The 445008-nt window shown below is 71.0% G+C and carries 440 protein-coding genes, 4 tRNA genes, 3 pseudogenes and 1 riboswitch (1 of these 448 only partly in view); of the genes and pseudogenes, 257 read left to right on the plus strand and 190 right to left on the minus strand.

Going from position 1 to position 445008, the window contains the following annotated elements; all coding sequences use genetic code 11:
• A protein-coding gene (locus ABZ860_RS01800) for a DedA family protein (protein WP_357213629.1) crosses the window boundary here: on the minus strand, positions 1-632 show its 5' portion. It extends 31 nt beyond the left edge of the window; the window shows 632 of its 663 coding nt (coding positions 1-632); the start codon lies at positions 630-632; its stop codon lies off the left edge, out of view.
• Positions 633-745: 113 nt separating this feature from the next.
• Positions 746-1633 (minus strand): neutral zinc metallopeptidase, encoded by an 888-nt coding sequence (locus ABZ860_RS01805; protein ID WP_357213632.1) that lies wholly within the window; start codon positions 1631-1633, stop codon positions 746-748.
• 368 nt (positions 1634-2001) lie between these two features.
• On the opposite strand from ABZ860_RS01805, the gene ABZ860_RS01810 reads away from it, so the two are divergent.
• The 9 genes from ABZ860_RS01810 (at position 2002) to ABZ860_RS01850 (ending at position 12494) form a co-directional block, all read left to right on the plus strand.
• A complete protein-coding gene (locus tag ABZ860_RS01810) occupies positions 2002-5943 on the plus strand; it encodes a metallophosphoesterase (protein ID WP_357213634.1) in 3942 nt (1313 codons plus the stop codon).
• A 123-nt stretch (positions 5944-6066) separates the two neighbouring features.
• Positions 6067-7191 carry a HupE/UreJ family protein gene (locus ABZ860_RS01815; RefSeq protein ID WP_357213637.1) on the plus strand — a complete coding sequence of 375 codons (1125 nt, stop codon included), beginning with the start codon at positions 6067-6069 and terminating at the stop codon, positions 7189-7191.
• A 231-nt stretch (positions 7192-7422) separates the two neighbouring features.
• Complete coding sequence (locus tag ABZ860_RS01820) at positions 7423-8019, plus strand: class I SAM-dependent methyltransferase (RefSeq protein ID WP_357213640.1); 597 nt, start codon at positions 7423-7425, stop codon at positions 8017-8019.
• Between the two features lie 81 nt (positions 8020-8100).
• Positions 8101-8511, plus strand: coding sequence for a helix-turn-helix transcriptional regulator (locus ABZ860_RS01825; protein ID WP_357213643.1), 411 nt, complete (start codon positions 8101-8103; stop codon positions 8509-8511).
• A gap of 11 nt (positions 8512-8522) precedes the next feature.
• Positions 8523-9290, plus strand: a complete 768-nt coding sequence (modA, locus tag ABZ860_RS01830; RefSeq protein ID WP_357213646.1) for a molybdate ABC transporter substrate-binding protein — start codon at positions 8523-8525, stop codon at positions 9288-9290.
• 35 nt (positions 9291-9325) lie between these two features.
• Positions 9326-10096, plus strand: coding sequence for a molybdate ABC transporter permease subunit (gene modB / locus ABZ860_RS01835; RefSeq protein ID WP_357214714.1), 771 nt, complete (start codon positions 9326-9328; stop codon positions 10094-10096).
• Positions 10093-11124: an ABC transporter ATP-binding protein gene (locus tag ABZ860_RS01840; RefSeq protein WP_357213648.1), complete on the plus strand. Its 1032-nt coding sequence runs from the start codon at positions 10093-10095 to the stop codon at positions 11122-11124. The genes modB and ABZ860_RS01840 overlap by 4 nt, the downstream gene beginning before the upstream one ends.
• A gap of 73 nt (positions 11125-11197) precedes the next feature.
• On the plus strand, positions 11198-12058 hold the full coding sequence (locus ABZ860_RS01845) for a TIGR03619 family F420-dependent LLM class oxidoreductase (protein ID WP_357213651.1): 861 nt from the start codon (positions 11198-11200) through the stop codon (positions 12056-12058).
• 76 nt (positions 12059-12134) lie between these two features.
• Positions 12135-12494 (plus strand): hypothetical protein, encoded by a 360-nt coding sequence (locus ABZ860_RS01850; protein WP_357213654.1) that lies wholly within the window; start codon positions 12135-12137, stop codon positions 12492-12494.
• A gap of 87 nt (positions 12495-12581) precedes the next feature.
• On the opposite strand, the gene ABZ860_RS01855 is transcribed toward ABZ860_RS01850, so the two are convergent.
• Genes ABZ860_RS01855 through ABZ860_RS01865 form a run of 3 tightly spaced genes read right to left on the minus strand, consistent with a single transcriptional unit; the run spans position 12582 to position 16163 of the window.
• The gene (locus tag ABZ860_RS01855) at positions 12582-13856 is read right to left on the minus strand and encodes an SGNH/GDSL hydrolase family protein (RefSeq protein ID WP_357213656.1); all 1275 of its coding nucleotides are present in this window, start codon (positions 13854-13856) and stop codon (positions 12582-12584) included.
• Positions 13857-13902: 46 nt separating this feature from the next.
• Positions 13903-14691, minus strand: a complete 789-nt coding sequence (locus ABZ860_RS01860) for an SDR family oxidoreductase (protein ID WP_357213658.1) — start codon at positions 14689-14691, stop codon at positions 13903-13905.
• 29 nt (positions 14692-14720) lie between these two features.
• A complete protein-coding gene (locus ABZ860_RS01865) occupies positions 14721-16163 on the minus strand; it encodes an MFS transporter (protein ID WP_357213660.1) in 1443 nt (480 codons plus the stop codon).
• A 142-nt stretch (positions 16164-16305) separates the two neighbouring features.
• On the opposite strand from ABZ860_RS01865, the gene ABZ860_RS01870 reads away from it, so the two are divergent.
• Positions 16306-16911 carry a TetR/AcrR family transcriptional regulator gene (locus ABZ860_RS01870; RefSeq protein WP_357213663.1) on the plus strand — a complete coding sequence of 202 codons (606 nt, stop codon included), beginning with the start codon at positions 16306-16308 and terminating at the stop codon, positions 16909-16911.
• A gap of 155 nt (positions 16912-17066) precedes the next feature.
• On the plus strand, positions 17067-17666 hold the full coding sequence (locus ABZ860_RS01875; protein ID WP_357213666.1) for a sugar O-acetyltransferase: 600 nt from the start codon (positions 17067-17069) through the stop codon (positions 17664-17666).
• 115 nt (positions 17667-17781) lie between these two features.
• Here ABZ860_RS01875 and ABZ860_RS01880 read toward each other — a convergent pair whose 3' ends face one another.
• Positions 17782-18120, minus strand: coding sequence for an Imm51 family immunity protein (locus ABZ860_RS01880; RefSeq protein ID WP_357213669.1), 339 nt, complete (start codon positions 18118-18120; stop codon positions 17782-17784).
• 185 nt (positions 18121-18305) lie between these two features.
• Between ABZ860_RS01880 and ABZ860_RS01885 the strand changes: the two genes are divergently transcribed.
• From ABZ860_RS01885 to ABZ860_RS01895, 3 genes are all read left to right on the plus strand, one after another.
• The gene (locus tag ABZ860_RS01885) at positions 18306-19136 is read left to right on the plus strand and encodes a DUF6745 domain-containing protein (protein ID WP_357213672.1); all 831 of its coding nucleotides are present in this window, start codon (positions 18306-18308) and stop codon (positions 19134-19136) included.
• Positions 19137-19729: 593 nt separating this feature from the next.
• Positions 19730-20074: a DUF2690 domain-containing protein gene (locus ABZ860_RS01890; RefSeq protein ID WP_357213674.1), complete on the plus strand. Its 345-nt coding sequence runs from the start codon at positions 19730-19732 to the stop codon at positions 20072-20074.
• Between the two features lie 438 nt (positions 20075-20512).
• Complete coding sequence (locus ABZ860_RS01895; protein ID WP_357213677.1) at positions 20513-21973, plus strand: RICIN domain-containing protein; 1461 nt, start codon at positions 20513-20515, stop codon at positions 21971-21973.
• Positions 21974-22442: 469 nt separating this feature from the next.
• Here the strand turns inward: ABZ860_RS01895 and ABZ860_RS01900 are convergent, their stop codons facing one another.
• A complete protein-coding gene (locus ABZ860_RS01900) occupies positions 22443-23063 on the minus strand; it encodes a hypothetical protein (RefSeq protein ID WP_357213680.1) in 621 nt (206 codons plus the stop codon).
• Between the two features lie 215 nt (positions 23064-23278).
• On the opposite strand from ABZ860_RS01900, the gene ABZ860_RS01905 reads away from it, so the two are divergent.
• Complete coding sequence (locus ABZ860_RS01905; protein ID WP_357213682.1) at positions 23279-25984, plus strand: DNRLRE domain-containing protein; 2706 nt, start codon at positions 23279-23281, stop codon at positions 25982-25984.
• A gap of 31 nt (positions 25985-26015) precedes the next feature.
• Positions 26016-26618, plus strand: a complete 603-nt coding sequence (locus ABZ860_RS01910) for a hypothetical protein (protein WP_357213684.1) — start codon at positions 26016-26018, stop codon at positions 26616-26618.
• Between the two features lie 623 nt (positions 26619-27241).
• Here the strand turns inward: ABZ860_RS01910 and ABZ860_RS01915 are convergent.
• Positions 27242-27318, minus strand: a tRNA-Pro gene (locus ABZ860_RS01915).
• Positions 27319-27353: 35 nt separating this feature from the next.
• Entirely contained in the window at positions 27354-28286 is a 933-nt protein-coding gene (locus tag ABZ860_RS01920) for a metallophosphoesterase (RefSeq protein WP_357213686.1), read from the minus strand.
• An 80-nt stretch (positions 28287-28366) separates the two neighbouring features.
• Between ABZ860_RS01920 and ABZ860_RS01925 the strand changes: the two genes are divergently transcribed.
• A complete protein-coding gene (locus ABZ860_RS01925; protein ID WP_193202142.1) occupies positions 28367-28822 on the plus strand; it encodes a GatB/YqeY domain-containing protein in 456 nt (151 codons plus the stop codon).
• Positions 28823-28972: 150 nt separating this feature from the next.
• Here ABZ860_RS01925 and ABZ860_RS01930 read toward each other — a convergent pair whose 3' ends face one another.
• Positions 28973-31210 carry a transglycosylase domain-containing protein gene (locus ABZ860_RS01930; protein ID WP_357213688.1) on the minus strand — a complete coding sequence of 746 codons (2238 nt, stop codon included), beginning with the start codon at positions 31208-31210 and terminating at the stop codon, positions 28973-28975.
• Positions 31211-31468: 258 nt separating this feature from the next.
• On the opposite strand from ABZ860_RS01930, the gene ABZ860_RS01935 reads away from it, so the two are divergent.
• Positions 31469-31765, plus strand: coding sequence for a WhiB family transcriptional regulator (locus tag ABZ860_RS01935; protein ID WP_030506755.1), 297 nt, complete (start codon positions 31469-31471; stop codon positions 31763-31765).
• 48 nt (positions 31766-31813) lie between these two features.
• On the opposite strand, the gene ABZ860_RS01940 is transcribed toward ABZ860_RS01935, so the two are convergent.
• Positions 31814-32953, minus strand: coding sequence for an ArsA family ATPase (locus tag ABZ860_RS01940; RefSeq protein ID WP_357213691.1), 1140 nt, complete (start codon positions 32951-32953; stop codon positions 31814-31816).
• A 30-nt stretch (positions 32954-32983) separates the two neighbouring features.
• Positions 32984-34024 carry an ArsA-related P-loop ATPase gene (locus tag ABZ860_RS01945; protein WP_357213694.1) on the minus strand — a complete coding sequence of 347 codons (1041 nt, stop codon included), beginning with the start codon at positions 34022-34024 and terminating at the stop codon, positions 32984-32986.
• Positions 34025-34252: 228 nt separating this feature from the next.
• Here ABZ860_RS01945 and ABZ860_RS01950 point away from each other — a divergent pair, with 228 nt between their 5' ends.
• The 5 genes from ABZ860_RS01950 to ABZ860_RS01970 all read left to right on the plus strand — a co-directional run bounded on the left by ABZ860_RS01950 (position 34253) and on the right by ABZ860_RS01970 (position 37579).
• The gene (locus ABZ860_RS01950) at positions 34253-35209 is read left to right on the plus strand and encodes a slipin family protein (protein ID WP_357213697.1); all 957 of its coding nucleotides are present in this window, start codon (positions 34253-34255) and stop codon (positions 35207-35209) included.
• 37 nt (positions 35210-35246) lie between these two features.
• On the plus strand, positions 35247-35399 hold the full coding sequence (locus ABZ860_RS01955; RefSeq protein WP_076440089.1) for a DUF4177 domain-containing protein: 153 nt from the start codon (positions 35247-35249) through the stop codon (positions 35397-35399).
• Positions 35399-35860, plus strand: a complete 462-nt coding sequence (locus tag ABZ860_RS01960) for a RidA family protein (RefSeq protein WP_357213698.1) — start codon at positions 35399-35401, stop codon at positions 35858-35860. The genes ABZ860_RS01955 and ABZ860_RS01960 overlap by 1 nt, the downstream gene beginning before the upstream one ends.
• Positions 35861-35954: 94 nt before the next feature.
• Positions 35955-36779, plus strand: coding sequence for an NUDIX hydrolase (locus ABZ860_RS01965; RefSeq protein ID WP_357213700.1), 825 nt, complete (start codon positions 35955-35957; stop codon positions 36777-36779).
• Positions 36776-37579 carry an MBL fold metallo-hydrolase gene (locus ABZ860_RS01970; RefSeq protein WP_357213703.1) on the plus strand — a complete coding sequence of 268 codons (804 nt, stop codon included), beginning with the start codon at positions 36776-36778 and terminating at the stop codon, positions 37577-37579. Before ABZ860_RS01965 ends, ABZ860_RS01970 begins: the two co-directional genes overlap by 4 nt.
• Positions 37580-37586: 7 nt before the next feature.
• Here the strand turns inward: ABZ860_RS01970 and ABZ860_RS01975 are convergent, their stop codons facing one another.
• Positions 37587-38267: a Crp/Fnr family transcriptional regulator gene (locus tag ABZ860_RS01975; RefSeq protein WP_030506761.1), complete on the minus strand. Its 681-nt coding sequence runs from the start codon at positions 38265-38267 to the stop codon at positions 37587-37589.
• Between the two features lie 341 nt (positions 38268-38608).
• On the opposite strand from ABZ860_RS01975, the gene nth reads away from it, so the two are divergent.
• From nth to ABZ860_RS01995, 4 genes are all read left to right on the plus strand, one after another.
• Positions 38609-39346: an endonuclease III gene (gene nth / locus ABZ860_RS01980; protein WP_142561736.1), complete on the plus strand. Its 738-nt coding sequence runs from the start codon at positions 38609-38611 to the stop codon at positions 39344-39346.
• A 99-nt stretch (positions 39347-39445) separates the two neighbouring features.
• Complete coding sequence (locus ABZ860_RS01985) at positions 39446-40099, plus strand: CoA pyrophosphatase (RefSeq protein ID WP_319018358.1); 654 nt, start codon at positions 39446-39448, stop codon at positions 40097-40099.
• Positions 40100-40187: 88 nt separating this feature from the next.
• Positions 40188-41378: a MarP family serine protease gene (locus tag ABZ860_RS01990; protein WP_357213707.1), complete on the plus strand. Its 1191-nt coding sequence runs from the start codon at positions 40188-40190 to the stop codon at positions 41376-41378.
• 45 nt (positions 41379-41423) lie between these two features.
• On the plus strand, positions 41424-41579 hold the full coding sequence (locus ABZ860_RS01995; protein ID WP_357213710.1) for a LuxR C-terminal-related transcriptional regulator: 156 nt from the start codon (positions 41424-41426) through the stop codon (positions 41577-41579).
• Between the two features lie 64 nt (positions 41580-41643).
• Here ABZ860_RS01995 and ABZ860_RS02000 read toward each other — a convergent pair whose 3' ends face one another.
• The 4 genes from ABZ860_RS02000 to acs form a co-directional block, all read right to left on the minus strand.
• Positions 41644-42030, minus strand: coding sequence for a DUF309 domain-containing protein (locus ABZ860_RS02000; RefSeq protein ID WP_357213712.1), 387 nt, complete (start codon positions 42028-42030; stop codon positions 41644-41646).
• A gap of 492 nt (positions 42031-42522) precedes the next feature.
• Positions 42523-43443, minus strand: a complete 921-nt coding sequence (locus ABZ860_RS02005; protein WP_357213715.1) for an alpha/beta hydrolase — start codon at positions 43441-43443, stop codon at positions 42523-42525.
• Positions 43433-43936 (minus strand): phage holin family protein, encoded by a 504-nt coding sequence (locus ABZ860_RS02010; RefSeq protein ID WP_357213717.1) that lies wholly within the window; start codon positions 43934-43936, stop codon positions 43433-43435. The genes ABZ860_RS02005 and ABZ860_RS02010 overlap by 11 nt, the downstream gene beginning before the upstream one ends.
• A 277-nt stretch (positions 43937-44213) precedes the next feature.
• Positions 44214-46190, minus strand: a complete 1977-nt coding sequence (acs, locus tag ABZ860_RS02015; protein ID WP_357213719.1) for an acetate--CoA ligase — start codon at positions 46188-46190, stop codon at positions 44214-44216.
• Between the two features lie 260 nt (positions 46191-46450).
• Here acs and ABZ860_RS02020 point away from each other — a divergent pair, with 260 nt between their 5' ends.
• The 9 genes from ABZ860_RS02020 (at position 46451) to ABZ860_RS02060 (ending at position 56045) form a co-directional block, all read left to right on the plus strand.
• Positions 46451-47227: an oxidoreductase gene (locus tag ABZ860_RS02020; protein WP_357213722.1), complete on the plus strand. Its 777-nt coding sequence runs from the start codon at positions 46451-46453 to the stop codon at positions 47225-47227.
• A gap of 856 nt (positions 47228-48083) precedes the next feature.
• Positions 48084-49172 carry a septum site-determining protein Ssd gene (gene ssd, locus ABZ860_RS02025; RefSeq protein WP_357213725.1) on the plus strand — a complete coding sequence of 363 codons (1089 nt, stop codon included), beginning with the start codon at positions 48084-48086 and terminating at the stop codon, positions 49170-49172.
• A complete protein-coding gene (locus ABZ860_RS02030; RefSeq protein WP_357213728.1) occupies positions 49169-50347 on the plus strand; it encodes a TadA family conjugal transfer-associated ATPase in 1179 nt (392 codons plus the stop codon). The genes ssd and ABZ860_RS02030 overlap by 4 nt, the downstream gene beginning before the upstream one ends.
• Positions 50344-51084 carry a type II secretion system F family protein gene (locus ABZ860_RS02035; protein ID WP_357214717.1) on the plus strand — a complete coding sequence of 247 codons (741 nt, stop codon included), beginning with the start codon at positions 50344-50346 and terminating at the stop codon, positions 51082-51084. Before ABZ860_RS02030 ends, ABZ860_RS02035 begins: the two co-directional genes overlap by 4 nt.
• Positions 51085-51249: 165 nt before the next feature.
• On the plus strand, positions 51250-52056 hold the full coding sequence (locus ABZ860_RS02040; RefSeq protein WP_357213730.1) for a type II secretion system F family protein: 807 nt from the start codon (positions 51250-51252) through the stop codon (positions 52054-52056).
• Positions 52057-52290: 234 nt separating this feature from the next.
• Positions 52291-52908: a DUF4244 domain-containing protein gene (locus ABZ860_RS02045; RefSeq protein WP_357213732.1), complete on the plus strand. Its 618-nt coding sequence runs from the start codon at positions 52291-52293 to the stop codon at positions 52906-52908.
• Between the two features lie 80 nt (positions 52909-52988).
• Entirely contained in the window at positions 52989-53402 is a 414-nt protein-coding gene (locus ABZ860_RS02050; RefSeq protein ID WP_357213735.1) for a TadE family type IV pilus minor pilin, read from the plus strand.
• Between the two features lie 84 nt (positions 53403-53486).
• Positions 53487-53876 carry an Rv3654c family TadE-like protein gene (locus tag ABZ860_RS02055; protein ID WP_357213738.1) on the plus strand — a complete coding sequence of 130 codons (390 nt, stop codon included), beginning with the start codon at positions 53487-53489 and terminating at the stop codon, positions 53874-53876.
• A 513-nt stretch (positions 53877-54389) separates the two neighbouring features.
• Complete coding sequence (locus ABZ860_RS02060; RefSeq protein WP_357213741.1) at positions 54390-56045, plus strand: hypothetical protein; 1656 nt, start codon at positions 54390-54392, stop codon at positions 56043-56045.
• A 128-nt stretch (positions 56046-56173) separates the two neighbouring features.
• Here ABZ860_RS02060 and ABZ860_RS02065 read toward each other — a convergent pair whose 3' ends face one another.
• On the minus strand, positions 56174-58540 hold the full coding sequence (locus ABZ860_RS02065; protein ID WP_357213744.1) for a DEAD/DEAH box helicase: 2367 nt from the start codon (positions 58538-58540) through the stop codon (positions 56174-56176).
• A 370-nt stretch (positions 58541-58910) separates the two neighbouring features.
• On the opposite strand from ABZ860_RS02065, the gene ABZ860_RS02070 reads away from it, so the two are divergent.
• The 5 genes from ABZ860_RS02070 (at position 58911) to ABZ860_RS02090 (ending at position 65260) form a co-directional block, all read left to right on the plus strand.
• Positions 58911-59261 (plus strand): STAS domain-containing protein, encoded by a 351-nt coding sequence (locus ABZ860_RS02070; protein WP_030506779.1) that lies wholly within the window; start codon positions 58911-58913, stop codon positions 59259-59261.
• 19 nt (positions 59262-59280) lie between these two features.
• On the plus strand, positions 59281-59709 hold the full coding sequence (locus ABZ860_RS02075; protein ID WP_357213747.1) for an ATP-binding protein: 429 nt from the start codon (positions 59281-59283) through the stop codon (positions 59707-59709).
• A 441-nt stretch (positions 59710-60150) separates the two neighbouring features.
• On the plus strand, positions 60151-62484 hold the full coding sequence (locus ABZ860_RS02080) for a sodium-translocating pyrophosphatase (protein WP_357213749.1): 2334 nt from the start codon (positions 60151-60153) through the stop codon (positions 62482-62484).
• Between the two features lie 169 nt (positions 62485-62653).
• The gene (locus tag ABZ860_RS02085; RefSeq protein ID WP_357213751.1) at positions 62654-63115 is read left to right on the plus strand and encodes a histidine phosphatase family protein; all 462 of its coding nucleotides are present in this window, start codon (positions 62654-62656) and stop codon (positions 63113-63115) included.
• A 51-nt stretch (positions 63116-63166) separates the two neighbouring features.
• Positions 63167-65260 (plus strand): FUSC family protein, encoded by a 2094-nt coding sequence (locus ABZ860_RS02090; RefSeq protein ID WP_357213754.1) that lies wholly within the window; start codon positions 63167-63169, stop codon positions 65258-65260.
• Between the two features lie 4 nt (positions 65261-65264).
• On the opposite strand, the gene serB is transcribed toward ABZ860_RS02090, so the two are convergent.
• Positions 65265-66488: a phosphoserine phosphatase SerB gene (gene serB, locus ABZ860_RS02095; protein WP_357213757.1), complete on the minus strand. Its 1224-nt coding sequence runs from the start codon at positions 66486-66488 to the stop codon at positions 65265-65267.
• A 198-nt stretch (positions 66489-66686) separates the two neighbouring features.
• Here serB and ABZ860_RS02100 point away from each other — a divergent pair, with 198 nt between their 5' ends.
• Together ABZ860_RS02100 and ABZ860_RS02105 are read left to right on the plus strand one after the other, a co-directional pair.
• Positions 66687-67421 (plus strand): GNAT family N-acyltransferase, encoded by a 735-nt coding sequence (locus ABZ860_RS02100; protein WP_357213760.1) that lies wholly within the window; start codon positions 66687-66689, stop codon positions 67419-67421.
• A complete protein-coding gene (locus ABZ860_RS02105) occupies positions 67418-68344 on the plus strand; it encodes a lysophospholipid acyltransferase family protein (protein ID WP_357213763.1) in 927 nt (308 codons plus the stop codon). The genes ABZ860_RS02100 and ABZ860_RS02105 overlap by 4 nt, the downstream gene beginning before the upstream one ends.
• 70 nt (positions 68345-68414) lie before the next feature.
• Here ABZ860_RS02105 and ABZ860_RS02110 read toward each other — a convergent pair whose 3' ends face one another.
• Genes ABZ860_RS02110 through ABZ860_RS02120 form a run of 3 tightly spaced genes read right to left on the minus strand, consistent with a single transcriptional unit; the run spans position 68415 to position 70803 of the window.
• Positions 68415-68996, minus strand: a complete 582-nt coding sequence (locus ABZ860_RS02110) for a hypothetical protein (RefSeq protein WP_357213766.1) — start codon at positions 68994-68996, stop codon at positions 68415-68417.
• Positions 68997-69037: 41 nt separating this feature from the next.
• Positions 69038-70144: an S-adenosylmethionine:tRNA ribosyltransferase-isomerase gene (locus ABZ860_RS02115; RefSeq protein WP_357213768.1), complete on the minus strand. Its 1107-nt coding sequence runs from the start codon at positions 70142-70144 to the stop codon at positions 69038-69040.
• A complete protein-coding gene (locus ABZ860_RS02120) occupies positions 70141-70803 on the minus strand; it encodes an SDR family NAD(P)-dependent oxidoreductase (protein ID WP_357213771.1) in 663 nt (220 codons plus the stop codon). The genes ABZ860_RS02115 and ABZ860_RS02120 overlap by 4 nt, the downstream gene beginning before the upstream one ends.
• A gap of 125 nt (positions 70804-70928) precedes the next feature.
• Between ABZ860_RS02120 and ABZ860_RS02125 the strand changes: the two genes are divergently transcribed.
• From ABZ860_RS02125 to ABZ860_RS02145, 5 genes are all read left to right on the plus strand, one after another.
• Positions 70929-72113 (plus strand): GAF domain-containing sensor histidine kinase, encoded by a 1185-nt coding sequence (locus tag ABZ860_RS02125; protein ID WP_357213774.1) that lies wholly within the window; start codon positions 70929-70931, stop codon positions 72111-72113.
• Positions 72110-72733 (plus strand): response regulator transcription factor, encoded by a 624-nt coding sequence (locus ABZ860_RS02130; RefSeq protein ID WP_182898095.1) that lies wholly within the window; start codon positions 72110-72112, stop codon positions 72731-72733. Before ABZ860_RS02125 ends, ABZ860_RS02130 begins: the two co-directional genes overlap by 4 nt.
• Before the next feature lie 101 nt (positions 72734-72834).
• Positions 72835-73299, plus strand: coding sequence for a MarR family transcriptional regulator (locus ABZ860_RS02135; protein ID WP_357213777.1), 465 nt, complete (start codon positions 72835-72837; stop codon positions 73297-73299).
• A gap of 84 nt (positions 73300-73383) precedes the next feature.
• Positions 73384-74475: an FAD-dependent oxidoreductase gene (locus ABZ860_RS02140; RefSeq protein WP_357213780.1), complete on the plus strand. Its 1092-nt coding sequence runs from the start codon at positions 73384-73386 to the stop codon at positions 74473-74475.
• A 40-nt stretch (positions 74476-74515) separates the two neighbouring features.
• Positions 74516-75424, plus strand: a complete 909-nt coding sequence (locus ABZ860_RS02145) for an LLM class flavin-dependent oxidoreductase (RefSeq protein WP_357213783.1) — start codon at positions 74516-74518, stop codon at positions 75422-75424.
• Positions 75425-75446: 22 nt separating this feature from the next.
• On the opposite strand, the gene ABZ860_RS02150 is transcribed toward ABZ860_RS02145, so the two are convergent.
• Complete coding sequence (locus ABZ860_RS02150; protein WP_357213786.1) at positions 75447-76178, minus strand: hypothetical protein; 732 nt, start codon at positions 76176-76178, stop codon at positions 75447-75449.
• A gap of 65 nt (positions 76179-76243) precedes the next feature.
• Between ABZ860_RS02150 and ABZ860_RS02155 the strand changes: the two genes are divergently transcribed.
• From ABZ860_RS02155 to ABZ860_RS02165, 3 genes are read left to right on the plus strand one after another with little or no spacing between them, the layout of a single operon-like run.
• Entirely contained in the window at positions 76244-77032 is a 789-nt protein-coding gene (locus ABZ860_RS02155) for an ABC transporter ATP-binding protein (RefSeq protein ID WP_079316427.1), read from the plus strand.
• Between the two features lie 59 nt (positions 77033-77091).
• Positions 77092-77841, plus strand: a complete 750-nt coding sequence (locus ABZ860_RS02160; RefSeq protein ID WP_357214720.1) for a sulfite exporter TauE/SafE family protein — start codon at positions 77092-77094, stop codon at positions 77839-77841.
• 18 nt (positions 77842-77859) lie between these two features.
• Positions 77860-78093: a hypothetical protein gene (locus tag ABZ860_RS02165; RefSeq protein ID WP_357213790.1), complete on the plus strand. Its 234-nt coding sequence runs from the start codon at positions 77860-77862 to the stop codon at positions 78091-78093.
• Between the two features lie 33 nt (positions 78094-78126).
• Here the strand turns inward: ABZ860_RS02165 and ABZ860_RS02170 are convergent, their stop codons facing one another.
• The 3 genes from ABZ860_RS02170 to ABZ860_RS02180 all read right to left on the minus strand — a co-directional run bounded on the left by ABZ860_RS02170 (position 78127) and on the right by ABZ860_RS02180 (position 80119).
• A complete protein-coding gene (locus tag ABZ860_RS02170; RefSeq protein WP_357213792.1) occupies positions 78127-79035 on the minus strand; it encodes a Rieske (2Fe-2S) protein in 909 nt (302 codons plus the stop codon).
• A 101-nt stretch (positions 79036-79136) separates the two neighbouring features.
• The gene (locus ABZ860_RS02175; protein ID WP_357214723.1) at positions 79137-79688 is read right to left on the minus strand and encodes an HD domain-containing protein; all 552 of its coding nucleotides are present in this window, start codon (positions 79686-79688) and stop codon (positions 79137-79139) included.
• Positions 79689-79957: 269 nt separating this feature from the next.
• Entirely contained in the window at positions 79958-80119 is a 162-nt protein-coding gene (locus tag ABZ860_RS02180) for a hypothetical protein (RefSeq protein ID WP_159454860.1), read from the minus strand.
• Between the two features lie 566 nt (positions 80120-80685).
• Here ABZ860_RS02180 and ABZ860_RS02185 point away from each other — a divergent pair.
• Both ABZ860_RS02185 and ABZ860_RS02190 read left to right on the plus strand, forming a co-directional pair.
• Positions 80686-81543 (plus strand): helix-turn-helix transcriptional regulator, encoded by an 858-nt coding sequence (locus tag ABZ860_RS02185; protein WP_357213794.1) that lies wholly within the window; start codon positions 80686-80688, stop codon positions 81541-81543.
• A 63-nt stretch (positions 81544-81606) separates the two neighbouring features.
• Positions 81607-81813 carry a DUF397 domain-containing protein gene (locus tag ABZ860_RS02190; protein ID WP_357213796.1) on the plus strand — a complete coding sequence of 69 codons (207 nt, stop codon included), beginning with the start codon at positions 81607-81609 and terminating at the stop codon, positions 81811-81813.
• 188 nt (positions 81814-82001) lie between these two features.
• Here ABZ860_RS02190 and ABZ860_RS02195 read toward each other — a convergent pair whose 3' ends face one another.
• Both ABZ860_RS02195 and ABZ860_RS02200 read right to left on the minus strand, forming a co-directional pair.
• Positions 82002-83450 (minus strand): catalase, encoded by a 1449-nt coding sequence (locus ABZ860_RS02195; RefSeq protein WP_357213799.1) that lies wholly within the window; start codon positions 83448-83450, stop codon positions 82002-82004.
• A 69-nt stretch (positions 83451-83519) separates the two neighbouring features.
• Positions 83520-83963 (minus strand): Fur family transcriptional regulator, encoded by a 444-nt coding sequence (locus tag ABZ860_RS02200; RefSeq protein ID WP_357213801.1) that lies wholly within the window; start codon positions 83961-83963, stop codon positions 83520-83522.
• Between the two features lie 117 nt (positions 83964-84080).
• Between ABZ860_RS02200 and ABZ860_RS02205 the strand changes: the two genes are divergently transcribed.
• Both ABZ860_RS02205 and ABZ860_RS02210 read left to right on the plus strand, forming a co-directional pair.
• Positions 84081-85169 (plus strand): CapA family protein, encoded by a 1089-nt coding sequence (locus ABZ860_RS02205; protein ID WP_357213803.1) that lies wholly within the window; start codon positions 84081-84083, stop codon positions 85167-85169.
• 280 nt (positions 85170-85449) lie between these two features.
• On the plus strand, positions 85450-86019 hold the full coding sequence (locus ABZ860_RS02210; protein WP_357213805.1) for a TetR family transcriptional regulator: 570 nt from the start codon (positions 85450-85452) through the stop codon (positions 86017-86019).
• Between the two features lie 57 nt (positions 86020-86076).
• On the opposite strand, the gene ABZ860_RS02215 is transcribed toward ABZ860_RS02210, so the two are convergent.
• Entirely contained in the window at positions 86077-86472 is a 396-nt protein-coding gene (locus ABZ860_RS02215) for a hypothetical protein (RefSeq protein WP_357213809.1), read from the minus strand.
• Between the two features lie 163 nt (positions 86473-86635).
• On the opposite strand from ABZ860_RS02215, the gene ABZ860_RS02220 reads away from it, so the two are divergent.
• Positions 86636-87175: a tetratricopeptide repeat protein gene (locus ABZ860_RS02220; RefSeq protein WP_357213812.1), complete on the plus strand. Its 540-nt coding sequence runs from the start codon at positions 86636-86638 to the stop codon at positions 87173-87175.
• Positions 87176-87392: 217 nt separating this feature from the next.
• Here the strand turns inward: ABZ860_RS02220 and ABZ860_RS02225 are convergent, their stop codons facing one another.
• The 7 genes and pseudogenes from ABZ860_RS02225 to ABZ860_RS02255 all read right to left on the minus strand — a co-directional run bounded on the left by ABZ860_RS02225 (position 87393) and on the right by ABZ860_RS02255 (position 96423).
• The gene (locus ABZ860_RS02225) at positions 87393-88829 is read right to left on the minus strand and encodes a hypothetical protein (protein WP_357213815.1); all 1437 of its coding nucleotides are present in this window, start codon (positions 88827-88829) and stop codon (positions 87393-87395) included.
• A 160-nt stretch (positions 88830-88989) separates the two neighbouring features.
• On the minus strand, positions 88990-91581 hold the full coding sequence (gene clpB / locus ABZ860_RS02230) for an ATP-dependent chaperone ClpB (protein WP_357213817.1): 2592 nt from the start codon (positions 91579-91581) through the stop codon (positions 88990-88992).
• An 83-nt stretch (positions 91582-91664) separates the two neighbouring features.
• Positions 91665-91952 (minus strand): annotated as a pseudogene (locus tag ABZ860_RS02235) (helix-turn-helix transcriptional regulator); the annotation flags it as partial.
• Between the two features lie 4 nt (positions 91953-91956).
• Positions 91957-93126, minus strand: a complete 1170-nt coding sequence (dnaJ, locus tag ABZ860_RS02240) for a molecular chaperone DnaJ (RefSeq protein WP_357213819.1) — start codon at positions 93124-93126, stop codon at positions 91957-91959.
• Between the two features lie 113 nt (positions 93127-93239).
• Positions 93240-93890 (minus strand): nucleotide exchange factor GrpE, encoded by a 651-nt coding sequence (gene grpE, locus ABZ860_RS02245; protein ID WP_357213821.1) that lies wholly within the window; start codon positions 93888-93890, stop codon positions 93240-93242.
• Positions 93887-95761 carry a molecular chaperone DnaK gene (dnaK, locus tag ABZ860_RS02250; protein ID WP_357213824.1) on the minus strand — a complete coding sequence of 625 codons (1875 nt, stop codon included), beginning with the start codon at positions 95759-95761 and terminating at the stop codon, positions 93887-93889. Before dnaK ends, grpE begins: the two co-directional genes overlap by 4 nt.
• A gap of 191 nt (positions 95762-95952) precedes the next feature.
• Positions 95953-96423: a hypothetical protein gene (locus ABZ860_RS02255; protein ID WP_357213826.1), complete on the minus strand. Its 471-nt coding sequence runs from the start codon at positions 96421-96423 to the stop codon at positions 95953-95955.
• Positions 96424-96591: 168 nt separating this feature from the next.
• On the opposite strand from ABZ860_RS02255, the gene ABZ860_RS02260 reads away from it, so the two are divergent.
• From ABZ860_RS02260 to ABZ860_RS02270, 3 genes are all read left to right on the plus strand, one after another.
• Positions 96592-98313 carry a pentapeptide repeat-containing protein gene (locus ABZ860_RS02260; protein WP_357213828.1) on the plus strand — a complete coding sequence of 574 codons (1722 nt, stop codon included), beginning with the start codon at positions 96592-96594 and terminating at the stop codon, positions 98311-98313.
• A 54-nt stretch (positions 98314-98367) separates the two neighbouring features.
• Positions 98368-99096 (plus strand): ABC transporter ATP-binding protein, encoded by a 729-nt coding sequence (locus ABZ860_RS02265; protein WP_357213830.1) that lies wholly within the window; start codon positions 98368-98370, stop codon positions 99094-99096.
• Positions 99097-99196: 100 nt separating this feature from the next.
• Complete coding sequence (locus ABZ860_RS02270) at positions 99197-99931, plus strand: ABC transporter permease (protein WP_357213833.1); 735 nt, start codon at positions 99197-99199, stop codon at positions 99929-99931.
• A 40-nt stretch (positions 99932-99971) separates the two neighbouring features.
• On the opposite strand, the gene ABZ860_RS02275 is transcribed toward ABZ860_RS02270, so the two are convergent.
• Positions 99972-100913: an AraC family transcriptional regulator gene (locus ABZ860_RS02275; protein ID WP_357213836.1), complete on the minus strand. Its 942-nt coding sequence runs from the start codon at positions 100911-100913 to the stop codon at positions 99972-99974.
• A gap of 80 nt (positions 100914-100993) precedes the next feature.
• On the opposite strand from ABZ860_RS02275, the gene ABZ860_RS02280 reads away from it, so the two are divergent.
• From ABZ860_RS02280 to ABZ860_RS02335, 12 genes are all read left to right on the plus strand, one after another.
• A complete protein-coding gene (locus tag ABZ860_RS02280; RefSeq protein WP_357213838.1) occupies positions 100994-101830 on the plus strand; it encodes an NAD(P)H-binding protein in 837 nt (278 codons plus the stop codon).
• Positions 101831-101927: 97 nt separating this feature from the next.
• Positions 101928-102722 carry a pyrroline-5-carboxylate reductase gene (gene proC / locus ABZ860_RS02285; protein ID WP_357213841.1) on the plus strand — a complete coding sequence of 265 codons (795 nt, stop codon included), beginning with the start codon at positions 101928-101930 and terminating at the stop codon, positions 102720-102722.
• A gap of 110 nt (positions 102723-102832) precedes the next feature.
• Positions 102833-104221 carry an HlyD family efflux transporter periplasmic adaptor subunit gene (locus ABZ860_RS02290; RefSeq protein ID WP_357213843.1) on the plus strand — a complete coding sequence of 463 codons (1389 nt, stop codon included), beginning with the start codon at positions 102833-102835 and terminating at the stop codon, positions 104219-104221.
• Between the two features lie 104 nt (positions 104222-104325).
• Positions 104326-104961 (plus strand): ABC transporter ATP-binding protein, encoded by a 636-nt coding sequence (locus ABZ860_RS02295; RefSeq protein WP_357214726.1) that lies wholly within the window; start codon positions 104326-104328, stop codon positions 104959-104961.
• A gap of 80 nt (positions 104962-105041) precedes the next feature.
• Positions 105042-106226: an ABC transporter permease gene (locus ABZ860_RS02300; protein ID WP_357213846.1), complete on the plus strand. Its 1185-nt coding sequence runs from the start codon at positions 105042-105044 to the stop codon at positions 106224-106226.
• A 98-nt stretch (positions 106227-106324) separates the two neighbouring features.
• Positions 106325-107488 carry an acetoin utilization protein AcuC gene (locus ABZ860_RS02305; protein ID WP_357213849.1) on the plus strand — a complete coding sequence of 388 codons (1164 nt, stop codon included), beginning with the start codon at positions 106325-106327 and terminating at the stop codon, positions 107486-107488.
• A gap of 41 nt (positions 107489-107529) precedes the next feature.
• Complete coding sequence (locus ABZ860_RS02310; protein ID WP_357213851.1) at positions 107530-108309, plus strand: phosphatase; 780 nt, start codon at positions 107530-107532, stop codon at positions 108307-108309.
• Positions 108310-108621: 312 nt separating this feature from the next.
• Entirely contained in the window at positions 108622-108825 is a 204-nt protein-coding gene (locus ABZ860_RS02315) for a helix-turn-helix domain-containing protein (protein ID WP_030456159.1), read from the plus strand.
• 155 nt (positions 108826-108980) lie between these two features.
• Positions 108981-109079 (plus strand): AURKAIP1/COX24 domain-containing protein, encoded by a 99-nt coding sequence (locus ABZ860_RS02320; RefSeq protein WP_018654693.1) that lies wholly within the window; start codon positions 108981-108983, stop codon positions 109077-109079.
• 42 nt (positions 109080-109121) lie between these two features.
• Positions 109122-110186 (plus strand): NAD-dependent epimerase/dehydratase family protein, encoded by a 1065-nt coding sequence (locus ABZ860_RS02325; RefSeq protein WP_357213854.1) that lies wholly within the window; start codon positions 109122-109124, stop codon positions 110184-110186.
• A complete protein-coding gene (locus ABZ860_RS02330; RefSeq protein ID WP_357213857.1) occupies positions 110186-111088 on the plus strand; it encodes a lysophospholipid acyltransferase family protein in 903 nt (300 codons plus the stop codon). The genes ABZ860_RS02325 and ABZ860_RS02330 overlap by 1 nt, the downstream gene beginning before the upstream one ends.
• A gap of 162 nt (positions 111089-111250) precedes the next feature.
• Positions 111251-112357, plus strand: a complete 1107-nt coding sequence (locus ABZ860_RS02335) for an alpha/beta hydrolase (protein WP_357213860.1) — start codon at positions 111251-111253, stop codon at positions 112355-112357.
• 7 nt (positions 112358-112364) lie between these two features.
• On the opposite strand, the gene ABZ860_RS02340 is transcribed toward ABZ860_RS02335, so the two are convergent.
• Entirely contained in the window at positions 112365-113366 is a 1002-nt protein-coding gene (locus ABZ860_RS02340; RefSeq protein ID WP_357213862.1) for an Lrp/AsnC family transcriptional regulator, read from the minus strand.
• Between the two features lie 127 nt (positions 113367-113493).
• On the opposite strand from ABZ860_RS02340, the gene ABZ860_RS02345 reads away from it, so the two are divergent.
• Positions 113494-114957, plus strand: coding sequence for an MFS transporter (locus tag ABZ860_RS02345; RefSeq protein WP_357213865.1), 1464 nt, complete (start codon positions 113494-113496; stop codon positions 114955-114957).
• A gap of 8 nt (positions 114958-114965) precedes the next feature.
• Here the strand turns inward: ABZ860_RS02345 and ABZ860_RS02350 are convergent, their stop codons facing one another.
• From ABZ860_RS02350 to ABZ860_RS02360, 3 genes are all read right to left on the minus strand, one after another.
• Positions 114966-115835: an HAD-IB family hydrolase gene (locus tag ABZ860_RS02350; RefSeq protein WP_357213868.1), complete on the minus strand. Its 870-nt coding sequence runs from the start codon at positions 115833-115835 to the stop codon at positions 114966-114968.
• A gap of 55 nt (positions 115836-115890) precedes the next feature.
• Positions 115891-116598, minus strand: coding sequence for a DUF5667 domain-containing protein (locus ABZ860_RS02355; RefSeq protein ID WP_357213871.1), 708 nt, complete (start codon positions 116596-116598; stop codon positions 115891-115893).
• A 155-nt stretch (positions 116599-116753) separates the two neighbouring features.
• Positions 116754-117407, minus strand: coding sequence for a sigma-70 family RNA polymerase sigma factor (locus ABZ860_RS02360; protein WP_357213874.1), 654 nt, complete (start codon positions 117405-117407; stop codon positions 116754-116756).
• A gap of 180 nt (positions 117408-117587) precedes the next feature.
• Here ABZ860_RS02360 and ABZ860_RS02365 point away from each other — a divergent pair, with 180 nt between their 5' ends.
• Entirely contained in the window at positions 117588-119252 is a 1665-nt protein-coding gene (locus ABZ860_RS02365) for a hypothetical protein (RefSeq protein WP_357213877.1), read from the plus strand.
• Between the two features lie 38 nt (positions 119253-119290).
• On the opposite strand, the gene ABZ860_RS02370 is transcribed toward ABZ860_RS02365, so the two are convergent.
• On the minus strand, positions 119291-119539 hold the full coding sequence (locus tag ABZ860_RS02370) for a glutaredoxin family protein (RefSeq protein WP_079315543.1): 249 nt from the start codon (positions 119537-119539) through the stop codon (positions 119291-119293).
• A gap of 195 nt (positions 119540-119734) precedes the next feature.
• Between ABZ860_RS02370 and ABZ860_RS02375 the strand changes: the two genes are divergently transcribed.
• From ABZ860_RS02375 to hemL, 7 genes are all read left to right on the plus strand, one after another.
• On the plus strand, positions 119735-120433 hold the full coding sequence (locus ABZ860_RS02375) for a redox-sensing transcriptional repressor Rex (RefSeq protein WP_357213880.1): 699 nt from the start codon (positions 119735-119737) through the stop codon (positions 120431-120433).
• Positions 120434-120458: 25 nt separating this feature from the next.
• The gene (locus ABZ860_RS02380) at positions 120459-121757 is read left to right on the plus strand and encodes a glutamyl-tRNA reductase (RefSeq protein WP_357213883.1); all 1299 of its coding nucleotides are present in this window, start codon (positions 120459-120461) and stop codon (positions 121755-121757) included.
• Entirely contained in the window at positions 121754-122665 is a 912-nt protein-coding gene (gene hemC, locus ABZ860_RS02385; RefSeq protein ID WP_357213885.1) for a hydroxymethylbilane synthase, read from the plus strand. Before ABZ860_RS02380 ends, hemC begins: the two co-directional genes overlap by 4 nt.
• A complete protein-coding gene (locus tag ABZ860_RS02390; protein WP_357213889.1) occupies positions 122662-124251 on the plus strand; it encodes a uroporphyrinogen-III synthase in 1590 nt (529 codons plus the stop codon). The genes hemC and ABZ860_RS02390 overlap by 4 nt, the downstream gene beginning before the upstream one ends.
• 68 nt (positions 124252-124319) lie before the next feature.
• Positions 124320-125306 carry a porphobilinogen synthase gene (hemB, locus tag ABZ860_RS02395; RefSeq protein ID WP_357213891.1) on the plus strand — a complete coding sequence of 329 codons (987 nt, stop codon included), beginning with the start codon at positions 124320-124322 and terminating at the stop codon, positions 125304-125306.
• 122 nt (positions 125307-125428) lie between these two features.
• Positions 125429-126073: a bifunctional DNA primase/polymerase gene (locus ABZ860_RS02400; RefSeq protein WP_357213893.1), complete on the plus strand. Its 645-nt coding sequence runs from the start codon at positions 125429-125431 to the stop codon at positions 126071-126073.
• Between the two features lie 45 nt (positions 126074-126118).
• A complete protein-coding gene (gene hemL / locus ABZ860_RS02405) occupies positions 126119-127414 on the plus strand; it encodes a glutamate-1-semialdehyde 2,1-aminomutase (RefSeq protein ID WP_357213895.1) in 1296 nt (431 codons plus the stop codon).
• 4 nt (positions 127415-127418) lie between these two features.
• On the opposite strand, the gene ABZ860_RS02410 is transcribed toward hemL, so the two are convergent.
• Both ABZ860_RS02410 and ABZ860_RS02415 read right to left on the minus strand, forming a co-directional pair.
• On the minus strand, positions 127419-128015 hold the full coding sequence (locus ABZ860_RS02410) for a Uma2 family endonuclease (RefSeq protein ID WP_357213898.1): 597 nt from the start codon (positions 128013-128015) through the stop codon (positions 127419-127421).
• 100 nt (positions 128016-128115) lie between these two features.
• Positions 128116-129009 carry an EamA family transporter gene (locus ABZ860_RS02415; protein ID WP_357213900.1) on the minus strand — a complete coding sequence of 298 codons (894 nt, stop codon included), beginning with the start codon at positions 129007-129009 and terminating at the stop codon, positions 128116-128118.
• A gap of 202 nt (positions 129010-129211) precedes the next feature.
• Here ABZ860_RS02415 and ABZ860_RS02420 point away from each other — a divergent pair, with 202 nt between their 5' ends.
• The 6 genes from ABZ860_RS02420 to ccsB all read left to right on the plus strand — a co-directional run bounded on the left by ABZ860_RS02420 (position 129212) and on the right by ccsB (position 134957).
• Positions 129212-130120, plus strand: coding sequence for a LysR substrate-binding domain-containing protein (locus ABZ860_RS02420; RefSeq protein WP_357213903.1), 909 nt, complete (start codon positions 129212-129214; stop codon positions 130118-130120).
• A gap of 12 nt (positions 130121-130132) precedes the next feature.
• Positions 130133-130873 carry a histidine phosphatase family protein gene (locus tag ABZ860_RS02425; protein ID WP_357213906.1) on the plus strand — a complete coding sequence of 247 codons (741 nt, stop codon included), beginning with the start codon at positions 130133-130135 and terminating at the stop codon, positions 130871-130873.
• A 76-nt stretch (positions 130874-130949) separates the two neighbouring features.
• Complete coding sequence (locus ABZ860_RS02430; RefSeq protein ID WP_357213908.1) at positions 130950-131567, plus strand: TlpA disulfide reductase family protein; 618 nt, start codon at positions 130950-130952, stop codon at positions 131565-131567.
• Complete coding sequence (locus ABZ860_RS02435; RefSeq protein WP_357213910.1) at positions 131560-132291, plus strand: cytochrome c biogenesis protein CcdA; 732 nt, start codon at positions 131560-131562, stop codon at positions 132289-132291. Before ABZ860_RS02430 ends, ABZ860_RS02435 begins: the two co-directional genes overlap by 8 nt.
• Entirely contained in the window at positions 132291-134006 is a 1716-nt protein-coding gene (locus ABZ860_RS02440) for a cytochrome c biogenesis protein ResB (RefSeq protein ID WP_357213912.1), read from the plus strand. Before ABZ860_RS02435 ends, ABZ860_RS02440 begins: the two co-directional genes overlap by 1 nt.
• Positions 134007-134009: 3 nt before the next feature.
• The gene (gene ccsB, locus ABZ860_RS02445) at positions 134010-134957 is read left to right on the plus strand and encodes a c-type cytochrome biogenesis protein CcsB (RefSeq protein WP_357213914.1); all 948 of its coding nucleotides are present in this window, start codon (positions 134010-134012) and stop codon (positions 134955-134957) included.
• 126 nt (positions 134958-135083) lie between these two features.
• On the opposite strand, the gene ABZ860_RS02450 is transcribed toward ccsB, so the two are convergent.
• Positions 135084-135389, minus strand: a complete 306-nt coding sequence (locus tag ABZ860_RS02450) for a PLD nuclease N-terminal domain-containing protein (RefSeq protein WP_357213917.1) — start codon at positions 135387-135389, stop codon at positions 135084-135086.
• A 125-nt stretch (positions 135390-135514) separates the two neighbouring features.
• On the opposite strand from ABZ860_RS02450, the gene ABZ860_RS02455 reads away from it, so the two are divergent.
• Positions 135515-136510 (plus strand): hypothetical protein, encoded by a 996-nt coding sequence (locus ABZ860_RS02455; RefSeq protein WP_357213920.1) that lies wholly within the window; start codon positions 135515-135517, stop codon positions 136508-136510.
• 9 nt (positions 136511-136519) lie between these two features.
• The gene (locus tag ABZ860_RS02460; protein WP_357213922.1) at positions 136520-136756 is read left to right on the plus strand and encodes a hypothetical protein; all 237 of its coding nucleotides are present in this window, start codon (positions 136520-136522) and stop codon (positions 136754-136756) included.
• A 113-nt stretch (positions 136757-136869) separates the two neighbouring features.
• Here ABZ860_RS02460 and ABZ860_RS02465 read toward each other — a convergent pair whose 3' ends face one another.
• Entirely contained in the window at positions 136870-137091 is a 222-nt protein-coding gene (locus ABZ860_RS02465) for a BldC family transcriptional regulator (protein WP_079315524.1), read from the minus strand.
• Between the two features lie 259 nt (positions 137092-137350).
• Between ABZ860_RS02465 and ABZ860_RS02470 the strand changes: the two genes are divergently transcribed.
• Positions 137351-137560 (plus strand): DUF4229 domain-containing protein, encoded by a 210-nt coding sequence (locus ABZ860_RS02470; protein WP_030506850.1) that lies wholly within the window; start codon positions 137351-137353, stop codon positions 137558-137560.
• On the opposite strand, the gene ABZ860_RS02475 is transcribed toward ABZ860_RS02470, so the two are convergent.
• Positions 137557-138804, minus strand: a complete 1248-nt coding sequence (locus ABZ860_RS02475) for a hypothetical protein (protein WP_357213924.1) — start codon at positions 138802-138804, stop codon at positions 137557-137559. The two genes, ABZ860_RS02470 and ABZ860_RS02475, sit on opposite strands and share 4 nt — an antisense overlap.
• Positions 138805-138905: 101 nt before the next feature.
• On the opposite strand from ABZ860_RS02475, the gene ABZ860_RS02480 reads away from it, so the two are divergent.
• From ABZ860_RS02480 to ABZ860_RS02570, 19 genes are all read left to right on the plus strand, one after another.
• Positions 138906-139628: a demethylmenaquinone methyltransferase gene (locus tag ABZ860_RS02480; RefSeq protein ID WP_357213927.1), complete on the plus strand. Its 723-nt coding sequence runs from the start codon at positions 138906-138908 to the stop codon at positions 139626-139628.
• A gap of 144 nt (positions 139629-139772) precedes the next feature.
• The gene (locus ABZ860_RS02485) at positions 139773-141044 is read left to right on the plus strand and encodes a geranylgeranyl reductase family protein (protein ID WP_357213929.1); all 1272 of its coding nucleotides are present in this window, start codon (positions 139773-139775) and stop codon (positions 141042-141044) included.
• Positions 141041-141193 (plus strand): hypothetical protein, encoded by a 153-nt coding sequence (locus ABZ860_RS02490; protein WP_357213932.1) that lies wholly within the window; start codon positions 141041-141043, stop codon positions 141191-141193. The genes ABZ860_RS02485 and ABZ860_RS02490 overlap by 4 nt, the downstream gene beginning before the upstream one ends.
• Positions 141194-141195: 2 nt before the next feature.
• Positions 141196-141555 (plus strand): NADH-quinone oxidoreductase subunit A, encoded by a 360-nt coding sequence (locus ABZ860_RS02495; RefSeq protein ID WP_079315519.1) that lies wholly within the window; start codon positions 141196-141198, stop codon positions 141553-141555.
• A 2-nt stretch (positions 141556-141557) separates the two neighbouring features.
• Positions 141558-142109, plus strand: a complete 552-nt coding sequence (locus tag ABZ860_RS02500; RefSeq protein WP_079315518.1) for an NADH-quinone oxidoreductase subunit B — start codon at positions 141558-141560, stop codon at positions 142107-142109.
• Entirely contained in the window at positions 142106-142771 is a 666-nt protein-coding gene (locus tag ABZ860_RS02505) for an NADH-quinone oxidoreductase subunit C (RefSeq protein ID WP_357213935.1), read from the plus strand. Before ABZ860_RS02500 ends, ABZ860_RS02505 begins: the two co-directional genes overlap by 4 nt.
• Positions 142772-142820: 49 nt before the next feature.
• Entirely contained in the window at positions 142821-144137 is a 1317-nt protein-coding gene (locus ABZ860_RS02510; RefSeq protein ID WP_357213938.1) for an NADH-quinone oxidoreductase subunit D, read from the plus strand.
• Positions 144134-144805: an NADH-quinone oxidoreductase subunit NuoE gene (gene nuoE, locus ABZ860_RS02515; RefSeq protein ID WP_357213941.1), complete on the plus strand. Its 672-nt coding sequence runs from the start codon at positions 144134-144136 to the stop codon at positions 144803-144805. Before ABZ860_RS02510 ends, nuoE begins: the two co-directional genes overlap by 4 nt.
• Positions 144802-146088 carry an NADH-quinone oxidoreductase subunit NuoF gene (gene nuoF, locus ABZ860_RS02520; RefSeq protein ID WP_357213944.1) on the plus strand — a complete coding sequence of 429 codons (1287 nt, stop codon included), beginning with the start codon at positions 144802-144804 and terminating at the stop codon, positions 146086-146088. The genes nuoE and nuoF overlap by 4 nt, the downstream gene beginning before the upstream one ends.
• On the plus strand, positions 146085-148481 hold the full coding sequence (locus tag ABZ860_RS02525) for an NADH-quinone oxidoreductase subunit G (protein WP_357213946.1): 2397 nt from the start codon (positions 146085-146087) through the stop codon (positions 148479-148481). The genes nuoF and ABZ860_RS02525 overlap by 4 nt, the downstream gene beginning before the upstream one ends.
• Positions 148478-149839 (plus strand): NADH-quinone oxidoreductase subunit NuoH, encoded by a 1362-nt coding sequence (gene nuoH, locus ABZ860_RS02530; protein ID WP_357213948.1) that lies wholly within the window; start codon positions 148478-148480, stop codon positions 149837-149839. The genes ABZ860_RS02525 and nuoH (ABZ860_RS02530) overlap by 4 nt, the downstream gene beginning before the upstream one ends.
• Entirely contained in the window at positions 149826-150341 is a 516-nt protein-coding gene (gene nuoI, locus ABZ860_RS02535) for an NADH-quinone oxidoreductase subunit NuoI (RefSeq protein WP_139574090.1), read from the plus strand. Before nuoH (ABZ860_RS02530) ends, nuoI begins: the two co-directional genes overlap by 14 nt.
• Positions 150334-151251: an NADH-quinone oxidoreductase subunit J gene (locus ABZ860_RS02540; protein ID WP_357213951.1), complete on the plus strand. Its 918-nt coding sequence runs from the start codon at positions 150334-150336 to the stop codon at positions 151249-151251. The genes nuoI and ABZ860_RS02540 overlap by 8 nt, the downstream gene beginning before the upstream one ends.
• Positions 151248-151544, plus strand: a complete 297-nt coding sequence (gene nuoK / locus ABZ860_RS02545) for an NADH-quinone oxidoreductase subunit NuoK (RefSeq protein WP_139574092.1) — start codon at positions 151248-151250, stop codon at positions 151542-151544. Before ABZ860_RS02540 ends, nuoK (ABZ860_RS02545) begins: the two co-directional genes overlap by 4 nt.
• 66 nt (positions 151545-151610) lie before the next feature.
• Positions 151611-153452: an NADH-quinone oxidoreductase subunit L gene (gene nuoL, locus ABZ860_RS02550; RefSeq protein WP_357214729.1), complete on the plus strand. Its 1842-nt coding sequence runs from the start codon at positions 151611-151613 to the stop codon at positions 153450-153452.
• A complete protein-coding gene (locus ABZ860_RS02555; RefSeq protein ID WP_204050408.1) occupies positions 153452-154957 on the plus strand; it encodes an NADH-quinone oxidoreductase subunit M in 1506 nt (501 codons plus the stop codon). Before nuoL ends, ABZ860_RS02555 begins: the two co-directional genes overlap by 1 nt.
• Positions 154957-156510, plus strand: coding sequence for an NADH-quinone oxidoreductase subunit NuoN (gene nuoN / locus ABZ860_RS02560; RefSeq protein WP_357213953.1), 1554 nt, complete (start codon positions 154957-154959; stop codon positions 156508-156510). Before ABZ860_RS02555 ends, nuoN begins: the two co-directional genes overlap by 1 nt.
• 11 nt (positions 156511-156521) lie before the next feature.
• Positions 156522-157517, plus strand: coding sequence for a polyprenyl synthetase family protein (locus ABZ860_RS02565; protein ID WP_357213956.1), 996 nt, complete (start codon positions 156522-156524; stop codon positions 157515-157517).
• A 24-nt stretch (positions 157518-157541) separates the two neighbouring features.
• Positions 157542-158525, plus strand: coding sequence for a hypothetical protein (locus ABZ860_RS02570; RefSeq protein ID WP_357213959.1), 984 nt, complete (start codon positions 157542-157544; stop codon positions 158523-158525).
• Between the two features lie 23 nt (positions 158526-158548).
• On the opposite strand, the gene ABZ860_RS02575 is transcribed toward ABZ860_RS02570, so the two are convergent.
• A complete protein-coding gene (locus ABZ860_RS02575) occupies positions 158549-159292 on the minus strand; it encodes an NAD(P)H-binding protein (protein ID WP_357213962.1) in 744 nt (247 codons plus the stop codon).
• 77 nt (positions 159293-159369) lie between these two features.
• Between ABZ860_RS02575 and ABZ860_RS02580 the strand changes: the two genes are divergently transcribed.
• Positions 159370-159843: an Rrf2 family transcriptional regulator gene (locus ABZ860_RS02580; RefSeq protein WP_357213965.1), complete on the plus strand. Its 474-nt coding sequence runs from the start codon at positions 159370-159372 to the stop codon at positions 159841-159843.
• A gap of 2 nt (positions 159844-159845) precedes the next feature.
• On the opposite strand, the gene ABZ860_RS02585 is transcribed toward ABZ860_RS02580, so the two are convergent.
• Together ABZ860_RS02585 and rarD are read right to left on the minus strand one after the other, a co-directional pair.
• Entirely contained in the window at positions 159846-160673 is an 828-nt protein-coding gene (locus tag ABZ860_RS02585; protein WP_357213968.1) for a TIGR03621 family F420-dependent LLM class oxidoreductase, read from the minus strand.
• Between the two features lie 74 nt (positions 160674-160747).
• Complete coding sequence (gene rarD, locus ABZ860_RS02590) at positions 160748-161653, minus strand: EamA family transporter RarD (protein WP_357213971.1); 906 nt, start codon at positions 161651-161653, stop codon at positions 160748-160750.
• A gap of 134 nt (positions 161654-161787) precedes the next feature.
• Between rarD and msrA the strand changes: the two genes are divergently transcribed.
• Together msrA and ABZ860_RS02600 are read left to right on the plus strand one after the other, a co-directional pair.
• Positions 161788-162450, plus strand: coding sequence for a peptide-methionine (S)-S-oxide reductase MsrA (gene msrA / locus ABZ860_RS02595; RefSeq protein ID WP_357213974.1), 663 nt, complete (start codon positions 161788-161790; stop codon positions 162448-162450).
• 333 nt (positions 162451-162783) lie between these two features.
• Positions 162784-162933: a hypothetical protein gene (locus ABZ860_RS02600; protein ID WP_357213977.1), complete on the plus strand. Its 150-nt coding sequence runs from the start codon at positions 162784-162786 to the stop codon at positions 162931-162933.
• 147 nt (positions 162934-163080) lie between these two features.
• On the opposite strand, the gene ABZ860_RS02605 is transcribed toward ABZ860_RS02600, so the two are convergent.
• The 4 genes from ABZ860_RS02605 to ABZ860_RS02620 form a co-directional block, all read right to left on the minus strand.
• Entirely contained in the window at positions 163081-163584 is a 504-nt protein-coding gene (locus ABZ860_RS02605; RefSeq protein ID WP_357213980.1) for a hypothetical protein, read from the minus strand.
• Positions 163585-163925: 341 nt separating this feature from the next.
• Complete coding sequence (locus ABZ860_RS02610; RefSeq protein WP_357213983.1) at positions 163926-164156, minus strand: hypothetical protein; 231 nt, start codon at positions 164154-164156, stop codon at positions 163926-163928.
• An 82-nt stretch (positions 164157-164238) separates the two neighbouring features.
• Entirely contained in the window at positions 164239-164526 is a 288-nt protein-coding gene (locus tag ABZ860_RS02615) for a hypothetical protein (RefSeq protein WP_357213986.1), read from the minus strand.
• Between the two features lie 291 nt (positions 164527-164817).
• Positions 164818-165180: a recombinase family protein gene (locus ABZ860_RS02620; protein WP_357214732.1), complete on the minus strand. Its 363-nt coding sequence runs from the start codon at positions 165178-165180 to the stop codon at positions 164818-164820.
• Positions 165181-165220: 40 nt separating this feature from the next.
• On the opposite strand from ABZ860_RS02620, the pseudogene ABZ860_RS02625 reads away from it, so the two are divergent.
• The 4 genes and pseudogenes from ABZ860_RS02625 to ABZ860_RS02640 form a co-directional block, all read left to right on the plus strand.
• Positions 165221-165328: pseudogene (locus ABZ860_RS02625) on the plus strand (peptide-methionine (S)-S-oxide reductase); the annotation flags it as partial.
• Between the two features lie 124 nt (positions 165329-165452).
• On the plus strand, positions 165453-165659 hold the full coding sequence (locus ABZ860_RS02630; protein WP_079319669.1) for a hypothetical protein: 207 nt from the start codon (positions 165453-165455) through the stop codon (positions 165657-165659).
• Positions 165656-166072, plus strand: a complete 417-nt coding sequence (locus ABZ860_RS02635) for a PIN domain-containing protein (RefSeq protein WP_357213990.1) — start codon at positions 165656-165658, stop codon at positions 166070-166072. Before ABZ860_RS02630 ends, ABZ860_RS02635 begins: the two co-directional genes overlap by 4 nt.
• A gap of 90 nt (positions 166073-166162) precedes the next feature.
• Positions 166163-166261: pseudogene (locus ABZ860_RS02640) on the plus strand (peptide-methionine (S)-S-oxide reductase); the annotation flags it as partial.
• 368 nt (positions 166262-166629) lie between these two features.
• Here the strand turns inward: ABZ860_RS02640 and ABZ860_RS02645 are convergent.
• Positions 166630-167283 (minus strand): response regulator transcription factor, encoded by a 654-nt coding sequence (locus ABZ860_RS02645; protein ID WP_357213992.1) that lies wholly within the window; start codon positions 167281-167283, stop codon positions 166630-166632.
• Positions 167261-168412 carry a histidine kinase gene (locus ABZ860_RS02650; protein ID WP_357213995.1) on the minus strand — a complete coding sequence of 384 codons (1152 nt, stop codon included), beginning with the start codon at positions 168410-168412 and terminating at the stop codon, positions 167261-167263. Before ABZ860_RS02650 ends, ABZ860_RS02645 begins: the two co-directional genes overlap by 23 nt.
• A 164-nt stretch (positions 168413-168576) precedes the next feature.
• Here ABZ860_RS02650 and ABZ860_RS02655 point away from each other — a divergent pair, with 164 nt between their 5' ends.
• Together ABZ860_RS02655 and ABZ860_RS02660 are read left to right on the plus strand one after the other, a co-directional pair.
• Positions 168577-170433: a serine hydrolase domain-containing protein gene (locus tag ABZ860_RS02655; RefSeq protein ID WP_357213997.1), complete on the plus strand. Its 1857-nt coding sequence runs from the start codon at positions 168577-168579 to the stop codon at positions 170431-170433.
• 347 nt (positions 170434-170780) lie between these two features.
• Complete coding sequence (locus tag ABZ860_RS02660) at positions 170781-170996, plus strand: hypothetical protein (protein WP_357214000.1); 216 nt, start codon at positions 170781-170783, stop codon at positions 170994-170996.
• Between the two features lie 481 nt (positions 170997-171477).
• On the opposite strand, the gene ABZ860_RS02665 is transcribed toward ABZ860_RS02660, so the two are convergent.
• Positions 171478-172218 carry a TetR/AcrR family transcriptional regulator gene (locus ABZ860_RS02665; protein ID WP_357214003.1) on the minus strand — a complete coding sequence of 247 codons (741 nt, stop codon included), beginning with the start codon at positions 172216-172218 and terminating at the stop codon, positions 171478-171480.
• A gap of 100 nt (positions 172219-172318) precedes the next feature.
• Here ABZ860_RS02665 and ABZ860_RS02670 point away from each other — a divergent pair, with 100 nt between their 5' ends.
• Positions 172319-173038, plus strand: coding sequence for a DUF2306 domain-containing protein (locus tag ABZ860_RS02670; RefSeq protein ID WP_357214006.1), 720 nt, complete (start codon positions 172319-172321; stop codon positions 173036-173038).
• 240 nt (positions 173039-173278) lie between these two features.
• On the opposite strand, the gene ABZ860_RS02675 is transcribed toward ABZ860_RS02670, so the two are convergent.
• Both ABZ860_RS02675 and ABZ860_RS02680 read right to left on the minus strand, forming a co-directional pair.
• Complete coding sequence (locus tag ABZ860_RS02675) at positions 173279-173539, minus strand: recombinase family protein (protein ID WP_357214009.1); 261 nt, start codon at positions 173537-173539, stop codon at positions 173279-173281.
• Positions 173540-173740: 201 nt separating this feature from the next.
• Positions 173741-174625: an NAD(P)H-binding protein gene (locus ABZ860_RS02680; RefSeq protein ID WP_357214012.1), complete on the minus strand. Its 885-nt coding sequence runs from the start codon at positions 174623-174625 to the stop codon at positions 173741-173743.
• Positions 174626-174708: 83 nt separating this feature from the next.
• On the opposite strand from ABZ860_RS02680, the gene ABZ860_RS02685 reads away from it, so the two are divergent.
• Positions 174709-175272 (plus strand): helix-turn-helix domain-containing protein, encoded by a 564-nt coding sequence (locus ABZ860_RS02685; RefSeq protein WP_357214015.1) that lies wholly within the window; start codon positions 174709-174711, stop codon positions 175270-175272.
• 417 nt (positions 175273-175689) lie between these two features.
• On the opposite strand, the gene ABZ860_RS02690 is transcribed toward ABZ860_RS02685, so the two are convergent.
• Together ABZ860_RS02690 and ABZ860_RS02695 are read right to left on the minus strand one after the other, a co-directional pair.
• Positions 175690-176505 carry a class I SAM-dependent methyltransferase gene (locus tag ABZ860_RS02690; protein WP_357214018.1) on the minus strand — a complete coding sequence of 272 codons (816 nt, stop codon included), beginning with the start codon at positions 176503-176505 and terminating at the stop codon, positions 175690-175692.
• A 213-nt stretch (positions 176506-176718) separates the two neighbouring features.
• Positions 176719-177834: a 5'-nucleotidase C-terminal domain-containing protein gene (locus ABZ860_RS02695; protein ID WP_357214020.1), complete on the minus strand. Its 1116-nt coding sequence runs from the start codon at positions 177832-177834 to the stop codon at positions 176719-176721.
• A 497-nt stretch (positions 177835-178331) separates the two neighbouring features.
• On the opposite strand from ABZ860_RS02695, the gene ABZ860_RS02700 reads away from it, so the two are divergent.
• The gene (locus ABZ860_RS02700; protein ID WP_357214023.1) at positions 178332-179807 is read left to right on the plus strand and encodes an SMP-30/gluconolactonase/LRE family protein; all 1476 of its coding nucleotides are present in this window, start codon (positions 178332-178334) and stop codon (positions 179805-179807) included.
• 46 nt (positions 179808-179853) lie between these two features.
• On the opposite strand, the gene ABZ860_RS02705 is transcribed toward ABZ860_RS02700, so the two are convergent.
• The gene (locus tag ABZ860_RS02705; RefSeq protein WP_357214026.1) at positions 179854-181608 is read right to left on the minus strand and encodes a glycoside hydrolase family 15 protein; all 1755 of its coding nucleotides are present in this window, start codon (positions 181606-181608) and stop codon (positions 179854-179856) included.
• Positions 181609-181726: 118 nt separating this feature from the next.
• On the opposite strand from ABZ860_RS02705, the gene ABZ860_RS02710 reads away from it, so the two are divergent.
• Positions 181727-183082: a hypothetical protein gene (locus ABZ860_RS02710; protein ID WP_357214029.1), complete on the plus strand. Its 1356-nt coding sequence runs from the start codon at positions 181727-181729 to the stop codon at positions 183080-183082.
• 179 nt (positions 183083-183261) lie between these two features.
• On the opposite strand, the gene ABZ860_RS02715 is transcribed toward ABZ860_RS02710, so the two are convergent.
• Complete coding sequence (locus tag ABZ860_RS02715; RefSeq protein WP_357214032.1) at positions 183262-184323, minus strand: LacI family DNA-binding transcriptional regulator; 1062 nt, start codon at positions 184321-184323, stop codon at positions 183262-183264.
• A 142-nt stretch (positions 184324-184465) separates the two neighbouring features.
• Between ABZ860_RS02715 and ABZ860_RS02720 the strand changes: the two genes are divergently transcribed.
• The 6 genes from ABZ860_RS02720 to ABZ860_RS02745 all read left to right on the plus strand — a co-directional run bounded on the left by ABZ860_RS02720 (position 184466) and on the right by ABZ860_RS02745 (position 190868).
• The gene (locus ABZ860_RS02720) at positions 184466-185821 is read left to right on the plus strand and encodes a hypothetical protein (RefSeq protein WP_357214035.1); all 1356 of its coding nucleotides are present in this window, start codon (positions 184466-184468) and stop codon (positions 185819-185821) included.
• Between the two features lie 6 nt (positions 185822-185827).
• Positions 185828-186796 (plus strand): sugar ABC transporter permease, encoded by a 969-nt coding sequence (locus ABZ860_RS02725; RefSeq protein WP_357214038.1) that lies wholly within the window; start codon positions 185828-185830, stop codon positions 186794-186796.
• Positions 186793-187617, plus strand: coding sequence for a carbohydrate ABC transporter permease (locus ABZ860_RS02730; RefSeq protein WP_357214040.1), 825 nt, complete (start codon positions 186793-186795; stop codon positions 187615-187617). Before ABZ860_RS02725 ends, ABZ860_RS02730 begins: the two co-directional genes overlap by 4 nt.
• Before the next feature lie 5 nt (positions 187618-187622).
• Positions 187623-188540 carry an ROK family protein gene (locus tag ABZ860_RS02735; RefSeq protein WP_357214043.1) on the plus strand — a complete coding sequence of 306 codons (918 nt, stop codon included), beginning with the start codon at positions 187623-187625 and terminating at the stop codon, positions 188538-188540.
• Positions 188541-188685: 145 nt separating this feature from the next.
• The gene (locus ABZ860_RS02740; protein WP_357214047.1) at positions 188686-189846 is read left to right on the plus strand and encodes a glycoside hydrolase family 68 protein; all 1161 of its coding nucleotides are present in this window, start codon (positions 188686-188688) and stop codon (positions 189844-189846) included.
• Positions 189843-190868: an alpha/beta hydrolase gene (locus tag ABZ860_RS02745; protein ID WP_357214049.1), complete on the plus strand. Its 1026-nt coding sequence runs from the start codon at positions 189843-189845 to the stop codon at positions 190866-190868. The genes ABZ860_RS02740 and ABZ860_RS02745 overlap by 4 nt, the downstream gene beginning before the upstream one ends.
• A gap of 94 nt (positions 190869-190962) precedes the next feature.
• Here ABZ860_RS02745 and ABZ860_RS02750 read toward each other — a convergent pair whose 3' ends face one another.
• Together ABZ860_RS02750 and ABZ860_RS02755 are read right to left on the minus strand one after the other, a co-directional pair.
• On the minus strand, positions 190963-192336 hold the full coding sequence (locus tag ABZ860_RS02750) for a cellulose binding domain-containing protein (protein WP_357214051.1): 1374 nt from the start codon (positions 192334-192336) through the stop codon (positions 190963-190965).
• Positions 192337-193214: 878 nt separating this feature from the next.
• Positions 193215-193613 (minus strand): VOC family protein, encoded by a 399-nt coding sequence (locus ABZ860_RS02755; RefSeq protein ID WP_357214054.1) that lies wholly within the window; start codon positions 193611-193613, stop codon positions 193215-193217.
• Between the two features lie 94 nt (positions 193614-193707).
• On the opposite strand from ABZ860_RS02755, the gene ABZ860_RS02760 reads away from it, so the two are divergent.
• On the plus strand, positions 193708-194724 hold the full coding sequence (locus ABZ860_RS02760; protein ID WP_357214057.1) for a YafY family protein: 1017 nt from the start codon (positions 193708-193710) through the stop codon (positions 194722-194724).
• 45 nt (positions 194725-194769) lie between these two features.
• Here ABZ860_RS02760 and ABZ860_RS02765 read toward each other — a convergent pair whose 3' ends face one another.
• On the minus strand, positions 194770-195546 hold the full coding sequence (locus ABZ860_RS02765) for an alpha/beta hydrolase (RefSeq protein WP_357214060.1): 777 nt from the start codon (positions 195544-195546) through the stop codon (positions 194770-194772).
• 61 nt (positions 195547-195607) lie between these two features.
• Between ABZ860_RS02765 and ABZ860_RS02770 the strand changes: the two genes are divergently transcribed.
• Positions 195608-196024: a MarR family winged helix-turn-helix transcriptional regulator gene (locus tag ABZ860_RS02770; protein WP_357214062.1), complete on the plus strand. Its 417-nt coding sequence runs from the start codon at positions 195608-195610 to the stop codon at positions 196022-196024.
• A gap of 89 nt (positions 196025-196113) precedes the next feature.
• Here ABZ860_RS02770 and ABZ860_RS02775 read toward each other — a convergent pair whose 3' ends face one another.
• The 8 genes from ABZ860_RS02775 to ABZ860_RS02810 form a co-directional block, all read right to left on the minus strand.
• A complete protein-coding gene (locus tag ABZ860_RS02775; protein ID WP_357214064.1) occupies positions 196114-196617 on the minus strand; it encodes a C40 family peptidase in 504 nt (167 codons plus the stop codon).
• A 130-nt stretch (positions 196618-196747) separates the two neighbouring features.
• A riboswitch (cyclic di-AMP (ydaO/yuaA leader) is annotated at positions 196748-196905 on the minus strand.
• A gap of 231 nt (positions 196906-197136) precedes the next feature.
• On the minus strand, positions 197137-199326 hold the full coding sequence (locus ABZ860_RS02780; RefSeq protein ID WP_357214067.1) for a peptidase domain-containing ABC transporter: 2190 nt from the start codon (positions 199324-199326) through the stop codon (positions 197137-197139).
• 103 nt (positions 199327-199429) lie between these two features.
• The gene (locus ABZ860_RS02785; RefSeq protein ID WP_357214070.1) at positions 199430-200428 is read right to left on the minus strand and encodes a TIGR04500 family putative peptide maturation system protein; all 999 of its coding nucleotides are present in this window, start codon (positions 200426-200428) and stop codon (positions 199430-199432) included.
• Between the two features lie 10 nt (positions 200429-200438).
• Positions 200439-201413, minus strand: coding sequence for an MvdC/MvdD family ATP grasp protein (locus tag ABZ860_RS02790; RefSeq protein WP_357214073.1), 975 nt, complete (start codon positions 201411-201413; stop codon positions 200439-200441).
• Positions 201414-201498: 85 nt separating this feature from the next.
• The gene (locus tag ABZ860_RS02795) at positions 201499-201657 is read right to left on the minus strand and encodes a hypothetical protein (RefSeq protein ID WP_357214075.1); all 159 of its coding nucleotides are present in this window, start codon (positions 201655-201657) and stop codon (positions 201499-201501) included.
• A 332-nt stretch (positions 201658-201989) separates the two neighbouring features.
• Positions 201990-203081: a hypothetical protein gene (locus tag ABZ860_RS02800; RefSeq protein WP_357214078.1), complete on the minus strand. Its 1092-nt coding sequence runs from the start codon at positions 203079-203081 to the stop codon at positions 201990-201992.
• 79 nt (positions 203082-203160) lie between these two features.
• Positions 203161-204075: a hypothetical protein gene (locus ABZ860_RS02805; RefSeq protein WP_357214082.1), complete on the minus strand. Its 915-nt coding sequence runs from the start codon at positions 204073-204075 to the stop codon at positions 203161-203163.
• A 72-nt stretch (positions 204076-204147) separates the two neighbouring features.
• Positions 204148-205356: an FAD-dependent monooxygenase gene (locus ABZ860_RS02810; RefSeq protein WP_357214085.1), complete on the minus strand. Its 1209-nt coding sequence runs from the start codon at positions 205354-205356 to the stop codon at positions 204148-204150.
• An 83-nt stretch (positions 205357-205439) separates the two neighbouring features.
• Here ABZ860_RS02810 and ABZ860_RS02815 point away from each other — a divergent pair, with 83 nt between their 5' ends.
• Positions 205440-206021 (plus strand): TetR/AcrR family transcriptional regulator, encoded by a 582-nt coding sequence (locus tag ABZ860_RS02815; protein ID WP_357214089.1) that lies wholly within the window; start codon positions 205440-205442, stop codon positions 206019-206021.
• An 82-nt stretch (positions 206022-206103) separates the two neighbouring features.
• Here the strand turns inward: ABZ860_RS02815 and ABZ860_RS02820 are convergent, their stop codons facing one another.
• Positions 206104-207093, minus strand: a complete 990-nt coding sequence (locus ABZ860_RS02820) for a pirin family protein (RefSeq protein ID WP_357214092.1) — start codon at positions 207091-207093, stop codon at positions 206104-206106.
• 135 nt (positions 207094-207228) lie between these two features.
• On the opposite strand from ABZ860_RS02820, the gene ABZ860_RS02825 reads away from it, so the two are divergent.
• Positions 207229-207882: an HNH endonuclease family protein gene (locus ABZ860_RS02825; RefSeq protein WP_357214095.1), complete on the plus strand. Its 654-nt coding sequence runs from the start codon at positions 207229-207231 to the stop codon at positions 207880-207882.
• 63 nt (positions 207883-207945) lie between these two features.
• Here ABZ860_RS02825 and ABZ860_RS02830 read toward each other — a convergent pair whose 3' ends face one another.
• From ABZ860_RS02830 to ABZ860_RS02845, 4 genes are all read right to left on the minus strand, one after another.
• The gene (locus ABZ860_RS02830; RefSeq protein ID WP_357214098.1) at positions 207946-208572 is read right to left on the minus strand and encodes a GPP34 family phosphoprotein; all 627 of its coding nucleotides are present in this window, start codon (positions 208570-208572) and stop codon (positions 207946-207948) included.
• The gene (locus ABZ860_RS02835; RefSeq protein ID WP_357214101.1) at positions 208551-208826 is read right to left on the minus strand and encodes a hypothetical protein; all 276 of its coding nucleotides are present in this window, start codon (positions 208824-208826) and stop codon (positions 208551-208553) included. Before ABZ860_RS02835 ends, ABZ860_RS02830 begins: the two co-directional genes overlap by 22 nt.
• 3 nt (positions 208827-208829) lie before the next feature.
• Positions 208830-209756: an SPFH domain-containing protein gene (locus ABZ860_RS02840; RefSeq protein ID WP_357214103.1), complete on the minus strand. Its 927-nt coding sequence runs from the start codon at positions 209754-209756 to the stop codon at positions 208830-208832.
• A gap of 119 nt (positions 209757-209875) precedes the next feature.
• The gene (locus ABZ860_RS02845) at positions 209876-210460 is read right to left on the minus strand and encodes a helix-turn-helix domain-containing protein (RefSeq protein WP_357214105.1); all 585 of its coding nucleotides are present in this window, start codon (positions 210458-210460) and stop codon (positions 209876-209878) included.
• Between the two features lie 93 nt (positions 210461-210553).
• Here ABZ860_RS02845 and ABZ860_RS02850 point away from each other — a divergent pair, with 93 nt between their 5' ends.
• Entirely contained in the window at positions 210554-210955 is a 402-nt protein-coding gene (locus ABZ860_RS02850) for a nuclear transport factor 2 family protein (RefSeq protein WP_357214108.1), read from the plus strand.
• Between the two features lie 6 nt (positions 210956-210961).
• Here the strand turns inward: ABZ860_RS02850 and ABZ860_RS02855 are convergent, their stop codons facing one another.
• The 4 genes from ABZ860_RS02855 to ABZ860_RS02870 form a co-directional block, all read right to left on the minus strand.
• Positions 210962-211939 carry an NAD(P)-dependent alcohol dehydrogenase gene (locus tag ABZ860_RS02855; protein ID WP_357214110.1) on the minus strand — a complete coding sequence of 326 codons (978 nt, stop codon included), beginning with the start codon at positions 211937-211939 and terminating at the stop codon, positions 210962-210964.
• Positions 211936-212169 carry a helix-turn-helix transcriptional regulator gene (locus ABZ860_RS02860; RefSeq protein WP_357054419.1) on the minus strand — a complete coding sequence of 78 codons (234 nt, stop codon included), beginning with the start codon at positions 212167-212169 and terminating at the stop codon, positions 211936-211938. Before ABZ860_RS02860 ends, ABZ860_RS02855 begins: the two co-directional genes overlap by 4 nt.
• A complete protein-coding gene (locus tag ABZ860_RS02865) occupies positions 212163-212591 on the minus strand; it encodes a hypothetical protein (protein ID WP_357214113.1) in 429 nt (142 codons plus the stop codon). Before ABZ860_RS02865 ends, ABZ860_RS02860 begins: the two co-directional genes overlap by 7 nt.
• Before the next feature lie 100 nt (positions 212592-212691).
• Positions 212692-213543, minus strand: coding sequence for a helix-turn-helix transcriptional regulator (locus ABZ860_RS02870; protein WP_357214115.1), 852 nt, complete (start codon positions 213541-213543; stop codon positions 212692-212694).
• Positions 213544-213704: 161 nt separating this feature from the next.
• Between ABZ860_RS02870 and ABZ860_RS02875 the strand changes: the two genes are divergently transcribed.
• Positions 213705-214589: an NAD-dependent epimerase/dehydratase family protein gene (locus ABZ860_RS02875; protein ID WP_357214118.1), complete on the plus strand. Its 885-nt coding sequence runs from the start codon at positions 213705-213707 to the stop codon at positions 214587-214589.
• On the opposite strand, the gene ABZ860_RS02880 is transcribed toward ABZ860_RS02875, so the two are convergent.
• The 4 genes from ABZ860_RS02880 to ABZ860_RS02895 form a co-directional block, all read right to left on the minus strand.
• A complete protein-coding gene (locus ABZ860_RS02880; protein WP_357214121.1) occupies positions 214574-215782 on the minus strand; it encodes a hypothetical protein in 1209 nt (402 codons plus the stop codon). The genes ABZ860_RS02875 and ABZ860_RS02880 overlap by 16 nt on opposite strands.
• 21 nt (positions 215783-215803) lie before the next feature.
• Positions 215804-216475, minus strand: coding sequence for a DUF6879 family protein (locus tag ABZ860_RS02885; RefSeq protein ID WP_357214123.1), 672 nt, complete (start codon positions 216473-216475; stop codon positions 215804-215806).
• 106 nt (positions 216476-216581) lie between these two features.
• The gene (locus tag ABZ860_RS02890) at positions 216582-216707 is read right to left on the minus strand and encodes a hypothetical protein (RefSeq protein WP_357214125.1); all 126 of its coding nucleotides are present in this window, start codon (positions 216705-216707) and stop codon (positions 216582-216584) included.
• A gap of 96 nt (positions 216708-216803) precedes the next feature.
• Entirely contained in the window at positions 216804-217931 is a 1128-nt protein-coding gene (locus tag ABZ860_RS02895) for a ThiF family adenylyltransferase (protein ID WP_357214128.1), read from the minus strand.
• Between the two features lie 156 nt (positions 217932-218087).
• On the opposite strand from ABZ860_RS02895, the gene ABZ860_RS02900 reads away from it, so the two are divergent.
• The gene (locus ABZ860_RS02900) at positions 218088-219062 is read left to right on the plus strand and encodes a lytic murein transglycosylase (protein ID WP_357214130.1); all 975 of its coding nucleotides are present in this window, start codon (positions 218088-218090) and stop codon (positions 219060-219062) included.
• Between the two features lie 78 nt (positions 219063-219140).
• Positions 219141-221582, plus strand: a complete 2442-nt coding sequence (locus tag ABZ860_RS02905) for a DUF6185 family protein (protein WP_357214132.1) — start codon at positions 219141-219143, stop codon at positions 221580-221582.
• Positions 221583-221596: 14 nt separating this feature from the next.
• Here ABZ860_RS02905 and ABZ860_RS02910 read toward each other — a convergent pair whose 3' ends face one another.
• From ABZ860_RS02910 to ABZ860_RS02930, 5 genes are all read right to left on the minus strand, one after another.
• Positions 221597-223765, minus strand: coding sequence for a glycoside hydrolase family 6 protein (locus ABZ860_RS02910; RefSeq protein WP_357214135.1), 2169 nt, complete (start codon positions 223763-223765; stop codon positions 221597-221599).
• Positions 223766-224117: 352 nt separating this feature from the next.
• On the minus strand, positions 224118-225092 hold the full coding sequence (locus ABZ860_RS02915) for a CU044_5270 family protein (RefSeq protein ID WP_357214138.1): 975 nt from the start codon (positions 225090-225092) through the stop codon (positions 224118-224120).
• Positions 225085-225684: an RNA polymerase sigma factor gene (locus ABZ860_RS02920; protein ID WP_357214140.1), complete on the minus strand. Its 600-nt coding sequence runs from the start codon at positions 225682-225684 to the stop codon at positions 225085-225087. Before ABZ860_RS02920 ends, ABZ860_RS02915 begins: the two co-directional genes overlap by 8 nt.
• Positions 225685-225768: 84 nt before the next feature.
• Positions 225769-226203, minus strand: coding sequence for a nuclear transport factor 2 family protein (locus ABZ860_RS02925; protein WP_357214143.1), 435 nt, complete (start codon positions 226201-226203; stop codon positions 225769-225771).
• Positions 226204-226337: 134 nt separating this feature from the next.
• Positions 226338-226901 (minus strand): helix-turn-helix domain-containing protein, encoded by a 564-nt coding sequence (locus ABZ860_RS02930; RefSeq protein ID WP_357214145.1) that lies wholly within the window; start codon positions 226899-226901, stop codon positions 226338-226340.
• A 79-nt stretch (positions 226902-226980) separates the two neighbouring features.
• Between ABZ860_RS02930 and ABZ860_RS02935 the strand changes: the two genes are divergently transcribed.
• On the plus strand, positions 226981-228417 hold the full coding sequence (locus ABZ860_RS02935; RefSeq protein WP_357214147.1) for a prolyl oligopeptidase family serine peptidase: 1437 nt from the start codon (positions 226981-226983) through the stop codon (positions 228415-228417).
• Here the strand turns inward: ABZ860_RS02935 and ABZ860_RS02940 are convergent.
• Positions 228393-228992, minus strand: coding sequence for a TIGR03086 family metal-binding protein (locus ABZ860_RS02940; protein ID WP_357214149.1), 600 nt, complete (start codon positions 228990-228992; stop codon positions 228393-228395). The genes ABZ860_RS02935 and ABZ860_RS02940 overlap by 25 nt on opposite strands.
• A gap of 57 nt (positions 228993-229049) precedes the next feature.
• Between ABZ860_RS02940 and ABZ860_RS02945 the strand changes: the two genes are divergently transcribed.
• The 5 genes from ABZ860_RS02945 (at position 229050) to ABZ860_RS02965 (ending at position 233595) form a co-directional block, all read left to right on the plus strand.
• Entirely contained in the window at positions 229050-229499 is a 450-nt protein-coding gene (locus ABZ860_RS02945) for a MarR family transcriptional regulator (RefSeq protein ID WP_357214152.1), read from the plus strand.
• A gap of 44 nt (positions 229500-229543) precedes the next feature.
• Positions 229544-230425, plus strand: a complete 882-nt coding sequence (locus ABZ860_RS02950; RefSeq protein WP_357214155.1) for a GNAT family N-acetyltransferase — start codon at positions 229544-229546, stop codon at positions 230423-230425.
• A 56-nt stretch (positions 230426-230481) separates the two neighbouring features.
• Positions 230482-231027, plus strand: a complete 546-nt coding sequence (locus ABZ860_RS02955; protein ID WP_357214158.1) for a MaoC family dehydratase — start codon at positions 230482-230484, stop codon at positions 231025-231027.
• 231 nt (positions 231028-231258) lie between these two features.
• A complete protein-coding gene (locus ABZ860_RS02960) occupies positions 231259-232377 on the plus strand; it encodes an acetyl-CoA hydrolase/transferase C-terminal domain-containing protein (RefSeq protein ID WP_357214160.1) in 1119 nt (372 codons plus the stop codon).
• Between the two features lie 30 nt (positions 232378-232407).
• On the plus strand, positions 232408-233595 hold the full coding sequence (locus ABZ860_RS02965; protein ID WP_357214162.1) for an acyl-CoA dehydrogenase family protein: 1188 nt from the start codon (positions 232408-232410) through the stop codon (positions 233593-233595).
• Positions 233596-233625: 30 nt separating this feature from the next.
• Here the strand turns inward: ABZ860_RS02965 and ABZ860_RS02970 are convergent, their stop codons facing one another.
• Both ABZ860_RS02970 and ABZ860_RS02975 read right to left on the minus strand, forming a co-directional pair.
• The gene (locus ABZ860_RS02970) at positions 233626-234141 is read right to left on the minus strand and encodes a GNAT family N-acetyltransferase (protein ID WP_357214164.1); all 516 of its coding nucleotides are present in this window, start codon (positions 234139-234141) and stop codon (positions 233626-233628) included.
• Positions 234142-234185: 44 nt separating this feature from the next.
• Positions 234186-234638, minus strand: a complete 453-nt coding sequence (locus ABZ860_RS02975; RefSeq protein ID WP_357214166.1) for a nuclear transport factor 2 family protein — start codon at positions 234636-234638, stop codon at positions 234186-234188.
• Positions 234639-234740: 102 nt separating this feature from the next.
• Here ABZ860_RS02975 and ABZ860_RS02980 point away from each other — a divergent pair, with 102 nt between their 5' ends.
• A complete protein-coding gene (locus ABZ860_RS02980; RefSeq protein WP_357214169.1) occupies positions 234741-235295 on the plus strand; it encodes a TetR family transcriptional regulator in 555 nt (184 codons plus the stop codon).
• A gap of 96 nt (positions 235296-235391) precedes the next feature.
• The gene (locus ABZ860_RS02985) at positions 235392-236225 is read left to right on the plus strand and encodes a hypothetical protein (RefSeq protein ID WP_357214171.1); all 834 of its coding nucleotides are present in this window, start codon (positions 235392-235394) and stop codon (positions 236223-236225) included.
• A 64-nt stretch (positions 236226-236289) separates the two neighbouring features.
• On the opposite strand, the gene ABZ860_RS02990 is transcribed toward ABZ860_RS02985, so the two are convergent.
• A complete protein-coding gene (locus tag ABZ860_RS02990) occupies positions 236290-236646 on the minus strand; it encodes a hypothetical protein (RefSeq protein ID WP_357214174.1) in 357 nt (118 codons plus the stop codon).
• A gap of 261 nt (positions 236647-236907) precedes the next feature.
• Here ABZ860_RS02990 and ABZ860_RS02995 point away from each other — a divergent pair, with 261 nt between their 5' ends.
• Together ABZ860_RS02995 and ABZ860_RS03000 are read left to right on the plus strand one after the other, a co-directional pair.
• Positions 236908-237342, plus strand: a complete 435-nt coding sequence (locus tag ABZ860_RS02995) for a hypothetical protein (RefSeq protein WP_357214177.1) — start codon at positions 236908-236910, stop codon at positions 237340-237342.
• A gap of 80 nt (positions 237343-237422) precedes the next feature.
• A complete protein-coding gene (locus ABZ860_RS03000; RefSeq protein ID WP_357214180.1) occupies positions 237423-237827 on the plus strand; it encodes a hypothetical protein in 405 nt (134 codons plus the stop codon).
• 4 nt (positions 237828-237831) lie between these two features.
• Here the strand turns inward: ABZ860_RS03000 and ABZ860_RS03005 are convergent, their stop codons facing one another.
• Together ABZ860_RS03005 and ABZ860_RS03010 are read right to left on the minus strand one after the other, a co-directional pair.
• Entirely contained in the window at positions 237832-238185 is a 354-nt protein-coding gene (locus ABZ860_RS03005) for a DUF742 domain-containing protein (protein WP_357214183.1), read from the minus strand.
• Positions 238182-240224: a nitrate- and nitrite sensing domain-containing protein gene (locus tag ABZ860_RS03010; RefSeq protein WP_357214186.1), complete on the minus strand. Its 2043-nt coding sequence runs from the start codon at positions 240222-240224 to the stop codon at positions 238182-238184. The genes ABZ860_RS03005 and ABZ860_RS03010 overlap by 4 nt, the downstream gene beginning before the upstream one ends.
• A 235-nt stretch (positions 240225-240459) precedes the next feature.
• Here ABZ860_RS03010 and ABZ860_RS03015 point away from each other — a divergent pair, with 235 nt between their 5' ends.
• The 3 genes from ABZ860_RS03015 to ABZ860_RS03025 all read left to right on the plus strand — a co-directional run bounded on the left by ABZ860_RS03015 (position 240460) and on the right by ABZ860_RS03025 (position 242507).
• Positions 240460-241392: an EamA family transporter gene (locus tag ABZ860_RS03015; protein ID WP_357214189.1), complete on the plus strand. Its 933-nt coding sequence runs from the start codon at positions 240460-240462 to the stop codon at positions 241390-241392.
• Positions 241393-241401: 9 nt separating this feature from the next.
• Positions 241402-242016 (plus strand): GntR family transcriptional regulator, encoded by a 615-nt coding sequence (locus tag ABZ860_RS03020; protein WP_357214192.1) that lies wholly within the window; start codon positions 241402-241404, stop codon positions 242014-242016.
• A gap of 119 nt (positions 242017-242135) precedes the next feature.
• Positions 242136-242507 (plus strand): hypothetical protein, encoded by a 372-nt coding sequence (locus tag ABZ860_RS03025; protein WP_357214195.1) that lies wholly within the window; start codon positions 242136-242138, stop codon positions 242505-242507.
• Positions 242508-242536: 29 nt separating this feature from the next.
• On the opposite strand, the gene ABZ860_RS03030 is transcribed toward ABZ860_RS03025, so the two are convergent.
• Positions 242537-243481 (minus strand): LCP family protein, encoded by a 945-nt coding sequence (locus tag ABZ860_RS03030; protein WP_357214198.1) that lies wholly within the window; start codon positions 243479-243481, stop codon positions 242537-242539.
• A gap of 451 nt (positions 243482-243932) precedes the next feature.
• On the opposite strand from ABZ860_RS03030, the gene ABZ860_RS03035 reads away from it, so the two are divergent.
• Genes ABZ860_RS03035 through rfbD form a run of 4 tightly spaced genes read left to right on the plus strand, consistent with a single transcriptional unit; the run spans position 243933 to position 248187 of the window.
• Positions 243933-245297 carry a sugar transferase gene (locus ABZ860_RS03035; protein WP_357214200.1) on the plus strand — a complete coding sequence of 455 codons (1365 nt, stop codon included), beginning with the start codon at positions 243933-243935 and terminating at the stop codon, positions 245295-245297.
• Positions 245298-246365 carry a glucose-1-phosphate thymidylyltransferase gene (locus ABZ860_RS03040; RefSeq protein WP_357214203.1) on the plus strand — a complete coding sequence of 356 codons (1068 nt, stop codon included), beginning with the start codon at positions 245298-245300 and terminating at the stop codon, positions 246363-246365.
• Complete coding sequence (rfbB, locus tag ABZ860_RS03045) at positions 246362-247330, plus strand: dTDP-glucose 4,6-dehydratase (RefSeq protein WP_357214206.1); 969 nt, start codon at positions 246362-246364, stop codon at positions 247328-247330. The genes ABZ860_RS03040 and rfbB overlap by 4 nt, the downstream gene beginning before the upstream one ends.
• A complete protein-coding gene (gene rfbD, locus ABZ860_RS03050; protein WP_357214208.1) occupies positions 247330-248187 on the plus strand; it encodes a dTDP-4-dehydrorhamnose reductase in 858 nt (285 codons plus the stop codon). The genes rfbB and rfbD overlap by 1 nt, the downstream gene beginning before the upstream one ends.
• 78 nt (positions 248188-248265) lie before the next feature.
• Here rfbD and ABZ860_RS03055 read toward each other — a convergent pair whose 3' ends face one another.
• Together ABZ860_RS03055 and ABZ860_RS03060 are read right to left on the minus strand one after the other, a co-directional pair.
• Positions 248266-249321, minus strand: a complete 1056-nt coding sequence (locus ABZ860_RS03055; RefSeq protein ID WP_357214211.1) for a hypothetical protein — start codon at positions 249319-249321, stop codon at positions 248266-248268.
• Between the two features lie 37 nt (positions 249322-249358).
• The gene (locus ABZ860_RS03060; RefSeq protein WP_357214213.1) at positions 249359-250576 is read right to left on the minus strand and encodes a glycosyltransferase family 4 protein; all 1218 of its coding nucleotides are present in this window, start codon (positions 250574-250576) and stop codon (positions 249359-249361) included.
• Between ABZ860_RS03060 and ABZ860_RS03065 the strand changes: the two genes are divergently transcribed.
• The 4 genes from ABZ860_RS03065 (at position 250566) to ABZ860_RS03080 (ending at position 254906) form a co-directional block, all read left to right on the plus strand.
• Entirely contained in the window at positions 250566-251666 is a 1101-nt protein-coding gene (locus ABZ860_RS03065; RefSeq protein WP_357214215.1) for a DUF1972 domain-containing protein, read from the plus strand. The two genes, ABZ860_RS03060 and ABZ860_RS03065, sit on opposite strands and share 11 nt — an antisense overlap.
• Before the next feature lie 3 nt (positions 251667-251669).
• On the plus strand, positions 251670-252953 hold the full coding sequence (locus tag ABZ860_RS03070) for a hypothetical protein (protein ID WP_357214218.1): 1284 nt from the start codon (positions 251670-251672) through the stop codon (positions 252951-252953).
• On the plus strand, positions 252931-253950 hold the full coding sequence (locus tag ABZ860_RS03075; RefSeq protein WP_357214220.1) for a hypothetical protein: 1020 nt from the start codon (positions 252931-252933) through the stop codon (positions 253948-253950). The genes ABZ860_RS03070 and ABZ860_RS03075 overlap by 23 nt, the downstream gene beginning before the upstream one ends.
• 62 nt (positions 253951-254012) lie before the next feature.
• On the plus strand, positions 254013-254906 hold the full coding sequence (locus ABZ860_RS03080; RefSeq protein ID WP_357214223.1) for a phosphotransferase: 894 nt from the start codon (positions 254013-254015) through the stop codon (positions 254904-254906).
• Between the two features lie 20 nt (positions 254907-254926).
• On the opposite strand, the gene ABZ860_RS03085 is transcribed toward ABZ860_RS03080, so the two are convergent.
• Positions 254927-255766, minus strand: coding sequence for a sulfotransferase (locus ABZ860_RS03085; RefSeq protein ID WP_357214226.1), 840 nt, complete (start codon positions 255764-255766; stop codon positions 254927-254929).
• 166 nt (positions 255767-255932) lie between these two features.
• Here ABZ860_RS03085 and ABZ860_RS03090 point away from each other — a divergent pair, with 166 nt between their 5' ends.
• The 4 genes from ABZ860_RS03090 to rfbC all read left to right on the plus strand — a co-directional run bounded on the left by ABZ860_RS03090 (position 255933) and on the right by rfbC (position 263948).
• A complete protein-coding gene (locus ABZ860_RS03090) occupies positions 255933-257237 on the plus strand; it encodes an O-antigen ligase family protein (RefSeq protein WP_357214229.1) in 1305 nt (434 codons plus the stop codon).
• A complete protein-coding gene (locus ABZ860_RS03095; protein ID WP_357214232.1) occupies positions 257234-258925 on the plus strand; it encodes a right-handed parallel beta-helix repeat-containing protein in 1692 nt (563 codons plus the stop codon). Before ABZ860_RS03090 ends, ABZ860_RS03095 begins: the two co-directional genes overlap by 4 nt.
• A gap of 141 nt (positions 258926-259066) precedes the next feature.
• Positions 259067-263266, plus strand: a complete 4200-nt coding sequence (locus ABZ860_RS03100; RefSeq protein ID WP_357214234.1) for a LamG-like jellyroll fold domain-containing protein — start codon at positions 259067-259069, stop codon at positions 263264-263266.
• Between the two features lie 85 nt (positions 263267-263351).
• Positions 263352-263948 (plus strand): dTDP-4-dehydrorhamnose 3,5-epimerase, encoded by a 597-nt coding sequence (gene rfbC / locus ABZ860_RS03105; RefSeq protein ID WP_357214237.1) that lies wholly within the window; start codon positions 263352-263354, stop codon positions 263946-263948.
• Between the two features lie 64 nt (positions 263949-264012).
• Here the strand turns inward: rfbC and ABZ860_RS03110 are convergent, their stop codons facing one another.
• Positions 264013-265071, minus strand: a complete 1059-nt coding sequence (locus tag ABZ860_RS03110; protein WP_357214240.1) for a 2-oxoacid:ferredoxin oxidoreductase subunit beta — start codon at positions 265069-265071, stop codon at positions 264013-264015.
• Positions 265064-266908 carry a 2-oxoacid:acceptor oxidoreductase subunit alpha gene (locus ABZ860_RS03115; protein WP_357214243.1) on the minus strand — a complete coding sequence of 615 codons (1845 nt, stop codon included), beginning with the start codon at positions 266906-266908 and terminating at the stop codon, positions 265064-265066. Before ABZ860_RS03115 ends, ABZ860_RS03110 begins: the two co-directional genes overlap by 8 nt.
• 368 nt (positions 266909-267276) lie before the next feature.
• Here ABZ860_RS03115 and ABZ860_RS03120 point away from each other — a divergent pair, with 368 nt between their 5' ends.
• The 4 genes from ABZ860_RS03120 to nuoH (ABZ860_RS03135) all read left to right on the plus strand — a co-directional run bounded on the left by ABZ860_RS03120 (position 267277) and on the right by nuoH (ABZ860_RS03135) (position 269704).
• Positions 267277-267648: an NADH-quinone oxidoreductase subunit A gene (locus ABZ860_RS03120; protein WP_030510087.1), complete on the plus strand. Its 372-nt coding sequence runs from the start codon at positions 267277-267279 to the stop codon at positions 267646-267648.
• A 109-nt stretch (positions 267649-267757) separates the two neighbouring features.
• Positions 267758-268213: an NADH-quinone oxidoreductase subunit B gene (locus ABZ860_RS03125; protein WP_225898981.1), complete on the plus strand. Its 456-nt coding sequence runs from the start codon at positions 267758-267760 to the stop codon at positions 268211-268213.
• Positions 268210-268740: an NADH-quinone oxidoreductase subunit C gene (locus ABZ860_RS03130; RefSeq protein WP_357214246.1), complete on the plus strand. Its 531-nt coding sequence runs from the start codon at positions 268210-268212 to the stop codon at positions 268738-268740. The genes ABZ860_RS03125 and ABZ860_RS03130 overlap by 4 nt, the downstream gene beginning before the upstream one ends.
• Before the next feature lie 10 nt (positions 268741-268750).
• Positions 268751-269704 carry an NADH-quinone oxidoreductase subunit NuoH gene (nuoH, locus tag ABZ860_RS03135; protein ID WP_357214248.1) on the plus strand — a complete coding sequence of 318 codons (954 nt, stop codon included), beginning with the start codon at positions 268751-268753 and terminating at the stop codon, positions 269702-269704.
• A gap of 6 nt (positions 269705-269710) precedes the next feature.
• Here the strand turns inward: nuoH (ABZ860_RS03135) and ABZ860_RS03140 are convergent, their stop codons facing one another.
• The 4 genes from ABZ860_RS03140 to ABZ860_RS03155 form a co-directional block, all read right to left on the minus strand.
• Complete coding sequence (locus ABZ860_RS03140; protein WP_357214251.1) at positions 269711-270046, minus strand: hypothetical protein; 336 nt, start codon at positions 270044-270046, stop codon at positions 269711-269713.
• On the minus strand, positions 270043-272025 hold the full coding sequence (locus ABZ860_RS03145; protein ID WP_357214253.1) for a hypothetical protein: 1983 nt from the start codon (positions 272023-272025) through the stop codon (positions 270043-270045). Before ABZ860_RS03145 ends, ABZ860_RS03140 begins: the two co-directional genes overlap by 4 nt.
• A 25-nt stretch (positions 272026-272050) precedes the next feature.
• Positions 272051-272311 (minus strand): hypothetical protein, encoded by a 261-nt coding sequence (locus ABZ860_RS03150; RefSeq protein ID WP_357214255.1) that lies wholly within the window; start codon positions 272309-272311, stop codon positions 272051-272053.
• Between the two features lie 100 nt (positions 272312-272411).
• Complete coding sequence (locus ABZ860_RS03155) at positions 272412-273065, minus strand: helix-hairpin-helix domain-containing protein (RefSeq protein WP_357214257.1); 654 nt, start codon at positions 273063-273065, stop codon at positions 272412-272414.
• 392 nt (positions 273066-273457) lie between these two features.
• Between ABZ860_RS03155 and ABZ860_RS03160 the strand changes: the two genes are divergently transcribed.
• The 7 genes from ABZ860_RS03160 to ABZ860_RS03190 all read left to right on the plus strand — a co-directional run bounded on the left by ABZ860_RS03160 (position 273458) and on the right by ABZ860_RS03190 (position 281739).
• The gene (locus ABZ860_RS03160; protein ID WP_357214259.1) at positions 273458-274306 is read left to right on the plus strand and encodes a 4Fe-4S binding protein; all 849 of its coding nucleotides are present in this window, start codon (positions 273458-273460) and stop codon (positions 274304-274306) included.
• The gene (locus ABZ860_RS03165) at positions 274303-274842 is read left to right on the plus strand and encodes an NADH-quinone oxidoreductase subunit J (RefSeq protein ID WP_357214261.1); all 540 of its coding nucleotides are present in this window, start codon (positions 274303-274305) and stop codon (positions 274840-274842) included. The genes ABZ860_RS03160 and ABZ860_RS03165 overlap by 4 nt, the downstream gene beginning before the upstream one ends.
• A gap of 52 nt (positions 274843-274894) precedes the next feature.
• Entirely contained in the window at positions 274895-275248 is a 354-nt protein-coding gene (gene nuoK, locus ABZ860_RS03170) for an NADH-quinone oxidoreductase subunit NuoK (protein ID WP_357214736.1), read from the plus strand.
• Positions 275245-277176 carry an NADH-quinone oxidoreductase subunit L gene (locus tag ABZ860_RS03175; protein ID WP_357214264.1) on the plus strand — a complete coding sequence of 644 codons (1932 nt, stop codon included), beginning with the start codon at positions 275245-275247 and terminating at the stop codon, positions 277174-277176. Before nuoK (ABZ860_RS03170) ends, ABZ860_RS03175 begins: the two co-directional genes overlap by 4 nt.
• Positions 277177-277225: 49 nt before the next feature.
• Positions 277226-279151 carry an NADH-quinone oxidoreductase subunit M gene (locus ABZ860_RS03180; protein WP_357214267.1) on the plus strand — a complete coding sequence of 642 codons (1926 nt, stop codon included), beginning with the start codon at positions 277226-277228 and terminating at the stop codon, positions 279149-279151.
• Entirely contained in the window at positions 279148-280716 is a 1569-nt protein-coding gene (locus ABZ860_RS03185) for an NADH-quinone oxidoreductase subunit N (protein WP_357214270.1), read from the plus strand. The genes ABZ860_RS03180 and ABZ860_RS03185 overlap by 4 nt, the downstream gene beginning before the upstream one ends.
• 174 nt (positions 280717-280890) lie before the next feature.
• Positions 280891-281739, plus strand: a complete 849-nt coding sequence (locus ABZ860_RS03190; protein WP_357214272.1) for a M48 family metalloprotease — start codon at positions 280891-280893, stop codon at positions 281737-281739.
• 31 nt (positions 281740-281770) lie between these two features.
• Here ABZ860_RS03190 and ABZ860_RS03195 read toward each other — a convergent pair whose 3' ends face one another.
• The gene (locus ABZ860_RS03195) at positions 281771-282823 is read right to left on the minus strand and encodes a hypothetical protein (RefSeq protein WP_357214275.1); all 1053 of its coding nucleotides are present in this window, start codon (positions 282821-282823) and stop codon (positions 281771-281773) included.
• A 190-nt stretch (positions 282824-283013) separates the two neighbouring features.
• Here ABZ860_RS03195 and ABZ860_RS03200 point away from each other — a divergent pair, with 190 nt between their 5' ends.
• From ABZ860_RS03200 to ABZ860_RS03220, 5 genes are read left to right on the plus strand one after another with little or no spacing between them, the layout of a single operon-like run.
• A complete protein-coding gene (locus tag ABZ860_RS03200; protein ID WP_357214277.1) occupies positions 283014-284666 on the plus strand; it encodes an ABC transporter substrate-binding protein in 1653 nt (550 codons plus the stop codon).
• Between the two features lie 10 nt (positions 284667-284676).
• Positions 284677-285636 (plus strand): ABC transporter permease, encoded by a 960-nt coding sequence (locus ABZ860_RS03205; protein ID WP_357214280.1) that lies wholly within the window; start codon positions 284677-284679, stop codon positions 285634-285636.
• Between the two features lie 17 nt (positions 285637-285653).
• Positions 285654-286472, plus strand: coding sequence for an ABC transporter permease (locus ABZ860_RS03210; RefSeq protein ID WP_357214282.1), 819 nt, complete (start codon positions 285654-285656; stop codon positions 286470-286472).
• Positions 286469-288187, plus strand: a complete 1719-nt coding sequence (locus tag ABZ860_RS03215) for an ABC transporter ATP-binding protein (RefSeq protein WP_357214284.1) — start codon at positions 286469-286471, stop codon at positions 288185-288187. Before ABZ860_RS03210 ends, ABZ860_RS03215 begins: the two co-directional genes overlap by 4 nt.
• An 8-nt stretch (positions 288188-288195) precedes the next feature.
• Entirely contained in the window at positions 288196-289257 is a 1062-nt protein-coding gene (locus ABZ860_RS03220; RefSeq protein WP_357214287.1) for a peptidase C39 family protein, read from the plus strand.
• A gap of 4 nt (positions 289258-289261) precedes the next feature.
• Here ABZ860_RS03220 and ABZ860_RS03225 read toward each other — a convergent pair whose 3' ends face one another.
• From ABZ860_RS03225 to ABZ860_RS03265, 9 genes are all read right to left on the minus strand, one after another.
• Positions 289262-289801 carry an XRE family transcriptional regulator gene (locus ABZ860_RS03225; protein WP_161628125.1) on the minus strand — a complete coding sequence of 180 codons (540 nt, stop codon included), beginning with the start codon at positions 289799-289801 and terminating at the stop codon, positions 289262-289264.
• Between the two features lie 77 nt (positions 289802-289878).
• Positions 289879-290619 carry an amino acid ABC transporter ATP-binding protein gene (locus ABZ860_RS03230; RefSeq protein ID WP_357214290.1) on the minus strand — a complete coding sequence of 247 codons (741 nt, stop codon included), beginning with the start codon at positions 290617-290619 and terminating at the stop codon, positions 289879-289881.
• A complete protein-coding gene (locus ABZ860_RS03235; protein WP_193205689.1) occupies positions 290616-291455 on the minus strand; it encodes an amino acid ABC transporter permease in 840 nt (279 codons plus the stop codon). Before ABZ860_RS03235 ends, ABZ860_RS03230 begins: the two co-directional genes overlap by 4 nt.
• Entirely contained in the window at positions 291452-292345 is an 894-nt protein-coding gene (locus tag ABZ860_RS03240) for an ABC transporter substrate-binding protein (protein WP_357214294.1), read from the minus strand. The genes ABZ860_RS03235 and ABZ860_RS03240 overlap by 4 nt, the downstream gene beginning before the upstream one ends.
• 110 nt (positions 292346-292455) lie before the next feature.
• Positions 292456-292938: a MarR family winged helix-turn-helix transcriptional regulator gene (locus tag ABZ860_RS03245; RefSeq protein WP_357214297.1), complete on the minus strand. Its 483-nt coding sequence runs from the start codon at positions 292936-292938 to the stop codon at positions 292456-292458.
• A 35-nt stretch (positions 292939-292973) separates the two neighbouring features.
• Positions 292974-293795 (minus strand): YceI family protein, encoded by an 822-nt coding sequence (locus tag ABZ860_RS03250; RefSeq protein WP_357214300.1) that lies wholly within the window; start codon positions 293793-293795, stop codon positions 292974-292976.
• A complete protein-coding gene (locus ABZ860_RS03255; protein WP_357214303.1) occupies positions 293792-296410 on the minus strand; it encodes an MFS transporter in 2619 nt (872 codons plus the stop codon). Before ABZ860_RS03255 ends, ABZ860_RS03250 begins: the two co-directional genes overlap by 4 nt.
• Positions 296411-296549: 139 nt before the next feature.
• A complete protein-coding gene (locus ABZ860_RS03260) occupies positions 296550-297041 on the minus strand; it encodes a YajQ family cyclic di-GMP-binding protein (RefSeq protein WP_357056218.1) in 492 nt (163 codons plus the stop codon).
• Between the two features lie 54 nt (positions 297042-297095).
• Entirely contained in the window at positions 297096-297575 is a 480-nt protein-coding gene (locus ABZ860_RS03265) for a GNAT family N-acetyltransferase (RefSeq protein ID WP_357214305.1), read from the minus strand.
• Between the two features lie 147 nt (positions 297576-297722).
• Here ABZ860_RS03265 and ABZ860_RS03270 point away from each other — a divergent pair.
• Positions 297723-297807 (plus strand) — tRNA-Tyr (locus ABZ860_RS03270).
• A 1179-nt stretch (positions 297808-298986) separates the two neighbouring features.
• Here the strand turns inward: ABZ860_RS03270 and ABZ860_RS03275 are convergent.
• The 4 genes from ABZ860_RS03275 to ABZ860_RS03290 form a co-directional block, all read right to left on the minus strand.
• Positions 298987-299730, minus strand: a complete 744-nt coding sequence (locus tag ABZ860_RS03275) for a tyrosine-type recombinase/integrase (RefSeq protein WP_357214308.1) — start codon at positions 299728-299730, stop codon at positions 298987-298989.
• A 319-nt stretch (positions 299731-300049) separates the two neighbouring features.
• Positions 300050-300226 carry a hypothetical protein gene (locus ABZ860_RS03280; protein WP_357214311.1) on the minus strand — a complete coding sequence of 59 codons (177 nt, stop codon included), beginning with the start codon at positions 300224-300226 and terminating at the stop codon, positions 300050-300052.
• A gap of 904 nt (positions 300227-301130) precedes the next feature.
• On the minus strand, positions 301131-301298 hold the full coding sequence (locus ABZ860_RS03285; RefSeq protein WP_357214739.1) for a S8 family serine peptidase: 168 nt from the start codon (positions 301296-301298) through the stop codon (positions 301131-301133).
• 34 nt (positions 301299-301332) lie between these two features.
• On the minus strand, positions 301333-302004 hold the full coding sequence (locus tag ABZ860_RS03290) for a hypothetical protein (RefSeq protein WP_357214313.1): 672 nt from the start codon (positions 302002-302004) through the stop codon (positions 301333-301335).
• Positions 302005-302164: 160 nt separating this feature from the next.
• Between ABZ860_RS03290 and ABZ860_RS03295 the strand changes: the two genes are divergently transcribed.
• Positions 302165-303364, plus strand: a complete 1200-nt coding sequence (locus ABZ860_RS03295) for a sensor histidine kinase (RefSeq protein WP_357214316.1) — start codon at positions 302165-302167, stop codon at positions 303362-303364.
• Entirely contained in the window at positions 303361-304023 is a 663-nt protein-coding gene (locus ABZ860_RS03300; protein ID WP_357214319.1) for a response regulator transcription factor, read from the plus strand. Before ABZ860_RS03295 ends, ABZ860_RS03300 begins: the two co-directional genes overlap by 4 nt.
• Before the next feature lie 533 nt (positions 304024-304556).
• Here ABZ860_RS03300 and arsM read toward each other — a convergent pair.
• From arsM to ABZ860_RS03325, 5 genes are all read right to left on the minus strand, one after another.
• Positions 304557-305804, minus strand: a complete 1248-nt coding sequence (gene arsM / locus ABZ860_RS03305; protein ID WP_357214322.1) for an arsenite methyltransferase — start codon at positions 305802-305804, stop codon at positions 304557-304559.
• 11 nt (positions 305805-305815) lie between these two features.
• On the minus strand, positions 305816-306151 hold the full coding sequence (locus tag ABZ860_RS03310; protein ID WP_357214325.1) for a metalloregulator ArsR/SmtB family transcription factor: 336 nt from the start codon (positions 306149-306151) through the stop codon (positions 305816-305818).
• Positions 306152-306239: 88 nt separating this feature from the next.
• On the minus strand, positions 306240-306647 hold the full coding sequence (locus ABZ860_RS03315) for an arsenate reductase ArsC (RefSeq protein ID WP_319018787.1): 408 nt from the start codon (positions 306645-306647) through the stop codon (positions 306240-306242).
• A gap of 31 nt (positions 306648-306678) precedes the next feature.
• Positions 306679-307422 (minus strand): MIP/aquaporin family protein, encoded by a 744-nt coding sequence (locus ABZ860_RS03320; RefSeq protein WP_357214329.1) that lies wholly within the window; start codon positions 307420-307422, stop codon positions 306679-306681.
• Complete coding sequence (locus ABZ860_RS03325) at positions 307419-307808, minus strand: metalloregulator ArsR/SmtB family transcription factor (RefSeq protein ID WP_357214332.1); 390 nt, start codon at positions 307806-307808, stop codon at positions 307419-307421. Before ABZ860_RS03325 ends, ABZ860_RS03320 begins: the two co-directional genes overlap by 4 nt.
• Positions 307809-308111: 303 nt before the next feature.
• On the opposite strand from ABZ860_RS03325, the gene ABZ860_RS03330 reads away from it, so the two are divergent.
• Positions 308112-308567, plus strand: coding sequence for an ArsI/CadI family heavy metal resistance metalloenzyme (locus tag ABZ860_RS03330; protein WP_357214335.1), 456 nt, complete (start codon positions 308112-308114; stop codon positions 308565-308567).
• 236 nt (positions 308568-308803) lie between these two features.
• Entirely contained in the window at positions 308804-310750 is a 1947-nt protein-coding gene (locus ABZ860_RS03335) for a histidine kinase (protein ID WP_357214337.1), read from the plus strand.
• Here the strand turns inward: ABZ860_RS03335 and ABZ860_RS03340 are convergent.
• Entirely contained in the window at positions 310666-311271 is a 606-nt protein-coding gene (locus ABZ860_RS03340; RefSeq protein WP_357214340.1) for a response regulator transcription factor, read from the minus strand. The two genes, ABZ860_RS03335 and ABZ860_RS03340, sit on opposite strands and share 85 nt — an antisense overlap.
• Before the next feature lie 104 nt (positions 311272-311375).
• Between ABZ860_RS03340 and ABZ860_RS03345 the strand changes: the two genes are divergently transcribed.
• On the plus strand, positions 311376-311924 hold the full coding sequence (locus ABZ860_RS03345) for a dihydrofolate reductase family protein (RefSeq protein ID WP_357214342.1): 549 nt from the start codon (positions 311376-311378) through the stop codon (positions 311922-311924).
• Positions 311925-311943: 19 nt separating this feature from the next.
• A complete protein-coding gene (locus ABZ860_RS03350; protein ID WP_357214345.1) occupies positions 311944-312816 on the plus strand; it encodes an alpha/beta hydrolase in 873 nt (290 codons plus the stop codon).
• Positions 312817-312952: 136 nt separating this feature from the next.
• On the opposite strand, the gene ABZ860_RS03355 is transcribed toward ABZ860_RS03350, so the two are convergent.
• Entirely contained in the window at positions 312953-315694 is a 2742-nt protein-coding gene (locus ABZ860_RS03355; RefSeq protein WP_357214347.1) for a LuxR C-terminal-related transcriptional regulator, read from the minus strand.
• A gap of 136 nt (positions 315695-315830) precedes the next feature.
• Between ABZ860_RS03355 and ABZ860_RS03360 the strand changes: the two genes are divergently transcribed.
• Entirely contained in the window at positions 315831-316889 is a 1059-nt protein-coding gene (locus ABZ860_RS03360) for a hypothetical protein (protein ID WP_357214349.1), read from the plus strand.
• A 64-nt stretch (positions 316890-316953) separates the two neighbouring features.
• On the opposite strand, the gene ABZ860_RS03365 is transcribed toward ABZ860_RS03360, so the two are convergent.
• Both ABZ860_RS03365 and ABZ860_RS03370 read right to left on the minus strand, forming a co-directional pair.
• Positions 316954-317820 (minus strand): class I SAM-dependent methyltransferase, encoded by an 867-nt coding sequence (locus ABZ860_RS03365; RefSeq protein WP_357214351.1) that lies wholly within the window; start codon positions 317818-317820, stop codon positions 316954-316956.
• A gap of 197 nt (positions 317821-318017) precedes the next feature.
• On the minus strand, positions 318018-318335 hold the full coding sequence (locus tag ABZ860_RS03370) for a hypothetical protein (RefSeq protein ID WP_357214353.1): 318 nt from the start codon (positions 318333-318335) through the stop codon (positions 318018-318020).
• On the opposite strand from ABZ860_RS03370, the gene ABZ860_RS03375 reads away from it, so the two are divergent.
• Complete coding sequence (locus ABZ860_RS03375; protein ID WP_357214742.1) at positions 318311-318682, plus strand: GNAT family N-acetyltransferase; 372 nt, start codon at positions 318311-318313, stop codon at positions 318680-318682. The genes ABZ860_RS03370 and ABZ860_RS03375 overlap by 25 nt on opposite strands.
• Positions 318683-318832: 150 nt before the next feature.
• On the opposite strand, the gene ABZ860_RS03380 is transcribed toward ABZ860_RS03375, so the two are convergent.
• Entirely contained in the window at positions 318833-319981 is a 1149-nt protein-coding gene (locus tag ABZ860_RS03380) for an NAD(P)/FAD-dependent oxidoreductase (RefSeq protein ID WP_357214355.1), read from the minus strand.
• Between the two features lie 170 nt (positions 319982-320151).
• On the opposite strand from ABZ860_RS03380, the gene ABZ860_RS03385 reads away from it, so the two are divergent.
• Together ABZ860_RS03385 and ABZ860_RS03390 are read left to right on the plus strand one after the other, a co-directional pair.
• Positions 320152-320751 carry a helix-turn-helix domain-containing protein gene (locus tag ABZ860_RS03385; protein ID WP_357214358.1) on the plus strand — a complete coding sequence of 200 codons (600 nt, stop codon included), beginning with the start codon at positions 320152-320154 and terminating at the stop codon, positions 320749-320751.
• Positions 320752-320941: 190 nt separating this feature from the next.
• Positions 320942-322405, plus strand: coding sequence for a serine hydrolase domain-containing protein (locus ABZ860_RS03390; RefSeq protein ID WP_357214361.1), 1464 nt, complete (start codon positions 320942-320944; stop codon positions 322403-322405).
• Positions 322406-322409: 4 nt separating this feature from the next.
• On the opposite strand, the gene ABZ860_RS03395 is transcribed toward ABZ860_RS03390, so the two are convergent.
• From ABZ860_RS03395 to ABZ860_RS03405, 3 genes are read right to left on the minus strand one after another with little or no spacing between them, the layout of a single operon-like run.
• Positions 322410-323648 carry an erythromycin esterase family protein gene (locus ABZ860_RS03395; RefSeq protein WP_357214364.1) on the minus strand — a complete coding sequence of 413 codons (1239 nt, stop codon included), beginning with the start codon at positions 323646-323648 and terminating at the stop codon, positions 322410-322412.
• Between the two features lie 17 nt (positions 323649-323665).
• Positions 323666-324187 carry an N-acetyltransferase family protein gene (locus ABZ860_RS03400; RefSeq protein WP_357214366.1) on the minus strand — a complete coding sequence of 174 codons (522 nt, stop codon included), beginning with the start codon at positions 324185-324187 and terminating at the stop codon, positions 323666-323668.
• 17 nt (positions 324188-324204) lie between these two features.
• Positions 324205-324570: a metalloregulator ArsR/SmtB family transcription factor gene (locus ABZ860_RS03405; RefSeq protein WP_357214369.1), complete on the minus strand. Its 366-nt coding sequence runs from the start codon at positions 324568-324570 to the stop codon at positions 324205-324207.
• Between the two features lie 82 nt (positions 324571-324652).
• On the opposite strand from ABZ860_RS03405, the gene ABZ860_RS03410 reads away from it, so the two are divergent.
• Positions 324653-325111: an ArsI/CadI family heavy metal resistance metalloenzyme gene (locus ABZ860_RS03410; protein ID WP_357214372.1), complete on the plus strand. Its 459-nt coding sequence runs from the start codon at positions 324653-324655 to the stop codon at positions 325109-325111.
• On the opposite strand, the gene ABZ860_RS03415 is transcribed toward ABZ860_RS03410, so the two are convergent.
• From ABZ860_RS03415 to ABZ860_RS03425, 3 genes are read right to left on the minus strand one after another with little or no spacing between them, the layout of a single operon-like run.
• Positions 325092-327362 (minus strand): hypothetical protein, encoded by a 2271-nt coding sequence (locus ABZ860_RS03415; RefSeq protein ID WP_357214374.1) that lies wholly within the window; start codon positions 327360-327362, stop codon positions 325092-325094. The two genes, ABZ860_RS03410 and ABZ860_RS03415, sit on opposite strands and share 20 nt — an antisense overlap.
• Complete coding sequence (locus ABZ860_RS03420; RefSeq protein WP_357214376.1) at positions 327359-328345, minus strand: hypothetical protein; 987 nt, start codon at positions 328343-328345, stop codon at positions 327359-327361. The genes ABZ860_RS03415 and ABZ860_RS03420 overlap by 4 nt, the downstream gene beginning before the upstream one ends.
• A gap of 8 nt (positions 328346-328353) precedes the next feature.
• On the minus strand, positions 328354-329778 hold the full coding sequence (locus ABZ860_RS03425) for a hypothetical protein (protein ID WP_357214378.1): 1425 nt from the start codon (positions 329776-329778) through the stop codon (positions 328354-328356).
• A gap of 218 nt (positions 329779-329996) precedes the next feature.
• Between ABZ860_RS03425 and ABZ860_RS03430 the strand changes: the two genes are divergently transcribed.
• The 4 genes from ABZ860_RS03430 to ABZ860_RS03445 all read left to right on the plus strand — a co-directional run bounded on the left by ABZ860_RS03430 (position 329997) and on the right by ABZ860_RS03445 (position 334362).
• The gene (locus ABZ860_RS03430; RefSeq protein ID WP_357214380.1) at positions 329997-331400 is read left to right on the plus strand and encodes a DUF4407 domain-containing protein; all 1404 of its coding nucleotides are present in this window, start codon (positions 329997-329999) and stop codon (positions 331398-331400) included.
• Complete coding sequence (locus tag ABZ860_RS03435) at positions 331390-332772, plus strand: protein kinase (RefSeq protein WP_357214383.1); 1383 nt, start codon at positions 331390-331392, stop codon at positions 332770-332772. The genes ABZ860_RS03430 and ABZ860_RS03435 overlap by 11 nt, the downstream gene beginning before the upstream one ends.
• 271 nt (positions 332773-333043) lie before the next feature.
• Positions 333044-333619, plus strand: coding sequence for a hypothetical protein (locus ABZ860_RS03440; RefSeq protein WP_357214385.1), 576 nt, complete (start codon positions 333044-333046; stop codon positions 333617-333619).
• 176 nt (positions 333620-333795) lie between these two features.
• Positions 333796-334362, plus strand: a complete 567-nt coding sequence (locus ABZ860_RS03445; protein ID WP_357214387.1) for a hypothetical protein — start codon at positions 333796-333798, stop codon at positions 334360-334362.
• A gap of 61 nt (positions 334363-334423) precedes the next feature.
• Here the strand turns inward: ABZ860_RS03445 and ABZ860_RS03450 are convergent, their stop codons facing one another.
• From ABZ860_RS03450 to ABZ860_RS03465, 4 genes are all read right to left on the minus strand, one after another.
• Positions 334424-337750 (minus strand): S8 family serine peptidase, encoded by a 3327-nt coding sequence (locus ABZ860_RS03450; RefSeq protein WP_357214389.1) that lies wholly within the window; start codon positions 337748-337750, stop codon positions 334424-334426.
• A 252-nt stretch (positions 337751-338002) separates the two neighbouring features.
• On the minus strand, positions 338003-338572 hold the full coding sequence (locus tag ABZ860_RS03455; protein WP_357214392.1) for a TetR/AcrR family transcriptional regulator: 570 nt from the start codon (positions 338570-338572) through the stop codon (positions 338003-338005).
• Positions 338573-338610: 38 nt separating this feature from the next.
• Entirely contained in the window at positions 338611-339585 is a 975-nt protein-coding gene (locus tag ABZ860_RS03460; RefSeq protein WP_357214395.1) for a hypothetical protein, read from the minus strand.
• 117 nt (positions 339586-339702) lie between these two features.
• A complete protein-coding gene (locus tag ABZ860_RS03465; protein ID WP_357214398.1) occupies positions 339703-340317 on the minus strand; it encodes a cadmium resistance transporter in 615 nt (204 codons plus the stop codon).
• A 113-nt stretch (positions 340318-340430) separates the two neighbouring features.
• Here ABZ860_RS03465 and ABZ860_RS03470 point away from each other — a divergent pair, with 113 nt between their 5' ends.
• The 9 genes from ABZ860_RS03470 (at position 340431) to ABZ860_RS03510 (ending at position 352039) form a co-directional block, all read left to right on the plus strand.
• On the plus strand, positions 340431-341006 hold the full coding sequence (locus ABZ860_RS03470) for a DUF1707 domain-containing protein (RefSeq protein WP_357214401.1): 576 nt from the start codon (positions 340431-340433) through the stop codon (positions 341004-341006).
• Between the two features lie 37 nt (positions 341007-341043).
• Positions 341044-341409: a DUF2809 domain-containing protein gene (locus tag ABZ860_RS03475; protein WP_357214404.1), complete on the plus strand. Its 366-nt coding sequence runs from the start codon at positions 341044-341046 to the stop codon at positions 341407-341409.
• A gap of 41 nt (positions 341410-341450) precedes the next feature.
• A complete protein-coding gene (locus tag ABZ860_RS03480) occupies positions 341451-344495 on the plus strand; it encodes a glycosyl hydrolase 115 family protein (protein ID WP_357214407.1) in 3045 nt (1014 codons plus the stop codon).
• 321 nt (positions 344496-344816) lie between these two features.
• Positions 344817-345218 carry a hypothetical protein gene (locus tag ABZ860_RS03485; protein ID WP_357214410.1) on the plus strand — a complete coding sequence of 134 codons (402 nt, stop codon included), beginning with the start codon at positions 344817-344819 and terminating at the stop codon, positions 345216-345218.
• Positions 345219-345407: 189 nt separating this feature from the next.
• On the plus strand, positions 345408-346895 hold the full coding sequence (locus tag ABZ860_RS03490; protein ID WP_357214412.1) for a SulP family inorganic anion transporter: 1488 nt from the start codon (positions 345408-345410) through the stop codon (positions 346893-346895).
• A gap of 99 nt (positions 346896-346994) precedes the next feature.
• Positions 346995-347666 carry a nicotinamide riboside transporter PnuC gene (gene pnuC / locus ABZ860_RS03495; protein WP_357214415.1) on the plus strand — a complete coding sequence of 224 codons (672 nt, stop codon included), beginning with the start codon at positions 346995-346997 and terminating at the stop codon, positions 347664-347666.
• The gene (locus ABZ860_RS03500) at positions 347663-348775 is read left to right on the plus strand and encodes an AAA family ATPase (protein WP_357214418.1); all 1113 of its coding nucleotides are present in this window, start codon (positions 347663-347665) and stop codon (positions 348773-348775) included. The genes pnuC and ABZ860_RS03500 overlap by 4 nt, the downstream gene beginning before the upstream one ends.
• Positions 348776-348896: 121 nt before the next feature.
• Complete coding sequence (gene bla, locus ABZ860_RS03505; protein ID WP_357214421.1) at positions 348897-349811, plus strand: class A beta-lactamase; 915 nt, start codon at positions 348897-348899, stop codon at positions 349809-349811.
• Positions 349812-349891: 80 nt separating this feature from the next.
• Positions 349892-352039 carry a transglycosylase domain-containing protein gene (locus tag ABZ860_RS03510; RefSeq protein WP_357214424.1) on the plus strand — a complete coding sequence of 716 codons (2148 nt, stop codon included), beginning with the start codon at positions 349892-349894 and terminating at the stop codon, positions 352037-352039.
• Here ABZ860_RS03510 and ABZ860_RS03515 read toward each other — a convergent pair.
• Positions 352036-352371: an STAS domain-containing protein gene (locus tag ABZ860_RS03515; protein ID WP_357214426.1), complete on the minus strand. Its 336-nt coding sequence runs from the start codon at positions 352369-352371 to the stop codon at positions 352036-352038. The genes ABZ860_RS03510 and ABZ860_RS03515 overlap by 4 nt on opposite strands.
• 209 nt (positions 352372-352580) lie before the next feature.
• On the opposite strand from ABZ860_RS03515, the gene ABZ860_RS03520 reads away from it, so the two are divergent.
• Together ABZ860_RS03520 and ABZ860_RS03525 are read left to right on the plus strand one after the other, a co-directional pair.
• Positions 352581-353108, plus strand: a complete 528-nt coding sequence (locus tag ABZ860_RS03520; RefSeq protein ID WP_357214429.1) for an NlpC/P60 family protein — start codon at positions 352581-352583, stop codon at positions 353106-353108.
• A gap of 20 nt (positions 353109-353128) precedes the next feature.
• Positions 353129-356485: a BTAD domain-containing putative transcriptional regulator gene (locus tag ABZ860_RS03525; protein WP_357214431.1), complete on the plus strand. Its 3357-nt coding sequence runs from the start codon at positions 353129-353131 to the stop codon at positions 356483-356485.
• Here ABZ860_RS03525 and ABZ860_RS03530 read toward each other — a convergent pair.
• Positions 356466-357086: a hemerythrin domain-containing protein gene (locus ABZ860_RS03530; RefSeq protein WP_357214434.1), complete on the minus strand. Its 621-nt coding sequence runs from the start codon at positions 357084-357086 to the stop codon at positions 356466-356468. The two genes, ABZ860_RS03525 and ABZ860_RS03530, sit on opposite strands and share 20 nt — an antisense overlap.
• Positions 357087-357231: 145 nt before the next feature.
• On the opposite strand from ABZ860_RS03530, the gene ABZ860_RS03535 reads away from it, so the two are divergent.
• The 10 genes from ABZ860_RS03535 to ABZ860_RS03580 all read left to right on the plus strand — a co-directional run bounded on the left by ABZ860_RS03535 (position 357232) and on the right by ABZ860_RS03580 (position 361929).
• The gene (locus ABZ860_RS03535) at positions 357232-357441 is read left to right on the plus strand and encodes a transposase (RefSeq protein ID WP_357214436.1); all 210 of its coding nucleotides are present in this window, start codon (positions 357232-357234) and stop codon (positions 357439-357441) included.
• 59 nt (positions 357442-357500) lie between these two features.
• The gene (locus tag ABZ860_RS03540) at positions 357501-357950 is read left to right on the plus strand and encodes a hypothetical protein (RefSeq protein WP_357214438.1); all 450 of its coding nucleotides are present in this window, start codon (positions 357501-357503) and stop codon (positions 357948-357950) included.
• A 93-nt stretch (positions 357951-358043) separates the two neighbouring features.
• A tRNA-Thr gene (locus ABZ860_RS03545) sits at positions 358044-358116 on the plus strand.
• A gap of 178 nt (positions 358117-358294) precedes the next feature.
• Positions 358295-358368: transfer RNA gene (locus ABZ860_RS03550), tRNA-Met, on the plus strand.
• Between the two features lie 79 nt (positions 358369-358447).
• Positions 358448-358612 (plus strand): 50S ribosomal protein L33, encoded by a 165-nt coding sequence (rpmG, locus tag ABZ860_RS03555; RefSeq protein WP_030510782.1) that lies wholly within the window; start codon positions 358448-358450, stop codon positions 358610-358612.
• 151 nt (positions 358613-358763) lie between these two features.
• The gene (locus tag ABZ860_RS03560) at positions 358764-359213 is read left to right on the plus strand and encodes a MaoC family dehydratase N-terminal domain-containing protein (RefSeq protein ID WP_357214441.1); all 450 of its coding nucleotides are present in this window, start codon (positions 358764-358766) and stop codon (positions 359211-359213) included.
• Positions 359214-359215: 2 nt separating this feature from the next.
• Complete coding sequence (locus ABZ860_RS03565; protein WP_357214444.1) at positions 359216-359644, plus strand: MaoC family dehydratase; 429 nt, start codon at positions 359216-359218, stop codon at positions 359642-359644.
• Between the two features lie 58 nt (positions 359645-359702).
• On the plus strand, positions 359703-360056 hold the full coding sequence (locus tag ABZ860_RS03570) for a hypothetical protein (RefSeq protein WP_357214446.1): 354 nt from the start codon (positions 359703-359705) through the stop codon (positions 360054-360056).
• 40 nt (positions 360057-360096) lie between these two features.
• A complete protein-coding gene (locus ABZ860_RS03575) occupies positions 360097-361146 on the plus strand; it encodes a UDP-N-acetylmuramate dehydrogenase (protein ID WP_357214449.1) in 1050 nt (349 codons plus the stop codon).
• Between the two features lie 213 nt (positions 361147-361359).
• A complete protein-coding gene (locus tag ABZ860_RS03580) occupies positions 361360-361929 on the plus strand; it encodes a TMEM165/GDT1 family protein (protein ID WP_357214452.1) in 570 nt (189 codons plus the stop codon).
• An 11-nt stretch (positions 361930-361940) separates the two neighbouring features.
• Here the strand turns inward: ABZ860_RS03580 and ABZ860_RS03585 are convergent, their stop codons facing one another.
• The 3 genes from ABZ860_RS03585 to ABZ860_RS03595 all read right to left on the minus strand — a co-directional run bounded on the left by ABZ860_RS03585 (position 361941) and on the right by ABZ860_RS03595 (position 365413).
• A complete protein-coding gene (locus ABZ860_RS03585) occupies positions 361941-364805 on the minus strand; it encodes an AAA family ATPase (protein ID WP_357214454.1) in 2865 nt (954 codons plus the stop codon).
• A gap of 132 nt (positions 364806-364937) precedes the next feature.
• Positions 364938-365105, minus strand: a complete 168-nt coding sequence (locus ABZ860_RS03590) for a hypothetical protein (RefSeq protein WP_357214456.1) — start codon at positions 365103-365105, stop codon at positions 364938-364940.
• 149 nt (positions 365106-365254) lie between these two features.
• Positions 365255-365413, minus strand: coding sequence for a hypothetical protein (locus ABZ860_RS03595; RefSeq protein ID WP_357214459.1), 159 nt, complete (start codon positions 365411-365413; stop codon positions 365255-365257).
• 61 nt (positions 365414-365474) lie between these two features.
• On the opposite strand from ABZ860_RS03595, the gene ABZ860_RS03600 reads away from it, so the two are divergent.
• The 5 genes from ABZ860_RS03600 to ABZ860_RS03620 all read left to right on the plus strand — a co-directional run bounded on the left by ABZ860_RS03600 (position 365475) and on the right by ABZ860_RS03620 (position 369585).
• Entirely contained in the window at positions 365475-366035 is a 561-nt protein-coding gene (locus tag ABZ860_RS03600; protein ID WP_357214462.1) for a CGNR zinc finger domain-containing protein, read from the plus strand.
• An 80-nt stretch (positions 366036-366115) separates the two neighbouring features.
• Positions 366116-367054, plus strand: coding sequence for a deoxyribose-phosphate aldolase (gene deoC / locus ABZ860_RS03605; RefSeq protein ID WP_079313790.1), 939 nt, complete (start codon positions 366116-366118; stop codon positions 367052-367054).
• Positions 367055-367069: 15 nt separating this feature from the next.
• A complete protein-coding gene (locus ABZ860_RS03610) occupies positions 367070-368497 on the plus strand; it encodes an aldehyde dehydrogenase family protein (RefSeq protein ID WP_357214465.1) in 1428 nt (475 codons plus the stop codon).
• A complete protein-coding gene (locus ABZ860_RS03615; RefSeq protein WP_357214468.1) occupies positions 368487-368717 on the plus strand; it encodes a hypothetical protein in 231 nt (76 codons plus the stop codon). The genes ABZ860_RS03610 and ABZ860_RS03615 overlap by 11 nt, the downstream gene beginning before the upstream one ends.
• Entirely contained in the window at positions 368710-369585 is an 876-nt protein-coding gene (locus ABZ860_RS03620; RefSeq protein WP_357214470.1) for an aldehyde dehydrogenase family protein, read from the plus strand. The genes ABZ860_RS03615 and ABZ860_RS03620 overlap by 8 nt, the downstream gene beginning before the upstream one ends.
• On the opposite strand, the gene rho is transcribed toward ABZ860_RS03620, so the two are convergent.
• Both rho and ABZ860_RS03630 read right to left on the minus strand, forming a co-directional pair.
• On the minus strand, positions 369582-370721 hold the full coding sequence (rho, locus tag ABZ860_RS03625) for a transcription termination factor Rho (RefSeq protein WP_357214472.1): 1140 nt from the start codon (positions 370719-370721) through the stop codon (positions 369582-369584). The genes ABZ860_RS03620 and rho overlap by 4 nt on opposite strands.
• Before the next feature lie 325 nt (positions 370722-371046).
• Positions 371047-371625 (minus strand): hypothetical protein, encoded by a 579-nt coding sequence (locus ABZ860_RS03630; RefSeq protein ID WP_357214474.1) that lies wholly within the window; start codon positions 371623-371625, stop codon positions 371047-371049.
• Positions 371626-371825: 200 nt separating this feature from the next.
• Here ABZ860_RS03630 and ABZ860_RS03635 point away from each other — a divergent pair, with 200 nt between their 5' ends.
• From ABZ860_RS03635 to lipB, 6 genes are all read left to right on the plus strand, one after another.
• Complete coding sequence (locus ABZ860_RS03635; protein ID WP_357214477.1) at positions 371826-372869, plus strand: iron-siderophore ABC transporter substrate-binding protein; 1044 nt, start codon at positions 371826-371828, stop codon at positions 372867-372869.
• A 35-nt stretch (positions 372870-372904) separates the two neighbouring features.
• Complete coding sequence (locus ABZ860_RS03640) at positions 372905-373927, plus strand: iron ABC transporter permease (protein WP_357214479.1); 1023 nt, start codon at positions 372905-372907, stop codon at positions 373925-373927.
• The gene (locus tag ABZ860_RS03645; protein WP_357214482.1) at positions 373924-375003 is read left to right on the plus strand and encodes an iron chelate uptake ABC transporter family permease subunit; all 1080 of its coding nucleotides are present in this window, start codon (positions 373924-373926) and stop codon (positions 375001-375003) included. The genes ABZ860_RS03640 and ABZ860_RS03645 overlap by 4 nt, the downstream gene beginning before the upstream one ends.
• The gene (locus ABZ860_RS03650) at positions 375000-375797 is read left to right on the plus strand and encodes an ABC transporter ATP-binding protein (protein WP_357214485.1); all 798 of its coding nucleotides are present in this window, start codon (positions 375000-375002) and stop codon (positions 375795-375797) included. The genes ABZ860_RS03645 and ABZ860_RS03650 overlap by 4 nt, the downstream gene beginning before the upstream one ends.
• Before the next feature lie 105 nt (positions 375798-375902).
• On the plus strand, positions 375903-376118 hold the full coding sequence (locus ABZ860_RS03655; protein ID WP_357214488.1) for a PspC domain-containing protein: 216 nt from the start codon (positions 375903-375905) through the stop codon (positions 376116-376118).
• Positions 376119-376170: 52 nt separating this feature from the next.
• Positions 376171-376809, plus strand: coding sequence for a lipoyl(octanoyl) transferase LipB (gene lipB / locus ABZ860_RS03660; RefSeq protein ID WP_357214491.1), 639 nt, complete (start codon positions 376171-376173; stop codon positions 376807-376809).
• Between the two features lie 45 nt (positions 376810-376854).
• On the opposite strand, the gene ABZ860_RS03665 is transcribed toward lipB, so the two are convergent.
• Genes ABZ860_RS03665 through ABZ860_RS03675 form a run of 3 tightly spaced genes read right to left on the minus strand, consistent with a single transcriptional unit; the run spans position 376855 to position 380424 of the window.
• The gene (locus tag ABZ860_RS03665) at positions 376855-377886 is read right to left on the minus strand and encodes a phosphotransferase (RefSeq protein WP_357214494.1); all 1032 of its coding nucleotides are present in this window, start codon (positions 377884-377886) and stop codon (positions 376855-376857) included.
• Positions 377887-377935: 49 nt separating this feature from the next.
• Positions 377936-379495, minus strand: coding sequence for an amino acid permease (locus ABZ860_RS03670; protein WP_357214497.1), 1560 nt, complete (start codon positions 379493-379495; stop codon positions 377936-377938).
• 11 nt (positions 379496-379506) lie between these two features.
• Complete coding sequence (locus ABZ860_RS03675) at positions 379507-380424, minus strand: choline/ethanolamine kinase family protein (protein WP_357214500.1); 918 nt, start codon at positions 380422-380424, stop codon at positions 379507-379509.
• A 72-nt stretch (positions 380425-380496) separates the two neighbouring features.
• On the opposite strand from ABZ860_RS03675, the gene ABZ860_RS03680 reads away from it, so the two are divergent.
• Positions 380497-382911, plus strand: coding sequence for an FAD-dependent oxidoreductase (locus ABZ860_RS03680; protein WP_357214502.1), 2415 nt, complete (start codon positions 380497-380499; stop codon positions 382909-382911).
• 4 nt (positions 382912-382915) lie between these two features.
• Here ABZ860_RS03680 and ABZ860_RS03685 read toward each other — a convergent pair whose 3' ends face one another.
• A complete protein-coding gene (locus ABZ860_RS03685) occupies positions 382916-383794 on the minus strand; it encodes a sugar kinase (RefSeq protein ID WP_357214505.1) in 879 nt (292 codons plus the stop codon).
• 67 nt (positions 383795-383861) lie between these two features.
• Positions 383862-384407 carry a type 1 glutamine amidotransferase domain-containing protein gene (locus ABZ860_RS03690; RefSeq protein ID WP_357214507.1) on the minus strand — a complete coding sequence of 182 codons (546 nt, stop codon included), beginning with the start codon at positions 384405-384407 and terminating at the stop codon, positions 383862-383864.
• A gap of 83 nt (positions 384408-384490) precedes the next feature.
• Here ABZ860_RS03690 and ABZ860_RS03695 point away from each other — a divergent pair, with 83 nt between their 5' ends.
• Entirely contained in the window at positions 384491-385261 is a 771-nt protein-coding gene (locus ABZ860_RS03695) for a DUF72 domain-containing protein (RefSeq protein ID WP_357214510.1), read from the plus strand.
• A 34-nt stretch (positions 385262-385295) separates the two neighbouring features.
• Here ABZ860_RS03695 and ABZ860_RS03700 read toward each other — a convergent pair whose 3' ends face one another.
• Positions 385296-385844, minus strand: a complete 549-nt coding sequence (locus tag ABZ860_RS03700; protein WP_357214513.1) for a hypothetical protein — start codon at positions 385842-385844, stop codon at positions 385296-385298.
• Positions 385845-386067: 223 nt separating this feature from the next.
• On the opposite strand from ABZ860_RS03700, the gene glnII reads away from it, so the two are divergent.
• The 6 genes from glnII (at position 386068) to ABZ860_RS03730 (ending at position 391265) form a co-directional block, all read left to right on the plus strand.
• Positions 386068-387081: a glutamine synthetase gene (glnII, locus tag ABZ860_RS03705; protein WP_357214515.1), complete on the plus strand. Its 1014-nt coding sequence runs from the start codon at positions 386068-386070 to the stop codon at positions 387079-387081.
• A gap of 337 nt (positions 387082-387418) precedes the next feature.
• Complete coding sequence (locus ABZ860_RS03710; protein WP_357214518.1) at positions 387419-387658, plus strand: hypothetical protein; 240 nt, start codon at positions 387419-387421, stop codon at positions 387656-387658.
• Between the two features lie 179 nt (positions 387659-387837).
• Positions 387838-388788, plus strand: coding sequence for a metal ABC transporter substrate-binding protein (locus tag ABZ860_RS03715; protein WP_357214520.1), 951 nt, complete (start codon positions 387838-387840; stop codon positions 388786-388788).
• A complete protein-coding gene (locus ABZ860_RS03720) occupies positions 388785-389546 on the plus strand; it encodes a metal ABC transporter ATP-binding protein (protein ID WP_357214522.1) in 762 nt (253 codons plus the stop codon). The genes ABZ860_RS03715 and ABZ860_RS03720 overlap by 4 nt, the downstream gene beginning before the upstream one ends.
• Positions 389547-389559: 13 nt before the next feature.
• Positions 389560-390441, plus strand: a complete 882-nt coding sequence (locus tag ABZ860_RS03725) for a metal ABC transporter permease (protein WP_357214525.1) — start codon at positions 389560-389562, stop codon at positions 390439-390441.
• Positions 390438-391265 carry a metal ABC transporter permease gene (locus ABZ860_RS03730; protein ID WP_357214527.1) on the plus strand — a complete coding sequence of 276 codons (828 nt, stop codon included), beginning with the start codon at positions 390438-390440 and terminating at the stop codon, positions 391263-391265. The genes ABZ860_RS03725 and ABZ860_RS03730 overlap by 4 nt, the downstream gene beginning before the upstream one ends.
• A gap of 17 nt (positions 391266-391282) precedes the next feature.
• On the opposite strand, the gene ABZ860_RS03735 is transcribed toward ABZ860_RS03730, so the two are convergent.
• From ABZ860_RS03735 to ABZ860_RS03745, 3 genes are all read right to left on the minus strand, one after another.
• The gene (locus ABZ860_RS03735) at positions 391283-392464 is read right to left on the minus strand and encodes a zinc-dependent alcohol dehydrogenase (RefSeq protein ID WP_357214529.1); all 1182 of its coding nucleotides are present in this window, start codon (positions 392462-392464) and stop codon (positions 391283-391285) included.
• A gap of 81 nt (positions 392465-392545) precedes the next feature.
• On the minus strand, positions 392546-392821 hold the full coding sequence (locus tag ABZ860_RS03740; RefSeq protein ID WP_357214531.1) for an isoamylase early set domain-containing protein: 276 nt from the start codon (positions 392819-392821) through the stop codon (positions 392546-392548).
• 76 nt (positions 392822-392897) lie between these two features.
• On the minus strand, positions 392898-393716 hold the full coding sequence (locus ABZ860_RS03745; RefSeq protein WP_357214534.1) for an SAM-dependent methyltransferase: 819 nt from the start codon (positions 393714-393716) through the stop codon (positions 392898-392900).
• A 172-nt stretch (positions 393717-393888) separates the two neighbouring features.
• Between ABZ860_RS03745 and ABZ860_RS03750 the strand changes: the two genes are divergently transcribed.
• The gene (locus ABZ860_RS03750; protein ID WP_357214537.1) at positions 393889-394878 is read left to right on the plus strand and encodes a zinc-binding dehydrogenase; all 990 of its coding nucleotides are present in this window, start codon (positions 393889-393891) and stop codon (positions 394876-394878) included.
• Here ABZ860_RS03750 and ABZ860_RS03755 read toward each other — a convergent pair.
• From ABZ860_RS03755 to ABZ860_RS03765, 3 genes are all read right to left on the minus strand, one after another.
• On the minus strand, positions 394875-395933 hold the full coding sequence (locus ABZ860_RS03755; protein ID WP_357214539.1) for a sulfite oxidase: 1059 nt from the start codon (positions 395931-395933) through the stop codon (positions 394875-394877). The genes ABZ860_RS03750 and ABZ860_RS03755 overlap by 4 nt on opposite strands.
• 36 nt (positions 395934-395969) lie before the next feature.
• Positions 395970-396134, minus strand: a complete 165-nt coding sequence (locus tag ABZ860_RS03760; RefSeq protein WP_357214542.1) for a hypothetical protein — start codon at positions 396132-396134, stop codon at positions 395970-395972.
• A gap of 94 nt (positions 396135-396228) precedes the next feature.
• Positions 396229-396564 carry a helix-turn-helix domain-containing protein gene (locus tag ABZ860_RS03765; protein ID WP_357214545.1) on the minus strand — a complete coding sequence of 112 codons (336 nt, stop codon included), beginning with the start codon at positions 396562-396564 and terminating at the stop codon, positions 396229-396231.
• A 90-nt stretch (positions 396565-396654) separates the two neighbouring features.
• On the opposite strand from ABZ860_RS03765, the gene ABZ860_RS03770 reads away from it, so the two are divergent.
• On the plus strand, positions 396655-397752 hold the full coding sequence (locus ABZ860_RS03770) for an NADH:flavin oxidoreductase/NADH oxidase (RefSeq protein WP_357214547.1): 1098 nt from the start codon (positions 396655-396657) through the stop codon (positions 397750-397752).
• A gap of 6 nt (positions 397753-397758) precedes the next feature.
• Here the strand turns inward: ABZ860_RS03770 and ABZ860_RS03775 are convergent, their stop codons facing one another.
• Complete coding sequence (locus tag ABZ860_RS03775; RefSeq protein WP_357214549.1) at positions 397759-398574, minus strand: SDR family oxidoreductase; 816 nt, start codon at positions 398572-398574, stop codon at positions 397759-397761.
• A 53-nt stretch (positions 398575-398627) separates the two neighbouring features.
• On the opposite strand from ABZ860_RS03775, the gene ABZ860_RS03780 reads away from it, so the two are divergent.
• Entirely contained in the window at positions 398628-399593 is a 966-nt protein-coding gene (locus tag ABZ860_RS03780; RefSeq protein WP_139579940.1) for an LLM class F420-dependent oxidoreductase, read from the plus strand.
• 46 nt (positions 399594-399639) lie between these two features.
• A complete protein-coding gene (locus ABZ860_RS03785; protein WP_357214554.1) occupies positions 399640-400353 on the plus strand; it encodes a dienelactone hydrolase family protein in 714 nt (237 codons plus the stop codon).
• On the opposite strand, the gene ABZ860_RS03790 is transcribed toward ABZ860_RS03785, so the two are convergent.
• Entirely contained in the window at positions 400335-401294 is a 960-nt protein-coding gene (locus ABZ860_RS03790; RefSeq protein WP_357214556.1) for a sulfite exporter TauE/SafE family protein, read from the minus strand. The two genes, ABZ860_RS03785 and ABZ860_RS03790, sit on opposite strands and share 19 nt — an antisense overlap.
• A 302-nt stretch (positions 401295-401596) precedes the next feature.
• Between ABZ860_RS03790 and ABZ860_RS03795 the strand changes: the two genes are divergently transcribed.
• From ABZ860_RS03795 to hypF, 7 genes are all read left to right on the plus strand, one after another.
• Entirely contained in the window at positions 401597-402520 is a 924-nt protein-coding gene (locus ABZ860_RS03795; RefSeq protein ID WP_357214558.1) for an ROK family protein, read from the plus strand.
• 34 nt (positions 402521-402554) lie between these two features.
• Positions 402555-404537 carry a cellulase family glycosylhydrolase gene (locus ABZ860_RS03800; protein WP_357214561.1) on the plus strand — a complete coding sequence of 661 codons (1983 nt, stop codon included), beginning with the start codon at positions 402555-402557 and terminating at the stop codon, positions 404535-404537.
• A 133-nt stretch (positions 404538-404670) separates the two neighbouring features.
• Positions 404671-405666: a zinc-binding dehydrogenase gene (locus ABZ860_RS03805; protein WP_357214563.1), complete on the plus strand. Its 996-nt coding sequence runs from the start codon at positions 404671-404673 to the stop codon at positions 405664-405666.
• 52 nt (positions 405667-405718) lie between these two features.
• Entirely contained in the window at positions 405719-407338 is a 1620-nt protein-coding gene (locus ABZ860_RS03810) for a PP2C family protein-serine/threonine phosphatase (RefSeq protein WP_357214566.1), read from the plus strand.
• The gene (locus ABZ860_RS03815) at positions 407332-408396 is read left to right on the plus strand and encodes a cobalamin-dependent protein (protein WP_357214568.1); all 1065 of its coding nucleotides are present in this window, start codon (positions 407332-407334) and stop codon (positions 408394-408396) included. Before ABZ860_RS03810 ends, ABZ860_RS03815 begins: the two co-directional genes overlap by 7 nt.
• Positions 408396-408719: an STAS domain-containing protein gene (locus ABZ860_RS03820; protein WP_357214571.1), complete on the plus strand. Its 324-nt coding sequence runs from the start codon at positions 408396-408398 to the stop codon at positions 408717-408719. Before ABZ860_RS03815 ends, ABZ860_RS03820 begins: the two co-directional genes overlap by 1 nt.
• A gap of 29 nt (positions 408720-408748) precedes the next feature.
• Positions 408749-411034: a carbamoyltransferase HypF gene (gene hypF / locus ABZ860_RS03825; RefSeq protein WP_357214574.1), complete on the plus strand. Its 2286-nt coding sequence runs from the start codon at positions 408749-408751 to the stop codon at positions 411032-411034.
• Positions 411035-411054: 20 nt separating this feature from the next.
• Here the strand turns inward: hypF and ABZ860_RS03830 are convergent, their stop codons facing one another.
• The 20 genes from ABZ860_RS03830 to ABZ860_RS03925 all read right to left on the minus strand — a co-directional run bounded on the left by ABZ860_RS03830 (position 411055) and on the right by ABZ860_RS03925 (position 425923).
• Positions 411055-411402: a hypothetical protein gene (locus tag ABZ860_RS03830; protein WP_357214577.1), complete on the minus strand. Its 348-nt coding sequence runs from the start codon at positions 411400-411402 to the stop codon at positions 411055-411057.
• Between the two features lie 18 nt (positions 411403-411420).
• Positions 411421-412497 carry a hydrogenase expression/formation protein HypE gene (gene hypE, locus ABZ860_RS03835; RefSeq protein ID WP_357214580.1) on the minus strand — a complete coding sequence of 359 codons (1077 nt, stop codon included), beginning with the start codon at positions 412495-412497 and terminating at the stop codon, positions 411421-411423.
• On the minus strand, positions 412494-413618 hold the full coding sequence (gene hypD, locus ABZ860_RS03840) for a hydrogenase formation protein HypD (RefSeq protein ID WP_357214582.1): 1125 nt from the start codon (positions 413616-413618) through the stop codon (positions 412494-412496). The genes hypE and hypD overlap by 4 nt, the downstream gene beginning before the upstream one ends.
• A gap of 6 nt (positions 413619-413624) precedes the next feature.
• Complete coding sequence (locus ABZ860_RS03845) at positions 413625-413873, minus strand: HypC/HybG/HupF family hydrogenase formation chaperone (RefSeq protein ID WP_352241253.1); 249 nt, start codon at positions 413871-413873, stop codon at positions 413625-413627.
• Positions 413848-414255, minus strand: a complete 408-nt coding sequence (locus tag ABZ860_RS03850; protein WP_357214585.1) for a hydrogenase maturation nickel metallochaperone HypA — start codon at positions 414253-414255, stop codon at positions 413848-413850. The genes ABZ860_RS03845 and ABZ860_RS03850 overlap by 26 nt, the downstream gene beginning before the upstream one ends.
• Before the next feature lie 103 nt (positions 414256-414358).
• Positions 414359-414847, minus strand: coding sequence for a hydrogenase maturation protease (locus ABZ860_RS03855; RefSeq protein WP_357214588.1), 489 nt, complete (start codon positions 414845-414847; stop codon positions 414359-414361).
• Positions 414844-416124: a hypothetical protein gene (locus tag ABZ860_RS03860; RefSeq protein ID WP_357214591.1), complete on the minus strand. Its 1281-nt coding sequence runs from the start codon at positions 416122-416124 to the stop codon at positions 414844-414846. The genes ABZ860_RS03855 and ABZ860_RS03860 overlap by 4 nt, the downstream gene beginning before the upstream one ends.
• The gene (locus ABZ860_RS03865) at positions 416121-416771 is read right to left on the minus strand and encodes a DUF6084 family protein (protein WP_357214593.1); all 651 of its coding nucleotides are present in this window, start codon (positions 416769-416771) and stop codon (positions 416121-416123) included. The genes ABZ860_RS03860 and ABZ860_RS03865 overlap by 4 nt, the downstream gene beginning before the upstream one ends.
• Before the next feature lie 12 nt (positions 416772-416783).
• Positions 416784-417395: a DUF5947 family protein gene (locus tag ABZ860_RS03870; RefSeq protein WP_357214596.1), complete on the minus strand. Its 612-nt coding sequence runs from the start codon at positions 417393-417395 to the stop codon at positions 416784-416786.
• Positions 417392-417886 (minus strand): NifU family protein, encoded by a 495-nt coding sequence (locus tag ABZ860_RS03875; protein ID WP_357214598.1) that lies wholly within the window; start codon positions 417884-417886, stop codon positions 417392-417394. Before ABZ860_RS03875 ends, ABZ860_RS03870 begins: the two co-directional genes overlap by 4 nt.
• The gene (locus ABZ860_RS03880) at positions 417883-419694 is read right to left on the minus strand and encodes a nickel-dependent hydrogenase large subunit (protein ID WP_357214600.1); all 1812 of its coding nucleotides are present in this window, start codon (positions 419692-419694) and stop codon (positions 417883-417885) included. The genes ABZ860_RS03875 and ABZ860_RS03880 overlap by 4 nt, the downstream gene beginning before the upstream one ends.
• Positions 419695-419696: 2 nt before the next feature.
• Positions 419697-420761, minus strand: a complete 1065-nt coding sequence (locus tag ABZ860_RS03885; RefSeq protein WP_357214602.1) for a hydrogenase expression protein HypE — start codon at positions 420759-420761, stop codon at positions 419697-419699.
• Positions 420748-421449: an SIS domain-containing protein gene (locus tag ABZ860_RS03890; protein WP_357214605.1), complete on the minus strand. Its 702-nt coding sequence runs from the start codon at positions 421447-421449 to the stop codon at positions 420748-420750. Before ABZ860_RS03890 ends, ABZ860_RS03885 begins: the two co-directional genes overlap by 14 nt.
• Positions 421446-421655, minus strand: a complete 210-nt coding sequence (locus tag ABZ860_RS03895; protein ID WP_357214607.1) for a HypC/HybG/HupF family hydrogenase formation chaperone — start codon at positions 421653-421655, stop codon at positions 421446-421448. Before ABZ860_RS03895 ends, ABZ860_RS03890 begins: the two co-directional genes overlap by 4 nt.
• The gene (locus ABZ860_RS03900; RefSeq protein WP_357214609.1) at positions 421652-422236 is read right to left on the minus strand and encodes an SIS domain-containing protein; all 585 of its coding nucleotides are present in this window, start codon (positions 422234-422236) and stop codon (positions 421652-421654) included. Before ABZ860_RS03900 ends, ABZ860_RS03895 begins: the two co-directional genes overlap by 4 nt.
• Before the next feature lie 203 nt (positions 422237-422439).
• On the minus strand, positions 422440-422712 hold the full coding sequence (locus ABZ860_RS03905) for a GlsB/YeaQ/YmgE family stress response membrane protein (RefSeq protein ID WP_357214611.1): 273 nt from the start codon (positions 422710-422712) through the stop codon (positions 422440-422442).
• Between the two features lie 76 nt (positions 422713-422788).
• On the minus strand, positions 422789-423439 hold the full coding sequence (locus tag ABZ860_RS03910) for a response regulator transcription factor (RefSeq protein ID WP_357214612.1): 651 nt from the start codon (positions 423437-423439) through the stop codon (positions 422789-422791).
• Positions 423436-424590 (minus strand): histidine kinase, encoded by a 1155-nt coding sequence (locus tag ABZ860_RS03915; protein WP_357214615.1) that lies wholly within the window; start codon positions 424588-424590, stop codon positions 423436-423438. Before ABZ860_RS03915 ends, ABZ860_RS03910 begins: the two co-directional genes overlap by 4 nt.
• A 67-nt stretch (positions 424591-424657) precedes the next feature.
• Positions 424658-425692, minus strand: coding sequence for a LacI family DNA-binding transcriptional regulator (locus ABZ860_RS03920; RefSeq protein ID WP_357214618.1), 1035 nt, complete (start codon positions 425690-425692; stop codon positions 424658-424660).
• Positions 425693-425701: 9 nt separating this feature from the next.
• Positions 425702-425923 carry a hypothetical protein gene (locus ABZ860_RS03925; RefSeq protein ID WP_357214621.1) on the minus strand — a complete coding sequence of 74 codons (222 nt, stop codon included), beginning with the start codon at positions 425921-425923 and terminating at the stop codon, positions 425702-425704.
• A gap of 93 nt (positions 425924-426016) precedes the next feature.
• On the opposite strand from ABZ860_RS03925, the gene ABZ860_RS03930 reads away from it, so the two are divergent.
• Both ABZ860_RS03930 and ABZ860_RS03935 read left to right on the plus strand, forming a co-directional pair.
• Entirely contained in the window at positions 426017-426652 is a 636-nt protein-coding gene (locus ABZ860_RS03930; protein WP_357214623.1) for a phosphoribosyltransferase, read from the plus strand.
• A gap of 76 nt (positions 426653-426728) precedes the next feature.
• On the plus strand, positions 426729-427181 hold the full coding sequence (locus ABZ860_RS03935) for a DUF2267 domain-containing protein (protein ID WP_357214625.1): 453 nt from the start codon (positions 426729-426731) through the stop codon (positions 427179-427181).
• Here the strand turns inward: ABZ860_RS03935 and ABZ860_RS03940 are convergent.
• Both ABZ860_RS03940 and fbp read right to left on the minus strand, forming a co-directional pair.
• Positions 427151-427369, minus strand: coding sequence for a DUF1918 domain-containing protein (locus ABZ860_RS03940; protein ID WP_357214628.1), 219 nt, complete (start codon positions 427367-427369; stop codon positions 427151-427153). The two genes, ABZ860_RS03935 and ABZ860_RS03940, sit on opposite strands and share 31 nt — an antisense overlap.
• Before the next feature lie 14 nt (positions 427370-427383).
• Entirely contained in the window at positions 427384-428505 is a 1122-nt protein-coding gene (gene fbp / locus ABZ860_RS03945; protein ID WP_357214630.1) for a fructose-1,6-bisphosphate aldolase/phosphatase, read from the minus strand.
• 100 nt (positions 428506-428605) lie between these two features.
• Here fbp and ABZ860_RS03950 point away from each other — a divergent pair, with 100 nt between their 5' ends.
• The 6 genes from ABZ860_RS03950 (at position 428606) to ABZ860_RS03975 (ending at position 435461) form a co-directional block, all read left to right on the plus strand.
• A complete protein-coding gene (locus ABZ860_RS03950; RefSeq protein ID WP_357214633.1) occupies positions 428606-429037 on the plus strand; it encodes a CBS domain-containing protein in 432 nt (143 codons plus the stop codon).
• The gene (locus ABZ860_RS03955) at positions 429038-430339 is read left to right on the plus strand and encodes an acyltransferase (protein ID WP_357214636.1); all 1302 of its coding nucleotides are present in this window, start codon (positions 429038-429040) and stop codon (positions 430337-430339) included.
• Positions 430336-431217, plus strand: coding sequence for a YihY/virulence factor BrkB family protein (locus ABZ860_RS03960; protein ID WP_357214639.1), 882 nt, complete (start codon positions 430336-430338; stop codon positions 431215-431217). Before ABZ860_RS03955 ends, ABZ860_RS03960 begins: the two co-directional genes overlap by 4 nt.
• An 81-nt stretch (positions 431218-431298) precedes the next feature.
• Positions 431299-432507, plus strand: a complete 1209-nt coding sequence (locus ABZ860_RS03965; RefSeq protein WP_357214642.1) for an AI-2E family transporter — start codon at positions 431299-431301, stop codon at positions 432505-432507.
• 53 nt (positions 432508-432560) lie between these two features.
• Positions 432561-433241 (plus strand): hypothetical protein, encoded by a 681-nt coding sequence (locus ABZ860_RS03970; RefSeq protein ID WP_357214645.1) that lies wholly within the window; start codon positions 432561-432563, stop codon positions 433239-433241.
• Positions 433242-433340: 99 nt separating this feature from the next.
• On the plus strand, positions 433341-435461 hold the full coding sequence (locus ABZ860_RS03975; protein WP_357214648.1) for a DUF222 domain-containing protein: 2121 nt from the start codon (positions 433341-433343) through the stop codon (positions 435459-435461).
• A gap of 181 nt (positions 435462-435642) precedes the next feature.
• Here ABZ860_RS03975 and ABZ860_RS03980 read toward each other — a convergent pair whose 3' ends face one another.
• A complete protein-coding gene (locus tag ABZ860_RS03980) occupies positions 435643-436467 on the minus strand; it encodes a hypothetical protein (RefSeq protein ID WP_357214650.1) in 825 nt (274 codons plus the stop codon).
• 265 nt (positions 436468-436732) lie between these two features.
• Here ABZ860_RS03980 and ABZ860_RS03985 point away from each other — a divergent pair, with 265 nt between their 5' ends.
• Positions 436733-437374, plus strand: coding sequence for a hypothetical protein (locus ABZ860_RS03985; protein WP_357214653.1), 642 nt, complete (start codon positions 436733-436735; stop codon positions 437372-437374).
• A 57-nt stretch (positions 437375-437431) separates the two neighbouring features.
• Here ABZ860_RS03985 and ABZ860_RS03990 read toward each other — a convergent pair whose 3' ends face one another.
• Positions 437432-438085 (minus strand): hypothetical protein, encoded by a 654-nt coding sequence (locus ABZ860_RS03990; protein WP_357214656.1) that lies wholly within the window; start codon positions 438083-438085, stop codon positions 437432-437434.
• Positions 438086-438165: 80 nt separating this feature from the next.
• Positions 438166-439296, minus strand: coding sequence for a serine hydrolase domain-containing protein (locus ABZ860_RS03995; RefSeq protein WP_357214659.1), 1131 nt, complete (start codon positions 439294-439296; stop codon positions 438166-438168).
• A gap of 84 nt (positions 439297-439380) precedes the next feature.
• On the opposite strand from ABZ860_RS03995, the gene ABZ860_RS04000 reads away from it, so the two are divergent.
• Both ABZ860_RS04000 and ABZ860_RS04005 read left to right on the plus strand, forming a co-directional pair.
• A complete protein-coding gene (locus ABZ860_RS04000; protein WP_357214662.1) occupies positions 439381-440607 on the plus strand; it encodes a sensor domain-containing protein in 1227 nt (408 codons plus the stop codon).
• Positions 440595-441245 (plus strand): response regulator transcription factor, encoded by a 651-nt coding sequence (locus ABZ860_RS04005; RefSeq protein WP_357214665.1) that lies wholly within the window; start codon positions 440595-440597, stop codon positions 441243-441245. Before ABZ860_RS04000 ends, ABZ860_RS04005 begins: the two co-directional genes overlap by 13 nt.
• On the opposite strand, the gene ABZ860_RS04010 is transcribed toward ABZ860_RS04005, so the two are convergent.
• The gene (locus ABZ860_RS04010; protein WP_357214668.1) at positions 441224-442189 is read right to left on the minus strand and encodes a LysR substrate-binding domain-containing protein; all 966 of its coding nucleotides are present in this window, start codon (positions 442187-442189) and stop codon (positions 441224-441226) included. The genes ABZ860_RS04005 and ABZ860_RS04010 overlap by 22 nt on opposite strands.
• Positions 442190-442275: 86 nt before the next feature.
• Between ABZ860_RS04010 and ABZ860_RS04015 the strand changes: the two genes are divergently transcribed.
• The 3 genes from ABZ860_RS04015 (at position 442276) to ABZ860_RS04025 (ending at position 444520) form a co-directional block, all read left to right on the plus strand.
• Positions 442276-442677 (plus strand): VOC family protein, encoded by a 402-nt coding sequence (locus tag ABZ860_RS04015; RefSeq protein ID WP_357214671.1) that lies wholly within the window; start codon positions 442276-442278, stop codon positions 442675-442677.
• A 90-nt stretch (positions 442678-442767) separates the two neighbouring features.
• Positions 442768-443856: a patatin-like phospholipase family protein gene (locus ABZ860_RS04020; protein ID WP_357214746.1), complete on the plus strand. Its 1089-nt coding sequence runs from the start codon at positions 442768-442770 to the stop codon at positions 443854-443856.
• Positions 443857-444202: 346 nt separating this feature from the next.
• Positions 444203-444520, plus strand: coding sequence for a dihydrofolate reductase family protein (locus ABZ860_RS04025; RefSeq protein WP_357214673.1), 318 nt, complete (start codon positions 444203-444205; stop codon positions 444518-444520).
• Positions 444521-444588: 68 nt separating this feature from the next.
• On the opposite strand, the gene ABZ860_RS04030 is transcribed toward ABZ860_RS04025, so the two are convergent.
• Positions 444589-445008: hypothetical protein (locus ABZ860_RS04030; protein WP_357214676.1), on the minus strand; the 420-nt coding region annotated here is incomplete at its 5' end.

Raw genomic sequence — 445008 nt, forward strand, 5'->3', positions numbered from 1 at the left:
GCCCTGGCATACTCCGCGACCGGCGTCCGCAGCCGGGTCAGCCGGTGGACGCCCAGGCCGGCGGCGGCCAGCGCGACCAGGCCGCCCGCGACCAGGAGACCGACCCGCCCGGAGACCTGCTCCACCAGCCCGTAGGAGCCGCCCGCGGCGTACCCGAGCCCGACGGTGCCCGCCCCCCAGGCCAGCCCGCCGGGCACCGCGTAGGCGAGGAACCTCCCGTACGGCAGGCGTCCCATGCCGGCCAGCATGGGGACCAGGGCACGCAACAGACCGACCCAGCGGCCGAAGAGCACGGCCCACCCGCCGCGTCGCCGCAGGTAGACCTCGGTGCGGTCCCATCGCTCCGCGCTGACCCGGCGGCCCAGCCGGCTGTCGCGCACGCGAGGCCCCAGCCGCCTGCCGATCCGATAGCTGATCGAATCCCCCGCGACCGCGCCCACGCCGGCCACGGCCATCATGAGAGGCAGGCTCACCTGCCCCGTGAAGGCGAGGAAGCCGGCCATCAGCAGGGTGAGCTCACCCGGCACCACCAGCCCGACGAGCGCCGCCGTCTCCGCGCAGGCCATCAGCCCGACCATCAGGTAGGCCCACGGGCCCGCCACCGCCATGAACTGGTGCAGCCCCTGCGTCATCGGATGCCCCCCGCCGTCGCGATGACTGTCTCCCCACAATGCACGTCACAAGGGGAACGCCAGTAGCTCAGGGCGGGAAAACCTCAGTAAGCGTCATGTACCCGAGGAAAACGTCAGACAGCTCCGGAGAACGTGTCGCACCGGGCGGGAGAGCCCGTCTTGTATCCCGTGGTGAACCACTTCACCCGTTGCCGGGAGCTCCCGTGCGTCCACCCCTCGGGGTCCACCCTGCCCTGGGTGCGCTCCTGGATCCTGTCGTCGCCCACCGCCGCCGCGGCGTCCAGGGCCTCCTGGATGTCCGCCGCGGTGAACGGGCTCTCGTAGAACCCCGTGTCGACCGCGTTCTTCGCCCACACCCCCGCGTAGCAGTCCGCCTGAAGCTCAAGCCGTACGGACGCGCTGTCCGCCCCCTGGCTGTCGCCGCCGGCCCGCCGGGTGGTGCCGAGGAGGTTCTGCACGTGGTGGCCGTACTCGTGACCGATCACGTACGCCTGGGCGAAGGGCCCGCCCTTGGCGCCGAATTGCCTCTCCAGCTCCTCGAAGAAGCCCAGGTCGAGGTAGACCCGGCTGTCGGCCGGGCAGTAGAAGGGGCCGACGGCCGAGCTCGCCTGGCCGCAGCCGGTGCTCACGGCGTCGGTGAACAGGACGGTGCGCGCGTTGCGGTACGGCTGCTTGCCCCGCTCGGCGAAGGCATCCCGCCAATACTTCTGGACGCTGTTGACCACACCCACCACGCGGCACTTCTCCGACTGGTCCGCGTCGCGCCCCTTCTTGCACTGTTCGCTCAGATCTCGGGAGGCCGGGTCCGAGGCCGGCCGCGCGCCCGTGGAAGAGCCTCCACCGCCGAGGAGATCGGCCGGGTTGACGCCGAGGACCAGGGCGACGACCAGGGCGACGACACCGACGACGCCCCCGCCGATCGCGAGCCCGCCGCCCGGGAATCCTCCGCCGCCCTCCTCCACCTGTGACGCGTCGAGATCCACGTCGTCGCGGAAGTCCATCAAGCCCGCCTTCCTGTCCCGGGACCTGCCACGCCCTATGATCCCCGACGGCCTCCGCTCGCTCACCGGCACTCCGAGGACAGAAGGCTCCTTATCGGACATATAGGGATAAATATGCGTCAAGTCCGGCAAGGTCCTCGCGCTTTGCACAATTAGCGGGCGCTGTGACCTAGTCGTTCCCGATTTGTGACGAATGACCAGAATGAGGCGATAATTCGTCTTTGCTTCAGTCTCTTCACGCACGTCGTTCACTCGCGAGATCCACTGTGACCGGTCGAGACCGCGCCGCTTTATCGGCGCTTTATGCACCGTGATGGAAGGGACTGCACCTGATGCAGCCAGTGGCAGCGAGAAAGCTGCTGGGAGGCTTGAGGCGAGGGCGTCTCGCCGTAGCCGCCGTGATCGCCCTGGTCGCGACGCTGCTCGTCAGCGGCGTCGTGACGGCGGCGCACGCCGACCCGGACCCGGCGACAGCGGGTCATGGACGCCCGAGCCCGACGCCGACCGGTTCCCCCACCCCACCCACCCTCAGCCCCGCCGGCGGTTCGTACGTCGAGGGTACGGTCAAGGTCGCGGCGGTCCCGGCCGCGGCCGGTGACAGCGTCATCGAGCTGGCTGTCGACGGCACCGCTCTGAACGCCACCCGTACGGTGGGCGTGTCGAGGCTCCGTTTCGACGTCGGCTCGAACTCGACGGAGGCGCGATACCACAACTACGTGCTCGTCAACGGCGTCTACCGGAGCGACATCGGCGACCTCGTGAGCGAGCGGGCGACCATCGAGATCCCGAACGAACACCTCGTCAAGGGCGAGAACACCATCGAGATCTTCGCCGGCACGATCCAGAGCTCGTGCGGCACCAACTACGACGACTTCGTCCTGTCCGATGTGGGCCTCGAACTGCTCGGTGAGGTCGCGGACGGGGAGGACAACCCCTACACACTGTCCTTCGGCGACGGCAACTGCGGCTCGAACACCGCGCTGCTCAAGCAGGCGACGCTCAAGTTCTTCGTCAAGGGCGACCCGCAGGGCACCACGGGTCTCGCCGCGGACGTGGACACCACGACGCTGGCCAACGGCGAGCACGCCATCACCGCCAAGGCCGCGTCCGGGGCCACGGTCAAGCACGCCGTGACCGTGAACAACGCCCCGGCCGGGGCGCCCCGGCTGCTGCCCACGGACGGCACGCTGGTGGCACGCACCACGCCGATCCACGCGACCGTGCCGGCCGCCGGTGCGGGCGGTGTCTCGTCCCTCACCGTCGACGGCGCGGAACCCGCGACGAAGGCCACCCTGGGCAACGGCGCGGCGATGTTCAGCTTCGAGGTGGGCGCGGACTCGATCGACGACAAGTACGACGACTTCCTGCTCGTCAACGGCAAGCGCATCGACCTGGGCGGCACCTGGGCCGGCCGGCGCGTCACCGTCGCCGTTCCCGCCCGGTTCCTGGTGCCCGGCGACAACACGGTCAAGGTCGTGACCGGCGACTGGAAGGCGTCCTGCGGCGCCGACCGCGACGACTTCACCATCGCGAACCTCGGCCTCGCCCTCGACGGCGCCACCGTGACGGGCCACGACGTCAAGCCGTCCTACGACCTGGGCGACGGCACCTGCGGCAGCAGCCAGACCGCCCTCCGCGAGGTCGAACTGCGCTACACGATCGACGCGCCGGCGGTGCACGTCGTCCGGACGCTCGGCTCGGGTGACGCGACTCTCAGCTTCACCGTCGGCACCAACTCGATCGAGGCGCGTTACCAGAACTACCTGCTCGTGAACGGGCGAAAGGTCGTGCTCGACGGCGACTTCGTGAGCCGGCGGGTCGACTTCACCTTTCCGAACGAGTACCTCGTGCCCGGCTGGAACACGATCGACTTCGTGACCGGCACCTATCCCACGTCATGTGGCGACAACCGCGACGACTTCGCGATCTCGAACATCGCCCTCACCCCGGTGCGGGGCACGGCGGCCGGTCAGATGCTCAAGAGCTCCTACAGCATGGGCGACGGCAACTGCGGCGACAACGTGAACCTGCTGACCGAGATCGACCTCCAGTTCCTCGTGGACGCCCCCGCCGGCGGCCTGAGCGCGGATCTCGACACCACCGCGATCAAGGACGGCAAGCACACCGTCGCCGCGACCTCGACCACGGGCGAGACCGCCACCCGTACGCTGATCACCGACAACTCGGCGCCCAAGGTCGCCACGAGCGTCCCCGCCGCGGGCGAGAAGATCACCGCCTCCGTCGTGCTGGACGTCAAGCTGGAGGACGCCTCCGGTGTGGTGTCCGGGCCGGACGTCACGCTCGACGGGCAGCCGATCGCGCTGGGCGCCCAGGTGGGCCCCGGACTGCGGCCCGGTTCGCACACCCTCGCCGTGACCGCCGCGGACTCGCTCGGCAACACCGCTACCCGGGAGGTCTCGTTCGAGTCCGCCGGCATCCCGGACGCCCCCGCCGAGCTCACCCCGGCGTCCGGAGCCGTCGACGTGTCGGGCTCCGTCACGCTCTCGGCGAAGGTCGCCGAGCCCGGCGGCGGCGAGGTCGAGGCGACGTTCTCCGAAGCCGACATTCTGACGCCGAACCAGGCGTTCCAGGGCGTGGCCGAGACCGTCCCCACGACCCTGGAGGTGCCCGGCGAGAAGAAGGTCAAGGCCGCCGGGCTGGAGCCCGCCGACGACGCGACGCTCGACGCGCCCGCCGGCCGGGACGTCACCTACCAGCGATACGACATCCAGGTGAAGGGCCATGCGGACGCCCCGGTCCTGCGCTGGGAGGGTGCCATCGACCCCGAGCGCCTGGTGTCGCTGCGGGCGTGGAACACCAAGACCCGGGCGTGGGATCTGCTGACGAGCTCCCGCGGCGCCGCCGAGGGCCAGACCGCGCTCACCGCCGTCGTCGGCGACCAGTACGTCGACGGGCAGCAGGTCCACGTGATGGTGACGGGCGAGGACCCGTTCGCCGACGACATCGACCCCGGTGACCCGAACGGCTTCGCCGACCCCTCCACGTACGACTTCTCGATCGTCCACTTCACCGACACGCAGTACCTCTCCGAGGGCGCGGTGGAGCAGGAGACCGCCGAAGAGCGCGCGGTGTGGGAGTCCGCGTACGCCGGGATCGTCAACTGGATCAAGGACAACAAGGACCAGCGCAAGATCTCGTACGTCGCGCACACCGGAGACCTCATCGAGAACAACATCCGCAAGCCCGCGGACGAGGCCACGCAGCGGCAGGTCGTCGGCGAGTTCGAGGTGTCGTCCAAGCAGCAGCGCGTCCTGGACGAGGCGAAGATCCCGAACGGCGTGATCGCGGGCAACCACGACAACCAGTCGGGCACCGAGGACGGGCCGCAGGCGATCTACAACACGTACTACGGCCCCGGCCGCTACCAGACGGCGGCGCAGGGCTGGCAGCACGCCGAGTACGGCGGGCCGTGGAAGGAGGGCGACAACCAGAACCACTACGACCTGTTCTCCGCCGGCGGGCTGGACTTCGTCGTGGTCGGCCTGTCGTACGGCGTCACGCGGGAGGAGGCCGAGTGGGCCGACTCCGTCTTCAAGCGGTTCCCCGACCGCAACGGCATCCTGCTCTCGCACGACTACCTCGTGCCGAGCACCAGCCCCGACGGGCGCGGCGCGGGATTCTCGGCGCCGGACGGCTCGATGCTCTACAAGACGGTGGTCGAGAAGAACCCGAACGTCTTCCTCATCCTCGCCGGGCACGAGCACGGCGTGGCCACGAACGTGAAGCCGAAGGTCGGCCAGGTCGGCCAGGGCGTCGTCGAACTGCTGGCGGACTACCAGTTCTACACGGTCTCGGCCGACCGCCTCGGGCTCACCCAGGTGGGCGGATACAACCCTGACGACCAGCTCCAGTTCGGCGCGAGCTTCTTCCGTCTGCTGCAGTTCAACGTCAAGCGGGCCGAGCTGACGGTGGACACCTACTCCCCGCTGCTGAACGACTTCGGCGCGGGCGAGTTCGACCCGCTGCGCCGTTACGACGGCCGCGAGGACAACATGGTGCTGCCGGTCGATCTCACCACCCGTACGACGAGCTTCACGACCGACTCGCTGGCGATCTACAAGCCCACCCGGGTCGTCGGCACGAGCACGGTCCCGTCGGGTCAGGTGGCCTCGGTGACCTGGAAGCGTCTCAAGAGCGACACGGCCTACGCCTGGTTCGTCACCGCACGCTCCACCGGCGGCGGCGTGACCGCCTCCGAGCCGAGCGTCTTCGTCACGAAGGACGAGCACGGCCGCCCCGGTAAGTGGGGACCGGACTCGCCCCTCTACCGCTGGTTCCCGCGCAGGTAACCCTCATCGCCGCCCCGGACCCCGCGTCGCCGCGGAGCGTCCGGGGCGGCCCTTACCTTCGAAACCCGGCCCTTCGAAATCCGGCCCTCGAAACCCGGCCCCTTGAAACCTGGAGCACGAGACATGTCTCGCAGGCTGTCCGCCGCCGTCCTCGCTCTCACCTTCGCCCTCGGCGGGCTGATGGCGTTCTGCGCTCCGGCGGCGGCGCACAACGCGACCACCAAGGCGCACGCCACGGTGACCGGAACGGGCGCGGACGTCAGAGTCGTGCTCGACCTGGAGTACGACCTCCTCATGAAGTCGGCCTGGCTGTACGCCGAGGCGTACGACGCGAAGGAGCGGACCGAGCAACTCCGCCAGCTCAAGAAGAACCAGGCCGCCGTCGTCGACTACGTCACGCGCCGCTTCGCCGTGGCGTACGGCGACACGCCCTGCACGCCCATGCCGGTGGGTGACGCGGGCGTGCGCGACCGCGACAACGTGGCCTACGCGGTGCTGACCCTCGACTACCACTGCGCGGGCGACGGCAGGGGAGGACACGCGATCTCAAGTGCGCTCTTCCCCGACGCCGAGAGCTTCGTGCACAGCACGGAGACGATCGTCGGCTACACGCTCGACGGCACGACGGGCTCCGCGGTCCTGACCGCCGGGAACCCGACGCTGCGGGTCGGCGGGCACCGGGCCTCGCACCAGATCGGGGAGTTCTTCCTGCTCGGCGCCGAGCACCTGCTGTCCGGCCTCGACCACATCTTCTTCCTGCTCGCCCTGCTCATCGGCGCCCGCCGCCTGCGCGACGTCGTCGTCACGGCCTCCGCCTTCACGGCCGCACACAGCATCACGTTCCTCCTGGCGGCGCTGGGGATCGTGGACGTCCCCGCGGGGATCGTCGAGCCGGTCATCGCGGTGTCGATCATCGTCGTGGCCGTCGCGAACCTCCTGGGCCGCGACGAGGACAAACTGGGCAGGTGGCGGCTGCCGATCGTCTTCGCCTTCGGCCTGGTGCACGGGCTCGGCTTCGCGAGCGCGCTGGACATCGACGAGAAGGGATCGTGGGAGCTGCTCCTGTCGCTCCTGAGTTTCAACGCCGGCATCGAGGCGACCCAACTGCTGATCATCGTGGTGCTCTTCCCGCTGCTGGTGCTCCTGCGCCGTACGTCCGCGGTGCGCTGGGTGACCGCCGCCATGTCGGTCCCCATCGTGGCGGTCGGCCTCTACTGGTGCGTCGATCGGATCACCTTCTCCCTGTGATCGGGCCTCGTCGGTGCTGGTGACGATCGACGTGTAGCGCGGCTTTCTCTCCGGCGCCGTACGCCGGCGAGCGGAGCCCGGATCCGCATCCCCGGCAGCGCCCTGGCGGCCCTGACCTCGTTCCCGTAGCCGTACGTCCGGCCGGGCGGCGAACGGGCGATCGGCTTCGTGACGGGCCCGCACCGTGGTCGAATCGTTCTTCCATCTCCTTCCGCTGAGGAGCCGAAGACCATGAACGATCGATCCCTCCAGGAGACCAGGGAGTTCTTCGCCGCCAAGGCGGCCACCTGGGAGGAGAAGTATCCCGACGACGGCCCGGCCTTCGCCGCCGCGATCGCCGAGATGGCCCTGCCGGCCGGGGGGCTGGTCCTCGACGCCGGATGCGGCACCGGCCGTGCGTTCCCCCTGCTGCGGGACGCCGTCGGGGCCGCCGGACAGGTGGTGGGCGTGGACGTCACCCCGGAGATGCTCCGGTCGGCCCGCGAGCGGGGACGGGGTGAGTTCGGCCGGCTGCTGATCGCCGACGTCGGGCGGCTACCGCTCCGTGACGAGGTGGCCGACGGCGTGCTGGCCTCCGGGCTGATCTCCCACGTTCTCCGGCCGGCGGCCGTGCTGTCCGAGCTGGCCCGGGTGACCCGCCCCGGCGGGAGGCTGGCGCTGTTCCACCCCGTGGGCCGTGCGGTGCTCGCGGCCCGGCGCGGCCGCAGCCTGACCCCCGACGACATCCGGGCCGAGCACAACCTCCGTCCCCTGCTGGACACCGCCGGCTGGACCCTGCTCGACTACCACGACACCGAGGAGCGCTATCTGGCGCTGGCTCGCAGATGAGATACGAATGCGATAAATGACAGAGCTTCTGCGATCGAATAGAAGTCTCAAGGTCAGCAAATGCGGCGTAAGGTGGTGCCCGTGACGACGTTCCGGATCAGTGAAGCGGCCGCTGTGCTCGGCGTCAGCGCCGACACCGTACGGCGTCTCGTCGACGGGGGCAGGCTCGCCGCGCACCGCGACGAGAACGGCCACCGCCTGATCGCCGGCACCGACCTCGCCGCGTTCGCCCGGGCGCAGACCGAGGCGGACGAGCGCACCGGAGTCTCCTCGGCGCGCAACCGCTTACGCGGGATCGTGACCGAGGTGATCAGGGACGCGGTGATGGCCCAGGTGGAGATCGCCGCCGGGCCGTTCCGTGTGGTCTCGCTGATGAGCCGCCAGGCGGCCGACGAGCTCGGCCTGGAGCCGGGGGTGATGGCCGTGGCAGTCGTCAAGTCCACGAACGTCGTCGTCGAGATCCCCGGCCACGCGCGCGTCGCCGATCAGTAGAAGGAGCTGTGGTGCTCAGACGTCTCTGCCTGGCCGCCGTCCTCGCCTCGGCGTTGAGCCTGGCGGCATGCGGCTCCGCCCCCGCCCCTGCCTCCGGCGCCGGGGATTCGAAGGCGCTCACGGTGTTCGCCGCGGCGTCCCTGACCGAGACGTTCACCGAGCTGGGCAGGCGGTTCGAGAGCACCCACTCCGGCACGAAGGTCACCTTCAACTTCGGCTCCAGCGCGACGCTGGCCCAGCAGATCACGCAAGGCGCCCCCGCGGACGTCTTCGCCGCCGCGAGCCCGGCCACGATGAAGACGGTCACCGACGCCGGGCTGGCCGCAGCGCCCACCGTGTTCGCCAAGAACACGCTCCAGATCGCCGTCCCCGAGGACAACCCGGCCAAGGTCGGGTCGCTCAAGGACCTGACCGACCCGAAGGTCAAGGTCGCCCTGTGCGCCGAGCAGGTGCCCTGCGGCGCGGCGGCGGCCAAGGCGCTGGACGCCGCCGGCCTCAAGGTCACCCCCGTGACCCTGGAGCAGGACGTCAAGGCGACGCTCACCAAGGTGCGGCTCGGCGAGGTCGATGCGGCGCTCGTCTACCGCAGCGACGTGATCGCCGCCGCGGGGAAGGTCAAGGGCATCGACTTCCCCGAAGCCGGCCAGGCGGTCAACGACTATCCGATCGCGGCGCTGACCAAGGCGCCCGCGCCCGATCTGGCCGGGCAGTTCGTCGATCTCGTGCTGTCGCGGGAGGGCAGGGACGTGCTGACCAAGGCCGGTTTCCAGGCGCCGTGAGCGGCCACGTACGAGTGCGGGGCCCGCGGGCGCGCATGCCGTGGCCGCTGCTGGTGCCCGCGCTCGCGGGGCTGGCCTTCCTCGTCCTCCCGCTGGCCGGGCTGCTGGCCCGCGCCCCCTGGGCGACCCTGCCGGAGCGGCTGGCCGAGCCGCGGGTGCTAGAGGCCCTGCGGCTCTCCCTGGTGACCGCGACCGTCGCGACCGCGGTCTGCCTGCTGCTCGGCGTGCCGCTCGCCTGGCTGCTGGCCCGTACGACCCTGCCGGGGAGGCGGCTGCTGCGCGCGCTGGTCACCGTGCCGCTCGTGCTGCCGCCGGTCGTCGGCGGCGTCGCACTGCTGCTGGTGCTCGGCCGCCGCGGGCTCGCCGGGCAGTGGCTGTACGACGCCTTCGGCGTCTCCCTGCCCTTCACCACCGCCGGAGTCGTCGTCGCGGAGGCGTTCGTCGCCATGCCGTTCCTCGTCATCGCCGTGGAGGGGGCGCTGCGCGCGGCCGACCAGCGCTACGAGGAGGCCGCCGCGACCCTGGGGGCCTCCCGCTGGACGGTCTTCCGCCGGGTCACCCTGCCCATGGTCGCCCCCGGCGTGCTGGCCGGCGCCGTCCTGTGCTGGGCCCGCGCGCTGGGCGAGTTCGGCGCGACCATCACCTTCGCCGGAAACTTCCCAGGCCGCACGCAGACCATGCCGCTGGCCGTCTACCTGGCGCTGGAGACCGATCCGGACGCCGCCATCGTGCTCAGCCTGGTGCTGCTCGCGGTCTCGGTGATCGTGCTGGCCGGGCTGCGCGACCGCTGGGCGGGCGCCGCATGACCATGCGGGCCCACCTGGTCGTCGAACGTCCCGCCTTCCGCCTGGACGTCGAGATCGGCGCGGCGGCCGGTGAGGTGGTGGCGCTGCTCGGTCCCAACGGCGCGGGCAAGACGACCGCGCTGCGCGGCCTCGCCGGGCTCACCCCCTTGAGCGGCGGGCGCGTCGAACTGGACGGCGCCGAGGTGCACCGCCTGCCGCCGGAACGGCGGAGGATCGGGGTGGTCTTCCAGGACTACCTGCTGTTCCCGCACCTGTCCGCCCTCGACAACGTCGCCTTCGGCCCCCGCTGCCAGGGGCTCGGCAAGGCGGCGGCCCGCCGGGTCGCCGCCGGGCTGCTCGACCGCGTCGGCCTCGCCGATCACGCCCACGTCCGCCCCGGGCGGCTGTCCGGCGGCCAGGCGCAGCGCGTCGCCCTCGCCCGCGCGCTGGCCGTACGGCCCCGTCTGTTGCTGCTGGACGAGCCGCTGGCCGCCCTCGACGCCCACACCCGGCTGGAGATCCGCGCCGAGCTGCGTCGCCACCTGGCCGATTTCGACGGCGCGACCATCCTGGTCACCCACGACGCGCTCGACGCGATGGTCCTGGCCCACCGGCTCGTGGTGATCGAGAACGGCGCCGTCGTGCAGACCGGCACCCCGAGCGAGATCGCCCGCCATCCGCGTACGGACTACGTCGCCCGCCTCGTCGGCCTCAACCTCTATCGGGGGGAGGCCGACGGGAACCACGTCGTCGTGGGCGACGTGCGCTTCAGCAGCGCCGAACGCCTGACGGGGCCCGCCTTCGTCGCCTTCCCGCCGTCCGCCGTGGCCCTCTACCGCACCCGCCCCGACGGGAGCCCCCGCAACCTGTGGCGGGCCGTCATCGACGGCATCGAACGACACGGCGACAACGTCCGCGTGCACCTCCACGGGCCGATCCCGCTGCTCGCCGACGTCACCCCGGCGGCCGCCGCCGACCTCGACCTCACCCCGGGCCAGGACGTCTGGGCCGCCGTCAAGGCCACAGAGACGCACGCCTACCCGGCCTGAGCCGGCTCCGCCCTTGCCTTGACGCCTGCGTCAAGGTTCTAGCGTGATCGCGAACACCGGCCCGAGGAGCCCCATGAAATTCGCGATCGCCTACTCCACCGCCGACGGGCTCGACCCCGACAGACTGGTGGCCTATGCCCGCCATGCCGAGGCATGTGGCTTCGAGGGGCTGTACCTGCCGGAACACATCGTGTTGTATCCCGGCGCCGCGATCGGCCCCTACGAGATCCCGCCGACGCTGCCCTACCCCGACCCGCTCGACTGCCTGGGCTTCGTCGCGGCGGCCACGCGACGCCTCCTGCTCGGCACGGCCGTGCTGCTGCTGCCGTACCACCACCCGGTGGTCCTGGCCAAGCGCCTGGCGACCATCGACGTGCTGTCCGGTGGGCGGATGCGGCTGCTGACGGTGGGGCTGGGCACCCTGCCCGGCGAGGCCGAGGCGGCGGGGGTCGACTTCCGCACCCGCGGACGCCGTGCCGACGAGGCCATCGACGTGCTGCGGCTGCTGTGGGAGGGGGACGAGAAAGGCGTCGGCTTCCACGGCGAGTTCTTCGGCTTCGACGACGCGTGCAGCTATCCCAAGCCCCATGGCGTCACCCACCTGCCGATCCATGTGGGCGGGTCGAGCCGGGCCGCCGCGCGCCGCGCCGGGCGGCGCGGCGACGGCTACTTCCCGGGTGGCGCGCTCACCCCGGAGGAACGCGCCGTCCAGTGGCAGCTGGCCCGGACCGAGGCCGCCGCGGCCGGTCGCGATCCCGATGCGCTGGAGTACACCCGCTGGGGGTCGATCGACATGTCCCCCGAACGCGTCGAGGCCTACGCCGCCCAGGGCGTGACCCGCATCGTGGTCAGCCCCTCTTCCACCGAACCGGAGCGGCAGCAGGACGAGATGTCCGCGTTCGCCCAGCGGTTCGCCCTTCCGCGTACGGACTGACCGCTCGGCGCGGGGCGATGCGGGGCAGCGTGATCCGGTTCGCGGTCACATGTGCGGAGAACGGTACATTGCGCGCATGTCCTCTACTCTGCGGCCGGACGACCGCCTCGCGTCCGTGTTCCGGTTCGCCACCGAGTTGGTCGCCTGGGTCGCGACACCGTGGGCCATCGCCTCGCGATCCGTGCCGCTTGCCGTGCTGTCGGTCGTGGTGCTGATCGGGCTGCCGACGCTGCTGTCCACGCCGGGGGACAAGCGGAACGTGATCGTCGCGGTGCCCGGGCCGGTGACCATCGCGCTGGTCCTCGTGCAGCTCGCGGCGGCGGTGGCGGCGGCGTGGGTCGCCTGGCCCGCGTTCGCCGCCGTGCCGGTGACCGTGCTGGCCGCGATCACCGTGGTGCTCGAACTGCCCCGCTGGCGGTGGCTCGCCGTGCGGTGAGCCGAGGAAGAGGGGAGTGGCCGTTCAGGCGTGCGCGCGGTCGCCTGTGTGAGGAACGGTGTTTCCCGTGAAGGGGCGTCCGAAGCCTCACCTCATCGTGGTCAGCTCGTCGGCGATGAGGCGGGCCATGACGGTGTAGCCGGCGTCGTTGGGATGCAGGTGGTCGCCGCTGTCGTAGGCGGGGTTGAGCAGGTCGGCGTCGCCCGGTGCGGCCATGGCGCGGTCGAGGTCGACGACGGCGTCGTACTCGCGGCTGGTGCGGATCCACTGGTTGACGGCGTCGCTGACGGCGGCGGCGTGCTCGCCCCAGTGGTCGGAGCGCTTGAAGGGCAGCAGGGTCGCCCCGACCACCTTGACGCCCTTGGCATGCGCGAGCCGGATGAGCCGGCGGTATCCGCCGATCAGCTCGTCGGCCGAGACCACGGGCGCGGGCTTGTACGTGGGCGTGTCGGACTCGCTGAACCCGATGTCGTTGACGCCCTGCAGCACGACCACCGTGCCGACACCGGGCTGGTCGAGCACGTCGCGGCGGAAGCGGGCCGCCGAGCCGTCGCCATACCAGGCCGAGTCGTGCAGCAGCAGGTTGCCGCCGATGCCGGCGTTCAGGACGGGCCGGGCCCGGCCCCGGGCGGCGAGCTGCTCGGCCAGTTCGTCGGGGTAGCGGCCGTCGGCGTCGGTGGTCGAGCCGAACCCGTCGGTGATGGAGTCGCCGAAGGCCACGACCGCGTCCTTCCCCTGGTCGTTCCCGCCGGTGACGTCGACGCCGGACAGGTAGTACCAGGAGTGGGTCACCTGGGTGAAGGCGTCCGCCGTGGTGTCGGTGCGGTGGTCGCCCTGCGCCCGGTAACTGCCGGCGTACGCCTGTGCGTGGAAAGTCGCCGGTCCTGTGGTGCCGGCGAAGTAGAGCGTGACGGCCACGGACTGGAACGGCTGCACGCGGAGCCGCACCGGATCGCTGGCGAGGGAGCCGCGGGCCGGGATGTCGGCCGCCTCGGCGCCCGCGAAGGTCAGCCGCCGCATGGACTCCGGCCGCACCGAGGCTCCCCGACCGGCGTAGGCCAGGGTGGCTCCGGTCAGGCGGACGGCGGAGGGGCCGTAGTCGTTCGACAAGCGGACGCGGAGCGACGAGCCGCCGGTGGTGAGCCTGACCACCTGGCGCACGCTCTGGCCGCTGAAGCCTTCCTCCGACCAGTTCGGTTCGAAACCGGTGCTGGGCCGCTGCGGCGCGGCCATCCACGCGGCCTGCCAGCCTGCCGGCCGTTCGGCGCGGGCCTGGGCAGGCACGGCGGCGGCCGCAGGCGCGCCGAGGGTGATCATGAGTGCCGCGAGCGCGGTGCCGGTCTTGGCTGCGAAGGGGTTCACGACGATCTCCTGTCTATGGAACTCGAGTTTGCGCGGACGGCGGCGTTCACAACTGGCGCAGGGCTCCTCCGTCGATGACCCACTCGGCGCCGGTGACCTGCGCCGCGAGGGGTGACAGCAGGTAGGCGATCACCCCGGCCACCTCCTCCGGGGTACCGATGCGCCCTGTCGGCAGTCGCCGTTCGGCGCGTACGAAGTGGTCGACGGCCTCCGCCGGCGACATGCCGAAGCGCTGGGCCAGTTGGTCGGCGAAGCCGCCCGGAGCGTCGAAGAGCGCGGTGCGTGTGGGCCCCGGGGAGACGACGTTGGAGCGTATCCGGGCCGGGCCCAGAGCGCCTGCCAGGGATTTCGACACCGACAGCAGCGCCGCCTTGGACGCGGCGTAGTCCGCGATCGAGACGTCGGGCAGGCGGGCCGCCTCACTGGCGACGTGGACGATGGCGCCTCCCCCCGGGTTCTTCTCCAGGATCGGCAGCACGGCCCTGGTCATCCGGACCGCCGCGTGCAGGTTGAGCTCGAACGTGGCGTGCCATTGGTCGTCGTCGATGGCGGCGAAGGACTCGCGGGAGGTCAGGGAGGCGGCGTTGTTGACCAAGCCGTCCAGCCCGCCGTACCGGTCGGTGATCTGCGCGATCGCATGCGCGGGGGTGGCCGGGTCGGTGAGGTCGGCGCGAATGAGCAGCGTGCCGGGCGGAAGCGCGGGGAGGGCGGAGCCGCCGCGCGCCAGCGCCGCGACGTGCGCCCCCTCGGCGGCGAGCAACCGCGCGGTCGCGAGGCCGATGCCGCTGGTCGCACCGGTCACGAGAATCACTTTGCCGGTGAGCTGAAGGTCCATGATGTGCTCCGTGAGGGGGGAGGGATCGGTCAGGCGTGCGCGCGGTCGCGTCGTGTGCGCAGGAACACCGCGGCGAGGAGGACGCCGAGCAGGACGAGGACGGCGTTGACGGCGATGGCGGTGGTGACGCCGTGCAGGATCGGGCCGGCGGACACGACGCCCCCGGCCGTGGCGGTGGCGATCGCGGACATGATCGGGGTTCCCATGGTGATGCCGACCTGCTGGGACATCGACGCCAGGCCGGTGGCCAGGCCCTGCTCGTGGTCGGGGAGCCCGGTGGTGGCGGTGACCATGAAGCCGACGATGACGAGCATGTTGCCGACGCCGCCCAGGAAGGTGGCGGGCAGCAGCAGCCCCATCGAGGCCGGCGTGTCGCCCAGGAAGACCAGGACGGCGGTGAAGACGGCCTGGAGCAGCCCGCCGCCGATCAGGACGGCCGTTGTGGAGGCGCGGGCGATCGCCTTGGGGGCGAGCATGCCGCCGGTCACGGTCCCGGCTCCCAGGACGCCGAAGGAGAGCCCGGCGGCGAGGGCCGAGAAGCCGAGGGTCTTCTGCATGTACAGGGTGAGCAGGTACACCAGGGACGTCTCGGTGACGAAGGCGAGCAGTCCGAGCACGTTGCCCCAGGCCACGGTGCGCTTGCGCAGCACGCGCACCGGGACCAGGGGCTGGGCCGTCCTGCGCTCGACGAGATAGAAGACGACCAGCAGGACCGCCCCGGCCAGCAGGCCCGTCAGGGCGAGGGGGTCGCTCCAGCCGTGTTCGCCGGCGCGAGTCAGGCCGTAGACGACGCCGAGCAGCCCCAGGGTGACCGACAGCGCGCCGGGCAGATCGACCTTGGGGCGGGCGGCGGGGCGCGACTCGGCGATGACGGCGGGGGCGACGAGGAGCACGGCCAGGGCGACGGGGACGTTGATGAAGAAGGCCCAGCGCCAGGACAGCAGGTCGGTGAGCACGCCGCCGAGGACGGCGCCGGCGGTGAACCCGGCGGACATGAGCGCGCCGTTGAGGCCCAGGGCCTTCTGGCGCAGGGGGCCTTCGGGGAAGGACGTGGTGAGCAGGGCGAGCCCGGCCGGGGTGGCGGCGGCGGTGGCGAGCCCCTGGGCGACGCGGGCGATGATGAGGATCGTGGGGGTCGGGGCGAGCCCGCCGGCGAGCGAGGCCACGCCCAGGAGCGCGAGGCTGCCGAGGAAGATGCGCTTGCGGCCGATCAGGTCGCCGATGCGGCCGAAGAAGAGAGTGAAGCCGGCCGCGCACAGAGCGAAGGCGGTGGCGACCCACTGCAGATCGGCCAGGGAGAACCCGAGGTCGTCGCCGATCGCGGGCAGCGCCACGTTCAGGATCGAGAAGTCGACGGCCAGCATGAACTGGGCGACCAGCAGCACCGCGAGGACGACCTTCAGGCGACCGGTCAGACGCCGCGGCGGCGCCTCGTGGACGGCGGCCGCGGGCAGGGATTTCGTGGTGGACATAGCAGGGACGTCCCTTCGGGCATGGAGACACTGCATCGACTTAACGGGTCTGTCGTCCCGTTAGACTGAGGACGACAGTAGCACCGCATGCCGCCTTAAGGGAACTGTGGTCCCGATAGTGTGCCTTTGGGAAGGATCCGCCATGGCAGCCACTCCACCGCCCGGTGCCGTCCGCCCGGGTGGACGCACCGCCCGCGTCCGCGAGGCCGTCCTCGAAGCCGCCGCCGACACGCTGGCCGAGAAGGGCTTCGAAGGGCTCGACCTCGGCGAGATCGCCCGTATCGCGGGAGTCGGGAAGACCACCCTCTACCGTCGCTGGGGCACGCCCGGCGCGCTCGCCGCCGACCTCCTCCAGGACATGGCCGAACGATCCCTGCCCCGGTCGCGCAACGGCGACATCGACCAGGATCTGCGCGACAACGCCCGCCTGGTCCTCAAAACTCTGACCGATCCCCGGCAGGGGCGGCTGTTCAAGGCGCTGATCGCCGCCTCACTCTGCAACGACCAGGCGGCGCAGGCGTTGCGCCGCTTCTACGCCGTACGCATCGACGAATGGGCCGGCTGCGTCACCGACGCCGTCGAACGAGGAGACCTACCGCCTGCCACCGACCCACGCCGGGTGATCGCCGCCGTCTCCGCACCCCTGTACTACGCCCTGCTCAACACCGGGGAGCCTCTGGACGAGGCCGCGGCGGATCGCGCCGCGGCGGCGGCGCTGGCCGCCGCCCGCGCCGGAGCCCTCACCTGACGCCCGCCCGTGACGGACGACGGCCACCCTTGGCGCCGGTGATGTCGCCGGCTCCGCGACACTTGATGCTCGACGAGCACCGACCCGGCGCCGCGCGGCCTCGGCTCGAAATCGGCCGCGCAGCCGGCGAAGACCGAACGCGGCAGGAGAAAACCGTGAGCCTCGAGGCACAGCGCGCCCACATCCTCACCGGGCGGATGTACAACGACCTGACCGACGAACTGGTCGCCGCCCGCCGGCGTGCCGTGCTGCTCACCAACGCCTACAACGACAGCTTCGGCGCTCCCCAGGCCCACCGCGAGGCCCTCCTGCGTGACCTGCTCGGCCACGTCGGCCCCGGCGCCCACTTCGAGCCCACCTTCCGGTGCGAGTTCGGCTACAACATCAGCGTCGGCGCCGACTTCTACGCCAACTTCGACGCGGTCATGCTCGACGGCGCACGAATCACGATCGGCGACAACGTCCTGCTCGGGCCGCGCGTGAGCATCTACACCTCCAACCACGCCATCGATCCTGACGAGCGCGCCGCCGGGGGCTGCTACGCCAAGCCCGTGACCATCGGCGACAGCGTGTGGATCGGGGGCGGGGTCACCATCAACCCGGGCGTGACCATCGGCGACGGCGCGATCGTCGGCTCCGGTGCCGTCGTGACCCGGGACGTCCCCGCACGCGTCATCGCCGCCGGCAACCCCGCCCGGATCCTGCGCGAGATCACCGAGCAGGACGCCACCGGCTGGCGCCCCGACGCCCTGTAGGCGCACCCGACCTCGCGTGAACGCGTCGAGCCGGCCGGCGGGGTGATCGCCGGCAGCCGCGTCCTGACCGGCTGCCGGCGCATCCGGCGTATCCGCCGGTCGGCGGGCTTGCCGATCAGTCGTCGAACTCGAAACCGCCCGCTTCGGCGTCCGCGACGAGCCGCCGCATGCGGTCGGCGTCCGCCGCGACGGCCGCCATCCGGGTGCCCAGCTCCTCCAGCGCGCCGCGGTCCTTTCCGTACGCGCAGAACATGCCGCCTTCGGGGTCGTACGAGAACCGGCCTTCCAGGGCGGGGGCCTCGGTGCTGACGAGCAGTTGCGCGACGCCTTCCCAGAAATATCCGTTCGGCGTGTGACCGAGCTCCTCGATCACGTCGTCGACCTGCGTGCTTCCCGCGTCCAGCAACAGTGAGTACTCTTCCGGGGCCGACTCGATCAGCCTCAATGGTTGCATCGGCGCATGTTGTCACTCTCGGTCCCGAGCCGCAAGGCAGCCGCCAGCGTCGGGAGGGTGGTGATCGAGTGGTTGCGCGTATCGGGGTCCACAGGTCATCATCGAGGCATGATCTCCAACCGAAAGGGCGGCGACGCCCACGCGCGTTGAGCGCGCTCACGCGGCGCTGTGCCGCCGCTGAACCTGTGGCCGACGTCCGGAGCGGCAAGAGCGCTCACGACCGGTGGCAGGAAGCCGTCAAGATCCGGCAGGAATGGCTCGACCACGGTCTGTCCACGCGGCCGGCCGACCGGCGGGCCGTCGAGAACAGCCTGACTGCGATCTACGCAAGGATCTCCCGCCCCAAGCCCCGGTTCGAATGGGTCGACTCACCGGACAAGGCGATCCCGCTTGTCGCCGGTCTGCCCACTCTCGACCAGCTCTACGGGTGGATCCGGGATCCTCATCCGCGGGGCACACCACCCCTGGCCAGTGACCTGGCCATGCTCGAGTCCCAGCTTCGCGGCGCACTCAGCGCCGGTGTCTCCCACACCGACCCTGAGCTGTCCCCGACGCGGAAGGGTAAACGGGGCGAGCCCTGGCCCGAACTGCCACCGCTGAGGGCACTCGACGCCGGCGTTCCCCTGGGTGTGGTGTTGCACCAAGGCATCCGCACCGCACTGCACCGGAGCCTCGCACACGGATTCCGCATGCCGATCCGTAGCACGCTCGCCGGCGGCGGGCCCGTACCGGCGTGCTGGTACGGGCAGCAGGACGCGGCGTGGGTCGCCTACTACGACGCCCTGCACCGGCTCGGACTGGCCTCCTACGGGCCGGACGAGCTCGAGCACCTCGGCCACTGGGCCACACTGGTTCGCTCCTGCGGCTGGTGGTGGCCCGGCGAGGACGTGTGCGTCGTGGTGGATCGACCCGAGCTGGTCCGCACCGAACCTGTCCCCGGCACCTGGCACGACGAGGTCCGGCTCCGTCGCGGTGGCGTCCGCTACCGCGACGGCTGGCACCCGCTGCTGGCATGACCCAGGGGCCGGCCGGGACGGGACAGGGTGTCTCGTCCCGGCCGGCCCGAGGACAGAGGACTGGTGATCTGAGCCTGACCGGACCCCAGTGCGGGGCCCGGTCGATCGATCAGAAATACCGGCCGCAGGGGACCTGGCCCCATTCGTAGGTCCAGCAGAGTTCCACCGTATAGGGGCGCCCGTCCTCGTAATGGACCTGGTACAGGCCCGCGTCTCCGAATTCGTCCTGGTACGACCACCACGGGGGCTGCGCGTGGGCGGGAGCGGAGGCGGTGGCGCTGATCAGGGCAGCGGCAACGGCGCCGACTATTACGGCTACGATCCGCGTGCCCGTCCTGGAAAATCGTGACATCGACGACTCCAATCTCGTTCCGTCGGAACCGAGGCACAGTCCACCGCCGCGGGCTTGGAACTGAGTTGAACTCCACTGCAGGGCCTTGTCTTCGATCCGCCCTCCTCGGCTCGGATCTGGACAATCCTGTGCGGAGCAGTGTGGACAAACCCTCGGTGTGGATTGTCCAGACCTCTTCGCCGTGGACAATCCGGCCCATAAGAAGATCCCAAGGTTCCCACCGAACGAAAGGGATCGACAGGTGAAGAGAACTATCAGCGTCGTCGCGCTGGCCGGGGCGGCTGTGACGTTCACCGCCACCGCGGTACCGGCCTCCGCCGCACCTTCCACCCTGGCGCCCGACAGCGCCCTCGCGAGCTGCTACAACACAGGCTGCAACGGCAGGGATCCGATCGCTGAGGGGTGCGCCGACGCCGTCACCACCTACGCGCTGTCCACTTCGCTCGGGCGACTGGAGCGCCGCTACAGCAGCACCTGCAACGCCTCCTGGGCGCGCATCACCGGCGCGAGCGTGGGCACCTGGTTCTATGTCCAAACGTGCTATGGCCCGTACGTCCAGAAATCGGGGCGGCATCTCGGCCTATAGCGCGTCTGACCTGTGATTTCAGTCCATAAAGGTACGCCGGTGCCCGGGATTGTCCGCAGCGCCCCCGGGCGGCAGGCGATCCTGTTCGTACCCTGCACCGACCGCGCCGCGATCGGAGAGCGGAACGTGTGGCCGAGGCGCGGTGGAGTCGCGTTGGCACTGGGCGTTGGCGCGACCAGGAAGTCTGCCTGAAATTTACAGCGGCGTCCGTGACGGACCAGCGGTTCGAGCAAGTCGTCTCCCTTTCTGTTGACGCACTCCCGCCTCCTCTCTAGCGTGAGGCCTCCATGGGATGATCAGCACTTATTTTGTTAGCGCTAACAATGTGCACACGTGAAAGTTCGACCCAGCAAGTTAGATCTAGTGATGGGACATTTCATGGCACTGAGCATGGCGTCTGATGGTTACTCATCGAGACCATCACGGAGCATCCGGTCGTTGCGCCAGTTGCTGATCGCCCTTGTGGTGACCGCGCTCACCGCAGTGGCAGCCCTCGTCCCCGCGCCGTCGGCCAATGCCGCCACCAGCCAATTCCGAGGCATGAACTGGGCCGTGCTGGGTGACAACTTCAGCACCGGCACGCTCGTCCTGCAGGGCCTGAGCCAGTCCGACAGCAACGCGACAGTGCGGGCCAAGGCCAACTCGCTCTACGACTACATGGAATACATCATGGGGGTCAACACCGTCCGGTTGCCCATCAACACCCACACTGTGGCCAACACGACCTGGTGGAACTCCTACCGCGGCGCCATCGACGCCGCCGCCGACCGTGGATTCAAGGTCATCCTGGCCTATTGGGAGGACGGCGCAGCCTCCGGCGGCAGGATCACGAACCTCGCCGCATGGAACTCGATGTGGTCCACCGTGACCAACACGTACGGCTCGAACAGCAACGTCTACTTCGAGCCGATGAACGAGCCGCACGGCTACTCATCGGCGGAATGGCGCAACGTAGCAGCGAACTGGCTCAGCACTCACACCTCGGCGGTGCCTGGCCGGGTACTCATCGGCGGTACCGGCTTCAGCCAGGACCTCCGGGACATCTGCAACGACAGCCGCTTCAACTCGACGCTGCTGTCCTTCCACTACTACGCCTTCTTCTACAGCGCGATGACCTACGACGCCTTCCGAAGCCACATTCAGACGCTTCTGGGCAACTGCGCCTCCCGCGCGATCGCGACGGAATTCGGCGCGCCGATGTCCACCGGCCTCAACTACGCCGACGCGAACAGCACCGACAACTTCGTGCGCTACCTCCGCGCCATGGCTCAGGTCATGCGTGACAACCAGATGGGCGGCACCTACTGGCCCGCCCTCGGCGGCAAGCCGGGCAACATCGGCTACGACTGGTACTCGATGTACGCCCTCGGCGGCAGCGGCACCAACCTCACCTTGACCATCCGCAACCAATCCGGCGCCGACCGGGTCCGCTACGGCTGGGGCGACACCGTCCGCGACTCCACCCCTTCGCCGCAGCCGGAAACGTTCTACAGGATCGATGCGCGCCACAGCGGCAAGGCCATGGACGTCCAGCAGGCGAGCACCAACAACGGTGCGCGCGTCGACCAGTACACCTACGGCGGCAACCCATGGCAGCAGTGGCAGTTCCAGGACGCCGGCAGCGGCTACTGGCGCATCGTCAGCCGCCACAGCGGGAAGTGTCTTGATGTGGTGGGCGCTTCGACCGCCGACGGCGCCGAGCTCATCCAGTACACCTGTGGCACCGGCACCAATCAGCAGTTCCAGATGGTCGCCAACGGTAGCTACTTCCAGCTCCGGGCACGACACAGCGGCAAATGCGTGGACGTACCGTCCGCATCGACCGCGGATGGCGTGATCCTCAAGCAGTATCCGTGCAACACCGGCGCCAACCAGCAGTGGTCGCGCACGGCCGTCTAACGGTCGTCTCGACGTAACCGCGTATCCGCGGTACATCCCTCCCCGGTGCCGATCTCGTGCTGTGCGCTCGGTGCCGGGGATCCGGATTGCGGCGTTGTGTGGTCGGCCGGAGGTGCGGTGTCGGTCCTGCCCACCGGTCCGTCTCACCGGCGCGCCGTCCCGGATCGGACGTGCGATTCTCACCACCGCGCGGCGGAGGCGGTCCACGAGATCGGGTGGACCGCTCGCCGGCCTTGTACTCGCAGGAGGCGATACGAGCCTTGATGATCTCGTACACCTGCCGCCACCTGGGAGCATAGTCACTCAGGAACGCAGAAGGCCGGTTCCGATCTTCGGAACCGGCCTCTCAGCTGGTACTACCTGGTCGGGGTGGCGGGAGTCGGGTCCATGCCGAGGGGCGTGGACGCGACTCCCAAGCATCGTGGCCGCAGCCGCGCGGGTTGCAGAGCAGCGTGCTGGGGGCCGGATGCTATACGGGTTCCAGACCCCAATCCCGCACGGACCCGCCATCAACGAAGCGCCACTCTGCGCGGCACTTGTCACAGTCAATGCGCACGTCGTGCTCCCGGAAACCCGGCACGTTGTCATGCTCTTCGGTGATCGTCCCGTCACCGCAGGGGCACCGGTACTCATAGCGCTCCACGGTCCCGGCACCCGCGCCCCATCCCTCGTGCTCGTGCGCGACTCCGCCGATCGGCTCAGTACGAATGGGTGCCGATGATGGCACCGTCCTCATCCACTCCGCGACGTGCTGGTGCTCGTCGACCTTGAGGGTGTCGGGGTGGCGGAGGAACCAGCCGGCGGCCTGGGGGACGGTGGGCAGTGAGTGGTGGCAGGGTGAGGTGGTCTGGGACCTCCATGGCTGCACGAGCTGGCGCGCCATGGTGGCTTTGCCGCGGTAGCCCATGGCCGTGATCTCTTGGTGGAGCTGCTCGGCGTTGGTGCAGCCCTGCTCCCAGCGCTGCCGCGGGTAGCCGGCGTACTCCTCGATCATCTTGGGGCGTTTACCGGTGCCATTGTGCACGAGCAACTCCTCCAGGCTCTCTTTCTTGGTATTCCGGCCGTACTCAAACGGCGGATGAGGATTCACCGCGTTACTGCAATAAGGCCTACAAGATCAGAGTCATACGGTCAGCCGGAATCGGACTATCGGGCAACGATATGCGCGCCTCGCATCGTGGAAATCACGTACAACGCCCCGTATTCTGCGGCGATGACCAGCTGAATCCATCTGAATTTGCTTGTGGGAAGTTTTTTCACGTACTGTCATGCAGGCCTTATCCCCCTTTGCTGTGAGATGAGTGAATGGCACCCGAAAATCACGAAAGACGCGAGCCGCATCGGCGGTCGCCTGCGTCCTGGGGCAGCGCTGCCGGAGCGGTACTGGCCCTGACCGCCGCTCTCCTGACGGGCGCCACGTCCACCACCCCCGCATCCGCCGAGACGATCACCTCTTCCCCTGACCGGCACTCGGCCCTGGAGGCGGCGAAAAGGCAGGGGTCACGGGTCGAGATCTGGTCGATGCGCACAGAACAGAGCACGACCTATGCCAATCCCGACGGTTCGCTCCACACGGAGGTCTTCTCCGGTCCCATCCGGGTCAAGGACAACGGCGTATGGGGCGACATCGACACCTCACTGGTCGATGACGGCGGAGCTCTTCGACCGCGGCGTATCAAAGCCGGCCTGCGGATATCCGCCGGCGGCGACCGCTCGCTGGCGGAACTCAGCCGCGGCAAGGGCCGCACCTTCGGTGTCAGGTGGACGAAGGCCCTGCCGGAGCCGGTCGTGACCGGCAACGTCGCCACATACCGGAACGTGGTGCCAGGCGGAGACCTGGTGGTCACTGCCCTACCGACCGGCATGGCCCACGATGTGGTGCTTCGAGAGCGCCCCACCGGCCCACTGCAGATCCGGATGCCGCTGGCTCTGTCGGGCCTCGAGTTCGGCAAGGACGAATCCGGCCGTCTCAAGCTCACGGACACCGACAGCGGGAAACTGGTCGCCGCTGCGCCTGAGCCGCAGATGTGGGACGCCGCTGCGCAGGAGTCTCCCGATGCCGGACGCCGCATGGCGGTGGACACGTCCGTGGAGCACGGTAAGGACGGCACCGTTCTGGTCCTTAAACCCGATCCCGCGTTCCTGTCCGACCCGAACGTGCGGTTCCCGGTCACCGTCGACCCATGGACGACTCTGGCGCTTCAAACCGACACGTTCGTATCGAGCGACTACCCGACGGCGCAGAACGCGGCGACCTGGCTGCACGCCGGCAAGTTCGGCTCGGGTGCCAAGACGGCCCGCACCTACCTCAAGTTCGGCACGACCAGGCTGGCCGGGTCGACGATCAACAACGCGGACCTGAGGCTCTGGAATTACAAGTCCAACGCCTGCGGCGTCACGGTCGCATCGGGCATCCAGGTCCGGCGGATCACCAGCGCATGGAGCCCGTCCACGCTTCAGCTCAGCGCCCAGCCGACGACCACCGGCACCAATGCCGTCACTTTGGGCCGCGCCGCGGGCGATCCTTCCTGCGCCGAAGCCGAGCTGTACTACTCGATCGAGGACATTGCGCAGGACTGGGCCAACGGCGCGGCCGATTACGGGCTCCAGTTGCGCGCGGCCAACGAGAGTGACGCCACCAACTGGCGGATGTACCGCTCCTCCGAGAATGGCGATCCGGCCAAGGGCCCGAAGCTGATCGTCGACTACACGCCGCCTACCCGGCCGGACGGCACCATTCCCGAAAGCGCCGTCGCGGGCGTGGCCACCATAGACGGACAGCCCGTGCCCGACGCCGACGTCACGGCGATCGCCTGGCCCAGGGACGAGATCCTCAGCGGTCTCGCCGACGGCGCCGAGGTGCCCACGCAGACGATCGGCGTGGCGAAGGCCGACTCACAGGGCCGTTTCATCATCGATGTGGACCCCGACTCGCTGCCCGCCGGCTATGTGGCCGACGACGGCACTGTCGATGTGCAACTCGCTGTCGCGGACGCTACCCGTGAGGTCCGGTGGAACTACAGCGCCACCAGGCCGAGTGGCACGGGCGGCGCAGCGACGTTGGCGGCCACGTCGGATGTGGTCGTCCCGCTGTGGTCGACCCCGTCGGCCGACGCCGTGGGCAACAGCGGCCCGGCTGCTCTCTCCGTTGACCTCGGGGGCAGCGCCCGAGTGACGGAGAACCGGGCCGACGCTCCCGCTGAGTGGATCGACCCCGGCCCCGAGGGGGAGGAGATCGACCCGGATGTCGACGTTCAGCCTGATCCCGATCCCTCGCTCGAGCCCGAGTGGCAGGATGACAGCCTCGGCGCCGAGGCGGGCACCCGCGCCGCCGCGGTCGCGGTCGAGCAGCGCTCGGACGTCTTCGACCAGGCCGCGCGCGAGTTCGGCGTGATGGCCGCCTCGTCCACGAGGGGCTGTGTCACCGAGGCGCGCGGCTGGCATTACGGCGTGCAGGAGCGGTTCATGGAGGCCCATGGCTGGAGCGGCGCCAAGGCGAAGGTCACCCAGTCGTATGGGGTGGACCACCAGCTCGGCATCGGCTTCAAGAACACCGGCGGGCAGTGGTCGGGCGGCGGATCGCGCAAGGTCGACCTCCTGGCCCACGCCGAGCGCGACGGTCTCATCAGCGTCTGGGTCTACAACAAGATCAACTACCGGGATTACACCCGGGTCTGCACGTTCCTGACGCGGGTGGAGGGTCCGACCGAACGGCGGCCCTACAGCGTGCACAGCCTGCTCACCAAGTTCACCAAGGCGAAGCCCGTGATCTTCCGGGACACCAACAAGTGCGACACCTATTCCGGTGGCACGTTGTCCAAGACCACGGGGAAGAACGCCACCGTGAACGGTGGCGTCGATCTCGGGGTGGTGCACGTGTCGGCGCAGTCGGGCTGGAACAGCTCCTCGTCCGTGAGCTGGACCATCCACAAGAAGACCCGGATCTGCGGCAATTCACCGTTGGGCTGGGCCCAATCCGCCTCGCGTATCGCCGAAGCGCACAAGTACTGACAACCGGCCGATCGGGGTAAGGAGTTCCGTCATGCGTGCCCTCACTCGTCTCATCCTGCCGGTCGCCATGGTCGCGGCCATGGTTTCCGGATGCGCGGGTGAGGGCCCGCGCCTGTATCTCAACAAGACACCCGAATCCGACGAGGACGTCACGATCGGCGTCGTGCTGCCCGACACCGTGGCCCATCGGCCGTACTCCCTGGGAGGCTGGGTGATGTGCCTCGACCGGCCCGGTTCGGTCACCATCGACAAGGTCGATCTGCTCGACCCGAGTGGCGGCATCGTCCTGCAGGCGTTCTCCTCCCGGCGGCAGAGCCGTACGCGTGACATGCTCGGCGAGGAGGAGCGGCCCTTGACCGAACTCGGCTTCCCGGCCCGCAGCCCCGCCGTCACCACGATCTGCGGGAAGGACCGGGACGACATCCTCCGCACGGAGCTTGGTCTGCAGTACGGGAAGACCGGCGACGCCACCGCGCGGGCCGCGGGCGTCCGCGTCTTCTACACCTCGGCGGGCCGGCAGCACACCGTCGACTTCGCCCTGGACGTGCGGCTGTGCGCTCCCGACGACATGGACACCAAGCAGTGCAGGGACATGTACAAGGAGCTCCGGAGCGAAAGCAAGGGCGACGAATAGCCGCCCTTCGCCGTCCGGTTCGACCAGGCGTCGCCTACCTCGCCCGGCAAAGCCAGTGAACGAAAGAGCCTCCGTAAAGGCTGCGGCACGGGCATGGCCGCCCACAGAGGTGGCCCGAAGTTGTTGAAGCTCATGGTCATGGTGAGGCATGCCGACAAGGCCTCCCCTTGCAGCCGGTCCGCCCCGAAGGCTTCCTCATGCCTGCTACCCACCACGTTTCACTGCATGGGCACCTCGCGGCGAGGCTTACGGGGGGCGCTCGGCGCTCCTGAACCCGGGCCGCTGCTCATTTCGCGGTTGAAGATCTTCTCGCGCCATCCCGGTGGCGGCGGCCCCGGCTGTGCCACTGCCGATACATCACGAGGCTCAACCTCTCCGCTCGGTCCACGGCGCCAGCAGCACGTTCTGGCCCTGCGGGAGCGGCAGAGTGAGCCCGTGAAGCTGGCACGTGTATCGCAGACCTGAGGTCGAGGTTCAACCGGGCGCGGGATCGGATGGTTTTTAGGGCTGCCTGGGGTTGCTAATGGCTACGTGATCGGGTTCAAACCACTAACGCCACGCTAACGAACGATCAAGGGCCTGATCGCTGTCTCCAGCGATCAGGCCCTTGACCTGCAACTACCTGGTCGGGGTGGCGGGATTTGAACCCACGGCCTCTTCGTCCCGAACGAAGCGCGCTGCCAAGCTGCGCTACACCCCGGTCGCTTGGACTTTTCGTCCTGCGCCTCGGCAAGTCTAGCGGACTTTGCGGCCGCTTGTGTCATCCGGCACGACGGGGCGGCGGGGGACGAGCGTCAGCAGGGTCGCCTCGGGCGGGCAGGCGAAGCGCGCGGGCGCGTACGGCGAGGTGCCGAGTCCGGCCGAGACGTGCAGCCAGGCGCTCTCGTGCCTGCTCAGCCCCTTGACGCGGGCGCGGTCGATGCCGCAGTTGGTCACCAGCGCGCCGTAGAACGGAATGCACAACTGTCCGCCGTGGGTGTGCCCGGCCAGCAGCAACTGATACCCATCCTGCGCGAAGCGGGACATGTTGCGCGGCTCGGGCGAGTGCATGACGCCGAGCCGCAGGTCGGCGTCCACAGGGGTCTGGCCCGCGATCTCGTCGTACCGGTCCCTGTCGATGTGGGAGTCGTGGATGCCGCCCACGTGGACGTCGAGGTCGGCCACCTTGAGGCGGGCCGTCGCGTTGTTCATGTCCAGCCAGCCGGCCTCCCGCATCGCCGCGCCCAGCTCGTCCCAGGGCAGGGTCGGCACGTGCTGCCGGGAGTCCCCCTTCGACGTACGCCACAGGTAGCGGGCGGGGTTCTTCGGCCGGGGGGCGTAGAGGTCGTTGGAGCCGTAGACGAACAGCCCCGGCCGGTCGAGCAACGGCTCCACGGCGTACATGTACGACTCGACCGCGTCGGGGTGCGCCAGCGTGTCGCCGGTGTTCACGACGAGGTCGGGGTCGAGAGCGGCGAGCGAACGCACCCACGTGATCAGCCGGCGACGCCGGGGCGTGAGGTGCAGGTCGGAGATCTGCAGGATCCGGACCGGGCGCTGGCCCGGAGCCAGGACGGGGACGTCGAACCGGCGCAACCGGAACCAGTTCCGCTCGATCACCGAGGCGTAGCCGACACCGGCAACGCCGAGGCCGAGGATGGACAGGGGAATCGCGGCTGCTTTCCTCACACAGCCATGATGCCCGACGTACGGCCCGCCTCCCGCATAACCTGGCGAAGACCGGAGCCCGGGCACGGCAAGATGGACGCATGAGTGCGTTGAAGGACAAGCTGAAGGCCGACCTCGCGGCCTCGATGAAGGCCCGTGACGAGGTACGGGTCCGGACCATCCGGATGGCTCTGGCCGCCGTCAACGTCGAGGAGGTCGCCGGCAAGGAGGCCCGCGAGCTCTCCGACGACGAGGTGATCAAGGTGCTGACCCGCGAGGCCAAGAAGCGCCGGGAGGCCTCCGAGGCGTTCGCGGGCGCAGGGCGGGCCGAGCAGGCCCAGGCGGAGCTGGACGAGCAGGCGGTCCTGGAGGAGTACCTTCCCGCCCAGTTGAGCGACGACGAGCTGAACGCGCTCGTCGACGAGGCGATCGCCGAGAGCGGCGCGCAGGGCCCCAAGGCCATGGGCCAGGTCATGAAGATCCTGAACCCGAAGGTCGCGGGCCGCGCCGAGGGCGGCCGGGTCGCCCAGGCCGTACGCGCCCGCCTGTCGGCCTGACCGCCGCGGCCGGCCGGCCCTGGACCGGGCGGGCGTCCTGCGAAGGCCGGGATCTCCGCCCGACGCCGTGTTGTGCGCGTCCGGGCGAGGCCGGAAACGCCGATGGGCCGCTCCTCGGCGAGAGGAGCGGCCCATCGGGAGAAGGATCGATCACCCGAACGGGTCGAAGGGCGAGTCGCCGCCACCGGGACCGCCACCGCGGCCACCACCGTGGCCGCCGCCACGGCCGTTGCCGGGACCGTCGCCGCCGGGACCGTCCCCGCCACCGTCGCCCCGGTCGGACTTCGGCTTCGGCGGGGGAGCGCACTGGTGGGCGCAGCCGCCGAACCTCGACATGTCCGGCTTGACGAACGACGTGGGGTCGATGCCCTTGAGCGCCGACAGGAAGGTCGACTTCCAGATCGGACCGGGGATGCTGGCGCCGAAGACCGAGCCGTACGACCGGCCGCCGATGACGCGGTTGCTCAGCGGGTAGCGGACCGGGCCGCGCGGGTCGCCGAGGCTGACCGCGCCCGCCAGGTCGGGGGTGAAGCCGGCGAACCAGACGGTGCGGGAGACGTCACCCGTACCGGTCTTACCGGCCGCGTCTCTGCCGATGCCGCCGACGCCGGACATCGTGCCCTTGGTGAACACGCCCGACAGGATGCTGGTGGCCGCGTCGGCGACCTCGGCCTCGACGGCCTGCTTGCACTTGGGCTTGAACGAGGTCACCTTGTTGAAGCGGTCGGTGATCTCGGTGATGGCCATCGGCGTGCAGTACTTGCCGCGGGCACCCAGCGTCGCGTACGCCGCGGCGACGGTGACCGGGTCCATCTCGTTGAAGCCGAGCGTGAACGGCTCGAACTCCTGGAGCTTGCCGCCGTCGGCGCGCTTGATGCCGAAGTCCTTGGCGGTCTTCACGACGTCGCAGAGGCCGACCTTCTGCTCCAGCGTGAGGAAGAAGGTGTTCACCGAGCCCCACGTGCCGGTCTGCAGGGTCAGGAACCCGCCGTGGCCCTCCGCGTTGTGCAGCGGAGTGTTGGTGTCGCCCACGGAGTTGCCCTTGCAGTCCTTGAACGCGGAGTAGCTGGGCGCGGTGTAGGTGCTGCCGACGTTGAAGCCGTCGTTGAACTTGTAGCCTTCCTTGAGCGCCGTCACCAGCGTGAACATCTTGAAGGTCGATCCGGCCTGGAAGCCCGTGCCGCCGCCGTGCAGGGCGTCCGCGACGACGTTGATCGACATCTCGTTCTTCTTCCTGCTGGTGCCGAACTTCCGGCTGGAGGCCATCGCCTTGATGGCTCCCGTGCCGGGCTCGACGAGCGCCTCGGAGGCGACCGGCTTGTCGCTCGGGAAGACGTACTTCTTGATCGCCTTCTCGGCGGCCTTCTGCATCTTCCGGCTCAGCGTGGTCCTGATCGTCAGGCCGCCGCGGGCCAGGAAGTCCTGCCGGGCCTTCTTGGTCTTGCCGAACTGCTCGTCGTTGAGGATCTCGTTGCGCACGTACAGGCAGAAGTACGGGTAGTCGCTCTCCTCGCAGCCGCCGGGGATCTCCTTGTCCTTCCACCCCAGCTTCTTCTTCTTGGCCGCGTCGCGCTCGGCCTCGGTGATGATGTGCAGCTCGGCCATGCGGTCGAGCACGACGTTGCGCCGGGCCAGCAGCCGGTCGCGGAACTCCTTGCCCCGGTTGGGGTCGGTGGCGTTCGGGTCCTGGACGGCTCCCGCCAGCGTCGCGGCCTCGCTCAGGCTCAGCTCCGAGGCGTGCTTACCGAAGAACCGCTTGGACGCGGCCTCGATGCCGTACGCGCTGGCGCCGAAGTAGGCGATGTTGAGATAGCGGTTGAGGATCTCGTCCTTGCTGTACTTCTGCTCGATCCCCATCGCGTAGCGGATCTCGTTGAGCTTGCGCCCGACGGTCGGCGCGACGGCGGCGGCCTTCTGCTCGTCGGTCTCCGCCTTGTTGTACAGGACCTGCTTCACGTACTGCTGGGTGATGGACGAGCCGCCCTGCGTCACCCCGCCCGTGGTGATGTTCCTGACCAGGGCGCGGGTCGTGCCCTCGACGTCGAGCGGGCCGTGCTCGTAGAAGCGGAAGTCCTCGATCGCCACGATCGCCTTGCGCATGATCGGCGCGATACGGTCCATCGGGACCGATTCCCGGTTCTCGAAGTAGAACTGGGCGAACTGCTTGCCGTCCGCGTCGAGCAGGACCGTCTTCTCGGGCAGCGGTGGTTCGTTGAGGTCGGCCGGCTTGAGGCTCAGGGTCTCGATGCTCGACTTGACCGTCACGCCTGCCCCGCCCACGGCGGGTAGTGCAATCGCCGCCGCCAGCACTCCCGCCACGCCCGCGGCGCCGACGAGGCGCAGGGCGGCACCTGTCCGGGATGCCAGAGATTTGCCGTGAGCTTGCACGGATCCAAGGGTACGTCCGTTTGGTGACTCTCCCGGCATCGACTCCACAGGTCCGCATTACCCCCCGGCGGGGGGGACTAGTCATTCCCGGCCACATGGCCTGACATGACCATGCACGAATTTGGTCCCCCCGGGGTATGTCGGTTCGATCGTTTCGTTGCGTACTTTCTCCTCTGCGGCTACTGCAACCAGGAGGCCCGACGCCCGCGCCCGTCGGCCGAAACGACGACTGACCACCTAAGGGGAGTGGGGTCGAACATGTGGATCACGGATTGGACCTCCCGTGCCGCCTGCCGAGGTGCGGATCCTGACGCGCTCTTCGTGCAAGGCGCCGCCCAGAATCGGGCCAAGCTCATCTGCCGTGGATGCCCCGTCCGTACCGAATGCCTCGCCGATGCGCTCGACAACCGCATCGAGTTCGGGGTGTGGGGCGGGATGACGGAGAGGGAACGGCGCGCGCTGCTCAGGCGCAGGCCGGACGTGGAGTCCTGGCGGGACCTGCTGGAGTCCGCCAAGGAAGAGTACGAGCGAACCAACGAGTTGATCGCCGGCTGAGTCCGGGGCGGCGTCCCGCGGCGAAGCGGGACGCCGGATGTCACGCCTTCAGGACGCGAGGAGTTGCCCGATCTGGCGCAGTCCCGCCAGATCGTGCACGTCCTCGGGCATCGCGGGCACCTGTGCGATGGGCACCGTCGGATGGGCCGAGGTGAAGTGCTCCTGCTGGCGCTGCTCCCGTGAGGCGAGCTGCATCCGGCCGGCGTGCAACCGCAGCACGGCCGCGGTGAGCTCGTGCTCGCCCCTGGCGTCCAGGTCCTCGGCGGCAGCGGAGCTGCGCGCCGCCGACAGCGACGACGCCAGCGGCCGGTGCACGCGGTTGACGACGAGCCCGGCCAGCGGCATGCGCTCGTCGGCCAGCCGCTCCACGAAGTAGGACGCCTCGCGCATCGCGTCGCGCTCGGGCGCGGCGACGACGACGAACGCCGTGCCGGGTGCCTGGAGCAGCCGGTACGTCTGCTCGGCGCGCTGGCGGAAGCCGCCGAACACCGCGTCGAGCGCGGTGACGAACATCTGGATGTCCCGCAGCACCTGGGCCCCGATCACCTTGGTCAGGATGCCCGCGACCATTCCGAAGCCGGCGTTGAGCAGCTTGAACGCGCTGCGCCCGCCGGCCTTGGCCGGTGCCGTGAGGATGCGGATCAGCCTGCCGTCGAGGAACCGGCCGAGGCGCTCGGGGGCGTCGAGGAAGTCGAGCGCCGACCGCGACGGCGGGGTGTCCACCACGATCAGGTCCCACTCGTTCGAGCGGCGCAACTGGCCCAGCTTCTCCATGGCCATGTACTCCTGCGTGCCGGAGAAGCTGGACGACAACGACTGGTAGAAGGGGTTCGTCAGGATCTGCTGGGCGCGCTCGGGATCGGCGTGGGCCTCGATGATCTCGTCGAAGGTCCGCTTCATGTCGAGCATCATCGCGTGCAGCTCGCCGCCGGCCTCTCCGGCGCCGTCCACACCGTGTACGCGCCTGGGGGTGTTGTCGAGCTCGGTCAGGCCCATGGCCTGGGCCAGCCGCCTGGCGGGGTCCACGGTCAAGACGACCACCGAGCGGCCCCGCTCGGCGGCGCGCAGCCCGAGGGCCGCGGCCGTCGTGGTCTTGCCGACACCGCCAGAACCGCAGCACACGATGATCCGGGTGCCCGGGTCATCCAAGATCGCATCGATGTCCAGCGCGGGCGCCGTCCTCGTCACAGCTCAGCCTCTCACTCGATCGGAAGGTCACTACGCGGCGCCCTGTGCCCGCAGCGCGTCGGCCAGCTCGTAGAGCCCGGCCAGGTCGGCGCCGTCCGGCAGCAGCGGCAGGTCGTACCGCGGCACGCCGGCCTCCTCCAGCGTGACGCGCTCGCGCTTTTCCAGCTCGGTCCGCAGGGCGTGCTCGGTCACCTCCCGGGCGAGCGCCTCGGCCACCGCGGAGGCGTCGGCCGTGGCGTCCGTCAGCCCGGCCGCCTTGAGGCCGAGCGCGAGCTCGGCGGAGTCGAACCGGCCCCGGGAGGCCGCCTCGAGCACGCCCTCGGGCAGCCCGGCGGGGCGCACCATGTTGACGAACACGCCGCCCACCGGCAGGCCGGTCGTGCGCAGCTCCTCGATGCCGTCCAGCGTCTCCTGGACGGGCATCTCCTCCAGGAGCGTCACGAAGTGGACCGCCGTCTCGGGGGAGGCGAGGACGCCGCGCACCAGGTCGGCGTGGTTCTTGATGGGCCCGACCCGGGCCAGCCCGGCGACCTCCTGCGTCACGTTCAGGAAGCGGGCGATCCGGCCGGTCGGGGGCGCGTCCATGACGATCGCGTCGTACACCCTCCGGCCCAGCTTGTCGCGGCGCCGTACGGCCTCGCTGGTCTTGCCGGTGACCAGGACGTCCCGCAGGCCGGGGGCGATGGTCGTGGCGAAGTCGACCACGCCCATGCGGGTCAGCGCCTTGCCCACGCGCTTGATGCCGTAGAACATCTCGAGATATTCGAGCATGGCCTCTTCGGGGTCGACGGCCAGCGCGTACACGTCCCCGCCGCCGGGCGCCACGGCGATCTTGCGCTCCTCGTACGGCAGCGGCGGCAGGTCGAACGCCTGCGCGATGCCCTGCCGTCCCTCGACCTCGACGAGCAGCACCTTGCGCCCGCCCGCCGCCAGGGCCAGCGCGAGCGCGGCGGCGACCGTCGTCTTCCCGGTGCCGCCCTTGCCGCTCACTATGTGCAGGCGCACGCCGTCCCAGTCGGTGTCACGGGCCTCCCCGTTGCTCCCGCCGCGACTGCTGGTCGGCTGACTCACCGTGCCTCCTCCGGACGGCCGGCGAGATCGCGTGCGCGGGTCGTCGCGCGGTGGTTCCCGTCGGCGTGCCTGCTCCACTCGCCCACGTGAGGAAGGCTACCCAAGGGTCACCTGCCGATTCGCGGGGGTCGTCCCGAGCTGGAACCCGAGGTACGGCTTGCGCGTCGATTGGGTAAGAGTTCGCCAATGGGCGCTTGCCCAATCCGGTCGACGAAGGAGGTGCCGGCCGTGGAGTCGGTGCTGTTGACGCTGGTCGTGCTCCTGGGCTTCGCCCTGGTCGTCGCCGTCGCCCGGGGCGTGCGGATCGTCCAGCAGTACGAGACCGGGATCGTGTTCCGGCTCGGCCGCATCCAGCAGGAGGTGCGGGGGCCCGGTCTGCACCTGATCGTCCCGATCGTCGACCGCATGCAAAAAGTGAACATGCAGATCGTCACCATGGGCGTGCCCGCGCAGGAGGGCATCACCAGGGACAACGTCTCCGTCCGCGTCGACGCGGTGGTCTACTTCCGGGTGATCGACCCGATCAAGGCGGTCGTGAACGTCCAGAACTACCTCTTCGCGGTCTCCCAGGTGGCGCAGACGTCGCTGCGTTCGGTGATCGGCCAGTCGGAGCTGGACCAGTTGCTGTCCGACAGGGACGCGTTGAACGCCCAGCTCAAGGCCGTCATCGACGAGCCGACCGAGGGGCCGTGGGGCATCCGGATCGAGCGGGTCGAGATCAAGGACGTGGCGCTGCCCGAGGGCATGAAGAGGTCGATGTCCCGGCAGGCGGAGGCCGAGCGGGAGCGGCGCGCCCGGATCATCACGGCCGACGGCGAGTTTCAGGCGTCCAAGCGGCTGGCCGCCGCCGCGCGGCAGATGTCCTCCGACCCGGCGGCCCTGCAGCTGCGCATGCTGCAGACCGTGGTGGAGGTCGCGGCCGAGAAGAACAGCACGCTGGTCATGCCGCTGCCGGTCGAGCTGCTGCGCTTCTTCGACAAGATGGCTCCCGCCGCCGAGACGCCCGCCGCCGAGCCGAAGGCCGAGGCCGAGGAGCCCGAGCCGGTGGAGGAGGCGCTGGAGGAGCTGCCCGCCATCGGCGCCCCGGCCGACCTGCCCGGCACGCCGTTCGACGCGCCCGCCGACCTGCACGGCAGGCCGATCGACGCGCCGGCCCGCGCGCCCCGGGCCGAACCGCGTTCCTGAGCGTCCCCGGCGTGCCGTGCCTCGATAGCCTTTGCCCATGACCAAGTGGGAATACGTCACCGTGCCGTTGCTCACGCACGCCACGAAGCAGATTCTGGACAACTGGGGCGAAGACGGGTGGGAGCTCGTCTCGGTCATCCCGGGGCCCAACCCCGAGCAGCTGGTCGCCTACATGAAGCGGCCGAAGTGATGGCGACCCCGGAGGAGCGGCTCGCCGAGCTCGGGCTCACGCTGCCCGAGGTCGTGCCCCCGCTGGCCGCGTACGTGCCCGCCGTACGGACGGGCGACCTCGTCTACACCTCCGGCCAGCTCCCGCTCGTGAAGGGCGAGCTGGCCGTCTCCGGCAAGGTCGGCGCGGAGGTGTCGGCCGAGGAGGCCAAGGAACAGGCGCGCATCTGCGCGGTCAACGCGCTGGCGGCCGTCAAGGCGCTGGTGGGCGACCTGTCGCAGGTCGTGCGGATCGTGAAGGTGGTCGGGTTCGTCGCGAGCGCTCCCGGCTTCACCGGGCAGCCGCAGGTCGTGAACGGCGCCAGCGAACTGCTCGGCGAGGTGTTCGGCGAGGCGGGCAAGCACGCGAGGAGCGCGGTCGGCGTGGCGGTCCTCCCGCTCGACGCCCCGGTCGAGGTGGAGGTCATCGCGGAGGTCCGCTGACGGTCCGGCGGGCCGGAACCGGGGTTTGCGGTTCCGCGAACGCGTGGGGGAGCATGGGGGGCCGGTTGACCCGAGTGTTGTTCTGGAGGGCCTCATGGGGTTTCCGCTGCCCGGCGAGGTCGGCGAACGGGCGCGGGAGATCCTCGCCGGCCGCCTGGCTCCCGTCCCCGCCAGGGACGCGGCCACGGTGGTGCTGCTGCGGGACGACCCCCTGGAGGTGTACCTCCTCAGGCGCAAGGCCACGATGGCCTTCGCCGCCGGCGCCTACGTGTTCCCCGGCGGATCGGTCGACCCGCGGGACGCCGACCACACCGTGGCCTGGGCGGGCCCGTCGCCCGCCGAGTGGGGCGAGGTCTTCCGGGCCGACGAGAGCACGGCCCGGGGCCTCGTCTGCGCGGCCGTACGCGAGACGTTCGAGGAGTCGGGCGTGCTCCTGGCCGGGCCGGGCCCGGACACGGTGGTGACGGACACGACCGGCCCGGACTGGGAGGCCGACCGCCTCGCGCTGATCGCGCGCACGCTGTCGTTCGCGGAGTTCCTCGACCGGCGCAGACTCGTGCTCAGGTCCGACCTGCTCAAGGCGTGGGCGCACTGGATCACGCCCGTCGTGGAGCCCCGGCGCTTCGACACCCGCTTCTTCGTGGCGGCCATGCCGCCCGGGCAGCGTACGCGTGACGTGGGCGGGGAGGCGTCCGGGGTGGCCTGGATGCGACCGCGTGACGCGCTGGCCGCCGCGAGGGCTGGAGCGGCCCACATGCTGCCGCCCACCTTCCGGACGCTGGCCGAGATGGCGGCGTTCGAGTCGGCCGGCGACGTGCTCGCCTGCCCCCGCTCGATCACGACCGTCCTGCCGGAGGCCGCCGAGGTGGACGGGCAGATGGTGCTGATGATCCCCGAGACAGGAAGGGCGGCCGAGTGAGCGGTCTGCGCATCCCCGGACCGGACGCCTCCGGCGGTCTTGACGGCGCCGGCACGGCGAGCGCCGTGAACGTGCTGGCGCCCAACCCGTCGCCGATGACCCTCGACGGCACCAACACGTGGATCGTCGGCGGGACGGACGCCGTGCTGGTCGTGGATCCCGGCCCGGACGACGAGGCGCACCTGCGGCGGGTCGCCGAGCGGGTGGACGGCCGCAGGGTGACCGCCGTCCTGCTCACGCACGGCCACCCCGACCACAGCGAGGGCGCGACGACGCTCGCGCGGATGCTCGGCGCGCCGGTGCGGGCGCTCGACCCACGCCTCCGCCTGGGCGAGGAGGGCCTGGCCGACGGCGACGTGGTGACGGCGGGCGACGTGGAGGTGCGGGTCGTGGGCACGCCCGGGCACTCGTTCGACTCGCTGTGCTTCTGGCTGCCCGGCGACCGGGCGATGCTGACCGGTGACACGATCCTCGGCAGGGGGACGACCGTCATCGCCCCCGACGGGGACCTCGGCGACTACCTGCGCAGCCTGGACCGGCTCAGGCAGGGCGCCGAGATGCTGGAGGCCATGGTGCTGCTGCCGGGTCACGGGCCCGTCCTGCCGGACCCCTCCGGGGTGCTCGACGCCTACATCGCCCACCGGCGCGAGCGGCTGGAGCAGATCCGCGAGGCGATCCGCAGGGGCGCCAGGGACGCGCGTGAGATCGTCGAGATGGTCTACGCCGACGTGGACCGGTCACTGTGGCCGGCCGCCGAGATGTCGGTGGCGGCCCAGCTCAACTACCTCAAGACGCTCTAGCTCCGCCTCAGCGGGAGCGGTTGAAGAGCCGCTCCCTGTCCATGATCACCACGGCCTTGGCCTCGATGCGCAGCCAGCCGCGCTGGGCGAAGTCGGCCAGGGCCTTGTTGACCGTCTCCCGCGAGGCGCCCACGAGCTGGGCGAGCTCCTCCTGGGTGAGGTCGTGGTGCACCCGGATACCGTCGTCGGTCTTCTGCCCGAAGCGGTCGGCCAGGTCGAGAAGCTGCTTGGCGACGCGGCCGGGCACGTCGGTGAAGACGAGGTCCGCGAGCACGTCGTTGGTGCGGCGCAGCCGCTGGGCCAGGGCGCGCAGCAGGTGGAGGGCGACCTCGGGCCGGCCGGTCAGCCACGGCCTCAGGTCGTCGTGGCCGAGCCCCGCCAGGCGCACGTCGGTCAGCGCGATCGCCGAGGCCGTACGCGGGCGAGGGTCGAACAACGACAGCTCGCCGAACATCTCGCCGGGGCCGAGCACGCTCAGCAGGTTCTCCCGGCCGTCCGGTGCGGTGCGCGCCAGCTTGATCTTTCCTTCGAGCACCACGTAGAGCCGGTCGCCCGTCTCGTTCTCACTGAAGAGGGTGCGGCCCTTGGGCAGCTCCACCTCGGTGATGCTCGTACGCAGAGCCGCGGCGCTCTCGCGGTCGAGCGCGGAGAACAGCGGCGCCTTGCTCAGTACTTCCTCGGTGCTCACGGTGCCTCCTTGCTGCGGGCGCGCTCGGTCGCCGGCTCCGTGCTAGCCATTGTGACCCACGCTCTCCCCGGCGCATTACGGGGTGTCCCGTTACGTCGCATGGGCATGGCTCCCGGCTCGCACTGCTGTGCGTCGTGCCTGGCGAAACAACACAATCTTGGCGGAAACCTATCCTTACGCCCATTGCGCGCTCGACCGGCCGGGTAGCCGGTCGTCCCCCTACGGGCACAGTGTATTGCGCAGCATAGGGACAAATTGGCAAATACAGGCTGCATATGTGGCATGTATGGCAAGACATGTCCTGGGCGCGGGCCGGGGACGCGAGGCCCTACGCTTGCGGCATGGCGACGAACACGGCCGCTCCCCGACGGCGTCAGCGCCAGGCCGAGACCCGCCTGGGACTCGTGCGGCGGGCGCGGCGAATCAACCGGATCCTGGCCGAGACCTATCCCGACGCCCATTGCGAGCTCGACTTCGGCAACCCCCTGGAACTGCTGGTCGCCACGATCCTCTCGGCGCAGTGCACCGACAAGAGGGTCAACATGGTCACGCCGGTGCTCTTCGCCAAGTACCGCACCGCGGCCGACTACGCCGGGGCCGACCGCGCCGAACTCGAGGAGATCATCAAGTCCACCGGGTTCTTCCGGGCGAAGGCCAACAGCATCATCGGGATGGCGCAGGCTCTGTGCGAACACCACAAGGGGGAGGTTCCGGGCAAGCTGGCCGACCTGGTCAAGCTCCCCGGGGTGGGCCGCAAGACCGCGAACGTCGTGCTCGGCAACGCCTTCGACGTCCCCGGCATCACCGTCGACACCCACTTCCAGCGGCTGACGAGGCGCTTCGGCTGGACGACCGAGACCGATCCGGTGAAGATCGAGCACGAGGTCGGCGAGCTGATCCCCAAGTCCGAGTGGACGATGTTGTCGCATCGGCTGATCTGGCACGGCCGGCGCATCTGCCACGCCAGGAAGCCCGCCTGCGGCGTGTGCCCCCTCGCCGCGCTCTGCCCGTCGTACGGCACCGGCCCGACGGACGCGGACGAGGCGCGCACGCTGGTGCGGCCGGGTCCGTTCTCGTGAGTATGCGGTGATCGGGAAGCTCGTGCGCTCTCGCGTGGTTGTACGGCACGCCTGGTCCCGCGCGTGCTTAATGTGACGACGCGGTGTGACGATGTGGAGGTGGTCGTGGCTCCCCCCTGGTTGACGGAGCTGGCCGCGAAGGCCGCGCACAGCCCTGTTCCCACCGCGTTGCGGCCGCCCGCGAACGGCGCCGGCCGCTCGGCGGCGGTGCTGTTGCTGTTCGGCGAGGGGCCCGAAGGGCCCGACATCCTGCTCATCCAGCGTAGTTCGAAGGGCCGGGTGCACGCCGGCCAGCCCGCGTTCCCCGGCGGCGGCGTCGATCCCGGCGACGACGGCCCGATCGGCGCGGCCCTGCGCGAGGCCCAGGAGGAGACCGGGCTCGACCCCTCGGGGGTCGAGGTCGTCGGGACCATGCCCGAGCTCTACGTCTGGCGCAGCGACAACCGGGTGACGCCCGTGCTCGCCTGGTGGCACACGCCCTGCGCCGTGCACGCCGCGTCTCCCGACGAGGTCGAGACCGTCGAGCGGGTCCCGGTCGCGGAGCTGGTGGACCCGGCCAACCGGCTGCGGCTGCGCCACCCCCGCGGCATCGTCCCCTCCGTGGCGTTCCGCGTACGCGGCCTGCTCGTATGGGGGTTCACCGCCGGCGTGCTGGACGGCGTGCTGACCGCGGCTGGCTTCGAGCGTCCCTGGGACCGCTCCCGAGTCGAGGATCTTCCCCCCGAGGTCGTCGACCTGGCCGCGCGGGGCTGAGCCGGCGAGGTGCTCGTACGCCGCGTATGGCGACGAGACCCGGCAGACGCCCGCACACGACGACTGGCGTGCCTATACCGTGGAAACTGTGCGCGGCGATCTTCTGGATCTCATTCTGATCGGCCTGGTGGTGGCCTTCGCGGTATCCGGTTACCGGCAGGGCTTCATCATCGGGGCCTTCAGCTTCATCGGATTCATCGGCGGCGCCATCCTGGGGCTGTTCATCGCGCCGCCCTTGGCCGGAGCGATCGTCAGCGGCGACATCGAGCGGGCCCTGTTAGCCATCGTCATCGTCTTCCTGGCGGCGACGATCGGGCAGTTCGCGTCCTCGACGATCGGCGCGGTGGCCCGCAGCCACGTCACCTGGGAGCCGGCCAAGGCCGTCGACGCCTTCGGCGGCTCGGTCGCCAGCGGTCTGTCGGTTCTGGCCATCGCCTGGCTGATCGGCTCCCTGATGGTCTCGATGAGCATCGGCCAGCCGCTGATCAAGGACCAGATCAACGGATCCGTCGTGTGGCAGACGGTCGACGAGGCCATTCCGGACGGCGTGCGGAGCATGCAGAAGCCGTTCAGGGACTTCGTCAACACCTCGGAGTGGCCGCAGGTCATCACCTCCATCGGCGGCCAGAACGTGCCCCCGCCGGACCAGAGCCTGATCAACAGCAGCCCCGCCCTCGTCCGGGCCCGCAGGGCGATCGTCAAGGTGCAGGGCACGGCCCCGAGCTGCCGCAAGCGCATCGAGGGGACCGGTTTCGTCTACGCGCGGCAGCGGATCATGACCAACGCGCACGTCGTCGCCGGGGTCACCGAGGGGCTGCGGGTCACCGACTACGAGGGCAACCAGTACGACGCCCGGGTCGTCCTGTACAACCCCGAGCGCGACATCGCGGTCCTGCTCGTCCCGGGCCTCCCGATCAACGCCCTGCGCTTCGACATGAACGCCGACAAGGGCGACAGCGCGATCATCGCCGGTTACCCGAAGGGCCACCCCTTCACCCCGCTCGCCGCGCGCATCAGGATCAAGCAGCGCGCGGAGTCGTACGACATCTACAACCAGCGCAGGGTGGAGCGCGAGGTCTACGCCATCCGGGGCAAGGTCCAGCCGGGCAACTCGGGCGGGCCGCTGCTGAGCCCGGACGGCCGGGTGTTCGGAGTGATCTTCGCCGCGGCCACGGACCAGCCGGAGACGGGATACGCCCTCACGGCCGAGGAGGTCATGCCCGACGCCAACGACGGCAGCGGCGCCGTCGTCCGCGTGGGCACCCAGGACTGCGACTAGCCAGGCGGCGGCCCTCTTCCCCCGCGTGCTCCACCCCGTTCGGAGGTGCCGCTCCACCCCACCCCGAGCAACGCGGAGATCGGCTCGGCCCTCTTCATCGCGGAGACGACCGTCAAGACGCACATCAACAACGCCTTCGCCAAGATCGGCGACCGCAACCGCACGGAGGCTGCCGTCTACGCGCGCGACAAGCTGCTCTAGCTGCGCCTGCCGTGAATCACGTGGCCGGTGCCCGAGACCGATTCCGACGACTGGGGCGGCCTCGCTACTCGGCGGGGGCCAGGCGGGCCAGGATGGCGGCGATGGCGGAGCCGGCGTCGGCGTTCCCCTCGTCGATGGCGGTCGTGACCGCGTCGGCCTCCACGGCCAGGGCCCGCAGGTGCAATCCGTAGGGGCGGGTGGAGCCGTACGCGCCGAGCCGGGCGGACCCGCGGGTCAGGAGGGCGGCGGCGCCGGAGAGGTTGCCGCGCTGGATGTGCGTCAGACCGACGCAGATCTGCGCGAGCCCCTGCCACAACTCGCGTTCCTCGTCCGGGCCGGTCTTCCAGCGGGCCTCCAGCACCTCGTGGGCGTGGAACGGCCGGCCCGCCGCGAGCAGCTTCCTGGCCTCCTCCAGCGCCTCCTCGGCGGCGGGGGCGTAGTCGTCCGGCACGCGGGGCACTCCCTCTGTGCCTCTGGGAAGCGGCCTGCCGTACTCGTCGCGAGGGCGTGCATTGCGGGGGCGACCCGCTTCGTCACGGTCACGCATGGTCTCTCCGCAGGGCGCGTGGGCGGTTCGGAGCGGCCGAAGCACCCCGGCGACTTCCGGATCACCCGGAGATCAACCAGGAAGTTGGGCCACTTCAGGGCACATTTCTACTATCTTCTGCAAGATCACGGGTACCGATCCGGCAGCCGGGGGACAGCCGCGTGGGGCGGTCACGGTGGGTGAGGCCGGCGTTCGCGGGCCACGCCCGGCGCCGCACCGCACGTCAGCGGCCGGGTTCGGCCGCGGGCTCGGGGTCGGGTTCAGCGGTCAGGTCGGGTGTCCGGCCTCAGCGGCCGGTTGCGCGTTCGGGTCGGGTGCTCGGGTTCGGCGATCGGGTTGAGCGGCCGGGTTGAGTGCCGGGTTGCGTTGGTTGAGGGCCGGGCCGGGTGCTCGGGTTCAGCGATCGGGTTCAGGGTCGGAGAGCCAGGAGACGAGCTCGGCGTTGAACTGCTCGGGGCGCTCCTCGTGCGGGAAATGCCCGGCGCCCTCGATCAGCCGCCACCGGTACGGCGCGGCCACGAACCTGCTGGAGCCCTGGGCGGTCCGCGGCAGGATGCACGGGTCGAGCGCGCCGTGCAGCTGCAACGTCGGCGCCTCGATCTCCGCGCGCATCTGGCGGGCGTAGCGGAAGCCGTCAGGGCGGAGCTGGGACCGGGCGAACCAGCGGTAGTACTCCAGTGCGCAGTGAGCCACCGTCGGGAGCCGCATCGCCTCCCGGTACACCCGGGTCGCGCCGTCGCCGGGCCACTGCGGTCCGGCCCACCTCTCGACGAGCCGGCCCACCGCGGCGCCGCCCTTGCGGGTCAGCTTCCGCTCCGGCAGGAAGGGGAGCTGGAATCCCAGGGCGTAGCGGCTGGCCTTGAGCTGCCCGAGTGGGTCGGTGAACAGCGCCGAGCGCAGGCGCAGCGGATGCGGCGCCGAGACGGGCACCAGCCGCCCCACCACCTTCGGGTCGAGGACGCTCATCGTCCAGCCCAGCAGGCCGCCCCAGTCATGGCCCACCACGATCGCGCTCGTCTCGCCGAGCGCGCGCACCAAGCCCGCCGCGTCGACGGCCAGCGTGGGCAGGTCGTAGCCGCGCGGCGGCTTGTCGCTGGTGCCGTAACCGCGCAGGTCGACGGCGACGGCCCGGTAGCCGGCCTCCGCCAGCGCCGGAAGCTGGTGGCGCCAGGTCCACCAGAACTGGGGAAACCCGTGCAGCAGCAGGACCAGCGGCCCTTCACCGGCCTCGGCCACGTGGAACCGAACACCGCCCGCGTGCACCACGCGGTGTGTCCAGGGACCGTCGACCTCGATCAGGGTCTCGTCAACCGGCATCGCTCACGGACTCCCGGTGAGCGCCCACCTGTCCGGCGGTCGGGCCCGTGTAGGGCGGCGGCGCCGGGGCCGCGGGCCGCGACGCGGCGGGGGCCGGGACCCTCTCGTGCAGCTCCTCCTCCGCCTCCTCCGGGCCCGCCAGGCCGCGCAGGCTCCGCCTGGTGCGCTTCATGCCGGTCAGCCCCTTGAGCCGGCGGTAGCCGACGAGGACCAGCAGCCCGGCCATCAGGAGGTAGAACACCGTGACGATCGTGAACGCGAGCCAGGTGGCCAGCCCCACGGCCACGAGGGCGTACGCGATCGCGAACGAGGCCAGGATCAGGCACAGGTGCCCGATGAAGGCCGCGGCGCCGAACAGCCCGGCGGCCATGCCGACCCGCTTCGCGTCGAACTTGAGCTCGGCCTTCGCCAGCTCGATCTCCGACCGCACCAGGGTCGAGATGTGATGGCTCGCCTGGGCGACCAGCGCACCGAGCGATTCGTCCTCGGGCATGAGCGATCTCCTATCTGCGACTATCAAACATCATCTCGTGCCCGTCCGCGCACCTGCACGTCAAGCCCCTTGCCTGTGGACAAGCCGGATGGATAAGCCGGTTCGAAGGACGCGACACGCGAAGACCTGCCCGCGGGCGAGCGGAATATGACGGCTCGGGCGCTCCGTACGCTCCTCGCTCGCGACGAGCCCGGCGCCGGTGCGAAGACGTGCGGAGACGCGGAAGGCGTGGACGCCGTTCGTCCACGCCTTCCTCACGAGATCAGGCGGCTCGCGATCAGTCGTCGCTCTTGGCGCTGGGCAGCTTCTCCGCGATGAGGTTCATGACGGAGCTGTCGGTCAGCGTGGTGACGTCGCCGAGCGAACGGTTCTCCGCCACGTCGCGCAGCAGCCGACGCATGATCTTGCCGGAGCGGGTCTTCGGCAGCTCGGGGACGACCAGGATCTGCCGCGGCTTGGCGATCGGGCCGAGCGTCTTGGCCACGTGGGCGCGCAGCTCGGCGGCGATGTCGTCGCTCTCCTCCGCGCTGCCGCGCAGGATCACGAAGGCCACGATGGCCTGGCCGGTCACCGGGTCGGTGGCGCCCACGACGGCCGCCTCGGCCACCTTCGGGTGGCTGACCAGCGCGCTTTCGACCTCGGTCGTGGAGATGTTGTGCCCCGAGACGAGCATGACGTCGTCCACCCGGCCGAGCAGCCACAGGTCGCCGTCCTCGTCGCGCTTGGCGCCGTCGCCGGGGAAGTACATCCCCTCGAACCGCGACCAGTAGGTGTCCACGTAGCGCTTGTCGTCGCCCCAGATGGTCCGGAGCATGGACGGCCACGGCTCGCGGACCACGAGGAAGCCGCCGCCGCCGTTCGGCACCGAGTTGCCCTGGTCGTCGACCACGTCGGCCGAGATGCCGGGCAGCGGCTGCATGGCGGCGCCGGGCTTGGCGGCCGTGACACCCGGGAGCGGGCTGATCATGATGCCGCCGGTCTCCGTCTGCCACCACGTGTCCACCACCGGGCAGCGGTTGGCGCCGATGTGCTCGCGGTACCAGACGTACGCCTCGGGGTTGATGGGCTCGCCGACCGACCCGAGCACCCGCAGGGACGACATGTCGTACTTCGCGGGGATGTCGTCGCCCCACTTCATGAACGTACGGATCGCGGTGGGGGCGGTGTAGAGGATCGTGACCTTGTACTTCTGCACGATCTCCCAGAAACGGCCGCGGTGCGGGGTGTCCGGGGTGCCCTCGTAGATCACGCTGGTCGCGCCGTTGGCGAGCGGGCCGTACACGATGTAGGAGTGCCCGGTCACCCAGCCGATGTCGGCGGTGCACCAGTAGATGTCGCTGTCGGGCTTGAGGTCGAAGACCGCGTGGTGGGTCCAGGCGACCTGGGTGAGGTAACCGCCGGTGGTGTGCAGGATGCCCTTCGGCTTCCCGGTCGTGCCGCTGGTGTAGAGGATGTACAGCGGGTCCTCGGCGTCGTGCGGCGCCGGCTCGTGCTCGGCGGGCTGGCGGTCCACGAGGTCGTGCCACCAGATGTCCCGCTCGGTGACCGCGACGTCCTGGCCGGTCCTGCGTACGACGACGACGTGCTCGACGCCGGGGCACTCGGCGACCGCCTCGTCGACCGTCGGCTTGAGCGCGCTCGGCGCGCCGCGGCGGAAGCCGCCGTCGGCCGTGACGACGACCTTCGCGTCCGCGTCGTGGATGCGGCTCTTCAGGGCGGAGGCGGAGAAGCCGCCGAAGACCACCGAGTGGATCGCCCCGATCCGGGCGCAGGCCAGCAGGGTGATCGGCAGCTCGGGGATCATCGGCATGTAGACCGCGACCCGGTCGCCCTTGCGCACCCCCAGCTCCTGCAGCGCGTTGGCCGCCTTCGCGACCTCCTTCTGCAGGTCGGCGTAGGTGATCGTACGGCTGTCGCCCTCGGGCTCGCCCTCCCAGTAGTAGGCGACCTTGTCGCCCCGGCCGGCCTCCACGTGGCGGTCGACGCAGTTGTAGGCGACGTTCAGCTTGCCGCCGATGAACCACTTGGCGAAGGGCGGCTCCCACTCAAGCGTGGTGTCCCAGCGCTCCGCCCACGTCAGCCGCTCCGCGGCGCGCTCCCAGAAGGCGAGCCGGTCCTGTGCGGCCTCCTCGTAGGCGTCCGCCGTGACGTTCGCGGCCGACGCCAGGTCCGCCGGGGGCTCGAACCGGCGCGTCTCGCTCAGCAGGTTCGACAGCGTCTCCTGGGTTTCCTGACCGGGGGTCTCGGTGGCCACTCCGTGCTCCTTCACAGCTTCTAAAGGTTGTCTCTCGTTCGGCCGCCTCGGCCAAGCTGGGGTATGTCGTGTCCCACTTCACCAGGCGAGCGGCGTCAAGTACAAGTAATCGGGGTGGGGGCGTTTTGTCCGTTTACCGCCTATAACCTGCCAACTTAGCGATAGGTGAGGAACTGACCGAGACCGGCGTCGCCTTCGTGCGCTGAACGGCCACACCTCCTCGGCGAACGACCTTCTACCGGCGGGTAGGGTCGGGGGCTGTGAGCGATCCCCTGGCCGCGATCGCCGGGCTGCCCGGCGTGCCCGAGGCCGTACAGGAGGCACGAGAGGCCGTCGACCGGCTCTACCGGCACCGGGTGCTGCGCCGGCGCAGTCCCGAGGTGTCGGCCGAGTCGGCCCTGCGTGGTGCGCGCGCCTCCGCCGCGATCGAGGGCGTCGACGTGCCGCTCGAGCCGCTGCGCATGGGCGAGGTGACCGATCCCGTCGTGCAGGGCGCGCTGCGCGCCTCGGCCGAGCTCGGCCGCCTGGCCCCCACGTGGCGCTCGGCGCCGCGGCAGGTCCTCGCCCGGCTGCACGCCCTGGCGGCGGCCGGGCTGACCGCCGACCCCGGAAGGCCCAGGACCGCGCCCACGACCGCCGATCCGCTGGGGATCGGCCCGGCGCCCGGACCAGAGGAGACCGCGGCCCGCATGTCGGCCCTCGCCGGGCTGGTCACGAACTCCACCGCGGCGCCCGCCCTCGTGCTCGCCGCGATCGTGCACGCGGAGCTGGCGGTGCTGCGTCCCTTCGGCGTGGCCGACGGCCTGGTCGCCCGCGCCGCCGAGCGGCTCACTCTGGTCGACCTCGGCCTCGATCCGAAGTCGCTCGCCGCCGTCGAGGTGGGCCACGCCGACCTCGGCGACGCGTACGCCGAGGGCCTCAGGGCCTATCTCAAGGGCACGGGCGAGGGCGTCGGCACCTGGGTGAGGCACTGCGCCTCGGCGGTCGTCCACGGCGTCCGCGAGACGACGGCGATCTGCGAGGCCATGTCCCGCTGATCCGCCCTTGCAGGCCGCCGTACGCGGCGCCGGTGCGGGCCGTGACGGGGGTCCACCGGGCCGTGTCCCCGTCTGCCGCATCGGAGTCGCGGTGTGCGGCCCTGGTGGGGACAAAGCAGACGGCGTCCCTGGTATGGAACGCCGTCGCCGGTACGCGCCACCGGGTTACCAAGCGTGCACCTGAATCTGTCGGAGCGGGTCAAGCCCGTCTCGACACGCCTCCCGCGGCTGGTCGCGCGTGGGTACCCGATGCCGTACACGGACCCGCAGGTCCGTAATCCCTTTTTACGTCCGTTTCCCCGAGATGGAAACCCCTACGTCCAAGAGCTTTACCGAGTCACCTGGGTCATTCCTGTACTTCTGTCCCCATTGATGCCGTGTGTCGGCCTGAAGAGATACGGACGGTGACTCCTCGTGGCCGCCTTCAGTACCCGTTGCGACCGCGCCTGTCGACATGCCACACTGACTTTGGGAAAAAGTTTTACTCAGATTTGGGAGGGTTCTCGACGTACCTCTCGTGATCAGGCAGCATACGGAACGGCGTGTGTAGCGTGAGGGTGCTGGAACCCTTGCCATGCCCTGGTCTCTTGTTTAAAGCTTTCTTGTAATACGGGACCGGCTCTACCCCCCCAGAGCCGGACCGCTCGGCGACCCCCGCTCTCCCCCCCGGCGGGGGTCGCCCTTTTCTTTTGATCAACTCGCCTGCGGCCGATAGCGGACGACCCGAACTGCCCCGGTCTTGTCCACAGGCCGGGCTTCGTCCACAGAACGCGATTCGCTCGCCCGCGCCGGTCGCGGCCTCTCGCATCGTGGTGCTCCCGAACGCCGAGTCGTCCCGGACGACAGGGAGACACCGATGCCACGCCCACTGGCCATAACCGACGACCACGAACTCCTCGACGATCTGCTCCGCATCGCCGCCGCCGCGGGCGTCGAACTCGACGTGGCCCACGCAGCCGCCCACGCCCGGCCGTACTGGATCCGGGCTCCGCTGGTCGTGGTCGGCAGTGACCTGGCCGAGGATCTGGCCGCCACGGGTCCGCCGCCCAGGCAGAACGTGGTCGTCGTGACGCGGACGGCCGACGACCCCGACATGTGGCGCAGGTGCGTCGCGGTCGGGGCGCACACCGTGCTGGAGCTGCCCGAGGCCGAGCGGCTCCTCGTGGAGGAGTTCGGCGACGCCGCCGAGCCCGTGACCAGGGCCGGCACAGTCCTGTGCGTCGCGGGAGGCAAGGGCGGCGCCGGCGCCACCGTTCTCGCGGCGTCCCTTGCGCTGACGGCGTCCCGCGACGGGCTGCGCACGCTCCTCGTCGACGCCGACCCGCTCGGCGGCGGCATCGACGTGCTGCTCGGCCAGGAGGAGGCCCTGGGCGCCCGCTGGCCCGACGTCGTCGGGAGGGAAGGCAGGATGAGCTTCGCCGCCCTTCAGGAGGCGCTGCCCACCTTCGGGGAGCTCACGGTGTTGTCGGCGCATCGCGGCGAGCCGGTGCGCATACCCCGGGAGGCCATGCGCGTCGTGCTCGACGCCGCGCAGCGCGGCTGCGACCTGGTCGTGGTCGACCTGCCCCGGCACGTCGGCGACGGCGAGGCCGAGGCGCTCGCCAGAGCCGCCGCGACGATCGTCGTCGTCCCCGCGGACCTGCGGGGAGCGCTCGCGGCGGCCCAGACGGTGACGCTGCTCCGGCCGGGGACCGGCGACCTGCGCCTGGTGATGCGCGCAGGGACGCTCGATCCCGACGTCGTCGCGGCCTCTCTGTCGGTCCCGTGCGCGGGCATGCTCCCGGAGGTGCGCGGACTCGTGGAGACGCTTGATCGGGGAGATCCGCCGCCGCTGCGCCGCTCCCCGTTGGGCCGCTTCTGCGGTGAGCTGCTCGAATCCCTCCTTGCCGGGCTCTCCCAGCCCGGCAGGACCGGCAGGCCGTCCGCCGGGGCAGGTGGCCCGTGACCCGTCAAGGACCGGTGACCGTTCCCGGGGTCGGCGCGGATCTGGTCGAGGCGGTCCGGGTACGGCTGTCGCAGACCGGTGCCGCCCCCAGCGAGGCCCAGGTGGCGGCGGCCCTGCGCGCGGAGCGGGCCGTGCTCGGCGACGCCGAGATCCTGGCCGTCGCCCGAACGCTGCGCGCCCATCTCATCGGCGCTGGCCCGCTCGAAGCCCTGCTGGCCGAGCCGGGCGTCACGGACGTCCTGGTCAACGGGCCGCGCGAGGTGTGGGTGGACGACGGAGACGGCCTGCGCAGGACGAGTGTGACGTTTCCCGGAGACGACGAGGTCCGCAGGCTCGCCCAGCGTCTTGCAGCGGCGGCCGGACGTCGTCTCGACGACGCCTGCCCCTACGTGGACGCCCGGCTCGCCGGCGGCGTGCGCCTGCACGCGGTCCTCCCGCCGATCGCGGCGGAGGGAACCTGCCTGTCCCTGCGGCTGCCGTCACGGCGGGCGTTCACGGTGGAGGAGCTCGCGGCGGAGGGCGGGGCCGCCGTGCTCCGCGCGATCATGGCGGCCCGGCTGGCGTTCCTGGTCACCGGAGGAACCGGCACCGGCAAGACGACCATGTTGAGCGCCATGCTCTCCCTCGCGGGTCCGGCGGAGCGCCTGCTGCTGGTCGAGGACTCCGCGGAGTTGCAGCCTCTGCACCCTCACGTCGTACGGCTGGAGGCCCGGCCGCCCAACTTGGAGGGCGCGGGCGGGGTCGGGCTGCGCGATCTCGTACGGCAGGCCCTCCGGATGCGGCCCGACCGCCTCGTGGTGGGCGAGGTGCGGGGAGCGGAGGTCGTCGATCTGCTGGCGGCGCTCAACACCGGCCACGAGGGCGGCTGCGGCACGCTGCACGCGAACAACGCCGCCGACGTGCCCGCGCGGCTGGAGGCTCTGGCCTGCGCGGCGGGGCTGTCGCGGGAGGCGGTGCACAGCCAGATCGCCGCCGCGCTCGATCTCGTCATCCACCTCGTGCGGGAGGCCGGCGGCGGCCGTCGCCGTGTGTCGGAGATCTGCGTGCTCGAACGTGGCCCGTCCGGCCTGGTGACGGCGGTTCCGGCCCTGACCTTCGAAACGGACGGCCGGGCGCGCCGGGGCCTGGCCTTCGAGGCGTTACGAGCACGCTGCCCGGCCTCGTGGCCGTCATGACGGTGCCGGGCGGGCTGGTCGCGGGACTGGTCGCGATGGTCGCCGCCGCCCTCGCCGTCTGGGTGTGGTCCGGGCCGGATTCCGGGACGACACGGCTGGCGTCGCTCACCCGGTCGCGGCGGCCTAGGGACGTGCGCAGGTCCTGGGCCGCGCTCACCCGCCGTCCACGGCCAGGGGCGACGGCGGCGGCCTGGCGTGCGGCGTCCATGGAGCTGTGCCAGAGCCTGGCAGCCGAGCTGTCGGCGGGCAGGACCCCTGGCGACGCCCTTGCTCGGGCGGTCTCCTCGGTCAGGCCGCCCGACCCGGCCGTGCTCGCCCCGGTGGTCGCCGCCGCCCGGGACGGAGGCGACGTCGCCGCGGCCCTGCTGACCGCGGCGCCCGCCCGCGGCGGCGAGGGACTGGTCCGCCTGGCCGCGTGCTGGCGGGTGAGCGTGGCCGTGGGCGGCGGCCTGACCGCACTGGTGGAACGGGTGTGCGCGTCTCTGCGGGAGGCACAGGCCCATCGAGAGGAGGTGGGCGCCCAGCTTGCCGGACCTCGGGCGACCGCCCGGATGCTGGCGGGCCTGCCCGTGCTCGGCCTGCTGATGGCCGCCGGACTCGGCATGGACCCGCTGGCGTTCCTGTTCGGCAGTCCGGCGGGGTTCGTCTGTCTGGTCGTCGGGCTCGCCCTCGACGCCGCCGGCGTCTGGTGGACCCACAGGCTCGTCGCCAGGGCGGAGGAACTGCCGGCGCCGTGATCGGACGCGCGCCGGGGTCGGCGCGGATCGAAGACGCGAGCGGTGCCGGCGGCTGTCGCGAGTGGCGGCGTCGTGGGTTGCCCGAGTGGTGGTGGCGGGCGGTTGTAGCCAGTGGCGCGGGCGCGGTGACGCGCCCGGTGATGAGGACGGCCATCGTCGTAGGCGATGCCGGTCGTCCTACTGGAGACGGCTGTTGTGCTGGAGAGGGGACGAGACATGATCGCCGTGCTGGCCGGGCTCCTGACCACGCTGGCGATGCTGACATGGCCGGTTGCTCGTTCGCCGGCTGTGCGGCTGGGTGCCATCGCGTCGTCGGCCTCATCGGAGGCGCCGGCCCGGGGATCACCGGGCCCCGCGCCGGTGGGCGCGAGCGCGTCACGTCGGGGAGTGGCCGTCGCGGCACCCGTGGGACTCCTGCTGTTCCTGCTCCTCGGCGGCCTGGCGGGGGCGTGTGCGGGGATGGTGACGGCCATCGGTCTGTTCGTCACCGTTCGCAGGCGGGAACCGGCCGAGGTCAGGCGCCGCCGGGAGCGTATGGGGGCCGACCTTCCGTTCGCCGTCGATCTGATCGTCGCCTGTCTCCGGGCAGGACAACCGATGAGCGGGGCCGTCGAGACGACCGCCGTCGCGATCGCGGGCCCGGTGGGTGAGCGGCTCTCGTGGGCCGGCGCTCAGATGCGCCTGGGCGCTCCTCCTGAGGAGGCGTGGGCCGCTCTGTCCGATGAACCGGCGCTCGCGGCCCTGGCCAGAACGATGATCCGGGCCGCCCAGAGCGGTGCACCGGTCGCCGACGTCCTCACCCGGCTCGCCGACGACGCCCGGCGCGCGGCTCAGGCGACGGCCTCGGCCGCGGCACGAAGGGTGGGCGTCCACGCCGTCGCACCGCTCGGGCTCTGTTTCCTGCCGGCCTTCGTCTTCCTGGGGATCATCCCCATGGTCGCGGGTCTGGCGGGTCAGATCCTCCTGCCATGAACAACCTGTGGACAGCCTCATCCACACCTGTGGACAGCGAGCAGGGTAAATGGCGCAGGAGCTCACCAATCGCTGGTCGTCGATCCACAGCTGAGGGCGCTGTGATTGTGGACAACTGTGGTTGCGGTGCCCTTGTCCACAGAACCGTGCTCGGCCCGAATCCGTCCGTCCGTGATCCCGCAGTCTGGCCCCAGCACGGGCGGAGGGGCCGCCCCGAGCGGGTCAGGAGGACCGATGAGCAAGCACGCCGCGACCGGCCGGAAGAACCAGACGGGCACCATCCTCCGGCGGCGAGACGGTGACGCTGCGGGCCGTCACAGGGCGCGGCCGGCACGATGGGCGGCGCTCGTGCGCTCCGCGCGAAGGGCGCTGCTCGGCCGCGCCGGGCGCATGTCCGTGTTCACCCGCTTCGGCCTGTGGACGGGATTCGGCGACGCGAAAGTGGGTGTGGCGGGGAGCGTCCTCGCTGTCAGCGCCCTGGCCGTCCCTCCGAGGACGGGACGGCCGGAGGCCCAAGGCGCCGGATTCCAAGGTGCGGGGCGTCAAGGTGCGGGGCGTCAAGGCGCCCGGCCCTGGAAGGCCGCGCGGGCGATGGGCGACGCCCTGCGCAGGTCGTCCGGCGCGCTGCGGCAATCGGTCGCCCGGGTCTCGCGTCGGGCCCGAGAGCTGGGCATTCAGTGGGCGGTGCAGGCCGGGACGAGGGCCGACGCGGGCATGTCCACCGCGGAGTACGCCGTCGGCACGATAGCCGCCTGCGGGTTCGCCGCACTGCTCTGGAAGGTGGTCACCAGCGCCGAAGTGAGATCGATGCTCGCCGCGCTCATCCAGAAGGCGCTGAAGCTGGCCGCCTGAGGCTGCTGGTGATGCGCCCCTGTCCCCGGGTGCCGCGACGTCGTGTGGGAGACGTGCGGCCGCGGCGGGAGCGAGGTTCGGTGACCGCGGAGACCGCTGTCGCCCTTCCGGCCCTCGTGCTGGTGCTGACCGCCTCACTGTGGGTGGTGACGATCGTGGGCGCGCAACTGCGATGCGTCGACGCGGCCAGGGCAGGCGCACGCGCGGCTGCACGTGGCGAGGCGGCCGAGGAGGTGAGCGCGGCGGTCCTGCGACTGGCTCCCAAGGGAGCCACGGTGTCCGTTCGCGTGGGAGCGGACACGACCCGGGTCGAGGTCGTCGCGACCGTCCGGCCGCCCTTCAGGTCGCCGCTCCCGCCGGCGCGCCTCCGGGCCGACGCCGTCTCCGCCACCGAACCCGGCGTCCTTCCGTCGCTGTCAGCGGATGCGCAGGCGACCCGGTCTGCGGGCCTCGGGGAAGACCTCGTCGCTCGCGAACCAGGCGAAGGCGAATGACGAGCGGCTCCAGCGCCATACGAACGACGGGATCTAAGCGAGGACGTGCGCATGATCGATCGCCGGGGACATGAGGGCATGCGAATGAGGAGATTTCAGGCCTGTGAGGGCGCAGCGCGCTCCAGGAGGGAACGCGGCTCGGCGACCATCTGGACGATCGCCCTCATGACCGCCGTGTGGACGGTGGCGATGGTCGTCGTCCAGGTGGGCATCGCTCGCGTCGCGCGGCATCGGGCGCAGAGCGCCGCCGACCTCGGCGCGCTCGGGGCCGCTCGTGTGGCGCTGGCGGTCCCGGATGAGGCGTGTCATCGAGCGGAGGCGATCACGGCCGCCAACGGCGCGTCGCTGCGGTCGTGTTCGCTGTCGGGCGGGGTCGCCGAAGTCGCGGTGACCGTGCGGTTCGCCGTCCCCCTCCTCGGTCCCGCGACGGCCTCCGCCTCCGCATCGGCCGGTCCGGTCGCCGCCGTCGCATGAGTGGGTCGAGCGGCAGTGGGTCGGGCGGCAGTGGGTCGGGCGGCAGTGGGTCGAGCGGCAGGCCCGGTCGGTGCCACGGCGTGAGTGGGTCGAGTGGCAAGTCCGGTCGGTGTCGTGGCAGGGGTGAGTCGAGCGGCAGGCCCGGTCGGCGCCACGGCGTGGGCAGGTCGAGCGGCCGGTCCGGCTGGAGCCGCCGTATGAGGGACGATCGCCTCATCGAGGCCCGGGCTCCGCCGCCGGCAGTTGCCGCACGCCGTGGTGACGCCGCTCACCGCTCCGGCCGCGACCGGATATATAACGCATTTTCGCTCTTCCGTAATGTGAGGCTACTTGTGTCGCAATAGAATCACGACTTCTTAGACATAAGGTCCAAGAGTGGACGGCTGGCGTAAAGTGCCGCGTACTCTCAGTCGCCGTACGCATTCGGCCGGCAGCCGGGGCGGACGGTTCTCCATGAAGGGATGCGTCGTGACCAGGGTTCGTAGGCTGGGCACAACGGCGATGATCGTTCTGATGGCTCTGGCGTCCGTGCCGATGATCGGTGTCGCACCCGCGAGCGCGGCCGACGCCGAGATCCTGTCCCCCGCGGACGGGGAGGTCGTCAAGTCGTCCGGCGCGGTGGCCGTGTCCGCGAAGACGGACTGGTACCAGATCAGCATGGCCCTGTACGTCGAGGGCCCCTCCGTATCCCGGCAGAAGATCGCCTCTGGCGGCGCGAACCAGACGATCAGCGGCTCCTTCGACCCCGGCGACGCCCCCAACGGCACGTTCACGGTCAGTCTGTTCGGCGAGGTCACGCACAAGACCTACGCCACTTCGACCTTCGTGCTCAGCCGTCCGCCGGAGGCTCCCTCCGGGGTCCAGGCGCAGCTCAAGAATGCCTCGACGATCCTGGTCAGCTGGGCGAAGGGCGCCGAGCCGGATCTCCAGTCGTACGAGATCACCTCGGTCAAGGCCGGCAAGTCCGGCTCCGTCTCCGCCGACTCCGCCTGCTCCGGCTCGGCCTGCCGGACGAGCCTCACGCTTCCGGCCGGAATGGGCGGACAGAAGGTGGACGTCTCCGTGCGTGCGTTCCGATCGGACGGCGCCGGCGGCACTGTCGCATCTCAGCGCTCCGCGGCCGCATACGTGAGCGTTCCCGCCCCGAAGGCCTCCCCGAGCCCCTCCCCGTCGAAGAAGCCGGGCCAGTCGGCGGTCAAGTCGCCCGCCGCCAACACTCCGAAGACGCACCAGTCCACCGCCGTGCCGAACCCGGAACCGGCTCTGCCTCAGAACACCACGCCCAAGGACACCGAGCTGCCGAAGGACACCGAGCTCACGCTGCCGGAGGCGAACGGTGGCAGTGACCAGACCGAGCCGGTGGTCGTCCCGGAGAAGACCGGCGATCCGAAGATGACGGCTCAGTCGTCTTTCCTGCCGCTCGGCGGGCTGAACTTCGGCGTGTACGTCGCGCTCGCCGTCGTCCTGCTGCTCACGGGTGCGAACCTGGGCGCCTGGCTGCGGCGCAAGGGGCTGACAGGTGACAGCGCGGGCGAGGGACGATCCGCAGGCGCGGAGCCGCGGCCGGTGACGGCGAAGGCGGGTGCCTCGCCCGAGGCCGCCACGGTGGCGAGCGGCGCGGCCGCGTTCAGCGGCGCCGCCACGGCGAAGGCCCGGGGAAGCGCGCCTGTACGACGTCCCTCCGTGATCCTGGCCAGGCCGAAGGCCCGCGAGAATCTCCCGGAGACGGAGGCCGACACCGAGACCCGCTTGGGCGCCGTCTCCTCGACGACCGAGGGCACGGACACGATCCCGGGCACGGACACGATCCCGAGCGCGGACACGATCCCGGGCACGGACGCGGACACGGTTCTGGGCGCGGACACGATCCCGGGTACGGAGGCGGGCACGGAGGCGGGCACGGGCACGGGCACGGAGACCACGTTGACCGATCAGGAGCCGTCCGCCCCTCTCGACCGGCCGGACCACCAGGAGCCGCTGCCGGCTACCGCGGAGACACCGCCGTCTCCGGCGGCGCTGCCCGGTCAGATGCCAGTGCTCCCGGCTCCGGCGGTGCCCGCGGGTGCGGCGATCAACGGCCAGATGCCGGAACGGCCTCTCCGCCAGCCCGAGCCGGACGTCTGGACGGAGGACGACGACAGCCTCTACTCCGGCCGCCGCGACCTCTGACGGCCGCGTGTTCCCGGCACCTACCGGCACGTGCCTTCGGTGCCTGCCGCGCTGCACCGGGTGGGATGGAAGCACATGCCCGCTCGTCCGGCGCGAGGGTCGACGACAGACATGATCCGTGCGCCGGGTCAGGTGCTCAGGAGGATGTCGAGGAGGCGGATCGCCCCGGCCTTGTCGAGCGGCTCGTTGCCGTTGCCGCACTTGGGGGACTGGATGCAGGACGGGCAGCCGCGTTCGCACTCGCATGAGGCGATCGCCTCCCGCGTCGCCGTCAGCCAGTCGGACGCCCGGGCGTACCCGCGCTCGGCGAAGCCCGCGCCTCCGTCGTGGCCGTCGTAGACGAAGACGGTGAGCAGGCCCGTGTCGGGGTGGAGCTCGGTGGACACGCCGCCGATGTCCCAGCGGTCGCAGGTCGCGAACAGGGGCAGCAGGCCGATCGAGGCGTGCTCGGCCGCGTGCGCCGCCCCGCCGAGATCCGCCGCCTGTCCGGGCTTGACGAGATCGGCGAGCGCGGGCGTGGGCAGGGTCCACCAGACCGCGCGTGTGCAGAGTGTGCGCGGCGGCAGGTCGAGCGGCTCCTCGCCGAGGACCTCCCCGGTCTGCGTGCGCCGCTTGAGGTAGGAGACGACCTGGCGGGTGACCTCCACCGAGCCGAAGTGCAGGGTGCCGGGCCCGAAGGGCCGCGAACGCAGCGACTCCATCACCCGGATGTCGGTGACGTCCCGCGCGAAGGTCGCGTAGTCCGGTTCGGCGGCGGTGACCAGCGCGACCCCCGCGTCCAGATCGAGCACGTCGACCACGAACGTCTCGCTCTGGTGCAGGTAGACGGCCCCGGCGTGGACCATGGTGTGCGCCGACGGCTCGTCGACCGTGCCCAGCAGGCGGCCGGTGGACGCCTCCACGACCTGCACCGGCGCGCCGCCCGAGCCGCGGATGTCCGCCAGATCGGCCGCGTGGTCCCGGCTCGTCCAGAACCACCCCGTGGGGCGCCTGCGCAGCAGTCCCCGGCTCACGAGGTCGTCGAGCACGCCCCGTGCCGCCGGGCCGAAGATCTCCAGGTCGTCCTCGGTCAGCGGGATCTCCGCGGCGGCCGCGCACAGGTGGGGCGCCAGCACGTACGGGTTGTCGGGGTCGAGGACGATAGCCTCCACCGGCCGCCCGAACACCGCCTCCGGGTGATGGACGATGTAGGTGTCCAGCGGGTCGTCACGCGCGATCAGCACGGCCAGCGCGTCCTGGCCCGCGCGGCCGGCCCGGCCCGCCTGCTGCCACAACGAGGCTCGGGTGCCGGGCCACCCCGCGATGAGAACCGCGTCGAGTCCGGAGACGTCGACGCCGAGTTCGAGCGCGTTGGTGGTGGCCAGGCCGGTCAGTTCGCCCGAGCGCAGGGCCTTTTCGAGCACCCGCCGGTCGTCGGCCAGGTAGCCTGCCCGGTAGGCCGCCACCCGGTCGGCCAGCCGCCCTCCTCCGCGATCTGTCCGGCCGCCCACGCCGGTCTCGGGCGCCTCTCCGGTTTCGGCGGCCTCCGCGGAGGACCACCCCCGCCCGCCTCCCTCGGCCAAGGCCCCGCCCGCGGCACCGACCGGAGCGCCGCCTGGACCGCCTGAAGCGCCGACCGCAGCACCCCCGCCGGCGTCGCCGAAAGCTTGGCCCTCGTCCGGGCCGCTCACCTCCTCCGGCACGCCCTCGGCGTACTCCCCGTACGGCGCGGGCCCGGCGTCGAGGAGGGCCTCGACCTCCTCCAGCGTGCGGCGGGCCGTGAGGGCCACGGTCTCCGCGGCCCGGCGGGAGCGGACGAACGCGAGAGTGCGCACATCCTCGATCACGAGGTCCGCCAGGAGGTCGGCGGCCTCGGCCGTGGCCGTACGGCGGACCGGAGCCCCGCTCTCCCCGCGTAAATCGGTCAGAGGCGGCTCCCACAGGGCGAAGGTGGTCGAACCCCTGGGGGAGGCGTCCGTGGTCACCTCGGCCATTTCAAGGCCGGTCAGGCGCACTCCCGCGGCGGCGGGGTCGCTCGCGGTGGCCGACGCCAGCAGGAACACCGGCGAGGAGCCGTACCTGGCGGCGACGCGGCGCAGCCGGCGCAGGATCTGGGCGACGTGGGAGCCGAAGACGCCCCGGTAGCCGTGGCACTCGTCCACGACCACCAGCCGCAGCCGCCGCCAGAACGACGACCAGGACGAGTGCCGGGGCAGAATCGACCTGTGCAGCATGTCCGGGTTGGTCAGCACGTAGTTGGCGTTCTGGCGGACCCACCGGCGTTCCTCGGGCGGCGTGTCGCCGTCGTACGTGGCGGCGCGCACCTGCGTCAGCCGCAGCTTCCGCAGGGCCCTGAGCTGGTCGGCGGCGAGCGCCTTGGTCGGGGTGAGATACAGCACGGTGCCGCCGGAGAAGATCTCCGTGACGGCCGGCACCAGGTAGGCCAGCGACTTCCCGGACGCGGTCCCTGTGGCAATGATCACGTTTTGGCCACGTTTAACCAGCTCGGCGGCCATAAGCTGGTGTTCCCACAGCCCGGAGACCCCCTGCAGGCGCAGTCGCGAGACCAGCAGATCGGGAGCCCATTCCGGCCACCTTGCCTCACCTGCCTGACGTGCTGGAACATGCTCCACATGAGTCACGCGCCCCCGGCGTGCGGGAACCGCGAGCAGACGGGTGAGAAGGTCGCCTGTTCGGGCAGAGGACGAAGAAGTCGGAGTCACTGGTTTCCAGTTTGGCATCTGCGGGGAGAGTCGCCCGGAGTCGTGATTTCGTATAGACACGGAGTCGTAGCGTGGTTGAATGCCGCGCATCGGGTCGTGCCTCTGGACTACCAGGATGCATGACCTGTATCGAGACCTACGCAAGTAAGGCGCTGGAGGATCTGTGGATCTGAAGTTGGACCACCATTCCGAGGACAATCTCACCATCGTCGATGTCGAGGGTGAGATCGACGTCTACACCGCGCCCAGACTGCGTGAGCTGCTGATCGACCTGGTCAACAAGGGCAACTTCCACCTGCTCGTGAACATGGAGAAGGTGGACTTCCTCGACTCGACAGGCCTTGGCGTGCTGGTCGGCGGCCTCAAGCGGGTGCGGGCGCACGACGGCTCCCTGGAGCTCGTCTGCACGCAGGAGCGCATCCTGAAGATCTTCCGCATCACCGGCTTGACGAAGGTCTTCGGGATCTACGCCTCGGTCGAGGAGGCCAAGGAAGCCCACGGCCGGGACAAGTGACGGCCGGGGACTCAGCAACATGGCCACCGTCGAGCTGACGTTCAGCGCTCTGCCGGCCCACGTGCGTACGGCCCGGCTGGTCGCCACGGCCATCGCCCGGCGCACGGGAGTGGCGGAGGCGATCCTGGACGAGGTGCGGCTCGCCGTCGGAGAGGCGTGCTCGCGGGCTGTGGAGGCGCACCGCCTCCACTGCCCGGAGGAGCCGGTACGCATCGAGTTACGCGATGACGCCGGGCGTTTCGAGGTGACGGTCACCGACGCCGCCCCGAGCGAGGACGTGACGCCCCAGGTGCTGGAGGCGAACGGCAGCCTCATGCCCGAGATCGACAATCTGGGCATCGCGGTCATCGCGGGGCTGGCCGACGACGTCGAGGTGCTTCCCGGGCCGAAGGGCATGCGCATCCGCATGAGCTGGCCCGCGTCGCCCCACGGCATCGCCGCCCTCTGACCGCGGAGGGCCTCCGAGGAGGACCTTCAAGCACCTCGAAGACCTTCGCGAGGCAGGACCTTCGAGCAGATCGAGTGTCGCCCCCCGGCGTGACACTCGATCTTTTGCTATGCCCGTCCTAATTTCGGATGGACCAGAACCCAAGACAGGGGAGTGCCGTAACCAGCGCGACCATCACCGCCACGGCCCTGACTCCGCTGGTCAAACCACCTTCATAGCGGTGCAAATGTTCGTCCATTACTGGACGCCGCTTCGATTACGAGGCGCGAGGGCCTTCATATCCGTGGCGTCGCTGCGTAGACTCCCGGCACCGGCCAAGGTATTGCGGATGCAACCGGAAGCGGCACTTGCCAACCCGCCCGGAAGCGCCGCACGGCCAGTGGGTTCGTCCAGCGTCGTCCGGGCAGGGAGACCGAAACCCCGTCTGGCCGAGGAGGACGGATGTCTGCCTTGCAGGCCGCTGGCGAAGGCGCAGCGGTAGCTCTGAACGGTTCCCATCTCACTCTTGTCATAGTCGTCGCCGTCGTGGCTCTGCTCGCTTTGGCCGTCGCGGGCGGCCTGGTGCGCGAGGTGCTCGCCGCCGGGCAGGGCACCGAGCGAATGCAGAACATCGCGCGTGCCGTGCAGCAGGGCGCCGCCGCGTATCTCGCGCGGCAGTTCCGGACGCTCGCCGTATTCGTCGTCATCATTCCGTTCCTGCTTCTGTTGCTCCCGGCGGGCTCGACCGGTGAGCGAATCGGCCGGTCCGTCTTCTTCGTCGTCGGCGCGGTGTTCTCCGCGCTGACCGGTTTCATCGGCATGTGGCTCGCCGTACGTGGAAACGTCCGCGTCGCGTCCGCCGCCCGCGAGTCGGGTGAGAAGACCGCGATGCGCATCGCGTTCCGCACGGGCGGCGTCGCCGGCATGTTCACGGTCGGCCTGGGCCTGCTGGGCGCCGCGATCGTCGTGCTGGTCTACAAGGGCGACGCGCCGAACGTCCTCGAGGGGTTCGGCTTCGGCGCCGCGCTGCTCGCGATGTTCATGCGTGTCGGCGGCGGCATCTTCACCAAGGCCGCCGACGTCGGCGCCGACCTGGTCGGCAAGGTCGAGCAGGGCATCCCGGAGGACGACCCGCGCAACGCCGCCACCATCGCCGACAACGTGGGTGACAACGTCGGCGACTGCGCCGGCATGGCCGCCGACCTGTTCGAGTCGTACGCCGTCACCCTGGTCGCGAGCCTGATCCTGGGCAAGGCCGCGTTCGGCACCGAGGGCCTGGTCTTCCCGCTGATCGTCCCGATGATCGGTGTGATCACCGCGGTCATCGGCATCTTCACCACGGCTCCCCGCTCCAAGGACCGCTCCGGCATGGCCGCCATCAACCGCGGCTTCTTCATCTCCGCCGCCATCTCGGCCGTGCTGGTGGCCGTCGCGGCGTTCGCGTACCTCCCGTCGAGCTTCGCCGAACTGTCCGGCGCCTCCGCGGACGTCGCCGCGCTCACGGCCGACCCGCGCCTGATCGCCATCGGCGCGGTGCTCGTGGGCCTGGTCCTGGCCAGCGCCATCCAGATCCTCACCGGCTACTTCACCGAGACCAACCGGCGCCCGGTGCGGGAGATCGGCGAAAGCTCGCTCACCGGTCCCGCCACCGTCATCCTGTCCGGCATCTCGGTCGGCCTGGAGTCCGCGGTCTACTCGGCGCTGCTGATCGGCGGCGCGGTCTACGGCGCCTTCCTGCTCGGCTTCGGCAACGTGACCGTGGCGCTGTTCGCCGTGGCCCTCGCGGGCACCGGCCTGCTGACCACGGTCGGCGTGATCGTGTCGATGGACACCTTCGGCCCGGTCTCCGACAACGCCCAGGGCATCGCCGAGATGTCGGGCGACGTCGAGGGCGAGGGCGCCCGCGTGCTCACCTCCCTGGACGCGGTCGGCAACACCACCAAGGCCATCACCAAGGGCATCGCGATCGCGACCGCCGTGCTCGCGGCGACCGCGCTGTTCGGCTCGTTCCGCACCGCGGTCGAGGGCGAGCTCGCCAAGGCGACGCAGGGGGTGAAGGACGCCCTGGGTTCGTTCGCCGACTTCAGCCTGTCGGTGGACGCCCCGAACGCCCTGGTCGGCCTCGTCGTCGGCGCCGCCGTGGTGTTCCTGTTCTCCGGCCTCGCGATCAGCGCCGTCGGCCGCGCCGCCGGCCGGGTCGTGTACGAGGTGCGCGAGCAGTTCCGCACCAAGCCGGGGATCATGGACGGCACCGAGCTGCCGGACTACGGCCGGGTGGTGGACATCTGCACCCGTGACTCGCTGCGTGAGCTCGCGACCCCCGGTCTGCTCGCCGTGCTGACCCCGATCGCGGTCGGCTTCGCGCTCGGGTACGCGCCGCTCGGCGCCTATCTGGCCGGCGCCATCGCGGCCGGAACGCTGATGGCGGTGTTCCTCGCCAACTCCGGCGGCGCCTGGGACAACGCCAAGAAGCTGGTCGAGGACGGCCACCACGGCGGCAAGGGCTCGGAGGCGCACGCCGCCACCGTCATCGGCGACACCGTCGGCGACCCGTTCAAGGACACCGCGGGCCCGGCCATCAACCCGCTGATCAAGGTGATGAACCTGGTCGCGCTGCTGATCGCCCCGGCCGTCGTCGCGTACGCCGACAACGCCGCGGTTCGCGTCACCGCGACGGTCGTCGCGGTGGCGGTCGTGGTCGGCGCCGTGGTCGTCTCCAAGCGCCGCGCCACGGGCATCGCCCCGTCCGGCGAGGCCGACGAGGCGTCCCGCGCCACGGAGCCCGTCGCCCACTGACGCGGCCCGCAACCCGGCCCGAAGGTCCCTCGCTCCTGGAGCGGGGGACCTTCTCCATACACTGAGCACTTATGGACAAGCCGAACGGGGGCAGGACGCTGGCGCTGATCCTGCTGACCATGGCGGTGATGATCGCCGTGATCGTGGGCCTCGCTGTCTGGGCCATGCCATGAGCGCCCGGACGCTCGTCGTGGTCAGGCACGCCAAGGCCGGCCACGCGCCCGGCCTCCCGGACAGCGAACGTCCGCTCACCCCCCGCGGTGAGCGGGACGCCCGGGCGGCGGGGGAGGAGATCCGGCGATTCACCCCGGGGCTCGTCCTGTGCTCGCCGTCGGTCCGCACCCGCATGACCGCCGAGCTGCTCGGTCTCGACGCTCCCGTCGAGATCGAACGCGACATCTACGAGGCGTACCCCGACGACCTGCTCGGCGTGCTGCGCCGTACGGACGGCGAGATCGCGTCGGTGGTGCTCGTCGGCCACAATCCGGGGGTGCACGAGCTCGTCGCCGCCCTGACGGACGCCAGACTCGACGGCTTCCCGCCCGCCGCGTACGTGGTGATCGAGCTGGACGTGCCGTGGGAGGACATCGCTCCCGGCACCGGACGGCTGGTCCACGTGAGCCGCCCCTGATTGCGGCCCGGGAAGGCGGGTAGTAACAACCGCCTGCCGCTCAGGAACGTCGTGCTCGCCAGGGCGCCGAGGCTGGAGGATCCACGCCTCGCGCTCGGTTTCGGCCTGACCGGGGCCGCCTGCCTGGTGATCCCGCTGGTCACGGGCCTGCTCACCGGGCACCCCGCGGGCGGCGCGACGGTCGGCCTCGGCGCGTGGCTGGTCGCGGGGCGGGCCATCGCGAACCCCGCGGGCATGCGCACGCCCTACCTGCTCGGCGTCGTGCTGTCGGTCGGCGTGGGGACATCGCTGGGGATCCTGCTGTCGGGCAGCAGCTGGCTCATGGTCCTGGTCGCCTCGGCCCTGGCCGGGCTGGGCGGCCTGGTGCGCCCGATCGGCGTCACCCCGGCGCTCACCCTGCTGCTGACCGCCGCCAACCCGCTGCCGCTCGACCCCGTGCCGCACACGGGCCTGCAACTGCTCGGCGGTCTGCTGGCGGCCGTCCTGCTCACCCTGCCCTGGCCGTGGCGGCGTACCCGCCCCGTCGTCACGATGCTGAGCGAGACGGCCGACACCCTGGCCGGGCTGGTCGAGGCCGTGGCCGACCCCGCGGTGGGCCAGGACGAGTGGGACGAGCGCCGCAGGAAGGCCGCCGACGCGATCGCCGAGGTCCGCACGGCCCGGGCCCGCCGCGTCCGGTGGGAGCGGTCGCGGGCGGCCGAGGACGTCGCGCTCGCGCTGCGCCGGGTGTTCCACGAGATCATCGCGTTGCGCGGGCTGTGCGACACGCTGGCCCGGCGTGCGCCCGGCGCGGCGGACGAGGCGGGGCTCGGCGATCTCGTGTGCTCGCTGTCCGCGTCGCTGCGGGCCTACCTGGCCGAGTGCCCGCCCGAGCACGTGCCCGTCCTGGATTTCGGCGATCGGGTGGACCGGCTGCGCGACCGGGCCGCGGGCGGCGAGCGCGAGATGGTCGTGCTCGTCCTCCTCCGGCAGATCGCCCACAGCGCCGGGCGGATCCGGGAGGCGCTCGACGGCTCCGCCGAGGCGGCCCGCCGCCTGTGCGCGCCCGGCCTCGGCCCCGCTCTCGACATGGCCACGCTGGCGGTCCCCCCGCCGCTCGCCTTCGACGACCCCCGCGTGCGGCACGCCCTGCGGGTCGTGCTCGGCACCGCCTTCGCCTCGATCGTCATCGTGCTGTTCAAGCCCGCGTTCCCGCACTGGCTGGTGATCGCGGTGCTGGTCACCATCCAGCCGACGTACGGCGAGACGCGGGCCAGGGTGTGGGCGCGGGTGGGCGGCAGCACGGCCGGGGGGCTGGTCTCGGCCGCCATCCTGCACATCGCGCCGGGCCACTGGCCGCTCGTCGCGCTGATCGGGGTGTCGGCCGCGCTGGCGTTCGGCCTGGCCCCGACGCACCAGGCCTACTGGGCGACGTTCATGACGATGTGCGTGCTGCTGCTGCTCGACTTCCAGGTGCCGCAGACCGCGCGGATCGCCGAGTCGCGGGTCGTGCTGACCGTCGTCGGCGGCGTCATCGCCATCGCGTGCGCGCGGCTGCTGTGGCCGCGGGGGGAGACGGAACGGCTGGCCGAGCGGGTCGGCCGGATGCTCGACTCGCACGCGGCGGTCGCCCGGACGCTGGCGCAGCTGGCCAGGGGGAAGGCGGGCGCGGATCGGACCGAGGAGCGGATCAGGAAGGCCGCGGTGGACGCCGAGATGGTCACAGGGGCGCTCGGCTACATCGCCAAGGAACCCGGCGGCACGGCCCCCGACGCCGTCGACGAGGCCCTGGAGGCCGCCCAGCGGGTCCGCGACGACCTGCTGACGCTGATCTCGGTCCTGCGGGACGAGCCCACCGGCGCCGGGCCGGTCCCCGACGTCCTGGACGCCGTGGCCGGCCACCTGCGGGCCGCCGCGCAGGCCGTGCGGGGGCGGGAGCCGTACGAGCCCGCGGCGGAGGTGAGCCGGGGGCTGGCGGACGACGCCGTGTGGGTCGGCGCCCAGGCCGAGCGCCGCCTCACCGAGCTGGAGACGGACGCGACCGAGCCGGGCTCGGGGCGGGCGCTGCTGCGCACCGCCGCCGTCGACCAGGCGCTGCGCTCGCTGGACGCCGACGCCGTACGGCTGTGCGCGGCGGCGGCCGGCGCCTTCGCGAGCGGGCCCTGAGGTCTCAGGTCGTGGCGGACGGCATGCCGTCCTCGGCGTCGGCCGCCTCGACCTCCTCACGGGAGATGCCGAGCAGGTAGAGGATCGAGTCGAGGTAGGGCACGTTGACCGCGGTGTCGGCGGCCTGCCGCACGATGGGCTTGGCGTTGAAGGCGATGCCGAGCCCGGCGACGGCGAACATGTCGAGGTCGTTCGCGCCGTCGCCGATCGCGACGGTCTGGCTCAGCGGGATGCCAGCCTCGGCGGCGAAGCGCTCCAGCGCGCGGGCCTTGCCCGGCCGGTCCACGATCTCGCCGACGACCCGGCCGGTGAGCCGGCCGTCCACGACCTCAAGGGTGTTGGCGGCCGAGTAGTCGATGCCGAGGTCGGCCACGAGGGAGTCGGTGATCTGGGTGAAGCCGCCGCTCACGATCGCGAAGCGGTAGTCGAGCCGCTTGAGGGTCCGCACCAGCGTGCGCGCGCCGGGGGTGAGGACGACCTCCTTGACGACCTTCTCGAAGACCTCCTCCGACAGCCCTTCGAGCAGCGCGACCCGCCTGACCAGCGACTCGGCGAAGTCGAGCTCGCCGCGCATGGCCTCGTCGGTGACCCGGGCGACCTCGTCGAGGCATCCGGCGTGCCGGGCCAGCAGCTCGATGACCTCGTTTTGGATCAGCGTCGAGTCGACGTCCATCACGATGAGGCGCTTGGCGCGGCGGTGCAGGCCGCTGCGCTGCACGGCCACGTCCACCTGCTGCGCCGCCGCCTCCGCGGCCAGTTCCGCCCGCATCGCCTGGGGGTCGGCGCCGGACACGGCGAGCTCGATGCACGTCACCGGATAGCTCGACAGCCGTTCGATCCTGTCGATGTTGGCGCCGCTCGCCGCGATCCGGCCGGCGATCCCGGCCATGGCGGCGGGCAGGAGTGGCGCGCCCAGGACGGTGACGTGCAGCCGCCCGCGTCGCCGCTTCTCCTTGGAGGTCGTGCCGGTCGCGATCTCGAGGTCCATGTCGAGGTCGGCGGCGACCTGCTCGACGGCCGTCCACAGGCCGCCGATGGTGCCTCCGGTGCCGGTGGGCGGCCCTCCGGCGTACGCGACGAGCACGCCCAGGGTAAGGCGGCCACGGATGACGACCTGCTCCACGTCGGCCACGACGACCGGGAACCCGGCCAGTACGGAGAACAGCCGCGAGGTGACGCCCGGGCGATCCGGACCGGTCAGCGTGATCAGGAGCGTGCGCTGGTTCACGTTGTTTGAGGTTACTGCGCGGCTTGTCATGAGCGCGCACGAGGTTCACGATGCGGACGCCTTCATGCCCCCGCTCTGAGGCTCCGCTGTCATTTCCGCATGTCGTCATGGTGGTGGGCCGCGAAGCAGGCCAGGCCGGAACGTCCGCGCCGTCCGCCTCATCGTGGCCGGCACCCCCCGAGGAAGGACGCGACCCGCATGACGATCTCTCTGCAGTCCCCACACTCCCTTGGCTCCGGCCGCTACAGCGTCGGGCTCGCCGAGAGCGCCGCAGACCTGCGTGCCGCCCAGCGCCTGCGCTACGAGGTGTTCGCCGGGGAGATGGGCGCCCGGCTCGACTCCCCACTGAGCGGGCTCGACGCCGAACCGCTGGACGCGTACTGCGACCACCTGCTCGTCCGGGAGGGGGACACGGTGGTCGGCACCTACCGCCTGCTGCCGCCCCGCCGCTCCGACCGGCTCTACTCCGACTCCGAGTTCGACCTCGGCGCGCTGAAGGGCCTGCGTGGCGACCTGGTCGAGGCCGGGCGCACGTGCGTGCACCCCGACCACCGCAGCGGCACGGTCGTCGCCCTGATGTGGGCCGGAATCGCGCACTACATGACCAGCCGCGGGCACGCCTGGCTGGCGGGCTGCTGCTCGGTGCCCCTGGACGACGGCGGCGCGGTCGCCGCCGGTGTCGTCGACCGGGTCGAGCTGGGGCCCGAGGAGTATCGCGTCACGCCGCACACGCCCTGGCGCGACGCCGGGGTCGCCCGCCCCGACCGGTTCGTGCTGCCGCCGCTGCTGCGCGGTTACCTGCGGCTCGGCGCGTGGATCTGCGGTGCTCCCGCCCACGATCCGGACTTCGGCACCGCGGACTTCTTCGTGCTGCTCTCCATGGCCGACGCCGATCCCCGCTACCTGCGGCACTTCCTCGGGCAGCCGCGGTGAGCGCCGTCGCGCACCTGCCGGCGGCCTCCTCCGCCTGGCTGCCGGCGTCTCCCTGCGCGCCGGATGTCTGCCTGCGGGCGCAGGCGCGTACCGCCGGCCCCCTGCGGCGGGCCGCCCGCCTGACGGGCGCGGTCGCCGTGCTGCTCGCCGGTCTGCCGATCGCGCTCGCGCTGGGCCGTACGGCGCGGCGCGGGGCGGTCGCGACGCGCTGGTCGCGTCTGCTGCTGCGCGCCCTCGGCATCAGGATCGTGACGCGCCGGGGGTTCTCCTGCATCGGGGGTTCGGCGCGGGCGCGAGCCGTACCGGGGGAGGACGGGCCCGCCCTGCTCGTCGGCAACCACGTCTCCTGGCTCGACCCCCTGGTCATCACGGCGACCTTCACCTGCCGCCCGCTGGCCAAGGCGGAGGTGGGCAGATGGCCGATCGTCGGCTCGCTCGCCGCCGGGGGCGGCGCGCTGTTCATCGACAGGGACAGGCTGTCCGCCCTGCCGGGGGTCGTCGCGGACATGGCCGCCGCGTTGCGGCGCGGTGAGAGCGTGGCCGCCTTCCCCGAGGGCACGACGTGGTGCGGACGCGAGATGGGACGCTTCCGGCCCGCGGTGTTCCAGGCGGCGCTCGACGCGGGGGTGCCCGTGCGGCCGGTGGCGCTGCGGTTCACGGAGGGCGTGGGGGCGCATGCCGCGCCTTCCACCCGGCCGTCCTACGTCGGGGACGACACGCTGCTCGCGTCCGTCCTGCGGATCGTCGCGACGAGGGACCTCGTCGCGGAGGTGACGGTCTTCCCCGCCGTACGGCTGGACCGTCCGGCCGCGTACGGCGGGCCGGTTCACCGGAGGGAGGCTCGGGCGGCGCTGGCGCGGATCGCCGAGGCTCAGGTCAGGACGGGGCTGGTGGAACCCGAGGAGCAGGCCGTGGCGGCCTGAAGGACTGCCGGACGATCGGGGGCGCCTGCCCGGGGAGACCGGGCGGGCGCCGTGGACGGATGGACGGATTTCAGCGGGTGATCGTGCTCTTCGACTTCACCCAGCCGATGCTGTCGCCGAACTCGCTGAGCAGTTCCCTGGGATCGGTGTTCGTCGACGTGTCGACGACCGCGCCGCCGAAGTAGCCGTAGAGCTTGCCGCGGGCGGACCCGCTCACCTGGGCCTTCGCCCAGAACGTGTAGCTCCTGCCCTGCTTGAGACCGGGCAGCACGCACAGCGCGCGGGTCCGCTCCCGGGTGCAGTGCTCGTGGTAGTTGGAGCCGTGCGGGACGTAGATCCGGGTCTTGGTGACGTTCTTGGGGAACTTGACCGCCAGGAAGATCTCGTCGGTCCTGGTCCTGAGCTTGTTGACGAGCTTGACCTTGAACGACACCACGCGCCCGGCACGGACGCTGTAGGGAAAGCTGACCTGGATGCGGACGGGCGCCGAGGCCGCCGTGGTCGCCGTGGTCGCCGCTGACGCCGCGACCGCCGTGGACGAGGTGGACGCGGCCGACGTCGCGGCGGAGGCGGGCGCGCCGGACGCGACCAGCGCGCCCGCGGCCAGTGGCACGGCCAGCAGCGCGGTCGGCTTGCCGATGGGGGTACGCATGCGGTCAGCCTTGACGATCGAGGTCACGGTTGGATCACGTATCAGAGGATGAGATGGCTGTCGCCGAACTCGTGCCAGAGGTAGCCCTCCTCCAGCGCCGCCTCGTACGAGCGGGCCAGCACGCCGGTCCCGGTGATCGCCGACAGCATCATCAGGTGGCTGGAGCGGGGCTCGTGCAGGCCCGTGACGAGGCCGTCCACCGCGCGCACGCCTCCCGCCGGGGTGACGACGTGCGAGGTCCAGCCCGACGCCGCCCGCACCGTGCCCGGGGCGGAGACGTCGAGGGCGGCGGTCTCCAGAGCCCGTACGACGGTCGTGCCGACGGCGATCACCCGGCCCCCGTGCGCGCGGGTGAGGTTCACCAGCCGTGCCGTGTGCGGGGAGACCGAGAACCACTCGGGGTAGGGCGGTTCGTCCTTCTCCGGAGACGCGACCCCGGTGTGCAGCGTGATCGGCGCGACGCCGATCCCCCGGCTGACCAGGGCGGTGACGAGCTCCGGGGTGAACGGCCGGCCGGCGCTGGGCATCTCCGCGCTGCCCGGCTCGACCCCGAAGACCGTCTGGTAGTCGGCGAGCGGCCAGTCGCGCCCCACGTAGCCGTACCGGATGGGCACGCCGTGCGCGGCGAGGTAGGACAATACGTCGCGGTCCAGATGGGCACGCCACAGGCGCGGCGTCTCCTGCGCCAGCAGGCGCAGCGTGGCCCCTCCCGGCAGCGGCAGCCACTCGCCGGGCGCGGCGCCGGAGTAGGGCTCCGTCGCCGTCGCCGTACGGCGACGCAGCTCGACCAGCCACTCGCCGGACGCGAGGCGGCCGGAGAAGTGGACCGCCAGCCGGTCGAGCCGCACCGCCGCGGGCAGGGTGGCGGAGTTGTTGACCACCAGCAGGTCGCCGGGGGACAGCAGCGACGGCAGGTCGGCGAAGACGTGGTGACTGACCTCCCCGGTGTCGCGGCGGGACGCCAGCAATCTGACCTCGTCGCGGCGCAGCCCGCGCGCCTCCGGCGGTTCGTGCGCCTCCAGCGGCGCCGTCAGCGCGAACTCGAACGACCCTCGCGCCCCGTACGGCCGGATCGCCGGGCCGGGGGCGGTCGTCGCGGGGGGCTCGGTCCGGGCCGGGACGGTGGTGTGAGGGTCCCGGGCGCTCATTCGAGCTCTCCCCGGGTGAAGCGGCCCGGGCCGGGGCGGGCGCCCACGAGGCGCAGCAGAGCCGGGACCACGCTCTCGGGCGGCGGCGCCGCCCCGGCCTCCTCCGGGCCGACGGCGTCCGCCAGCATGCGGGTGCGCATCTCGCCCGGGTCCACCCACCAGACCGCCACGTCGGGCTCCTCGGCGGCCAGGACGTTCGACACCTGGTCGAGGGCGGCCTTGGTCGCGCCGTAGCCGCCCCAGCCCTCGTAGGCCTCGACGGCGGCATCGGAGGAGATGTTGAGGATCGCGCCTCGCCGCTTGCGCAGCGCCGGCAGCGTCGCCTGCGCCAGCGCGAGCGGCGCGATCACGTTCGTCTCGAACAGCGCGCGCAGCGCGTCCAGCGGATAGTCGGCGAGCCGGGGCAGCGGGGCGGGGCCGAGGCCGCTCGCGTTGTTGACCAGGAGGTCCAGCTCGGGCACGGACTCGGCGAGCCTGGCCACGTGCGCCGGGTCGGCGACGTCTCCGGGGATGGCCCGGGCGCCGAGGTCGAAGGCCGCCGACATCAGGTCCTCCTCGCCTCGCGCGGTGAGCAGGAGCGACCAGCCGTCGGCGGCGAGCGCTTTGGCGAGAGCGAGTCCCAGCCCTCGTGACGCTCCGGTGATGAGTGCGTGCTTCATGCGCTTCACGCTAGAAATCGGCACGTCAGGCGCACATCGGGCCGAGGTCCGGCCGCCCCTCGGCAGTTGGGTCTAGGTCCTGCGGCCGACGCAGCCCACCCGCCGAGGGACCTAATCTGTGTTCCGTGTCCGAGCCTGCCGACCCCGCCGCCGCCTCCGCGCGGGACCGCGACGCGGTGCTGCACGCGGTCAGCTCGGCCGTGCTCGCCGTCACCCGTCACCTGTCGGTCCGCGAGGTGCTCCAGGTGATCGTGCGGTCCGCGGCGCGGCTGCTCGACGCGAAATACGCCGCGCTCGGCGTGCCGGACGACGACGGCGCGTTCGCCGAGTTCGTGGCCGAGGGCATCTCCGACGAGCAGTGGGCGGCCATCGGGCCCACCCCCCGCCAGCACGGCATGCTGGGCGCGATGCTCCGTGAGGGGACGCCGGTGCGGCTGCGCGACATCCGCAGGGACCCCCGCTTCGAGTGGTGGCCGAAGGCCCACCCCATCCTCAAGGACTTCCTGGGTGTGCCGATCACGGACGGCGACACGGTCCTCGGGATCATCTTCCTGTCCAACAAGCGGACGCCCGGCGGGTTCGACGAGGCCGACGAGGAGCTGCTGACGTTGTTCGCGGCGCACGCCGCCATCGCGATCACCAACGCCCGGCTGTACGAGCGGGGGCGCGAGCTCACGGTCGTCGAGGAACGCACCCGGATGGCCCGCGAGCTGCACGACGCCGTCAGCCAGAAGCTGTTCTCGCTGCGGCTGACCGCGCGGGCCGCCGCCGCGCTCGCGCGTACGGACCCCGAGCGGGCGGCCGACGCGATCGAGCGGGTCGAGCGGATGGCGGGAGAGGCGCTGACCGAGCTGCGCGCGGTGATCGTGGAGCTGCGCCCGGCCGAGCTGGACCGGCACGGCCTGGTGGAGAGCCTGCGCAAGCAGGCGGCCCTCCTCGACCGCCTGCACCCCCTGACGGTCTCCTTCACCGCCGAGGGCGAGCCGCCGGGCGACCTCGACCGCGACCGCGAGCTGGCGCCCGAGATCGAGGTCGCCGTGCTCCGGGTCGCCCAGGAGGCGTTGCACAACGCCGTACGGCACGCCAGGGCCGCCCGCATCGACGTACGGCTCGCGCACCGGGAGGCCGCGCTGGTGCTCGAGGTGACCGACGACGGCGTCGGGTTCGACAGCGCCGGGCTCAACGGGGCAGGAGCGCGCGGGCTGGGGCTGCTGTCGATGAGCGACCGGGCCCAGGCCGTCGGCGGCACGCTGACGGTCTCCTCCGCGCCCGGCCGCGGCACGACCGTACGACTGGAGGTGCCCGCGTGATCCGCGTGCTCATCGCCGACGACCACCCCGTCGTACGGCAGGGCCTGCGCACGTTCCTGGAGATCCAGGAGGACATCAGCGTCGTGGGGGAGGCGGCCGACGGCGCCGAGGCGGTCGAGATGACCGGCGCGCTCGCCCCCGACGTGCTGCTGCTCGACCTGAAGATGCCGGTGCTCGACGGCCTGGGCGCGCTCGCGGAGCTGTCCGGCCGGGATGTGCGGGTGATCGTCCTCACCTCGGTCAGCGACCGCGGCGACGTGGCCCCGGCCATGCGGGCGGGCGCGGCCGGCTTCCTCTACAAGGACGTGGACCCCGGCGCTCTCGTCCAGGCGATCCGGGCCGTGCACGGCGGGCAGGTCCTGCTCGCGCCGGAAGCCGCCGAGGCGATGCTGGCCGGCCCGGCCGACCGCGAGCAGGACGGGGCGGGATCCGCGCTCACCGACCGGGAACGCGAGGTGCTGCGGCTGCTCGCCGCCGGCCGTTCGAACCGCGAGATCGCCCGGGAGCTCGTGGTGGCGGAGAAGACCGTGAAGACGCACGTCTCCAACGTGCTCATGAAGCTCGGCGTGCAGGACCGCACCCAGGCCGCGCTCTACGCCGTACGCCACGGCCTCGCCTGAGCGCCCGCCGGCTCGCCCGGCGCTCCCGGTGCGTGAGCCCGCGTGCTGTCCGGCCTCGCCCGAAGCGGTAGTTCGCCGCACGAATTGGTTACTCTGGACCGGTGAGCAAAAATGCCGACGGCCAGATCGGGACGGTGGCCGCGCTGGTGCGGTCCACGTTCCTGGTGAACGCCGTGTACGCGAATTCCGCCCGTGAGTACGGCCTCACCCAGCAGCAGGGCCAGTTGTTGTGCGTCCTGATGGCGCAGCCCTACGGCATGAGCGAGCTGGGTGCGACGCTCGGTCTGGCCAAGTCGAGCCTGACCGGCCTGGTGGACCGTAGCGAGCGCCACGGACTGGTCCGGCGCACGCCCGATCCCCAGGACTCCCGTGCGGTGCGGGTGTCGCTCACCAGGCAGGGCGCCAAGCTGGCCGACGAGTTCTACACCGAGACCTGCCGCCGTGTCGAGGAGCTGACCTCGGGGCTGGCGCCGGCGGAGCGCGACACGCTCGCCGCCCTGCTCGGCCGTGTCGTGTCGGACAACGAGGTCCCCAGCGTCTTCATGGAACCGGACTCCGTGCGCTGAATCCGAGAAGGGTTGCAGTTCGTGGCACGAACTAATATGGTTCGTAGCACGAACTGCAGCCATTCTTGGATTGGAGCGTGAATCATGAGTCGTACGGTCGTGGTCGTCGGCGGAGGTTACGGTGGTTCCGCGGTCGCCAAGGCGCTGGACGCCGAGGCCGACGTCGTCCTCGTCGACCCCCGGGACGCGTTCGTCAACACGGCCGGCTCCCTGCGGGCGCTGACCAAGCCCGACTGGGCAGGCGCCATGTTCTTCCCCTACGACCAGTGGCTCAGGCGCGGCACGCTGGTGCGCGAGCGCGTGGTCTCGGCGGACCCCGGCGGCGTCACCCTGGCGTCGGGCCGGCGGATCCAGGGCGACTATCTGGTGCTGGCCACCGGCTCCAGCTACACCTACCCCGCGAAACCCGCATCCGACTCCATGGACGAGGTCGTGGAGGATCTGCGCCGGACCCACAAGGAACTGGCCGGCGCCGAACGGGTGCTGATCCTCGGCGCCGGGCCGGTCGGCTTGGAACTGGCCGGCGAGATCAAGGAAGCCTGGCCGCACAAGCACGTGACCGTCGTCGATCCCGCGGAGCGACTGCTGGCCGCCTTCCCCGAGGAGATGCGCAGGGAACTTCACCGCCAGCTCGACGAGCTGGACATCCACCTACGGCTGGGCACCGGCCTGACCGCGACTCCGCCGACCGAGCCCGCTCGGGCGGAGACCTTCACGGTCACGACGACCGGTGGGGAGGAGATCACCGCCGACATCTGGTTCCGTGCGCACGGCGTTCAGGTCAACAGCGACTACCTCGCCGACGGCCGGCTGACGACGCGCAACCAGCGGGGGCAGGTTCCCGTCACCGACACCCTCAACGTCCGCGGATACGAGCACGTCTACGCCATCGGCGACATCACCGACGTCCCCGAGGCCAAGATGGCCGGGTACGCGATGCAGCACGCCGAGGTGGTGGCCCGGAACATCCTCGCCCAGATGCGCGGCGAACGGCCGGAGGCCACCTACCAGCCGCTGCCCCACCCCATGATCCTGCTCCCGCTCGGCCCGCGCGGCGGCGTCGGCCAGTTGCCCTCCCCGGAAGGACCGGTCGTCGTCCCGGCCGAGACCGTCTCGGCGTACAAGGGGGCCGACCTGTTCACCAGCCGCTTGACCGAACAGTTCGGCGCCGCCTGACATGAACGACACGCCTGTCCGCACACAGAAAGGCAGAACGTTGACCGCACAAGACGTCGTCTTCGGTTTCGGCGCGCACTCCGTCGTCGACGACATCCCCGAGCTGTTGCGCATGGTCCAGCAGGCCGACCGGGACGGGCTCGACATCTTCACGTTGTCCGACCACCCCTACCTCGGCGGACGTGTGGACGCCTACGCCGCGCTCGGCTTCATCCTGGGGCGTACGCGGCACATCGCCGGCTTCGCCAACGTCACCAACCTGCCGACCCGGCCCGCTCCCATACTGGCCAGGATGGTGACGTCGTTGTCGGCGCTGTCGGGCGGCCGGGTCGTGCTCGGCATGGGCGCCGGCGGGTTGTGGGATCGCATCGCCGACATGGGGGTGCCGCGGTTGACGCCCGGCGACGCCGTGGACGCCTTCGAGGAGGCGATCGTCCTGGTCAAGCTGCTGTCGGGGGGTGGTCCACCGGTCACCTACCAGGGCAAGCACTACCAGGTGAACCGGATCGAGCCGGCCCCCGTGCCCGCGCCACCCGTGTGGACCGGATCGGTCGGCCGCAAATCCCTGGCCGCCACCGGCCGGGTGGCCGACGGCTGGATCCCCGGCCACGCGGCCGACTGGCTCAGCGAGCGCTACCGGGACTCGCGTCCGATCATCGACGAGGCGGCGGCGTCCGCCGGTCGCGATCCGAGCGAGATCCGCACGGTCTTCAACTTCCCCGGGCGGATCACCGACCGGCCGCTGCCCGCCACCCGCGACGCCGACGGCCGCTGGATCGGCGGTTCCGTCGCCCAGTGGGTCGAGGAGCTGACCGGCGCCGTGCTGGAGCACGGCGCGTCGGGCTTCACGCTCTTCTCCGCCGACCACGGCGCGCCCGACCTCACCCTCCTGGCCCGCTGGGCCCAGGAGGTCGTGCCCGCCGTCCGCGAGGCGATCGCGAAGCGGTGAGCCCGGTCCGGGCGCAGGGTGGTCAGACCTGGGACTCCACGATCGCGTTGTGCGCGGCCACCCTGGCCCGCCGTACGGCGCGGTCGAGATCGCGCAGGGCCTGCACGCGCACGGCGACCTGTCCGGAGGTGAGCCCCCGCTCGTCGGCGAGGCGGAGCGCGGCCGACAGCCGGGCGGCGAGGGCGCCGACCCGGTGCGCCCTGCCGGGATAGCCGGGGGCGAGGGCCTCTCCCGCGCGGTCGAGCGCGTCCGGCGCCGGGAAGCCCTGCGCCGGGCCGCCCACGCCGAGCAGCGCCTCGGTGGCGGCCATCATGGCGGTCCGCAACCCCTGCTCCGCCTCGGCCAGCGACGGCACGTCGGGCGGGACCGCCGACGCCTCGGCCACGGTCCAGCGGATCCCGGAGTACGACGAGCCGCGCCGGTCGGCGGACGGCACGAGACCGAGGCACCGGCCGGACAGCACGGCCACGACGGCCTGGCCCGCGTCGATCGCGGCGCCGTTGAAGGCGGGCGGGCCGGTGAGCCCGAGCGGGTCGCCGGGCACCGGCAGGGCCAGCCGGAACGCGCCGAGCCCCTCGATCCGCCGGTCGACGAGGTAGGCGAGCAGGGGGGTCTCGACGCCATCCGCCGCCACCACCTGAGGCCCGGCCTCGCGCTCGACGCGGTCGAGGGCGTGCTCCAGGCTCACGTGTCCCCCGAGCCAGGCGTTGCCCCAGGCGACGAGCGTGGCAGAGATCGGTGAATCGATGCGCACCCGATCCACGATATGTGGTCGGACTGCCATAGTTTTATCTCAGCGAACCACGGGAGGGGGACCACATGGGCGGTCAGGTGCTTCAGCTTCAGGACGTGGCCGTCCGAAGGGACGGCGCCGCCCTGCTGCGCGGCATCGACTGGAGCGTCAGGGAAGACGAGCGCTGGGTGGTGATCGGACCGAACGGCGCGGGGAAGACGACGCTGCTCCAGGTGGCCGCATCGCTGCTGTTCCCGTCCGAGGGCTCGGTGGAGATCCTCGGCGAGCGGCTCGGCCAGACGGACGTGTTCGACCTGCGACCGAGGATCGGCCTGGCCAGCGCGGCCCTGTCGGAGCGCATCCCGCCGGACGAGAAGGTCATCGACCTCGTGCTCACCGCGTCGTACGCAATCCTGGGCCGGTGGACGGAGGAGTACGACTCCCACGACGTCACCCGGGCGGTCGAGCTCATCGACCAGCTCGGCTGCGCCCATCTGATCCGGAGGCGCTTCGGCACGCTCTCGGAGGGCGAGCGCAAGCGGGTGCAGATCGCCCGGGCGCTCATGCCCGATCCCGAGCTGCTGCTGCTCGACGAGCCCGCCGCCGGGCTCGACGTGGCGGGCCGCGAGGACCTCGTACGCCGCCTCGGCGCGCTGGCCCGGGACCCGAAGTCGCCCACGATGGTGCTGGTCACCCACCACGTCGAGGAGATCCCGGCCGGGTTCACCCATGTGCTGCTGCTGCGGCACGGCTCGGTCGTCGACCAGGGGCCGATCGACTCGGTGATGACGCCGGAGAACCTGTCCGCGACCTTCGGCGTGCCGCTGCACCTCGACCGCGGACAGGAGGGCCGCTGGTACGCCCGTCCCCTCTGACCTCCACGCGGAGGCCGGCGCCTACCCTTGGCGGATAGCCGTACGAGGGAGAGGTGCGTGTGACGCCGTGGGAGGCGGCCGCGGTCTTCGCGGCCGGTGTCGGGGCCGGGGCCATCAACGCCGTCGTGGGATCGGGGTCGCTCATCACGTTCCCGACGATGCTGGCCGTCGGCTTCCCGCCGATCGTCGCGAACGTGTCCAACAACGTCGGGCTCGTCCCCGGCGGCGTGACCGGGGTGCTGGGCTACCGCGCGGAGCTGAAGGGCCAGCGTGAGCGGCTGCTCCGGCTCGGCGTCGCGTCCGTGATCGGCTCGCTCGCCGGCGGGGTGCTGCTCCTGCGCCTGCCCGCCGAGGCGTTCAAGGTCATTGTCCCGGTCCTCATCGCGGTCGCCTGCCTCCTGGTGGTGTTCCAGCCGAGGATCAACGAGTGGCTGGCCGTACGGCGCAGGCCGCACCCCCACGGCGGGCCGTGGCTGTGGCTGGGCGTCCTTGGCGCGGGCATGTACGGCGGCTACTTCGGCGCCGCCCAGGGCATCGTGCTGATCGGCCTGCTCGGCAGCTTCCTGGACGAGGACCTGCAACGGGTGAACGCGGCGAAGAACCTGCTGTCGCTGCTGGTCAACGCCACGGCGGCGGTGTTGTTCGCGTTCATCGCACCGGTGGACTGGGCCGCCGTGCTGATGGTCGCGCTCGGCTCGGCCTCCGGCGGCTTCCTCGGCGCCCGCCTGGGCCGCCGGCTGCCCGCACCCTTGCTACGGGGATTCATTGTTGTCGTCGGAATCGTGGCGATAGTGAAGCTGGTGTCCTGAAAGGGTATATCTGCCCTTGTGAAGGGCGACCGGGTGGAGATCGTCATCGATGCGGGGGGAACCCCGCGCACCTACGAGGTGGTCGCGACCAGGGCGGGCCGCCGGATCGAGATCACGACGGGCCGGGGCGTGGTCGAGGTCAGCGAGGTCACGCGGGCGGGCACCGCCGTCCGCACCGCGAGGTTCATGTCCAACCGCGTCCTCGCGCTGGTCGAGCATCCCGCCGACGACCGCGGCCCGGACACCGGCTGACCGGGTCCGGGGCGCGGAACGCTCAGTGCGGGGTCACTCCGCGGGACGGACCTGGATGACGCCGTCCTGCCGCAGCCGGGTCTGGAAGGCCGGCTGGCGCGACGTCGCTGGACCGTGCATGACCCGGCCGTCGGAGATGCGGAACGCGCTGCCGTGCCACGGGCAGACGATGCACGCCTGGCCCTCCTCCATGGCGACCCGCCCCTGGTGGAGAGGGCCGGCGAGGTGGGAGCAGTTGTCCGCCAGCACGCTCACGTCGTCGCCGAGGCGCAGGACGAACAGGTCGATGTAGCCGAGCCGCCGCCGGACCGGGCGTCCGTTGGGCAGGTCCTTGAGCGCGCACAGGTCGTGCCAGCCGAGCGGCATGAGGTGGCCGACCGACTCCGCGTGGTTGGCCCCGGCCGCCTGACGGTAGGACATGTGGCTGCCGAGGTGCGCGCCCGCGGAGGCCGCCGCGAGACCCGCGTACGCCAGCATGCGCCCGGCGCGTTCGCGTCCGGTTATCCGTAAGAAAAGAGAGCCCGTGTAGCAGAGCGCGGCGGTGGCGTTGGTCATGGCGTGCACCAGGCCCACGCGCTGCTGTTCGCGGTGGAGGGTGGACCAATCGGTGAGGCCCGCCGCCACGGTGGGAAGGGCGGCGCCCAGTCCCGCCAGGATCAGCGTCCGCGCCGCGCGTGGGCCCGTCTTGGTCATGTCCACCACGCTCGCCGACAGCCAGCACCCGAAGGTCGTCACGGCGAGCGCCGGGTGCAGCGGGTGTCCCATGGGCACGCCGTGCAGGACGTCTCGAAGCTTGCCCGGGCCGAGTCTGCGGCGCACTTTCTTGGATATGACGCTGATCGGCCGGTCGAGCGCGGTGGCCCGCTCGAGCCCGTCGAGGAGCTCTGCCGAAGGGACCCTCCGTGCCGTCCGGCCCGCACGCGGCCTGGTCGTCTCTTCCATGTCTCGCCCCCTAACACGGGATCACGTACCCCCGCGTCACAGCTGTGAACATGGACAGGCATGAGACGGTATATGCGAGTTTCGGGCTGGCTCGCTCCCGGTCAGGGCGCCAGGTGACCGCGGGCGATCGAGCCGGCGACCAGCTCCGCGGCGTACTCGCCGAGCGTGGGCGACCCCTCCTCGATGAGCCGCACCTTCTCCATGACCTGGCCGGCCGTCACCTTGTAGAGCGACCAGGTGCCGCCCTCGTTGTGGTGATTGGCGATGATCGGCGCGAGCCGGTCGAGCGCCCTGGCGAACCTCGCCTCCGGTGTGCGCCGCTCCTCGAACTCGTCCCACAGGGTGCGCAGCCGCGTCCCCTGGTCCTCCGGAAGCAGCCCGAAGATCCGGTCGGCCGCCGCGCGTTCGAGGGCGGCCTGGCCCTCCACGGCGACGGGGTCGTAGATGAAGGCGTCACCGGCGTCGATCTCCACGATGTCGTGGACCAGCAGCATCGCGACCACCCGGGACATGTCGGTTCCCGGGGGCGCGTGCTCGGCCAGCGTCATCGCCATCATGGCCAGATGCCAGGAGTGCTCGGCGTCGTTCTCCCGGCGCGAGCCGTCGATCAGCGAGTTCCGGCGGATGACGCGCTTCAGCTTGTCGATCTCCATGTGGAAGGCGAGCTGAGACTGCAGCCGTTCGTGGATGAGCGCGGTCGTCACCCGCGCAAGCCTAACCGGTCACGATCAGTTCGTCCCCGATCCGGCGCCGTGTGCCGACAGGTAATGCAGGCCGTTCTCCCGTCCGGCGACGCGTGGTCGTACGGCGTCGGGACTGCGCGCAGCGGCAGGAGGCCGCGATCTTCTTCGCCCACTCCGGCGCCGCCTCGCGGGAGGGCAGGTCGTGCGCCGGTGACATCGTCGAGGTGTTCCTCGGGGCATCAGACGGTGAAGAGGCGGCCGACCTCCTCCAGTTCGCGTACGAGGTCGAAGCGGGGGTCGCGGTAGTGGCGGGCGCCGAAGCCGGTGCGGCTCACGGTCCATTTGAGTTCGCGTGCCCACCTGTCCTGGTCGGCACACAGCGCCAGGTCGGCCATCGTCATCCGGCTTTTGATGAGTGATAACCAGGCGGCACCGGGGGGATTCACCAAGAGACTCCTTTCGGATGGGTGCCCAGTGGAGATCTCGTCGTCCTGAATTCGTCGTAAGGAGGGCGCGTTCCACCCCCGGAACGGCCCATTCGGTGTCCGCTGCTCGTGCGATGCGAGCGCCGGCGACGCCGGCCGAATGTCGAAATCCCGCTGGCCCGGATGCCTCCCGTTGTCACACGCATCCGAAGCGGCCGGCGCCCCTCGCCGGGCGCGTGCCCCGGATGGGGAAGTGGGTCTCGGAGTATTTCGCCGGCGACCGCCGGCGCCCCCACACTCCGGAAGACCCTTCCCGCATCGATCGTGACCCAGGACGCAATGCCCTGCAATACTTGACGAAAAGAAATCCGCAAGAATCTTGTGCGGATACGCTGCAAATCACGGTGCAAGTTGCACGAGCGGGCGCGGTAATCTTTCGGACAGGGCGCCCCTCACCCGCGCGCCCGATCCGCCAGGGCGCGCCCACCATCCGTGCGTCCACCGCAACCACCGGATTCACCGGATGAAGGAGGTCGGCAGGGGTGCCCGAGCACGGCAGTCCCACCGTCCGCCGCCGTCGGCTGGGGCAGGAACTGCGCCGGTTACGCGAGCGCGCCGATCTGACGGGCGACCAGGTCGCCGCCCGGCTCGGCTGGTCGGCAGCGAAGATCAGCAGGATCGAGACGGCGCGCACCTCGCCTCGCACGAGCGATGTTGAGGCACTTCTGGTGATCTACATGGTAGATTCCCGCCAACGCCAAGAGCTGCTTGCCCTGCACCGGGACGCGACCCGGAAGGGCTGGTGGGAGGATTATCGCGACTCCCTGCCCAAGGAATACACGACGTTCCTTGGCCTGGAGGCCGAAGCCACGGCGGCACGCGACTGGGAACCCCAGGTGGTGCCGGGCCTGTTCCAGACAGAGGCGTACGTCCGAGCCATGATGGAGAGCGGGCAACGGAGCACCCTTGAGCTGCCGGGCGGCGTCCGCAGCCGGATCGAGGTCCGGATGGCGCGCCAGCAGGCGGTTCTCAGGGCGGAGAGCCCGCTGGCCATCTCGGCCGTTCTGGAGGAGTCGGTCCTGCTGCGCCGGTTCGGCGACCACGAGGTGATGCGGGAACAGCTCAGGCGGTTGATCGAGGTGTCGGAGTTGCCGAACGTCGATTTGCGGATCCTTCCGCTCGACGCGGACCACCCGATCAACACCGGGGCGTTCTGCCACCTCAAGGTGCCAGAGTTCCATGACGTCGTGTACCTGGAGGCACTCCTGGGCGGGCGTCTGGTCGAGGACGAGGCGATCGTCTACCGGTACGAGGTGGCATTCGACTACCTGGAGACGAAGGCTCTCGACGTGGACGACTCCCGCAGGTTCTTGGAGAAAACTGTCCGTCACTGGCGTTGAGCCAGCTCTAGACCGCCCCGGGAACCCGCGCGAAATGATTTCCGGGGAAGAGAAAGATTGTCCATGAACTCGATTGACCTGTCCGGTGCCGTCTGGTGGAAGAGCAGCCGGAGCTCTAACAACTGCCAGTGCGTGGAAGTGGCCGTGCTGCCCGACGGCCATGTGGGTGTGCGCGACAGCAAGAACCAGGACGGTCCCGCTCTCGTTTTCACCTCCGCGGAATGGGACGCGTTCATCGGCGGCGTGAAGGACGGCGAGTTCGACCTCTGACGAGTTCGGCCCTTGCCGAATTCGGCCTTCAGTGAGTCCGGCCTTCGACGACCCGGCCTTCCGGGAGGCGGGTCGGGCCGGCATTTCGACCTCGGAAAACGGCGCCTGCGGGCGCTCGTGACGACGGTCGCGGACGCGCGTACGGCCCGCGCCCGGAAAGGCGCGAGCCGTACGTGAGGGGAAGGGGGTCAGGCGACGCCGAGCCCCTGCGCGACGCGCTGGCCGAGGTCCTTGTGGATGTTGGTCCAGTAGTCGACCACGCGCTTCTTCATGTCGGCGGTGACCTCGGGCGCCGAGGCGTGGCCGACGATGTTGCCCACCATGTGGTCGCGGTCGACCTCGGAGAGCACGTTCTCCCACAGCGCGCGCGGCTGGACGTAGTCGTCGTCCTCGCGGTGCCTGACGTGGGCGCTGCGGATGATCTCACCGGTGACGCGGTAGTTCTCGCCGTCGTAGAGCGACGGGTCGGCGGCGGGGCCGTCGACGCTGTTCGGCGCGTAGACCGGGTCGCCCGGGTTGCGGTAGCGCATCTGGCCGTCGCGGTTGTAGCTGTGCACCGGCACCTTCGGCGCGTTGACCGGAAGCTGCAGGTAGTTGGGCCCGATGCGGTAGCGGTGGGCGTCCGGGTAGGAGAACAGCCGGCCCTGCAGCATCTTGTCGGGCGAGGGCCCGACGCCCGGCACCAGGTTCGCCGGCTCGAAGCCCGCCTGCTCGACCTCGGCGAAGTAGTTCTCCGGGTTGCGGTTCAGCACAAACCGGCCGATGGTGATCTCCGGGTAGTCGGAGTGCGGCCAGACCTTGGTGAGGTCGAACGGGTTGAACCGGTAGTCGGCCGCGTCCGCGAACGGCATGATCTGCACGTTGACCTGCCACGCCGGGTGGTCGCCGTTCCTGATGGCGGTGTGCAGGTCGCGGATGTGGAAGTCCGGGTCCTCCGCCACCAGCGCCTTGGCCTCGGCGTCGGTGAGGTTCTCGATGCCCTGCTCGGTCTTGAAGTGGTACTTGACCCAGAACTTCTCGCCGGCGGCGTTGTACCAGAGGAAGGTGTGCGAACCGAAGCCGTGCATGTGCCGCCACGAGCGCGGCGTGCCGCGGTCGGTCATGAGGAACGACACCTGGTGGGCCGACTCGGGCGACAGCGTCCAGAAGTCCCACTGCATGTTGTTGTCACGCGTGTGGGTGTCGGCGCGGCGCTTCTGCGAGTGGATGAAGTCGGAGAACTTCGAGGGGTCGCGGATGAAGAAGATCGGCGTGTTGTTGCCGACGATGTCGTAGTTGCCGTCCTCCGTATAGAACTTGATCGCGAAGCCGCGGGGGTCGCGTACGGTGTCGGCGCTGCCCAGCTCTCCGGCGACGGTCGAGAACCGCAGGAAGAGCTCGGTCTCCCTGCCCTTCTGGAACAGTGCGGCCTTGGTGTACTGGCTGACGTCCTCGGTGATCCGCAGCACGCCGTAGGCGCCGCCGCCCTTGGCGTGCACCACGCGCTCGGGAACCCGCTCCCGGTTGAAGTGGGCCATCTTCTGGATCAGGTAGTGGTCCTGCAGCAGCAGTGGGCCGTTGGGACCGACGGACAGCGAGAACTCGTCGCTGGGAGCGGGAATCCCGGCGTCAGTGGTGGTGATGGGCCTATGGGTCATGGGGCTGTCCTCCGGGGTCACTTCGTGGAACTGCGTGCGGAAAGGCGACGGAAAGCAGGGCCGCGAGGCTCAGGCGCGGGCGGACTCGGGCTGGGCGCTGCCGGTCTCGGCCCGGCACGGGGGGCACAGGCCCCAGTAGATGACGTCCGCCTCGTCCACCAGATAGCCGGAGTCCGACACCGGCTCCAGGCAGGGCGCGTGCCCCACCGCGCAGTCGACGTCCGTGACTCTTCCGCAACTGCGGCAGACGAGGTGGTGGTGGTTGTCGCCCACCCGCGTCTCGTACCGCGTCGGGCTGCCCGCGGGCTCGATGCGGCGGAGCAGTCCGCCGCGCTGCAACGCGTTCAGCGAGTCGTAGACGGCTTGCAGGGACACCTGGCCGACCCGTTCGCACACACCGCGATGGATTGCTTCCACGTCGAGGTGGTCGCCTCCGCCCACGGTCTGCATGATCGCCAACCGGGCCGCGGTCACCCGCAGTCCGGCCTGGCGAAGGCGCCCGGCGTCGTCCACAGCCCCACGTTAGCAGCAAACTTGAATGATTCAAGTAAAGGAACTCTCCCAGTTATTTGCCCCTGGATCTCCCACGGGCTCCCCGGATCCCGGTGGAAGATGGCATGCTCGGGTGCCGTGAGACGTCAGCCCCTCGCCCTGTCCCTGTTCGCCCTCCTCGCGGCTCCCCTCCTCGTCGCGGGGTGCAGCCCGGCGGAGAGCGAGCCCGTCCCCGGCGCGTCGCAACCGGAGGTCAAGACCGCGACGCCGTCGCCCAAGCCGCAGCGGCGGCCCTTCACGATCTCCTTCGCGGGCGACGTGCACTTCGAGGGCGTACTGCGAAGCCGGCTCAACGCCGACCCGCGTACGGCGCTCGGCCCGATCGCCGCCGTGCTGCGCAGGTCCAACCTCACCGCGCTCAACCTCGAGACGGCCATCACCACCGGTGGCACGCCCGCCCCGGGCAAGCAGTTCACCTTCCGCGCCCCGGCCGCGGCGTTCACCGCACTCAAGGCCGCAGGGGTGGACGTCGTCACGATGGCCAACAACCACGGCATGGACTACATGGAGAGCGGCCTGCGGGACACGCTCGCCGCGATCAGGTCCTCGAAGTTCCCCGTCATCGGCATCGGCGCGAACGAGACCGAGGCGTACCGGCCCTATCGCAGGACGGTCAACGGCAACCGGGTGTCGATCATCGGCGCGACCCAGGTGCTCGACGAGCAGTTCATCCAGGCGTGGACCGCCTCCGGCGACAAGGGCGGGCTCGCGTCCGCGAAGAACGAGCCCCGCCTCCTGCGTGCCGTACGGCAGGCCCGCAAGAACTCCGACACCGTCATCGTGTTCCTGCACTGGGGCACCGAGCTGGTCAAGTGCCCGACGCCGGTGCAGCGGAGCCTGGCGGACAAGCTCGTGGCCGCGGGAGCCGACGTGATCGTGGGCAGCCACGCGCACATCCTGCTGGGCGGCGGTTACTCCGGCCAGGCGTACGTGCAGTACGGCCTGGGCAACTTCGCGTTCTACAACTGGGGCCCGGACACCGGGACGACCGGCGTGCTCACCCTGACGATCAACGGCAGGAAGGTCCTCAAGGACCTGTGGACCCCCGCCCGAATCAACGGCGGCGTGCCGATTCCTGTGACGGGCGGCGCCAGGCAGCAGGCGCTCGGCGCCTATCGCGCGCTGCGCGGCTGCACCGGCCTGTCGGCCGCACCTGCCGACTCCTGACGCTGTGCGACGGGATTCTTGCCGCATTTCAGACGACTGGTCGATAAGCGCTGACCACGGCGCGTGAAACAGGCAAGATGGGTGAGTGTCCAGCCGCTACGTGAGGGAAGCAGGCGGCCCCTCTTTCGCCGTCGAGCACTGTGCTGCCGTTGAGACCTGTGCCGCCGTCGAGAAACGGGGCCGTGGGGGTGGTGAGGGGATGTCGCCGCGCTCGTCGCGTCCCGGTGAGCCGCTGCGGCGGCGTCCTTCGCAGCGTCGCAGCGCCCGCAGAGTGGAGCGGATGCTCGACGCCTGCGCCGAGTTGCTCGACGAGGGCGGATACGACGCGCTGACGACCACCCGGGTGGCCGAGCGGGCCGGAGTGGCGATCGGCTCGGTTTACCAGTTCTTCCCGGACAAAAGGGCGCTCAGCCAGGCCCTGACGCGGCGCAACGTCGAGTTGTTCGTCGCACGGGTCGGGCGTCGCTTCATGGTGGAGGACTACACCGGCTGGTGGGACGCCGTCGACGCCATCATCGACGAGTACGTCGAGATGCACCGCAGTGTGCCGGGGTTCCGCTCGTTGCACTTCGGCGAGGTCTTCGATCTCGACCTCCTCGACTCCGTGGTCGACAACAACACCGTGATCGCCGGACGGCTGCGCGCGCTGCTGCTCGCCGAATTCGGGCTGGCGGACAGCGAGGATTTGGACCGTGCCATAATCGTCGCCGTCGAAGCCGGGGACGCGGTGCTGAAGCTCGCCTTCCGGCACGACCCGCACGGCGACCCCGGAATCGTGGCCGAGGCCAAACAGCTCGTCCGCGGATATCTGTCCCGTCAGCTCGCCTCCGCCGTCTCGCGACCCGGGTAACGACGGGCGTCCTCGCGGTGCGGGGCGTATCCGTGACGGCGCACTCGTGCGGGCGGCTCACTCGCGGGGGCGGCCGGGCTCGCCCGGTGCCTGCGGGCCGGTTACGGCGCGCGGAACGCCGATCGAGGGCCACAGCCCCGGTGCGGTGCCTTGGACGTAGGCGGTGTTCTGCCACGACCTGGTGCGGGTGCGCGGCGGTATCGTCAGCTCCCGCATGTCGTCCTCGTCCGTCAGGCGCGGCTGGCCCTTCCCGGTCGTGCCGGTGCGGCATCGCAGCGTCGCCGCCGGCTCGACCTTCAACTCCATCATCTGCAGCTTGGCCTGCAGCCGGGCCAGCTCGGCGCGGGCCTGGTCGAGCGCCTCGTACTGGGCCGTGACGAAGCCGGCGAAACCCGGAACCACGGCGGCGAGCACCGTTGTGGAGGCGAGAGTCAGTATCACCCGCTTGGACATGCTGTAACGCTCCTCGCCGAGCTTCGATTGGCACAGGCGTGGTGCAATATGCCCGACTATCTGCCGAGAAAAGCGCATAGTAGCCAAACGTGTACTAATTGTTGCTTCGGCAATGCCTGGTGTTGCCCTGCGAAAACAGGCCGGGATCGGTAGCCTCGGCACTGTGGCACATGTGACAAATGAGCAGGTGGACCGACTGCTCGAACAGGCCCTGCTGCTCGATGACCACGGTGCCCTCGCCCGCCGCCTCGACGTGCTGGCCCAGGGGTACGAGTCGGGAGAGATGTCCAGGGCGGCGATCATCGTGCTCGCCGCGGAGGAGTGGCGCCAGGCGGGTCAGCCCGCGACCGCCCTCGACCGTTACCAGAGCGCTCTGGAGGACGGCGGGGAGGTGCCGGTGGACCCGCGTGCGGGCATCGCCGACACTCTGTTCGAACTCGACCGGCCCGATGAGGCCAGGGCGATGATCGCCGCGATCAGGTCGGGGGACTGGAACCCGGCCACCGCGCTGACCGTCGCGGAGACGCTCGTGGCGTACGGCGACCTCGACGCGGCGCACGAGTGGGCCACCGACGGCATCCGGGCCTGCGGCGCGACGGGGTCGGGCATCCGCGACTCGCTGCTGCGCACCCGCTACCGCATCCGGGTCGATCTCGGCCTGCCCGAGGACGACCTCGACGCCCTCCTCGACGTCTCCCGCTGACTCCTCTCGGCACCCGGCCACGGCTGGGGGCCTCCACCGGGCCAGGTGGTGTGAGGGCATGTGAAAAGGGGCCGTGCGTCACGGCCCCTTGGTCACGTTGTCTTCGGTTTCGCTGTCTTTCGCTGTTCTTCCCTGTCTTCGGTGGCGGCCCGGTCGCCGAACCCGGGCCGTCGGCCGCAAGGCCGCCGTCCTTGCGCGTCGTACGAGGGACGAAGGGTTACGGCAGGAGTCTCTTGCCGGTCGCCGTGGCGAAATCGGTCACCGAGCGCGTGCCCGTCGCCTTGGTGAGGGCGGCAGGAGCGGTGATGTCACCGTTCTGCTGGCGCGAGGCCGCCTTGGGGTACTCGCGCGGCTGCAGCCGCGGCACGTGCCGGCCGTCCGCCGCGTCGGGCTGCACGCCCGCGGCGGTTCCCCGCCCAGCCGCGTCGTCGTGCCGCTGACGCTTGTCCTTGGCCCCCTTCTTCCGCTCACCCTCCGCCAGGGAGGTGTTGCGCGTGCCTGTCATGGGGCGGCCGGCCTGACCCGCCTGCGGGGCCGCCTGGCCGGCGGCCTGGTTGGCGGCCTGGCCGGCGGCCTGGGCGGGCGCCATGGCCCCGGGCTGCTTGTGGGGGTGCGCCTTGCGGTGGCGGTGCTCCTTCACGGGGAAGGTCTTCGTGCTCTGCTCATGGCCTGATGCGGCGCTCTGCGAACTGGTGCTGTGGGACACGCCCTCGGGTGCGAGAGCACCCTGGGTGCCCTGGTTCCGCGCCTCCGGCTTCTGGCCCGGGGCTTGTGCCTCCGGCTTCTGGCCCGGGGCTTGTGCCCCCGGCTTCTGCGCCTCCGGCTTCTGCACTCCCGGCTTCTGCACTCCCGGCTTCTGCGGAATCGAGCCCTGGGCGGAGTCGCCCCGGGACGCCGAGCCCGCCGGCTCGTCCTGCGGCCTGGGGTGCCGATGGCTCTTCTTCGGATGCCCCTGCGCGACGGGGTGCTCCCGCTCCTGGGCGGACGGCGCGGTCCGCAGTGCCTGCGGCGCGCAGGCGTTCGCGGCGCTGGGCTTGGCGGGTGCGACGGCGAGGAGGGGCACGGTGCTCCTGGCCGGGAACAGGGTCTTGGCGTCCGCCACGGGGACGGCGGGCGCGCGGCGCGGTTCGGAGACGGCCGTCGCGCCGGCCACGGCGTTGTGCACCGGAGCGCCGACCGCCTTCGCAGGCGCCGAGAGGGTCGTGGCATCGGCGGGAAGCGTCTTCGCGCCCGCCGGTGCGGGCAGCGCCGCCGCGCCCCCGGGGACGGCCTTGGCGGCGCCGGGCACCGTGCCGGCCACCGCGCCGGGTGCCGGAGCGGGCATCGCGCCGGGTGCCGGAGCGGGCATCGCGCCCGGCAGCGTACGGGGACCCGGCACGGCCGGCAGCGCAGCGGGGCCCGGGACGGTACGGGTGACCGCGGCCGAGCCGGTGGGAAGCGAGTTGTGCCCCTGCCCGGCGGCCGCTCCGGCCGCGTCGGCGATGCTCAGCACGCCCGCCGCCGGGGCGAGGGCGGTCAGCCCTCCCGGCAGGTCGCGGCCGGTGACGTCGTGGCCGGCGACGCCGCGGCCCGTGACGTCGTGGCTTTGGGCCCGGCAGGCGTCGGCCAGCGCGCCGCCCTTCGCCATCGCCGGGCCCCCGGTCAGCCAGCTCACTCCGGCAGTGACCGCCGCAAGCGCGACGCACCGCCCTCGAATACTTCGTGATGTCCTGGACATCCACGTCCCCCTGATCGCGTACGGTAGTCCGACGAACGCCGAACGTAGCAGCAAGGGGAAAGGGCGGGGCGCGCTTGCCTCAATGGTGGGGAAGACCTTACCGAGCGGGCCGGATCGTCAGCGTGTCACCTGCGTCGTCAAAGTCGACGATTACCTCGTCGCCATCGCGGATGGCCCCCGACAGCAGCTCCTTGGCGAGCTTGTCGCCGATGGCCGACTGGATCAGGCGGCGCAGCGGGCGCGCGCCGTACAGCGGGTCGTAGCCGGTCAGCGCGAGCCAGTCGCGGGCGGCGGGGGTGACGGTCAGCTTCAGCCGCCGGTCCGACAGGCGCCGGGCGAGCCGGTCGACCTGCAGGTCCACGATCTGCGACAGCTCCTCGGTGCCCAGCGCGTCGAACACGATGATGTCGTCGAGCCGGTTGAGGAACTCGGGCTTGAACGACGCCCGCACCGCGTTCATCACCGCCTCGCGCTTGGCCTCGCCCTCCATCGTGGGGTCCACGAGGAACTGCGAGCCGATGTTCGAGGTGAGGATCAGGATCGTGTTGCGGAAGTCGACCGTGCGGCCCTGCCCGTCGGTGAGCCGGCCGTCGTCGAGCACCTGCAGCAGGATGTCGAAGACCTCGGGATGGGCCTTCTCGATCTCGTCGAACAGCACCACGGTGTAGGGCCTGCGCCGCACGGCCTCGGTGAGCTGTCCGCCCTCCTCGTAGCCGACGTAGCCGGGGGGCGCGCCGACCAGCCGGGCGACGCTGTGCTTCTCGCCGTACTCGCTCATGTCGATGCGGGTCATGGCCCGCTCGTCGTCGAACAGGAACTCGGCGAGCGCCTTGGCCAGCTCGGTCTTGCCGACACCGGTGGGGCCGAGGAAGAGGAAGGACCCGGTCGGCCGGTCGGGGTCGGCGATGCCGGCCCGGGCCCGCCGTACGGCGTCGGAGACGGCCTGCACGGCCTGCTGCTGGCCGATCAGGCGCCTGCCCAGCTCGTCCTCCATGCGCAGCAGCTTGGCGGTCTCGCCCTCGAGCAGCCGGCCCGCCGGGATGCCGGTCCAGGAGGAGATGACCTCGGCGATGTCGTCGGGCCCGACCTCCTCCTTCACCATCGGCTCGGCCTCGGCCTCCGCCTTCTCGGCCGCCTTGGTGGCCTCGGCGAGCTCCTTCTCCAGCCGCGGCACGTCGCCGTACATCAGGCGGGAGGCCGCCTCGAAGTCGCCGTCGCGCTGGGCCCGCTCGGCCGCGCCGCGCGCCTCGTCGAGCTGCTTCTTCAGCTCGCCGACCTTGTTGAGCCCGGCCTTCTCGTGCTCCCACCGGCTGACCAGCGCGTTCAGGTCCTCCTGCCGGTTGGCCAGCTCCTCGCGGAGCTTCTCCAGACGCTGGCGGCTGGCCTCGTCGGTCTCCTTGGCGAGCGCGAGCTCTTCCATCTTCAGGCGGTCCACGCTCCGCTGGAGCTGGTCGATCTCCACCGGCCGCGAGTCGATCTCCATGCGCAGCCGCGACATCGACTCGTCGACCAGGTCGATGGCCTTGTCGGGGAGGTAGCGCGCGGTGATGTAGCGGTCGGAGAGCGTCGCGGCGGCGACCAGCGCGCTGTCGGAGATCTGCACCTGGTGGTGGGCCTCGTAGCGGCCCTTGAGCCCGCGCAGGATCGCGATCGTGTCCTCGACGGTCGGCTCGCCGACGTAGACCTGCTGGAACCGCCGCTCCAGGGCCGGGTCCTTCTCGATGCGCTCGCGGTATTCGTCGAGCGTGGTGGCGCCGATCATGCGCAGCTCGCCGCGGGCCAGCATGGGCTTGAGCATGTTGCCCGCGTCCATCGCGCCCTCGGCGGCGCCGGCGCCGACCATCGTGTGCAGCTCGTCGATGAACGTCACGATCTGGCCGTTGCTCTCCTTGATCTCGTTGAGCACGGCCTTCAGGCGTTCCTCGAACTCCCCGCGGTATTTCGCGCCCGCGACCATCGCGCCGAGGTCGAGCGCGACCAGGCGCTTGTTGCGCAGGCTCTCGGGCACGTCGCCCGCGACGATCCGCTGGGCGAGGCCCTCGACCACGGCGGTCTTGCCGACGCCGGGCTCGCCGATCAGCACGGGGTTGTTCTTGGTGCGGCGCGACAGCACCTGGACGACCCGGCGGATCTCGCTGTCGCGGCCGATCACGGGGTCGAGCTTGCCGGAACGCGCCCGCTCGGTGAGGTCGACGCCGTACTTCTCCAGCGCCTGGTAGGTGTCCTCGGGCGTCTCGCTGGTCACCCGTGCGTGCCCGCGGACCTTCTCGAACGCCTCCAGCAGCGCGTTGGGGGTGGCGCCCGCGGCCTTCAGCAGGTCGGCGACCTGCCCGCCGTCGGTGGCGAGTCCGACGAGCAGGTGCTCGGTCGAGACGTACTCGTCCTCGAGCTGCTTGGCCCGCTGCGCCGCGGTGTTGAGCACGGTCAGCAGCTGACGTGAGCTGGACGGCGCGCTCACGGTGGAGCCCTGCGCCTTCGGCAGCCGCTCCAGCAGTTCCTCGGCCTGGGCGCGCAGATGACGGGGGTCCGCGCCGACGGCCTGCAGCAGCGACCCGGCGATGCCGCCGTTCTGCGCCAGCAGGGTCGTCAGCAGGTGCGCGGGCGCGACCTCGGGGTTGCCGTCGGCCGCGGCACGCCGGACGGCCGCGGACAGGGCCTCCTGGCTCTTCTGGGTGAACTTGTAGTCCATATGTGAATGCCTCGTTTCGCCGATCAGGCAGGTGGCAGTTCGTAGCGGACCAGTGCCCGCAACATCGTGAGCTCACCCCTGAGCCGGGTGACCTCCTCGCGCAGGCGCATGTTCTCGGTTTCGAGCTCGAGGATGCGCTTGATGCCGGCGAGGTTGATGCCGTGCTCCTGGGAGAGCCGCTGGACCTCGCGCAGAAGCACGATGTCCCTTGTCGAGTACAGCCGCCCCCGCCCCGCCGTACGGCCGGGGCTGACGAGCCCGAGCCGGTCGTACTGGCGGAGCGTCTGCGGGTGCAGCCCGGACAGCTGGGCGGCTACGGAGATCACATAGACGGGGGTGTCGTCGGAGATGTCGAAAAACCTGGCATCCATCGGCTCACTCGCTTCTGGCCTGCTTGATCAGCTCTTCGCGAAGGTCCTGGCCCTCCGTGGCGTTCCTGAACTCCTCGAGGGCCGCGCGGGCCTTGTCGTCGAGGTTCTGAGGCACCGTGACCTGGACGGTGACCAGCAGGTCGCCCTTCGTGCCGTCCTTGCGGGAGGCCCCCCGGCCGCGCACCCGGAACGTCCGCCCGTTGGGCGTTCCCTCGGGGATGCGCAGGGTCACCGGCATCCCCCGGAGCGTCGGCACCTTGATCTCGGCGCCGAGCGCGGCCTCGGGGAAGGTGACGGGGACCGTGACGGTCAGGTTCTCCCCGCTGCGCCCGAACACGGGGTGCGGCTTGACGTGGACCAGCACGTAGAGATCCCCGGCCGGGCCGCCGTTCTCGCCGGGCGCGCCCTTGCCCTTGATCCTGATGCGCTGGCCGTCGCCGACCCCGGCCGGGATGCGGGCCTGGATCGTACGGGTGCTCTTGCCGCGCCCGCTGCCGTCGCAGACGGGGCAGGGGTCGTCGACCACCAAACCCCGGCCGCGGCAGTCGCGGCACGGCTCGGAGAAGGCGAAGTTGCCGAGGTTGCGGCTGGCCGCCCCGGTTCCCTCGCAGGTCGGGCAGACCCGTGGCGTGGTGCCCGCCTTCGCCCCCGTGCCGCCGCAGGCGGTGCAGGCGGCCGAACTGGTGAGCCGGAGGGACACGGTGGTGCCGTCGACCGCCTCGCCGAAGGCGAGCGTCACCTCCGACTCGACGTCCTGGCCGCGCCGTGGCCGGGCGGTCGTCGTGCGCGTGCCCGCTCCGCCCCGGTTGAACAACCCCCCGAACAGGTCCCCGATCCGCTCGCCTGACCCCGAACCGCCGAACAGGTCGCCGAGGTCGAAGTTGAAGCCGCCGCCGGCCCGGGTCCCGCCCGCGCCCGCGTAGCCGCCGAGCCCCGACCCGAAGAGCGTGCGCGCCTCGTCGTACTCCTTGCGCCGCTTGACGTCGGAGAGCACGTCGTACGCCTCGGAGACCTCCTTGAACTTCTCCTCGGTCTCCTTGTTCCCCGGGTTGGCGTCGGGGTGGTACTGACGGGCGAGCTTGCGATACGCCTTCTTGATCTCCTCGGCGCTCGCGGTCTTGGGCACACCAAGGACGGCGTAGTAGTCCTTTTCCAAGTAGTCCTTGGTGCTCATCTATCGCTTCCTTCGCACGAAAGGGGAGTGAATCGGTGTTCCCGCGGCCGTCGTCGCGGGCGCCCTCGCGGGTCTCTCCCGATCTTCGCCGATCGGGAGAGACCTCCGCGTTTTCAGTTCTCGTCCGGCCCGTCGGAGGCGCCGGACTCGCTCGCGCCGGCCGCCGACTCCTCCGGCGCCGCCTCCTCGCTCGGCTCGGCGACGGCCACGCGGGCGGCGCGCAGGATCCGCTCGTTGAGCCGGTAGCCCGGCTGGAGGATCTCGATGCACGTCGGCTCGGTCACCTCCGCCGAGTAGCTGTGCAGCAGGGCCTCGTGCACGGTCGGGTCGAAGGGGTCGCCCTTCGCGCCGTACGCGGTCAGGCCCAGCTTGCCGACGGCCGCCTCCAGCGACTCGCTCACCTTCGCGAAGCCGCCGGTGAGCTCCCCGTGGTCGCGGGCGCGGCCGATGTCGTCGAGCACCGGCAGCAGCTCGGTGAGCACGCTCGCGACTGCCTGTTCCCTGACGGCGATCCGGTCGCGCTCGACCCGCTTGCGGTAGTTGCTGAACTCCGCTTGGAGCCGCTGCAGGTCGGCGGTGCGCTCGGCGAGCAGGTCCGTCGCGGACCCCTCGGCGGGCGCCGCCGCCGTCTGCGTGCCCTGGTCGCCGGGGGCGGCGTCCGGCGCCTCCCCGGCGGACTCGCGGGCCTTGCCGGTCTCCGGGTCGATCTTGCGGTTGTCGCGGATCACCGGCTCCTCCTCGGAGCCGCTCTCACGCGGGCTCACTTGCGGCCGCCCTCCCGCTCGTCGTCGACGATCTCAGCCTCGACCACGTCCTCGTCGGCCTTCGCCTGGGCGCCCTCCGCGTCCGCGCCGGGCGCGCCGGCCGCGGCGCCCTCGGCGCCGGCCTGCGACTGGGCGTAGATGGCCGAGCCCATCTTCTGGCTGACCGTGGCGAGCTGCTCGGCGGCGGTGCGGATGGCGGGGATGTCGGTGCCCTCCAGCGCCTTCTTCAGCTCGGCGAGCGAGTCGTTGACCTCGGTCTTCACGTCGGCCGGGACCTTCTCGTCGTTCTCGCGGAGGAACTTCTCCGTCTGGTAGGCCAACGCGTCCGCGTTGTTGCGGACCTCGGCCTCCTCGCGGCGCCGCTTGTCCTCCTCGGCGTAGGACTCCGCCTCGCGCATCATGCGCTCGATGTCCTCCTTGCCCAGGGCCGAGCCGCCGGTGATGGTCATCGACTGCTCCTTGCCCGTGCCGAGGTCCTTCGCCGAGACGTTCACGATGCCGTTGGCGTCGATGTCGAAGGTGACCTCGATCTGCGGAATGCCGCGCGGGGCCGGGGCGATGCCGGTGAGCTCGAAGGTGGCCAGCTTCTTGTTGTAGGCCGCGATCTCACGCTCGCCCTGGTAGACCTGGATCTGCACCGACGGCTGGTTGTCCTCGGCCGTGGTGAAGACCTCCGAGCGCTTGGTCGGGATCGTCGTGTTGCGCTCGATGATCTTGGTGAAGATCCCGCCCTTGGTCTCGATGCCCAGGCTGAGCGGGGTGACGTCGAGCAGCAGGACGTCCTTGACCTCGCCCTTGAGGACACCGGCCTGGAGCGCGGCGCCGATGGCGACGACCTCGTCCGGGTTCACGCCCTTGTTGGGCTCCTTGCCGCCGGTGAGCTCCTTGACCAGCTCGGACACGGCCGGCATACGGGTGGAGCCGCCGACCAGGACCACGTGGGCGATGTCGGAGATCTTGATCCCCGCGTCCTTGATGACCTGGTGGAACGGGCCCTTGCAGCGCTCGAGCAGGTCGGCGGTGATCCGCTGGAACTCCGCCCGGGTGAGCTTCTCCTCCAGGTGCAGCGGGCCCTCGGAGGAGGCGGTGATGTAGGGCAGGTTGATCGAGGTCTCGGTCTGGGCCGACAGCTCGATCTTGGCCTTCTCGGCCGCCTCGCGCAGGCGCTGGAGGGCCATCTTGTCCTTGGACAGGTCCACGCCGTGCGCGTTCTTGAAGCGGGTGACCAGCTCGTCGACGACCCGCTGGTCCCAGTCGTCGCCGCCGAGGTGGTTGTCACCGCTGGTGGCCTTGACCTCGACGAACCCGTGCCCGTCCTCCTGGCCGACGTCGAGCAGGGACACGTCGAAGGTGCCGCCGCCGAGGTCGAAGACCAGGATGGTCTGGTCCTTCTCCTTGTCGAGGCCGTAGGCCAGGGCGGCGGAGGTGGGCTCGTTGATGATGCGCAGCACGTTGAGGCCCGCGATCTGGCCGGCCTCCTTGGTCGCCTGCCGCTGGGCGTCGTTGAAGTACGCCGGGACGGTGATCACCGCGTCGGTGATCTTCTCGCCCAGGTACGCCTCCGCGTCCTGCTTGAGCTTCTGCAGGACGAACGCGCTGATCTGCTGGGGCGTGAACTTCTTGCCGTCGATCTCGATCGACCAGTTCGTGCCCATGTGGCGCTTGACCGAGCGGATGGTCCTGTCGACGTTGGTCACCGCCTGCCGCTTGGCGACCTCGCCGACGAGAACCTCCCCGTTCTTCGCGAACGCGACCACGGACGGCGTGGTCCGCGAGCCCTGAGCGTTCGCGATGACCGTGGGCTCGCCGCCCTCGAGGATCGAGACGACGGAGTTGGTCGTCCCCAGGTCGATACCTACCGCACGTGCCATGAGTACGTCCTTGTAGTCAAAGTTGAGTCGGTCAGACTCAAATACTAGCCCCGCCGAGGGGTCTGTCAAACGTCTTGAGTCTATGGGGCTCAACCCTGGGGCGCGCGGATTTCATCCCGTCATCGCGAACCTGTGTGGACTGTTCTGTCTGCCCCGGATGCGGCGGCTATGCACCGATCCGGTCCGGCGGGCTACTTCGCGCCGTCCACGACCTTCCGGCCGTCGAGCGGGGCCTTGAGATGCACCTTCGTGGTCTTCAGGATCGCGATGGCGATGCAGACGGCGTCCGGCGAACGCCGGTCCTGCCCCTCGTAGAGGGTGACGGTGACCTCGCGCGCGGTCTCGGTCACCTCGACGCGGTCGAGCACGTTGCAGGGCTCCACCCCGGACCACCAGGTGACGTCGAGGGACCTGCCGTCCCCTGCGGGGGTGGCGCTCTCCCACTGCACCTTGCGCGGGTTCAGGGTGGGGCCGGCCGGGGTCACGGGAGAGGGGGCGCCGCTCGGCGCGCCGGACGGGCCGGCCGGTGAGGCCGGTGCGGGTGAGCCGTGATCGGCCCCGGAGGGGGAGCCCTCCGGCTGCTCGGGCGAGGCCGAGGTGGAGGAGGTCCCTCCGCAGGCGACCGCCAGGAACAGGAGGGCCACGAGCCAGAGTTTTCTCATGCCCCTTACACGGCTGTGAAGAGCCGCAGGTTCACCCGCCGCGACCGCCCGGGGCGCCGCTCCCGTGCCCCGCACCGAAGGCCCTTTGCGCGGCCGGGACGGGTACGTGATCATGTCGGGAGCCGCCGGACGGGCCGCCTGCGACGGGGGATTCGAGAGGGGACGCGGATGCGCAAGGCCAAGGGAGCCGCGGCTCTGCTCGCCGGACTGGCCGCCGTCGTCCTCGCGGCGCGCTCGACGGACATCGCCGGCCTCCTCGCGCGCGTACCGCTCGGCGGCGTGCTCGTCCTCGGCGGGCTGGTCCTGCTGCTGGCCGGACTCGTGCTGCTGGCCACGAACTCCAGGTCCGCGCGGACGTCGCCCTCCCCGATGCGGGTGCTGTCGGTCTGGTGGATCGTCGGCGGCCTCATGGGCGTCGCGGTCTCGACCTGGATCGCCACAGCGGCCCTCACGGCGATCGCGGGAGCGGATCCCGCCCTTCGGCTGGACGCGATCAAGAGCGGCCTGACGGTGGGCGCGGGAGCCGCCGGAGGCGTGGCGCTCCTGCTCGGTGTCCGCCGCCAGTGGCTGGGGGAGCGCACGCAGGTCTACCAGGAGTACGACGCGACGGAGAAGCGGGTCACGGAGCTCTACTCGAAGGCCGTGGACCAGCTCGGCTCCGGCAACCCGGGCGTGCGCATCGCGGCCATGTACGCCCTGGAGCGGCTGGGCCGGAACAACCCCGAGCACCGCCAGGCCGTCATGGATGTGCTCTGCGCGTACCTGCGGGCCCCGCTGCCGACAGGCGCGGCGGATGACCCGGAAGACCGGGCACGCGAGCAGGCCGGGGACGCGGCCGGCTCCGGGGACCACGACCCGGGCCGGGAGCACTCACCGGACCTGGAGGCCCGCCTGACCGCACAGCGGATCGTCGTCCGTCATCTGAAGTCCTCCGGTGGCGCGTACGGCGACGGCGACAAAGGTGATCACTGGCCGGGCGTCGCCGTCGACCTCACGAGGGCATCCCTGGTCGACTTCGACGTGAGCGGCAGCGAGGTCGAGGCGGCGAGCTTCGCGCAGGCGGTCTTCTCCGGCAGGACGGCCTTCACCGACTGCCGCTTCCGCGGCAGGGCGGACTTCACCGGCGCCGAGTTCCGGGGCTTCGCCGGCTTCGGCACCGCGACGTTCTTCGGAGCGGACTTCGCGGGAGCCGGATTCCGGGACGGGGTGAGCTTCGCGTACGCGCTGTTCAGGTTCGACACCGACTTCGGCGGAGCGACGTTCACGGACGCCGACTTCGGCGGGGCCCGATTCGGCACGGCGAAATTCGCCGGGGCGAGCTTCGACGGCCTCACGAGCTTCGAGAACAGCGAGTTCTTCGCGGGCCACTTCGAGGGCGTGACCTTCGACGGCGGCCTGGACTTCGGCTCCGCGATCTTCCGCTGCGGTGTTCGTTTCCGCTATTCGGACTTCGCCGGCCCCACCTCCTTCGCGGGGACGTTCTTCGGCCGGGCCGGTTTCCGGCACTGCGCGTTCCTCGACGACGCGTCCTTCGCCGGCACGGCGTCGCGCGGCATCGCGTACAAGACCGACCCCGAGGCGGCCGCCGTGCGATTCGAGGCGGAGCACAAGGGCCTATCGGTCGTCCAGCGGAGCATCAGAGCGCTCACGGTCAGGGTTCAGGGAGGCGAGCCGCGCGGCCTCCAGCGTCTGGACCTGGCGGACACGCACTTCAAGGGCTCCGTGGACTTCGGCGGCGCCGACATCGGCGGCGGCGAGCTGTCCGGCGTCACCTTTCCGCGCACCACCGCGACCGTGCGCGTCTGGCCTCCGGCCTGGTGCGAGGTGCCGGATCCGGCGGACCCCGCTCGCGGCACTGTGGCCCGATCCGCCCCCGCGCCGCGGCGGTGACCGAGCAGGCGCTCATGCATTGACGCGCTCCCGTCGCCGGACTAATTTCAACGCATGATGAATTTACCGGATCCCGCGATCGCCGTACGGGATCTGCGGGTGTCGAGGGGTGGGGCCGAGGTCCTGCACGGCCTCGCGTTCGAGGTGCCGCGAGGACAGGTCACCGGCCTGCTCGGGCCGAGCGGCTGCGGCAAGACGACGCTCATGCGCGCGATCGTGGGCGTCCAGATCGTGTCCGGCGGCGAGGTGAGCGTGCTCGGCGAGCCGGCGGGGAGCGCGGGACTGCGCCGCAGGATCGGCTACTCCACCCAGAGTCCGGCCGTCTACCGGGACCTGACCGTGCTGGAGAACCTGCGCTACTTCGCCGCCGTGCTCGGCGCGCCGAAGGACGACCCCGAGCGGGTGCTGGCGGAGGTGGGGCTCGCCGGCGCCGCCCACCAGCTCGGGTCCACGCTCTCGGGCGGCCAGCTGGGCCGCGCCGGGCTCGCCGTGGCCCTGCTCGGCCGTCCGGAACTGCTCGTGCTGGACGAGCCGACGGTCGGGCTCGACCCCGTGCTGCGGCAGGAGCTGTGGACGCTCTTCCACCGCCTGGCCGAGGGCGGCACCACGATCCTGGTCTCCAGCCACGTGATGGACGAGGCCGCGCGATGCGAGCGGCTGATCGTGCTGCGCCAGGGGGAGATCCTCGCCGACGACACTCCCGCCGCCCTGCGCGCCCACACGCGTACGACCGACCTGGAGGAGGCGTTCCTGCGCCTGATCGAGGAGAGGGCGGCGGCATGAGCGAGCGTAGCGAGCGAATCAGGGAACACAGCGTCTGGCGAGGTGTTCACCTGCGCGCCTCCGGCACGACCCCACTCCGAGCCGAAGGCGAGGAGGCGGCATGAGTCTCGCGATCACCCTCGCCACCGCCCGACGGATCATGATCCAGCTCCGCCACGACCGGCGGACGGTCGCGCTGATGGTCCTGGTGCCGACACTGGTGATGATCCTGCTCTACTACGTGATGGACGACGAGCGGGCGTTCGGCCACTGGGCGCCGATCCTGCTGTGCGTCTTCCCCTTCCTGGTGATGTTCCTCATCACCTCGATCGCCACCCTGCGCGAGCGCACGTCGGGCACGCTGGAGCGGCTCATGGCGATGCCGCTCGGCCGGCTCGACCTCCTCCTCGGATATGGCCTCGCGTTCGGGCTGGCGGCGTGTGCCCAGGTGGCGCTGGCGCTGGCCGTCTCTCTCGCCTGGCTGGGCCTGGACCTGCCGGGCCCGCTGTGGCCGCTGGTGCTCGTCGCCCTGCTCAACGCCCTGCTCGGCACCGCGCTCGGCCTGCTGTGCAGCGCGTTCGCCCGTACGGAGTTCCAGGCCGTGCAGTTCATGCCGATCGTGATGATCCCCCAGATCCTGCTCGGCGGGATCCTCGTGCCGCGCGGGCAGATGGCGACGCTGCTGGAATGGATCTCGGACGTCCTGCCCATGTCGTACGCGATCGAGGCGATGGCGCACGCGGTCGCGGACGCCGAGCCTGGCGGCGAGTTCTGGCGCGACGTCGTCGTGGTGGCGGGGTCGGCCGTGCTGGCCCTTCTGCTCGGCGCCGCCACGCTGCGCCGCCGTACCTCCTGACCGAATCCCCTGAGTGCCGCCGTACGCCGTGAGCACGGGCTCAGCGCGTTCGGCGGCGCCAGGCCGAGGGACTGACCCCGTGGGCGCGCTTGAACGCCACGCTGAAGGCGAACGCGTCCTCGTAGCCGACCTCGCGGGCCACGGCGGCGACGGTGGCGTCGGTGTCGCTGAGCAGATCGGCTCCCAGGGTCATCCGCCAGCCGGTGAGGTAGGTGAGCGGGGGCTCGCCCACCATGCTCCTGAAACGCTCGGCGAAGGCGGCGCGCGACATGCCGGCCCCGGCGGCCAGCTCGGCGACCGTCCACCGGTGGGCGGGACGGTCGTGCAGCAGGCGCAGCGCCTCGCCGACGGCGGGATCGGCGAGCGCCCGGTGCCAGGAGGGGAGCGGAGCCTCCGGCCCGGCGCACCAGGCCCGCAACGCCAGCACGAGCACGAGGTCGAGCAGCCGGTGGAGAACGGCGTCCTGGCCGGGTTCGTCGCGGGCGACCTCGGCGGCGAGCAGATCCAGCGCCGCCCGGGTCCGCGGCCCGGCAGGCACGACCGCCAGCGGCGGCAGCATGCCCAGCAGCCGGACGCCGGCCTCGCCGCGCAGTTCGCAGGCGCCCCTGAGCATGATCGTGGCCCCGGGCAGGCCGTCGCCGTAGGTGCGCGGACCCAGACTCCGCCGCACCCCGGCCGCCCCCTCGCCGCCGACGACGTGTTTCCTGTCCCCGTGGATCACGGCCTGCGGCGGGGTGGACGGGCTGTCGCCGATCGTGTGCGCGTGGGCGCCGCCGATGAGGGCGATGTCACCCGGCGCCAGGCACACCGGGGCGACGCCGGCGTCGTCGAGCCGGACCGACGCACGGCCGCCGAGCGCGGCCACGACCGTCAGAGGGGGCGCGCCGGTGAAGGCCAGCGCCCACGGCGGCCGCTGGATCAACTGCCTGACCAGCGCGTTCCTGGCGTGAGCCCGGTGGAGCAGATCGCTCAGCACGTCCATGCCGTCACGGTAGACGATCACAAATGAATGGGCGACGTTCTCCCATGGATCGTCTTCGCTTCCCCCGGTTTCCTTGAGGCATGGAGAAGATCCTCGTTCTCGGCGGCACCGGCAAGACCGGTCGCCGCGTCGCCCGGCGTCTCAAGGCCGCCGGTATGCAGGCCCGTACGGCGTCCCGCACCGGCGGGGACGTTCCCTTCGATCTGGGCAGACCGGAGACGTGGGCTCCCGCGCTCGACGGGGCCGCCGCCGTCTACATCGTCGAGCCCGACCTGCGGCCGGGCCTGGACCGCCGGGCACGCGTCCCGGCCCTCGTGGCCGAGGCGGTGGCCGCGGGCGCGCGGCGGCTGGTGCTGCTGTCCGCCCACGGCGTGGGCGAGGCCGGCGACGATCACCCCCTGAAGTCCGCGGAGCGGGCCGTACGCGACTCGGGCGTCGGCTGGACCGTCCTGCGGCCGGACTGGTTCTCGCAGAACTTCAGCGAGGCCTTCTGGCGGCAGGGGATCCTCGCCGGGACCCTGGCCCTGCCCACCGGCGACGGGCGCACGCCGTTCGTCGACGCCGAGGACATCGCCGAAGTCGCCACGGCGGCGCTGACCGACGAGCGCCACAGTGGCCGGATCTACTACCTGACCGGCCCGCGAGCGGTCTCCTTCGCGGAGGCGGCCGACCTCATCGGCAGGGCCACAGGGCGCGCGATCCGGCACGTCGACGTCGACCCCGAGGTCTTCGTGGAGCGTCAGGTCGCAGGCGGCGTGCCGCCCGACGTCGCGCGGCTGCTCACCGGCCTCCTCGTGAACATCCGCGACGGGCGGGGCGCCGCGCCGTCCGACGGGGTGGAAGACGCCCTCGGCCGGCCGCCCAGGCGGTTCGAGGACTACGTCGCCGAGACCGCCGCCGCGGGCCACTGGAACTGACCCTTGCGGCAGGCCCGCGGCGCAGCGCATTCGGCTCCGTTCCGCGGGGTCGGTAAGCTGCGGGGAGATCCCGGCGAAGCCCAGAAGAGGTGCAGGAATGATCGCGATTCTCGGGACCGGAAAGATGGGCGAGGCCCTGCTCTCCGGGCTGGTACGCGCCGGTCTGCGGCCAGAGGAGATCGTGGCGACGGCCCGCAGGCCCGAGCGGGCCGAGGCGCTGCGCGAGCGCTACGGTGTGCGGGTCGCGGGCAACGCCGAGGCCGCCAAGCTGGCCGACACGCTGATCCTCGCGGTCAAGCCGCAGGACATGGGCGCGCTGCTGACCGAGATCGCCCCGCACGTGGCCGCCGACCGGCTGGTGATCTCGGTGGCCGCCGGCATCACGACCGGGTTCGTGGAGGACAGGCTCGGGGACGGCGTGGCGGTCGTCCGCGTCATGTCCAACACACCTGTCCTGGTGGACGAGGCCATGAGCGTCATCTCGGCCGGGGCGCACGCCTCCGAGGAGCATCTCAAGCGCACCGAGGAGCTGCTCAGCCCGGTGGGCAAGGTGCTGCGCATCCCCGAGTCGCAGCAGGACGCCGCCACCGCCCTGTCCGGCAGCGGCCCGGCGTACTTCTTCTATCTGGTCGAGGCCATGGTCGACGCCGGGATCCTGCTGGGCATGCCGCGCGCCGCCGCCCTCGACATGGTCACCCAGTCGATCGTCGGCGCCGCGATCATGCTGCGCGACTCCGGGGAGCACCCGGTGATCCTGCGCGAGGCCGTGACCTCGCCGGGAGGCACCACGATCTCCGCCATCGCCGAGCTGGAGCGCCACAAGGTGCGGGCCGCGTTCCTCGACGCGATCGAGGCGGCCTGCGAGCGCAGCCGCCGTCTCGCCGCCGGCTGACCTGCGGCGCTTCCTCCCGGCGCCGCCCCGGTTGCCGCGGTTGCCGGGGTATGCCCTGGGCCGACCGGCGTTTCCGGGACGGAAGATGACCACCGCTTTACGATTGGCGGGTGACGTCTCGTCGCGGGTTCGTCCCATTTCTCGCCGTCCTGCTCGCCGCCGGGTGCACGTCCGCGGAACCACAGAAGGCCCCGGTGGCCGTGGTCACCAGGACCACCGTCAGCGAGGTCGTCGAGGCCCCGGCGACGGTGGGCGCGCGTGCGACGGCCACCCTGACCGCCCCCGCCTCCGGCACGGTCGCCCGCCTGTACGTCCAGGACGGCGACACGGTGAAGAAGGGCCAGATCCTCGCCAGGATCAGCTCCCCCCAGGCCAGGCAGCAGCTTTCGGCCGCGCGGAAGGCCGACAGGCAGGCCGCCCGCCCGGTGTCCTTCAGCGGTGGTCCGGTCGGCGTACGGCTGCCGCGCCTGCGGCTGCCGAGCTCTCTGGACGCGCACGTCGACCGGTCGTTCGCCCAGGCGAGGAAGGCGGCCAGGTCCATCGGCGACCGCGCGGCCAGGGCTCGGCTGCTGGCCGCCATCGACGACGCGGACAAGCGCCGGCGGGCCCAGCGGCGGGCGCTCGGCGAGGTGCTCGACGGGCTGACCCGCTCGCTCGACCAGACGCTGTCGCAGATGAGCGGCCAGGTGAGCGCGGGGATGAGCGGGCTGAGCGCGTCCATGGCGTCCCTGCGTGCGGCGTCGAGGTCGCAGACCAGGGCGGCCGTGCGCGCGGCCGAGCAGACCGTGGACGCCCTGGTCGTGAGGGCGCCGTTCGGCGGCGTGGTCACGCTCGGCGGCGCGTCCTCCGGCGGGGGCGCGGCCGGCCTCGGCGCGCTGGTCTCGCAACTTCCGGCGGGGCTGGGGAGCCAGGCGGGAGCCGCGGCGGCCGCTCCCGCGGGCCGTTCCGGCGGGACCGTCGCCACCGGCGTCCCGGTGGCCGCCGGCGACCCGCTGGTCACGGTGACCGACGTGTCGGTGCTCACCTTGTCCGCCGACGTGGACGAGACCGACGTGCTGCTGGTGCGCAGGGGCACGCCGGCCGAGGTCGAGTTCGACGCGGTGACCGGCGCGACGTACACCGGCAGCGTGACGGGCGTGGGGGTCACCCCCAAGGAGGGCGCGACCGGCGGGGTCAGCTATCCCGTACGGCTGCGCCTGGGCCGGGGCGCCTACGACGACGGCAGCGCGGCCCCCGCGCCCAAGCCGGGCATGAGCGCGGTGGTGCGGCTGGCCGTCCGCCGGGCGGAGAACGCCACCGCCGTGCCCGCGTCGGCGATCGTGACGAGCGGCAGGGAGACGATCGTGTGGGCGGTGCGCGGCGGCAAGGCCGAGCGGCGGGTCGTCCGGCTGGGCGCGCAGGGCGACGCGGTCGTGGAGATCCTCAGCGGGGTGTCCCCGGGCGAGCGGGTGGTCGTCAAGGGCGCCGACGCCGTACGCCCCGGTCAGTCGCTGTCGTGAGCCGCGACGAGCGTGACGGCGGGCCCGCCGCGTCGGCGACGCCGGAAGCGAGCGGCACAGCCGTCCCGGCGTTCGAGGCGATCGGCCTCACTCGCTCCTACCGGCTGGACGGCGAGGTGCTGGTCGACGCGCTGCGCGGGGTGAGCCTGCGCGTCGGGCAGGGGGAGTTCGCGGCGATCGTGGGCCCGTCCGGTTCGGGCAAGTCCACGCTCATGCACCTGCTGGGCTGCCTCGACCGGCCGACCTCCGGCACCTTGCGGGTGAACGGCGTGGACGTGGCGACGCTCGACGACGCAGGACTGGCCGATCTGCGCAACCGCACGATCGGCTTCGTGTTCCAGTCCTTCCATCTGCTGGCCCGCACGTCCGCGCTCGACAACGTGGCGCTGCCGCTGGTCTACCGGGGCGTGTCCCGCGCCGAACGCAGGGAGCGGGCCAGGGCGGCGCTGGAGGCGGTCGGGCTCGGCCACCGGCTGACGCACCGGCCGTCCCAGATGTCCGGCGGCGAGCAGCAGCGGGTGGCGATCGCGCGGGCGCTGGTGGGCGATCCCCGGGTGCTGCTGGCCGACGAGCCCACCGGCAACCTCGACACCCGCAACGGCGAGGAGGTGATGGGCCTGCTCGAACGGCTCAACGAGGGCGGCGTCGCCGTCGTCCTCGTCACCCACGACGCCGAGGTCGCCGCCCGGGCCCGCCGCCGGATCCACGTGCGCGACGGCCGGATCGAGCGCGGCACATGAGGGCCGCGTCATGAGGACCGCGTCATGAGGACCGCGTCATGAGGACCGCGTCATGAGGGCCGCGTCATGAGGGCCGCGTCATGAGGACCGCGGAGGCGCTGCGGATGGCGGTGGAGGCGCTGCGCGTCAACCGGCTGCGCAGCGTGCTGACCATGCTCGGCGTGATCATCGGCGTGCTCTCGGTCGTGATCCTCGTCGCCATCGGCACCGGGGCCAAGGACGCCGTCGAAAAGGAGATCGCGGGGCTCGGCAGCAACATCATCCTCGTGGTCCCCGGCCAGGTGGGGCTGGGCGCGGCCCCCACCCAGAGCCGCCTCGACCTGTCGGACGTCGCGTACGTGCGGCGCGTGGTCGGCGACCCGTCGAAGGTGACGGTCGCGGTGAACTCCGGCGAGCCGGTCCGGGTGGGCCGCGTGGAGGTGTTCGCCACGCTGACCGGGACCGACGAGAACATGCCCCACGTCTTCGACCGGCCGCTGCGCCGGGGCCGCTATCTCACCGAGACCGACGTGGACACGCGGCGGCGCGTGGTGATCCTCGGCTCGGAGGTCGCGGCCAAGCTGTTCGGGGACGTCGATCCGATCGGCCGTCAGGTCACGATCGCCGGGGTGCGGTTCCGGGTGATCGGCGTCTACGAGACCGTCGGATCCACGTTCGGGGTGGCGCGGGACCAGGAGGTGCATCTGCCGGTCACCACCGCCCAGCGGCTGATCGGGCTGCCGAGGATCAACGGCATCGCCGTCGGCGCCTCCGGCCCGGACGAGATCGAACCGCTGCGGCGGCGGGTCGTGGCCGCCCTGGACGCCCGCTATCCGGGCGAGACGTTCTCGGCCGTCACGCAGACCCAGTTGCTCGGCACGATCGGCACGGTCCTCGGCATGCTGACCGGCGTGCTGGCCGCCATCGCGGGGATCTCCCTGCTGGTCGGCGGCGTCGGGGTGTCCAACATCATGCTGGTCAGCGTCAGGGAGCGCACCAAGGAGATCGGCCTGCGCAAGGCCCTCGGCGCCCGGGGCCGCGACATCCTCGGCCAGTTCCTGATCGAGGCCGTGCTGCTGACCACGATCGGCGGGGTGATCGGCATCCTGACCGGGGTCGGCGGGGCGCTGCTGATCCAGGCGGTCTCGCCGGTGCCCGCGTCGATCACCTGGTGGTCGATCGCGCTCGCCTTCGGGGTCTCGGCGGCCGTCGGCGTCTTCTTCGGCGTCGCCCCCGCCCGGCGGGCGGCCAGGCTCGATCCCGTCGTCGCGCTGCGTACGGATTGAACGGGGTACGGATCGAACGGGGCTGTGACGCCCGGGTGAACTCCGGTGACGGCCGAGCGATAGCGTCCAGGTGTGAGTCAGTGCGATAGCGTCACGGCATGAGTCAGGCGGTGCGGGTCGTCTGGGACGACGCTCTGGTTTCGTACGACTTCGGGCCCGGCCATCCGCTCGCGCCCGTACGCGTCGAGCTCACCATGGCGCTCGCCCGCGATCTGGGCGTGCTCGACGGCGCGGAGATGACCGGCTGCGTCCCCGCCACCGAGGACGAGATCGCGCTGGTGCACAACCGGGACTACATCGAGGCCGTAAAGAACGTCTCCAAGGACGGCCGCCCTGACCTGCGCTACGGGCTCGGCACCGAGGACAACCCCGCGTTCGCGGGCGTTCACGAGGCGTCCGCCCTGGTCACCGGCGCGTCACTGGCCGCCGCCAGGGCGGTGTGGACGGGCGAGGCCGACCACGCGGTCAACGTCGCGGGCGGGCTGCACCACGCCATGCCCGGCGCGGCCAGCGGCTTCTGCGTCTACAACGACCCGGCGGTCGCCATCGCGTGGCTGCTGTCGCAGGGCGCGACCAGGATCGCGTACGTGGACGTCGACGTGCATCACGGCGACGGCGTGCAGACGGCGTTCTACGACGACCCGAGGGTGCTCACGATCAGCCTGCACGAGAGCCCGCGCACGCTGTTCCCCGGCACCGGCTTCCCCCAGGAGACCGGCGCGGAGGGCACCGCGGTCAACGTGGCGCTGCCGGCCGGATGCGGCGACACCGGGTGGCTGCGCGCCTTCCACGCGGTGGTCCCGCCGCTGCTGCGCGCCTTCGCGCCGCAGATCCTGGTCACCCAGCAGGGCTGCGACAGCCACGCCCTCGACCCGCTGGCCCATCTCATGCTCAGCCTGGACGGGCAGCGCGCGGCGTACGCCGCGCTGCACCGGCTGGCCCACGAGACCGCCGGCGGCCGCTGGATCGCGGTGGGCGGCGGGGGGTACGAGCTGGTCCAGGTCGTGCCGCGGGCGTGGACGCACCTGATCGCGGAGGCTCTGGGACGCCCCGTCGAGCCGTCGGCCGCCACACCGGCCACCTGGCGGACGTACGTGAAGGATCGCACCGGGGAGACGGCGCCCCTGACGATGACGGACGGGCGTCACCCGCAGTGGCGGGACATTTCGGAAGGGTACGATCCAGCCGACGCCGTCGACCGGGCCGTCATCGCGACCAGGAAGGCGGTGTTCCCCTTCCACGGCCTGGACCCCATGCCCTGAGAAGTAGGAATCACGCCGAGCCGAGGAGCGCTGTACCTGTCGTGACCGCACCACCCTCCCGAGCCGAACTGCGCGAACACCTCGTCCGGACCGCCATCGCGGGTGACGTGGCGACCAGCCGTGAGAACAACCTCGACCACTACCGGTCGCTCGCGCTGCGCGACCCGCACTACCTCTTCGGGCTCACCTTCGAGGGCGAGTGGTCCTATCACGAGGTGCTGGCCCTCATGGCCGACAAGGCGGGAGTGGCGGCCGATCCCGGCCACCGCGAGGGCCCCGACACGATCGACCCCGAGCGGACCATCGACGCCGTCGAGGAGATGGGCGAGCGGATCGCCAAGGTGCTGCGGCGCGGCGCGCCCCGGATCGTGCTCGCCACCGGCCACCCGACCGGCCTGCTCACCGTCCACCTCGCGCTGGCGCGGTTCCTCGCGGAGAACGGGGCGACCCTGCTCTTCCCGGCCGAGGGGTGGACGTACGTCGGCGGCCTCGGCCGCCGCAGGCGGATCCGCTACCTCGATGGTGTGGCGATGCTGGAGGACCGGGGCACGTTCGTGCACACCCACGAGGCGGCGCCGATGGAGGCGATGCTCGCCGAGGAGCGGCCCGACTTCGTGATCGCCGATCACGGCTGGGCGGGGGCCGCGGGCGAGGCCGGGGTCGAGACCGTGGGCTTCGCCGACAGCAACGATCCCGCGCTGTTCGTGGGCGAGGCCGAGGGGAAGATCGCCGTCACCGTCCCCCTGGACGACAATGTGCTTCCCCGCTTCTACGCTCCGTTGACGGCGTACCTGCTCGCCCGGGTCGCCCGCAGCCTCTGACTCCCCTTCCGGACCTCCCAAACCGGGCATTTCGCGCCCGCTTTTGCGCCTCTGTGTCAACCGTTTGCCAACTTTTTTGTGTGCCTGGGCGACTCTAATGTGAGAGAAGTTGGTCCGTTCCAAGGTTGAGGCGAGGGGCACGGCCCGGCTGCTGCCAGCGACTTTCCCGATTTTGACGGCACACGGCTCCGTTGACTGATGGAATGAGGGGTTTGCCTACTCGGAGTCCGGACTTACGCTGACGGCAGTACACGTGCGTGAGCAATGGCACCAGTGGGGATAACCCGGAAACACGTGCGGAAGAGGCGTCCGATGGGTGCAGGCGAAAGACCTCTCAGCGAGGTGAAGTTCTTGACGGTGGCCGAGGTGGCGACCGTCATGCGGGTGTCCAAGATGACCGTGTACCGGCTCGTGCACTCCGGAGAGTTACCGGCCATCCGTGTCGGCCGGTCCTTCAGAGTGCCCGAGCAGGCGGTCCACGACTACTTGCGGGACGCGTTCATCGAAGCAGGGTGAACCACACAGGCGACCACGCTTGACGGCGGCGTGGCCGACTCCCGGTCGACGCGGGGTCCCCCGGGGGAGCGATCTACCACGGATCGCCGGTAGTCTGTTGAGCCGGTGTGCGCTCGCGCGCCGGTCTGACAGTCACACCTTCACCTGGGGGTCCCGTGGGCTCTGTGATCAAGAAGCGCCGCAAGCGCATGGCCAAGAAGAAGCACCGCAAGCTGCTGAAGAAGACCCGCATCCAGCGGCGTAACAAGAAGTAGCCCGAGACGGAGCGCGCACCGGTCCTCAGGGACCGGGCGACCGTGAACACGCACACCCCCGGCGAGGCGTCGATGACTCGTACTGTGCTGGTCACCGGTGTCTCCGGTCACATCGGCGCTCGTGTGGCGATCGCGCTCGCGGCCGACCCGGAGATCGACCGGGTCATCGGCGTGGACACGGCGCCGCCGCCATCCCCTGCCGGGGAGGACGGCGCGGTGCTCGGTCGCACCGAGTTCGTCCGGGTCGCGTTGCGCAGTCCCGACCTGGTCAAGGTCATCAGGGACGCCGACGTCGACACCGTCGTGCACCTCAGCCTGGTCAGCGGCCCCGGTGGCAGCGGATCCGGCGGCCGGCCGGCCATGAAGGAGCACAACGTCATCGGGGCGATGCAGCTGCTCGCGGCGTGTCAGCGCTCCGCCACGGTGCGCCGGGTGGTCGTGCGGTCCACCACGGCCGTGTACGGCTCCTCGCCGCACGCTCCCGCCGTGTTCACGGAGGACACCGAGCCCGTCGAGGTGTCGCACTCCGGATACGCCAGGGACGCCACCGAGGTCGAGACGTACGTGCGGGGTTTCGCCCGGCGCCGGCCCGACGTGACGACGACGACGCTGCGGTTCGCCACTCTCATGGGGCCGGGCGTCGACTCGCCGCTGACGAGCTACTTCTCCCAGCCGGTGCTGCCCACTGTGCTCGGCTTCGATCCCCGGCTGCAGTTCGTCCACGAGGACGACGCCGTCGAGGTGCTGTGCCGTACGGCCCGGGCCGACCACCCGGGCGTGTTCAACGTCGCGGGCGACGGCGTCATGCTGCTGTCGCAGTGCGCGCGGCGCACGGGCCGGCCGGTGATCCCGATGCCGTCCCCCGCCTTCCGCTTCGTCAGCGGGCTCGCCCGGGGCGCGCGGCTGGTGGATTTCTCGCCCGAGCAGCTCGCGCTCATGAGCCACGGCCGGGCGGTGGACACCACCAGGCTCGCCGCCGAGCTCGGCTGGCGGCCGAAGTACAGCACGGCGGCGGCGTTCGACGACTTCCTCAGGTCGCGCGGCGGGCCCGGCGACCTGCCGCGCGCCCTGGTGGACTGGCTGGCCGACTTCGTGACGGGACGCTGATGGACGACTTCCAGGGCCGGCGTACGGACCAAAGCCCTGAGGGGAGCCCCGGGGGGAGCACGGCCGACGAGCGGCTCGCCGAGCTGTTCGCGTTCCTGCGGCGCAGGGTCACCGGCGAATACGAGGTCGACGAGTTCGGCTTCGACCCCGAGCTCAACGAGAAGGTGCTGCTGGAGGCGCTGCGGCCGCTCTACCGGCGCTGGTTCAGGGCCGAGGCCCTCGGGCTCGGCAACGTGCCGGCCGACAGGGGCGCGCTGATCGTGGCCAACCACTCCGGCACGCTGCCCGTGGACGCGCTGATGCTGCAGGTCGCGGTGCACGACGAGCTGCGCAGGCCGCTGCGCCTGCTCGGGGCGCACCTGGTCTACCAGCTTCCCGTGCTCGGGCACCTGGCCCGCAAGTCCGGGCACACGCTCGCCTGCCCGGAGGACGCCGACCGGCTGCTGCGCAAGGGCGAGGTCGTCGGCGTCTTCCCTGAGGGCTTCAAGGGCATCGGAAAGCCGTTCTCCGAGCGTTACCGGCTCCAGCGGTTCGGCCGGGGCGGGTTCGTCGCGTCGGCGATCAGGGCCGGCGTGCCGATCGTCCCGTGCGCCATCGTGGGGGCGGAGGAGATCTACCCCAAGATCGGCGACCTTCCCGCGCTCGCCCGGCTGCTCGGCCTGCCCTACCTGCCGATCACGCCGCTGTTCCCCTGGCTCGGGCCGCTCGGCCTGCTTCCGCTGCCGTCGAAGTGGCTGATCGAGTTCGGCCAGCCGATCCGGACCGACGAGTACGCCCCGGAGGAGGCCGACGACCCCATGCTGGTCTTCGACCTGACCGACCACGTCCGGGAAACCATGCAACGCCAGCTCGACGCCCTGCGGCTGCGCCGGGGCCCGGCGTTCCCCCCGATCGTGATGTGACACGGGGGCTCCTGCTCCGCGGCGACTCCGGCCGCGAGACGGCCTGCGGCGCGACCGCGACGTTGTATCGCAAGGGCGTCTGAGAATTATTGGGGGCAGCGTCTAACAGAGCGACCTACTGGTCGGTATGGTGTGCTCACCCTCATCCCCCGGAGGAGCACCATGAGCAAGGGGCGGAACGCCGCCCTCGCCGGGCTCGCCCTCGGCCTGGCGATCGGCACCGCACGACGCATCCAGACCGGACGAGCGAAGGCCGCACCGGCTCCGAGCGGCGCCTGCGGGCGCCGGACGACGGTCACGACCGACGACGGGGTCGGTCTGGCCGTGGAGATCGACGACCACCCCGACCCCCGCTGCGCCGTCGTCTTCGCGCACGGCTGGCTGATGAACCGGCAGTGCTGGCAGCTCCAGCGCGAGGCCCTGGCGGGCCTGGGCACGCTCGTCTTCTACGACCAGCGCGGGCACGGCGACTCCTCCGCCGGGGCGCTGGAGGCGTGCACGATCGACCGGCTGGGCGACGACCTGGCCGCCGTCATCGAGGCCGCCGTGCCGGAGGAGCTGCCCGTCGTCCTGGTCGGCCACTCGATGGGCGGCATGACGATCATGGCGCTCGCGGACCGGCACCCCGCCCTGGTCGAGTCGCGGGTGGCCGGCGCGGCGCTGCTCAGCACCTCGTCCGGTGGGCTCGACGCCGCCACGTTCGGCCTCCCCGGGCCGCTCGGGCGGCTCGCTCCCCGCGTCACGCCCGTGCTGTTCGAGAGCATGCTGGCCCGCGCCGCCGTCATCGACGCGCGGCCGCGCGTGAAGGGCTGGACCAACCTGCCGGTGACCCGGTACGTCGCCTTCGGCAAGGGGGCGAGCCGGCGGCACATCCGGGTGGTCAACGCGATGGCCACGGCGACGCCGACGGAGGTCATGGTCGGGTTCTTCCGCGACTTCCGGGTGCACGACAAGTTCGCCGCGCTGAAGGCGCTCCAGCGGACGCGGACGCTGGTCATGGTGGGGGAGCGAGACCGGCTCACCCCGCTCGCCCACAGCCGCCGGATCGCCCAGGCGCTGCCCGACGCCCGGTTCGTCCGGATCCGCGGCGCCGGGCACATGATCGGCTTCGAACGCTCCGGGCTGGTGAACCGGGAGCTGGCCGGCCTGATCGAGCGGGCCGCACCGGATCCTGCACCGCGCCCCACACCGCGCCCCACACCGGGCCCCACACCGGGCCCCACACCAGGCCCTGCACCGGACCCCGCACCCGGCGGGTCCGCGGCCTGACGGCCGTTCAGGCGCGTGCCGCGCGCAACCCCGGCCGCACGGCCACGGAAGCGAGGTGCCCGGCCGCCTTGAGCGTGTGCAGGACGGGGGCGGTCTCCAGGGTGCGGATCCGGTCGAGCGCGCCGAGCTTGCCGGTGAGGTAGCGGTGCAGGTCGGCGGGGCCGGCGCAGAGCGCGTGGGCGAGCAGGTTGGTGGCGCCGGTGGTGGCCGCGACGACGGCGAGCTCGTCGTGGGTGGCCAGGGTGGCCGCGACCCGGTCCAGATGCGCGGGCGCGACGGCCATCCACAGCAGGGCCTGGGCGGTGACGCCGTAGCCGGCGACGTCGATCTCCACGTCGAAGAAGACGGCTCCGCCGGCGCGCAGCTCGGCCAGGCGGCGCGCCGCGGTGGCCGCGGACCAGCCGGTGGCCGCGGCGAGTTCGGCGTAGCCGGCGCGGCCGTCGTGGCGCAGGGCGTCGATCAGGGCGCGATCGCCGTCCGTCAGGCTCACCCGGTCGCGGCGGCCGGGCGCGGGGGCCGGCCTTGCGAGTGCCTGCCGCTGCTCGTCGCTGAGGGTTCGCAGCCGTCCACGCCAGGCGGTCGGGCCGCCGAGATAGGTGTGGAGCAGCAGGTGCGCGGAGACGGCCGTGATCCCGGACGTGCGGGGGATGTCGTGCAGCAGCAGCGACCGTGACAGGCGGCCGTCGTCCGCCGTGTGGACGATCGCGAAGATCTCGGTGCCTCCGGAGGCCAGCTTGACCCAGGAGGTGTCGGGCCGCCGGGCCAGCGCGTACCCCAGAGCCTGAGAAGCGGCGGGGGTCGTGGTGAGCCGCACCATCCACTGGGCCTGGCCGGTGCGGTCCTGCTCGGGCAGGCCGACGACGCGCAGCCCGGCCTCCGCGCGCAGCCGCCGGTAACGGCGCGTCACGGTCTGGGTGGACACGCCGAGCACCTCGGCGATCCGGCTGAACGGCGCTCGCCCGTCGACGTGCAGAGCGTGGACGAGACCTCGATCCAGTTCATCGAGCATCGTCGGATTCTCTCGTCGTTCCGCCATTCATGGAACGAATCCTCAAAATCAGCTTTCCGGCTGGAACGCCCTCTCTGTACGCCTCAGGCTGCTGCGTGCCCACGACGCGATCCGGAAGGACGAAGCCATGCCCGTACTGGAGGACACCGCCGCCGCGACGGCATATCGACGGCGGTGGGCGGCCCTGCTCGCGCTGCTGGCCGCCGAGGCGATGAACCTGCTGGACGCCACGATCACGACGGTGGTCGCGCCGGTGATCCACCGCGACTTCGGCGGCGCCGAGTCCGACATCCAGTGGTTCAGCGCCGCCTACACCCTGCCCTTCGCCGTGCTGCTGGTGCCCGGCGGCCGCCTGGGCGATCTCGCCGGACGCAAGCGGGTGTTCGCGGCCGGGGTCGTCGTCTTCGCGCTGGCATCGGCGATCTGCGCCTGCGCGACCGGTCCGGGAACGCTCATCGCCACACGCGCGGTCCAGGGAGCGGCGGCCGCGCTGATCATCCCGCAGACCGTCGGGCTGATCCGGTCCATGTTCGAGGGGGACGAGCTGGCCAGGGCCATGGGATCCATCGGGCCGGTGATGGGTCTGGCCGCCGTCTGCGGGCCCGTGCTCGGCGCCGTTCTCACCCGTGTCGACCTGTTCGGTCTGTCGTGGCGGGCGGCGTTCCTCGTCAACGTTCCGCTCGCCGCCCTCGTCCTGGCCATCGCGCCGGCCCTGCGGGAGAGCAGGTCGCCGCGTCCTCCCCGTATCGACCTGCCCGGCACGGGGCTGGCCGTCCTCGGCACCGGCCTGATCGTCTATCCCCTCATCCAGGGCGACGCCGCCGGCTGGCCCGCCTGGGTCTGGGTCGCTCTCGCCGCGGGCGTCGTCGTCCTCGCGGCCCTGGGGTGGCACCAGCGCCACCGCGCCCGGCGGGGCCGCAGCCCGCTGATCGAACCGAGCCTGTTCCGCGATCGGGCCTTCCCGGCCGCGCTGGCGACCTCCACGCTGTTCTTCTCGGTGATGAACGGACTGATGGTGGCGATCGTCCTGCAGGTGCAGCTGGGGCTGGGCGGCGACGTCCTGACCGCCGGGCTCACCCTGCTCCCGTGGTCGGCCGCCATGGCCGCCGCCTCCTGGTGTGCCGGGGCCCGTCTGGTTCCCCGCCACGGGGCGAAGATCATGTTCGTCGGGCTCGCCGCCCTGTTCGCCGGGCTGGTCTGCGCCGTCGCCGTCTATCGGGCCGCACCCGCCGACGGCTACCCCTGGCCCCTGCTCGCGGCGCTGTCGCTCAGCGGAGCGGGAAACGGGCTGTTCACCGTCCCGTTCTTCACCACGGCTCTGTCACGGGTGCGGGCGCACGAGACCGGTTCCGCCGCCGGGCTCCTCAACGCCGTCCAGCAGTTCGGCGGCACCCTCGGCGTCGCCGTTCTCGGCACCGCGTTCCTCCACAGGTTCACCGCGGACGTCCGGTCGCACGTCGACGCGGGCAGCGCGGCCCTCGGGGCGATCCAGCTCACGATGTGGATCGCCGCGGGGCTGGTCGCCCTCACGGCCGTCACGGCCGCGTCCATGGGCGTACGCGAGCCCCTCGCGGAGCCCTCGGGCCACTGATCAAGCGGTCAGAGGGCGGAGCGGTAGTGGCGGCGCAGGGCGATGCCCGCGGCGACGCCGCCCGCGATGGCCCCCGCGGTCGCGGCGATCGGCAAGCCGATCATCGTCGCCTTCCTGCCCGTGCGGAAGTCGCGGATCTCCCAGCCGTTCTCCCTGGCGTGCTCGCGCAGTTCGCTGTCCGGGTTGATGGCGTGCGCGTGCCCGACGAGGGAGAGCATCGGCAGGTCGTTGGCCGAGTCGCTGTAGGCCGAGCAGCGGGCCAGGTCGAGGCCCTCGCGGCGTGCCAGCGCCCGGATGGCCTCGGCCTTGGCCGGGCCGTGCAGCAGGTCGCCGACCAGCCTTCCGGTGTAGGCGCCGTCGGCGGTCTCGGCGACCGTGCCGAGCGCGCCGGTGAGCCCGAGTCGCTGCGCGATGACCCGGGCCAGCTCGACCGGCGTGGCGGTGACCAGCCACACCCGCTGCCCGGCGTCCAGATGGGCCTGGGCCAGCGCGCGGGTGCCCTGCCACACGCGGTCGGCCATCACGTCGTCGTAGATCTCCTCGCCCAGCCGGACGACCTCGTCCACCTTCAGCCCGGCGACGAAGGCGAGGGCCATCTCCTTGGCCTTGGCGATGTGCTCGGGGTTCTCGTTGCCCCGCACGCGAAACCACGCTTGCCCGAGCGCGAACTTCATGAGGTCACGGCTGGTGAACAGGCCGCGCGCCGCCAGTCCCCGGGCGAAGTGGTAGATCGAGGCACCGCGCATCATGGTGTTGTCGACGTCGAAGAACGCCGCCGCCGTGAGGTCGGGGACGACCTCGGGGACGGACACCGCCGCGGCGGCCGCCACCTCGCCGGCGATCTCCGCCTCTTCCCGCCGTCGCAATAGCCGCCTCATGACTCATCAGCTTAACCGCCGGAGAGTGGACGGAACGGGAGCGGGACATGACGTGTCAACGTCCGGAACCCGTGAACGACTCGATATAAATCAGGTATTGGTTGGCCTTATCGCGATTTTCCCCGTCGAGCTTCGGCAGTAGCGGCTCCACGAGATTGCGCTGCTCACGGGCGAACGTGCGCGCCTCACCGTCGGCGTGCCCCTGCCGGGCCACCCGGCTCAGCGCGGCCCTGGTGGTCGTCTCCATGTCGTCGAGCGTCTGCCCGATGAGCCGGCGGCGCTCCGGGGTCGACGTGTCCAGCAGCGAGGCGGTCTCGGCCGCCCGCTGCCGTGCCGCGACCATCTGCCGCTGCGCCAGCTCCTCCTCGTCGTACGCGAGGTCGAGCACCGTCGACTCCGCCATCCTCTTCAGCGGATACAGCACCTCGCCGGGCACGGCGTGGTAGGTGCGCACACCGGTGCCGAACATCCCCGCCAGCAGCACGCAGAAGACCAGCAGGGGGCGCAGCCGTACGAGCAGGGACCGGCGAGGCCGGGGCCGCAAGGGTGTGGCGGGGGGCGCCGCGTGCCTTCCCACCGCGTGCTTGCCCGCGGCGCGCTCGGCGGCGTGGGCCCGCATCAGCTCGGTCCGCAGCCTCTCGCGGAACTCCGGTCTCGGGCCGCCGCCCAGCAGGGAGCGGAGACCGGCTACGCGCGCGGCGACCCCGCGGGTGCGGGCCGACGACCGGCCGCCCGCGCGGCGCGAGGGTCGCCACCAGCCCATCACCGCTCCCGCCATCCCCCGCTTGACGCCCAGCGGAGATCCGCTCGCGCGGCCTCCGGGAGCGTTCGTCACCCCCTGCCGGCCCGCGAAATCCGCCTGAAGATCCGACCTGCCACATGCCCAACGATGGGGTATGGGTAATGGTTACGGGGATCTCAGCCGAGATCGTCGGGGAGTGCCCGGGCGAGCGCCCTGATCGCCCGGAACTGGAGCGCCTTGATCGCCCCGGACTTCTTCCCCATGATCTTCGCCGTCTCCGCGAGCGACATCCCGTGCAGGAAGCGCAGGATCACGCATTCCTGCTGCTCCGCGCCGAGTTGCTTGATCGCCTGCATCACGCGCTCGTTGACCATGTTCGTGACGACCGCGTTCTCGGGGATGTGCGGGCCGTCCAGGGGCGTGTCGAGGATCTCGGCGGTGGTCACCTCGAGGCGGTTGCGGCCCGACTTGTAGTGGTCGGTGACGAGGTTGCGGGCGATCGTGACGAGCCAGGCGCCGAAGTCGCGGCCCTGCCAGGTGAACTCGGCGATGCCCCGCAGCGCCCGCAGGAACGTCTCGCTCGTCAGGTCCTCGGCCAGCGCGTGGCTGCCGACCCGGAAGTAGACGTACCGGTAGACCAGCTCCAGGTAGTGGTCGTAGAGCATGCCGAACGCCTCGCTGTCGCCGGTCTTGGCGCGCAGCACGAGGCTTCGCATCTCGTCGTGCTCGTGCTCGTGCTCGCGGTCGGAGAGACCGGCGGAACGCGCGGGTTGCGCTGCTCCTGCGGCGACCGGAGGGGAAAGCCCGGCCAACGGCCACGTGTTCGGCATCCGTGATCCCATGGGGGAAGGGGAGTCGGCGTGCTCGAACACTCTAGAAATCAACGGGGGATTACACAATCCGTTCGGGTGGAGGAATCGACTTCAGAAGGGAAGACGCGGTGGTGACATTCCCGGACAGGGTGACCGGCTACCGGTGGGAAGCCGATGTCCGGCAGCATGGGTGCCACCATGGAAGTCCTCGTCGCTCTCCTCGCGTTCGCCGGCGCCCTGCTCGCCGGCATCACCACCGGCGTCCTCGTCGGGCGTCTCCGTGACGAGCCGGCCGGTTGGCTGATCGCGTGGAGCATCGCCACGGGCGCGCTGGCGTTGTCGCTCGGCGCCATCGGTGTCGGCCACCTCACCGGGTTCGGGCCCGTGACGTTCCGGGCCTACCAGATCACCGGCTCGCTGCTGGCGCCGCTCTGGCTGGCGGTCGGCGTCATCCAGCTCCTCGCGGAGAAGGGCGGCGCCCGATTCGCCGGCTGGCTCCTCGGCGCGGCGCTCACGGTCGTGGGCACGGTGATCATGGTGCTGGACCCCGTCGTGACCGCGGACTTCGGCAAGTCACTGCCCGACGGGCCGGCTCACTGGGACCTCTGGCCGGAGTGGCTGCTGCGGGGCGTCCACGGCCTGGTGGTCTTCATGCTGCTGCTCTGCCTCGCCATGGCGGTGATGGCCTGGCGGGACGGCGACGAGTACGACGTCGACAACATGAACGCGACCGTCGTGCTCGCCCCGGCGGGAATGGCGATCTCGGGCGTGCTCGAGTTCGGGCTCCCGGGGCTGGTCGTCGTCGCGGTGCTTGCCGCCTCCGCCGGAGGCGTCTGGTACGCCGTGGCCCGGCCGCTCGCGCCGTACGACGACGAGGGCGAGGACGACGAGGCCCCGGAGGAGGAGTGGCAGGGGCGGCGCGGTGGCCGGGCCGACGGCGCACTGCGGGCCGAGACCCGCGTGCCCTCCGCGCCCTCCGGGCCGCCCGCGCCGCCACGCGGAACTCCTGGAGGCCGTCCCGCAGGACCGGGCGCGGTCGCGCCCGGGGTTCCGGGAGCCGGTGTGCCGGGAACGCCAGGGGTTCCGGGAGCTGGAGGTCCGGGAGCTGGAGGTCCGGGAGCGCCGCGCCGTTCCGGGCTCGGCGACCTGGTGGCCGAATACCGGGCGGGGGAGCAGGGCGACGTCGACTACGCCGCCCGCATGCGGCCCTCTGACGGCCGTCCGTCCCCCGACGACTTCGGCGGGCCCGCGACCGGCCAGCTTCTCGCCGCGGACCAGTACGGCCAGCCCCGCCGGGCCGAGTACGGCATGCCCGCGGCGTCTCCGGCCGAGCCCGACCGGGCGATGCCCGCCACGGGCGCCCTCTATCCCGGGGCGGAGGTCCCCGACCCGGCCGACCTCGCCGCGAGCTTCGGCGTGGGATTCGGCGGCAGGTCCCGCCCGGTGATGAGCCGGCAGGGCGGGCAGGGGGACCGGCAGGGGCCGCAGCAGGCCGGTCGGCCCGCCGGTCAGGGGGGCTCGGTGAAGCCGGCCCCCGGCATCTACGGCCTGCTGACCGTGTTCACGCTGCTCGACGGCTCGGGCGAGGCGTTCGACAGGCTGGCGGAGGAGACCGTGGAGGCCGTGCAGCGCAACGAGCCCGACACGCTGCTGTTCGTCTGCCACGCGGTCAAGTCGGCCCCGCTCCAGCGCATCGTCTACGAGCTCTATCGGGACGAGGTCGGCTACGGCGAGCACCAGCGGCAGCCGCACATGGAGCGGTTCGCGACCGAGCGGGTGAAGTACGTGCTGGCGGCCAACGTGATCGAGCTCAGCGTCAACGCCGCCAAGGTGGTCCCTCTCCCCACCCGCCAGGTCCTCTAGGTCCAGGTCCCTTCGATCACGACGGGGCGCGCACGGCTTCAGCGCTCCAGGGCCTCGCGGAGGCGGTTCTCGTTGACCCGCCAGTAGTCGTGCTGCACGCCGTCGATCAGGACGACCGGGATCATCTCCCAGTATTCGGCCTGGTCCTCCGGCGAGGCGGTGATGTCGCGTTCCTCCCAGGGGACGCCCAGCTCTGCGGCCACGCGCTCGATCACCGCGCGGGCGTCGTCGCACAGGTGGCAGCCGGGCTTGCCGAGCAGCGTGATCCGGTGGTCTCGAGGAGCCATGCCCTCGATTATCGCGATCCCCCGGGCCCGGAATGGAGACCGCCGCCCCCTCCTGGGACCCTTGGGTGCGAGGGAGGCCGCGCACGATCGACTTTGTGCATAGCTTCACAAAGGCACTAACCTGGTACTCATCCGTCGCATCCGCTATGCGGCCGGGGGCGCAACCGGCCGTCCGTCCCCCTGGAGCCCCGGCAAGTGATCCGCCGTATCCCGCAGGCCCGCGACCGCGGCATCCCCGACGCCACGGTGGCGAGGTTGCCGCTCTATCTGCGTGCGCTCAACGGGATGGCCGAACGGGGCACGGCGACGGTGAGCTCGGAGGATCTCGCGCTCGCCGCCGGGGTGAACTCCGCCAAGCTCCGCAAGGACCTGTCCCACCTCGGGTCGTACGGCACCCGGGGCGTGGGCTACGACGTGCAGTACCTCATCTACCAAATATCGCGTGAGCTTGGTCTCACTCAGGACTGGGCCGTGGCCATCGTGGGCGTGGGAAACCTCGGCCGGGCGCTGGCCAACTACGGCGGGTTCGCCTCCCGCGGCTTCCGGATCGCGGGCCTGCTTGACGCCGATCCGCACGTCGTGGGCGACCGCATCGCAGGTCTCGTCGTCGAGCACGCCGACGAGCTGGAGTCGGTGATCAGAAAGCGCGGAGTCTCGATCGTGGTGATCGCCACCCCCGCCACGGCGGCGCAGCAGGTCTGCGACCGTGTCATCGCGGCCGGTGTCACCAGTATTTTGAACTTCGCCCCCGTCGTCTTGGCTGTGCCTGACGGCGTGGATGTCCGTAAAGTCGATTTATCCATCGAACTGCAGATACTTGCGTTCCACGAGCAGCGCAAGGCTAATGGAGGGCCCATCATGGCCGAGGAGTGGCCGGACGGGGTGGTCATGTGAGTGAGCCATCGATCGGAGCGAGCTCATGAGTGTCCTCGTCGTCGGCCTGAGCCACCGGACCACACCGGTCGCGCTGCTCGAACGTGTCACGGTCAGCGGGGACGCGCTCGTCAAGCTGCTGCACGACGTGCAGTCCGACGAGAACGTGTCCGAGGCGCTGGTCGTCTCGACGTGCAACCGCGTCGAGGTCTACGCAGTGGTCGACCGGTTCCACGGCGGCGTCACCGCGGTGACGAACATGCTCGCCGCGCACTCGGGCCTGCCGCAGGGGACGCTCGCGCGGCACCTGTACGTGCACTACGAGGACCGGGCGGTCCAGCACCTGTTCACGGTCGCCTGCGGGCTCGACTCCATGGTGATCGGCGAGGGGCAGATCCTCGGCCAGATCAGGGCCGCGCTGCGCCTGGCGCAGGAGGAGGGCACGGCCGGCACCACGCTCAACGAGCTGGCCCAGCACGCGCTGCGCGTGGGCAAGCGCGCGCACGCCGACACGGGCATCGACCGGGCCGGCGCGTCTCTGGTCGGGGTGGGGCTCACGCTCGCCGAGCGGGTGCTCGGCCCGATCACCGGCAGGCGGGCCCTGGTGGTGGGCGCCGGCTCGATGAGCTCGCTGGCCGCCGCGACGCTGTCCCGCGCGGGTGTGACCGACGTCGTCATCGCCAACCGCACCCGCGAGCGGGCCGAACGGCTCGCGGAGACGGTCGGCGGGCGGGCCGTGAACCTGGCCGACGTCCCCGCCGAGCTGGCGGAGGCCGACCTGGTCATCTCCTGCATCGGCGCCGGGACCCGCACCATCGCTCCGGAGACGATCGGGGACCGCGACAGGCCGCTGTTCGTCCTCGACCTCGCGCTGCCCCACGACGTGGACCCCGGCGTACGGGACCTGCCCGGCGTGACGCTGGTCGACCTGAAGTCGATGCAGCAGGACGGCGTGGGCGACGACGTCTCCGACGGCGGCAGGGCCGAGGCGATCTGCGAGGTCAGACGCATCGTGGCCGAGGAGGTCGCCGCCTACCTCGACGCCGCGCGCGCCGCGCTCGTCACTCCCACGGTCGTGGCCCTGCGCAGCAAGGCCGCCGGGGTGGTCGAGGCGGAGATGGGCCGGCTGCTGTCCCGTCTGCCGGACATCGACGGGCGGATGCGCGACGAGATCACCCAGACGGTACGGCGGGTCGTGGACAAGCTGCTCCACGAACCGACCGTACGGGTCAAGCGGCTGGCCGCCTCGCCGGGCGGCGACCAGTACGCGGAGGCGCTGCGCGAGCTGTTCGGCCTCGACCCGAAGACGCCCGACGCCGTTTCGAGCCTGGAGGTGGAACAGTGACCGTCCCCCTGCGGCTCGGCACCCGCAAGAGCCTGATGGCGACCTCGCAGTCGCAGATCGTCGCCGACCGGCTGACCGCCCTGACCGGCCGGGAGGTGGAGCTCGTCGGCGTCACGACCTTCGGCGACGTGTCCCGGGCCCACCTGACCCAGCTCGGCGGCACCGGCGTGTTCGTCAACGACCTGCGCGGCCGGCTGCTCGCCGGCGAGGTCGACTTCGCGGTCCACTCGCTGAAGGACCTGCCGACCAAGCCGGACGGCCGGATCGCGATGGCCGCGATCCCCCGGCGGGACGATCCGCGCGACGCGCTCGTCGGCCCGGTCAAGCTGCACGACCTGCCCGCCGGCGCCCGCGTCGGCACCGGCTCACCGCGCCGGGTGGCCCAGCTGCGCCTGCTCCGGCCGGATCTCGACTACGTCCCCATCAGGGGAAACGCTGACACCCGCATCGGCAAGGTGACGTCGGGCGAGCTCGACGCCGTCGTGCTGGCCGCCGCAGGGCTGGTCAGGATCCGCCGGGACGGGGAGATCGCCCAGGTGTTCGAGGTCGACGAGATGCTGCCCGCTCCCGGGCAGGGCGCCCTCGCCGTCGAGTGCCTGGCCGACCGTGACGATCTCATCGAGCTGCTGCGCGCCGTCGACGACCCGCCGACGCGGGCCGCGGTGGACGCCGAGCGCTCGGTGCTCGCCGCCCTCGAGGCCGGTTGCGCGGCCCCGGTAGGTGCTTTCGCCTCCGGTGACGGGCACATTCTCAGTCTGACCGCCACCGTCGTCGCCGTCGACGGCGCACGGTCGGTGCGTAAGTCCGCCTCCGGACCCTCTACGACGGCTGTGGAGATGGGCCGCGAACTCGCGGCTGCCATGATCGCCGAGGGGGCCGACACGTTGATGGGGGAGCAGGCCCATTGAGCCCCGCGAATCACAGCACCCAGACCCGCTCCGGGTTCGTCGCCTTCGTCGGCGCCGGCCCCGGTGACGAGAACCTGCTCACGTTGCGCGGCGCCGACCTGCTGGGCAGGGCGGACGTCGTCGTGCTCGACCGGCAGGCGTACGGCTCGCTGCTGCGTCACTGCCGCGAGGACGTCGAGGTCGTCGACATCTCCGCCGACGCGGCGGAGAACTCGGTGTCGCTGAAGACCATCCAGGCCGCCAAGGCGGGCCGCACGGTCGTGCGGCTGTGCTCGGGCGACCCGTCCTTCTTCTCCTCCGTCACCGACGAGGTGGCCGCCTGCGCCAAGGCGGACGTGGACTTCGAGATCGTGCCCGGCGTGCCGCCGGCCACGGCCGTGCTGACCTACGCCGGCATCCCGCCGGCGGCGTCGGTGCCGGAGTTCCGCATCGTGGACGCCGCGCAGACGGAGGACTGGGCCAAGCACGCCGCGTGCGAGGGCACGCTGGTGATCTACAACGGCGTCGCGGACGCGGTCCCGATCAGCAAGGCGCTGATCGCGGGCGGCAAGCCCGACTCGACGCCGGTGGCGGTGACCAGCGACGGCACGACCACCGAGCAGTACACGGTGGTCTCCACGCTCGGGCGGCTCGGCCCCGACCTCAAGCACGCCGGGATGACCGAGCCCGCGCTGATCGTGGTGGGCGACGCCGTCGGCATGCGCGACCGCCTGTCCTGGTTCGAGACCAAGTCGCTGTTCGGCTGGCGGGTGCTCGTGCCGCGCACCAAGGAGCAGTCCAAGGGACTGTCGGAGCAGCTGCGCTCGTACGGCGCGGTGCCCGAGGAGGTGCCGACGATCTCCGTCGAGCCGCCGCGCACGCCGCAGCAGATGGACCGCGCCATCAAGGGGCTGGTGACCGGCCGCTACGAGTGGGTCGCCTTCACCAGCGCCAACGCGGTCAAGGCGGTGCGCGAGAAGTTCGAGGAGTACGGCCTGGACGCCCGGGCGTTCGCCGGGCTCAAGGTCGCCGCCGTGGGCGAGGCCACCTCGCGGGCGCTGGTGGAGTTCGGCGTGAAGCCCGACCTCATGCCGACGGGCGAGCAGTCGTCCGAGGGCCTGCTGGCCGAGTGGCCGCCGTACGACTCGATGCTCGACCCGATCAACCGGGTGCTGCTGCCGCGGGCCGACATCGCGACCGAGACGCTGGTGGCGGGGCTGACCCAGCTCGGCTGGGAGTGCGACGACGTGACGGCCTATCGGACCGTGCGCGCCGCGCCGCCGCCCGCCCCGATCCGCGAGGCGATCAAGGGCGGCGGGTTCGACGCCGTGCTGTTCACCTCGTCCTCGACCGTGCGGAACCTCGTCGGCATCGCCGGGAAGCCGCACAACGTGACGGTGATCGCGGTCATCGGTCCGCAGACGGCCAAGACGGCCGAGGAGTTCGGCCTGCGGGTCGACGTGATGGCCGACAAGCCGTCCGCTTCGGCTCTCGCCGCCGCGCTGGCGGACTATGGTGCCAAGATGCGCCACGCCGCCGTCTCTGCGGGCGAGGTGCCCCGTCGTCCGTCCCAGATGCGCAGGGGCGCGCGGCGACGCGTGAAATGAACTGATTCGCGTGCGGCCCGCGGGAGACGCCCCCGCGGGCCGGCGCCGTTCGGAGCGGAGAGAGCACTGTGAACGCCCAATACCCGGTGGCGCGGCCCCGGCGGCTGCGCCGCACCGCCGCGATGCGCCGGATGGTCGCGGGGACGCGGCTGCACCCGGCCGAGCTCATCCTGCCGATGTTCGTCAAGGAGGGCATCGCCGAGCCGCAGCCGGTGGGCTCCATGCCCGGGGTCGTCCAGCACACCCGCGAGTCGCTGCGCAAGGCGGCCCATGAGGCGGCCGAGGCCGGCGTGGGCGGGATCATCCTGTTCGGGATCCCCGCGCACAAGGACGCCCGGGGCTCGGGCGCCGACGACCCGGACGGCATCGTCCAGGTGGCGCTGCGCGACCTGGCCTCCGACCTGGGCGACGCGCTGGTGCTGATGACCGACACCTGCCTGGACGAGTACACCGACCACGGCCACTGCGGCCTGCTGACGGCCGACGGCGAGGTGGACAACGACGCGACGCTGGAGCGCTACGCGTCGGCGGCGGTCGCGCAGGCGACGGCCGGTTCCCAGATGATCGCGCCGAGCGGCATGATGGACGGCCAGGTGGGGGCCATCCGGGCCGCCCTCGACGCCAACGGCTTCGCCGAGATCCCGATCCTGGCGTACGCCGCCAAGTACGCCTCCGGCTTCTACGGGCCGTTCCGCGACGCGGCCGAGTGCGCGCCGCAGTTCGGCGACCGCAGCGCCTACCAGCAGGACCCGGCCGGCCCCGTCGGCGAGGCGCTGCGCGAGGTGCGTCTCGACCTGGCCGAGGGCGCGGACGCCGTCATGGTCAAGCCCGCCCTGGCCTACCTCGACATCCTGCGGCAGGTGCGCGACACCGTCGAGGTGCCGGTCGCGGCCTACCAGGTCAGCGGCGAGTACGCGATGGTCGAGGCGGCGGCGGCCAACGGCTGGATCGACCGGGAGCGGGTGATCATGGAGTCGCTGATCGCGATCCGCCGCGCCGGCGCCGACATGATCCTCACTTACTGGGCCACGGAGGTCGCCCGCGCACTATCCTGACACCTCATCAAGGGGGGTCCTGCCGCGCCGCAATCGGCCAGAAGGCATTATCAGGTACGTACCGCGAGCATCTTGCGTATCGCAGGAGGGCAGCGGGTGTGACGCTTGTGGGGAGGAGCGCCATGGTGGGGGTACCGCTGGCCCGACGTGCGAAACGGCGTGCGCATCACGCGCCGCGGAAGATGACGTCGGTGCTCGAGTACGCACAGCTGGGCTGGGCGAGCTGTATGGGCGCCCACCCGTTGAGCGAGGGGGGCAGGGCGTGCTCCTGTGACCGGGTCGGCTGTCCCGACCCCGGGATGCACCCGCTGTCGCCCGCGTGGCAGATGCAGGCCACGACGGACACGGCGCTGCTCACGCGGTGGTGGAAACAGGATCCGGACGCGAACGTGATCCTGCCCACCGGCAGGGTGTTCGACGTGTTCGACGTACCGGCCTCGGCGGGCCGTCCCGCCCTGGCCGCCATGGACGCCGCAGGCTTCGACACGGGCCCGGTCGCCGAGAACGGCGACCGGGTGCTTTTTTTCGTGGCGACGCGTGGGGCGCCCGAGGACGAGGACGAGTGGTGGTCCTGCAGCCTCGACGCGGGACCCGAGACGATCGACAGCACGCCGGGGCTGCGCTGGCACTGCCGGGACAGCTACGTGCTCGCACCGCCGTCCACCACGCCCTCGGGCGGGGTCGTGAGCTGGATCAGGCCCCCCGACGGGCGTCCGCTGCCCGAGCCGCTGCGCGTGCTCGACCTGCTCGCCGACTTCTGCGAGTAGTTCCCGGTAAGGGGTCCGTACGGGTGGGCCCGTAATCTGGAGGGCGTGACTCGCACGCAGACCTCCGAGGACCTGTTCGACCGCGCCCGCCGGATCGTTCCCGGCGGCGTCAACTCGCCGGTGCGCGCCTTCGGCGCCGTGGGCGGCACGCCGCGCTTCATGGCCTCCGGCGAGGGGCCGTACATCACCGACGTGGACGGCAACCGCTACGTCGACCTGGTGTGCTCCTGGGGCCCGATGATCCTCGGCCATCGCCACCCCGCCGTCGTGGAGGCCCTGGGGGAGGCCGTCGCGCGCGGCTTCTCGTTCGGCACCGCGACCGAGGGCGAGGTTCTGCTCGCCGAGGAGATCGTCTCCCGGGTGGCCCCCGTCGAGAAGGTCCGCCTGGTCAGCTCCGGCACCGAGGCCACCATGTCCGCCGTACGGCTGGCCCGCGGCTTCACCGGGCGGGCGAAGGTCGTGAAGTTCGCCGGCTGCTACCACGGGCACGTGGACGCGCTGCTGGCCTCGGCCGGGTCCGGGGTCGTCACCTTCGGCCTGCCCGACACCCCCGGCGTCACCGGCGCCTCCGCGGCCGACACGATCGTGCTGCCGTACAACTCGGTCGAGGCGGTCGAGGAGGCGTTCCGCACGTTCGAGATCGCCTGTGTGATCACCGAGGCGTGCCCGGCGAACATGGGCGTCGTGCCGCCGGCCGACGGCTTCAACCGGCGCCTGCGCGAGCTGTGCACCGAGCATGGCGCGCTGCTGATCATCGACGAGGTGCTGACCGGATTCCGCGTGTCCGCCTCCGGCTGGTACGGCATCGACCCCGTCGAGGCCGACCTCATGACGTTCGGCAAGGTCATGGGCGGCGGTCTGCCCGCCGCCGCGTTCGGCGGGCGGGCGGAGGTCATGGCCGCTCTCGCCCCCGAGGGGCCCGTCTACCAGGCCGGGACGCTGTCGGGCAACCCGCTCGCCTGCGCGGCCGGGTTGGCCACGCTGCGCGCCTGCGACGACGACGTGTACGACAGGATCGACGCGTCCGCGCTGGTCATCGGCAGAGCCGCCTCCGACGCGCTGGCCGCCGCCGGGGTCCCGCACCGCCTCCAGCGGGCCGGGAACCTCTTCTCGATCTTCTTCACCGACACCCCGGTGACCGACTTCGACTCGGCTCGGACGCAGAACACCGACGCGTACCGCGCGTTCTTCCACAGCATGCTCGACCAGGGCGTCTACCTGCCGCCGTCGGCGTACGAGGCGTGGTTCCTGTCGGCCGCCCACGACGACGAGGCGCTCACCCAGGTGGCCGAGGCCCTGCCCCTGGCCGCCAAGGCCGCCGCCCAGGCCGCCGGGGTCTGAACCCCTACTTCACCAGCTGGTCGAGATCCACCTCGAACGGGAAGGGCACCTGCACGGCCAGGTGCCCGTGGTGGATCCCGGTCGGCGTGTACGCGCCCGTGGCGGGGTCCCGTTCGTATACGTAGACGACGGGACGCCCGTCGCTCTCCTCCACCCGCCAGAAGTGCGGGATGCCCGCCTCGGCGTACCGCAGCGGCTTGAGCTTGCGGTCGCGCTCCACCGACTCGGGGGAGACGATCTCGATCACGAGATGGACCTCTCGCGCCTCGTAGAAAGTACGGGCGTTGTCCGCCGCGGCCTCGGCGTCGATGACCATCAGATCCGGGCACGGACGCGTCCGTTCCCCCAGCTTGACGTCCATCTGCTGAACGGCTGACAGATGCGTGGGGGCCTCCGCGTCGAGCCGTTCTGTCAGGCCGCGGATGAGCCGCTCATGGAACCGCCGCTGGGGGGACATGAAGACGAGTGCTCCATCGATCAGTTCGACGTGTTTGAAGAAGTCGGGCTCGCCGTTCGGGCCCTCATAGGGCAGATGATCGAGGTCGTCCGCGGCCCACCCCCAGGGAGGCGGCGCCGGCCAGTACTCGAGTGCGCTGCTCACGTCGTGCACTTTAGTGTCATCCTCGTCACTCACGGTAGCCGTTCCACTCAATCTCGTGACCCTTACCCATTGTCTCCCGATTGGCGTGCGAGGGCGAGGATCAGCGGGATGCGGGGAGGGAGTGCCTTTCGGGGGCGGGAGCCGTACGGGGGCGCGAGTTGGCGAACAGGAGGCCGGCGAGGATCAGCGCGCCCGCGGCGACCGTGAGGGGGGAGATCGGCTCGCCGGTGAACAGCGCGGCGGAGGCGATGCCGAAGACCGGCACGAGCAGGCTGTACGGCGCGACCACCGAGGCGTCGTAGCGCGCCAGCAGCCACCCCCACACGGCGAAGCCGCCGAGGGTGGACAGGAACGCGGTGTAGAGCACGGCCCCCACGCCCTCCGCCGTGAACGACGTCAGCGACGACGGTCCCTCGCTCGCCAGGGCGAGCACCAGGAGGGGCGGCGCCGAGACCGCGCTCACCCAGACCATGAAGCGCAGGGAGTCGGGCGGCGCGGCCTTGCGGGTGGCGACGTTGCCGAGCCCCCACCCGGCCGCCGCGCCGACGCACAGCAGGAACGCCCCGAAGGGGATCGCCCCCGACCTCGCCACCACGCCGGCCGCGATCAGGCCGAGACCGCAGAAGGCCACCGCCGTCCCGGCGATCCGCCGAGGGCCGAGCCGTTCGCCCAGCAGCGCGGTCGCGAACAGCGCGGTGAACACGGCCTGCACCTGGATGACCAAGGACGTCAGCCCTGCGGGCATCCCGGCGCGCATCCCCAGCAGGAGCAGGCCGTACTGAGCGACGCCCAGCGACGCGCCGGTGGCCAGCACCCACCGCCACGGCACGCGCGGCCCTCCGGCGACCAGTACGGCGGGGAAGGCGGCCAGCAGGAACCGCAGCGCGGCGTACGTCAGCGGCGGGTAGTGCTTCAGGCCCGTCTGCATGACAACGAAGTTGACGCCCCAGACGGCCGCGAGCGCGACGGCGAGGGCCAGGTGGCGGGGGCGCATGGATCAGCGGGGAGATCAGCGCGAGGGGCGGCGTTCGCGGGTCTGCCTGGCCTGCCTCGCCAGGGTCTCCAGATAGGAGGTCTGCTCGGAGCGGACGGGCTTCGTGAAGAGCTTGTTGAAGATTCGCATGGCTACATCGTCGCATCGCTAAACAGTTGAGCGCAAACAAGTTTTTCTAAGGAGCACGGTTTAGACTGTCTACATGTTGGACCTGAACCGGTTGAAGGCCTTGCACGCCGTGTCGGTCTACGGCTCCGTGGGCGCGGCGGCCGAGGCGCTGATGGTCACCCCTTCGGCGATCTCCCAGCAGCTCGCGAAGCTCGAACGCGAGACCGGCGCCGTCCTGATCGAGCGCAACGGGCGCGGCGTCAAGCTGACCGACGCCGCCGGGCTGCTCGCCGAGCACGCCGAGCGCATCCTCGCGCTGGTGGAGACGGCGGAGGCCGACTTCGAGGCGCTGCGCGGGGCGGTGGTCGGCAGGCTGACCATGGCCGCCTTCCCCACCGCGGCCCGGGGCATCGTGCCGCGCGCCCTGACCATGCTCAAGAGGCAGCATCCCGATCTCGACCTGCTCGTCTACGAGAGGGAGCCGGAGCGGCAGATCCGCGAGCTGGCGCGCGGCGACCTCGACCTCGCCGTGCTGCAGGACTGGCTCAACCGGCCGATGGCGCTGCCCGAGGGCCTGTCGCGCACGACGCTGCTCGACGACGTGGCCGACGTCGTCGTGCCGGCCGACCACCCGCTGGTGAACGCCGACCGGGTGCGCCTGAGCGATCTCGCCGGCGACAACTGGATCAGCTCGACCCCCGGCACGGTGTGTCACGACTTCCTGGTGTTCCTGCTGCGTTCCGAGGAGCGGGAGCCGCGGATCGTCTGCATGGCCGACGAGTACCCCACCCAGCTCGCGCTGGTCGCCGAGGGCCACGGGTGCGCGCTCATTCCCCGGCTGGGCCGGGGACCGCTGCCCGAGGGCGTCGCCGTCCTGGCCGTCCAGCCGCCGCCGGTTCGGCGCATCTACGCGGTCTGGCGGACCGACGCCGCCCGGCGTCCCGCGATCCGCGCCGCCGCCGACGCGCTGCGCTCCGCGTGCTCCGAGCTGCCCGGCGGGTAGGCTGTCCAGGTCATGACAGAGATGACCATCGTTCACCTGCTCCGGCACGGTGAGGTTCACAATCCCCGTGGGGTCCTCTACGGCAGGCTGCCGGGCTACCACCTGTCCGAGACCGGCCGCCGGATGGCCGAGGTGGTCGCCAAGGCCGTCGAGGGCAGGGACATCGTCGCGGTGTGGAGTTCGCCCATGGAGCGCGCCCAGGAGACCGCGGCTCCGTCGGCCAAGGCGCTCGGCCTGGGGGTGACCACGGACGAGCGGCTGACCGAGGCGGGCAACGTCTTCGAGGGCCTGCGGATGGCCGGCAGCGACAACGTCTTCCGCGACCCCCGCTCCTACCGCCACTTCAGGAACCCGTTCCGGCCGTCCTGGGGCGAGCCGTACCGGGACGTCGTGGCGCGCATGAAGGCGGTCGTGGACGACGCGCGGGCGGCGGCACGCGGCCACGAGGCGCTGCTCGTCAGCCACCAGCTGCCCATCTGGATCATCCGGCTGGCGGCCGAGGGCAGGCGGCTGTGGCACGACCCGCGCCGCCGTCAGTGCGCGCTCGCCAGCCTCACCAGCCTGACCTTCGAGGGCGATCGGCTCATCAGCGTCGGCTACAGCGAGCCCGCGGGCGCGCTGCTCAGGGCCGGTACGCCGCCGCAGGGCGAGGCCGCGCTGTTCGACAAGGCCGACGAGGTGCTCCCGGAGGCCCTTCAGGCGGGCCCGGAGGACGAGGAGACGCCCGGATCGCGATCCGTCCCCGGCGTGTGACCCGGGGAACGGGGCACCCCCACCGGTCGGTAGGCTTACAGCTCTACCGGTTGTAGTACAAGGAGATCCTCCTCCCGTGTCCGCCAAGCGCCCGTCCGCCAACCGCGTGACCGCCAACCGCGCCACCGCCAAGCGCCTGACCGCGCTCGTCGCCGCGGCCGTGGCCGCGACGGCCCTCGCCGGCTGCGCGGGCGGCCAGGCGGCCCAGCCCCGCTCCGGCGACACGCGCTTCGTCGCCGGGGACGGCCGTGTCGAGTTCTTCGCCGCCGCGCAGCGTCACAAGGCGCCCGTGATCGAGGGGAAGACCCTCGACGGCGGCACCGCCACGCTGACCGCGGGCAAGGTCCACGTGCTGAACTTCTGGGCCTCCTGGTGCGCGCCCTGCCGGGCGGAGGCGCCCACGCTCAAGGACATCGCGGCGACCACCAAGTCCAAGGGCGTGGAGTTCCTCGGCGTCAACTTCAAGGACCTCGAGGCGTCCGCGCAGGCGTACGACCGGGCCGTCGAGCCCGGCTATCCGAGCATCTACGACCAGAGCGGCAAGGTGCTGCTGCAGTTCCAGGGCACGGTGCCGCCCGCCGCCATCCCCTCGACGCTGATCATCGACGCCCAGGGCCGCATCGCCGCCCGCGCGCTCGGGGCGGTCAAGTACAACGACCTGCTGTCGGCCGTCACCAAGGTGACCGATGAGTGACCTCGGCGGCACCGTCGCGACCGGGTCGCTGCTGCTGGCCGCGCCGATCGCGGCGGCCGCCGGGCTCGTGTCGTTCGTCTCGCCGTGCGTGCTGCCGCTGGTCCCCGGCTACCTGTCGTACGTCACGGGCATGAGCGGCGACCCGAAGCGGGGCCGGATGGTGCTCGGCAGCGCGCTCTTCGTGCTCGGGTTCGCGGTCGTGTTCGTGCTGGGGGGCGCGCTGTTCGGCGGCCTCGGCGCGGCGCTGCACGGCAACGCCGACGTGATCACAAGGGTCCTCGGAGTGGTGACGATCGTCCTCGGGCTGGCCTTCGTGGGGATCGTCCCCGGTCTCCAGCGTGACGTGCGCATCCACCGGCTCCCCTCGGCCGGGATCGCGACGGCCCCGCTGCTCGGGATCGTCTTCGGCCTCGGCTGGACGCCGTGCATCGGCCCGACGCTGGCGGTGGTGATGACGCTCTCGGTGAACCAGGGCAGCGCGCTGCGCGGCGCCGCTCTCGCCTTCGCGTACGCGCTGGGCCTCGGCCTGCCGTTCGTGCTGGCGGGGCTGGCCTACCGAAAGGCGCTCCACACGTTCAAGGCGGTGCGCCGCCACACCCCGCTGATCACCAAGGTCGGCGGCGCGATGCTCGTGGCCGTCGGCGTGCTGCTCGTGACCGGGCAGTGGTCGGAGATCATCGTCCATCTGCAGGTGTGGGTCGGCGGCTTCAGGCCGGTGATCTGATGAGCGCCCCCGACGACCTCGCCTCCGCCGTACGCGACGAGTCCGCGGCGCAGGAGCAGGCCGGGCAGCAGGCACAGGAGCGGACCAAGCCCGTCGGTCTGGGCCCCGTCGGCTGGACGCGCTGGGCCTGGCGCACGCTCACCTCGATGCGCACGGCCCTGATCCTGCTGTTCCTGTTCGCGCTCGGCTCGGTCCCCGGATCCATCTATCCGCAGCGGAGCGTCGATCCGGGCAGGGTCGCGCAGTATTTCAAGGACAACCCGGCCCAGGCGAAGTGGCTCGACAGGTTCTGGCTGTTCGACGTCTTCAGCTCGCCCTGGTTCGCCGCGATCTACCTGCTGCTGTTCATCTCGCTGGCCGGCTGCGTGTTCCCGCGCGCGCTGGCGCACCTCAAGGAGATCCGGCGCCGCCCGCCCGCCGCGCCGCGCAACCTCCTGCGCCTGCCGCACAGCGAGGCGTTCGAGGGCAGGCTCACCGTGGAGCAGGCCGCCTCCGCGCTCAGGCGCAGGCGGTTCCGGGTGGTCACCGGCGACGGCTGGGTGTCGGCGGAGAAGGGCTACCTGCGGGAGACCGGCAACCTCCTGTTCCACGTCGCGCTGCTCGTGCTGCTGTTCGCCGTCGGCACCGGAGGCCTGTTCGGCTACCGCGGCAACGTGCTGGTGGTGGAGGGCGACGGCTTCTCCAACGCCGTGGCGGCATACGACCGCTTCATGCCCGGCAGCCGGGTCACCGCCGAGTCGCTCGAGCCGTTCTCCTTCACCCTGAAGGACTTCCAGGCCAGCTACGTCGCCGCGGGGGAGAAGCAGGGCCAGCCGCTCGACTACCTCGCCAAGCTGACCGTGCAGGACTCGCCGGCGGCCGCGCCGCGCGAGGTGGACCTCAAGGTCAACGACCCGTTGGACGTGAACGGCACGCTGACCTACCTGATCGGGCACGGCTACGCCCCGACGTTCCGGGTGACCGACGGCAAGGGCCAGGTGGCCTACGACGGCCCGGTGCCGTGCCTGGCCGACGACCAGGCCACGTACACGTCCGAGTGCGTGATCAAGGTGCCCGACGCCCAGCCGACCCAGCTCGGGTTCCTGGCGCGCTTCCTGCCCACGACCGTGCCGAACGGCGACGCCTGGGTGTCGGTCTTCCCGGGCGCCGCGAACCCGACCGTGCAGGTCTTCCCGTTCGCCGGCGACCTCGGCCTGAAGTCGGGCCAGCCGCAGTCGGTGTACCAGCTCGACACCACGAACCTGAAGCCGCTCGGCAAGATGTCCGCCCAGCCGGCCCCGCTCAACGTGGGCGAGACCAAGGAACTCGCCGACGGCGCGGGGAAGATCCAGTTCACCGGCGTCAAGGAATGGATCAGCCTCCAGATCACCTACGACCCGGGCCGGGAGCCCGCCCTGCTGGCGGCGGCCGCCGCGGTGATCGGGCTCGTGCTGTCCCTCACGATCCGCCGCCGCCGCGTCTGGGTGCGGGTGAAGGACGGGACGGTCACGGTGGGAGGATTGACCCGCACCGAAGGCGGCGGCGCGGCCTTCGCCGAGGAGTTCGCCCAGATCGTCACCGCCCTGCGCGGCGACCCGCCCGCCGGCGACCCGGACGGCGGCCACACGAACCGTGATCAGGGCGGCGAGCCGGACGAGTCCGGGAGCGCCGGGCACGTCACGCCGGACGCGCCCACCGGAAACGCTGCGCCGGGCGCCCGCCCGGACGAGGAGTGAGTGATGCCCGCCGAGGTCAACGAGAGTCTCGCCACGCTGAGCGACCAGCTCATCCTGGTCACCGTCCTGCTGTATCTCGGCGCGATGATCTGCTACGCGCTGGATCTCGCCTTCGGCCGGGCGCGCACGGTCGTGGCCGAACGCCGGCGGCAGCTCGTCGGTGCGGGCGGTCCCGCCCTGCCCGAGGAGACGACGGAGGATTCAGGCCCGCAACCAGCCGCGTGGGCGGTCCGGGCGGGAACGGTCGGCGTGGTCCTCACCTGGATCGCCTGGGCCGGCAACCTCGGCGGCATCCTCACCCGCGGCATCGCCGTCGACCGGTGGCCGTGGGCCAACATGTACGAGTTCGTGGTGGCCATCTGCTTCGCCGCCGTCACCGCGTTCCTCGCGCTGCTGATCCGCCAGCCGATCCGCTTCCTCGGCGCGTTCGTGACCGTGACCGCGGCGCTCGGGCTGGGCTTCGCCGTGCTGTTCCTGCACGTCCAGGCGGGCCCGGTGATGCCCGCGCTGCACTCGTACTGGATCGCGATCCACGTCACGGCGGCGATCGTGGCCAGCGGGCTGTTCATCCTGGCGGGCGTCTGCGCGATCCTCTACCTGATCCGCAAGGACGGGCGGCCGTCGGTGCTGCCGAGCAGGGAGGGCCTGGAGCGCGTCGCGCACCGCGCGATCGTCATCTCCTTCCCGATCTGGACCTTCGCCGTCATCGCCGGCGCGCTGTGGGCCGACCGGGCGTGGGGCCGCTACTGGGGCTGGGACCCCAAGGAGGTGTGGGCGTTCGTCACGTGGGTCGTCTACGCCGCCTATCTCCACGCCCGCGCGACGGCCGGGTGGCGCGGCAAGGCCGCGATGATCGTCTCGCTGGTCGCCTTCGGCTGCCTGCTGTTCAACCTCGTCGGCGTCAACATCTTCTTCTCCGGACTGCACTCCTACGCCGACGTGCCCAAGTAAGACGGGCGGCGCAGTAAGACGGGCACAAGACGGGCGGCGCGGGAACCCCGGCGCGGGGGACGCCGGGCGGTAAGCCCACGGCTGCTTGAGACGTGCTCACCTTCGATCACATCTCGAGCAGCGGGATCAGTCCTCGTCGCGCCGAAGGCGCCGCTCCAGGCTGCGCAGGAACTCGGGGTCGTCGTCGGGGCCGCGGGGCGCATCGCCGGTCCGGGCCCACCGGTCGCCGCCCGCCGCGTACATGGTGTGCCGGGCCCGGGGGCGACCCACGAGGAGCCAGGTCAGCGCGCCCACGTCCGCCAGGAAGATCACGATGAGGACCCACATGAACTTGGGGAGATTGCGCACGTCCTCCTCGGGGGTCGTGATCACGTCGAACAGGCAGTAAAGCCAGAGGGCAAGCAGCGCCAGGCCGATAATCACGCTAGGCATGCCCACACGGTAAGCCATACCGGTGACTGATCGTGTCGGCCTTCGGGGTGACGGAGGCAGCCCGGCATCGTACGGTGGACCGGTACACGGCATGCCGGGAACGCGGAGCCTGACAGAGGGGTGCGATGGCGGAGCCGGGCGACAGGGGCCGCCACCGGCGGGGGTCGCGGTGGTGGCAGCGAGGGCCCTATTGGTCCTCCCACCGCCGCACGGACCTCCCCGAACGCCCCTCCGACCGGGTCTCCGACCGTACGGCGGAGCGGACCCAGGATCGGACTCAGGACCGGCCCCAGGAACGCCCGCAGAATCGCAGGACCCAGCGGGACACGCAGTGGGACGCCACGTGGGACACGCACCGGGGCGCCGACTGGGCCGGATGGCCGCCGGAGCAGCCGGTGGACCGGGTCCACACCGTGACGGCGCCGGTGGCCGACGACCGGCCGCACTACACCTGGCACGACTTCGAGCTCGACGACCTTCCGACGCGGGCCGCGCCCCACCCTCCCGACGCTCCCGACCTGCGGGACGGCAGGCGGCACTGCGGGCCGCTGGAGCGCATCCTGCACCGCGAGTGGGACGCCGTGGAAGGGCCGCCCTCGGCCGACGCCGTACGGGCCGTGGACAGCCTGGCGAGCCTGCCGGAGCGGCTCAAGACCAAGCTCGCCATCGGGCTCGAAGGCATCTACGTCGGGCGCGGCGGGGTGCCCGACCTGGACGACATGGGCTACCTGCGCGGCGCGCCGCTGCCGTCGGGACGGGCCACCTGGGACATCTGCGCCGGCGCGTACGGCGATCGCAAGATCGTGGTGGGGGACCGGCCGTCGCCGACGCCCGACGTGATGATGCACGAAGTCGGACATGCGCTGGACGACGTGGACGCCGGTCCGGGAGAGTGGGTCTCGGACTCTCCCGAGTTCGCGGCGCTCTACGAGGAGTGCCTGCCGCTGTTCGCGTCGTCGTTCCACCGGCAGCCCGGCGGCCTGGGGCGCAAGGAGTTCTTCGCCGACGCGTTCGCGGCGATCGCGTCCCGGCAGCGTCCGGCCCTGGTCGACATGCTGGGCGGCGACACTCGGACCGCCCTCAACGTCATGCTCTTCTTCAACCGGCGTTTCGGAATCTAGGTGATTCGGATGTACGTGATCCGGCTCGGCGACGGCACGCTGCGCGTGCCCAGGTCACTCACCACCGATGACGGGCGCCTCATCGGCAACGCGTACGTCGAGGTCGCCCCCGGCGAGCCGGACTACGAACGCTGGCTGGCCGAGTCGATCACCGAGGAGGAGGACGCCGAGCGGCGGCGCCGCTGGCAAGAGGGCGACGACGCGCTGGAGCAGGCGTTCCTGGCCTTCAAGGCGGAGCAGGACTGACGTACCCGGCAAGGGAGCAGGACAGGCCGGGGACGCAGACTCGACGGTGGGCTGACTCCGGTGACCCTGCGGCGTCCGGGTAGCGCGCAGGATCACCCGGTGCTGGTACTGCGTCAGACTCGCGGGGAGTCGCCGTTCGGCCGTTCGGCCGTGAGGACGTCCTCACCGCGAAGGAGGGCGTGCACTTCCGATTCACGGAATCGCCTGTGCCCCCCGGGGGTACGGATGCTGCTGATGCGCCCGGCCGCGGCCCAACGGGTCACGGTCTTCGGGTCGACCCTGAAGAGAGCGGCAACCTCTCCAGGAGTCAGCAGTCGCTCGCTGCTACTCTCCACAATCTCTCCCCCTCGCGTCCCGCGTCCTGCAGCGGGCGGACAGGTAACCAGTGTGCCGAGCGAAGCCTGATTTATCCGTGGTTTTCGCAGAAGATCACGGGTTGTTACCGGCTCAGTGCCCGATTGTTATATGATAGAGCCTCTTTGGGGCGCTCATGGGTGTTTCTTTACAAAAGCGCCTTGTTGTGAACACTAGCAGTGCCCGCAGCAGATGCGAAGAGAGACCGGCGCGTCGGGAGAGTGACGTAACCTCGACGCTGTGCATCCGGTTGTCGTTTACACCCTTTCGCGCCTCGGCCTGTTCGCCGTGGCCCTCGGCGTCCTGTATCTCGTCGGCCTGCGGTCGTTCCCACTGCTCCTGCTCGCGGTCCTGGTCAGCGGCCTGGCCAGCTACGTGCTGCTGACCAAACAGCGCGACGCGGTGAGCGAGCGCATCGCCGCGAAACGGCGGGAGGCGGGGAAGAACTAGGTCGCCGGGAACATGCCGACGCGGGCATGGTACTCATGCCCGAGCTCCGTCGTGTCGCTTCCCACCAAAAGACCTGTCTTTACGGTCAGGAAGGCCTTTACCCCGATTCCCCTTTCCCGCGTGGGGTTCCAGCGCAGCGCCCTGCCCGTGACCGGGTCGATCGCCCCGATGCCGGGCCTGCGGACCGCTCCGGGACCGGCCGTGTCGGCGCCCCGGGGGTTGTTCAGCCAGCGCTGGTGTCCGCCCACGTAGACGGCGGATCCCGTGACCGCGACCGCGTACAGGGAGTCCCCTCCGGTCAGGTTCACCCAGGTCGGACGGATCGCCTCACCCTTCGCGTACGTCTCGAACCTCGCGGCAGAGTCGCACAGCTTGGACGTGCGCGGCGCCGGCCCGCCCGTCGTGACGACCACGAAGTAGCGGCCGTCGGGGGACAGGTCGAGCCCCCGCACGTACGACGGGAAGTCCGGCTTGCACGCCGGGGCGTACGCCTCGGTGCGCCAGTCGGCCACCCGCCCGGTCGTCAGGTCGATCACGCCGAGCTGCGGGCGGCGCAGGCCGTCGAGCGTGGAGAACGAGCCGTCCACGATTAAGCGGTCACGGACGGCGGCCATCGCGTAGATCCGGGGATCGCCGCGCCGCCCGTCGTCCGGCGTGACGGTGAACCGGGGGTCCACCGCGCCGGTCTCGGCGTCCACCCGGGCCAGTGCGGTGCGCGGGCTGCGGCCGATCCTGCTGAAGTCGCCGCCGACGTAGAGCGCGCCGCCCAGCCGGACCAGGCTGGTGACCTCCCCGCCGTAGACGGGGGCGGCGAAGTCGTCGACGGGAGCGCCGTCGGACACGCGGAGGCGGGCCAGGCCCGCATAGGGGGCGCCGAACGCGCCGCCCACGTAGACCGTGCCACCGGGACCGGCGGCCAGCGCGGCCACCGGACCGTCGAGGTCCGGCGCGAAGTCGCGCAGGACGCGCCCGGTGTAGAGGTCGAAGGCGAAGACGTTCGCCCGAGGCAGGTCCTCCCCGCCCCGGGCCTCGCGGACCGCGCTGAACTCGCCGCCCACGACGACGGTGCGGCCGACCAGCGCGAACGCGGTGACGATGCCGTCCAGCACGTGTGGAGTGGTGCCGACCGGGTTCTCCGAGACCACGCGGGGCTGCGTCGTCCCGGCGGACGCCGCGACGACGGGGTGAAAGGCGGCGCATGTGACAAGCGATGCGACTGGGATCAGTGCGGTGGTGACGCGCATTCCCCAATTTCTAGCAGACGCAGCGTAATCGATGAACTACGTTCCGCTCATCCGGTGGCGGCGGTGAGGGGGCACGCCCGTCGCGGCCTAGGCTTGCGTGCATGACGCGCGCATCGCTGGACAAGCAGCCGCACGAGGTCGCCGCGATGTTCGATCGCACGGCCCGGCGCTACGACCTGGTCAACGACGTCCTCTCGCTCGGCCAGGACCGCCTGTGGCGGAAGGCCACCGCGGAGGCGATCGACGCGGGGCCCGGCGAGCTGGTCCTCGACCTCGCCGCGGGCACCGGCACCTCGACCGACGCGTTCACCGCGCTCGGGGCGCGGGCGATCGCGTGCGACTTCTCGCTCGGCATGCTCCGCACCGGCGTCGAGCGGCGCGGCGGCTCCGGCCTGTACGGCGGGGGCGTGCGCGGCGTGACCTTCGCCGCGGGCGACGCGCTGCGCCTGCCGTTCCGCGACGAGACGTTCGACGCCGTGACGATCTCCTTCGGCCTGCGCAACGTGGCCGACACCGGGCGGGCGCTGCGCGAGATGCTGAGGGTGACCCGTCCCGGCGGGCGGCTGGTCATCTGCGAGTTCTCGCGGCCGACGCCGAAGTCGTTCGACCTCGTCTACACCCAGTACCTGATGAAGCTGCTGCCGCCGGTGGCCCGGATGGTCAGCTCGAACCCCGACTCCTACGAGTACCTCGCCGAGTCGATCCGGGCCTGGCCGGACCAGGAGGCGCTGGCGGGGATCATCCAGGAGGCCGGCTGGCGGAAGGTGGCCTGGCGCAACCTCACGCTCGGCATCGTGGCCCTGCACCGGGCGGTCAAAGCGTGATGAGACGTGCTTGGCCATACCCCTCTGACACTGCGCGGCGGATAGGGGTTAGACTGCGGCGCGACAGTTTGTGAAGTTGTTCACAAAGGCACGAAGGTCTAAACCAATTCGAGGCCTTCCTTCCCTGGAACGGATAGGTCCCCCGTGAGCGAGCAAGCCCGCGTGACGCGGAGAGAGGTCGACGCCGACGTCATCGTCGTCGGTGCGGGTCCCTCGGGCGCGACGACGGCCTTCCACCTCGCCCGCGCCGGTCTCGACGTGCTGCTTCTGGAGAAGACGCGCTTCCCACGTGAGAAGGTCTGCGGCGACGGGCTGACCCCGCGGGCGGTGAAGGAACTCGTCGCCATGGGCGTCGACATCGACGCGCCCGGCTGGGTCAGGAACAAGGGCCTGCGCGTCTACGGCGGCGGTGTGCGCCTCGAACTCGACTGGCCCGAGCTGTCGAGCTACCCCGACTTCGGCCTCGTGCGCACCCGCGCCGACTTCGACCAGATCCTCGCCCGGCACGCCGAGCGCGCGGGCGTCCGGCTGCGCGAGGGCGTGAACGTTACAGGCCCGCTGCTCGACGAGCGCAGCGGCCACGTCGTGGGCGTGACGGCCAAGGCGGACGGCGAGGAGGTCTCCTACCGCTCGCGGCTCGTGGTGGCGGCCGACGGCAACTCGACCCGGCTGTCGCTCGCGATGGGCCTGCACAAGCGTGAGGACCGCCCGATGGGCGTGGCGGTGCGCACCTACTACAAGAGCCCCCGGCACGACGACGACTACCTGGAGACGTGGCTCGAGCTGTGGGACGGCGACCGGCTGCTCCCCGGCTACGGCTGGATCTTCCCCGTCGGCGACGGCACCTCCAACGTCGGCCTCGGCCTGCTGAACACCAGCGAGGCGTTCAAGAACATCGACTACCGCGACCTGCTGCGGCGCTGGATGAAGAACACGCCGGCGGAGTGGGGCTTCACCGAGGAGAACATGACGGGCCCCATCAGGGGGGCCGCGCTGCCGATGGGCTTCAACCGGCAGCCGCACTACACCCGCGGGCTGGTCCTCGTGGGCGACGCGGGCGGGTCGATCAACCCGTTCAACGGCGAGGGCATCGCGTACGCCATGGAGACCGGCAGGACGGCGGCCGAGGTGATCGTCCAGGCGCTGTCCCGGCCGACGCCCGCCCAGCGTGAGCGCGTATTACTCGCCTACCCGCGTATCCTCAAAGACGCCCATGGGGGATACTTCACCCTCGGCCGCCTGTTCGTCGAGGCGATCGGGAGGCCGGGAGTGATGAGCTTCGCCACCCGGCACGGGATGCCCCATCCCACCCTGATGAGATTCGCCTTCAAGCTGCTCGCTAATCTCACAGACCGGCGGGGCGACGTCTCCGACCGCATAATCAACGCCCTGTCGAAGGTGGCTCCGCCATCATGACCGAAGCCAGCATGACGCGAACCCGCATGACCGAAGCCCGCGAGACGACGCGCACATCGCCGCCGGCCCCGCAGACGGCGGCCCGGCCGGCCGCGCTCTCCGGCATTCTCGTGATCGCCCAAATTCACCGAGTAAGCGAGGACATGTAGCCATGGAGCTGTATGTGCCGATCGTGGTGCTCGCGGTCCTCGCGGCGGGATTCGCCGTGTTCTCCGTGAGCATCGCGCCCTTCACCGGGCCGAAGCGCTGGAACCGCGCGAAACTGGACGCCTACGAGTGTGGCATCGAGCCGACTCCGCAGCCGGTCGGCGGCGGCCGTTTCCCGCTGAAGTACATGATCACCGCGATGCTGTTCATCGTGTTCGACATCGAGATCATCTTCCTCTATCCGTGGGCGGTGGCCTTCGACAAACTCGGCGTGTTCGGGCTCGTCGAGATGGTGCTGTTCATCGTCACCGTTCTCGTGGCGTACGCCTATGTGTGGCGGCGTCGCGGCCTCGATTGGGATTAGCCATGGGTCTTGAAGAGAAACTCCCGAGCGGGTTCGTCCTCACCACCGTCGAGCAGGTGGCCGGCTGGGCCCGGAAGAACTCCGTCTGGCCTGCGACCTTCGGTCTCGCGTGCTGCGCCATCGAACTGATGGCCACCGGCGGCCCGAAGCACGACCTGGCCCGCTTCGGCATGGAGCGCGCCTCCGCGTCGCCCCGGCAGGCCGACCTGATGATCGTGGCCGGCCGGCTGTCGCAGAAGATGGCGCCCGTCCTCCGCCAGATCTACGACCAGATGGCCGAGCCCAAGTGGGTCATCGCGATGGGCGTGTGCGCGTCCAGCGGCGGCATGTTCAACAACTACGCCATCGTGCAGGGCGTGGACCACGTGGTGCCGGTCGACATCTACCTGCCCGGCTGCCCGCCGCGCCCGGAGATGCTGATCGACGCCATCGTGAAGCTGCACGACAAGATTCAGAACATGAAGTTCGGCGCGCACCGCGAGAAGCAGATCGAAGAGCTGGAGCTCCAGGCGCTGCGCACGCTGCCGCTGATCGACCAGGGGGCCGGGAAGTGACCACCGAGAACCTGCCCGGGCTGCCCGAGGAGCCCGTCGCCCGCAAGGGCATGTTCGGCGTCAAGGACAGCGGCGACACCTCCGGCTACAACCGCCTGGTCGTCCGCCGCCCGCCGAAGCTGTCCAGCAGCCGGCCGTACGGGTCGTACTTCGACGAGGTGGCCGACGCGCTGGAGCCGGCGTTCGCCGACGCCATCGAGCGCGTGGTCGTCGACCGCGGCGAGATCACCTTCCACGTGCGGCGCGAGCGGCTGCCCGAGGTGATGCAGCACCTGCGCGACGACGCCGCGCTGCGGTTCGAGCTGTCGCTCGGCGTCTCGGGCGTCCACTACCCCGAGGAGACCGGCGCGGAGCTGCGCGCCGTCTACCACCTGTGCTCCATCACGCACAACCGGCGCATCCGGGTGGAGGTCTCCTGCCCCGACGCCGACCCGCACATCCCCTCCACGGTTCAGGTCTACCCCACGCACGACTGGCATGAGCGCGAGACGTACGACTTCTTCGGGATCGTTTTCGACGGCCACCCGGCGCTGACCCGGATCGAGATGCCGGACGACTGGGAGGGGCACCCGCAGCGCAAGGACTATCCGCTCGGCGGAATCCCGGTGGAGTACCGCGGCGCCGAGGTCCCCGCGCCGGACCGGAGGAGGTCGTACTCGTGAGCATCCGCGGCGACCTGCACGAGTGGACGAGGGCAGCGAGGAGAGCGTCGTGAGCACCACCGAGACCGAGGGCCGGATCTACGACGTCGCCGGTCAGGACTGGGACGAGCTGGTCAAGACCGTCAGCGAGTCGGCCGACGAGCGCCTGGTCGTCAACATGGGCCCGCAGCACCCGTCGACCCACGGCGTGCTCCGGCTCGTGCTGACCCTCGACGGCGAGACCGTGACCGAGGCCCGCACGGTGATCGGCTACCTGCACACCGGCATCGAGAAGAACATGGAGTTCCGGACGTGGACCCAGGGGGTCACGTTCGTCACCCGCATGGACTATCTCGCGCCGATCTTCAACGAGACCGCCTACTGCATGGGCGTCGAGAAGCTTCTGGGGATCACCGACAGGATCCCGGACCGGGCGCAGGCCATCCGGGTCCTGACGATGGAGCTCACCCGGATCTCCTCGCACCTGGTCGCGATCGCGACGTTCGGCCTGGAGCTGGGCGCGACCACGCCGATGCTGTTCGGCTTCCGCGAGCGCGAGATGGTGCTCGACCTGATGGAGTACATCACCGGCCTGCGGATGAACATGGCGTACGTCCGGCCGGGCGGCGTCAGCGTCGACCTGCCGGCCGGCGCGGTCGACAAGATCGGTGAGTTCCTCAAGATCATGCCGGGGCGGATCAAGGAGATGCGCAAGCTCCTCGACGCGAACCCGGTCTACACCCGGCGCACCAAGGACGTGGCCTACCTCGACCTGACCGGCTGCATGGCGCTGGGGGTCACCGGGCCCATGCTGCGCGCCGCCGGCCTCCCGTGGGACCTGCGCAAGTCGCAGCCCTACTGCGGCTACGAGACGTACGAGTTCGACGTGCCGACGCAGAACACCTGCGACGTGTACGGCCGCTACCTCGTCCGCATGGCCGAGATGGAGGAGTCCCTCAAGATCATCGAGCAGGCGCTCGACCGGCTGTCCGGCCCGCTCAAGGGCGGCCCGGTGATGATCGAGGACAAGAAGATCGGCTGGCCGTCGCAGCTCGCGCTCGGCCCCGACGGCCTCGGCAACTCGCCCGACCACATCGCCCACATCATGGGCAGCTCCATGGAGGCCCTGATCCACCACTTCAAGCTGGTGACCGAGGGCTTCCGGGTGCCGGCCGGGCAGGCGTACGCCTCGGTCGAGTCGCCGCGCGGCGAGCTCGGCGCGCACGTGGTCAGCGACGGCGGCACCCGGCCCTACCGGGTCCACTTCCGCGACCCGTCGTTCACGAACCTGCAGGCGGTGCCCGCGACGTGCGAGGGCGGCATGGTCGCCGACGTCATTGCCGCGGTCGCCTCGATCGACCCGGTCATGGGAGGTGTGGACCGATGAGTTACGCGCCCGAGGTCCGCGAGCGTCTGGAGACGGACGCCAAGGAGATCATCGGCCGTTACCCCCGGCCGCGTTCGGCGCTGCTGCCGCTGCTGCACCTGGTGCAGTCGGAGGACGGCTACATCTCCGACGACGGCCAGGAGTTCTGCGCCGAGATGCTGGGCCTGTCCAAGGCCGAGGTCGTGGGCGTCGCGACCTTCTACACCATGTACAAGCGCAAGCCGGCCGGCGACTACAACGTCGGCGTCTGCATCAACACGCTGTGCGCGGTCATGGGCGGCGACCAGATCTGGGAAGAGCTCAGCGAGCACGTGGGCGTCGGCCACGACGAGACCACCGCGGACGGCAAGATCACGCTGGAGCGGCTGGAGTGCAACGCCGCCTGCGACTTCGCGCCGGTCATGATGGTCAACTGGGAGTTCTTCGACAACCAGACCCCGGAGTCGGCCAAGCAGCTCGTCGACGACCTGCGCGCCGGCAAGGAGGTCGCGCCCACGCGCGGCCCGCGCCGGCTGTGCACGTTCAAGGAGGCGTCCCGGGTCCTCGCCGGGCTGCCCGACGGCCAGGCCGGTGACGGCCCGTCGGCCGCCGGCCCGTCGCTTGAGGGCCTGAAGGTCGCCAAGGCCAACGGCTGGGAGGCCCCCAAGCCCGAGGGGAGCGAGAAGTGACCACCCTCACGCCCGTTCTGACCAGGAACTGGGACCAGGCAGACTCGTTCACCCTCGACGGGTACGGCGAGTACGCGGCCGCGAAGAAGGCCCTGGGCCTGGACCCCGACGCCGTCATCCAGATGGTGAAGGACTCCGGCCTGCGCGGCCGTGGCGGCGCGGGCTTCCCGACCGGCATGAAGTGGGGCTTCATCCCGCAGGGCGACGGCAAGCCCCACTACCTCGTGGTCAACGCCGACGAGTCGGAGCCGGGGACCTGCAAGGACATCCCGCTCATGATGGCCAACCCGCACGCGCTGGTCGAGGGCGTGATCATCGCGTCCTACGCCATCCGGGCCAACTACGCGTTCATCTACATCCGCGGCGAGGTGCTCCACGTCATCCGCCGGGTGCAGGCCGCGGTCCGGGAGGCGTACGAGAAGGGCTACCTCGGGACGGACATCCTCGGCTCGGGCTACGACCTCGAGCTCGTCGTGCACAGCGGCGCCGGGGCGTACATCTGCGGCGAGGAGACCGCGCTGCTCGACTCGCTGGAGGGCTACCGCGGCCAGCCCCGGCTCAAGCCGCCGTTCCCGGCGGTCGCCGGCCTGTACGCCTCCCCGACGGTGGTCAACAACGTCGAGTCGATCGCGAGCGTGCCGAGCATCGTGGCCAACGGCGCCGACTGGTTCGCCGGGATGGGCACCGAGAAGTCCAAGGGCTTCGGCATCTTCTCCCTGTCGGGCCACGTGACCCGGCCGGGCCAGTACGAGGCCCCGCTGGGCATCACGCTGCGCGAGCTGCTCGACATGGCGGGCGGCATCCGCGAGGGTCACGAGCTGAAGTTCTGGACGCCGGGAGGCTCCTCGACGCCGATCTTCACGGCCGAGCACCTCGACGTGCCGCTCGACTTCGAGTCGGTCGGGGCCAAGGGCTCGATGCTGGGCACCCGCGCCCTGCAGATCTTCGACGAGACGACCTGCGTGGTCCGGGCCGTCCTGCGCTGGACCGAGTTCTACGCGCACGAGTCCTGCGGCAAGTGCACGCCCTGCCGTGAGGGCACCTACTGGCTCAAGCAGGTGCTCAAGCGGCTGGAGAAGGGCCAGGGCTCCGAGGAGGACCTGGCCACGATCACCGACATCGCCGACAACATCCTCGGCCGCTCCTTCTGCGCCCTCGGCGACGGCGCGACGAGCCCGATCCACTCGTCGGTGAAGCAGTTCCGCGACGAATACCTCAAGCACTTCGAGATCGGCGGCTGCCCGTTCGATCCCGCCGCTTCCACGGTGTGGGGGTCCAAGTGACAGTTCAGACGACGCAGCCGGAGCAGCCGGTCGTGGACATGGTCACCCTGACCATCGACGGCTTCCAGATCAGCGTCCCGAAGGGCACGCTGATCATCAGGGCCGCGGAGCTGCTGGGGATCCAGATCCCCCGGTTCTGCGACCACCCGCTGCTCTCGCCGGCGGCCAACTGCCGCCAGTGCCTGGTCGACATCCCCGACGCGGGCAACGGCCGCGGCTTCCCCAAGCCGCAGCCGTCCTGCGCGATCGAGGTCGCCGAGGGCATGGTGGTCAAGACGCAGCTCACCTCGCCGGTGGCCGAGAAGGCCCAGCGCGGCGTGATGGAGATGCTGCTGCTCAACCACCCGCTCGACTGCCCGGTCTGCGACAAGGGCGGCGAGTGCCCCCTGCAGAACCAGGCCATGTCGAACGGCCAGGGCGAGAGCCGGTTCGTCGAGCAGAAGCGCACGTTCGAAAAGCCCGTCCCGCTGTCGACCGAGGTGCTGCTCGACCGCGAGCGCTGCATCCAGTGCGCGCGCTGCATCCGCTTCTCCGAGCAGATCGCCGGTGACCCGCTCATCGACTTCTTCGAGCGCGGGGCCAAGGAGCAGGTGGGCGTCGCCGACGGCGAGCCGTTCCAGTCCTACTTCTCGGGCAACACCATCCAGATCTGCCCGGTGGGCGCGCTGACCGGCGCGGCCTACCGGTTCCGCTCCCGCCCGTTCGACCTGGTCTCCACGCCGAGCGCGTGCGAGCACTGCGCGTCGGGCTGCTCGCTGCGCACCGACCACCGCCGCGGCAAGGTCACCCGCCGCCTGGCCGGGGACGACCCGCAGGTCAACGAGGAGTGGAACTGCGACAAGGGCCGCTGGGCCTTCACCTACGCCACCGCGCCCGACCGCCTGCGGTCGCCGCTGGTCCGTGACGAGAGCGGCAAGCTCGTCCCGACCTCCTGGCCGGACGCGCTGGCCGTGGCCGCCGAGGGGCTGCTGCGGGCCCGCGGCAAGGCCGGCGTGCTGGTCGGCGGGCGGCTCACGGTCGAGGACGCCTACGCGTACAGCAAGTTCGCCAGGATCGCCCTCGGCACCAACGACATCGACTTCCGGGCCCGTCCGCACTCCGAGGAGGAGACGCGGTTCCTCGCCCACTCCGTGGCCGGCAAGGGCATCGAGGTCTCCTACGCCGACCTGGAGACGGCCCCGGCCGTGCTCCTGGCCGGGTTCGAGCCCGAGGAGGAGTCGCCGATCGTCTTCCTGCGCCTGCGCAAGGCGGCGCGCAAGCGGGGCCTGAAGGTCTACTCGCTCGCGCCGTTCGCCACGCCGGGCCTGGCCAAGATGAAGGGCACGCTGATCCGCACGCTGCCCGGCGCCGAGGCCGAGGCGCTCGGCGACCTCGTCGGCGGCGACCTGCTGCCCGCGGGCACGATCATCCTCGCCGGCGAGCGGCTCGCCACCGCCCCCGGCGCCCTGTCCGCGCTCGTACGGCTCACGCAGGCCACCGGCGCCAGGCTCGCCTGGGTGCCGCGCCGGGCCGGTGAGCGCGGCGCGCTGGAGGCGGGCGCCCTGCCGGGCCTGCTGCCGATCGGCCGCCCGGCCGACGACGAGACCGCCCGCGCGGAGGTCGCCAGGGTGTGGGGCGTCGCCTCGCTGCCCGAGGCGCCCGGCCGCGACACGGCCGGCATCATCGAGGCCGCGCTGAACGACGAGGTCGACGCGCTGGTCGTGGCGGGCGTGGACCCCTACGACCTGCCCGACCCGGCCAGGGCCCTGGCGGCGCTGGAGAACACGCCGTTCATCGTCAGCCTGGAGATCCGGGCCAGCGCGGTCACCGACCGGGCCGACGTGGTCCTGCCTGTCGCCGCGGTGGCGGAGAAGTCCGGCACGTTCGTCGACTGGGAGGGCAGGGGCCGCTCGTTCGGAGTCGCCACGGCCGTCCCCGGCCTGATGAGCGACCTTCGCGCCATCGCCTCGATCGCCGACCAGATGGACGTCCACCTCGGTCTGCCCGACCCCGCCGCCGCCCGTCGCGAGATGGCCGCGCTCGGCGCCTGGAAGGGCACCCGCCCGGCCGCGCCCGCGGTCACCGGCCGCCCGGCCAGGGAGCCGCAGGCGGGCGAGGCCGTGCTGGCGACCTGGCACCTGCTGCTCGACGACGGCCGGTTGCAGGACGGCGAGCCCTACCTGGCGGGGACCGCCCGCACGGCGGCGGCGCTGCTGTCGGAGGCCACCGCCGCCGAGATCGGCGCGGTGGACGGCGGCAAGATCACCATCGGTGACGACGTGGTCGTGCCGGTGCGCGTCGCGGACCTGCCCGACCGGGTCGTGTGGGTGCCGTCCAACTCCGCCGGCCTGTCGGTCACGCGCGACCTGCGCGCGGTCGCCGGAGACGTCGTAACGATCGGGAGCGTCTCGTGAACAACCCCGGACCCACGCTGAGCGACTTCGGCCACGATCCCCTGTGGATCAGCATCATCAAGGCCGTCGCGATCTTCGTGTTCCTGATGCTGGGCGTGCTGATGAGCGTGTGGACCGAGCGCAAGCTCATCTCGCGCATGCAGCACCGCTACGGCCCCAACCGGGCGGGCAAGTTCGGCCTGCTGCAGACGGTGGCCGACGGCCTGAAGATGGGCCTCAAGGAAGACATCATGCCCCGCACCGTGGACAAGGTGATCTACTTCCTGGCCCCGGTCATCATCGCCGTCCCGGCCTTCCTGGCCTTCTCCGTCGTGCCGTTCGGGCCGATGGTGTGGATGTTCGGCCACAAGACGCCGCTGCAGCTCACCGACCTGCCGGTCGCGGTCCTGCTGGTCCTCGCCACCGCCTCGATCGGCGTCTACGGCGTCGTGCTCGCCGGGTGGGGCTCCCGCTCGCCGTACGCCGTGCTGGGCGGCCTGCGCTCGGCCGCGCAGGTCGTGTCGTACGAGATCGCCATGGGCCTGTCGTTCGTCGCGGTGTTCCTCCAGGCGGGCACGCTGTCCACCTCGGAGATCGTGGCGAAGCAGGCGAGCGGCGGCACCTGGGACATCCTCGGGCTGTCGATCCCGGCGCCGTCCTGGTACGTGGTCTCGCTGATCCCGTCCTTCCTGATCTACGCGATCACGATGCTGGGCGAGACGAACCGCGTGCCCTTCGACCTCCCCGAGGGCGAGGGCGAGCTGGTCGGCGGCTTCCACACCGAGTACGCCTCCTCGCTGAAGTTCGCGATGTTCATGCTCGCCGAGTACGTGAACGTGATGACGGTGTCGGCGATGGCGATCACGCTGTTCTTCGGCGGCTGGCGGGCGCCGTGGCCGATCTCCCTGTGGGACGGCGCGAACACCGGCTGGTGGCCGCTGCTCTGGTTCTTCGTCAAGCTGGTCATCGCCTTCGGCTTCTTCGTCTGGGTCCGCGCCTCGCTGCCGCGTGTCCGGTACGACCAGCTGATGGCCTTCGGGTGGAAGGTCCTGATCCCGGTCAACCTGGCCTGGATCCTGCTGGCCGCCACGTTCAAGGCGCTGCGCATGCCCGAGACCGACCGGGCGATCATCCTGACCATCGGCGCGGTCGTCATCATCGGCGCCTTCGGGATCTGGCTGCGGTTCGACACCGTCAACCAGCGCCGCAGGGAGGCCAAGGCGGCCGCCATCGAGGAGGAGTTCGAGCAGCTGCGTGAGGAGCCCGCCGCGGGCGGGTTCCCGGTGCCGCCGCTCGACGCCCCGCACTACCACGGAGTCGTGCCCGCCGCGCGTCTCAATTCCGACGCCGCCAAGGAGGTGACCAGTGGGAGCAACTGATTGGCTGAACCCGATCAAGGGATTCGGCGTCACCTTCCACCACATGTTCAAGAAGCCGGTGACGGTCAACTATCCCGAGGAGAAGCGGCCCACCGCGCCGCGCTTCCACGGGCGGCACCAGCTGAACCGGTGGCCCGACGGGCTGGAGAAGTGCGTCGGCTGCGAGCTGTGCGCCTGGGCCTGCCCGGCGGACGCCATCTATGTCGAGGGCGGCGACAACACCGACGAGGAACGTTTCTCGCCCGGTGAGCGCTACGGCCGCGTCTACCAGATCAACTACCTGCGCTGCATCCTCTGCGGGCTGTGCATCGAGGCGTGCCCCACCCGGGCGCTCACGATGACCAACGAGTACGAGCTCGCCGACTCCAGCCGCGAGTCGTTGATCTACACCAAGGAGATGCTCCTCGCGCCGCTCGGACCGGGCATGGAGCAGCCGCCCCACCCGATGCGCCTCGGCGAGACCGAAGAGGACTACTACCGGTTGGGTCGAAGCAATGGGTGAGTCCATCACGTTCTGGGTGCTCGCGGTCGTCTCGGTGACCGCCGCGCTCGGACTCGTCTTCAGCCGCAGGGCCGTCTACTCGGCCCTCATGCTCGGTGTCGTCATGCTCTCGCTGGCGGTGCTGTACGCGGTCCAGGACGCTCCGTTCCTGGCGGCGGTGCAGATCATCGTCTACACCGGCGCGGTCATGATGCTGTTCCTGTTCGTGCTCATGCTCGTGGGCGTGGACTCGTCCGACTCCCTCGTGGAGACGATCAGGGGCCAGCGGTTCTGGGCCATCGTGGGCGGGCTCGGCTTCGCCGTCCTGCTCACGGCCGGCATCGGCAACGCGGTCGTCGGCTCGGCCAAGGGCCTGGCCGCCGCCACGCGGGCGGGCAACGTGCCCTCCCTGGCCGAGCTGATCTTCACGCGCCACGTGTTCGCCTTCGAGGTCACCTCGGCGCTGCTGATCACCGCGGCGCTCGGCGCGATGGTGCTCGCGCACCGGGAGCGCGCCGAGGCCAAGCCGACCCAGAAGGACCTGTCCCGGCAGCGCTTCGTCGCCTTCGGCAGGACGGGCAAGAACCCGGCGCCGCTTCCCGGCCCCGGCACCTACGCCCGGCACAACGCCATCGACATGCCGGCGCTGCTGCCGGACGGGTCGGTCTCGCCGCTGTCGGTCAACCGGTACATCGCCCGGTACGAGGAGTCCCAGGGCATCCTGCCCCCGGAGGTCGCCCGCGTGCTGGAGCAGGAGGAGGCCGCGCAGCGCGCGAACGGGCACAGCACGCCCACCGTGGCCGAGGAGGCCCGGGACGGCGGCCCCGACACCGAGCCCATGGACGACGAAGAGGGTGTCGTGGCGGGCCGCGTCGTCCGCCCGCGCGGTGAGTCCCCGAGGGAGTCCCTGAGCGAGGAGGACGGCAAGTGACCACCCACTACCTGGTGCTCTCCGCGCTGCTGTTCGCCATCGGCGGCGTCGGCGTGCTCGTACGGCGCAACGCCATCGTGGTGTTCATGTGCGTCGAGCTCATGCTCAACGCCTGCAACCTGGCGTTCGTCACCTTCGCCCGGCAGAACGGCAACCTCGACGGCCAGCTCATCGCGTTCTTCGTGATGATCGTGGCCGCCGCCGAGGTGGTCATCGGCCTGGCCATCATCGTGACGATCTTCCGAACCCGCAGGAGCGCGTCGGTGGACGACGCCAGCCTGCTGAAGTACTAAGAGGTGGCCGTGGAACCCGCTGAGATCATCCAGCACTCCGGCGGAGCGATCGGAGCAGCCTGGCTCATGATCGCTCTGCCCCTGGTGGGAGCGGCGGTCCTCCTGCTTGGCGGCCGGAGGACCGACAAGTTCGGCCACCTGCTGGGCGTGCTCATGGCCGTCGCGTCCTTCGTGGTCGCGGCGCTGTCGTTCGCGCAGCTGCTCGGCTTCGCCCCCGGCGAGCGCCGCCGCGGGATCGAGCTGTACGACTTCATCCCGGGCCTGGCGAAGGTGGGCCTGCTGGTCGACCCGCTGTCGATCTCGTTCTGCCTGCTGATCACCTTCGTGGGCTCGCTGATCCACATCTACTCGATCGGCTACATGGCGCACGACCCGAACAGGCGGCGGTTCTTCGCCTACCTCAACCTGTTCGTCGCGGCGATGCTCCTGCTGGTGCTGGCCGACAACTACGTGGCCCTGTTCGTCGGCTGGGAGGGCGTCGGCCTCGCGTCGTACCTGCTGATCGGGTTCTGGCAGCACAAGCCCTCGGCGGCGACTGCGGCCAAGAAGGCGTTCATCGTCAACCGCGTCGGCGACTTCGGCCTGCTGATCGGCATCTTCACGATCTTCGCGACGTTCCACACGCTGGCCTTCAGCGACGTCCTCGCGAACGCCTCGAAGGCGTCCTCGGGCACGCTCACCGCGATCGGCCTGCTGCTGCTGGTCGGCGCCTGCGGCAAGTCGGCCCAGCTTCCGCTGCAGTCCTGGCTCCTCGACGCGATGGAGGGCCCGACCCCGGTCTCGGCCCTCATCCACGCGGCGACCATGGTCACCGCCGGCGTCTACCTGATCGTCCGCTCCGGCCCGATCTTCCAGGGCGCCGAGACCGCGCAGCTCGTGGTGACGATCGTCGGCGTCGCGACGCTGCTCGCCGGTGCGATCATCGGTACCGCCAAGGACGACATCAAGAAGGCGCTGGCCGGTTCGACGATGTCGCAGATCGGCTACATGGTGCTCGCCGCGGGCATCGGCCCGGCGGGCTACGCCTTCGCGATCGCCCACCTGATCACGCACGGCTTCTTCAAGGCCGACATGTTCCTCGGCGCGGGCTCGGTCATGCACGCCATGAACGACGAGGTCGACATGCGCAAGTACGGCGCGCTGCGCAAGGTCATGCCGGTCACGTTCGTGACGTTCCTCATCGGCTACCTGGCGATCATCGGGTTCCCGCTGCTGTCCGGTTACTTCACCAAGGACGGCATCATCGAGACCGCGATGGAGCACAACGCGATCCTCGGCTGGCTGGCCGTGCTCGGCGCGGGCATCACCGGCTTCTACATGTCGCGCCTGGTGTTCATGACGTTCTTCGGCGCCAAGCGCTGGGAGCCCACGGCCCACCCGCACGAGTCGCCCGCCGTCATGACCTGGCCGCTGATCATCCTGTCGGTCGGCGCGATCGGGCTGGGCGCGTTCCTGGTGCTGGGCAACCGGTTCATGACCTTCCTCTCGCCTGCCGTCGGCGCGCCGGAGGAGATGCCGTCGTTCCACCCGTTCAGCCTCACCGGTCTGGTCACGCTCGCGCTCGTCGCGGTCGGCGCGGCCTTCGCCTGGGTCAAGTACGGCAGGGCCGAGGTGCCGGCGGTCGCCCCGCGCGGCTCGTTCCTCACCACCTTCGCCCGTCGTGACCTGTACGGCGACGCCCTGAACGAGGCGCTGTTCATGCGCCCCGGCCAGTGGCTGACCCGCCTGGCCGTGTTCTTCGACAACCGCGGCGTCGACGGCCTCGTGAACGGCCTGGCCGCCGGCATCGGCGGCACGTCCGGGCGCCTGCGCAGGGTCCAGACCGGGTTCGTCCGCTCGTACGCGCTGTCGATATTCCTGGGCGCCGCCGTCCTGGCCGGTGCCTGGCTCGTCGTAGGGAACCTGTGATGCCCTGGCTTTCAACCCTGATGGGCGTGTCCGTACTCGGCGCGCTGGGCGTGACCCTTGTCCGCAACGACAAGCTCGCCAAGCAGTTCACCCTCGTGGTGTCGCTGATCGTGCTGGCGCTGACCGTCGCCATGGCGGTCCAGTTCAGCCCGAACGGCGACAAGTTCCAGTTCGCCGAGACGTACGACTGGATCCCCGCGTTCGGCGTCCACTACGGCGTCGCCGTGGACGGCATCGCCCTGGTGCTGATCCTGCTGTCGGTGATCCTCGTGCCGATCGTGGTGCTCGCCTCCTGGCACGACGCCGAGGCCGGCAAGCGCTCGGTCCGGACGTACTTCTCGCTGCTGCTCGTGCTCGAGGCCATGATGATCGGCGTCTTCGCGGCGACCGACGTCTTCCTCTTCTACGTCTTCTTCGAAGCCATGCTGATCCCGATGTACTTCATGATCGGGTCGTACGGCGGGGCGCAGCGGTCGTACGCGGCCGTGAAGTTCCTGCTGTACTCGCTGTTCGGCGGGCTCCTGATGCTGGTGGCGGTGATCGCGCTCTACTCGATCGCCGGCAAGGGCACGTTCATGTTCTCCGACCTGGTCGGGACCATCCAGGACGTGACGACGCAGAAGTGGCTGTTCCTCGGCTTCTTCATCGCCTTCGCGATCAAGGCGCCGCTGTGGCCGTTCCACACCTGGCTGCCGGACGCCGCCGCCCAGGCCCCGGCCGGCGCGGCCGTCCTGCTCGTCGGCGTGCTGGACAAGGTCGGCACGTACGGCATGCTGCGCTTCTGCCTCGAGCTGTTCCCCGACGCCGCGAAGTTCTTCACGCCGCTGGTCATCACGCTGTCGGTGATCGGCATCGTGTACGGCGCGATCGTGGCCATCGGGCAGACCGACATGAAGCGGCTCATCGCGTACACCTCGGTGTCGCACTTCGGCTTCATCGCGATGGGCGTGTTCGCGATGACCACCAGCGCGGGCTCGGGCGCGACGCTCTACATGGTCAACCACGGCTTCTCGACCGGCGCGCTGTTCCTGATCGCGGGCTTCCTCATCTACCGCAGGGGCTCGCAGTTCATCGCCGACTACGGCGGCGTGCAGAAGGTGGCCCCGATCCTCGCCGGGACGTTCCTGGTGGCCGGTCTGTCCAGCCTCTCGCTGCCCGGTCTCAGCACGTTCGTCAGCGAGTTCATGGTGCTGACCGGCACCTATCAGCGGTACGTCGTCCCGGCCGTGATCGCGACGGTCGGCGTCATCCTCGCCGCGATCTACATCCTGTGGATGTACCAGCGGACGATGAACGGCCCGACGGCCGAGTCGGTCAAATCGCTGCCCGACCTCAACGCCAGGGAGAAGTGGGTGGTGGCGCCGCTCGTCGCGCTGCTGCTGGTGTTCGGCTTCTATCCCAAGCCGCTGCTCGACGTGATCAATCCCGCCGTGAAGGACACGCTGTCGAGCGTCTCCGTCACGGACCCGAAGCCGGCCGTACCCGTTGCTCAGGAGGGCCAGTAGTGAACGGCACCATTCAGGCGCCGAGTATCGAGTACGCCCTTCTGGCGCCGATGCTCGTCGTCTTCGGCGCGGCGATCGTCGGCGTGCTGGTGGAGGCATTCGCCCCGCGCTACCTGCGCTCGGCGATCCACCTGCCGCTCACGCTGCTGTCGCTGGCCGGCGCGTTCGCGCTGGCCGTCTGGCAGGCGGTCAGGGGCGTGCCCACCAAGCCCGCCGCGATGGGCGCGGTGGCCGTGGACGGACCGGCCCTGTTCATCTGGGGCACGATCCTCATCCTCGCCTTCGTGAGCGTGCTGCTCATCAAGGACGAGGAGCACTTCGTCGGCTCCGCGGCGGCCGTGCCCGGCTCGGCCGAGGAGGAGCAGTCGCTCGTCGAGCGCGCCGCGCACACCGAGGTCTACCCGCTGCTGCTGTTCGCGGTCGGCGGCATGCTGCTGTTCCCCGCGTCCAACGACCTGCTCGTGGCGTTCGTCGCCCTCGAGGTCATGTCGCTGCCGCTGTACCTGCTGTGCGGCCTGGCCCGGCGCCGCCGCCTGCTGTCGCAGGAGGCCGCGGTCAAGTACTTCCTGCTGGGCGCGTTCTCCTCGGCCTTCTTCCTGTACGGCACGGCCCTGCTGTACGGCTACGCCGGGTCGGTCGACCTCGCGAAGATCAACCAGGCGCTGGGGTCGGTCGGCGGCCAGGACACGCTGCTCTACATCGGCGCGGCCATGCTCGGCGTCGGCCTGCTCTTCAAGATCGGTGCCGCGCCGTTCCAGGCGTGGAAGCCTGACGTCTACCAGGGCTCGCCCACGCCCATCACCGCGCTGATGGCCTCCGGCACCCTGGTGGCCGCCTTCGGCGCGCTGCTGCGGGTGTTCTGGGTCGGTCTCGGCGGTCTCGACTGGGACTGGCGCCCGGTGCTCTACGGTGTGGCGATTCTCACGATGGTGGTCGGCGCGATCCTCGCGATCACGCAGACCGACATCAAGCGGATGCTCGCCTACTCGTCCATCGCGCACGGCGGCTTCCTGCTCATCGGTGTCATCGCCACCGGCCACACCCAGGCGGAGAACACCTCGGCCCTGTCCGGCCTGCTGTTCTACCTGGTCGCGTATGGTTTCACCACGGTCGGCGCGTTCGCCATCGTCACGATGGTGCGCGACGCGGGCGGCGAGGCGTGGCACCTGTCCCGCTGGGCCGGGCTCGGCAAGCGCTCGCCGCTGCTGGCCGGGACGTTCGCGTTCTTCCTGCTGGCCTTCGCCGGAATTCCGCTGACCAGCGGGTTCTTCGGGAAGTACGCGGTCTTCCAGGCGGCCGTCGCCAACGGCGCCACGCCGCTGGTCATCATCGGTGTGGTGGCCTCGGCCATCGCCGCGTTCTTCTACGTCCGTGTGATCGTGCTGATGTTCTTCAGCGACCCGGCCGCCGACGGCCCGTCCGTCGTGCTGCCCTCGCGGGGGACCGCGGCTGTGGTCGGTATCGCGGCATTGGCTACGGTAGTTCTCGGGGTGTACCCCCAGCCCGTGCTGGACCTCGCGCACACGGCTGCGCAGTCCCTGTTCGTCCGATAGGAGATCTCCGTATGGCCGCGCCGCCCGTTGTGGACATTCCTCTCGTCGACGAGCGGCTGGCCGACGACCTCGCGGGCGGGCTCGCGGCGGTGGAGAAGCTGCTGCGCTCGTCGGTCGAGAGTGAGGACGCCTTCGTCACCCAGACGTCCAGGCACCTCATCGAGGCGGGCGGCAAGCGGTTCCGGGCGATGCTCGTGCTGCTGGCCGCCCAGTTCGGAAACCCGGATGCCCCGGGCGTCGTGCCCGGGGCCGTCGTCATCGAGCTGACCCACCTGGCCACGCTCTACCACGACGACGTGATGGACGAGGCCCCGGTGCGCCGGGGCTCCCCGTCCGCCAACGCCCGGTGGGACAACACCGTGGCCATCCTCACCGGCGACTACCTGTTCGCCCAGGCGTCGGAGATCCTCGCCGACCTCGGCAGCGAGCTCATCCGGATCCAGGCGCGTACGTTCTCCCGCCTGGTGCGCGGCCAGATCCGCGAGACGATCGGGCCCGCCGAGGGCCGCGACGCGATCGCCCACTACATCAGCGTGCTGGCCGACAAGACCGGCTCCCTCATCGCCACCTCGGGCCGCTTCGGCGCCATGCTCGCCGGTGCTCCCGCCGACGTGGTCGAGCGCCTGACCGACGCCTGCGAGGCGATCGGCGTGGCCTGGCAGCTCGGTGACGACCTCATCGACGTGGCCGCGCCCACGGCCGACTCGGGCAAGACCCCCGGCACCGACCTGCGCGAGGGCGTCCACACGCTTCCCGTGCTGTACGCCCTGGCCTCCAATGACCCCGCCGACGCCCGGCTGCGCACCCTGCTGTCGGGGCCCGTCGCCGAGGAGGACGTCGAGGAGGCGCTGACGCTGCTGCGGGCCAACCGGGCCATGGTCCAGGCCCGCGAGGAGCTCATCCGCTGGATCGACCGGGCCAAGGAGGCCCTCGCCGGCCTGCCCGACATCCCGGCCCGTACGGCCCTCATCGCCCTGTGCGACTACGTCGTCGAGCGCACGGGCTGATCGTTTTCAGGACATCATTGCCGGGTGAGGATCACCCGGTGTTCGGTCGTGTTGTCGGCGGCCGTGTCGCTCTCCCTGGCCGTGGCCGCCTGCGGCGTGCGAGGCGCGGGCACGTCCCCCGCTCCGCCGGAGAGCTCGATGCCTCCCGGCACCGTCGTGGTGGACAAGGACCAGGTCCTCACGCGTGGGGAGGAAGCGGGAGAGGGCTCGGCGCAAGCCCTGTTCGACGCCATCGCCGCAGCGGCTTCGCCCGAGCCGGTCTCGCCTGCGCCGGGTTCGCCCGAGCGGCATGAGGAACGACCGGACCCCACCCCTTCGGAGTCGGAGGAACTGATGGGCTGGGCACTGGAGGAAGGCGAACCCATCCCCGTGCCCAACCCGGGCACGGGAGGTGCGAACCCGCGCCTGCTGTCGGCGCTGCTCACGGATTTCGGCCCGGCGCACGAGTCGGATGCGACTCCGGGGGCGGTGGTCGGCCTCCCGGCCCCCGTCGGCGACGCGTCGCTGTTCATCGGACTCCGGATGATGAGCAGCCCCCTGCACGGGCCCTCCCTGTGCGAGAAGTGGACCTCGGGGATGTGGACCGTCGTGCTGCGGGACTTCGACCGGCGGGGCGCGTGGATCGCGGCGACACAGTTGCAGGCGCGACGGCGTGCCGACCCGCTCGTGTTCGGCGAGTCCGTCATCACCGGGCCTGCCGCAATGCTGGAACACCTGGCGGACACCCGCCGTGTGGAGTCGTGCCTGAAGCTGAAGGGAGCCCGGGCCGGCACCGGAGCGGTGGAGCCGTTCCCCGTGCCGCCGCTCGGCACCCGGTCCTTCGCCTTCCGTATCACGGGCAGCGGGGACGTCCCCGTCTGGCAATGGGTCGAGGTGGTGCAGACCCCTCGCTACCTGCTGGAGATCCGGATTCCGAACCAGTTCCCCGAGCCGCGCACCGACCCCGCCGTGCTGCTGCCGCGCATCGCCGAGGCCGCCTACGCCAGGGCGGAGGCGGCCCTGGGGTAGCGCAGCGTTCGCGCTGCGGGTGTCTACTGCTGGTCGGCGAGCCACTCGTCGAAGGTGGTCGGCGCGATGCGGGCGCCCTCGCCGGGCAGCAGCACGTCGCCGGCCATCTCCGTGCCGAACAGGCCCGACCAGGTCGGCACGAGCTTCACCGTCCGGCCGCGTGCCGCAATGGTGCGCCGGGCCATGTCGACGAGGTCCTGGGGCTCGGGACCGGCCACGTCGGCGTGGCGGCCCCGCGGCTCGCCCACCGCGATCTCGGCGAGGACCTCGGCCACGTCCGCGGGCGCGATCGGCTGCACCAGCAGCGGCGCGATCGTGGCGACGCCGTCCTGCTCGGTCCACCCCGCCACCATCTCGGCGAAGTCGTGGAACTGCGCGAACGGGACGATCGTCCACGGCACAGAGCCTGCGGACACCAGGCGCTCCTGTTCCCGCTTGCCGGCGTAGTGGGCGTTGCCCTCCACCCGGTGGATGCCGATGATCGAGAGCAGCACGTGGTGGCGGACGCCCGCTCGCTCCTCGGCGGCCAGCAGGTTCCTGGTGGTCGTGCCGAAGTACGCCACCGACTCGTCCCGGTCGATCGCCGTCGAGCTGATCGCGTCGACGACCGCCTCGACGCCGTCCAAGGCCTTGTCGAGCCCCTCGCCCGTCAGCAGGTCCACGCCGAGGGACCGGCTGACGCGTACGACGTCGTGCCCGTCCCGTTCGAGGGCGGCGACGGTGAGCTTCCCGATGTTCCCGGTGGCGCCGGCGACTGCGATACGCATGGTTTCTCCTTCGCTAGACGCCTCGGATGCTATCTCGGACAAAATAGATCCGCAATCTCTCCAATACACTGGAGGGCATGAAGCTGCCTGCGAGCACCGAGTGGGTGTTGCACTGCGCCGCCACGCTGGCGCAGCTCGAACCGGGAGCCACCGCGTCGGCGGCGCAGCTCGCGGAGTATTACGACGTTCCGGCGCCCTACCTGGCCAAGCAGTTGCAGGCGCTCGTCAGAGCCGGTGTGCTGGCCGCGATGACGGGTCCGCGAGGCGGATTCCGGCTCGCGCGGGCGGCTTCCGACATCACGATGCTGCAGATCGTCGAGGCGGTCGACGGCGCCTCCTCGCCGTACGAGTGCCGCGAGATCCGCCAGCAGGGACGGGGGGCGCTGCCTCCCGAGGACTGCCGGCGCATCTGCGTCATCGCCGAGAAGATGGCCGAGGCGCACCGTGCGTGGCGGAGCAGCCTCGCAGGGGTCACGCTCGCCGACATCCTCGGCGAGCTGCCCTCCGGGGCACCCGCCCGCACCCGGTCACGCCTGTCGGCGACACGCTGACGTCAGCGGCCGGCGAGGAGTTCGACGACGGGGGCGAGGGCGTCGGCGAAGAAGCCGTTGACGGTGATGTAGGACAGGCCCAGCTCGTCGCGGCGGCGCAGCAGTGTGTCGGCCATCTCACGGGGCGAGCCGCGCAGCACGGTGGCGGCGTCCGCCGACGTGGCTCTGAGCCGCTCGGGCATCCACGAGGGCGGCTCGTCGCCGATCTGGAACAGGTTCATGCTCAGCTCGATGTCGTCGAACCTCGCCCCGGCCAGCTCCCGCAGCGTGCCGACGGGTCCGCGCAGACCCTCCTCCGGCGCGTCGGGCGGCACGGCGAGCGCGACGATGTCCGCCTCCTCGGCGGCCAGCGACAGCATGCGGGGACCGGCTCCCGCCACCAGGATCGGCGGCCCCTGGCGCTGCACGGTGGTCCTGCTCCTGGCGAAGGCCGCCCGCACCTCGCCGATCACCGATCGGACCTGCGCGATGCGCTCCCCCGCCGTGCCGTACGGCATGCCGAGCGCCCGGGCGTCCTCCTCGGCGCCGACACGTCCGGCCCCCACACCGACTTCCAGCCGTCCGCCGGACAGGAAGTCGAGCCCGGCGAGCTCGTGCCCGAGCTGCGGGGGATTGCGGTAGGGCGCGGCCAGCACGAACGTGCCCACGCGCAGCGTCGTCGTGACGGTGGCCGCGGCGGTCATCGCCGGCAGCGGCGGCAGCGTCCCCAGCGTGTCGGGGACGAGCAGGGTCGAGTAGCCGAGGTCCTCGGCACGGCGGGCCGTCGCCGCCCACGCGGCGGCGTCGGGGGCCAGGCCGGCGACGGTCCCGAAACGGAATTCCTTGCTCATGCCGCGATCCTCGCCGCTCCGCTCGGTCCTGTCGTCCTCCCGCCGGAGACCGGCGCCCTACTCCGGGGGGCGTATCAGACGGTCTCGAGCGCGGCCGCTCGCTCCTGCCGCGACGTACGGGCGGAGCGGACGCTGTCCCAGGTGAAGACGCTCAGCGCGAGCCAGACGACCACGAACCCGGCCCACCGGCTGGCGGGCATCGTCTCGTGGACGATCAGCACCCCGCACAGGAACTGCAGCACCGGGGCGATGTACTGGAGCAGGCCGATGACGGTGAGCGGAACCCGCAGCGCGGCGGCCGTGAAGAGCATCAGCGGCACCGCGGTGATGAGGCCGGACACCACCAGCAGCAGCGCGTGGCCGAGGCCGTGATTGCCGAAGGTCCCGGTGCCGTTCCCCTGCAGGACGAGCAGGTAGCCCAGAGCCGGCACCAGCAGCACGAGCGTCTCGATGGTCAGGCTCTCCGCGCTGCCCACCCCCGCCGCCTTCTTGATCAGGCCGTACGTGCCGAAGCTGACGGCGAGCACGAGGGCGATCCAGGGCAGGCGCCCGTAGTCGAGCGTCAGGATGAGGACCGCGAGAGCGCCCAGCCCGACGGCGATCCACTGCCACCGGCGCAGCCGCTCCCGGAAGATCAGCACTCCGAACAGCACGCTGACCAGGGGATTGATGAAGTAGCCGAGCGCGCTTTCCACCACATGACCGGTGTTGACGGCGAAGATGTAGACGCCCCAGTTGACCGAGACCGTGACGGCCGCGAGGGCGAGGAGGATCAGCTGGCGGCGCGTCATCGTGCGGATCCACGACCAGTGGCGACGTAGGGCGAGGACCGTGACCACCACGACCAGGGACCAGACCATCCGGTGAGCGAGGATCTCCACGGCGCCGGACGGCTTGAGCAGAGGCCAGTAGAGAGGGAACAGACCCCACATGGTGTAGGCGGCGACGCCATACAGGACACCGCGGCGCGTATCAGGCATGAACCCCATCTTCGCTGCTTACCTTGATTCAGCACAAATAAGGGTCTCTATGCCTGAGGTTTAGAGGCGCTTATGTCAGGAACACGGCCGCCGGGTGCTCGGTTGGTGATGGCAGAGCAGAAGGAAGGTGCACGATGGGCTGGCTGTTCGGCACAGACAAGACGACGATGGTGGACCCCGCGGAGGCCCTGCCGGGCCGTGCCGAGATCATGCCGGTGGCCACCCGCCACCAGGTCCTCGGCGCGCCGCTGGCTCCGCCGTACCCCGAGGGTACTGAGATCGCCGAGTTCGGGCTTGGCTGCTTCTGGGGCGCCGAGCGCAAGTTCTGGCAGACCCCCGGGGTCGTCTCGACCGCCGTGGGCTACGCGGGCGGCTACACGCCGAACCCCACGTACGAGGAGGTCTGTACCGGCCTGACCGGTCACACCGAGGTCGTGCGGGTGGTCTTCGACCCGGCCGAGGTGTCGTACGAGGAGCTTCTCAAGGTGTTCTGGGAGGCCCACGACCCCACCCAGGGCATGCGCCAGGGCAACGACGTCGGCACGCAGTATCGGTCGGCCGTCTACACCCACGGCCCCGAGCAGGCCAAGGCGGCCGTGACGTCCCGGGACGCGTACCAGGAGGTGCTCACCAAGGCCGGGTACGGCGAGATCACCACCGAGATCGCCCCCGCCGGCGAGTTCTACTTCGCCGAGGATTATCACCAGCAGTATTTGTTCAAGGTGCCGAACGGCTACTGCGGCATCGGCGGCACCGGCGTGAGCTGCCCCGTCGGCCTGACCGCCGGCGAAGCCTGACCTGCGGTAACTGACTGATCCTGGCCCTTGGTCGCCCGGCAAGCCCGGTGCCGATCGAGGGCCAGAGCCGTTTTCGGCGAGAAGCTTCACTACAGGGTCAAGGCGACGGCGCTCCGCGCCGCCGCACGGCTCTGCGTCCGCTCGGCGGCCGGGCATGCGGCCTGGGGGCCGGCCCCGGCCGCCAGCGACTCGGGCCGTGCGCAGCGTACTGGAAAGCCATTTAGTTAACCTTTTTCATCCTGGCGATCGAGCCCAAGTGATAGAGCGATGCATGGCCCGGAAAGGCCGACCCTGACGGCTGCGCCGCTCCCGACCAGGAAGGACGGCGACGTCATGACCTCTGACCCGCGAGGATCGGTGCCGCATCTGGACGAGCTGCAGCGGCGGCTGCCGCTCGCGGCAGTGGCACTGCTGCGCGAGATGACCGGTTGCACCTCCGCTACGTCGACGTCCAGGTCGGTGCCCTGCGCCGCGACTGCGTGACGAGTCGGCATCAGTTACGCGCCTTAGTCATGTCGAGGTCCTCCCGGGCTCCGCCAGAGTCAGGTCCCGGCTGCGTATCCACGCCTTTCACTCCTCGGCGAGGTCGCCCATCGGCACGGAAATCAGTCCTGTCCTACGTTTGGGACGTCACTTCGCATTGCGCCAGTAGGTGAGCGTGCGACTCGTGCTCTTGACCACTTGGGGGATGGACTCATTTTGTGGCCAGATCTGCAGCAGATAACGATCGATGATGGCATCAGTCGAGCAGTCCGATTCTGTGGCCCGGTCCATGTGGACGGCGTGATACCGCAATCGGTACCAGCCCGGGCCCGACGACAAGTCGGGTAGATTGTGAAATCCCTCGCCGCCCCACTCGATAAGGAAGATTCGTCCTGTTTGGGTGTGGAAGCTGATTTCCACGATGTCCTCGTACTCGTTGACGTCCGGCTCTGGATCGCGGTCCGACACGGTCACCGAGAAGCCGACCGTCCCCGTGTGCAGGCCCGTGACCAGGAGGCCTTTACCGTCCTTTACCCGAATGATGCCCACGGGGTGCTCGGGATGGTCATCGGGGAAGGTTTCCAGTCCCATGTCGTCGGCGAGGTCGTCGAGGTAGATCTGACCGTAGCTGACGTGGACATCGAACGACATGGTCCGATTGGTAGTCATGGTCGGGGATTCTACGGCTATAACGATTCGGAAGACCGCGCATCTCATGACACCTGGCTGTTTCTCTAAATGGGCACCTCCGACCTCTTCCGCCCCCGCTGCCCGATTGTTCGTGGCCCTTGGTCGGCGTCAACGCCGTCTGTGCGGGTTGGGTGCGGGGTTGCGGTGTACGTCGTTGGTGGACGGACACGCGAAGACGGCATTGACACCTCGGTCGGGCCACTGATGTCGGCAGCTATCGGGGGCGGGGGAGGAGTGGCGCGGGGTGCAGACACAGGTGCGGCCCCGCCCGAGTGAGCGGGGCCGCGTGTGGGCTGGACCGTCTATCGCATCTCACCGAGCAGCAGGGCATGCCACACCCTGCGCGCCTCCTCCATGGGCCAGCGGTGTGTCTCTTCGATCTCCGGTGTGGGTTCGGCCTGGGTGGTCTTGCGGATGAACGCCTGTCCACCAGCCTGGAGTAGTTCGTAGACGAGGGCTCGGCAGTCGCACGTCCAGGCGAGAACGCGCACGCGCCCCACGCCCTCGAAGGGCTTGTGCCACACGAGCTTCACGTGATCTTTTCGGCGCATCTCCCAGTGAGGACTCAGGCACTCGTCCGGGTCTACGACGATGGCCGCCATCAGAGCCGCCGCCTCACCGTGCCCCGCCGTTGGCCCAGCCGACGATCCACCGGACGGCGGACTGCGGTTGGTCGACCGAGGGCAGCGGAACCACGGTCCCGGACTTCGGCAGCTTGATCAGGAAGCGACGCGGCTTGTTCTCCTGATCGATGGTGACCGTCGCGACCTGTCCGCCGAAGCCGTAGACGTCCAGCTCCGAGCCCGCCTTCTCCTGCACCGGGAACCCGGTCATCCGCAGCGTGATGTGGCTGATGAACCGCGTACGGACCCTATCCGGACGGGCGAATTCCAGGTGGGGCACCCCATCCCTGGTGAACCCCGCATGGCCGAGGAGTTCGGCATCGCCAAGGGCACCGCACGCCGCGTCTGCCGAGGGCAGTAGCCTTCGGCCGTGGCGCCTCTTCCGGATCAAGGGTCAAGCGATCGGGCAGCCAGCCGAAGGGACGCGTTCCGCCGACGGGTAGTCCCTGCTCGGCCCGTGCCCGGTGGGAGCGACGCATGCGGCGCTGCATCTTCCGCACTTCCATCTTTGAGATGACCGCGCCGAACAGGCCCATGCTTCGGTGTCTTCGCTGTAGAGATCCTTCTGACCCTACGCATCCGCGAAGACGCGGCCGTCCTGGTAGGTGATCGCTTCCACGAAGCGCTCGTAGTCACCCGGACGTCGAGCGAGGCGATCCTCAGCCGCGATGACGACGCCTCCCACCTCCGCGCCGTCCGGAAGCTCGCCCGAGCGGAGCACCTTCAACACGGCCTCGAAGTCGTCGCGGACGACATCGGCCTTCGCAGCGGACTTGTCGTTGTCCGTGAACTCGTGGACGACGGTCCAGCCGTACCGGGCCGCGGTCTCCCGGTTGAGCTTGTGCTGGTCCTGGACTCCGTGTTCGTCCCGCCTGATGTCGGCGGAGATGCGCGCGTAGGAGACGACGGGGATGGGGGATGGGGGATGGGGGATGGCTCAGGCTAGGCGACCTCCGCAAGAATTATTGCCTGAAGCGAAGGTCTACCACCAGCAGTATTTGTTCAAGGTGCCGAACGGCTACTGCGGCATCGGCGGCACCGGCGTCTCCTGCCCCGTCGGCCTCACCGCCGGCGATGCTTGATCTTGCAGGAACCAGTCGGCCCAGAGCCCAGGTTGCCTGGGCCGACGTAGCCGCTCTCAGCGGGTTGCGGTCACCGTCGCGCTGCGCGACTGTCCGGGGCTGTCCCGCTGATTACACTCGATACATGAGCGTGATGCGCGAGGAACTACACCACCTGGTTGATCGGCTGCCAGAGGAGAAGGTGGCTCCTTTGCTCAGGCTTGTCCGCGATCAGCTCGAAGAGCCGCCTGTGGTGCGCGATCTGCCGTTCATCGGCTTGCTCGAAGCGGAGCCGGATTTCGCGGAACGCTCGGAGGAGATTCTCCGTGCAGAGGACAATCACTCTTTGTGATCGTCATTGACTCGGGTCCGTTGGTTGCGGCCGTGAACGTCCGGGACCGCCACCATCAGGCCTGCGCGCGACTTCTACGGACCCACCCAGGGCCCTTGCTCGTCCCCGCGACCGTCGTTACCGAGGTATGTCAGCTCGTCGAGAAGCGACAGGGAAGCAAAGCGGAGGCAGCGTTTCTACGCTCCTTCGGAGCAGGCATGACCTTGGTGGACCTCGAAGATCGTGATCTGCAGCGTATGAGCGTCCTGGTGGAGGCGTACGCGAGTCTCCCCCTCGGGGCGGTTGATGCCTCTGTGATCGCAATTGCTGAGCGAGTCGGCGTCACGGAAGTGGCAACGCTCGACCGCCGCCACTTCGCCGTTGTTCGCCCCCAGCACATCGGTGCGTTCATGCTCCTGCCGGAGCGGCTCTGAGCACCGTCTCGCCCGGCGGCCCTGAGCGGTGATCTGTTAGCCGAACGACACCGGCACGAGCGTTGAGATTTGTTGCCTGAAGCGGCGCGCTACCACCAGCAGTATTTGTTCAAGGTGCCGAACGGCTACTGCGGCATCGGCGGCACCGGCGTCTCCTGCCCGGTCGGGCTGACGGCCGGCGCAGCCTGATCAGTCGCCCGGCGGGATCGTGAGTCCCACTGGTCCAGCGTGGCGACTTGGTGAAGGTCGAAGCGCTCGGCCAGGGCTATGACGCAGGTGTCGACGGCTTGAAGCGTAGGCCGAGAGCAGTTCGGACATCCGCCGGTAGTCGTGAGGGGTCGCTCGATCACGCGGAGTTCGTCGTCGGCGATGGCGGCGCAGAACTCGGCCGCGAGAGCGGGGCTGCCGCGACGGACCGGATCGGAGAGCAGGTGACAGATCTCTGTCACTGCGAGCGACGGCACGACCAGCCTGGTCCAGTTTCGTGCGAGGAGCCGGACACCAGCGGGCGTGACCTTGTCTGGTCTATTGAACGCCGCGACGAGGGACCCGTATCGTCAGTCGACCAGGCCGGCGCGGTAGGCGGCGATGGCCACTTGTACGCGGTTCGTGACGGCGAGCTTGACGAACAGGTGGGAGATGTGGCTCTTGACCGTGGCCTCGCTCATGTTCAGGCGGGCTGCGATCTCGGTATTGGAGCGGCCGAGCCCGACCTCAATGAGCACCTCGCGCTCGCGACTGGTCAGGGTCTCCAGCCGGGCGAGCGCGTCACGGCGGCGCCGAATGGGTTGGTCGGTGGTGAGCCGGTGGATCAGCCGCCGCGTGACCCGCGGGGACAGCATCGAGTCGCCGCCGTGCGCGAGACGGATGGCCTGGATCAGGTCGTGCGGCGAGGTGTCCTTGAGCAGGAACCCACAGGCTCCCGCCTCCAGGGCGGTGAAGACGTGCTCGTCGCTGTCGAACGTGGTGAGGATGATCACCGCGGGTGCCCGGGTGAGCCGGCGGATGGCCCCGGTGGCGGTCAGGCCGTCGTACCTAGGCATCCTGACGTCCATCAGGACGACGTCGGGCCCCAGGCGGCGGACCGCGTCGACGGCCTGGTTGCCGTCCTCGGCCTCGCCCACGACCTCCACGTCGGGTGCGGACTCGATGATGAACCGCAGTCCCGCGCGGATCAGCGGCTCGTCGTCAACCAGCAGTGTCCTGATCATGTGATTCCCTCGGGGATGCGTCCGCGGCGTGCCACGGCAGCCGGCCCTCAAGACGCCAGCCTCCCGCATCGTCCGGCCCGCCGCGCACCGTTCCGCCGATCAGCCGGAAACGCTCCGCCAGGCCCACCAGACCGACCCCGGCGCCGGTCTCCAGACTCGGCTGGAGCGATGGTCCGTTGGTGACCGCGATCGTGACGCCGTCTTCCCTGCTCCCGGTCGCCGTGACCGTGACCGGGGCCCCGTGGGCGTGCTTGTGCGCATTGGTCAGGCCCTCCTGGACGAGGCGATGCGCGGCTCTGGCCGTTTCCACTGGCCACGTGCCGATATCGCCGTGCAGGGTGACGGTCCCGCCGGCCGATCCCCAGGAGTCCACCAGCCGCCGCAGGTCGGGGAAGCCGTCGTCGTTCTCGTCGGGCCCGGCGCGCAGCACGCCAAGGATCTTGCGCAGCTCTTCGAGGGCCTCCTGCGCGCTGACCCTGATCAGCGCCGCCTCCCGCTCGATGCGCTCCGGCCCTGCGCTCGCGTTCACCTCAAGGCCGCCGGCATGCAGCGAGATGAGCGTGACCTTGTGCGCGAGCACGTCGTGCATCTCCCGGGCGATCCGGCCGCGCTCGGCGGACCTCGCCTGTTCGTTGCGCAGACGCTGCTCGGCCTCGGCGCGTTCGGCGCGCTCGCGCAGCGATCGGGTCAGCTCGCGGCGGGTGGTGGCGTACGCCCCTGCCGCCAGCGTGACCCCGGTCGCGGTCGCCGCCGAGATCAGCGCGTCCGTGCCCAACCGGCCGCCGTCCACCCACTGCTGGGCCAGGAACCCCGCCATGCCGATCGCCGCCAGCGCCGGGAAACGCGTGCCCGCGCCGGAGAACAGGCTGATCAGCAGCGGCCCCGGGTTGCCCGACAGCACGTACGCGCCCGCCCCGGCGGCGGCCACCGCGACCGGCCACCGGCCCCGGAACCACACCGCACCCGTGCCTGCCAGCCCGGCGGCGGCGATGACGGGTCGCGGCAGCGGCGCCCACGGCGTCTTGACTGCCAGGACGGTGAGGAACAGGCAGAGCGCCACGGAGGCCGCGCTGATCGCGTGTGGCCCGAGCGCGGCCATCCGCCGCAGCGCCGCGCGTAACGACAGCATCGGTCCAGCGTAGCCAGGGCGGCGGCGCACCACCTCATACCGGCGTCGGCGCTGGACGCCGGGCGTTCCGACTTTCGTCGGAGACGCCCATGGCCGCGATGGCGATGCGGCCGCGCCCTCGCCGGCCGCATCGTGGATGGCCTCGACAAGGTCAGGAGCCGTCCGTGTATGTCTTCCGTTCGATGCTCGTCGCGGTGTGCGCGGCGCTGATGATCCTCGTGCCGCCCTGTGTCGCCTCCCCTGCCGCGGCAGCTACCGAGATTCCGGACGAACGTGCTCTGGCCGACTTCTTCGACGCCGCGATGGCGGACGGGCTGACGGCCGACCACGTGCCGGGCGCGGTCGTCTCGGTGGTGGGCGGTGGGAAGATGCTCTTCAGCAAGGGGTACGGGCTGGCCGACGTCGAGAACCGCAGACCCTTCGACCCGGCCACCTCAATGGTCCGGATCGCCTCGATCACCAAGCTGTTCACCTGGACCGCGGTGATGCAGCAGGTTCAGCAGGGCAAGCTGGACCTGAAGGCGGACGTGAACCGCTACCTCACCGCGTTCCGGATCCCCGCGACCTACCCCCGGCCGATCACGCTGCAGGACTTGATGGACCACACGGCCGGGTTCGAGGAGCGCACGATCGGCGTGGGGTCGCGGAGCAAGGACGACGTGCCGCCCTTGGCGGACTATCTCGCCGACAACATGCCCGCGCGGGTGCGCCCGCCTGGCGAGGTGTCGGCGTACTCGAACTATGGGGCGGCGCTGGCCGGATACATCGTGGCGCGGGTGAGCGGGCAGCCGTATGACGAGTACGTGCGTGACCACATCCTCGACCCGCTCGCGATGCGGCACAGCACGGCCGCCGAGCCCGTTCCCGCCCCCTTGGCCGCGGATCTGGCGCGCAGCTACGACTACGAGGACGGGGCGTATCGGCGCAAGCCGTTCGTCTTCGACAACCTCGCCCCCGACGGGTCGATCAGTGCCACCGCGAACGACATGGCCCACTTCATGATCGCCCACCTGCGGGACGGACGCTTCGGCGACCGGCGCATCCTCGACGAGCCGACGGCCCGGCTCATGCACCGGCGGACGTTCGCGGCCGATCCGCGCATCGACGGGTACGCTCACGGGTTCAAGGAGCAGACACTCAACGGGCATCGCGTGATCATGCACGACGGCGGCTGGGAGGGCTTCCAGAGCGCGTTGCTGCTGGTGCCCGACGCCGACCTCGGCCTGTTCGTCTCCGCGAACAGTCTCGGCGGGGCCGACGCCATGACCAAGATCATTCCTGCCTTCTTCGACCGCTTCCTGCCCGGAAAGCGCGCCGTGCCTGACGGCGGTGCTTCCGTCATGCCTGTCGAAGGCTTCTACAAGCTCACCAGGTCCGCAGAGTCCAGCATCGAGAAGGTGGTCGCCCTGACCAGTTCCACCCGGCTGCGGGTGGCGGGCGGGAAGCTCACCTTCAGAGGCTCGACATGGAGCCCGCTGGGGCCTGGGCTGTATCAGCAGGACGGCGGCACGCAGCGGCTGGCGCTGGTGACCGGCGGGAGCGATGTCGCGTACGTGGCCACAGACGGGCCCGCCTACCAACGCGTCCCCTGGTGGGAAACCCCGCCGGTCAATGCCGTCATCGTCCTGCTGTTCGCCGTCACCGCACTGACCGCCGTGCTCGGCCTGCCGGTGGCCGCTGTGGTCCGTCCGGCCAAGAAGCGTCCCGTTTCGCGTGTCTGGCGCGCCGGGCGTGTCCTGACTGGGCTCGCCGCCGCGGTCGGACTGGTGTTCGTGGTGCTGTTCACGCTGGTTCTGACCGGCGACACGAGCATCCTGTACGGCGTGCCGGCCAACGTCCAGGTCCTCCTGGTGCTGCCGCTGCTGGTCCTCGCCCTCACCGTCGCCGCGGTCGCCACGACCGTGAGGGCCTGGCGGCGCGCGGGCGTCCTGGCCCGCGGCCATCAGGTGGTCGTGCTGGCAGGACTGCTCGCCCTCCTGTGGTTCTGCCGGCACTGGAACTTGCTCGGCTGGCACCTGTAATCACTCGACCGCCTGGCTCAGCAGGCTCTGGAACGAGGTCTCGTCCGGTCGGTCGCCGGACAGTCGGCCAAGGAGTTCGTCGCGTCGCCCTCCGACGCGAAGTCCCAGCCCCGCACGAGCCGTCCCTCCTGACGGAAGTGGCGGTCAGTCCATGCCGCGTCGTCCGGGGGCCCAGAACGGTTTCACGAGGACGGCTCTGCGAGACCAGCCGTGTTCCCGGACGAGGTGAGCACGCACGGCTTGTCAACTGCGGCCCTCTCCGGCGACGTAAGCGACGCCCGGCGTGCGGGCACCACCGTCAGGTCCGATCCAGCCAGGGCGATCGCGACCGAGGCGCGCTGAGTGCCGTGCTGTCCGCTCCCGACCCCATGGACCACCGGGACCTGTTGCGCCGCCACGTCGTCGAGCTGGAACAGCGCATCGCGCGGGCACGCGCGGCCAAGGACCTGATCGAGCACGCCCTCGCCTGCCCGCACAGGTTCGCGGACTGCGCGCACGCACGCGAGCAGATCGCGGCGCGTATACGGCCCGGTCGAACGGACCCAGCCGCCGACTTGTATTGATGCCTGAAACGAAGTGCTACCCCAGAAGTACCTCTTCACGGTGCCCACCGGCTACTGCGGCCTCGGCGGCACGGGTGTCAACGCAGGTGACCCTTCGGCCTGGTGCCCGTCCTCGCGGAGCTTGGCGGTCACCTTGCGGATGGTCACGCGGGCGACGCAGAACTCGCCTTCCATCTGGACTTCGGAGCGCACAGTTCCGTGCCAGGTAGGAGCGCTCCCCACGAGTACCGGCTCATCAGGAGACCGAAAGGAGCTCGCGTGCCCGTTCGGTCGACGATCACGGGGAAGCAGCGGGGACTCACGGTGCCTTCGTCGTCCCCCGCTTCGGCGTACGTCTCCGGCTGCGCCCGGAGATCGGGAGCCGCACGGCCCGGACGCGCACGATGCGCTCGGCATGGACCGTCTTGGGACGCAGGTCCGGCCGCCTCGGCTGCCCGGGCTGAAGGTTCGGGCCTCCTGGCGCAGCGCCGGCCCTCTGAACTCAGGCCTGGGCGGCGCGTTCGATCGCCACGCCCACCCCGTCGAGCAGGTGGTCAAGGCCGGCGCGGAAGTCGTCGTCCGGAGCGGCCCCCGCGTGGGGGTCGAACACCCCGGCCTCGATCGCGCGGGCCAGCGCCGGGAACCGGCCGGGGTGGGCGAGCTCGGTGAGCAGGGCGGCGTACGCTCCGTCGGCCCTTTCCTCTGGTTCGGCGCTCAGGGACGTCAGGAGCTGGGCGGCGCCGCGCACATAGTGCAGCACCAGCATGACCACAGAGAACCGGGCCCGCCAGGCCAGCGGCGTGCCGCCGAGGGCGCGCAGCGCGGCGTCCAGCCAGGCGAGCTGGCCGGGATCCACCGGCGGGGAGTTCACCAGCTGGACGATCCAGGGATGCCGCCGGTAGACACCGAACAGCTCGACGGCCCACCGGGTGAGCGAGCCGCGCCAGTCGGCCGGCGCCGTGCCGAACTCCGGCGGCGGGCCGCATGCGGCGTTCAGCATGAACAGCTGCAGGTCGTCCTTGCCGGCCACGTGCCGGTACAGCGACATGGGCGCGCAGCCGAGCCGTTCGGCGAGCCGGGCCATGGACAGCGCGGCCAGGCCCTCCTCGTCGGCGAGGGCGATGGCCGCCGCCACGACCCGCTCCAGGCTGAGCGCGGGCGTGCGTCCCCGTCCCTTCGGCTTGGCCCGCCCCCACAGCACGTTCAGCACGTGCGGCAGCTCGTTTCCGATGTCGTCCGGCATTCCAGGGAGCTTACCAGTTTGCGTATGGCCTACGCGTTGCGTATATGGTACGCATTAAGCGTATGGCATACGCATCCCCGACCGTCCCCTTGGAGCCGTGATGCACACGACGATCGACAGTCCTCCGCCGGTATCGGCCCGCCGGCGTCCGTGGTGGCGGCGCGGCTGGACGGTGCCGCTCGGCCTGGTCACGGCCGGGTTCCTCGCGTTCTCGCTGCCGCCGTACCTGACCGGGGACCCGTCGCTGTCCCGGGTGCCGCAGCCACAGGGGTTCGGCCTGCACTATCCGCTGCTCGTGGCGCACGTGCTGTTCGCCTCGGTCGCCATGGTCACCGCGTTCTTCCAGGTGTGGCCGTGGTTCCGGCGGCGGCACCCGGTGGGGCACCGGCGCGCCGGGCGGGTCTACGTGTTCGCCGGGGTGCTGCCTGCCGGGCTGACCGGCCTGGTCATCGGGGCGCGCTCCCCGTTCGGGCTGTTCCTCGCGGTCAGCGACGTGCTCCTCGCCCTGCTGTGGCTCGCCTTCACCGTGGCGGGCTGGCGCGCCGCCCGCGCCCGACGGTACGCCGACCACCGGCGCTGGATGCTGCGCAGCGCCGTGCTGACCTACTCCATCATCACCAATCGGGCGTGGACCGGGATCCTGATCATCGCCCTGCCCCCGCTGCAGGACACCGTCTTCCGCGGCGACCCCGACCTGATGGCGTGGACGATCTCCGGCCTCTCCGGCTGGCTCGGCTGGACGATCCCGCTGCTGGCCGTGGAGTGGTACCTGGAGCGCGAGGTGGCCCGCCGCGGCCGCCGCACCGCCCTCGCGACCTGATCCCGGAGGCCGATCTCAGCCGGCCCCGGAACGACCGCCCGCCCCGGAACCACCGCCGAAGGTGCCGGGGCGTTCGCGTCCGCGGAGGACCTGCACTGCGCACGGCGCTGTCGATGACGGCCGGCACATCGACAGACAGGGGCGCGAACTCGCCGGTGAACCGGCCGGAGTGGATGCCGATGCGGGACCGTGGCGAGCTCGATGCCGCGCCGGTCGGCCAGGTCGATGACGTCTTCCAGCTCACACGGGGATCGTGTCAGCCCGTCCACGTGCCGGCACGCGATGGCGTCGACGGTCCCGGCCTCGATGTCCGAGAAGTCGTTGCCATGAGGGGCGGGGGCTTCCGGAGTAGGCGCTGACGTCGTTGTCGGAGTAGACGTCCACGACCTGCCGTCCTCGGCGTTCGGCCAGCACCCGGCAGTCGGCTTCCTGACGGGCGACACCGAGCCCGGCACCCGCGCGGTCCTGGCTCCGGCAGCAGATCGCAGCTCTCCGCAGCACCGGCGTCTCCTGCCCCGTCGGCCTGACGGCCTCCGGTGGGGAGTAGCGGGATCGTGCGACCTCCGAGTGGTGTCGCGCTACTCGGAGGTTTCATGTTTCCGGCGCCAGCAGTTTGCTACTTGTCCGTCGCCGTTGCCGGGCCCGATCGCACTCGCGCGCCGATTCTCGAGTGCGATCAGTGCGCCATAAGCCTCGCTCGTGTCAGGACGCCCGAGCGTCCGCGGCGGGCTTGAGCACCTCCCTGCACCAGGTGCGAAAGTCCGTCGATGTGGGCTTGGCGGTCGCCCAGTCCGCGTCGTAGATGCCGTGGTCCTGTGCCGCGAACGCCTCCGTCACGTCCTTGACCGCCTGGTCGCCGGCGCCTCGGGAGCGCAGCAGCGACGCGTAGTCGTCCACGCTCATGCGACGGTAGGCGACCGGACGTCCGAGCTCCTGGCTGATCACCTCGGCCATGCCGTCAGGGGTCAGCCGGTCGGGGCCGAACACGGGGAGGTTCTCCTGCCCGGTCCAGGACAGATCGGTGAGCAGGTCGGCGGCAGTGCCGGCGATGTCCCGCGTCGCGATCAACGCCAGCGGCAGGTCGCCCGCACAGGTAAGGAAGAACGCGCCGTGCCCGCGGATCGCATCGAGTTGCCCGAGGAGGTTCTCCATGTAGAAGGGCATGGACAACGCCCGATACGCCGCACCGGACTTGGCGAGTTCGGCGTCCATCGCGAAGGCCGCAGAAAGGACGCCGGCTGGGGTGGGCCAGCCGTGCCCGGCGCTGGAAACCCCGACGACGTGACCGACATCGTGGCGGACGACAGCAGCGGCGCCCGCCCGGGCGAAACGGAGATAGTGCTCCTCGGCGCTCGGCGCCTGCGGGTTCGGCGGGACGAGCCAGAACAGTGCATCGGCTCCGGGCAGTGCCTTGTCGAGCACAGCCGGATCGTCGTGGGAACCATCGATGGTCTCGACCCGCCGGCGAACCGTGTCATCCAGACGCGAGGCGTCACGGACGATGACCCGGACCTCCTCGTCCTGGTCAAGCAATTGACGGACCAGCCGGCTGCCGATCTGTCCTGTCGGTGTGGTGACAACGATCACTGAATCTCCTCTAAGGTGAACATGAACTCCGGTTCCGAATATAGAGAGGACGTCCGCGCATCGTCAACTAAAGTGGAGTGACCATGACCGCTCCCGAACGCTCGCTGCGCGCCGACGCCCGGCGCAACCGCGAGGCCGTCCTCGATGCCGCCGCCGAGCTGTTCGCCCAGCGAGGCGACGCCGTGCAGATGGACGAGATCGCCGAGCGTGCCGGCTTGGGAGTCGGCACCCTCTACCGGCACTTCGCCGACAAGCGAGCGCTGCTCGCGGCGATCATCGGCCGCCGGTTCGAGGCGATCACCACCCTCGCCCGCGCCGCCGACGAGGCTGAGGATCCCTGGGTGGCGTTCGAGACGCTGCTCTACGGCTATCTGGAGTCCGCCGAGGCCGACGCCGCGTTCCGCTTCGCGCTGCTCGGCCCGGAAGAGCCGAGCTGGAACGACATCGTCGCCGAGAAGACGGATTTCTCGGCGATCACCGAACGCATCGTGCGACGCGCCGTCGACGCCGGCCGCCTCCGTGAAGACTTTCGCGCCGACGACTTCGTCCTCATCACCCGTGGTGCCATGGCCAACATGACCGGCGCCGGTGCCTGGCGCAGGCACGTCACGCTTGTGCTCGAGGGCATCCGCGGCCCCGAACGCTGATCACTGCTCCGTCCTGGAGACAGGGACGACACGAGCAAGCTCTGCGGCAAGGAGGTTCGTCTCGTACGCGTGCAGGCACTGAGTCGTCGCCCCAGCGAACGCCTGCTGCGGCCTCGGCGGCGCCGGCGTCTCCTGCCCTGTTGGGCTTGACTAGCGGTGAGGCGTGACCTGCGGTAACTGGCTGATCCTGGCCCCTGGCAGCCTCGCCGCTTCATCCGAAGGACACCGATGTCTGAGGCCCGCTGACCCACCGAGATCTGTGACACAGCCAGTCGTGGCGCCGAGGGCAGGAGCACGTGTCGCGAGGCCCAGCGCGATCGTCGCTGATGATCGGTGGTGCTCAAGCCAGTCGATTGAAGATCGCGGGCTGGTGAGGAGTGGATGCGACGAGCGGCCGCAGCGGTGACCGTCGGCGCGTCAGAACCGGAACCGCACGATGCGGGTGGACCGCTTCATGCCCGGCAGAAGGTTCAAGAGGCGGTACATGCGGCGTACGTTCGGGGGTGCCTTGGCCATCAACGTCGGTGAGTCGTTCATCGGTGCCTCGTCGACGTATTCGAGCCGAGGGTGCCAGTCGGCCAGCGCGGCCGGGTCGTTGAAGCCGCAGTGGAATCGAGTGCCGTATTTGCGCAGCGTCGGGTCCCACTTCGAGGTGCGCCACGCCCACACCGACACCGTGTCGATCTGTATCTGGCCCGTGGGAAAGGCGTCGACGACGCCGGTCAGCAGTCGCCGGACGTCGGTCTCGGTCAGATAGGGCACCAGCCCCTCCGCGATCATCAGCACCGGTCGGCCGCTGGGGATGCCTTCCAGCCAGGTCAGGTCGGTGACGCTGGAGCCGATCAGGGTGTAGTGCTCGCGCGGCGGCAGGAACTGTTGCCGCAGTTCGATGACGGAGGGGTAGTCCAGGTCGTACCAGTCGACGGTGGCGGGCGGGTCGATCCGGTACACCCGAGCGTCGAGGCCGCAGCCCAGGTGCAGCACCACCGCGTCGCAGTGATCGGCGAGGAAGCTCCGGGCCCAGTCGTCGTGGGCCTTGGCGCGCACTACGGCGGCGAGGCCCAGCTGGCTGGTGCCGAACCTGCGGTGGTCGTAGTCGGGGTCGAGACGGCGCATCGCCTGCTCGGCGTATTCGTCGCCGAGGATCGGGTCCGGCAGTCGATTGTCCAGTGCCTTGGCCCTGAGCACGGGGCTGAGGGTCTTCTGCACTCCGACGAGTTCGGCGTCCTTCACTACAGCGACGCTACTCTCATTGCGCGAGCGCGCACGCCTTCGCTCTTCTCGGCACCATGCCGCGTGCATACAGAGAACGCTCGCACTCGGATATGTCGAAACGATCGTCTCGGGCTGCGCCTGTGATCTGCACCCGATCATCCAACCGGCTCAGGTTCACCGACCGCCGGACGGAACGGGTTCCACCCGGCGATCAGCTCGTTCACGTGATGCTCATCGGACGGTGACCCGGTCGCCGGCTGGCGCGCTGACCGGCGAGTTCTTCACCAGATAGGTGGCCAGGGCCCCTCTGTCGTCCGGGCCGCCGCGATAGACGTTGGTGACTCCGGGCCATCGGGGGAAACCTTCGTAGCCGCCCACCAGGACGTAGTTGGCCGCGATTTTGATGACCTGGTCGTCGGCCACCGGAACGCCGTTCAACGTCATCTCGGTGACAGCGCCGCCCTCCAGTGTGTAGCGGAGCGAGGACGACGGCGTCAGCACCCAGCCCTGCGCATTCGGGTAGGCGAGGACGGACTTCAGCGCGGCGCCGGTGATCGCCCACACGTCCACCGCGAACCCGGCCGGAAGCGTCGCGAACACCTCCTCGTAGGTGACCGGGCCCGCATCGAGGTCCAGGTGGAATCCGTACCTGCTGACCAGGGCGGCCTCCGCGCCCGACCGGGCCTGAACCGCGTCGAGGTTGGCGTCGGCGACGAGTTCGGCCAACGGGCCGCCGCTGGGCGTCCGGACGATGGGCTCGGAGGTCTCGCCGAAGGTGTCGTCTGCGTCGGCGATGCCGCATTCGAAGTAGCAGAGCGTATTGGACCTGAGACCGTCGGGCTGTCTGAGCTCGATTTGGACCGACGTCTGGCCTGGTGTCGGTGTCTCGGGGTCCCATTCCCAGTCGAGCGTCGCGAGCAGGGCGGTGAAGCTGCCGTTGTGCTGAATAGGGGATTTGATGCTCTTCCATTGCTCGGTGCCGACGATGCGGTATTGGATGAGTTGCAGGCCCGGAGGGAGCCCTTCGAAGGTCCCGTAGACCTTGAAAGTCAACGGGCATTTCGACGCAGTGGTTCGCTCGAATGAGAGAGTGAGTTTCTGCACCGGGTTTTCGGCCGAGGCGAGTGGGGTGGAAGCCGTACCGGAAAAGGATCGTCCGGGTGCGGCTTGAGCGGCGGGAACGAAAGCACCGGTCGCCAGAACCGCGACGCCCGCCAGCCATCCGATACGACGTCCAGCCCTACTGGGTAATCCCACAGTCTTCCCATCTGTCGACGACGACAAGGATGAGCAGACATTAGCCACGCCGACCGACAATTCCGTGCGCCCAATGAGTGGAACGTTCACGAGAAAAACCGGCCGTGGTCCCCGACGCTCCGACCACGTCCGTCGCACCGTTGCCGGAGCTCGTGCGCACGCTCGGCGGCATCGCGGCGGCGGTCCCCGCGGCGCCGGCCGGGTGGCATATCAGCCGCTCTGAGGAACTTCGCCGGACCGCTCATTCCCCGCCAGCGCGCTCGACGCGGACTGAATGTTTCAGCGCCGTGGCCCGGGCTCCTTTCGGCGCCGATCGGCTCGCCGGGTGGGCGGGCGGTCCCGTTCACCCAGGCTGGGGCGGCCATCGGCGTGGCGGACGAGCGGTCACCGCGGCAATGGTGATCACATCGCGTCTCACACGGTGAACGCCGCACCGGGCGACCGATCGCGACCGCCCACTTGGTCGCTTAATTTCGGGACAAGCGGCCGGCGGTGTGCCGCGTGGCGTGCCGGTGGCCTCCCGCCCCCCGGCCGGCACCCTGACACGGGCGGCGGCCGCCCGTCGTCGTTCCCGAAAGGACTTCCTGATGAGACGAAGTCTCGCCGCCGTCGCGGCCACCGGACTGGCCACCGCGCTGGTCGCCGCCGGTGGAGTCGCGGCGGCGACGATGCCGGCTGCGGCCGCCACCGGATGCAAGGTGACCTACAAAATCGTCAACCAATGGGGCGGCGGCTTCCAGGGCGACGTGGCCATCACCAACCTCGGTGACCCGGTCAGCAGCTGGAAGCTGGAGTTCGACTTCCCCGACTCCGGCCAGAAAATCGCGTCCGGCTGGAACGCCACCTGGACGCAGTCCGGCGCGCACGTGACCGCTACCAGCATGTCCTACAACGGCTCCATCGCCACCAACGCCACGGTCAGTGGCATGGCGTTCACCGCGAACCTCGCGGGTCCCAACCCCGTGCCCACCACCTTCTGGCTCAACGGTGCCATGTGCAGCGGCCCCGTGACCCTCAGCCCCACCCCCACTCCGACGCCGAGCCCGACACCGAGTCCGACCCCGACACCGAGTCCGAGTCCGAGTCCGAGTCCGAGTCCGAGTCCGACCGTCACCACCACGCCGGGCACGCCGCGCCCCGGCGTCGGACCGTGCACGCCAGGCACGACCTACCCCAACCCGCTGCCGTCGTCGTCGGTGACCGCCACCAAGATCCGGGACGGATTCAACTTCCTGGAAGGCCCGGTCTGGGACGCCACCACCCAGACCCTGTTGCTGTCGCTCATGCGCGACGGCACAGGGCCGGAAGGCGTCCAGCCCTCGGACGTCCTGCGCTACACCGAGCCGAACACCTTCCAGACCCTCATCCCCAACTCCGGCAGCAACGGCCTGGCCCTCAGCCGGGACGGCGGCACTCTGCTGGCCGCCACACACGACCAGCGCAGCGTCTCCTCCTTCAGCCTGCCGGGCCTGACCCGCGGCGTGGTCGCCTCCTCCTATCAGGGCCGTGCCTTCAACTCACCGAACGACCTCACCGTCGGCGCCGACGGCACCGTCTACTTCACCGACCCCGACTTCCAGCGCGCCAACCGGTCCGACCAGATGTCCGGCCGCACGGGGGTGTTCCGGGTCAAGAACGGCGTCGTCTCGCTGATCGACGACACCATCCGGGAGCCGAACGGCATCGTGCTCTCTCCCGACGGCAAGACGCTTTACGTCGGCGGCAACGGCACGGGCCGAATCTACAAATGGCCCGTCAACCCCGACGGCAGCGTCGGCACCCGCGCCGACTTCGCGTCTCTGAACGGTTCGGACGGCGCGACCATCGACTGTGCGGGCAACCTCTACCAGGCGTCCTTCAACGACGGCAAGGTCCACGTGTACGCGCCGTCCGGCGTGCAGCTGGGCACCATCACCGCCGGTCTGAACACCACCAACGTCGCCTTCGGGGGCCCCGACGGCCAGACGCTGTACATCACCTCGGGCACGCCCTCCCGCGGCGGGAACACCGGCAACTTCGGCCTCTACCGCGTCCGGCTGAACGTCCCCGGCTGGCCGTACTGATTTCTGCCCGTGAGGCGTCCGGCCGGCCGGACGCCTCACGGCACCGCTAGCAGAGCGCCAGGGCCGTATGGATCAGATGAAGGTGGGTGAACGCCTGGGGGAAGTTGCCCAGATGGCGCCCCTGGACGGGGTCGTACTCCTCGGGGAGCAGGCCCACGTCGTTGGTGAGGGCCAGCAGCCGCTCGAACAGGACCATGGCGTCGTCCTTGCGGCCGACGAGGTTGAGCGCTTCGGCCAGCCAGAAGCTGCAGGCGAGGAAGGCGCCCTCGGCTCCGGGCAGGCCGTCGATGTGGTTGCTTTCGGAGATCGGATAGCGCAGCACGAAGCAGTCGGTCATCAGCTCGCGTTCGATCGCGTCGATCGTGCCGGTGACCCGCGGGTCCTCAGGGGGCAGGAAGCCGACGATCGGAATGAGGAGCAGCGCCGCGTCGAGCTCGCGAGAGCCGTACGACTGGGTGAACGTGCCGCGCTCGCGGTCGAAGCCCCTGTCGCAGACCTCGGCGTGGATCCGGTCCCGCATGGCCCGCCAGCGCTTGAGGGGACCGGTGTGGCCGAGCTCTTCGATCGCCCGAACCTGCCGGTCGGCCGCGACCCACGCCATGACCTTGGAATGGACGAAGTGCCGCCGCGGGCCGCGGACCTCCCACAGGCCCTCGTCGGGCTGGGTCCAGGTGTGCTCCAGGAAGTCCATCAGCCGGCAGACGATGGTCCAGGCGTAGTCGTGCGGCGGCATCCCGAGCTTCCTGGCCCGGTAGAAGCAGTTGAGCACCTCGCCGTAGACGTCGAGCTGAAGCTGGCCGGCCGCGCCGTTGCCGATCCGCACCGGCCGGGAGCCTTCGTATCCGGGAAGCCAGTCGAGCGTCTGCTCCGGCAGGCGCCTTTCGCCTGCCACGCCGTACATGATCTGAAGGTCCTCCGGGCGGCCCGCGATGGCGCGGAGCAGCCAGTCGAGCCAGGCGCCGGCCTCGGTGACGTATCCGGATTCGGTCAGGGCGTCGAGTGTCATCGCGGCGTCGCGCAGCCAGCAATATCTGTAGTCCCAGTTACGCACCCCGCCGAGATGCTCGGGCAGCGACGTGGTGGGAGCCGCCACGATGCCGCCTGTCGGGCTGTAGGTGAGCGCCTTGAGCGTGATGAGGGAGCGGACCACGGCGGCGCGGTAGCGGCCCGGGAGCCAGCAGCGGGAGACCCACTCCTCCCAGAACCGGCTGGTCTCGGCGAGTTGCTCACCGGGATCGATGCCGCGGGGTTCCGGCTGGTGCGAGGGGTGCCACGTGAACACGAACGACCGGCGTTGCCCCGCGGCGATCGTGAAGGCGCCGGTGTGCCGGTCGCCGCTGCCCTCCAGGTGGAGGGGAGCGGCGATCCAGACCGAGTCGGGCCCTCCGATGGCGTGGAGGCGGCCGCCGAAGCGGCGGGTCCACGGGACGATCCTGCCGTAGTCGAACCGGATGCTGATCTCCACGGTCATGTCCACCGTCCCGGACACGCCCTCCACGATCCGGACCAAGGAGGGGTTGGCGTGCCGGGGAGGCATGAAGTCGACGACCTTGACGGTCCCTGTGGAGGTCTCCCATACGGTCTCGAGGATCAGCGTGTCGTCGACGTACGCGCGCCGCGTGGCCATGTGATGTCCGGTGGGGGCCAGCCGCCAGGACCCGTTGGACTCGTCACCGAGGAGCTTGGCGAAGCATGCGGGGGAGTCGAACCGGGGAAGGCAGAGCCAGTCGATCGATCCGTCGCGACCGACGAGAGCGGCTGACTGCGTGTCCCCGATGAGGGCGTAGTCCTCGATCCGCATGTCGACCACGCTACTCGCCGTGGATGGGACGGGAATGGCGGTACTGCTCCCTGCCTGCTGAGACGGGCCGAAGCGGTGGGCATGTCCGGCGAACGCGCCGGCGTGCGAGACTCCCGGCATGAGAACGGCGAGCCGGGCATTGGCCGTGCTGTTGGTGGCCGCCGCCGGTTGCGCGTGCAGTCCCGATTCGCCCCCCGCCGATCGCGCGTCCACGGCTCCCGCCATCGGCGGCCGTACGCCCCCACCCGCCGGTGCGGTGCCGACGGCCGTGATCTCGCCGCGCCCAGCCGCTGCCGCGAGCCTTCAGCCGTTGCCGGCCCGGCCGGCGAGGTGCGCGCTGCCGCAGGAGGACCACGACGACCTGCGTGCGTACGAGGTCGCGACGGCGTGGCGCACGCTCTGGGTCGACCGCGCCCGCGGATCCATGAACCTCCTCGCCGTGGCGGCCGACGGTGCGCTCTGGACCACCTTCTGGGAGGAAAGGGAGCGCGCAAGCGCCTTGGAAAGCACGAGCGGAGGGGTGCGTCGTTGGGACGGCCGCGCATGGCGGACGTTCGAGATTCCTCCCCTTCCCCATCGCGGTCCGCAGAGCATCGTCGCGCTCGCCGCCGCCTCGGCGGATCGAGCCTGGGTGTTCGGCTACTCCAACGACGGAAAGGGAGCGGACACGAGCGGCTTCATCGGCACCTATGACAGCGGCCGGTGGCGTTCGGAGGCACTGGCGAGGCCCGCGGCCGACGCGATCGGGTGGGGCGACACGGCCGCACGCTCCCTCGGCGCGGACCGCGCGTGGACCGTGAACGAGCGGATGGGGCTGCTGTGGACGGGCCGGGAATGGCAGTACCATCCCCTGCCCGCTGAGGCGGGGGCGCTCGGCTCGGACGGCGAGCAGGTCTGGGCCGTCAGCGGGGACAGCAGCAGCCCGCGACCGGCGGTGATGCGCTGGGAGCAGGCCGGCTGGCGCCTGATCGGGGTGCCCACGCTCGGAACGCCGGGCGGCGACGTCATGATCCCCAGCGCGAAGCTCCGGGACGTCGCCGTGACCGGTCCCGATGACGTCTGGGCCGTGGGCGGTGTCTCGTGGCTGATGGAGCACGAGTACGACGATGAGGGCGAGCCGCTGGAACGGGGCCGCCCGGTGGCTCTGCACTGGAACGGGAGGTCGTGGACCTGCCACTGGGGCCCGCTGGGGTCGAGCTTCCCGCGTCCTGAGTGGAGGGTGACCGCGTTCCGCCAGGCGGAGCCCGACGGCAGGGGCGGCCTGTGGGTGCTCGGCCGCGGCGACCTGCTCTGGCATCTGTCCGGCGGGCGCTGGACCCGCCACCGCGTGCCCGCGCCGGCGGGGTACGCGGCGGAGGTCGACTCTCTTGCCCGGCGACCCGGTACGAGCCAGGTCTACGCGGCAGGCTCGGTGACCAGGAGGAAGGGGAGCGCCTTCGACGTCTCCCACGCCGCCCTCTGGCGAGCAGGTTAGGCGACACGGCCTGGCCGTTCTCGATCCAGATCTGTCTATCCGAACCTGTCGATCCGAACCTGTCTATCCGGACCTGTCTGTCCGGACCTGGGCCGGGGCGATGCGCTCCGGTCCAGGCCGGTCGCGGGCGACCGGCCCGCCTGCTCCCACGCGCGCCGATGTGGCGGCCGGCGTGCCGGTCAGGCGGCCGGCGAGGCGACCGACTCCCGGAGGCGGATGGGCATCGGTACGCGATGCACCTCGCCCTCTCCGCCGTCGTCCTCACGGTCACGGCCGATCTCCGTGAACAGCACGTCGACGGCCTTGCGGCCGAGCTCGTAGTGAGGGAGGGCCACCGTCGTCAGCTGGGGACGCATCCATGAGGCGATGGGGTGGTCGTCGAAGGACACCACGGAGACGTCGGCGGGCACCTTGAGCCCGAAGTCGTCGAGTGCCTGGTAGGCGCCCAGGGCGACCCGGTCGTTGAAGCAGATCAACGCCCGCGGGCGCTCCTTCTGCAGCAGTGCCCGGGTCGCGGCGAGGCCGTACTCCGGTTGCCAGTCGGGGCAGACGTGGCCGCCCGCCGGCTTGACCCCCGCCTCGGCGAGCACCTCGCGGATGCCGATGAGCCGTTCGACGGCCGCGACGCTTCCGCCCGCAGGGACGTTGCGCCGCCCGGGGCCGGCGCCGATCAGGTGGATGCCCTCGCGATGGCCGGCGTCGAGCAGAGCCCGAGCGGCGACGCGCCCGGCCTCGATCTCGTCGGGGATGACCGAGGGCAGCGGTGACGGCTGTTTGGGGAGCGCGTTGAGCAGGACGGCGGGGGCGGCCGCCATGCTCTTCGGCACCCTGATGGTTCTCGTGTACATCGCGGCCAGGATGATCCCGTCCACCTGACGGTCGTGCATGGCCTGCAGCAGGAGCCGTTCGAGCTCGGCGTCCCCCTCCGTCTCACCGATGAACAGCATGAAGCCGCGCTCCCGCGCGGCCTCGAGGGCTCCCTTGATCATGTCGCCGGCGAGCCGCGACGTGGCAACCGTGTCCGAAACAAAGCCGATAGTCCGAGTTGTCCCAGTTCGCAGGCCTACGGATACGATGTTCGGCCGGTACTGCAACTCGGCCGCGGCCTTGAGCACACGCTGCTCGACATCCTGGGAGATGCGCAGCTCCCGGCCGCGTCCCGACAGCACGAGCGACGCGGTGGTCGGCGAGACGCCGGCGATCTTGGCGACGTCCGCCAGCGTGACCCGTCGTGGGCTCACCGGGTGACCTCCTGCGATGTGGGGGTTGACACCCCGCGACACGTGTGATGAGACTATCGCACTGCTAATCCGATTTAGCAAACCTGAGTCCTGGGGCGTCCGGTGTGTGCCGGCGAGTCCCCGAGCAATCAAGGAGACGCAGATGTCGCGTCGAACTCGCTGGAACGGGGCCGCGCTCGCGGTCGTGATGGGAGGGGCGCTGGCGGCGGGCTGCGGGGCGCCCGGCGGCGACGCCCCTCAGCCGGAGGCCACCGGCGCGTCCCTGGCGGCCGCGCCGACCTGCGGCACGGCGCCGGTCACGCTCAACGCCTATATCGAGACCGGCTTCCCCCTGCCGAAGGAGCTCAGCACCGAGTTCTCCAAGCAGCACCCGAACGTGAAATTCAACATCCGCGAGGACCAGTTCGCGGTGATCACGCAGAACGCGCCGCGCGTCCTCGCCGACGATCCGCCGGACCTGATGCGGCTCCCGCAGGTGTCGGAGCTGGTGAAGAACAACCTGCTGAAGAACCTCGACGGCTACGCGAAGGCGTTCGGCTGGGACTCCTGGCCCGCCTCCCAGCTGGAGCAGATGCGCCTGGCCCCCGGCGGGAAGACCCGCGGCGAGGGGTCGCTGTACGCCATGGGGCTGAACTTCAGCATGACCGGTGTGTTCTACAACAAGAAGCTCGCCGCCAAGATCGGCATGTCGTCCCCGCCGGCCACGCTGGCCGAACTGGACGACGCGCTCGCGAAGGCCAAGAGCGCGGGCCTCACCCCGATCGCCCAGTTCAACGGCGGAGCGACCGGCGGTCTCGCCTTCCCGCTGCAGGACCTCATGGCCGCGTACGGTCCCCCGGGGCCGATCAACGACTGGATCTACCAGAAGCCGGGCGCCACGATCGACACCCCCTCGAACCTGCAGGCGACGCAGCACCTGGAGAAGTGGATCAAGGCGGGGTACTTCTGGAAGGACGTCAACGCCGTCGACTACGCGACGATGATGAGCCGCTTCATCAAGGGCGAGGGCCTGTTCATGTTCAACGGCGACTGGGAGTCGGGGAACCTCGACAAGCAGATGCCGGGCGACGTGGGCTTCTTCCTGATGCCGCCGGCGCAGCAGGGCGGCAAGCAGGCCGCGATGTCGGCGCCCCTCACCTACGGGATCAGCTCCAGGGCGAAGAACGCCGACTGCGCGGCGTTCTTCCTCAACTGGGTGGCGACCGACCCCAAGGCACGTGAGATCGGTGTGAAGGTCGGCGGGTCGCACCCGATGGGCCCGGCGGACGCCCCCATGCCGGAGGTGGCGAAGGACACGGTCACGGCGAGCACCCTGGACGCCGGGGCGAAGATCGCCGAGGACAACGGCGCGATGGACTTCATCGCGAACGCCACCGGCGCGATCTACGCCAAGAGCTGGACGCCCCAGTTGCAGAAGCTGGTCGCCGGGCAGCAGACCCCCGAGGCGCTGCTGAAGTCGGTGCAGAGCGACTACACGAGCCAGGTCGGGGGGAGCTGAGCACCGATGACACGGCCGACTCCCGACAGCGCGGTCGCTCCCCCTGCGACCCGCCCCGGCCGGGCAGCCGTGACGAGGAAGCGGAGCCCCGCCCCCGCGACGGGGCTCCGCACGCCGAGCTGGGTCGGCTGGCTCTTCGTGGCTCCGGCGCTCATCGTCTACGCGGTCTTCGTACTGCGCCCGATCGCGCTGACCGTCCAGTACTCGATGTACCGCTGGGACGGCATCGGCCCGTCCACCTGGGCCGGACTGGGCAACTACGCCAGGGTGTTCACCGACCCCGACCTGTTCGCCTCCATCCTCAACGCGGTCAAGCTGATCGTCTTCTTCAGCGTGATCCCGGTCGTGCTGGGCCTGGTGATCGCCTCAACGATCCGCCGGATCGCCACGAGCCGGCTCGCGCTGGTGGCGCGGACGATCCTGTTCCTGCCGCAGGTCATCCCGCTCGTCGCCGCCGGCATCGCCTGGAGCTGGCTGCTGTCGTCGAACGGACTGGTCAACCAGCTGCTCACGTACGCCGGGCTCGGCGGCGTGACCCGCGCGTGGCTGGGCGACTTCTCCACGGCCCTGCCGGCGGTCGGCGTGATCGGGGCGTGGGTGCTGCTCGGCCTGTGCACGATCCTCCTCCTGTCCGGCCTGAGCAAGATCGACCCGGCGCTGTACGAGGCGGCCCGGATGGACGGAGCGGGACCGCTGCGCGAGTTCGTCTCGATCACCGTGCCCAGCCTGCGGCAGGAGATCGGCGTCTGCGTCACGGTGACCGTGATCGCGGCTCTGGCGAGCTTCGACATCGTCTACGTCTCCACCCAGGGCGGCCCGGGGAACGCGACCATGGTCCCGGGGCTGGAGATCTACTACCTGGCCTTCTCCGAGCGGCAGGTGGGCATGGCGTCCGCGCTGGCCGTCGTGCTCATGGTGCTCGTCCTCCTCGTCGCCCTTCCTATCCAGTGGCTCACCAAGGACAGGTCCTCATGATCGTCGGACGCCGGGAGGCGTGGACCGGAAGGCTGCTGCTCGTCCTGCTGATGGCGGTCACGCTCATGCCGTTCGTCAGCCTGTTCGTCACCGCCCTGCACCCGTCCGGCAGCTACCCCTCGGGCCTGGAGTGGCCGCGCGACCCGCAGTGGGGCAACTTCGTCAAGGCGTTCCAGGCCGCGCGGATGATCGAGCTGGTGAAGTCGAGCACGCTCATCGTGCTCGGCGTGGTTCCCGTCTCGCTGCTCCTCGGGACGCTGGCGGGATTCGCCATCGGTCACCTGCGGATGGCGGGACGGAATCTCGTGTTCCTCGCGTTCGTGCTCGGGCTGACGCTGCCGTTCGAGGGCATCATCACGCCGCTGTACTACCAGGTGCGCGACATGGGGCTGCTGAACACCCGGTGGGCCATCATCCTGCCGCTCATCGGGCTGTTCATGCCGTTCGCGGTCTTCTGGATGCGGGCGCACTTCGTCAACGTGCCCGACGCGCTGTCCGAGAGCGCGCGGATGGACGGCGCGAACGTGTGGCAGCTCTTCTGGCGCATCCACGTCCCGCTCGCCATGCCGGCGCTGTCGTCCCTGGCCATCCTGTTGTTCCTGTGGACCTGGAACCAGTTCCTCCTGGCGATCGTCCTCGTCGACGACCCGCTGAAACGGACGATGTCCGGGGCCCTGGGCGCCTTCCAGGGGCAGTGGGGAACCGACATGCCGCTGCTCTGCGCGGGATCGCTGTTGATCCTGGCCCCCACGCTCGTCATCTTCCTCATCTTCCAGCGCCGCTTCGTCACGGCTCTGCTCCAGGGCTCGCTGAAGGGGTGACGCGCATGGACGCAGCCGCCCCGGTCTACGGGGGGATCGAAGCGGGCGGGACGAAATGGGTGTGCGCGGTCGCCGACGCCGGCGGAGGCCTGCTCGCGACCGAAGTGATCCCCACGACCACGCCGGAGACGACCATCGGCGCCGCGCTGCGGTTCTTCGGGGACCACCGGCCGCTCGCCGCGCTCGGCGTCGGCACCTTCGGCCCGGTGGACGTGCGACCCGGCTCGCCGACGTACGGCCACATCCTGGCCACGCCCAAGCCGGGCTGGGCGAACGTCGACGTCGTCTCCCCGCTGCGCGCCGCGCTGGGCGTACCCGTCCGCCTGGACACGGACGTCAACGCCGCGGCGCTGGGCGAATGGCGGCGGGGGGCGGGCGCCGCGCTCGGCACGTTCGCGTACATGACCGTGGGGACCGGCGTCGGAGTGGGAGCGGTGGTGAACGACGGACTCGTGCACGGACTTCTGCATCCTGAGTTCGGCCACATCCGCATCCCCCACGACCCGGTCAGGGACCCGTTCGCGGGGAGCTGCCCCTTCCACGGCGACTGCCTCGAAGGGCTCGCGTCGGGGGAGGCGATGCGCCGGCGATGGGGGCGCCCGGCCGAGCACCTGGACGACCCGTCGGCCTGGGAACTCGAGGCCGAGTACGTCGCCCTCGCCGTCATGAACCTGACCTACGCGCTGTCGCCCGAGCGGATCGTCGTGGGCGGGGGCGTGGCCAAACACCCCGCGCTGCTTCCGGCTGTGCGGGCGCGGCTGCTCACCCTCACCGCCGGTTACCCGGGGGCGCCGGTGCCCGCCGGCCCCGCGGCCGTGGAGGAGTACGTCACCGGCCCCTCCCTCGGCGACCGCTCGGGAGTGATCGGAGCCGTGGAACTCGCACGCGGCGCGGCCCGCGCCGAATTGACCCGCTTTCTGTGACGCGCCGGGAAACGCCCCGCGCGATTGAGTTGGAGGTTCTTCGAATGGCTCCATGGGGGCGGCGAGACGGCACGCCGGGACCGGAGACCCGGCCCGGCGCGCATGAGGTGCTCGCCGGCGGACGGCGGCGTGACGGGGGGACCGCGTGAACGGCGAGCCCGCGCGCTGGACGCGGCGGCACCTCGCCGCGCCGGCCGGCGGTGCGGCGACGACCGCACCGGTCATCGGCCTTCCGGCGCCGCCGCGCGTGCTGCCTCACCACGACGTCTGGGATCTGTGGCCGATTCAGGAGGAGGACGGCTCGACGTCCGTGGTCCGGGGCCGCGAGTTGTGGATGGCGCTTTCCGCGCCCGCCCTCGGCCACCCCGAGGAGCGTCACGACCGCGCCCGCCTCCGGCTGCTGGCCAGGGACGGCGACGGCTGGACCGACCTCGGCCACGCCTTCGCCGACGGCGCCTCGCCGGGCAGCCGCGAATGGTCGGGATCGGCGGTCCGCAGACCGGACGGCACGGTGTCGGTGTTCTACACGGCCGCGGGCCGGCGAGGGGAGGCCCGCCCGACGTTCGCCCAGACCGTCGTCGAGGCCCGTGCCCGGCTGCTGACCGATGACGGCCGGATCCTGCTGGACCAGGCCGCCGAGCACCGGGAGGTCCTCCGCTCGGACGGCGTGACGTACCTGCCGGCCGACGACATCGAGGGAGGACCCGGGCGGATCAAGGCGTTCCGCGATCCCGGCTGGTTCCGCGACCCCGCCGATGGGCGCGAGTATCTGCTCGTTGCGGCGTCCGTCGCCCCGTCCGCCGACGCGGACCACGCCTTCATGGGCGCGGTGGCCCTCGCCGCCGCGACACCGGACGGCTGGTCGCTGCGGCCGCCCCTCCTCGTGGCCGACGGAGTCAACCACGAGATCGAACGGCCGCATATCGTGGTGCACCGGTCGTCGTACTACCTCTTCTTCTCCACACACCGTCACTCGTTCCACCCGCCGCGAAGCGCCCCCACCGGGCTCTACGGCTTCGTCGCCCCCAGCCTCACCGGGCCGTACACACCGCTGAACGGCTCGGGCCTCGTGCTGCGCAATCCTGTGGGAGAGCCCGACCAGGCGTACGCCTGGCTGGTCCTGCCCGACCTGAAGGTCGTGAGCTTCCTCAACTACCGCAGCGTCGGAGGGCCGGACCCGTGGGAGGCCGAGCCCGCCGAGGCGAGGGCCGCCTTCGGGGGGACGATCGCGCCGGTTCTCGAACTCACCCTGCACGAGGCCGCCACCTCTGTGGTCGTTCCCACCTCGGCGGGAGCAGGGCGTTGAGCACAGGGCGTGGCGCGGCGGCGGGAGTGCTCGGGGCGGCCGCCGTCGCGGCCGCCGTGGCGCGCCGGCACCACACGCTCTCGGCCGTCGCGCCGGAGCTGAGGACACCGGCGCTGTGGCTGCCGCGCCCGATCACCGGCAGGCTGACCCTGGCCCTCGCCCGGCGGCGCTCGCGCCGGACGACGGACGCGGTCGCGGAGGTGGCGGTCACCCGGCACGACGTCTCCGGCGGCCGGGACGTCTTCGTGTACGAGTCGCCGGGCCGCCGGCGCCCCGGCGGGGCGCTGCTGTGGATCCACGGGGGCGGCACGATTGTCGGCCGGCCAGAGAGCGACCACGAGCTGTGCAGCCGCATCGCCCGCGACCTGGGGATCGTGGTGGTGAGCGCACGCTATCGGCTCGCTCCGGAGCATCCCTTCCCCGCCGGTTTCGACGACTGCTTCGCGGCGCTGCGCTGGCTGCACGACGCCGCCCCCGCACTCGGCGTCGACGGTGAGCGTGTCGCGGTGGGCGGAGCGAGCGCCGGCGGCGGGCTGGCGGCCTCGGTCGTGCAGAAGGCGTACGATCACGGGCTTCCGGTGGCGTTCCAGCTGCTCCTGTATCCCATGCTGGACGACCGTACGGCCCTGGTGCGCGACCATCGGGGACGCGGCAGGGTCGGCTGGACGGCGCGCTCGAACACGTACGCCTGGACCTGCTATCTCGGTCGCGGGCCGAGCGTCGCCGAACCCCGCCCCTATGCCGCGGCGGGCCGCCGGGAGGATCTGCGTGGCCTGCCGCCCGCGTGGATCGGCGTCGGCGACCTCGACCTGTTCTACGCGGAGAACCTGCGCTACGCCGAACGGCTCGGGGCGGCCGGCGTGCCGGTCGACCTCGTCGTCGAGCCCGGCATGTACCACGGCGCCGACTTCGACCACCAGGCGACCGTGCCGTCGATGCGCGCGTTCCGCCAGGGCATGCTCGACGCCCTGGCCGCCGGGCTCACGCTCGGCCCGGCAGCGGCCCGCCCCTCGACTCCGTGACCGGTCGACCGGACGGGAGGGAGCGGGGGCTCATGCGCCGGGAGGACCCGGGGGTGGAGGCCGGTCGGCCGCCACCCCCGGTGATCCTTGCCGATCAGGCGATGGTGCAGGGGCTTCCGTTGAGTGTGAACGCGGTGGGCTTGGCGGCGTTGCCGGTGTGGGTGGCCTGGAAGCCGATCTCGGTGGTGGCTCCGGGGGCCAGCGAGCCGTTGTAGCTGACGTTTGTCGCCGTGACCTGTCCGCTGGTGGGGGAGTAGGTGGCGTTCCATCCGTTGGTGATGGTCTGTCCACCGGGGAGGGTGAAGGCCAGCGACCATCCGTTGACGGCCGAGGAGCCGGTGTTGGTGATGGCGATGTTCTCGGTCAGCCCGTTGTTCCAGGCGTTCACGGTGGCGCTCACCCGGCAGGCGCCCGAACCTTCACTGGGCGAGGCCGACGGCGACGGCGACGGAGAAGGCGACGACGACGGGGACGCCGAGGGGGACGCCGACGGGGACGACGACGGGGACGCGGAGGGCGAAGGCGAGGGGGAAGGAGACGTGGACTGGAACTGCGTGAAGAACTTCCACACCTCTCCCGAAGTCCAGGTCCTGGCACCGCTGGTAGAGGTGGACCCGTCGTTCGGGGAGGGGGTGTGGTCCCCGTCGAAGGCGGCCCACACGACCGGGTATCCGGCCCGGCACCCCGAGTAGGCGGTGATGATGTGGGTCAGGCTGCCCTGCGCCGGCTCCCGCGGGGTCATGGGGGTGCAGCCGTTGTTCGTGACGAACCTGTCGCGCAGCGACCGCCCGTTGGAGATGTTGAGCACCGAGTCATGGGTGCCGTGGATTCCCATGTACGCGACGGGCTGGGTGCCGCCGTTGCACCCGCTGAGCTGCGCGCCGGAGTAGACCGCGACCGCGCGGAAGACCGTCGGCCGGGCACACGCGACCGCGAAGCTCATCGAGCCGCCGTAGCTCCACCCCATGGCGAAGCGCTGCGTCGTGTCGACACAGAGGTCGCTCTCGACGCGCTTCAGCACGTCGTCGGTGAAGGTCAGGTCTTCACCGTTGGTGTTGCCCCAGCCGTTGTTGATGCCCTGGGGCGCGATGAAGATCGTGCTGTTGTTCGACAGCTGCTTGAGCCCGTAGTAGGCCCAGACGGCTCCGTCCGATCCGCCGCTGTCGACAATCTGGGCGGTGCCGTTCAACCAGTGGTACGCCATGATCAACCGGTAGGGGCGGTTGTTGTCGTAGTTGTCGGGAATCCGCAGGATCCAGGTGCGACTCTTGCCGCTGGTCGTGATCGTCTGTGAACCGCTTCTCAGCGTCGGGGCCTTGCCGCATCCGGCGGTCGCCGCCGCGGCGGCGACCGTCGAGGACGACGTGGTCGCGCCGAGGCTGTCGCTCAGTGCCATGCGTCCCGTGGTCAGGACGAGAAGCGCGGCGGCCGCGACAGCGGTGAAGATGGTTCTCTGTCTCAACTTCACGCAACTCCCTTTGCCGTTCGAAAATCGACATGCGTCGATAGGGAAGCCATTTGTTTTTCCTGCATCTGGTGGAGCGTCCGCAGCCGGCACGTGCGTGCCGGCCGAGCGGCTCCCCGGACGGATTCGAACGCTAAGTGAGCCCACCGTCAGTCGACCCCGGGGAGCGCGGCGACCGGCCGTTGCCGGCGTGCGCGTGCTCGCCCCTCCCTGCTGCAGAAGAGCAAGGCGAGTTCAGCTGTCCGTCGGCGTTCGCATGGCGCCTGCCGCGTTCTCTCCTCGGCGGTTGTGCTGGAGAACGGCCGAAATCCCGGAATGCGGCCCCTTATCCGGTGAATGCCGGATGAAGGCGGCCTATGCCGAGCTCTGCCGATCCCAATCAATTCGCCTGGCATGCGGCGACGACATGTTAGCGCTAACAGTGACGGGGGCGGACCAAGTGCTCCTCTCTGCCGGCCGACTGGAGGTGGTGGTGAAGCGGAGCAAATATGAAGTCATGAGACCCTGTCAAGAATTGCGCCTTCTCGTCGAGAGGCCCTCGGCGGTGACCGTTCATTTCCGGGGTGCGACCAGGGAAGAAGCCGCGGCCGCCGTTGACGCCGCGATGAAAATTTCAACCGTCGCCGGCTCTGCGCCTGCGGCGACGAGGCCGCATCCGGCATCGGCCGGTGGCGGCGGTCGTCAGCACCCCCCGTCGCCGGGAAACGCCCGGGCGGTTCCGGAGCAGACGGCCGGGATGGGGGCGATGACCGGCGGCCGGAGAGTGCCGCTCCTCCGGATGCGCCGGCAGGCACGAGGAACGTGGGTGCGTCTGCTGCCGTTCTCCTACCGGCTCGAACAGCCGTTGCTCGCCCACAAGGTGCGGGGCGCGTGCCGCGTCGTCAGCGGGCGAACTTCTCGATGGCGGCCGGGGTGACAGGGGTGAAGAAGTTGACGAGGTTGCCGTCGGGGTCGCGCAACAGGAGCGACCGGTTGCCCCAGGGCATCGTGGTGGGCTCCTGGACGAACTCCTCGACGAAACCGGCCAGGTTCCGGTGCACGCCGTCCACGTCCTCGACGAGGAATTCGATGATCACGCTGTGGTTGGCGGCCGGCCGGGCGGCGCCGGGGGCGAAGAGCGGGACGGTGCGGGTGCTGCCGATCGCGAGGGTGGCGGAGGCGGTCCTGAGCTCGGCGAAGTCCTCGCCGAACCATCGGGCCCGCGCTCCGGTGGCTCGCTCGTAGAAGTCCACGAGGCGCGCGACATCGCCCGTGATGACGCGGATCGATACGAAGTCCATGGTGATCTCCCTGGTACGCGGGGTCGTTCTCCCGAGGCACACTAGGAGGGATACCGGACAGAAACCGCCCACTATTGTCACTAGGTTGTGTGACGTGGCCCGACCTACTCACCGCGTGCTCACGCTGCTGGAGCTCCTGCAGTCGGGCGGCATCCGGACGATGGCCGAGCTCGCCGACCGGCTCGGCGTCGACGAGCGCACCGTTCGGCGGTACGTGGACCACCTGATCGACCTCGACGTACCCGTCGAGTCGGTGCGCGGCCGCTACGGCGGATACCGGCTCGCCCCCGGATACCGCCTGCCTCCGCTCATGCTGAGCGACGACGAAGCGCTCGCCGTGCTGCTCGGCCTGGTCGCCGGTCGCCGGGCAGGGCTGATGACGACGACGGGCACGGCGAGCGAGACGGCGGCGGCCAAGATCCGGCGGGTCCTGCCCGAGCGGCTCGCCCGCAGGCTCGACACCGTGCTCGAATCCCTCGCCTTCACGGCTCCGCCCGGCGAGTTCGCCGCCCCGGAGACCGCGGTCCTGCTCTCCGTGGCCGACGCGGTGCGCCATCGCCGGCCGATCTCGATCAGGTACACCGCCGCCGACGGCCGGCGCAGCGAACGCACGCTGCATCCCTACGGGCTCGTCGCCCATTCGGGCCGGTGGTACGTCACCGGTGCGGATCCCGAGATCGGCGAGGATCGGACCTTACGGCTGGATCGCATCGCGGACGCGAGGACCCTGCCCGGTTCGTTCGAGCCGCCCGCCGGGCTCGATCCGGCGCAGCACGTTCTGTCGGGGTTCGCCAGGGCTCGGTATCGGCACGAAGTGGTCCTGCGGATCCAGGGGACGGTCGAGCAGATCCGCGCCCGGCTTCCCGCCGGCGTCGCGACTGTGGAGGAGTCCCCGCCCGCCGGAGGCGCGGACCCCGAGACCGAGGGCTGGCTCCGGGCCGAGCTGCGAGCGGAGCGGCTCGATTGGTTGCCTCCGGTGCTCGCGTCGCTCGACCGGCCGTTCGTCGTCGAGCGACCGGACGAGCTTCGCGGCCTCGTGGCCGCGCTCGCGGACCGGCTCGCGGCCTCCGCCCGGAGGGTGCCGCCCGCTCCTGGCACAGTCGTCGCCTGAAGCGACCGCGACTGCAGTAGGCGCGGCCTCGATGCGCGCCGCCGCTCACCGGTCCGCGGCTGCGTGTAGATAGTGGTCGATCGCGGCGAAGGTGGCTACCGGCTGTTCGATGTGCGGCAGGTGGCCGGCTTCCGGAATCACCTCCAGCCGGCCGTCTCCGAAGGCGTCGGCGTAGGCGGCGCCGTAGGCGGGAGTGACGATCCGGTCGCTTTCTCCCCACAGCAGGAGAGTGGGGACGTCGACGTGTCGCAGCCGGCGGAGCAGTTTGGGGTCGTGCATATAGGGGTCGCCGGCCAGCGTGCGCATGGTGGCCATGTCGGCTGCCCGGCGCGCGAGTTGGTCGGCGGGAACGCCGGCCGGGTCGGCGTAGAAGCGCTGCGAGTCGTGCCAGGCGTACTCGGCGACGCCGCGGGCGTCGAGGGAGAAGAAGTCGCGGATCGGCTCGCCGGGGATGTGCACGCCGACGGCGTCGATCAGCACCAGTCCGGTGATGATCCCCGCGGTGTCGCGTACGGCCATCTCGGCGGCGGTCCAGCCGCCGAGAGAGGAGCCGACGACGAGGACGTCGCGCAGTCCGAGCCGATGCAGACAGTGCAGGTAGGCCAGGGCGAGGTCGTCTATGCCGGTGAGCCATAAGGGGCGGTGGGTGCCGTCCCAGCCGGGGTGCACCGGCGTGATCGTGTGCGTCGTCCGGCGAAGGTGCCGGGCGAGTCCGGCGACGGTGGCGGGGCCGCCGCCGCCGTGCAGGATCAGGGCCGGTCTGCCGGTTCCGGCTTCCGACACCGTGAGGGACAGGTCGTCGTAGAGCGGGATGGTGTTCATGGGCACAGCATAACTAAGGATGTTTAGTTAAACTAGCTTAGTCTCCTACTAAACTCATGCCGTGCATGGCGATCTGCAAGAACTCGGACGAGCGGTCAAACAGGCTCAGTATCGGCAGCATCGGGCCCTGGAGAGCGGGCTGTCCGCGATCGGCGCGACGCTGGCCCAGTGGGATGCTCTTCGGGCGATCAGCCGTTCTCCCGGGGCGTCGGCCCGGGAGCTGGCCGTGGCGACCTTCCAGACCGAGCAGGCCTTCGGAACCCTCGCCGGTCGGCTGGTGGCCCAGGGGTGGATCGAGCGCCGGCCCGGGCGCGGCCGGCGCATCGAGCACCATCTCACCCCTTCCGGGGAGCGGGTCCTGGAAGCCGGGCACAGGGTCGCCGACGAGGTGCTCGCCAGGTGTTACACCGCGTTGTCGGACGGGGACCGCGGGACCCTGCTTGCCCTGCTCCAGCGCCTCATCGCAGAGGACGCGTAGTCTCCGGCCTCTGGCCGGCCCTCGGCGGGGATTTCCCGGGTGGCGCGCCCCCGGGACATCCCCGCCGAGGAGGTCTCCCCGGCCCGAGGTCAGACCCCGGGGCGTACGGCGGTGAGGAAGCTGCTCCTCCAGTAACCGTTGAGCCTGTCGACACTGACCACCGCGCCGCTGTGGGGAGCGCTGATCACCTTCTTGTGCCCTATGTACATGCCCACGTGGCCGCCGCCGCTGGTGAAGATGAGGTCGCCGGGCTTGAGGTGCGCCAGGGAGACCCTCTTCTTGACGGCATCGAGCATCGACCAGGTCGTGCGCGGGAGCTTGACGCCGGCCTTGCGCCAGGCGAACTGGACCAGCCCGGAGCAGTCGAACGCCCGTGGGCCCGTGGCGCCCCATACGTACGGATCGCCGAGGTGCTTCTTCGCCACCTTGATGGCGCGCTCGGCCTTCTCCTGCTGGAGGGCCGACTTGGTGAGCTTCGTGTTCGCGGAGTCGTCCGCCGTGGTCGCCGCCGGAGCCTCGCCGTTGTACGGGGTGGTCACCGTGACGGGGGGCTCGGGCGGGATGACCGCCGAGGCGGGGGGCGGGGCTGTCACCGTCCCCGACATGGCGGCCGCGGGGAGCGCGCTCAGGGCTCCCACGGAGGCGGTGAGCGCGGCGCTACTGAGAGTGACGCAGGCAATGCGGAGCAGAGTGGTGGAGTTGGCAGACAGGGGATCTCTCCCTAGGGTCTTCCGCTTGCGCCTACCGGGTTAGCTGACGGATTCGGGCGGGGAAGTCGCCCTACGGCGCTGGCGCGCCGATTCACCCCAGACCTTCGTCGAAGGTCGATTGGTTCCCCGGCTCCGAGCCTCCTTGCTGCACGGATTCGGCATCACCGGCGCCCAGGGGGGCGGAGAGGACGTGGCGACGGTGACAGTGGATGTTCGTTTTCGAACACGGCCTGGCCGGGTTCATAACGGCGGTGTCACGGGGACCCCGTCGTTGGGCAAGGAAACTACCAAGTAGCCACATATTGCCGCAAAGGGCATGAAAAGGGTAAAGATCACATAAAAAGGATTAAAAGGTAAAACCCGCAGGTCAGGCGGCCCTTGGAGGGGCAAATGTGGCGCTCGTCACACTCGCCGACGGCGTCCGGGTGCGGGGGCGGGCGCCATGGCCCCGCGTGCGCCTCGCGAAAGATCGGCCTGGGCGGCGAGGAGCTCGGCGTACTTGCCGGGCACGGCCATCAGCTGCTCGTGGGTGCCGCGTTGGACGATGCGTCCTGAGTCGAGGACCAGGATGAGGTCGGCGTCCCTGACTGTGCTGAGGCGGTGGGCGATGATGATTCTGGTCTGGGGGAGCCGGGCCAGGTTGGCCTCGATGGCGGCTTCGGTGGTGCTGTCGAGGTTGCTCGTGGCCTCGTCGAGCAGGAGCACTTTGGGCCGGGACAGTACGGCGCGGGCCAGGGCCAGGCGCTGCCGCTGGCCGCCGGACAGGCCGCCGCCCTCGGTCAGCATGGTCTCGTAGTTCATGGGCATGGCCATGATCTCGTCGTGCAGTGCGGCCAGTTCGGCCGCCGCGACGACGCGCTCCAGTGGGGCGTCGGGGTCGTTGAGTGCGATGTTCTCTCGTATGGTGCCGTTGAACAGGGACGGGTCCTGGGTGACGACGCCGAACTGGCGGCGCAGGGTGCGCAGGTTGAGCTCGCTCGCGGGGACGCCGTCGTAGCGGATCTCGCCCTCGACCGGGGTGTGCAGGGCCAGCAGAAGCCGGGCCAGCGTACTCTTGCCGGAGCCCGAGGCGCCGACCAGCGCGACCTTCTGGCCCGGGTGGATCGACACCGACACGCCCCGGAGGACCCACGGGCCACGCGGGTCGTGCCGGAAGCCGACGTCGCGCAGGTCGATCCGGCCGCGCAGGCGCAGCACCTCGATGCCCTCGTCGGGTTCGGGGGTGGAGATGAGGATGTCGGAGAGCCGGTCGAAGTGGGCGCCCGCCAGCTGGAGGCTCTGGAGGCTGGTCATCAGCGAGCCGAGCGGGGTCAGCGCGGCCAGGGCGATGGCGTTGAGCGCGACCAGCGCGCCGACGGAGAGCTCTCCGTCGAGCACCCGCCAGGCGCCGATCCACAGCAGCGCGAGCGGCGTGATCACGTGGATGGCCGACACGACGGCGTCCAGGAAACCGTGGGTGAGGCCGACGCGCACGTCCGCCTCGAGTTGCCGGCCGAAGTGGTCCGACCACTGCTTCATCGCCCTGCGCTCGGCGCCCGACGCCTTGAGCGTCTCGATGCCGCTGAGGGTCTGGATGAGGGTGCCCTGCGATTTCGACAGCGCCGCGAGTTCCTGCTGCGTCAGCATGTTGACCCGCCGGGACGTGGCCAGCAGGAGCAGCGACTGGAACAGGACCACTCCGGTCAGCGCCGCCCCGAAGATCGGGTCGCGGACGTAGACGAGCACCAGGTAGCCGACGGCGAGCGGCCCGTCGAGGACCGCGGTGACGATCTGGCCGGTGAGCAGCTCGCGTAGGGTCGACACGCTGGAGGCGCGGGTCACCAGGTCGCCGGTGCCCCGCTGGGTGAAGTACGTGTAGGGCAGGGCCATCAGGTGGCCGACCACCCCCTCGCTGAGCTCCTGGTCGGCACGGGCGCGCACCGCCACCAGCAGCGCCGCCCGCAGATAGCCCAGGACGAGCTGGGCCGCCCCCGCGATCAGCACGGCCACCCCCAGCAGCGGCAGCAGATCGGCGCGCCGCGGCAGGACGGTGTCCAGCAGCATCTCCGAGAACAGCGGCAGGACCAGGCCGACCAGCTGCAGCAGCAGCGAGGCCACGATGACCTGCGCGAGCAGGCCGCGCCGGCGTTGCAGCAGGGTCCGCATGAACTCTCGTCGCCACGCGCCGGCCAGCGACGACGATCCGCGGCGGAATCCCGCGCCCGGCTCGAAGACGAGCAGGACACCGGTGAACCCCGCCGCGAACTCCGCCGGAGTCAGCCGTCGCCGCCCCTGGCCGGGGTCGACGATGTCGACCCGGTCGACGGCCCACCGTTCGACCACCACGAAGTGGTTGGACTCCCAGTGGGCGATGGCCGGGAGCGGCGCCCGGGCCAGGTCGCCGGGGGCGAGCTGGAACGCCTTGGCGGTCAGCCCGTATTCGCGGGCGCCCGTCAGGATGGCGCGGGCGCTGAGGCCGTCGCGGCCGACGCCGAGGTGGCTCGACAGCTCGGTGACGGTCGTACGGTGTCCGTGATAGTGCAGCACCATGGCCAGACACGCCGACCCGCACTCGGTCTGCGTGTTCTGGAGCACCACCCGCAGACGGCTCACCGGGCGCTCCCGATCAGTACGACCACGGCCGCGCCCGCCGCCGCCAGGAGGGCCACGGCGAGCCAGAGCAGCAGGAAGGAGGGGCCGCGGCGACCGGGCACGGTCACAGCCAGTGCCAGGTGACGGCGGCCTTCGCGCGCCGCTCGGCCATGTACTCCGCGAAGCCCGCGCGGCCGGCGGCGGCGAGGGTGCGGGGGTCGGCGGGGTCGGCGGGACGGCGTTCGCGGACGACGCCGACCAAGTGGCCCTTTCCGTGGGGGACGGGACCGACCACGGTCCCCTCGGGGGCGGTGCGCAGGGGTTCGGGCAGGTCGAGGGCGGGTCCGTCGGCGGTGGTGACGGTGATCCGGTCACGGGAGGCGAGCGCCCGGACGAGGGCGTCGGCGGGGTCGGGAGCGCCCGCCAGTTCCGCGAGGCGGTCTTCGGGGCCTTCCGCCCACAGCGCCCAGACCTGGTCGAACTCGGCCGGGTTGCGCTCCAGGTAACCGTGTGCCGTCTCCTGCTCTATGCGGGCGCGGACCCGCTGTTTGAGCGCCAGGCCGAAGATGTGATGGGTGTAGGCCGTCTCGGTCAGGCCGACGCCGGCGAGCCAGCTCATCATGTCGGCGCGGCTGCGCAGGCCGTTCCTGATCCGGTAGGCGTCGGACGCCTGCTGGAGCTCCTCCTGGGTGGGCGGGGACTCCCTGCCGGCCATCTCGCTCAGGATGCAGTAGTCGATCAGCTCGTCCTGGATCGTGGTGTCCCGTTCGATCCGGGTACGCAGGGTGAGCAGCGCGTTCTGGATGAGCAGGGCGAAGCCGTCCACGGTGACGACCCGGCCGGAGGCCCAGTGGGTGGAGTGGTCCACGGTCCAGGGCACGCCGTCGTCGGCCGGGGCGGTCAGCGCCACGCTCCCCCCGTCGGGGTGGGCCAGCACCAGGTCGTAGTCGACGATGGGGCTGCCGGGTCGTACGTCGGCCACGAGCTGGGCGCGGGTGGCGGGCCGGGTCTCACGCCACTCGGAGACGGTCCGCCGGGCCTCGGGCACGTCGTCGCGGCGGCGCGGCAGCGTCCGCAGCAGGGCCACGGCTTCGGTCAGGGCGGCGTCGAAGGTGCTGGTCATGGGATGGGTTTCACCTGTGCGGTTCGGCGGCGATGAGCCAGTCGGCGACGGCGGCGGCGATGGGCAGGCCGGTGGTGGCCTCGATCCAGCCCCACTGCCCGGCGGGGTTGATCTCCAGGTACACGTACTCACCCTCGGGCGTGACGATCATGTCGATGCAGCCGTAGTGCAGGCCGAGCGCCGCGGTCAGCTCCAGGCAGCGGCGCTCGACGTCGCCGGGCAGATGGTGGATCGCGTAGGTGGAGAAGGTCTGCTCGTAGTGGCGGTAGTCGTACTTGGTCGCGCGTGATCCCTGAGAGTGGATCTCGGCGGCGAACACCTTGTCACCCACGACGGTGATCCGTAGCTCGACGGCCTTCTTGACGTACGGCTGGAGGATGGCGGGGGCCAGGGCCAGGCGGTGCCTGTCGGTGAGACGGCGGCGGGAGACCGGCGTGGTGTAGTGGGCGTGGTCCTCACCGTCGACCCGGAACTCGACGTACTCCACCACCTTGGCGATCAGCTCGCCTCCGCTCTCCTCCCAGAACGGGATGAGGTCCTCGTCGTCGTTGGTGATCAGGGTGTCGGGCGTGGTGAAGCCCAGCGCGGCCGCGGCGCCGAGGTTGACGAGCTTGTTCTGGGTGCGGAGGATGTCCAGGGTCCTGGCCGGCAGCCAGCGGCTCTCGACGGTGTGCTCCCACCCGTGCAGCAGGATGGCGGCGATCTTCTCGACGTACTGCCGGTGGGTCACGTCCGTGACCGACTCGGGCGCCCGCGGGTGGGTGGGATGGCGGTTCCAGATCGCGGTGAACTCGGAGCAGTCGTACGCACGGCCGTCGACGCGCAGGGTGTGCCGCCAGGACCCGCCGGTCAGACGCGAGCTGATCGTGCTGTCGGCGGGGTAGGCGCCCGGATCCCACCACAGGAACTCGGCGCCTCGCTTGACGAGTTCGGGGACGACCATCTCCACCGACACGTCGTTCTTGGCGCTGAGTATCAAAATCACCGAGTTTCCTATCATCGGGAAAGGCGGCGTGCCCGATACGCGCGGGCACGCCGCTGCTACAGCACCATGACTTCAGGCATGGCCGTCAGAGGCGGACGTCGATCCTGTCGATGGTCTGCCCCAGCTGGCTGCTGGACAGCCACCCACACGGGTGCCACTCGATGTCCTTGCCCCCGACGATGTCGTCCAGGGCGTCCTCGGGCAGCTCAGCGGAGCTGTCGAGGTCGTCGAAGCGAATGCTCATCTCTTGCACCTCCTCTCCGGGAATTCCTGATCGACTCTCGCGGCGCCGCCTTGGATCTTGCTTGGAAGGGGCTTGCAACATCGACCGCGGTCACCTGGACCGTCAACGGCCCGGAGGGAACAACCGCGCAGGTGATACCGCCGGACGGGACGGTACGCAGCGTCATCGTCCGGCAGGCGGGTGGAGACACAGGCAGGTGGAGACGATGGCGGACGGAAGCAGTGCAGCGATGCGTTGATCCGGCAAGGGTTACGCGCTGTCCGGCCTGGCAACCGTCCTTATACAGGCTTATAGGGACTGGCAGGTGAAGGCGGCGGAGCGCTGTCAGCCGGTCAGCGCGTACGCCAGAAGGCGCCGTTCGCCGAAGGGTCGTCGGGGTCGCCCTGCGGCACGGTGAACCCCGCGCCCCACATGGTCGTCGTCCCGGGCCTGCGCGCGATCGAGAACAGGGCGGCGTCGGTGCCGGCCTTCCTCGGGACCGGGGTGCTTCGCCACGTCGAACCCGTGACGTGCCACAGGGTGGCGTTCCACTGCCCCTGCGCCACCCACACGCCGCCCTTGCCGTCGGGCTCCACCTCCGTGTACGGCTGCGCGTTGGCGGCGCCGACCGAGGCGGTCCACGAGCTGCCGTTCCAGCGCATGACCAGGGTGCGGCTGTAGGTCCTGTCGTCGCCCTCGTTGTCGGCGCCTTCCCAGCTGACGGCGCCCACGGCCCACACGTCGCCGGGGCCCACGACGGCGATGTCGTTGAGGACCGCGGCGGCGTCGGGAGCGGGAAGCGTGATCGCGGGCGTGGGCACCAGGGCCCAGGACCTTCCGTTCCACCGCATGATCGCGGGACGAGCGCCCTTGGTCCCCGCCGCCCAGACCTCGCCCGGCTTGTACGCGTCGACGGCGGCGGCGCGGGCCGGCAGCCGGACGCTCTTCCACGAGGACCCGTTCCAGTGCCTGGCCGAGGCCGAGGACTCGGCGACCGCCCAGACGTCCTTCGCGCCGGTTCCGTCGGCGTCCGTCGCGGAGAAGCCGCTGCCGAGCGAGGCGGTGGTCCACGCGCGGCCGTTCCACCGGCCGGCCTTCCCCGGGCCGAAGACCCATACGTCCCTGTTCGAGGTGGCCGTCACGGCCTTCAGCTCGTACGGCGGGCTGCCGGGGATCACCTTCCACGATCCGCCGTCGAACCACTGGACCAGGCCCCGCTGCCTGCCGTTCACGACCCGGTGACCGGCCGCCCACACCGACCCGTTGCCCAGGACCGTCACGTCGTCGAGAACGTCGTCCCCGGGCAGCGTGTTCACTCTGGTCAGACGCCACACGGGCGCGCTCTCCCCGGCCTGGCCGCCCTCGCGGGTCACGCCGTAGGCCGCCATGGCCGGCAGGCACGCCAGCCCGAGCGCCGTCATGCCCGAGACGAACACGCTACGCACGATGCCTCCCCTTCCGTTCACCAGTACGACGTCCGGCGGAGGGGATTCGTTCACGCGTCGCCGGTGGCAGGGTCCGGACTCACTTCTTCTCCGTCCACGGCTCGTATTCGTCGTCCCCGGGGAGCACCCAGACCTTCGCGTCGGGCCTGACCATCGTTCGCAGCAGCGTCGCCTTGCCGGTCGTCTTCGAGACCCGGTAGACCGCCACCCCCGTCGTGGTCTTCGAGCGGACGATCAGGTGTCCCGCCGTGTCGAAGTCGAGGTCGTCGATGTGCTGCCCGCGGGGCAGCCGCACCGTCACGGTGCCGCTCGCCTTGCCGGTGCGCAGGTTGAGCAGGCGCAGCTTGCGCGACTCGGGCGATGATCCGACACTCATCGCCGCCGTCACGTAGTCGTTCGCCAGGGCCGTCGCCCACAGCCGCGTCTTCGACCGCCACCGGGTGTGCAGCCCTCGGTCGAAGACCGTCACCCGACCCCCCAGCACCCCCTGCATCAGCAGTCGCTCGCTGTCCGGGCTGAACCCCGCGAAGCTCCACTCGTCCGTCCCCGCGGGCAGCGGCAACGTCTTGCCCTTGCGCAGGTCCACCAGGGTCCCCAGCCCCGGCGCCGAGGTTCCGGTGACCACGAAACTGCCGTCGTCCGACACCGACGGCCACTCCTCGCCGGTCGTGTCCACCGTGATGTTCCGGATCGCTGTTTCCTTGCCGTGCAGGGTCCGCTCGGTGAATCGCCCGTCGGACTTGCGGAAGTAGAAGAAGTGCCGGCCGTCGCCGCTGATCAGGAACGCCGCCCGCGCCCCGGCGTTGACCGTGTCGCGGGGCGCCACGGCGAGCGCCTCCGGCACCTTCACCACCTCTCCGTCGGTCAGCACCAGTTCCCAGGTCTGCGTCCGCTGGGCGTACGCGATGGTGACCGGCGTGGCGGCCGCCGCGGGCTGTCCGGTCAGCGGAACGGTGGTCAGGAGAAGGGTCGCGAGAACCGTGCGCACTCTCATGTGGGGTGAGATGCCGGAAAACCACGAAATGTTGCCGGCTCCCGAACTCCACCGCGGGCCACGTGTGCACGGCTACGAGGCCGGCGTGCGGTAATCCCTGATCGTGATCGCGGTCGCGGCCTTGCGGATCGGCTCGGTGACCCGCTCGATCATGCGGTTCTTCCCCGGCAGGTGCGGCATCAGCCGCAACATCAGCATCTGGAACCGGATCTGCGCCGCGGACTTCAGCACCATGCCCTTGAGGTTGTTCGCGGCGAGCTTCTGGTTCTCCTCCGCGAAGTGCCGCATCTCGCGCTCGTAGGCGGCGAACCCCGCGGCGTGGTCTCCCGCCGCCTCGGCGAGGCAGCCCGCGAGGACGTAGGCGCCGACCAGGGCCAGGCTGGTGCCCTGACCGGACGCGGGTGAGGCCGCGTAGGCGGCGTCGCCCACGAGTGTCACCCGGCCCGACGACCAGCGGTCCATGCGCACCTGACTGATCGAGTCGAAATAGAAGTCCGGCGCGTCCTCCATGGCGTCGAGAAGGCGCGGGACCTCCCAGCCCTGGCCGGCGAAGAGGTCGGCGAGCAGCTTCTTCTGCTGTGCGGGGTCCCGCCGGTCGTACTCGAGCGGCGGCGAGGAGAAGAGGAACATCGCCTTGGCGTCGTCACCGCGCCCGGTGCTGTACATCCCGGTGCTCCTGCCCGGCGCCGGAAACATCATCTCCGTACGGTCCAGGTGGAGATGGTTCGGCACCGTGAAGATCGAGATGTGGTGCCCGAGGTCGTGGACGAACCGGGACTCCTCGCCGAAGGCCAGCGCGCGCACGTTGGAGTGCAGGCCGTCGGCCCCCACCACCAGGTCGAACGTGCGCGGGGAGCCGTTCGCGAAGGTGACGTGCACCCCTTCGGGAGTCTCCCGCAGGGCGGTGATGGAGTCGCCGAAGACATACTCGACGCCGTCCCCGGTCGCCGCGTGCAGGAGCCGGGTGAGGTCACCGCGCATGATCTCGACGTCGTCGCCCTCGCGGCCGCCGAACAGCTGCGCGCTCATCGTGCCGATCTGCCGGCCGTGCGCGTCGACGAAGCGGGCGACCTGCATGTCCGTGCTGTGCCGCCGCACCTCGTCGAGCAGGCCCATGCGGGCGACGACGTCCAGTGCCGCTCCCCGAATGTCGATCTTGTAGCCGCCGTCCCGCAGCGAGGGCGCGCGTTCGACGACGGTCACCGCGAAGCCATGCTCGCGGAGCCAGAAAGCCAGCGTCAGCCCGGCGACGCTTCCGCCGGAGATCAAGATGTTCGCCATGCCGAGAACTGTACAAGCGTCTCAATCAAGTGTCTAGTACAAGCGTCCAAGACATTTGTGCTGGCATGGGCTAGGCTCTGAGCATGGGAAATCGGGAAGATCTGCTCGCGGGCGCCAAGCGGTGCCTGATGGAGAAGGGATACTCCGGCACCACCGCGCGTGACATCGCGGCGGCCGCCGGCACGAGCCTCGCCGCCATCGGCTATCACTTCAGATCGACGAAGGCCCTGCTCGACGCGGCCCTCATCGAGGCGATGGAGGAATGGGGCAAGGAGATCGAGCAGACTCTCGCCGCCGACGCCTCACTCGACGGCGCACCCGCCCAGCGCTTCGAGGCGACCTGGACGCGGATCATCGAGTCCTTCGCGAGGATGAGACCGCTGTGGGCCATCCAGTTCGAGCTCATCGCCCAGATGGACCGGCTTCCGGAGCTGCGCGAGGCGTTCGCGGCCGCCAACCGGCAGGCGAAGCTGGGCCTGGCGGCGATCTTCGAACATCTGGATCCGGCCGCGGACGAACGCAAGGCGATGGCTGTCGGCGCGTTCTACCAGGCACTGCTCGGCGGAATGGCGGCCCAGTGGCTCGTCGATCCGGAGCAGGCTCCGTCGGCGCGTGATCTCCTCGAAGCGCTGCGCACGATCAGCGCGGGGCTCGCAGCGCGGTGACCGGCGGGAATCGTGGCTCCGCCGCCCGAGGCGGCCGGGTGGCGGGTGGGCGCGCTCCCCGGCCGGCCTTCCGGCGGGTGTGTCAGTCCGTCGCGGTCAGGGGTCCGTCGGCGTGCGGAACCCGCTCGGCGGGGATGACGCCCAGGCGGCCCGCCTGGTAGTCCTCCATCGCCTGGATGATCTCGGCGCGGGTGTTCATCACGAACGGCCCGTAGTGCGCGACCGGCTCGCGGATCGGCCGCCCGCCGAGCAGCAGAACCTCCAGATTGGGCTCCGCCTGGGGCTGGGCGGTGTCCGCCGCGAGGGTCAGCGACCCGCCCGGGCCGAAGACGGCGAGCTGCCCCTTGCGGACCGGCCGCCGCTCGCCGCCCACGGAGCCCTGACCGGCCAGGACGTAGGCGAGGGCGTTGAACTCGGGGTTCCACGGCAGGTCGAGCCGGGCGCCGGGGCTGACGGTCGCGTGCACCATCGTGATCGGGGTGAACGTGACGCCCGGGCCGGCGTGTCCGTCCAGCTCGCCGGCGATCACCCGCAGCAGCGCGCCGCCGTCGGCCGAGGCGAGCAGCGCCGCCTCCCGCCCCCGGATGTCCTGGTAGCGGGGCAGGTGGAACTTGTTCGCACGAGGGAGGTTCACCCACAGCTGGATGCCGTGGAAGAGCCCACCCGAGACCACCAGGTGCTCCGGCGGCTTCTCGATGTGCAGCAGGCCGGCTCCCGCGGTCATCCACTGGGTGTCGCCGTTGGTAATGGTGCCGCCGCCTCCGTTGGAGTCCTGGTGCTCGAAGACGCCGTCGATGATGTAGGTGACGGTCTCGAAGCCGCGGTGGGGGTGCCACGGCGTGCCCTTCGGCTCTCCGGGGGCGTACTCGACCTCGCCCATCTGGTCCATGTGGATGAACGGGTCCAGCATCGACTGCGGCACCCCGGCGAACGCGCGCCGTACGGGGAAGCCCTCGCCCTCGAAGCCGCTGGGCGCGGTCGTCACCGACCGAACGGGGCGTGGTGCCGTGACGGCCGGATCCGGTGCGGTGACTCGTGGCAGCGTCAGGGTGTCGGCGGTGACAGCGGGCATGGCCGCCCTCCTAATTGAATCTTCAACTTCCGTCGCCTTGCAACCACCCGCGATCGCCGGACATTCCCACCCGTGGATCGCCCTGTGCCCGCATATCGTCACGGCGAGTGGGGAGGGACTGGTATGGCTGGAAGCATGATCTCCATAAGCCGCACCCTCCAGGTCGCCGTACTGTCCCTTGTGGTCCTCCCGATCGCCGCTGCCGCGATCGCCCCGCAGGCCGCGGCCGACGCTCGCCGTCAGGCGGACGCCGGGGCGCCGGCCCGCCGCATGCTGGCGCAGCTGAAGGTCGCCAAGCCGTTGTCGCTTCGGGGGTACAGCCATCGGCGGTTCCAGCCGCGATGGGCGCACCACAAGGGCGAGTGCGACGCGCGGGAGGTGATCCTCGCCCGCCAGGGCCGGGGCGTACGCAGGAACGGGACGTGCCAGGCCGTGAAGGGCCTGTGGCGCAGCCCGTACGACGGCAAGGTGCTGAAGAGTGTGAAGCAGGTCGACGTCGACCACGTCGTTCCCCTGGCGTACGCCTGGCGCTCGGGCGCCAAGAGATGGAGCCAGGCGAAGCGGCGCGCGTTCGCCAACGATCTCAGCCGCCCGGAGCTGGTCGTGGTGAGCCATTCGGTCAACATGGCCAAGGGAGGCCAGGGACCGCAGAGCTGGCGTCCGCCGCGCCGTGCCTACTGGTGCCGCTACGCGACCTCGTGGATCACGGTGAAGCACCACTACCGGCTCCTGGTGACCCGCGCGGAGAAGGTCGCCCTGCTCAACATGCTCCGCACCTGCGGCAGGTGAACCGGCCCGGCGGCGCCGGTGCCCGGCCGCGGCCGGGCACCGTACGCGAGGGCTGTCCCGGGATCAGCCGCTGCTCGCGGCGCGAACCTGCTGGATGACCTTGCGCAGGGCCGGCGCCGCCGGGCCGCCGCGTTCGGACAGCAGGGCGATGCGCTGCTTGTGCGCCCGTCGTCTGGCTCGCGGGAGGACCGTCCCGAGCTCTCCCGCGGCGGCCAGCCCGACGAGGGCGGCCTCGCGGTCCCCGACCCGCGAGACCGGGCCGGTGAGAGCGGCGGCGACCTGCGTCGTGAGTCGTTTCACCACACGCGTGTCGCGTACGCGCACATGACTCCTGTTGAAGATCAGGAACGGCTGGCGCAGCTCGACCCTGACCCAGCGGCCCGTCTCCAGTTCGTCGCGGACCGCCCGGACCGTCGCGCGGCCGTCCTTGCCGATCCAGTGCCGCCAGGGCCGGGGCCCTGACCCGGCGATCTGGCGCAGCAGGCCGTCGAGGACCGGGTCGGCGAGCCGGGCCTCCGACACCACGCGCACCTTGCCTCCGTCGTCGGCGATCCGGCCGGCGAGCAACAGGTCGGTGAGCGCGGCCGCGCGCAGCAGATAGGGGAGGCGGTAGTTCGTCACCACCCGCTCCTTACGGGGGTCGTAGGCCAGCAGGTAGAGCTGGGCCGTCAGGGAGCCGGGGACGTCCACGGACTGCCCTCCTCTCGGTCGTCGGGTGGATCGGCGGGGGGAGCCTCCGGAGGCGGCGTCTTCTTCGGGGGCCGGCCACGCCGGGGGATGCGGCCGGCGTCGCCCGGGAGCCGTCCCGCCTCCGACAGGGCCCGGCGCAGCAGGAACTCGATCTGGGCGTTGGTGCTGCGCAGCTCGTCGCCGGCCCAGCGGGCCAGCGCGTCGTGCACCGCCGGATCCAGCCGCAACAGGATGCTCTTTCTTTCTGTCGCCACGGTCTAGTGGTACAGGGAGCCGGTGTTCACCACGGGCTGCACGTCGCGGTCGCCGCACAGGACGACGAGCAGGTTGCTGACCATGGTGGCCTTGCGCTCCTCGTCGAGTTCGATCACGTCGTTCTCGTCGAGGCGGGACAGGGCGGCCTCGACCATGCCGACGGCGCCGTCCACGATCCGCTGACGGGCCGCGACGACCGCTCCGGCCTGCTGGCGGCGCAGCATCGCCTGCGCGATCTCCGGGGCGTACGCCAGGCGGGTGATGCGCGATTCGATGACCTTGACTCCCGCCGACGCCACCCGGGCCTGGATCTCGGCCGACAGGCGGCCGGTGATCTCGTCCGCGTTCTGACGCAGGGACAGCATGTCGTCGTGCCCGTCGTACGGGTAGCTGCCGGCGATGTGACGCACCGCGGTCTCGGTCTGGAAGGCGACGAACTCCACGAAGTCGTCGACTTCGAAGACGGCCTTCGCCGTGTCCTCGACCTGCCAGACCACCACGGCGGCCATCTCGATCGGGTTGCCGTCGGCGTCGTTGACCTTGGTGATGTCGGTCTCGTGGTTGCGGATCCGGGTCGACACCCGGCGCTTCTGGGTGAAGGGCACCACGAACCGGAGGCCGGGCGTGCGGACCGTGCCCACGTAACGGCCGAGTAGCTGGATCACCCGCGCCTCACCGGGGGCGACCGCGGTAAGGCCGGTCAGGACGACGAGGGCCGCCAGGAAGAGCAGCGCCCCGGCGACGATCAGAGCGGCTCCCGGGCCGCCGCTGCCGTCGGCCGCGAGGCCGGCTCCGATCGGGACCAGCGCGGCCGGGCTCAGCAGGCCGAGCAGGGCCAGGACCAGCATCGGCCACCCCGTGGCCGCTCGCGCCGCCCGCTCGTGGGTCTGGGGGGCCGGCATGTCGACGGCGATCTGCAGGTCTGTCATGTCTTCTCCTCGGTGTCTAGCACGACACTAGCAAAGTGATATCACTTTAGCCAGACCCGGCCCGATCGCCCGGGACGCGACCGAGCTGTTGGCCGTTCCCTCGCGGAGACGGGCTCTCCTCAGGCGCCGGTCTCCAGGCCGTGGCGCAGGAGCGCGGTGAGCCGCCGGGCGTGGGCCACGTCGGTTCCGGTGAGTGCCGCGCCGCCGGCGAGGGCCAGCAGGTCGGTCACGGTGAGCCCGGGCCGTACGGCGCCGGCGTCCTGCGCCCGCTGCAGCAGGCCGGACGCGGCGGCGCGGATCGAGGCGTGCCACTGGTCGAACAACGCGCTACGACGGCCGGTGGGGCCTTCCGTGGCCGCGAGGGCGAGCGGCCGCTTCGTCGCGACGTGCACGACGAACGCGTCCAGCCAGGAGAAGAGCGCGTCGGCCGGGGAGGGGCCGGCCGGCAGGTCGGCCCCCCGGCGGCACAACTCCGCCACCTCGTCCGCGTACACGGCGACGAGCAGGTCGGCGCGGGTGGGGAAGTGCCGATACAGGGTCGCGTTGCCGACGCCTGCCCGCCGCGCCACCTCGTCCAGCGCGACCTCGGGCCCCGACTCCGCGACGAGCTCGCGTGCGGCGGCGAGCAGCAGGGCGGCGTTGCGCGAGGCGTCCGCCCTGCGCGTACGGCCGGGCGGCGCGGGCTCGGGACCACTCGAGGTCATCCGCACTCCCTTCTCTTGCTATCCGGGGAGTTCCCCGTTTACGGTAACAGCTCTAACCGGGGAGTTCCCCACTTCGATGAACGGCGGAGGACGATGACGCTGACTGCCGGCGACCGCACGGCCATCACGGACCTGATCAACCTGCACGGCCATCTCACGGACAGCGGCGACTTCGACGGCCTGGGCGAGGTGTTCGTGCCGGACGTGGTCTACGACGTCGGTGATCTCGGCGGCGGGGTGATCGTGGGGCTCGCGGCGCTGCGCGACGCCGCGCTCGCCCTGGGCGAGGCGAACCCCGTCGCCCATCACGTCACCAACATCGTCGTCACCGAGGCGGCGGACGGCCGGGCACGAGCGATCTCCAAGGGCATGGGGGTCAACGCCGACGGGACCACGGGCAGTGTGACCTACGAGGACACGCTCGTGCGTGGCGACCACGGCTGGCGGATCAGTCACCGCACGGTCCGCGCCCGCCGGATCCCCCTGACTTTCTGAGGGTGGTCACACGGTGACGACAACCTTGCCGGCGGGGTGTCCTTCGATGAGACGGCGGATCGCGTCGGGCGCTTCGCCCAGCGGATAGGCGCGGTCGATCACGGGGGCGACCGCGCCCGACTCGACGAGTCGCGCGAGTTCCTCCAGGTGCTCGGCGCGCTCCCTGCTCATCACCGGGCGCAGCCGCTGACCGACGAACATCGACAGCAGGGGCGCCCGGAACGTGCGTCCCATGCCCCCGGTGAAGCGGTACGCGGCGTGCCCGCCGCCGACGATCACCAGCGTCCCGCGCGGGGTCAGGGCGCGGCGCAGCAGGGACAGCGGCCGGTTTCCCGCGGTGTCGACGACGACGTCGTAGCGTGCGCCGTCGCGGTCGATCTCCTCACGGGCGTAGTCGATGACGTCGCCCGCGCCGAGCGACCGGACGAGCCCGGCCTTCGCGGCCGAGCACACGCCGGTGACGCTCGCGCCGTACGCCTTGGCGATCTGCACGGCGAACGACCCCACGCCCCCCGCCGCGCCGATCACCAGCGCCCGCTGTCCCGGCCGGACGCGGGCGACGTCGCGGACGGCCTGCAGCGCCGTCATGCCCGAGACGGGTACCGCGGCGGCCTGCTCGAACGTGAGGCCGGCCGGCTTCGGCGCGAGCCTGCTCTGCCGCGCGCTCGCGAACTCGGCGTACGAGCCGCTCTCGCAGGTGCCGTACACCTCCTGGCCGGGCCGGAAGCGGGTGACGCGGGCGCCGACGGCCCTCACCACCCCGGCCACGTCGCGACCCCGGATCGCGACCTTGGGCCGGCGCAGCCCGAAGCCCGCGAGGCGCATGAGGTACGGACGGCCGGTCATGAGGACCCACACGCCCGGATCCACGGCGGCGGCGCGGACCTCGACGAGCACCTCCTCGTCGCCGATCGAGGGGCGGTCGACGTCGCTCAGGCGGAGCACGTCCACCGGGCCGTACGCATCCTGGACGATGGCTTTCATGGCGTTCCTTCCGGGAGGTCGGGGTACTGGAACACGTCGTCGAGCGGAACGCCGAACACGCGGGCGATCCGGAATGCCATCTCCAGGGACGGCGAGTATCGCCCCTGTTCGATGGCGATGAGGGTCTGCCTGGTCACGCCGATGCGTTCGGCGAGTTCGGCCTGGGTCATCTCGTCGTGGGCGAACCGCAGCGCGCGGATGCGGTTGGTCACGCGTGTGGGTTTCACCACTCCGGAAGGCTCCTGCGATAAACGATGATCTTGGTGATTCCGCCGAGGACCGCCGACAGCACGAAGCAGAGGTAGACCACGTTCGCGATCCAGAACCGGTCCCACCCGGCCATGGCCATGAGCATCGCCGCGAGCGCGCCGATGACGACGAACGCCTGACCGGTGTGGTCGCCGAGCCGCCCGATCTCCCTGTCGCGGACGTCGACGACCCGCGAGGCCCGGGGGTTGACGATCGACATCCCGATCTCGGCCGCGATCGACGCGACGATGGCCCCGCCGACCGACCACAGGAGGGCGGCGGTGTACGGCACGTCGGGTAACGGGCCTCCGTCCGCCCGTCTGAGGACGGCGACGACGTACGCCGCGTAGGCGAGCACCGCGACGACGAGCCTGATCCAGGCGCGCTTTTCCACGTGAGTCATGATCGGCACCTTCCGATGTACAAAATCTTTGACATCACCAAGGTAGCGAATCTTTGACCTCGTGTACAGAATGTTATACATCGAGGGAGAGGAGGGCCCGTCAGGCGTCGGCGGGCACCCGCTCGGCGCCGACGACCTTCAGGAGCTGGAGGGACTCGTAGGCCGGCGACCCGGGCTCGGCGGTGAAGATCAACACCTGCTGCTCCTGGTCGGGCACGGTCAGCACGTCGTAGTCCAGCTCGATCGGCCCGACGCGCGGGTGCCGTACGGTATGGCGCAGATGGCGCTCGATGTGGAACCGCTGGGAGTTCCACAGGCGGGCGAAGTCCTCGCTTCCGGCCAGCAGCTCCTCGACCAGGCTCTTCAGCTCGCGGCTGCCGGGATAGCGGGTGACGGCGACGCGCAGGTAGCTGACCGCCGTGACGACGAACCGCTCCGGGCTGCCCATGCCGTAGTGCCGGCGCTCGGGGTCGGGGTGGAGGAAGTAGCGCCGGATGACGTTGCGCTCCTGGCCCGCTAGAGCGGAGAAGTCCTCGAACAGGGCCGCCGCCAGCGGGTTCCAGGCCAGCACGCCGCAGGTGTCGTCCACGACGATCGCGGCGGCGTCGGTCAGCCGGTTGACCAGGTTCAGCGTGCTCGGCCGCACCTCGCGTACGGGTCCGGCGGACCGGCTCTCCTCCCGCTCCCCGGCCAGGTGGAACAGGTGGGCGCGTTCCTGGTCCGACAGGCGCAGGGCGCGGGCGATCGCGTCGAGCACGCGCCGTGACGGGTGCCGGCCCCGCGCCTGCTCCAGCCGCGTGTAGTGGTCCGCCGAGATGTACGCGAGCTGGGCGACCTCCTCGCGCCGCAGCCCTGGGGTGCGGCGGCGGCGCCCCTCCGGCAGGCCGACGTCGGCGGGGCTGACCTGCTCACGCTTGCCACGCAGGAACTTCGCCAGGCCATGCTTGTCCATGCCTGTGACCGTACGCCGGGAATCGCGTGCACGGCCCGCGCAGCCATGGACTCCTGGTCCCTGGTTGCGGGGGACGGCGCGGGGCGACGGTGGGGTTGGCACCGGCCGGGGGCGCACACGGACGCGCCGCCGGTCACCGACCTCACGGAAGGCATACGAACATGCGGATCCTCATCACGGGTGCGAGCGGCTACGTCGGCGGAGTCGTGGCCGGGCGCCTCGTCGGGGCCGGGCACGAGGTGGTCGCCCTGGCCCGGTCCGACCGTGCCCGCGAGCGGGTCGAGGGGCTGGGCGCGAAGGCGGTGCCCGGCAGCCTGCGGGACCTCGACGCCCTGCGCGGCGCGGCCGCCGCGGCCGACGCCGTGGTGCACACCGCCGTCGACTACGCCGATCCCGAGATGGGCGACATCGAGCGCGAGGCCCTCGCGGCGCTGCTGGGCGGGCTGAACGACGGCGGCGCGTTCGTCTACACCAGCACGGGCCTGGTCTACCCGGACCGGAAGGGCGCGACCGTGGACGAGGACCATCCCGTCGCCCCCGAGACGTCGCCACAGCCCTACAAGGTCCTCGGCGAGCGGCAGGTCCTGGCGGCCGGCCACGTGGCGGGCACGGTGATCCGTGCGGCGCTGGTCTACGGGCGCGGCGGGTCGGGCCTGCTCCAGGGGCTCATCGCCGCCGGCAGGCAGAACGGGATGGTGCCCTACATCGGCGACGGCGCCAACGAGTGGTCGTCGGTGCACGTCGACGACCTCGCGGCGCTGTACGTCGCCGCGCTGGAGCGCCGCGAGCCCGGGGTCGTCGTCAACGCCGCCTCGGCCAAGCGGACCCCGATCCGGGGGATCGCCGAGGCCGTCGCCGGCCTGACCGGCGCCCGGGCCGTGTCGCTCACGCCGGAGCAGGCGGTCGCCGCGATGGGGCCGGCCGTCGGCGTGCTCACCCGTTCGTCGCCGATGGACGCCTCGCGTGCCCGGCGGCTGTACGGCTGGAATCCCGCGGGGCCGGGGCTGATCGAGGAGCTGACGACCGGCTCCTACGCACGGTCCTGATCGGCGGCTCGTTCTGCTCCCCGGCGCAGCGCGCGCCGTACGCGCGGGCCGTGCCTGCGCCACCACGCCCGCGCCCAGAGCACCTGGAACGCGACCGCGGACAGCAGCACCGCCACGGCGTCCAGCTCCGCGAGCGGGCCGGCGGGGACGGCGAGCGCGCCTACGGCCCGGCAGAGCAGCGTCATCGTCGCCGGCACCGTCACCGCGAACGCCACCCCCAGGCAGGCCGCGGTGCCCGCCACCAGCAGCAGGGCGTACGCCCGGAGGGCGCGGCGCTCGCGGCGCGGCAGCCCGGCGAGCGGGTCGGGGGAGGGGCGGCGCAGCAGCCGCAGCACCAGGTGACGGGCGTAGGCGGAGGCGTCGCCGTACATGTTGCGGCACCCGGTCAGGTCCTGCAGCAGGAAGTAGACGTCGGTGCGCATGAACACGAGGAACTGCGTGGCCAGCATGCCGAGCGAGGTCAGCGCGACCAGCGACAGCCCGGGATGGCGCCCGAAGGCGGCGGTCAGGAGGAGCGCGGCCGAACAGGCCGCCGCGTCCGTCGCCATCCCGGCGAGGTAGACCGTCAGGCGGACGCGCCGCGCGGCCAGCCACACGCCGGACACCTCGGTCTGGACGGCCAGGAACTGCAGCCGGGTGCCGAGCCGGATCCTGCCCGGCACCCCGGCGGCCCTGGCGGTCGCCAGGTGGGCCATCTCGTGCAGGAAGATCAACGCCCAGCCGACGGCGATCTGCGACGCGAGCACGAGCGTGCCCCGCTCGCTCCACAGCAGGTCGCGCCAGCCGGGCAGCGTCTCCCGCCGCATCACCGCCGTCGCGATCCCGGCGGCGATCAGGCCGGCGACCAGCAGGTGGAGCAGCGGATGCAGCGTCCACCGCACGTGCCCGGGGCGCAGCCATGGAAAGGTCGGGGGCGCGGCGGGGGCGGCGGCCGGCCCGCCGGGCTCCTCCAGGAAGCCCAGCTCGCCCAGGGCGCGGACGAAGCCGCGGACGTCGAGATCGGCGCCGGTCTCGGCACGCAGCCGCCGTTCCGTCTCCTCGACCGTGGCGCCCGCCGACAGCAGCCTGATGGCCCGCATCCCCTCATAGGGCACCGCGACGAACGCGTCCCCGTCCGGGCGCCCGACGATCCACTGGGCGCCGTCCTGCCGGAACGCGAGATCGCGCAGCCGGACCAGGGCCGGATCTCCCAACGTGGGCCTCCAGGCGCGAAGTCAGGGGCGGAAGGTCCCGGTGTGGTGCGAGTAGCCCGGCAGGAGGTCGCGTGTCCTGGCGGGGATCGCGGGCGGCGGCAGCGGGGCGACCTCCCGCTCGACGTACGTCCGCACGTCCTCTCCCCGGGCGTAGAGCTCCTTGATCGCCGCCAGGCAGGGGCCGACGAGGGCGGGATCGGTGATCCGGCGGGCGCCCACGTGGGCGCCGATCTCGTCGTACAGCACCTCGTAGAGCAGGGTGGGCCCGAGCACGACGATCTCGGGCAGCGGCGCGGTGTGCTCCAGCTCCCGGACGGCGTCCGCGTGCAGCACCCGGGGGCGCTCGCCCGCCGCCGCCCGTACGGCCAGCACGTGCAGCTCCCACTGGAGATAGGGGGTGAGCGGCGTCTCCACGACGCGGATCCGGCGGGCCGTGGGCCGGGTCCGGTAGTAGCCGGCGAGGAGCTCCCGCAGCTCCTCCAGCATGGCGAGCGATCCGTCCCAGTCGCCGGCCATCATCGCGCGCCAGCTCGCCACGTCGGGTTCGAAGAACTCCTGGGCGCGTTCGAGCTTCCACGCCCCGCCGGGGGCCCGCTCGAACTCCTCGGTGAACTCGGCCTGGTAGGCGTCGGCGGGCAGGGCCCGCGCCTCGGCCTGCCGTACGTCGTCGAAAACGGTGCCGGCGTCTGTCACCCTTCCCTCCCCGGGTTCCGGCTGCTGGCTCCCGCCGGCCGCGGCGTGCGGGCGGCGGCCCTGCGTCACCCCTGGGGCACCCCCGCACGCCGCGACCGGCGCTCGGTCAGTTGCCGACGCTGTTGCTGCTGGTCGTGGTCTCGATCTTGTCGAGCAGCCGGATGGTGATCTTCGTCTTCGCCGGCACGCCGGCCTCGTCGACCGGCTCGGCCTCGTGCTCGTTCGTGTTCATCCGGTTCCTCTCTCCGGAGGGGACATGGATGTTCTCGCGAGAACCCGTTCATGATTCGTCCGCTGACTGGAGAAAGTCAAGTTTTCTTTCACTCATTCAGCCGGCGTCGATTTCGGTCATTCCCCGCAATGAATTGTGCTCCGGTTCGCCGGCTCGGGTTCCGCACACCGGGCAGCCGGGGCGGGGCGGATGCCGGACCCACACGTGGTGGTCCGCGGCGATCAGGTTGACCCCCTGGATGGTGCCGACCGGCGGCACCGGCACCCCGGTCAGGAGTCCCAGGAGCGCGTGGGCGACGAGCTGGCCGGACACGCCGGCCGAGGTGGCGATCACGCCGGGTCCGCCGAGGTTCACGGGCGTGCCCGGGCGGCGTCGCGCCTCCTCGCCGCTGCTCAGGCACTCGTAGCAGGCGCCCGCTCCCGGCGCGAAGCACCCCACGGTGACCAGCGGGCCGTTGTATCCGCCGCCCGCCCAGGGGATGTTCGCGGCGGCGCAGGCACGGTTGGCCCACACCCGGATGCCGTGCCCGGTGGGCCGGTCGGCGCAGAGGGCGAGCGCGTCGTAGCCCGCGATCAGGTCGTCCAGCTCGCGCCTGCTGCCGATGCGGCGCCGCTCGCCCGTGACGGAGATGTCGGAGTTGACCGTCCGCAGCCGGGCGACGGCCGCCTCCGCCTTGGGCCGCCCGACGTCGTCCTCGCAGTAGAGCACCTGGCGGTTGAGGTTGGACAGCTCGACCAGGTCGGGGTCCACGCAGTGGATCGCGCCGACGCCGACGGCGGCGAGCGCCCAGGCCGCGTGGCAGCCCGTGCCGCCCAGGCCGAGCACCACGACCCGCGCGGACTTCAGCCGGACCTGGGTCTCCCAGCCGTGGGCGCGCGGCACGACGTCGACCGCGCGGAAGAACGCGTGGTTCCTGCTGTAGCGGTCGAGCTCGCGCTCGCTCAGCCCGGCGGGCGGCACCGCTGAGGCGTCCTCCACATAGCGGGTGGCGGTCAGTTGCTCGACGATCGACGCGGGGTCCGGCAGCTCCGGGTGGGTCAGGCGCAGCCGCTCGGAGATCTCGTCGCGAGAACGGGTGCCGTCCATCAGCGTGAGGGCCGTCCACACCCAGCCGTACGGGTCCGCGATTTCGGCGGCGATCCCGTAAATCTCGCCGCCGATGCGAATGGTGCCGTCCTCGTATCGGTGAGGCCGGTGCTCGAATTTGACGCGGGGCAGTCGCACGTGACGACGATTACTGGGCGATAACTATGCGAGTCAACACCGAATTCTACGAGAGGGAAAAAGGGGGCGGCCGTAAAACGTTCCCATCTCGCGGAAGTGCCGCTTCACCCGCGAGGAGGGGCATGGAACGTCACCGCTGGGCATACGTTGGTGACGATGAACGATCAGCCTGCCGTGATCTCACCGCCGCTGCCGCGCCGCACGCTGCTGGCCGCCGCGCTCGCCGCCCTGGTCGTCCCGCTCGCGGGATGCGGAGGCTCGGCGGGCGAGGCCGCCTCGGTCGCTCCCTCCGCGAGCACGACCCCGCCCGCGTCGCAACGGTCCTCCGCGAGTCCGGAGGGGCCGGCGCCGGAGCCGTCCGCGCGGGACCTGCCCGGGCCGGACGAGGCGGTCCCCAAGGACCCCGAGCGGCTGGCCGGCGCCCTCACCCGTACGCTGGGGCGGCTGCGTGACGCGATCGACGACTGGAGGCGCACGGGCGACCCCGCGAAGGGGGAGGCGCCCGAGCCGGTGGTCCTGCTGTCCCTGTACGAGCAGCGCGTCTACCGTTATCTCGCCCGCAATCCCGCGGTCGCGTCCCGCACCTTCGGAAAGCTGCCGAAGGAGACGGCCGCGCGGGCGCGGGACAACGTGACGGCCATCCGCGACCTGCTCTCCCTCGCGCACCCCGTCAGCGGGCCGATCAAGATCAAGATCCGGCCGCCGGAGCCCGCCGACGCCCTGCTCGCCGGCTTCCGGCGCGCCGAGCGCCGGTTCGGCGTCGAGTGGGAGGTGCTGGCGGCGGTGATGCTCGTGGAGACCAAGTTCGGGCGGGTGCGCTCGCCGAGCTACGTCGGCGCCAAGGGGCCGATGCAGTTCATGCCGGGCACCTGGAAGGCGTACGGCATGGGCGGCGACATCGACGACACCGGTGACGCCCTGCTCGCCGCGGCCAACTACCTCCACGCGTCGGGCGCGCCCCGCGACTACCGGCGCGCGCTGTACGCCTACAACCACTCCCAGGCGTACGTCGACGCGGTCCTGCTGCACGCCCGCCAGATGAAGCGGGACATCAGGAACTACTACGCCTACTACACCTGGCAGGTCTACGTGATCACGACGAAGGGCGAGCGCCGCCTGTCCGGCCCCTGAATACGCGAGGGGCCGTAACCAATGCCGCTTTCCGCGCGACTCATCCTTCGGGGGTCGATCGCGTACGGGAGGTCGGTTGTGCGGCGGCTTACGACAGATGCCGGAACGAAGCCCATCGCGCTGCTCGGTGAGGCCGCGCTTGTCATCGCCGCGGTGCTCGGCCTCCTGGCGCTGAACCCGCGTCCGGCGCTCGCGGACGACACGGCCTGCGGGTTCGGGCCTCCCCGCTCGTCGTGGGTGGAGACGTCCGTGACCGTCGCGGAGCGCGGCCACGACACCACCGTGATGACGAGCACGACGCGGGTCGGCGTCCCCCGCGACTGGCCCGGAGCCGCCGCCCTGCTCGGCGGCGGGAGCGCGGTCGGCTGCCTGCTGCCGGACGGCGGCACGCCGAGCGTCACGATGTCGGCCGACGGCACCGAAGTGGTGGTCCAGAGCACGCAGGAGAGTCGTCTGGACCTGTACGACATCCAAGGGGGCGGGGAGTCCGCCGGGCTGTGGTCGAGCCGCGAGTCCGGCGGAACCCGGTTCGTCGCGCTGCTGCCCGCGTTCGGGGCCATGCCGCCCGGGCTGGCCGGGGCGCGCTGGCGGACCGTTGTCGTCAAGACGCCGGAGTCCCGGGTGCGCACTGTGACGCCCCTGCCGTCGGAGGTGCTGCCCGGCGGCACCTACGTCTGGCGGAACGGCGCCGAACCGCCGCGCGTCGAGGTCGCGCTGTCGTTGTCGGCGCGGGAGGCGTTCCAGCGCTGGGTCGGCCTGCGGGGGCAGAACGTGCTCCTGGTCGCGACCTACCTGGGCTTCGCGCTGCCCTACCTGCTGCTGGCCGGGCTGCTCGTGCCGCTGTATCGGCGTTCGGCCGACCGGGACGAGCGCGTCCTCATCCGGATCACCCTCGGCGCCCTGGCGATGATCACGGCGGCGGAGACGATGCTGGTCGCGGGTGGGCTCACCGGCACGTTGTTCCTGGCCGTCCTGATCGGCGTGCTGGACACGCTGGCGATCCTCGTCGTGGGGGCGCCGCTCTGCCTGGCGGTATGGGGGCTGTGGCGCACCGGCCTCCGGCGGGGCGGCCCGATGCTCGCCGGCGCGGTGCTCGCCGTCGCCGGCAGCCTGGGGATCCTGGCCGCACGAGCCCTGTACGCCGAGCCATGGGGCCCCCTGTGGGTGGCGTCGGCGGTGGCGACCGCGCTGCTGCTCACCGGGGCGGCATGGGCGATCGCGGTCCGCGCCGCCCGCGTCCGGGGCAGGACGCCGCTCGCCGTACGCGTCCTGCTGCGCTGGAGCGTCCCCGGCCTCGCGTTGCTGACCCTGGCCTACGTGGCCCACGCGGTCGTCACAGGATCGCGCTCGGGCGTCCTGCCGGACGAGGCGGCGTCGCCCTATTTCCTGCTGCGTGGCCTCTCCTCCCTGATGTGGCCGCTGGTGGTGCTCCTGCTTCTGCTGCTGCTCCGCCTGCACGGGCGGCGTACGGACTCGGTCGGGCCGTCCACCGTGTGGCTCCTGGTGTTCCTTTTCGTCGTCGGCACGATCAGGTGGCTCAACACGTACGCGGGGATGCCCTTCCCGCTCGCCGGGCTCGTGGGGCTGGCCGCGCTGCCCCTGCTGCTGCGGCTGACGCGACGGGCCGAGGTCGCCGACCCGGGGGTGTCACGCCGCCGGCTCGCGATGATCGTGGACGAGTACCGGGACCTGGAGCAGAGGGAGAAAGGGCTGCGGCGGCGCTGGGCGTCGGGGGAGATCGACGACGCGGAACACACCAAGGAGAACGGGCCGGTCGTCGACCGCATCCGCAGGCTCCGGATGGAGATCGGCCTCGATCCCGACAGGGAGGACGGGCTCAGCCCGCTCGACGTGGCGCTGTCGCGCGGCCCGGGCGTCTCCTGGTGGGCGAACGCGCGGCTCGCCGCCCGGTACGCGTCCTACGTGGGCGCGCCCGCCGCCGTGTTCCTGATCTGGGCCACCTGGAGCACCGACAGCCGGGGGCGCGACGGCTGGCTCGACCGGCTCGGTGATCCAGGTGGGTTCTACGGCCTGGCCGGCGACCTGATCGGCGGGCTGCTGATCTGGCCGGTGGCGGGCTTCGTGCTGGGCGCGCTGTGGCGTCGCCTGCCCGGCAGGCGCGGCTATCTCAAGGGCGTCGTGCCGGTCCTCGCGTACGCCGCGGCGACGGGGGCCCACGCCGTGCTGAACAACGTCATCGGCCAGGCCCCCGTGCGCGGCTCGCTCGTGCGGGTGCTGCTGCTGTTCCTGGTGCTCACCGTCGTCGCCGTCCTCATGGACGCGCGGACCCTCCAGACCCGCCCGGGCGGTCTCGCGTCGCGGCTCACCCCCGTGGCCGTCGTCTACCGGCTCGGCACGGCGGGCAGCGGGATCGCGCTCATCGTCGCGCAGGCGGCGGCCGTCCTCGGCCTGTGGAGCCAGCTCAAGAACGGCATCGACATCACCTCGCAGGTGGACACCTCGGCCCAGGCGCCGATCAGCGGCGACGCGCAGGTGCTGCTGGGCCGGGTGGACAAGTAGGACTCACCACGGGTTCACAGCGCGGGGTAGGCGTTGTTCACCAGCATCGTGAACTGCTCGTGGTGCCAGTCGCCCGCCAGCGGCGCGTCGGGGAGGGCGCCGGTCGGCCGGAACCCGTTCGACCAGGGCGTGAGGGAGCCGTTGGGGTCGCACATGCGGTCGAGCAGCCGGTCGGAGCCCTCGGGCAGGAGCGGTCCGCCCGCGCCGTCCGACTCGCCGGGCCGTTTGATCCACTGGTAGGCGTCCACCCCGGGGGCGGGAGCGGCGACCGGCCGGGCCCCCAGCCCCGCGCCCTTCTGGTTGCACATCGCGGACCGCGACGGACGCCGGTCGACGCGGCTCTGGTCCACATAGGTGTTGACGTCGAGCGAGGTGCTCACGGCGGTGGGCCGGGCCGGCCCGCCCCAGCCGTCGCGGGAGGTGTCGACGATCACGCCGAGCAGGCTGGAGAAGCCCTTGGCGATCAGGGCGCTCCGCATCGCGACGGCGTAGTCCCGTTCGTTCAGGTAGGGGTTCCAGTCGATGAACCTGCTCTGCTTGATCGGCTGGCCGGCCACGGTCTGCTCCGGGTCGGTCAGGAAGGGCTCCTGGAGGGGGACGTAGTCCGCGACGTTCGTGGCGATCCCGTCGAGGCTGTTCAGGCCCGCCGTCGTGCCGCGCACGGTCTCGGTGACGGAGGCCGCGAGCGCGGTGAAGTTCGTCTCCCAGCCGGCCCATCCCGCGCTGCCCGTGTCGAGGTACGTGTAGACGTTGGGCAGGGGCGACAGCTTGTCGAGGGCGTGGCGGATGCCCATCACGTACACGCCCGACTCCGCCGCCTGGCGACACGGGTAGGTGTCCACGCCGCCCACGATGAGGTCGGTCAGGGCACGCGGCTCGATGACCGCCGCGACCCGCAGGTTCCGATACTCGGGCCTGGCCAGGAGGGCGGCGATGGGGTTCACGAACTCCGCCTTGTAGCGGTTGAGGCCGTTGTCCTGCTCGTGCAGCTCGGCGGTGGAGACCAGCGACCGGCAGTCGCGGTCGGGCAGGTCGTGGAGGACGAGCGTGATGTACCCGGCCCCCTGCTCGACGGCGGTGTCGAGATGGTCCTTCAGCGTACGGGCGGCCCCGGAGCCGCCGGTGACGTCCGCGATCCGGTTCAGCCAGACCGCGGTGGGCGTCTTCTTCAGGCCGCGCATCTTCTGCGCGGTCGCGTCGTCCACCTTCGCGGCGGAGGACTCCACGTCGGCCGCCCAGTCCGGGTCGACGTACCCCTTGACGCCGATGAACGGGTTGTCCACCGGCACGTCCCCGCTCGGACTCGGACTGGGGCTCGGACTGGGGCTCGGTGACGGACCGGCGGTGTCGTTGTCCTGCTCGGTGGCGGTCCACAGCACGGCGCTGGGCGCGGTGGCCTGGCTGCTGCGCGTGTCGAAGGTGGCGCTGCCGTTCACCGCGTCGTCGTCCTCGGCGGCGGCCACGGTGAGGGGCTGCGGGACGTTCCAGTTGTCCGGGGTGAAGGACGGGCTGGTGACGATCGTCAGGTCCTTGTCGCCGGACACGTTGGCGGTGCCGACGCGCACCGTGCCCTCGGGCCTGCGGTTGAGCCACACCTGTACGCTCGCCGTGCCTCCCTCGGGCACGGTGACCGTCCTGGGCTCGATGACGATCCGCAGCGGGCCGGGCGACGGGCTCGCGCTGGGGCCGGCGGACGGGCTCTGACTGGGACTGGCGGACGGGCTCGGCGACGTGCCCGGCACGATGACCTGGCAGGGCACCCCGTTGAAGGCGAAGTCCGTGGGCGGCGGGTTGCTCCCGGTCCAGGTGCCGTTGAATCCGAGCTGCAAGGATGCGCCGGACGCCAATGTGCCGTTCCACGGCTCGTTCTCCGCGATGACGTGGTCGGCGAGCTGGGTCCACCGGGCCGACCAGCCCTGCGTGAGCTTCTGGGAGCCGGGGAACGTGAACGTCAGTTTCCAGCCGGTCAGCGTCTCGCCGGTGTTCCTGACGGCGATCGCGGCCGTGAAGCCGCCTGAACCGGTTCCCCACTGGGTGCTCGCGTAGGTCACCTGACAGGTGACCGCGGCGTCGGCGGACGTCGTGCCCAGGACCGGTCCCGCCACTGCCAGTGCTGCAATGGGGACGGCCGCCGCGGCGGCCGTCAGGATCCTGCGGGCGAACCGATGGTGGCCGAAGGGCATGGGCGATCGTCTCCAGGGTGAGGTGACCGGCGCTGGCGTGCCGGCGCCCGTTCCGGTTCGCTCAGGGGGCCGACGCTCCTCAGACTCGGCAATCGCCCGGCTCATGTACACGATTCGCCGAAGCGGAAATATCCCTTTCCATTAAAGATTTCCCGGAATCGCACGGCACCTCGGGAAACGCCGTACGCGATCTGCCGGTCGGCGCCGAATTCGGTGAAATATTCAGGGCCCCGCGGCGCGCCGCAGGGCCGTGTACGCGGCGCCGCAGGGCCGTGTACGCGGCGCCGCGGGGCCCGTACGCGCGCCGCGGGGCCCGTAAGGCTGCCGCAGGGCCCGATCCGGCTGGTCCGGTTCAGAGCCGCTGGCCGGGCCGGTCCACGATGCCGGAGGCCAGCAGGGCGGTCGTCCACGCCGATCCCGCCCGGAAGGCCGGCTCCGGATCGCCGTCGATGTGCTCGTCGCGCCGCCACACCATGCGGCTGCCCAGGTAGCGGTAGGTGCGGGGATCGAGGATGTGGTAGCTCAGGCTGGCGGGATCGCCGCCCCAGTCGAAGCGAATCCCCAGGCCGCGCCGTCCGGCCGCGTCGGCGACGTCCTTCTCGACCACCACCCTGGAAATCTTCATCAGTGCCCGGAACATGGCCCCCTCCAGCTTCGGCGGCATGACCACGTGCCGTTCGAGGTAGAGGAAGATCACGCGGAAGGCCCGCGCGTCCGGGGGCTCGACGTTCTTCTTCACGCCCTCCTCGACCGGCAGGTCGATCCAGTGCCGGTCACCGCTGACGTGGGCCAGCAGGTCGTCCGGGTCCGTGGGGAGCCTGCGCAGCTTCGCGTCGTACTGCTGGGGGGACAGGTCGTCGTCGCCGGGGTCCGGCGGCACGTCGCTGACGTGCATCCGGCCGTCCATGCCATAGCCGGCGGCCTGCTTCCCGTCGTAACGGATCCAGCCTTCCTGCGTCGTGCCGGGGGAGCCGGGATCGTCGTTGGCCTGCTTGTCCAGCGTCCTGGTGTAGTGCCACTGGTCCGGCCGGGGCACGACCGGCCGCGGCCGCGATTCGGCGACCTCGGCCGCCTGCCGCAGCACGGTCGCGGAGTCGAGCCGCACGACCGGAGACCGGGCGACGACGCCGGGCCCGTCCCGCCGGGTGGCGATCACGACGGAGGCGGCGCCGCCGAGGGCTCCGGCGAGCAGCAGCCGCCGGCCGAACCGGGGGAGGTGCCAGGCGCGGAGGCGGCGCAGCAGTCGCGCCCTGGCGGAGACCAGCCACTCGGGGCCTGGCTCGGGCACCTCCGCGCGCATCTCACGGAGCAGTCGCAGGTCATCCATCGAGGGGCTCCTCACTTGTCGCGGTGGGGTCGTCGCCGCCGAGCGCCGCGCGGGTCTTCGCCCGCGCCCGGTGTAATCGCGAGCGCACGGTCCCGACCGGTATGTCCAGCGCCCTGGAGATCTCCTCGTAGGTGAGGTCGGCCCAGGCGACGAGCAACAGCACGTCCCGGTCACCCGCCGACAGCCCGGCCAGCGCCTCGGCCAGGCCGCGCTGCGTGCCCTGTGCGGACACCCGCTGGTCGACGCGGTCGGCGTACGGCTCGGCGACCTCGTCCACCCCCGTCCTCGCCAGCGCCCGGTAGAACCGGATCTCCGTACGGCGGTGCCGTCCGATGAGGTTCGCGGCGATGCCGTACAGCCACGGGCGGGCGTCCGGCTGGGTCAGGTCGTAGCGCTCGCGCTTGCGGAAGGCGGTCAGGAACGTGTCGGAGACGACGTCGTCGGCGAGGGACGCGCCCAGACGGCGGGCGACGTACCGGTGCAGGGCGGAGGCGTGCCGGTCGAACAGGTCCGCGAAGGCCTCGGGGTCGCGCCGGGACCGCCTGATCAGCTCGGCGTCGTCGACGCGGTCGGGTGGTGCTTCGGGGATCACGTGGGGGCTCCATCCATCCGGCTACCCGCTTTCACCCGATGAGGGGGAATGAGTTCGTGGCCGGTTGGAGCTTTCCCTCGCCGGTTACGGGTGGTCGCCGAAACAGAGGCAGCCGCCGATCTGGGCCGCAACCTCCAGCTGGTCGTAGAAGAGCCGATGACTGAGGATCAGCCCGTTCTCCACCGTGGAGAAGCTGCACGAGCGCAGGAGAATGGACCGCCCGGTGCCCTCGAGGACGTCCCCACCCGGGAAGAGCAGCGGTCCCTTGTGCGTGCCGCTGATCGTGAACTCCGCCGCCACGGTGTCTCCGAACATGGTCACCGACTGCGGCGTGATCACCATGTTGGGGTACGCCTCCATCCATTGACTGTAGTAGGAGGTGATCTCCTCCCTGTTCTCGGCGACGCCGTCCGGGGACACCAGAACGGCCCGCTCGTCGAAGCACTGCGCCAGGGCGTCGAGGTCATGGCGATTGATGGCCTGTCTCAGCCTGTCGACGGCACGGAGCACTTCGGACATCCGACGTTCCCTTCCCCCGACGAGAGCGGCCGTATGGTGCGCGTGCGCCGTGACCGGCTTGGCGAAGCCCGGACATCGGCGGCATTTTCACGATAACCCAGCTCACGGGCTGGGCCGTGTGAGTCCGTGGCGACTCAGGGCTCGTCGGCAGGGAGGGCGAACATCCGGATGTACAGGGGCCGCGCGCCGGGCGGCGCGTCCTGCGCCCGGTGGCTGTACCTGAGCAGCAGGGCGACGTAGGCGTCGAAGAACTCGGCGAACTCCTCCTTCGTCATCCGGCCGAGACCGCGCGAGCCCTTGGCCCAGTCGGGATCGCGCCGGTAGGCCTCAGGGAAGCGCTCCAGGAGCGCCCGATCCTCCTCGAAGCCGACACGGTGGAACTCCTCCAGCACCGGGCGGTCCTCGGGGGCGAGCTGGGCGGGGGTCGGCGCACGCATGTCGCGCGGGGTCTCGGCCCTGCGCCACCAGCGTTCCCGGCCGCCCGAACGCTCGGGGATCTCCTCGATGAAGCCGTACTTCTCGAGCTGGCGCAGGTGGTAGCTGGTCGTGCCGGTCTTCGCGCCGAGCAGCTCGCCGATCGTCGTGGAGGTGGCGGGCCCGTGGATGTCGAGGTGGCGCAGGATGAGCCGCCGCATGGGGTGGGCCAGCGCCTTGAGGCGGGCCGGATCGTCGAGCAGGAACGGCTCCTCGTCCTTCATGAGGATCACCCTAGTCCTCCAGAACGATATCTGCAGAGAACGCTTTGCCGACATTTATCTGCAGACTAGGTTCGGCGGTATGCGTCGAATCGCCCTGGCCATCGGCCTCGTTCTCACCCTGACGTCGGCCCCGACAGCGGCCTCCGCAGCGGCCGCATCCGCCCCGCCGTCCCCCGCGGGCGCGGTGGCCGTTCCCGCCGACCTGACCGGAAGAGAGGTGAGCTTCTCCGGCGGCGGCCGCCTCACCCTGCACGGCACCGTGCTGTCGCCGGTGAAGGCGGCACCCGGGCGGCCCGGCATGGTGCTCGTGCACGGGGCGGGCACCGGCACGCCGCGCGCCAAGCTCATGGGCGAAGCCGTCGAGTTCGCCCGCGAAGGCATGTCCGTGCTCGTCTACGACAAGAGATCGGAGGGCTACTCGACCTTCCACCGGTCCTACTCGACGCTCGCGGACGACGCGCTGGGCGCGGTGGCCGCGCTGCGGTCGCAGCCGGGCGTGGACCCGGCGAAGGTGGGCGTCTGGGGGCTCAGCGAGGGCGGCTGGGTCGCGCCCCTCGCGGCCTCCCGCTCGCGGGACGTCGCGTTCGTCGTGGTCGTCGGCGCCAACGCGCTCACGCCGCTGCGGCAGCAGACCTGGGCCGTCGCCGCGGGCCTGCGCAAGGCGGGGGTGGCGGGGTCGCTGGTGGACCGGGCCGAGCCGGCCCTGTACCGGACGATCGCCGACGGCGGAATGTTCCCCGAGCCCTGGTACGACCCCGAGCCGACCCTCGCCGCGGTGCGGCAGCCGGTGCTCGCCGTCTGGGGAGTCCACGACCTGCTGACGCCGCCCGAGGAGACCCCGCCGATCTTCGCGCGGGCGCTGGAGAAGGGCGGCAACCGGCACTACACGTTCCGGTTCTTCCCCGGGGCGGACCACGCCGCCCACCTCACGCCCGACGGCGGCGTCACCCGGCTTCCCGCCCTCGCTCCCGGGTACGCCGACCTCGTCGGCTCCTGGGTCCGCGAGGTCGTCTCGGGGCGGCCGCCGCTGGCGAGCATCTCGGGCCCCGCGCCCGAGCAGGCGACGCCGACCGTGCCGGTGGACCGTCCGGCGCCGTGGGAGTCGGCCCCGGTGCAGCTGGCCGTGATGCTGCTGCTGATCGCCGCGTTCGCCGCCTACCCGGTGACCGCCCTCGCCCGCCGGCTGCGCGGGCGGGCCCCTACGGCTCTGCCGGCCGCGCCGCGCGTGCTCGCCGCCGCGGGGACGGCCGCGGTGCTCGGGGGATTCGCCTACCTGTTCTACCTGCTCATGACCGGGGGCAAGCTGGCCGCGCCGGGGCCGGTGCTGCTCGGGCGTCCGGTCGTCTGGCTGGCCCTGCAGGCCCTGGCGCTGACCGCGGTGGCCGCCTCCGTACGGACCGTGTGGGCGTGGCGGCGGGCCGGGACGAGGGGCGAGCGGGTCCGGCTCGGGCTCCTGCTCGCCGGCGGCGCCCTGTTCCTCCCGTGGTCCCTCTACTGGGGACTGCTGCTCGTGTGAGCGGGGGTCCGGCCGAGGCGGGCGAGGATCCGGTCGAAGCGGGAGGCCTCCGGAGGGGCGGGCACGCTCGGCGCGAACGCGGCGCCCGGCCGCTCGCGAAACTCGCCGTCCGGCACCGCCAGGGCGATCGGCCAGGCGGCCTCGGCCAGGGCCGGGTCGGGGTCGTAGGCGATCCCCAGCGTGCGGGCGACGTCCCACCCGTGGACCAGGTAGTCGATGAAGTGGAAGCCGATGGCCTGCACGGCCGGGAACGGCGCGTCCACCCCCACGTCGGGAAGGACGAACCCGCGATCGAGCACCCCCTCGGCAGCGAACGCGGCGGTGACGCGCTCGGCCGCCGCGGCGTAGGCCCACACGGGGTCGGGACCATGCCGCTCCCGCCACGCGTCGAGGTCGGTGCCGCGGCCCTCCGCCGCGGCGGCGAAGCCGAGGTGCTGGGCGGTCATGTGCGCGAGCAGGTCGGCCAGGGTCCAGCCCGAGCAGGGCGTCGGGCGCTCCAGGTCGCCGGGGCGCACCTCGGCGACCACCTCGACGCTCGCCTGCACGGCCCGCCGGTCCAGTTCCCGGATGTCCATCTCTCCTCCAAAATCGTAAGCGATTGCAGACAATATGCTTCTGCTTATCTTCTGTCAATGTCTAAGCTGTGGGGCATGCCCGACCGCCCCGATCTCGCCGCGATGGCGGCCCCCCTGACCCGGGCGCTGATGGCCGCCGAGACGCCGATCCTGCGGGAGCACGGCCTGTCGATGTGGGCGTACGCCGTGCTTCTGGGCCTGGACGAGCGGCCGGTGCGCACGCAGGCCGCGCTGGCGGAGTCGATCGGCGCGGACAAGACACGCATCATCCGCGTCCTGGACGACCTGCAGCGCAGAGGGCTGATCGAGCGGAGCCCCGACCCCGCCGACCGCCGTGTCCGGCTCCTGTCCATCACGCCCGAGGGCCGCCGCCTGCGGGACGCGGCTCAGGCGGGCATCCGGCGGATGGAGGAACGGCTGCTGTCGCGGCTGTCCGGCGACGACAGGGAGGCGTTCGTGCGGGTGCTGCGGGTCCTGTCGGCCCTGCCCGCGCAGGAGTACCGGTAAATCCGGTTGATCCATGAGCGCACCGATGCCTATGGTGTGCGCCCATGTCTTCTCAGTTGACCCGTCTGGTCGATCCGCACACCGGCGCCTCCAGCCGCCGTCTGGCCTGGCTGGCCTCCCGGCCTGACGGCGCACCCGCGGGATCGGCGTACCTGCGCCTGTTCACCGCCCCGGGCGACGAGGATCTCGCCGAGCTCGATCTGCACGTCCACCCGGCCGAGCGCCGCGCCGGGGTGGGGTCGCGCCTGCTCGACGCGGCCCTGGCGGCGGCGCGTGAGGAGGGCCGGCGGCGCGTCACCGCCGAGGCGGAGGCCGGCGGCCCCGGAGAGGCGTTCCTGGCCGCGCGGGGGTTCCGCCCGGCGCTGGGCCTGACGTTCACCCGCCTGGCGCCGGCCGATGTGGACCCCGCCGTCCTCGCCGCGGCCCTCGCGGAGCCGCATCCGGGATATCGGCTGGTCTCCTGGGAGGGCGTCGTCCCGGACGAACTGGCCGAGACGTTCGCCGCGTCCCGCCGTGCCATGGACGACATGCCGATGGACGGCCTCGACTACAGGCCCGCGCCGTGGGACGTCGCCCGGGTCAGGGCCGCCGCCGACGCGGTCGCCCGGCGCGGCGAGCTCCTGCACACCGTCGCGGCGATCGACGAGGCCGCCGGGACGATCGCAGGCTTCACCGAGCTGGTGGTCCCCGGCGACGGCACGGGCGACGGGCAGCACTACGGCACCGGCGTCCTCCCCGAGCACCGCGGGCGCGGCCTCGGCCGCTGGATGAAGGCCGAGATGATCCGGCTGGTCCGGGAGCGCCACCCCGGCCTCGGCGGACTGCTCGCCGACACCGCCGACGGCAACACCTACATGCGGGCCATCAACGACGCGTTCGGCTACGTGCCGACGCACCGGACCGTCCGCTATCGGCTCGACCTCTAGGTCGTTCTGACTTGGGTGGCAGACTGGGAAGGAAGCCGACCGAAGAGGAGGTCGAGATGACCACCGAATCGGCAGAACGGGTCTCGTGGCCGGGCCGCTACTTTGAGGACTTCTCAGTGGGCGACGTTTACCGGCATCCGCTGGGGCGAACGGTGACCGCCACGGACAACGTATGGCAGGCCCTCCTGACCCAGAACACCATGCCGGTGCACTTCGATGCGCACTATGCGGCCCAGACCGAGTTCGGCCGGCGACTGGTGGACTCGACGTTCACGTTGGCTCTGGTCACCGGTCAGAGCGTCACGGACGTCTCGCAACACGTGATGGCGAACCTCGGTTGGGACAAGGTGCGGTTGCCGAACCCGGTGTTCGAGGGCGACACGATCTACTCGCAGTCGGAGGTGCTGTCCGTCCGGGAGTCGCGCTCGCGCCACAACGTGGGCATCGTGACGGTCCGCACCATCGGCTTCAACCAGCGTGGTGAGATCGTCATCATCTTCGAGCGCACCATGATGATCTACCGACGGGGGTACGGGCCCGACGTGACCACCGTGCGGCCGGTGTGGGACGAGCGAGCACAGCGGGCGGTGCAGGGGCCATGAGAGCCGGATCGTGGCTCTTCACGCCTGGTGACCGCCCCGATCGGTTCGGCACGGCGGCGCGACAGCGGCCGCGGTCCACCAGGAGGTGTCATGAACGCACCGACCGACGTGCTGGACCTGGTATGAGACGGCGCGGACCTGATCGTGCCGACCCACAACGGCGAACCGCACGCTGTGATCGATGCTCTTGAGGCCCACGCCGACCGGTTGACCGGTGTTCGGATCCATCAGATGGATCCCGTCCGCGAACGCTCCTATATCAACGGCAAATACCCGGGGCAGCTGACCCATGTCAGCTACTACCTGGGGCCGGGATGCCGGCAGGCGTACTGGAACGGCACGTGTGAGCTCGTCCCGGCGCACTTCAGCGAGGTGCCCCTGCTGCTCCGCGAGTACACCCGGCACTCCCTGGTCCTGGCCGCGTCGACCATGCCCGACGAGCACGGCTACTTCAGCCTGGGCACCAATGCCGACTACGTGGCCGCGTTCATCGGTGAGGTGCCGTTCTTCCTGGAGGCCAACCCGCGAATGCCGCGCACTTTCGGACAGAACCAGATCCACGTCAGCCAGGTCGCCGGCTGGTGCGTCGCCGACTACCCTCTGCAGGAGACGATGCCGGCCGTACCCGACGATCGGGACACGCGCATCGCGGAACTGGTCGCCGAGCGCGTGCCGAACGGGGCATGCCTGCAGATCGGCGTCGGCCGCATCCCCAACGCGCTGCTGGCCGAGCTGGCGGGGCACCGCGATCTGGGCGTGCACACCGAGGCGATGTCCGACGGCGTCATGCACCTGGCGGAACAAGGCGTCGTCACCGGCGCGCGCAAGAAGCACCAACGCAACAAGAATGTCGCCACCTTCTGCATCGGCACCCGGAGTTTCTTCGACTGGCTCGACGGCAACGCGTCGGTGGCCATGCTGCCGGTCAACTGGGTCAACGACCCACGAGTGGTGGCCCGCGAACCCGCCATGATGTCGATCAACGCCACCAGTGAGATCGACCTCATGGGCCAGGCGGCCAGCGAGACCATCGCGGGTCGTTACTGGTCGGGCTCGGGAGGGCAGGCCGACTTCGCCCGCGGCGCCATGTACTCCGACGGCGGGCAGGCGTTCCTTGTCACCCACGCCGCCACCAGCGACGGCACCAGCAGAATCAAGGTCCAGCTCGGCCGCGCCACCCCGGTCACCACGTTGAAGAACACCATCGACCACGTCGTCACCGAGTACGGCATCGCGGAGCTGAGGGGCCGCAGCATCTCCCAGCGTGCGGCCGCGCTGATCGCCATAGCGCACCCCGATCACCGCGACCGGCTCACCTATGAGGCCCGCCACGCCGGGTTGTTGCACTGAACGCGTCCACAGTGAGGGAGTGGACCGGGCATGAACGATATCGCCATTCACGACAGCGACGCCGCCCACCAGCGGCTGTCCGCGGAGGTGCGCGAACTCTGCGGGCGTTTCGGCGACGTGTACTGGCGCGCCCGCGACCGCGAGCGGGCCTATCCGGAGGAGTTCGTACGCGCCCTCACCGAGGCCGGGTACCTGTCGGTCCTCATCCCGAAGGAGTACGGCGGGCTGGGGATGGGGGTCACTGAGGGAAGCATCATCCTGCAGGAAATCAACCGTTCCGGCGGGCACTCTGCCGCCTGCCACGCCCAGATGTACACCATGGCACCGTTGCTGCGGCACGGCAGCGAGGAGCAGAGACGGCGCTATCTGCCCGAGATCGCGGCCGGCAGGCTGCGGCTGCAGGCATTCTCCATCACCGAGCCCGAGGCCGGATCCAACACCACCCGGATCCAGACCATGGCGGTGCGCGACGGCGAGGACTACGTGGTGACCGGCCACAAGAACTGGACCAGCCGGATCGCCCAGTCGGACCTTCTGATGCTGCTGGCCCGCACTCGTCCGCTGGCGGAGGACCCCGCTGAACGGACCGAGGGCATCAGTCTCCTTCTCGTCGACCTGCGTCAGGTCCGTGAGGAGCAGCCCGCCACGCTGGTCGTCGAACCGGTCCGCACCATGTTCAACTACGCCACCAACCAGGTCTGGTACAAGGGTATGCGGATCCCCGCCGACAGCCTGATCGGCGAGGAGGGGCATGGATTCCGCTACGTCATCGACGGCTGGAACGCCGAACGCATCCTGCTGGCCTCCGAGGCCATCGGCGACGGGTACTGGTTCCTCGACCGGGCGGTCGCGTACGCCAGGGAGCGTGACGTCTTCGGTCACCTCATCTGGGCCGACCAGGGCGTGCAGTTCCCGTTGGCCCGCGCCTACACCCAGGTCGCCGCTGCGGACCAGATGCGCACCCGCGCAGCCGCCCTGTTCGACAGCGGGCAGCACAGCGGAGCTGAGGCGAACACGGCCAAGTTCCTGGCGAGTGAGGCCAGCTGGCAGGCGGCCAACGTCTGCCTGGACATCCACGGCGGCAACGGGTTCGTGGACACCTGGGACGTCGAGCGGAAGTTCCGCGAGACCCGCCTCTACCAGGTCGCCCCTGTCAACAACAACCTGGTCTTGGCCTTCATCGGACAGCATGTCCTCGGACTGCCCCGCTCCTACTGAACGATCATGATCGTCGCAAAGGGGCACTGGCTAGCGACTCGTGAAGCCGCGCCCGAGCGGCGGGCCGAGCCGCAGCTGGAGCGCGGGATAGCGGGGCGCGTCGAACCCGAAGGACTGATACAGCTCGATCCCGTACGCCGTGGCGCTGAGGTCGATCGTCCGGACCTCGGTCTCGGTGCGATACCAGGCGAGCAGCGCGTCGAGGCAGGCGCGCGCGAGGCCGAGCCGGCGGCGCCGCCGGTCGGTGCAGATGTTGAAGACGTGGCCGTGCAGGCCGCTCGGGTTCGTCGGCCCCGGCGCGTGGGGGTCGCAGGTGCCCGCCGCGCAGCTCACCACGCCGAGCTCCGGGTCGTCCACCACGAACACGGCGAAGTCCCCCGGATCGCTCAGTCGCCGGGTGAACCACGCCTCGGCCGCCGCCCGCCAGGGCGCGCTCTCGTCCCCGACCTCCGCCCCCATGTCCTCCAGCATCACGGCGCGCAGGCGGACGAGGGCCGCGGCGTCGGCCGCTCCCGCCCGGCGGACCACGGTCCCCGAGATCGTCATGGTCACCATTGTGGCCGCGCCCGCAGGCGGGCGCGCGCCCCCGATCAGGCCGTGGCGGAAGCGTTCTCCGCGGCCGCCACGACGTCCTTCAGCCGGCCCATCGCGTGGTAGGTGCCGAACACGTCCATGTAGTCGCGCGTCTCGACGATCTCGCCGTTCCGCACGCGCAGGGTCAGCAGGCCCGTGGCCCGGAACGGCCGGCCGTCCGGTTCGACCGTGCCGGTGCCCTCCCACTCTCCGGTGACGACCTCGGGATCGGCCGCCTCGTGGACGACGACGTCGTGGATCTCGGTGAGCCGCACGGGGCTCGCGCCCCACGTGGCGCGGTAGAGGGCGCGGATCTCCTCGCGCCCCTCAAGCCGGGCGGGGAACAGCGGCGCCCGGAACGGGAACGTGTGAAGGGCGTCGGCGGCGTAGAGGTCGGCCAGGTCGTCGGCCGACCTGTCGACCATCGCCCGGTGAAAGCGGGCCAGGACCTCGCGCGGGGTGAGCTGCATCCGTTCGCTCCGATCAGTGGAAAAGCGCTTCGCTCAACAGATGTTGACTCAACGACTGTAGAGCGAACGGGCCGATGCGGTCAACGCCGGTAGAGTCGTCACGTGGAGGGGACGCCGACGAGCCGGGCAGAGCGCCGGCGCCGCACCGAGGAGCGGATCCTGTCGGCCGCGCGGGCGATCTTCGCCGAGCGCGGCTTCCAGCGCACGACGATCAGGGCCGTGGCGGCGGCCGCGGAGGTCGATCCGGCCCTGGTCATGCAGTACTTCGGGTCGAAGCAGGAGCTGTTCGAGCAGGCCGTGCGGATCCCGTCGATCCCGCCGCTGGACGGCGAGCTGGCGCCGGTCGAGGAACTGCTGGGCAGGATCGGCATGAAGATGGGGCCGCTGCCGCAGGCGACGCTGGCGATGATGCGCTCCATGCTCACCCACCCCGACGCCGCCGAGGAGGTGCGCGGCAAGCTCGACGGCCAGGTGGCGCAACTGGCGGACGCGATCGGCTCCGGCGACGCGGAACTGCGGGCGGCCCTGATGGTCAGCACGATGCTGGGCGTGACGATCGCCCACCAGCTGCTCGGCCTCACGGCCCTGCACGGCGCCTCCCCCGAACGGATCGCCGAGACGCTCCGCCCGTCCCTGCGTGCCCTCGCCGAGGGCTGAGCGGGCCTGCGTACGGCATGACCGCAGGTGGGGCGCCTGCTGAGAATCCGGTGACCCCTGTGATTAGAGCGATCGGCCGGGGGCAGTGCCGCTTCCATGGTCATCTCGGCTTCCCCCGGCGCTCGGCGAAGTGAGCGGGGGCTCTGTTCGGCCTGCGTGCGTGAGCTGTTCGACCGGGCCGGCCGCAGGTATTCGTATCCGCTCGTCTGCTGTGACGACTGCCGCCCGCCCGCAGCCGGGGCGCCCTCCGCCGTCCTGTGCGAGGACTGCGGACGGGAGAGCCGGGATCCGGACGTCCGCAGGTCCAGGTCGGTCGCGACGGGCTGTACGGCCTGCGGCCCCGCCCTCCGGTGGGGGGCGATCACGGGTGCGGACGCCCTGACGGCGGCCGTCGCGGCGATCGAGGCCGGGGGAGTGGCCGGCGTGCGCGACCTGTTCGCCGACCAGGTCGTCTGCGACGCCAGGTCCGAGCAGGCGCTGGCCCGCATGGACGGCGCGTCCGGGCCGGTCCGCGTGCTCGTCAGGAATGTCTCGATGGCCCGGGAGGTGGCGAACCTGTCCGCTCCCGAGATCCGCGCGCTGGTCGAGCGTGCCGAGCCCGCCACGCTGGTGCGGCTGTGCGAGCCGGTGCTTCCCCGGGCCGTACGGCGCGCGACGCCCGACGCCGACCTGTTCCTGCCGCGCACCCCGCTGCAGTATCTGCTCACCGCACGTCTGGACGGCCCGCTGGCCGTGTGGGACCGGTCGGGCGAGCGGTCGGACGAGTGGCCGTGCGACGGAACGCTGACCGTGAGCGGGCCGGCGTGCGCAGGACGTCAGACGTGGACGACGGGGTTGCCGGCCCGCCTGGCCCTGGGCGGGGCCTCCTCCTCGTTCGTCAGGAGGGAACCGGCCGCACGCCCGGCGCCGTCGCCCATCAGCGCCCCCTGAACGCACCGGCACGCGAGGGGGGAGCGGGCCCTGCCCGCTCCCCCCTGTGCCGCGTGTGATCCGATCAGGCGTTGGCGCAGATGGCGTAGACGCTGATGCCGACCGTGTTGTAGTAGTTCTGCCGGCCGAGCGCGATCCATCCGGTGCCGTCCGGGGTGGGGAAGCTGCCCACGAGGACCGCGTCGTTGCCCTGCGCCTCGCCGCCGCCGCCCACGGCGCGCTTGCCCGCGGGGCAGTACACGGTGCGCCGGGTGAAGTTCGGCACGTTCGCGTTGGGCAGCGTCACGACCTGGTAGCCGTCGACGACGGCGCGGGACGTGGTCTGCGGGCCCGCGTCGGCCAGCGCGGCCGCGCCCGCGCCGGTGACCGTGAGCCCGGTGAGGACCAGCGCGCCCGTCGTGATTGCGTGAACAAATCGCACGTAAAAGCTCCGTTGTGTCGGAAATGACCGGATTTCGAACCGAAGAATCGGGTGTGAAAGGCGCCAACGCCGTCCCCGTCGGTTCCGAGGCCACCTCTACCCTTGATCGTCTTCCGTCACACTTCGCAATGGTGTATTTACTCCTCGTATTGAATGCGCCGACGTCGGCATGACACAAGGTCACGCCCGTCCATGCGGGCCCGGCGCGGCGCAGGGGGCGGCCGTTCCCCCGTGGGTACGTTCCTGCTCGGGAGGATCGCCATGAGAAAGATCGTCGCTGTCGCCGTGCTCGCTGCGATGACCATGCTCGGCACGGTCGCCGCAGTCGCGTCGGTGGCCGCCGGGACCGGCGGCCACCCGAGGACCGGCCCGTGGGCCGGGAGCCCGCCGCAGGCGCCCGCGCCGCCGAAAGGAGGCGTGAAGCGGCAGGAGGTGAGCCAGAAGCAGTACGACATCCTCGTCGGCCAATGCCGCTACCAGAAGACGTCGGAGGCGCGGCACCGCTGCCGCACGCAGGTGCGGGAGCAGTACGAGGTGGGCGCGTTCAACCCGAACCTCGACTGCCGCACGTACTCCGGGGTCAGCGTCTGCGGTGTGCTCGAACTCAGCGCCGCGCAGCGCTCCTGCGTCGAGGAGTCGGTGGGCGGCGGGCTGACCCGCCGGCGGGCCGAGGTGGAGTGCTACGCCTTCCGCTGAGGCCGCGGTTTTCGGCGAAATCTCTGGTCCAACCTAAATATTTGGCCAAACCGCAACTTTCCGTGATCTACCCTGCGGGGGTGGACGCCAACAGTCAGGGTGCCGCCGAACTCCTGGAAGCGTTGATGCGAACGGCGGCGCGATTCAGCGAGATGGGGCGGTCCGTCTCCCGCGACTTCTTCCCCCACGTCCGCGCCGAGCCCGTCTCCGACCTCGCCGGGCCCGCCGTACGGCTCGGCGCCGCGCTGGTGCTCCCGGGGCACGACCTCGTGTTCGAGACCGCCGTCGCGGTCGGCGAGGAGACGTTCAGCGTGCGGGGCGGCCTCGTGCTGGACGGCGAGGAGGAGATCCTGGTCCTGCCGCCGGTCGAGACCGCCGACGCGATGGCGTGCGCGGCCCTGCTGGACCGGTACGCCGACGAGCTCACCGCACCGGCTCGCTGGCACGTGCAGCGGCTGGTCGAGTCCTGCGAGGCGGACTCCTGACGCCTCACAGCGCCTGGAGTCCCTGGATCACCTCGCGGAGGATGCGTTCCTCGGGCAGCTGGGCGACCGTGGCCTGCGGCCGCGCGGTGATCAGCCCCTGGTCGCGCAGGTCGCTCAGCAGGATGCGCACGACGTTCAGCGACAGGCCGAGCTCCGAGGCCAGGTCGGCCACGGACAGGGGGACCCGGCACAGCTGCAGGATCCGCCAGTGCTCGGGGGCCAGCCCGGAGATCCCGCTGTACGCCGCGGGAGCCGTCCTGATGATGGACATCAGGTCGAAGTCCGGCCCGGTCGGGCGCGTGCGGCCACGGGTGAGCGTGTAGGGGCGCAGCAGCGGCCCGTCCTCGTGCTCGGTCACGAGTCCTCCTGAGCGCGTTGCCAGCCCGCCTGGAAGGAGGAGAACAGGTCGCCCCGCTCCTCCTTGAGCTGCGGCGCCAGGTTGGCCTGCCGCACCCGGCGGGGGAGGGAGTCCTGGGCGCCGCCGCCGATCGGCGGCGTGAGGGCCAGGGCTGGTGGCGGGGCCTCCGGCTGGGCGAGGCGCTCGACCGCCGGTTCCCTGGTCTCGTTCTCCACCACGATCTCCTGCGGGAGCAGGAGCACGGCGCTCGTCCCTCCGTACGGCGAGGTGCGCAGGGAGACGCGGATGTTGTGCCGCCGGGCCAGCAGCCCGACGACGAACAGCCCGAGCCTGTCGCTGTCGGCCAGGTCGAACTCCGGCGGGTCGGCGAGCCGCGCGTTGAGGTGCGACAGCTCCTCCGGGGGGATGCCGAGCCCGCGGTCCTCGACCTCGATGGCGAAGCCCCGGGCGACCATCTCCCCTCTGACCTGCACGCGGGTCTGCGGCGGGGAGAAGACCGTGGCGTTCTCGATCAGCTCGGCGAGCAGGTGGACGACGTCGGTGACGCTGCTGCCCGCGAGCGAGTAGCCGTGCGGCATGTTCACGTCCACCCGCAGGTAGTCCTCCACCTCCTCGGTGGCGGCGCGGGCCACGTCGTACAGCCGGACCGGGTTGCGCCAGCCGCGGCCGGGGACGGCCCCGGACAGGATGATCAGACCCTCCGCGTGGCGGCGCATGCGGGTGGTCAGGTGGTCGACGCCGAACAGCCGCTCCAGCAGGTCGGGGTCGGTGATCTCCTTCTCCAGGCCGTCCAGCATGCCGAGCTGGCGCTGCAGCAGCGACTGGCTGCGCCGGGCCAGGTTCAGGAAGACCTTGTTGACGCCCTTGCGCAGCTCGGCCTGGCCGACGGCCGCCTCGATCGCGGTGTGCTGCACCGAGGTGAAGGCGCGGCCGACATTCTCGATCTCGACGGTGTCGCTGGCCTGGGCCATCGGCGGCGTCTCGGCCGCCACGTCGACGTCCTCGCCGCGCCGCAGCCGGCGTACGAGGTCGGGCAGCCGCCGCCCGGCCAGGTCGGCCGCGGCCCGGTGCAGGGCGCTCAGCTCGCCGGTCACCGTGCGGGCGAACCGGAAGGAGATGAACGCGGTCGCGAGCACGGCCGCCAGGCCGAGCCCGCCGACGATGCCGATGTCCCAGAGCACGCTCTGGGCCAGCGGCACGGCGCGGGCCGCGGTGGCGTCGGCGGCCGCGTTCGTCGTCTCGGTGAGCTGGCGGGTCAGGGCCTGGGCCGTCGTCGGCCAGGCGATCGCCTCCGGCGGGAGCGGCTGGCCCGGCCGCACCCTGGCGATCACGTCGTCCTCAAGGGAGACGAACGACGTGTAGATCGGCGTGGAGTTCAGCGTGCCGTACTGCTTGAGCAGGCCGGCGTCGAGCTGGCTCGTGCCGAGCTGGTAGAGCAGGCGGCGCTTGCCGACCATCCCCGAGAAGGCGTCCCGCTCGTCCTGCGTCATCCGCCCGGACGCCTGCGCGCCCAGCACGAGCGCGGACTGCTGGCTCACCAGCTCGCGGCTGCGGGTGATCAGGATGAGCGCCTTGGTCTGCTCGATGATGTCGATGTCCGGGGAGATCATCAGCCGGTCGTAGACCTGGTGGGCGGTCTCGACGACGGAGCTGTACTCCTCGATCACGTCGAGGCGGGTGAGCCGCTGGTCGTCGACCTGGCCGCGCAGGACGTCGAGCCGGTCCATCTGCCGGATCAGGTCCTGGACCCGGTCCCACATGGCGGGCGGCGTCTCGTCCCTGGCCTGCTCCGACAGGCGGGTCAGCAGGACCGCGGTGGCGTCGGTCTTGCGGCGCTGCACCTGGAGGTCGGTGCGCAGCGGCGAGGTGCGCCAGGCGAGGTAGCTCACCGACACGAACCGCTCGGTCTGCAGCTCGTTGATGGCCTCACTGACGGGATAGACGATGTTGTCGTAGACCTTCTGGATGCGCAGGAGCTGCTGCCCCTGCTCGATGGTCAGCTTGGCGGCGAACCCCCAGATCACCACCAGGGCGGTCACAGGCACAAGCAGGATCGCGAATATCTTGAAGCGGATGGACCGTTTCCGACCAGCCATCAGACCTGCCCGTCGGTTACACATGTGTTAATAGTGGCGAAACCCTAGCAATCCGTGAGTCTCTGCCACCAGGGATCGTTCCTAACGACTTGGGCCTCAGCCCCATATCAGGACAGTCTCGACGTTCCCGGGGGAAAGCTCTTGCTGTTGACTGTCTAGTTGTCAGACAATCCTCCGCATGAACTCCAGATCGGGCCCGCTCGCGGTGGTCGCGGCGGCCGTCCTGTGGGGAACCGCGGGCACCGTGGGCACCCTCGCCGCCGCCGGTTCCGTCTCGCTCGCCGCGGCACGCCTCGTGCTCGGCGGGGCCCTGCTGGGCGTGCTGGCGCTGGTCACGCGCCGCCGCACCCCTCATGGGAACGTTCCGATGCGCTGGCCGCTTGTCCTGGGAGCCGCCGCGGTCGCGGCCTACCAGCTGTGCTTCTTCGCCGCCGTCGGCAGGACGGGCGTGGCGATCGGCACGGTGGTGGCGATCGGCAGCGGGCCGGTCTTCACCGGGCTCCTGTCCTGGATCGCCGGGCGCGAGCGGCCGAGCGGGCGCTGGGCGCTCGCCACGGCCGCCGCGGTCGCCGGATGCGCCGTGCTCGTGACCGGCGGGGGAGGGGGAGAAGGACCGGGCGGCGCGGACGCGGGAGGCGTCGCGCTCGCCCTCCTCGGCGGGCTCCTGTACGCCTTCTACGCGGTCGTGGCGGCCCGGGCCATCGGCAGGGGCATGCAGTCGGGAGTCGTCATGGGCGTGCTCTTCGGCGGCGCGGCCGTGCTCATGCTGCCGGTCCTCGCACTGACAGGACCGGCCTGGCTCGCGCGCCCGGGCGGCCTGCTGACCGCGCTCTACCTCGGCTGCGCCACGACGGGGCTGGCCTATCTCCTGTACGGCCGGGGCCTGCGCACGACCCCCGTCGCCACGGCGGCCACGCTCGCGCTGGCCGAGCCGGCCGTCGCGGCCCTGCTGGGCGTCGTCGCGCTGCGCGAGCACCTGTCCCTCGTCTCGTGGGCTGGTCTGGTGCTGCTCGCCCTGGGGCTGGTCGTGGTGGCGCTGCCCGCCGGGACGCGCACGCCGGGCACCTCCGCACCCGAGACGCCGAAGGCACCGGCCGGGAGCCGCCACTAGGCTCGGCACGTGACCACCCTGAGGCCCGTCTCCACCGTCGAGGCGCTCGCCGCCGCGCTGCGCGAGCGGGTGCTGTCCGGGGACATCGAGCCGGGGGCCGCGCTGCCCGAGCAGGAACTGTCCGCCCGATACGGCGTGGCCCGCCCCACCGTGCGGGAGGCGCTGGCGCTGCTCGTCCACGAGGGACTGCTGCGGCGTGAGCGCAACCGCAGCGCGTACGTCCCGGTGATCACCTCCGCCGACCTGGCCGACCTGATGTACGTGCGCGCGCCGCTGGAGGAACTGATGGCGCAGGCCGTCGCGGGGCGCCGGGTGACGGCGGCGGAGGAGGCGCTGGACCGCCTGTCCGGCCTGCCGCCGGGCGCGCCCTGGGCCGCCGTGGTGGCCGAGCACATGGCGCTGCACGAGGCGCTCGTCGCCGCTACCGGCAGCCCCCGCCTGGAGCGGCTGTACGCCACGCTCGCGGCCGAGACACGGCTCGGACTTGTCGGGCTCAGGCACGCGTACGAGGCTCCCCACGAGCTCGCCGCGGAGCACGCCGCGCTGCTGCGCGTCATCGCCGAGGGACCGGCGGACGCGGCCGTCCGGGCGGTGCGCGAGCACCTGCGGTGGCGGCACTCCTGAGCCCGGAGGAGCTCCGGGCGATTCACCTCGCACCGTTTTCCTGGCGGATCGCCTCGCACCGCCTTCTCGGGCGCGGTTTCCCTTGCACCATGCCGCTTCAAGTCGTCACAATCGCGCCCATGCACGGCAACCCAGTGCCGGACACCTATGTGTACGTCACCGAAGAAGGCGTGACACGTCACTACGCCGACGGCAGCGTCGAGGCTCTCGCTTGGGAGGACGTGGTCGAGGTCCGCGTCGGCGGCCACGGCGACCAGCATCCGCCCGGCCAGCCGGAGGACGTCTTCATCGTCCTGCTGGACCGTGAGGGCGAGGGCTGCGTGGTGCCGCACTCGGCGACCGACGCGAGCTTCCTGGCCCGGTTGCGCTACCTGCCGGACTTCGACCTCGACCGGCTGAGCACGGCGGTCGCGAGCGCGCGTTCGGACTACGTCGTCGTGTGGCGCAGCCCGGAGCCGCCGTCCCCGTTACCCGACCTCGAATACGACTGACCAGAGGCGGTCCCGGGGACGGCCGGGAGTCACCTGACGAAGGAGGACTCGTTCAGCCCGCCCTGGTCGGCGAAGTAGCGCTCCAGCGTGTCGTCCCGCAGCGCGTCGGCGAGCTCGGCGCCCTCCTTCGCCTCGAGGCGGACGATGCTCGCCCCCTTGACCGTGTCCGTGCCGGCGACGGGGTAGGTCGTCGAGCGCAGGTCGTCGCCCCGTATGTCGCGGAGTTCGAGCGCCAGGTTCCTGAGGGTCTTCATGTCGACCCCGGAGTCCACCGTCACGGAACGGGTCAGCGCCTGAAGGAACTCGTCGAGTGCGAACGGATTGGTCAGCATGCCCTTGCTGACCACTTTTTGGGCCATCGCCCGAAGGAACGCCTGCTGTCGTTTAATACGGTCGAAATCTCCGCCGGGCAGTCCGTAACGCTGACGTACGAATAGCAATGCCCGCTCGCCCTCGAGATGAACGTTTCCCTGCGGCCACGTGACTTTGTTGGCGGGGTCGTAGACCTGGCGGGCCACGTAGAGGTCGACGCCGCCCAACGCCTTGCTCATGTCGACGAAACCCCGGAAATCCAGGGCGGCGAAGTGGTCGATCCGCACCTTGACCAGCTTCTCCACCGTCTTGATGAGCAGGCGCGGGCCGCCGTACGCGTAGGCGGCGTTGATCTTGTCGTGTCCGTGACCCGGGATGGTCACATAGGAGTCACGAGGTATGCCGATAAGGAAGATGCGCTTCCTGTCCGCGGGGATGTGCGCGATCATGAGGCTGTCCGACCGCTGGAAGCCGCTCTCTCCCGGGCGTCTGTCAGCGCCGATGACCAGCCAGTTCTGTGCGGCTCCCACCACCTTGGCAGGTCGGTCCCACTCCTCGGGGAACACCTGCTGCACCCGCCGGAGGTTGGTGTCGTACACGTGCTGACGCTGCATCAGCACCGCGAAGAGCGCGGCCGGCGGGAGGAGGAGCACGAGGGTCACGACGATCAGCACCTTGCGCCGGCGTGACACCCGCGCCGGTGGGGTCGCGGTGAGAGGTAACTGCCCGGATGTCGTCACGAGGCGTCCAATGCTCGGTTCCTTGTCCTGCACGGATGTATTCCAAAGCAGAGATCTACCGTAACTGGCCCATACCAGTCACACGAGACGTACCAATACGTAGTGAAATCGGAACCACGTGTGGGGCGTCTTGTCCAGCATGCGACTATGGCCGCATGTGGACGTATGGTTGAACTTCCCTGTAACTTCTGTGATCCCCTAGGATCGTTCCAATCATCACCTTCTGGCGCGGAGTTGAACCGGGCGGTCTTCCTCCGAGAAGGAGGATGGGCAGAGGCGAGGGCGTATGGACATTGCCGTTGACGACGCGTTATACGCCGTTAGGGAGGCGACGGACCGGGCCGGTTGGGCGCGTCGTCACATTCGCGTGACGATGGCGGGCGACGTGGTGTGCGGCGCGGTGTCCGTCCTCGGCGTGCTGGGAGTCAGACTCCTGCTGGGCGAGGCGGGGACGTGGGAGAGCGTGCTCGCGGCGACGCTGGTCGTCGCCTGGCCGCTGGTCGTCGCCCTCATCGGCGGATACGACACCCGTCATCTCGGGGACGGCGCCGAGGAGTACCGCAAGGTCCTCCACGCGACGGCCACCCTCGCCTCGATCGTGGCGATCTCCGCCTACCTCACCCAGACCCTCCTGGCCCGCAGCTACGTGATGGTCGCCATCCCGGTCGCCGGCCTGTCCTGCCTTCTCCTGCGCTACACCCTGCGCAAGCGGCTGCACCGCAGGCGCCGGGCCGGCGAGTGCCTGCGACGGGTCGTCGTGGTGGGGCACTGGGCTTCGGTGCTGGAGCTGCACGCCCAGCTGAGCCGCCAGCGCCACCACGGCATGCGCATCGTGGCGGCGTGCGTCCCGCCGGAACAGCGGATGGACCTGCCCGCCCAGTTCGACGGTTTCCCGATCCTCGGCGACTTCTCGGACGTCGCCGAGGTGGTCGAGCGGGTGGGCGCGGACACCGTCGCCGTCCTGTCCTGCCCGGAGCTGGACGGGTCGATGCTGCGCCGCCTGACGTGGCAGCTGGAGGAGACGGGCACCGAGCTCTACGTCGCCTCCGCGCTGATGGAGGTGGCCGGGCCGAGGATCAGCATCCGCCCGGTCGCCGGCCTGCCGCTGCTCCACGTCGCCCACCCCGACCTGAGGGGGGCCAGGCAGTTCGTCAAGAGCGTCTTCGACCGGGTGGTCGCGGCGATCATCCTGCTCGTGATCCTGCCGGTCCTGCTGATGATCGGCCTGGTGATCAGGGTGACCAGCGAGGGACCGGCCCTGTTCCGGCAGCCCCGCGTCGGCAAGGACGGCAAGCTGTTCGTGCTCTACAAGTTCCGGACGATGGTGCAGAACGCCGAGGCCGTCAAGCACGAGCTGGCGCAGCGGGACGACGGGAACGGCGTGCTGTTCAAGATGCGCAAGGACCCGAGGGTGACGCCGGTCGGGGCGGTGCTGCGCCGCTACTCCCTCGACGAGCTCACCCAGCTCGTCAACGTGTTGCGCGGCGAGATGTCCCTCGTCGGCCCCCGGCCGCCGCTCCCCGAGGAGGTGGCCCAGTACGGCGACGACGTGCGGCGGCGGCTGCTGGTCAAGCCGGGCATGACGGGCCTGTGGCAGGTGAGCGGTCGGTCCGACCTGACCTGGGAGGAGTCGGTGCGGCTCGACCTGCGCTACGTGGAGAACTGGTCGCTCATCATGGACCTGCAGATCCTCTGGAAGACGTGGTCGGCGGTCGTCGGCGGGGAAGGTGCGTACTAGGTGAAGGCGCTCGTGCTGGCGGGCGGATCGGGAACGCGGCTGCGACCCATCACGAACACCTCGGCCAAGCAGCTCGTGCCGGTCGCCAACAAGCCGGTGCTCTTCTACGGCCTGGAGGCGATCGCGGCGGCCGGCATCCGGGAGGTCGGCATCGTCGTCGGCGCCACCCACGCCGAGATCGAGGCCGCCGTCGGAGACGGGCACGGGCTCGGCCTCGAGGTGACCTACCTGCGGCAGGAGGCCCCGCTCGGGCTCGCCCACGCCGTGCTCATCGCCGCCGACTACCTGGGCGACGACGACTTCGTCATGTATCTCGGCGACAACTTCATCGTCGGGGGGATCACCGAGATCGTCCGCCGCTTCGCGGCCGACAGGCCCGCGGCCCAGATCATGCTGACCCGCGTTCCCGACCCGCGGCAGTTCGGCGTCGCCGAGATCGGCCCGGGCGGGCGCGTGGTGGGCCTGGAGGAGAAACCGGAGTCGCCGAAGAGCGACCTCGCCCTGGTCGGCGTCTACCTGTTCACCCCGGCGGTGCACCGGGCCGTGGCCGAGCTCAAGCCGTCGCGGCGGGGCGAGCTGGAGATCACCGACGCCATCCAGTGGCTGATCGACGAGGGACACCGGGTGGAGTCCACGGTCATCTCCGGATACTGGAAGGACACGGGGAACGTCGCCGACATGCTGGAGGTCAACAGACTCGTCCTGGAGGGCCTCGAACCGGCCGTCCGCGGACGGGCCGACGAGGCCAGCGAGCTGATCGGCCGCGTCGTGATCGAGGACGGCGCGCTGGTGACCGGGTCGCGCATCGTCGGCCCCGTCGTCATCGGCGCGGGCTCCCGGATCAGCCACTCCTACGTGGGCCCGTTCACGTCCATCGGCGCCGACTGCGTCGTCGCGGACAGCGAGATCGAGTACTCCATCGTGCTGTCCCGGTCCTCCATCACCGGCGTACGCAGGGTCGAGGCCTCTCTCATCGGCCACGATGTGGAGGTCACGCCGGCCCCCAACACTCCCCGGGCACATCGGCTCGTGCTCGGCGACCACAGTAAGGTACAGATTTCATCGTGAGGGTCCTCGTCACAGGCGGGGCCGGGTTCATCGGCTCGCACTACGTCCGCACCCTGGTCTCCGGCGGCTATCCCGCGTTCGCGGGGGCACGGGTCACCGTCCTCGACAAGCTCACCTACGCGGGCAACCTCGCCAACCTGGAGCCCGTCTCCGGCGGGTACGACTTCGTCCGCGGAGACGTCTGCGACGCCGCGATGCTCGCCGAGGTCGTCCCCGGGCACGACGTCGTCGTGCACTTCGCGGCCGAGTCGCACGTCGACCGTTCCATCGACAGCGCCGCGGAGTTCGTTCGGACCAACGTGCTGGGCACGCAGACGCTCATGCAGGCGTGCCTGGACGCCGGTGTCTCCAGGGTCGTGCACGTGTCCACCGACGAGGTCTACGGCACCATCGAGGCCGGCTCGTGGGACGAGGAGGCGCCGCTGCGCCCCCGCTCGCCGTACTCCGCCTCGAAGGCCGGCGGCGACCTGATCGCCCGCGCGTACGCGGTCACCCACGGCCTGCCGGTCATGACCACGCGCTGCGGGAACAACTACGGCCCCTACCAGTACCCGGAGAAGCTCGTGCCGTTCTTCGTCACGCGGCTGATCCAGGGCAGGAAGGTCCCGTTGTACGGCGACGGCGGCAACGTCAGGGACTGGGTCCACGTCGAGGACCACTGCAGAGGCATCCAGCTCGTGGCCGAGCGCGGGGCGCCCGGCGAGACCTACCACATCGCCGGGACGGCGGAGCTGGCCAACAAGGAGCTGACCGCCCGCCTGCTGGAGGCGTTCGGCTGCGGCTGGGACATGGTCGAGCACGTGCCCGACCGGAAGGGCCACGACCGGCGTTACTCGCTCAGCGACGCCAAGCTGCGGGCGCTCGGCTACCGCCCGTCCGTCGCCTTCGACGACGGCATCAGGGACACCGTCGCCTGGTACGCCGGCAACCCCGGGTGGTGGAAGCCGCTGCTCGGGGAGCGGTGATGCGCTGGCTGATCACGGGCGGCGGCGGCATGCTGGCCGCCGACCTGGCCCGGCGGGCCGGCAGGGAGGCCGGGATCGGGGAGGTCGTCGCGCCGAAACGGGCGGATCTCGACATCCGCGACCCCGCGGCGGTGCGCGCGTGGGTGCTCGGCCACCGCCCGGACGTGGTGGTGAACTGCGCGGCCTGGACGGCCGTGGACGACGCGGAGAACCACGAGGACGAGGCGCTGGCGGTGAACGGCCACGCGGTCCGTGAACTCGCCGCCCGCGCGGCCGAGGCCGGCGCGCGCTTCGTGCAGGTCTCCACCGACTACGTGCTGGCGGGGACGGATCCCGAACCCGCCTCCGAGGACGCCAAGACGGAGCCGCTCAACGCGTACGGGCGGACCAAGCTGGCGGGGGAGCGCGCGGCGCTCGAGCACGGCGGCCACGTGGTGCGCACCGCCTGGCTGTACGGCTCCGCCGGGCCGAACTTCGTCCGCACCATGATCCGGCTGGCCGCGGAGCGGGAGACGGTCGACGTGGTGGACGACCAGCACGGGCAGCCCACCTGGACCGCCGACCTGGCCGACCAGGTGATCCGGCTGGTCCGCGCGGCCGCTCCGCCGGGGGTCTACCACGGCACCAACGCCGGCCGCACGACCTGGTATGGCCTGGCCCGCGAGGTCTTCACGCTGCTCGGCGCGGATCCCGGGCGGGTGCGCCCGGTCTCCAGCGCCGCTTTCCCGAGGCCCGCGCGCCGTCCGTCGTTCAGTGTGCTGTCCCACGGCAGGTGGGCGGAGGTGGGGCTGCCCGCCATGCGGGACTGGCGGGAGGCGCTGCACGACGCCTGGCCCGAGCTCGGGGCGCGGCCGTAGCCCACCGCCAGCTCATCGCGGGCCCACCCACCGTGGGCCCAGCGTGAGCTCGCGACGAGCCGTGGCCTCGTCACGGCCTCACCGGGCCGAACGCGGCGCCTCTCTGCCGATGTCGACGACCCGCAGCTCCTCGTCGTCCACGTTGTAGTTCAGCAGGGCGTTCCGGTCGTAGACCGCCGTGCTGTCCTCGTCCTCGGCCGGGAGGCTCGGGGCGGCCGGCACAGTGGCGGGCGTCGGGAGCGCGGGCTCCTCCTCCTCGGGCCTGAGGCGCCGTACCGGCTGGGCCTTGGCCAGCACGACCCGCCGGCGCTTGCGCTGGCCGAGGCCCGTGGTCACGCGGCGGACGCCCGCGATGGGGTTGGTGGCCCGGAGGAACGACACCACCACGGCGATGAGCACGCCGAGCGCCAGCCCGATCGCCACGTTCTTCGGCAGCTTGCTCGGCGAGATGCGCAACGGGTTGGCCTGGTCGATGAAGCGCGTTCCGTCGTTGTAGGTGGCCAGGTCGATCTGGGCGTCGCTCTCCTTCAGCCGGAGCTGGACGAGGACCTCTGCGAGAGAGGTCGCGAGGGCGCTTCCCGCGGGCGCGGACTTGAGACTGTCCCGGATCTGGGTCTCGGTCGCCTTGATGCTCTTGAGCAGCTTGGCCTGATCCGCCTTGGCGGACTCGGCGGTGAGGGTCTGATAGGCCGCGACCACGGAGTTGGCGATGTTCGCGGCGACCCGGTCCGTGCGCGCCGACGCCTGCACCTCGATGATGCCGCCGCTCGTGCCGGGAGACGCCTGGACGGACTCACGCAGGGTCTCGAGATCGACCTTGAGCGCGTACTGGGTCGTGAGGATCTCCTGCGCCTTCTTGAAGACCTTCTCCGACTGGGCGAACGCCGCCCGCTGAGCGGTGTAGGCGATGTAGCTGCTGTCGGAGGAGACGCCCTGCCGCAGGAACGAGGTGCTCCGCGGGTCGGTGACGGCGAAGCGGGCGGTGGCCGTGACGTTCGTCAGAACCAGCAGGGTGGCCCCCGCCGCGATCACCCCGGACAGAAGGATGATGAGGAAAGAGGACCAGCGGTAGCGCCATACCGCCTCGAGGAGTCCGACATCGGCCAGGGTTTCCTCCACGTCGTCGGTTGCCACCGTCCCTTTTCCTCCCCGTTTCTGATCCTCATGCAGTTTATGCTGACGCTATCGGCGCTGAAAGGACGCGGACGATGTCGCTGTGATAACGCGCAATGGCGAAACGTTCACATGCGGCATTCCTGCCGCTTCTCGCCAGGTCCAGGGCGTGCGGCCAATCATCGAGCAGGGATTCGACCGCCGCGGCGAGCGCCTGGGGATCGCCCGGCGGGATGAGGAGGCCGGTGCGGCCGGTCTGAATGATTTCGTCGAGGCCCTGCACGTCGCTGGCGACCACGGGACGTTCGGCCAGCATCGCCTCGACCGCGACATTGCCGAACGACTCCCCGTACGACGGCACCAGCACGATGTCGGCGTCGTCCACGAAGGGGGTGACGGGGTCCTGGAATCCGGCGAAGACCACACCGTCGCCGGCCAGGTCGCGCAGTTGTTCCTCGAACCACTCGTAGCCAGGGAAGACCGAACCGACGAGCGTGAGCGTCACGTCGCGCCCGCGCGCACGCAGCAGTGCGACGGCCCGGACGGCCACGTCACAGCCCTTGCGCGGCGACAGCCTGCCGACCACCACCAGTCTCCCCTGAGGCGCCTCGCGAGGAGGCTTCACCTCGTCGTGGTCGGGCACGCCGTTGTAGACGACGCTCACGCGGTCACCGGACACCCCCGCGCCCACCAGGGTCCGAAGGCAGACGTCGCTGTTGGCGACCACGTGATGCGCGAGCCGTACGGGGGCCGTGAGGAGACGTCGCATCAACGACGGCAGGTACTGCTCGGCCTCGTGGGCATGGCAGACGACGCGAACGCGAGCCAGGCGCCCGGCGACGATCCACAGCGGAATCGTGATCGTGTTGACATAGAGAGCGATCGGGCGTTGCCGCCTGAGCAGCGCGACCATCCGCGGCAGGACGGTGAGCGTCCGCCACGCGAGCGTGAGCAGGCCGGAGGGGGAGAGCAGGGACTTGCGGAGCACGGGCGTCGGCATGATCATGATCTCGGCGCCCACCTCCTTCAGGCGATCCGCGAGCGGGCCGTCCGCTGGAAGGATAAATAGGACACGATGCGTATTCGCTACCGCTCGCACAGACTCTAGGACCATCCGGTCAGACCCGTATAAATCAGGCGATGGATGGGCGATTACCACGCGTTTCATGTCGAAGTTTCCGCAGCCTAAGGTATCGTTCTCCTGATTTTTCATTCTGTCATCACTTCGACGCCAGATCTCCTTGGAGGGCCGGTTGCAGATCGCGATGATCGGCACGAGAGGGGTTCCCGCACGTTACGGCGGATTCGAGACCGCCGTCGAGGAGATTGGCCGGCGCCTGGTGCAGGCAGGGCACGAGGTGCGCGTCTACTGCCGCTCCGGAGAAACCCGGATGCGGGAGTACCAGGGAATGCGACTCGTGCACCTGCCCGCGGTCCGTCACAAGGTGCTGGAGACGCTGAGCCACACCGCCCTTTCGGTCGGGCACCTGCTCGGCAGGCGCACCGACGTGGCGCTGGTCTTCAACGCCGCGAACGCGCCGCTGCTGCCCCTCGTGCGCGCGGCCCGCATCCCGGTGGCCACGCACGTCGACGGCCTGGAGTGGAAGCGCGCCAAGTGGAACGGCGCCGGTCGCAAGTACTACCTCCTCGCGGAACGGCTCTCGGTGCGCTGGTCTCAGGCGATCATCGCGGACGCCAGGGCGATCCAGGACTACTACTGGGAACGTTACAAAACGCCGAGCGTGATGATCCCGTACGGCGCTCCGATCCAGGAGCGGACCGACGAGGAGATCCTCAAGGAGGCGGGTTACGAACCCGGGCGATACCACCTCGTGGTGGCCCGGTTCGAACCGGAGAACCACGTGGACCTCATCGTCGAGGGCTACACCCGCAGCGCGGCGGAGCACCCGCTGATCGTCGTCGGCTCGGCCCCTTACGCCGCCGAGTACACGCGGAAGATCGAGAGCTTGGCGGAGAAGGATCCGCGCGTCCGCCTCGTGGGCGGGGTCTGGGACCAGAGGCTGCTCGACGCGCTCTACGCCGGCTGCTCCTCCTACCTGCACGGCCACTCGGTGGGAGGCACCAATCCCTCCCTGTTGCGTGCCATGGGCGCGGGCGCGCCGGTCATCGCCTATGACGTGGTCTTCAACCGTGAGGTGCTGGACGACACCGGGGCGTTCTTCGCCGACGCCGAAGCGCTGGCCAAGACGCTGGAGTCGGCGGAGAAACGGCGCGACCAGGAGGTCGCCCGCGGCGCGGCCGCCCGGGAACGGGCTCGCACCTTGTACACCTGGGACGATGTCGCGGCCCGTTACGAACGGCTGTGCCTGGACCTGGTGGCGGGGCGAGTCATGGCCGAGGACTGACGGGTGCCGGGTCTCGCCGGACGGGTACGCAAGGTCGTCGCCTCCGCGGGTGGATCGGTCGTCGCTCAGTTCGTGACCGCGCTGAGCAACCTGCTGCTCCAACTTGTCGCGGCCAGGGAACTCGGTGCCACGGGGTTCGCCGCCTTCACGTTCCTGAGCACCACGCTCGTACTGATCACCACATTGCACACCTCCTGGGTGGGCGACTCGCTGACCGTTCTGGATCGCTTCGAGTCGCCTGTCCGGGCCGCCATCGCCGCCTCGCTGGTGACGTCACTGGCACTGGGCGCCGTCGCGAGCGTGATCCTGGCGATCGTGCTGCGCGCGGCGGCCGGACCGGGCGCCCTGCTGTTCGGCGGGCTCGTCCTCCTCTGGTCGCTGGAGGACACCGTGCGCCGGCTGCTCTCCGCGCGTCTGGAGTTCGGCCGGTTGGCCACGAACACGGTGGTGGACTTCGTCGTCGCCTTCGCGACGCTGAGCGGCTTCTGGCTCGCGCACGCGCTGAGCTTGGAGACGATGCTGGTCGCGATGTGCGCCGGATCTGCGGCAGGGGTCGTGCACGCGGTCATCGGGCTGCCGCGGGACGAACTCCGCTGGCCGCGTCTGCGGGAAGCCGATCTGCGGCGGATCGTTCCGTTCGCCACCTGGAGGGTCGCGCAGGCGGCTCTGCGCCCGCTGACCCTGATGGTGACCCGGGTCGCCATCGTCGCCATGGTTTCCAGCGCGGCCCTCGCCGCCAACGAAGGCGCTCGCCTGCTGCTGTCGCCGGCACTCACGTTGGTCTACGGCGTGGGTGCGTTTCTCCTGCCGCGGATGGTGCGGCAGCGGCAGGCCGGCCTGCCGCTGCGTCCTCGCCTCGCGCTGACCGCCTCGATCGCGCTCACCGCCGTCACCGCCGTCGCCGGTACGATCGCGACTCTGCTGACGAAGCCGCTGGAGCCGTTCGTGACCGGAGGCAACTTCCCGCTCGACCCGATCACGGTGGCGGCATGGGCGGCCTACTCGGTGAGCATCGCCGCGACGCTGCCGGTCAGCATGCTCGCCACCGCGTACCGGCACTCCCGGCTGGTGTTCGCGGTCCGGCTGGGCGAGTCCGTGATCGGCGTCGGCCTGCTCCTGGCGTTGCTGGGCGCGCGGCCCGATCTGGTGAAGCTTGCTCCGTTTTGTATTGGCATAGGGGGCGTTGTGACATCTGTGATCCTTGTCATGCGACTGCGTGTAGTGCGGGATCAGGAGGCCGCTCTGCCCACGGAGAGGATGAGCCGTGTGGCGCAAGCTGATTCTTAGCGCTCTTCTGCTGACCGGGATCGGGATCGCGGTGCCGGTGGCCGCGAACGCGCGCGAGCCGCTGCCTCAGCCGTCCGCGTTGCCCACTTCGCTGTGGACGCGTGCCTTCGACCTGGCCGACGAGCGGATCGACCAGTCCAGCGGGCTTTTCGCGAGCCGGGTCAACCCCGGCGTGGTGTGGACGTTCAACGACAGGGAGGGCCCGCTGCGGCTGTTCGCCGTGGGGCCCGACGGCCGGACCAGAGCCGTGCTGACCGCGGGGAACGTCACGGCGATCGACCCCGAGGCGATGGGGGGCGTGTCCGCCCCGGACGGTACGGCCTACCTGTACGTCGGAGACACCGGCGGCAACGCCACCCCTCGCTCCGAGGTCGTCGTCTACCGGCTGGTGGAGCCGACCAGGCTCGCGGACGCGTCGGTGAAGGCCACCGGCTACCGCCTGACCTATCCCGACGGCGCGCACGACGCGGAGACGCTGCTGGTCGACCCGCGTACGGCGGAGCTCTACGTGGTGACCAAGAGCCCGAAGGGCGGCGCCGTCTATCGAGCTCCCGCCGAGCTCTCCGAGACCGGCCCCAACCCCATGACGCTGGTGCGGACGCTGCCCTACGTGGTCAGCGACGGCGTGATGGCGGCGAGCGGCCACATGATCTTGCGGAGCTACAACAAGGCGCGGGTCTGGGACGCGGTGAACGGCAACGAGACGATGCTGCTCAACCTCCCTCAGCAGAAGCAGGGCGAGGGCGTCGCGCTGACGCCCGACGGGAAGTCCCTGCTGATCTCCAGCGAGGGAGTCAAATCGCCGGTGTGGCGGATGAACCTGCCCACGGCCCTGGTGCCGCAGCAGCCCCGGCTGCGCGACGTCTCCGACTCGGCGCCGGAAGCGGACGCGAGGTCCATGCCCTCCATGCCGGTGACGCTGGGACTCGGCATGGCGGTGGTCGTCCTGACGGCCGCGCTGATCTTCGTGGTGCGTGCGGAGAATCGGAGGGTGTGACATGGACGTCACGCGACAGCCAGCGCCGGACGCCACGCCGGCGCCCGTGTCCCGGTGGACCGATGTCTGAGCGTTATCTGGCCTACCCGCCGGGCCGGGGAAACGTCTGGATCCCGGCGCGCGGGAGCCGGTCGGCCGCCGCCGGTCTCTCGCTGCTGACGTTCTCGAAACCGTTGCCGCTCGCGCTGCAGTTCGCGCTCTTCGCCGCGGTCCGGACGGCGGGTCCGCTGTTGTTGCCGGGCCGCCGCAGGCCATGGTCCCCACCCGTCGCCGAGGAGGCGTGGAAGGCGGTGGGCGAGCAGGCGGCGGACGTCGTCGGGCCCTGGGACAGCCTCGCCGGCTACGTGCGCCCGCAGGCGTCCCGGGCGGACGGCGCCGCGTTGCTGCTGCTCCGCGCCGGACGGCCGCTGGGGTTTCTCAAGATCCGGCAGTCACCGGCGGAGCTCGAACGGGAGGCCGTCGCCCTGGCGGCGCTCGCGGCCGAGGACCAGGTGCTGTTCCGCGTGCCCCGGGTGCTCGGCAGCGGCGCCGCGCAGGGGCTGCACTGGCTGCTGCTGTCGCCCATGGAACCGGTGCCCGCGCGCCCGGCACGCAACGTCGACATCGCGCGACTGACCGAGCGGATCAGTTCCGGTCTCGAAGGCGAGCTGCCCCGGCCGTCCCACACGCCGGGGCACTGGCGGCCGATGCACGGCGACCTGACTCCGTGGAACCTGCGGCGCACCCGTACTCGCACGCCGTGGCTGATCGACTGGGAGGACGCGGGATACGGCCCGCCGGAGGCCGACGAGGCCTACTTCCTGGCCACCCGTCTGGCCGTGTACGGGGGGCCGCCTCCCACGCGAACCTACGGCGAGGCCGCTCTCTACTGGCACGACGTGGTGAGCCGCCGGACGACGGATGACCCCGGTCTCGCTCAGCGGCTCCTGCGGATCCTGCGGGAGCTGGCCGGTTAGAGCTCCTCGTGGTGCACGGTTCAGGGAGCCGCCCAGTCCGGGAACGAGCGGCCGACCAGTTTCTCCAGCGCGGCGTTGTGCGGGGCGAAATGCTCGATCAAACGGCGCCTGGTCGACGCGGAGATTTCCGCTTTGGGGGCGGAGTTCCATACTTTTCCGGCCCGCGCCAGCGGGGCGGGCGGCAGGCCGAGAAACGCGGCCGTCTCGTCGCAGACGCGCTGTGGGTCCCGGTAGAACTCTTCACTGCTGGTCACGTGGAACCTGTCCGCGGGGAAGTGGTCGAACCATCGCCGCAGCGCCTTCTCGTATTCGCTCTGAGCCACGTAGGACTGCTGCTCGTGGGCGTAGCTCCGATAACCCGGATCCTTGAGGAGCCGCTCCTCCTCGCCCGCGGTCCGTTCGGCCTCCGCGTCCAGCGCCTCTTCGAACGACAAATGCTCGGCGCCGTTGCGCACGCGCTCCCGATAGTGCGAGAACGTCCGCTCGACCGGGTCACGCAGGATCAGCAGGATGCGGGCATCGGGCACGTCCCGGCCCGCGCGCTGGGCCGCGAGCGGGTGATAGAGGTAGTACGGCGAAGCCTCGCCCGTCAGCACCGGCATCCCGCTCCGCCGCGCGGCGCGCACGCGGGCCGCCCGGCTGGGCAGGTGCGACCGGTACCACCGCATGCCGCGTTCGTAGTTGCTGTCGAAAAAGTGCACGCCTTTTGTATGGTTCGCCTTGGGGAGCAGGTCGGCACTGGGAAAAAGGGGGATGATCCCCGGGTGCTCCAGGAGTGCGTAGTAGAGTGAGGTGGACCCTCCTCGCTTGGCGCCGATGAGAAGGAAGTCGGGGTCTTTTCTCGCCCGCGCCGTCGCCATTCCATACGCTCTGAACGCACTGCGTCCGATTCCGAGGACGGACTCCGGTAAGAGGTCCCGCACGCTCATACTTTCGGTTCTCCTTGATGTGTGGCGGCCGCCTGCCTAGAATGTCGACCTATTCGGGTGCATACCTGGAGGTCGGCTCAGGGCGAGGAGAGTCTGCATGATTAGGGCTCGTCATCGCCATAAATACCATCCTTGGTGGCCCGTCCTCATACCTATCGCCCTCATCCTCGCAAGCGAGTACAAACTGCGCTCTCGCGCGGCCAGTGAGTCGATCGGCGGGGGCGTCGACGCGACGATCCTGCTGGAGGTCGGCGTCTACGGGGTGGTCGCCCTCTACCTCTACCGCCGGTTCGGCATCGGCGCTCCGCGACGGCGGCCCTCCTCCATCCGGCTGCTCACCTGGGGATGGACCGCTTACTCGGCGCTGAGCGTGCTCTGGACCCCGTTTCCCGCCTTCGCCGCGGTACGCGCCGTCCAGTTGCTCATCATCGCCGCGGTCTGCCAGGTCATGATCAGCCGGGCGGACCGAGAGGACCTGTGGCGGTTGGCCCACGCGTTCATCGTGCTCGTCGTGGTCTCCGTCGGTATCGGCGTCGCCATGCCCTTTCCGCGTACGCCGCTCACCGCGGACCGTTTCAACTGGCTCTACGTCCATCCCGTCACCGCGGGCATCTTCCTCGGCATCGCCATCCTGCTCATCGCCGGGTTCGTGCTGCCCGGGGGGCCGCCTCGTAGCTGGCCCCTGTCCGCATACCTGGTCGCGGCCGCGATCCTGGTCGCCGCTCTCATCGGCACCGGCACCAGGGGGGCGGCCGGCGGCTGCCTGGCCGGGCTGGCGGTGATGTGCTGGCTGGCCCGCGGAACCCGCGGCCGGGTGATGTTCCTGATGATCGCGGTCCCCGCGGCCATCGTGGCCGGACTGGCCTTCACCGATCGGCTGGTCGGGTTCGCCACCCGTGGGGAGAGTGTGGAGCAGTTGGAGACGCTCAACGCTCGCACGGACCTGTGGACGTTCGCCCTGCGGGCCTTCGAGACGGAGCCCTTCTTCGGCAACGGCCTGTCGTCGACCCGGGGGCTCTTCCTGGACGAGATGGGACTGGGGGGCGGCCACAACGCGTTCGTCAACGTCCTGGTCGAGGGCGGGGTGGTCGGCCTGGTCCTGTTCTGCATGCTGGCCCTGGCGCTGATGGTTCGCCTCGTGACGCTGACCCGGCTGCGGCACATCCGTACGGAGGCCGCCATGCTGCTCGGGCTGATGGTGTTCTTCGCCGTGGACGGCATCACCACGGAGACCGTGGCGGCCCCGGCCAACGTCGACTCGGTATGGCTCTTCGTCGTCATCGCATGGACGATCATTCTGGCGCGTCAACCGGCGGCGGACGAGACGCGTTCCGTGGCCGGCGGCGTGACGAACGCTCCCGAACTGCCGCCAGACGCGGCGTCGCCCGAGGTGGTCAGATGAGAACTCCGTACCTCAAGAGGAAGGCCGGTGCCGCCGGTCTGGCGCTGCTGGCGTTCGCCGGCACCGCCGTCGTGGTCTGGAGCCACAAGACGGCCGACGCGGCGGTCACCGACTGGCGTACGGCCGGGCCGCTCGCTATCGGAACCACGAACTACACCGTGCCCCCGGGGGCGTACTTCGTGGCGCCATGGGGCGACGACGCCGCTGCGGGGTCCGAGGCCACACCGTGGCGCACGGTGGGCAGGGCGGTGCGGATGGCCCCCGCCGGAGCGGTCATCGTGCTCCGCGGCGGTGTGTACCACGAGTCCGTCGAGGTGTACGGCAAGCGGCTGACGCTGCAGGCGTACCCGCACGAGGCGGTGTGGTTCGACGGCTCCGAGCCGGTGTACGGCTGGGTGCGCGACGGGTCCGTCTGGCGCAGGGACGGCTGGACCGTCCGTTTCGACAACACCGATCCGACGGCGGGGGGCGGCCCGGCCTGGCACATGGTCGGTCCGGAGAACCCGGTGGCCAACTGGCCCGACCAGGTGTTCGTCGACGGTCAGCAGCAGAGGCAGGTGGCCGACCGGGACAAGGTCACCCCCGGCACCTTCGCCGTCGACTACGACACCGGCAGGCTCTATCTCGGGTCCGATCCGACCGGGCACGAGGTGCGCGCCAGCACTCTCGCGGAGGCGCTCTACCTCAACCTCGCCCACGGCTCCTCCGTTCTCGGCATCGGGTTCCGCCGCTACGCCACGCCGCTGAAGCGGATGGGCGCGGTGAAGGGATACGGGAACGACATCACGTTCGAGAACGACGTCTTCGCCGACACCGCGGTCGCCGGGCTCAGCATCCTGGGCGACCGGATCGTCGTGCGGCACAACGCAATGCTGCGCAACGGGCAGCTCGGGCTGCACGCGCACCGCACGAACGGGGCCGTCGTGACCGGCAACCTGATGGAGGGCAACAACTGGGAGCGCTTCGAGCAGGCTCCCGTCTCCGGCGGCATGAAGATGACCAAGTCGACGGGGCTCCAGCTCACGGGCAACCGCGCCCAGCGGAACCACGGGCCGGGCCTGTGGCTCGACGAGTCCGTGTCCGATACCGTGATCGCCCGCAACCTCGCCTGGTTGAACGCCGGGCACGGCATCGACTTCGAGATCTCGGCGCGCGCGCTCATCGTGGGGAACCTCGTGGCCGACAACGGCAAGAACGGGCTGTACGTCAACGAGTCGAGCGACGTCCGGCTCTGGAACAACACGGCGCTGCGCAACGGCGAGTCGCAGATCAACATCGTCGACGGCGCGCGGGAGCAGGCCGACCCGAAGATGCCGTGGAACGTCTCCGGGGTCGAGGTGCGCAACAACCTGCTCCAGGGAGGCGGCAGCGGGCCGCAGATCTCGGTGCAGGACCTCACCGGCAGGCGTACGGCCGAGCAGATGGCCACGCTGGACTACAACGCCTATATCCGCAGAAGCGACGACCACGGGGCGCTCGTCAAGTGGGTGGATCGCTCACGGGGCGGCGGGACTTACATGAAGCTGAACGGAATTCAGGAACAGGCGCAAATAGAACGTCACGGTCGGGAGGTTCCGGCGGAAAACGCCCAATCCGGTCTTCCTGCCGGCGCCCCTCTCCCGGCTGATGTCGCAGGCTGGCTGGGCGCTCAGTCGGGCGCGCGCGACGTTCCCGGAGCCCCGTCGTAGGGCTCCTCGCGCGGCACTAGACCCAATCGTGATCGCATTGGAATCAATAAGGTAATGATCTGGCGGGTGTAATTAGACCGTTCCATTACGATCTATTTCGTAACGCAGCCCATAAGGGCGCACGGGACGAAGTAGGTATAAGTGCGCACCAAATTACCCCTGTTAAAGCGCTCCGCGCTCGCACTCCTCATCGTCGCCGGCTTCGGCCTCGCCCAGAGCGGGGTCGCCGCGGCCGATATCGACCCCGAACCCGGCGTACCCGAGACCGTGACGGCCGACGCGCTGCCCACGTGGCAGATCAACGGCGTCGTATGGAAGCAGGCCACGGTCGGCAACACGGTCTACGCCGTAGGCAGCTTCTCGAAGGCCCGGCCGCCCGGCACGAGTCCCGGCGACCCGCAGGAGGTCAACCGCGCCAACATCCTCGCCTACGACATCACGACCGGGAATCTGCTGCCGTTCGCCCACACCCTGAACGCGCAGGCCCGCTCGATCGCGGCCTCCCCGGACGGCTCGCGCATCTACGTCGGCGGCGACTTCACCACCGTGGACGGGGCGACGCGCAACCACATCGTCGCCTTCAACACCGCCACGGGAGCGGTCGACACGGCCTTCAACGCGTCGGTCTCCAACACCGTGTGGGCGATCACGGTCTCCAACAGCACCGTCTACGTCGGCGGCAACTTCTTCAACGTCAACGGCTACTCGCGCAACCGCGCCGCGGCGCTGGCGCGGAGCAACGGCGCCCTGCAGTCGTGGGAGATCGATCCGGACGACGAGATCCGCGCCCTGCTGATGGCCCCGGACCAGAGCCGGGTGATCGTGGGCGGCAAGTTCCAGAACTTCAACGGGGAGGCGCGGGTCGGCATCACCGCCGTCGACCCGGTCACCGGCGCCTCGCTGCCGTGGAGCAGCCGGCCCACCCCCACCCGCCTCGACAGCAACAGGTTCTCCTACGTCGACGACCTCGTGACGGACGGCACGCTGGTGTACGGCGCCAACGACGGCGAGGGCGGCCACTGGTTCGACGGACGCTGGGCGGCCGATCCCTACACCGGTGACCTCGTCTGGCTCGACAACTGCTACGGGGCCACCTACGGGGTCTTCGTGACCGGCCAGGTGCTCTACAGCGTCGGCCACGCGCACGACTGCAGCTCCCTCGGCGCGTTCCCCGAGACCAGCCCGACGACGTGGCACCGGGCGCTGGCCGAGACGACCTACCCCGTCGGCACCGACCACGCCCCACCGGGCTCGAACAGCAACTACAGCGGCCAGCCCGTGCCGGGCCTGCTCCACTGGTTCCCCTCGCTCAACGCCGGCAGCTACACGGGCATGTACCAGGGCGGCTGGTCGGTCACCGGCAACTCCCAGTACGTGGCCATCGGCGGTGAGTTCACCAACGTCAACGGCAACCCCCAGCAGGGCCTCACCCGGTTCGCGGTCAAGTCGATCGCGCCGAAGAAGGCCGCGCCGATCCCCGGCCCCGACCTCACTCCGACCGCGATCTCCTTCCAGTCGGGCACGGCCAGGGTGAGCTGGAAGGCGACCTGGGACCAGGACAACGAGAAGCTGACCTACGAGATCCTGCGGGACGGGAACAGCACGCCGATCGGCACCGTCACCGCCAAGTCGAACTTCTGGACGCTGCCCGCGCTCGGCTTCAAGGACACCGGTCTCGCCCCGGGCTCCACGCACACCTACCGCGTGCGGGTGAAGGACCCGCAGGGCAACTCGGTCGGCAGCGCCACCTCCGACCCCGTCACCATCGCGAGCACGGGATCGTCCAGCGACTACTCCGAGGCCGTGCTCGCGGACAACCCGGCGAGCTTCTGGCGGCTCGGTGAGACCAGCGGCACCACCGCCTACGACTACGCGGCGTTCAACGACGTGACCGAGAACAGCGGCGTGACGCACGGCGCGACCGGGGGCGTCGGCGACTCCGACGCGGCCTCCCACTTCGACGGCACCTCGAGCGGATTCGCCGTCACCCAGTCGCAGATCCCCACGACTGCGAGCTTCACCGCCGAGGCGTGGGTGAAGACGACCACGAACAGGGGCGGCAAGATCGTCGGTTACGGCAGCGCGGCCACCGGCAACAGCGGCAGCTACGACCGGCACGTCTACATGGACAACGCGGGCCGGATCTTCTTCGGCGTCTACCCCGGCGCCGTCCGCACCGTGAACTCGGCTCCGGGCTTCAACGACGGCAAGTGGCACCACATCGCGGCCAGCCTCAGCGAGACCGCCGGCATGGCCCTGTACGTCGACGGCCGCAGGGTCGCCCAGTCCGCCGCCACCACCAGCGCGCAGCAGTACAACGGTTACTGGCGCATCGGCGGCGACAACCTCAGCGGATGGCCGAACCAGCCGACGAGCTCCTACCTCAACGGCGACATCGACGAGGTGGCGATCTACCCGTCGGCCCTGTCGCAGGACGAGGTCATCGACCACTACGTGGCCAGCGGCAGGACCAGTCCCATCCCGCCCGCCCCCTCGGACGCGTACGGCAAGGCCGTCTACGGTGACGAGCCCACGCTCTACTGGCGGCTGAACGAGGCGAGCGGCACGGTGGCCGCCGACTCGGGCAAGGGCGGCATCGCGGGCAACTACACCGGCAGCGGCGTCACCTACGGCCAGGCCGGCGCGATCATCGACACGTCGGACAAGGCGGTGGCGTTCGCCAACGGCGGGGTCGCCTCGGCGACGACCTTCGCCAACCCGACGGGCTACTCCGAGGAACTGTGGTTCAAGACGACCACGACCAGCGGCGGCAAGCTGATCGGACTGGGCAGCTCCGCCACCGGGACCAGCTCCAACTACGACCGCCACGTCTACATGACGAACGACGGCAAGCTCGTCTTCGGCACCTACACCGGCACCCTCAACGTGATCACCACGACCGCCTCCTACAACGACGGCCAGTGGCACCACATGGTGGCGACCCAGGGCACGGGCGGCATGAAGCTGTACGTCGACGGCGCCCTCGTCGGCACCAACCCGCAGACGGGCGCCGAGAGCTTCACCGGTTACTGGAGGGTCGGCGGCGACAGCCTCAACTCCTGGCCGTCCCGGCCGACCAGCAACAACTTCAACGGCCGGATCGACGAGGTGGCCGTCTACGGCGGCGTGCTCACCGACGCGCAGGTCGCCACGCACTGGCAGAAGGGCTCGGGCAACGGGCCGGCGAACCAGCCCCCGACCGCGTCGTTCACCGCGACCTGCACCGAGCTGGAGTGCTCCTTCGACGCCGGTGCGTCCACCGACGCCGACGGTTCCGTCGCCTCGTACGCCTGGGTCTTCGGCGACGGCGCCACGGGCAGCGGGAAGACGGCGACCCACACCTACCCGGCGGCAGGCGACTACCCGGTCAAGCTGACCGTCACCGACGACGCGAACGCGACGGGGACGCACACCGACATGGTCACGGCGCAGCCGCCGGCGAACCCGCCCGCGGGGCTGGCGGCGGACGCCTTCGGCCGTACGGTCTCCGGCGGGCTGGGCTCGGCCGACTCCGGCGGGGCGTACTCGCTCTCCGGGGCGGCCTCCTCCTTCGCGGTGGACGGCAGCGCGGCGAAGATCACGCTGCCCTCGACCAGCGCGAACCGGCGGGCGTATCTGAACGGCGTGTCCAGCACGACCTCGGACACCACGTTCTCCGTCACCACCGACAAGCCCGGGACGGGCAACGGCATCTACCTGTGGAGCATCGGCCGGAGCGTCAGCGGCCAGGGTGAGTACCTGACCCGGGTGCGGCTGCTCCCGCCGAGCACGGTCGCGCTGGCGCTCGGCCGCACCGACGCGGCCAACACCTCCACCCTGCTGACGTCCGAGCAGACCGTCTCCGGTCTCAGCTACAGCGCAGGAACAGTGCTCAAGATCCGGATGCAGGCGGTCGGCACGTCGCCCACGACCCTCCGGGCGAAGGTCTGGGCCGCCTCCGGCGACGAGCCGGCGGACTGGCAGATGAGTGCGACGGACTCGACGGCGGGCCTTCAGGCGGCCGGCGGGGTCGGGTTCGGCTCGTTCCTCTCCGGGACCGCGACCAACGCACCGGTCGTGGTCACGGTGGACGACCTGGTCGCGACCAGCACGGCCGCCGCGCCGACCGCGGCGTTCACGCCCAGCTGCACCGGGCTGACCTGCGCGGTGGACGCCTCGGCGTCGACCGCGGGCTCGGCGCCCATCGCCACCTACACCTGGAGCTACGGCGACGGGGTGGTGGAGACCGGCCAGACCGCCTCGCACACCTACGCCCAGCCGGGCACCTACCGGATCACGCTGACCGTGACCGGAGCCGACAACCGCACGAACGTCACCACCCAGACGGTGACCGTCTCCTGAGATGAACCAAGGGAAGGCCTCGCCGGCGACGGCGGGGCCTTCCGTCTCCCTTCCGCCCGATCGACATCCAGCGAGGTGCCGCACGATGGAACCGATGCAGATCCCGGACGCCTACGTCTTCACTCCCACCGTCCACCAGGACGAGCGCGGGGTGTTCCTGGAGTGGTTCCGGGCGGAGGACCTGGCCGGGGTGCTCGGCCATCGGTTCCACCTCGCTCAGGCCAACCTCTCGGTCTCCCGCCGGGGGGTGCTGCGCGGCGTCCACTTCGCGGAGGTCCCGGTGGGTCAGGCCAAGTACGTGACCTGCGTGGCCGGGGCCGTCCTCGACGTCGTCGTCGATCTGAGGGTCGGCTCGCCCGCCTTCGGGCGATGGGAGAGCGTGCTGCTCGACGACGTGAGCCGCCGGGGGGTGTACCTCTCCGAAGGGCTGGGGCACGCCTTCATGGCGGTCAGCGAGCAGGCCACGGTCGCCTACATGTGCTCCCAGCCGTACGCTCCCGGGCGGGAGCACGGAGTGCACCCGCTCGACCCCGAGCTCGGCATCGCATGGCCGGAGGGGCTTGAGCCCGTCCTGTCGCCGAAGGACGAGGCCGCGCCCACGCTCGCCGAGGCGCGGTCGCGGGGCCTGCTTCCCGGTTACGCCGACTGCCTCGCCTACTACGAGAAGCTCCGTACGGCGTAGTCCCCGCCTGAACGCCGTCGCCCCACGCTCCCGGTGGAGCGTGGGGCGACGGTCGCGGCCGGGTTCAGCCGATGGTCCAGGTGTCCCCGCCGTGGAGCAGGTCGGCGAGGCTGCCCGCGCCCCTGGCGGCCGTGGCCGTCTGGACCTGCTCGTTGAGGAGCTGGTCGTACGACGGCCGGTCGATGGAGCGGAAGACGCCGATCGGCACGTGCTCGAACGCCGGCTCGTCCAGCCGCGACAGCGCGAACGCCAGCGACGGGTCGGGGTTGTGCGCGTCGTGCACGAGGATCTCGCCGTCGGAGACCTCGGCGCGGCGCACGACCTCGACGCCGCCCGTGGGCGACAGCCGTACGGCGCGCTCGTTGTCGCCGGTGCCGAAGACGATGGGCTGCCCGTGTTCGAGCCGGATGGTGATCTCGTCGCGGGTGCCCGGGTCCTTCAGCGTGTCGAAGGCGCCGTCGTTGAAGATGTTGCAGTTCTGGTAGATCTCCACCAGCGAGGCGCCGCGGTGCTCGGCCGCCTGGCGCAGCACGCCCTGCAGGTGCTTGCGGTCGCTGTCGATGGTCCGGGCGACGAACCCCGCCTCCGCGCCGAGCGCCAGCGAGATCGGGTTGAACGGCTTGTCCAGCGAGCCCATCGGCGTCGACTTGGTGATCTTGCCGATCTCGCTCGTGGGGGAGTACTGCCCCTTGGTCAGGCCGTAGATCCTGTTGTTGAACAGCAGGATGTTCAGGTTGACGTTGCGGCGCAGCGCGTGGATCAGGTGGTTGCCGCCGATCGACAGCGCGTCGCCGTCACCGGTGATGACCCACACCGACAGGTCGGGCCGGGAGGCGGCGAGGCCGGTCGCGATGGCCGGGGCCCGCCCGTGGATCGAGTGGAACCCGTAGGTGTTGAGGTAGTACGGGAACCGCGAGGAGCAGCCGATTCCGGAGACGAACACGATGTTCTCGCGCTTGAGCCCCAGCTCGGGCAGGAAGCTCTGCACCGCCGCCAGGATCGCGTAGTCACCGCAGCCCGGGCACCAGCGCACCTCCTGGTCGGACTTGAAGTCCTTCAGGGTCTGCTTGGCGTCCGTACGGGGGATGAGGGCCAGGCCCTTGCCGTTGAGGGTGTCAGACACTTTCGATCACGTCCTGAATGACGGAGGCGAGCTCGGCGGCCTTGAACGGGAGCCCGCGCACCCGGTTGTAGCTGATCACGTCGACCAGATAACGGGCCCGCAGCAGCATGGCGAGCTGGCCGAGGTTGATCTCGGGCAGCAGCACCTTGTCGTAGGAGCGCAGCACCTCGCCGGTGTTGGCGGGCAGCGGGTTGAGGTGCCGCAGATGCGCCTGGGCCACCTTGTGCCCGGCCGCGCGCACCCGGCGGGCCGCCGCCGCGATCGGCCCGTACGTCGAGCCCCAGCCGAGCACGAGCACCCGGGCGTCGCCGTCGGGGTCGTCGACCGTCAGGTCGGGCACGTCGATGCCGTCGATCTTGGCCTGACGCAGCCGGACCATCTTGTCGTGGTTGTCGGGGTCGTAGGAGATGTTCCCGGTGCCGTCGGCCTTCTCGATGCCGCCGATCCGGTGCTCCAGACCCGCCGTGCCTGGCACCGCCCACGGGCGGGCCAGCGTCTCCGGGTCACGCCGATAAGGCTGGTAGGTGCCGTCGTCGCCGTTGGGCTCGGTGGTGAACAGCACCGAGATGTCCGGCAGCTCGTCGATCTCCGGGATGCGCCACGGCTCCGAGCCGTTGGCCAGGTAGCCGTCCGACAGCAGCATGACCGGCGTGCGGTACTTCAGCGCGATCCGCGCCGCCTCGATCGCCATCGTGAAGCAGTCCGACGGCGTGGCCGCCGCCAGCACCGGCACCGGCGACTCGCCGTTGCGGCCGTACATCGCCATCAGCAGGTCGGTCTGCTCGGTCTTGGTCGGCATGCCGGTCGAGGGCCCGGCCCGCTGCACGTCCACGATGATCAGCGGCAGTTCCGTGGTCACCGCGAGGCCCACGGTCTCGGCCTTGAGCGCGACGCCCGGGCCGGAGGTCGTGGTCACGCCGAGCGAGCCGCCGAAGGCGGCGCCCAGCGCGGCGCCCACGCCGGCGATCTCGTCCTCGGCCTGGAACGTCCGGATCCCGAACCGCTTGTGCTTCGACAGCTCGTGCAGGATGTCGGAGGCCGGGGTGATCGGGTAGGACCCGAGGAACAGCGGCAGCTTCGACTGCACCGACGCCGCGATCAGCCCGTAGGCCAGGGCCTGGTTGCCGGAGATGTTCCGGTAGGTGCCCGGGCGGAGCGTGGCCGGCTTGATCTCGTAGGAGACCGAGAAGGACTCGGTCGTCTCGCCGTAGTTCCAGCCCGCCTGGAAGGCCGCGATGTTCGCCTTGGCGATCTCGGGCTTCTTGGCGAACTTGGCCTCGAGGAACTGGATCGTCCCCTCGGTCGGCCGGTGGTACAGCCACGACAGCAGCCCGAGCGCGAACATGTTCTTGGCCCGCTCGGCGTCCTTCTTGGAGATGTCGTAGCCCTCGAGCGCCTTGACCGTCAGCGAGGTCAGCGGCACCGCGTGGAGGCGCCACTCGGCCAGCGAGTCGTCCTCGAGCGGGTTGCCGTCGTAGCCCACCTTGGCCAGGTTGCGCTTGGTGAACTCGTCGGTGTTCGCGATGATGTCGGCGCCCTTGGGCAGGTCCCCGAGGTTCGCCTTCAACGCGGCGGGATTCATGGCGACGAGCACGTTGGGCGCGTCGCCGGGGGTCAGGATGTCGTGGTCGGCGAAGTGCAACTGGAAGCTCGACACCCCCGGCAGGGTGCCGGCGGGAGCGCGGATCTCCGCCGGGAAGTTGGGGAGAGTCGACAGGTCGTTGCCGAACTGGGCCGTCTCCGCCGTGAACCGATCACCGGTGAGCTGCATTCCGTCGCCGGAGTCACCCGCGAACCGGATGATCACGCGGTCGAGTTGCTGAACCTGCTTGGTCACAGCTCCTCAGTCCTCCTTGACGCGCCCAGGCCTGCCTGCTGGTGGCACGTTGTCATGTCCATGCTAGATCCATCGGAGTCACGCTGGTTTTTCGTAGATGCGCACTTGAGGTGCCTTCTACCGGGACTTTCCGCGCCTGTGGCGCGTTCCCGCTGGTGCCTTCGCCGCCGGGGGCGGCGCACCGTCAGCCTCGCGAACCATCCGGGCGACACAGGCCCGACGCGAGCCGGCACAGGTCCAGGTGCAAGCGGGCGACGAGCTTGATTCGGGTCACGATCCTCAACTATATGCGGGGGACTCGGATGTGACCGTCAGGTGTTCAGCCCTTGAGATCGTGCCGGGGTTATTCTCGAGATCTGGGAGGCGGTATGAGTGGATACTTCGGCTCATATGCCGTGGTAGTCGTCCTCTTTCTCGTCGGCGTGGCGATCTTCGCGGGCGGATTGTTCGTGAACCGCATGTTACGTCCCAGCCGGCCGACGCCCGAGAAGCTCACGACGTACGAGTGCGGGGTGGATCCCGTCGGCGAGGGCTGGGCGCAGTCGCAGATCCGCTACTACGTCTTCACGTACCTCTACGTGGTCTTCGCCGTCGACGCCGTGTTCCTCTTCCCCTGGGCCACCGTCTTCGCGGCCCCCGGGTACGGCATGACGACGCTGGTGGAGATGTTCGTCTTCCTCGCGTTCATCGCGCTCGGCATCCTGTACGCCTGGCGCAAGAGGGTGCTGGGCTGGACGTGACCCGACCGGCTCAGGGGAGGACAATGGACGGCATGGCGGTGACCGCATGCCCGTGAACGATCTCCCGATGCCCACAGTCGGCCCGGTGTCCCGGCTGGCGCCCAAGCCGATGAAGTTCGTGTTGAACTGGGGCAGGCGCTACTCGCTGTGGGTCTTCAACTTCGGGCTGGCCTGCTGCGCCATCGAGTTCATCGCCACATCGATGAGCAGGCACGACTTCATCCGCTTCGGGGTGATCCCGTTCGCCAACGGCCCCAGGCAGGCCGACCTGATGATCGTGTCCGGCACGGTGACCGACAAGATGGCGCCCGCCGTACGGCGGCTGTACGAGCAGATGCCCGATCCCAAGTACGTCATCTCGTTCGGCGCCTGCTCCAACTCGGGCGGGCCCTACTGGGACTCGTACTGCGTCACGAAGGGCGTGGACCAGATCATCCCGGTGGACGTGTACGTCCCCGGCTGCCCGCCCCGCCCCGAGGCGCTGCTCCACGGGATCATGAAGCTCCAGGAGAAGATCGCGGGCGAGACGCTGGAGGACCGCTACCTGCCGGAGGCGGACGCATGAGTGTCGACGCCGTGCGCGAGCGGTACGGCTCACGCGTCACCGACTCCTTCGGCCAGGACGTGCTCGACGTGGACCCCGGCGAGTGGACCGACGCGCTGGCGTTCGCGCGCTCGGCCGGATTCGAGTTCTTCGACTGGCTGACCGCCGTGGACGAGCCGCCCGAGGCGTTCTCCGTCGTGGCCCACGTGTTCGACCCGGTCGCGTTCGCGCACCTGCTCGTGCGCACCCGGATCCCGCGCGTCGACCCCCGCCTGCCGACCGCCACCGGCGTCTTCCGCGGGGCGAACTGGCACGAGCGGGAGACGTACGAGATGTTCGGCGTGGTCTTCGACGGCCATCCGGACCTGCGCCCGCTGCTGCTGCCGGACGGCTTCGAGGGCCACCCGCTGCGCAAGGACTTCGTGCTGGCCGCCCGGGTCGCCAAGGCCTGGCCCGGGGCCAAGGAACCGGGGGAGTCCGGCCACGGCTCGCCGAGCCGCCGCAGGATGCTGCCGCCGGGCGTGCCCCCCGACTGGGCCTCCGAGTGAGAGGGGTCCCATGGCCGAGGTGCTCGACATAGCGGTCCGGCTGGTCGTCGTGGTGGCGGCGTTCCTGCTGCTGCCGTTGATCGTCGGGCAGATGGAGCACAAGGCCATGGCCCACATGCAGTCCCGCCTCGGGCCCATGTACGCCGGAGGTTTCCACGGGTGGGCGCAGCTCCTCGCGGACGGCGTCAAGTTCGCCCAGAAGGAGGACGTCATCCCGGCCGCGGCCGACCGGCGGGTCTTCGCGATCGCCCCGGCGGTGGCGCTCGTGCCGTACCTCGTCGTGATGGTCGTGATCCCCGTCGGCCCCGGGCTCGCGGCCGTGGACCTCGACGCCGGGCTGTTCTTCGTGCTGGCGGTGATGGGCGTCGGCGTGCTCGGCGCGATCATGGCGGGGTGGGCCTCGGCCAACAAGTACAGCGTGCTCGGCGGCATCCGGGCCGCGGCCCAGCTCATGTCGTACGAGCTGCCGCTGGTGCTCGCCGCCTCCAGCGTGGCGATGGCCGCGGGCACGCTGTCCCTGCAGGGCATCGCCGAGCAGTGGCGCTGGTGGTGGCTCCCCTGGCAGGCGATCGGGGCCTTCGTGTTCTTCGTCGCCGGCCTGGCCGAGCTGCGCCGGCCGCCGTTCGACATGCCGATCGCGGAATCCGAGATCATCATGGGCCCGATCACCGAATACGCCGGGTTCCGCTTCGCCCTGTTCATGCTGGCCGAGTACGCCGGGATCGTGGTGCTGTCCGCCCTCACGACCGTGCTGTTCCTCGGCGGCTGGCAGGGGCCCCTCCTGCCCGGCCCGGTGTGGACGCTCCTGAAGGTCTTCGCCCTGGCCTTCGTCGTCATCTGGGTGCGCGTCAGCTATCCCCGGCTGCGCGAGGACCAGCTGCAGAAGTTCGCCTGGACCGTCCTGGTGCCCCTCGCCCTCCTCCAGCTCGCCCTCACCGGAGTCGTCAGGGTCCTGATGGCCTGAGCGCGATCAGAACGGGCACTTCCACCCCGGCCACCCCGCCGTCGCCTCGTCCTCCCATGTGGACAGGGTCTTCCCCTGGTAGACCGTGTCCGCATGGCTCGCGACCCAGGTCGTGAAGGCGGCATCGGGTTGGATCCGGCCGTTGACCAGCCAACTCCTGGCGGAAAGCTCGCTTCTGGGGATGACGCCACTGTCTATGAAGCACTGCACGACAGCGACGAGCGCCTCCCCGCGGCGCTGAACGTCGTCGGGAGATGGAACGGGGCGCTGCTCGCCACGCTCGCACCCCGCAAGCAGCAACATCGCCGCGATGCTCACCAGGACAACCGCGCGGCTCGTCATTGCTGGTCCCCCATGGCGCTCCTCGCTTCCTCCACCCAGTCGTCGAGCCGTCTCCCACCGATAACTGTCTCTCCGTGCGCGCTCAGCCAGGCGGTCAGGTTGCGATTGGGCACGACCTTCCCGTCTTTGAACCACGTCGCGTCCGCCGGTGGTTGCAGGACGCGCGCATCCACCAGACCTTTTACGACGGGGAGTTCCACGCCGAAGACGGCATTGCGAAAGGCGTCGTTGTTCTTCTGCAGGGTTTGCGAGGCGTGCCCGGTGTCAAGGGCATCGTTCACGACCGGTGCTGTCACCCCTGTGAGGAACTGGGCGATGGTGCCGGGACCCCACGAATTGGAGAAGCTCAGCGCTCCGAAGCCTCCTGAAAGTACGGAAAGGGCCACCTGGTTGCGGGTCGCCTCTTCATCTTGCTTCTGCGCCGCCGCGAACCGCCGGCCGTTCTCGACGCGCTGTACGAGCCCATAGAGGCCGGCCATCTCACGCAAGAAGTTCTCATCTCCCGGAGCCTTCACAGTCGCCGTCACCGCGGCCGCTATCCGGGCGTCCGCCAGCCCCTTGAACGCGCCCAGTTCCCGGGGATCACGTAACGCCTGGTCGAGAAACTTCTCCAGTTCGGACCGGTTGACGATCGCCACCCAGGGATTGCCTCCGACATCGCCGAGAGGAGTCGCGCCCGACCCGTACTCCCGGCTCGCCCCCTGAGCGAAGTCGGCGATATAGCGGTGCGCGGTGTAGATCAACGACTGGCGGATCGCCGTGGGGAGGGTTTTCTCGGGGTGCAGCTTGGAGAATTCGGCGGTGGCTTGGACGATGTGGACGACGGACCAGGCGGACTCCTTGGCGTCCACGGAGGTACCGCGCTCGGCCGAGACTGCGGCCTTGAGGAAGGCCGCGGTGGGAGCGGAAAGGTCGACCATGCCGGTGGGTGGAAGCGTGCCGCCCGGGTGCACGTACGAGTTGAGGAAGGGCCCGGGGTCGTAGCCGGGGGTGTGCCAGGAGTCGCTGACGATCATGCGGGCGTACTTGGGTCCGGTGGCCGGATCGCCCAGAACGTGCCGGGCGGCCAGGCCGTTCTCGGCGGCCCGCCGGAGGACGGCCCCCACGGCGTCGTACTCCGCCATGAGCCGCTGCTGACGTGAGGCGTCGGCGTCGGTCTCCAGCTTGCCCCGGGCAGGCGGCCAGATCGTCTTGCCGGCGGCGCGGGCGTCGAGCATGGCGCGGGTCAGGTCGGCGAGCAGGTGGGAGTCCCACGACCTGCCGTCGGGGCCGTACTTCACGAGCATCCCGACCGACCAGGGGTCGGAGCTTCCGGTGAGGACGGCGCGGGTCTCGGCGGGCAGGAGGGGCCGGCGATCCTTGCCCGTGCCGACGCGCATCTGGCTGGCGGCGGCCAGGGACGCTCCGAGCGCCCGCAGTACGCTCGCGCTCTCGGCGCTGAACAGAGCGGTTCCGGCTCGTTCGTAGAGCGCACGGGCCGCCCGGAGCGCGAGCGGCCCCGCGCCCGCCCAGAAGGCCGCCTGGTAGTCCTTGTCGGCGAGGTGCCGCTGCAGGCGTTCCGACAGCCCCGGCAGGGCGATGCGCGTGTCCTCAGGATTCTGGTCCGCGAGGGCGGCGGCCAGCGCCTCGGCGTCGCGCTTGCCCTGGTAACCGCTCTGCCCGGTCGCCTCCCAGTCCAGCCGTACGTTCGGGGGGCGGTCGACGGTGAGCCCGAGGGCGCCGGGCGCGCGGGTCAGCGCGTTCCAGCCCTGCTGCCGCGCCAGCTCGTACGCCCTGGTCGTGCGGGCGTCCATGTCGCGGACGTCGTCGAGCGCGGCGGCGATCAGGCCGGGCAACGACGTGGTCCCGACTTCGCTCCCCCATTTCTGCATTTTCTGCTGTATCAGCGGACTGTGCCGGGCCAGCAGATCGTGGAGCTGTTCGAGCCTTTTGGTCAGCTCCTTGAGATTCGCGGGGTCGACTCCGACGAATTCGCCCACGGCATTCCTTCCGTTGCGGCGGTCTCTACGAGGCGGCTTTCCGGCGCTCCGCCTCCTCCACCCTGGCGATCAGACGCGGCTGCTCGGCGAGTACGGCGTCGAACAGCCTGGTGAGCTGGGTTCTGCGGGCATTCCAGCCGGCGGCCCAGCGGTCGGCCGCCGGGCCCTGCCAGGTGTGGTCCCCGAACATCGCGGGGACGGCGGCGAGCGCCTGGAGGACCTCGCGTACGGAGGTGGCGGCCGCGGCCATGTCCGCCCTGCATTCGGCGATCTCGGATGACGTCACTGGCCCCTCCCGCTGTCACGGCTGACGCACCCCAAAGCCTAAGGAAACGCCGATGGCCCAGCCAGGGATATGTGCGACGACAATCGGGATTATCGATTGGCTACGGGAGGAAAATGCCGTATTCGGCGAGATCGGAGGTGAGGTGCGGGGGCAGGGAGGCGGCGGCCGAGACGTCCTCGGCCGAGACGAAGCCGCCGACCTGGTCGCGTACGCGCACGATCTGCTCGGCGAGCGCGGGCGTCAGGCCGGGCAGGTTCGCGATCACCGAAGCGGGGGCGTGGTTGACGTCGATCAGGCCACCGTCGTCGTACTGGCGGGGCAGGTCGGGCCGCCCGATCCGCAGCTCGCGGGCCATGACCGGATCGTGCTCCGCCAGTTCCCTGGCCTGCCGCCGCAGGGCGCGGCGGTGCTGTGCGAGCGCGATCGCCTGCTCGTTCCCGGTCTCGTACGACGGGACGTCGCCGAAGACCTGCTTCCTGACCGCGAGGGAGTGCACGGTCGCGAAGAGCCAGGGGGCCAGCATGCAGGCGATCATCAGGAAGGACGCCAGCGGCGGGGCCTGTGTGTCCTCGTACAACTCGGACAGGTAGATCCACCCGCCGGTGGCCGCGGCGTATCCGGCGGCGGCCACGCCGTACCACGCGCTGCGCCTGCGGACGGCGGCGTACAGCATGGTGAAGGGGGTGCCGAAGCCGCAGGTGTACAGCGGGGCGAACGCCCACAGGAACCCGGGGACGCTCGAAGGCCGCTTCACGGGTGGCGGCGACGGCGGTGCGGGCGGCGCCGGATGGGCGCCCGCGCCGTAAGGGCTCGGCGGCGGTACCGGCGGCGACGGATGAGCGCCGTAGGGGCTCGGTTGCCACGGCTGTCCGTACGGCCCTTGCTGTCCGTACGGTCCCTGTTGCCCGTGCGGTTCCCGCGGTCCCTGTGGTCCGGAGGGGCGCCCTCCCGGTCCGCCATAGCCGTTCATGACCGAGACGATACGGATTTGTCGGTCTTCGCGCTTCCCGTTCTCCCCACACCCTGTGGACAACCCTGGGGATGACGTTGTGGACGATGTGGAAAAGACCCGGGATGGAGTCACACGTTCACTCGCCGCCGATAGTGCGCGATGATGAGCCTGTGGCGCGCATTCCAGGAGAAGGGTTGGCCAAGGGCCTGGCCGTGACCATGCGGCACATGCTGCGGAAGTCCGAGACGCAGCAGTACCCGGAGGTCCATCCCGACCTGCCCGCCCGCAGCCGGGGCGTGATCGCCCTGGTGGAGGAGAACTGCACCGTCTGCATGCTCTGCGCCCGTGAGTGTCCCGACTGGTGCATCTACATCGACTCCCACAAGGAGACCCTGCCGGCGCCCGAGGGCGGCCGTCCGCGCGCCCGCAACGTGCTCGACCGCTTCGCGATCGACTTCTCGCTGTGCATGTACTGCGGCATCTGCGTCGAGGTGTGCCCCTTCGACGCGCTGTTCTGGTCGCCCGAGTTCGAATACGCCGAGTACGACATCCGCGACCTTCTGCACGAGAAGGACAGGCTGGGCGAGTGGGCGGCGACCGTGCCGCCGCCACCGGCTCACGAGGTCGGCGCCGAGTCGCCGAAGGAGCTGTCGGCAGGCTCCCGCCCGGCGCCGGCCCGGCGTACGGCGCCGCCCGCGCCGGTGAAGGGACCGGCCGAGGGCGCGTCCGTGGCACAGGAGACCGCACAGGAGGCTGCACAGGAGGCCGTGCGGGACGCCCAGCGGGAGCCGGCGCAGCGAACCGCGCAGGACCCAGGACAGGACACCGGACAGGAGACCGGGCGGGAGGCGGCGCGGGGACCGGCGGGACCGGCGGGACCGGCGGGATCGGCGGCGGAACCGGCGAGGGGGCCGGAGAGCCGCCCGCGTCGTGAGCCGCCGAGAGCCATGCGCGACATCCGCTCCATCCGGCCGCCGGGCTCGCTGCCCAAGAACGCCGGGTCGCCGCCGCAGAAGAAGGACGGGCCCGAGGGGGAGCGATGACCTCCCAGGCGCCGGGGTTGTGGCCGCCCTCGGGGCCTGAGGTCGTCTTCCTGCTGCTCGGCGCCGTCGCCGTCGGCTCGGCCCTGCTGGTCGTCACGACCAGGCAACTCGTCCACGCGGCGCTGTGGCTGGTCGTCTGCTTCGGCGCGCTCGCGGGCGGCTACCTGGTGCTGACCGCCGAGTTCGTCGCCTGGGTGCAGGTGCTGATCTACGTGGGCGCGGTCGTGGTGCTGCTGCTGTTCGGGATCATGCTGACCCGCGCGCCCATCGGGCCCTCGGCCGGCCTCGACTCCGGCAACCGGTGGGCCGCCGCGCTGGTCGCCGTCGCGACCGCCGCCGTGCTCGTCACCGTGGTCGTCACCGGCTTCCGCACGGCGTACGCGCCGCTCCGTCCCGGGCAGGGGGCGGCCGAGCCTCTGGGGGCGAGCGTCTTCCGCACCTGGGTGCTGCCGTTCGAGGCGCTGTCGGTGCTCCTGCTCGCCGCGCTGATCGGTGCGATCGTCCTGTCCCGTACGGACATCAGGGGGCGGGAATGACCCGGTTATCGACCTTGTCGGCCAGGCCGACGGCCCGGAGGCGGTGAGCGAGGTGCACGTCGTCTACCCGGTGGTGGTCTCCGCCCTGCTGTTCTCCATCGGTGTGTACGGCGTGCTGGCCCGGCGCAACGCGATCCTCGTGCTGATGTCGGTCGAGCTGATGCTCAACGCGGTCAACCTCAACCTGGTGGCCTTCGACGTCTGGCTCGGGGACCGCCTGCACGGCGGCCAGGTGCTGACGCTGTTCGTCATCGTGATCGCCGCGGCCGAGGTGGGCCTGGGGCTGGCGATCGTGCTGGCCGTCTTCCGCACGCGCAGGACCGTCGACGTCGACCGGCTGCGGGCGCTCGCCGAGGTCGTACGCACCCCCGACTCGGGGCGCCCGGACGGGGAGGACGCCTCGTGATCGCCGTGGTGGCTCTGATCGTCCTGCTGCCGTTCGCCGCCGCAGTGGCCGGGCTGCTCGCGACCCGTCTGGGCATCCGAGATTCAGGAACCCGGGATTCGGGCACCCGGGACTCGGGCGTTCGCAGGGAGCGGACGGCGTACCGGCGGGCGGCGTGGTTCGCGATCGCCCCGGGCGCGGCGTCGGCGGCGCTCACGGTGTGGCTCGCCGCCGCCCTCGCGCGGGGAACGGGTGCATCGGAAGGGCGGTTCTGGTCGGAGCTGCTCCCCGGGCGGGCCGAGGGCACGCTCACGGTGGTCGAGACGGGGTCGGTGCCGATCTCCCTGACTCTGCGGGCCGACGGATTGTCAGTGCTCGCGGGCATCCTGGTCGTCGTGGTCGCGCTGGCGGTGCAGGTCTACTCGGTCGGGTACATGCGGGACGAACCCCGCTACCCGTCCTACAGCGCGTTCGTCAGCCTGTTCACCAGCGCGATGCTGCTGGTGGTCTACGCGGGGGACCTGATCGTCCTCTACGCCGGCTGGGAGATCATGGGCCTGTGCTCCTACCTGCTCATCGGGCACTGGTGGGAGGACCGGGCCAACTCCCGGGCGGCGGTCAAGGCGTTCCTGGTCACCCGGCTCGGCGACGTCGGCTTCCTGTTCGGGATCTTCATCCTCGGCACGGCGGCGGGCGGCTTCCGGATCGACGACGTGCTGCACGCAGACATTCCCCAGGGAACGCTGGTCGCCGCGACGCTGCTGCTGCTCGCCGGGGTCGCGGGCAAGAGCGCGCAGGTGCCGCTGCAGACCTGGCTGCCCGACGCCATGGCCGGCCCCACCCCGATCAGCGCGCTCATCCACGCGGCCACGATGGTGGCGGCCGGGATCTTCGTCGTCGCCCGGCTCTATCCCGCCTTCCTCGCGGCGCCGCCCACGCTCGACGTGCTGGGCGTGGTCGCGGCCGTCGGCATGCTGGGCGCCGCGCTCGCCGCGCTCGCACAGGACGACCTCAAGCGCGTGCTGGCCTACTCGACGATCAGCCAGCTCGCCTACATGGCCGCGGCACTCGCCGCCGGGTCCGACCGGGCGGCGATGTTCCATCTGCTGTCGCACGGCGCGTTCAAGGCCCTGCTGTTCCTCTGCGCGGGCCTGGTGATCCACCACGTCGGGTCGAACCTGATCAGCCACATGGGCGGGCTGCGCACGGCGCTTCCCGTGACGTTCTGGACGATGACCATCGGTTTCGCCGCGCTCGCCGGGCTGCCGCCCGCGAGCGGCTTCTTCAGCAAGGACGCGGTGATCTCGGCCATCGAGCACGGGACCGGACCGGCCCAGCCGTTCGTGTACGCGTCGGCGCTGCTGACCGTGGGGGTGACCGGGGCGTACGCCGCCCGGGCCTGGCTGCGCACGTTCTTCGGCCCCGCCCGGATCGAGCCGCTCGCGGAGCCGCCGCCTGGTGTCGCCCACGTCTTCGACGGCCGGGAGGCGCCCTCGTCGATGCTGTGGCCGGCGGGCGTGCTGGCCGTGCCCGCCCTGCTGCTCGGCCTCGCCGGACCGGCGGCCGGCCTGGAGGTCGAGTGGGGGCCGGCGGCCGTCAGCCTCGCCGTCGCGCTGCTCGGCGCCGGGATCGTGTACGCCCTGTGGCGGGCCGCGCCCCAGCAGGACCCCGCCCGGCTGCTCGGCCCGTTCCGGGCGCCGTGCGAGCGGGCCTTCCACGTCGACGCCGCGTACGCGGCGCTGGTCGCCCGGCCCGTCCTGCGCCTGGCCAGGGGGGTGGTCCGCACGGACGCGCGGGTGGTGGACGGCGCGGTCCGCGGGTCCGGCCGGGCGACGCTCGGCCTTTCCGGCCTGGTGCGGCTGGCCCAGAACGGCAACGCGCAGCTCTACGTCACCGGCCTGCTGGCCGGGATCGTGCTGATCGCGGTCGCGGCGGTGGTGCTGACATGACGCGGCGGGCTCGCAACGGCGGCGCGCGGCTTCCCGCGGCGGTGACGACGTGAGCTGGCTGCCGATCGCGCTCGTGGCCGTCCCGCTGTTGGGGGCCGTCGTCGCCGCCGTCCCGGCCGTACGGGACAGGGCGGTGGCCTGGGGGCTCGCCGTCTCGGCCGGGGTGCTGGTCCTCGCGGTCGCGCTCGCCGCGGCCTTCGACTACGCGCGCCCCGCCCACATGCAACTGCAGACCGACCGGCCGTGGATCCCCGGCCTCGGCCTGCGGTTCCACCTGGGCGTGGACGGCGTCTCGCTGCCGCTCGTCGTGCTGACCGCGCTGCTGACGTTCCTGTGCTTCGTCCACCTCGCCGGGCACCCGCCCGGGGGCGGCAGACCCGGCGCGCTGGTCGTCACGCTGCTCGTGCTCGAAGTCGGCATGATCGGCACGTTCCTCGCCCTCGACCTGCTGCTGTTCTTCGTGTTCTTCGAGGTCGTGCTGGTCCCGATGTACTTCGTGATCGCCCTGTGGGGCGGCGCGGGCAGGCGGGCGGCGGCCGTGAAGTTCATCCTCTACACGCTGCTCGGCTCGGCCGTCCTGCTCATCGGCCTGCTCGTCGTCCGGACCCAGGCCGGCACGCTCGACATGGTCGCGTTGGCCGGGCGCCACGGCTCGGGCATGGCCCGGTCGGCCCAGATCCTCGCGTTCCTCGCCATCGGCCTCGGCCTGGCGGTGAAGACGCCCATGTGGCCGCTGCACACTTGGCTGCCCGACGCGCACACCGAGGCGCCGACCGTCGGCTCGGTCCTGCTCGCGGGCGTGCTGCTCAAGATGGGCTCCTACGGTTTGGCCAGGATCGCGATCCCGGTGCTCCCCGCGGGCGCGGCGGCCCTGGCCCCCTGGCTCGGCGCGTTCGCCGTGGCCGGCATCGCGTACGGATCGCTCGCCTGCCTCGCCCAGCGCGATCTCAAGCGGATGATCGCCTACTCGTCCGTCGGCCACATGGGCTTCGTGCTGCTCGGGTTCGCCTCGCTCACGCCGGTGGGCCTGAACGGCGCCCTGTTCGCCAACATCGCCCACGGGCTGATCACCGGCCTGCTGTTCTTCCTCGCCGGAGCCGTCAAGGAGCGGTACGGCACGGCCGACATGGTCCGGCTGGGCGGCGGGATGCTGCGCCGCCTGCCGTACGTCGGGTCGCTGCTGACCTTCGCCTGCGTCGCCTCGCTGGGCCTGCCCGGCCTCGCCGGGTTCTGGGGGGAGATGCTCGCGCTGCTCGGCGCGTTCCGTCCGGCCGCCGGGCTCTCCCGGCCGCTGTTCCTCGTGTTCATGGCCGCCGGCGGGCTCGGCACGGTGCTCACCGCGGCCTACTTCCTGGTCATGCTCTCGCGGGTGACGCACGGCCGGGCGGTCGAGACCGTCTCGCCCGCCGGGCCTCTCGGGCCGCCGCAGCCCTACGAGCCCTATGAGCTTTATGAGCCGCCTGGACCGCCGCTCGCCACCGCGGAAGGCGTACGCGAGGTGCTGCTGAGCGAGGCGGGGGAGGGCGCGGAACCGGTCGAGCCCGTCGCGGCCGGAGCCGCCGTGGCCGCCCTGAATCAGGAGACGCCGGATCAGGAGACGCCGAATCAGGAGACGCCGGATCAGGAGACGCCGGATCAGGAGACGCCGGATCAGGAGACGTCGGATCAGGAGACGCCGGATCAGGAGACGCCGGACCGGGTGGGCGCGGCGCAGGAGGCCGCCCACGCGAGCGCCGCGATGGGCGCACAGGCCGGTGAGACGGGCGCCGCCAGGGCGGCCGTCGGGGTGGGCGCCGGCGACGCCGCGGAGGTGGGCCAGGGGCGGCGGCCCTTCCGGGACGTCACGGCCCACGAGCTTGCGGCCTGGCTCCCGCTGGTGGCGCTGATCGTGCTGTTCGGCCTGTGGCCGAAGGCCCTGCTCGCCGTCACCACGCCCGCCGTCCAGTCGCTCCTCGGATCGGGGGTGGCGCCATGACGGGCGGAGTGATCCAGTCCATCGACTACGCCGCCGTGGCGGCGCCGCTGGTCCTCGCGCTGGTCGCCGGGCTCGTGCTGCTGCTCGACGCGTTCCTGCCCGCCCGCCCCGGCGGGGCGCGGGTGCTCGGTCTCGTCACACTCGGCGGGCTGGTCGCCGCCCTGGCCGTGGTGGCCGCCCAGGCCGCGGGCGGCGAGACCCGGCGCACGTTCTGCGTCCCCGCCTCGCTCGGCGGCGAACCCGCGGGCCCGGCCGCCCCGGCGTCGTGCTCGTTCGTCGCGGACCGCTTCTCCCTGGTCATCGCGGCGGTGGTGCTGGCCGCCGGGGTGGTCGTCGTGTTGCTGTCGATGACCGAGATCGCGGCAGGACGCGGCGCCGGGCCCGGGGAGCGCGGCCGGATTCCGGCGGGGGAGTGGTATTTCCTGCTGCTGGCCACGCTGGCCGGGGCGGTCCTGCTGCCGGCCTCCCGTGATCTCATCATGCTGGTCGTGTCGCTGGAGCTGGTGTCGCTGCCGGTCTTCGCGCTGACCGCGCTCAGGCGCCACGACGGCCGTGCCGCCGAGGCGGCCCTCAAGCTCTTCCTGGTCTCGGTGGTCTCCACCGCGATCACGCTGTTCGGCGTCTCGCTGCTCTACGGAGTGACCGGCTCGGTCCATCTCGACCGGATCGACGCGGCCCTGCGGACGACCGGGGACATGGCCGGGGGCATGACAGGGAGCATGACGGGGGACATGGCCCGGGTCGCGGCGGTGGCGATCGTGCTGGTGGCGGCGGGCTTCGCGTTCAAGATCGCCGCGGTGCCGTTCCACTTCTGGGCCGGAGACGTCTACCGGGGCGCCCCGGTTCCGGTCGCGGCGCTGCTGTCGGTGGTGTCCAAGGCGTCGGGCTTCGCCGGGCTGATCCTGCTGCTGACGTACGCGCTGCCGGCGAGGGCGGCGCTGTGGGCCCCCGGAGTGGCGGTCGTCGCCGCCCTGACGATGACGGCGGGCAACGTCCTCGCGATGCGGCAGCGCGCGGCCGTCCGGCTGCTGGCCTGGTCGTCGGTGGCGCAGTCGGGCTACATCCTCGCGCCGCTGGCGGTCTACGCCGTCGCGCCCCGCGCGGCCGTCGGCGCGTCGGTCGCCTATCTCGTCTTCTACGCCGCGATGAACCTGATCGCCTTCTCGGTGGTCCTGCTGGTGGCGCGGCTGCCGGACGGCCAGGACCTGGAGGCGTACCGGGGGCTGGCGCTGCGGAGCCCGGCGGCCGGGCTGTCCCTCGCCTTCGCCCTCGTCTGCCTGGCCGGGCTGCCGCCAGGGCTCGCCGGCCTGTTCGCGAAGATCGTCGTCTTCCGGGCCGTCGTGGACGGCGGGCTCGGCTGGCTGGCCTTGGTCATGGCGGCCAACACGGTGGCCGGGCTGTACTACTACATCGCCTGGACCGCCCGGTTGTTCGCGCCGCCCGCGGCGGGCGAGAGCCGTACGGTCTCGACGAGGGCGGCGGCGGGGGTCGCCGTCGCCGTCACGGTCGCCGTCACCGTCGTCTTCTCCGTCGCCCCGCAGGTGGTGCTGTCCGTCGCGGGATGAGGCGCGTCACGGGGAACGTTCGTCCAGGCCATGCGCGTTGGTAGGGCTGGACGCACCGAACTGGACCCCACCGAGCTGGACACACCGAACCGGACTCACCGAGCTGGACACACCGAACCGGACTCACCGAACCGGACCCACCGAACTGGACACACCGAACCGGGAGGAGGAGGCGTGCACCACAACCGCCTGCGCACCGCGGTCCTGCTGGGGGCGCTGTCCGCGTCGCTCCTGGTCGCCGGGGCCTGGCTGGGGGGCGGCACGGGTGCCCGGATCGCGGTCGTGGCCGCTCTCGCGGTCAGCGGCGTCGCCTACTTCTGCGCCGACAGGATCGCGCTGTCGGCCATGCGGGCCCGGCCCGTGGCCGAGGTGGAACAGCCGGCCCTCTACCGCGTCGTCCGCGAGCTGTGCACCGAGGCCCGGGCGCCGATGCCCCGCCTGTACGTGTCGCCGACGATGCAGCCCAATGCGTTCGCGACCGGGCGCAACCCGCGTGACGGGGTGGTGTGCGTCACGCACGGCCTCCTCGGGCTGCTGGACGAGCGCGAGCTCAAGGGCGTGCTCGGCCACGAGCTGTCGCACATCCACAACCGGGACATCCTGATCTCCTCGGTCGCGGGCGCGCTCGCGACGATGATCACGTATTTCGGGTACGTTGGCCTGTTCTTCGGCTCCGACGACGACGAGGGGCCGGGATTCCTCGGCGCGGTCCTCGTGATGATCCTCGGCCCGGTCGCGGCCACGATGATCCAGATGGCGATCGCGCGCTCGCGGGAGTTCGCGGCCGACGACGCGGGCGTACGGCTGACCGGCGACCCGCTGGCCCTCGCCTCGGCGCTGCGCAAGATCGAGATGGAGGTCCGCAGGCTGCCGCTCCCGGAGAACGGCAGGCTCGCCTCCGCCGGCCACATGATGATCGTCAATCCGTTCCGGGGCACCCGGATCGGCAGGCTGTTCGCCACCCACCCGCCGGTCGCGGCGCGGATCGCCCGTCTGGAGCGGATGGCCGGCTACCGGCGGTGAAATCGCGCCCACATCGGGGCGATAGCCGGGATCATTCGCCGGGCAGCCACCAGGTCCACAGGCTGGACTTCACCCGGAAGGAGTCCAGCGTGGTGGTGGCGCCGGTGCCACTGTCGAGGCCGCGCACGACGACGCGGTACGTCTCTCCGGTCTTCGCCGAGTCCAGGGTCTCCCAGAGCCTGAGGCCGCCGTCAGGGGTCCACTCCAGGCGCTTGGCCGACTCGTTCTTCGGCACGCGCACCTCCACGGCCTCGCCCACGGTGTCGTCGGAGAGGTCGTACACCCGCAGCCGCTGCTTCCCGGACGTGGTGCTGATGAGCACCGCCACGGAGGAGCCGTCGTCGGCGAGCGCCATCGGGCTGTTGTTGGCCACGACCTGCGGCACGATCTGCGTGTTCGTCCGCCGTCCGTCCTGGTCGTACACGCTGAACCGGGTGGTGTTCTCGGCGGTCCCTTGGGAGACGAGCACGTGCTTCCCGTCGGGGCTGAAGCCGACCACCGCCGCCTCGGCCGGGATCGTGCGTACCCTCCCCGTGCGGACGTTCACGACGAGGGACGGCAGCTTCTCGTCGTCGTAGTAGTCCATCGTCAGCAGGCCGCCGTCCCGCGACAGCGACGTGCCGAGGTCTCCCATGCCGATGCCCTTGGGCAGCTTCGACACCGCGCGGGGGAGCACGCGGACCTTGTTCGTGGTCACGTCGCGGACGACGAGCAGGCCGTCCTTCTTCCGCCAGTACGACACCCGCCGGCCGTCGCCGCTGACCGACAGGGGCGCGTACGACCCCTTGTCGATCTTGCCCTTGGCCGTGCGCGGGAACACCTGCGCGTCCTTGAGCACGCTGTCGCGGCCGTTGCCGAGCGCGAGATGCCACAAGCCGCAGGGGAAGGCGTCGTCCTTCTTGCTGCAGGACTTCAGCCAGGCGTACCGGACGGTGGACGCGGAGGAGGAGGCCGTGGCGGAGGCCGGGGTGGAGGCCTTGGTGGAGGCGGCTCCCGCCTGCGCCTGCGCCTGCGCGGCGCCGGCGAGGGCGGTCAGCGCCATGGTGGCCGCCGCCGAGAGGGCGAGGATCGCGGGTTTTCTCATCGGGCTTCCTTTCGTCTCGCCTGGATAGATGCGGTGCGACGGCGGAAGGTTCTGTCACGAATGGGCCACGCCAAGATCTCTACACATTCGGTGGGGAAAGGGATGGAAGATCCGGCCTTCTGTGGTGTTTACTGCTTCTATCCATTTGGGGCGACTTGGTAGACATGCCAGGTCACAGGGAAGGCGTGGCATGGCAGAAACGGACGAGCGTGGCGTCCACAGCCGCCGGGGATTCCTCAGGACGGCGGTCACCGGCGTGACCCTGCTGTCGGCGGCGGCGCTGCTGGAGGCCTGCGGCGCGGCGCCGTCGTCACCGGCCGGCTCGAAGGCGTCGAGCGCAGACGCCGCCGCCGGCACCGACACCGGCAAGGAGATCGACGTGCTCCGGGTGTCGCTGCCCGGATCGCTGTCGAACCTGTATCCCGGGCAGGAGTCCGGCATCCTCAACTACTACGTCGCCGGGATCTGCATGGAGGGCCTCGTCGGCGTCGACACCACGGGCAAGATCGTCCCCGCTCTGGCGTCGAGTTTCGAGCGCACGTCGCCGACCACCTACGTCTACCGGCTCCGCCCGGACGCCCGGTTCCACGACGGCACCCCGGTGACCGCCGACGACGTGCTGCACTCGATCGAGATGGCCAGGGACGCGAAGGTCTCGCCCGCCACGGCCGCCTACTGGGCCAACCTGAAGAAGGCCGAGAAGACCGGCGACGCCGAGATCACGCTGACCGCCAAGGCCGCCGACGTGGCGTTCGCCTGGCTCCCGTCGAACGCCGACGCCCTGTGGATCGCCCCGAAGACCGCGTGGGAGAGCGCGAAGAGCGGGTTCGGCACCCCGCAGTCGCTCCCCGTCGGGACCGGGCCGTACAAGGTCACGGGGTTCGTCCCCGACTCCTACGTCGAGTTCTCCCGGGTGGACACCTGGCACGGCACCCGGCCGAAGATCGCGAAGATCCGCTTCGAGTTCGTGCCCGACGAGAACACCCGCCTGCTGGCGTGGAAGGCCGGCAAGGCCGACATGGCGCTCAACGTGCCGCTGGCCCAGTCGCGCCAGTGGGAGGGCGCCGCCGGCACCCGGGTGGTCTACGCGCCCGACCGCTCCTACGCCGGGCTGACCTTCAACACGAAGGCCGCGCCGTTCGACGACGTGCACGTGCGCAGGGCGGTCGCCCACGCGGTGAACCGCCAGGCGGTCGTCGACAGGATCCTGCGCGGGCGGGGCCAGGTCGCCACCGCGCTGTCCACACCGGAGCAGTTCGGCGGGCTGTGGACGCCGCAGGAGGCGACGCGACGGCTCGCCGCCGTCCCCCAGTACGCCTACGACCTGGAGAAGGCGAAGCAGGAGCTGGCGCAGTCGAAGGTGCCGAACGGGTTCAGCGCGAGCCTGTCCTACCCGAACACCGGCCCGCACCTGGGGACGGCCGCGCAGGCGTTCGCCGCCGACCTCAAGAAGATCGGCATCACGCTCGAGGTGAAGGAACTGCCGATCGAGCAGTGGCTGGCGGAGCTGAACGGGTTCCCGCCGCTGAGCTACATGTGGTACTTCAACACCACCGGCGACCCCGGCGAGCTCGCGAGCTGGTTCCTGGGCGAGGGCAACCCCGCCAAGTACGCCGACGACACGATCACCGCCACGATGGCGAAGGCCACCGCCGAGACCGACCCGGCGAAGAGGGCAGATCTGCTGATCGAGGCCCAGACCGCGCAGGCCGCCGACCTCGCGTACCTGCCGCTGTGGTGGGGCCAGGCGGCGACCGCGTTCGGCAGCGCGATCGGCGTCAGGGACTACACCTCCTACACCCTGCTGGCCGACTGGCCGGGCCAGGTCTACGCCGCTCGATGAAGGCGGCCCAGTGAACCGCGCCGTTCTCGCCTTCGCGCTGCGCCGGGCCGTGGCCACGCTCGCGCTGCTGCTCGCGCTGTCGCTGCTGGTCTTCGCGCTGCTGTACCTCGCCCCCGGCGACGTCGCCCGCAACCTGCTGGGCACCCGCAACGTCACGCCGGAGGCCCTGGCCAGGATCCGCGAGCTGCACCACCTGGACGAGCCGTTCCTGGCGCAGTACTGGTGGTGGCTGTCCCACGCGGTGACCGGCGACTTCGGCACGTCCATCCGCACCGGAGGGCAGGTCGGGCCCCTGCTGCTCGACCGGACCGGCGTCACGGCGGCCACGGCCGGGCTAGCGTTCCTGCTGTCGGTCCTGGCCGGCGTCCCGGCCGGGATCGCCACCGCCGTACGGCGGGGCCGGCCACTCGACCGGATGATCGTGGCCGCCTCGGTCGTCGGCGTCAGCGCGCCCGGCTTCGCGGTGGGCCTGATCCTGCTGTACGTCTTCGCCCTGGGGCTGGGCTGGTTCCCCGTCTACGGCACCGGCGAAGGGTTCCCGGACGCCCTGTGGCATCTCGTCCTCCCGGCGGTGGCGCTCGCGTGCGGCCTCGGCGCCTTCGTCGTGAAGCTGACCAGGGCGGCGGTCATCCGGGAGCTGGACCAGGACTACGTGACGTTCGCACGGGGACGCGGCCTGGCCGAGCGACGGGTGCTGCGCCTCGTGCTGCGCAACGCGGCGATCCCCGTCGTGACCAGCCTCGGCCTGATGGTGGCCTACCTGTTCGGCGGGACCGTGCTGATCGAGGTCACCTTCGCGCTGCCCGGGCTCGGCTCGCTCATGGAGGAGTCGGTGCTGTTCAAGGACATCCCCGTGGTGCAGGCGCTGACGCTCGTCGTCGCGCTGGTCGTGTCGGTGACCGCGCTCGCCGTGGACCTGTCATACCTCGTGATCGACCCGCGCGTGCGGGCCAGGGCGGTGCGGCGATGAAACCGGCGAAGCGGAGGATGAAGAGGCGGCCGCCGGTGGTGGCGGTCCTGTCCGCCGTCGTGCTCGCGGCCGTCGCGGCGTGCGCGGCGGGCCGGGAACTGCTCGCGCCGCACGCCCTCGACCAGGACGTCTACCTGGGCGTGGTCGGCGCGGGCGTCGAGGGCCACCTGTTCGGCACCGACCAGCTCGGCCGCGACATCCTGCAGCTCTCGCTCGCGGGCGCCCGCTCGGCGCTGGCCGGTCCGATCGTGGTCGCCGTGGGGTCGATGGTGATCGGGTTCGTGCTCGGGACCTTCGCGGGCTACCGCGGCGGGATCGTGGACATGCTGGCCGGCCGCTACGCCGACCTGCTGCTGGCGCTGCCGTCCGTGCTGCTGGCCATCGTGGTCGCCGGGCTCGTGGGGCGCGGCTACTGGGTCACGGTCGCCGTGCTGATCGTGCTGTTCTCGCCGTCCGACGTGCGGCTGGTGCGGGGAGCGGTGATGGAGCAGACACCCCGGCCCTACATCGAGTCGGCCAGGATCCTCGGCATCCGGCCGACGCGGATCATGTTCCGGCACATCGCGCCCAACATCGTGCCGATCGTGGTCGCCAACCTCCTGCTCAACGTGGCGTTCGCGCTGGTCGCCCTGTCGTCGCTGTCCTACCTCGGGCTCGGCGTGCCGCCCGGGGCGCCGGACTGGGGGCGCCAGCTCGCCGACGGGCGCGCGCTGCTGGGCGACAACCCGCTGGCGGCCGTCGTGCCCGGCGTGCTGATCATCCTCACCGCCACCGCGGTGAACCTGCTCGGCGACTGGCTGTCCGAGCTGCTCGACCGCAGGGTGGTGGCCCGATGAGTTCCCTTCTCCACGCCCGCGACGTACGGGTGACCTCGGCGGCGGGCGTCCTCGTCAAGGGAGTCGACCTGACGGTGGCGCCGGGGGAGACCGTGGCGGTCGTCGGCGAGTCCGGCTCGGGCAAGTCGATGACCGCCAGGGCGCTGACCGGCCTGCTGCCCGAGGGCGTGCACGCCACCGGACGGCTGGAGCTGTCCGGGGAGGCGTACGACCTGGCCGCGCGCACGCCCTGGCAGCGCATCCGGGGCTCGCGGATCGCGCTGCTGCTCCAGGACCCGTTCACCTCGCTGTCGCCAGTGCACCGCTGCGGCGAGCAGATCGGCTGGGCGCTGCCGCGCGCCGGCCGCGCCGCCGGGGTCGCCCGCCTGCTGGCCGAGGTGGGGCTGCCCGCCGAGGTCGCCGGACGTCACCCCTTCCAGCTCTCCGGCGGGATGCGCCAGCGGGTGGCGATCGCCGCCGCGCTGGCCGCCGGTCCCGGCCTGCTGATCGCGGACGAGCCCACCACCGCCCTCGACGTGACGACCCAGCACGAGGTCCTCGAACTCGTCGCCGGGCTGCAGCGGGCGCGCCGGATGGGCCTCATCCTGATCACCCACGACCTGCGGCTCGCCCGGGCCAGGGCCGACCGCATCATGGTGATGTACGCCGGGCGGCTCGTCGAGGAGGGGCCGGCGGCCGAGGTGATGGACCGGCCCGCGCACCCCTACACAGCGCGGCTGGCGGCCTGCGACCCGCCCGTCACCCACCGCCTGCCGGAGCTGCCGACGATCCCCGGCTCGGTGCCCCGGCCGTACGCGGTGAGCGGCGCCTGCGCCTTCGCCGACCGATGCGATCTGGCGGTCGAGGCGTGCCGTACGGCCGAGCCGGCCCTGGCGGAGGTCGCTGCCGGACATCGGGCGGCGTGCGTGCGGCCCTCGGACGTACGCCCGGTCACGGCGCCCCTTCTCGCCGGTCCGCCTGCCGCGGCCGTTCCTCCGGAGGCGGGCCCTTCGCCTGCGCTGCTGACCGTACGCGGGCTGGCCAAGCGGTTCCCCGGCTCGGCCGCGCCGGCGCTCGACGGGGTCGACCTGGAGGTCGCGGCGGGGGAGGCGGTCGCGGTGGTCGGCGAGTCCGGCTCCGGCAAGACCACGCTCGCGCGGTGCGTGGTCGGCCTGGAACGGCCCGACGGAGGAAGCGTCGAGTTCGCCGGCCGGTCCACCGGGCCGAGGCGGGTGCAGTACGTGTTCCAGGACCCGTATTCGGCGCTGAACCCCGGCCTCACCGTCGGCGCCTCGCTGGCCGAGGCGCTCAAGGCGGCGGGCCGTCCCCGGTCGGAGGTGCCCGGCCTGCTCGACCTGGTCGGGCTGCCCGCGGCGTACGCCCGGCGCAGGCCCCGCGCGCTGTCCGGCGGCGAGCGTCAGCGGGTGGCGATCGCGCGCGCTCTCGCGCCCGGCGCCGAGATGCTGGTCTGCGACGAGCCCGTCTCGGCGCTCGACGTCTCGGTCCAGGCGCAGGTGCTCAACCTGCTGTCGGACCTGCGCCGCGACCTGGGGCTGACCCTGCTGTTCATCACCCACGACCTGGCCGTCGCGCGGCAGGTCGCCGACCGCGTGTACGTGATGCACCGCGGCCGGGTCGTCGAGACCGGGCCGGTCGCCGGCGTGCTCGGCGCCCCTGCCCACGAGTACACCCAACGGCTGCTGGCGTCCGTGCCCGCGGCGACCCGAGCGGAGTGAAGATCCTGATGACCGAACTACGCGTCGACGTGCTGCCCGTGACGGGGGACGTGGCCTTCGTCGCCGACGGACTCGACGCCGTGCCCGCCGACCTGCTGCGCCGCTGGCGGCTCGCGGGCGGAGTGCAGGTGCGCACGCTCGTCACGGCCCGTACGGAGGACGGGACGCTGACCGGGGCCGCCTTCGAGGTGCACAGGCCGCTCACCGCCTACCGGAAGATCGTAGACGTGTGGGCGTCCGACGACGCGGTCGCCGACACGCTCGTCCGCACCGTCGAGGAGCGCGCCTGGCGGGAGGGCGCGGTGGCGGTCAAGCGGTGGTTCGCGACGCGGGACGCCGCATGGGAACGCTCGCTGGGCCGGGGCTACCGGGAGGTGCCGGTGCCCACCTGGGCGGGCCCGGTCGTCGGCGCCACCGAGACGGGTCATGGGCAGGTGCGCTGGCGCGACCGGCCCCCCGCGCGGGCGCTGCCGTACATGCGCCAGACCACCGACTTCACCTGCGGCCCGGCGGCGCTGCAGATGGCCCTGGCCGGGCTGGAGCTGGGGGGCGAGCCCTCCCGCGAGGAGGAGCTGCGGCTGTGGCGGGAGGCGACCACGGTGGCCGGCTGCGACCCCCTGGGCCTCGCGCTCGCCGCCGCCGGGCGGGGCGTCCGGCCGGAGGTGCTGCTGTCCACCGAGGCCCCGACCCTGCTGGAGCTGTGCCGTACGGACGAGGAGCGCGAGCTGAGGCGCTTCATCCAGACGGGGTTCCGTGCCGAGCTGTCCCGCAGGGGCATCGACGTGGAGACCGCCGCCTTCGACATCGACCGGCTCCGCGCGGTGGTCGAGGACGGCGGGGTGGCGCTCGTGCTGATCGAGCAGTTCGGCATGCACGACGAGAGCTGCCCGCACTGGATCGCCGTCCACGGGGTGGACGGCGACGTCTTCCACGTCAACGACCCGTGGACGGACGCCCATCTGGGCGAGACCTACCTCGACGCGCTCGACCTGCCGCTGCCCGCCGCGACGCTGGACCGGCTCGCGTGGTACGGCCGGCCGAGCTACCGGAGCATGATCGCGCTCAGGTGACCCGTCAGTCGGAGGGCATCGAGACGAGCGTCAGCAGCCGGGCCGGCTCCGCGCCGGTCCGGTAACCGTGCTCGGCCTCGGCCGAGAACCGCACGGCGTCCCCCGCCTCCAGCCTGACCTCGTACGTGGCGACCTCCAGGGTCACCGAGCCGGACAGGACGTAGGCGAACTCCTCCGACCCCCGCCCGTGCGGCGCGCTCTCGTGGGCGTGCTCCGGCGGCAGCGGCGTCTCGTACAGGTCGAAGCGCCGCCGGTCGAGGGAGCTGAGCAGGGTGCGCGCCGCGTCGTCGCCGGCGCGGCGCATCACCTGCGGTTCGTACAGCGGCGTCCGGGTGAGGTCGGCGAAGGACAAATCGAGCGCCTCGGCCAGTCCCGCCAGCACCTCGACCGTGGGGTTGGCCAGGCCGCGCTCGATCTGCGACAGCAGCGCCTTGCTGAAGCCGGAGCGGTCCGCCAGGTCGCGGATGCTGAGCCCGCGCGTGTGCCGCGCGTGCCGCACGTTGCTCGCGATCGCCGCCCGCACCTGCTCCGAGAGCGCGCCCACCCCGCCCATCCCCCTTATCGAAGTACGCCATTGTTCCACGAAGGGGGACGCTCCGGACGTCAGACGCCGGGGGGCCGTCAAACACCAGGGTGCAGCACGCGGCTCAGGAACTCGCGGGTCCGCTCGTGCCGCGGGTCGGCGATGACCTGCTGGGGCGGCCCGTCCTCGACGATCACGCCGCCGTCCATGAACACCACGCGGTCGGCGACCTCGCGGGCGAATCCCATCTCGTGGGTGACGACCAGCATGGTCATGCCGTCCTCCGCGAGCTTCCGCATGACCGACAGCACGTCGCCGACCAGCTCGGGGTCGAGCGCCGAGGTCGGCTCGTCGAACAGCATCAGCGAGGGGTTCATGGCGAGCGCGCGGGCGATCGCCACACGCTGCTGCTGGCCGCCGGACAGCTGGGGCGGGTAGGCGTCGATCTTCTCGATGAGGCCGACCTTCTCCAGGTTCTCCCGGGCGACGCGGTCGCACTCGCCCTTGCTCCGCTTGAGCACCCGCTCCTGGGCGATCGTGACGTTGCGCCGCACGGTCAGGTGGGGGAACAGGTTGAACTGCTGGAACACCATGCCGATGTGCCGCCGGGCGGCGTCGATGTCGACGTCGGGATCGGTCAGGTCGACACCGTCCACGACCACCGTGCCGGACGTCGGCTGCTCCAGCAGGTTCACGCAGCGCAGCAGCGTGGACTTGCCCGAGCCGGACGGCCCGATCACGCACACGACCTGGCCGCTCTCGACCGTGAAGTCGATGCCGCGCAGCACTTCCAGGCTGCCGAACGACTTGTGCAGGTTCTTGATCTCGACGGTGCTCATCGGCCCGCTCCCTGACGCGCTTCCAGCCGCCTCGCGACGTACCCGAGGGGAATCGTGATCAGCAGGTACGTCAGACCGGTCGCGAGGATCGGTGTGGGGTTGGCGTACGTGGAGGACTCGTCGTTGCCGAACTTCGCCAGCTCCACCTGGGCGGCCGTGACGCCGAGGATCAGCACCAGCGAGGAGTCCTTCAGCAGCGTGACGAGCTGGTTGGTGAGCGGCGGCAGCACGATCCGGATCGCCTGCGGGATGACGATCGAGACCATCGCCCGCATGTGCGGCATGCCGAGCGACCGCGCCGCCTCCATCTGCCCCTTCGGCACCGCCTGGATGCCCGCCCGGAAGTTCTCGGCCATGTACGCCGCCGAGACGACACCGAGCCCCAGCGCGGCGCTGCCGTACACTCCGCCCGGCAGTTCGAAGCCGGGGAACGCCAGCGGGAGGCTGCCGATCATCAGGAAGATGAGCAGCATCGGCAGGCCACGGAAGATCTCGATGTAGATCGCCGACACCCACCGGTAGGGCGCGACCGAGGACAGCCGCATCAGGGCCAGCACCAGACCCAGGACGAAGCCGAGGACGAAGCCCGACAGCGTGTAGATCACGGTGTTGCGCAACGCCACCGTGAACAGCTCGGGCAGGCCCTTGCCGGCGACGTCGAGGTTGAAGAACGACTCGCCGATCGCCTTCCAGTCGGCCAGCGCGACCAGGACGACGAGGATCACCACCAGCACGGCGTACTGGATCACCCGGCTGATGCGCTGCTTCTTGCGCGGGCTGAGCCCCTTGCGGGGCTCAGCCGGGGAGGGCGCCTGCTGCTCGCTCACAACACTCATGATCCGGCGGCGGGCGACTCGGTTCCGGTCTCGGCACCCGAACCGCCGCCGGACGCGCCGCCGGGCTCGGTGCCGAACCACTTCTTGTAGATCGCGTTGTAGGTGCCGTCGGACTTGGCGGCGGCGAGGACCTCGTCGACGACCTTCTTGAGCGCCGTGTTGTCCTTCTTCATGCCGATGCCGTACTGCTCACCGGTGTCGAGGCTGGCGACCTGCTCGAACTTGGCGCCGATGTCGGGCTTCTTCAGCCAGGTCAGCACGACCGGGAGGTCCTGCACGATCACGTCCGCCTGGCCGGTCTGCAGGCCGAGCAGCTCCTTGGGCGAGTCGGCGAACTCGATCGGATCGAGGCCCTGCTTCTTGACGTAGTCGAGGCCGGTCGTGGACGCCTGCGCGCCCAGCTTGAGGTTCTTGGCCTTGACGTCGTCCAGGGAGGTGACCCCGCTGCCCTTCTTGGCCATCAGCGCCTGCGTGGCGTCGAAGTACGGCTCGGAGAACAGCAGGTTCTGCTGCCGCTCGGGCGTGATCGTCATACCGGCGGCGGCCACGTCGCACTTGCGTGCGTTGAGAGCGGCGCCGCTCTTGATCGCCGCGAAGTCGATGTCCACGATGTCCTGGGTCACGCCCAGCTTCTTCGCGACCAGGTCGACGATGTCCACGTCGAACCCGACGACCTTGCCGCCCTGGTTGAACTGGAACGGCTCGTACGGGATGTTCGTGCAGGTCGTGATCTTTCCTGCGTTCACGAGGGCGATGCCGCCGGGGGCGGCCGAAGCCGTCGCCGTGCCCGAGCCGGCGGAGTCGCTCCCGCAGGCGGTGACGGTCAGCGCCGCCGCCAGCGCCGCCGCGCCGATGCTCGCGGCTTTCCGATAGGTGGACCAGGGAGCCACACCGGCCTCCTTGCTGTGGTGCGAAAACGTCTGAGGCGCAGTTTAAGCGTCCCTTATGACGGTTTGGCCACCGCATGGAACGGAGGCAGTAACGTGTGTGACCTCTGGTGTCAGGGATGCATTCCCTCGGTGAGCGTGTTGAACCGTTCAAGCATCCGCGCGAGCAGCCGTACGTCCTCCTCCGGCCAGGCGGCGAGCAGCGTGCGCAGCTGGCCCTCGCGGGCGGACCGCGCGTCGTCCAGGCGCCTGCGGCCCTCGGGGGTGAGGGCCAGCAGGTGGGCCCGTCCGTCCTCGGGGTCGGGGCTGCGGCTGATCAGCCCCAGCTCCTCAAGCACCTTGAGCTGGCGGCTGATCGTCGCCCGGCCGACCCGCAGGTAGGCGGCCAGGTCGCTGGACCGCATCGGCGAGCTCTGGTCGATGCGAACCAGCAGGCCGTACGCGCCGGGATCCAGCTCGGGATGTACCTTGCGCCCCATCCCGGCGGAGAACGCCTTGGCGCGCCGGAGCAGGATGGCGAGCTGCCTCTCGACCGCGCAGTACGCCTCGTGTTCGCCGGCCGTGGGCGGTCGGGGAGCGATCTCCGCCTCCGTCATGGCCTGCCTCCTCCTGACTGCGTGTGGCAGGGGGTCTACCCGCGCACCGCCTGGATGTCCAGCTCTACTTTCAGTGTCGCGCCGATCAGTGAGATTCCCGCCTGGACGACCTGGTTGTAGGTCATCGCGAAGTCCTCACGGCGCAACTCCGTGACCGCGCGGAAGGCCGCCCGCAGCCCGCCCCACAGGTCCGGGCCCGTGCCCAGGTAGGTCATGTCGAGATCGACCGGGCGGCTGACGCCGCTCAGCGTCAGCACGCCGTGCACCGTCCACCGGTCCGGGCCCGCCGGCGACAGCCCGGTGCTCCGGTAGGTGATCACCGGGTGCACCGGGACGTCGAGGAAGTCCGCGGAACGCAGGTGATCATCGCGCATCCGGCTGCCCGTGTCGATGGACTCGGCGACGATCTCGGCGACCACGGACGACTCCTCCGGCGTGGCGCCCATTTCGATCCGGCCGGAGAATTCGGTGAAGCGCCCCTGCACGCTGCTGAGGCCGAGGTGCCGGGCCGTGGCCGAGATCTTCGAGTGTTCCGGGTCGATCGTCCACACGCCGGGCGGCGGAAGCTCGGTGCCGCCCTGCCGGGCCAGCACCAGCGTGCCGGCCTCGGCGGCGCCCGAGGCGGTCGCGATCGCGGTGGACGCGGCGGGCGCGTACCCGATCGCGGTCGCGACCACCGTGTAGACCCCCGGCGGCAGCGGGGCGGTGACGACCTGCCCGTCGGCGTCCGCCTCCGCCCGCGCCACCTGGTGGCCGGCCGTGTCCGTCACGGTGACGACCGCGTGCTGCACGGCCCAGCCGTCCTTGCTCCTGACCAGGGCGTGCAATCCCCTGGGGACCGTTCCGGAGACGCTCATCGCTCGTGCCCCAGCCACACGTCGTACGGTTCGTCGCCCTGGCCGCCCAGGTTCAGCGTGCTCGCCACCGGCGGGTAGCCGCTCGCGACGATGGTGTACTGCCCGCCGGTCAGGTCGGTGAAGGCGTACTCGCCGTCCTCTCCGGTGGTCGCCACGCCCACCACGTTGCCGGCGGCGTCGAGCAGCGTGACCCTGGCGTCGGCCAGCGGCACGCCGTCCTTGACGCGGACCGTGCCCCGCACCCGCGCGCCGGGCAGCAGCACGACGTCGTGCCGGGTCTGGCCGGTGCCCAGCACCTCGATCGGGACGGCGGCCGGACGGTACGCCGCGCCGCTGACCGTGAGCGTGTAGGTGCCGGCCACGATGCCGGAGAAGGAGAAGCCGCCCTGGGCGTCGGTCGAACTGCTGGCCACGACCTCGCCGCGTACGTCGGTCACCACGACCACCGCCTCGGCGACCGGCGTCCCGTCCGTTCCGCGTACGGTGCCGACGAGCCGCCCCGAGGCGGCGAGCACCATGTCGAAGTCGACCGGCTGGTCGCCCACGACCAGCGTCGCGACCTGCGGCTCCCGGTCGCCCGCCGACGCGATCAGCACGTACGTCCCGCCGCCCGGCGTCTGGAGCGCGTAGCCCCCGTCGTCCCGGGTGACCGTACGGCCGAGCTGGTGGCCGCGCACGTCGATCAGCGTGAGCGTGGCGCGGCCCACGGGCACGCCGTCCTGGCCCTTGACGAACCCGCGGATGCCGACGCCGCCCGGCTCGTGCGTCTCCATGGCGAGCGCGGCGTACGGCTGGGCCTGCGTGGAGGTGAGGACCTGTGCGTTGAGGGGCTGCGGGTTCAGGGGTTGCGCGTTCAGGGGCTGCGGGTTCAGGGGTTGCGTGGAGGCGTGGCCGTTGGGCGAGGCGAACTCGGGCTCGGCCGTGATGGGCCACTGCTGGTCGCGCTGCTGCCCGTCTCGCTGGGCGTGGCGTCCGGTCACTGCGCCGTTCCGCTGGCGGGCGATCTCGGGGTCGAGGGTCTCGCCGGTCTCCGGCTCGTCGGCGCGGACGGTGATCGCGCTGGTCCGCAGCGGGACCTCCTTGATGAACAGCACGGCGATCAGCGCCAGGAAGGCGACCGGCGCGGCGTAGAGGAACAGATCGCCCACGCCGTGGCCGTACGCGCTCTCGACGACGGTGCGGATCGGGGCGGGCAGCGCGGACAGTTTGGGAATCGCGCCGCTGTCGCCGCCGGTCCCCTTGACGCCCAGCGCCGCCAGGCCCTCCTCCAGGTAGTTCTTCACGCGGTTGACCATCACGGCGCCGAGCGCCGACACGCCGATCGCACCGCCGAGGGAACGGAAGAACGCGACCACGGAACTGCCCGCGCCGAGGTCCTCCGCCCGCACCTGGTTCTGCACGGCGAGCACGAGGTTCTGCTGGCTCATGCCGATGCCGATGCCGATGCAGAACATGAATATCGCGACGAGCCAGTAGTCGGTGTCGTACCGCAGCATGCCCATCAGCGCGAACCCGGCGGTGAGGAAGAACGCGCCGGAGACCAGGAAGACCTTCCAGTGGCCGGTGCGGGTGATGATCTGCCCGGACACCGTGGAGGAGATGGCCAGGCCCAGGATCATCGGCAGCGTCATGAGGCCGGCCACCGTGGGCGTCTCGCCGCGGGCGAGCTGGAAGTACTGGCTCAGGAAGGTCGTCGCGCCGAACATGCCCACGCCGACCAGCACGCTGGCGACCACCGCGAGGCTGACCGTCCGCATCCTGAACAGGCGCAGCGGGACGATGGGTTCGCTGGCCTTGGACTCCACCAGGAGGAACAGCGCCGCGAGCACGACGGCCCCGCCGACCATCGCGCCGGTCTGCCACGACAACCAGTCGTACTTGTTGCCCGCGAACGACACCCAGATCAGCAGCAGGGAGACCGAGGCGGCGATGAGGACCGCGCCGCCCCAGTCGATGCGCACGTCGCGCTTGAGCACCGGCAGGTGGAGGGTCTTCTGCAGCACGATCAGCGAGAGGATCGCGAACGGCACGCCGACGTAGAAGCACCAGCGCCAGCCGAGCCACGAGGTGTCGACGATCAGCCCGCCGATGAGCGGGCCGCCGATCGTGGCGACGGCGAACACCGCGCCCAGGTAACCCGAGTAGCGTCCCCGCTCTCGCGGCGAGATCATCGCTGCCATGATCACCTGGGACAGCGCGGTGAGGCCGCCGACGCCGAGGCCCTGGACGACCCGCGCCGTGATCAGCATCGACGGGTTCTGCGACAGACCGGCGATGGCGGAGCCGATCACGTACACGATCAGCCCGAGCTGGATCAGCAGCTTCTTGCTGAACAAGTCGGACAGCTTGCCCCAGATCGGCGTCGAGACCGTCGCCGCGAGAAGGGTCGCGGTGATGACCCAGGTGTAGGTGGTCTCGTCCGCGTGCAGTTCCGCCGTGATCGTGGGGAGCGCGTTCGACACGACGGTCGACGACAGGATCGCGACGAACATCCCCAGCATCAGGCCCGAGAGCGCCTCCAGGATCTCCCGGTGCGTCATCGCGGGGGCCGCCGTGCCTGGCGGCGTCTCCCGCGTCATCGCATTCGCCATCGAAGTCCTTCCCCGTGTGATCAAACTTAGTTACCCTAAGCAATCATATGCTGATCGTTGCTCCGGGCAACCATATGGTCATGGTCCGGGGGCTATCAGAAACGACGAAGGCCCTGAACCCGCAGGTCAGGGCCTTTTCGTCGGACTCGCGTTGTGACGCGTATCACCGGTAGTTGACGAACTGAAGGGCGATGTCGAGGTCCTTGCCCTTGAGCAGGGAGATCACCTCCTGGAGGTCGTCCTTCTTCTTGGAGCTGACCCGGAGCTCCTCGCCCTGGATCTGCGCCTTCACGCCCTTCGGGCCCTCGTCCCGGATGAGCTTGGAGATCTTCTTGGCGTTCTCCTGGTCGATGCCCTCCTTGAGGGACACCATCAGGCGATACTCCTTGCCGGAGAGCTTCGGCTCGCCCGCGTCAAGGATCTTGAGGGACAGGTTGCGCTTGACGATCTTCTCCTTGAAGACGTCGAGAACCGCGTTGGCCCGCTCCTCGCTGTTCGCCTTGATCTCGATGTCCTTCTGCCCCGACCAGGAGATGCTCGCGCCCGTACCCTTGAAGTCGAAGCGGTGCCCGACCTCCTTGACCGTCTGGTTCAGGGCGTTGTCGACCTCCTGCCGGTCGATCTTGCTCACCACGTCGAAACTGCTGTCGGCCATCGGTGTCCGTGTCCTCTCTCCGTTGCCCTTCGAGATTAGTGGGCCCCGATGTGATCAGAGGTCTTTCCTCATGACGACGCGGGGCGCCACCTCTATGCCGAGGGCCCGCTCGTGCTCGATCAGTGCGGTGAGTTCCGGCCCCCACTCGTGAGGGTGTACGACGCGGAACCCGCGCCGGGCGTACCAGGGGGCGTTCCACGGCACGTCCCGGAACGTCGTCAGCGTCACCGCGGCCGTATCGGCCTCCGCGGCCGCCGTGCAGACGGCGTCGAGAAGGCGGGTTCCGACCCCCTGGTTGCCGTGATCGGGGTGTACGGCGATCTGGTCGAGGTGGGTCAGGCCGTCGACCACCCCGAGCAGGGCGAACCCCACCGGCGGCCGGCCGGCCACGATGACACGCCGGGGATCGTCGCACTCCTCGATGACCGTGGTGCCCGGCGGGAAGACGATGCCGAGCGGCACGAACATCGCGTCCGCCGCTTTCTCGATGCCCGCCAGGTCTGCGAGATCCGCCGGCTCGGCCTGTCTGATCACCGTCCCACTATGGCCGGTGTGCCGCCGCGCCCGCTCCCGGATTTCCGGGGCCCCGCGGTGGGCGAGTCCGCCGAGCCGGAACCCATGTCACGTGCACCCGGGAAGTCCGCTATTCTTCTACCTGTCGCCGCAGCGAGCGGAAGACAAGGCAGGTTGCCCGAGTGGCCAAAGGGAGCGGTCTGTAAAACCGTCGGCTCAGCCTACCCAGGTTCGAACCCTGGACCTGCCACCAGCAGAACAGCAGCTCAGAGGCCCTTCGGGGCCTCTTCTGCTTTTCCGGCCCATGCAGCCGTAGGTCACCCAGAGCGGCCATCTGTCGGGGGTCGCGCAATATACGCGCAATGATCTTCGCGGTGTATCCGCAGGTCATCTAGCGTCTCCCGGCCCTCAGGGGTGGGCTGCCTGGAGGTCTCGTCGGCACGCATCGTCGCAACCAAGATCGAATGTGCTGCTTGCGTCTCCGGGGCAGCGGCTCTCGCGGCCACGACTCCCGGGCCGAGCATGGGGTCCGCGAGGTGCACGCGCTGTCGTTCATCTGGCTGGCACCAAGGCCGCAATGGGTTGCGGAGAGAGTACCTGCGAAACTCCGCCGAGGTTTCCATCGAACTCTGACCACTATTCTAGAAAACTTCCGAGTACGCCAATGAATGGCGCGGGCGGGTCATGAGATTGCTAAGATGGCCACCTGCTCGTGCTTCGCACCGCTCGGCGTACGCGGCCACTTTCCGGAGGTGGCCGATAGGACCCGGCCCCTCCTGAGGGAACTGGTCCACCGAGAGGGGGAGACATCCTATGCAAGGCGCGAGCCCGGATGAGAGTCCCGACGACGCGGAAAGGCTGCTGCTGATGCAGTTGCTGGTGATCCTGCTCGATTGGATGCTCAACCACGGAGGGCTCAGCTAGCGATAGCGCTAGCTGAGCCCCGGGCGATGAGGCTCCGCTGCTTGCTTGACCGGCCGGCTGCGGGGCCTCTCGTTCCCTCCCTGCGTAGTCCTGTCTGGACTCCGATCGGGTGTTAGCCATCTTAGCAACACCGCGAGACGTTAACTCCCCAGATTAATTAACCCGCTGCTGCGCCCGATGAGATTAATTTCGTAATCCCCAACGGCATCTACGGCGGATCGCGCCAAATAATTACTGCAACCTGAGGTTGTGGGGTTATCGTCCGTCGCCCTCAACTGCAGCCGGGATGCGGGAATGCGGAAACCTGTCGCCGACGTTTTTGCAGGTCAGGCAGATGGCGGGATGTAACTTCCTATGGCTGTCCTGCTCCCGCCTGCCATGCAAGCCGCTCCGGCCGTGGATCACTTTGATACCGATAGATCCTATTTATTCCGATTCATCCCACAGATCCCTTAGATACCTCTCTGTGAAGATCTTGGGTTCGGACTTCACCCTGTAGCAGTGCTGCTTACGCTGCCAAGGCGTCATCGATCCTCTGATTAGCGATCTCCTGTTGACCGTCGAGGCACTTCGCATAGACCCGGAGGAGGACGTCAACGCTGTGCCCGGCCCGCTCCGCTACGTCGGGAGCCGATACTCCCGCATTGAGCCAGAGGGAAACGGCCGCATGCCGGAGGTCGTACGGCCGACGAGCCAGGGGAGAGGCGACCTGGGCAGGGGTGAAGGCAAGCTTGCGGGCTTCCTGCCACACTTCCGTGTAGGCCGTCGAGGCGACGACCCCACCGCGCTCGCTCCTAAAGATCCGGCCATCCGCGCCGACCCCGAACTCTTCGATGTGTTGCCGAAGGATCTTCACTAGGGCCGGAGGGATGGGCACCGGCCGTACGTCGTCCCGGCCCCGGTGCTTGAGCCCGCGTTCCTCGTGAGCGTCGCCGCTGTCGGTCCACTGTGTGTTGACCTCGGGACGCGACACGTCGACGAGGAGGCGGCCCCAGCCGGTTGCCGGAAGATGGCAGTCCTGCTGTCGGAGAGCGACGGCCTCACCCGGCCGAAGCGCGGCGTAGTACATGCAGGCGAACAGGGCCATGAGCCGCCGGCCACGTCCCCGCTTGCCGACATAGGTCACCGCAGTCAGCAGCTCTTGAGCCTGCCGTGGATTGACCACGACGCGAGGGTCTACCGTCTCCGTCGTCTTAGGAGGCCTCCACTTGATCCGGTGCAGCGGATTTGCCGGAAGCTCCTCCAGCTCCACCGCGTATTCCAAGACCGCGTGCAGGACGGCCCGCTTACGCCTGACCGTGTTGGCACTGGCCGCCTTGCCGTCGAGGCGAAGCGCGAGCGCGTCGAGCGCCAGGCGTACCGTTTTCGTCTCACCGAGGTCGGTTAGGTCAAGGGCGGCGCTGCGCGCCGCCTCGCGGCCCTACGCCCGCTCGGCGGCCGGGCGTGCGGCCTGGGGGCCGGTCCCGGCCGCCGGCAGCTCGGGCCGCCCGCCACACACACCAGGCCGGAACCAACGCCACAGGCAATCGCGGGGCCCGCCCACAACGCCCCGACCAACAACCGCTGACCTCTTAGCTGTCGGTGTCTTCCCCGCTCTCGGATTTCCCGTTCACTGCCCGGACGAGCCAGCGCAAGAGCAGCGCACCCACGAGCCAGAAAGCTGCGGCAACGACAACACGGGCGACGACATGCACCGCCGTGATCTTCTGCGGGCCGTCAACGACAAGGCCCGAAAGCAGATCCCACACGCACCAACACGTTAAGAAGCATGTCCAGCCGAGCAGGACCCGGCGAGCCTCACGATCCCACTTCCTGCCTGCCACGCGACCCACCTCGGAGACCCCACGCACGGCAGAGCGATCGCCGTCATGCGCATATTGTGCCTCCGGCGGGGGCGCTCCGGCTCCGGGATGCCGCCGAGCTGGAGAGCGCGGGTCTCAGGTGGCTGAGGTAGGAGCCCGCCCATCCCTCCTGCCATCGACCCGGGCAAGCCCAGCAGACCAGCTCCTACGGCTCAAGCCCGTCTGTGACCCTTGGCGTCCAATTGCCGAGGAACGGCGACCGGCTGGCGTACACGCGGAGACGGGCTTGCCCCTCCGTCGCCGGCCTGCTGCTGCTCCGCAGCGGGTCGACGGCATACGGGATGCGCGGAAGGGGGACGCGCGTGCGGTCCGCACACAAGACGAGCCGCCGCGGAGCTACCGGACTCGAACCGGCTCAGGCCTCCGGACGCGGAACGCCCATCAGACGGCCACAATCTCGAAGATTGAAGCGGCTTTCCCAGCATCGCCTTTGCCCGCGACGGCACTGTCAGTTTACGGCCGTGACCTCACGGCCGCTGTGCAATATGCGTGTAATGATCTTGCCGATGAGGGCCAGGCGAGCGGGCTCCCGTTCAGGTCAAGAGCGTAGAGGAACCTGAAATGGTCACGCGCTGTAAAACCGTCGGCTCAGCCTACCCAGGTTCGAACCCTGGACCTGCCACCAGCAGAACAGCAGCTCAGAGGCCCTCCGTCTTCAAGCCGAGCCGCCCGGCGGGGTGGGTGGCCCGGAACCAGACGATCACGCGCTGGGGCACTCTCGTGGCGGGATGACCACCAAGCTGCATCTGGCGTGCGAGCAACACAGCTGACATGAGGAAGGCCCTGCGGGTCATTTGAGTTCGCTGATCATGGTCGCCGGTGACCAGGACGGGTGCGCCCACTTCATCTGCGCCATGACGCCGGCGACGTGGGGGATCGCCATTGACGTACGGCTCTTGGTGCCGTAGCCGTCGGCCCCCGTCCGGGTGTTCCACGGCGGACGCTCACGAAAGCCCAGCTCATTCGATGAACTGGGCTTTCACTGGTCACTTCTAAACGGTCGCTGCCGCGCTCGCCACCCGCCGCGGACGGATGCCAAGCGCTAAGCCGATCAGGCCAGCGGTCATCAACGCACTCACCACGAGCTTGGGCGCCACATCGCTGGAGACGAAGTCGAGCACCTGACCGCCGGCGAGAACGAGTGGCACCCACAAGGACACGAGGCCGGCTCGCCACGCAGCGAAGGCCAGTACGAGGAGCCCGACCATCCAACCCAGGATCCAGACCGCAAACGACGCCACCACCAGCGCGTCCTTCTCGAGAGCATCGACGACCGGCCGGACCGCCTCCGTCTTCACGCCCCCTCCGGCGAGGGCCCCAAAAAAGGCGTTGTAGTGCCACAGGTGGATCGTCGAAAAGTAGAGGGCGGGAACGGCAAAAGCTCCGCCGATGGTGGCGCCAAGGCGCTTGCGGCGCCCGACCGCCACGATCAGACCTGCCATCGCCGGCAGGAGCAGCAGATGCGTCAGCGCGAAGAGGATCGTCTCGATCCGCCAGGCACCGAGGCCGGAGGCGGCCACGTCGACATTCGCCGCGGTCTCGGACACTTGATCAGGAAACATCAACCAGTAGAAGGCGTTCGCGACGCCGTAAAGAACGCCGCCACCGGCCATCGCGGCCGCCGCGAAACGCCGGCCGTACGGCCGGGTGGTCTGGTCACTCATCGAGATCTCCCGTCGTGGTCTGTTGCAACGCAAGACGCTAGGAACCTCGTACCGCTCCGGTCGTCGGCCGGGATGTGGACCGGCGGGTGGATGTCATCCGCCGCCCACTCCAACCATGGGTGGACGCCGTGTCGCGGGCGGCTCGAATACGCTCCCAGCCATGGCATGGGTTCGGGACATTGGACGGCGCCGGGGGGACCTCGCCACCGTCGCAGCCGGCCTCGCGCTGTTCGGGTTCGGCTTGGCCGAGCTCTACGTGCCGCTGCCCCCGTACGTCGATGGTGAGGGTCCCGATATCACCGCGCTGTCCGGCGGCTGGACGGCTGTGCTGACCGTGCTGCTCGCGGGTTACGGCCTCGCGGTCGCGGCCTGCAGGTCGTATCCACGGGTTGCGGTGGTCCTGGCCGGCGCCTGCTTCACCGCGCAGAGTTTCACGCCGCTCCTCCCGGAATGGCCGGTCGTGCCGCTCCTGGCATTGGTCGTAGCCTGCTTCGGCTGCGTCGCCGTCGGCGGCCGCCACGGACCGGTCATCGGGGGCGTCTCCTACTTCGTTTCGCTCGGCATCGAGACCACGGTTGCGGACGACCCTGACTGGGCCTTCATCGTCTTCGTCGCGCTCGCGGTCTTGGGGCCGGCTTACGCTGTTCGCATGCGGCGAGCGCAGGCGGAACGTCTGGTCGCGTTGGCTATCGAACGGGAGGCCGCCGCGCGCCTCGACGAGCGGCTACGGGTGGCCCGCGAACTACACGACATCGTCTCGCACGGCGTGACCGTGATGGTGCTGCAGGCCGGAGCCGCCCAGGCCGTGCTTGACTCAGACGCGGAGCAGGCCCGCGAGTCGCTGGACGCGGTGCAGGATGTCGGCCGCGACGTCGTCATCGAGCTGCGCCGGTTGCTCGTCGTCCTCCGTGGCGCTGAGGGCGGTACGGAGCGGCTTCCTTCACTACGGCACCTCGACCCGCTACTGGCCGGAGTGCGGGCCGCCGGTGGACAGGTCGACGTCACGGTCAACGGCGACCTCGGCAGGGTACCCGCAGCCGTCGACGTCAGCGGCTACCGGGTGCTGCAAGAGGCCCTGACCAATGCGGCCAAACACGCGCCGGGTGCCACGGTCTCGGTCTCGATCGATGTCGGACGCACAGATCTGCGGGTGCGCGTCGTCGACAACGGTCCGCGGGCCGGCCGCCGAAGCGACGGCAGCGGCTACGGGTTGACCGGGATCAGCGAGCGTGTGGAACTCTTCGGGGGAACGGCCAGCAGCGGTCCTCTGGAAGGCGATGGGTTCGAGGTGCGCGTCGAGTTGCCCCTGAACACGAAATCCATGGCACCCGCGCTGGCGGAAACGGGGGCACCGGGGTGACGCGCGTTCTCATCGCTGACGACGAGGCGCTCATACGCGGCGGTCTGCGGATGATCCTCGGCACTCAGCCCGACATCGATGTGGTCGCAGAGGCTGCGGATGGCGAGCAGGCGGTGTTGCTCACCGCCCGACACCAACCGGACGTTGTGCTGATGGACATCCACATGCCCCGGCTCGACGGCGTGGCCGCGACCGAGCAGATCTTGGCGGACCGCCCCGGCCGCCGAGTCGTCATGCTGACCACGTTCGACCTCGACGAGTACGTCTACCGGTCGTTACGCGCCGGCGCCTGCGGATTCCTGCTGAAGACCACTCCGCCGAAAGAACTGGCGAGCGCGCTGCGCGCTGCCGCACGTGGAGACGCGCTGCTCTCACCGGAGATCACCCGCCGCCTGATCGACCACTACACCGCGATGGCTCCGCCGGTCAGTGCCCCCGGCCTGGCTCACCTGACCGGCAGGGAGGCCGAGGTGCTGCGGTTGATGGCTCGGGGGCTGTCCAACCGCGAGATCGCGGGGGAACTCTTTCTCGGCGAGGCGACCGTGAAGACGCACGTCAACCGCATCTTGGCCAAGCTCGGTGTGCGGGATCGCGTGCAGGCGGTCGTGCTCGCCTACGAAGCCGGCGTGGTGCGGCCTCGACGCGAGGCGCGCATATAAGGATCTTGCCAACGCTGTTGCTGACGACGGCCCGGGACTACCACGGACGGGTCTGGACTCGCCGAGGCCGGACATCCCTTCTGAGCAGGTGCTCGTGTCGACGGTGGACGCCTGTAGACATCTCCGATCTTGCTACGGATCAGAAGGTTAAGATTTCGACTACCCCTCATGGAGCAGCAGGTCGCCGGTGGTAGGCAGCTGCGCAACAATCGGTTGGGGGCGTAGATTGGCGAGGCGCTTGGGTGGTGTCTTCGGCGCGATCCCTTCATTTGATTGCCCCTGATCAGCAGAGATGCCGGTCGGGGGCTTCTTCGTTTCTTGATCCGTGAGTACCCCTGACTCCCTCTGCTCCCCGCATGGCACGCGATCGAGTTCGAAACCCGGCGCGGACGCGCACGTCTCGCTTACCTGATCACCCCGGAGCCGCAGCCCCTGCCGGAGGTATTACTATCCGGGCGCTGCGGACCGCTACGCCGGCGCTCTGCGCCGTCGCCTTGATCCCTATGAGCGCGATTAGGCAGCACAATCGGTGGTCACAGGCCCGTGACGGTGCTGCGGCGTTCGAGGAGGACGACGTCGCGCCAGCGGTCGTGGTGGCGGCCGACGTGGTGGCGGGTGCCGACGACGCGGAAGCCGGCCTTCTCGTGCAGGCGCAGGCTGGCGGTGTTCTCGGGGAAGACGCCCGACTGGATGGTCCAGATGCCCTCGGTCTCGGTGGACTGGATGAGGGCGTTCAGGAGCGCCAGCCCGATTCCGCGGCCGCCGTGGCCGGGGTGGACGTAGACGGAGTGCTCGACCACCCCGGCGTAGACGCAGCGGGAGGAGACGGCGCTGACCGCGATCCAGCCGACGACCTGTCCGCTGACGGCGTCGACGGCGACGTGCCGGTGGAGCGGCAGCTTCGCGGCGTCGAACGCCTGCCAGGCCGGTGCCGTGGTCTCGAAACTGGCGTTTCCGCCGTCGAGGCCGGCCTGGTAGATCGCGAGGACCTGCGCCGCGTCGGTCTCCCTCATGGGGCGGATGAGGATCCCGGGCGGGGCGTCAGGCTTGGCCGCCTGGACGATCGCCGAGTGCAGGCCACCGGTCGCTGCGTGGGTGCGCGTGATCGTGTACGTGGTGAACCCCGCCTTTGCGAGCAGGGCGCGGTACTCGGGTTCCGTGAGGGTGCCGACCGAGCAGCCGACGAGGTGTTCGGCCTCGGCGCGCTGGGCGGGGTCGAGTCCGTCGTCGGCGATGACGTCGGAGACGCCGAGCCTGCCGCCGGGCTTGAGCACGCGGAATGCCTCGGCGAGCACGCGGGGTTTGTCGGCGGACAGGTTGATCACGCAGTTGGAGATGATGACGTCCACGCTTGCGTCGGGGAGCGGGATGTCTTCGATGTGGCCGTGCAGGAACTCGACGTTGGTCGCTCCGGCTTCGGTGGCGTTGGCTCGGGCGAGTTCGATCATTTCGGGGGTGGCGTCCAGGCCGTACGCCTTGCCGGTCGGGCCGACTCTGCGGGCCGAGAGCAGGACGTCGATGCCGCCGCCCGATCCCAGGTCGAGGACGGTTTCGCCGGGCTGGAGGTCGGCGACGGCGACCGGGTTGCCGCATCCGAGGCTGGCCCGGAGGGCTCCGTCGGGCAGGCCAGTGGTGTCGTCGTAGCCGGACGCGCCGAAGCAGCCGTCGGTGAACTCCTGCGGCTCGCAGTCGATGACCTGCTTGCCTGCCTGGGCGGCTTTGGCCAGTTCGCCGTAGCGGGTGACGACCCCGGCTCTGACTGCTTCCACGTTCTCGGACATGTCTTCTCCGTTCAGCAGGGCGGCGCAGGGTCGGGAACGGGGCGGCCCATGACGACGTCGGCGGCGGTGGGGAAGCACTCCACGCAGGCGTCGTTGATCCGGTACAGGCTGGCCGTCCCGCGATGCTCGACCAGGACGAACCCCACCTCGGCCAGCACCTTCAAGTGCGCGGAGACGGTCGATTGCCCGACCTCGACGGCCTCCACGATCTCCTTGACCGCCATCGGCGTCTGGGCGCGGGCGAGCAGGGTCACGATCTGGATGCGTGTGGCGTCGGCCAGGGCTTTGAACCAACTGGCGTACTCGGCGGCGGTGGCCCGGTCGAGCGGCCTCGTTCCCTCATTCATCGTTCATCGACGATAAACGATGAAATGCCTGTCGCGGAAGACGAAAACCGGCCCGGCGGATGCCGGGCCGGTCTGAGATGACGCCGTTCTAGTGGGCGGGGACGAGTTCGGCGAGCAGGTCGCGGACGCGGCGGTCGATCTCGTCGCGGATCGGGCGGACCTGGTCGATGGGCTTGCCTGCGGGGTCGTCAAGCTGCCAATCGAGGTAGCGCTTGCCCGGGAAGATCGGGCAGGCGTCGCCGCAGCCCATGGTGATGACGACGTCGGCGGCCTGGACGGCCTCGGTCGTCAACGGCTTGGGGAACTCCTTGGACAGGTCGAGACCCAGTTCGTCCATGACCGCGATCACGGCGGGGTTGATGGTGTCGGCGGGAGCCGATCCGGCGGACCGGACCCGTACGCGGCCGGCGGCGTGGTGGTCGAGTAGGGCGGCGGCCATCTGGGAGCGTCCGGCGTTGTGCACGCAGACGAACAGCACCTCGGGGATGTCGGACACGTGGGCTCCTTGACGGTCTCAGCGGCAGGGGTCAGGACGAGTGCGGCACGACGACGTCGTGGTCCCCGTGGTCCCGACGGGCATCGGTTCCGGCCGGGCCGGATGCGGGGTACAGGGCGATGGCGATGATCGCTCCGACGAGGGCGCCGAGCAGCTGGGCGGCGACGAACGCGGGAATGGAGGACGGGGCGATCCCGGCGAAGGTGTCGGAGAAACCCCGGGCGATCGTCACGGCTGGGTTGGCGAAGCTGGTCGAGCTGGTGAACCAGTACGCGGCCCCGATGTAGGCGTCGACGAGTGGCGGGGCCAGATGCGCACGGCCCTGCCGGGCCAGGGCGACGATGAGCGCGACCAGGCCGGCGGTCGCGACGACCTCGCCGAGCCACAGCGACGGGGCCGACCGTATGTGGGTGGAGGCGGTCACGGGCGGCAGGGCGAACATGAGGTTGGCCAGCATCGCCCCGGCAATGCCTCCGGCGACCTGGGCGGGCAGGTAGGCGATCACCTCGCGGGCGGTGAGCCCGCTTCGGTCGCGGCGTCCGAGCAGCCAGTCGACCAGGGAGACGACCGGGTTGAGGTGCGCGCCGGAGATCGGCCCGACCAGGATGATGACGACCGGCAGAGCAGCCGCGGTGGCCGCGCTGTCGGCCAGCAGTTGTACCCCGACGTCCGGCGACAGGCGTACGGCCGTCACGCCCGACCCGATCACCACGGCGACGAGCAGGCCGGTACCCAGGAACTCGGCGAACGCCCGCCGTTCGAGGCCCGTGGTCACGCCGTACCGGCGAGGACGGGCGACGCCGGGCCGATCAGGGCCGACATGCGGGCCAGAACTTCGGGCTTGATCCAGTAGTACACCCACGTGCCCCGGCGCTCGGAGTCGATCAGCCCGGCCTGCTTGAGCACCTTGAGGTGATGGCTGATCGTCGGCGGGGTCAGGTCGAAAGCCGCCGTCAGGTCGCACACGCAGGTCTCGCCGCCCTTGTGGCAGGCGATCAGGGACAGCAGGCGCAGCCGTACGGGGTCGGCGATCGCCTTGAACAACGGGGCCAGCTCGGCGGCCTCGCTCTCCGACAACGGCTCGCACGCCAGCGGCGCGCAGCACGCCGCGCCGGACACGTCCACGCCCGCATCGATGATCGGCAGCTCTTGCTTCGACATGTTTCTAATTTGACAGATATCTATGTACGGGTGCAAGCTGAGCCCAGAGCACTAATTAGATATTCATCGAATCAGGAGCTTGCGATGGCGCCTCGACTTCTCGCTCTGCTTCGCAGGACCACCGGCCGGGCCCACCCGGTGCGTGGCCTCGTGACTTTCAACGAGGCCACGGGTGAGGTCTGCGATGCCGCCTGCCGCAGCAACGCTCGTCTTGAGCAGGTCCGTACTTGTGCTCTCACGGCCGGCTTCGGCCGCCTTTGACCCAGCCCACCCGCCAGACCCGTCTCACATCAGGAGGAACCCATGTCCCGTGTCCAGCTCGCCCTCCGAGTCGCCGACCTCGAAGGCTCCATCGCCTTCTACTCCAAGCTGTTCGGCGTCGAGCCCGCCAAGCGGCGGCCCGGCTACGCCAACTTCGCAATCGCCGAGCCCCCGCTGAAGCTGGTTCTCCTTGAGGGTGAGGAGGGCGAGCCGACGCGGATGGACCACCTCGGCGTGGAGGTCGAGGACACCGCGCAGGTCACCGCCGCGACCGAGCGCCTGAAGGAGGCCGGGCTGGCGACCTTCGAGGAGAACGACACCACCTGCTGTTACGCCCTTCAGGACAAGGTGTGGGTCCACGGTCCCGGAAACGAGCCCTGGGAGGTCTACGTGGTCAAGGCCGACGCCGGCACTCTCACCAAGGAAGCCGACTCCGTATGCTGCACCACCGGCGACGCCGAAAAGGAGACAGTGAGCGCGGGTAAGTCATGCTGCTAGGCAAGACGGGAAGACGCCCGGCGATCGTCACCAGGGTGATCGCCGGGCGTTCCGCATGAACGCCTGGCGCCGGTGGCACTTCGACCCGGCCGTGGAGGCGGCAGTCTGAAGGACGTCACGCCTCATGACCTCCGGGCTGCGCATGCAACCTGAGTGCCTGCAACGACCTTCCCCCAGCCGAGGCCCGGCGCGGTTCATTCTGTACGGCTTGGTGGGTTCCGGCTAGGTTCCGAGCCATGTGGTCGGCGTACAGGCTCGCGCGTCTCGTCGCGATCGTCGTCAGTGTCGGGTTCTCCTACGGGGGGTTCATCGGCATCTTCCGCTCCGACGACCCGGCCGGCGGCAAGGCGCTGGGATGCGGGCTCCTGGTCGGCCTGCTCCTGATGCACCTCTACAACTGCGTACGGATGGTAGACGGGCGGCGCCCGAAGGCGTGGCAGTGGACGCTCGCCCTGCAGGCTGTACTGACCGGTACCGGACTGCTGGTGTTCCCGAGCACGTGGTACGGCAACACCGGCTTCCTCGCCGCCGCCATCCTCCTGCTGATCCGGCCGGCGGGGCTGGCCTGGGCCGGATTCGCCGTCATCGTCCTCGCGCAATATCTCTCGGGACTCGAGGTACGCCCCACGGTCTGGGACGCGGCCTACCTGGCCATCGGCCATACGGCCTTCGTGGGCATCGCGCTCTACGGCGTCGCCCGCTTCGCCGACCTCGTCGGAGACCTGGAGAGGACCAGAACGGCTCTGGCCGACGCCGAGGTCACCCGGGAACGGCTGACGTTCGCCCAGTTGCTCAACGAGCGGGTCGGGACGAGCCTTGAGGAGGTGGTGCGCCACGGTGAGGCGGTCAGGCGGGCGGCCGAGGTGCCCGCCGCCCGCGAACGCTTGGCCGAGAGCCTGGCGACGGCCAGGTCCGCGCTGGCCGACACCCGGTCGGTCGCGCACGCCCATCGCGACGGCGCCCCCGCGGGACGGCGGGTCGCCGACGACCTGACGGCGAGCGTCGTCATGGGGCTCGGCGTGGCCGCGGTGCTGCTGATGCTGCTCACCAACCCGATCAAGTCCGTACTCAAGGCGGACGAGACCAGCGGCGAGGCCGTGCTGTACCTCGGGCTTGTGGCCGTCTTCACGGCGCTGTTCCTGTGGTGCTGCTCGATCGGCGGCGACGACGGGCGGCCGCGTTTCTGGCGGACCGCGCTCGCCGCCGCGTTCGTCGTCGCGCTGGCTCCCGAGCTGGTCTTCGAGCGGTCGTTCTGGTATCTCAGCATCTTCCTGCCCGCGCTCACGCTCATGCTGCTGCGCGGATGGCTGCGCTGGGCGGTGACGATCCCGCTGATCGCGCAGGACTGGCTCACCCTCGCGCTCTGGGATGTCACGCTCCAGGGGCCGACCTTCGTCGACCAGACCTACCAGATCGTCTGGGTCGGCGAGCGCGTCCTCGTCGTCTACGGTTTCGTCCGCATGGGTCGCCTCACGCGCGAACTGCAGCACGCTCGCGCCGAGCTGGCACGGACCGAAATCGCTCGTGAACGCCTGCGGTTCGCCCGGGACCTGCACGACCTGCTCGGGTTCAGCCTCTCGGTGATCGTTCTCAAGAGTGAGCTCGCCTTCCGCCTGCTCGACAAGGATCGGGTGCGCGCGGAACGAGAGCTGGACGACGGTCTGGACGCCGCCCGCCAGGCGCTCGCGGACATCGAGGCCGTAGCGGCGGGTTATCGCAGCATCTGCCTGCCGGACGAGGTCGAGTCGGCCAGAGCCGTACTCAGGACGGCGGGGCTCGCGGTGAACGGAACCGTCGACACCCCGCCGCTCACCGCCGAGCAGAGCAACGTGCTCGCGACCGTACTGCGTGAGGGCGTCACCAACGTCCTGCGGCACAGCGACGGGCGGTGCTGCACGATCGAGGCCGGGGTCACCGGCGGCACGGTGCGGTTACGCCTGCGGAACGACGGCGTCCGGGCGAACGACGTCCCGCCCGGAGCGGGTCTGGACAACCTCAGGCACCGGCTGCACGCCGTGGGCGGGACCTTGACGAGCGAGGCCGTGGACGGCTCCTACGAGCTGACCGCCGAGATCCCGCTCACTCCGCTCGAGCCGGCTCATATCCAGCCCTCGTCGGTCGCGATGCGGATCGCGTCGACGCGGTTGCGCGCGCCGAGGCGCACGATCGCCGACGACAGATAGTTCCGTACGGTGCCACGGCTCAGCGACAACATCCCGGCGATCTCGTCGGCCTCCGCCCCGGTCGCGGCCGCTTTGAGCACCTCGGCCTCGCGCTCTGTGAGCGGGCTCTCGCTTCGCTGGAGCGCGATGAGCGCGAGCTGCGGATCCACGACCTGCTCGCCGGCGCTCACCCGGCGGATCGCGTCGATGACCTCATCGGTGGGCGCGTGTTTGAGCAGGAAACCGGAGACGCCGGAGTTCAGGGCGCGGCGTAAGTAGCCGGGACGGGCGAGCCCGGACAGCACCATGATCCTGCACGAGGGGAGCTGCCGCCGGAGCTGGTCCGCGCCGGTGAGACCGTCGAGCCCGGGCAGGTCGATGTCGAGCAGGGCCACGTCGGGGCGATGCGCGAGCGCCGCGGCGATGATCCGGTCACCACGCTCTACCTGGGCGACGACCTCCAGGTCGTCCTCGAGATCGAGGACCGCGGACAGCGTCTCCCTGAGGATCCGGACATCCTCCGCGATCATGATCCTGATCACTGTGAATCCTTCACACGGCACTCGTGAACGTGGCACTACCGGCCGATTCGACGGCTCGGGAAGCTCTCATTACACACCAAATCCCAACCGTCGCAAGGAGCATCATGAGCAAGATCGTCTCGGTCGTCTACATCTCCATGGACGGCGTCGTGGAAGAGCCGGCCTGGACCGCCCCGTACTGGAGCGACGACCACGGCAAGTTCCAGGCCGGCCAGCTCTCCCAGAGCCGCGCCCTGCTGCTCGGCCGCGTCACCTACGACGGCATGTCCCAGGCCTGGCCCGCGATGGAGAAGGCCGGTGAGGACGTGGGCGTCATGAACAGCATCCCGAAGTACGTGGCCTCGACCACGCTGAAGGAGCCGACGTGGAACGCCACCGTCATCGACGGCGATGTCGCCGAGGCCGTCACCAAGCTCAAGGCCGAGGACGGCAAGGACATCCTCATCTATGGCAGCGGTGACCTGGTCAACTACCTCATCGAGCACGACCTGCTCGACGAGCTCAAGCTCTTCCTCCACCCGGTCGTCGTCGGCAGGGGCAAGCGCCTTTTCGCCGACGGGCTCGACGCCAAGGCGTGGCGCCTGGCCGGCACCCACACCTTCGACTCCGGCGCCATCGTCCTCGACTACCGCCCGGCCGGGCCCGCCGCCTGAACCTGAATGAGAGACGACGATGAAGAAGTCGATTCCCGCGACGTTACTGACCGTGATCGCTCTCGTGCTGAGTGTCGGTAAGTCCGCCGCATCCGCCACCGGCGCCGGCCATTACGCCAACGTCAACGGATTGCGCATGTACTACGAGGTGCACGGCCGCAGCCACGGCGAACCACCGCTCGTCCTGCTCCACGGCGGAATGTCGTCGATCCGCGTCTCCTTCGGACGCCTGCTGCCGGCTCTTGCCAAGGATCGCCAGGTCATCGCCATCGAGCAGCAGGCACACGGGCATACCGCCGACATCGACCGCCCGCTGCGCTACGAGTACATGGCCGACGACACCGTCGAACTGCTCCGCCGGCTCGGCGTCAGGCAGGCGGACTTCTTCGGCTACAGCATGGGCGGTGGCATCGCCTTGAACGTCGCCATCCGCTATCCGGCCCAGGTGCGCAAGCTGGTGGTCGCCTCAACCGTCTTCGACGCCTCCGGCCTGCCGCCCGGGTATCTCGACCAGATCGAGCAACTCCGCCCCGAGAACTTCCAGGACACCGTCTGGCTCAAGGATTACCTGCAGACCGCGCCGCGCCCGCAGGACTTCCCCACCCTGGTCGAAAAGATCAAGGACATCAACCGGCACGCCCCCGGCTATCCGCCCTCGGCCATCCGCGGGATGCGCGCGCCGACCCTGATCGCGATCGGCGACACCGACCTCCCCAGCATCGAACACGCCGCGGAGATGTTCCGCCTCCGCGGCGGCGGCCTCCCCGGCGACGGAGCCGGTGGCCCGGCCGCCTCCGAACTCGCCGTCCTCCCCGGCACCACCCACGTCGGCATGGAGAACAACGCCGAACTGCTGCTCCCCGCCGTTTCCGCCTTCCTCGAACGGCCATAGGGGAGCGCGGCCGGCGCAGGTGCGCGGTGAGCGTGCGGCTCACCGCGCACCTGCTCAGGTGCCTGTAGTGCGATGAGCGAACGACGAGGACCGCCGGGGCCGTCATCTTCCCGGGCCGCGCTCGGCAGGAGCCACATCAGTCGCATGATCCCGTTCCAGGGCGAGGCGGGAGTGTGATGCGGGCGGCCAGGTCGGTCAGGCGGGCCGATGCCCAGACGTTCTCGCCCGCGGTCTCGCGTGCCGCCGCCACCCGGTCCGCCGCGTCCGGAAGACCGGCGCGTACGGCGAGCTCCGCTCCCGCCGCCCGCGCGTACGCGGCCGACCAGCCTGTGGGCGAACCCGCGAACGCTCGGGCCACCAGCTCCGCGGCGCCCTCCACCGTCGCCGTCCCCGTCTCCGCCGCGGCCAGCGCGGCGGCGAACGCGGCGAACACCATCGGCTCACTGGAGGGATCGGCACCGGGCCCCAGCGCGAGTTCCGCCCGCTCCCGCCACAGCAGGAACGCCTCCCGATCCGCGCGCAGGCCGTGGGCCAGCGCGACCGCCGACGCGGCCGGAGACAGCCAGGCCGCGATCGGCGCACCAGAGCCTCGCCACGCCCGCCACATCGGTTCGGCCAGTTCCAGCGCCTCCTCGCATCGTCCGAGCAGCACCAGCGGCGGGATCAGCTTGCCCGCCGGCCGGTACGGGTGCGCGCCCAGCAACTCGTCACCCGCGATCCGCTCGGCCACCCCCAGCGCGCCCTCGACGTCACCCACCGCGAAGGCGCACAGCCACGTGTGATGAAACGCGTCGAGGATCTCCGCCGCGCAGGCAGGATCGCTGCGGTTCATCCCGTCGATGAGCCGCAGCCGTTCACGTGCGATCGCGTACGCCCGCCGGAACCGCCCCGCCCGCATCGCCAGCGAAGCCGGCGCGTCCAGCGCGGCACTGACGAGCACCGGATCGCCTGTGGCACGGGCCGCCACCACCGCGGCCCCGGCCAGAGACGGGTCGGGAAACGCCTGCGGCGACGGCGGACACCAGGTAAGCGCCACAGCCACATGCGCCGCCACAATGTGATCCGGCACGGCCGGCTTCCCGCCGTCGCCGGGCGTCGTCCCGGCGTCTCCTGCGACCGCCGTCCCAGGCCGCGCCGCTGCCACGGCCTCCTCCAGCAGCTGACGCAGCGCAGGCTCGGCCACCGGTTGGGCGAAGCCCGACAGGAACCGGCGGGCCGTCACCACCGCCTGAGCCAGGGCGATCGCCCTGGCTGTCCTGTCGCCCGCCACCCGGGCCCGCTCCGCCGACTCCACCAGCAACTCGAAGGCCCCGCTCGCGAGTCCCGCCCCGAACACCGCCTGCGCGGCACACCGCAGGTCGGCGGCGGCGTCCGAGGCGTCCATCGCGCGCCGAGCCGCCTCACGGAAGTGCGCCACCGACTCCCGCATGAGCCGCCGCGCGTATGCCAGCCGCCCGAGCGAGCGCGCCAGCTCGTGTGCCGCGGCGCCGGGCCCCGGCGGCGCGTGCCGCAACGCCGACCGCAGGTCGGCGCCGACAGCGTCGAACCTCTCCTGCCACTGCGGGGTCCGCTTCCCCGCCCGCCCCCACGCCATGTCGGCTGACGGGCCGCACGCCGTCTCGGTCACGAGGGGCCGTAGCGTCTCGTCGGCCAGGGACCTGGCCGTGCCGGCCGCCCACCGCAGGTGCAACTCCCGCACCCGCTCCAGCTCACCCGCCGCCGCCAGCCGTTCCAGCGCATACGCCCGGACCGTCGCCAGCAGCCGCCACTCGCTGTCCGAGCCGCCGTCGCGTACCACCAGGCTCTTGTCCACGAGCCGGCCCAGCACGTCCGCCACCTCCCCTCGAGAGGCGTACGGGGCCGTCCGGCAGACCGCGTCCAGGTCGAAGGCGCCGGCGAACACCCCCAGCCTCGGGAACAGCGCCCGCTCGTCGTCCCCGAGCAGGTTGTGGCTCCACCCGAGCACCGCCCGCAGCGACCGGTGCCGCTCGTCGGCGTGCCGGCTGCCCGCCAGCAGCCGCAGCGAGTCCTCCAGCGCAGCCAGCACCCCGTGCGCCCCCAGAGACGCGCACCGGGCGGCGGCCAGCTCGATGGCCAGCGGCATGCCGTCGAGGCGTGCGCAGATCTCCGCCACCAGCACCGGGTCGGCGGCGAACGCGTGGTCCACCGCCCTGGCCCGGTCCACGAACAGGGCCTCCGCTTCCGAGGCCAGCGGGAGCGGCGAGATCGGCACCACGTGCTCGCCGGGGATGCCGAGCCGTTCCCGGCTGGTGGCCAGCACCGTGACGCCGGGGCACGACGACAGCACCCGGTCGGCCAGGGCCGCCGCGCCGTCCAGGACGTGCTCGCAGTTGTCCAGCACGAGCAGCCGCCGCCCGCCGTCCAGCGCGTGTGCGACGGCGTCGGCCAGCGAGCGGCCCGGCGACTCGCCCACCCCGAGCGCTCGTGCCGCCGCCCCGGCCACCTCGCCGTCGCGCACCGGAACGAGGTCCACGAACGCCCCGCCGAGCGGGAAGTCGGGTGCGGCCGCCTCCGCCACCACGGCCGCCAGCCGGGTCTTGCCGACCCCGCCCGGCCCGGTGATCGTCACCAGTGCGCCCGGCCGCAGCAACGCCGGCAGCGTGTCCCGCTCGTGCGCCCGCCCGGTGAACCCCGTTCGCCAGGACGGCATCGCGGCCATGGGCGCCCGCGCCCGACCGGCGAACGCCGCCAGCGCCCGCCGGTCGGCGGCGTCGTGCTTGCGCAGCAGCGAGGAGACGTGGTTTTCGACGGTCCGCACCGAGATGCTCAGGCGCCGGGCGATCTGGGCGTTGGTCAGGTGCTCGCCGAGCAGCGCCAGCACCTCGGCCTCACGCGGCGACACCCTTTCCGGACTCACCCGATCTATATCACCATCACCCCTACATCCTCCGAAACCCATCTGAGTGCTGGATAGGTGGTCAGCACGGATGCCCCGCTCCGCCGCCCTCGTGACACTGGCTCCACGAGCCCACGACCGGAGGAGACGACTGCTGATGACCGGCGGCATATTGAACGACGCCTACGAGCGCTTCCACCGCACCGGCCCGGAATGGGGCGAGGACCAGCTCACCAACCACGGTCCCATGGCCGTCGAGGTCCTCGTCCGGCGCGGCCGGGCGGACCTGGTCGACCGCTGGACGAGCGGCTACCTGCGCCGCCTCGACGACCTGCCCTCGCCCACCGGCACGATCACCGACGCGAACTGGGCCGAAGCCCTGGGCGACGGACGCCGCGTCGGCGACTGGACCGTCTACTTCTCCCGCGCCCTCAGGGAACGGCCGTGGCGGGAGGTGCTGGCCGTCTGGTGGGAGCGGCTCCTCCCCGGCATCGTCGCCGGCACCACACACGGCGTCATCCGCGTCGGCCATGTCGTGCGGGCGCTGCTCGCGGGCGCGCAGACCCCGCACACGCTCGGCGAGCTCGCCCACGGCCTGGCCTTCTGGGCCGCCAGGTCGCGCCCATATCCGGCCGCGGCCGCGCCGGCCGGGAGGCTCGACGCGGGGGCCGCGCTGGATGGCGTCCCCCGTGTCCCCGACCAGAGCGGCAACGTCGCCAACCGCTTCGGTCAGCTCCCCGGCATGCCCGGCTGGGCGGCGGCGGTCGCGGGCCTCGCGCCCGCCGCCGTCCCCGACGAGGTGCCCGCCCGCCTGGCCGACCTGGTCGCCGCCGCGACGCTGCGCTACCTCTCCCACGGCCACGCTCACCCCGTGCTGCTGGTGCACACCGCAACGGCGCCGAACGCCGTGTTGCACACGCTGCCCGCGCTCCCCCGGGAGCTGTGGTCGCCCAGCCTGACCGCCATCTGGACCACCACCGCGGCCCTCTACGCCGCCTACGCCCCGAAGGAGGCCGCTCCGCGCTCCGCACTGCCGGAGCCGCCGCAGGCCGCAGACGGGGCAGCGGAGGTTCTCGACCGGGCCGTCGCGCACGCCGACGAGCACGTCATCAAGTTCACCGACACCGCCGCCGAGGTCTACACCCGCACCGGGAATCCGGACGCGCTGGCCGCCGCCCTGCGCGCCGGAGCGCTCATCGACTCGCCGATGTCCTGAGATGTATCGGCTGGTCGACCAGCGCTGCGGCACGACCGGAAGAGGAGCGGCGGTCAGTAGGCGGTCAGGTCGACGGCGATGCGGCGCTGTGGGTAGTGAGCGGCTTGTGCCAGATCATGATCTCGGTCGCGGGAAGGCGCTCCGCGAAGCGGTCGCCGGGTGACGTCTGCCGCAGCATCGCGCGCAGGTCCCGTTCGAAGTCCTCCAGCCTGTCGCCGAACAGGTGAGGGGCGGAGTCGGATCGGGAGAACACCCACGCCACGATGTCGTCCGCGGTGCGATCGGCCACCGCTCCGGCCTCCACGACGTGTCGTTCGAAGTTCTCGAACCCGGCCCGGGCCAGGACGAGGTCCTCGCGATCCGGCGTGCCGTTGACGAGCGTTCCCTGTCCCGCGCGGCGCACCGGGCCCAGATACCGGCGCACCAGGTCGCTGATCTGCGCGTACGGGGGAGCGGGCAGCGGCAGTGGCGCCGGTTCTGCGGGGGGATTCTTGGCGTCGGCCACGTGGACGAACGCGCCTCCCGGCTCCAGCATCTCCAGCACGGTCGCAGCGACACGATCCCGATCGGTCCAGTGGAAGGACTGGGCGAACACCACGACCCGGAACGTGCCCAGACCGGCCGGGAGGTCCTCCGCGCGGGCCGCCGCCCACCGCGTGTTGGTCACACCCCGGCGCTTGGCCTGTCGCTCGGCCTCGGCCAGCATGTCCACATCCGGGTCGACGCCGACCGCCTCGGTGAAGAAGCGCGCCAGAGGGAGGATCACGGTGCCCGGTCCGCAGCCGACGTCGAGGAGCCGGCCCCGGCCGTCCAGACCGAGTGCCGCGGCCAGAGTTTCGGCGAGTCCCGGAGCATACGGCAGTCGGCCGCGCTCGTAATAGGCTGCGCACCCCTGAAACAGGGTGCTGTCCCACTGCCATCCGTCAGGCATGCCAATCCCTCCACGAGTGGTGACGTCGTCGGCGGATCCGAGCTCATCGGCGGCGTCGCGGTCATGCGATCGGACAAGACGCTTTTCGCCGCACAAGCCGGTGTGTTCACGTTCCCTGAAAGGCAGAAACGACAAGTGTCTCATGGAGCCGGACGCCGCAGGCGGTGAACACCTGCGCCGAGTATCCGGTGCGGCTCCTACGGCCGACAGTCAGCCGGAACTTCCCGCGGCGCTTCCCTTTCGGAGAGGTCGGCGGGACGGCGAGCCTTCCTCATTCCCGCGAGCGCGCCGAGGAGGGACGGCAGTGCGCCGACCGCGAAGGACGCGGCCAGGGTGAGTTGTCCTACGAGCAGTCCCATGGAAGCCGAGCCCACGGCGTTTCCGGTGTTGAACGCCGCATTGACCCACGCGCCGGCCTGTGTCTTCGAGTCGGGGGCCGCGACCTTGTCCGCCAGCATGTAGGCGGTGAGGGCCGGAGCGACGAACAGCCCTGCGACGCCGACCAGCACGGACAACGCGACATCTCGCTGAGATCGACGAGCAGGTGGCCGGGACGGCAACGCTGATGACGATGCCCAACCTGACCTACGGTTGTGCCCCCACCGCCTTTGTCGAGGCCGTCGTCGTGGCCGCCGCGCACCGTCGCAGAGGCGTGGCCACCGCGATCATGCGTCGGCTCCTCGACGACGCTCGATCTGCCGGATGCAACAAGGTCCGGCTGCTGTCTCACAAGCGCCACGCCGCCGACGGTGCTCATCGCCTCTACACCTCGCTGGGGTTCGAGCCGGAGGCGGAGGGATTTCGGCTCTATCTCCGGGAGGTTCCCGCCGCCGTTCAGGCCGCCAGGCCGACACAGCGCTGATGCCGCTCCCGGCGGCGCCCCGCGCCGTGTCCTCGCCTCGGGCATCGTGACGACGCTCGGCATGGAGGACGGGCGCTACCACGTCCGCGACGCGGAACCCCACGAGGCCGCCCGGGTGCTCTGCTCCGAGAAGACCTGGCCGAATCGACCTCAGTGGTGGGCGTGACCCAACGGCTCGATCTCGTCGGGGTCGGGCACGGCCAGCAGGAACTCTGCGCCGTGTTCGAGCATCTGGGCGGTTTCGGCCGAGCGCGGGAGCATCGTCTTCTCGTAGCCGCGTACGGCGTCGTCGATGGTGGAGGAGCGGACGAGCGCGAGCGCGAGTTCGCAGGCGTCGAGCATGGCGAGGTTGACGCCGACGCCCAACGGCGGCATGAGGTGTGCGGCGTCTCCGAGGAGCGTCACGCTGGGCGAGTGCTCCCACGTGTGCGGAACCGGCAGGGCGAAGAGCGGACGGTCGACGTAGGCGCCGTCGTTGTCCGTGATCATCCGGAGCAGCCGTGGCGACCAGGCCGCGTACTCACGGAGCAGGTGCGCACGGATGCCCTCGGTGTCCTCGGCGCGAAGCCCGTTCGCCGCGATCCAGTCCAGGGGGACGCGCCGCATGATGTAGACCCGCATGTGGCCGCCGCTGTTGCGCTGTGCGAAGAGGCCACGCTCCCCGTCGGCGGCGTGGGCGCTGCCTTTCCCGACCAGTTCGGCGAGCTCGGGGTGCGCGTCGTCCATGTCGTCGAACCACGCCTCGAGGAAACCGACCCCGACATAGCGCGGTGTCGCGGGCGACACGGCGGCGCGGACGCGGGAGAAGGCGCCGTCCGCGCCGATCACGAGATCCGCCTCGACGGCCGTCCCGTCGGTGAACGTCAGCGTTCGCGGCCCGTCGGCCGGCCCGCTCACCGACTCGAGGGTCCGTCCCCACTGGACCGTCCCCGGGGCGAGTGAGCGCAGCAGGAGATCGCGAAGCTGCCCGCGGTCGATCTCGGGGCTGACCGTCTCGCCCTCGTCCGGCACGTGGTGGGCAAGGACACGTCCCGCTGGGTCGATTCGGCGCATTTCCTGCCCCTCGACCCTCGCGAGCGCGAAGAACTCCTCCAGCAGACCCGCCTCATGGAGTGCGAGCTGGCCGTCTTCCTCGTGCAGGTCGAGCGAGCCTCCCTGGTCGCGGGAGTCCGCATCCGGATCCCGGTCGTACACAGTCACCGGAACGCCGTGCCGCTGCAGGATGCGTGCGCATGTGAGGCCTCCCGGGCCGGCGCCGATGATGCCGATCCGCGCGTTCGCGGGCGTCGGAGATTCCACGGTGGATTCCTTTCGTCGGCGGGGTTCCCGGTGCCGCTACGCGCGGCGACGACCGGCGCCGCGCCCCCTCGGGACGGCGACTCCCGCGAAGTCCACCAAAGCAGAAACGAGTACAAAACTGCAACCGTTACAGTTTCGGTCTCAGTTCACCTATGGAGTACAGTGACGTCATGCCCGACTCTCCGGCCGTTGGCCGTCGCGAGCGCAAGAAGGCCGCGACGAGGCAGGCCATCGCCGACGCCGCCCTGGAGCTCTTCCTGGAGCACGGCTTCGAACGGGTGAGCGTCCGCGACGTCGCCGAAAGGGCTGACGTGTCGACGACGACCCTCTTCGCGCACTTCCCGGGCAAGGAGGCGCTGGTCTTCGACCGCGAGGAGGAAGTGGAGGCGGCGCTGACCGCCGCCGTCCGCGAACGGCCCGAGGGCCGGAGTGTGATCGAGGCGCTCCGCGCCCACGCGCTGGAGTCCTGGGTGCGGGTCGTGTCGGATCCTCGTCTGGACCAGCTCCACGCGCTGGTGGACCGGACGCCCGCGCTCCGCGAGTACGCGGAGCGTATGTGGATGCGGCATGCGGCCGCCCTCGGCGTCGTGATCGCGGAGGAACTCGGGCGGGAGGAGGATGATCTCGAATGTACGGCTCTCGCGCGGTTCGTCCTGGAGATCCCGACTCTGGTGCAGGGCCGGCATGATCCGCGTGCGGCTGTGGAGACGGTGTTCGACCTGCTGATCGACGGATGGCGTGCGCGGCTTGATTCCGAACCGGCACATTGACGTTCTAACGAACAAGGAAAGCCGCGTCGATCGGCGTTTGTGGCGCCGGTGAACGGAAAGCAGCCCCCCGGAAGAATTGTCCGCAGGGCATTCTCGAACTCAATTAGTTTCGGGAAATGTCTTGATTCGGACAGTGGCACGTTTCGTGGGGGAGAAAATGCCCAAGTGTCCTAATGTTGTCGGGTTCCTTATGCTCGGCACCGCGCTGTCCGGTGGGGCCGTCCCCTTGGGCACTCCCGCCGTCGCCGCGTCCGCCGAAGGCGCGGTCGTGACGGGCCTCGACGTCGATCACCCGGTCGGACGCGATCACGCCCGAGGTCACGGCCGCCGTGGCGCCGGGCATCGCGACGGGCGGCGGCAGTCGGAGCGCGAGCGGCAGCGGCAACGGCAGAACCTGCTCCGCGACGTCACGCTCGCCCTCACCCCGATGCAGAAGGGCGAGACGGATTCGCGGGCTCTGCCGTACAACTGGCAGAAAACGGACGCGACTGCGAACTCCTTCAGCGATCAGAACAACCTGTCGGACATCACGAACCGGCCCGTCCAGAAAACGGACTCATCGGCCACCGGCGACACGAGCGATTCCACGCAGAAATCCGACCCGCCGGGCACGTCATCGGCGCCGCCGGACGATTCCACCAGTGCGGAGATGCTGGCCTACCTGCGGGATCTGGCCGCGAAGAAGCAGTTCACCGGCTCGGCGCTGGTCGTACGGCGTGGGCGGGTGCTGGCGCGTTTCGCCGCGGGCGAGGCGGACGAGAACAAGCACATCCCCAACCGGCCGGACACCGTCTACCGGGTCATGTCGATCACCAAGCAGTTCACCTCGATGCTCGTGCTGAAGCTGCAAGACCGCGGGCTGCTCAAGCTGGACGACCGGATCTGCCCGTATCTCGTCCCGGCGTACATCAAGGCCTGCCCGGCGGCGTGGCGTCCCATCACGATCCGCGAGACGCTCACCCACACCTCCGGCATCCCCAACATCGAGACACTGCCCAGCTATCTCGCCAACGTGACGCGACCGACCACGCCCCGGAAACTCATCCAGCAGTTCGTGAACCTGCCACTGGACTTCACGCCCGGCACCAGTTGGAAGTACACCAACTCCGGCTACGTCCTGGCCGGCGCGATCATCCAGGCGGTGACGCACAAGCCGTACGGCACCGTACTCCGCGACGAGATCACCGGCCCGCTGCACCTCGAGCACACCGGCTACAGCAGGAATTATCCGCCCGCCGGGTACGCGAAGGGCTACTTCACACTCGGGTCACCGGCCCCGCTCCTGAACGGCTCCGAGCTGTTCTCCGCGACCGGCCTCTACTCCACCGTCGACGACCTCGCTCGCTGGGACCGGGCGTTCGGCTCGTACACGGTCGCGCCACCCGCGACCGTCAAGCTGGCGTTCACGCCGCAGGCGAAGTGTCCCCCCACCGGCTGCCTCAACCTGCCGTCGAGCGCGTACGCCTTCGGCTGGCTCGTCGACCGGCTCCACGGACACCGGCTCCGGTATCACCCGGGTCTTTTCATGGGCTACACGGCGAGCAACATGTACCTGCCCGACGACGACATCCAGGTCGTCGTGCTCAGCAACGTGCAGGACACCGACACCGCCGGCATCGCCCGCCACCTCGCCACCCTCGCTCTCGGCCGGTGAGGACTCACAGAGGGGTGGATGCGGTGGTCTCGGGCACGAAGGCGATGCCGTCGAAGTGCTCGGCGAGCACCGTGGGCATGTAGCCGAGCTTGTAGGTGAACCGCCTCGCCACCGCCCCCCCGTAACCGCGCATGTGAAGGGGCTCGCCGAGCCACCGCGTCACGGCCTCCGGCCGTGGGCCGCTCCGCAGGTCGATCACGTGATCGCCCGGGTGAGCGGTGGCCAGGCGAGCCTCAACGATCGTCGGTCTCCGGACGAGTGGGACGCGGAAGGTGACCGGAGGCCTGGCCGGGTCCACCCTGCCGAATCGTCGCCGGTGGGCCCGGAACCGGCCCGACCCGAAGAGCACGCCGAGTGCGTAGTACGTCTCGCCATGGCGCTGCCTGAGATGCATGCCCATCGCGGGCACCGACCCGCCGCTGTGGCCGCCCTTCATGACGTGGCCGTTGTGCGCCCAGAGGGCGACCTTGGCGTCCGGGTCGTCCAGGAGCAGGTCCACGTTGTCGGCGAGGTAGCGGTCACGGGCGACGCTCACGGTCTGTGCGGGGTCCGAGTGCCGGAACGGCCGGCTCGCGAGGTCGGCGCTCTGGCGCACGATCCGCGCATGCGCAAGCGCCTCATCCGAAAGGGAGACGCCGGCCAGGAAGTCCTCGACGCGGCGGGCGTCGGCTTCGATCCGCCGGTCGAGCGGTGGGCCGACGCCCAGGCGCTTTCCGGCGAGGGGAGCGAGGGGGTCGAGCAGGCCCGCCGCGTCATCGCCGAGGCAGGTACCCAGGGCGTCCAGCGATGCCGCCGGATGCTGCGGGTCGATGCCCACGAACCTCACCTTCCGCGAGGCGGTGCGGTTGTGGTCGCGCAGCCACTCGACGACCGCCAGCATCTCCGCCGTGTGCAACGTCCAGAAGCCCAGCCCGGCGAGCGCCTCGACCGGATCGCCGGAGCCGCCCTGCACGTAGTCGTCCACGGCTCGGGACGCCGATGCGCTGGCCTCCACCGCGAGCGTCGTGAACCCCAGTTCCTCGACCAGGAACTCCAGCAACCGGTGCCTGATCAAGAAGAACTCCCGGCTGCCATGTGTGGCCTCGCCGAGCCCCACCACCCGCACACCGTCCAGTGCGACGCGTAACGGTGCCAGGTCAGCGGTTCCGGCGGCCGGTTCCAGGCCGTTCAGTGGTATCGCTCGCGCCTTGAGCCACTTCGCCACCTCGTCCTCGTTCATCGTGCCGGGCACGGTGCTCCTCATGGTCGGCTGCACGAGGGTCAGAGACCCACGACGGTGCTGCGGCGTTCGAGGAGGACGACGTCGCGCCAGCGACCGTGGTGGCGGCCGACGTGATGGCGGGTGCCGACGACGCGGAAGCCGGCCTTCTCGTGCAGGCGCAGGCTGGCGGTGTTCTCGGGGAAGACGCCCGACTGGATGGTCCAGATGCCCTCGGTCTCGGTGGACTGGATGAGGGCGTTCAGGAGCGCCAGCCCGATTCCGCGGCCGCCGTGGCCGGGGTGGACGTAGACGGAGTGCTCGACCACCCCGGCGTAGACGCAGCGGGAGGAGACGGCGCTGACCGCGATCCAGCCGACGACCTGTCCGCTGACGGCGTCGACGGCGACGTGCCGGTGGAGCGGCAGCTTCGCGGCGTCGAACGCCTGCCAGGCCGGTGCCGTGGTCTCGAAACTGGCGTTTCCGCCGTCGAGGCCGGCCTGGTAGATCGCGAGGACCTGCGCCGCGTCGGTCTCCCGCATGGGGCGGACGAGGATCGCTCCCACCTCGGCAAGCTCGGACATGTGTCCTCCAATCAGCGTCACGCCGTCTCGGCGAGGGCCCTCGACGCGGGCATGAGCAGGGCCGACATGCGGGCCAGTACGGCCGGGGCGATCCGGTAGTAGACCCAGGTGCCCCGGCGCTCGGACTCGATGAGCCCGGCCTGTCTGAGCACCTTCAGGTGATGGCTGATCGTCGGCGGGGTGAGGTCGAAGGCCGCCGTCAGGTCGCACACGCACGTCTCACCGTCCTCGTGAGAGGCGATCAGCGACAGCAGGCGCAGCCGTACGGGATCGGCGACCGCCTTGAACAGCGGAGCGAGCTCGGCGGCCTCGCTTTCGGACAGCGGTTCGCAGGCCAGCGGCGCGCAACAGGCATCGATGATCTGCAGCTCTTGCTTCGACACAGTTCTAATTTGACGTCCATCTAGGCAGACGCGCAAACTGCGGGCATCCTGATTAGAAGTTCATCTAAGCAAGGAGAACCACGTGTCCCGTGTCCAGCTCGCTCTGCGCGTCGCCGACCTGGAAGGCTCGGTCGCGTTCTACTCCAAACTGTTCGGCGTCGAGCCCGCCAAGCGCCGGCCCGGGTACGCCAACTTCGCCATCGCGGAGCCGCCGCTCAAGCTGGTGCTCCTGGAGGGCGAGCCGGGGGAGCCGACCCGGATGGACCATCTCGGCGTCGAGGTCGAGGACGACGCCGAGGTCACGGCGGCGACCGGACGCCTGAAGGAGGCGGGCCTGGCCACCTTCGAGGAGAACGACACCACCTGCTGTTACGCCCTCCAGGACAAGGTGTGGGTCCACGGCCCGGGCGGCGAGCCCTGGGAGGTGTACGTGGTCAAGTCCGACAGCCCCACAGCCGGTGCCCTCACCGTCGACATCCTCTCCAAGGAGACCGGCTCCGCCTGCTGCGCCGCCGAGACGGTCACCGGCGGTGACGGCTGATCGTGCCGCCGAGCCGGGCGGGCCGCCACATCAACAGCACCACCGCCGCGAAGGCGAGGGCGACCACCACGAAGAAGAGCACGTACGGGAAGGACGGGGTTGCCTCCGGTTCGTCCGGGGACGTCGGTTCCGTCACCGGGGCGATCTGATCGACGAGGGCCTTGGCGGCCAGGCCGGGATCGCCTTGGGACGCCCGCCCGAAGCCCGGTGCCTGGATGACCTGGAGCAGGTCCTGCCGCATCGGTTCGTCCGCGGCGCGGTTGACGAGCACGACCAGCCTGCGCTGGGGGAGCGGTAGGTCCCGCGGCGCGGAGCGCTGGTAGCCCTCGACGGCGCTCACGCTCTCGGGCACGATCGCGGCGTCGGCGGATCGCTCGGCCAGCCGACGCGAGATGTCCTGGACCGACACGGTGTTCAGCCGTACGCCGCGATCGGTCAGCGCGCGCAGCTGCTCGTCGCCGATCGTGTTGCGGATGAGGATGTCGTCGCCCTCGCCGGGGTGGTCGAGGAACCTTCCCGGCTTGACGCCGTCCCTGACGAGCAGGACGTCGGGGCTCGTCACCCCAAGGTCCGCCAGCTCACTGAGGCCCCATGTCTGCAGGTCCCCCCGCACGTCCCTGCCGGAGTACCGGCCGCCGCTGACCGCCCCGAGGACGTCGAGGTCGTACGCGATGGTCACGGCCGGCGTGCCGACGGGCGGCGTGACGGTCGCGGGGTCGATCGTCTCGACGGCCGGGGCGTAGCCGTCGCGGCGGAGCCTCTCGGCGAAGGCCTCGGCGGCGTACCGCTGGTCGGCGGGCGCCTGGACGACCACCGCCGGCGGCGCCGGAGAAGCGGAGAGGTTCTCCGGAGGGGATTCGCCGACGTCGCCCAGGGTCAGGAACACGGCCACGACGGCCGCCGCGACGAACGCGGCCGTGCCCGTCAGGGTCACCGCCAGGCGGACTCGCCGGTCCAGACCCCGCCAGCTCCACCGGCGCTCGACGGGAGGCGTGCCCATGAGGGAGGCGAGCTTCCGCCGTACGACATCCGGGGTGCTCGGCGAGCAGATGAGGGCGTCGGCGGCGTCCTGGCTGGACTGCCTCCACATCTCCTCGGCCGGAAAGGCCGCGTCCACGAGCCGCGTGTAGAGCAGGGTCGCGTCACTGCGGGGATCGATCACGCCGCGAAAGCAGTTGCGCTGGAGTAGCACCCTCTGGAGGTGCTGCCGGGTGGTGGGGTTCGTGCCCGAGCGAGCCAGATCCTCGACCGCGGCGCGGACGTCCGCGGCGTACGTGAGCGCGTCGGCCAGCGCCTCGGTGTAGGCGTTTCCCGCGCCGTTCCGGTACGCCACCGTGGGCTCCGTGGAGCTCGTGCGCAGGGCGGGAGGAGGGCCGGGCGGGGAGCGATCCGGCTCGGGTTCGGGCTCCGGCGCCGCGGAACCGGACTGTTCGACCAGCTGGAGCACTCTGGGCCGGTCCTTCTCGATCGACAGCGGCTCGGTCTGCCGGGCGAGCCTGGCGATCATCTCCGTCGCCGGGACGTCGGACCGTGTGTAGAACTGGTAGCAGAGTTTCGACGGCGTCTGGTCGAGGACGCTGTCGGCCGGGCGTCCCCAGACCACCGTCTGCGCCCCCTCGGGGGCGTACCGCGCGAACGACAGCTTGATGCTGTGCTCGCTCGTGCTGCTGGTCCAGGTGGCGGCGGTGAACCTGGTCCGCGTCCCGTACGGCAGCAGCGCCGCGACGGTGTCCGCGAATCGCAGCCGGTCGATCATGGGGACGGAGTCGGCGCCGATCACGCACACGGGCCGGCCGTTCAGCAGCAGCGCCGCGGCGCAGAGCGTGTCGGGCCCGGGCGGCAGGGCCTCCGGGTCGTACGGCGGCACGGCCACGGTCAGCGGAGGCCGCGGCTCCAGCGGCAGGGCGGCGAAGGCGGTGTAGAGCGCCGTGTACGACACCGGCTGGTCGACGAGCTGCTCGTACGGTACGTAGAACCACCGGGTGTAGGCGATCTTGCGGTTGGCGAAGTCGCGGTGACCCGACCACTCCCGGATCGCCAGAACCAGGTAGTAGGAGATCTCTCCGTTCTCGCTGATCCTCGCGGTCCCGATCGTCACCTGGGGCAGGTCGCCGGCGGTGCTCGCGGTGTAGCGGTGCCTGAGCTTGTCGAACACCCCGCGATCGAGCCGCCCGTCGCTCCACTCCAGCAGGCCGTACTCGTCGTAGCTGCCGGGCCGCTTGCCTTCCAGCGCCCACTCGAAACCGATCACCGCGGACCGCCGGCGGCGAGGCGCCGACCGAGCCACAGCATGGGCTCGACGACGTTGATGGGATGGACCTGCCCCCGGATCCGCAGCTCCCTGCCCGCCTCGGGCAGCAGGTTCTGGTAGTCGTTCCAGTCGAACGTCTTGGTGTGCGGCCGTACGTAGAAGCCGATCGACGAGGTGACGAAGAACTCGACGCGGGTGCGGTGGAAGAACTGGTCCAGGGCGTTGACGACCATGTCCGCGTTGCCGCTCGCGGACACCTCGCACAGCGCGCGGAACAGGTCGCGGGCGTCCTCGCTGGTCACGCGGGGAAATCCGTACTCGTCGTCGGGCGCGGAGTCGAGCAGGTGCAGCTTCTCCGCGGTCTCCAGCACGCGGGGGTCGTCGAACTTGGTGATGCAGACCGCGACGTGGTGGGGGAGCATCCCGTCCCGCAGCTCTCCGATCTCGAGCATCTTCTCGGCGAGGCGGGTGAGCGGCGGGTGCAGATGGTCGAAGGCGTCACCGAGCTCGAACTCCCGGATGGGGTCGAAGAGGAAGACCAGGCCCCGGCTCTTCACCAGGTTGTCCATCAGGCGGCGGCGCAGGTCGTCGCCGACGCCGCCGCCGTTCCCCGTGTGGAGGGGGCCCGCGCTGAACAGACCGCCCGGCGCGTCGACCATGCTGATGCCGATCTTCAGCGGTGGGGCGGACCGGGCTTTGCGGAGCCACCGGCGCTCCTGCCGCTCGGCCGGCCCGACCAGCGTCCAGCGGTAGTGCTCCAGGCTCTGGCTCGCCTCCGGGAAGATCTTCCCGTTCGACAGAGCGTTCGTTCTCTCGATGAGGTAGTCGGACGAGGCGGCGTCGGATCCGATGATCTTCCAGTCGTCCTTCCGCCGCATCAGCGCGATGTTCAGGGCGGCCAGAAGCGTGGTCTTGCCGCTGCCGGGTGCGCCCCACATGGCGATGTCGTGGGCCGGTGGTCCCTGCGCGGGGTCGGACTGCATGTCTGGTCTCACTCCGTCTCGTCGAGGAGGGGGAACGGGATGGGGAGGCCGTCGGGCGCGGCCAGCCCCAGGTCGGCGGCCAGCCCCCGGATGTCGAGGGCGTCGAGATGCGCGAGCCCGTTCGCGCCGAGCCGACGCCAGGCCGGGTGCGCGGCGGTGTCCTGCCGGTCGCAGATCGCGGCGAGCAGGACGTCCGGCCGGCTCTGCACGCGGCCCACGAGCGACCGCCAGTCGTGCGAGCGCGGGCAGGGCAGGATCAGCGACCGGTTCGTACGCGCGGGGTGCGGCGGGCGGTCGCCGGCCGTGAGCAGGACCGTGCGCACCCGCTCCGACGTCGCGAGCCGCCGGGCCACCACGTCCAGCATGTCCTCCACCTGGGCGGCGTGCGGATAGTAGGGGTAGCCCTCGGTGATCGCACCGCGCTCCTCCAGCCGCTCCAGGGCGGCCAGCGCGCGCTCGGGCGTGACCTGCCACGCGGCGACCTCCACCGGATGCTCTCCGGCCGACCGGTCGTCGTAGGAGTGCGCGCCGTACGCCACGAGGGAGACCCGCAGGAGGTCCGCGAGCTCGGCGGACAGATGACTGACCATCTGGCGCACCCGGCTCAGGCGCTCCTCCACCATCGCGTCCGGCCCGCACACCTCCACCGCGCAGATCAGGTGTGCCGGCCCGGCCTTGGGCGGCAGCTGCGACGGCGCCGCCGCCACGAGGTCGTTCCAGCCGCGCGGGTCCCGGGTCAGCTCGGGCACGCCGGTGAACCGCACCTTCCCCGGTCGCACCAGCTCGGCCGTCAGCAGATAACGGCCGGGGGTGAGCCTGGCACTGTGCACCGACAGCAGCCGGGGCTCCCGGCCCTGCCAGGTGACCACGGCGAACGCGGTGCCGTACTCGTCGCCCGGCTCGCAGCGGACGGCCACCTCGGCCCGCGTCCCGGGAAGGGTGCCGATGGGGAACAGCTGCTTGCTTCCCAGCCGCAGCCGCCCGCTCGCGTGGTCGGCGCGTAACACGACCAGGTCGTACGACCGTGAGAGGGGGTCGGAGGCCAGGACGTCCTCGACGATCGCGATGACCGGCCCGTCACAGGGGAGAACGGCGGCGGGCCGCGCCTCGCCCAGCCAGCCGAGCGCCCGGCCGGCCTCCGCGCCGTCCGGAAACGAGCAGACGAGGACGACCTCGTCGGCGGCGAGCAGGTCGGCGGCCCGGAGCACGGCCTGCCGGGAGGACTCGTGCCCCCACCCCTGCTCGGAGGTCAGGTCCTCCCATGACGACGACCAGTAACGGCAGCGAGGCCTGCCGTTGTCGTCCCGGTGGATGCGGAAGACGGTCATCCCGTCGGCGGCGACCTCCACGATCGTGAGGCGGCCGGTGGCGGTCAGCCCCGCAACGGCTCGGGCGACGGCCTTGCGAAGCAGAGCCTTGTCGGGCTCTGACACGGATCCTCCGTTGATTGTCCTGCTCGTCGCCCCCGTCCCCCTATATCCGAACTAGCCGGTAACTATGAAAAGACGACTTGTCATAACGGTAGGGTTCTTGTTGTGTCGTTGCGTCGAATCATTCTCAGTTTCCCGCAATCTTACGGCGGGGATCTACGATAGCCCGAGTCTCGAGCGTTATGCCACGTTCCAATATGTGCGCGTAGGCGAGGAGAAACATGAGGCGGTTTCTGATCGCGCTGTCCGGAGCGCGGCCCGAGGTGCTCGAACGGTGTCCGAGCGAGTACGGGAAGTTCGAGGGCATCGGCGGCGCCGTGCTCACGACGGCCGTCCTCGCGGTGGTCTCGATGACGTTCGCCCTCAACAGCGCCCTGGGCGTCAACGTCATCCTGGCCGTCCTCGCCGCGCTCGTCTGGGGTCTGATGATCCTGAGCCTCGACCGCTGGCTGGTCAGCACGATGAAGGCGGACGCCCCGCGCCGCTGGCCGCTGGCCGTTCCGCGCGTTCTCATGGCGCTCCTGCTCGGGTTCGTCATCTCCACGCCATTAGTGCTCCAGATCTTCCGGTCCGAAATCGATGCCCAAATTGTCCAGATCAAGCAGCAGCGCGCGGACGCTTTCGCCGCGCGGCAACAGCAGGGCAACGTCGGCAAGGACGTCGGCCAGCTCCGCAAAGAGGTGGCGGACCTGGAGAAAGTCATCTCCTCCGGAGGTGACGTGCCCATCGACACCGAACAGGACCCGAACGTCAAGGCGCTGACCGCAGAGCGCGCCAGGCAGCAGAAACTGGCCGACAAGCACTACGGCGAGTGGCAGTGCCAGCTGTACGGAGGACCGTCCTGTCCGAAGAAGGGCGACGGCCCTCTCGCCCAGGACAGCCGGCGCGCGTACGAGAAGGACAAGCGGCGGATCGACCTGATCAACCGGCAGATCGAGAACCGGAAGCGGGAGCTGAACGCCGGCAGCGAGGAGGCCAAGCAGGCCCGCCTCGCGAGCGCGCAGGACGCCCTGCCCAAGGCGAAGGCGCAGCTCGACGCGGGGATCAAGCGGCAGACCGACCTCCAAGCGTCCTTCGACGCCGAGAACATGGCGACCAACGGCCTGCTCATCCGCATCCAGGCGCTCAACGAGGTGACCGGCAAGGACAGCAGCCTCGGCGTCACCCGCCTGCTGCTGTTCCTGCTGTTCCTCCTCATCGAGTGCCTGCCGGTCGCGATCAAGCTGATGCAGCGGCCGGGCAACTACGAGAAGGTCCTCGCGCTGGCCGAGAAGCACGAGTTCCGGGACGCGCGGGGCACCTTCGCCGCACAGGGCGCCTTCGCCTCGCCGGGCGCGGGCGGTGCCGGGACGCCCGCCTCGCCCTCGGCCCGCTCGCAGGACGTCTGGCGCATCTGGTCCCGTACGGGCGAAACCGGCCCGCAGCCGGTGGTCACCGTCCCCGAGGACGGCGCGGCGTACCGGGGACCCACCGGCACCCGCGCGGAGACCGTCGGCGAGACCGACGCGTACGAGTCGATGGAGGACCAGGAACTGAGGCGGATGCCGGACGCCAGGACCATGCGGGTGCCGCGGACCGGTGCCGAGCGCCCCGGCGGTGTCGAGCTGCTGCCCGATGACGACTGACGCTCCGATGGCGGGCCCGGGACGGGTGATCAGGGACCGCTACGAGCTGAGGTCCCAGCTCGGCCGAGGCGGCATGGGCACGGTCTGGCTCGCGATGGACAGGATGCTCGGCCGGCTCGTCGCGCTCAAGGAAGTCCTGCTGACGCCGTACGGCGAGGGGACCGAGGTCCAGCGGGTGAGGGCTCTGCGCGAGGCCCGGTCGCTCGCCAGGATCAGGCATCCCGCGATAGCCGAGATCTACGACGTCTTCGAGGAGGGCGGCTCGCCGTGGATCGTCATGGTCTACGTCGAGGGCGGTTCTCTGGACGACCTGATCCGGCGGCGGACGCTGTCCGAGCGCGAGATCGCCGCCTTGGGGCGCGATGTGCTGGCCGGGCTGACGGCCGCGCACGCCGCGCGTGTGCTGCACCGTGACGTCAAGCCGGCCAACATCGTGGTGGGCCACGACGGAAAGGTGGTGCTCGTCGACTTCGGCATCGCGCAGATCGTCGGCGAGAGCGGGCTCACCTCGCACAGCATCATGCTCGGCACCACGGAGTTCATGGCGCCGGAGCGGATCGACGGGCGTGCGGTGGGACCCGCCGCCGACCTGTGGTCGCTCGGCGTCACGTTCTTCTGCGCGCTGGAGGGCTACTCGCCCTTCAGGCGGGACAACCCCTATGCGACCGTGCACGCCGTCTGCAACGACCGCCTTCCGCCGCCTCGCCGCCGCGGGCCGCTGTACGACGTGATCGCCGGGCTGCTCAGGAAGGACCCCGCTCTCCGGATGGGGGCGGCCGAACTCGACCGCAGGCTGGCGGCGATCGCCGCCCCGCAGCGGCCCCAGCCGCCGGTTGAGAGGCCGCGTTCGCAGCCGCCGGTCGGAAGGCCGCGATCACGACCACCCCAGCCGCCGATCGAGGCGCCGCGCACCTCCCTGCACGCTTCTTCATTGCGCAGTGCCGCCGCGGCGCTCGCCGCGATGGCGCCCGGCGCCGCCGGGCAGGCGTTGGACGCGATGGCCGGCGATCCGTCCCGGGCGGCCGGCGTGCTGGCCCTGCTGCCGTCCGGTCAGGCCGGGCGGGTGCTCGGTCACATGACCGCGGGGGGAGCGGCCGCGCTGCTGCGGCAGCTGCCCGCGAGCCGGGGCGCGAGCATCCTGACGGACGTCCCCGATCGGGTCGCCGCCGACATCCTCAACGCGCTCGGCGTCACGCCCGCCGCGGTCCGGCTGGTCGAGGCGATGACGACCCGGCGGGCCCGGCAGGTGCTGGAGTACGTGCCGCCGCCGGTCACCGCGGCCCTGCTCAGGGCGACCACGGACGGCCGCGCCGATCGCCTCCTGGCCGGGCTCAGCCCCGCCGTACGCGCCCAGATCGCCATCGCCGAGTGAGCACGGGGGCGTGCGCGGCAGGCCGGAAGACGGTCAGAGACCCGTGATGGTGCTGCGCTGTCCGAGGGGGACGCCGTCGCGCGGGCGGCGGCCGGCCTTCTCGCGCAGGGCGCAGGCCGGCGATGTTCTCGAGCGCCGCTTGCGGTTCCATTGGCGGCCTTTAGGAGGCGCGGCCTTGCTCGGCCTTTCCTCCCTGCCTGGCCCGCATGAAGGCATCACAGGCCGGTCGCTTTTAGTGGATCACTAGGAAGCGCCGCGATGCTCTTGGGCCATGGCAAAGATGAGGACCTACCCCAAGGCGGTACTCGCCGCCCTGGCCGCAGCGGCGGCCGTCACCGCGGCTTCTCCCGCCTCCGCGTCCGCCTCGGCGGTGACGATCAGCGTCCGGCAGGGCTACTCCGAGACCGTGCGCGAGTGGGCGGACGCCTTCACCTGCCCGACCAATCAGGTGCTCACCGGCCGCTCGCACTACGGGGACGAGAACAAGGCGACCACCTACTACTGCAGCTGGATCTTCATCAACGGCGAGCAGGTCCAGGTGCACATGGGTGATTGGACCTACGCGCAGAAGGAGAACCACTCCAGCTATGTCGCCCCGCTGGACCAGGCGCTCGTCGGCAGATGGCACCAGGGTGACGAGAACGGCTCGACCAGGTACCGCACCGCCGCGCTGTACTGGCAGGGGCGGCAGGTGCGGTTGACCGGCGCTTACTGGACCGGTGAGTACAAGGAAAGCAGTCACATCACCCAGGCGGGCTACAACCAGGTCATGACCGGCCGTTCGCACGACGGGGACGAGAACGGCAAGACCCGTTACCAGTACGCCACCGTGACCTTCGAGGGCTGATCTCGCCCGCCGCCCACCGGTTAAGTCTGCTGCCCGTCGCCCTGGTCCACGCGTTCGACTTCCCCCAGACGGAACACCACCGCCGATTCGACAAGTCGACGGCCAGGGAGCGGTGATGCTCCTCGCCGATGGCAGCCATGTGGAAGCCGGTCGAAAGTGAAGAGGAACCGCAGAAAATGAGGACATACCCCAAGTCGCTAATCGCCGCCCTGGCCGCCGCTGCGGCCGTTGCCGTGGCTTCTCCCGCCTCCGCCTCCGCCTCGGCGGTGACGATCAGCGTCGAAGAGAACTACTCCCAGACCGTGTGGGAGCCCGACGGCGTCCAGTTCACCTGTCCGATAGACCAGGTGCTCACGGGGCGATCGCATTACGGGGACGAGAACAAGCAGACCACCTACTACTGCAGCTCGATTTGGATCAACGGCGAGCGGGTGCAGGTGCGCGTGCTCGACTGGAGCTCCGCGCAGAGGGAGAGCAGCCATGTCTATATCGCCCCGGTGGGCCAGGCGCTCATCGGCAGGTGGCACCAGGGTGATGAGAACGGCCTGACGAGATACCGGCCCGCTGAGCTGTTCTGGCAGGGGCGGCTGGTGCAGTTGACCGGGGCGGGGTGGTCCTCCTACTACAAGGAGAGCAACCACCTGTCGAAGGCGGGCTACAACCAGGTCATGACCGGCCGCATACACCAGGGGGACGAGAACGGCTCGACCCGTTACCAGTACGCCACCGTGACCGTGGACTGATCACGCTCGTCGTAACGAAGCCCGGCGGACGACGCGCGTCCGCCGGGCCCTGCAGAGGTTTCTACTGAACGGTGATCTTGTCGACCTCGACGGTGATGCCCTTCACCTGGGGGGTGGAGGTGCCGGTCGTGACGGTGCCGGTGCCCGAGGACACGCCCTTGACCTTGAAGGAGTAGGTGAGCGTGCCGCCGGGGGCGCCCGGTGTGCTGGTGATCCGGTAGTCCTGCGTCGGCGGGCCGCTGATCTGGCTGCCCGCGGTGCCGTCCGCGTTCTCGGCGCCGACGGTCAGGCCGTAGGCCGCTCCCGGGTCACCGGGCAGGTTGCCCGGGTCGTAGGCGTACGAGACGTCCTCGGCGCCGTTGAGTCCGATCCACTGCTGGAAGACCTTGAGGCTGTTCGTGCCGTACAGGTAGACCTGCCATTCGACGACGAGCCACCTGTTCACGCCGTCGGTCAGGCTGGCGACGTAGACGCCGGGGGCGCCCTCGCCGTTCAGGTCGGTCCAGTACGACGCGAGCACGCCGTTCGGCGGCGTGGTGTCGGGGAGCGTCTGCGGGGCGAACTGGATGTCCGCCGAACCGTTCGTGCCGCCCGCGACCGTGTAGCCGTCGGAGACGATGCCGATCCTGTTGTACGTACGGCCGGCGTAGGTGAAGGCCGGGACGTTGAAGTTCAGCGCCTCCTCGTCGCCGATGGGGGTGGGGGCGATGCCGAAGGCCGAGAGCGGCAGGTAGCCCGCCGGGGTCTCACCGGGCGCGATGGCCGGCTTGTCCGGCTGCCTGCCCGCGAGCGTGCTCCTGGCCGTCACGATCTGGCTGCCGATCGCGGTCGCGCCGGTCACGCCGTTGAGCCGGAGCTTCGCGTCCAGTGTGCTGAGCGCGGTGACGTCGGTGTCCTCCAGGGTGGTGTTCTGCACCGTGACCGTGCAGGTGGACTCGCCCGTGTTCCTGGCGATGGTGCTCGGGGCGCAGGTCTGGTCGATCGGCACGGCGCCCTCCTGCCGGTGGAAGGCCACCGGGAGGTGCTGCTCCCGCTTGCCGCCGACCTGCTTGAAATCCACCTGGCCGAAGTACTGCCCGTCAGGCAGGTCCGGCGCGGTGATCACGACGGTGATCTTCTGGCTCTTGCCCGGCTTCACGGTGAACAGCGGCGGCAGCACGGTGATGTTCGCCCCGCTGACGGTGGTGCCGGTCGCGGCGTAGGTCAGCGTCTTGCCGGTCGCGTTGACGAGCGTGCGCTTGGCGCTGATCACCCCCGGCATGACGGGCGCGTTGACCGACGGGAGGTTGAGGTCGATCCGGTTCATCGGGTCGGCGGCCGAGGCGGCGTAGTTCGCCGCGGTCTCGTCGAGGGTCAGGCCCGGGTCGCCCGCCTTGGTCAGGTCGATGCGGCCGCCGCCGTAGTCGAACGGGTCGGCCGGGGTGGTCCGGTCCTGCTTGGTGACCTTGGTCGTCGCGGTGGTCTCCAGGGCCGACTTGACCTGGCCCGGCGTCCAGCCGGGGTGCAGGGCGAACACGAGCGCGCCCGCGCCCGCGACGTGCGGCGACGACATCGAGGTGCCGGCGATCACCTGGTAGAGGTTGCCCGGAGGGCCTTCCAGCGGCGACTCGGGGGTCGGGGTGTTGCCCGCCAGGATGTGCAGGCCGGGCGCGGTGACGTCCGGCTTGAGGAAGTCGCCGCCCGGGCCGCGCGAGGAGAACGTCGTCATCGCGTCGCCCTGCCAGGTGGTCTTCTCGCCCTGGGTGAAGCTCGCCGTGGCGCCCGGATGCGCGCTCAGCCAGGCGAGCAGCACGTCGGTCTCCGGCTTGTCGATGTGCACCGTCGGCAGCCAGTGGTTGTCGGTCATGACGTCGAGCGGCGAGGAGTTGTAGAGGATCATGCCCGCGGCACCGCCCTGCTTGACCGCGAATCCCTTGAGCACCCGGTTCGGGCCGCGCTCACAGGCGACGATCTTTCCGGTGAACAGCCCCGGGGGCGCCGGGTTGACGCACAGCGGGTCGTTGTACGGCGGGGCCGACGCGAGCACCACGGGCAGCGGCGACGCGACGCCCTGGGTGATCGACGCGCCCTTGATCGACGGCCCACCCGTCAGTGTGATCGTCGACTGGTAGGTGCGGCTCTGCGTCGAGGCCGCCACCGTGGTCACCCACGGGCCGCGGTGGTCGGTCGTCCCGGCGCCCGGCCCCGAGTTGCCCGCCGAGGCCGACACGAACACGTCCGCCGCGTACGCGTCGAGGAAGGCGAGCTCGACCGGGTCGCTGTAGGGGTCGGCGCCGCCGCCGACCGAGAAGTTGATCACCTTCACGCCGTCGGCGATGGCCTGCGCGACCGCGGCCGCCGAGTCGGACTGGTAGCAGCCCTCCGCGCCGCAGACCTTGTAGACCGCGACGTGGGCCGCGGGCGCGATGCCGTGGATCGCGCCTCGGTCGATGCCGAGCGGGTTGGCGTGGTCGACCGGCCCGCCCGCCGACGTCGTGGCGGTGTGGGTCCCGTGGCCGTTGGAGTCACGGGCGCTGTCGCCGTACACCTCTCCGCCCACCACGGCGTTGTAGGTCTCCAGGAACGGCTGGCCCGAGATCAGTTTGTTGTTGCACGGGAAGGGGTCGGCCGCCGGGGTCAGCGGGTTGTCGCCGAAGTCGCACGTACGCGGGGTGCCGTCCGCCTTGGGCGGGGGAGCCGGAAGCGTACCCGGGTCGGCGAACGACGGGTGTTCCGGCCACGCGCCGGTGTCGAGGATGCCGACGATGACGCCCTTGCCCGACGACTTCGCGCCGCCGAGCTGGTTGTAGATGGTGGTCGCGCCGATGAACTCGGGACTGGAGTCGGTGAGGGGCTGCTCCCGCCTGTCCTCCTGCACGGCCGCCACGCCGGGCAGCCTCAGCAGGTCGGCGGCCTTGTCGGCGGGCAGCGTCAGGGCGACGCCGCCGTAGACCGTGCGGAGCCTCTGCCCCACCTTGACGCCGGGGATCTTCTTGCCCAGCTCACTGAGGAAGGTGTTCTCGATGCCCTCGATGTGCTTTTGGTACTTGGCCGCGTCACCGCTCTTCAGGTTGAGGGACTTCCCGGTGACCGACGGGCTGGTGCCGGGGAGTCCCGGCAGGCCGCCCTTGTACGCCGCGAGCGCGTCGTAGTCGAGTTTCACGACGACGCTCGTCCGCTCGGGCGACTTCGAGGCGAGCAGCGCCGCGTCGCTCTTGGCGAGCCGGCCGCTGGCCGACTTGGCGCCTTGCACGCGCTCGGCGCCGGTCACGGCCGTGGCGCTCCACGACCGCGACGGGGTGGGGGTGGGGTCCGCGGCGGCGGCCGCCGGGATCATCGCTGTCACGAGGCCGAGGCCGGCGACGATCGCTGTGGTCCGTACGTAGGCAGGTGGGGGCTTCTTCGACACGACACCTCCATGGAGACCTGTGAGGCCTCGCCGTCCAGGGCGTGGAGGAGCCGCGCCGCCCAAGGGCATGGGAGGGCAACGGCCCTCCCCGTTGGGCGGCGAGCGAACGGCCACCCGAGAGGGTGGCCGAAGCTGACTCGGAGTTTAACTAGCCATCGTTTTTCCGGCTAGATCGTTCCATGGAGTGATTTTTCGCTTGTGTGACAGGCGCTCAGGAGAGGAAGCGGTCGAAAGGGTTCAGGGGCCGGGAGTTCACGGGCGCAGCGCGCCGAGGGCGATCTCCAGTTGCTCGGCGACGAGGGACTGATCGCCGATGGCCTTGGCCCGCAGGGTGGCGCCCTCGAACGAGTCGATCAGGAAGGCCGCCAGCGTCCTCGCCGGACGGGCCGAGGTGATCTCGCCGGCCTCCTGGCCCTCGCGCACCGTGCGGGCCACGTTCTCGGTCCAGTCATCGAGGATCTCGCGGACCGCCGTACGCACCTGGTCTCCGGCGCTGCTGCTCTCGCCGGCGAAGGTGCCGAGGAGGCAGCCGAACTCCACGCCGGTGTCGCGGGTCCGGTCGAGCATGGCGGCGAAGTGGCCGCGCAGGCGCTCCAGGGCGGGCCCGTCGCCGCCGAGGGCGGCGAAGTTCGCGCCGCGTGCGTAGCGCCGCACGATCTCGACGGCGAGCGCCTGCTTGCTCTCGAAGTGGTTGTAGAACGACCCCTTGGGGACGCCCGCGGCGCTGGTGATGTCCTGCACGCTCGCGCCGTTGAACCCCTGCCGGCGGAACACGTCCTCGGCGCTCTCGACCAGCTTGTTCTTCACGCTTACCTGAGGCATGGCTTCAATATGACCGTTCGTCTTGGAGGTGTCAAAAGTCAGGCGGGCTGGACGTGCTCGGCGTGACGGCGGCGCGGCAGGTGGACCAGGCCGAGCGAGCGGACCGCGATGCCGCCGATGATCGCCGTGGCCAGCGTCACCGCGAGCCAGCCGAGCGTCGTGTGCGGCGCCGACGGGGTGAGCGTCAGCAGGCGCACGCCGTACGTCGCGCTCGCCGCCGTGGTGAAGGTGAAGGCCCAGAAGCCGATCACGAACGGGATGTGCGCATACCTGCGGAGCAGGAACAGGTGGGGCAGCAGCAGGGCGGCGAGGGCGCCGAGCAGCACCTCGTGCACGGTGTTCAGGTGCGGGCCCGCGATCGCCCACCAGGCGTTGCCGGCGACGGCCGGCGGCGCCGAGAAGATCGCGAGCGTTGGCATGAGCGGCCCGGGCAGTTCGGGGCCGGTGGCGAACCGCACGAGGAGGACGGCGCCGATCAGCAGCCAGAAGAGGATGCCCACGGAGAACAGCGCGGTGGCCGCCGCCCGGTGGCCGATGGTCGCGAGCGACTGCGCGGCGACGAGGGAGGCCGCGACGGTCGGGAGGAGATAGCCGCCGTGCAGCGCCACGGGCTGTCGCGGCGTGGTGAGCATCGAGGCGACGAACCACGCGCCGAACGCCGCGGCGATCGCGAGCATCGTCCAGACGAGCGCGGTCCCGGCGCCCGGGAGGTACGTCGCGAGGTGGGCCGCGAGGAGCGAGCCGGTGGTGGGGGCGAGGGCGGCGAACGGCCCGAGGACCGGGTGCCGCAGGTCCTCGGCGATGTCGCCGAGGCGGGCGACCCTCGCGCCATACCGGGCGAGGGTGCCGGCCCACACTGCCGCGGCCGTCACCCAGAGGGCCTCGCCGACCGCGGGCGGAGCGCCGAGCGCGGGGCCGGCCGCCGTCCAGGTGCCCGCGAGTCCGGAGAGCCCGAAGCCGATGCCGAGGGTGTTGAGGGGGAGCCGGGTGGGGACCGGCGTCGTGCTGGCCATGGTCGGCCTTCTTTCCGTTCGTGCTTCCCGCGCTCTGGGGCGAGCGACCGAGGCGACAATATGACCGGTCGTCTTAACCTGTCAACGCCGGTCGCCGAGGGCGCGAGGCCGGGAAGTTCAGAGAAGGGCGATCAGACGGCCGACGACCCCGGATTCGAGGACGATCAGCGTGCCGATCCCGGCGAAGACGAGCGGGACGAGCCAGTGCCCGAACCGCTCGGCGAACTCGACGACCTTCTTGTGCGAGCCCAGCCGGGACCCGGCCGCGCACCAGACGGCCACGAGGACGGCGAACACGGCGACGGTGAGCAGGGTGGCCGCCGGCCCGATGGTGCGGAACAGCGGCGTGTAGACGGAGATGTTGTCCGCGCCGTTGGCGACGGTGATGCTCGCGACCGACAGGACGCCGGTGGCCACCGGCGTCGAAGGGGGATCGTCCCCGCCTGACGCCCGCAGCGCCGCGACCAGTCCGCGTACGCCGAGGGCGAGCGGAACCAGGCCGAGCAGGCCGGCCCACTGGTCCGGGATGACGGCGAGGCCGAGGGCGGCGACGCCCGACACGACGACGAGTGCGGCGATCCCGGCGTACTGACCGGTGACGATCTGCCAGGAGCGCGGCCGCCCCTTCGCCCGGGCCGACAGGAACAGCACGGTCAGGATGACGACGTCGTCGATGTTGGTGCCCGCGAAGACCGCACAGGCGGTGCCGAGCGTGGCCGCGATGCCGTCCATGGCCGGTCAGCATAGGGCTCACGCGTGCCCGGGTATTTCGGGCCGCCATACACGTACGTAACGGGCATAAGCGTCTGGCGAGTGCGGAAAACCAATAACTACACTGCTCGATCGTGAGCGACCAGGCGGAATTACGCGCCGGAGACCGGGACAGGGACCGTATCGCGGAGAGGCTGCGCGCCGCCGTCGGCGAGGGCCGCATCACCCTGGAGGAGATGACCGAGCGGCTCGACCGCGTGTACGCCGCGCGCACGTACGGCGAACTGGACTCCGTTGTCGCGGACCTGCCTCTGACGCCGGCGGGGGAGAGACGGCCGGAGCCGGCGGACGAGTTGCTGATGTTCACCCGGGGCATGCGTGCCGTCAGGAAGACCGGACGCTGGAGGGTGCCGCCGCGCATCACGCTCGACTGCACCTGGCGGACGGCCGTGGTGGACTTCCGGCGCGCGGACTGCCCGCACCGCGAGATCGACATGACCGTCCGGTGCGACTCGATGTTCGGGGACGTCATCATCCGGGTCCCGGCCGGCTGGCGGGTCGTCGCCGACGAGGTGACCTCCGGCGGGTGGATCCGGCCCAACCGCGTCCACAACACCTCTCCCGTGCCGCCCGACCCGGACGGCGTCGTGCTCCGGTTGTCCGGGCACATCGGCGGCGACATCTGGGTGCGCTACCACCGAATCCCCTGACGATCGAGAGATACCGGCTTCCCGATAGGGTGCCCGGATGCCGCATCGCCGACTCGCCGCCCTGGCCGCCGCCGTGGTGGTCGTGGCCGCCGGTCTGGCGGTCCGTGCGCTGCCGCTGGGCGTGGTCGCCAAGTATGCGGGCGACCTTCTCTACACCCTTCTCGTGTACGCGCTGGTCGTCGTGGCCGCGCCGCGCGCCCGGCCGTCCGTGGTGGCGGCCGTGGCGCTCGGGGTGAGCTGGCTGGTCGAGTTCGCCCAGCTCACCGGAGTGCCCGCCGAGCTGTCGGCGCGCAGCACCCTGGCCCGGCTGGTGCTCGGCACGACGTTCAACGCCCCCGACCTGTTCTGGTACGCCCTGGGCGCCGCCGCCGGATACGCCATTCATTCGATGCGCACCAAGTAAGTTTCGGAATGAAATAGAAAGTTTCTACTCACGGGGGCGTGATGAGCGGTCGGAGCGACTCCTACATCGCCTTCGCGCCGGGGGCCGGCCGGTTTCCCCTCGTCACGCAGGGCAGGGCGGCCCCGATCGTCGTCAGCGCGAGCGACTTCCCCGGCGTCACCCGGGTCGTGGGCGACCTGCAGGCCGACGTGGAGCGGGTCACCGGAGTGAAGCCCGCGGTCTCCACCGACACCGTGCCGAAGACCGGCGAGGTGGTGCTGGTCGGCACGATCGGGAAGAGCCCGCTCATCGACGGTCTGATCAAGGCGGGCAAGCTCGACGTACGCGGCATCGCGGGCACGTGGGAGACGTCGCTGGAGCAGGTCGTGCAGAACCCGCTGCCGGGCGTGCGCCGCGCGTTCGTCATCGCGGGCAGCGACCAGCGGGGCACGATCTACGGCGCCTACGACGTGTCGAAGGAGATCGGCGTCTCGCCCTGGTACTGGTGGGACGACGTCCCTGTCCGCCACCGCGACGCGCTGTACGTCCTGCCGGGGCGGCACAGCCAGGGCACGCCGAAGGTCAGATACCGGGGCTTCTTCATCAACGACGAGAACCCCGCGCTCGGCACCTGGGCGCCGAAGTTCTTCGGCCCGGGCCTCGCCCCCGGCTACGAGGGCGGCTTCACCAGCAGGTTCTACGCCAGGGTCTTCGAGGTCATGCTGCGGCTCAAGGCCAACTACCTGTGGCCGGCGGTCTGGGGCCGGGCGTTCGCCGAGGACGACCCGGACAACCACAAGATGGCGGGCCGGTACGGCGTGGTCATGGGCACCTCGCACGAGGCGCCGATGATGCGCGGCATCGAGGAGTGGAACCGGCACGCCGTGGCCGCCGTACGCGACAGCCGGGGCACCGTCGTCACCCCCGGCCACGACCCGTACGGCGGGACCGGCGAGTGGAGCTTCCGCCGCAACGGCGAGGCGATCGAGAAGTACTGGGCCGACGGCATCCGCCGGATGAAGGAGCAGGGCTTCGAGGGCGTGGTCACGCTCGGCATGCGCGGCAACGGCGACGTCGGCCTGCCCGACGGCGACGGCATCGACCTCATGAAGAGCATCCTGGCCGCGCAGCGGGAGATCCTCGCGAAGGAGAGCGGGGCGGACGTCACGACGATCCCGCAGGTCCAGACCCTCTACAAGGAGGTCCAGCGCTACTGGGACCAGGGCCTGCGCCCGCCGGACGACGTGACGGTCGTCTTCTGCGACGACAACTGGGGCAACATGCGCAAGCTGCCCGACCGGTCGCTGCCGGAGCGCTCCGGCGGCTACGGCATCTACTACCACTTCGACTACGTCGGCGCCGGGCGCAACTACAAGTGGGTCGACACGGCCAACCTGGCCGGCACGTGGGAGCAGCTCAACCTCGCCTACACCTACGGCGTGGACCGGCTGTGGGTGGCGAACGTCGGCGACATGAAGAGCCAGGAGCTCCCGCTCCAGTTCTTCCTCGACTACGCCTGGGATCCGGGCCGGTGGCCGCTGGAGCGGCTCGGCGAGTGGAGGCGCGCGTACGCCGCGCGGAATTTCGGCCCGGAGCTCGCCGGCGACATCGCCGAGGTCCTCGACGAGTACGGCCGGCTGCAGTCGCGGCGCAAGCCGGAGCTGCTCAACCGGAAGATCACCGTCGACCCGGCCAAGGACCCCGCCACCGACTCCTCCGCCATCGTCGAGGACGACCGGGCGACGCCGTTCAGCCTCACCGCCTACCAGGAGATGGACCGGGTCACGGCGGAGTGGCAGCGGCTCGCCGCGAAGGCCGGCAGGATCCGCGAGGCCCTGCCTGCGGGATACGACGACGCCTTCTACCAGCTCGTCTACTACGAGGTGAAGGCGAGCGCCAACCTGTACGAGCTGCGCAGGGCGCAGTTCACCAACCTGCTGTACGCCCGGCAGGGGAGGGCGGCGACCAACCGGATGGCCGACCTCGCGCAGGCGAGGTTCGACGAGGACCAGGCCATGTCGGCGTACTACAACGAGACGCTCGCGGGCGGGAAGTGGAACGGCTTCCAGACCCAGCCCAAGATCGGCTACGGCGACGTCGAGCGGTATGGCCCGAACGCGCCCTGGCAGCAGCCCGAGCGGAACAACGTGGCGCTGCCCGACGCCTTCTACCCGCACCTCGCGCGGATCGAGGTGCCCCAGGTAGCCGACATGGGCGTCGCGATCGACGGCTCGGACAAGTGGTGGCCCGACGAGCGGTCCCCGGCCGTGCTGCCGGCGTTCAGCCCCTACCAGACCGCGCCGGGGCAGTACATCGAGGTGTTCAACCGGGGGACGACGCCCTTCGACTACTCGATCACGCCGTCCGCGCCGTGGGTGAGCGTCACGCCCGCCGCCGGGAAGGTGACCGACCAGGTGCGCGCGGACGTACGCGTCGACTGGTCCCGCGCGCCGAAGGGCACGACCGAGGTGCCGATCACGGTGACGGGCCCGTCGGGCGCGCGGGTGACGGTCACGGCCGTCGTCGAGAAGCCGGACGTGCGGGCCGAGGGCTTCGTCGAGGCCGGCGGCTACGTCGCGATCGAGGCCGCCCACCACACCCGGGCCGTGGGCGCCGCCGGGGCCGGCTGGAAGGTCGTCCCGGGCATCGGCCGCACCGGTGACGGGGTCACCCCGTGGCCGGTCACCGCCGCGAGCCGCACCCCCGGTGGCGACGGCGCCCGCCTGGAGTACACGTTCACTCTGACGGGCACCGTGACGGGCGGCGGGCCGGTGAAGGTGTCCGCCTACCTCTCCCCGCGCAACAACGTGCTGCCGACCGAGGGCCTGCGGTACGCCGTCTCGATCGACGACGGCGCGCCGCAGGTGGTGAACGTCACCAAGGTCACAGGGGCCGACGACACCACGATGAACGCGCAGTGGGCGCGCAACACGTCCGACAACGTGAACGTGACCACGACGACCCACACGGTCAGCGGACCCGGCGTGCACACGCTGAAGTTCTGGATGGTCGACCCGACCGTGATCGTGCAGCGGTTCGTGGTGGACACCGGCGGCCTGATCCCGAGCTATCTCGGCCCGCCGGAGAGCCGGAACCTGGGGCGTTGACGTGCTCCCCGGTCACGCCGAACCGTGACCTATTCGATAATCATTTATCGATTGGAACCTTTGTCTGCTTATAGGGTTGTGGGTAAGTAACCGGAATTTAACATATGGCCGCCATTGTGGGCCTTGCCATTCTCTTCGCGCCGTTCTATATATGGTTCGACTTCGGATGTCACTCGCGAGTCAACCATCCTGTGAGACGGGGTGGACGCCGCGGGCGTCCGTCTTTTCCGGAGTTACCGGCGCGTGAGCGTTCCGCGCGACAGGCACCAGGTCCGTACGGAATTCCGGCAGAACGTGGCGAGGGCGACGGGGGGATCACCCATGGCGCGCGGAACGGCGGCGGTCGTCACGCTGCTGCTGTCCGCTCTCCTGGTCAACCTCGTGCTGCCGCATCACGGGCCGGCCCTGGCCGCCGTGACGGAACGAACCGTGGAGCGCTCGGAGTCCCACACCCGCGACTTCGAGTACGACGCGCCGCATTCGCAGGGGCGGACGAGCGCCTCGGCCCCCCACCACGGCTGCGTCCTGCGCGGCCTCGGCGGGCGGCAGCATTCCGCGCCCTCCCCCCGCCGGCAGTCGGTCCAGGTCTCCACGACCGTCACCGAGTCCGCCGAGCCGGACACGTCCGCCGGGGCCACCCACGCGCGTACCGCGCGAAGCAGACACGCCCCCAGCGCGGGGCAGCCGCCGACTCCCGTCGTCCTGCAGGTCTTCCGCTGCTGACAGGCAGCGCGTTCCGCACGACCTGACCGCACCGGCGCCCCTGCGGCCGCGAGGCGTTCCTTACGCCTGCCCGCGGCCGGGGTTCCCGCCTGCCCGCGATCGGAGCGGGCACGGCCGCCAGGTCCGGAGCGCGCCTGACGTCACGTTTCCCGCCGACCTCAAGAACGACAGAAGAGCGCGAGGCCATTCATGCAGTCACTCCCTCGACGCGGAACCGCGCCGCTCCGGCGTGCGCTCCGTACCGACCTGACCGCCTCGACGGTGGTCTTTCTCGTCGCCCTGCCGCTGTGCGTGGGCGTGGCCGTCGCCTCCGGCGTGCCGGCCGAACTCGGCCTGGTCACCGGAATCGTCGGCGGCCTGGTCGTCGGCCTGCTGCCCGGCAGCAGCCTGCAGGTCTCCGGCCCGGCGGCAGGCCTGACCGTTCTGGTCGCCGAGACCGTCGACGCCTACGGGCTGCGCGTCCTCGGCGTCGTCGTCCTGGCCGCCGGGCTGCTGCAGCTCGCCCTCGGCGGGCTGCGGCTCGGCCGCTGGTTCAGGGCCATCTCCGTCGCTGTGGTGGAGGGCATGCTCGCCGGGATCGGCCTGGTCATCATCGCCGGCCAGCTGTACGCGATGGCCGGGGTGAAGGCCCCGGCGAGCGGGCTCGCGAAGATCGCCCACCTGCCCGGTCTCGCCGCGGACCTGGTCACCTCGGCCCCGGCCGCGACGGCGTTCGCGGTGGGCGCCGGCACGATCGCGGTGACGGCGCTGTGGAGCCGGATGCCCGCGCGGGTCCGCGTCGTGCCCGGCGCGCTGGCCGCGGTGGTGCTCGCCACCGTCGTCACCGCGTCGCTGCGCCTGCCGGTGGCGAAGATCGAGGTGCGCGGCCTGCTCGACGTGATCCAGCCGCCCGGCCCGGCCGAGGCGGGGCGGCTGGCCGACCTCGGCGTCCTCGCCGCGATCGTGGCGTTCGCCCTCATCGCCTCCGCCGAGACGCTGTTCTGCGCGGCGGCGGTGGACCGGATGCACGACGGGCCGCGCACCGACTACGACAAGGAACTCCTCGCCCAGGGGGTGGGCAACACCCTGTGCGGCCTGCTGGGCGCGCTGCCGATGACCGGGGTCATCATGCGCAGCGCGGCCAACGTGCAGGCGGGCGCGAAGACCAGGCTGTCCCGGGTGCTGCACGGGGTGTGGCTGCTGCTGTTCGCCGCGTTGCTGCCGGCCGTCCTCGGTCTCATCCCCGTCGCGGCGCTCGCCGGGGTGCTGATCCACGCGGGGTTCAAACTCCTGCCGGTCGGAAAGCTGGTCCCGCTGTGGCGGGCACACCGGGGTGAGGCGGTGATCCTCGTCGTCACCGCGGTGGCGATCGTGACCCTCAACATGTTCGAAGGCGTCCTGATCGGCCTCGTCCTCGCCGTGGTCAAGGCCGCGTGGGAGACCTCGCACATCCAGGTCGAGGTCGACGACGGGGGCGACGGCCCGGTGCTGGTCAGGCTCGCCGGGAACGCCACCTTCCTGCGGCTGCCGACGATGCTCGACACTCTGGAGGCCCTGCCGACGGACCGCCCGATCGAGTTGGACCTGATCGGGCTGCGCCACCTCGACCACGCCTGCCGTACGGCGCTGATCACGTGGACGGACCGGCACAACCGGGAGAGCGCCGAGCGGGTCCGGCTCATCCAGGAATCGGTCTGACGCACCCTCGAGACCGGGACGGCTCGCGCGGCCGTCCCGGTCCGCGTCGCCGACGGCTCCCGGCCTGTTCCCCGATCACGATCTCCTGTTATCGTCACTGTGACGATTAAGGAGGTCGTGGTGGCGCTGACCGATCTGCTGGGGCCCCTCCTGGAGCCCGCCATCACCCTGGGCGGCGTGTCGACGAGCTGGGCCGAGCTGCTCGGATTCGCGACAGGGGCGCTCACCGTCTGGCTGGTGGTCCGCCAGCACGTCTGGAACTGGCCGATCGGCGTCGCGAACGTCGTCCTGCTCGGCCTCGTCTTCCTGGCCGTGGGCCTGTACGCCGACGCGGCGCTGCAGATCGTCTACGTGCTCCTCGGCCTGTACGGCTGGTGGCAGTGGCTGTACGGCGGGGCCGGGCGGACCACGCTCACGGTCACCAGGACCGGCCGCGCGGAGTGGGGATGGCTCGTGCTCGCGGGCGCCGCGGTGACCGCGCTGCTCACCACGGCACTGGCGACCTGGACCAATTCGGCCGTCCCGTTCTGGGACGCACTGACGACCGCGCTGTCGCTCATGGCGACCTACGGCCAGTGCCGCAAGCGGGTGGAGTCGTGGTGGCTGTGGATCGCCGTCGACCTGGTCTACATCCCCCTCTACGCGTACAAGGACCTCTACCTCACCAGCGCGCTCTACGTGCTGTTCCTCGCGCTGTGCGTGGCCGGGCTGCTCGCCTGGCGGCGCCACCCGGCCGCCCGGCCCGCTCCCGCTCCCGCGGCGACGCGATGAGCGCCCGGTACGCGCACGGGCTGGTGGTCGGCAAGTTCTACCCTCCGCACGCCGGCCACCACCACCTCGTCGACACCGCCGCCGAGCGGTGCGCGCTGGTCACGGTGGTCGTCGCCGCCGCCAGCGTGGAGAGCATCCCGCTCGCCCTGCGTACGGCATGGCTGCGCGAGGCGCACCCGCAGCCCCACGTGGTGGTGGCGCCGGTGGTGGACGACGTCGAGATCGACTACGACGACCCGGAGATCTGGGCCGCGCACGTCGAGGTCTTCCGGCACGCGCTCGCGCTGGCCCACGGCGGCCTCGCGCCGGACGTCGACGCCGTCTTCTCCTCCGAGGCGTACGGGCCCGAGCTGGCCCGCAGGTTCGGCGGCGCGCACGTGGCGGTCGATCCGGACAGGGTCCGCCACCCGGTCAGCGGGACGATGGTCCGCGACGATCCGGTGTCCGCGTGGCCCTGGCTGAGCCCCGCCGTGCGCGCCCACCTCGCCTGGCGGGTGGTCGTCGTCGGGGCCGAGTCCACCGGCACCACCACGCTCGCCCGCGCGCTGGCCGCCCACTACGCCGCACGCGGCGGAGTCTGGGCGGCGACCCGGTGGGTGCCCGAGTACGGCAGGACGTACTGCGAGGAGAAGCTCGCCCTGGCCCGCCGGGCGGCCGCGGCGGCGGGGGCGCCGCAGCCGTGGCTGGACGACCTGGAGTGGGAGCCGGAGGAGTTCACGCTGATCGCCCACCGGCAGCTCGCCTGGGAGGAGGCGGCGGCGCGGACCGGGTCGCCTGTGCTGTTCTGCGACACCGACGCGCTCGCCACCGCGCTGTGGCACGAGCGCTATCTCGGCACGGTGAGCCCCGAGGTGCTGCGCGTCCACGAACGGGCCCGCCACGACCTGTGGATCCACACGTCCGTGGACGGCGTGCCGTTCGAGCAGGACGGCTGGCGCGACGGCGAGCACGTGCGGCACGGCATGGACCGGCGGCTGCGCGCGGAGCTGGCCGGCCGCGGGCTCCCGCACGTCGTCGTCTCCGGGCCGCCCGAGGAGCGGCTGACCGCCGCCGTGCGGGCGGTCGACGATCTCGTCGCGGCCGGTCGCCGGTTCGCCCCGCCCTTGTGAGCTGTGTCTATACGAGAACGCATATCGATCGGCTGTCCATATGAATATTGGACATGTTCTGAACCTTTTGCTTTGCTCCTGCGTCTGACGCATCTGTGACGGACGAGAGCAAGGACACGCCATGACACGAACCCTGCCGGTCACGCTGAAAGCCGCCGTGATCACGGTCGCCCTCCTGGCCGGCGCCGTTCCCGCGGCGACCCCCGCCACCGCCGCCACCGCCGCCGCGCCCCGGACGGACGTGGCCGCCGCGTTGCGCGCGCTGGAGACCTCGTTCAAGGGCCGCATCGGCGCGTACGCGATCGACACGGCCACCGGGAGGACGATCGGCTATCGGGCGGGCGAGCGGTTCGCGCTGCTGTCCACCTTCAAGGCGGTGGCCGCCGCGGCGGTGCTGGACCGCACCACCGACCGGGAGCTGACGCGGAAGATCGTCCACTGGACGGCCGGCGAGGTGAAGCCGAACTCGCCGGAGACGAGCAAGCACGTCGAGGACGGCATGACCCTCGCGGAGCTGGCCCGGGCCGCGATCATCTACAGCGACAACACCGCCGGCAACATGCTGCTGAAGCGGATCGGCGGTCCCGACGGGCTCACCCGCTACTTCCGCACGCTCAAGGACCCGGTCTCCCGGCTGGACCGCTGGGAGACCGAGCTGAACGAGTGGTCGCCCAAGGAGAAGCGGGACACCACCACGCCCGCGGCCGTCGCCCGCGACCTGCGCGCGCTTACCGTCGGCGACGCGCTCGGCGCGAAGGACCGCTCCCGGCTGATCGGGTGGCTGCGCGACAACACCACCGGGGACGCGCGCATCCGCGCGGGGCTGCCCGCGACGTGGATCGTCGGCGACAAGACCGGCACCGGCGGCACGTACGGCACCGCCAACGACATCGCCGTCGTCTGGCCGGCCAAGGGCGCCGCCCCGATCATCATGGCGATCTACACCGCCCGCCTCGCCGCCGACGGCGCGGTCGACAACACGGTCATCGCGCGGGCGGCGACCGTGCTCGCGCGCGGCCTCGGCCGGCTCTCGTAAATACCGCGTTACCGCGTTATGGGGCCGATCGCGCTTTACGGCCCCATAACCTTGTCTATAGCCATTTGGGGGAGGTTCGTGTGAACGCCACGGGGAAGGTGCTGCGTCTGGCCGCCATGGGAGCGGCGGCGGGCGTGCTGGTCGCGGGGATCGCGCTGCCGGCGGTCGGAGGCGCGGGCGTCGGGCTGGTGTCGGCCGTGGAGGACGTGGGCCTCGAGCCCCGGGACCTCGCCGAGCCTCCGCTGGCGCAGGTTTCCGTCGTGCAGGACGTGAAGGGCCACGAGATCGCGCGGTTCTACGAGCAGTACCGCGAGGTCGTCCCGCTCGACGAGATCGCCGACATCATGAAGACGGCCATCATCTCGATCGAGGACTACCGGTTCTACGAGCACGGCCCGATCGACATCGAGGGCACCCTCCGCGCCCTGGCGAAGAACCTGCAGTCGGACAGGGTGGCTCAGGGCGGCTCCTCCATCACCCAGCAGTACGTCAAGCAGGTGCTGCTCAACGCCGCCCAGACCGAGGCGGAGAAGAACAAGGCCCTGGAGGCCAGCTACGCCCGCAAGCTCAACGAGCTGCGCTACGCGATGGGCGTGGAGCAGAAGTACTCCAAGGACCAGATCCTGGAGAAGTACCTCAACATCGCCTACTTCGGCGCGGGTGCGTACGGCGTCGAGGCCGCGGCCAAGCGGTTCTTCGGGGTCGACGCGAGCGAGCTGACACTGCCGCAGGCGGCGACGCTGGCGGGAGCGGTGCAGGACCCCAACGCCACCGACCCCAACCTCGGCAAGACCAGCCGCGACCGGCTGCTGAAGCGGCGCAACGTCGTGCTCGACCGGATGGCCGAGCTGGGCAAGATCACCAAGGATCAGGCGGCTCAGGCGAAGAAGGCCAGGCTCGGCTACAAGGGGACCCCGCTGCCCGGCGGCTGCGAGTCGAGCACATATCCGTACTTCTGCGTCTACGTGCGCAACGAGATCCTCAGCAACCCCGACTTCGGGAAGACGGCCAAGCAGCGCCTGGCGTTCCTCAACCGCGGCGGCCTGACCATCAAGACCACGATCGACCCCACGATGCAGGCCGCCGCCGACAAGGCGATCAGGAAGTGGGTCCACCCGACCGACAACCCCGTGGCCGCCGAGGCGCTGGTCCAGCCCGGCACCGGGGCGATCAAGGCGATGGCCGCGAGCCGTCCGTACGGGACGCGCAAGAGCAAGAACGAGGTGTCCTACAACCTCGTGGCCGACGTCGCGCACGGCGGCGGCATCGGCTTCCAGGCAGGTTCGACCTTCAAGACGTTCACCCTGCTCACCGCGCTGAAGCAGGGCATGAAGGTCAACGACGGGTTCAGCGCGGGCGCCGGTTACACCGCACCGTCCTCCACGGCGTTCAAGAGTTGTGACGGCACGAACGTGGGCGAGACCGGCTTCACGGTCACCAACGACGAGGGAGCGCCCGGCTGGCTGACCCTGCAGACCGGCACCTGGCACTCGGTCAACACGTTCTTCATGGAGCTGGAGCGCCGCGTCGGGCTCTGCGAGGTGGTCAAGACGGCCAAGTCGCTGGGCATCCACCGCGCCGACGGCGCCCCGCTCCAGGAGTACGAGACGTTCACGCTCGGCATCAACGAGATGGACCCGGTGACGGTCGCCAACGCCTACGCCGCGATCGGCGCGCGCGGCAAGTACTGCGCGCCGATGGCGATCACGCGGATCACCGACAGCACCGGCAAGACCACCGACTACAAGCCGAAGTGCCGCCAGGCCTTCGACCCCGAGGTGGCGGACGCGGCGGCGCACGTGCTGTCCGGCGTCCTGACCAAGGGCACGATGGCCTCGGTCGGTGGCATCGGGCGTGACGCGGCGGGCAAGACCGGGACCAACGACAACTCCTCCTCCGCCTGGTTCGCCGGGTTCACCCCCGACCTGGCGGGCGCGGTCAGCGTCGGCGATCCGCGCGGCGCCCAGAAGTACAAGCTGAACGGCGTCACCATCGGGGGCCGTTACTACGGCTCGGTCTTCGGCGCCAGCATCCCCGGCCCGATCTGGAAGGACACCATGCTGAGGGCCCTGCGCGGCGTGCCGGCGACGGACTTCACGCCGGTCGACAGCGAGCGGTTCGGCGGCTGTGGCGACAGTTGCCGGGGGCTGGTGTCCGTGACGCCTCCGACGGGGGGCGACGGCCCGACGGGAGGCGGCGACACGCCGGTGACGATCCTGCCCAATTAGTCGTCCAGCGCGTCGGCCGTGTCGAGGACGCGGAACAGCCGGGTCAGGTTCGTCCAGCGGAGGATCCGCAGCACCTGGCCGGCCGGCGCGATGAGGGCCAGGTCGCCGTTCCTGTCGCGCAGGTTGTGCACCAGGCGCACGAGCAGCCCCACGCCCGTGGTGTCGATGAACCGCACCTCGCTGAGGTCGAGGGCCAGCCACGGGCCGTGGGCCTCGATCTGGGCGAGCAGCGGTTCACGCAGGTGCCGCACCGCGTGGAGATCCAGCTCTCCGCGCAGTCCGAGCACCCACCAGCGGGTGGGGGAAGGGGATTGTGCCGTCCACGTCTCCACGGTGGTTCCCTTCGCTCTCCTTGGCGCCGGGGACCACCGGGGGAGCAGGACGGGGAGGTCCGGGGCGACCGACGAAGCGCTTCGACCGACACGCCGATGAACGTACGAGCTGAGCCGCACTCAGCGTAACAATCCCCCTCCGTTGCGTCGATCGCGTGAAGCAAAGCTTCCATGGCCACGAAGGAGTCGAGTGGCTATTGTCACGATCCATGGGGGTTAACCGCGCGCTGAGGCGCCGGCTGGTTCTGATCGGAGGCGTCGTCGCGCTGGCCGCCGCGGGATCCGCGCCGCTCAACGAGGAGCTGAGCAGGGCCGTCGCCGTCGCGTACGCAGCGCAGGGTGCCCTGCCGTACTCGTGGGGCGGGGGACACGCGGCGCGGCCGGGGCCCTCGAAGGGGACCTGCCGGGGCTACAGCGGCTCGGTCAAGCCCTGCCCGGCGAGCCGGACGCGCGGCCTCGACTGCTCGGGCTTCACCCGCTGGGTGTACGACCTGGCGTTCGGCGACGACGTGCTCGGCCCCGGCAACACCGACGACCACATCGGCCGGCTGCGCAGGGTCGGCGTGCCGCAGCCCGGCGACCTGGTCTTCTACGGCAGGCCCGGCAGGACCCACCACGTCGGGGTCTACGTCGGCGGAGGAAAGATGATCAACGCGTTCGCCACCGGGACACGCATCCGCATGGACGACGTGTCCGCGCTGGACGATCTGCTCGGTTACTACCACTACCGAGCCTGATCCCTATGCTTGCCCCCGTCATGGTGAGACTGCGGGTTCTGGGGCGGATCACGGCGGAGGTCGACGGGCGCCCGGCGGACCTCGGGACCTCGCTCCAGCGCGCCGTCCTGGCCCGGCTGGTCTGCGCCCAGGGACACGTGGTGTCGACCGACCGGTTCGTCGACGACCTGTGGAGGGGCCAGCCGCCGCCGCGCGCGCTGGGCGCGCTCCAGGTCTATGTCTCCAACCTGCGGCGGGCACTGGAGCCGGGCCGCGCCCCCCGCGCCGCCGCCCGCGTGCTGGTGAGCGCTCCTCCCGGCTATCGGCTGGCGCTGGAGCCCGGCGACGTGGACGCCTGGCGCTTCCCCCGGCTGGTCGAGTCCGCCGCCGGCCTGCTCACCGAGGGGCGGCACGCGCGGGCGCTCGAGGTCGTGGACGAGGCCCTGGCGCTGTGGACCGGCCAGGCGTACGCGGAGTTCGTCGAGGAGGAGTGGGCCGTCCCCGAGGTGGTCCACCTGGACGAGCTCCGGGCGGTCGCGGTGGAGTACCGCGCCGAGGCGGGGCTCGCGCTCGGCCGCCACGCCGAGGTCGTCCCCGAGCTGGAGCGTCACCTCACCGCTCATCCCCTGCGCGAGAACGCCGTACGGCTGCTCGCACTCGCCTACTACCGGGCCGGTCGGCAGGGGGAGGCGCTGGCGGTCCTGCGCAGGACCCGCGCCCTGCTCGCCGACCAGCTCGGCGTCGATCCCGGGCCCGCACTGCGCGCGCTGGAGGCGGACATCCTCGCGCAGGCGGAGTCGCTCGACGCGCCCCCTGCGGTCCGGGCCCCCATGGTTGCGGCCTCCGTGGTTCCGGCCTCCGTGGTTCCGGCCTCCGTGGTTCCGGCCTCCGTGGTTCCGGCTCCCGCGCCTACGTCGGGCCCTGAACCCGTCCGCATCGTCGGCCGTACGGCCGAGCTGTCCCGGCTGGCCGCCGCGGCGGAGCGGGCCCGGGCCGGTTTCCGCATCGCCTGGCTGGGCGGCGAGGCGGGCTCGGGCAAGAGCACGCTGGCCGACGCGCTCGTACGGCGCCTGGCGGCGGACGGCTGGCAGACCGTGGTCGGGCGCTGCCCCGAGACGACCGGCGGCGTGCCGCCCGCGTGGGCGTGGAGCGAGGTGCTGCGCGAGCTGTCGGCGACCTGCCCGCCCGAACCCGGGACCGCGGCCCGGCTGGCGCCCCTGCTGACCGATGACGCCGCGCCGGTGGGCCAGTTCTGGCTGGCCCGGGCGGCCGGCGACTACCTGGAGGGCGTGCCGGGACCGCTCCTGATCGTGCTGGAGGACGTGCACCGGGCCGACGAGGAGACCCTCCAGCTCCTGCGCCACCTGGCCGGCCGCCTGACGCGGACGCCGGTCCTCGTCCTGCTGACACACCGGCCCGCCGAGGCGGGCGACGACCTCACCACCACCGGGGCGGCGCTCGCCGTGCAGGCCGTGGAGAACATCACCCTGGGCGGTCTCGGCGAACGCGAGGTGGCCCGCCTGCTCGCGGAGCGTTCCGGCGCGGAGGTCGACGAGGCCACGGTGCGCACGGTCACCGAGCGCACCGGCGGCAACCCGCTGTTCGTGACGGAGACGGCCCGGCTGCTCGCGGTGGACGGCCCGTCGGCGGCCCACGCGCTGCCGCCCGGCGTGCGCGACCTCATCCGCCGGCGTCTCGCCCGGCTGCCCGCGACGGCCCGGACGACGTTGCGCAACGCCGCGGTTCTCGGCCGGGAGGCCGACGCGGACGTGCTGATCGCCATGCCGGGGGCCGACGAGGAGACCGTGCTCGACGGCCTGGAGGCGGGTGTGCTGTCCGGCCTGCTCGAGGAGCCGCGCGCCGGCCGCGTCCGGTTCGCCCATGTGCTCGTCCGCGAGACGCTGTACGAGGACATCCCGCGGCTGCGCCGTACGCGCATGCACGGCAAGGTCCTGGCGGCGCTCGAGCGGGTGCGCCCCGGCGACGTGGGGGCGCTCGGGCACCACGCGCTCGCCGCCGCGACCACCGCGACGGCCCTCACGGCGGCGGAGTACGCGGCGCGGGCCGCCGGGCAGGCGAGCGCGCTGTACGCGCACAAGGAGGCGGCGGCGCTGCTGGAGGGCGCGCTGGGCGCGCTCGACCTGGTGAGCGAAGGGGCAGACGACGCGTCCCGGGACGTCCGCCTCGACCTCCTGTGCCGCCTGGTGTCCGCGCAGTCGCACGCGGGCGACGTGATCACGGCGGTGCGCAACCGGACGAAGGCCCTCGCGGTGGCCCGCCGGACGGGGAACCGGGCGGCGGTGGCGCGGGCGGTGGCCTCACTCGACGCGCCGGTCATCTGGACCATCCAGCCCGACCGCGTGCTCGACGCCGATCTCGTCGCGGCGATCGAGGAGTCGCTGCCCGCGGAGGCGGGGGAGCTGCGCTGCCGGATGCTCGTCGCCCTCTGCCACGCGCTCGAAGGACACGACGCGGAGCGCATCGAGGCGGCCAGTGCGGAGGCGCTGGCGATCGCGGACGCCCTCGGCGACCTCCGCCTGCGGTGCATGGCGCTCAACGGCCGCTACTGGGTCTGCCTGACCCCGGACAGGCGGGACGACCTGGAAACGCTCGGGCATGACCTGCTGGCCGCCTCGGCCGCCGCCGGGCTTCTCGGCTACCAGACGCTCGGCCACTTCTCGCTGCTCATGGCCGCGCTCAGCCGCAACGACTGGACCACGGCCCGCCGGCACGCCGACAAGGCCATGGAGCTGTCCACGAGCGGCCAGCTCGGCCTGGCCCTCGGCATCCTGGCCTTCCTCGACGCCCTGCACCTGCTGGTCAGGGGCGAGTTCGAGCGGGCCGAGAGCGTCTACACGCAGCTCGGAGAGCGGCTGGCCGGCACCGGTGACGCCAACGGCGCGATGGTGGGGACGGTCGGCCGCTTCGTGGTCAAGCTGGCGGCGGGGCGGGTCCACGAGTCGGTGGAGGAGCTCGCCGCGCTGTGGGAACGCCTGCCGCAGGACGTGGGCGAGCTGTACACGCGGGCGCTCGTCGGCGCCGGCCGTCTGGAGGAGGCGCGCACGGTGTGGGCCTCCGCGCGCGTTCCCCGCCGGGACTACTACTGGCTGGTGTTCATGTCCCTGCGCGCGGACAACGCGATCGCGCTCGGTCACCGGGCGGCGGCGCAGGAGTGCTACCGCCTGCTGCTGGCGTCCGACGGCGAGCTGGCCGGGCTGCACTCGGGCTCGGTCACGCTCGGGCCGGTCGCGCACACGCTCGGCGACCTGGCGGCCTTCCTGGGCAGGCCCGGCGACGCCGAGGCCCACTACCTGCGGGCCGCCGAGGTCGCCCGGCAGGTCGGCTCCCCGCACTGGGAGGAGGCCGCCCGCCGGGCGCTCACGCGGCACCGAAGATGAGCCGCTCGCGCCGGAGGTGGGCGCGGCGCATCAGCGCCAGCATCACGACGAGGACGGGCCCGGCCAGCTTGCGCAGCTCCGCCAGCTCCTCCGGCCGCGCGTGCTGCTCGATCCTCGGCAGCTCGAAACGCACGTCGCCGCCCTTGCGGACGTGCTGCTCCATCTCCTCCCAGTCCGCGCCGGAGACGTGCCGCATGATGATCGGGAAGATCGTGCGCTCCTCCTCCTGGATGTGCTCGTCGAGCAGGTCGGCCAGCCGGCGCAGCGGCTTGGCCAGTTCGGCCGGGTTGCCCGCGACCGCCTGGATCTCCTCGAGCAGCGGGTCGAGCTCGGAGTGGTCCTCGCTCAGCTCGCTCAGGTCGATCTCGGCGCCCGCCGAGCGGACGAGCAGCGGCCACAGGTGGTCGTCCTCCGCCTTGTGGTGGTGGTGGATGCCGCGGCACAGCTTGGTCGCGTACTCGCGGATGGCGGCGGCGCGCTCCGGGCCGCACGGCTGCCGGCCCGCGGCGATCTCGGCGGTGACGTCGGCGAGGCGCCGGGAGTCGGTGCGCATCGCCCGGTGCGCGATGCGGAAGCCCAGCAGGTTGGGGGTGTCGGACATCGGAGGACCCTTCGTGAACGTGGGGGACGGTGGTGCGTCACGCTCACTGTGCGGCCCGGCACTTGGGGTCGATTAAGACCCTACTTAAGACGATTCCCATGGGACGGGAGATAGCCGTGGGGAGAACCCGATAGCTTGTTCCCCTATGGACAGCCGATGGGTGGGACCGGAAGGATACGAGATCGTCCCCGCGTACCGGCGCGACCGCCAGGTGCTGCGGGTGCGGCGCAACGGTCAGGTGGTCGCCGACTGTCTCTCGGTCGAGGAGGTCGCCCGGTATGTCGATCTCGCCGACCTCTGCGAGGTGATCCCGCTGCCCGTCAGGGCCGCCGACGCCCGTACGGCCGTCAAGTAGCCTGCTCACAGGCGTAACAGCAGCGGGCCCTGGGCACTCAGAGTGCCGAGGGGGAATCGATGCGCCTGCCTGCCAGCCTGCCTGTCCGTCTGCGTGCCTGCTTGGCCGCCGCCGTCACCGTCACCGCGCTCTGCCTCGCCGCCGCCGGCTGCGGGTCGGCGCCCACGGACTCCGCGGCCGAGACGCCGGTGTACGTGCTCAACCTGCAGAACTCCGAGCGGGGCAGGGCCGAGCAACGGCCGGCGAACCTCGTGCTCTCGGAGTTCAGCACGATGAGCGGGGTCACCTGGCGGACCTGGGGGCCGACCCGGGCGACCGGCGCCGGCAAGCTCAGCGGCACCTGGTGCCTGCCCGAGTGCGCGGACGCGCCCTACGCCGCCACGGTGACGCTGAGCAGCATCGTCCCGGTCAAGGGCAAGGGCTACTTCAGCCGGTACGCGGTGACGGCCGACGTGCCCGTCCTGCACCGTCCCGAGGCCGACCTGTCCGGGGTGCTGCCGACGCCCTGAGCCGTGCGCCGGCGGGGAGATTCGAATTCGCGAACACCGCCGTGGCCGTGTATGGTTACACCTGTCCGCAGCGCGAGAGCGGCAGGCGGACCCGCCCCTATAGCTCAGTCGGCAGAGCGTCTCCATGGTAAGGAGAAGGTCAACGGTTCGATTCCGTTTGGGGGCTCTAGCCGGAAAGTCCTATCCAAGCAGCGTTTCTGACTGAGCGCTGCAGGGTGGGGCTTTCGGCTTGGTGGGGATGCCTCATTCTCACCGGAAGACCGACCTCGATCATGGCTGATCCCGATGCGCGAATAGCCGTACAGGTCGGGTATCCTTGCGTGGCCGGATCCAGTTCCGGCCGAGGCGGAGTAGCTCAGTCAGGCAGAGCAAGCGGCTCATAATCGCTGTGTCGCCGGTTCAAGTCCGGCCTCCGCTACTACCCTGCCGGGTCACCTGAAGAAGGCGGCCCCGGTGCGGGTTGTCCAGTAGTCCCGAACGCAGAAAGGCACTCCCACGTGGCTGCCGCAGACGTTAGGCCGAAGATCACGCTGGCCTGCCAGGAGTGCAAGCACCGCAACTACATCACGCGGAAGAACCGGCGCAACGACCCGGATCGGCTTGAGCTGAAGAAGTACTGCCCCAACTGCAAGACGCACCGGGCGCACCGCGAGACCCGCTAGGTCGCGGCACGGACCGCATGCACTTCCGACACCGGCGTTCCCTTCCGGGGACGCCGGTTTGTCGTGTCCGGAGCGGCGCGCGGACCGGTGTCCGCCGGCGTGGGTCTGTTACGGTACGGCCTACTCAGCTCATCCGAAGGAGCCCGGCCCGATGCCTTTGAACCGCGATTTCGTCGGGCGGACGTACGAGTCGTCCGCGCCTTACGAGGTCAGCCGCGTGAAGATCAGCGAGTTCGCCACCGCGATCGGCGACTCCAATCCGATCTACCACGACAGGCAGGCCGCCGTGGCGGCCGGGCACCCGGACGTCGTCGCGCCGCCCACGTTCCCCATCGTGTTCAGCCTTCTCGGGACCGGTGACGCGCTCGCCGATCCCGGCCTCGGGCTCAACTTCGCGATGGTCGTGCACGGCGAGCAGAGGTTCGAGTACGAGCGGCCCATCCACGCGGGCGACGAGCTGGTGTGCACCTCGACCATCGCGGAGATCCGCAGCGTCGGCCGCAACGAGTTCATGACCCTGCGCAGCGACGTCTCGACCACCTCGGGTGAGCTGGTCTGCCGGACGTACAACATCATCGTGGAGCGCGGAGGGGCGGCCTGATCATGGCGGCGACGGTCAAGTACGACGAGGTGGAGACCGGCCAGGAGATCCCGGCCGTCGAATACCGGGTCCGCCGGGTGGACCTGGTGAGGTACGCCGGCGCCTCGGGCGACTTCAACCCCATCCATTGGAACGAGCGGCACGCCAAGGCGGTCGGCCTGCCCGACGTCATCGCGCACGGCATGTACACGATGGCGCAGGGCGGCCGGTTCGTGACGGACTGGGCGGGCGACCCCGGTGCGGTGGTGGAGTACGGCGTCCGGTTCTCCTCCATGGTCGTGGTGCCGGACGACGACAACGGCGCGACGATCACGATCAGCGGGATCGTCGAGGAAAAGCGTGAGGACAAGCGCGTCGTCGTGGCGCTGACCGCGAGGTCCGGCGACTCCCGCGTCCTGTCCAAGGCCCGCGCGGTGGTCCAGCTCTCCTGAGCGCGCCCCGTCCTGGCCGGCCTGATTGGCCGTGGCGGTGCTGGGTAGCGGTCGGATCGTGAGCGAGCGAGACATCGAAGCGAAGAACGAGCCGGTCACCACCCAGCGGGAGCACGGCGACGTCGCCGGCGTCGCCGCGGAGACCCAGGACCCCGGCAAGGCCGGCGACGCCCACGGCGGCGCGTTGCCGCGCCCGCGGGCGGAGAACGCCAGGGAGGCCGCCGGAGCCGCGGGCCCGGAAGAGATCGCCGAGGTCAAGCGGGACATCGCTCCCGGCGGGACGATCGAGACCGCGCTGACCCCTTCGGGCGAGCCGTCGGTGGTCGCCTCCCAGCTCCTGTGGGACGGCAGTTCGGCCACGTCGAGGGTCGACGAGTCGATCGCCGAGGCGGAGCGCGAGGACCGCGGATAGCTATCCTGTTCGTCGGGATGTTCCGGGTGCGAGGAGACCGATGGCTGACCGGTTGGCAGGGGTGCCGCTCGCCCCGTACACCACGCTGCGTACGGGCGGACCGGCCCGGGCGTTCACGCAGGCGCGGACGCAGGACGAGCTGGTCGCGATCGTGGCCGAGGCCGACCGTGAGGGCGAGCCAGTCCTGGTGCTCGGCGGCGGCAGCAACCTGGTGGTGTCCGACGACGGGTTCGACGGGCTCGTGGTGCGCGTCGCCACCCGGGGCGTCGACGTGACGGTCGAGGACGGCCGCGCGCTGGTCACCGTGCAGGCGGGGGAGGACTGGGACGCTCTGGTCGCCCGCTGCGTGGCCGAGGGCTGGTCGGGAGCCGAGTGCCTGTCGGGCGTTCCCGGGCTGGTGGGCTCCACGCCGATCCAGAACGTCGGCGCGTATGGGCAGGACGTCTCGCAGACCGTGGTCGTCGTCCGGGTGTACGACCGGAAGACCGGCGAGGTGGGGGACCTCACGGCGGCCGAGTGCGGCTTCGCCTACCGGCACAGCGCGTTCAAGCACGACCCCGGCCGGCATGTGGTGCTGGCCGTCACCTACGCGCTGGAGCGCTCCGCGCTGTCGGGGCCCGTGGCCTACAAGGAGCTGGCCGCGCGGCTCGGGGTGGAGATCGGCGCGCGGGTGCCGCTGGCCGAGGCCCGGGAGGCCGTGCTGGAGCTGCGGCGGGGCAAGGGCATGGTGCTCGACCCCGACGATCCGGACACCCGCAGCGCCGGGTCGTTCTTCACCAACCCCGTGCTCGGCCCTGAGGAGGCGGCGGCCCTGGCGCTGCGGGCCCCCGGCCATCCGCGCTGGGACACGCCCGACGGCATGGTCAAGGTGCCGGCGGCGTGGCTGATCGAGAACGCCGGGTTCCCCAAGGGCTACGAGAAGGGCCGGGTCCGCATCTCGACCAAGCACACGCTGGCCCTCACCAACCCCACCGGCGAGGCGGGCGCGGGCGAGCTGCTGGCGCTGGCCCGCGAGGTGCGCGACGGCGTGCACGAGAAGTTCGGGGTGTGGCTGGTCAACGAGCCCGTGCTGGTGGGAGTAAGTCTTTAGCTCGGTTAAACTGGGGCAACACCGAAGGGGAGTAGTCCGAAATCCACTGATCGACACACTGGCGGCACGTACGCCCGGTCGTGGAGCCCTCGTGGCGGACGAGACCTTCGGCCCGACAGTCATGATCACATGCTGCCGGGCCGAAGTCGTGCCCGAACTCCCCGGGTGTCGTACGGCGGCCCGGTCGCATCTCCCCTGGAGGAAGGCGACCCCGTGCAAGCCCTCTGGATCTCCCTCGTTGTCATCTTCGTCGCCGAGCTGGGCGACAAGAGCCAGCTCATGGCTCTGACCTTCGCGACCCGGTTCAAGACGGGGCCGGTGCTGGCCGGCATCACCGCCGCGACCGCGCTCGTCCACCTCGTCAGCGTCGGCCTCGGCCGGGTCGTCGGCGACGCCCTCCCGACCACCGCCATCTCGATCATCGCCGGCGTCGCGTTCCTCGCCTTCGCGGCGTGGACGCTGCGCGGTGACGAGCTCACCGAGGAGGAGAAGGGCAAGGCGGCCAAGAGCACCCGCAACGCGTTCATCGCCGTCGCCGTGGCGTTCTTCCTCAGCGAGCTGGGCGACAAGACGATGCTCGCCACCATCACGCTGGCCACCCAGCACGGCTGGTTCGGCACGTGGGTCGGCTCGACCGTGGGCATGGTCGCCGCCGACGCGCTGGCCATCCTGGTCGGCCGGTTCCTCGGCACGCGCCTGCCCGAGAAGTGGATCAAGTATGGCGCGGCCGCCGCGTTCGCCGTCTTCGGCGTGCTGCTGCTCGTCGAGCCCCTGTTCGCCTGACTCTCGTCTTCCTAGTCGAGGAGAGACAGGCGGTGGGCCGCGGCGGCCGCCTCGCCCCTGGTCGACACGCCCAGCTTGGGCAGGATGTTCGACACGTGCACGCTGACGGTCTTGGCCGAGATGAACAGCTCGGCCGCGATGTCCCGGTTGCTGCGCCCGGCCGCCACCAGGCGCAGCACCTCCAGCTCGCGGGGGGTCAGGTCGGCCTGCCGTACGGGCTCGGACGGCGTGGCGTCGGAGAGAGGCGAGCCGACGCGGCGGGCCAGCGTCTCGATCTGGGTGACCAGAGGGGCGGCGCGCAGCGCGACCGCGAGCGGGCAGGCCTCGCGCAGACGTGCCGTGGCCCCCTCGCGGTCGCCGCTCGCCGCGGCGGCCATGGCGCCGTGCAGCAGCGCCTTGGCCCGGACGTACGGACGGTCCAGCCGCCGCCACGCCTCGGCCGCCGCGTCGAACTCGCCCCGGTAGACCAGCCCGAACGCCTCGTTCACCGGCCCGTCGCCCAGGTTGACGGCCAGACGGTCGCCCAGCTCCCGGACATGAGCCACCCGATCGGGGGCGACCGGAGCCCCCGCGTCGCAGACGTACCGGACCGAGGCGAGCAGCCGCCCGGCGAGCATCGCCTTGCGCGACAGCGGCGGATCGTCCAGCGCCGTTTCCAGGACGGTCAGGGCCTGCAGCGGCTCACCGCGCAGCAGGTGCCAGGCGAGGGCCAGGCGGGTGTTGTTCGTCCATTCCTGTGTCTGCTCGTCCCGGTGGGGGGAGAAGGCGCCGACCTCGGTGAGGATGTCCTGCGCCAGCTCCTCCTCGCCGCGTGCGATCGCGATGTCGGCGCGGACGCGCAGCATGTGCCACCGGTTGCGCAGGGTCGGTCCCATCGTCAGTGACCGCTCGATGATCTCGACGGCCTCGTCCCACCGGCCGAGCGACTCCAGCGCCTCCGCCCGGTTGTTGGCGATGAACACCCCGTGCTGGCGGAACCTGCCGTATCGCCGGGAGAGCTTCTCACCCTTGAGGGCGAGCGCCACGGCCTCCTCCGAGCGGCCGAGGTTGTCCAGGGCGTCGACGTTGTTCGCCAGGGCGCGCAGGATGATGCGCGGCGAGTCGAGCCGGGTCCCGATAGTCAGGGCGCCTTCGTTGATCGCGAAAGCGGTCTCCAGGTCGCCGTTGATCGAGTGCCCGAGCGCGAGGTTGATCAGGAGGTCGGCCTCCTGCACCTTGTCGCCCGTCTCGCGGGCGATGCGCAGGGCCTCCTCGGTGAGCGCGGTGCCCTCGTCGATCTCGTCCGAGTTGATCAGCACGGTGCCCAGCCGGGTCAGCACGAGCGTGCGGATGTCGCCGGGCAGCGGGACCAGCCGTTCGGCCCGCCGCAGGTCCTCCAGACCGCCGGGCTTGCCCTTCTGAATCTTGATGTTCGCCATGCGGACCAGCAGTTCGGCCACCCGCTCGGGGGAGGTCCGCTCGTCCAGCTCGGCGAGCGCGCCGCGCACGTACTTGAGGCTCTGCTCCATGTCGCCGCTGACGTACGCCGCCTCGGAGGCCCGCTCGAGGACCGTGCAGTGGTCGTGGCCGATGCGCTCGGCGGCGTCTGGGACCTTCTCCCACAGCGTCAGCACGCGTTCGAGGAGCTGGACCTGCTCGGTGTAGGCGAACGACTTGGCCGCCTTCTCCGCCGCCTCCCAGGCCGAGATCAGCGCCCACAGGTCGTCGCGGGCGGAGTACCAGTGGTGGGCGATTTCGATGGCGGCCCGGCCGGGAGGCACCAGGGTGCGGTCGCGGTCGATCTCCTCGGCGTACCGCGCGTGCATCCGCGCGTGCTCGCCGGGCAGCAACTCGTCGTGGACCGCCTCGCGGATCAGCGCGTGCCGGAACGCGTAGGCCCCGCCGTCGGCCACCTGCAGCACGTTGGCCGCGATGGCCGGCCGCAGCGCGTTCTCCAGCTCAACGTCGGACAGGCCGCTGACCGCCGCGAGCAGCTCGTGCCCGACGCGTACGCCCCCGGCGGCGGCGATCCTGAGCACCCGCTGGCTCTCCTCGGGCAGCCGCTCCACCGAGCCGATGATCAGGTCGTGCAGCGAGTCGGGGAACGAGCAGTCGTCGCCGCAGTCGAGCAGCGCCTCCACGAACAGCGGGATGCCGCCGCTGCGGTCGAAGACCCGGTCCACCTTGGCGAACTCCGGGGTCACCCCGAGGATGCCGGCCATCTGCGCGGCGACCTCGTTCTGAGTGAAGCGGGGCAGGTCCACCCGGACCACGCCGTCGACCCGCCCCAGCTCGGCCAGCACCGGCCGCAGGGGATGGGTGCGGTGCAGTTCGTCCGAGCGGTACGTCATGACCATCAGGACGGGGGCCGACTTGAGGTTGCGGCTGAGGAAGGCGATGAGGTCCCGGCTGGAGCGGTCGGCCCAGTGGATGTCCTCGATGACGAGCACCACCGGCCGCCGCTCGGCGAGACGCTCGAGCAGGGCGAGGATCAGCTCGAACAGCCGGGCGCGGGCCGACTCGGTCTCCCCGTCGCCGCTCGGCTCGCCGAACTCGGGCAGCAGCCTGGCCAGGTCGCGGGCGGCGCCGTCGGGCAGGAGGGCGGCGACCTCGGCCGCGCCGCACTCCCGGACGAGCTGCCGCAGTGCGGCGGTGAACGGCGCGTAGGCCAGCCCTTCGGCGGACAGTTCCACGCAGCCCCCGACGAGCACGTGGGCGCCGTCCTGCGCGGCCTGCTCAGCGAACCGGCCGGCGAGGCGGGTCTTCCCCACGCCCGCCTCGCCGCCGATGAGCACCGCCGCGGTCATCTGCTTTCTGGCCTGGTCGTAGGCCTCGCCCAGGGTTTCAAGCTCCGCGCCCCGCCCGACGAAGACGGGGCTCACCGCCCGGCGTGTCATGCCGTCAAGCATGTCATGACCCTTTGCGTGGCTTCGCCTGGTTTTTCGGACAGACCCTTGTGGCCTGTGGGATTCACGGCGGCTGAAAGGCCCGGCCGGGAGGGAGGCTCCGGCCGGGCCTTCGTGCGCGTCTCATGAGGTGCGGAGCTTGCCGAAGGCCGCACGCAGCCGGCGCTGGCCGGAGCGCTGCTGGGCCTTCCTGCCCGCCAGCGCCTGGCGGGCGCGGCGGTGGTCGGCGGCCTCCTCCTGAAGCTCGGCCGCCCGGCTGATCATTACCTGGTAGTGGAGCTCGGGACCCATCGCTGTGTCTCCTTGTTTCGGGTCTCTTTCCGTACTCCTCAAGGTTCGGTCTAAGGCGTGGTGCGACACATCGGGCGGATGCCCTATCTCTGGCACGGCTCTGCGGCGTAGGACCCTAAGGGGAGTCCTAAGGCGGCTAAGGCGACGGCTTAGGACTCCCGCCACGCCCCCTCATAGGCGATCAGGCGGACACCCACGCTTCCGCACGCGCAGCGCAGGTAGATCACCAGCCCCACCGAGGTCGAGTGCGCCGAGAGGATCTCCCGCTGCGCCGCCGGCCCGCAGACGTCACACGCCTTCAGATCCATTCCCGGCCTCCGATGCGCGCCGTAATTTCAATGGTTGAGTATTTAGATTACAGTTGGGGGCATGACGAGGACCAGCCCCACCGAGGTGACCGGTTACCGCAACGACGGCGTGGGCACGGCCGCGGCCCTGGTCAACGCCGTCACGACGGGCGGCCGCGACGTCTCTGCCGAAACGCTGCGGGCCCTGCTGGCCTCGTACAACTTCAAGGTGGACGAGCCGCTCACCGAGGACGAGACGCAGATGCTGCGCGACTGGGCCCGCCGGCTCCGGCCGGTGTTCGCCGAGCCCGACCAGGCGCGGGCGATCGACCTGCTCAACGCCCTGATGGCCGAGGCGCCCATGCGCCCGCACATCTCCGACCACGGCTTGGGGCCGCACCTGCACTACGGCCCGCCGGGGGCGGCGCTCGTCGACCGCGTGAGGGCCAACACGGCGGTCGGGCTCGCCTTCGTGATCTGCGAGTACGGCGCGGAGCGCCTGGGCGTCTGCCTCGACGCCGGATGCGAGCGCGTCTACGCCGACATCGCGCGGGGACCCCGCAGGCGCTACTGCTCCAAGGCCTGTCTGAACCGGAACACGGTGGCCGCCTTCCGCGCCCGCCGGACCTCCACCTCCGCCTGAGCCGCGGCAAGGATCAAGAGGCCGGGTCCCCGGGTTTGGAATCATTCCTCGTGGTCGGGGATGCTGGTCTCGTGCCAACTATGACTACTCCGCTCGCGGAGGTCGCCTCCTCACCCTCGACGCTGCGGGCGTTCCTGCACGGCCTTCCCGGGGTCGACCGCGTCGGGGCGGACGCGCGGGCCGCGATGCTGGGCACGCGATCCATCAAGACGACCGCCAAGAAGCAGGCCATCGACATGGCCATCGGAATGGTCGACCTCACCACCCTGGAAGGCGCGGACACCCCCGGCAAGGTCAGGGCGATGTGCGCCAAGGCGGTGCGGCCCGACCCCGCCGACGCGTCGGTGCCGCCGGTCGCCGCCGTCTGCGTCTACCCCGACCTGGTCGCGACCGCCGTCGAGGCGCTCGCCGGATCCGGCGTGAAGGTGGCGTCCGTCGCCACGTCGTTCCCCAGCGGCCGATCCTCCCTGGAGGTGAAGGTCGCCGAGACGTCCCTCGCCGTGGCGGCCGGAGCGGCCGAGATCGACATGGTCATCGACCGCGGTGCATTCCTCGCGGGCGACTACCTCAAGGTGTACGAGGAGATCGTCGCCACCAAGGAAGCCTGTGCCGACGCGCATCTGAAGGTGATCCTGGAGACCGGCGAGCTCGCGACGTACGACAACGTGCGGCGGGCCTCCTGGCTCGCGATGATCGCCGGGGCGGACTTCATCAAGACCTCGACCGGCAAGGTGTCGCCGGCCGCGACGCTGCCGGTGACGCTCGTCATGCTGGAGGCCGTGCGCGACTTCCTGGCCGCGACCGGCCGCAAGGTGGGCGTGAAGCCCGCGGGCGGCATCCGCACCACCAAGGACGCGATCAAGTATCTGGTGCTGGTCAACGAGACCGCCGGGCCGGACTGGCTGCACCCCGACTGGTTCCGCCTCGGCGCCTCCTCGCTGCTGAACGACCTGCTCATGCAGCGGCAGAAGATGGCCACCGGCCGGTACGCCGGTCCCGACTACTTCACGCTGGACTGAGGGCTGGACTGAGGCATGTTCGAATACGCACCCGCGCCCGAGTCGCGGGACATCGTCGACATCCGGCCGTCGTACGGCCTGTTCATCAACGGCGAGTGGGTCGAGCCGCAAGGCGAGGAGCGCCACAAGACCGTCAACCCGGCCACCGAGGAGGTGCTCGCGGAGGTCGCGTGGGCGGGGGAGGCCGACGTCGACCGCGCGGTCCAGGCCGCGGCCAAGGCGTTTCCCGTCTGGTCGGCCATGCCGGGCGCGGAGCGGGCCAAGTACCTGTTCCGGATCGCCCGGATCATCCAGGAACGGGCGCGAGAGCTGGCCGTCCTGGAGACCCTCGACAACGGCAAGCCGATCCGGGAGTCCCGCGACGTGGACCTCCCGCTGGTCGCCGCCCACTTCTTCTACTACGCGGGCTGGGCCGACAAGCTCTCCTACGCGGGGTTCGGTCCCGACCCCCGGCCGCTGGGCGTGGCCGGGCAGGTCATCCCGTGGAACTTCCCGCTGCTCATGCTGGCCTGGAAGATCGCGCCCGCGCTGGCCTGCGGCAACACGGTCGTGCTCAAGCCGGCCGAGACCACGCCGCTGACCGCGCTGGCGTTCGCCGACATCTGCCGCCAGGCCGACCTGCCGCCCGGGGTCGTCAACATCGTCACCGGCGCCGGAGAGACGGGCGCCGCGCTCGTGAACCACCCCGGCGTGGACAAGGTCGCCTTCACCGGCTCGACGGAGGTCGGCCGCCTGATCGCCAGGAGTCTCGCGGGCACCCGCAAGAAGCTCACGCTGGAGCTGGGCGGCAAGGCCGCCAACATCGTGTTCGAGGACGCGCCGCTGGACCAGGCCGTCGAAGGCATCGTCAACGGCATCTTCTTCAACCAGGGCCACGTCTGCTGCGCCGGGTCGCGGCTGCTGGTGCAGGAGTCGATCGCCGCCGACCTGCTGGAGGCGCTCAAGCGGCGCCTCGGCACGCTCAGGCTCGGCGACCCGCTGGACAAGAACACCGACATCGGCGCGATCAACTCGGCCGAGCAGCTCGCCAAGATCCGCGAGCTGTCGGAGGCCGGGGAGGCCGAGGGCGCCGAGCGGTGGTCGCCCGCCTGTCCGATCCCCGACCGCGGCTACTGGTTCCCGCCGACCGTCTTCACGGGCGTGGCCCAGTCGCACCGGATCGCCAGGGAGGAGATCTTCGGGCCGGTGCTGTCGGTGCTGACCTTCCGCACCCCCGCCGAGGCGGTGGAGAAGGCCAACAACACGCCGTACGGGCTGTCGGCGGGTGTGTGGACCGAGAAGGGCTCCCTCATGCTGTGGGCGGCGTCCCGGCTGCGGGCCGGCGTCGTCTGGTCCAACACGTTCAACCGGTTCGATCCGACCTCGCCCTTCGGCGGTTACAAGGAGTCGGGCTACGGCCGCGAGGGCGGGCGGCACGGTCTGGAGGCCTACCTTGCGGTGTGATCATCCCTCCGGCCGGCCGTCCGGCAGGTGCGGCGACGGGCAGCGCCGCCGCCTGGTGCGGCGGGCCCGCGCCGGCGCCGGCGAGGGCTTCTCCCGGGGCCGCCGCTCCCGCCGCTTCGCCGTACGGCACGGCTGGTTCGCGCATCGCGGCGGCGTGTGCCGGTGCGGCCAGACCTATCAGCCGGCCCGTCCTCTGGAGATTGGAACCTTCGATGAGTGAGCGCACCGAACGGTTGAGCGTGCGCAAGACGTACAAGCTGTTCATCGGCGGCGCGTTCCCGCGTTCGGAGAGCGGAAGGTCGTATGTCGTGACCTCCTCCAAGGGCGACTTCCTCGCCAACGCGGCCAGGGCCTCGCGTAAGGACGCCAGGGACGCGGTCTCGGCCGCGCGGAAGGCGTTCCCCGGCTGGTCGGGCGCCACGGCGTACAACAGGGGCCAGATCCTGTACCGCATCGCCGAGATGCTGGAGGGCCGGCGCGCCCAGTTCGTGGCCGAGATCGCCGACGCCGACGGCGTCTCCGCGAAGAAGGCGGGCGAGCTGGTGGACGCCGCGGTGGACCGGCTGGTCTGGTACGCGGGCTGGTCCGACAAGATCGGTGCGGTCCTCGGGTCGGCCAATCCGGTGGCCGGGCCGTACTTCAACCTGTCGAGCCCGGAGCCGACCGGTGTGGTCGCGGTGGTGGCCCCGCCGGCGGGACCGCTGCTGGGACTGGTCAGCGTGATCGCGCCGGTGATCGTGACCGGCAACACCTGCGTGGTCGTCGCCTCCGAGCGCGCGCCGCTGCCGGCGATCACGCTGGCCGAGGTGCTGGCGACCTCCGACCTGCCGGGCGGGGTGGTGAACATCCTCACCGGCTCGGCCGCCGAGATCGCCCCCTGGCTCGCGGGCCACATGGACGTCAACGGCATCGACCTGACGGGCGCCGGCCCCGAGCTGGCCGTCACGTGTGAGGAACTGGCCGCGGAGAACCTCAAGCGGGTGCTCCGGCCGCCGGCCGATCGCGTGGACTGGCTCGCCGACCCCGGCATCGAGCGGATGACGGCGTTCCTGGAGACCAAGACCGTCTGGCATCCGATCGGGGTCTAGCCCTTCGCCAGGGCCAGGAGGAGTTCGGCGTTCGAGCCGGTGTTCTTCAGTGTGGTGAGGAAGCGTTCGAACCCCTCCTGGTCCTGCAACGCCCGGCGCAGCCGCCAGATCAGTGGCTGCTCCGCGGGGTGGAGCAGCAGTTCCTCGCGGCGCGTGCCGGAGGCGACGACGTCGACGGCGGGGAAGACGCGGCGGTCGGCCAGGCTCCGGCTCAGCTTCAGCTCCATGTTGCCGGTGCTCTTGAACTCCTCGAAGAGGTTGTCGTCCATCTTCGAGCCGGTCTCGACCAGCGCGGTGGCGAGGATCGTGAGCGAGCCGCCGCCCTCGATGTTGCGGGCGGCGCCGAGCACCTTCTTGGGCTGGTGCAGCGCCCGGGCGTCCATGCCGCCCGTCAGCACGCGCCCGCCGCTCGGCGCGGCCATGTTGTACGCCCGGCCGAGGCGGGTGATCGAGTCGATGAGCACGACCACGTCGCGGCCCGCCTCCACGAGCCGCTTGGCCCGCTCGACGGCGAGCTCGGCCGCGGTGATGTGGTCCTGCGGCGCACGGTCGAAGGTCGAGGCGACCACCTCGGCCCGGACCGACTCGCGCATGTCGGTGACCTCCTCGGGCCGCTCGTCCACCAGGACGACGATGAGGTGGCATTCGGGGTGGTTGGTCGTGATCGCGTTCGCGACGGCCTTGAGGAACATCGTCTTGCCGGCCTTCGGCGGGGCGACGATCAGGCCGCGCTGCCCCTTGCCTATCGGCGCGAACAGGTCGATGACCCGCGTGGCCAGCACGTCGCGCGTCGTCTCCAGGCGCAGCCGCTCGTCGGGGTGGATCGGCACGAGGTCGGCGAAGTGCGGCCGCGCGGTGTCCACGGGCGCGCCGTTCACGACCGTGACGGCGGTGAGCATGCCGTTCTGGGCGATGCCGCGGACGTGGTCGCCGCGGCGCAGGTCGAGCGCGTCCACGAGCGCGGCCGGGACGGTCACGTCCTTCGGGCCGGGCAGGTAGCCGTTCGCGCGGATGACCGCGTTCCTGCCCGATCGGTCGACCAGGCCGGTGACCTCGATGGTCCGGGTGTTCTTCGTACGGGCCTGCGCGGCGCGGGAGGCGCTGCGCTGCTGGGGAACGCTGAGAGTGTGGGTCATGGGACTCCTCGGTCCGGGAGGTGCAGGTACACGCTGATGTGGGGAGATGTCCGGTCCGGCCGGAGCAGGGCGGGAGGGAGCGGGGACCGCGGCGAAGGCCCGGCGGAGCGGGCTTCGCGAGGTCCGAAAGGCGCCTCCCGGCGCAGCGTCTCAACGCATGTCGGCCGATGCTGCGTCGACCGGTGGCTGACAGACGCTGGTGCGATACGTGCGATGCGCGTATGGGCTCATCAGTGTCGACTGGTGGTCATCGGACCGCGGAGCCAGAACCATACGGCTTGTCGCTGACTATAACAGGCTCAACTGTCGCCGCAATCCCTGAGATCTACCGGGCCTGGAGGGCGTCGAGCGCCACGGCCATGGCGATGACCAGGCGGCGGTCGAGGCGCGGGTCGCGGATCTCGATGGCGTACCGGTCGCGCAGGCCCCACCTGCGGTCCACGGAGAACGCGATCGAGGCGCCGATGCTGAAGTCGAAGTGGTACGGCAGCCACTCCAGCGAGTCGGAGAACCGGCGCAGCAGGGCGACCGCCAGGTTCCGCTCCTGCCCGGTCAGCGTCGGCAGTCCCGGCTGCTGGAGATGCCAGGTCGAGCGGAGCAGCGAGCGGCCGAAGTCCTTGCGGAACGTCCCGAGGGGGTTGCCCGCGTCGTCCACCACGTCGTACTCACCGGCGAGGTCGAGGACCTTGCGCGCCTTGAACCCGGCCAGCGTCGCCTGCCGGGACTCGTCGGTGTAGAGCGTCACCTGCTCCTTGAGGGCCATCCGCTTCTGCTCGGCGAAGCCCACGATCTCGCCTTCCGAACCGTCGGGGAGAGCCACATGGACGACGTACCTGTTCACCATCATGGTGATTTTCTGGCGCAGGTACAGGCGGGTCTGTGCCTGCAGGGTCGCTATATCCATATGAGACTCCAAGGACGGTCTTTTGCCTCCCTATATGCCCTCTCTCGGAGGAAGATCACAGGCGAGATGCCGCCGAATCGACGACCCGGCGGACTAGGCAGCTTGAGTGACCATAACCACACTTTTCGGACTTGATGCAACCAGGGAAGATCCCTGTAAGGTAAGGCTTGCCTAAATAATGTCTCGGCAGGGAGCCCTGTATGTTTCTCCGGCACCGCGGTATCGGTCTCGGTATCGGCGCCGTCGCGGTCGCACTCTCGCTGGCTGCCTGCGGCACCTCCTCCGTCACCGGCGCGGACTCCGGCGCCCCCGCCGCCGAGGCGGCCAAGAAGGCCGTCGCCAAGGGCGGCCAGGACTTCGGCACCGCCGCGGAGAAGACCGCGGCGATGGGCACCGACGCCAGACCGGGCGAGTGGCCGCGCACCGTCACCCACGCCATGGGCACGACCGAGATCAAGGCCCAGCCGACGCGGGTCGTCGTCCTGGACGTCGGAGAGCTCGACAACGTCGTGTCCCTGGGCGTCAAGCCGGTCGGCTTCGCGCCCACCGAGGGCTCTCCCGAGCTGCCGTCCTACCTGAAGCAGGACGCAGGCACCCCGAAGAACGTCGGCACCATCAACAACCTCAACCTGGAGGCGATCGCCGGGCTGCACCCGGATCTGATCCTCGGCAGCCAGCTGCGCGCCGCCGACCAGTACGACGAACTGTCGAAGATCGCCCCGACCGTGTTCTCCATCCGTCCCGGCTTCACCTGGAAGGAGAACTACCTCCTCAACGCGGCCGCGCTCGACAAGACCGAGGAGGCCAAGGCGAAACTCGCAGAGTACGACCGCAAGGTGAAGGCCCTCGGCGCGAAGCTGGGCGAGGACAAGCCCGTCGTCTCGATGGTGCGTTTCCTGCCCGACGGCGTGATCCGGCTCTACGCCAACGCCTCCTTCATCGGCACCATCCTCAAGGACGCCGGCATCCCGCGCCCGGACAACCAGAACATCCCCGACCTCGCCGCGGAGGTGAGCGCGGAGAACATCGGCCAGGCGGACGCGGACGTCATCTTCACCGGTGTCTACGGCGACCCGAAGGCCACCGACAAGTCGGCGGTCCAGGGCAATCCGCTGTGGAAGAACCTCAAGGCGGTCAAGGCCGGGCACGCCTACGAGGTCCCCGACGAGACCTGGTATCTCGGCCTCGGTGTCACCGCCGCCATGGAGGTCGTCGGCGATCTGGAGAGGTACCTCGCCGGATAGGCGCACGCGGTCCCGTACTCCGAGAAGGCGAACGAATGTCCCGTGCCACCCGACGCCGCATCGGCCCGACGGCCGGGGGCGCGCTCCTGCTGGTCCTCGCCGGACTGCTGGCCCTCGCCGTGCTGCTCAGCCTCGCGATAGGCAGCCGCCAGATCGCGCCGAGCGTGGTGGTGGACGCCCTGCTGCACGGCGGCGGCGGCGACGAGGCCCAGGTCGTACGGTCGTTGCGGGTGCCGCGCACCCTCATCGGGGTGATGGTCGGCGTCGCACTCGCCGTGGCGGGCACGGTCATGCAGGGCATCACCCGTAACCCCATCGCCGAGCCCGGCATCCTGGGCGTCAGCCAGGGCGCCTCGGTGGGCGTGGTGTGCGCGATCGCGTTCCTCGGAGTGCGTTCGCTCACCGGTTACGTGTGGTTCGCCTTCGCGGGCGCGGGGATCGCGGCGGTCGCGGTCTACGTCATCGCCAGCGGCGGGCGCGGCGGCGCCACCCCGGTCAAGCTCGCCCTGGCCGGCACCGCGATGAACGCCCTGCTCGCCTCCGTGGTCTCCGGCATCGTGACGACCGACGCCGTGGCCCTGGACGAGTTCCGGTTCTGGCAGGTCGGCTCGATCAGCGGCCGGAGCGCTGAGATCGCCGGTCAGACCTGGCCGTTCCTCCTCGCGGGGCTGCTGCTGGTCGCCGCGACGGCCCGGGGGCTCGACGCGCTCGCGCTCGGGGAGGACGTGGCCAGGGGGCTCGGCCACAACGTCCCCCTGCTGCGGATACTCGGAGGTCTCGGCGCCACCGTCCTGACCGGCGTCGCGGTCGCCGCCGCCGGTCCGATCGCCTTCACCGGCCTGGCCGTCCCGCACATCGCGCGAGCGCTCGTGGGCACCGACCATCGCTGGGTCCTTCCCGCGGCGGCCCTGCTCGGTCCCGTGATGCTCCTGGTCGCGGACGTCCTCGGCCGCGTCGTCTTCCCGCCCTCGGAGGTGCCGGTGGCCGTCATGACCGCACTGCTCGGCGTACCGTTCCTGATCGCACTGGTACGCAGGAAGGCGGTGGTGGCGGCGTGACCGTCACCAGGAGCCCGGTGCGCCCCACCGGCTTTTCGGTCCTGCGCGCGGGGCGGGGCAGCTTCCTGCTGCACCGCAGGGCGGCCCTCGTCGCCGCCCTGCTCGGCGCGGTGCTCGCGGTGACCGCCGTCGTCTATCTGTGCGTCGGCGAGTCCTTCGTGAGTCCCGGGGAGGTCGTCCGCGTGCTCTTCCTTGCCGGCGGAGGGGGGCAGCCGAGCCCCGACGAGTTCGTGGTCGGCACCCTGCGGATGCCCCGCCTCGTGGTCGGACTGCTCGCCGGCGCCGCCTTCGGCGTCGCCGGATCCTTCATCCAGACCGTGGCCCGCAACCCGCTCGCCAGCCCGGACGTGATCGGTGTGACACACGGCGCGGGCGCGGCGACCGTCGCCGCGATGACCTTCGGCGTCACCGCGCACAGCACCCTGCCGTACGTCTCGATCCTCGGCGGCCTGGCCGCGGCGGCGCTGGTCTACGTCTTCGCCTGGCGCAGGGGCCTGCACGCCGCCCGCTTCGTGCTCATCGGCATCGGCGTCTCGGTGGCCCTCGGCTCCCTGACCCAGCTGCTCCTCACCAAGGGCGACTACCTGGTGGCCCAGCAGGCCAAGGTCTGGCTCACCGGATCGCTCAACGGCCGCGGCTACGACCATGCCGCACCGCTCGCCTCGATCCTGCTCGTCATGCTGCCGGCGCTGCTGTGGGCGGCCCGCGCCCAGCGCACGGTGTCGTTCGACGACGACACGGCGACCGCTCTCGGCGTACGGCTCGGCCGGGTCCGCCTGTGCCTGACCGTCCTCGGCGTCGTCCTGGCGTCGGTGGCGACGGCCGCGGCGGGCCCGGTCGACTTCGTCGCGCTGCTCGCCCCGCAGATCGCCCGCCGCCTCACCCGCACCGCACAGATCCCCCTGGTCGGCTCCGCGCTGACCGGCGCCCTGATCGTAACCATCGCGGATCTGCTGGCCCGCAGGCTGTTCTCCCCGATCGAGCTGCCGGTCGGCGTGTTCACCGCGGCGGTGGGCGCCCCCTATCTGATGTGGCTGATCGTCCGCACTCGCAGCCGTTCCGGAGGCACCGCATGACCGGCAACCGCCTGAGGGCCGAAGGGCTCGTGCTCACGTACGAGGACCGCACGGTCGTGGACGGCCTCGACCTGGAGATCCCGGACGGGCAGGTCACCGTCATCATCGGGCCCAACGCGTGCGGCAAGTCCACCCTCCTGCGCGCGTTGGGCCGGCTGCTCAAGCCGCGGCGCGGCTCGGTCCTGCTGGACGGCACGGAACTGGCACGCATCCCCACGAGACGGGTCGCCCAGGAGATCGGGCTCCTGCCGCAGACCCCCGTGCCGCCGGAAGGGATCACGGTCTCCGAACTGGTGACCCGCGGACGGCAGCCACACCACAAGTGGTGGCAGCAGTGGACGGCGGCGGACGAGAAGGCCGTCGGCGAGGCGATGGACCGCACCGCTACCGGCGATCTCGCGGAGCGGCTGGTCGACGAGCTGTCCGGCGGCCAGCGGCAGCGGGCCTGGATCGCGATGGCCCTCGCCCAGGACACCGACCTTCTGTTGCTCGACGAGCCGACGACCTACCTTGACATCGCGCACCAGGTGGAGGTGCTCGACCTGGTCCGGCAGCTCAACCGCGAGCGTGGCCGGACCGTCGTCGTCGTCCTGCACGACCTCAACCAGGCCGCCCGCTACGCCGACCACCTCATCGCCATGAAGGCGGGACGAATCGTCGCCCAGGGCGCGCCACGCGACATCATCACCGCCGATCTCGTCCAGGAGGTCTTCGGACTCACGTCGGTCGTCGTGCCGGACCCGGTCACGGGCGGCCCGCTGGTCGTCCCGGGCGCGCCCTGGCAGCGCGGATAGGCCCCTGTTACCTCAGGGTCGGGGGATCGGGGTTTTCTCAGGGTTCCTCGTGGAACGTGACTTCCACGGCCGTCCGTTGAACCGGATGACGAAAGGAGCCGATCGATGTACCGATCGAGAGAGCACAAGATCATCGCTGGCGTCTGCGGAGGGATCGCGGACCGGTACGGCATGTCGCCGACGGTCGTGCGGGTGCTGTTCCTGCTGTCCTGCATCTTGCCGGGTCCGCAGTTCGTGGCCTACCTCATCATGTGGGTGCTGTTCCCCAAGGCCCCGGCCGCCGCCGCTCCGGGCTACGACTACTCGTACGGGCGCAGGTAGGCGGCACGCGGCCGCGCGGGCCCGTTTATGCTCACATCAGGAGAGGTGAGCGATGATGCGGCAACGGCCCCTGACGCTGGTCCAGGACGACCTGGTCGACTACGAGAAGGCCATGGAGCGCATGGCCGCGCTGGTCGAGGAACGGCAGGACGACGCGCGGCCCGACACCTTGTGGCTGCTCAGCCACCCGCCGGTCTTCACGGTCGGCAAGCGGACGCTGGAGACCCACCTGCCCGACCCGTCGGCCGGCATCCCGGTGGTGCCGACGGGCCGCGGCGGGCAGCTCACCTATCACGGGCCCGGGCAGCTCGTCGGCTATCTCATCGTGAAGCTGCGGGACGGCGAGGGCGTGGTCGACTACATCCGCGAGGTCGAGTTGCGGCTGGTCGAGGCGCTGGGCACGCTCGGCGTCCCGGCCGAGCGGCGCGACACCCCGCCCGGGTCGGAGCTGCTCACGGGCGTGTGGACCCGGGACACCGGGCGGAAGATCGTCTCGATCGGCATGCGGTCGAGCCGGTCGGTCACCAGCCACGGCTTCGCGCTCAACGTGGACGGCGACCTCACGCCGTGGGACCTCGCGGTGCCCTGCGGCATGCCCGACGTGGAGATGACCTCGATCGCCCGCGAGCGCGGGCGGGCCTCCATGGAGGAGACCCGCCGCGTCGTCGCGGAGGCGTTCGAGGCCTCCTGACGCCGGCGGCCCTGCTGACGCGGGCGGTCTTGCCGAGGCGGTCGGTCACAGGGCCCGGGCCGCGCTTTCCAGGCCTCGGGTCACCCGATCCCGCCAGTCGTCGCGGAACATCGGCTGTGCCCGTTCCTGCACCACCCACAGCGTGAGCTGGAGCCGGCGCAACGCCGCGAAGTCCCCGATCGCGTCCTCGTGGCTCGCGGGCAGCGGCCGTACGGCGCGGTATCCCGCGAGCAGGGCGGCACGCAGATCCGCGGCGTGTGGCAGGTGGGCGAGTTCGCTCGCGGTCACGGCCAGGTCGTAGACGAAGTGGCCGTAGCCGCAGTCGTCGAAGTCGATGGCGCGGACCTCGCCGCGGTGGAAGAGATAGTTCTCCTGGTGCAGGTCGCCGTGGATCAGCCCGTAGGCGTCCGGGCCGTGGCCCAGGGCGTCACGGACGCGCCGGACGCGGTCCGTCACCGTCCGCACGATCTCGGCGCCCGCCGCCGAATGCACCCGCTCCACCAGGCGCGCCGCCTGCTCGGCCTCCTCCTGCAGTGGGGTCGCGGCACGGCGGCCCGGCTCGGTGACGGCGTCGACGCGCCCCCGGGTGAAACCGGCCGGCGCCCTCCACGCGGCGCTGTGCAGGTGCAGGTGAGCGGTGAAGGCGCCCACCCGGCGCAGGTGCGCGGCGGTGAGCGCGGTGTCCAGGAACCGGCCGTTCACCCAGTGGTACAGCACGCAACTGCGCGCCGCCGGAACCCCCGCGTGCTCGGCCACGGTCAGCAGGTCGCCCGTGCGGGTGGGCACCGGTTCGGGGACGGCCAGCGCGGTGTCGCGGCGCAGGGCCCGCAGCCACAGGGCCTCCGACCTGACCATCTCCGGGCCGGGGCCGTCGGGACGCTGGACGCGGAGCACGTAACGCCCGCCGTCCGCGCCGTCCACCCGGAAGGTGGTGTTGAAGCCCTTCGCCATCGCGGTCAGGCGGGCCACCGGCACGTCGTAGGCCGCCAGGGCCGTGCGGGCGAGCGCGGCGAGGCGGCGCGTGCGCCCCGCCCGGCTCAGCGCCTCGAACGGCGTGCGCCCGGTGTCGTCGATCACCAGGCGAGCGTACGGCCCGCCGGGGTGGGGCGGGCCGTACACAGGGAGATCAGGCGACGGGCTCGGGGTCGCTGACGTCGTCGCCGACGTCGTCGACCGTACGGCGGGGCCCAGTGAACCAGTGCTTGGCCGACAGGCGCCACCACAGGGCGATGCCGATGAGCACCGCGCCCACGGCGATGGGGGCGTAGTTCACCGACGTCCAGGCGAAGTCCTTGTCGCCCGGCACGCCCGCGGGGGCGATGGGCAGGACGAAGTAGACCGAGATGATCGCGATCTCGATCACGGCGATCCAGGACAGCGCCTTGTACTTGCGGCCGAGCGTCCACGGCCCGGCCTGGAAGGAGTCCCCGGCGCGCAGGCGCAGCCAGATCGGGATGAGGAACGCGAGGTAGAGCCCGATCACCGCGATGGACACCACGGCGAGGAACGCCACGGGCGTCGTCGTGCCCTCGGGCGCGTAGAGCGCGGGCAGCGTGATCAGCAGCGCGACCCCGCAACCGCCGATGATCGCGTTGACCGGAGTGCGGTTGCGGTCGACCTTCGACCACAGCCGCCAGCCCGGCACCGCGCCGTCCCGGGAGAACGCGTACGTCATCCGCGACATCGAGGTCACGCAGCTCATGCCGCAGAAGAACTGGCCGATCGTGGAGATCCCGAAGACGACGGTGGCGAGGGTGGACGACAGCGACGAGGTGAAGATGGCCCCGACGAAGCCGCCTTCGGCGTTGACGGCGTCCACGTTCGTGGCCGCGAACAGGAACGACAGCAGCAGGATCCAGCCGCCGATCGCGGAGTAGAAGATCGACTGCCACAGGCCCTTGGCCGCGGTGCGGGCCGCGCCGTGGGTCTCCTCCGACACGTGGGCGCAGGCGTCGAAGCCGGTGATCGTGTACTGCGTGAGCAGGAAGCCCAGCGGCAGCACGTACAGCCAGAACGCCGGGCCCGAGTCGCCGTCGCCGAAGCCGGAGTTGTTGAACGTCTCGAACAGGAAGCCCACATCCTGGTGCTTCGACGGGCCGAAGACCAGGATCAGCACGACCGCCGCCGCGCCGAACACGTGCCACCACACCGAGATGTTCTGCAGCAGTGAGATCAGGCGGTGGCTGAAGATGTTGATCAACGCGTGCAGCACCAGGACGATCGCGAACAGCAGGAAGGTCTGGTGCAGCGCGTTGCCGTTCGCCCAGGAGTCGCTGAACCGGCCGATCGTGATGTTGAGGAACGTCGCGCAGCCGTAGTCGACCGACGCGGTCACCGCGATCAGGCCGATCAGGTTGAGCCAGCCGGTGAACCAGCCGTGGACCGGCCGGCCGAGCTTCGCGGCCCACCAGTAGATGCCGCCCGCCGTGGGGTACGCGGAGACCAGCTCCGCCATGCAGAACCCGATGATCAGGATGAACGCCGAGATCAGCGGCCAGCCGATGGAGATCGCAAGGGGTCCGCCGTTGTTCCAGGCCTGGCTGAAGGTGGTGAAGCACCCGGCCAGGATCGAGATGATGGAGAAGGAGATCGCGAAGTTGGAGAACCCGCTCCATGTGCGGGCCAGTTCCTGCTTGTAGCCGAGTTCCGCTAGTCGTTTGGCGTCGTCGTCGAGGGCTTGCGCCACTGAGGCCTCCTCTAACCGGTGCGGAGTTGTCGGACGCCGTCGATCAGGCGGCCGAAGCATGGATCCTCGAGGTCGCGTACGGCTTGGGCGAACTTGTCGGCGGCCTCGGCGGAGTAGTCGAATCCGGGCATGGCCCCGTCGCGGACCAGCCCCTGGTGGATGACGAACCAGAGCGCCCAGGTGAGGTTGGACATGATCAGGTTGAGCCGCACCCGGGGGACGTGCTCGTCGTCGCCGAAGTAGGCCCGCGTGAGCCGTACGACCTGGTCGGGGTCGAAGTCGGACTCGGCGGCGATGTCGCCCAGCTCGAAACAGGGGTCGTTGTCGCCGGAGAGCTGGTAGTCGACGATCCGGACGCCGTCGCCGGTGGCGATCAGGTTCTCGGCCAGCAGGTCGTTGTGGCAGGGGACCGCGGGAAGCGGACGCCGGGCCAGCGCCGCCTCCATGTCGGCCACGACCGGCAGCACGTCCTCGTATCCGGCGGGAAGGGCCAGGCCGTGGGCGCGGCAGCGCGCCACGAACTCGCGGAGCTTGTCGAAGATCGAGAAGTCGTTGCCGAAGCGGGGGCCGGCGTGCAGGCGGCGGCAGGCGTCCGCCACCTCCTCGATCCGCGCGGCAACGCCCGGGGCGTCGAGGGTGACCCCCTCGACGTACTCCAGGAGGAGGACGCCGGGCAGCACGTGGACGACGCGGGGGCCGATCCCGGACGACGCCGCGGCGACAGTGTTGGCGATCTCCTGGTCGAGCGGGATGCCGAGGCCGGTCTCGGCGATGCGCGGGTCGAGCACCCGCAGGAGCAGGCGGCCGCCGTCCTCGGCGTCGACCCTCGCGATGTGGTGGCTGAGCCCGCCCTTGATCGTCGTGAAGGTCAGGGGCCGCCCGGCCCAGGCCGTGACGAGATCCATTGCGTCTGCGACGGGATCTGGCATGCCCGGCTCCTTTTGGTCTACCTTCAGACCATTGATCCGATTGTCTGGGCCGGGTGTTACAGGACGGTACCGATGTCGCAACTTCCCGCAGACGCCCGCGCCGTCGTCATCGGCGGCGGAGTGGCCGGATGCAGCGTCGCCTATCACCTCGCGCGGCTCGGCTGGACCGACGTGATCCTGGTCGAGCGGCACGACCTCACCGAGGGCACGACCTGGCACTCCGCCGGCTTCGTCGGGCAGCTCAGGTCGACGGTCACGCAGACCCGGATGATCATGTACTCGGCCGGCCTCTACCCGGAGTTGCGCGAGCTGACCGGGCTCGATCCGGGCTGGCACGGCGTGGGCGGCCTGCGCCTGGCCACCACCCCCGAGCGCATGGAGGAACTGCTGCGCCAGGCCGGGGCCGCCGAGACGTACGGGCTCGACCTGGAGGTGCTCGACCCCCGGGGCACGCTCGACCGGCTGCCGCTGCTGGAGGTGGGCGACGTCCTCGGGTCGCTGTGGCTGCCCGGGGACGGGTGGCTCGACCCGGCCCGGCTCGGTCACGCCCTGGCCGAGGGCGCCCGCAGGCTCGGCGTACGGATCTTCACCGGCGTGGAGGTCACCGGCGTCGACGTCCACGACGGCAGCGTGACCGCCGTACGGACGCGCGGTGAGGACGGCGAGCACGTCGTGCGCACGCGGACCGTGGTCGACGCCGCAGGGGCGGCGGCCGGGGCGGTCGGCCGGATGGCCGGGGCCGACATCCCGATCGTGCCGATCAAACACCAGTACGTGGTGACCCCATCGTCCGGCGTCCCGGCGGACACGCCGACCGTGCGGGATCCGGACAACATCGTGTACTTCCGCGAGGAGGACGGCGGCATCCTCGTCGGCGGCTACATCAGGAGCCCGCAGGTCTGGGACACCGACCGGCCGCTGTCCGAGCCCCGCACGCTCTTCACCCCCGACATGGCGAAGTTCCGCGAGTCGTGGGACTCGGCGGTCCGGCGGGTGCCGTCACTGAAGACGGTCGGGGACGGCGACGACCCGGCGGCGTTCCGCAAGGTCGTGCACGGACCCGAGGCGTTCACACCCGACGGGGAGTTCCTGCTGGGGGAGACCGCGGTCGCCGGGCTGTGGGTGGCGGCCGGCTTCTGCGTGCACGGCCTGGCCGCCGCCGGCGGCGTGGGCAAGGTCATGGCCGAGTGGATCGTCGAGGGCGCTCCCGAGTACGACGTCTTCGGCATGGACGTCCGCCGCTTCGGAGGACACGCCCGATCCGCCCGCTGGGCCCGCGCCAGGGCCCTGGACTCCTACAGCACGTACTACGACATCGTCTATCCCGGCGAGCAGCGCACCGCCGCCCGTCCGCTGCGCCGTTCGCCCGCCTGGGTGCGGCACGAGGCGCTGGGCGCGTCGTTCGGGGAGAAGGCCGGTTGGGAGCGGGTCGACTGGTATCCGCCGGCCTCGGACGACGAGTCCGGACGGCCGAGGGGCTGGGCGGGGCGCATCTGGTCTCCCGCGATCCGCGAGGAGTGCCTGGCGACGCGGGACGCCGCCGGGCTGTTCGACCAGACGTCCTTCGCCAAGCTGGAGATATCCGGATCCGTCGCCGACCTGGAACGGCTCGCGGGCAACACGCTGGACCGGCCGGCCGGCTCGGTCGTCTACACGCAGTTGCTCGACCGGCGCGGCGGCGTCGAGGCGGACGTGACCGTGACCCGGCTGGCGGAGGACCGGTTCCGCCTCGTCACCGGCACCGCGTTCGGGGCCCACGACGCCGCGCTGCTGCGCCGGCACGGGCTCGCGGTCGCCGACGTCACCTCCGCCTACGCGTGCTACTGCCTGTGGGGGCCCCGCGCGTACGAGATCCTGGCGTCGCTGACCGACGACGACCTGACCTTCGGCTACCTGCGGGCCGCCGAGATCAGCGTGGGGCACGTCCCGGTGCTCGCCCAGCGGGTCACGTTCGTGGGCGAGTTCGGCTGGGAGCTCTACTGCCCGTCCGAGTACGGGCTGACGTTGTGGGACTCCCTCATGGAGGCGGGCCTGCCGCACGGCATGCGGCCGGCGGGCTACCGCGCGCTCGACTCGCTGCGGCTGGAGAAGGGCTACCGCGTCTGGGGCCTCGACGTCACGCCCGAGACCACCCCGCTGGAGGCCGGGCTCGGCTTCGCCGTACGGCCGCAGCGCCGGGCCGCCCTGCCGCCTCCCCGTACGGCGCTGCGCTGCCTGGTGCTCGACGACGGGCGTGACGTCTGCCTGGGCGGCGAGCCCGTCCGGCTGGACGGCCGTCCGGTCTCCCGCGTCAGCAGCGGCGGGTTCGGCCACCGGGTCGGCCGGTCGATCGCGTACGCATTCCTGCCGGTGCGGGTGGAGCACGGTGAGCGCGTCGAGATCGGCGTCAACGGCCGCCGGGTGGGCGCCACCGTCACCCGTGAGCCGCTCTACGACCCCGAGGGCGCCCGCGTCAGGGCCGAGCCCTGGGCGGCAGCCGGGAGGTGACCGGTCACGGGGGCAGTTCGCCGCGGGAGGGCAGGCCCTGCCAGGAGCTGTGGGAGGCGACCGCGAAGGCCGCCACCGAGATGCCGCGCTTGAGGCGGTCCGCCGGATGCAGCCCGTCGAGGATCGCGCTGAGGTAGCCCGCGACGAACGCGCCGCCGACCTCGGAGGGATCGACCGCGGTCACGGGGGCGGCCTGGGTGTCGTAGCGCAGGCCCTCGACGGTGGCGCTGGCGCCCTTGGCGCCCCGGGTCACGATCAGCTCGGGCGTGGACGCGAGCACGGGCTCCACGAGCATGAGCTCGTCCTGGGTCGCGAAGAGCACGTCGGCCGAGGCGGCGAGTTCGGTGAGCCCCTGCCTGGCGTCCTCCGCGCTCGCCCACAGGTTCGCGCGGTGGTTGACGTCCACGGAGACGAGCACCCCGGCGTCCTTGGCGATCTTGACGGCGTGGTGGACGGCGCTCCACGCGAGGCCGCTCAGCCCGAGGGTGACGCCGGTGACGTGCAGGATCCGCGCCGACTGCACCACCTCGCCGGGCACGTCGCCGGTCGACAGGTGCGACCCGGCCGAGCCCTCCCGGTAGTGGACGGCGTGCGACGAACGGCCGATGCGCCGCTGACGGAGGATCAGGCCGGTCGCCGTCGTCTCGTCCACCCGTACGTGGGAGACGTCCACGCCCTCGCCGCGCAGGACGGTCAGCGTGCGCATGCCCAGTTCGTCGGCGCTGACCCGGCCCAGCCAGCTCACCGTGTGGCCGAGCCGGGCCAGGCCGACCGCCGTCGTCAGCTCGGGCCCCTCCACGTCGAGGCGGATGGTCATGTCATGCCGGAGCCGGTCGCCGGAGACGACGCCCAATGCCTCTCCGAGCGTGAAAACCTCGGTCATGCCGTAAGTCCGCGGGATCGCACCCGGAAAGCATGGCAGAGCCCGATCCGCACGGGAAAGCCCTGCCTCAGGCGCCGAACGCCTCCACGGCGGCCTGGCAGAAGGCCTTCAGGTCGTCCGGCTTCCTGCTGGTCACCAGCGTGTTCGGGCCGTCGGTGCAGACCACGACCTCCTGGTCCACCCAGGTCGCCCCCGCGTTGCGCAGGTCCGTCTGGAGGCTGGGCCACGAGGTCAGCGTGCGCCCGCGCACCACGTCGGCCTCCACCAGCGTCCACGGCGCGTGGCAGATCGCCGCGACCGGCTTGCCCGCGTCGAAGAACTCCTTGACGAACCGCACGGCCTCCGGCCGCATCCGCAGGAAGTCGGGGTTGGCGACCCCGCCCGGGAGGACCAGCCCGTCGAAGTCGGCGGCGGAGACCTCTCCGGCCACGGCGTCCACGGGGAAGGTGTCGGCCTTGTCGAGGTGGTTGAACGCCTGGATCTCCCCGCGTTCCACCGAGACCAGCCTCGGCGTGCCGCCCGCCTGCTGGACGGCCTTCCACGGCTCGGTGAGCTCGACCTGCTCGACCCCCTCGGGGGCGACGAGGAACGCGATCGTCTTACCCTGGATCATCGTTGCTCCCCTCTTTTGCTCGTTCTTGACGTCGCGTGCCCGGAGGGATGCGATCTATGCCGTCCGCTGGGTAGGGGACGGACATGCCCGTGCTCGTGGGGACCTCCGGCTGGCAGTACGCCGACTGGCGCGACCTCGTCTACGGCGGCGTGCCCCAGCGACTGTGGCTGGAGAGCTATGGCGAGATCTTCGCCACGGTCGAGAACAACAACGCCTTCTATCGGCTGCCGAAGCGGGAGACGTTCGAGTCGTGGCGGGAGCGTACGCCGCCCGACTTCGTCATGGCGGTCAAGGCCAGCCGCTTCCTGACGCACATCAAGCGGCTGAAGGACCCGGAGGAGCCGGTCGAGCGGCTGATGGGCGTGGCCGAGGGCCTCGGCCCGAAGCTGGGCCCGATCCTGCTGCAGCTGCCGCCGACCCTGCAGGTCGACGCCGCACGGCTGCGCGCGTGCCTGGCCCGGTTCCCGCGGGCCGTACGGGTCGCCGTCGAGCCGCGGCACGCCTCGTGGTGGACCGACGAGGTCCGCGCCCTGCTGACCGAGTTCGGGGCCGCGCTGTGCTGGGCGGACCGGCTCGGCCGGCCCGCCGGGCCCCTGTGGCGTACGGCCGACTGGGTCTACCTGCGCTTCCACGAGGGAGGGGCGGAACCCTGGCCCAACTACGGCCGGCGTGCGCTGCGCAGCTGGGTGGACCGCCTGGGGGACGTCCCGGACGCCTACGTCTACTTCAACAACGACCCCGGCGGCGCCGCCGTGCGCAACGCGGTCACCTTCGCGGAGCTGGCCTGCGCGCAGGGGCGGGACGTCAGCAGGGCGCGGCTCCCCGAGCGGGCACCCGAGCCCGTCCGGTCGTGACCGGACGGGCGAGTGTCACCCCTGGCATGACGGATCAGGCGCGGCGGTCGTCGGCCGCGTGACGCCCGCCCGCCACCAGCTGGTCGGGGGACGACTGCTGCGCGGGCACCGAGAGGCGGTTGTGCGGCGCGGTGGGACGCTCGGCGCGCTCGGCCCGGTCGTCGACGCCGTCGCGGTCCCGGTCGACCTTCGGATACTGCTTGGTCACAGGCTCAGCCGCCGGAGTGGAGTCCGTGGACGCCGAGGTGGTCGAGGTCGCCGAGGTCGTCGTGTTCGTCTCCAGACGACGCTCCAGGTCGCGCTTCTCGGCCTCCAGGCGGGACACGCGGTCCCGCTCCGCCAGGCGCGCCTCACGGAGCCGGCGGCGCTTCACGGCGGCACGGCGCATGCCGCCGGTGATGAGCAGCAGGCCGGCGACGAACACGGCGGCGGTCACGACGCCGGCGATGAACAGCTCGAACGGGCTGAGGTTGAACGTCCGGTCCAGGACCGTGATCGGCATGGTGTTCGCGGTGTCGTTGACCGACACCTCGATGACGGCCGCCGCCGCGATCAGGATCAGAAGCAGGCCCAGTAAGACCATCTGCCTTCACTCCCAAATACTGGTTGCCGTGCGGTTGCGATTCGTGGACGGTCTCCGACTGCCCGCACAGGCGCGGATCATGTGCGCCGGGTCACAGCAGGGCCAAGGCAAAGAATGCGCGTTAACACCGTGTTCACAAACGGGCAAAAGCTACGAAATCCCAAAACGGCAATCTCGAGCGTGGCGGACGAACGCCAGGCCGCCTCGTTCGAAAGGGATCGACGTGACCTACAAGGCCGAGTACATCTGGATCGACGGCACGGAGCCGACCGCGAAGCTCCGCTCCAAGACCAAGGTCCTTGCCGACGGCGCCGAGCCGCCGCTGTGGGGCTTCGACGGGTCCAGCACCAACCAGGCCACCGGTCACTCCTCCGACCTGGTGCTCAAGCCGGTGTTCACCTGCCCCGACCCGATCCGGGGCGGCGACAACATTTTGGTCATGTGCGAGGTCCTGCACACCGACATGACCCCGCATGCGTCCAACACCCGCGCCCTGCTGACGGATGTGGCCGAGCGGTTCGCCGACCAGGACCCGTGGTTCGGCATCGAGCAGGAGTACACCTTCTTCAAGGAGGGCCGCCCGCTCGGCTTCCCGCTGGGCGGCTTCCCCGCCCCGCAGGGCGGCTACTACTGCGGTGTCGGCGCCGACGAGGTGTTCGGCCGTGACATCGTCGAGCTGCACCTCGACCGCTGCCTGGCCGCCGGCCTGAAGATCTCCGGCATCAACGCCGAGGTCATGCCCGGCCAGTGGGAGTTCCAGGTGGGCCCGGGGGGTCCGCTGGAGGTCGGCGACCACATGTGGGTCGCCCGCTGGCTGCTCTACCGCACCGCCGAGGAGTTCGACGTCGCCGCCACGCTCGACCCCAAGCCGGTGAAGGGCGACTGGAACGGCGCGGGCGCGCACACCAACTTCTCCACCAAGGCCATGCGTGAGGGCTACGAGCCGATCATCACCGCCTGCGAGGCCCTGGCCGACAACGCCATGGAGCACGTCAAGAACTACGGCCACGGCATCGAGGACCGCCTCACCGGCCACCACGAGACCGCCCCGTGGGACAAGTTCAGCTACGGCGTCTCCGACCGCGGCGCCTCGGTCCGCATCCCGTGGCAGGTCGAGGTGGACAAGAAGGGCTACATCGAGGACCGGCGTCCCAACGCCAACGTCGACCCTTACGTCGTCACCCGCCTGATGGTCGACACCTGCTGCACCGCTCTGGAGAAGGCCGGCCAGGTCTGATCAGCTTCACGAGGAACCGATCGGTTCCCCCATCTCCGTACGGCTCCCGCGTCCCGGCGCGGGAGCCGTACGCGTTGTGCTGTCGGCGACCTATGACGCTCTGCTCGGACGCGGTCACGAGCTCGCGGCGTGTCGTCTTCACCCACTCGCAGTCGCCCTGAGTGACGGTGGATCCGCTGGGGAGCCTGCGGCCCGGCCGGCCGCCTGCGCCGGCGGCTCGCCCCGCTCGCCGACCGGCGGGTGCTCGGCGTGCTCACCACCACGGTCGCGGCGTTCACCGGCATCTGCATCCCCTACACGTATCTGAGCGCCGTGTACGCGCCGGCCACGGGGCACGGTGGGGAACCTGGCGGCCGGGCACCTCACCGACCGTCGCGGGCCCCGCCGCATCGTGATCGCCGGCACGCTGCTCCTCGCCGCCGTCCGCCTCCTGGTGCCGGCGCTGCGCGGCTCGTACCCGACGGCACTGGGGGCGGTCGCCGCCTGCGGCGTGTTCTCCTTCAGCGTCACGACGCCGCAACAGCATCTGATCATGAGTTTCCCTCGGCGGGAATGCGGCCGACGGTGGCCTCGCTGAACCAGTCCGCGCCCTACGTGGCGGTCTCGCCGTGGCCGCGGCCGGGCTCACGTGGTGGCACGGCCGTCGGGCGGACGGCCGAAGTGTCCTAAGTTGACAATGATTTTCATTTGCGAGACATTTGGAAGGGATGTTTCCCCTGATGCACCGACTTTGATATGCCGACTTGAGGATTCGTCGTGCTCTCGCCGCTCGCCCGTACGTTGTCGTCCGCCGCTCTGCTCGTGCTGTTCGCCGCCGGGTGCGGCGGCGCGGACAAGCCCTCTTCCCCCTCCGATCCCGCCCAGCCGCTGAAAGTGGTGGCGACCACCACACAGGTGGCCGACTTCGCCCGCAACGTCGGCGGCGACCGGGTCAGCGTCCACCAGTTGCTCAGGCCGAACGTCGATCCCCACGACTACGAGCCGTCCCCGGCCGACATGCAGGCCATCGCCGAGGCCGACGTGCTCGTCAAGAACGGGGTGGGCCTGGAGAAGTGGCTGGACGAGACGATCTCGGCCGCCGGTTTCGACGGGCCCGTGGTCGACGCCTCCCAGGGCGTCCGGATCCGCAAGGGCGACGGGTCGGAGGAGGAGGCCGGGGGAGATCCCCACATCTGGCACAACCCGCTGAACGTCAAGACGATGGTCGCCACGATCGAGAAGGGGTTCGCCGCCGCCGATCCGGACGACGCCGCGGCCTACCAGGCCAACCGGGCGGCGTACGACGCGAAGCTGGACGCGCTCGACGGCGAGATCACGAGGAAGATCGAGTCCATCCCCGCCGACCGGCGCAAGCTCGTCACCAACCACGACGCCTTCGGCTACTACCTCGACCGGTACAAACTGACGTTCGTCGGCTCGATCATCCCGAGCTTCGACACCTCTGCCGAGCTGTCCGCCAAGCAGGTGTCCGACCTCGTCGCCAAGATCAAGGCGACCGGGGTGGCCGCGATCTTCTCGGAGGCGTCGCTGCCGCCGAAGACGGCCGAGGCGATCGGCCGCGAGGCCGGGGTGACCGTCGTGGCGGGCGAGGACGCGCTCTACGGCGACTCGCTGGGCCCCGAGGGGTCGGCCGGTGCGACCTACCTGCAGATGGAGGAGCACAATACCGACACCATCGTCAACGCGTTGAGGGGGACCGCCGCATGAGTGAGCGCGCGCCGACCCTGGTGCTCGACCGGGCGAGCGTGGCCTACGGCGACGTCCCGGTGCTGGAAGAACTCGACGGCGTCGTCCACGAGGGCGAGGCCGTGGCGCTGATCGGCCCGAACGGCGCCGGCAAGTCCACGTTCATCAAGGCGCTGCTCGGCCTGGTGCCGGTGGTGCGCGGCCGGATCGAGGTGTTGGGCCGGCCCCCGGCGCAGGCCCGCCGCGACGTCGCCTACGTGCCGCAGGCCGACACACTCGACCCGGACTTCCCGGTGTCGGTCGAGCAGGTGGTGATGATGGGCCGCTATCGGCGGATCGGCTGGCTGCGCCGCCCGTCCGCCGCCGACCGGGCCGAGGTGGCCGACGCGCTGGAGCGGGTCGGGCTGGCCGGGCGGGCCCGCGACCGGTTCGGCACGCTGTCGGGCGGGCAGCGCCAGCGGGTGCTGCTGGCCCGGGCCATCGCCGCCAAGCCGCGGATGCTGCTGCTCGACGAGCCGTTCAACGGCGTGGACGCGGTCAGCCAGCACGCGCTGCTGGAGGCGATCGGCTCGCTGAAGGCGCAGGGCGCCTCCGTCGTCGTCAGCACCCACGACCTCGCCATCGCGCACCTCGCCTGCGACGAGGTGTGCCTGCTCAACCGGCACCAGTTCGGCTTCGGCCCGACCGGCGACGTGCTGACGCCCGAGCGGCTGCGCGCGACGTACGGCGGGCACGCGCTCGAACTGCGCGGCGACCGCGTGATCGTGACCCAGACATGACGGCGGCGCAGACATGATCCTCTTCGAACCCTTCCACCTGCCGTTCATGGCCCGCGCGCTGGTCGAACTGGTCCTCCTCGGCGCGCTCGCGGGCACGGCCGGCGTGCTGGTGCTGCTGCGCCGGCTCGCCTTCGTCAGCGACACCCTGACGCACACCGTCTTCCCCGGTGTGGTCATCGGCCATCTCATGGCCGGGGACGACGGCATCTTCTGGGGCGCGCTGGCCGCGGGGGTCGTCACGGCCGTCCTGCTCACGCTGCTCACCCGGCGCCGCCGGGTGAGCGAGGACGCCGCGCTCGCCATGCTGCTGACCACGCTGTTCGCGGTCGGCGTCGTGATGGTGTCGCGGCAGACCGGCTTCACCGCCGACCTCACCGCGTTCCTGTTCGGACGGGTGCTGACGGTCACCGAGGCGCAACTCGCGCAGACCGCCGTCGTGACGGTCCTGGTCGTGGCGTTGCTGGCGGTGCTGCGGCGGCCGCTGCTGCTGCGGGCCTTCGACCCCGAGGGCGCCGAGGCGGCCGGTGTGCGCGTCGGCCTGCTCGACCTCGTGCTGAACGTCGCGGTCGCGCTGGTCGTCGTGGCCGCCGTCAAGGCGGTCGGCACGGTCCTCGTGATCGCGCTGCTCATCGTGCCGGCCGCGGCGGCGCGCAGCCTGTCGGACCGGCTCACGGTCATCGTGCCGCTGGCCTGCCTCGTCGGCGCGGCGGCCGGGTGGCTCGGGCTCGTCGTGAGCTACGAGGCGTCGATCGGGTACGGCGTCAGGCTCGCCTCCGGCGCGACCGTGGTGCTCGTGCTGGTGGCGATGTACGGCCTGGCCCACGCCGCCGCGTTCGTCCGCAGGAGGGCGGGCCTGACCCGGGCCCGCCGCCGTTCGGTCCTGGAGGCGGCGTGAACTGGCTCGACTCCACCGTCCACCGGGCCCTCGTCGAGGCCGTCCTGGTCGGCGCGCTGGGAGGGGTGGTCGGGGTCTTCGTGATCGCGCGGCGGCTGCCGTTCTTCACGATGGCCCTCACGCACGCGACGTTCCCCGGCATCGTCGTCGCCGCCCTGCTCGGGGTGAACCTCTATCTCGGCGGCGGGCTGTTCGGGCTGCTGGTGGTCGCCGCCGTCCTCGTCTTCGGCCGGGGCCGCGGGCAGGACTTCACCACGGCCACCGGCATCGCGCTGTCGGGCGGCTTCGCGCTCGGTGTGGTGCTGGTGTCCGCCCAGGACGGCTTCACCAAGGACCTCGCGGCCTACACGGTGGGCGACGTCCTCGCCGTCGGCACGGGCGACCTGGTGGCGACCGTCGTCGTCGCCGCAGGCGTGCTGCTCCTGCTCGCCCTGCTGGGCAAGGAACTGCTGCTCGCGGCGTTCGACCCGGTGGGGGCGGCGGCGCTCGGGCTGCCCACCGTGCTGCTGGACTTCGCGCTGCTCGCGGTCGTCGAGGTGACCGTCGTCGCCACCGTGCCCGCGCTGGGGACGATCCTCGCCGTGGCGCTGATCGTGGGCCCGGCCGCGACCGCCCGCCTGCTCACTGACAGGCTCGCGCCGCTGTTCCCGCTCGCCGCCGCGATCGGGGTCGCGTGCGCCCTCGCGGGCGTGTGGGTCTCCACGCGGTGGAACGTCGCGACCGGAGCCTCCATCGCCCTGTTCGTGGGCCTGGTGTTCGGGGCGGTCTTCCTCGGCACCGCCGTACGCGGCCGGGTCAGGCGGGCCGCGGTCGTCAGCGCTTGATCGTCAGGGCTTGATCGTCAGGGCTTGAGCAGCACCTTGATCGCGCCGTCCTCCTTCTTCTGGAAGATCTCGTAGCCGTGCGGGGCCTGGTCGAGCGGCAGCCGGTGGGTCGCCAGGTCCTCGACCCCCAGGGGGTCGCCGTCGCCGGTCAGGAGCGGCATGAGATCGTCCACCCACCGCTTGACGTGGGCCTGGCCCATCCTGAGCGTGATGCCCTTGTCGAACATCTGCAGCATGGGCATGGGGTCGGTCATCCCGCCGTACACGCCGCTGATCGAGATCGTGCCGCCGCGGCGTACGGTCTCGATGGCGTCTTGAAGGGCGGCCAGCCGGTCGAGGCCGGCGCGGGTCATCATGGCGGCGGCGGCCTTGTCGGGCAGCATCCCGGTGACCGTCTGGGCGAGCTTGCCCACGGTGTAGCCGTGCGCCTCCATGCCGACGGCGTCGATGACCGAGTCGGTGCCCCGGCCCCCGGTCATCGACCGGATCGCCTCGGGCACGTCGTCGATCTCGTTCCCGTCGATCACCTCGACGCCGTGCCGCCGGGCCATCTCCAGGCGTTCGGGGACGATGTCCACCCCGATCACCCGGTAGCCCCGGTGGCGCGCGATGCGGGCGGACATCTGCCCGATCGGCCCGAGGCCGAAGACGGCGACGCTGCCGCCGTCGGGCACCTCGGCCCACTCGACGGCCTGCCAGGAGGTGGGCAGCACGTCGGAGAGGTAGACGAACCTCTCGTCCGGCGGCCCCTCCGGCACCTTGATCGGCCCGAAGTGCGCCTGCGGGACGCGCAGGTATTCCGCCTGGCCGCCGGGCACCTCGCCGTACAGCTTCGTGTAGCCGAAGAGCGCGGCGCCGGTGTCGTACTCGCGGACCTGGGTGGTCTCACACTGGGCGTACAACGCGCGGTCGCACATGTAGCAGTGGCCGCACGAGATGTTGAACGGGATCACGACGCGGTCGCCCGGTCTGATGTGGGTGACCTCCGCGCCGACCTCCTCCACGATGCCCATCGGCTCGTGGCCGAGGACGTCGCCCTCGCCGATGAACGGGCCGAGCACCTCGTACAGGTGCAGGTCGGAGCCGCAGATCGCGGTCGTGGTGACCCGGATGATCGCGTCGGTGGGTTCCTTGATGGCCGGGTCGGGGACTTCCTCCACCCGTACGTCGCGCTTGCCGTGCCAGGTAACTGCCTTCATGGTTTCCCCTTCAGAAGGGCCGGGTGTCGCGATCGTTCCCGTATGCCCTACTTCTGGCGGGAGAAACGGTGTCCCTGTCTGTCAGAGGTGCAGCACGCCGCCCTGCTCGTCCACCTGGTCGGCGGCCTCGTCGTCGAACCACACGCCGCCGGTGGCGAGGTAGCGGAACCGGTGCGCGCCGGGCGGGAGGATCACCGACACGGTGCGGGTGCCGTTCCTGCGTCGCATCAGTTCGTGGCGGCCGGGCAGCCAGTCGTTGAAGTCGCCCACCACGCTGACCGTCCCCGAGGGCTCGTCAATGGGCAGGGTAAAGGTGACTCGGGTCTTCTGCCCGAACAACCTGGTGCGCTTGAGCATGCCGCATAGCCTGGCGTATCGCCCCTAAAGGAAGAAACAAGTACACGCAGGACGTAACACAATATTCACGGCCTTTTCAGGGCGCGTGCCCGACTCCGCAGAGGAACCACGTGGGCAGGTGACGGCGGGCCTGCCGGGCGAGCAGGTTCTCGTCGTCGGGCCGCCAGTCGTCCAGCGGGACGAGGCCTGGTTCGACGAGGTGGAACCCGTCGAACAGCTCCTGGATCTGCTCGCGGCTCCGCAGCGTGACACCGGTGCTGGCCTGCCGGTAGACGGCCGCCCCCTCGCGGGCGTCGCCGGCCCGTTCCTCGTCGGTGACGTGGGACAGCACGAGGTGGCTCCCGGGGGCGACGGAGTCCCTGAGGCGGGCCACGAGCTCGGCCGGCTTGTCGTCGTCGGAGAGGAAGTGCACCACGGCCACGAGCAGGATGGCGACCGGCTCCGCGGGGTCGATCAGCGATCGCAGCTCCGGATCGGCCAGGATCTCCTCGGGGCGCCGCAGGTCCCCCTGCACGGTGACGGTGGCGGCGGCGGTGCCCGACAGCAGGGCCCGGGAGTGCGCGAGCACGACCGGGTCGTTGTCCACGTACGCCACCCGGACGCCGGGGTCCAGCTCGTGCGCCACCTCGTGGACGCTGCCCTCGGCCGGCAGTCCGGTGCCGATGTCCACGAACTGCCGGATCCCGGCCTCGGCCACCAGGTAACGGACGGCCCGGCGGAGGAAGGCGCGGTTGCGGCGGGCCAGCGCGGGGGCCTCGGGCGCGACCTTCATGACCCGTTCCGCGGCTTCCCGGTCGGCCGCGAAATTGTCCTTTCCGCCGAGAAAGTAGTTGTACATGCGCGCGGGATTGGGGACGCGCGCATCGATACCGGGTGGCGGCGCGTCATCAGCCACGCAACATCTCCTCACTCACGGTAGTAAAGAGGACTAGGTGCGAGCATAAGGGCCGCTGGGGAAAAACCCAACGAAGAACGCCATAAGTCTGTGACTCCATCTATGGCCCTACACAGGGCCTAGGACCATCGCCCGATGTGGAGGCGCAGCTCGGAGATCTATAACGGGACACATGTACGCCGTTCGACTTCACGCCTTTGGTCCCGCCGAGAATCTCGTCTACGAGGAGGTGGAGGATCCCCAGCCGGGGCCCGGCCAGGTCCGCGTGGCCGTACGGGCTGCGGGAGTGCACCTCGTCGACACCACCTTGCGGGCCGGGAAGTACGCCGGCGGCCCGATCCCCGTCCCCGACCTGCCCACGATCCCCGGCCGGGAGGTCGCCGGGGTCGTCGACGCCGTCGGCCCCGGGGCCGATCCCGGCCTGGTCGGCAGGCGGGTGGTGACCCACCTCGGCATGGCCCCCGGCGGCTACGCCGAACTGGCCGTGCGGGACGCCTCGGCGATCCACGAGATCCCTGACGGCCTGGGATACGGCGAGGCGGTGGCGATGATCGGCACCGGCCGGACCACCATGGGCATCCTCGACGTCGCGGAGATCCGGCCGGACGACGTCGTCGTGGTGACGGCGGCGGCCGGAGGCATCGGCAACCTGCTCGTGCAGGCGGCGGTGCGGGCCGGGGCCACGGTCGTGGGGCTCGCCGGCGGTGGGGAGAAGACCCGCCGGGTGCTCGCGCTGGGCGCGCACCACGCCGTGGACTACGCCGCTTCCGGCTGGCCCGGCGAGGTGCGGGCGCTCCTCGGCGACCGGGAGGTCACGCTGGCGCTCGACGGCGTCGGCGGGGACCTCGGCCGCGCGACCCTGGAACTGCTCGGCGTCGGCGGCAGGATCGTGCTGTTCGGCTGGGCGGACGCCGAGGGCGGCCCGACCGCGCTGACCACGGAGGACCTGTACGCGCGCGGCATCACCGCGGCGGTGGCGGTCGGCCCGCGCGTGCTGAAGCGGCCGGGCGGCCTGCGGGGCCTGGAGGAGCGGGCGCTGGCGGCCGCGGGGTCGGGCGCGCTGGTCCCGCTGGTGCAGAGCTTCCCGCTCAAGGACGCCGCCGCCGCGCACGCCGCGCTGGAGACCCGCGCGACCACGGGCAAGGTGGTGCTCGTTCCCTAGGCGACCAGCACGGGGTGGGGGAGCACCGAGGTGTGGCAGTAGCCGAGGTCGTTCCAGGGGGTGGCGTCCGGCTGGGAGCGGCCGTGCTCGTCGGTGGCCCGCACCCGCACGACGTGCGCCCCGGGGGTGGGGTCCCAGAGGAACCGCCAGCGGGTCCAGACGCCCGCGAGGTCCGGCCCGTCGAGGGCGGCGGGCCGCCAGGGGCCGTCGTCGATCCGGTAGCCGACGGCGGCCACGCGGTCCTCTCCGGCGTACGCCCGGCCGCGGATCGTCTGCGGGCCGGGACGCAGCCGCGCGGGCCAGGGCAGCTCGACCAGGCTCGCGACCGGCGTGGAGGCGATGGGCACGGCCGGACGGCCGGGGGCGACGATCACGTAGTCCTCGGTGTTCCACGGGACGTGCAGCGGCCGGTCGGACACCTCGATTCGGCCCACCCACTTGACGCTCGCCGCGCCGAGCCAGCCGGAGACCAGCACGCGGGCGGGGAAGCCGTGGTCGGGCGGCAGGATCTCGCCGTTCATGGCGAGCACGAGCAGGGTGTCGGGGGCCAGGGCCTTGGCGAGGGGCATCGGGCGGCGCCCGCGCGCCTCGTCGAGCCCTTCCGGCATCACCTCGACGGCGGCGTCCGTGAGGCCCGCGGGTTCGAGCAGGTCGCGCAGCGGGATCCCGGTCCACTCGGCGGTCGCGATCGCGCCCCTGCCCCATTGCACTCCGCCGAAGCGGTGGCCGTGCTCGGCGCCGAAGAGGGCGCGCCGGTTGCCCGCGCACTCCAGGGTGCGGACGACGGACACGAGCGGGAACCGGCGCCACAGGTCGTCATAGGTGTAGCGGACGGTGCGGCGTACACCGCCGCCCTCGACGCACAGCGTCCAGGTTCTCGCGTCGAGACGGGGGGTCGGGGCGTGGTTGCGGACGAAGAAGCGGTCGAGGGGCGTGAGCAGGCCCGGCAGGCGGTCGGGCCGGGTGCCGTAGTCGAGGCCGGTTCCGGCGTCCTCCATGAGGGCGGCGATCGTCGGCTTCACCACCGCCGTGCGGATGTCGCGTGTCGTACGCATCGGCCCTTCCCCTCCGGACCGACGCGGTGACGGCGGTCAGCCCAGGTCGTGGCTCGCCCTCCGGGCCTGACGCTGCGCCCAGGACGCGAGGCGTGACCAGCGCCGGGCCGCGACCAGGCGGCTGGCGACGCGTGCGTTGTCGGCCTCGCGGTGCAACTCGGTGACGCGCTCGGTGGCCATGGAGTAGTCGTAGAACATCATTACCGTCCAGGTCTCCGTTGTAACTGTCTTAAATTTCTTAGGCAGTTACAAAGGTACGGCAAAGGGGCGTGACTGGTCAAGCTCGTTTGACCGGTTACAGCGCCCTGGCTCGCTGGGCGGCGTACGCGTCGACCACGGTCTCGAGGAGGCCGGGGAAGAGCGCGTCGAGGTCCTCCTGGCGCAGCGAGCTCATCTTCGATGTCCCCCGGTAGACCTGCCTGATCACGCCCGCCTCGCGGAGCACCCGGAAGTGATGGGTGGTCGTCGACTTGCTGACCGCGAGGTCGATCGCCGAGCAGGAGGACTCGCCGCCGGCGGCCAGGAAGCACACCACCTGGAGGCGTACGGGATCGGACAGTGCGTGCAGCACGCCCTCCAGCCGGATCTCGGACCGGTCCGGATGGTCGAGCGTCCGGGGCTGACGGGCCATCGGGCCTCCCTTATACGAGAGTCTTCGTAGTTTGACAGATTGCGTACTACGGCAGCTATCGTACAAGGGTCCCGACGAGAGGAGCGCGGCGTGAGCGCGTTGTTCGAGCCCCTGACCCTGCGCAACCTGACCATTCCCAACCGCGCGTGGATGTCGCCGATGTGCCAGTACAGCGCGGCCGTGGAGGGGCCTGAGCAGGGCGTGCCCACCGACTGGCACCTCACCCACCTCGGCTCCCGGGCGGTGGGCGGAGCCGGTCTGATCATGGTGGAGGTCACCGCCGTGTCCCCCGAGGGCCGGATCAGCCCCGCCGACCTCGGGCTGTGGAACGAGCGCCAACAAGAACAGTTCGGCCGCATCGCCCGGTTCCTCGCCGAGCACGGCGCGGTGCCCGGCATCCAAATCGGGCACGCCGGGCGCAAGGCGTCCACCGACCGGCCGTGGCGCGGCGGCGCGCCGGTCGGCCCCGAGGACCACGGATGGCGGCCGGTCGCGCCCAGCCCGATTCCGTTCGACGAGGGCCACCCGGTGCCGGACGAGTTGAGCGAGGCGGACATCCGGCGGCTGGTCGGCGACTTCGCCGCGGCCGCGCGCCGCGCGCTCGCGGCCGGCTTCCAGGTGGTGGAGATCCACGGCGGCCACGGCTACCTGATCCACGAGTTCCTGTCGCCGTTCAGCAACCGGCGCACCGACGCGTACGGCGGCTCCTTCGCCGGTCGCGCCCGCTTCGCGCTGGAGGTGGTCGACGCGGTGCGCGCCGAGTGGCCGGACGAGCTGCCGGTGTTCTTCCGGGTCTCGGCCACCGACTGGCTGAGCGAGAACCCCGAGGACCCCCGCGAGGGCTGGACGGCCGACGACACCGTGAGGCTGGTCAAGGAACTGCTCGCCCACGGGGTGGACCTGCTCGACGTCTCGACGGGCGGCATCGCGCCGGGGGCCCGGATCCCCCTGGAGCCGGGCTACCAGGTGCCGTTCGCGGCCCGGGTGAAGGCGGAGACCGACCTGCCCACGTCGGCCGTCGGCCTCATCACCGAGCCGCGCCAGGCGGAGGAGATCATCGCCTCTGGGCGGGCCGACGCGGTCATGCTCGGCCGTGAGCTGCTGCGCACCCCCTACTGGCCGAACCTGGCGGCGCGGGAGCTCGGCGCGCGTGAGCGCCGGCCCGACCAGTACCACCGTGCGGTCTGAGCGCTGTCAGCCGGTCCCGTCGTCGATCCCGGGGTCGTGTGCTTCCGGATCCCTGGCGAGGACCGACCGGCCGCCGTCCACGGGGACCGTCGCCCCGCTGACGAAGCTCGCGCCGTCCGACAGCAGGTAGACGATCACGTCGGCCACCTCGCCGGCCCCGGCCACCCGCCCCAGCGGGTGCAGCTCGGCCATCTGCGCCTCCACGCGCGCGGCGGCGGCCGGTTCCAGCGAGGCCAGGAACGACGCGTAGCGCTCGGTGGCGACCGATCCGGGCGCGACGGCGTTCACGCGGATCCCGCGCGGGCCGTACTCGACCGCGAGCGCCCGGGTCAGGCCCTCGATGGCCGCCTTGGCCGTCACGTACGGGGTGCAGCCGGGCACCGCCCGCCGGGCCTGGTGGGAGGTGACGTTGACGATCGCGCCCCCCGGCCGGGCACGCGCCGTGCCCGCCGCGAGGAACCGGCGGACGGCGGTCGCGCATCCCGCGAGCGCGCAGCCGAGGTTGGCGGTGACGAGCCCGAGCACCTCGCTCGCGGGCGCGGAGTGCACGGACGCGTCCCGGAAGACGGCGGCGTTGTTGACCCATCCGGTGAGCGTCCCCGCTGACTCCGCCAGATCGGCGGCCCGCTCGGTCACCGCCTCGTCGCCCGCGTCGCCCGTCACCGCGAGCACCCTGGGGTCGTCGCGGGCCCAGCCGAGCGCGGCGGGGTCGAGCTCGATCGCCACGACGGCGGCCGTGGCGGCGTCGCCGAGCAGCCGTTCCACCACCGCTCTCCCGATCCCGCGTCCTCCTCCGGTCACGACGTACGAGTGATTGGCCATGATTCGACCCTAAACGGATCATTCGCCGTACGGACCTGGGTAGGGGTGGCCCTATGGCAGAGATCGGTTTCACTTTGATGTGCGAGCAGACACCCGCCAAGGAGCTGGTGGAGGACGCGGTCACCGCCGAGCGAGTGGGCTTCGACTACGCGGTCATCTCCGACCACTACTTCCCGTGGCTGGAGGAGATGGGCCACTCTCCGTACGCCTGGTCGGTGCTGGGCGCGGCGGCGCAGGCCACCGAACGGCTGCCGCTGATGACCTACGTGACGTGCCCGATCATGCGCTACCACCCGGCGGTGGTGGCGCAGAAGGCGGCCACGATGGGAGTGCTCAGCGACGGCAGGTTCACCCTCGGCGTGGGCGCGGGCGAGAACCTGAACGAGCACGTGGTGGGGCACGGCTGGCCGCCGGTCAACACCCGGCACGAGATGTTCCGCGAGGCCATCGAGGTCATCAAGGAGCTCTTCCAGGGCGGTTACCGCAACTACCGCGGCGAGTACTTCGACATCGACTCGGCCCGGCTGTTCGACCTGCCGGAGCGGCCGGTGCCCATCGCGGTCGCCGCGTCCGGCGAGCAGTCGGTGGACATCGCGGCCGAGCTCGGCGACGGCCTCGTGGCGACCGACCCGGACGGCTCGCTGGTGGAGAAGTTCGCCGCGTCCGGCGGCGAGGGCAAGCCCGTCTACGGCCAGCTGGCCGTCTGCTACGACCCCGACAAGGACGCCGCGGTCGAGCGGGCGCACCGCCTGTGGCGCTGGTCGGTGGCCGGCTGGAAGGTCATGTCGGAGCTGCCCGCGCCGGTGAACTTCGCGGCCGCGACCGAGACCGTGCGGCCGGAGGACGTGGCCGAGAAGGTGCCCTGCGGCGCGGACGTCGGTGCCGTGGTCGAGGCCGTGCGGCAGTACACCGAGGCCGGCTTCACCCACCTCGCGCTCGTGCAGGTCGGACGGGAGCGCCAGCGGGAGTTCTTCGAGTGGTCGGAGAAGGAGCTCCTCCCCGCGCTGCGCGACCTGTAGGACGCGACGCGTATGATCACCGTCGGCACGCGGATGGGAGGAACCGATGCCCGAACGCACGCAGACGGTGACGGCCGCGGACGGCGGCTTCGACCTGCGCCTGTGGATCCCGGAACGGGGGAGCGGCCCGGGGCTGCTGCTGATCCCGGAGATCTGGGGCGTGAGCGACTACATCAGGGCGGTCGCCGCCGATCTCGCCGGGCTCGGTTACGTCGTCGGTGTGCCGGACCTGTTCTGGCGGCTGCGGCCCGGCTGGGCGGCCGCCCACGACGAGGAGGGGCTGCGCGCCTCGCTGGAGCTGTCGGCGGATCTGGACCCCGAGAAGGCCGCGGACGACTGCGCGGCCGCGCTGGCCGCGCTCGCGGCCCGGCCCGAGGTGACGGGCGGGACCGGCGCGCTCGGCTTCTGCCTCGGCGGCTCGCTGGCCTACGCGGTCGCGGCCGGCGCCGGCGGGAGCGGCCTGTCGGCCGTGGTGTCCTTCTACGGCTCGGCCGTGCCGGACGCGCCGCAACTGATGGACGACATCCGCTGCCCGATCCAGTTCCACTTCGGCGGCCGGGACCCCTACATCCCCCGCGACAGGGTGGCGGTCGTGGAGGAGGCGGCGGCCGGACGGCCGAACGTGGAGGTCCACGTGCAGGAGGACGCCGGCCACGCCTTCCACAACTTCTTCGCGCCGATGTTCCACAACCCGGAGGCGGGCCGTACGGCGTGGGGGCTGGCCATGGACTTCCTGCGCCGTCACCTCCCGGCGGTCTGAGCCTCCCGCCTCCAGGGGAGCGCGGGCAGCCCGCACCGCACCCGCAGGACCATCCAGAAGGCCGGGGCGAGCAGCAGCACGGCGAGCAGAGCCCAGACGGTCTGGGCGTTGCCGACGCCGAACATCTTCAGCGCCGAGGCGAGCAGCACGAACGCCAGGACGCGGCGGATGAGCCCGCCGGGGGCGCGCGAGGAGATCCGCGAGCCGAGGTAGACGCCGGGGATGGAGCCCACCAGCAGCGCGAGCGTGACCGACAGCGTGAACTCGCCGAACAGCAGGTGCCCGAGCGCGGCCGACATCACGAGCGGCACGGCCTGGACCAGGTCGGTCCCGACGAGCTGGTTGGCCTTCAACGCGGGGTAGAGCGCCAGCAGGGCCACGATGATGAGTGATCCGGAGCCGACCGAGGTGATGCCGACCACCAGCCCGCCGACGGCCCCCACCAGTGCGGTCGGCAGCGGCCGTACGGTGACGGAGGGCATCTCGGTCGCGGCCGGCTCGCCGGGGGCGGCGGTGCGGCGGCCGGTCTCGGGGGTCCGGCCCTCGGCGCGGTCGCGCATCGCGAGGTAGCCGCGCACGGCCAGGCCGCCCGCCGCGATGAGCAGGGCGATGCCGAGACCCTTCTGGATCACCTCCTGCACGGCCTCGCCCTTGCCCAGGGCGCGGGCGATGAGCACTCCGCAGAACGCCGCGGGGACCGAGCCCGCGCACAGCCAGGCGACGAGCTTCAGGTTGACCGTCCCCCGGCGCAGGTGCACGAGGCTGCCCACCGGTTTCATGACGGCGGCGGCGACGAGGTCGCTGGAGACGGCGGCGAGGGGCGGCACGCCGAAGAACGTCACGAGCATGGGCGTCATCAGGGCGCCGCCGCCCATCCCGGTCAGGCCGACGACGACGGCGACCAGGAATGAGCCGATCGCCATGGTGTAGTCGAAATGCACCCGCTAACCCTACCTAACCCATCGGAATTATGGATACCCCCTTCTTGTGGTGAACCTTTCTCGCTGAACCGGTTCGGCCGATCTGTCGCGGCGTACCCCGCGGCGGGCCGGTCACCCGTGCCTGGCTGCGTTTTCTCGCCATGATCGGGACTCCGGGAGGTCGCGGAGGGATCGCATCGCTGATCACCCGTTGACGTGGTGGTCACGCACCCAATACCTTTGCCGGGCCTTATCCGGTTAAGTGACATGTTCGTCAGGCACAAGGCGGGAGTCAGCGTGGTCGAGTGGCCGGGGATGCGGCGATGACCGTCCTCGCGGTGGACATCGGCGGCACGAAGTTCGCCGCCGCGGCCGTCGCGCCCGACGGTGAGATGCTGGCCCGCGCCGAGGTGCCGCTGCGCGGCCCGGGGTCGGCAGACCGGACGCTCTCCGAGGTCGTGGAACGGATCACCGAGTGCGTGCCGCCCGCTCGCCTCGACGGGATCGGGGTGGGCTCGGCCGGGCCGCTGGACCCCCGCCGGGGCACCGTCAGCCCGGTGAACATCCCCGCCTGGCGCGAGTTCCCGCTGGTGGACGCGCTCGGCGAGGTGCTGCCCGGCCGGCCCGTACGGCTCGCGGGCGACGCCCAGTGCATGGCGCTCGGGGAGTGGTGGCGCGGCCTGACCGAGGACGGCGCGGCGCGGAGCCGGGCCATGCTCGGCATGGTGGTCTCCACCGGCGTCGGCGGGGGCTTCGTCCTCGACGGCGTGCCGTACGTCGGCCCGACCGGCAACGCCGGGCACATCGGCCACATCACGGTCGATCCCGGCGGCGAGCCGTGCCCCTGCGGGGGTGCCGGCTGCGTCGAGACCATCGCGAGCGGGCCCGGCATGGTCCGCTGGGCCACCGCGAACGGCTGGACCGGTGAGGACGCGCGGGCGCTGGCCGCCGACGCCCGGGCCGGGCATCCCACCGCCGCACGCGCCTTCCGGCGCGCGGCCGACGCGCTGGCCACCGCCGTGCTCACGGCGTCCGCCCTGTTCGACCTCGACCACGTCGTCATCGGAGGGGGCGTGGCCGCGGCGGGGCCGATCCTGTTCGACCCGCTCAGGCAGGCGATCGAGAGGAACGCCGGGCTCGGCTTCCTGCGGCGCCTGCGGGTGGACCCGACCTCCCTGGGCCGCGACGCCGGGCTGTTCGGCGCCGCCGCCCTCGTCCTGTTGCAGGACGACGACCCGGGCACCTGACCGGCCCGGGCCTCCCCGACCACAAGGAGCGTCGATGAGAGGACTGCGTACGGCTGCCGCGCTGGCGGCCGTGCTCGCGGGGCTGACTGCCGCGCCGGCCACGGCGAGCGCCGCGACCGGGGATGCCGGCTTCGTGAAGCGCGCGGGCGCCCACCTCGTGCTGGACGGCAAGCCCTTCCGCTTCGCCGGGGCCAACAACTACTACCTGATGTACAAGTCATACGCGATGGTGGACGACGTGTTCGCCCGCGCGAAGGCCGCCGACCTGTCCGTGATCCGCAACTGGGGATCGCTGGACATCGGCGGCCAGGACGGGTCCGACTCCATCCAGGGCAAGGCGGACGGCGTCTACTTCCAGTACTGGAACGGGACCAGGCCCGCCTACAACGACGGGGCGGACGGTCTGGAGCACCTCGACTACGTGCTGTGGAAGGCCAGGCAGTCCGGGATCAAGCTGGTCATCCCGTTCGTCAACAACTGGAACGCCTACGGCGGCATGGACCAGTACGTCCGCTGGGCCAAGGGCCGATATCACGACGACTTCTACACGAACCCGACGATCAAGGGCTGGTTCAAGGACTGGATCAGCCACCTGCTCAACCGGGTCAACACGCTGACCGGCGTCGCCTACAAGGACGACCCCACGATCATGGCCTGGGAGCTGGCCAACGAACCCCGGTGCAAGGGGTCGGGCAACTACCCGGCCTCGCCCGGCTGCACCACGGCCACCGTCACGGCCTGGGCCGACGAGATGTCGCGGCACATCAAGTCGGTGGACGCCAGGCACCTGGTGGGCGCGGGTGACGAGGGCTTCTACTGCACCGATCCCGGCGGTTCCGACTGGACCGACAACTGCGGCGAGGGCGTGGACACCGTCGCGCTGGCCAGGCTGCCGAAGATGGACCTGATGTCCCTGCACCTCTATCCGGACGGATGGGGCAAGGACGCCGCCTGGGGCACGACCTGGGGCACGACCTGGATCGACAAGCACCTCGCCGACGGCCGCAGGATCGGCAAGCCGGTGATGCTCGGCGAGTTCGGCCTGCTGAGCAAGGCCGAGCGCAACCCCGTCTACCGGGAGTGGACGGACGCGTTCGTGTCCGGCGGCGGCGCGGGCTTCCTGTACTGGCTGATCGCGGGCACCCAGGACGACGGCACGCTCTATCCCGACTACGACGGCTTCACCGTCTACTGTCCCAGCCCGGTGTGCACGACGATCACCAACGCCTCGGCGACGATCCGCGGCAGGCTGCCGCTCTTCCCGCCGGTGGCCGACGACGACACGGCCGTCACGACCTCCGGCACGCCGGTCACGGTGGACGCCACCGCCAACGACATCGCCTACCTCGCCAGGATCAGGCCGGAGACGCTCGACCTCGACCCGGCCGCGGCGGGCCGCCAGGCGAGCCTGACCGTGACCGGCGGCACGTTCACCGCCGACGCCTCGGGGAAGGTCGCCTTCACCCCCGCGGACGGCTTCAGCGGGCGGGCCACGGCGACCTACCGGGTGCGCGACAGCCTGCTGCGGTGGTCCGGCACCGCCACGATCACGGTGACCGTCAAGCCCGACCCGGGCGCGGCGATCCGGCTGTTCTCCTTCGAGGACGGCGTGCAGGGCTGGGCGCCCGGCAACTGGCAGAGCGACGCCGGCACGGTGGCCCAGTCCTCCGAGTGGGCCACCGACGGCACGCACGGCCTGCGGGTGGACGCGACCGGCGGCGGCTGGTTCGGCGCGGCCTTCCCCGAGCCCGTCGACCTGTCGGCCAAGGGCACGCTGAAGTACGACATCAAGACGGGGGCCGCGGGCACCTCGACCAGCGTGGCGCTGCAGACCGGCTCCGGCTGGGCCTGGTGCCAGTCCACCTGGGGCTGGCAGAACCAGGACGCCACGGGAACGGTCGAGATCGACCTCGCCTCGGCGATGTCCTGCACGACCGAGGACCTCAAGGACGTGCGCGGCATGTTCGTCTGGGTGAGCCCCGGCACCTTCCACATCGACGACATCAGGGCCGAGTAGGAGGCAGGCGGAGCAGGAGCGCGGGCCGGTCCTGACCCCCGGCCCGCGCCCGCTTCCCGGCCGCCGCGGGCCGGAACACCAACCCCGGCCCGCGACGTTGGGGAGTTCCGTCACGGCTGACGGAGGAGACGCGATGACCGCCACCATGCGCGCAGTTGTCCTGAAGGAACCCGGCCCGGTGGAGAACCTCACCATCGAGGAACTGCCGGTCCCGGAGCCCCCGCCCGGCTGGGTGCGGATCAAGGTGAGGGCGTTCGGGCTCAACCGCTCGGAGCTGCACACCCGGCTCGGCCTGGCCGAGGGGGTGACCTTTCCCCGGGTGCCCGGCATCGAGTGCGTGGGCACGGTGGACGCCGACCCGTCCGGCGAGCTGGTCCCCGGGCAGCAGGTCGCCGCGATACTCGGCGGCATGGGCCGCACCTTCGACGGGGGCTACGCCGAGTACACCGTCGTGCCGCGCACCCAGATCATCCCGTTCCGCTCCGATCTGCCGTGGGAGGTGCTGGGGGCGGTCCCGGAGACCCTGCAGACGGCCTACGGATCGCTCACCGTCGGCCTCGACCTGCGGGCCGGCCAGTCCCTGTTGATCCGCGGCGGCACCTCGGCCCTCGGCGTGGTCACCGCCGTGCTGGCCAAGCAGATGGGCGCGACCGTGCTGGCGACCACCCGCCGCGAGGACCGTACGGCCGCGCTGGCGGAGATCGGCGTCGACCATCCGATCGTGGACACGGGCACGGTGGCCGAACAGGTGCGCCGGATCGTCCCCGAGGGCGTGGACGCCGCGCTCGAACTCGTCGGCACGCCCACCCTGCCGGACACGCTGGCCGCCACCCGCGTCCACGGCACGGTCTGCTTCGCCGGAATGCTGTCCAACCAGTGGATCGTCCGCGACTTCTACCCGATCGGCTACATCCCCACCGGCGTACGGCTGACGGGGTACAGCGGGACGAGCGGGAACCTGCCGCCCGAGGTCCTGCAGGACTATCTCGACGGGCTCGCCGACGGCCGGATCGAGGTGCCCGCGCCCACGGTGTACGCGCTGGACGACATCCGCCGGGCGCACGCGGACATGGAACACGACCAGGTCATCGGCAAGATCGTCATTCTGCCGATTTTGGGGCAAAGGTAGTCTGGAGGGACGAACAGGAATCGGGGGATGCGGCCATGACGGGAACGCACGCGTGAAAGGCGCCACCGGTTCGGCCGACCCCCGGCACGGGACGACAGGGCTGTCTCCCGGCCTCGTCGCGGCGCTGCTCGAAGGCAGCGGCGAGGGCATCGTGCTGTGCGACGCGGACGGCGTCGTGGCCCTGGCCAACGCGGCGGCGGTCCGCCTGGTGCCGCGGATCGAGCCTGGCCTCCCCGCGCCCGCGCCGCTCGACTCCGTCCCGTCCGCCCCCGAAGGCGGGACCGTGATCCACGGCGGCCGGGCGATCCGGATTCACGCGGAGCCGGTCGGCGAGGGCCGGCTCGCCTGGTACCTCACCGACCTGAACGCGGCGCGGCGCACCGAGTTCCTGCTGGAGGCCGCCCGCCGCCTGTCCGCCTCGCTCAACCCGCATCGGTGCGCCCGGGCCGCGGCGGAGCTGGGCGCCGACTTCCTGTCCGACGTGGCGATCGTGCTGCTGCCGCCCACCTCCCGCCGCCGGGTGGAGTGGGTGCGCGCCGTCTCCGGCCGGTACGGCCCGGAGGAGGGCGCCCTGCCGGCCGCCGCGGCGGCGGAGGTGCCCGGCCTGACCGACGCGTTCGCGGGCCTGCGGCACGGCGCCGCAGGACAGCAGGATCCGGGCGGCGCGCCGGACTGGCTGCTGCCGGAGGGGCTCGGCCCGGCGGGCCACCTGCTGGTGCTCCCGCTGCCCGGCAACGGCGTGTCCGCCGGGGCGATCGCGCTCGCCCGCAGGGCGGGACGGCCGCCGTTCGACGACGACGACCACCTGATGGCGCGCGACCTCGCGGTCCGGGCCGGCGCCGCGATCTCGGCGGCCGCCCTGTTCCGGGAGCAGAGCACGATCAACGCCATCCTGACCGGCGATCTGCTGCCGCCCGAGCTGCCGGAGATCGAGGGCATGCGGCTGGCCGGCCGGCTGCGGGCATCACAGCAGGCGGGCGCCATCGGCGGCGACTTCTACGACGTCTACCTGCCCGACGCGGCGTCCGACGACAGCGGGATCGTCGAACGGCCGCCGCTGGTCATCCTGGGCGACGTCTGCGGCAAGGGCGCCCGCGCGGCGGTCCTGGCCGGTCAGGTCCGGCACAGCCTGCGTACGCTGCTGCTGCTGGAAAGCCGTCCCGACCGGCTGCTCGAACTGCTCAACCGGTCGCTGCTCGCCTCCCCGTCGCCGAACTCCTACGTCACGATGATCCTCGCGGCGCTGCGGACCGCACCCGGCGATCACGTGCTGGTGGACCTGGCCGTGGCCGGGCACCCGGCGCCGCTGGTCCTGCGCCGGGACGGCACGGTCGAGGAGGTCGCCGTCCGGGGTTCCATCCTCGGCGCGTTGAAGAAGATCACCCTGCGGCCCGTCACGCTCGACCTGGCGCCCGGCGAGGTGTGCCTGCTGTACAGCGACGGCATCACCGAGGCGTTCGGCGGCCCGAGCGGCCGGGAGATGTTCGGTGAGGAACGGCTGAAGGAGGCGCTGGCGACCTGCCCGGGAATGCCGGTCGAGGCCCTGGTGGAGCGGCTGGAGCAGCTCAGCACCGAGTGGCTCGGCGGCGGCGGTCCTGGCGGCGGGCAGCAGGACGACCGCGCCCTGCTCGCCGTACGCGCGGGGGCGGGACGGACGGAGACATCATGGTGACGCCGGACCTGGAGGCCGTCACCGGGCGCTACCTGGACCTGATCGGCCGGGCCGACGAATACGGGGCGGTCGACCTGGTCCTGGGCCTGATCGACGAGGGCGTCCCCGCCGAGGACGTGCTTCTGCGGGTCGTCGCCCCCGGCCAGCGCCGGGTGGGCGAGCTGTGGGCGTCGAACGAGTGGTCGGTGGCGCGCGAGCACGCGGCGACCGCGGTCAGCGAGCGCGTCGTGGCCGCGGTCAGCGGGCGCGTGCGGCCTGCGGCGACCCGCGGCCGGGTGGCCGTGGCCTGCGCCGACGGCGAGTATCACGCGCTGCCCACCCGCATCATGGCGGAGGTGCTGCGCCTGCGGGGATGGCAAATCGACTTCCTGGGGGCCAGCGTGCCCGGCCCGCACCTGATCACGCACCTGCACCAGACCGGGCCCGACGTGGTCGCGCTCGGCTGCATGCTGCCGACCCGGCTGCCCCGCGCGCACGCCACCATCGCCGCCTGCCAGGCCGTGGGCATCCCCGTGCTGGCCGGTGGGGCCGGGTTCGGCGCCGACGGCCGCTTCGCCCGCCTGCTCGGCGCGGACGCCTGGGCGCCCACCGCCGACGCGGCGGCCGACCGGCTCGCCGCGGGGCTGCCGTCCTTCCCCACCGCCCACGACGGCCCCGGCGAGGCCGAGGCCGATCTCGGCGGCGAGGAGTACGCGTACCTGACCCGGCACCGCGCCGACCTGGTGGCCCGCGTCATGGACAGGCTGAAGGAGGCGTACGCCCCGATGGGGGACTACAGCGCGCGGCAACTCGAGCACACCGCCGAGGATCTCGGTCACATCGCCGACTTCCTGATCGCCGGGACGTACGTCCACGACGCCGCGCTGTTCACCGATTTCGTCACCTGGACCTGCCAGGTGCTGGCGGCCAGGAAGGTGCCCGCGGAGTCCGTCGTGCTCGGGCTGGGTGCTTTCCGTGATGCACTGACGGACTGCCCCCACGCCCGGGCGCTGCTGACCGAGGGCGTCGCCGCGGCACAGACGTGCTGTGCGGATCATCGAACAGAGACGAGCGTCTGATGCAGGACACCCCGTTGCAGGTCGAGTCGCTCACTCCCGAACCCGGCGCGGCGCGCCTGGTGATGACCGGTGAGCTCGACTTCACCACCGCGGGCGACGCGTCCGCCGAGGTGACCAGGACGCTCGCCGGAGGCGTCGACGTGCTCGAACTCGACCTGGCGGGGCTGAAGTTCATCGACTCGTCGGGCATGGCGGTCGTGATGAACGCCTACAGCGACGCGGAGGAGCGCGGGACGGCCTTCCGGATCGTCGCCCTCACCCCCTACCTGCGCCATCTGATCGAGGTCGTCGCCCTCGACGACGTGCTGGGCCTCCCCGCGTGATTTCCCTGCCCCGCTGAGACAATGTGCGGGTGAGCAGGCGTGCCGTCGCCGTCCGGGTCGAGGGGATCGTGCAGGGGGTCGGCTTCCGGCCCTTCGTGTACGGCCTCGCCACGCGGCTCGGCCTCGCCGGGCTCGTCGGCAACGACGAGCGCGGAGTCTTCATCGAGGTCGAGGGCGGCAGCGCGCTGGTCGAGGAGTTCCTCGCCGCGCTGACCGGCGACCCGCCGCCGCTGGCGGTCATCGAACGGATCAGCACGGGCCCCGCGCCCGTCACCGGCCGCAGGACCTTCGAGATCGCGCCGAGCGTGGCCGGCGGGGACCGGCACGCGCTCGTCCCGCCGGACGTCGCGACCTGCGACGCCTGCCTGCGCGACCTGACCGACCCGGCCGACCGCAGGTGGGGCTACGCCTTCACCAACTGCACCGGCTGCGGCCCGCGCTTCACCATCGTCCGCGACGTGCCCTACGACCGGGCCAACACCACCATGGCGGCCTTCCCGATGTGCGCGGACTGCGCCCGGGAATACCACGACCCCGCCGACCGGCGCTTCCACGCCCAGCCCGTGTGCTGCCCCGCCTGCGGGCCCCGGCTGCGCCTCGCCGGTTCCGCCGGTTCGGAAGGCGCCGGCGACCCGCTGGAGCGGGCCGTGCAGGCGCTGCGGGAAGGCGGCGTGCTGGCGGTCAAGGGACTCGGCGGCTACCACCTGGCGGCGCTCGCGGCGGACGAGCCCGCCGTGGCGGCGCTGCGGTCGCGCAAGCACCGCGAGGACAAGCCCTTCGCGGTGATGGCGGGCGACCCGGCCGCGGCCCGGCGGCTGTGCGTGGTGGACCCGGCCGAGGAGCGCCTGCTGACCGGTCCCGCCCGCCCTGTCGTGCTGCTGCGGCGCCTGCCGGACGCGCCCGTCGCGCCGTCCGTCGCGCCCGGCAACCGGTGGCTGGGCGTGCTGCTGCCCTACACCCCGCTCCACCACCTGCTGCTCCGCGCGCTGGGCGAGCCCATCGTGCTGACCAGCGGAAACGTGTCCGACGAGCCGATCGCCTACCGGGACGACGAGGCCCTGGAACGGCTCGGCGGCATCGCCGACGCCTTCCTCGCCCACGACCGCCCCATCCACATCCGTACGGACGACTCGGTCGTACGGATCTTCCGGGGCCGCGACCTGCCGATCAGACGGTCGCGGGGATACGTGCCCCACCCGCTGCCGCTCGCCCGGGCGGCGCCCCGGCCCGTGCTCGCGTGCGGCGCGGAGCTGAAGCACACGTTCTGCCTGGTCGAGGAGGACCGTGCGTTCGTCTCCCACCACATCGGCGACCTGGAGAACTACGAGACCCTGCGGTCGTTCACCGAGGGCGTCGAGCACTTCCGGAGGCTGTTCGACATCACGCCCGAGGTGGTCGCCCACGACCTGCACCCCGAATATCTGTCCACGAAGTGGGCCCTCGACATGCCGGACCGGGAGGACGTGGACCTGATCGGCGTGCAGCACCACCACGCCCACATCGCCTCCTGCCTGGCCGACAACGGCGCCGCGGGGCCGGTCGCAGGGGTGGCCTTCGACGGCCTCGGCTACGGCTCGGACGGCACGTTGTGGGGCGGCGAGTTCCTCATCGCCGATCTGGCCGGCTTCGAACGGGCGGGCCACCTGACGCCGGTGCCGATGCCCGGGGGCGCGACCGCGATCCGGCAGCCGTGGCGCATGGCGGCCGCCTACCTCGATCTCGCCTACGACGGCGACGTCCCGGAGGACCTGGACGTCGTACGCCGCAACGCCGGGCAGTGGGCGGCCGTCGTCGCGCTGGCCCGCCGGGGCGGCAACGCGCCCCTCACCTCCAGCATGGGCCGCCTGTTCGACGCGGTGGCGGCGGTCGCGGGGGTCCGCGACGCGATCACCTACGAGGGCCAGGCCGCGGTCGAGTTCGAGCAGCTCGCCGACCCCGCGGTGGACGGCGCCTATCCCTGCGGCGTCCTTCCCGCGGGCACGCGGTTCGCCGTGCCGGGCGTGGAGCTGGTCCGCGCGGTCGCCGACGACCTTCGCGCCGGTGTGCCGTGCGACGTCGTCGCCGCGCGGTTCCACAACGCCGTGGCCCGCGTCGTCGCCGACGGATGCGCCCTGATCAGGGAGGCACGCGGCCTGTCCACGGTCGCGTTGTCCGGCGGCGTGTTCCAGAACCTGCTGCTGCTCGGCCGGGCCGTGACCCTCCTGGAGGAGCGCGGCTTCACGGTGCTCACCCACCACCGCGTCCCCCCGAACGACGGCGGCGTCAGCCTCGGCCAGGCCGCCGTCGCCGCCGCTCTCGACCGCGGAGATCCCTGAATCGCGGACCGGGCGCGGACTCAGCCGCCCTGGTCGCCCGCGGGCAGCGGCGGGCTCTCCTCGTCGATGGGTCCCTCGGGTGCGATGCCGGTGGAGTCCTCCATGGTGGAACGGCCGTGCGGACGGTCGGTCTCGCCCTTCACACCCAGATGGTCACGGCCGGGCTCCTGCTTCTGCTTGGCGAGCTCCTCGCCGCCCCTGGTGAGCGACTCGCCCGCGGTCACACCCGACTCCTCCTCGGCGGACGGCTTCCGCCCGGGCCCCGGCTCGCCCGCGGCCTCCGGCCGGAACGCCAGGTCGCCCGCCCGCTTGGTCTCCTCGCTGCCGCCTCCGACATCCGGGGAGTAGCCGTGCTCGGTCTCGCTCATGATGAAGTCACCTCCCGGTCAGCAGATCCGCGGCAGCGGGTCGCCGACCAGCACGTCGATGATCCGGGTGCCGCCGAAGGCGGTCTTCAGCAGCACCAGGCCCGGGGGATCGTCCCGGACGCGGCCGACGACCGCGGCGCCCGCGCCGAGCGGATGGCTCCGCAGCGCGGCGAGCGCGGACTCGGCCGCGTCCCCGTCCACCACCGCGACCATCCGGCCCTCGCAGGCCACGTAGAGCGGGTCGATGCCGAGCAGCTCACAGGCTCCGCGTACGGCCGGCCGTACGGGCACCGCGTCCTCCTCGACCACGACGGCGACACCGGAGGCGCGGGCGATCTCGTTCAGCACCGTCGCGACGCCGCCCCGGGTGGCGTCCCGCAGGCACCGCACTCCCCGGCCGGCGGCGGCCTGGAGCGCGCCGGTCAGACCGTTGAGCGGGGCGGTGTCCGACGTCACGTCGGCCTCGATGTCCAGCTCGCCCCGGGCCAGCATGATCGTGACCCCGTGCTCGCCGACCGGGCCGGACACGAGGACGGCGTCGCCGGGCCGGGCGTGTGCGACGCCGAGGCGCGCGTCCCCCTCCAGCAGTCCCACGCCGGCCGTGGTGACGTAGCAGCCGTCGGCCTTGCCGCGCTGCACCACCTTGGTGTCCCCGGTCACGATCGACACCTCCGCCGCCTCGGCGGCCCGCGCCATCGAGGCGCTGATGCGCCGCAGGTCCTCGACCGGGAAGCCCTCCTCGAGGACGAAACCGGCCGACAGGTACAGCGGCCGGGCCCCGCACACCGACAGGTCGTTCACGGTCCCGTTGACGGCGAGGTCGCCGATGTCGCCGCCGGGGAAGAACAGCGGGGAGACCACGTAGGAGTCGGTGGTGAACGCGAGCCGCGCGCCGCCCGCGCAGAACACCGCGCCGTCCTCGAGCGGCTCGAGCAGCGGGTTGCGGAACGCGTCGAGGAAGACCGCCTCGATCAGGGTCTGGGTCGCCTTTCCGCCGGCGCCGTGGGCCATCGTGATGTGCTCCTCGCGCACGCGGGCCTTGCGGTGCCTGGCCCGGTCGATGCGTTCGAGGACCTGCTCCTCACGGCTGGTCACCTCGTGGCCTCCCTCACCCGCTGCCGGGAGAAGCGGCCGAAGTTGTAGTAGGCCGCGCAGGCGCCCTCGGACGACACCATGCAGGTGCCGATCGGCGTCTCCGGCGTGCAGGCCGTGCCGAAGACCTTGCACTCCCACGGCTTGAGCACGCCCTTGAGCACCTCGCCGCACTGGCAGGCCTTGGGGTCGGCCACCCGGTTGCCGGGGATGTCGAACAGCCGCTCCGCGTCGTACGCCGCGTACTTCTCGCGCATGCGCAGCGCCGAGTGGGAGATGAAGCCGAGGCCGCGCCACTCGAAGTAGGGCCGCAGCTCCATCACCTCGCCGAGGGCCCGCAGGGCACGGACGTTGCCCGCCCACGGCACGACCCGGGCGTACTGGTTCTCGACCTCCGACCGCCCCTCGGCGAGCTGGAGCAACAGCATGTAGACCGACTGGAGGATGTCCAGCGGCTCGAAGCCCGCCACGACCAGCGGCTTGCCGTAGTCGCGGGCGATGAACTCGTACGGCCGGCAGCCAATGATCGTGGAGACGTGGCCGGGCCCGATGAAGCCGTCGAGACGCAGGTCGGGCGAGTCCAGGATGGCCTTGATCGCGGGAATGATCGTCACGTGGTTGCAGAAGACCGAGAAGTTCCGCACGCCGTCGGCCGCCGCCCGCAGCACGGTCATGGCGGTCGACGGCGCGGTGGTCTCGAACCCGATGGCCATGAAGACCACCTGGCGCTCCGGTTCGCGCCGGGCGATCTTCAGGGCGTCCAGCGGTGAGTAGACCATGCGGATGTCGGCGCCCTGGGCCGTGGAGTCGAAGAACGACCCGCGCCCGCCCGGCACCCGCATCATGTCCCCGAACGACGTCATGATCACGTCCGGCCGTTCGGCGATGTGGATCGCGTCGTCCACGCGGCCCATCGGGATCACGCAGACCGGGCATCCCGGTCCGTGCACCAGCGTGATCGTCTCGGGCAGGTAGTCCTCCAGCCCGTGCTTGTAGATGGTGTGGGTGTGGCCGCCGCACACCTCCATGAACTTGTAGGCCCGGCCCGGCTCGCACAGGCTCGCGATCCTGGAGGACAGCGCCCGCGCCTTGTCCGCGTCGCGGTACTCGTCGACGAAACGCACCGCTGCTCACCTCTCTATCGACGAGTCGCGCAGCGCCGCCAGCTCGTCCTCGTACGCCTGGCCGATGCCCTCCAGGAACTCCAGCGCGGCCCTGGCCTCGGCCTCGTCGATCTTCGACAGCGCGAAGCCGACGTGGATCAGGACCCAGTCGCCGGGTCGCAGGGGCTGGCCGTCGAGCAGGCCGATGTTGACGGCCCGCCGGACCCCGCTCACGTCGACCCTGGCGAGGTCAGTCTGGTCGGGCGGAATCTCCACGATCTCGCCCGGAATGCCCAGGCACATAGGACGCCTCCGCAGTGATGTCGGGGTCGAGCTGGATGGATTCGAGGACGAGGCTGTCCCCGCCCTCGGTGTCGACGTCGATCCCGCCGCACAGGCCGCAGATCGTGAGCGGGTCGGCGCACATCGCGGAGTGCCCGCAGCCCCGGCAGATGAGCCGTACGGGCTCGATGACCAGGTCGAGCGTCGCGCCCTCGGCGACGGTGCCGGCGGAGGCCAGGCAGAAGGCCTGGTCGAGGGCCTGCGGAGCGATGCGCAGCAACGCGCCCGCCCGCACTCTGGCCCGGCGCACCCGCCTGCCGTCGGCCCGGCGCTCGACGGCGTCGACCACGGCCTCGGCGATCCCGAACTCGTGCATCGGGGTCACATCCTTCTGATCCGCAAATAACGTCGGATGTCGGGCAGTGACTGGACGACCAGCACGGCCACCCCGGCCGCGCCGGCCAGGAGCAGCACGGTGATCACAGGTCTGCGCATCGCCCCGCCTCCTTTGCGATCAGTTCGAGCACCAGGGCGGCCGCTTCGGGGACCGCCGTCGCGACCGGCGGGCTCAGGTCCATCCCCGGGGTCACGTCGGCGGGCTCGCAGCCGACCAGCAGGACTCTGTCTCCCCGCGGCAGATCGAGGCCGGAGGCCAGCGTGAGCACCGCGTCGGGGGTCATCGCGTGCGCGTCCACGAAACATCCACCGGGGGCCGGCGTCGGGGACTCCGGCGCCGGTTCGACGACGGACAGCGTTCCGGGGGCCAGTCCCGCCGGGATCGCGTCCACGAGGATCGTGAGGTCGTATCCCGAGGTCAGCTCATAGGCGAGGTGGATGCCCCGGATGCCGAAGTCGCCGACCTCCACCCCGTCGGGCACCCCGCTGGCGGCCAGGCGCCGGGCCACCGCCACGCCGAAGCCGTCGTCGCCGAGGAAGACGTTGCCCACGCCGGCCACCAGGGTCCTCATGCGGGTTCCACCTCGTCCGGCGCGAAGTAGAGGAACCGTCCCTGCTCGCGCTGCAGGTCGGAGCCCGGGTCGTCCTCCAGCGTGACGGCCAGGTGGCGCACCCCGTCCACGTCGAGGAACACCGCCTCGACCACGGCGGTCCGCCCGGCCAGGAACATGTCGTGCGCGTCGGCGCGGCGGTGGCCGGGCCGCAGCCGCACCCGGCTGCCCTTGGCGATCCGCACCCCGGCCACGGTCACGGCGTCGTCCTCCGGCGTCGTCCTGGCGGGGACCTCCAGGTGGCGGATGGCGCCGTGGAGGCGTTCGAGCAGTTCCGGCGGCAGGTCGGCGGCCCGTTCGAGGATCTCGGCGGCGCGCGGGTCGGTGACCCGGGCCTCCCGCTTCTCCTCCTCGGTCAGGGTCAGCGTGCGCAGGGTGAGCAGTTCGTCGATCTCGGTCGAGTCGAACAGGTCGCCGGGGCTCTCCGGGGCGATGGCCGGGTGGTCGTACAGGATGATCGGCGAGGACAGCACGACGTCGCGGCGGCCGGGCTCGCCCACCAGGACCGGCCAGGTGTTCTCGTTGCGGCACTGCCGCGCCGCCCCTTCGGCCCACATCGGCGGGTCGAGCAGCGAGACGAAGGCCCCTCCGCTCACCCCGATCAGCAGGTGGGCGGCGACCAGCGAGCGGCGCAGGGCCTCCTCGCGCGGCGCGTCCGCCCGCTCCCAGCGGGCCGTGTTCTCCACCTCGACCCGCAGGCGGACCAGCCCGTACGGCCCGGGCAGCGGTTCGGCGGAGATCCGCATCTCCGCGTCGAGCGGCTGGTGCTCGCAGACGATCCGGCCGGTCCGCTCGCCGCCGGGGCCGTCGATGGGCTGGATGACGCGGTCGCCGGGCACCCGGACCTCGATCGTGCGCCGCCTGGCCGTCACATGCGGCAGGGACAGCGTGGTCCTGGCCTCCCGCTCGGTGGCCTCGTCGAAGCTGAGGTAGTCACGACCGTCGACGGTCAGCTTCGGCACGGGCCAGTAGCCGTCGTCCTCCTCCCGCTCGACCGTCCTGCTCCTGACGTGCAGGAACCGCAGGCGCAGGTCGAGCGTGGCGTCCTCGCCCGGGGCCTCGAGCAGGCACTCGGTCACGCTGCCCGACGGCTCCCCGGGGTAGTCCGGCGGCACGAGCACGCCGAACTGCCAGCGCATGCGGTTCTTGGCGGCCGAGGCGCGGTAGGGGTAGAGCAGGTAGCCCTCGTACAGCACGGCGTCCGCGACGCGGCGGGCCGCCTCCATCGGCGCGGTCACCGCGTTCCCTCCTTCAGGCCCGCCTCTTCGAAGAGCAGCTCGATCGCCTCGTCGACGGTCGCGAGCACGCGTTCGGACTTGAAGCGGAGGACCTCGCGCACGGTGTCGCGGCGCAGCCGCAGCCACCCGGAACCCGGGAAGGCGGTGTCGATCGTCTCGCGCCACACGGCGACCGGCAGGCGGTGGCGGGTCTCGCAGTGCCAAGGGACCTGCCGCATGCTCACGCCACCGCCGCAGCGGGCCAGCACGGTCCCGCTGAACAGCAGCAGCAGCGGGATCTCGCCGTCGTCCAGCGAAGCGAAGTATCGGCCCGCGGCCACCTCCAGGTCGTAGCCGCACGGCACGGTCAGGTCGATCTCCGTGCTCGCGGTGAAGGCGGGCACCATCGCCTGCGCCATGGCGAACTGCACCGGCCGCAGCGTGTCGCCCCACCGGGCCGGCTCGCCGAACAGGTCCGCCAGCAGCGCCGCCTCCTGCGGCCCGTACGACCTGCGGCGCGGCTCGATCCTGATCTGGCAGCGCAGCGCGATGGCGTGGACGCCCTCGGGGGAGGAGTCGGTGACGCGCAGGCGGAAGACGAGCGTGGGCGAGGCCGCGTACGGCTCTGGCCGGGCGTCCAGGCAGTCGAAGCGGAGATCACCGTCCAAGTTCAGCCCCTTTCAACGATGCGTGACGATGCGGGCCCGCCGGCGCAGGGCGGCGAAGAAGCCGTCGATGGCCTCCCACGCCTCCCGCCCGCCGCCGAAGCCCTTCCAGTGCAGCCGTACGAGGCCGACGAGCCGGTAACAGGCGTCGATCGGCACGAGATGGCAGGAGAACGACCCGTCGGGAGCCCGGTCCACCAGCAGGGCCTCGACGTCGGGCTCGGCGTCCGCCAGCGCCGGGTTGTCCGCGAGCACCCGCTCCCAGGTCGCGAGCGGGAGCAGCGACTCGGTCGCCCCGGCCGGGCTGGGATAGAAGGCCACGGTCCGGCCGAGCGAGGAGTTGTGGAAGAAGAACGCCGTACGCACCGGGATGCCCAGGTCGTCCCAGTCCGCGGGGGAGACCTGGAAGGACGGCGCGTAGAGGAAGCGGTCGGGCACCGCGCGATACCGCCCCTGACCCGGCCGGACGAACAGCAGGCGGCAGCCTCGGCAGGCGCACATCAGCGCCCGGGTCTCCAGGTCGACGACATGCCCGTGCTCCCCTTCCAGGAGCTCGGCGCACATCTCGCACCGCTCCGCCGGCGCGGCCAGGGCCGGTTCGCGGAAGCGGCGCAGGCCGGTGCTCACGACGGGCGCCTGCCGATCTGCAGGAGGGTCACGGCATCCCTGACCGGGCTCTCGACGTCCACCCGCGCCACCTCGGGGGCCACCCGGGCGATGGCGCGCTCGATCGACTGGGTGACGGTGGTCCGCGACGAGGGGCAGCCGCAGGCCCCCTTCAGGCGCAGCCGCACGACGCCGCCCTCCACGCCCAGCAGCTCGGCCCCGTGACCATAGGGGTGGCCGTCGAGCGCGGCCCGCACCCGCTCCGCGGTGGTCAGCGGGTGCAGGTCGTGCAGCACGAGCAGGCCCGAGACCAGCGGGTCCTCCACCAGGCCGCGCAGCGTGCCGGCCGCCCCGGCCTCGGTGACGATCGCCATGACGCGTTCGAGGCCCGCGCCGTACAGGCCGACGATCTCCCGCACGAGTTCCTCCGCCGTGGCACGGGTCTGCGCGCCTGCCAGCGCACCGAGCAACCGCTCGATCCGCTCGCCCGACACCGCCACGTCGTACGTCATGGCGTCCCCGTGAACGCGTGCGGGCTGTGCACCACGCGCAGCTGGCGGCCCCGGCCGAGGTACATGTGGACGCCGCAGGGCAGGCACGGGTCGAAGCTGCGGACCGTGCGCATGATGTCGATGCCCTTGAAGCTCTCCGGCGGGTTCTCCTCGAAGATCGGCGTGTTCTGCACCGCGTCCTCGTAGGGCCCCGGCGTGCCGTTGAAGTCGCGGACGCTGGCGTTCCAGGGCGTCGGCGGGTACGGGTGATAGTTGGCGATCTTCCCGTCCCTGATCACCATGTGGTGCGACAGGACACCCCGCACCGCCTCGGTGAAACCGCAGGAGATCGCCTCGTCGGGCACCGTGAACGGCGACCACGTCTGGGTGTGCCCCTGGCGGACCTCGCCCAGCGCCTGCTCCGCGAAGTGCAGCGCGCACGCGGCGGCGTACGCCTGGAAGTAGGTCCTGGCCCGGTTGCGCTCGATGGCGTTGGACAGCAACTCCCCGTTGCGCCGGGGGATACGCCACTCGAACGTCTTTTCCGGCCGGGTCGCCGTCCTCGGCAGGTTGATCTCCACGCTGTGGCCGGTCGACCTGACGTAGCCGATGTCCACCAGGCCCGACAGGGCGGTGACCCACAGGCGGGCGAGCGGCCCGCCGCCGGTGTCGAGCGCGAGCAGGTTCTGCCCGTCGAACCAGCGCGGCGACATCACCCAGCTGTACTTGTCGGTGAAGTCCCGCTTCTGCGGATGCGGGATCGTGTGCTGGTTCCACGGATGGCGGATGTCCACCGGGTTGCCCAGCGGGTCCTCGGTGACGAACGGCTCCCTGTCGGTCCAGTCGTCGTAGTAGGAGCTGCCCAGCAGGATGCGGATGCCGAGGTTGATGTCCACCAGGTCGTTGGTGACGAGCTGCCCGTCCACCACGATGCCCGGGCTGACGAACATCTTCCGGCCCCAGTCGTTCATAGTGCGGTAGTCGAAGTCGCAGTGCTCGGGGTCCTGGAAGCTCCCCCAGCAGCCGAGCATCACCCGCCGCCGGCCCACCTGCTCGTAGCCGGGCATCGCGTCGTAGACGAAGTCGAACAGGTCGTCGTGCATGGGGACGACCCGCTTCATGAACTCGACGTACCGCATCAGCCGGGTCAGGTAGTCGGTGAACACCTGCACGGTCGCCACCGTCCCCACCCCGCCGGGGTAGAGCGTGGAGGGGTGCACGTGCCTGCCCTCCATCAGGCAGAACATCTCCCGGGTGGTGCGGCTCATCGCCAGCGCCTCGCGGTAGAACTCGCCCTCCAGGGGGTTCAGCGAGCGCATGATGTCGGCGATCGTGCGATAGCCGTGGTCGGCCGCGTGCGGGGCCTCGGTGTGCTCGGCCTGCGCCAGCACGCCCGGGTTGGTCTCGCGGACCATCTTCTCGCAGTAGTCGACCCCGACCAGGTTCTCCTGGAAGATGTTGTGGTCGAACATGTACTCGGCCGCCTCGCCGAGATTGATGATCCACTCACCGACGTGCGGCGGGCGCACGCCGTACGCCATGTTCTGGGCGTAGACCGAGCAGGTGGCGTGGTTGTCGCCGCAGATCCCGCAGATACGGCTGGTGATGAAGTGGGCGTCGCGCGGGTCCTTGCCCTTCATGAAGATGCTGTAGCCCCGGAACACCGACGAGGTGCTGTAACACTCGGCGACCTCGCGGTTGGCGAAGTCGACCTTCGCGTAGATGCCGAGGCTCCCGACGATCCTGGTGATCGGGTCCCAGGCCATCTCGACCAGTTCGCGTTCCTTCTCCGTGGGGAGCGGCCGCTCCCGGTCGTGTTGCAGCGTCATCGCTAACTCCAGGGCGCCTTGTAACCGGTGAGCAGTTCGCGGCCCTTCTTGTGCCACTTCGGCTCTTTGTTGACCGTCCTGAACGTGATGCTCCGCAGCGCCCGGATCACCGTGCCGTACGCCTCGCTCGCGGTCGAGGAGACGCGGGCGCCGGGCGGCTCGTCCATGAACGGCATGAACTTGTCCGGGAAGCCGGGCATCGTGCACGCGATGCAGATGCCGCCCACGTTGGGGCAGCCGCCGATGCCGTTGATCCAGCCGCGCTTGGGCACGTTGCACTTCACGACCGGCCCCCAGCAGCCGATCTTCACCAGGCACTTCGGCGAGCCGTACTCGGCGGCGAACTGGCCCTGCTCGTAGTAGCCCGCCCGGTCGCAGCCCTCGTGCACGGTCATGCCGAACAGCCACGTGGGGCGCAGCATGTGGTCCAGCGGGATCATCGGCGCCTGCCCGGCGAGCTGGTAGAGCAGGTAGAGGATCGTCTCCGACAGGTTGTCGGGGTGGATCGGGCAGCCGGGCACGTTGACGATGGGCAGCCCGGCCTTCGACCGCCAGTCCCAGCCCAGGTAGTCGGCCACGCCCATCGCCCCGGTCGGGTTGCCCGCCATCGCGTGGATGCCGCCGTACGTCGCGCAGGTGCCGGCGGCGAGCACGGCGGTCGCCTTGGGCGCGAGACGGTCGAGCCACTCGCTCGTGGTCATCGGCTGGCCGGTGTCGGGGTTGTTGCCGAACCCGCACCAGTAGCCCTCGCGCTTGATCGACTCGTTGGGGATCGATCCCTCGATGACCAGCACGAACGGGTCGAGCTCGCCACGGTCGGCCTTGAAGTACCACTCGATGAAGGTGTCGGCGCCCTGCATCGGGCCGCACTCGAAGTCGATCAGCGGCCAGTGGACCGCGACCTTGGGCAGGCCGGGCAGCGCGCCGAGCACGATCTCCTCGATGCTCGGCTGGGTCGCGGCCGTGAGCGCGACCGAGTCGCCGTCGCAGCTCAGCCCCGCGTTTATCCACAGGATGTGGACGACCGGCTCGTGCTGTCCGTCTGGCTGTCCGTCAGGCGCCGCCATCGCTGTCACCAGCTTCCGATCGGATCAGCGCTTGCTGGGTCAGCTCCCAGAGCGCGTGGTAGACGGTCGTCTGGGCCTCCTGGATCCGGTGGACCGAGGCCGAGGGCACCACGAACAGGTGGTCGATGGTGCCGAGCTCGGCCATCTGGCCGCCGCCGTAACCGGCCAGCCCGACCGTGAGCATGCCGCGCCGGTCGGCCTCCTCGAACGCGGCGATGAGGTTGCGCGAGTTTCCGCTGGTGGAAAGGCCCAGTGCGATGTCTCCCGCGAAGGCGGACGCGGCGAGCTGCCGGGCGAAGACCACCTCGAAGCCGATGTCGTTCGCCAGCGCCGTCACGACCGCGATGTCGGCCGTGAGGGCGAACGCGGGCAGTGGCCGGGCCGTGCCGCCGTTCATGGGGCCGCCGTTCATGGGGCCGGGGTTCATGAAGAGCGTGGCCACGTCCTGGGCGTCGGTCGAGCTGCCCCCGTTGCCGAAGGCGAACAGCCGGGCCCCCGCCGCGAACGCCTCCGCCATCGCCTCGGCGCAGGCGGCGATCCGCTCTCCGTCGCGCTCCAGCACCGTCCGGCGCAGGGTGACGATCTCGTCGACCTTCTCCACGGTCGAATGGCGTACGGAGGTCATCACCGCGTCGAGGTCCGTGGACCCCGAGTAGAGGAAGGGATACAACGCCTCGATGTCGTTCACTGCCTCACCTCCCGCACGACCGCGATGGCCTCCTTGGCGTGGACCAGGATGGTGTCGCCGGGCTCGGTCTCCACCAGGGCGACGCTGACCACCTCCCGGCCGCGGCCGGTGTCGACGAGGGCGAGGTCCGCCTCAAGGAGCCGTACGACGGTCACCGGGACCGCCTCGTCGGAGCAGGTGACGCAGGTCTCGTCGTGGCAGTTCATGGGATGACCCGTGGATCCAGCACGCCGGGCTGCTCGAAGAAGACGTGCACCAGCTCCCAGAGGATGTGGTAGGTGGTGACGTGCACCTCCTTGACCACGCGGGGATCGGCGGAGCGGGCGATCAGGACGTGGTCGACGGCCGGGCTGCGCCCGATGGGGCCGCCGTCGTCGCCGCCGGTCAGCGCCAGCGTGAGCAGGCCGAGCCGGTGCGCCGTCTCCAGGCCCCTGAGCACGTTCACGCAGCCGCCGTCGGAAGAGATGCCCAGCGCGATGTCGCGCGGCGCGGCGAGACGGCGAAGCTGGTGTGCGAAGACCTCCTCCAGGCCCGCCGTCGCGGCCACCCCCGTGATCGTGGCCACGTCGCTCGTGAGCGAGAACGACGGCAGCGCCCGCTTGCCCACGATCACCGGGTGGACGAACTCCACCGAGATGTGCTGGGCGTCGGTCGCGGCCTCTCCGTTGCCGAAGACGATGAGCCTGCCGCCGCCGTGGAAGCGCGTCGCCATCGCGTGACAGGCCCTGGCCACCACGTCGGCCTCGTCGGCAAGGCCGAGCGCCGGCCCCACACGACGAGCGAACACCTCCGGAACACGTGCAAGGACCGCCTGGTCCATCGCGGACCACTTCCCCCGGATCGCGTCTTCCCTCAGGAAAGCCCCTGGTTAACGACCGTACGCCGCGCTGTGACGGGGGGAATCAATAGATGTCGGTGATTTCGTAAAGACCACTACAGTCCGGGCACGCCGACGGCCCCGGTCGTGCCGGGGCCATCGGCGGACAGGACCTACCCGACGCTTCTGCGGCGGTACAGCGCCACCGCGGCCACGACGCCGACGGCGGCGAGGGCCACCTGGATGATCAGTTCGATCCAGTCGATCCCGGGAGTGGTGGCGACCCCCAGGCCCCGGGCGATCGCCGAGCCGATGAGAGCGGCGATGATACCGATGACAATGGTCATCCAGATGGGAATGGCCTGGCGCCCGGGCACGACCAGCCGGCCGAGAGCGCCGATGATGAGTCCGATGATTATGGCGGAGATGATGCCGCTGACGGCCATGCTGCCACCCTCCTTGTGTTCGGCTGCCTGCCTTCTGCCCCGGCAAAACCGGACAAAACGCGACAAAACCGGAGAATCAGGAGCCTGCGATGCGGTTCTCCCATGCCCAGGCCGCGACCTCGACCCGGTTGCGCAGGCCGAGCTTGGCCTGGATGCCGGCCACGTGACTCTTGACCGTGCTCAGCGAGATGAACAGCTCGGCCGCGATCTCCTGGTTCGTACGACCCCGGGCGACGGCCCGGACGACCTCGAGCTCCCGGTTGGAGAGCGGATGGTCCGCGCGGCCGGAGCCCGGCAGGTGAGCCGTCAGGTGGCGCAGCAGCCGCAGGGTGACCGACGGGGAGACCAGGGCGTCTCCCTGGTGGGCGGCCCGCACGGCCTCGACGAGCAGGGCGGGGCCGCAGTCCTTCAGCACGAAGCCGGTCGCGCCCGCCCGCAGCGCGCCGTAGACGTACTCGTCCAGGTCGAACGTGGTGACCACGACCACCCGCAGCGGGTCGGGGACGCCAGGCCCGGCCAGGGCGCGGGTGACCTCGATGCCGTCGAGCCGGGGCATGCGCACGTCCACCAGGCACACGTCGGGCCGCAGCCGCCGGGCCGCCTCCACGGCCTCGGCGCCGTCGGCCGCCTCGGCGACCACCTCGATGTCGGGCTGGTCCTCCAGGATCAGCCGCAGGCCGCCGCGGACCATCGCCTGGTCGTCGGCCACCAGCACCGTGATCGTCATCGGCGTGCCCGCTCCGGCAGCGCCTGTGACCGGGGCACGGGCAGGGTGGCGAGCACCGACCAGCCCGACCCGGGACGCGGCCCGGCGCGCAGCGTGCCGCCGAGGGCCTCGACCCGCTCGCGCATCCCGATCAGGCCGTACCCGCCGCGCTGATGGTGCCGCGATGGACTCCGGGGCGAGTCGTCGGCGATCTCGACGGCGAGCGTCTCGCGGTCCCGCTCCACGCTGACCGTCACCGCGCGGGCGTGCGGGGCGTGGCGCGAGATGTTGGTCAACGACTCCTGCACGACCCGATAGACCGTGCCGGCCACCTCGGGCGGCCACGTCGCCGTCTCCTCCTCGCCCGGCAGCCGCAGGCGCACCGCACGGCCGCCGGCCTCGAATCGCCCGACCAGCTCGCCGAGCCCGGCAGGGGTGGTCGCCGGCCCCGCGGGGTCGTCCGGGTCGCGCAGCAGGCCGACGACGCGGCGCATCGCGGCCAGCGCGTCGGAGCCGGCGGCCTCGATCTCGGCCAGGGCGTCGCCCGCCTTCTCGGGGTTCTTCCGCGCCACCAGGCGGGCGGCCTGGGCCTGCACCACGATGCCGGTGACGTGGTGGGCGACGACGTCGTGCAGCTCGCGGGCGAGCCCCAGCCGTTCCGCGCGGCGCACCCTGTCGGCGACGGCCCGCCTGCGGGCGTCGAGCAGCCGCGGGCACAGCCCTGCCACGACGGCGACGGCCCAGGCCAGGACGTTCATCAGGGTGACCGAGGGCACTCCGGCGGCGAAGGTGTGCGCCGTCAGCAGGCTGCCGGCGGCCACGGCCAGCCCACCGGCCGCCACGCCGCAGGCCGTGAGGACCTGCGACGCCCTGACCGCGGTGGCGACCAGCACCGCCAGGCCGAGGGCCATCCCGGGACCGGGCTCGCTGGGCAGATCGGCGAACCTGGCGGCCAGGACGGCGGTCGCGGCGACGGCCAGACCGGCCGCGGCCGCCCGTGCCGGGTCGAACCGGCGCGCCAGAGCGATCACGCACACCACCGCCCCGGCGGCGCAGTCGAACCGCCAGTAGCCGCCGCCCCAGCTGTCGGCGATCCGGGAAGCCCAGAAAGCCAGCACCGCGGCGAAAACGGCGCCGAGTCCGATGTCGGCCGCCCATCCCCCTACACGCACAGCAGCGAGGCTACGAGATCGGCCGCCCGGACAGAATCGGTCAAAAGTACTGTTGTCGCTGTGCCGGTCACCCGCGCGGCGGCGCGGTGCTCTCCCGCACGACGAGGGTGGTCGCGAGCTCGACCCGGTGCTGTTCGAGCCGCTCGCCGTCGGCCAGGGCCAGGACCATCCGCGCGGCGGCGGCCCCCATCTGCACGAGCGGCTGCCGTACGGTCGTCATGGGCGGCCCGGCCCACTGGGTGAACGACAGGTCGTCGAACCCGACGACGCTCAGGTCCTCGGGGATGCGCAGCCCGGCCCGCCTGGCGGCCTCGTACACGCCGAGAGCCTGCAGGTCGTTGGCGGTGAAGACGGCGGTCGGGGGATCGGGCAGGCGCAGCAGTTCGGCCCCGTCACGCAGGCCGCCCTCCACGTACAGCGTGCTGATCCGCACGAGCTCGGGGTCCACGGGCACGCCCGCCGCGTCCATCGCCGCGCGGTAGCCGTCGAGCCGCGCCCGGCAGCACGGCCACTGCGTCGGACCGCTCAGCATCGCGATGCGGCGGTGACCGAGGTCGAGCAGATGGCGGGTCGCGGCCATCCCGCCGGTCCAGTTGGTCGCGCCGACCGACGGAGTCTCGTGCAGCGGCTCGCCGGTCGGGTCGAGCACGACCAGGGGGATGGAGCGGGTGGCGAGCTGCGACTGCTGCTGCACCGTGAGCTCGGAGAAGACCGCCACGACGCCGGTGGGGCGGCGGGCGAGCACCTGCTCGGTCCACGCCCTGCCCGGGGTGAGCCGACCCTGCATCTCGGTCAGCACCACGGCCAGCTCATGCTCCCTGGCGACCTGCTCGACGCCCTGGATGATCTCCAGCGCCCACAGGCTCTCCAGGGCGTGGAAGACGAGCTCGATGATCGCCGCGGGCTCGCTGTCGCGGCGCCGGTATCCGTGCTCCCGCAGCACCGCCTCCACCCGCTGCCGGGTGGCCAGGGCGACTCCCGCATGCCCGTTGAGCACCCGCGACACGGTCGGCGCGGACACGCCCGCCAGATGGGCGATCTCGGCCACGGTCAGCCTATGACGCGGAAGCTCCCCGTCGAGGGCCCGGTCGGTCGAGGTCACGGCGACAGTCTATGGGCCTTCGCTCTCCTCCGGCTGGATCAGGCCGGCCGCGAGCAGTAGTTCGTGGGCGAGCCGGGCGGCGTGCTCGGGCCGGGCCCGCCCGGCCTCCTCCAGCGGCCCGCCCTCCAGGCCGCCCGCCAGCACTCGGACGGCCTCGGCGAGCGCGCCCACGTGCCGTTCCGTCGCGTCGAGCCTGGCTTTCAGCTCGTCGATCTCTCCTGGATGGGACATGCTCCAAGTCTTTCCCCAGGTCCTTCGGCCCTACCGCGGACGGCGGCGGAGGCTGACGGTGAAAGACAGGGGTGAAAGGCAGGGGTGACCGCCGTGTTCGTCGATCGTCGTGACGCGGGCCTGCGCCTGGGCGAGCGGTTGCGCGGACTCCCGGGCATGGAGGACGCGGTCGTCCTCGGGCTGCCGCGCGGGGGCGTGCCGGTGGCGTTCCAGGTGGCCAGGGCCCTCGGCGCCCCACTGGACGTGATCGTCGTACGCAAGCTGGGCGTGCCGTACCAGCCGGAGCTGGGCTTCGGCGCCATCGGCGAGGGCGGGGTGCGGGTGGTGAACCCCGACGTCGTACGGCTCGCCAACATCACCCGCGACGAGATGGCCGAGGTGGAGCGGCGCGAGCGGGCCGAGCTGGAGCGTCGCGCCCGCCGCTTCCGGGCCGGCCGCGAGCCGGTGGACCTGGCCGGCCGCACGGTGATCGTGGTGGACGACGGGATCGCGACGGGCGGGACGGCCCGCGCCGCCTGCCAGGTGGCCCGCGCGCACGGGGCCTCCCGGGTGGTGCTCGCGGTGCCGGTGGGCGCCCCCGAGACGATCGCGAGCCTGCGCAGGGACGCCGACGAGGTCGTCTGCCTCGACACGCCCGGCCACTTCTACGCGATCGGCGCGTGGTACGACGACTTCACCCAGACGAGCGACGAGGACGTGGTCGAGTGTCTGCGGCTCGCGGCAGAATAGGGACCATCGGCCCTGGCAGAGGGCGCGGCCGGGTGCGCAGCGTGGGATGGAGTGACTGTTAGCGGAGGAGGACGTCATGTCCACCACCCACCATGTGCACAGCCTTGACCACACGATGCAGACGACCAACCGGTGGCTGGCCGCTCTGGCGGGGGCCATCGGCACCGAGGACCGGGAGTTCGCCCACCGCGTGCTGCGGACCTGGCTGCACGCCGTGCGCGACGGCCTCCCGGTGCCCGCCGCGGCGCACCTCGCCGCGCAACTGCCCGACCTGCTGCGCGGGATCTACTACAACGGCTGGGACCCCGCGGCGGTGCCGATCCGCCGGGACCGCGAGGAGTTCGCCGCCCACTTCGCCGCCACCGGCCGCATCGCCAACGCCGACGTGCCCAAGCTCGCCAAGGCGGTGACCGCGGTGATGTACGAGGAGCTGACGCCGGGGGTGGTCGACCACGCGCTCGGTCAGCTCCCGCGAGAGGTACGCGAGCTGCTCGGCGGTCAGGGGCTCTCCGGCAACCGCTCCCAGTAGCGTTCGACACGGACCTCGGGCCCGGGGAAGAAGCACAGCGTCTCCCGCTCCTCGTCGAGCCATCGCACGAGGTAGGGGGGCGAGCCGTCGGTGTGGTAGAGCGCCACCACGATCCCGATGCGGCCTGCCCTGCCCCGATGGATGCTCTCGACGATCAGGCGGTCGCCGACCGACGCCTTCATGGTCATCGCCTTCATGCTCCTCACGACCCGACCGGAGTCGCGACCTCGGTCGTGATGGGTGTCCAGCGATGCGCCAGGCGCTCGGCGAGGGAGGTCATGGTGGTGTACTCCAGCTCCTCGAGCGGCAGCCGGTGCGGCTCGAACGGGCCGTGACGGCGCAGGTAGTCCATGACCTCGTTCGCCTGCCGCCGGGCTCCGTCGAACGCCGGATCGTCGAACATGTCACGCGGGCCGATCAGCCTGCCGTCCTTGATCTGGAAGCCGAGCGCGATCACCCGCGGCGGCCCGTCGAACCGCGACGGGTGCGCCTGTCCGGTGGCCACCGGCATGAACGGCGCGTGGTGCGAGCCACGCATGCATCCGGCCACCGAGTAGGCGAAGGTGAACGGCTCCAGCGCCTCGCCCACGGCCGGCAGCCCCGACTGGCAGCGCACGATCATGACGGGATCGTCCTTGCCGACGTACTTCCCGGCGATCAGCGACAGGCGCTGGGTGCTGGTCACCGCCGCGGTCGTGCCCAGGGTCCTGGAGCGGACGCTGTGGATCACGTAGCGTGCCGGGGCGCCGATGTACATCAGCATGTCGTACAGGTCCGCGGGGCAGTCGAAGACGACGCGCCGGTCCTCGTACAGGTCGTACACCTCGAACGCGAACCCGGCGTGCATCTTCTCGTCGATCACCAGCCCGGCGGTGTTGGACGGGTCGGCGAACATCTTGTACAAGGGGAGGTTCCACGCGCCCGGCTCGGTCTTGTCCGCCAGGAAGCACAGCACCGGCTCCGACGGCCGCTCCTCGAACTCCAGCTCCGCGTAGCCCGGGCCCATGCCGCGCAGGTTGCCGGAGAAGGCGTCCGACAGCAGGTCCTGGCCGGCGCCGTACAGGCCGAGTTCCTTGGCGAGGTGGGTGGTCGCCTGGAAGGTGTCCCAGGCGAAGGAGTGGATCAGCCCCGCCTCCTGGCCGTAGGTGTGGGTCATGATGAGCGAGATGTCGTCGCCGCAGCTTTCCACGTGGCCGTCGATGAGGAGGCCGGAGGACTTGGCCCGCTCGATCTCGCGCCTCGCCTCGGCCATCAGCCGGGGATGGACGGCGGAGTGGCCCACGAATCCCCCTGTGTCGGCTTTGATGATGCTCAGCGTGACCATGGGGACCACCTCCATCTCCACGTTTATTCGGACTTGGGTGGATAAATAGGGCATTAGGTCACAAGCGGGGCGGACTTCCGTACGAGGGGGAGAGCCGGCCATGAAGATCAGAGATGTCATGTCCACGCCGGTGGTCGTCGTCCCGCCGATCACGCCGGTGCGTGACGTCGCGCGGCACATGGACTACTCGGGCGTCGGCTGCGTCGTGGTGTCGGAGGGGCGGGGCATCGCCGGCATTGTGACCGACCGTGACCTCGCCGTACGCGTGCTCGCGCAGGACAAGAACGGGGACACGCCGGTCGGCGGGGTGATGTCGGAGGACCCGGTGGTGGTGCGGGCGGAGGACGAGGTCGAGGTGGCCTTCGACACGTTCCGCCGCCACTCCTTCCGCAGGCTCCCGGTGGCCGCCGAGGGAAGCGTCGTCGGCATGGTGACGATCGACGACCTGCTCCTCCAGATGCACCAGCTCACCGCCGACCTGCTCACGCCGGTGGTCAAGGAGATCAGCGAGCCACAGCATCAGAGCGACTAGATGTTCACGCCCCTGCGGCGTGCGGCGGAGCGCACGCCGCCCGGCCGCGACCGTCACATCGACCTGCTGCGCGCCGTCGCCATCGCGCTGGTGGTGCTCGGTCACTGGCTGGCCGTCGTGGTGACGTACGGCGAGCGCGTCGGCGGCGACACGATCCTCGCCTTCGTCTCCTGGGCCAGGCCACTCACCTGGCTGTTCCAGGTCATGCCGGTGTTCTTCCTGGTGGGCGGCTTCGCGGGAGCCGCCTCGCTCGGCTCCTACCGGCGGCGTGGCGGCGACGCGATCGGCTGGTTCCTGTGCCGCACCGACCGGCTGATCCGCCCGACGACGGCGTTCCTGCTCACGCTGGGCGGCGCGGCCCTGCTCGCGCTCCTCCTGGGGGCCGACCCCGCCACCGTGGGCATGGGAGTCTGGCTCGCCTGCCTGCCGTTGTGGTTCCTCATCGCGTACGTCACGGTCGTCCTGCTCACCCCGGTCCTGCTCGCGCTGCACCGCAGGGCGGGCATCGCGGTGCCCGCCGTGTTCGCGGTGGCGGTGGCGTTCGGCGACGCGGCGCGGCTGCTCGGCGGCCCGGCCGTGCTCGGCGCGGCCAACTACCTGCTGGCCTGGGCGGCGGTCTACCAGCTCGGCATCGCCTGGCGGGAGGGGGCCCTGCCCGCCCGTCCCCGCGTGGCCGTGTCCATGACCGCGGGCGGCCTGGCGGCGCTCGTGCTGCTCACCGTCCCGGGGCCTTACCCGGTGAGCATGGTGACCGATCCCGGCGACCGCCTGCAGAACACCTCGCCGCCGACGCTCGCGCTGCTCGCCCTGGCGGTCGCGCAGACGGGGATCGCCCTGCTCCTGCACGAGCGCGGCAGGCGCATGCTGCGCCGTACGCGTCCGTGGACGGCCGTCGTCGCGGCCAACTCCGTGATCATGACGGTGTTCCTCTGGCACATGACCGCGGTCGTGATCGCCGTGCCCGCTCTCTACGTCTCCGGCCTGCTGCCGCAGCCGCCGCCCGGTTCGGCCGCCTGGCTGCTTCTGCGCGTGCCCTGGCTCGCGTTCCTGACGGCGACCCTCGCGGCCCTCGTCGCCGTGTTCGCTTCCGTCGAGCGGCGTGCGGGCCCCTGCCCGGCGCCGGGCGCCGGAAGGTCCGGGGCCGGGACGGTGGCCCTGACCCTGGCGGGGGCCGGCCTGGTCGTCGCGGGCCTGCTCGGCGCGGCGCTCACCGGCTCGCGGGGCCTGCCCGCGCCGATGCTCCCCGTCTATTTCACGGGCGCCGCGCTGCTGCGGGCCGCTCGATCGTCGCACCGGCCATGAGAGTGCCGGCGAAGGACTGGAAGAGGATCGCCGGGCGCGTGCGGGAGGAGGCGAAGCGGGAGCGATTGTCCCTGCTGGCCGCCGGCATCGCCTTCTGGGGGACGCTGTCGATCTTTCCGATGCTGCTGGTCGTGGTGTCGGCCTACGGGCTGGTGGCCGACCCCCGTCAGGCCGCCGGGCAACTGGCGTCGCTGACCCGGCCGCTGCCCGGACCCGTCGCGCATCTGCTGGTCTCCCAGCTCACCACTGACGTGCGCGCCGGAGAGAAGGGGCTCGGCGCCAATCTCGCGCTGAGCCTCGCCGGCCTGCTGTGGGCCTCGTCGAGGGCCGTCCAGGCGCTCATGCGGGGCCTGAACACGGTGTACGGAGGCCGGGAGGCCCACGGCGTCATCGGCACCCGCCTGCTGGCGCTGCTCTACACGGTCGCCGCGATCGCCGGAGTGTCGGTTCTGCTTGCGCTCGTCGCCGCGTTCCCGGTCGTGCTGCAACACATCGGCCTCGGCGGGGTGGCCCGGGCCGCCGTCTCGGTGGCGCGCTGGGCGGCGCTCGTCCTGCTCATCGGGACGGGACTGGCGCTGCTCTACCGATTCGTCCCCGGCAGCCGCCGGGAGTCGCGGTGGCGGTCGGTCGCCTGGGGGGTGGGGCTCGCCATGCCCGCACTGGTGGTGGTCTCGGCGGGCCTGTCGGTCTTCGTGACCAGCTTCGGGCGCCTCAACCAGACGTACGGCGCGGTCGCGGCCGTGGCCGTGCTCATGCTCTGGCTGTATCTCTCCACACTGATCGTGCTGCTGGGCGCCGAGGTCAACGGAGCGATCGAGCGCCATCTGGGGGACACGACTCTCACCAGCCAGGGACAGAAGGGCGACTTGTCCGGATAAATCCGTGTCAAGTGACCTTGATGGGGCAGCAGTGGGGGCGTGTCCGACAGCGGTCTATCCCCAGGAAGCGGCATCTCCAGCGTGTTCCCCTCGCTCCCCGGCCAGGGAGAGACGACGCCGGAGCCGACCGGCTCCCCGGACGGCGTGAGCCGGCCCGGCGTCGACCATGCCGACCGTGCCGACCATGCCGACCGTGTCGATCGGGTCGATCGGGGTTTCGACGGCGGCATGGCCTCCGACCGGCCGTTCGGCCTGCCGGGACGCCCGCTGCGCAGCAACCCGTTCATGTTCGGCCTGACCGGCGCGCTCGGCGTGCTCACCGCGTGGCTCCTGGTGCAGGCGATCGCCAGCGCCGGCTCGGCGATCGTGCTGATCGTGGTCTCGCTGTTCCTGGCCATCGGACTGAACCCCGCGGTCGAGGCGCTCCAGAGGCGCAACCTGTCCCGCCGCGTCGCGATCACGATCGTGTTCGGGTCGGTCATCGCGTTCTTCGTGGTCTTCGGGCTCGCGGTCGTGCCGCCGCTCACCGAGCAGACCACCGGGTTCGCCCGCCAGCTGCCCGACTACGTGCAGCAGCTCCAGAACCACCCGCTGATCCGCTCGGTGGACGAGCGCTACCAGATCCTCGACAAGATCCAGCAGTACGTCGCGGGCGGAGGGCTGGCCACCCAGATGTTCGGCGGCCTCCTCGGTGTGGCGAGCATAGTGATCAGCGCGCTGTTCAGCGCATTCACCGTGCTCGTGCTCACGCTCTACTTCCTCGGGTCGCTCAACTCCATCAAGGAGACGGCCTACCGGTTCGTGCCCCGCTCGCGCCGTACGCGGGTCCGCCTGCTCGGGGACGAGATCATCAACCAGATCGGCGGCTACGTCGCGGGCAACCTGATCATCTCGCTGATCGCCGGCGTGGTGACGTTCCTGTTCCTGTCCATGCTGAAGGTGCCGTACGCGCTCGCGCTGGCCATCTTCGTCGCGGTCACCGACCTGATCCCCCTGGTGGGCGCGGTCATCGGCGCGGTCGTGGCCTCGGGGGTGGGCTTCCTCTCCTCGGTGCAGGTCGGCATCGCCTGCGTGGTCTTCTTCGTCGTCTACCAGCAGGTCGAGAACTACTGGATCTCCCCGAAGGTGTTCAAGTCGTCGGTCGACGTGCCGCCCGTGGCGACCATCGTCGGTGCCCTGCTCGGCGGGGCGCTGCTCGGCATCGTCGGGGCGCTGCTCGGCATCCCGCTGGCGGCCGCCCTGCTCCTCCTGGCACGCGAGGTGGTGCTGCCCCGCCAGGACCGCCTGTAGCCGTCTTGCGATAAGGGGTGCCGTCGCCTGGCGCGCTGAGGGAAGCTCGCGTCATGCGACTTCCGTACCGAATCGCGGGGCTCTGGGTGCGCGTGGTGTTGCTCGTCGTGCTGCTGTGGGGCGCTCTGGTGACCGTGCTCAGCATGACTCCGCGGGAGCGCACCCTCGCCGACTTCCACGCCGCGCTCCGGGCCGGGCAGGTAACATACGTGATCTACTACGGCACCCCGGTGGATCTGCGGTGGTCGACGGGCCCTCTGTTCTGGTATCACGCCGACCGCTCCGCGAATGGGGCCTACACTCCCCGCACACTCCTGAGCGACCTGAACGCCACCGTTCCCCGCCCGGAGGCCCGGCTCGCCCACCGCCGCCAGGGGTTCTTCTCGGGCTGGCCGTTCCGCGTGCCGTTCCACGGCGCGACCTGGCTTGTCGGCGGGGCCTGGATCGCCGCGCTCCTCACCATGATCGGTACGGGCCGGCCCAGGCTGGGAAACAGATGGGCCTGGTTCTGGCTGTTCACGGCGGGTGAGGTGGGCGCGATGCTGTTCCTCCTCCTCGAACCCCGATCGCTCTGGCGTGGACTGGAGCCACAGGATCCGGTTCTCAACCCGATGGGCGGAGGTCGTGGCTGCATGCTGGCCCTCTGTCTCGGTCTGGTGATCCCCGTCCTCGTCGCGGTTGGGCTCTCCCATGTGTTCCACGCTGTGCTCGATCTCCTGCCCGCTGCTCCGTAAGTCCTGTAGCTCCAACAAATCGTGTCGCACTGGTTGCTCACAGCGATGATGCTAGGAGAGAATTCATACAGGCATTCGAATTTATTGAAGGAGAGTGTTATGGGTCTGTTCGATTCGGATCCCGGGCACCCTCGTCGTTCGAATAGTTCTGACAGTGCTGACAGTTGGTGGGACCGGTTGACCTCTGGTTCGCCGTTGTGGTCGTCGGAGGGCTCGGCCGCCCGTGAGCATTTCCCGATCGCCGACCCCGAGGTGCCGCAGGACGCGAGCCAGGACGGCAGCCCGGGTGTGGATGCCGCCGGTGCGGGTGATCGCCGAGTGCGGTCGTCGTGGGTGTTGGTGGGTGGTCTGCGTGAGTCGGCGCAGGAGTTGGCGCTGACACCCTTGCCTGAGGACGTGGACGTGTGCCTTGCTGAGGCTGAGGAGTTGATGTTCGCGCGGGATCGGATCACGTGTGCTCTTGCTGATCGGGTGGGGCGGGTGCATGGTGCGGGGCGGGCCAAGGAGCATGGTCATGCCTCCACCCGTAGTTGGCTGCGCACCGCCGGGGGGATGACCGTGGCGGGGGCGGGCCGCCTGCTCACCCTGGCGGTGGAACTGGCCCGTCTGCCGCGGGTGCGGGAGAGGTTCGCGGCCGGGAAGTTGGCGGCGGGGGTGGTGGAGGCGATCTGCGCGGCCACCGCGCAGTTGAACGATGAGCAGGCCGCCCTGGCCGAGCCGATCTTGCTGGAGCTGGCGGGCAAGGCGGGCGCGGCGGAGGTGGCCAAGGCCGGGCGTTACCTGCGGGCGGTGCTCGACCCCGACGGGGAAGACCGGGACGAGCGGGCCGGCTACGCGCGGCGGTTCTTGCGGGTCCGCCCGGCCCGGGGCGGGGGGCTGGAGGGGGAGTTCTGTCTGCCGCGTGAGGCCGCCGCCCGGCTGCGGGCCCTGCTGGACACCTACGCCAAACCCCAGGCGGAGGGCGATGACCGCCCGCAAAGCGTGCGCAACGCGGATGCGTTCATCGCGCTGCTGGAGGAGAAGATCGCCACCGAGCTCCTGGTCCTGGTCACCGCCGAATCCCTCCCCACCGACCATCCAGAAGGTGCCCCTCCCGCCGCCGACACCGGCCACCCCGTTCACCCAGATCACCCCGGTCACCCAGATCAGCCAGAAGCCGCCGAGCCCGGCGAGGCCGAGGAGGCCGGAAGCGCTGACGCCCCTGGCGAGGCCGACGACACCGGCGACCGCGCCCCCAGCACCCATGCCCGCAGCGGCAGCGGAAGCACTGACGCTCCTGGCGAGGGCGACGGCAGCGGCGACCGTGCCACCAGCGCCTGTGCGCCCCGCGACGCCGGAGGTACCGATGAGGTGGCCGATGCTGACGCCCTCGCCCTTGCCGAGGATGAGGGCCGCTGCCGTCTTGCCGATTTCAGCACTGCCGAGGCAGATGCCGGTGCAGCCGCGGGTGCTGTTGTCGACAGCGTCGCCGTTGCCGAGGGCGATGGCACTGCCGAGGGCGACGACACCAGACACGCCAAGGGCGGAGACTGCGACCGTGGTGCGGCCCACGTTGGAGCAACGCACCCGAGGCGCGCAGCAGCATGGCCTGCATGCGGTGGTAGCGCGCCCCCGGCCACAGTGCCCCCGCACACAGCGCCTCTGTCGACAGCGCAGCCGGATCCTCCTCCCGAGGACGCTGCCGCGCATCACGCCCACGCTGGGTATCGGCCTGCGGGGGACTGCCGGCATGGGCAGGGCACGCCTGAAGACCTCGCCGGCGTGCGCGGTGAGCTGTGCCAGGGACCAGGGCTGTGGCTGGGGGCGGCACCGGGGCTGTTGCTGGCGACCGGGCAGATGCTGCCGGTCACCAGCGTGCACCGCCTCGCCCGCACCAGCACCCTGGTGCGGCTGGTGATGGACGCCGACGGGCAGGTGCTGGACATGGGCCGCAAGGTCCGCCTGGCCACCCCCGCCCAACGCAGGGCCGTGTTCACCCGCTACGCCACCTGCTGGATCGACGGCTGCCCCCTGCCGGCAACGATGTGCCAGATCGACCACGCCGACAACTGGAGCACCGGCGGCCTCACCGACCTGAACCTGCTCGGTCCCGCCTGCCAGTTCCACAACCGCGACCGCTACCGCCACCCCGACCGCTACACCCGCCGCAAGGTAGGCACCGACCGCTGGGCCTTCACCTACCACCCAGCGCACACCAGAGCCCGGCGGCTACGTGAGTGAGGGGGCGAGGCGGCCGGGTGGCGGCCCGGGCACGCGCAGACCGGGGCGCCGGGGCCGGGATGCCGGTGCCGGGATGATGAGACCGCCACCACGGCGGAGGCGGGAAGGGACGCGGCAGGCGGAGGCGGGAAGGGACGCGGCAGGCAGGTGCCGTCGCGTTGGCCCGGCCGGGAGTCCGGGGTCAGCCCTTCGGTTCGCGGACCCGCTCGGACGGGGGTGCGATGACTGCGCAGGTTCCCCAATCGGAGAAGGTCATCTCGCTCCGTGTCTTGGCGGACAGGACGTAACGGATCGGACGCCCGCTCAGGTCCACCCAAAGCTGGTAGTCGGCGGAGGGGCCGAGATCGCCGGCGATGCGGGCACGGAGCCGTGTCTGTGCGGCCGGATCGCCGGCCCGCACCTTGGCGTACTCCTCCTCGGTCCGTCGGTCGAGCGGCGCGGGGTTGGTGTAGGCGACGTAGGCCGGGAGATTCAGGCGTTCGACAGCTCGCCGCACGTCGATGTGGACGGTGTAGTGGATCGTGGGGTGGCCGGTGCCGCCCTCGACGCCCGCAGCCGTGAGACGGCCCGTTTTGATCAGGAGCGCGTGTGCGCGGTGGCCATTGATCAGGTTGGTGGCCATCACGGCGAGTGTCCCGACACCGAGCAGGTTGTACGGCTCGTGGTAGTGGGTGACCTTGTCGAAGGACTTCCCGGGAGCGACCTCGGAACCGATCGGCATCTGGAAGTAGGTGGCGTCCCGCGTCCTGATGAGATGGCCGCTGAAGCCGCCTCCGAAGTCCGCCGACAGGTCGGTCGGCGAGCCGGCATCGGCACCGCACGAGATGAGCGTGGCGCTGATCTGATTGGAGCGCAGCACCCGCTTCACGGTTGGGTGCGTGGCCAGATAGTCGCCGACCAGGGTCGCGATCGCGGCGACGGACCTTCTGGGCGGCAGGACGACGGTGGACCCGGCCGTCAGCAGGCCGACCGTAATGATCAGGAGGATGGCCAGGCGGATGTGCACATCCGAGCATGGTGCCGCACGGACGTGCAGAGCCTGCGAGCCGTTCTATGCACGTTTCGTGCACGTTCCCAACGGGCGGGCCTCCTGAGTGAACGTCGCCGGAACTCCCCGTTGCCAAGGGAACGGCGGCCGTGGGGAAGGGCTCAGCGCAAAGAAGGAATCAGCAACCGCACAGCACATCGCAGGCCGGGAGAAGAGGGGCGAAGCGAGGGGTATGAGGCGCATGCGTCGCTTGTGTACCAAAGTGAAGGCAGGTGTGGATCGGATGGGCGACAACAGGGCAGGGAGATCCCGCGTCGTGGCGGTGTCCGCCCGGCGCATGGTCGTCGCCGCGCTCCTCATCGTGATGCCGAGCGTCGCGGCGGCGCCGCGGGCGCTGGCGATGCCGGCCCCGGCGGCCGGTCACGGCCCGCACGGCCATGGTGGCAAGGCCGGCCATGGCGGTCAGGGCGCTGCGGGCGGCCAGGGCGGCCAGGGCAAGAAAGGCGAGAAGGCCGAGAAGGGCAAGGGGAAGAAGGGCAAGGGCCACGGCCACGGCCACGGCGGAGGTGCCCGCATCGACGCCCGTCTCGCCGGTTTCGGGGGTGGCGGTCACGGCGGTGGATTCGGTCACGGCGGTGGATTCGGTCACGGCGGTGGCGGCGGGGGCACGCAGCACACGGCCGGCATGAACACCGCCAACGCGCCGACGATCAGCAGTCCGCCCTACCAACTCAACACCGGCCAGCGCAACGTGAACGCCCCCGCGGGCAACAGCGCCGTCGACTTCGCCGGCGTCCAGCAGGTGTCGAGCGTCAGCGTCTTCACCGACTCCCTCAGCGGCAACTGCAGGGGCGGGATCAAGAACTGCTCGATCAACCAGACCCTGCGGGCCGAGGAAAGCAGAGGCAGCGGCATCGGGCACTGACACGAAACGGGCGTCTCCCTCACGGAAGACGCCCGTCTTTTCATGGATGCCCGAGGATCAGAGCTCGCCGCTCTCGATCGCCTGCTTGAGGGCCGCCTGGAGCTGCTGATGCGAGGCGGTGCCGTTCGCGGCGACGAAGTCGATCAGCGAGGAGTCGGCCTCGAAGGTGAGGTTCTCCGTGACCCGGGTCTTCCCGCCGGGCAGCGTCGTGAAGTCGATCTTCTGATGCGTGACCACGTTGGGCTGCGACCAGCTGTCGGTCTCGTAGTAGAACCCGTCCGCGTGGAGCCGCTGCTGCGCGTGGGTCTTGCTGACCACGATCGTGCCCTCGTACGGGATCTCCTCGATCGCCGTGAGGTTGCGGTAGAGCGTGGGGGCCGCCAGCCACTGCTTGTGCGTGACGACCCGCTTCAGGAACGGGTTCCTGCCGATGTGGTTGTTGAAGTCGGAGTACTTGTAGAAGGTCGACGGCATCGGCGCGTCGATGTCCACGGAGATGCTGTTCGTGACCCGGCTGCGGCCCGAACCGGGGGCGGGCGGGGTGGTGTCGGTGAAGTGGTAGGTGTCCCAGACGGTCTGCCACTCCTGGGCGATCTCGGCGTCGCTCTCGGTCGTGCCGATGGTGTCGGCGTTGGCGGGAGCGGACAGGGAGGCGAGGAGGAAGGCGGCGGCGAACATCGGGGCCGCGGCCACTCGCAGGATCTTTCTCACATGTACCTCGAGAAGAGGAGAAATGGTACGAGTGATCTTCTACCGCAACCGCAACGTGTTGCAGAAGAGCCCATACCGAATCAGTCACTGCAGAGCGCGGTGTCGAGGGCGCTCATCAGATGGCCGAGCGCCGTGGCGTCGCCGGGCAACTGGGTGACGGCGATGGTGGCGGCGCGGCCGTCGTCGGTGGCGGCGTCCGTGGTCGAGTAGCCCATGATGTCGCCGCCGTGGCCCCAGGCGAGGCCGCCGCAGCTGAGTGGGGTGCTGACGAGGCCGAGGCCGTACCGCGCGCCCGGCCACAGGCCGGATGAGGCGTCGACGGTCGTGCGCATCTGCGCGAGCTGCTCAGGTTCGAGCAGCTTGCCGCCCAGCAGGGCGGTGAAGAAGCGGTTGAGGTCGCTGGGGGTGGCGTTCATCTGACCGGCCGCCCAGCCGAAGGACGGGTCCCATTCGGTGACGTCGGTGAGCGGCTTGCCCGGGTCGTCGCGGTGGTAGCCCTTCGGGTGCGGCGCGCGGATGCCCTGGTCGCCGACGTTGGGGAAGTAGGTGTGGCGCAGGCCGATCCGCTTGACGACCCGGTCGGTGATCTCCTCGTTCAGCGGGCGGCGGGTGACCTTCTCGACGAGCAGCCCGAGGATGACGTAGTTGGTGTTGCTGTACTCCCACTTCGTACCGGGGCTGAAGTGGGACTTCTCCTTCAGGGCCATGTCGAGCAGCTCGCGCGGCTGGAAGTAGGTGTGCTGGTAGGGCAGCGCGCCCTGGGCGAGGAAGGCGGTGTAGTTCGGCAGGCCGGTGGTGTGCTGGAGGAGCTGCCGCACGGTGATGCGGCGGCCGTCGCCGCCCCTGCCGCGCACGAGCGCCGGCAGGTAGGTCTCGATCGGCTCGTCGAGCCTCACCTTTCCCTCGCCGGCGAGCTGCAGCACGACCACGGCGGTGAAGGTCTTGGTGTTGCTGCCGATGCGGACGTAGCCGTCCACCGGCACCTTCGCCCCGGTCCGCAGGTCCGCCACCCCGGCGGTGTAGTCGCGCACGCGCCCGTCCCGGCCCCGTACGGACGCCAGCGCGGCGGGGAACCCGTCCGCGCGGACCAGGGCGTCCAGCGACTTCTGCACGGCATCCGACGCGGGGGCGGCATGGGCGGCACCCGGAACGACGGCGAGAGCGGTGCACGCGGCGAGCGCGGCGGCCGAGATGCGGAGGCGATTCTTCATGGTCACGACGCTATTGACGGCCCGATTCGACAACGAGAGTGCAGACATGCCGGTTAATGGTGGTGCTAGGTCCACCGTCCGCTGATGGGGCGATACGCGATACTGATCGCCATGGTCCGGCGATGGCGAGACGACATGCGTCACCTGCTCGTCAGCGGCGCGATCGGCGCGGCCGGCCTCGGCCTGTTCCTGCTGACCGTCGCGGCGGCCGCGTTCGGCCTGGTGGGCGGTCTCGGCCTGCCGGTGTTCGTATGGGCGGTGGAGTCGACCCGGAGGCTGGCCGACGTCCAGCGGCGGCGCACCGGCGGGGGCATCCCCTCGCCATACCCGCCGATGCCGGACGGCCTGCTCGCCAAGGTGCTCACGATCGCGGGCACCCCCGCGACCTGGCGCGACCTGCTGTGGGCGGTGTCCCCGCTGCAGTACGTGCTGCCGCTGGTCGCGGTGGGCCTGTGTCTGGCGGGCGCCGAGGGTGTGCTGATGCCGTTGCTGTGGCTGACCTACGGACGTGTGGACTACGAGTGGTTCGTGGTCACCGACCTGCCGAGCGCCTTCGGCGCGGTCGTGATCGGGGTCGTGATGGCGGCGCTGGCCTGTCTGGCCCCGTGGGCGTTCGTCCGCCTGGAGGCCGCGCAGGCCCGGTGGCTGCTGACGCCCACCACCGCCACCCGGCTCAACGCCCGGATCGCCCGGCTGACCGAGACCAGGACCCAGGCCGTCGACGCCTCCGCCGCCGAACTGCGGCGCATCGAGCGCGACCTGCACGACGGCGCCCAGGCCCGGCTGGTCGCGCTGGCCATGAACCTCGGCATGGCCGAGGACCTGTTCGACGCCGACCCCGCCACCGCCAAGGCCCTGCTCGCCGACGCCAGAGCCGGGGCGCACACCGCGATGACCGAGCTGCGCGACCTGGTCCGCGGCATCCACCCGCCGCTGCTGGCCGACCGCGGCGTCGCCGGCGCGCTGCACGCCATCGCCCTGAGCAGTCCCGTCCCGGTCGAGCTGGACCTGCGCCTGGACCGCCGGCTCGCGGCGCCGGTCGAGTCGGCCGCCTACTTCACCGTGGTCGAGGCCATCACGAACGCCGTCAAACACAGCCAAGCGGGCCGCATCACGGTCACCGTCGAGGACCTCGGCGACCACCTGGCCCTGCGCGTCGCCGACGACGGACACGGCGGCGCCGACCCCACCCGCGGAACGGGCCTGCGCGGCATCGAGCGCCGCCTGGCCGCCTTCGACGGATCGATGCGCGTCACCAGCCCGATCGGGGGCCCCACCATCGTCGAAGCGGAGTTGCCGTGCGCGTCCTGATCGCCGAAGACCTCACCCTGCTCAGGGATGGTCTCACCCGCATGCTCACGGCGTACGGGTTCGACGTCGTCGCGGCGGTGGACGACGGCGCGGACCTCGCCAGGACGCTGGTGGAGGTGCGCCCCGACGTGGCGGTGGTGGACGTGCGGCTGCCGCCGAGCTTCACCGACGAGGGGCTGCGCGCCACGATCGCCGCCCGGCGGGTGGTGCCCGGCCTGCCGGTGCTGATTTTGTCGCAGTACGTCGAGCAGGTGTACGCGGCCGAGTTGCTGTCCGACAGGTCGGGAAGCGTGGGATATCTCCTCAAAGACCGGGTCGGGCAGGTCAAGGACTTTATCGACGCGGTCCGGCGGGTGGCGGACGGCGGCACGGTCATGGACCCCGAGGTCGTCGCCCAGTTGCTCGGTGGCGGGCGGCAGCGGGACCGGCTGGCCGCGCTGACCCCGAGGGAGCGCGACGTGCTCGCCGTCATGGCCGAGGGACGCTCCAACAGCGCCATCGCGGCCCGGCTCTTCGTCACCGAGAAGGCCGTCAGCAAGCACATCAACAACATCTTCGCCAAGCTCGCCCTGCCGCCGTCCGACGACGACCACCGCCGGGTGCTCGCCGTGCTGACCTACCTCAACGAAGGCGCCTGAGCCTCAGGGTTCGCGTCGGCAGGGTTCGCGTCGGCAGGGTTCGCGTCGGCAGGGTTCGCGTCGGCAGGGTTCGCGTCGGCCGCGGCCCGGACGAACTCGCGTACGCGGGCGGTCGTGTTGGTGGCCGGCCACACCGGTCCGCGTTCGATCGGCGGCGCGTCCCGGATGGGCACGTACGCGATGTCGGGACGCGGATAGTACGTGCGGCTGTGCTCGCCCACCGGCAGCACCCCCTTGCCCAGGGCGACGAGGGACAGCATCTCCGAGAACGTGCCGCCCACCGGTCCGCGGGGCACGGGCCTGCCTGACGGGGTGTGGCCGGGGGTGCGGTCGCGCTTGAACTCGGCCGAGGTGACGGAGGGATACTGCACGACGGGATGATCGCCGAGGACCTCCAGGGACACCGACTCCTCACGGGCCAGCGGATGCCCGGCCGCCACGGCCAGCACGCGGGCCTCCCTCAGCAGGACCGGCCCGCAGGCCATGCCGTCGAAGGGATAGGAGGCGATGAGGATGTCCACCGAGCCGTCGAGCAGGCTCGCCCGCGAGTTGGACAGCTGCACCTCCTGGATCTCGACCTCGCAGTCCGGATGGCGTTCGGTGAACAGGGCGACGGCCCGCAGCAGCGCCGGCGCCGTCGACTCGCCGAGGAAGGCCACCCGCAGCCGGCCGGTGACCCCGCGGCCCGCCTCGACGGCCCGGCGTACGGCGGCCTCCATCTGGGCTGCCAGGGGCGCCAGGTCGTCGGCCAGCCGCCGCCCGATCGGCGTGAGGCGGACGACCCGGCTCGTGCGCTCGAACAGCGGCGCGCCGATGCGCCGCTCCAGCTTCTTGATCACGTGGCTGACCCGGCCGGTCGTGACCCCCAGGCGCTCGGCCGTACGGCCGAAGTGCAGCTCCTCGGCCAGCGTCAGGAAGGTCTCGATCTCGTGCCGTTCGAGCATGCCGATCCCGATCGTTGATGGAGAGTCAACGATCGTAGCGTGATCGGGGCTTGGTCCCGGCCGCCGCGACGAGCATCGTTGGATCCATGAGCACAACGAACATGCGCGTCAAGGGTTTCGACCATCTGGTGCTGACCGTGGAGGACGTCGAGCGGTCGCTGGCCTTCTACTGCGACGTCCTCGGCCTCGAGCCGGTGCGGGTCGACGAGTGGCGGGCCGGCAAGGCGCCGTTCCCCTCGGTGCGGGTGTCGCCGGACACCATCATCGACCTGCTGCGCGGCGAGCGCGGCGAGCCGAACGTCGACCACTTCTGCCTGGTCGTCGAGCCGCTGGACTGGCAGGAGGTCGTCGACTCCGGCGTCCTCACCGTCATCGACGGACCCGGCCCCCGGTTCGGGGCGCGCGGCGTCGCCACCTCGGTCTACCTGAAGGACCCCGACGGCAACGTCATCGAACTGCGCTGGTATCCGCAGGACAAGGAGGTCTGAGGGTTCGGTCGTGATGGCGCGGCGCCGGGGCCCGGGCCGTCCGCACGCGGTAGATCCGGGTGAGGACGATCGGAAGAGGGGCTGGTGCCGATGGCCGGGGTGGACAAGCGGGCCGATCTGGTGCTCGAGGGCGGCGGCGTCAAGGGCGTGGGCTTGGTCGGCGCGATGCACGAACTGCACGCGGCCGGCTACCGGTTCGGGCGGGCCGCCGGCACCCGGGTCGCCGGCACCTCCGCGGGGGCGGTGGTGGGAGCGCTTGCCGCGGCCGGCATGCCGCCCGAGCGCATGCGCGAGCTCCTGTTCGACGTCGACTACCGCAGGTTCAGGGACGCGTCCGCCGTGGAGCGCGTCCCGCTGGTCGGCGGGGGTTTCTCGCTGCTGTCCCTGCTGTTCGAACGGGGTGTGTTCGAGGGCGACTACCTGCGGGAGTGGCTGGGGAACGAACTGGCCGACCTAGGCGTCGAGACGTTCGACGACCTGGCGCTCGACGATCCGGCGCCCTGGATGGGCGAGGACCAGCGCTACAGCCTGGTGGTGATGGCCACGGACGTCACCCGGGGCCGGCTGGTGCGCCTGCCGTGGGACTACCGGAGCGTCTACGGCGTGACGGAGCCGGGCAGGCAGCGGGTGGCCGACGCGGTCCGCGCCTCGATGTCGATTCCCTTCTTCTTCGAGCCCGTCACGATCGCCGATCCCGGCACCGGGCTGGTGTCGACCCTCGTGGACGGCGGCGTGCTGTCCAACTTTCCCATCGACACGCTCGACCGGCCCGACGGGGAGCAGCCGCGCTGGCCGACGTTCGGGGTCAAGCTGCTCCCCGCGTTCGGGGAGGACACGCTCAGGCTGCCGTTCGTCGGGGTTCCCCACCTGCCCGCCCTGCGGCTGCTGACGTCCCTGGTCGGGACCGCGATCGTCGGCCACGACCAGACATACCTGGACCAGCCCTGGGTCAGGGCCCGCACCATCCAGGTCGACACCGAGAGCGTGGGGGTGGTCGACTTCGACCTCGACGAGCGGCAGAAGCTGCACCTCTACCTCAACGGCCGGACGGCCGCGTCGGCCTTCCTGTCCACCTGGGACTGGGACGACTACCGCGCCCGCTTCCGTCCGTCGTCAGTACGCGCGAAAACCGGTGCCAGGACCAAGACGGCCCGGGACCGAACGATGGAGCTGTCTTGACAATTTAATTTGTCGGTGGCTACCGTGAGTACCACGACGGAGCCGACCACGGCGCCGGCGGAACCAAGGAGGAGCGCCATGGGTATCACGGTCATCGAGTTCATGAGCCTGGACGGCGTCGTGCAGGCTCCGGGCGGTCCCGAAGAGGACACCGACGGCGGCTTCGCGCACGGCGGCTGGACGCACCCGTTCTTCGACCCGGAGGTCGTGGGCGGCGCCTTCGCCGACACGGTGAGCAAGGCCGAGGGGCTGCTCTACGGCCGTCGCACCTGGCAGAACATGGCCGCCGCCTGGCCCGCGCGGGCCGGTGACCCGTTCGCCGACCGGTTGAACGCGATGCCATGTGGTGTCCGAGACACTCGGCGACGACGAGCTGACCTGGAACACCACGCGGATCCCCGGCGACGCGGCCGTCGCCCGCATCCGCGAGCTGCGGGACACGGGCGACGGTGAGCTGGTCGTCATGGGCAGCCCGAGCCTCGTGCGCACCCTCCTGCACGAGGGCCTGGTCGACGAGCTCCGGCTGATCGTGATGCCGGTGATCCTCGGCGGCGGAAAGACGATCTTTCCCGGCGACGGCCTGCGGCACAGGCTCGAACTTGTCTCCGCGACCACCGGCGACACCGGCGTGCAGGTGTGCACCTACCGCAGGGTCGCGGAGTAGTGGAAACCCGGCACCCCCGCGGGAAGGGCGGGAATGCCGGGTTCGGTCTGGCAGGTGTTCGCGTCTTGTCAGGGGGTGGTGAGGTCGAAGCGGTTGACGGTGACCGCGCCGCCCAGCGATTGGGTGGCGTAGTTGAAGATGGCGAAGCGGTAGCCCATGAAGAACTGCCAGGCGTTGCCCATCGTGAAGGCCGGTCCGAGCGAGGTGAAGGTCACCCCGTCGGTGCTGTAGGAGAACTTCGCCTGGCGGCCGGTGCCGGGCCGGATGTCGGCGTTGACCCGCAGCCAGATCCGCCCGCCGGACACCGGAGCACTGGCCGCCTCGGTGCCGGTGGAGGTGGTCTGCCAGCTGCTGTTCATGGCCAGGCCGTTGGTCATGACCACCCGGGTCTGTCCGTTGTCGCGCCGCAGGCCGATCCAGGCCGACGAGTCGCGCAGCATCGCCAGCCCGGCCCGGTCACCATCACGCATGGCCGAGTAGTCCAGCTG

The organism is Microbispora sp. NPDC046973, from assembly GCF_040644495.1.
Classification (GTDB): domain Bacteria; phylum Actinomycetota; class Actinomycetes; order Streptosporangiales; family Streptosporangiaceae; genus Microbispora.

Excerpts from the sequence above, each read along its gene's own strand:
- ABZ860_RS02845 (WP_357214105.1), bottom strand. The coding sequence starts at position 210,460 with ATGACCTCGAGTGGTCCCGAGCCCGCGCCGCCCGGCCGTACGCGCAGG.
- ABZ860_RS03785 (WP_357214554.1), top strand. The coding sequence starts at position 399,640 with ATGCCCGAACGCACGCAGACGGTGACGGCCGCGGACGGCGGCTTCGAC.
- ABZ860_RS03395 (WP_357214364.1), bottom strand. The coding sequence starts at position 323,648 with ATGAGGAGCACCGTGCCCGGCACGATGAACGAGGACGAGGTGGCGAAG.
- ABZ860_RS02850 (WP_357214108.1), top strand. The coding sequence starts at position 210,554 with ATGACGCTGACTGCCGGCGACCGCACGGCCATCACGGACCTGATCAAC.
- ABZ860_RS03720 (WP_357214522.1), top strand. The coding sequence starts at position 388,785 with ATGAGTGAGCGCGCGCCGACCCTGGTGCTCGACCGGGCGAGCGTGGCC.
- ABZ860_RS02265 (WP_357213830.1), top strand. The coding sequence starts at position 98,368 with ATGATGAATTTACCGGATCCCGCGATCGCCGTACGGGATCTGCGGGTG.
- ABZ860_RS02820 (WP_357214092.1), bottom strand. The coding sequence starts at position 207,093 with ATGCCCGCTGTCACCGCCGACACCCTGACGCTGCCACGAGTCACCGCA.
- ABZ860_RS02120 (WP_357213771.1), bottom strand. The coding sequence starts at position 70,803 with ATGAAGCACGCACTCATCACCGGAGCGTCACGAGGGCTGGGACTCGCT.
- ABZ860_RS01805 (WP_357213632.1), bottom strand. The coding sequence starts at position 1,633 with ATGGACTTCCGCGACGACGTGGATCTCGACGCGTCACAGGTGGAGGAG.
- ABZ860_RS03885 (WP_357214602.1), bottom strand. The coding sequence starts at position 420,761 with ATGGCGGCGCCTGACGGACAGCCAGACGGACAGCACGAGCCGGTCGTC.
- ABZ860_RS03910 (WP_357214612.1), bottom strand. The coding sequence starts at position 423,439 with ATGACGATCACGGTGCTGGTGGCCGACGACCAGGCGATGGTCCGCGGC.
- ABZ860_RS03260 (WP_357056218.1), bottom strand. The coding sequence starts at position 297,041 with ATGGCCGACAGCAGTTTCGACGTGGTGAGCAAGATCGACCGGCAGGAG.
- ABZ860_RS02340 (WP_357213862.1), bottom strand. The coding sequence starts at position 113,366 with ATGCTCGATGAACTGGATCGAGGTCTCGTCCACGCTCTGCACGTCGAC.
- modB (WP_357214714.1), top strand. The coding sequence starts at position 9,326 with ATGCCGTGGCCGCTGCTGGTGCCCGCGCTCGCGGGGCTGGCCTTCCTC.
- ABZ860_RS02730 (WP_357214040.1), top strand. The coding sequence starts at position 186,793 with ATGATCGTCGGACGCCGGGAGGCGTGGACCGGAAGGCTGCTGCTCGTC.
- ABZ860_RS03065 (WP_357214215.1), top strand. The coding sequence starts at position 250,566 with ATGATCGGCACGAGAGGGGTTCCCGCACGTTACGGCGGATTCGAGACC.
- ABZ860_RS02350 (WP_357213868.1), bottom strand. The coding sequence starts at position 115,835 with ATGAGGCGGCTATTGCGACGGCGGGAAGAGGCGGAGATCGCCGGCGAG.
- ABZ860_RS03575 (WP_357214449.1), top strand. The coding sequence starts at position 360,097 with ATGGCTGACCGGTTGGCAGGGGTGCCGCTCGCCCCGTACACCACGCTG.
- ABZ860_RS03465 (WP_357214398.1), bottom strand. The coding sequence starts at position 340,317 with ATGGACGGCATCGCGGCCACGCTCGGCACCGCCTGTGCGGTCTTCGCG.
- ABZ860_RS02305 (WP_357213849.1), top strand. The coding sequence starts at position 106,325 with ATGAGTCAGGCGGTGCGGGTCGTCTGGGACGACGCTCTGGTTTCGTAC.
- ABZ860_RS02260 (WP_357213828.1), top strand. The coding sequence starts at position 96,592 with ATGCGCAAGGCCAAGGGAGCCGCGGCTCTGCTCGCCGGACTGGCCGCC.
- ABZ860_RS02735 (WP_357214043.1), top strand. The coding sequence starts at position 187,623 with ATGGACGCAGCCGCCCCGGTCTACGGGGGGATCGAAGCGGGCGGGACG.
- ABZ860_RS03445 (WP_357214387.1), top strand. The coding sequence starts at position 333,796 with ATGAGGACATACCCCAAGTCGCTAATCGCCGCCCTGGCCGCCGCTGCG.
- ABZ860_RS03345 (WP_357214342.1), top strand. The coding sequence starts at position 311,376 with ATGAGCAAGATCGTCTCGGTCGTCTACATCTCCATGGACGGCGTCGTG.
- ABZ860_RS02475 (WP_357213924.1), bottom strand. The coding sequence starts at position 138,804 with ATGCGCGTCACCACCGCACTGATCCCAGTCGCATCGCTTGTCACATGC.
- ABZ860_RS03775 (WP_357214549.1), bottom strand. The coding sequence starts at position 398,574 with ATGGCCAATCACTCGTACGTCGTGACCGGAGGAGGACGCGGGATCGGG.
- ABZ860_RS03805 (WP_357214563.1), top strand. The coding sequence starts at position 404,671 with ATGACCGCCACCATGCGCGCAGTTGTCCTGAAGGAACCCGGCCCGGTG.
- ABZ860_RS03675 (WP_357214500.1), bottom strand. The coding sequence starts at position 380,424 with ATGCCAGATCCCGTCGCAGACGCAATGGATCTCGTCACGGCCTGGGCC.
- ABZ860_RS03650 (WP_357214485.1), top strand. The coding sequence starts at position 375,000 with ATGACCGGCAACCGCCTGAGGGCCGAAGGGCTCGTGCTCACGTACGAG.
- ABZ860_RS02935 (WP_357214147.1), top strand. The coding sequence starts at position 226,981 with ATGCGTCGAATCGCCCTGGCCATCGGCCTCGTTCTCACCCTGACGTCG.
- ABZ860_RS02970 (WP_357214164.1), bottom strand. The coding sequence starts at position 234,141 with ATGACGATCTCGGGGACCGTGGTCCGCCGGGCGGGAGCGGCCGACGCC.
- rfbC (WP_357214237.1), top strand. The coding sequence starts at position 263,352 with ATGGAACCGATGCAGATCCCGGACGCCTACGTCTTCACTCCCACCGTC.
- ABZ860_RS03215 (WP_357214284.1), top strand. The coding sequence starts at position 286,469 with ATGAGTTCCCTTCTCCACGCCCGCGACGTACGGGTGACCTCGGCGGCG.
- ABZ860_RS02490 (WP_357213932.1), top strand. The coding sequence starts at position 141,041 with ATGACCGAAGCCAGCATGACGCGAACCCGCATGACCGAAGCCCGCGAG.
- ABZ860_RS03635 (WP_357214477.1), top strand. The coding sequence starts at position 371,826 with ATGTTTCTCCGGCACCGCGGTATCGGTCTCGGTATCGGCGCCGTCGCG.
- ABZ860_RS03390 (WP_357214361.1), top strand. The coding sequence starts at position 320,942 with ATGCTCGGCACCGCGCTGTCCGGTGGGGCCGTCCCCTTGGGCACTCCC.
- ABZ860_RS03130 (WP_357214246.1), top strand. The coding sequence starts at position 268,210 with ATGAGTGTCGACGCCGTGCGCGAGCGGTACGGCTCACGCGTCACCGAC.
- ABZ860_RS03560 (WP_357214441.1), top strand. The coding sequence starts at position 358,764 with ATGCCTTTGAACCGCGATTTCGTCGGGCGGACGTACGAGTCGTCCGCG.
- clpB (WP_357213817.1), bottom strand. The coding sequence starts at position 91,581 with ATGGACTACAAGTTCACCCAGAAGAGCCAGGAGGCCCTGTCCGCGGCC.
- ABZ860_RS02945 (WP_357214152.1), top strand. The coding sequence starts at position 229,050 with ATGTCTAAGCTGTGGGGCATGCCCGACCGCCCCGATCTCGCCGCGATG.
- nuoH (WP_357214248.1), top strand. The coding sequence starts at position 268,751 with ATGGCCGAGGTGCTCGACATAGCGGTCCGGCTGGTCGTCGTGGTGGCG.
- ABZ860_RS02710 (WP_357214029.1), top strand. The coding sequence starts at position 181,727 with ATGAGAACGGCGAGCCGGGCATTGGCCGTGCTGTTGGTGGCCGCCGCC.
- ABZ860_RS02685 (WP_357214015.1), top strand. The coding sequence starts at position 174,709 with ATGACCGCTCCCGAACGCTCGCTGCGCGCCGACGCCCGGCGCAACCGC.
- ABZ860_RS02085 (WP_357213751.1), top strand. The coding sequence starts at position 62,654 with ATGAGCGCCCGGACGCTCGTCGTGGTCAGGCACGCCAAGGCCGGCCAC.
- ABZ860_RS03290 (WP_357214313.1), bottom strand. The coding sequence starts at position 302,004 with ATGAGTGACCAGACCACCCGGCCGTACGGCCGGCGTTTCGCGGCGGCC.
- ABZ860_RS02840 (WP_357214103.1), bottom strand. The coding sequence starts at position 209,756 with ATGACAGACCTGCAGATCGCCGTCGACATGCCGGCCCCCCAGACCCAC.
- ABZ860_RS02725 (WP_357214038.1), top strand. The coding sequence starts at position 185,828 with ATGACACGGCCGACTCCCGACAGCGCGGTCGCTCCCCCTGCGACCCGC.
- ABZ860_RS03765 (WP_357214545.1), bottom strand. The coding sequence starts at position 396,564 with ATGGCCCGTCAGCCCCGGACGCTCGACCATCCGGACCGGTCCGAGATC.
- ABZ860_RS02605 (WP_357213980.1), bottom strand. The coding sequence starts at position 163,584 with ATGTCGTTCGATGTCCACGTCAGCTACGGTCAGATCTACCTCGACGAC.
- ABZ860_RS02455 (WP_357213920.1), top strand. The coding sequence starts at position 135,515 with ATGGCGGAGCCGGGCGACAGGGGCCGCCACCGGCGGGGGTCGCGGTGG.
- ABZ860_RS01870 (WP_357213663.1), top strand. The coding sequence starts at position 16,306 with ATGGCAGCCACTCCACCGCCCGGTGCCGTCCGCCCGGGTGGACGCACC.
- ABZ860_RS03895 (WP_357214607.1), bottom strand. The coding sequence starts at position 421,655 with ATGAACTGCCACGACGAGACCTGCGTCACCTGCTCCGACGAGGCGGTC.
- ABZ860_RS03335 (WP_357214337.1), top strand. The coding sequence starts at position 308,804 with ATGTGGTCGGCGTACAGGCTCGCGCGTCTCGTCGCGATCGTCGTCAGT.
- ABZ860_RS04010 (WP_357214668.1), bottom strand. The coding sequence starts at position 442,189 with ATGCTCGAACGGCACGAGATCGAGACCTTCCTGACGCTGGCCGAGGAG.
- ABZ860_RS03120 (WP_030510087.1), top strand. The coding sequence starts at position 267,277 with ATGAGTGGATACTTCGGCTCATATGCCGTGGTAGTCGTCCTCTTTCTC.
- ABZ860_RS02585 (WP_357213968.1), bottom strand. The coding sequence starts at position 160,673 with ATGAGCAAGGAATTCCGTTTCGGGACCGTCGCCGGCCTGGCCCCCGAC.
- ABZ860_RS03520 (WP_357214429.1), top strand. The coding sequence starts at position 352,581 with ATGGGGGTTAACCGCGCGCTGAGGCGCCGGCTGGTTCTGATCGGAGGC.
- ABZ860_RS02930 (WP_357214145.1), bottom strand. The coding sequence starts at position 226,901 with ATGAAGGACGAGGAGCCGTTCCTGCTCGACGATCCGGCCCGCCTCAAG.
- ABZ860_RS03325 (WP_357214332.1), bottom strand. The coding sequence starts at position 307,808 with ATGTCGAAGCAAGAGCTGCCGATCATCGATGCGGGCGTGGACGTGTCC.
- ABZ860_RS02005 (WP_357213715.1), bottom strand. The coding sequence starts at position 43,443 with ATGCCGGTTGACGAGACCCTGATCGAGGTCGACGGTCCCTGGACACAC.
- ABZ860_RS02280 (WP_357213838.1), top strand. The coding sequence starts at position 100,994 with ATGGAGAAGATCCTCGTTCTCGGCGGCACCGGCAAGACCGGTCGCCGC.
- ABZ860_RS02255 (WP_357213826.1), bottom strand. The coding sequence starts at position 96,423 with ATGAGAAAACTCTGGCTCGTGGCCCTCCTGTTCCTGGCGGTCGCCTGC.
- ABZ860_RS02755 (WP_357214054.1), bottom strand. The coding sequence starts at position 193,613 with ATGGACTTCGTATCGATCCGCGTCATCACGGGCGATGTCGCGCGCCTC.
- ABZ860_RS03295 (WP_357214316.1), top strand. The coding sequence starts at position 302,165 with ATGGCATGGGTTCGGGACATTGGACGGCGCCGGGGGGACCTCGCCACC.
- ABZ860_RS04020 (WP_357214746.1), top strand. The coding sequence starts at position 442,768 with ATGGCCGGGGTGGACAAGCGGGCCGATCTGGTGCTCGAGGGCGGCGGC.
- ABZ860_RS02975 (WP_357214166.1), bottom strand. The coding sequence starts at position 234,638 with ATGCAGCTCACCCCGCGCGAGGTCCTGGCCCGCTTTCACCGGGCGATG.
- ABZ860_RS02180 (WP_159454860.1), bottom strand. The coding sequence starts at position 80,119 with ATGACGATGGCCGACCTGGCGCTGTGTGCCGACCAGGACAGGTGGGCA.
- ABZ860_RS02420 (WP_357213903.1), top strand. The coding sequence starts at position 129,212 with ATGTTGGACCTGAACCGGTTGAAGGCCTTGCACGCCGTGTCGGTCTAC.
- ABZ860_RS03015 (WP_357214189.1), top strand. The coding sequence starts at position 240,460 with ATGAACTCCAGATCGGGCCCGCTCGCGGTGGTCGCGGCGGCCGTCCTG.
- ABZ860_RS02910 (WP_357214135.1), bottom strand. The coding sequence starts at position 223,765 with ATGCCCTTCGGCCACCATCGGTTCGCCCGCAGGATCCTGACGGCCGCC.
- ABZ860_RS02370 (WP_079315543.1), bottom strand. The coding sequence starts at position 119,539 with ATGGCTCCTCGAGACCACCGGATCACGCTGCTCGGCAAGCCCGGCTGC.
- ABZ860_RS03200 (WP_357214277.1), top strand. The coding sequence starts at position 283,014 with ATGGCAGAAACGGACGAGCGTGGCGTCCACAGCCGCCGGGGATTCCTC.
- ABZ860_RS03475 (WP_357214404.1), top strand. The coding sequence starts at position 341,044 with ATGCCGCATCGCCGACTCGCCGCCCTGGCCGCCGCCGTGGTGGTCGTG.
- ABZ860_RS02705 (WP_357214026.1), bottom strand. The coding sequence starts at position 181,608 with ATGCGGATCGAGGACTACGCCCTCATCGGGGACACGCAGTCAGCCGCT.
- ABZ860_RS03830 (WP_357214577.1), bottom strand. The coding sequence starts at position 411,402 with ATGAGCGAGACCGAGCACGGCTACTCCCCGGATGTCGGAGGCGGCAGC.
- ABZ860_RS02950 (WP_357214155.1), top strand. The coding sequence starts at position 229,544 with ATGTCTTCTCAGTTGACCCGTCTGGTCGATCCGCACACCGGCGCCTCC.
- ABZ860_RS02870 (WP_357214115.1), bottom strand. The coding sequence starts at position 213,543 with ATGGACAAGCATGGCCTGGCGAAGTTCCTGCGTGGCAAGCGTGAGCAG.
- ABZ860_RS02785 (WP_357214070.1), bottom strand. The coding sequence starts at position 200,428 with ATGACCAGCACCTTCGACGCCGCCCTGACCGAAGCCGTGGCCCTGCTG.
- ABZ860_RS03435 (WP_357214383.1), top strand. The coding sequence starts at position 331,390 with ATGACGACTGACGCTCCGATGGCGGGCCCGGGACGGGTGATCAGGGAC.
- ABZ860_RS02115 (WP_357213768.1), bottom strand. The coding sequence starts at position 70,144 with ATGAGCGCCCGGGACCCTCACACCACCGTCCCGGCCCGGACCGAGCCC.
- ABZ860_RS02995 (WP_357214177.1), top strand. The coding sequence starts at position 236,908 with ATGAGAAAGATCGTCGCTGTCGCCGTGCTCGCTGCGATGACCATGCTC.
- ABZ860_RS03940 (WP_357214628.1), bottom strand. The coding sequence starts at position 427,369 with ATGACCATGAAGGCGTCGGTCGGCGACCGCCTGATCGTCGAGAGCATC.
- ABZ860_RS01845 (WP_357213651.1), top strand. The coding sequence starts at position 11,198 with ATGAAATTCGCGATCGCCTACTCCACCGCCGACGGGCTCGACCCCGAC.
- ABZ860_RS02155 (WP_079316427.1), top strand. The coding sequence starts at position 76,244 with ATGGGCGGTCAGGTGCTTCAGCTTCAGGACGTGGCCGTCCGAAGGGAC.
- ABZ860_RS03700 (WP_357214513.1), bottom strand. The coding sequence starts at position 385,844 with ATGGTCTTACTGGGCCTGCTTCTGATCCTGATCGCGGCGGCGGCCGTC.
- ABZ860_RS03985 (WP_357214653.1), top strand. The coding sequence starts at position 436,733 with ATGGGCGACAACAGGGCAGGGAGATCCCGCGTCGTGGCGGTGTCCGCC.
- ABZ860_RS02495 (WP_079315519.1), top strand. The coding sequence starts at position 141,196 with ATGGAGCTGTATGTGCCGATCGTGGTGCTCGCGGTCCTCGCGGCGGGA.
- ABZ860_RS02565 (WP_357213956.1), top strand. The coding sequence starts at position 156,522 with ATGGCCGCGCCGCCCGTTGTGGACATTCCTCTCGTCGACGAGCGGCTG.
- ABZ860_RS03740 (WP_357214531.1), bottom strand. The coding sequence starts at position 392,821 with ATGCTCAAGCGCACCAGGTTGTTCGGGCAGAAGACCCGAGTCACCTTT.
- ABZ860_RS02460 (WP_357213922.1), top strand. The coding sequence starts at position 136,520 with ATGTACGTGATCCGGCTCGGCGACGGCACGCTGCGCGTGCCCAGGTCA.
- ABZ860_RS03780 (WP_139579940.1), top strand. The coding sequence starts at position 398,628 with ATGGCAGAGATCGGTTTCACTTTGATGTGCGAGCAGACACCCGCCAAG.
- ABZ860_RS01880 (WP_357213669.1), bottom strand. The coding sequence starts at position 18,120 with ATGCAACCATTGAGGCTGATCGAGTCGGCCCCGGAAGAGTACTCACTG.
- ABZ860_RS03735 (WP_357214529.1), bottom strand. The coding sequence starts at position 392,464 with ATGAAGGCAGTTACCTGGCACGGCAAGCGCGACGTACGGGTGGAGGAA.
- ABZ860_RS03310 (WP_357214325.1), bottom strand. The coding sequence starts at position 306,151 with ATGAATGAGGGAACGAGGCCGCTCGACCGGGCCACCGCCGCCGAGTAC.
- ABZ860_RS03165 (WP_357214261.1), top strand. The coding sequence starts at position 274,303 with ATGACCTCCCAGGCGCCGGGGTTGTGGCCGCCCTCGGGGCCTGAGGTC.
- ABZ860_RS03400 (WP_357214366.1), bottom strand. The coding sequence starts at position 324,187 with ATGTCCGAGCTTGCCGAGGTGGGAGCGATCCTCGTCCGCCCCATGCGG.
- ABZ860_RS02045 (WP_357213732.1), top strand. The coding sequence starts at position 52,291 with ATGAGCAAGCACGCCGCGACCGGCCGGAAGAACCAGACGGGCACCATC.
- ABZ860_RS03530 (WP_357214434.1), bottom strand. The coding sequence starts at position 357,086 with ATGTCCGACACCCCCAACCTGCTGGGCTTCCGCATCGCGCACCGGGCG.
- ABZ860_RS03460 (WP_357214395.1), bottom strand. The coding sequence starts at position 339,585 with ATGGCCAGCACGACGCCGGTCCCCACCCGGCTCCCCCTCAACACCCTC.
- ABZ860_RS03185 (WP_357214270.1), top strand. The coding sequence starts at position 279,148 with ATGACGGGCGGAGTGATCCAGTCCATCGACTACGCCGCCGTGGCGGCG.
- ABZ860_RS03565 (WP_357214444.1), top strand. The coding sequence starts at position 359,216 with ATGGCGGCGACGGTCAAGTACGACGAGGTGGAGACCGGCCAGGAGATC.
- proC (WP_357213841.1), top strand. The coding sequence starts at position 101,928 with ATGATCGCGATTCTCGGGACCGGAAAGATGGGCGAGGCCCTGCTCTCC.
- ABZ860_RS03095 (WP_357214232.1), top strand. The coding sequence starts at position 257,234 with ATGAGAACTCCGTACCTCAAGAGGAAGGCCGGTGCCGCCGGTCTGGCG.
- ABZ860_RS02365 (WP_357213877.1), top strand. The coding sequence starts at position 117,588 with ATGGAAGTCCTCGTCGCTCTCCTCGCGTTCGCCGGCGCCCTGCTCGCC.
- ABZ860_RS01960 (WP_357213698.1), top strand. The coding sequence starts at position 35,399 with ATGGCGACCCCGGAGGAGCGGCTCGCCGAGCTCGGGCTCACGCTGCCC.
- ABZ860_RS03365 (WP_357214351.1), bottom strand. The coding sequence starts at position 317,820 with ATGCCTGACGGATGGCAGTGGGACAGCACCCTGTTTCAGGGGTGCGCA.
- ABZ860_RS02700 (WP_357214023.1), top strand. The coding sequence starts at position 178,332 with ATGAGACGAAGTCTCGCCGCCGTCGCGGCCACCGGACTGGCCACCGCG.
- ABZ860_RS02925 (WP_357214143.1), bottom strand. The coding sequence starts at position 226,203 with ATGTCCGAAGTGCTCCGTGCCGTCGACAGGCTGAGACAGGCCATCAAT.
- ABZ860_RS02720 (WP_357214035.1), top strand. The coding sequence starts at position 184,466 with ATGTCGCGTCGAACTCGCTGGAACGGGGCCGCGCTCGCGGTCGTGATG.
- ABZ860_RS02380 (WP_357213883.1), top strand. The coding sequence starts at position 120,459 with ATGAGTGTCCTCGTCGTCGGCCTGAGCCACCGGACCACACCGGTCGCG.
- ABZ860_RS03540 (WP_357214438.1), top strand. The coding sequence starts at position 357,501 with ATGCGCCTGCCTGCCAGCCTGCCTGTCCGTCTGCGTGCCTGCTTGGCC.
- lipB (WP_357214491.1), top strand. The coding sequence starts at position 376,171 with ATGATGCGGCAACGGCCCCTGACGCTGGTCCAGGACGACCTGGTCGAC.
- ABZ860_RS03925 (WP_357214621.1), bottom strand. The coding sequence starts at position 425,923 with ATGTCCCATCCAGGAGAGATCGACGAGCTGAAAGCCAGGCTCGACGCG.
- ABZ860_RS02175 (WP_357214723.1), bottom strand. The coding sequence starts at position 79,688 with ATGGAGATCGACAAGCTGAAGCGCGTCATCCGCCGGAACTCGCTGATC.
- ABZ860_RS03795 (WP_357214558.1), top strand. The coding sequence starts at position 401,597 with ATGACCGTCCTCGCGGTGGACATCGGCGGCACGAAGTTCGCCGCCGCG.
- ABZ860_RS01965 (WP_357213700.1), top strand. The coding sequence starts at position 35,955 with ATGGGGTTTCCGCTGCCCGGCGAGGTCGGCGAACGGGCGCGGGAGATC.
- ABZ860_RS02985 (WP_357214171.1), top strand. The coding sequence starts at position 235,392 with ATGGTCATCTCGGCTTCCCCCGGCGCTCGGCGAAGTGAGCGGGGGCTC.
- ABZ860_RS03525 (WP_357214431.1), top strand. The coding sequence starts at position 353,129 with ATGGTGAGACTGCGGGTTCTGGGGCGGATCACGGCGGAGGTCGACGGG.
- ABZ860_RS02355 (WP_357213871.1), bottom strand. The coding sequence starts at position 116,598 with ATGGGCTGGTGGCGACCCTCGCGCCGCGCGGGCGGCCGGTCGTCGGCC.
- ABZ860_RS01910 (WP_357213684.1), top strand. The coding sequence starts at position 26,016 with ATGCGTGCCCTCACTCGTCTCATCCTGCCGGTCGCCATGGTCGCGGCC.
- ABZ860_RS02805 (WP_357214082.1), bottom strand. The coding sequence starts at position 204,075 with ATGAGAGTGCGCACGGTTCTCGCGACCCTTCTCCTGACCACCGTTCCG.
- ABZ860_RS03330 (WP_357214335.1), top strand. The coding sequence starts at position 308,112 with ATGTCCCGTGTCCAGCTCGCCCTCCGAGTCGCCGACCTCGAAGGCTCC.
- ABZ860_RS03855 (WP_357214588.1), bottom strand. The coding sequence starts at position 414,847 with ATGAGGACCCTGGTGGCCGGCGTGGGCAACGTCTTCCTCGGCGACGAC.
- ABZ860_RS02210 (WP_357213805.1), top strand. The coding sequence starts at position 85,450 with ATGCTCGACGCCTGCGCCGAGTTGCTCGACGAGGGCGGATACGACGCG.
- ABZ860_RS02345 (WP_357213865.1), top strand. The coding sequence starts at position 113,494 with ATGCCCGTACTGGAGGACACCGCCGCCGCGACGGCATATCGACGGCGG.
- ABZ860_RS03220 (WP_357214287.1), top strand. The coding sequence starts at position 288,196 with ATGACCGAACTACGCGTCGACGTGCTGCCCGTGACGGGGGACGTGGCC.
- ABZ860_RS04015 (WP_357214671.1), top strand. The coding sequence starts at position 442,276 with ATGAGCACAACGAACATGCGCGTCAAGGGTTTCGACCATCTGGTGCTG.
- ABZ860_RS03960 (WP_357214639.1), top strand. The coding sequence starts at position 430,336 with ATGAGAGTGCCGGCGAAGGACTGGAAGAGGATCGCCGGGCGCGTGCGG.
- ABZ860_RS01840 (WP_357213648.1), top strand. The coding sequence starts at position 10,093 with ATGACCATGCGGGCCCACCTGGTCGTCGAACGTCCCGCCTTCCGCCTG.
- ABZ860_RS03480 (WP_357214407.1), top strand. The coding sequence starts at position 341,451 with ATGAGCGGTCGGAGCGACTCCTACATCGCCTTCGCGCCGGGGGCCGGC.
- ABZ860_RS02080 (WP_357213749.1), top strand. The coding sequence starts at position 60,151 with ATGTCTGCCTTGCAGGCCGCTGGCGAAGGCGCAGCGGTAGCTCTGAAC.
- ABZ860_RS03455 (WP_357214392.1), bottom strand. The coding sequence starts at position 338,572 with ATGCCTCAGGTAAGCGTGAAGAACAAGCTGGTCGAGAGCGCCGAGGAC.
- arsM (WP_357214322.1), bottom strand. The coding sequence starts at position 305,804 with ATGTCCGAGAACGTGGAAGCAGTCAGAGCCGGGGTCGTCACCCGCTAC.
- ABZ860_RS02435 (WP_357213910.1), top strand. The coding sequence starts at position 131,560 with ATGAGTGACCTCGGCGGCACCGTCGCGACCGGGTCGCTGCTGCTGGCC.
- ssd (WP_357213725.1), top strand. The coding sequence starts at position 48,084 with ATGCCACGCCCACTGGCCATAACCGACGACCACGAACTCCTCGACGAT.
- ABZ860_RS02960 (WP_357214160.1), top strand. The coding sequence starts at position 231,259 with ATGGATCCCGTCCGCGAACGCTCCTATATCAACGGCAAATACCCGGGG.
- ABZ860_RS03640 (WP_357214479.1), top strand. The coding sequence starts at position 372,905 with ATGTCCCGTGCCACCCGACGCCGCATCGGCCCGACGGCCGGGGGCGCG.
- ABZ860_RS03680 (WP_357214502.1), top strand. The coding sequence starts at position 380,497 with ATGTCGCAACTTCCCGCAGACGCCCGCGCCGTCGTCATCGGCGGCGGA.
- ABZ860_RS03995 (WP_357214659.1), bottom strand. The coding sequence starts at position 439,296 with ATGAAGAATCGCCTCCGCATCTCGGCCGCCGCGCTCGCCGCGTGCACC.
- ABZ860_RS03800 (WP_357214561.1), top strand. The coding sequence starts at position 402,555 with ATGAGAGGACTGCGTACGGCTGCCGCGCTGGCGGCCGTGCTCGCGGGG.
- ABZ860_RS03655 (WP_357214488.1), top strand. The coding sequence starts at position 375,903 with ATGTACCGATCGAGAGAGCACAAGATCATCGCTGGCGTCTGCGGAGGG.
- ABZ860_RS02055 (WP_357213738.1), top strand. The coding sequence starts at position 53,487 with ATGAGGAGATTTCAGGCCTGTGAGGGCGCAGCGCGCTCCAGGAGGGAA.
- ABZ860_RS03245 (WP_357214297.1), bottom strand. The coding sequence starts at position 292,938 with ATGACGGAGGCGGAGATCGCTCCCCGACCGCCCACGGCCGGCGAACAC.
- ABZ860_RS02065 (WP_357213744.1), bottom strand. The coding sequence starts at position 58,540 with ATGGCCGCCGAGCTGGTTAAACGTGGCCAAAACGTGATCATTGCCACA.
- ABZ860_RS02630 (WP_079319669.1), top strand. The coding sequence starts at position 165,453 with ATGAGCGTGATGCGCGAGGAACTACACCACCTGGTTGATCGGCTGCCA.
- ABZ860_RS03820 (WP_357214571.1), top strand. The coding sequence starts at position 408,396 with ATGCAGGACACCCCGTTGCAGGTCGAGTCGCTCACTCCCGAACCCGGC.
- ABZ860_RS02765 (WP_357214060.1), bottom strand. The coding sequence starts at position 195,546 with ATGAACACCATCCCGCTCTACGACGACCTGTCCCTCACGGTGTCGGAA.
- ABZ860_RS02540 (WP_357213951.1), top strand. The coding sequence starts at position 150,334 with ATGGGTGAGTCCATCACGTTCTGGGTGCTCGCGGTCGTCTCGGTGACC.
- ABZ860_RS03490 (WP_357214412.1), top strand. The coding sequence starts at position 345,408 with ATGCAGTCACTCCCTCGACGCGGAACCGCGCCGCTCCGGCGTGCGCTC.
- ABZ860_RS02010 (WP_357213717.1), bottom strand. The coding sequence starts at position 43,936 with ATGCCCGAGGACGAATCGCTCGGTGCGCTGGTCGCCCAGGCGAGCCAT.
- ABZ860_RS03595 (WP_357214459.1), bottom strand. The coding sequence starts at position 365,413 with ATGGATCTGAAGGCGTGTGACGTCTGCGGGCCGGCGGCGCAGCGGGAG.
- ABZ860_RS01905 (WP_357213682.1), top strand. The coding sequence starts at position 23,279 with ATGGCACCCGAAAATCACGAAAGACGCGAGCCGCATCGGCGGTCGCCT.
- ABZ860_RS03875 (WP_357214598.1), bottom strand. The coding sequence starts at position 417,886 with ATGACGTACGACGTGGCGGTGTCGGGCGAGCGGATCGAGCGGTTGCTC.
- ABZ860_RS03430 (WP_357214380.1), top strand. The coding sequence starts at position 329,997 with ATGAGGCGGTTTCTGATCGCGCTGTCCGGAGCGCGGCCCGAGGTGCTC.
- ABZ860_RS03695 (WP_357214510.1), top strand. The coding sequence starts at position 384,491 with ATGCCCGTGCTCGTGGGGACCTCCGGCTGGCAGTACGCCGACTGGCGC.
- ABZ860_RS03755 (WP_357214539.1), bottom strand. The coding sequence starts at position 395,933 with ATGCGTACGACACGCGACATCCGCACGGCGGTGGTGAAGCCGACGATC.
- ABZ860_RS02555 (WP_204050408.1), top strand. The coding sequence starts at position 153,452 with ATGCCCTGGCTTTCAACCCTGATGGGCGTGTCCGTACTCGGCGCGCTG.
- ABZ860_RS02575 (WP_357213962.1), bottom strand. The coding sequence starts at position 159,292 with ATGCGTATCGCAGTCGCCGGCGCCACCGGGAACATCGGGAAGCTCACC.
- ABZ860_RS01815 (WP_357213637.1), top strand. The coding sequence starts at position 6,067 with ATGTCTCGCAGGCTGTCCGCCGCCGTCCTCGCTCTCACCTTCGCCCTC.
- ABZ860_RS02110 (WP_357213766.1), bottom strand. The coding sequence starts at position 68,996 with ATGCGTACCCCCATCGGCAAGCCGACCGCGCTGCTGGCCGTGCCACTG.
- ABZ860_RS02500 (WP_079315518.1), top strand. The coding sequence starts at position 141,558 with ATGGGTCTTGAAGAGAAACTCCCGAGCGGGTTCGTCCTCACCACCGTC.
- ABZ860_RS01860 (WP_357213658.1), bottom strand. The coding sequence starts at position 14,691 with ATGGACCTTCAGCTCACCGGCAAAGTGATTCTCGTGACCGGTGCGACC.
- ABZ860_RS02645 (WP_357213992.1), bottom strand. The coding sequence starts at position 167,283 with ATGATCAGGACACTGCTGGTTGACGACGAGCCGCTGATCCGCGCGGGA.
- ABZ860_RS02170 (WP_357213792.1), bottom strand. The coding sequence starts at position 79,035 with ATGGAAGAGACGACCAGGCCGCGTGCGGGCCGGACGGCACGGAGGGTC.
- ABZ860_RS03970 (WP_357214645.1), top strand. The coding sequence starts at position 432,561 with ATGCGACTTCCGTACCGAATCGCGGGGCTCTGGGTGCGCGTGGTGTTG.
- ABZ860_RS03685 (WP_357214505.1), bottom strand. The coding sequence starts at position 383,794 with ATGACCGAGGTTTTCACGCTCGGAGAGGCATTGGGCGTCGTCTCCGGC.
- ABZ860_RS03440 (WP_357214385.1), top strand. The coding sequence starts at position 333,044 with ATGGCAAAGATGAGGACCTACCCCAAGGCGGTACTCGCCGCCCTGGCC.
- ABZ860_RS02190 (WP_357213796.1), top strand. The coding sequence starts at position 81,607 with ATGAACTCGATTGACCTGTCCGGTGCCGTCTGGTGGAAGAGCAGCCGG.
- ABZ860_RS02075 (WP_357213747.1), top strand. The coding sequence starts at position 59,281 with ATGGCCACCGTCGAGCTGACGTTCAGCGCTCTGCCGGCCCACGTGCGT.
- nuoL (WP_357214729.1), top strand. The coding sequence starts at position 151,611 with ATGATCGCTCTGCCCCTGGTGGGAGCGGCGGTCCTCCTGCTTGGCGGC.
- ABZ860_RS03690 (WP_357214507.1), bottom strand. The coding sequence starts at position 384,407 with ATGATCCAGGGTAAGACGATCGCGTTCCTCGTCGCCCCCGAGGGGGTC.
- ABZ860_RS03905 (WP_357214611.1), bottom strand. The coding sequence starts at position 422,712 with ATGGCCGTCAGCGGCATCATCTCCGCCATAATCATCGGACTCATCATC.
- ABZ860_RS02100 (WP_357213760.1), top strand. The coding sequence starts at position 66,687 with ATGACGATCTCTCTGCAGTCCCCACACTCCCTTGGCTCCGGCCGCTAC.
- ABZ860_RS03125 (WP_225898981.1), top strand. The coding sequence starts at position 267,758 with ATGAAGTTCGTGTTGAACTGGGGCAGGCGCTACTCGCTGTGGGTCTTC.
- ABZ860_RS01850 (WP_357213654.1), top strand. The coding sequence starts at position 12,135 with ATGTCCTCTACTCTGCGGCCGGACGACCGCCTCGCGTCCGTGTTCCGG.
- rho (WP_357214472.1), bottom strand. The coding sequence starts at position 370,721 with ATGACCCACACTCTCAGCGTTCCCCAGCAGCGCAGCGCCTCCCGCGCC.
- ABZ860_RS02580 (WP_357213965.1), top strand. The coding sequence starts at position 159,370 with ATGAAGCTGCCTGCGAGCACCGAGTGGGTGTTGCACTGCGCCGCCACG.
- ABZ860_RS02360 (WP_357213874.1), bottom strand. The coding sequence starts at position 117,407 with ATGCCGAACACGTGGCCGTTGGCCGGGCTTTCCCCTCCGGTCGCCGCA.
- ABZ860_RS02480 (WP_357213927.1), top strand. The coding sequence starts at position 138,906 with ATGACGCGCGCATCGCTGGACAAGCAGCCGCACGAGGTCGCCGCGATG.
- ABZ860_RS03025 (WP_357214195.1), top strand. The coding sequence starts at position 242,136 with ATGCACGGCAACCCAGTGCCGGACACCTATGTGTACGTCACCGAAGAA.
- ABZ860_RS02875 (WP_357214118.1), top strand. The coding sequence starts at position 213,705 with ATGCGGATCCTCATCACGGGTGCGAGCGGCTACGTCGGCGGAGTCGTG.
- bla (WP_357214421.1), top strand. The coding sequence starts at position 348,897 with ATGACACGAACCCTGCCGGTCACGCTGAAAGCCGCCGTGATCACGGTC.
- ABZ860_RS02855 (WP_357214110.1), bottom strand. The coding sequence starts at position 211,939 with ATGAAAGCCATCGTCCAGGATGCGTACGGCCCGGTGGACGTGCTCCGC.
- ABZ860_RS01935 (WP_030506755.1), top strand. The coding sequence starts at position 31,469 with ATGTGGATCACGGATTGGACCTCCCGTGCCGCCTGCCGAGGTGCGGAT.
- ABZ860_RS02900 (WP_357214130.1), top strand. The coding sequence starts at position 218,088 with ATGAACGATCAGCCTGCCGTGATCTCACCGCCGCTGCCGCGCCGCACG.
- ABZ860_RS03250 (WP_357214300.1), bottom strand. The coding sequence starts at position 293,795 with ATGAGCGTCTCCGGAACGGTCCCCAGGGGATTGCACGCCCTGGTCAGG.
- ABZ860_RS02425 (WP_357213906.1), top strand. The coding sequence starts at position 130,133 with ATGACAGAGATGACCATCGTTCACCTGCTCCGGCACGGTGAGGTTCAC.
- ABZ860_RS03080 (WP_357214223.1), top strand. The coding sequence starts at position 254,013 with ATGTCTGAGCGTTATCTGGCCTACCCGCCGGGCCGGGGAAACGTCTGG.
- rfbD (WP_357214208.1), top strand. The coding sequence starts at position 247,330 with ATGCGCTGGCTGATCACGGGCGGCGGCGGCATGCTGGCCGCCGACCTG.
- ABZ860_RS03360 (WP_357214349.1), top strand. The coding sequence starts at position 315,831 with ATGACCGGCGGCATATTGAACGACGCCTACGAGCGCTTCCACCGCACC.
- dnaK (WP_357213824.1), bottom strand. The coding sequence starts at position 95,761 with ATGGCACGTGCGGTAGGTATCGACCTGGGGACGACCAACTCCGTCGTC.
- nuoE (WP_357213941.1), top strand. The coding sequence starts at position 144,134 with ATGAGTTACGCGCCCGAGGTCCGCGAGCGTCTGGAGACGGACGCCAAG.
- ABZ860_RS02315 (WP_030456159.1), top strand. The coding sequence starts at position 108,622 with ATGGGTGCAGGCGAAAGACCTCTCAGCGAGGTGAAGTTCTTGACGGTG.
- ABZ860_RS02825 (WP_357214095.1), top strand. The coding sequence starts at position 207,229 with ATGATCTCCATAAGCCGCACCCTCCAGGTCGCCGTACTGTCCCTTGTG.
- ABZ860_RS03850 (WP_357214585.1), bottom strand. The coding sequence starts at position 414,255 with ATGCACGAGTTCGGGATCGCCGAGGCCGTGGTCGACGCCGTCGAGCGC.
- ABZ860_RS03880 (WP_357214600.1), bottom strand. The coding sequence starts at position 419,694 with ATGACGCTGCAACACGACCGGGAGCGGCCGCTCCCCACGGAGAAGGAA.
- ABZ860_RS03935 (WP_357214625.1), top strand. The coding sequence starts at position 426,729 with ATGTCCACCACCCACCATGTGCACAGCCTTGACCACACGATGCAGACG.
- ABZ860_RS02300 (WP_357213846.1), top strand. The coding sequence starts at position 105,042 with ATGAGGACCGCGGAGGCGCTGCGGATGGCGGTGGAGGCGCTGCGCGTC.
- ABZ860_RS03620 (WP_357214470.1), top strand. The coding sequence starts at position 368,710 with ATGAGTGAGCGCACCGAACGGTTGAGCGTGCGCAAGACGTACAAGCTG.
- ABZ860_RS03750 (WP_357214537.1), top strand. The coding sequence starts at position 393,889 with ATGTACGCCGTTCGACTTCACGCCTTTGGTCCCGCCGAGAATCTCGTC.
- ABZ860_RS03090 (WP_357214229.1), top strand. The coding sequence starts at position 255,933 with ATGATTAGGGCTCGTCATCGCCATAAATACCATCCTTGGTGGCCCGTC.
- ABZ860_RS03035 (WP_357214200.1), top strand. The coding sequence starts at position 243,933 with ATGGCGGGCGACGTGGTGTGCGGCGCGGTGTCCGTCCTCGGCGTGCTG.
- ABZ860_RS02335 (WP_357213860.1), top strand. The coding sequence starts at position 111,251 with ATGAGCAAGGGGCGGAACGCCGCCCTCGCCGGGCTCGCCCTCGGCCTG.
- ccsB (WP_357213914.1), top strand. The coding sequence starts at position 134,010 with ATGCCCGCCGAGGTCAACGAGAGTCTCGCCACGCTGAGCGACCAGCTC.
- ABZ860_RS01955 (WP_076440089.1), top strand. The coding sequence starts at position 35,247 with ATGACCAAGTGGGAATACGTCACCGTGCCGTTGCTCACGCACGCCACG.
- ABZ860_RS02040 (WP_357213730.1), top strand. The coding sequence starts at position 51,250 with ATGCCGGTCGTCCTACTGGAGACGGCTGTTGTGCTGGAGAGGGGACGA.
- ABZ860_RS03140 (WP_357214251.1), bottom strand. The coding sequence starts at position 270,046 with ATGACGAGCCGCGCGGTTGTCCTGGTGAGCATCGCGGCGATGTTGCTG.
- ABZ860_RS03485 (WP_357214410.1), top strand. The coding sequence starts at position 344,817 with ATGGCGCGCGGAACGGCGGCGGTCGTCACGCTGCTGCTGTCCGCTCTC.
- ABZ860_RS03950 (WP_357214633.1), top strand. The coding sequence starts at position 428,606 with ATGAAGATCAGAGATGTCATGTCCACGCCGGTGGTCGTCGTCCCGCCG.
- ABZ860_RS02810 (WP_357214085.1), bottom strand. The coding sequence starts at position 205,356 with ATGGCGAACATCTTGATCTCCGGCGGAAGCGTCGCCGGGCTGACGCTG.
- ABZ860_RS03610 (WP_357214465.1), top strand. The coding sequence starts at position 367,070 with ATGTTCGAATACGCACCCGCGCCCGAGTCGCGGGACATCGTCGACATC.
- ABZ860_RS03420 (WP_357214376.1), bottom strand. The coding sequence starts at position 328,345 with ATGCAGTCCGACCCCGCGCAGGGACCACCGGCCCACGACATCGCCATG.
- ABZ860_RS04000 (WP_357214662.1), top strand. The coding sequence starts at position 439,381 with ATGGGGCGATACGCGATACTGATCGCCATGGTCCGGCGATGGCGAGAC.
- ABZ860_RS03760 (WP_357214542.1), bottom strand. The coding sequence starts at position 396,134 with ATGATGTTCTACGACTACTCCATGGCCACCGAGCGCGTCACCGAGTTG.
- ABZ860_RS03230 (WP_357214290.1), bottom strand. The coding sequence starts at position 290,619 with ATGAGCACCGTCGAGATCAAGAACCTGCACAAGTCGTTCGGCAGCCTG.
- ABZ860_RS03350 (WP_357214345.1), top strand. The coding sequence starts at position 311,944 with ATGAAGAAGTCGATTCCCGCGACGTTACTGACCGTGATCGCTCTCGTG.
- ABZ860_RS03955 (WP_357214636.1), top strand. The coding sequence starts at position 429,038 with ATGTTCACGCCCCTGCGGCGTGCGGCGGAGCGCACGCCGCCCGGCCGC.
- ABZ860_RS01820 (WP_357213640.1), top strand. The coding sequence starts at position 7,423 with ATGAACGATCGATCCCTCCAGGAGACCAGGGAGTTCTTCGCCGCCAAG.
- nth (WP_142561736.1), top strand. The coding sequence starts at position 38,609 with ATGGCGACGAACACGGCCGCTCCCCGACGGCGTCAGCGCCAGGCCGAG.
- ABZ860_RS02415 (WP_357213900.1), bottom strand. The coding sequence starts at position 129,009 with ATGCGCCCCCGCCACCTGGCCCTCGCCGTCGCGCTCGCGGCCGTCTGG.
- ABZ860_RS03085 (WP_357214226.1), bottom strand. The coding sequence starts at position 255,766 with ATGGCGACGGCGCGGGCGAGAAAAGACCCCGACTTCCTTCTCATCGGC.
- dnaJ (WP_357213819.1), bottom strand. The coding sequence starts at position 93,126 with ATGAGCACCAAGGACTACTTGGAAAAGGACTACTACGCCGTCCTTGGT.
- ABZ860_RS03535 (WP_357214436.1), top strand. The coding sequence starts at position 357,232 with ATGGACAGCCGATGGGTGGGACCGGAAGGATACGAGATCGTCCCCGCG.
- ABZ860_RS03590 (WP_357214456.1), bottom strand. The coding sequence starts at position 365,105 with ATGGGTCCCGAGCTCCACTACCAGGTAATGATCAGCCGGGCGGCCGAG.
- ABZ860_RS02215 (WP_357213809.1), bottom strand. The coding sequence starts at position 86,472 with ATGTCCAAGCGGGTGATACTGACTCTCGCCTCCACAACGGTGCTCGCC.
- ABZ860_RS03385 (WP_357214358.1), top strand. The coding sequence starts at position 320,152 with ATGCCCGACTCTCCGGCCGTTGGCCGTCGCGAGCGCAAGAAGGCCGCG.
- ABZ860_RS03815 (WP_357214568.1), top strand. The coding sequence starts at position 407,332 with ATGGTGACGCCGGACCTGGAGGCCGTCACCGGGCGCTACCTGGACCTG.
- ABZ860_RS03600 (WP_357214462.1), top strand. The coding sequence starts at position 365,475 with ATGACGAGGACCAGCCCCACCGAGGTGACCGGTTACCGCAACGACGGC.
- ABZ860_RS03210 (WP_357214282.1), top strand. The coding sequence starts at position 285,654 with ATGAAGAGGCGGCCGCCGGTGGTGGCGGTCCTGTCCGCCGTCGTGCTC.
- ABZ860_RS03500 (WP_357214418.1), top strand. The coding sequence starts at position 347,663 with ATGAGCGCCCGGTACGCGCACGGGCTGGTGGTCGGCAAGTTCTACCCT.
- ABZ860_RS02965 (WP_357214162.1), top strand. The coding sequence starts at position 232,408 with ATGAACGATATCGCCATTCACGACAGCGACGCCGCCCACCAGCGGCTG.
- ABZ860_RS02940 (WP_357214149.1), bottom strand. The coding sequence starts at position 228,992 with ATGGACATCCGGGAACTGGACCGGCGGGCCGTGCAGGCGAGCGTCGAG.
- fbp (WP_357214630.1), bottom strand. The coding sequence starts at position 428,505 with ATGGTCACGCTGAGCATCATCAAAGCCGACACAGGGGGATTCGTGGGC.
- ABZ860_RS03585 (WP_357214454.1), bottom strand. The coding sequence starts at position 364,805 with ATGACACGCCGGGCGGTGAGCCCCGTCTTCGTCGGGCGGGGCGCGGAG.
- ABZ860_RS01865 (WP_357213660.1), bottom strand. The coding sequence starts at position 16,163 with ATGTCCACCACGAAATCCCTGCCCGCGGCCGCCGTCCACGAGGCGCCG.
- ABZ860_RS02795 (WP_357214075.1), bottom strand. The coding sequence starts at position 201,657 with ATGAGCATTCGCTTCGACGACCTCGACAGCTCCGCTGAGCTGCCCGAG.
- ABZ860_RS02330 (WP_357213857.1), top strand. The coding sequence starts at position 110,186 with ATGGACGACTTCCAGGGCCGGCGTACGGACCAAAGCCCTGAGGGGAGC.
- ABZ860_RS03195 (WP_357214275.1), bottom strand. The coding sequence starts at position 282,823 with ATGAGAAAACCCGCGATCCTCGCCCTCTCGGCGGCGGCCACCATGGCG.
- ABZ860_RS03975 (WP_357214648.1), top strand. The coding sequence starts at position 433,341 with ATGGGTCTGTTCGATTCGGATCCCGGGCACCCTCGTCGTTCGAATAGT.
- ABZ860_RS02915 (WP_357214138.1), bottom strand. The coding sequence starts at position 225,092 with ATGGATGACCTGCGACTGCTCCGTGAGATGCGCGCGGAGGTGCCCGAG.
- ABZ860_RS01925 (WP_193202142.1), top strand. The coding sequence starts at position 28,367 with ATGAGTGCGTTGAAGGACAAGCTGAAGGCCGACCTCGCGGCCTCGATG.
- ABZ860_RS02035 (WP_357214717.1), top strand. The coding sequence starts at position 50,344 with ATGACGGTGCCGGGCGGGCTGGTCGCGGGACTGGTCGCGATGGTCGCC.
- ABZ860_RS02670 (WP_357214006.1), top strand. The coding sequence starts at position 172,319 with ATGCACACGACGATCGACAGTCCTCCGCCGGTATCGGCCCGCCGGCGT.
- ABZ860_RS03235 (WP_193205689.1), bottom strand. The coding sequence starts at position 291,455 with ATGAGTGTTGTGAGCGAGCAGCAGGCGCCCTCCCCGGCTGAGCCCCGC.
- ABZ860_RS02955 (WP_357214158.1), top strand. The coding sequence starts at position 230,482 with ATGACCACCGAATCGGCAGAACGGGTCTCGTGGCCGGGCCGCTACTTT.
- ABZ860_RS02195 (WP_357213799.1), bottom strand. The coding sequence starts at position 83,450 with ATGACCCATAGGCCCATCACCACCACTGACGCCGGGATTCCCGCTCCC.
- ABZ860_RS03725 (WP_357214525.1), top strand. The coding sequence starts at position 389,560 with ATGATCCTCTTCGAACCCTTCCACCTGCCGTTCATGGCCCGCGCGCTG.
- ABZ860_RS02650 (WP_357213995.1), bottom strand. The coding sequence starts at position 168,412 with ATGCTGTCGTTACGCGCGGCGCTGCGGCGGATGGCCGCGCTCGGGCCA.
- ABZ860_RS02270 (WP_357213833.1), top strand. The coding sequence starts at position 99,197 with ATGAGTCTCGCGATCACCCTCGCCACCGCCCGACGGATCATGATCCAG.
- deoC (WP_079313790.1), top strand. The coding sequence starts at position 366,116 with ATGACTACTCCGCTCGCGGAGGTCGCCTCCTCACCCTCGACGCTGCGG.
- rarD (WP_357213971.1), bottom strand. The coding sequence starts at position 161,653 with ATGCCTGATACGCGCCGCGGTGTCCTGTATGGCGTCGCCGCCTACACC.
- ABZ860_RS02815 (WP_357214089.1), top strand. The coding sequence starts at position 205,440 with ATGGGAAATCGGGAAGATCTGCTCGCGGGCGCCAAGCGGTGCCTGATG.
- ABZ860_RS03630 (WP_357214474.1), bottom strand. The coding sequence starts at position 371,625 with ATGGATATAGCGACCCTGCAGGCACAGACCCGCCTGTACCTGCGCCAG.
- ABZ860_RS02440 (WP_357213912.1), top strand. The coding sequence starts at position 132,291 with ATGAGCGCCCCCGACGACCTCGCCTCCGCCGTACGCGACGAGTCCGCG.
- ABZ860_RS02400 (WP_357213893.1), top strand. The coding sequence starts at position 125,429 with ATGGTGGGGGTACCGCTGGCCCGACGTGCGAAACGGCGTGCGCATCAC.
- ABZ860_RS02665 (WP_357214003.1), bottom strand. The coding sequence starts at position 172,218 with ATGCCGGACGACATCGGAAACGAGCTGCCGCACGTGCTGAACGTGCTG.
- ABZ860_RS02600 (WP_357213977.1), top strand. The coding sequence starts at position 162,784 with ATGACCTCTGACCCGCGAGGATCGGTGCCGCATCTGGACGAGCTGCAG.
- ABZ860_RS02140 (WP_357213780.1), top strand. The coding sequence starts at position 73,384 with ATGAGTCGTACGGTCGTGGTCGTCGGCGGAGGTTACGGTGGTTCCGCG.
- ABZ860_RS02865 (WP_357214113.1), bottom strand. The coding sequence starts at position 212,591 with ATGACTCACGTGGAAAAGCGCGCCTGGATCAGGCTCGTCGTCGCGGTG.
- ABZ860_RS02060 (WP_357213741.1), top strand. The coding sequence starts at position 54,390 with ATGGCTCTGGCGTCCGTGCCGATGATCGGTGTCGCACCCGCGAGCGCG.
- ABZ860_RS02275 (WP_357213836.1), bottom strand. The coding sequence starts at position 100,913 with ATGGACGTGCTGAGCGATCTGCTCCACCGGGCTCACGCCAGGAACGCG.
- ABZ860_RS02890 (WP_357214125.1), bottom strand. The coding sequence starts at position 216,707 with ATGAACACGAACGAGCACGAGGCCGAGCCGGTCGACGAGGCCGGCGTG.
- msrA (WP_357213974.1), top strand. The coding sequence starts at position 161,788 with ATGGGCTGGCTGTTCGGCACAGACAAGACGACGATGGTGGACCCCGCG.
- ABZ860_RS02450 (WP_357213917.1), bottom strand. The coding sequence starts at position 135,389 with ATGCCTAGCGTGATTATCGGCCTGGCGCTGCTTGCCCTCTGGCTTTAC.